Genomic DNA, 449,479 nt, shown 5'->3' with positions numbered 1-449,479 from the left:
CGTCGTCGGCGTCGCGCCACTCGCCGTCGATGTAGAGGCGCTCGCGCCGATGGAGTGGTTGTTGTGACATAGGTCACCCTTAGAACTCCGCGGGTAAAATATTTACTCAAAATCGGATTAACGCTCTACTCGCTGACAACGGGGTCCGGAGTCGCTACAAGGAGGACCGGAGTCGCTGGCGCTCCCGCGCGAAAGCGTAATCGCTCACTGGGAGATAGGTATCATCCACCGGCGAGTAGTCGTTTTTGGCCATCGACTGACAGACGCTGTCCACCGACCGATGGACCCCTTCAATCGACCCATGGACATCTCCCATCGAACGATAGACGCCTTTTTGCCCCGACCCGAACTGCACTCAGACATGCCAGCGAATCCGACGGTCGCGGCCTGCCAGATGACCGTCGCGGACCTCGAACCGGAGCGGAATCTGGCGGCCGTGGAGTCGCGCGTGGCCGGTCTTCCCCCCGAAACCGACGTTGCGTTGTTTCCCGAGTACGCGCTGACGGGGTTCGTCTCCGACGAGCGCGCCGAGGACGCCGCGCTCTCCCGAGACGGTCCGGAACTCGACAGGCTTCGAACCCTCGCCACCGACCACGACTGCGCGCTCGTCGTCGGATTCGTCGAGGACGGCGGCGATGCCTACTACAACGCTACCGCGTACATCGATTCTACTGGTTCTGACGACACCCCCGACACTGCCACGACCGTCTACCGAAAACGACACCTCTGGGCGGGAGAACGAGAAGTCCTCGACCCCGGCGACGAACGAGTCACCGTCGAGACGCCGGTCGGCACGACTGGCTTGCTCACCTGCTACGACCTGAATTTCGTCGGGGAGAGCGCGGCCTTCGCCCGCCCGGAAATCGACGCACTGTTCGTGGTAGGCGCGTGGTTCGCCGCTCACAGTCAGAACTGGAAACTGCTCTTGCGCGCCCGCGCACTCGACGGCGTTCGCTGGGTCGTCGGCGCGGGACGCACGGGCGAGAGCACCGTCGGCGACCCGACGCAGTACGCCGGGCGTTCGCGGGTGGTTCGCCCGGACGGGAGTGTCAAGGCCGGACTCAACCGCGGAGAAAAAGACCTCGTCGCTGCACTCGACCCCGCAGTGGTGTCCGAGACCCGCGAATTCATCCCGATTTACGACGAACAGCGATAGCACCCTCAGCGATAGCCACCTGCCCTACGTTTAAGCGACCGGCAATCGTTACTGTGCCCGGGGGAGAATACGCATGAGTCAACAGCGGCAGGTACTGCAACAGGCGGGCACGCTCGAATCGAATCCCGTTCGTCTAGACGCCGAGAAGGCCGAACAGGTGGTCGAAGCACTGAACGCGGACCTCGCGGCGACCTACGTCCTCTACCACCAACTGAAGAAACATCACTGGAACGTCGCGGGACCGCAGTATCGCGAGTTGCATCTGTTTCTCGGGACGGCTGCCGAGGACGCCGAGGAGAACGCCGACGAACTCGCCGAGCGGATTCAGGCGCTCGGCGGCGTCCCGGTCAGCGGTCCGGCGGCCATCGAACGCCACAGTCCGGTCCCGTTCGAGGGCGACGACGTGTACGACGTTCGCAGTTCGCTGGAGAACGACCTCACCGCCTACGGCGACATCATCGAGACCGTTTCCAGTCACATCGAACTGGCGGAAAGTTTGGGCGACCACGCGACAGGCGAACTCCTGCGCCAACAACTGCTCGAAATCGAGAACTACGCCCACGAAATCGACCACTTCCTCGCACACGACTCGCTGACGATGTGGTAGTCGGCGTCGCGGGCAGTCAGGTTTGCGGCCATTTTTCGTCTTCGTCCGGGATTCGATGCGCTATCATCCCGCACGTTCCGCTGGCGCACACTGGCGCAAACGGACCATATAAACTGAATTCAGCTATATCATTTTGAAGGCGGCTTGGGAATCGGATCGTCTTCGAATTCTGGCCGTTCGACCCCTGAAACGGAAATTGAGGGCCGGCTATACTCTGGCGCGTCTGGTCGCTTCACCGAACGACTTGTTCGGCCTCCCGTTCGCGTCCTCCTCGTGAGAACAGGAAGAATGCGAACACGAGCGGCGAGAGAAACGCCAAACCGAGAGCGACGGCAATCGCATACGCCCCGGTCGGAATTTGGAGGCCAGTGGGGCCTCCCGACTCACCGCCCGTGACTTCGACGTCGCCGACCATGGTCGTCGGATGGACTTCACAGATGTACTGTTCCATCGCCTCGCTGGCGGTGAACGTCACCGTCTGGGTCGCGCCCTGCTCGGAGATGATGTTGCTGCTCACGATGTTGTTCCCCTCCGCATCTTGGAGCGCGAAGTTGTGCGGTTGCCCGTCTAAGTTCTCCCAGACGACTTGGTACTCCTGTCCGGCGGTCAGTTGCATGGTCGGATTCGATTGGCCCGAAATTGACTCCGGTGCGCGACCCTGCCACGCCTGTACCTCGCCGCCGAACTGGAACGTCTCTGCCTGTGCGCTCCCGGTTTGGCTCCCCACTGTGGCGAGACTACCCGCCGCGGCGGTGGTCAGAAACGTCCGCCGGGTTAGCTTCTCCCCCGTAACTTGTTGGTTCCCCATCGTCTCCCCCGACCCGTCTTCGACGGACGCCCGCAAGAAAGTTCGGCCCGAACGAACGCCAGACCATCCGAAAAACCCTAACACGATTGGTGACGACACGAGAGACAGAGACCGACACATGTCGAACGAAGACGCTTCCTCGAACGGGGACTACTCGCCCGACGTACTCGTCGCCGGTGAGACGCTGGTCGATTTCCTCCCCGACAGCACCGGGTCGCTCGCCGACGTACAGAACTTCTCGAAACGCGCGGGCGGTGCCCCGGCGAACGTCGCCGTCGGGTTGGCCCACCTCGACGTACTACCGTGGTTCTGGACGCGCGTCGGCGCGGACCCGTTCGGCGACTTTTTGGTTCGCACGCTGGAGGGCCACGGGCTTTCCGACCGATTCGTCGAACGCGACCCGGAAGCGAAGACCACCCTCGCGTTCGTCAGTCACGACGAGAACGCGGATAGGGCGTTCACCTTCTACCGCGACGGTACCGCCGACACGCGCGTCGAACCCGGTGCAGTACCCGACGACGTACTCGACGGCGTGTCGTGGGTCTACGTCGGTGGCGTCATGCTCGCCGAGGAACCGGGCCGAACGGCCACGTTGGACCTCGCAGAACGCGCCACAGACCGCGACTGCACCGTCGTCTTCGACCCGAACGCGCGGCCCGAACTCTGGTCAAGCGACGAGGAATTCGCCGAAGCAGTCGGCGAGATGCTGGACTACGCCGACGTGGTGAAGGCGACGCCGGAAGACCTCGACGCCGCGGGATTCGACGGAGTAAGCGAGGAAGATGGAGTGAATCCCGAGGCGCTCGCGCAAGCGGTCTGTGACGCCGGGCCACACACCGTCCTGTTGACGCTCGGGGACTCGGGGTCGTTCGCCTACTCGACCGACCGAGCGCCGTGGGGCGCAGATGCGGCCTCACACGGCGGGTACACGGTCGAACCGACAGACACGACCGGTGCCGGTGACGCCTTCACTGCAGGCGCGCTGGCCGCACTCGCAGACGACGAACTCGGCGGTAGCGAGATTAGCGACGACCACACACTCTCGTCGGTTCTCGGGTTCGCCAACGCGGTGGCAGCAGTGACGACGACTGCGGCGGGTGCGATGACCGCACTCCCGACCCGTGAGGAGGTGCGGCGGTTCCGCGACCTGGAGTGAAAACCTAACCTACTTCTCACTTACTTAAAATACGGTGTAGTATTAAAACACAACACGAAAGACGCTGGCTTGACACTGTAAAAAGACAGATGGGTTTTGGTTCAATCGCCGCGGTTCGACAGCGACCGCTAGCGAGACGGGGCGTGGCAGGAGCAACTGCTGGGAGGAGGCTGAGTTCGTAGTAATGGGAACGAAATCGAAAGCAGACGACCGAGAGTCTGATGCAACTCGAACCGACGGGCTCGTCGTCGTCTCGAATCGCCAACCGTACAGTCACGGCTACGAGAACGGTGACGTCGCGGTCTCTCGACCCGCAGGCGGACTGACAGCCGGACTCGACCCGGTCATGCAGCGAGCGAGCGGAACGTGGGTCGCGTGGGGCGACGGCGACGCAGACCGCCTCGTCGCCGACGCCGACGGCGCGGTCGAAGTGCCGCCAGGGGACCCCGCCTACACGCTCCAGCGCGTCTGGCTCGACGAAGAGGAGGTCGAAGATTACTACTACGGGTTCGCCAACCGCGTGCTGTGGCCGCTCTGCCACGGAGCCATGGGAAACATGAGCTACGAACCCCGCTACTGGCACCAGTACGAGCGCGTCAATCGGAAGTTCGCCGACGCCACGGTCGAGCAGGCTGCGGTTGACTCGACGATTTGGTTTCAGGACTATCACTTCGCGCTCGCTCCCGAGATGGTTCGGGACTCGGTCCCGACGGAGACGACGCTGGCGCAGTTCTGGCACATCCCGTGGCCCGCGTGGGACACGTTCCGAGCGTGCCCGAAGAGTGGCGCGTTGCTCGAAGGACTGCTCGCGAACGACCTCTTGGGGTTCCACGTGGACCGCTACTGCCAGAACTTCTTGCAGTGCGTCGAAGCGTCGGTTCTGGACGCGACCATCGACTGGGAGTGCGGCCGCGTCCACCACGAGGGCAGAACGACCGTCGTGGAGTCGTTCCCGATGGGCGTGGACGTGAGTCGCATCGAGAGCCTCGCGGCGAGTCCCGAAGCCGCGAAGTACTGGAGCAAGTTCTGCGACGAGCAGAACATCGACAGCGACACGACCGTCGCGGTCGGCGTCGATAGACTCGACTACACCAAGGGCATCCCAGAGCGACTGCGGGCGATAGAGTACTTGCTGGAGAACTACCCCGAATATCGGGAGCACTTCGTCTACGTCCAGAAGGGCGCGGAGAGTCGGAGTCGGATACCGGCGTATCAGCAACTGCAGTCGGACGTGTCGGCGGCCATCTCGCGGGTCAACGACCGGTTCGCGACCGACGACTGGCAACCGGTCGTCTCGCTCACAGAGTATCTCTCGGAAGCCGAACTGTACGGGCTGTTCCGCCACTCCGACGCCGCGCTCGTCAGCCCCGTTCGGGACGGGATGAATCTCGTCGCCAAAGAGTTCGTCTCGGCCCAACTAGAGTCTGAGGGCGCGCTCTTGCTCTCGGACCTCGCGGGCGCACACGAGGACTTGGGCGAGTACGCCTACAGCATCAACCCCTACGACCCGGAGGAGTTCGCCAGCACCATCCACGAAGCGGTGACGACGCCGGGACCGAAACGCCGCGAGCGAATGCGCCGCCAGCGACAACTCGTGACCGTCTACGACCTCTCGGCGTGGATGGACGACTTTCTCGGAACTGTCGAGACAGTACGCGAACGGCGCGAGAAACGCGACCGAGCCGAGAGCGAGTGGTAGTAGTGGTGGGCGCGAACAGCGATACGGAGACCGGTGCGGAGGCCGAGACTGACATCGAGACCGAGACCGACCCAGACCTAGCGAGTCTTCGACCGCGCGCCACCGACGAGCTAGACGCGCTCGCGGACGAACTATCCGAAACCGACGAACTGCTCGTCTGTCTGGACTTCGACGGCACGCTCGCCCCTATCGTCGAACGGCCCGAAGACGCCGAAATCCTGCCCGAGAACGCTGCGGCAGTTCGGGAACTGCACGACACCGATGGCGTCCGTACCGCAGTCGTCAGCGGCCGGGCCTTAGACGACGTTCAGGAGCGCGTGGCGGTCGGCGGTCTCGCCTACGCTGGAAATCACGGCTTGGAACTGCAAGCGGACGAGGACGAGACGACGATTCATCCCGAGGCAGACCGCCATCGGCCGACAGTCCAGTCGGTCGCAGACGACCTCGCCGTCGAGTTCGAAGCCATCGACGGCGCGCTCGTCGAGCGAAAAGGCGTGACGGCGACGGTCCACTACCGACTCGCGGCCGAGGAGCGAGTCGCCGAGATAGAGCGAACCGTGCAGAGCCGCGTCGAAGGCGTCGAGGCGTTGGAAGTCACCGACGGCAAGCAGATTTTAGAGGTTCGACCGACCGTCGAGTGGGACAAGGGCCGGGCCGTCGAGTGGCTGGCCGACTCGCTCGCCGAGGATCCGCTGGTCGTCTACGCCGGCGACGACACGACGGACGAAGCGGCGTTCGAAGCCATCGACCGGGGCGAGAGTATCGACCGCGGCGTGTCGTTCGTCGTCGGCAGGGAGCGCGAGAGCGCCGCCGACTACCGCGTGCCTGACCCGCAGGGCGTCGGTCGTCTGCTGGCGTGGCTCTCTGAGTTCGCGGCGCGCGACCGGTCGTGACGTACGACGACTCCACCAGGGCGAGCAGTCGAAATTTTGAACAGTCACTCCCGCACAGTCTGGAGTATGGACGAACAACGAGAATTGGACGACGAACGGCGTTCGAACGCCGACCAGCGGCGAGTCGCCGACTTCGTCGCGGCACACGACATGGAGACGACCGCCGAGTTCCGACTGCTCGACCTCCTTTCCGAACTCGGTGAACTCGCCAAGAACGTCAACGAATCGAGCGACTACGGTACAAACCCGGACGACGCGACCATCGAAGAAGACGAACTGGGCGACGCTCTCTTTTGTCTACTCGCACTCGCCGACTCGCAAGGCTACGACGCGAGCGAGGCGCTCGACACTGCCCTCGAAAAGTACGAGGGTCGAATCGCCGAGAAAGGTGAGGCGTCCTCCGGCGAATAAGGACCCCGACCCGTACATTCTTGAGCGATGGCGGCCCAACTGCTTGCCATGCACCAGCGAGCGCGGGAGTTCGTCGAGCGGGCGCGCGAGGAGTACGACTTCGACCCCCGAGTGAAGGAGTTTCCAGAGGGGACGAAGACGGCCGCCGACGCGGCCGAGGCAGTCGGGTGTGACGTCGCGCAAATCGCCAGCAGCATCGCACTGCGCGCGGGCGACGAAATAGTCGTGGTCGTCACGAGCGGCGCGAACCGCGTGAGTGAAGCGAAGTTGGCGGAGCTACGCGACGTTCCCGCAGGCGACGTGGAGATGGCCGACGCCGCAGAAATCAAGGAGACAGTCGGATGGTCCATCGGCGGCGTGCCGCCGTTCTGCCACGATTCGGCGGTGCCGGTGTACGTAGACGAGACGCTCACGGAGTTCGATACGGTCTGGGCGGCGGCCGGGACGCCGGAGGCCGTCTTCCCCATCGACCCGGACGAGCTAGTCGAACTGTCTGGCGGCGAAGTCGCGGACGTAGCGGAGTAGGTCGAGCAGATGGCCGAGACGGGCACCTACACCCTGCTTGTGGAACTCGATAGAGACGCGGCAATCGAGTTCGGCGCGCTCGGAGAGCGCGCACTCTCGGCAGGCTGGTACGCCTACACAGGAAGCGCGTTCGGCCCAGGCGGACTCTCGCGCGTCGAGCGCCACCGCGACGTGGCGCAAGGTGACAACGACGCGCGCCACTGGCACGTCGATTACCTGCTCGGCCACGAAGCGACTCGAATCGCGGAGGTCGTGAAGTCGATAGGAGAGGATGTGGAGTGTGCCGTGAGCAGAGCAATCGATACCGGCGAAATCGAAGGCGTCGGCTGTTCGGACTGCGACTGTGAGTCACATCTCACGTACGCGTCGGCGAGAGCAGAGTTAGAGCAAGCAGTCCGGTCGGCACACGAGACCGCGCAGAAATCGGCGCAGGAGTAGTGTAGTCAGTCGTTCGACTCCTCGACGGGCACGAAGATTTCGAACTCCGAGTTCGCATCTTCGGGGTCGAACGACTCGCCGTATCGCTCTACTTCTGGGCCATCTGCGCGCTCGTACCCGGAACTCGGGAGCCACTCGCGGTAGATTTCGTCCGTCGTCTCGCCTACGGTGTCGAGCGTCGTCGTAAACACGGCGTACTCGCCGCCGGGAACGTCCACGCGCTCCATCTCGCTGGGAGCGATTGCTTCCGACTCGGTTTCGACCCCGGCGACGTAGCTGAACGCTCCGGACTCGTGGTCGAAGTCGAAACAGAGACCGAACCACTCCTCGGAGCGCGCGAGGTCCGCGAATTCGTCCGCGTGAGCGTCGGTCTGCTCCCAGAGGTTCGAAATCTCGTCGTCCTCGTTCGTGCCGCGATAGTGGAGTCCGACGACCGTGAGGCCGTCTCGCTGTGTAAAGCGTGGGTCGAGCATACTCGTCGGTCGTCGGGGGAGGGGATAACGACTTCGAAGGTCGCCGGGTGTTCCCGGTATCCGAGACTGGTGACTACTTTTAAGCGCGTTTCTGTCCAACGACTCGGTGTGGACGAAAACACCGGGGGTTTGACGGGACTGTTCGACCCCGAGCGCGTGGCCGTCGTGGGTGCCACCGCGTCAGAGGGGTCCATCGGCCGCGCTATCACCGCAAATCTGCAAGCGGACTTCGCGGGCGAGACGGTCCCGGTGAACCCGAACTACGACGAAGTGCTGGGGGCAGCGTGTTACCCCGACGTCGCGTCGATTCCGGGCGAGGTGCAGATGGCCGTCGTGGTCGTCCCGCCGAGCATCGCCGTCGAGGCGGTCCGACAGTGCGGCGAGGCCGGAATCCGAAACGTGGTCGTCATCACGGCCGGATTCGGCGAGACCGGAAGCGAAGGCGCGAGTCGGGAGCGCGAACTGACCGAAATCGCCGAGGAGTACGACCTGAATTTGGTCGGCCCGAACAGCTTGGGCGTGCTGAGTACGCCGACGGGACTGAACGCGACGTTCGGCCCCGAGAACGCGCTCGAAGGCTCTATCTCGTTCATGAGCCAGTCGGGCGCGTTCATCACGGCCGTCCTCGACTGGGCCAACGATGAAGGTCTCGGCTTCAAGGACGTTGTGTCGCTCGGCAACAAAGCCGTCTTGGACGAGTCGGACTTCGTGGAAGCGTGGGGCGACGACCCCGAAACGGACGTCATTCTAGCCTATCTGGAGGGCATCGAGGACGGCGGTGCGTTCATCGAGTCGGCACGCGAGGCGACCGCCGAGACGCCCGTCGTGATGGTCAAGTCGGGACGAACCGACGCCGGAGCGCAGGCCGTCTCTTCGCACACCGGCACACTCGCCGGAAGCGAGGAGGCCTACGAGGCCGGGTTGGAACAAGCAGGCGTCCTCCGTGTCGAGAACGTCCAAGAACTGTTCGACTTCGCCCAGATTCTCTCTGGCCAGCCACTCCCGGAGTCAGAGCAGGTGGCTATCGTGACGAACGCTGGCGGGCCGGGTGTGATGACCACCGACGCGGTCGGCGATTCGTCGCTGTCGCTGGCCTCCTTCACCGACGAGACGCTCGAAGCGCTCTCCGAGTCGATGCCGGAGGAGGCGAACATCTACAACCCTATCGACGCCATCGGGGACGCCGATATAGAGCGATTCGAAGAGGCACTCGACATCGCACTCGCCGACGAGAACGTCGGCTGTGCCGTCGTTCTATCAGCACCGACGGCGGTCATCGACTACGGCGACCTCGCAGAGGTAATCGTCGAGTTGCAGGCCGAACACGGCAAACCCGTTGCCGCCACTCTGATGGGTGGCGAGCGAACGGAATCGGCGAAGGAAGTCCTCGGGACGGGCGGCGTTCCGAACTACTTCGACCCAGCCCGCGCGGTTCGGAGTCTGGAGGCGCTGGCGACGTATCGAGAGATTCAGGAGCGGGAGTACGAAGCACCTCAGCAGTTCGACGTGGACGAGGAGCGCGCTCGCGAAGTACTGGAAAGTGCAGAAGCACGCGGTGAGAACCGACTCGGCGTCGAAGCGATGGACCTGCTGGACGCGTACGGCATTCCGACACCCGAGGGCGCAATCGCCGAGACTCCCGAGGACGCTGTCTCGGTCTCACAGGACATCGAAGGCGAAGTCGTCATGAAAATCGTCAGCCCGGACATCCTCCACAAGTCCGACATCGGCGGCGTCAAAGTCGGCGTTCCGAACGAGGACGTGTACGACGCCTACGAAGACTTGGTGACCCGAGCGCGCAACTACCAGCCGGACGCGACGATTCTCGGGGTACAGGTGCAGGAGATGGTGGACCTCGACTCCGGGACGGAAACGATTCTGGGCGTGAACCGCGACCCGCAGTTCGGACCGCTGTTGTTGTTCGGGCTCGGGGGCATCTTCGTGGAGATTCTGGAAGACACGACGACCCGAGTCGCGCCCGTGAGCGAGCGCGAAGCGACCGAGATGGTAGACGGCATCCGCGCCGCGCCGCTCCTTCGGGGGGCGCGAGGGAGGGAACCAGCAGACAGGGCGGCCGTCACCGAGGCCATCCAGCGACTCTCGCAACTCGTGACCGACTTCCCTGCGATACTCGAACTGGACGTGAACCCGCTGGTCGCTGGGCCGGACGGCGTGCAAGCCGTGGACGTGAGACTGACCGTCGATACAGACAAACTGTGAACGATTACCGAGCTATGAACACGATACTCGTCACCGCAACCGAAGAAAGTACAGGCAAGACCGCCGTCGCGCTCGCGCTGGCCAAACTGGCCGCCGAACGGGGACTGTCGGTCGGTTACATGAAACCGAAGGGCACGCGACTACAGAGCAACGTCGGCAAGACGCTGGACGAAGACCCGATGCTGGCCCGCGAACTGCTCGACTTGGACGCCGAGATGCACGACTTGGAGCCAGTCGTCTACTCCCCGACGTTCGTCGAGCAGGCACTGCGCGGCAAGGAAGATTCCACCGAACTCCGCGAGCAAGTTCGAGAGAGCTTCGACTCGCTCGCCGAGGACAAGGACCTCATGATAATCGAGGGCGGCGGCGACCTCACCACGGGCGGCATCGTTGGCCTGACCGACCCCGACGTAGCCGAACTGCTCGACGCGGAGGTGCTGTTGCTCTCGAACTACGAGCGACCGCGCGACGTAGACGAGGTCCTCGCGGCCGTCGAAGACGTCGGCGACCGACTGCTCGGGGTGCTATTCAACGCCGTCCCGGACGCGAGTTTCGACCAACTCGACACCGAAGTCGTGCCGTTCCTCGAAGGCAAGCACATCCCAGTCTTGGGCGTCGTACCGCGTCAGCAGACCCTCGCGGGCGTGACGGTGGCCGACCTCGCGACGGAACTATCCGCGGAAATTCTGACCGACGCAGACGGGAGTGCCTTCGTCGAACGGTTCCTCGTCGGTGCCATGTCTGGAGATTCCGCGCTACGCCACCTCCGCCGGACGAAGGACGCCGCGCTGATTACCGGGGGCGACCGGCCGGACCTTCAGCGGGTCGCGCTGGAAGCGCCCGGCGTGAAGTGTCTAATTCTGACCGGCGGGTTCCGCCCGCCGGGTGCCATCGTCGGCGAGGCCGAACAGAAGGGCGTTCCTATCTTGCTCGTGCAGTCTGACACGCTCACGACCATCGAGCGTGCCGAGGACGTGGTTCGGAGCGGGCGCACGCGAGACGCCGAGACAGTCGAACTGATGGGCGAGTTGCTCCACGACCACGCGGACGTTGCAGGGATACTGGGAGACGGCGAAGAAACGGACGGCGAAGAAACGGACGACGAAGAAGCGTGACCTCTTCGGTTAGTTCTCGACGGTAATCATCCCTTTCACCGTCTCGCGCTCGCGTGCTCGCTCGAACGCCGACCCGATGTCGTCCAAGCCCCCTTCGAAGTCTACGATGCCTTCCACGTCCACCGCGCCGTCCGCGAGCAGTTCGATGGCCGCGGGGTAGGTGTTCCGATACCGAAACGACCCCAGCACGTCCAGTTCGTTGTCCACGATTTCGAGTACGTCCAGTGGGACGGTCGCTTCATCGGCGAGCCCGACGAAGACAACGGTGCCGCCGCGCCGAACAGCGTCGAGAGAGCCAGCGATGGCCGACTCTGCACCGGAAGCTTCCACGACGACATCGACGCCCTCGCCGTCGGTGTACGCCGCGACGGCGTCTTCGAGGTCGGTTTCTCGCGGGTCGATGGTGGTGTCGGCACCGCGCTCCGCGGCGAGTGCGAGTTTCGATTCGACCACGTCCGAGACGAGTACGTCCGTCGCACCCGCCGCCCGAACTGCCTCCGCGACGAGCAGGCCGATTGGTCCGGCCCCTGTCACGAGGACGGAGTCGCCGACGCCAACCTCCGCGCGCCGGGCGACGTGGATGCCGACGCTCAGCGGTTCGCAGAGCGCGCCCTCACGCAGTGACACTGAATTCGGGAGTCGATACGCGTAGTCGGCGGGCCACGCGACGAACTCGGCGAACGCGCCGTCGTCCGGCGGCGTGGCCATGAACGTCACGTCGGGACAGAGGTTGTACTCGCCGCGCTTGCAGTGGTCGCATCGGCGGCAGGGGACGCCCGGTTCGAGTGCGACTCTGCCACCCACCTCGAAACCTTCGACGTTTGCACCGACTTCGACCACTTCACCTGCGCTCTCGTGGCCCAACACGAGCGGACTTTCGACCACGTAGTCGCCGATGCGGCCGTGTTCGTAGTAGTGAACGTCAGAGCCACAGATGCCGACTTCGCGGATGTTGACCAGCACTTCGTCGGGGCCTGGGTCGGGTCGTGGCCACTCCTCGACGGCGAGTTGCCCGGGGTCTTGCAGGACTGCGACGCGCATGGCTGTGAATTGGGAGGCGAGACGTAAATCGACTACTGCGTCTCGACGGACATTGTTACTAATTCTCACACTTCCGTCTCCTTTATCACCGTGTCCTGAGTACATCTTGCCATGCCCGGTGCAGTCTTTCTCCGCGGTGCGGACGTGACGCTTCAGACGGTCGAACAAGAGGACATCGAGTTCGTCCAAGACTACGTCAACGACCCCGACGTGCGCGCAGGATTGTCGATGTCGATGCCCATCAACGGCAAGCAGGAACAGGAGTACTTCGAGGAGCGTATCTCCGGCGACGACGACGTTCACCTGCTCATCTGTGCCGACGACGAAGCAGTCGGCATGATTAGCCTGACGCTGGACGACCGGCACGGCAGTGCCGAAATCGGCATCTCCATCGCGCCCGAGTTCCACGGCAACGGCTACGGAACCGAGGCGTCGCGTCTGCTGACGACGTACGCCTTCGACGAACTGCGGATGCACCGCGTGATGGCCCGCGCGTACGCCTTCAACGAGGGTTCCAAGTGCATCTGGGAGAAACTCGGCTTCGAGCAGGAGGGCCTCCACCGCGAGGCAGCGTTCACCAACGGCGAGTACGTGGACGTGGTGTTCTACGGCGCGCTCGCAGACGAGTGGGAGCAGTGACCTGCAGGGCGCACTACAGATACCGCGGGGTTATATACTACCCGCGTGACAACGCCGCGGACGAATGGGTCTCGAACAGATGCTGTCGTTGGCGACTGTCCTCGTTCTCTCGGCGACGTTTCCGCTGTCCGTCGTCGCCGTTCGTGGCTTCCGCGGCGCGCCGTTCGCGTCGGTACTCCGACCGATTCCGGTCGTGTTGCTCGCGTACATCGCACTCAACGCACCGTGGGTACTCGACGTTGAACCGTCGCCCGCGTACTACATCGTCACTTCGACAGTAGCGACTGCGGGCACGCTCGTGTCGGCCGCGCACGTCCTCGTCCTGCTCACCGAACGGAGGAAGCTATGACCGACCTCGCGTCGTTCTTCTTCCTCGCCGAGACGACGGCGATGGTCGTCGCGAGCCTGTTGCTCGTCTACCCGGTGGTCGCGTACGCTCGCAACGTCGCGTACACTCGTGGGCTACTACTGCTAGCGGCGAGTTTCCTGACCGTTACCGTCTCCTACGTCGTCTGGGCTATCTTCCACATGAACGTCCTCTCGTCCGCACTCGACTTGCTCGCGGCAGTCGTCACCGCCGCGGGCATCTGGCAGTTCGCGCGGCCGTTCGTCAGGTTCGGCGACGAGACGTTCGAGACGCGACCGAGTCCAGAGAAGATTGAAGAGACGAACTCCGAGGCGACAGGAGGGTTCGACAGTGCGCGAGACGACTGACTCCGTCAGCTCGCTCGCGCTCTCGCCCGGCGAACAGGCGCTCGTCTCAGTGCCGTCGATGCAGTCGCCGCTGTCGGCGTTGCCCGCCGAGGCGTTCGACAACCTACTCGTCGTCTCTGCGACGACGTCGCCGAAGAAAGTCGAGCAACTCGTCGTCCGTCGCGGCGGCAACCCCGCGACGGTCGGGGTCATCCCAGTCACGGGGTCGCCGAGCGAGTACGACGGGCCGTTGTGGACGACCGACCCAGTGGACCCGAGCGACCTGACCGGCATCAGCATCCGCCTCTCGGAGGCGTTGCAGTACGTCACGAAAGAGGGGTGGGTCGTCTTCGACAACGTCAACGTCCTGTTGATGTACGCCGCAGAGAAGAGCGTCTACCGGTTGCTCGACTCGGTTATCTCGACCGTTCGCGGGAAGAAAGCACGCGGGGCGTACTGTCTGGTCCGCGACGCCGTCACCGACGAAACGTACGCGCAACTGAGCGGTCTCTGTGACGTTGCCGTCCAGCAGGAGTGAGACGACAGGATTGTTTCCGCTCTCCTGACGATAGTTTTCCACCGGATGTCTGCGAAATACACCATAATAAAATTAATAGCCGCGCGATTGCTAAGGGTACCCAGAGATGAATCGACGAACGTTTTTAGCGACCGGTGCGGTTTCGCTCTCCGCGATTGCCGGTTGCCTCGGCGGCGGCGGCAGTAGCGGTGACGGCGACGGCTATCCACCGAAATCCGACCAGACGCCGACCGAGCGGTCAATCGACACCGCCTCGTTCGACACCGTCGAAGAGAACGGCGTCCAAGTGCCGTTGGCTCCTATCGACGTTGCGTACTACTGGCACCAGCGGGGCGAGGCACGATTTGCCGACGCACGCGGAGAGCGGTCGTACAAGGCGGCACACATCCTCGGTGCGGTTCTCAGTCCAGCACCGAAGAACATGCGGGGGTCGAACGACCCGGTGAAAGACTGGCCGAAAGAGGACCTGATCGTCTGCTACTGTGGCTGTCCGCACCACCTCTCGTCCATCCGCGCTTCGCAACTTATCAACGAAGGCTACGAGAACGTCTACGTCATCGACGAAGGGTTCGGGCCGTGGCACCAGCGTGGCTACCCGATGGCTGGAAACGACGTGAGCAACATGCCGAAAAACTGGGTCATTCGCGGCGAGACCGACCCCTCCTACGCCAGTCAGAACGCGTGGGCACGACACCTTGAGACTGAACAGATGGAATCGACCGACATCGAGGACGACGGAAGTTACGAACTCCACCTCAAGTTCTACGACGTCGGTCCGAACTCGGTCGTCAACGTCGAGACACCCGAGTACACCATCGAGGGCAAACTCTCTGAACTGACCGCTACGAAGGTCACTGGGTGAGCGTCGAGTCTATTCTGACATCGGTTAGTAGCTGATTTTCTCAACGGTTGCATACCCTCACTCGAACTTCCGGACTATCCGTAGAGCGAGCGGCCACTCGGTGTTCGAGCGCGCGAACGGAGCGAGTGACACGAAGTTCTGCGATAGGTTCTGATATCGGTCGGGAAGTGTCGAAGTTTCCAACTGCACGTGCAGAAACTACTTTCTTATGCAGGCACCCCCGATGTCTATTTCTTTCGTTTGCGGGTAATGCAACCGAATACCAAAGATATTATATTATGATGAACGTTGGAAGATACCATGGTTCGTCATACCAGGCGGTCGTTCCTCAAAGTTAGTGGCGCAGCAATGGGTGGCATCGCAGTCGGCTCCTCGGTCGCAGTAGCGACCTCGACAGAGCGGTTCATCGTGGATAGCAAGAAGACATCGAAGAGCGACGCAACGGCGGCGGGCCTCGAAGTCGTTCACGACCTGAGCGAAGTAGACCTGCTCGTCGTGAGCGGTGCCGAGTCCGACGTCGAGTCGCTCGGTGCGAAGTACGCACCTGACACCGTCTACTCGCTCGACCTCCCGGACACTTCGGCACCTATCACGGCCGAAGAAGCGTCTGCGACAGACGAGCCGTACTACCCGATTCAGTGGGACAAGCAGTCCCAGAACGTCCCGGACGCCCACGAAATTACGCAAGGTGAAGGCACCCGCGTCGCCGTCATCGACACTGGCGTCGCGGCGGGCCATCCGGACCTCGCACACGCAGTCAACACCGACCTCTCGCAGGACTTCACCGGCGACGGCTACGGTGCTGGCGGCCCCTACGGCGGCTACCACGGCACCCACGTCGCAGGCATCGTCGCGGCCAACGACGACAACGAGGAAGGCGTCGTCGGCACCGCTCCCGAGACGGAAATCGTGGACTGCCGCGTGTTCTCCCCGAGTTCGCTGGCGTCGTTCGCCGACATACTCGCCGCGATGGTGTACAGCGCGAACATCGGCTGTGACGCCGCGAACCTCAGCCTCGGCGCGTACCCCGTCCTGCGTGAGTCCAACGGACAGTTCTACGGCAAGGTACTGAACCGGACGACGAGCTACGTTCACAACCAAGGAACTGTGCTGGTCATCGCCGCGGGCAACGACGCCGCGGACCTCCAGCACGACGCCAATCTCATCAGCCTCCCGAACGAGGCGGCCAACGTCATGTCTGTCAGCGCGACTGGCCCGATTGGCTTCAACTGGGGCGACGCCGGACTGGAGAGTCCGACGTACACGCCCGCGAAGTACACCAACTACGGGACAAGCGCCATCGACGTGGCCGCGCCCGGCGGCAACTACGACCCCGAGTTCCCGACCGGTTGGTACTACGACTTGGTGTTCAACACCATCGCGGAACCCGTCTTCGATAGCGACGGCAACTACCAAGGAGCGACGTACGGCTACGCGTGGCTCGCTGGAACTTCGATGGCTGCGCCGCAAGTTGCAGGTGCCGCCGCGCTCCTCAAGAGCCAGAACCCCGAGTACAGCGCGAACAACGTTCGAAGCGTGCTTCGGAACACGGCGGACGTGCCCGAGGAGTTCGACAGGGCGTACTACGGCTCGGGCGTGCTGAACCCACTCGCGGCACTGCAAGAGTAGCGCGGTAACAGACGGATTCGAATTCTTTTCTTGGACGGCGGTCCTCACCCGCGAGGAGCGTCGGGTCTCGCCAGATAGTGGTCATCGTTACCAAATCGATTCGGGAACCCCGATATTTATCACGTGCTGTTAGTAACCTTCTAACAACAGCACTGATAGTATGTTCCTACAAACAGTCGCGGGGAGGGTCGTTCCGTGAACGGAGACGACCTCTTCGCCGCCGTCACGAAGCACAGTCGCGTGACCATCGCCGTCTTGCTGGTACTCACCGTACTGGTGGGGGCGGGCGCACCGATGGTCGAGCAGTCCTCGTCGCTCGACCAGTTCCAGAGCGACAGTACGGCCGCCGAGAAACTCGACTACATCAACGCGAACTTCTCGTCTGGTCAGGAGAATCGCACGACAGTACAGGTCATCGTCCGCGGTGACAACGTCCTCTCGAAGGGGACGCTCGTCGAGACGTTGCGACTCCAGCAGTCGTTCCGGAAGAACGAGACGATAGGCCCGACGTTGGCGAACGGGACACCGACGACTGGCGTCTCGAACATCGTCGCAATTACGGCCATCAAGCAGGAACAGGCCGCAGAACTACAGCAGCAGGCGGGCGCACTCAAGCAGAAGCAAGCCCGTCTGAACGCAACGACGAAGAACCTCTCGTCGTTGCTCAACCAGACCCGCGAGATTCAGCGGGAGTACGACCAACTCAATCGGTCGCGCGCGCAGGGTAACGTCAACAACTCGACGTACCGCCAGCGCGCCGACGAGTTGGAGAGTCAACTCCAGCAGGTTCGTTCGTCCGCGGACCAACTCCTGACGAGCGAACAAGACGCGCGCTTCGAACCGCTCGTTAGCCAGACCCGCACGCTGCAGGGGCAACTCGACAGACTCAACGCCTCCTACGCGGCGGGCGAAATCAACCAATCGACCTACCGAGAGCGCGCCGGACAGGTCAGTCAGGGCTTCGAGCAAGTGTACTCGCGCGGACTGCCGGGCGTTCTGCGCGACGAGTACGCCCAACTGCAAGAGCAGGGCAAGGAACTCGAAGAGATGCGCACCGCGTTGCAGAACGGCTCTCAGCCGTCCTTGCAGGCTCAAATCGACCAGATACAGTCGATGAACGAGTCCGAAATCGACGAGACCATCACGACCGTCCTCGGTGAGGGCGGAGACGGTGGGTCGAATCAGGCGTTCGCGTTCATGCCGACCTCCTACGAACCCGGTTCGACGGAAGCGGAAGCGACGATGCTCGTCGTCTTCCAGAGCCAGCAGAGCCAGACGATGCAGACTGGACAAGCCAACGACCGCATCGTCGATTCCCAACTGGCGATGCAGGACCTCGCCAAGCAAGAGATGGACAGCGACGCGCTGGTGTTCGGGTCCGGCATCATCAGCGAGGAGACCAACCAGTCGATGGCAGACAGCATCGCCATCGTCGGGCCGCTCGCGCTCATCTTCGTCGTGCTGACGCTCCTCGTGGCGTACCGCGACCTGCTCGACATCGTTCTGGGCGTCTTCGGCATCGGTGCCGTCCTCGTCTGGACGTTCGGCTTCATGGGTTGGGCGGGCGTCACGTTCAACCAGATATTCATCGCAGTGCCAGTGTTGCTCATCGGGTTGTCCATCGACTACGCGATTCACGTCTTCATGCGTCACCGCGAAGAGCGCGAAGCACACCCCGATTCTGACGTTCGCGGTTCGATGCGAGTCGCGCTCGCCAGCGTCGGCGTCGCGCTCGTCTGGGTGACTGCGACGACGGTCATCGGCTTCATGTCGAACCTCGTCAGTCCCCTGCCGCCGATTCAGGACTTCGGTATCGTGAGTTCGGTCGGCATCCTGTCGGCACTGCTCGTCTTCGGCGCGCTGATTCCCGCGCTGAAGGTCGAAATCGACGGCTTCCTCGAATCGAAGGGCTTCGACCGCAAGAAGCGCGCGTTCGGTACCGGCGGCGGCGTGCTCGGTTCGGTCCTCTCGGTCGGCGCGACTGCCGCCCGGAAGGCTCCGTGGGTCGTCGTCGCGCTCACGCTCGTCGTCACCGCCGCAGGTGGGTACGGTGCGACGAAGGTGGATACGAGTTTCTCCCAAGAGGACTTCCTCGCGGAAGACCCGCCCGCGTGGACCGAGAGTCTCCCTGGCCCGATGCAACCGGGCGAGTACAACGCGAAGGCGAACCTGAACTACGTCAACGATAATTTCCTGCGACAGGACTCGCAAGCCCAGATTCTGATAGAGGGCGACGTGGCGACGCCACAGGCGATACAGCAGATGGAGGCGGCGAAAGATAGCGCGGCCGAGACGGACGTGGCAGTCGTCCTCTCGAACGGCGAACCGCGAATTCAGAGTCCCATCTCCACGGTGGAGCAGGTCGCCGCGCAGAACGAGTCGTTCAACCAGACACTCGCTGCTGCCGATACCGACGGTGACGGTCTGCCCGACAAGAACGTCGAGCAGGTGTACGACAAGTTGTTCGAGGTCGCTCCCGAGCAGGCAGGAAGCGTCCTCCACCGCACCGAGAGCGGCGACTACGAGGCCGCTCGCATGGTCGTCTCGGTGAAGGGCGGCGCGAGTTCCTCGAAGGTGACCGAGCAGATGCGCGAAATCGCTGGAACCTTTGGGTCGGGTCTCGAAGCCACCGCGACGGGCCAACCAATCGTCTTCGAAATCGTCCAGAAGCAGTTGCTCGACACGGTGATTCAGAGCCTGCTCATCACGCTGGGCGTCACCTTCGCGTTCCTGATGATCGTCTACCGATTCACGCACGGGAGCGCCACGCTGGGAGCAATCACGCTCATGCCGGTCGGGTTCAGCGTCTCGTGGATTCTCGGGACGATGTATCTGCTCGGCATGCCGTTCAACGTCCTAACGGGGATGATTACGAGCCTCACCGTCGGACTGGGCGTCGCGTACAGCATCCACCTGAGCGAGCGCTACAACGACGAACTGGACCGGCAAGGCTCCATCTGGGACGCCATGGAGAAGGCCGTCACCGGCACCGGCGGCGCGCTCCTCGGGAGCGCGGCGACGACCGTCGGCGGGTTCGGTGTCCTCTCGTTCGCCATCCTGCCCGCGCTCCAGCAGTTCGGTATCATCACCGGCCTGACCATCATCTACGCGTTCCTCGCCAGCGTCCTCGTACTCCCGAGTCTGCTGGTCATCTGGACGCGCTACCTCGGGCCGGACCCCGACGAGATTTCGGCGACGAAACCGCCGACCACGGCCAGCGGGGTGAACGAGGACTGATGGAAGAGAACGACGCCATCGACGCCCTCGAAACGCTGGGGTTGTCGAACTACGAAGCGAAGGTGTTCACCGCCCTGCAGAAGCTCGGCACCGGAACCGCGCGTGACGTGCATCGCGTGACCGACGTACCGCGCTCGCAGGTGTACGGTGCCGCCGAGTCACTACAGGACCGCGGCCTCGTGGAGGTCCAGCAGTCCAAGCCGATGCAGTACCGACCGGTCAGCCTGGAGGCCGCCCAGTCGCATCTGCGCGGCGAGTTCGAACGCACTCAAGAGAAGGCGTTCGACTATCTCGAAACGGCCCGCAAACAGCGTGGCGACGGCGACGAGAAGCAAGAAGACATCTGGACGGTCCACGGCGACACGAGCATCGACGGCCGCGTCGAGCAACTGCTGGCTGAGGCCGAAGAGCGCGTCCTGTTCGGCGTCGGCGAGCGGGAGAACCTCGCCGCCCAGATGGCCGACCAACTGCGCGAACTCTCCGAAGCGGGCGTTCGCGTCGTCCTCATCGCCGACGACCCCGCAATCGAAACGCAGTTCGAGGAGTCCGACGTGGTCGTCTTCTCTCTGCCGGAGGACAAACCGCCCGGCGACGACCCGATTGGTCGCGTCCTCGTCGTGGACGGCGAAACAGTCCTCCTGAGCGTCCGCGGGGACCGCGACTCCGCGGACTTGGACGAGGAGACCGCTATCTGGTCCTCGCAGACCGGTATCGCGGCGGTCCTCATCCAACTCATCGACGGCGGTCTCGGCGACTCGCTGGACGTGTAGCTACTTTTTCTCGACATCTTCCGCTACCAACCTTTTCGTAGGTCGGCGGCGTACACCAGTACATGTCGTGGTACGCCGTCGATGCAGTGGGTGACGCATACGACGTGACGAAACAGTTTCTCGCGCCGCTCGACGCTCGCCAGTGGCTCAAACTCGCGCTGGTCGTCTTCTTCCTCGGCGGGACTGGCGGGACCGGCGGCCCGTCGGCGTCGTTCAGCAGTTCGTCTAGCTCTTCCACGACCCCCGCGAACGTGCCGCCGTTCGTCTCGCCCGAAGAGTTGGTGCCAGTCGTTCTCGCCGTCGCGGCTGTCGCGTTCGTTCTCGGACTCCTGTATCTCGCCGTCGGGTCGCTGCTGGAGTTCGTCTTCGTCGAGTCGTTGCGACGGCGACGCGTCAAGATTCGACGCGACGCCGACCAGCACTTCGAGCGGGGCGTCCAACTGTTCGGCTTTCGCGTCGCGCTCGGACTGCTGGTCGGCATCCCTGCGCTCGGCGTCGTACTGGCCGTACTGTCGGTTGCCGGCGGCGGCCCGTTTCGCGTGTCACTGTTGACACTGGCTGTACTCGCCCCGCTGTTAGTCCTCCTCGGGTTCTTCGTCGCCCTCGTAGACGGGTTCACCACGAACTTCGTCGTGCCGACGATGATTCAGCGGAACGCCGGGGTCCTCGACGGGTGGCGAACGTTCTGGCGGACGCTGAGAGAGCAGTGGCGACAGTTCGGCGTCTACGTCTTGGTCCGGTTCGTCCTCTCGATGGCGGTCGGCCTGCTCGCTTCGATAGTCGGGGGCGTCGTCGGCGCGGTGTTGTTCGCACCGCTCGCCGTGTTCGGCGTCGTGTTCCTCCCTGCGGTCGGTGGTATCGAAGCGCTCTTCTCGAACTCGCTGGCGCTGGCAGTTGCCGGACTGCTGTTGGTCGGGTACGTAGTCACGCTGCTGGCAGTGTTGGCTATCGTGCTGGTTCCGGTGCAGACGTATCTTCGCTACCACTCGCTACTCGTCTTGGGCGACGCGAACAGTTCGCTAGACCTGATTCCGGACCTGCGTCGGAAGATTCGCAGTAGGTAGGGGACAGGTTCGCGGTGGGCAGCGAGGGGGAAAATCAGACGCGGGCGCAGAGGTGCCGCCGCACCGCCCGCTGGCACTCAGCGAGCAGGTCGTCGAGTCGCGCGATGTCCGCCAGTACGGGGTTGTCGTCCGCGAAGTCCTCGTACAGCAAGTCGAGCAGTTCGCGCTGGCGGATACCAGTCAGGCCGTCGTTTCGCGTGCCACGAATCGCAGTCTGTCGCTCGTGGGCTAGTTCCTCGCACGTCTCGCGGTGGGCGTCGAGGTGGTCGTGACGACTCCGTAGTTCTTCGAACCCGAGTTGGAGCAACGGCGTCTCGTCCGCCTCGGCGACCCACGACGTAATCGCGTCGAGTTCCTCAGCTATCGGCTCCAGTCGCTCGCGCTCGGTCTCGATAGCGTCCGAGAGCAACTGACACTCGCGTCGGCGCTCGGAGACGCGCGCGAGCAGTTGCTTCTTCAGTCCGGGCGCGAACCCGCCTGCCGCGGGCGAGAGCGCGGCAGCGAGGTCCGTCGAGAGTTCGTCTGCCAGTGCGTTCTGCGTCGTTTCGACTTCGGCGTAGGGGAGGATAGTTGCCGCGAACGCCTCCCGAACGGTGTCGGTCGCGTCGGTGCTCGAACGTGAACTACTCCCGACCGAGAGCGTAGTGCCCACCGGCGACTGCTGAGCACCGCTCGGTGTGACTGCGTTCGATACGGTCGCGTTCGCGCTCACTCCGCCAGTCGAGGCCCCGCCAGTCGCCGACACTGCCTGCACTCGCTCGTCGAACTGTCGAAACGCCGCGGCCTTCTCCTCGACGCGTTCGCGCTCTGCCGTCGCGCGCTCGATAGCCGCGTGGGTGCGAAGTTCGACGCTCATAGCTTGGCGTCCAGTTGCCGCTCGATAGCGGCGTCGTCCAGTGGGTCGCCGTCGTGGCTGACGTGGACGAGCGGTGCGTTGTCCATCCGAAGCCATTCGTGTTCGTCGTCGCCGGACAGCGTCACCGACCGCGAGGAGCGCGGCAGTCCGTTCTCGCGGCGTCCGTCGGCGGGTTCCCGCGTCGAGACGAGCGTGATGGGGTCGCTCGCCGTCTCGTAGACGGTGAGGCTCCGCTCGGGGAGGTCTGGGTCGGTCTCGCGGAGTTGCTCGCGGTAGGCGTGTGCGAGTTCCGCCGCCTTCTGGGCGTCGTCCTCGCTTTCGAATCGTGTGCCGGTCAGTGGCACCGGAGAGTCGCCCGTGTCAGCGCAAGCGACCGCGAAGTCGCCGTCTTCTGCGGTCAATTTGTCGAGTTTCTCGCGGAGAGTGGGGAGCGTAGCGGCCATGATTTAGGCTTGCCTAATCCAAATTAGGCTGGCCTAAAAGGTGTTGCGGTAAGCGTCGCTCGGCAGGGTGAATTTCCGGAACGAACCAGATGGTTATTCGGCGTATTCCCTGACGAGAGCCGTCAGTTCTTCTTTATCGAGCGCACCTTCTTCGCGTTCGACTCGCTCGCCGTCCACGAACAGGTCGAACGTCGGGGTTCCCTCGACGCCCTGTTCGAGCGCCAACTTCTGGAGTCGAACGACGTTCACCTTCGCTACTGCCGCGAACGTCTCGCGTGCGACGGACTCGACGACTGGATGGAGTCGCTGGCCTGCGCCGCGCCCCGCGTAGTAGTGAATCAGCACGACTTCGTGAGCGTTGACCGTCTTCCTGAAGTTCTGTGAGCCATCTACGTAGACGGGAGCGGGCGGCGCGCCGAGTCCGTTCTCCTGCATGAGCGCGCGCTTTTTGCGTTCGCGCACTTTGTCGATGTCCTCGCCGTCGCTCATCTTGTCGCGGGGTTTCTGGTCGGGGGACTTAGTTCTAGGTACGGAACCGAGGTGTCTCGTAATTCTGAATCAAACAGTCGGCGCGCGCTGGTGCGACCTCGTGTCGCACCGAACTGCGCGAGGGACGAGCAATGCAGCTGGAAAACAGCGGCATGCCGCGGTTTTCCGAATCGAGTAGCGCAGTCGGTTGGGGAGGGTGTGGCTGTCGCGATGCGGTCGCGGTGCTGGGCGGTTTCTCATTGGTTTCGGGAGTAGCTACCGTCACTGCGTTTGTCGTTGGTCCGTAGCAGTTAACACACCTAACGTTTCTTCTACGAAAGCCCCCGGACGCTCGCGGTCGCTCAGCGACATATCGGTGTCTCTCCGCAACGCCCGACACCGATAGGGGTCGCTGAGACGACTACATAAACGCGAGCGTCCAGCCCCTTTCATTCCCACCTGTGTTTGATTCACTGGCTGTCACGGTTCCAAAGTCAGTTGGCCGTCACAGCCCCAAAATCAACCGTCCTCTCCGTCACTCCTCAGCGTCGATGCCAGTCAACTGCTCCAACAAGTATTGGGCCTGCACCTTGTCGAGCGGGTCGTTCGCGTTGCCGCAGTGGGGCGACTGCACGCAGGCCGGACAACCACCGACCGCCCCGCAGTCGCAGGCCGCAATCATCCGGGCAGTCTGCATCATGAGGTCCTCGACGGACTCGTAGCCTTCCCTCGTCAGGCCGACGCCGCCCGGATACCCGTCGTAGATGAAGATGGTACTCTTCCCGGTATGGGGGTGCATCGGCGTCGAGAGGCCGCCGATGTCGCCCCGGTCACAGAGCAGTTCGAGCGGGAACAGCGAAATCATCCCGTGTTCGGCGGCGTGGATGCCGCCGTTGAAGTCGCCGTCCTCGCGCATCGTCTGCTCCACGTCGTTCGGGACGGTGAAGTAGAGCGCCTTGGTCGTGAGCGTGGTCTCCGGGAGGTCAACTGTTCCTTCCCCGAGCGTCTCGCCGCTCGCTCTATCGATGCGTTCGAAGCCCGTAATTTGCTTGCGCATCGTCACCTCCGCGAATCTGACCGGAACGTCCGGCCGGACGAGCAGTTCTTTTTCCCGCAAATCTTCCTCGACTGTAATCGTCTTCTCGTGGAGGACCTTCGTGTAGTAGTCGGCCCACGTCGGCGAGAGTTCCGCAATTTCCTTCCCGAGGTCTAAATCGACCACTTCGTAAGCCTGCCCTTGGTGGTAGTAAATCGCGCCCGGATGGGCGTCCTTGAGGGCGTCGTCGAAGGCGAGCGTCGCAATAGTCTCTCCGTTGCGCCGGTCTACCAGATTCACCTCGCGGTCGTCGATGCTCCGCAGACTCATCTCGTGTTGGGGGCTTCCGCCGCCGTCGTAGGTCCAGCGCACGCCCTCGGCCGTGTCGCGGCGTTCGAGTTCGCCCGCAGATTCGAGGTCTGCCACGAGGTCCGGGAACTCCTCGCCGAAGAAGCGGTCGTCGTCGGGTTTGAGCCACGTTTCCTGTGCCGCGGAGCGCACGTGGTCGGGCACGAGTTGGTCGTTCTCGGGATTGACGACGGCACGCTCCGGATTCCCGGCGAAGAAGTCGTCCGGATTCCCCATCAGATACTGGTCGAGTTGGTCTTCTCCGGCGACCATGACGACCAAACTGGCGTCGTCGCCGCGCCCCGCGCGTCCGGCCTGCTGGAAGGCGGCCATTCGCGTACCGGGGTAGCCGTCGAGCAGGACCGCATCCAAACCACCGATGTCCACGCCGAGTTCCAGCGCGTTCGTGGACCACACACCGCTGACGCTCCCGTCGTGCAGGCCGTCCTCGATTTCGCCGCGCCGGTCGTCGCCCAGTGACGCTTGATACGCGGTCACCTCGTTCGCGAGGTCCTTCTGCCCGCGCTCTCTGAGTCTGTCGGCGCTCTCCATCGCGTATCGCTCCGCGGCCTGTCGGGCGCGAGTGAAGGTCAGCGTCTGGTACCCCTTCGAGACGAGGTCGGCGAACAACTGCTTGGCCTCGCTGTGATTGGAGCGCCTGCGCGCGCCGCCAGCCTCGGGGTCCTCGTACTCCGGCGGATTCCACAGCAACCAGTGCGTGTCGCCCGTCTCGCTCTGGTCGTCGCTCACGAGGCGGAACGACGACTCCGTACAGCCAGTCACGCTCGCGGCGTGTTCGACGGGGTTGCCGATGGTCGCCGAGCAACAGACGAACTCCGGGTCCGCGTCGTATCGCTCGCAGACGCGGCGCAATCTGCGCAACAACAGCGAGACGTGGCTCCCAAAGACACCTCGATACTCGTGAACTTCGTCCAGTACGACCGTTTCGAGACCTTTGAAGAACCAGTCCCAGAGTCGATAGGAGTAGGGAAGGAGAGCGTAGTGGAGCATCTCCGGGTTCGTCAGGACGACTGTCGGTTGCCGGTCGCGGACTGCGCGCTTCTCGGCCTTGTCGAGTCGGCCGGTGTACTGCGCGACGGAGACGCGACTGCCGAAGCCCAAATCTCGTTCGAGTTCGGACAGCGTCTCCTCTTGGTCGTTGATGAGTGCGTTCTGCGGCGCGACGTAGAGGGTGCGACCGCCGTGGTCCATCGCGCGCTCGACCGCGGGGACGGTGTACGCCAGACTCTTCCCGCTCGCCGTCGGCGTCGCCAGTACCACGTTCTCGCCGTCGCGCACCGCCTCGATGGCCTCGGCCTGATGGCTGTAGAGGCGCTCGATGCCCCGGTCTTCGAAGGCGCTCTCCAAGCGAGGATCGAGGTCAACGTCCCGGAAGGTCCCGTTCCGCCCGGCGAGCGTCTCGTGGGCCTCGACCTGCCCAGCGTAGTAGCTTCTGCCCCGAAGCCACTCGATAGTCTCGTCCACGACTGCTCGGTAGGGCGGGGTCCTTGAACGACTTTCGCCGCGGAGCGAAAGTGAACGAGTGACGGGAACGCGAGACCGGAGCGACCGCTGACCTCTCCACGAGGACACAAAACTTATTGCTCCTGTCGGAAAATTAAAATATGATGACGAGTCCCCGAAGTCGCCGTTCCCTCCTGCGAACCGGCAGTGCGCTCGCAGTCGCAGGTTTCACTGGCTGTCTCGGTCAGTCGGGTGCCGACACGCCCGGCGGCACGACGGTCGATACGACGACCGATTCGACCACGACGGACGAACCGAAGACCGAACAGCGACCGACAGACACCGAGACGACCACGGCCGGACAAGCTCTCTCGGTCGAAGGCGTCCGCGTCCAGTCGTCGCTGCTCTATCTCAACACGCCCGACTCCATGAAGGTGGCCTCGCCAGACGAGAGACAGTTCGTCTTCGCCGACGTGACGCCTTCGTCGTCTGACGCCCTCCCACCGACAGTGGACGCCTTCGAACTAGTCGTGGACGACGTACGAGTCGATGGAACACAGAAACCCGGTCCCGTGTCCGGGCCGCGGATGGTCCACAGTCCGAATCCACCCTACGACCCCGACGTGCGCGAAACCGGGTGGATAGCCTTCGAAGTGCCGAATTCGCTCGACGCAGACTCCGTCGAACTGGTCTACGAAACGGGAGGCGAGTCGGTCTCGAAGCCCCTGTCTTCGGACGCCCTCTCGAAACTCGCAGACGCCCCGCCGGAGTTCGAACTCGTCTCGCTCGACGCACCCGAGTCGGTCGGTGCCGAGGAGGTGTTCGACGTTTCGGTCACTGTCGAGAACGTCGGCGAGTCCGACGCGACCTTCCGCGGGGTGCTGAACCAGACACGTCCGACGTACTATCCGAACCCGATGGTAGTTCCTGTCCCAGCAGGAGAACAGCGCGAGTGGAGTGAGCCTTGCGGTGACCACGAAAGTGGTGACACAGACCAGTACTCGTTCAACTTCCTGTCACCACTCGACGCCCGAGAACTCACCGTCGAGGTGGCGTCCGAGACGACTTCTTCCAGCGGATAATACCACCAATCATTTTGGCTACGAAAATGAATGGTCTCCGTTCGGAAGAAATTTTTATGGTATCGTAAGTAGTTCGTCTCCCGGGGGAAACAATGTCTAGTGACAAGCCACACGGAAGCGGTAGCGTCGCGCCCGGAGACACCAGCAAGCGAGTCGGCGCAGAAGTCGTCCGCGAGCGCGGTGGGGACCCGGAAGCGATTCGAGAGAAACTCATCGACGCCATCGGCGCGGAGTTCACGACGTACTACTACTACACGAACCTGCGTTGCTTCCTCGCTGGGGAGGAAGATTACAAGGAAATCACGGAGGACGCGCGACTGGAGGACCGCGCGCACTTCGAACTCGTGATGCCGCGCGTCTTCGAACTCGGCGGGTCGCTCCCGAACGACATCCGGGACTTCGCCGACCGGGCGTCCTGTCCGGACGCGTATCTGCCCGACGACCCGACGCCGGAGAACATCCTCGAAACGCTGTTGGAGGCCGAACGCTGTGCGATTCGGACGTGGGCGGAGGTCTGCGACATGACCCGCGATTGCGACCCACGCACCTACGACATGGCGGCGCGCATCTACAACGAGGAAGTGGACCACGAAGCGTGGTTCATCGAACTCCTCAGCAGAGAGCGCGACGGTGAGGCCAATCCGGCGGGCCACTTCGTCCGCGGCGAACCCGGCGAGGCACCGTACTCCACGAACAACCGCATGAACGACTCCGCGTAACTGGCGGTCTCTCGACCACTCGACCGCCGACAGCCTCATTCTTTCGCGGTCCCGAAATCGAGTCGTGAGTAGCTACGCAGTCACCATCGAAGTGCCCGAAGACTGCGACGTGGAGCGAGCGGGCGAGACAGTGGAAATTGAAGTCGCCGCCGACGAGTACGTCCTCGCGGCGGCCCGCGAGGCAGGTCTCTGGCTGCCCGCCGACTGCCAGCAAGGCTGGTGTACGACCTGCGCCGCAGAGTTGCTGGCGGGCGAGGTGGACCAAAGTCACGCGAAGCGATACTACGACGTAGACGAAGAAGAGGACATGATTCTGCCCTGTACCGCCAAACCACGCTCGGACCTCCACATCCGAGCGTGCCAGTACGAGGAAATGTTGGACCATCGCGCGGAACACGACGAGCCACCGGGTCGGTCGAAACGCTAGTCCTAACTTTTCGGCAGTCGAGTTTCCGACCATGAGCGACTACCACGCTGTCCTCGTCTACGACGGGGAGTGTCCGTTCTGCTCGGCGGCCGCCTCCGCGCTCCGACGACTGAAAGGAATCGGAGCAATCGCGTGGGAAGACGAGTCTGCTCAAAACTTCCTCCGCGCGCAGTTCGGCGAGACGCCGTTTGCGATGGTGTTCGTGGACAGAGACGAACAGCAAGTTTGGGTCGGCCGCGAGGCCGCCCGCGAACTCTGTGAGCGGGCGGGCATGCCGACGCTGGTTCAGGACGTCGTCGGCGACAACTACGAGTCGCTCGCCGACGCGATTCGGACGGTCGCGGGTCTGGACGACAATCCCGACCCCTATCACGGGACCATCCCGCTGGCTGAGAGGGCAGAATCGGAGTTCGAGGAACTGGCGGCGAACGCGTGGAACACGACCGAAGCGCTTCAGTAGCCGAGGATTCGGACTAGTTTTCGACTCGCGTCCGCTTCCCGAAGATTAATTCCCTCCTCGCCGTACTCCCCGGCGTGTTCCCCGACATCGAGTATCTCGACTGGATTACCGGCCGTCCGGAGCGCGCCGAGTTCGACTTAGGGTCGAGCGACCTCCGTCGCACGCCGCCCGGACCCGACGAAGTCGTTCCCCCGGCACTGGCTGGCCTTCCGGCACCGCCCGAAGACGTGACGGTGGAAGCCCTCCTCGCGGACGCGTACGACGTAGCTCCCGAGAACGTCCTCGTGACCGCAGGGGCGACGCACGCGAACTTCCTCGCGGTGGCGGCGACGCTCCGCGACCCGTCCGAGGACGAAGGCGACGCAACTGCTGGCAGTGACGAAGAGAGCGCAGCAACGGCCACCGACCGCGTGCTGGTCGAGAAACCGGGCTACGAACCGCTGACTGCGACGCCCGCGGGACTCGGCGCAACTGTGGACCGCTTCCGGCGACCCACCGAAGACGACTACGCACTCGACCCCGGGAGAGTCGAAGGGGCGATGACGGCCGACACGACGTGCGTTACGGTGACGAACCGCCACAATCCCTCGGGTCGCCGAGTGAGTCGCGAGACGCTGTCGGAAGTCGCCCGAACCGTCGCCGACGCCGACGCGCGACTGCTCGTGGACGAGGTGTACGCACCGTTCGGTGCAAAACCGGTCGAAGGCGCGTTTGGCGGACCGACGGCCGCGAGTCTGCCGTACACGGTCGTCACGAACTCCCTGACGAAGTTCTTCGGCTTCGGGGGCGTGCGACTCGGCTGGCTAATCGCCGACGAGGAGTTCGTGGAGCGCGCCCAGCAGGTCAAGTATCACGTCCCCGCAGTTGCGGAACCGAGTCGCCGACTTGCGCGTCGCGCGCTCGCTCACGCCTCGGAGTTGGCGGCAGAGTCGCGGGACCGAATTCGGGCGAACCACGACCTGCTCGCGGAGCTCGTCGCTACTCGCGAGGACGTTTCGGGCTACGTCGCCGACTCGTGTCCGTTCGCGTTCCTCGCCCACGACTCGGCCGACGGCGACGAAGTCACTGCGGCGGCTTGGGAGGCAGACACGCTCGTCTCTCCCGGTCGCTTCTTCGACGACCCCGAGAAATTCCGGGTCGGCGTCTGCCAGGAGAGTCAGAACATGCAGGAAGCTGTGAGTCGATTCGGAGCGGTCGCCGACGAACTCGACTAGATGTCAGCCCTGAATCTCGTATTATTCGCGGCCACAGACAGGTTTTTGTAGTATGTTCCCCATTATCATGATGCGCATTGGCGCATGGTTGTCATCCTGGGCTGGCATCCCACATCACTGCCCCCAAACTGGCTGTTCTGTCCCGACGTTTATAATACGCGTGTCGGCTATCCGTACTGAATCAACCCGAGAAGCCGTGATTCGAACCCTTTGCCGGACGAAGTAACAGCGGATAGTATACTTTGGTGGAGCACATACGACGACACGAATGAGCGTCGTCGTCGAATTTACTGTGACTGCGGATTCGTTCGCACTCGGCCGGTCGCTGGGTGAACAAGAGGGGATGTACATCGAACTCGAACGCGTCGTTCCGACGCCGAAATCGGTCATGCCGTTCTTCTGGGTTCGGGGGGGTGACGTCGAACAGCTCGAACGCGGGGTCCGAGACAGCGACTACATCGAGAACCTCACCGCGCTCGACAGCGTCGGTGAGCGCGTCCTCTACCGCGTCGATTGGACCGGCAACTACGAGGACTTGGTACAGGGCATCGTCAAAACCGAGGGGACGGTACTCGTGGCGAGCGGTAACTCCGAGTGGACGTTCCACGTGCGATTCCTCGACCACGAGCGCGTCGCAGAGTTCTACAACTACTGCACCGACCACGACATCTCCATCCACATCGAGCGAGTCTACTCGCTCACCGAAGAGAGTATTCGGGGGCGATCGTTCGACCTCACTTCGGAGCAACGAGAAGCCCTCGTCCTCGCACTCAGGCGCGGATACTTCGACACGCCACGCGACGTGTCGATGGAAGAGCTAGCCGGCGAACTCGACATTTCCCAGCAGGCGTTCTCCGACAGACTCCGACGCGGGAACGAGCGAGTGCTTCGCAACGTCCTTCTCTCGGAGACCATATGACAACTAACCTTCAATTCTGACTTAAATCTCTTGTAGAGACAGCCCTGCCGTGTTTCCTTATTCAGGACTCAGTAAGAGTACAAACGGGGCTCCCCCGCTCGGGAGTAACTCGGAGTCCCGGTCTCCATAGCCCACCATGACTATGATACTCGCCGAGTTCGACGTGAACCATCCCGCGCTCCGGAGGACACTCGCAGAGACTCCGGAGACGCGACTCACGTGGGAACGTTCCGACGTCGTAGACGACGGTCGAGTACAGACACTCCTCTGGGCCGACGGCGACATCGACGCGTTCGGAGCCGCGCTCGACGACGACCCGACTGTCTCGACGAGCCGTCGGCTGACCGAGACGGACGAACGAGACCTGTTTCGGCTCCAACTGGCCGAGGACGATGAGCTACCGTACCTCTACCCACTGCTGGTCGAGGAAGATGCTCTCGTTCGAAAGCTGACCGTGACTGCCTCGAAGTGGCAGTTCCGCGTCGTCTTCCCGCAGTGGCAGTCGTTCGAGCAGTTCCGGGACTTCTGTCGCGAACACGACTTCGACATCGAAGTGCGGCGACTCCAGACGGAAGCGACCAGCGAGCACTCGACTGGCTTCCCCGGACTCACCGACCGTCAGCGAGAGCTACTCGTCGCGACAATCGATACGGGGTATCTCAAGATTCCGCGCGAGGCGTCGCTCTCGGAACTCGGGGACCACCTCGACGTGTCTCCGAACTCCGCGTCGCAACTGTTTCGGCGCGGTGTGAAGTCGCTCATCGAACAGACGGTGTATCCGACCGCGAACGGAGAATCGTAAGGGTTCGTGCTTCGGCGAGCTTCCAACCGAACACCGAATACCATCGTTTTGGAGCGTTCTACCAAAAGTTAATACCCACCCCGCACAATCAGTTTTAACATGGACGGAACACCGCAGGAGATAACTACCTTAGTCGGACGGGAGGTGTACTCCAACAACGGCGTGTTCGTGGGGGAAATCGAGGACGTACGACTGAACGTCGATGCGTGCGCCGTGACCGGACTTGCACTGGGCGAACTCAACAGCGAACTATTTACGAACGTCACAGAGGGTGGCCAAGGCGTGATGATTCCCTACCGTTGGGTTCGCGCTGTCGGCGACGTAGTTCTCATCAACGATATTATCGAACGACTGCAGCAGCCAGAGAACGAAGAGGACGCAGAAGTAGTAGCCTAACAGTATCGACTGTTAATTTCCGTTTCCGCCTTCGCCGCTCTCGACGCCCATCGCGTCGAACAGTTTTCGCTTGACCGCTTCTTCCGTGAGCGAGAGCAGGGTGTCTCGGTTGTCGTCGGTCGTCTCGATGCCGGTGAAGATGCCGAGCGGAATCTCGACGCTGGCCTGCGTCGAGTGGCCTGCGGCTTCGCCGATTTCGCCGAAGGCGTCCTGGAGCACCTTGCCGATGTTCATGCGGATGTCCTTCGAGCGAGCGGCGAGATAGATGGTGTCGTCCGAGATACCGAAGACGGCAGTCGTCGTGATGCCTTCCAGATTCAGTAGGTGCGAGGCGGCCTGTGTGAGGGCGTCGCGGTCGCGGATGAATCCCGCGTTGCTGACGAGGTGACTCCCCTGTACTTCGCGGTTCGTGATGGCCTCCGCGAGCACGTCCAGCGTCTCGGGGGACATCGACGGCGACTCGACCTGTTCGAGCGTGTCGTGGTTGGCGAACGGGTAGAGGAACGCCGCGGCAGTGAGGTCTGCGGGGGTAGTGTCGCGTTTGAAGTCCAACGTTTCCGCGCGAATACCGTAGAGCAGTGCGGTCGCGACTTCCTCGCCGATGCTGATGTCGAACTCTTGGATGTACTTCGTCAGAATCGTCGAGGTCGAACTCACGCCGGGGCGAACGTCCACGAACTCAGCTTCGTACTCCTCGTCGGGTTCGAAGTGGTCGATGAAGATATCGACCGGCTTGTCGAAGGTAGATTCGGTCGCCTTCGCGTGGTCTACGAGCGCGACTTTGTCGTACCCAGAGATGTCCGTCTCGTCGTAGGAGAGCAACTCGATGCCGAGCAGGTTGACGAACGCGCGGTTCTCTTGGTGGCCGATGTCGCCGATGTAGAGGATGTCGGCCTCCACGCCGAGCGAGTCGGCGATAGCCTGCAGGGCCGTCGCGCTGGCGATGGAGTCGGGGTCCGGGTTGTCGTGGGTGATGATGGCGAGTTTGCCGTCCGACTCCTCGATGACGTCGGCGAGTTTCTGGGCCTTGTGTTCGAGTTCGCCGGTCTCGAGTGCCCGCAGTGCCGAGTCGGCGATGACCGTCGAGGGGTTGATGACCACGTCCGCGCCCAGTTCGGTCAGTTCGTCTTCGGAGACGGGGTCGCTCGCTCGGACCACGATGAACTGCTCGCTCCCGTTCTCGCGGATGTTTCGAACGGCCTCCTTGTTCGCCTCCACGTCCGACGAGAGGATGAGAACGGCTTCGTTGTCGGCGACGGTGTCTACGGTCGCCTCCTCGCGGATATCGGCCGTCTGGGCGTTGAGGTCTTGGTCGCGCAGTGCCTCGACGCGGTCCTCGTCACGGTCGATGATGAGGACGTCTTTGCCCTGCTCGACGAGTTCCTCGGCGACAGCGTGCCCGACGCTACCACACCCTAAGATAGCGTAGTCGGACATCGAGGAGATAGTAATCCCGGCGCTCATGATAGTGTCGCGTTGCTCCGGGCCACACTTAACAGTCCCGGAGCGTCTTTCTCTGGAACGGACAACTCGGCACGCTCGCTCGTATTTTTCGGGTGAAATCGCCGTACTCGACTCCGGCTGGTTGTCGGTGCGAAAGGAAACGTATTTCAGTTACCCGGCGTTACGTCAGAATGCGTTGGGCCGGTAGCTCAGTTAGGGAGAGCGTCTGACTCTTAATCAGACGGTCAGGGGTTCAAATCCCTTCCGGCCCGTCAACCTTTTGCTGCGCTCAGTTGCCAGAAGCCAGAGGCTTCTGGCTGCTTCGCTGGCAAAACGTTGATGAAAATCACGTCGTCACCACCTCCGGTGGTTCCTCGGACGCGCTCGCTTCGCGTTCCGCGGCGTTCGCCGGAAGACTCGCTCCGCTCGGCTTCCGAGCCTTGGCTCACTACGTTCGCCAAGACGCCGCTCCACTTCGAGATTCTTCCGGAATCTCGTTCGCGGTGAATCGCGATGCTCGGGTTCTTCGAACCGCTCGCTTTCGAATGCTAGCTCTGGGAGAAGTTTCAATTGCCGAGACGATGGTGCGAAGTGACTCGTAGCAACCGCTACCGGGAGAAAATTTCTGAAAACCATCCACCCCACCCACCTACCGTGCGTCTTGGCTCGGAACGTGCGTGCAATCGTTGGAGGGAATCGCTACCGGGAGCGGTAGCGACGGATGCAGTCCTTCGTGGAACTCCCGGCGAGAGAGTGGCCGGAGTCACGATGTCACAACGGCTGTAGTTGCTGGTCTGTCTGTGACGCTCTCGCGTCATCTTTCTGTAACGGCTCTATTTCCGAAAGCAAACGGCTGTATTTGCGCAGCTTTCAAGAGGGGTTGCCGGTCGCGGTACGTCGTCTCGAACTCGTAGGGCATCAAAAAGAGTGGTTGTTGGGGAAGGTTCGGCGGTTATAGCGAGAGCGTGAACGTCTCCGAGCCACTGCTTCCGCTGGCGAGCGAGTAGTCGATGGTGATGTCGATGTCTTCGCCCACGAGGTCTATCGGGGAGCCACCGGCCTTGAACTGGTAGAGGAAGACATCGGCAGTCGTCCCGGACGAGAGGACGGCGTTCTTGTCGGCGCTGTCGCTGTGGCCGTCGGCGTCCAAGTCGATGGTACCGGGCAGTGAGAGTCCGTTGTTCACGTCGGTGAGACCGTTCTGCACGTCAGCTTCGATGACGAGTTCGCTGTTCCACTTGCTCTCTTGGTAGGTGTGGTCGCGCAGTTGGTCGATATTGGAGTTCGCGGGGTCGATAGTCATCTCCTCGATGGTCATCTCCGAGTGGGTGTTGTTCCCGACGGAGAAGTGAACGCCAGAGCTGTGGTTGTTGCTGTCCTCGGGCGCGTTGATTGGCTTGGCGTCACCGGTGTATTCGAGACGGTGGAACCCGGAGACAGTGAAGGTATCGAAGCCACGAGTGCCGTCGGCCATCTCGTAGTGGAGCGTGAACTCACACTCTTCGGCCCCCATGTTGGTCGGCGACCCGTTCAGTTTGAACTGGTAGAGCGACACTTTCGAGCTACTGCCACTCGACAGGATGGCTTCCTTGTCGGCGCTGTCGCTGTGGCCGTCGGCGTCTAAGTCGATGGTACCGGGCAGTGACAGGCCGTTGTTCACGTCGGTGAGGCCGTTCTGCACGTCGGCGTCGATGAACAGTTCGCTCTTCCACTTGCCCTCTTCGAGCGTGTGGTCGCGCAGTTGGTCGGACGCGCCGTTCACCGGCCGGATTTCGAGGTCCGTAATCGAGACGTTCTGGCCGTATTCGTTGGAGACGCCGAACTGGAGACCGGAGTTCTTGTCGTTGCTGTCCTGCGGCGTGTTCTTCGCGTGGCCGTCGCCGTCGTAGGAGAGGTTCTCGTCGAGGAGGCCTTCGTCTTGGAGGAACTCTTGGAAGACGGTCGTGCCCCACATTATCTGGCGGTCGAGGTTCAAGTCTTCGTACGTCTCGAAGATCATCGCCGGTGTGTTCAGGTCGGCGCCGACCTTGTGCTTGAGCATCGGTTTCACCGAACCGCTCGTCGCACCGGTGAAGTCGTTCTCGGAGTTCTGGACGTAGTTGTCGTTGAGGTACGACTGGAGGTGGTATCGGTGGCGCTCGGCATCTCCAGCCACCGTCGAGAAGAGGGCCTGTCCGACGCTGCTACCACTACCGTTCTTGTATCGCCCTCGCGCCGAGTGCATGTCCCAGAGGAAGTCGATGTTCTCGTCGGTGACGACGCCCCAGATTGCTTCGGGGAGGTAGCCGTCCGGAGACGAGCCTTCGGGGAACTGGTCGTTGAGGTCGACCACGCCGTCGTCGTTCCCAGCGAGATTGGCGTTCCGACTGTTGTTGTTGATGGCTTTCTTGTTCGCTTCGGGGAGGACGACCAGTTTTCCGCGGTCGATGGACCAGTCCTTGATTTTGTTGGCGGTCATGTACCCTGCTTCTTCGTCGCCGTGCATCCCACCGACGACCATCACGGTCGGCCCTGCTTCGTCGGCGTCGATGACGTAGACCGTCGTCTCTTCGGCCGTGTCCGTCCGAATCGTGTAACTCGACCGTGAGACGGCCGCGGCGGTTCCGGTCGCGGCCGTGAGCGACCCGACGCCGACGGTAGCGGCGGCGGCCGCTGTCGAGACGCCTTTCAGGTAGTTTCGGCGGTTTACTGTGTGATTCTCGCGTGCGCGCTCTTCGTCGGTCGTCTGGTCGCGAACCATGGACTATTAAACGAATGAAGAATTAATAATATTTGTGCCACCAAGTATAAATTAAAATAGTGCCTAATTTGTGCTTCAACCCAGTTAGTATCGTAAGTTAACGATTATCGTGGCTGCCGTTGCTGAACGGCCCAATCACCCGATAGGGAGAACTGCAGAAGAGAACGAGAACTCGCTCGGCCTGACTATTCGCCGGGACTGTAGTTCGGCGCTTCGTCGGTAATCATCACGTCGTGTGCGTGGCTCTCCTGCTGTCCGGCCGAAGAGACGCGCACGAATTCGCTGCGCTCTTTGAACTCCGGAATCGTCTCGGCACCGACGTACCCCATGCCGGACTGCATCCCGCCGACGAGTTGGTGGAGTTCGCCTTCGAGACTTCCCTTGTACGGTTTGGCGGCCTCGACGCCTTCCGGGACGTACTCGTCTTCCTCGTCCGGTTCGTCCTTGAGGTATCGGTCCCCGTCGCCCGACTGCATCGCACCGACCGACCCCATGCCGCGGTACTGCTTGTACTTCTTGCCCTCGATGGTGATGACTCGCCCAGGTGCCTCGTCGGTGCCCGCGAAGTACGAGCCGAGCATCACGGCGTCCGCACCGGCTGCGATGGCCTTGATAGCGTCGCCGGAGTATCGAATCCCACCATCTGCGATGACCGGCACATCGTGGTCGGCGGCGACGTCTGCGACCTGCGCGACGGCCGTAATCTGGGGCATTCCCGACCCGGAGACGACGCGCGTCGTACAGATGGAGCCGGGGCCGATGCCTACCTTCAGACCGTCCGCGAAGCCAACGATGTCCTCGGCGGCTTCCGCTGTCCCGATGTTGCCGACCACCACGTCGGCCTCGACGGATTCCTTGATGTCTCGTGCGCCGTCGATGACGTTTAGGTTGTGCGCGTGCGCACAGTCGATGAAGAGTACGTCCGCGCCCGCATCGTCCACGGCGACTGCTCGGTCGGTTTCGAAGGGACCGACGGCCACGCCGCAGAGTAGGCTTCCGTCGTCGTCGCGGGCAGCGTTGCCGTACTCGCGGCGCTGGAGAATCTTCTGCATCGTGACGAGACCGGTGAGTCGGTCCTCGTCGTCCACGATGGGGACGCGCTCTATCTTGTGTTCGTACATCAGTTCGAGCGCCTCGCGAGCGGTGACGCCCTCGGTGGCCGTTATGACTTCGTCGGTCATCGCCTCCCGAACTTCGTCGGCGTCGCCGACTTCGAGGTACGGTCGGATGTCCGTCCCCGAGATGATACCGAGAACTTCGTCGTCTTCGTCCACGACTGGTGCGCCGGAGACGCCAGCATTCTCCATCATCGCGTCCACTTCGCGAACGGTCTGGTCGGGACTCGCGGTCACCACGTCGCGGATGATGAGTTCGTCGGCACGCTTGACGTACTCGACCTCAGAGACGACCTCGTCGAGGTCCATGTTGCGGTGAAGAACGCCGAGACCACCCTGTCGGGCCATCTCGACTGCCAACTCGCCTTCGGTGACGGTGTCCATCGCCGCCGAGAGGACGGGGACGTTCAACTCGACGTTGGTAGAGACGCGCGTCGATACGTCGGCCTCGTCGGGTTCGACGCGGCTCTCTTTCGGTCGAAGCAACACGTCGTCGAAGGTCAGTGCCTCGGGGACCCGTAGCTTGTCGGTGTACTGGCCCTCGGGTCGAGAATCTCTCGCCATATAAGCCAAAAGACGAGGGGCGTGAAAAGCGTTGCGAGATACTGCCGGTTTGTCGCCTCTTCTCAGCCAAGATACTCACGTATTTGCATACATTCTCGTCGCTTCGGGTTCGGAGACGAGGTTACGAATTCACGAAACCAGGGGCCGAAAATACCGATATTTCAAAATTGTACTTAAGTAAAGCTGATTCATCGCTGTTGATTGAGGTTCCCTCTCACGCAACGTTTATGCTCGAAACTGCGTTTTGTTGGAGTATGGACGCTACCAGTCCCACCACCGCACGCATTGCCGGTCAGACGACCAGCGACTCCGGCAGCTTTCGGAAACCGATTTTCGCAGGTGGGAACCTTACACTGGTAGACAATCTATTCGTGGGACGACGGCGGCAGTTCGGCTGTGCAGACCACCGCCACCACCGGTACCGCGAACGTCACTACCATTCGGCCGAAGGTCACGGTCACGCGAGTTAGAACGAATGAGTAGCTCACAACATCCGGTCGCCCTACGCATGGAGCGGCAGGTCGGTGGCGCGACGAAGTTGCTCGCGACGGTCATGGGCCTGCCGCTGGTCGATGGCATCTTCCCCGCGCTGGTGTTGGCTGGCGCGCTCTCCAGCCCCGCGGGCATCCTGCAAGTCGGACTGCTCGTCTTCGGCGGGAGTGCCACGGTCGCCGTCATCCTCGCCGAGATGGACGGTTCGCCGCGTGAGCAGGCACTCTCGGTCGGTATCGTCGGCGTCGGTATAATCGGCTTGGCGGCGCTCGAAGCCGCCTTCGCGCCGACTATCGAGAGCGTGCTGAACCTCGAACTCTTCAAGCGATTCGCCGCGCTCGTGATGGCGGCCATCGCCGCGAAGACCGCGAGTTCGACCATCGGCGAGTACCTACCCCGTCCGGCGGTCATCGTCGGCTTGGGTATGATAGCGAGCTTCCAACCAAGTGGGCTCACTGGAATCCAACTCGGACTGGCCAACGCCGAGCGGATTCTACACGCGGCCGCGGCCGCTGGGGTCGGTGTCGGCTTCGCAATGGCTGTCGCCCTAACGAGTCCGTGGCTCCGCGGCGTCGTGGACATCGACCGCTTCCGCTTCGGGAGCGCCGTCGCGCTAGGACTGCTCCCGTTGTCGATACTCGGCCATCCGCTCGGACAGGCCCCACTGGTCGTGCTGGCCGTGACCAGTCTACTGGCCTACGACCCCAGTTCCCAGAGCGAGGTGGAAGGCGTCGAGGACGGCGAATTCGACGTGGAGGAGAACGACGACGAACTCTCCGACGTGCAACCTCTGTCTGACCCGTCGCCGACGCCGGACGGGACGAGTGCGCGACGTAGTTCCGGAACGGGTGCGCAAGCGATGGTCACCGACGGTGCAGGTGACTCCCAGACCGACCCCGAAGAAGCCGGATACGGCTACCCCGGCGAAGATTCGGACGCAGCGCGCGAACCGTAGCTGTAGAGAGTCGCTGAAACGGACTCCGACCGCGGAGGACAAGGCGTATCACTGTTTGTCTCTTCGTTGCGAACATGACCGGCAACCGCGTCGTGCAGGGTCGCATGGTGACGCCGAAGGCACTCGCCGAGATTATCGAAGGCGACGACGTGATGGACGCCGAAGCCATCGAAGACGCCGACCGAGAGTGTCCGGAATGTGGCAGTGACGTGCTGAAAGTCGGCTACATGCCGAGCGTGACGGCGTTCGTCACCGGATGGAAGTGCCAAGAGTGCGATTGGTCCGAGACCGACGAGGACTGAGAATCGAAACCCCTTTAGGGCGAATCGACCAACGAAATCATGCGGGGTCGTGGCCAAGCCCGGAATGGCGACTGACTCCAGAGGCAACGCGCCGACGACGAAACTCCAGCTGATATACTGAGCGACCGACTGATCATCGGTCGCGTTGACGACCCTCTGGAGTTCCGAGGCGCACACACCGGAGATATCAGTCGATCAGGGGTTCAAATCCCTTCGACCCCATACCTTTTCCGCGAACTACTCGGCGAACAGTTTGTCTGCTCGCCACTTTGTGAGCTGTGAATTCTGTCAGTAAAACGAATAGAGCTACAAGACCTATGTTCGGAAGTGAGGCCCTAAAACCCTGATTTTAGCCAGTATAGGGGCGCGACACTCTCTAGAACGACAGCGGAGCGAGCACTCCGGAACCTCTTGACGTAGTTCAAACTCTTTCCACCCGGCTTCTTGTGACGAACAATACGCCCAGTTACAGTAGCCGCTAGTATGCTCCTGACCCCGCCCAATTCTCTAACCCTCACAACTCGTACGTATCCCGAATCGTCCTCGCATACGTCCCACCTTTCGCCAACGCAATCACGACGATGACGAATTCCTCGATCGCTGGCCGAAGCACGAACACCCCCCTCTCCTCATCTCCCTCACGTTCGTTCACCTTGTCCACAAGCGGTTCCAGTGGCCGCGACCCGTCTCGGAACGACTCGAACATGCTGGTCATCTCGCTCTCGCCGAACACGTACAGCACGCCGTTCACCTCGTTGTCTGTGTTGCGAGTCACGCGACTGTTCATCGAGTCGCCAGCCATCTGTGCGTCGGCCCACGCCTCTTGGGCGACCTCGAACACGGGGTCGATTTCGTCCGCGAAGACGTACAGCGTCTCTCTTCGAACTGAAAACGACTGAATCGTCGGCTCGCTCGTAGACCAATCCAAGTTGACATCCACGAGATAGCCCGGTTCGAGTGCGTCTACCGACGCGTCGTGACCCGACTCCGCAGTGACGACCGGTTCGTACGTCTCCCGGTCGAGCAGGCGAAGTCCACCGACCTCCGGCGCAGCGAGCACGCGATAGCTCCCGTCGTCTTCCATACCTCAAGGAGAGAGCGGCCGCCGGAAAAACTACTCGACTCGACGGGTTTCACTACCGCCGGAGGTCGTTGAGCTTCAGAATCGCGTACATGCCGCCGAAACCGACGACGGCGAGGATGACCAACAGTTCTGTCATCCCGAGATACGACGGCAGGATAGCGAAGATGCTGATGACTACGAACCCGACGACGAGCATCAGCACTCCCGCACCGACCGCGTCGAGGAAATTTCGCCCGATGCTGGCCGAGTCGCTCGTCTTCGCCGCCGAAAGTCGGTCGCGTGACATCTTTGCTCGCTTCTCGTTTGCGGCGTCGTGAATAAATGCTTTGAGGTCCGTTGGGAAACTTCGTGTACCACGAGGTCGAACTGGTTTTCCGCCGTCGTTTTTCTACGCGCGGGCATATTATTACTGATTTAAAAACTAAGAACTATAATTGGTATAGACAGAAATACCATCGATAATCGAACTTATGTTAGTAGTTTCTCAAGTAAATATTTATGAGCAGAGCGGTTTGGTCGGTTTACGTCATGCAACGGCGAAGTTATCTCAAGCTGTTGGCCGGAGCGGTGACGACCACATCGGTCAGCACTGGAACAACTCTCGCAGCGGATTCGAAGCTCGAGTCGGGCACGTGGTACGACGCAACCATCACCGACAACATCGACGGTGACACGGTAGACGTCGAACTCGATAGCGACGGCACCCAGTATAACATCCGAACGCTCGGTATGGACACTCCCGAAAAGTCGGGGAACACTCGCTACGAGCAGGTCGAGGGGTGGGAAGGAATCGAGGACGAGGCGTACCTCGAAACCTGGGGGAACAACGCCTCTGACTTCGCGAAGAACGAACTCCCGGTCGGAACGAATGTCCAGATAGCGGTGGACTCCGAGTCCGAAGAGATCGACCAGTACGACCGGCTACTTGCGAAGATTCGGTACGACCGGACCGGCGACGGGTCGATGGACACCGTGTACAACAAGTATGCGGTCGAACAGGGGTACGCGCGGGTCTACTGTGCGAGCATGAGCAACACCGACGAGTACTGGGACGCCGAGAACGACGCCCGCGCGAACGACGTTGGCGTCTGGCAGCAGAGCGACCCGTCGACCACCTCGGAAGTACGTGACAACGACGTGGCCCAGACGTTCCATCCGAACACGACGAGTGTGAAGACGAACAGTGGTGCCATCGCGGATTCGCGCGTCCCGATTTGGGCCGAATCGGAGGCGACCCAGACGCTCGAAAGCGGCGCGGTCGATTACGGGATCGGGTCGATTCCGCTGGTTGGCGTCGATGCCGCGAACAACCTCGCGCTGTTCGGTAGTCAGCCGATTCAGGAGGACCACGAAGACATGTCGGACCACCTCGAACACTTCGTGTTCGTGACGAACCTCATCGACTCGCTGACGGATGGCGACCGTTCGGGGATGGTCCTCGTGGACGGTGGCCACCACCAGTTCAACGCCGACCACTCCTGTTCCTCCGAAGACACCGTCTTCTACCAGCGGTACCTCGAAGGGCAGGGCATCGAACTGGCGAGCATCAACAGCTTCGGCGACTCCACTGGGCCGAACCTCACCGACGCGAGAGCGGTCATCGTCACCAGTCCAGAGGACAGCTTCACGTCCGCCGAGATAACCGAGTTGCAGAACCTCATCAGCGACGGCGGAGCGGTCATTCTGATGGGTAGCTACAAGTCCACAGCGTCCCAGCGGTCGAACCTCGACGACGTGGCGAGCGGCGTCGGGTCGGACCTGCGCCTCAACGAGGACGAGGTCACGGACAGTACGAACAACGTCAACGACGACAGCGACTTCATCACCTCGGCGAACCACAACACGACCGATTTCTCGCTGTGGAGCGCCTACTCCGGCAGTTCCACGGGGTACGTCCTCTCCATCGACCGAGTCGTGCGCAACGCCGACTCGCTGAACGAGGAGTACGTGGACGTGACGAACGATGGGGCCTCCTCGCTCGACCTGAGTGGGTGGACGATGGACAACGAGGAAGGTGAGAGCTACACCTTCCCGGACGGTTTCTCGCTCGCGGCGGGCGACACCGTCCGCGTCCACACCGGCAGCGGCACCGACTCGTCCACCGACCTCTACTGGGGTGCCTCGATGTTCCGCTGGGACAACGACGCCGACAGATGCGCCATCTACGACGGCAACGGCAACCTCGCGCAGGACTCCTCGTGGAGCGTCCAGGACGTCATCATCCCCGGCATCGACGGGGACAACGAGTGGGTGGACTTCGAGAACGTCAGCGACGACAGCGTGGACATGACAGGTTGGTCCGTCGAAGACGAGGCTGGAAACACCTACAACTTCCCCGACAGCTTCAGCCTCGCGTCCGGCGACACGGTGCGACTCCACACCGGGAGCGGCACCGACTCGTCCACCGACCTCTACTGGGGCAGCAGCTACGTCTGGAACAACGACGGCGACACGGCGTACCTCTACGACGCCAGCGGGAACCTCGTGCAGAAACGAACCTACCCGGCACCGTACAGCGTCTCCGTCACCGACATGAGCCTCGACGAAGAGACGCTCAACGACGAGTGGGTGGACATCACGAACGAGGGGTCGTCGGTCCTCGACATGTCCGGATTCTCCCTCGAAGACGAGGCGGGGTACGACTACGTCTTCCCCGACTCGTTCACGCTCGGTGCAGGCGACACCGTTCGCGTCCACACCGGCGAGGGAACGGACACGGCCACCGACCTCTACTGGGGCTACGGTATCGGCGTCTGGAACGACGACGGCGACACGGCCTACGTCTACGACGACAACGAAGTGCTGGCAGACAAGCAGAACTCCGCGGACCTCGGTGGCGGCAGTAGCTCGAAGATAGTCGTCGGCGAAATCGACGCGGACGGCTCTTCGACCAGCAGCGAGTGGGTCGAGTTCGACAACACTGGCTCCACCGACCAAGACATGACTGGCTGGACCGTCGAAGACGAAGCGGGCCACACCTACACCTTCCCGGACAACTACACCCTCACTGCAGGAGGAACGGTCCGTCTGTACACCGATAGCGGCACCGACTCCAGTACCGACGGCGAACTCTATTGGGACACCAGCTACATCTGGAACAACAGCGGAGACACCGTCTACCTCTACGAACCGGACGGCACCCTCCACACGAGTAAGTCCTACTGAAAAGCCCTACTGACGCGCGAACCCACACACTAATCTTTCTCCCGTCGGTCGTCGCTAGCGATGAAGTCTCACGAACACGCCGTCCTCGGGTCGGTCGCCTCCGTCTCCTTCGTCTTCGCGCTCCCGGACGTCTCGTTCCCAGTCGAAGCAGTGGTTTTGGTCGCCTACGGCGTCCTTCTGAGCGTCTTCATCGACTTGGACCACTTCGTCGCGGCGCGCCTCCACGCGGGAGACTGGTCGCACCTGCGCCGATGCGTCACCGACCCCGTCTTCGCGTTCACCCAGCAGGAACAGGTCTTCGACGGCGTGGACACGAACACCCTCGAAACCCACCGACTGCTCAGTCACGCGCTCGTCGGTGGCGTCCTCGTCGTTGCGACGACGCTCCTCGCGCCAGTGTACGGACTGTTCACCGCAGTCGTCCTCTACGTCCACGTGACGGCCGACCTCCTGCGGGACGGCGGCATTGCCTGAGTGTCTTCCTCCGTTCCACGAACTTTATTCTCCCTTGCCTCACTACTTCCAAACATGTCCGGTGGCCCGCGATTGCCGGGGACGAGCGACGAAGAGCGGGCCGACCGAATCGTCCTCCACGTGGACATGGACTGCTTCTACGCGGCCTGCGAGCGTCGGCGGGAACCCGAGTTACGGGGCGAACCAGTCGTCGTCGGCATGGGCTACGAAGGCGGCGAGACCTACGGCGCGGTCGCCACTGCGAGCTACGAAGCCCGCGAGTACGGCGTCGAGAGTGCCCAAGCGATTAGCACGGCGCTGGAGCGGCTTCCGAGAAGAGCGGAAGCAGACGGGGAGGACGGTGATGAAGAGCGATCCGACCCCGAGGACCTCGAAGACACCGGCTACTACCGGCCGGTGGACATCGACTACTACGAGGAGGTCGCGGCCGAAGTCAAAGAAATCCTTCACGATTCGGCCGACGTCGTCCGTGAGGTGAGCATCGACGAGGCGTATCTCGACGTGACCGACCGTACTGCGTGGGAAGTCGCGGAAGGATTCGCCCGGCACGTCAAAAATCGAATCGACCGAGAGGTCGGCGTCGCCGCGAGCGTCGGGGTCGCCCCGAACATGTCGGCCGCGAAAATCGCCAGCGACCACGACAAACCAGACGGCTTGGTCGTCGTGGAACCCGGTCAAGTGCGGGAGTTCCTCGCACCGCTCGACGTGGCCGAGATTCACGGCGTCGGCCCAGTCACGGCCCGCGAGTTGCGTGAGATGGGCATCGAAACGGCGGGCGACCTCGCGGACGCCGACCGGCGCGCGCTCGAAGACCGTTTCGGCGAGCGCGGCGCGGAGATGTACCGGCGAGCGCGCGGCGACGACGAACGAGAGGTGACACCGAGGGGTCGTCCGAAGAGTTTCTCGCGAGAGTCGGCGTTCACCGAAGCCACGGACGACATCGAGCGAAAACGCGAGCAAGTCAGCACGCTCGCAGAAGCAGTCGCCGACCGCGCGAGTCGCAAGGGCGTCATGTACCGAACCATCGGCATCAAGGCCGTGACGCCGCCGTACGACGTGAACACTCGCGCGAAGTCGCTCCCAGGGCCGGTAGACGACCCCGAACTCGTGGAAGAAGTCGCGCTCGAACTGCTGGCGGAGTTCGAGGACGACGTGGTTCGAAAGGTCGGCGTTCGCGTGTCGAATCTCTCCTTTGCCGACGCGGAGCAAGCGAGCCTTTCGGGGTGGGAGGGAGTCGATGGGGGCGGGTCCGGAGACGGCGGGGAGCGTTCGGAAGACGATAGGGAGCGTTTAGGAGACGTTGGCGAACCGTCGAACCCCACCGAGGGGACCGCAGAGAGGGATACACAGGGAAATCCGACGTTGGAGGACTACGCTGACGCCGACGCCTCAGACGCTGCGACCGGAACAAACGCAAACGCAGACACAGACTCCGAAGACGCCGAGACGGACCCCGAAGGCCAGTCGTCGCTACAGGACTTCTGAGTCGGTTCGGGGCGGTTCCGCTGTTAACCTTGCGACCGAGAACTGGTAGCGCAGTGGCTCAGTCCGCGTGCAACTCGGCCACGGACGAGAGGATTCGGTCGGCAGTAGCCACAGACGACTCGGACGGTCGATACTGGACTACTTGCTCGTCCACGTCGTATTCGACGATACCTGCTTCCGCGAGTTTGGGAAGTTGCTTGTGACGGAGGTCGATTTCGATATTGCGGCGGTCACTCGTCCCGTGCTCCCCCTTCGTCCGACGACCGAGTGCCGTGACGAGTTCGTCCAGCGAGAACGTGTCGGTCGGCGCGTCGGCCAGATACGAGACCAGTATTCGGCGCTGTTCGTCGGCGAGCGTGGTGAAGAGGGTATCGAGTTCGGCTCCCCTATCTTTGCCACCTACCATATCCAAACGGGAGACCCCAATCGACAAGAGTACGCGGCGGGAAAACTCCCGCAGTTTAAGTAGCGCAATCTCTAGTTGATGGACGAACAGTCCGCTCGACTATCAACCGATTCGGTTCTCTTCACCCGATACAGATGATAATCGTAGAGCTTCGCATCGACAACCCGATATTCAAGCACGCACTGACGGCGGTCCCCGAGATGGAGATAACGTGGGAGCGCTCGGACGTCACCGACGGTGGGACTAGTCACCTCCTCGTGTGGGCGGAAGGCGGTGATTTCGCTCGCTTCGAGGACGCCCTGTCTGCGGACCCCACCGTCGATTCGGTGGACCTCGTGGCCGAGGTGTATCCCCGCCGGTTGTACAAAGCCGCCCTCGCCGACTCCGGGTTCGAGGCGAGCGTCTATCCGCTGGTCGTCGAGGAAGGTGGCGTCGTCCACGAACTGACGGCGACCCACGACGGGTGGACCTCTCGCGTTAGCTTTCCGGGCCGCTCGTCGCTGGACAGACTCTATCAGTTCTGTCGCGAACGCGACATCGACTTCGAGATGCGCCACGTCTACGCGGAGATTTCGGACGAGGAGCAGGACGAGTACGGGCTGACCACCGACCAGCGGGAGACGCTACAACACGCACTGAAAACGGGGTATCTCGAAATCCCGCGCGAACAGTCGCTCGACGACCTCGCGGACGACCTCGACATTTCCCAGAACGCCGCGTCCGAGCGGTTCAGACGCGCCGTCCAGACGCTCGTGGCCAACACTGTCGGTCCAGAAGACGACGAGGCGTGACGGGCCGACCGGAACGCTCACTGGGGAGGTCGACCGGTACCGAAGCCCTGACAGTTATGAGGGTCGGGCGAAAGGAAGCGAGCAAGAACGATGCCCGAGGAGATAATCGACGTCGCAGAGGTGAGCGAGGGCCAAGGGGGCGAAGACGGCGAACCGGGGGACGCCGTCGAGATGCCGGTCGTAGAGTTGCTCACTGGTCGCGGATTCGTCACTGGCAAGTCGGGGTCCGGGAAGTCGAACACTATGTCCGTCATCGCCGAGAAACTGCTGGACGGCGGCTATCCGGTGATGCTGGTAGACACGGACGGCGAGTACTACGGCCTCAAAGAGGAGTACGAACTGCTCCACGCTGGGGCCGACGACGAGTGTGACATCCAAGTCAACCCCGAACACGCCGGGAAACTGGCGAAGTTGGCACTGGAGGACAACGTCCCCATCATCCTCGACGTGTCGGGGTATCTCAACGAGGAGGACGGCAAAGAACTGCTCACGGCAGTTGCTAAACAGCTCTTTGCCAAAGAGAAGAAGCTGAAGAAGCCGTTCCTGATGGTGGTCGAGGAAGTCCACGAGTACATTCCCGAAGGCGGCGGCTTGGACGAGTGTGGCCGCATGCTCATCAAGGTGGGCAAGCGTGGGCGCAAACATGGTCTCGGCATCGCGGGCATCAGCCAGCGACCGGCCGACGTGAAGAAGGACTTCATCACGCAGTGCGACTGGCTAGTCTGGCACCGCCTCACGTGGAACAACGATACCAAGGTCGTCGGCCGAATTCTCGGCAGCGACTACGCGGAAGCCATCGAGGAGATGGGCGACGGCGAGGGGTTCCTCGTCACCGACTGGTCCGAGCAGACCCGACGCGTGCAGTTCCACCGCAAGCAGACCTTCGACGCCGGGGCGACACCTGGACTGGAGGACTTCGAGCGGCCCGACCTCAAGTCCGTCAGCGACGATCTCGTCTCCGACCTGAAAGAAATCAGCAAAGAAGAGAGTTTGCGCGAGGACAAGATAGACGAACTCCGCAAGGAGTTGCAGGAGAAGGAGAACCACATCACCGACCTCGAACGGCAACTACGGGAGGCCCGCGAGATGGAAGAAGTCGCCGACAAGTTCGCGAAGGCGATGCTCGACCAGTCGAGAAATCGGCGCGCGAATCCGTACATCGACGGCGGCGAGCAGGCGAACCTCGGCGCGTACGAACAACAGGGAGTCCCGAATTCCGGTGGCCGTATCGACTCTCCCACAGATATCGAAACCGACACCAAAAAAACAGGCACCGACACGGCCGAAGGCGAAGCGAACCAAGAGTCGGAATCGGAAGCGAACGAATCAGAAGAGACCGCCGAAAACCGACCCCCACTCGACGCGATTCGGGAACAACTCGACGCGCTCGAACCGGTCGAGCGCCGGATGCTGGCCTTCTACCTCCGTGACGGCCCGGCGACTCCTGAGGACGCCCACGTCGCGACCGGCGGCACCGACGACCGGGAAATCGCCTACAGTCACAACCGCACGCTTCGCCAGCGTGGCTTCGTCCAGCACGCTGGCGGCGGCGAGTACGTCGCCGCTCTGCCGAGCCTGCTCGCGGCGCTGACAGACGGCGAGATGGACGACGAGGACAGACAAGAGGCGCTTTCTACGGTCGCCGGAGAGTTGCCGGACCTCGGCGAGTAGTTTCGTAGCATTTCCTGACTGATCTGTTTTCCGTCGAGAACGCAATCGAAAAAGGAGTCGGACGAAGTACCGCGAAGGGTTTCTGCGCGCTTCCTCGCGCTTAGTCGTCCTTCGAGGTCTTGATGTCCGCGGAGAGACCTTGGGCCATCTCGATGTCCTTGCTGTTGTTGAGCGTCCACGCGGTGCGCTCGGTGACGGCTTCGATTGCCTCACGGGCGCTCGGGTAGCCGTTGCCGGACTTCTTGACGCCGCCGAACGGAAGCTGAACTTCCGCGCCAATGCACGGCAGGTTGCCGTAGGCCAGACCGAGTTCCGCCTCGTCACGGAACTGGTTGACTTGGCGGTAGTCCTCGCTGATGACCGCGCCAGCGAGTCCGTACGGCGTGTCGTTGTGGATCTCCATCGCGCGGTCCATGTCGCCGCTGTACTTCAGCAGGGCGACGTGCGGGCCGAACACTTCCTCTTTGATGCAGCGCAGGTCCGTGTCGTAGTCGATTTCGTAGACGAACGGACCCACCCAGTAGCCGTCTTCGTGACCGTCCGGAATCTCCTCGTCGTCGAGTTCTTCGCGGTCCACGAGGACGTTCGCGCCTTCCTTACGAGCGAGGTCGTTGTACTTGCCGAACTTCTCGACCTGCTCTTCGTTGACCATCGGTCCCATGAAGGTGCCCTCGTCGAGCGGGTCGCCGACGGAGACTTCTTGAGAGAGTTCGACGTAGCGCTCTTTGAACTCGTCGTACACGTCCTCGTGAACGATGAGTCGCTCGCTGGAGACACAGCGCTGGCCGGTCGTCTTGAACGAAGACATCAGCGCGGAGTGGACCGCAACGTCGAGGTCCGCGTTCTCGGTGATGACGATGCCGTTCTTGCCACCCATCTCGCAGGCCGCGAGTTTGCCGGGTTCGCCGCCGACCTTGCCCGCGATTTTGTGACCGACTTCGGACGAGCCGGTGAAGAGGACCGTATCGACGCGTTCGTCTTCCACGATTGCGTTTCCGGCGTCGCCGAAGCCTTGGACCATGTTGAAGACGCCGTCCGGGATGCCCGCGTCCACCATCATCTCGGCGATGATTTGGCCACACCACGGGGTCTGCTCTGCGGGCTTCCAGACGACGGTGTTGCCCTCGACCAGCGCGAGCGCCATGTGCCAGAACGGGATAGCGACCGGGAAGTTCCACGGCGTGATACAGCCGATGACGCCGCGTGGTTTCCGACGCATGTAGGCGTCCTTGCTGCCGATTTCCGACGGGACTACGTCGCCGTGCGGGTGTCGGGCGTTGCCCGCGGCCCACTCGACCATGTGCGCGGCCTCGACCACGTCGGCTTTCCCTTCCGAAATCTCCTTGCCGCACTCCTTCGTGATGACTTCGCCGAGCTCGTCCGTGCGCTCTTTGAGTTCGTGGTAGACGTCCCAGAGGTACTCAGCGCGGTCGATGTAGGAGAGGTCTGCCCACTCGTCTTCGGCTTCTTTCGCGGCCGCGAGGGCGTCGTCTACGTCCTGCTCGGTGCCGCGTTGGAACTCGCCGAGCGTCTCCTTGTTCGCGGGGTTGACGCTCTCGAAGGTCTCGTCTCCGGTGCCTTCTGTCCACTCGCCGCCGATGTAGTGCTTGTACGGTTGCTCGCTGGCTTGCTGGCTCATGCTCTGGCAAAAATTGGGACGGGCATAGTAAAAAAGCCACCCGATTAGCGGCAGACGTTACTCCCGCCTAGTGGATTGTTACGCATTCACACGTCTGGATTCGTACGAATAGAACGACGCTCACTCCCCGTCCGCGTCCTCCGAATCGGCTAACTTCTCGATTTCCCCCTTCACGCTCACGGCGTCGAAGTCGTGGTCCGGCCGCATGTTCACGAAGTCCAAAAACTCACGGGCCGCGAGTAGTTCCTCGGGCGTGTAGTGTTCGGCGGCGGCTTGGACGGCGTCTCGCGCACCGACGAGTGGTTCGAGTGCCGCGAGCGCGCACGCGAGGTCGTACGACCGGGCTTCGGCGATGCCGTCTTCCCGGACGTTCGTCGCGTCGATGAAGTAGACAATCTCGTCGTAGATGAGGACGTTCTCGCCGCGGAAGTCGCCGTGCGCGAGTTGGTGGTCGTGCATCGCGGACAGTGCTTCGAACACCTCCGGCGCGTAGTGTTCGACGCGCTCCTCGTCGATGTCGTCCAGCGTCTCGAACTCCGGCAGGTACTCCATGACGAGGACGCCCATGCCATCCACTTCGAACGACTCGATTGGGGCGGGCACGTGCAGGCCGATTTCCCGCATGCGCTTGGTCGCCTCCAACTCGTGTTCGCACATCTCCATCGGGTCCGCGAAGTGTTCGAAGAAGCCCTCGGTGCCGGACGTGAAGGCTCCGAGATTTCGCGCTCCTGTGAACAGCGCATGCACCAGAGAGTTCTGGCCGGTCACGATTTTGACGAACCACTGGTCGTTGACCACGCAGGGCGTCGAGAGCCAGTTGTCGGCGTCCAGAAATTCCACCCGGAGTTCCGACCGGTCGTAGCGTTCTGCCATTTCCCGGAAGACGACTTCGAGGCGGTCCCATTCGATAGTGCCACGGACCAGCCGTCGGATGCTCATCGACTTTTCGTTAGTCGGGGCGATGCATAAAGTCTCGCCGCCATCTTTTTGGATTCGGCTATCAGTGCGCGTCATCACCCGAAAATCGTGTCTCTTCACTAACCTCCCGGCGCGTGCGGTCGAATCTCCACGGTGATTCGACCGTCCGCGCGAGGTCTTCGGGAGCGTAGAGACCGAAGGCTTGGAAGAGCTTGCTCTTCCAGTGGACGACCGAAGTGAGTCGGTTGGGGAGGAATGTGGTCCTCACGGTGCTGTGCGGTTTCTCATCAGTTTCGGCAGTAGCTAGCTCAGTCGAGTTCGCGTCGTCTCGTGTCTACCCAGTAATCGTGCCATCTACTTCTCCTCGGCCACTCTAGACAGCATCACCGTTGCGTAGTCTTCGTGAAAGCAGTGAACGAAGGCTCGAACAACTCGTTGCTTCGGTGTCTTGGCGAACGAAGGTGAGCCAAGGCTCGCAACGGCTCTGCCGTTGCGTAGTCTTTATAGCCCGACCCGCGCAAATTTTGCGCATGGACTTCGACCTTCCCGACGAGCATCGGATGATTCGGGACACCGTCCGGGAGTTCTGCGACGAGGAAATCGAGCCAATCGCGCAGGACATCGAGACGGAACACCGGTTCCCCGAGGAAATCTTCGACGAACTCGCCGACCTCGACATGATGGGCGTCCCCGTCAGCGAGGAGTACGGCGGCCTCGGCGGCGACCAGTTGATGTACGCACTCGTCACCGAGGAACTCGGGCGAGTCTCCGGGTCTATCGGTCTTTCCTACGCGGCACACATCTCGCTGGCTTCGAAGCCTATCGAACTGTTCGGCACCGAGGAGCAGAAAGAGCAGTGGCTGAAGCCGCTCGCCGAGGGTGAGTACCTCGGTTCGTGGGCACTCACGGAACCGAGCAGTGGTTCGGACGCCAGCGACATGGACACCACCGCGGAGAAAGACGGCGACGAGTGGGTTCTCAACGGCACCAAGCAGTTCATCACGAACGCCAGCGAGGCCGGGAGCGTCCTCGTGAAGGCCGTCACCGACCCCGACGCTGGCTACGACGGTATCTCGACGTTCATCGTGGACCCGCGGAACGACGACGGCTTCGAGGTCACGACCCTCTGGGACAAGATGGGACTGAACGCCTCGCCGACGTGTGAGATTCAGTTGACCGACGTTCGAGTCGGCGAAGACCGTCTGCTCGGCGAGGAAGGCGAGGGCTGGGACCAGACGAAGAAAACCCTCGACGGCGGTCGCATCTCCATCGCCGCGCTCTCGACGGGCATCGCACAGGGCGCGTTCGAAGCCGCCAAGTCCTACAGCAAGGAACGCGAGCAGTTCGGACAGGCCATCTCGAAGTTCGACGCCATCCGGAACAAGGTCGTCTCGATGGACCGCAAAATCGAACGGTCGCGTCTACTGACCCACAAAGCTGCCTGCAAGTACGACGAAGGCCACTCCGTCTCCCACGAGAGCGCGCTGGCGAAACTCGACGCCAGCGAATCCGCCCGCGAAGTGTCCGAGGACGCCGTCCAAGTACTCGGCGGCTACGGCTACACCGAGGACTTCTCGCCACAGCGATTCCTCCGCGACGCGAAGCTGATGGAAATCGGCGAAGGGACGAGCGAGATTCAGCACCTCGTCATCGGCCGCGAACTGGGACTGTAATTCAGAACGAACTCGCCGATTCATTTTACTGCTTCTGGACTACGACTATCGTAATCGAAGTACGTCTCGTCGAAGCTATTCGCTCGACGCGATTCCATAGACGCGACTACTGCACTGAGAGCAAAAAGGAAGAAAGGTCGCTTACAACTGCACCGCGTCTTTGCCGGACAGTGACGGCGGCACGCTGTGGTGGTACGTCATCGCCCCAGCAGAGGTGACGATTTTGACAGTGAACTCGTCGCCACCATCGAGACCACCGGGGTCACCGACTTTGTTCGCATTGATCGTAATGCGGAATCGGTCTTCCTGATTGTGCAGGACCGGGAACGACCCCTGTTTGTCTCGGATGACGGTGGTGTTGAAGTGGTCGGCGTCGGCCTCCGACCCGTTCTCCAGAATCGTGCCGGTGTCTGGCCCAAGCCACTCGACGGTAGCCGTCGAGAGGTTGATGTCGCCGGACCCGGAGTTCTTCATCACTGTGAGATTCACCAGATGGACAGTCTCGTCGTTGCCGACGACACCGACGCTACTGACGACGTTCACGCGGTTGGTTACGCCTGCGGTACTCTCCTGACCCGTTTGCTCGGACTTCGTCTGCAGGAAGCCCGCCGTGTTGATCAGGACGCCCGCGGCAATCGCGGCGACCAGCACCATCGCGATGAACACGATGAGCGTGCCGATACCGACCTGACCGCGGTCTGCAAACGGTGTGTCTCGATTTTCTAGCATGTTTCGCTACGCTCTCCTGAGCGCTTGTTTGCAGCATACCCCCTTAAAACCCTAACGCGGTTATCACATACGAGAATTGAGGTTGGAATTGGCTATTTTCTTCGCAGAAGTCCTGAAAGCAGTTTATTCGGCATATAGGGCTGATAATTATTTCGAATGATTCGTAGAATAGTCGAACGAGCTAGACGTTTTCGGAGGGGACCAGCAAAAGAAACGACGTTCGAGTCGGGTCAAGTCGGTTCGAGCCGGTTCGGGTCGGTCCAGTTGGGTCCAGTCCGGTGTGGTGTGAGTCAGTGGAGTCCCACTGTAGTCTGTCGAAGGTCTGTCTACCCGTTTCCGTTACGGCCAGTTGCCGCTCTCTTCGTAGGCATCGACGACGCGTTGGATTGCGACGACGTAAGCGGCCTGTCGCATGGTCGGCACGTCGTTTTCCTCGTAGGCTTCGATGAGGTCGTCGAAGGCGGAGACGATGATGGTCTCCAGTTCGTCGTTGACGCGCTCTTCGGACCAGTAGAACCGCTGGCGGTTCTGGACCCACTCGAAGTACGAGACGGTGACGCCGCCCGCGTTCGCGAGGATGTCCGGGAAGACGTAGGTGTCCGTCTCGGCGAAAACGTCGTCGGCATCGGGCGTGAGCGGGCCGTTGGCCGCTTCGACGATTACGTCTGCCTGTACGTCCGTCGCGAGGTCGCCGTCGATGGCGTTTTCGAGCGCGGCAGGGACGAGCAGGTCCACGTCGAGGGTCAGCAGGTCGCGGTTGCTGAACTCCTCTTGGGCACCGGGGTAGCCGGAGACGCTTCCGGTCTCGTTCTTGTGGTCTTTCACGTCGCGCGGGTCGAAGCCGTCTTCGCGGTAGATGGCACCGCTGGAGTCGCTGACGGAGACGACGTTCGCGCCGAGTTCGTCGATGAGTTTGGCAGCAATCCAACCAGCGTTCCCGTAGCCTTGGACGGCGACAGACGCGCCCTCCATGTCGCGGCCGAGGTAGTCGAACGCCTCGCGCGCGGTGAGCATCGTTGAGCGACCGGTCGCTTCGACGCGACCCTCACTGCCGCCGCTGTCGAGCGCCTTGCCCGTGATGACGCCGGGTTCGGTCGTGTTTTCGAGCGTCTCGTAGGTGTCTTTGATCCAGTTCATCTCGCGCTGGCCCGTGTTCACGTCGGGTGCGGGGATGTCCTTGTCCTCGCCGATGAACGGGCGCAGTTCCTTGGCGAACGACCGCGTGATGCGTTCGAGTTCGCCCTCGGAGTAGTCGTCGGGGTCGATGATGATGCCGCCTTTGCCGCCGCCGTAGGGGATACCCACGATCGCGCACTTGTAGACCATCCAGCCGGAGAGTGCCTTGACTTCGTCGCGGGAGACGTTCGGGTGGTATCGAATACCGCCTTTGTACGGACCTCGGTCGCCGTTGAACTCCGAGCGGAACGCCTTGAAGACCTCTACCGACCCGTCGTCCATCTCGACAGAGAGGTTCGTTTCGAGCACGCGCTCGGGATGTTTGAGGCGGTTCACTACGTCGTCAGACGCGTCGAGATACGCCGACGCGTCGTCTACCTGCTCTTGCAGACTTTCGAAGGGATTCGCTTGGTCGGACATGGTAAATTCTGCCTACGTTCCAAAACTGTTCGTAACGACTCATACAGTTTCCGGAAACGAGATGGTCGTTCCCACGTGACACGCCCTCACGTCACGCGATTTTGACTAAGCAACCTCCAAGTCGCCCCGGAGTATGCATATGTGTATTAGGACCTAATTCGAATCCATAGCATTAATATTTTATACGCGAGCGAAATCGTTTCTCGTACAGAATGACGCAGTGCGACGAGTCAGTGCTGGCGCGAGTTAGGGTTTCGACGGTGGCGCGAACGCGCCCATCGGTGACCCAGACGCCGCGACGACTGCTGTCGGCCGAGCGATAACCCACTCAACACTATGTCTACAGGAAGCCTCGAAGCCAACGAGTCGAACGGGAGCGACGGTGAAACCGAAGAGCCAGAGACTGCGCTCGAAACCGCGCGTCGCCAACTCGAACACGCGGCCGCCAACCTCGACGTAGAGGACGGCGTCATCGAGCGATTGAAACACCCGACGACGGTCCATCGAGTCGCCGTCCCGCTCCGGCGCGACAGCGGCGAAGTCGAAGTGTTCACCGGCTACCGCGCACAGCACGACGACGTTCGCGGCCCGTACAAGGGTGGCCTGCGATTCCACCCGCACGTCAGCGAACAGGAGTGTGTCGGACTCAGCATGTGGATGACGTGGAAGTGTGCCGTGATGGACCTGCCCTTCGGCGGCGGCAAGGGAGGTATCATCGTGGACCCGAAAGACCTCAGCGAAGGCGAAAAAGAGCGACTGACTCGTCGATTTGCTGAAGAGCTACGAAAATTCATCGGCCCGAAGAAGGACATCCCCGCGCCGGACATGGGCACCGACTCCCAGACGATGGCGTGGTTCATGGACGCCTACTCGATGCAGGAAGGCGAGACGATTCCGGGCGTCGTTACCGGGAAGCCGACGGCCGTCGGTGGGAGCGAAGGCCGTGAAGAGTCGCCCGGTCGGAGCGTCGCCATCATCGCCCGCCAGGCCGCAGAGTACTACGACTACGACCTCGAAGAGACGACCGTCGCCGTCCAAGGGTTCGGCAGCGTCGGCGCGAACGCCGCGCGACTGCTCGACGATTGGGGCGCGAACGTCGTCTCGGTCAGCGACGTGAACGGTGCGATTTACGACCCGGACGGCTTGGACACCCACGCGGTTCCGTCCCACGAAGAAGAGCCAGAAGCCGTCATGAGCCACGACGCGCCCGAGAAACTCTCGAACGAGAAGATTCTCGAACTCGACGTTGACATCCTCATCCCGGCGGCAATCGGGAACGTCATCACGGCCGAGAACGCCAACGACGTGGAAGCTGATATCGTCGTAGAAGGCGCGAACGGCCCGACGACGTTCGCCGCAGACAGCATCCTCGAAGAGAAGGGCGTCGAGGTCATTCCGGACATCCTCGCGAACGCGGGCGGCGTCACCGTCTCGTACTTCGAGTGGTTGCAGGACATCAACCGCCGCAAGTGGTCGCTCGACCGCGTCAACGAAGAGCTAGAGGAGAAGATGCTCTCGGCGTGGGACGACGTGCGCGAAGAAGTCGAGGCCGACGACCTCAGTTGGCGCGACGCGGCGTACACCGTCGCGCTCTCGCGTATCGCAGAAGCGAAGAGCGTTCGTGGCCTCTGGCCGTAGAACGCCACTGTCTTTCCTAGCAGTTGTTATTTAGGCGTCGGGAGCGAACGCGGTCGCATGACCGATGCCGACGACGTGACGAGCGAACGTCTGTCGCCCGAGGAGGCGTTCGAACTGCTGGCACACGAGACGCGATTCGGTATCCTCGAAGCCCTGAACGAGGCGGCCGACAGTCCGCTCGCGTTCAGCGAACTTCGAAGGCAGGTCGGCGTCCGCGACGCCGGACAGTTCAACTACCATCTCGGGAAAATCGACGGTCAATTCGTTCGCAGTGTCGGCGACGGTGACGACGGCACCGACAACGACGAGGCTGTCGGCGACAGTGGGTACGAACTCACCGCCGCAGGGAAGCGAGTCGTCGGAGCCGTTCTCTCTGGAAGCTACTCACAACGGTTCGACGCCGACGGGATGGCGACAGCGGCGCCCTGTTTAGAGTGCGGAGAACCGATGAAACTCAGATTTCGGGACGGCGGCGTCAAAATTACCTGCCCTGACTGCGGGGATTACACGGACTTCGACGTGCCGCCGGGCGTCTTCGAAGCGTGGCCTCGGGAGGAGATTCCGAGCGTCGTGGACCGGTGGCTCGACAGGATGCACTGGAGCGCGGAGAAGGGATTCTGTCCGAACTGCGACGGCCGCTTCGACCGGTCGGTCCACGCGGCGACGGACGACGACGCGCCAGAGTGGGTCCGTGGCACCGACTTCGAGGCTATCGTCGCCTACGGGTGCAGACGATGCGGAGACAGTTGGACTACCGTCGTTCCAATCGTCGTCCTCACGCATCCCGCACTCGTTGCGTTCCACTACGAACACGACATCGTCCTGCGGGAGACGCCCCCGTGGGACCTCGATTGGCTCAGGCCGCCGATGGCGACGGTGGCGAACGAGCGACCGCTTCGCGTCGAAGTTCCGGTCACCATCGCGGACGAGCGGCGCGTGTTCACCTTCGACGAGACGCTCGACGTAGTCGAAGAGCCGTGAGTTTCGCCGCTATTCTTCTGCCGCCCGCGCGTACTCCATGACTCGTTCCGCCTGCGCAATCAGCGGCGCGTCTATCATCTCGCCGTCCACGCGGAAGACGCCGCGGCCCTCTTTGTCGGCCGCTTCTTTCGCGTCCAGCACGCGCTCGGCCCACTCGACACGCGTTTGGGCGGGCGTGAACGCCTCGTTAATCGGCGCGACCTGTCCAGGGTGAATCGCCATCTTACCGTCGTATCCTAACTCGATGGCGAACTCCGTTTCGTCGGCTAATCCCTCGGTGTCTTCGATGTCGGTGTAGACCGTGTCGATTGCATCGACGCCCGCCGCGCTGGCCGCGAGGACGACGTGTTCGCGCGCGTGGAGGACTTCCGTTCCTTCTCTCGTCCGGGTTGCGCCGATGTCGGCCGCGAGGTCTTCAGCGCCGAACACGAGGGCATCTACCTCGGGGACGGTTGCGATTTCCTCTGCACTGAGGATTCCCGCGGCAGTTTCAACGAGCGCGAGAATCGGAACTTCAGCATCATGCTCGTCCAGCAAGCGTGCCAACGTCTCGGCGTCGTCAGCCGATTCGGTCTTCGGGAGCATCACCGAGTCGAGCGTGTCGTTGGCGTCGCCGCGCTCGCCCCCATCGAGGAATCCATCTAAGTCGTCGTCTGCGGCGATACCAGTCGGATTGACGCGCACGCAGACCTCGCAGTCCGGGGCGAATTCGGGGTCGGCGAGCACTTCGTTAACCGCGGCGCGTGCCTCGGCTTTCCGGTCGGGAGCGACTGCGTTCTCCAAGTCGAAGACGATGACGTCCGCGCCCGCTCCGGGTGCTTTCCGCAGCATCTCCGGTCTGTCGCCGGGCGTGAACATGACACTTCGTCGTGGCATGGTCGGCCAGACGCGCTCCGGCGGTTTAACGATGGCCGGAACGGACTCGCAGAAAAAGCGCCGTCGTCACGAATCGACGGCGTACACCGTCCCACCACAGTCGGCGACGTACACCGTCCCACCTGCGACGACGGGAGACGCGACGATTGCGTCCCCGACCTGTACGTGCCACGCGACTGTTCCCGTCTGCTTCCCGACCGCGTAGAGGTCGCCTGCGTCGTTGCCGACGTAGAGTACGTCGCCGTCGAGTGCCGGGGACGACCAGACTCGTTCCCCGGTATCGAAGCGCCACTGTTCCGTGCCGTCCGCGGCGTCGAACGCGTAGAGGTTCCCGTCGCCGCCGCCGACGTACACCGTTCCATCGGCCACCACGGGCGAGGACCAGATGTCGGCGTCCGTCGTGACGTGCCACTGCTCGCGGCCCGTCACTGCGGAAATAGCGTAGAGGCGGCCGTCGTCTACCGTCCCGAGGTAGGCGGTTCCCGAAGCGACCAGCGGAGACCCGTGAACTGCGACGGCGGGCTTGAATCGCCATCGCTCGCGTCCATCAGCGCGGTCACGGGCGTACGCGCCGCCGTCGAGGCTGGCGAACAGGAGTCGTTCACCGTCGAGTGCGAGCGAGCAGGGCGCTCGCCCCGCGTTGCGGAAGGTCCGTAGCGGCGCGCCGTCTGCGGGGTGGAGGGCAGCGACCCGCCCGTCGTCGGCCGCCACGTAGACGGCTTCCTCGTCGGCGACCGGCGAAGCCTCGATGGCGTCGGGCGCGTGGTATCGCCAGCGTTCGTCTCCCGTCCCGGTATCGATTGCGAACAGCGTTCCGGCGTTCGTTCCGACGTACGCGACTTCGTCCCCCACGGTCGGGGCGGTCACGCGGCCGCCCGAGTGGAACGTCCAGCGAGTCGTTCCGTCGTCGGCGTCGAGGGCGTACGTGCAGCCGTCCGCACAGCCGAGGTACAGGGTCCCCGAATCGACCGTCGGTTCGGTCTCGATAGGACCGTCGGCTCGGAAACGCCAGCGGATTCTATCGTCTTCGGACGACCCAGAGTGGGCGTCGCTGACAGTGGTCGAACGCGACCGCGACGATACTTCTTCGCGGGCGTTCGACAGACCTCCGGCCGAGGGCGTCTCGCCCCACGGTGACTCGACCGCTTCGTGTCCGGTGGCAGAGCCAGCGCGCTCACATTCCCCCTGTGGCGTCGCCCACTCGAACCGGGTTGCGTCCTTAGACATGTGTAAATCTCGACTGTGTCTGACTGCAAGCACAGTTAGTCAGCAAATACGCTTTGTTATGGGTGGCATAACGCCGGATTTCAACGCTGATAACGAACTCAAACAGTCCCTGTCGTCCCCGAATCGGCGGGGTTTTTTGCCACCCGGAACGTCGTCTCGGCCATGAGTGGCCTCTACTACGAGGAGTTCGAAGTCGGCCAGACTATCGAACACGAGAAACGCCGAACTATCAGCGAGTCGGACAACCAGCAGTTCTGCGACATGACGATGAACCAGCAACCGCTCCACCTCGACGCGGCGTTCGCCGAGGACACGCAGTTCGGCGAGCGACTGGTCAACGGACTCCTCACGATGAGCCTCGCCGTCGGCGTCTCGATTCCCGACACGACGGACGGCACTATCGTCGCCAACCTCAGCTACGACGACGTAGAGCATCCGAACCCGGTGTTCCACGGCGACACCATCCGCGCCCAATCGACGGTCACGGACAAACGCGAGACCAGCGACGGCGAGCGCGGCATCGTGACGATGAGAGTCGAGGCGTTCAAAGTGAACGGCGGTGACGAGGACGAAACCCTCGTCTGCGAGTTCGAGCGGACGGTGCTGTCGCTGAAGCAGGAAAATCAGTAGCCAGTCGAGTTGGGGTCATGCGGTTCGGCGCCGCTGGCGCGCCGACTGTGGTAGTCTCACAAGTATCAGAAGACGCGAGAAATCCGCGCGCAAAGCGTGCGGATTTCTCTGCGTCCATTTTTTCATCGACGTTTTTCAAGGAGCGGTGGCCGAGCACGCAAGCGCGCTGGCCACCCGACGCAGAAAACGGTTGGTTCAGACAACCATCGTGACCAGCGAGAGGTTGATGAATACGGCCGCCATCCACGGCACGGCGAGTCCCGCAGGGACGAGCAGGACGTAGCGTTCGGGGAGCAGTTGCCGACAGAGCAGTCCGACGCCGATTGCGAACAGTTTCAGTGCCCCCATCGCGGCGAAGCCGAACTGGTGCATTGCGGCGCGGGCGACCGGGTTCGACTCTGTCAGTCCGACTTTCAGTCCGTAGTAGGTCGTCACCAAGTCCCCGACGAGTGCGACGGCGACGAGTGCCCATAGGGCGCGCTCCCAGCTACCGAGGGTCCCGGCGGTGTCCGGGAACGCGTGCGTTACCTTACTGCGAATCAGCGATGGTTGTCCGTCCGTGCTCATGATGGAGTTCCGTGCTGGCGCTCGACTGCGCCTCGTCACGTCTCCACAGAGGATAGCTCGGTGTATTGTTATAGGGCTCCTTAGCCTTCGACGCGGGAGATTAATCGGTCTGCTAGTTCGTTTCACCAACGTGTAGCGGAGTGGGTGAAAACTGAACAGAGGACCCGTCTATCGGCCGAAATACCTGATTACAGGGACGGTAAACTGGAACAGACTGTTCCTGACGGTCTTCAGAGAATCGTCCCGTGCTTCTTGTCAGGCAGGTCCTTCTCGACGCCCGCGTAGAACTCGAATCGGTTCTCCAGTTCTTTGCGGAGCGTACTCGGCGGCACCACGTCGTCCACGACCACTTCGCTCGCCATGCGGTGGATGTCGATGTCCTCGCGGTACTCCTCGCGGAGTTCGGCCTCGCGTTCGGCGCGCTCGTCTTCGTCCTCGATTTCGGAGAGCTTTCGCGCGTAAACTGCGTTGATAGCCGCCTCCGGACCCATGATGCCGATTTCACCCGACGGAAGCCCGATGACGCTCTCGGGGTCGTAGGCAGGACCACCCATCGCGTAGATGCCCGCGCCGTAGGCTTTCCGGACGACGACGGTCTGTTTCGGTACCGTCGCCGAGGAAGTGGCGTAGATGAACTTCTTGCCTTTCTCCAAGATTGCGTCCTTCTCGACCTGCGACCCGGCCATGAAGCCCGGCGTGTCACAGAGGTAGAGCAGTGGCACGTCGTAGGCGTCGCAGGTCCAGATGAACTCTGCGGCCTTCTCTGCGGCGTCTGGGAAGATGGCACCCGCGCGCTGTGCTGGCTGGTTGGCGACGATGCCGACCGGACGGCCGTCGATGCGGGCGAACGACGTGATGATCTCCCCACCGTAGTTCGGCTTGAGTTCGAAGTGCGAGCCGTCGTCCACCACGCGCTCGATGACTTCGTTCATGTCGTAGCCCTTGTTCGGAGCTTCCGGAATCACGCCGTCAATTCCCTCGGGCGACTTCGCTGGTGCTTTCCCGTCCGTGACGGGCGGTTTCTCGTCGGCGTTGTCCGGCAGGTACGAGATCAGATTCGCCACGAGTTCACGGGCGTGTTCCTCGTCTTCGGCGACGAGGTCCGCGCTTCCGGACTCCTCTGCGTGGACGTGCGCACCGCCGAGGTCCTGCATGTCGATGTCCTCGCCGGTGACCATCTGGACCATCCGCGGACTGGCGATTGCCATCGCGGACATGCCTTCGACCATGATGGTGAAGTCGGCGAACACCGGGGTGTACGCCGCGCCAGCGATACACGGCCCGTAGAGGACACAAATCTGGGGGACTCTTCCGGAGAGCATCGAGTGGTTGTAGTAGTACTTGCCGATGCCCTCGCGGTTGGCGAAGAAGCCGGTCTGCTGGTCGATTCGGCCACCGGAGGAGTCCATCAGATAGAGGACTGGCTTGCCCGACTTGAGCGCGCGCTGTTGCATCCGGAGGAACTTCTCGACGCCCTTCTCGGCCATCGAGCCAGCTTTCACGGTGAAGTCGTTCGCCATGAAGTGGAGGTCACGGCCCTCGAACTCTGCCGCACCCGTCAGGAGGCCGTCGCCGGGCAGTCGGTCGTCGTTGTCCTCGGAAACTTCCGGACTGTCCGGGTGCCACTCGTCGAAGTTGGCGAACTTGCCGTCCTCGAACAGCATGCCGTCCTCCCCGAACCAGAGGTCGAGTCGGTCGCGGACGAACAGTTTCCCCTTCTCGCCAAGTCGCTCTTTGTACTTCTCGGGACCACCGAGTTCGATTTCCTCGATTTCGTCCCAGAGCGACTCCTCGCGCTCCGTGGGACCGTACTCGTCTTCGGTCTCCGGGGCCGATTTGCTTGCCGACTCTGTTCCCGCGGCAGGAGCGGGACCCTCTCGAACGACGGCCGGTACGTCGCCGTCGCCCACGTACACTTCGACCTCGTCGTGGACGTGTTGGGCGAGTGCCTCCGCGATGGCCGAGGCTTCCTCGTCGGTCGCCCCGTCGCTGATGCGGACCTTCATGTATTCGAATCCGGCCAGCGATTTCAAACAGTTTTCCCTTTGGGATTGGTGGAATTTGCCGCAGGTGCCTAGCCGAGCGCGATGAGCGAGATGCCGACGATGGCGACTGCGCCTGCGACCAAGCGGAGCGCGAAGCGGTCTTCTCCGAGCAGGACCCCGCCGAGAACGACCGCGACGATTGCCTGTGTGTTGAGAATCGGCGAGACGACACTCGCCGGGAGAACGGCGAACGCTTGGGACATGGTGTGAGTACCGACGGCCACGAAACCACCCACCACGACGAACTTCGGGAGTTCTCCGGCGAAGTCGGCGGGCCACTTCCGAATTGCGCGGGGAACCAGCGCCGCCGCGACCCCACCAGTGTAGACGAGGACCCAGATGTCTGGGCGGAAGCCCGCACCTTGGAGGAGTACTCGCGTGCCAACGTCTACGCCGCCGTAGAGCGCCGCGCTTCCGAGTGCAAGTTGCGCAGGGCGATACGTCGCCGCGCGTCGAATAGGCGCGAGCAGTTCGGTGCCCTCGTAGTTGGCGAGGTAGACGGCGAGCGTAGCGAAGCCGACGCCCGTAATCTGTGGAATTGTCAGGTTCTCGCCGACTAGTAGTACCTCCAGCGGGAGTGTGAACGCCGGAACGAGCTTTCCGAGCGGCGCGACGTACGACACGTCGCCGACCGAGATGGCGCGCAGGAGGGCGACGTACGCCACAGCGCTGGCGAGCAGGACGAACGCAGTGAGCGCCAGCACTGAGAGATTCACCGTCTCGACGGGCGGCCCCTCGGCCGGGGCGAACAGTACGACGGGAAGGTACCACAGGACAGCCGCCGTGTTGGCAGTAACGACGACCACGGAGGGTGGATACGCCGAGAAGTAGCGCTTGAGCGCGAAGAGATACCCACCCCAGACGAGCGCCGAGAAGACGGCGAATGCGATTCCATCGGCCACAGGTTCGATTTATCGCGGCGTGGGATGAATCGTCCGGTACCGTCAACTGAGAACGACCGCTTCCACCATTCTCGAACTACCCGATACCCTCACCCTTGCCTACGACTTTGACATATCCTGCCACAAACTGAAACTCGTGTCTACCGAACCTCGTCGCATGTCGATGCAGACGTACACGCTCGTGGTCTCTGAGACGGACGCCAACGAGGGTATCGTCGGGGAGGTGTACAACGAGTCGGGGACCATCGAGGAGTCCGTCGGTCTCGAATACGAAGAGTTCGGACTCACCGCGATACGCGACGACTGGAAGCCACAAGAGCGGCGAACGCAGGTCAGTGCCGACGTGACGACGCTGAATCTGGAACTTCGGCGGACCGAGGGTGCCTTTGAGTTCCGACTCCTCGGGGATGCGAGCGATGAACTCGCCGTCGAGCGAGTGGCGGACGCTGACTGGAAAATCGCAGAAGTAGGTGAATAGCGGGTCCTACGCGAACGTCGATTCTAACCGTTCTATCAAGGCTTCGTTGCCGAGATACAGCGGCGTCCGTTCGTGCAGTCCTGCTGGTTCTGCCTCCAAAATCGACTGCGTGCCGTTCGAAGACGCGCCGCCCGCGGCGTCTAAGATGTAGGCCATCGGATTAGCCTCGAACTGAAGACGAAGCTTTCCTTCGGGCCGCGACTCCAACTCGGGATAGCCGAAGACGCCGCCGTAAGTCAGCACCTGGTTCACGTCGCCTATCATCGCGCCGCCGTAGCGCAACTTGAGTTCGGCTTCGATTTCGCTCGCGTAATCGGCGAATCGGTCGGTCCAGTCGGGGACGCGCCCGCCGAATCCGTAGACGACCGGCTCGTCGGGGAGCGTGAGGTCTTCGGTGACCGTTCTCTGCGTCCCGTCGTTTTCGATGACGAATTCTGTCACTTCGTCGTCGCGTGCGACGACCATCGTCGTAATCGGCCCGTAGAGGACGTAGGTCGCCGCGACTTGCTCGGTGCCCTTCGCGGGCAGTTCGGCGTCGTAGATTCCGAGGACAGTGCCCATCGAGTTGTTCGACTTGAGATTCGACGACCCGTCGAGGGGGTCCACGGCGACTGCGTAGTTCCCTTCCCCTGCGTCGATGACTCCTTCGCGCTCTTCGCTGGCGAACTGGCCGACGCCGTCGATTGCCGTGAGGCGCTCTTCGAGCAGTTCGTCGGCCCACACGTCGGCGGCCATCTGGGTCTCGCCGCTGGGGTTCTGCTCGTCAGCCTTACGGCGACGGCCCGTGAGACCGCCCCGAATCTCGGGGGCACTGCTGGCGACTACGTCGATAATTTCGGCGACTGTGTCTCCCATTCGTTATTCGAGGGCTTCGTCTGCGGTCGCGTCTTCGAAGATGACCTTTTCGAGCGCGTCGAGGAGCGACTCGGGGTCGTCGCGCTGCCAGACGTTACGGCCGACCGCGAGACCTTTGCCGCCAGCGTCCATGACTGCCTCGACGCTGGAGAGGAACTCGTAGTCGCTGACCTTCGACCCGCCGCTCATGACGACCGGCATGTCTGCCGCGGACTTCACGGCCCACTCCATCGACTCGCGGCTACCTGGGTACTTGACCTTCGCCATGTCCGCGCCGATTTCCAGCGCGATTCGGGTCGCGTAGGCGATAGTACTCTCTTTCGTGTCGTTCTTCAGACCCTGTCCGCGCGGATACGACCACATGACGACCGGCAGGTCGTGGTCGCGGTGGGCCTTCTCCTGCACGTCGCGGAAGTCCTCGTACATCTTCGGTTCGTGGTTCGACCCGGAGTAGACGGTGTAGCCGACGGCGTCGGCACCGAGTTCGGCGGCGTAGTCCACCGTCCAGTTCTTCGGCGAGTACGGTTCGCCCATCCAGAGGTTGCTCGTGCCGTTCAGCTTCGCGAGGAGGTTGACCGAGTCGTCGTAGGAGGGGTAGTATGTCTCGGCGACGCCCTTCTGAACCGCCAGCGCAGTGACCGCGTCGTGCGTCGCGGTTTCGAACACTTTCTCGGGGTTCAGCGAGTCCGGAACCGAACTGAAGTCCGCAGAGGGACCGTGTTCCAGACCGTGGTCCATAGCGAGGATGAGAGACTTGCCGTCGCGCGTTACCGGTGAGTCGGAAAGCGGTATCATTCGTTTCCAAATCGGATAACCACGCATAAGAGTTTACTGGTCATTGTGAGAAATAGACCCAAACGTTTAGCACGTGTTTTACGGTGAAGAACCCCGGTGAGGGAATGTAAACGAACCCTAAGGATTACTACTCAGATAGTAAAAAGTCAGGCGATGTCCCGGGCCGCGTTCCACCAGCGAGTGACGCGCTCCTCGTCCAGCTCTAGCGAGTCGGCGACGTGTTCGGGGTCGGCGGTCGCGAGGCTTCGCACGGAGGTGATGCCGCCCTCCGCGAGCGTCTCGGCGATGCTCTCGTCGATGGACTCGACGTCCGTAATCGGGTCGGGCTTGCTCCGTTCGCGCCACGCGGCCTCTGCCGCTTCGGCGGCTCCGCTCCCGTCGGTAGTCGCTTTGCCGGTCGGGGTCCAGTCACCGTCTGTCGTCTCGGTGGTCTCGGGTTCTGCGTCCTCCCAGTCGCCACCACTTGCCGCGACCCACTCGCGCTCGCCGTCTTGGAGGCCGCGGACGTTGGTCGAGCGACGTTCGAGGGTGTCGTCGCTACTCTCGAACGACCACGACAGGGAGTGTTCCCTGCGAATTTTGGTCGCGATTCCGGCGTTCACTCCGGCCTCGATCAGCATCTCGTAGGAGACGGTCTTGTTCGTGATGCCGACCGCGTCGAACGGTGCGTCCGCGAGTACCTCCGCGGTCGCTGGACCCACCCACTTGATGTCTGTCAGTGCTTCAGGGTCGTTGGGTTCTGTTTCGTCTTCGTGTTCGTTCACGGGCCTCACCAGCTCAATTCGGTCTCACACTAACATGGCTTCAATGTTTTGCAAGGGGTGGAACAACAAAAAGAGGTCTCGGTCCCGTCATGTCTGGTGATTTTCCAGGAACGTATCGAAAAGAAGAGAAAAACGACGACGAACGAACTTCGCCGACAACGAAAGCGATAGAGGCACCGAACCGAAACGTCCTGTATGAACGAACCGGGTCTGGACGCGCTCCTCGACCAGTCGGCCGTCGAACGGCGGGTCGAGGCGGGTACGCTACCCGCCTGGGCCGTCGCTCACTACGAGAGTTTCCACGAGGGAATCCTCGGCGAGCGAAACGACACGCCGTTCCCGTGTTACTTCGGCGTCGAGTCCGAGCGCGAAGGGTTAGGACTGTACACCTTCTGTGAGTCGATGACCGACAAAGACGCACTGCTCGCGCTCGGTGAGACGCTCGGGGAGTATCTCGACACGTATCAGGACCACAGCGAGCGAGCGCCGCTGACCGTCTTCTTCCGACCACCGGAGGAGCAGTTGACAGAGTCGGAGTACCACGAATCGATGTGGCACGTCCTCCAGTTCCTGCACGTCCACGACCCATCGCCGTGGCCCGAGGAGATTCCGACCGACCCGGACGACGAACACTGGGAGTTCTGCTTCGGCGGCACGCCAATGTTTCCAACCTGTCGCGCACCGTTCTACGAGGACCGCAAGAGTCGATACTGTCCGGTCGGTCTCGAAATCACGTTCCAACCGCGGGACGTGTTCGATGGCGTCACCGCCGACACCGACAAGGGTCAGCGCGCACGCGAAATCATCCAAGGGCGACTAGAGAGCTACGACGGCGTCTGTCCGCACGCAGACCTCGGCGACTGGGGCGTCGAAGGCGACCGGGAGTGGAAGCAGTACCTCTTCTCGGAAGACGAATCGCAAGCCCCCGAGACGTGTCCGATTCGCGTGACCAGAGAACACCCCAAAAGCACCTTACTGGTGGAATCGTGAGCCTCGAACTACCCGCCGACGCGGTCCTCCTGCTGGTGGACTTCCAGCAGGGCTTCGAGGACGCAGGATGGGGCGACCGGACCAACCCGGACGCAGAGGCACGCGCCGCCGAGCTGCTGGACGCATGGCGGAAAGACGACCGACCGGTCGTCCACGTCCGCCACGACTCGACCGAACCGAATTCGCCGCTTCGCGGCGACGAACCCGGATTCGCGTTCGTGGACGAACTCGCTCCCACGGGCGACGAACCGGAGTTCGTCAAGCGCGTCAACAGTGGTTTCATCGGCACCGAGTTAGAGTCGTGGCTCCGCGAGCGCGACTACCAAACTGTCGTCGTCGCGGGATTGACGACAGACCACTGCGTTTCCACGACGACGCGGATGGCCGAAAATCTCGGATTCGACCCTATGGTCGTCTCGGACGCGACGGCGACGTTCGACCGGAAGGTCCCCGCCGGGGAGTCGAGCGAACCGAGTGAAACTATTTCTGCCGAGCAGAACCACCGCGTCGCGCTGGCGCAGTTGCAGGGCGAGTTCGCCACGATTGTCGAGAGCGGGGACCTGCTAGACGCTCTGGAAGCCTGACTCGCTTCGGTACCCTTACCACCCGAGCGCAAGAATTGCGAGTCATGGTACGTACGCTTTCGGACATCGACAGCATCGGCGTAGTCGGCGCAGGCACGATGGGAAGTGGCATCGCGCAGGTCGCCGCCCAAGCGGGCTACGAGGTGACGATGCGCGACATCCAAGAGGAGTTCGTCCAGAACGGCTTCGACACCATCGAAGGCAGTCTCGACCGCTTCGTCGGCAAGGACAAGATGAGCGACGAAGAGGCCGAAGCCACCCTCGGCCGAATCACTGGAACGACGGACCTCGCGGACCTCACGGACTGCGACATCGTCGTGGAGGCCGCAGTCGAGGACATGGACATCAAGCAGGACATCTTCGCTGACTTGGACGAGACGCTCCCCGAAGACGTAGTCCTCGCAACGAACACCTCTACCCTTTCCATCACGACCATCGCGAGCGTCACCGAGCGCGAAGCACAAATCGTCGGCCTCCACTTCATGAATCCCGTGCCTGTGATGAAGGGCGTCGAAGTCGTGGTCGGCGAGAAGACCGACGACGACGTGACCGCGCTCGCCCACGAACTCGCCGAAGATCTCGGCAAAGAGACGTGGGAGTCCGACGACAAGCCGGGCTTCGTCACGAACCGCATCCTCATGCCGTGGCTCAACGAGGGCATCCGCGCCTTCGACGAGGGCGTCGCCACGAAGGAGGACATCGACAAGGGCATGAAACTCGGTACGAACGTCCCGATGGGACCACTCGAACTCGCAGACCACATCGGCCTCGACATCTGTCTGGACGCCAGCGAGACGCTCCACGAGGAACTGGGCGACCGCTACAAGCCCGCCTACCTGCTCAAGCGCAAAGTTGACGCGGGCGACCTCGGAAAGAAGACGGGGAAGGGCTTCTACGAGTACTGAACGAGCGAGTTTGTCGTCTTCCTTCTATTGCGATTCTACGCCCGGTGAAACGGTTGTTCAGAAATTATCGACCGAATCTCCGCGACTGCATCCCGGTCTGCCTCTGCGGCGAACGCCGCGATGACTGCGTGGACTTCCTCCCGAGTTATCTTGATGCCCGCCTCTCGAAGGGCGTCCTCCGGTCGCTTGGCGACTTCGCGGAGCGTGCCAACCGCGAGCAGATACGGAATCGCCCACGCCGCGAGCGTGTTGCCGTGTGCGAGCGGCACCGTTTCGAGGTACGTCTGGGCGTCGTCGGCGTAGCTACGAGCGCGGTCGGCAGTGCGGGAAACGACAGAAGCCGTCTCGGACTCGTTTTCGGGCGTACAGACTTCCTCGGGAGAGACACCTTCGGCGCGGAGCCACGACGCCGGAAGGTAGACGTTGTTCTCCTCGTGGTAGTCTGCGTACACGTCCTTAGCGATGTTGACGAGTTGGAGCAGGCGACCGAACGACTCGGCGTGGTCGTACAGCATGCGCTCGCGCTCCGGGTCCACGTCGCCGCGACAGGCGAGATTCGTGATGAGTTCGCCGACGGTGCCCGCGACGTAGTGGCAGTACTCCTCCAACTCGGCGGGCGTCTGGATGCGAAGCCCTTCGGTGTCTGCGTAGCGGTCTACGAACGTCGCCATACCGTCTACCATCTCTCGAACCGGTCCGCGGACTGCCTCTCGAATAGTGGGAGGTTGGGCTTCGAACGCGCGGAAGACGCGCTCGGATTGGGCGACCACGTCCCAGTCCTCGGTTCGGTCGTCTGGGACCCACTCCTCGACCTCGCGGCCGAACGTTCGGGCGGCCGTCTCGTCGTCGGGGTCGAGAACCTTGTCGTACGTTTCGAGGAGACGCGCCTGTTCGTCGGCGGGGATGTGTCCAGCGTCTTCGACCGTATCGGGGACTCGACAGAGGAGGTAGCCGACGCAGATCGCCGACGCCATCGGCTCCTCCAGTACGTCGATAGTAATCGCAAACGTCCGCGAGACGCCTTCTACGGCATCAAAACACCACTCGACTTCGGCGGCGTCTCGCTCGCTGGGAGGCTCCGTGTCCATTGATTTTTAGCACCTAAGGACCCGAGACGGAAAAGCTTGAGCAAACACGCTGTATTTTTCGTCGTTCCGGGGGCGACGGGTTTCCTGTCTGACGACCCATTGTCTCGACTATCGACTCCCCTCGACGCGTTCGCGTCGCTTCGTGTCGTCCGGCCGAACGCTTATCCCGACCGCTCTCCACAGTTCGGATATGCCACCGAAACCCCCGACGCCGCTCGACGCCGCGAAGGTCCTGTTCGGCGCACCCGCAAATCTCCAGAAAGGCGGCCTCAACTCCCTGTCGCTGCTCGCGCAGGCAGGTCTCGCCATGCACAGAGGGCGACCGAAGCGGGCGTTCCTCCTGCTCGGCATGGCCAGTGTGGCGCACAAGCACAAGAAGCTCTCGTGGGCCTTCCAAGGCGCGCTCGCGGCCGACGACCTGCGCCGAAAGCTGTTCTAAGCCCGATAAAATTCTCCAGACGCAACTTCGGTCGGCGGTCCAAATCGCCGCAACGACGGTATCGCCAGCCAGTAGCCTGCCATCAACACCGACCCGAGCGCGCTGGCGAACATAACCGAATTACTTCCGAAACGGGTGCCTGCGAGACCGCCGAGCAACATGCCTGCCGGGAGGACGAGACTCGTCGCGCTTCCGACCACTGCCGACACGCGACCGAGCAAGTCGTCCGGAACGCCCGTCTGAAGCGTAGCCGACACCGAGACGTTGTAGACGCCGAGCGGGACCCGCGAGGCAGCGAACAAGGCGACGGTAAGCAGTCGTCCCGGCAGGACGACTGCGCCGGCCCACGCGAGTCCGGAGACGACGAGCCCTGCGATAGTCGTCCGACCGAGCGGGTACCGGTCGAAGAACGACGCGAGGACTGACCCGGCGACGGTCCCGACGGTCATCCCCGCGAGGAGCAGGCCGTACAGCTCTGCACCGCCAATGCCTTCGGCGAAGGCAGGGAGCACCGCGAGTGCGACGCCGGTCAGGAAGTTGGCGAACAGACTCGCGACGAGCATCCGGCCGAGGACGGAGTCTGCGAGGAGGTCCAAACCTTCTCGCAAATCCTCGACGTAGCCATCGAAGTCGAACGCGTCGGCGTCGGAACTCCCACTCTTCTCGCTCTCCCGCGCTGGAATCGACAGCGACCCCAGCAGAATCGCGGCGAGGACGAAGGTCGCGGCGTCTACGAGATAGAGCGCCACCCCACCGATTGCGGCAATCAACACGCCAGCGACGCCGCGTGCCGTGGCGTCGCTGGCTTTCGTGACGACTTGCCCGACCGAGTTCGCCCGTACGAGTCGTTCGTCCGGCACGATTCGCGGGATGGTCGCATTTTGCGCAGGCCCCGAGAAGAGGTTCGCCAGCGCGAGCAGTGGCATGACCGTCAACACGACGACGACGTTCAGGTGGCCGAACGCGGCCGCTATCGGGACGAGTAGGACGAGCGACGCTTGTGCGAGTTCCGAGAGCGTGAGCGTCCGACCGAGCGGCGCGCGGTCTACGAGCGGTCCGACGAAGACCTTCAGGATACCGGGTGCGCGGGAGAGAAACCCAGCGAGTCCCGTGTACGCCGTCGAACCGGTCATCTCGTATACTAACCACATCGCCGCGACACTGTACAGTCCATCGCCGAGGACGCTTACGGCGCGTCCCGCGAGCAGTCGGCGAAACTGGCGATTTCGTAGCACTGCCACACGACTGCGCGCCGCGTCTGCGAACCCGTAACTCATCGTACCGGAAATCGACTCCCGAGAGCGACTTGAGCGTTCGGCGAACTGGAGTTCTCTAATCTGCTCGACAAATTCCGCGGGATTGATAGTCCCGACCGGACGAACCTGTAGTATGTCGAACTCGTCGGAGGAGTTGACCGACGCCCTCGAAGTACTCGGCAACGAGATTCGCGCCGACATCCTTCGGGAACTCTCGGAGACTGACGATGCGCTCACGTTCACGGAACTTCGAGAAGCAGTCGGCATCCGCGACACTGGAAAGTTCAACTACCACCTGACGAAGCTCTGTTCGTACTTCGTCCGCGAGACGAAGGGTGGCTACGAACTCGGCCACGCCGGAACGCGAGTCATCGCGGCGGCCGACCCCGAAATCGCTCGGGGGTCGAGCGCCGAGGCGGAAGAAACGGAGACTTGTCCGGTCTGCGGTGCGGAGAACTGCGAGAAGCTGTTTCACGTGCATCTGCGCTCGCCGTGGTGAGCAAACCGAAGGTTTGCGAACCTCGCCGGAAATCCGGTCTGGCGGCGGTTTGTCGAACGTAGTGAGACAAATTTCTCGTTTCCCTATACCTCTCTGGCGGCTACGTCGCTCGCGTCTCGCGCCCCGCTTTGAGGGCCGCTTCCCTATCACTCAGTGCCCATGCTCCGCGGCTTCGTCGCTCTCCATCGAGGACCAGTCGAGACACTCCGTGTCTCTCCCGCCCCTCGTAATAAGGGAAAACTAAAGGCCCAACTCGCGCAAGTTTTGCGCATGGACTTCACCCTCTCCGCCGAGCAGAAACAGATTCGCGACATGGTCGCGGAGTTCACCGACGAGGAAATCAAGCCGCGAGCGGCCGAAATCGACGAATCAGACGAGTTCCCTGCGGACCTCGTAGACGAGATGGCCGACCTCGGCCTGATGGGCATGCCGTTCCCCGAAGAGTACGGCGGTGCGGGACTGGACTACCACTCCTACGCCATCGGTCTCGAAGAGATTTCGCGCGGTTCGGGCGGCCTCGGCACCATCGTCGCGGCCCACACCAGCCTCGCGGGCAACATGCTCTACGAGTTTGGCGACGAGGAGCAGAAGCAGGAGTACCTCACGCCGCTCAACCAGGGCGACGACATCGGCGCGTTCGCGCTCTCTGAGCCGGGCGCAGGGAGCGACGTTCCGGCGATGGATACGACTGCGGAGAAAGACGGCGACGAGTACGTCATCAATGGGGGCAAGCTCTGGATTTCGAACGGCTCCGTCGCGGACACGGTGACCGTCTTCGCCAAGACAGACCCCGACGCTGGCAACAAGGGTATCTCCTCGTTCGTCGTCCGACCCGAAGAGGACGACGGCTTCCACGTCGAAGGCACGGAGAAGAAACTCGGCGACAAGGGCTGTCCCACCGCAGAACTGCGTTTCGACGACATGCGCATCCCCGAAGACCGTCTGCTCGGCAACGAGGGGCGTGGCTTCGTCCACGCGCTGAAGACGCTCAACGGCGGCCGCATCACCATCGCCGCGCGCTCCATCGGCCTCGCGCGCGCCGCGCTGGACGACGCGCTGGAGTACTCCCAAGACCGCGAGCAGTTCGACCAGCCTATCAGCGAGTTCCAGACCATCCAGCACAAACTCGCCGACATGGACACCAAGGTTCAAGCCGCGAAGATGCTGATGCACCGCGCCGCCGACAAGAAGATTCGCGGCGAGGACTTCATCAAGAACGCCGCCCAAGCCAAACTCTACGCTTCGGAAATCTCCCGAGAAGTCGCCAACGAAGGCATCCAGATTCACGGCGGCTACGGTTACACCACTGACTTCGACGCTGAACGATACTACCGAGACGCCAAGCTCAACGAGATTTACGAGGGCACCAGCGAAGTCCTGCGGAACACGATTGCGAACGAGTTACTCGAATAGTCGAACTACCCCCTGAGTCCTTTCCTGTCACTCCATCTTCTCGCGCAACCACTCGAAATGCTCCTCGACGCGTCGCTCGCCCGCTTCCGTCAGCGCGTAGGCGTCGTAGATGCCTTCCGTCCTCCTTTCCACGAATCCTTTCTCCACTAACGAATCCAACCCCGCGTAGAACGACTGGGAGTCGATATGCGTCTCGTAGTGTGCTTCGAGGGTCGTCTTCAACTTCTGCCCCCGAAGCGGACCACTGTCGTACAACAGGGCACAGAGGTCGCGGCGACGACCGCTCTGGAGCCACTTCGTCATGGTCGTGGCGAAGTTCGGAGGGAAGTCGTCTCTTTCGGTCCGGTTCAGTTTCGCTCCGGACGTGGGTCGGATTTTTACCTTCTCCGCACGCGCGTCCACTCGAAACATGAGTTTCACGGGCCTCACGCACGCGACCATATTGGTAGACGACTACGACGAAGCACTGGACTTCTACGTCGAGACGCTCGACTTCGAGAAACGGGAGGATGAAGAAATGCCCGAGGGTGGCCGGTGGGTCACCGTCTCGCCGACCGCCGACGAGGAGTTCCCACAGTTCGCGCTCGTCGAGGCCGATACCGACGAGAAGCGCGAGCGAGTCGGGTCGCAGGTCGGCGACCACGTGCTGTACGTCCTCACGACCGACGACTGTCGCGAGACGTACGAGACCCTGCGCGAGCGCGGCGTCGAGTTCCACGGCGAACCGTCGGAGGTACCGTGGGGTATCGAAGTGACGTTCGAAGACTGCTACGGCAACGTCTTCGACCTGCTGGAACCCTCCGAAGGGTAGGCCAGACCGAGAGAGCAAACCGGTAGCTTCGACTATCGCCGACTCGAAGCCTCGCGCATGACCGACAGCGAGGCCACCGCGAATGGAGTCACCGCCCGCTATCACGAGACCGAAACCGAACGCGTCCTCGAATTCGAGAGCGGCGGCGCGACGGCCGCCATCGCCCAGAACGTCGAGGGCTACGCGATGCTGAAAGTACGACCGAGCGCAGACGCCGACGAACTCGAACGCTACTACGGGTTCGACATGGCGCTCGACCACGCCGCCGAACTGCTCGGGGTCGCCCCGAACGACCTCCCCGTGCCGGACGACGCGGCCGACATGGGGATGTAAGCGTAGTGCAGGAAGACAGTAGGACGATGGAAAGGTACTTCCAGCAGAGTTCACTCGTTTAGAGTAATGGGAAAGTTCCAAAACACTGGCTTGCCGGACTGGGACTGGTGGGGAAAACTGTGGCCAGCCCCGAGTGAAACGCTCCGAGAACTTGGAATCAGTTCCGGAACGACCGTCGCCGAAGTCGGGTGTGGCAACGGCTATTTCGCACTTCCTGCGGCACGGATTACAGCCCCCGAACCAGTGTACGCACTCGAACTGGACGAGACGCTCGCCGACGAACTCACGTCTCTCGCGGACCTACAAGACGTCGAGAATGTCGAACCGATTGTCGGTGACGCTCGGTCGCTCGCTCGACACCTCCCGGAGACGGTCGATTTCGTCCTGTTGGCGAACGTGTTCCACGGCGTCGGCAACACCGCCGGACTCGTAGAGCAAGCGTTCGACTCGCTCGATTCGGGCGGGCGATTCGCCGTCGTCAACTGGCACGATATGCCCCGCGAGGCTACGACCGTCGCAGGAAGTCCGCGAGGACCACCGACTGACCTCCGGATGACTCCCGAGGAGACCGAGTCGGCAGTCCTCGAAGCGGCGGACTTTACCTTGCAACGACAGGTCGAGTTACCGCCGTATCACTACGCGCTTCTGTTCGAACGATAGGTCGCTCGTCTTGGTATCGGCGAGGGCACAACATCTATCCCGTGGGGCGTCCCATCTCCAACTATGACGGAGTACACGACGGTGTCGATTCCGAAGGACCTCGCCGACCGCGTGGACGAGACCATCGAAGGAACGAGTTTCTCCAGTACGAGCGACCTCGTACGCTTTCTGCTCCGTAGTATCGTCATCCAACACCAGAAAGAAGGCACGCTCACCGAAGCGGAGTTCGACGAGATTACGGGCCAGTTGCGCGAACTCGGCTATCTAGAATAGCTCAGACCAGCGATTCTGTCGGCGGTTCCGCGTCTACGATTTCCAACGATTGGCGACGCCCTGACCGGTCGAACGCCGCTAGAGAGGACTCGTCCCACGGCGGCACCGCTACCAGCATCGCTTCGTGGAGGTCGTCGGTCCGGTCGATACCTAGATTACCATCGGGATGTGTGATGAACCGTCCCTGCGTTTGTCTGGCAGGGATAGAGAGGTCCATACCGAACACCGCGGTTATGGAACCGCCAGTGTCCGGCGGGTAGAAGTGCGTAAACACGGGCACGCCAGCGGGAACGTCTACGTCGCCGTCTAACTCGTCGGCAGAAGTCACAGCCAACGAGACAGTCAACGACTCGGGTTCTGCTTCTGCGGCGAGTTCGAGCAACGCCTCGACGAGCCCGCGAGTGACGTAGACCACGACTGTTCTTGGGTCCGTCTGGCTTTAACGTCATCGCCCCTTCGACTGTCAAACAGCTATCCCACTACGTAATGAATTATAATATAGGAGATCGTACCAGACCGTAAGTCCGTTTCTGACAGTATTATGTCTAAAATATTGTAAAAAACTTTATATTTGTGTGGGCATAAGCAACAGTTGTCATGCAAGAAGGCAACCTCACGACGTATCTCCGAGAGAACCCGCGAATGATGGGCGTGCTATTTACGATGCTGTTGCTACTGACACAAGCAGGGAACACGACTGCGGCTCACGCTCTGGTCACTCACGGACCGTGAAAGTCTAGCGCTACAGCGAACCTAAGTCAAGCGACTCGCTCCAAGTGAACTGACCATCGATTACGAGCGGCAGATTCTCTAGTAAGAGCATCATACTCAATTCGTCGCGCGTGAGCGAAAACGGACCGTGAACTCCCGAGTTCAGGTAGCACGTCCTGTTTTCCACGAATTCTGGTGAGAAGAAGCCACCTAATCCCGCAGTACTCGGCGTATAGCTTCGATGAGTTACTAAGAACTCCTCTCCGTCGCGCTCGATTTCGTATAGTGCGGCGAGACCGCTCTCCGTCTGCACTACGTCTACGTTCCCGTCGCCCACTACTATGTACTGGTCACCGACGATGCTTCGGCCCCGTGCAATCGTCAATGCGGCACGGAGCGGAAATCCACGGTTCAACAAGCGAATCATCGTCTTGCCAACCCGAACCGCGCCGCTGTTGATGACGTCTGACAGCGTCACGACGCCACCGACACTCCCTGCATCGACGAGAGCAAGCCCTTGTTCGTAGGAGCTACACGCGTTGAGCAGGAACGCCTCGACTCCGACCGACTCCACCGTCGTCGCGTCGAGCGTGCCGTCGGCACATTCGAAACCGTCTTCGCCGATGTGACCGATGTAGTGCAGGAACGCAGTCTCCGATTGCAAGACTTCTCGAAGCTCGTCGGTCGAAAGATTACGATGGACCGTTACCTCGAACGGGAGTTCCGCCCGAGAACCGTACACTTCGGTGGCGAGGTCGCTCTCTTCGCCCATCTCGGTATCGTTACAGACGACCGTGATTTCTGTCGTGCCCTCGGAAACGTCTCTCGAAATGCGATTTCGGAACGCCTTGGCGGTCACCTTGCTCGCGTCCTTGGGCGCGTGGTCACCGAGCCACGCCTGTTCGACCGAGTCGGTACGTTCAGGGTGAACGAGTGGCATCTCGCCGCTCGACTCCGCTGCACTACGGGTGAAGTCCCCGTCCCGAACGAACTCGCCAGTCGTTGCAGGTTGTGCCTGCACCTGTGGGGATTGCTCGTGTGCTTTCGGCGTCCGAACGACTGCGAGGTCGTTGACCACGAACGGAAGCGACTCGACGTTGTCGCTCGTCGGTTCGACGTGCGTCGTCAACTTCCACTTCGGAAGGTACTCCTCGATAGTTTCGAACTCGACGGAGAGGTACCCCTCCAACTGCTCGCCGATGGTCGAGTCGTACAACGCTTCGAAGTCCAAGTCCACGAGCGGTTCGACCGCTCGCCGTTCGTGGAGGTCGACCTCGTAGAGACCCTCCGTCCGGACGAGACAGTCGAAGAAGAACGTCTGTTTGAGGACGCGTTCTACCGTCTGCTCGTACCCGAGTGGGCCTTCGAGGTCGTACGTGAACCCGCTGTCGGTGACGATTCGCGGTCTCTGTCCCGGTGCGAGTTCGGCCCCGAGGTAGAACGCGAGCGGAGCGACGACGTAGAGTGCACTCAGCGTCGGCGGAACTTCGATTCGAACGTCCGTCTCGGGTATCTCCAACTCGTCGGGAACGTGGAGTTCCTCGCCGAGTTCTATCTGCGGCGGATGCCCCCGGAGCGTCGGGAAACTGCGCTCGGGACTCGTCGTCTTCAGTGCCGACGAGAACGCCGAGATAGCAGTCATCACGTCCGTCGGGTCCCTCGTGGTCGTGACGGTTGCGGCCGGTCGCTCGTGGTGAGAGCGTGCGCCGATTAGCACTTCGGCTTCGGAATCGAACTCGAATCGGAATCGCTCAGCAGTCGCCGACACCGAGATGGGACCTTCGACGGCGAGATAGAGTTTCATCGGGGCGCACAGTTCGACGTAGTACTTGCCGTTGGGGAACACTTCTTGGGTCCCATCCAGGATTTCCGCGCGCATGGTGCCGTCACTGTCGCGAAGATACGTCGCCACGATTTGGGGGAGCGAAATCGCGTCCGTCCGAATCGAGACGGCGTCGTCTACGGGAAACAGGAACCGCTCGGTGGAGACGGAACTCGGCGAGACGTCGCTCGCTGTCGAGAGTTCGTACACCCGCTGCTCGACGTGATCGCGAATTTCGATACCTGTCGGTTCGGCCGTCGAACGGAACGACAGCGTCACGGGAGACCCCCCGAACAGCTATCAGAGTTTGTTCGTCGAGCAACTCGCATACCCATAGTTAAGATAGTAAAAATAAAAATTTATCGCTAATTAATTGACTCGACTGTGTATCAATCAGTTAAGAACAGCCGAATGTTTCGAGCGAATAGTTTCGGTGTTCGTCGCCGCGCACCGCGAAGCGTCGCCGTGAGTACCGATGCGGCGTCATCAGCCACGCCGGCACCGTGGCCGACCACGATGCGCTCCGGTCGGAGGCCGCGCAGTGCCTTCGGTGGTATCGGTCTGAGCATCGGATGGACGCCTAAGCGTTCGCTTTCGGTGGTGAAGTACGGGGCACTGCCGATGGCTTCGGGGACCACGAGCGTTCCAGACTCGTCGTCGTACAGTGCGGCCTCTTCCCACCCGAACGAGTCGAAGACCTTGACGACGCGATAGTCGGTCTCGGGCAGCGTTCCGTCGAAGCGTTTCAGCGGCGCGCGCATCTCCTGCACGCGGTCGAACCACGAGGGGACGTACACCGGGACGTCGTGGCGACGAGCGATTTCGTCGGCGTCGCGGAAGTGGCGGTTGAGCAGGACGACGACACCTTCGACTGTCCCGAACTCCGCCAGCAGGTCGTCGAGTTCCGGCGCGTCTACTGGGTCTACGACCCACACCTTGCCGTCTACTTCGAGCGCGTGGCTCGCTCGTTGCATCGTCTCGTCGGGGTGGGCTAGCCAACCGACGCCGTGGTCCCAGCGGTCTATCTCCTCGAACTCCGTCGCCGGTTGGGACTGTTTTAGTGGCATAGCAGTTACTACGGGCCGAGCCTACAAAATCCCCAGTGGCCCGCGAGAATTTAAGCGGACGGCCCACGAAGTAGACACGATGCTCTCGGGGTTGCGTTGGCTGGCGCTCGAAGCGAAGTATCTCGACCGCGCGCGAGAGTTCTACACCACGACTCTCGACCTGCCAGTCGTCGGCGAAACCGACGACGAGGTAGTTCTCGCGGCCGGAGAGACAGACCTACTGCTCAGACGACCGGCGTCGGTGCCGCGCGGTGGCGTCCACACCCACTACGCGCTCGCGACGCCGCCGTCGAAGTACGACGCGTGGTACGACCGACTCGACGAGGACTTCGAGTTGACCGAGTTCGACTTCGGCGGGTCGCGCTCGCTGTACTTCTACGACCCGGACGGCAACTGCGTCGAAATCGGTGGTTGTGGCGCGGGCGAGGGGGACATCACGTCGGTGTTCGAAATCGCCCTCGAAGTCGAGGACCTCGCGCGTGCGGAGTCGTTCTACTGCACGCTCGGGTTCGAGGTCGTGGACCGCGGGGACGACCGGCCGCGTGTGCGCCTCGACGGGCCGGTAGCGCTCGAACTCTGGGAACCCCAACTGGGAATCGCCGACGCTCGTGGCGGACTCCACGTCGATATCGGATTCGAGACCGAGGACCCCACAGCGGCCGCCGAGGCTGTGGCCGAGCAAGCGTGCGCTGTCGAAGAGCGAGGCGATGACGTGCGCGTGCGCGACCCAGACGGTCACTATGTGACCTTCAGGTAGGAGTGCTGACCGGACGCAGCCACGAGTAACTCGTCCCGGCCTGTACGATAACCTCGGGACTACTTCAGTCGCTCCGTGTCGATGCTCACGTCCGCTGGCGAGACGATGAGGAAGTCTCGGAAGTGGACGACGTTGCCGCCGCGTTCTTTGACCATCGGTGCGAGTTCGCCCGCGAGTTCTGGGAGGTCGCCCTGAATCGCGAGGACCAGTACGTCGCCGCTCTCCACGATGTCGAACCACTCTCGGTGGTCGGTCGTTCCATCGAGGACGCCGAGCGCAATGCGCCGGTTGGTCGCCTCAGTGCCCTCCTCGTCCCGATCTATCTCCTTCTCGACCGTCTGAAGGTCGAGGTCGAAGCTTCCCATATCGGGTCGCTCACACTCCCTGGACAAAAATCCTTGTCTGCAAAAAGATGTTATTCTCGCAATACTTGAATTGCTTTCACGCCGCTACATTAATAATGTTTATATTGAAACGAATTAGATAGATTAAATTGTCACGACCGTGTACTGTCTATCGTTACCATGAACCAGAACATGATTGCGGAGTACCTGCGTGAGAATCCGAAAGCGATGGGCGTCCTGTTCTCGGCCTGCTTGCTGTTGATGGAAGCAGGGAACGTGGCGGCGAACGGGGCATCGGCACATGCTGGCCCATAAATCAGATCGCTGATACAGGTAACTGGTCACTCCAGTAGAGACCCTCCTCGGTCTCGACCGGTATCAGTTCGAGACCCAAGAACGATTTGAGGTCCTCTCGGGTTAATTTGAATGTGTCGAGAACACCAGAGCTAAGATAGCAACTAGCAGAATCCGAGACGTTTACAGAATTTGTCGCCCCTAGCCGAAACTTCCGGGTAGGATACGATTTGAGCGTCATTCTGAAACGTTCTGCACTCAACCTCGTCAGTTCCGCGTATAGAGGAGTTCCACTCTCACTCTGACACAGTGTCAATCCGCCGTCGCCCACCGCCACGTACTGATACGCCGCCGCAACGTCGTCTTTCACAATCGACAAGGCGGACCTGAGCGAGAACCCACAGTTCAACAGTCGTCCGAGCGTCTGGCCAGTCTCGGTCGCAACGCTGTTGGCGACTTCCGAGAGCGTCACGACGCCGCCGTAACTCCCGGCTTCGACTAACGCCTGGCCCTGCTCGTAGGAGCTACAGGCGTTCAGCAGGAACGCCTTGACGTTCACGTCCTCGACAGTTCGCACGTCGAGGTGGCCGTCCGGACAGCGGAGTCCGGCCGCTTCTGCGTGGCCAATGTAGTGCAGGAAGTCCGCTTCCGTTGCCAGCAAATCCGCGAGTGCTGCCGTCGTCAGGTCGTAGTGGATGCACACGTCGAACTTGAGCAGTTCCCGCATGCCGTAGAACTCCTCGACGATACCTTCGGCTTTCATGCGCTCGTCGTTGCAGACGACGTGAATCTCGATGTTCGACTTCTCCGGCACCGTGCGCTCGACGCGTCGCCGATAGGACTCGACGCTCGTCTTGTTCGCACCTATCGGGATGCCGTCGCCGACCCACGCGTGTTCGACCGTCTCGGCGGGGTTCGGGTTGAAGACGTCTTCCGATGGCGTGGCGGTCTCGCTCCCTTCGGCGACGCTCCGGGTGAACTCCTCGTCGTCTGGCGACCGGGAGGACTCGTCCTCGGCGGACCGGAAGAACTCGTCTATGGGTTCCGGCGTCGGCGACACTTCGCCCGCGGTCAGGCCGGACGGACACCGAACGAGCGCGAGGTCCGACGCGACGAACGGAAGCACTTCGGCGTTCTCTGCGGTCGGGACCACGTCCGTCGTCAGGTTCCAGTCCGGAACGTGTTCTTCGATGGTCTCGAACGGGACCGAGAGGTACGCTTCGAGTCGCTCGGCGAGCGGAACGTCGTAGAGTGCCGCGAAGTCGAGGTCAACGAGCGATTCGACCGCGTGTCGCTCGTGCAACTCGACTTCGTAGTAGCCCTCGGTCCGCGTGAGACAGTCGAAGAAGAACGTCTGCTTGAGGACGCGGCCAATCGTCTGCTCGTATCCGAGCGGTCCGTCGAGCAGGTACGTGAAGTCATCACCGGCGAGTAGTCGTGGTTCTTCTCCCGGAACCACCTCCGCACCGAGATAGTACGCAAGCGAACTCGCCGGATAGACGTACTCGTACGCCGCCGGAACCTCGATTCGGACGCCCGTCTCGGGGCGTTCTAATCCGTCGGGGACCGAAAACTCCTCACCGACTTCTATCAGCGGTGGATGGCCGCGAAGTGTCGGGAAACTCCGTTCGGGACTCGTCGTCTTCAGCGCGGACCCGAGATAGGAGATGGCTTTCATCGCTCCTTCCGGGTCCGGTGTCGTGGTGATAGTCGCCGCTGGCTTGTCGTGGAACGACCGCGCGCCGATTCGAACCTCGGTCTCGGCGTCGAAGGCGATAGTGACCGCAGTCTCAGCGTGTCGGAGGTCGAACCCGCTCTCTACGGCGAGGTACAACTTCATCGGTGCAGTGGTCAGTTCCAACACGTACGACCCCGACTCGAACGACCGGTCGAAGTGGTCGGCGTTGTCGGCCACGAGGTCGCCGTCCCGCGTGCGGACGAAGACGTTCGCCAACTTCGGAATCTCTATCTCCGGGGTCCGAACGCTCACCGCGGAATCGACTGGGAAGTAGAACTCCTCGGTCGCCGTCTGTGACGGTTCGACGGCGTCGGGCGTGAACAGCGCGAAGCGGGCGTTCTCGATGGGGTCGGCTATCTGTAGGCCGGTTCGGTCGGGGTGTGGCGCGAACTCAGGTTCCATGGTCAGTTCATAGCTGTACCCACTCGGTCGCCTGTCCGTACTCCGGGACGTGCCATCGTTGCTCTGCCGGCAGGCCCTCGCGCTTCCGGAGTTCGATGCGCGCCTCGACTACCGGCGTCAGCCGTTCGACTAACTCCGAGTCGTCCGGGTGGCGGAGGTGGTAGTGGGCCATCCCGCGCACGTCGCGCACTTCCTCGGAAACGCTCCGAACGAACTCCGCGAGACTCGCCTCGTCGTGGTCGTGTCCCAAGTAGTCGAGCGAATCGACAGACAGTCGAAGTTCGGCGGGGTCGAGTCCATCCTTCTCGAAGTACTCGATAGCCGAGAGGATTTCTTCGCGGAGGCCCGCGAGATGAGTTCGATATTCGTCGGGCGTCGGTTCGTCGCCGTCTGCCGGTTCATCGACGGGAGACGGGACCGCTCGGTGGTCTGCCTGCTGGCCGATGACCCACACGCTCGACGCGTCCGGAGCGACACCCTTTGGGAGTCGGTCGTGGACGGATTGGTCGCCGTCCGCGAGCGTGAGGACCCGCTTCCGGTCCACGTTGGCCGCGCCGAGAAGCGTCCGAGTGGCCCGTGCGGTCACGCTCTGGGATACTTCACCCGTCACGAGGAGGTTACAGCCGTCTCGCTTGAGACGGTGTAGGACCTCTCGGAACCGGTCGGGGGAGTCCTCCCCGCGAAATTTCGCCCGCTGTAATGCCATATCGTACCATACGACAGGGTGAATGATGATAAATTTTTGTATTAAAAATTTAGAGAAGTAGCGGCGGTTCAGCGTGAATTAGTCGTTTTCGTACTCACGCTTGAACCCGCGGAACTCCGTGCGGTGTGCTTCTTCGTCGGTCAGAATCGTGACCGCGAGGTCTTCGGTGACCGGGTCGTCGCCGTCCGCGGCGTCGATGAGCTGTCGGTAGGTCTGAATCGCATCCTCTTCCGCTTCCAGGACGCCCTCGATGACCGACAGTACGTCCGTGCTGTCCTCCGGCGGTTGGAGACTTTCCTGCTGCGCCTCGAAGTCGTAGGACGCGGGCGGGCGCTCGTCCAGTTGCTTGAGGCGGTTGCCGATCATCTCCGCGTGGCCCAACTCCTCTTGGATGTCGGCTTCGAGGCTTTCCTTGACCTCTTCGGCGCTCACGCCGTCGAGGACGATGGAGTTGGTCAGGTAGTTCATCACTGTCTCGATTTCGTCGGCGTACGCCTTCTTCAGGAGGTCGGTGACTTCTTGATTGCTCATGCCACAGTTTGTACGCTCTCGCTGCACTTATTACTGTGCCACCGGGGTGGGTTGGGGGAGATGAGGGAGGATTTGGGAACGCGAGAATCGATTGGACTTCAACTAGCGAAAGCCGAGCGAACAACCGACGAGGAACTTTCTACGAGGAAACGATGGTTCTGCTAGCGGTCACACATTAGTAGCAGAGATAGCAGTGGAGCTAGCTACTCCCGAAACCGATGAGAGACCGCACAGCAACCGCACCAGCCACAGCCCTCCCCACCCGATTGCGTTACTCAGTTACGGGAGACGCGACCACTTGGGTCGCGTTTCCCGCGTTCCGTTACTTACCCCTCGCACGGGTTCGGCGTGACACAGGGTCACGCCGTCAGAGTTTGCTCTGACGAGCCTTCGTTCACTCCGTTCACGAAGACGCCAGCGCGCGCCACAGATTTCCCCCGCCATTAGCAATTAAAAAACATCGTCCTCGTCACCCTTCAGGCCACGACCGTACCAATTGTATAAGGACGTATTATCACGTCCAATCGATTTCAGGCCGTTGTAGTCGTGCGGTTTTTCGAACCTCCACGAATCTTCGTCAAACTCCGACCGTTGGCGGAATCTGTCTCAGCAAAACGCTTAAATAGGAGTTCGCGCCCAGAAGGAGACACGATGTCTCACGACACATCCTCGTCCGATACCAGTCGGGCGGGTCGAGTTCTTCCAGGGAACGCTCGCAACTACTACTGAGTTCGAGTCCGCGCGGGTCTTCGACACGACCCTGCGCGACGGCGAGCAAGCACCGCGCACTTCCTTCTCATACGACGAGAAGCGCGCCATCGCGGCGACGCTAGACGAGATGGGCACCCACGTCATAGAGGCTGGGTTCCCGGTCAATTCGGACGCCGAGTTCGAAGCCGTCAGCGATGTCGCCGCGAGTACGTCCACGACGACTTGTGGACTGGCACGCGTCGTAGAGAAGGACGTCGAAGCAGCCATCGACTCCGGCGTCGAGATGGTCCACACGTTCGCCTCCACGAGCGACGTGCAAATCGAAGATTCGATGCACGCCACGCGCGAGGAAGTCGTCGAACGCTCCGTCGAGGCCGTCGAGCGCGTCGTCGAGTCTGGCGCGACAGCGATGTTTTCACCGATGGACGCCACCAGAACAGATACCGACTACCTGATAGAGGTGGTCGAAGCCGTCACCGAGGCGGGCGTCGATTGGATAAACATCCCCGACACCTGCGGGGTCGCCACGCCGAGCCGATTCGCCGAGTTGGTCGCCACAGTTCGAGACCACACCGACGCGCGAATCGACGTGCACACGCACGACGACTTCGGCATGGCGTCGGCGAACGCCATCGCCGGGTTCGAGGCCGGGGCCGACCAAGCGCAGGTCTCGGTCAACGGCATCGGCGAGCGTGCGGGCAACGCTGCCTACGAAGAGGTCGTCATGGCCGTCGAGTCGATTTACGGCGTCGAGACCGACATCGACACGACGTACATCGCGGACCTCGCCCAAGCAGTCGAGGAGTACAGCGACGTGCCCGTCCCGGCGAACAAGCCGGTCGTCGGCGACAACGCGTTCGCCCACGAGAGCGGTATCCACGCCGCGGGTGTCATCGAGAACAGCGACACCTTCGAACCGGGCTGTATGACCCCAGAGATGGTCGGTGCCGAACGTGAGTTCGTGCTGGGCAAACACACCGGCACCCACTCGGTCCGCAAGCGCCTCGAAGAGCGCGACTTCGCCCCGACTGATTCGGAAGTACGCGAGGTCACTCGCCGAGTGAAGGACTTCGGTGCAGAGAAGAACCGGGTCACGGCCGCCGACCTCGAACGGTTCGCCCGAGAGGTCGGGGTCGCCCACGAGGACGCAGACGGAGAACCGGAGACGGAGGTCAAAGCGTAATGACTACCTCTCGATTCGCAGTGGCTCGACAGCGGCAGGTGAGTCGCCAGTCTCCAATCACGGAGGGTCCGATTACGTCCGGCCCGATTACCCGGGCCGCGAATCGTACAGACACTAGAGCCGAAAATCGTGTGGAACGCCACCACACTCCGATATATCGCAAGCGTTGCCATTCGAGTAACCGTTATAATCGTGCGGGACGGTACACTTTCAGTAACGATGCGACAGCGAACCACCGCTGGACGACTTCGATCCGTCGTGAGCGGTGTCGCTGTCGAGCGCGTCGAGATTATTGTAGGGGCTTGAGCCCCTACTACACTACTTTTCCGACCCGCCGGTTTGCCGCATCGACTTCGAACAGCAGTGAGAGACGCGCTCGACCGATGAACGCCACATCGACACACGCACGACCAGAGAGACAGTATCGCCAGCGAGACTCGGAGGTGAGTCGGACGTGAGCGAACGCGCGCCGCCGGAGGTCACAGACCCCGACGACGCCGACTCGCCCGAGGCTCCGACCGCCGAGTCCGCAGAAGAGACCACAGCCGCAGACCGAACAACGCCGGAAACTGGTGCAGAGTCCGTCGTCACGGCACTCGAACAGGCTGGAGCCAAGACGCTGTTCGGCGTCCAAGGCGGCGCAATCATGCCCGTCTACGACGCGCTGTACGACTCCGCGCTCAGCCACGTCACGATGGCCCACGAGCAGGGCGCGGCCCACGCCGCCGACGCCTACGGCGTCGTTTCCGGCGAAACCGGCGTCTGTCTCGCTACCTCGGGACCCGGCGCGACGAACCTCGTCACCGGCATCGCGGACGCCGACATGGATTCGGACGCCATGCTCGCGCTGACCGGACAAGTCCCCTCGGCGATGGTCGGCTCCGACGCGTTCCAAGAGACTGACACGACGGGCGTCACCGCCCCGATTACGAAGCACAACTACTTCGCTGGCGACGCCGAGACGGTCGGCGACACAGTCGGCGAGGCGTTCGCGCTGGCCGCCGCTGGCCGACCCGGACCGACGCTGGTGGACCTCCCGAAGGACACCACGCTGGACGAGACCGATAGAGAGCCGGGTCCCGCAGAGACGCCGGAGACGTACTCCGTGCGGGAGGAACCGAACTCGGAGCAAGTCGAATCTGCCGCCCGCGCAATCGAGCGCGCGGAGAAACCGCTGTTGCTGTTCGGCGGCGGCGTCGTCAAGGGCGAGGCCTGCGAAGAGGCCCGAAACTTCGCCACCGAACACGGGATTCCGGTCACGACGACGATGCCCGCAATCGGGTCGTTCCCAGAGGACCACGACCTCTGTCTGTCGTGGGCCGGGATGCACGGCACTGGCTACGCCAACATGGCGATTACGCACACCGACTGCCTGATTGCCATCGGCACGCGCTTCGACGACCGACTGACCGGTGGCGTCGATACCTTCGCGCCGGAAGCCGAAGTCGTCCACGTAGACATCGACCCCGCCGAAATCTCGAAGAACGTCCACGCGGACTACCCCGTCGTCGGGGACGCTGGAACGGCCATCGAACAAGTGGACGCCGAAATGTCGCGCTCACCGGACACGCGCGAGTGGGCACAGCAGTGTGAATCGTGGCAGGAGGAGTACCCGCTGACCTACGAGACGCCCGACGACGAACCGCTCAAGCCGCAGTTCGTCGTTGAAGCCTTCGACGAAGCGACCGAGGACGACACCATCGTCACGACCGGCGTCGGCCAACACCAGATGTGGGCCGCGCAGTTCTGGACCTACACGGAGCCGAGAACGTGGGTCTCCTCGCACGGACTCGGCACGATGGGCTACGGCGTTCCCGCCGCGATCGGTGCGCGACTCGCCGCTGACGACGACCAGCAGGTCGTCTGCTTCGACGGCGACGGGTCGTTCCTGATGACGATGCAGGAACTGTCCGTGGCAGTTCGGGAGAATCTGGACATCACCGTCGCGGTGCTGAACAACGAGTACATCGGCATGGTCCGCCAGTGGCAGGACGCCTTCTTCGAGGGCCGACAGATGGCCGCCGACTACCAGTGGTGCCCCGAGTTCGACAAACTCGCCGAGGCGTTCGGTGCGCTGGGCATCAGCGTGGACGACTACGACGAAGTCGCCGACGCAGTCGAGGAGGCACTGAACTACGACGGCCCGGCGGTCATCGACTTCCACATCGACCCCACCGAAAACGTCTACCCGATGGTCGCCAGCGGCGGTGCAAACGGCAAGTTCGCGCTCTCGGAGGACCAACTATGAGCGACGACAGTTCCGCATCCGCGGGAATGCCCGGCCCGGCACCAGACGAGCGCCCGCACCCGGATGGCCGACGCAACGCGCAGGGCATCCGCATCGACCCCGAGGCGGAGGCCGAACCGGACTCCCGAACCGCCGTCGTCTCCGCGCTGGTCGAACACGAACCGGGCGTCCTCTCGCGAGTCTCCGGGCTGTTCTCCCGGCGGCAGTTCAACATCGAGAGTCTGACCGTTGGGCCGACGACGGTCGAAGGCCACGCGCGCATCACGCTCGTGGTCGAGGAGACCGACCCCGGCATCGACCAAGTAGAGAAGCAACTGGCGAAGCTGAAACCCGTGATTCAGGTCGGGGAAATCGACGACGACGCGGTACAGGCCGAACTCGTCCTGCTGAAAGTGCGGGGTGACGAACCCGACAAGGTCCACGCCATCACGCAGATGTACGACGGCCAGACCTTGGACGCGGGACCGCGCACTATCACGGTCCAAATCACGGGCGACCAAGACAAGATAGACGACGCAGTTGACGCCTTCGCACAGTTCGGAATCATCGAAATCGCACGCACTGGCCAGACCGCGCTGGCGCGGGGCGACACGCCGACCACGCCCGGCGAGGAACCGGGCCACGACAAGTCGCCCGCGACGTCGAGCGACGAAGCAACCGACGACCAAACTTCCACAACTCACGAACAATGACCGACGAATTCGACACCGACGTATACTACGACGACGACGCAGATAGTTCGCAAATCGATAACAAAACCGTAGCCGTCCTCGGCTACGGCAGTCAAGGCCACGCCCACGCGCAGAACCTCGACGAAAGCGGGGTAGACGTAATCGTCGGCCTGCGCGAAGGCTCGTCTTCGCGCGATGCCGCCGAAGCAGACGGACTGGCCGTGGCGACACCGAAGGAAGCCGCCAGCGAGGCCGACATCGTGTCGGTGCTGGTGCCCGACACGGTTCAGCCAGCAGTGTACGAAGACGTTCGGAGCGAACTCGACGCTGGCGACACGCTCCAGTTCGCCCACGGCTTCAACGTCCACTACGGCCAAATCGAACCAGCTGAGGACGTGGACGTGACGATGATTGCGCCGAAGTCGCCCGGCCACCTCGTGCGCCGCAACTACGAGAACGGCGAGGGGACGCCCGGTCTCCTCGCGGTGTATCAGGACGCGACAGGCGAAGCGAAGCAGGAAGCACTGGCCTACGGGAAAGCAATCGGCTGTACGCGCGCAGGCGTGGTCGAGACCACGTTCCGCGAAGAGACCGAGACCGACCTGTTCGGCGAGCAGGCCGTCCTCTGCGGCGGCATCTCCGAACTCATCAAAATCGGCTACGAGACGCTCGTGGACGCGGGCTACAGCCCCGAGATGGCCTACTTCGAGTGCATGAACGAGATGAAACTCATCGTGGACCTCATGTACGAAGGCGGACTCGGCGCGATGTGGGACTCCGTCTCGGACACCGCTGAGTACGGCGGTCTGACCCGCGGCGAGGCAATCGTGGACGACACGGCCCGCGAGAACATGGAGGAGGTTCTGGAACAGGTCCAGAACGGCGAGTTCGCCCGCGAATGGATTGCGGAGAATCAGGCGGGACGGCCGTCCTACCGCCAGCGCCGCATCGCCGAGAAGAACCACGAGATAGAGGACGTGGGCGAGCGACTGCGCGAACTGTTTGCCTGGTCCGAAGAGGAACAAGAGACTGAACCGAGCGAGAACGACGACGAGAAAGAACGAGTGACAGCAGATGACTGACAACAGAACCCGACGACCAGCGACCCGAATCACGACCGACCGAGACTCGACCGGCGACCGAAACCCAATCACGAACACGATGGGAGAGGTGAGCCACAACCATCCGTACACCGCCCGCGGGGCCATCAACCGGCCGTTCGAACGCGGGCCAGTAGTGGCCGCAGACGGAGGGCGCAGAGATGCGGGCCACGAGAAGAAGCACCAAATGAAAGACGTAGACCACACCCCGCCGCACGGCGAGGGCGCGAAGCGCGTCTTCGAGCGTGGCGGCGAGGGCGAAGAAGACGAAGAGACCGAAGAGTAAGCATGGTTTCTGGCAACGTATTTTCCGACGCAACGGCGCAGAGAGCGTGGTGTAGCAAGACGAGTGGGAGGTGTCGAACGTGAGCGAACGAACCCTGTACGACAAGGTGTGGGACCGACACAAGGTCACGACCCTGCCGACCGGACAGGACCAGTTGTTCGTCGGTCTCCACCTCGTCCACGAAGTGACGAGTCCCCAAGCGTTCGGGATGCTTCGCGAGCGGGACTTGGCTGTCGCCTTTCCCGAGCACACGCACGCCACCGTAGACCACATCGTTCCGACCGAAGACCGCGAGCGACCGTACGACGGCGCGGCCGAGGAGATGATGGCCGAACTGGAGGAGAACGTCCGCGAGGCGGGTATCCAGTTTTCGGACCCCGACACCGGGAATCAGGGCATCGTCCACGTCATCGGCCCGGAACAGGGTCTGACTCAGCCCGGTACGACTATCGTCTGCGGTGACTCGCACACCGCGACCCACGGGGCCTTCGGAGCCTTGGCGTTCGGCATCGGCACCTCCCAGATTCGGGACGTGCTGGCGACCGGCACCGTGGCGATGGAGAAACAGAAGGTCCGTCAGATTCGAGTCACGGGCGAACTCGGCGACTGTGTCGAGGCCAAAGACGTGATTCTCGAAATCATCCGCCGACTCGGCACCGACGGCGGCGTCGGCCACGTCTACGAGTACGCGGGCCAAGCCATCGAGAGCATGGGCATGGAAGGCCGGATGAGCATCTGCAACATGTCTATCGAGGGCGGCGCGCGTGCGGGGTACGTCAACCCGGACGAGACGACCTACGAGTGGCTCGAAACGACCGACAAGTTCGCAGACAATCCCCAAAAGTTCGAGCGACTGATACCCTACTGGGAGTCCATCTCCTCCGACCCCGATGCCGAGTACGACGACGAAGTCGTCATCGACGGGTCGTCGCTCGAACCGGTCGTCACGTGGGGCACCACGCCCGGTCAAGGCGTCGGCGTCACCGAAGAGATTCCGGACCCCGACGAATTACCCGAATCCGACCGAGAGACTGCCCGCAGAGCGCAAGAACACATGCGCGTCGAACCCGGCGAGACCATGCAGGGCTACCAAATCGACGTGGCGTTCTTGGGGTCCTGCACGAACGCACGCCTGCCGGACCTCCGGCGCGCCGCGCGACTCGTCGCAGGCAAGCAGGTCCACGACGACGTGCGCGCGATGGTCGTCCCCGGAAGCCAGCGCGTCAAGAGCGCCGCCGAGCAGGAAGGCCTCGACGAGGTCTTCGAGGAGGTTGGCTTCGACTGGCGCGGCGCTGGCTGTTCGATGTGTCTCGGCATGAACGACGACCAACTGGAGGGCGACGAAGCGTGCGCCTCCTCGTCGAACCGCAACTTCGTCGGCCGACAGGGGAGCAAGGACGGCAGGACCGTCCTGATGAACCCCAGAATGGTCGCCGCGGCCGCAATCGAAGGCGAAGTCACGGATGCACGCGAACTGGAGGAGAAAGAGGTAAAAACCGCATGAGCGACGAAATCGAAACCGTCGAGCGAGTCGCAGGCACTGCCATCCCGGTCAGGGGCAACGACATCGACACCGACCAAATAATCCCGGCGCGGTTCATGAAGGTCGTCACCTTCGACGGTCTGGGACAGTTCGCGTTCTACGACCAGCGATTTGATTCGGAAGACAATCAGAAAGAACACCCCTTCAACGAAGAGCAGTACCACGACGCCTCTGTGCTGGTCGTCAACGCCAACTTCGGCTGTGGCTCCTCCCGGGAACACGCCCCGCAGGCGCTCGCACGCTGGGGCATCGACGCCGTGGTCGGCGAGAGCTTCGCCGAAATCTTCGCGGGCAACTGTCTCGCGCTCGGGATTCCGACCGTCACGGCCGACAGCGAAAGCATCGAGACGTTGCAAGCGTACGTCGAAGCGAACCCCGACACACAGATAGAAGTGGACGTAGCGGACGAGACAGTTCGGTACGGTGACCAGCAAATCGCCGCGACAGTGGACGACGCCCAGCGAAAGGCGCTCGTGGAGGGCGTCTGGGACACGACGGCCCTACTCAAGTCGAACTCGGAGTCGGTCGCGCAGACCGCGCGCGACCTGCCGTACGTCGATAGCGAGCAGGACGACGGGGAGGCCGCAGAATGACCGAATCGAAGACTATCGCCGTGATTCCGGGCGACGGCATCGGCAACGAGGTCGTTCCCGCCGCGCGCGAAGTGCTGGCGGCAGTCGAACCCGACTTCGAGTTCGTCGAAGGCGAGGCAGGCGACGCGGTGAAAGAAGACACTGGCACAGCACTTCCCAAAGAGACCCGCGAACTCGCTGCGACTGCTGACGCCACGCTGTTCGGCGCGGCGGGCGAGACGGCGGCCGACGTTATTCTCCCGTTGCGTCAGATAGTCGGCTCCTTCGCCAACGTGCGACCGGTCCGGGCGTACCCCGGCGTCGAGGCTCCCAACCCCGAGACCGACCTCGTCTTCGTCCGGGAGAACACCGAGGGCGTCTACGCCGGACACGAAGCCGAGATTGCGCCGGGCGTAACCACGCTTACACGGGTCGTTACTGAATCCGCGTCGCGCGAAATCGCCCGTTACGGCTTCGAATACGCCGCCGAACGCGACTTGAGCGTGACAGTCGCTCACAAGGCGAACGTGATGCGCGAGACGGACGGTCTCTTCTTGGAGACTGCTCAAGCAGTTGGGTCGGAGTACGACGTGCCGAGCGACGACGCGCTGATGGACGCGCTGGCGATGCACCTCGTCCAGCGGCCAGCAGACTACGACGTGGTCATCTGCCCCAATTTGGCCGGGGACATGCTCTCGGACTTGGCGGCGGGCTTGGTCGGCGGTCTCGGCCTACTCCCGAGCGCGAACATTGGCCCCGAGCGTGCGCTGTTCGAACCGGTCCACGGTACCGCGCCCGACATCGCGGGCGACGGCGTCGCCAACCCGAGCGCGGCGATGCTGTCGGCCGCGATGCTGTTGGAGTACTTCGACTACGACGAGGCGGGCCAGCGCGTTCGCTCGGCGGTCGAATCGACGCTCGAAGCAGGTCCGCACACGCCCGACCTCGGCGGCGGGGCGACGACCAGCGACGTGACTGCCGCGGTGCTAGAGCGGTTGTAACAGAGAGAAGTCGTCCGCAGTCGCGCTCTGGTTTCCGGCCAGAACGACGGTCCCCCGTACGTGCCTCCTCGTGTCGGTACGTCTCTTCAGTGGTCCTGAACGTTCAGCGGAGCGGTTCTCGGCCGCCGATGAGGTTCGTCGTATCGACGGTCTCGGCGCGTGCGCCACCCTTCTTGACCTCTGTGGCAGTCATACACTCCAGACAGCCGAAGACTTGGTTCCGGTTGTTCCCGAAGACGCGGGCGAAGTCGCGCGTGACGAAAGAGCCACAGCTCTGACATCGGTTCTCTGCCATCGTGTCACTGCTGGTCGTGAGTTTGTTGTCGGTTTGGGTCATGCCTGCCTCCTCAGCGGTTGTTACACGCCATCCCACCCACTTTGTTATCCAGTACCTACACCCCCGTAATCAACCGCTACCGGTGCCGTAACCGAGTGTTACGGCCCGTAGCGCTGGGTGGTTAATTCCCGGAGCACCCTCGTAATTTAAGCCCATAGAATGTGAAGGTCTTAGGCCAGCGTGAAGTGTCGATACGAGTCGTTACGATTCGCCCGCTTGCCGCGATTTCTCCTGCGACGACAGATGCCCCAGTTCGCTTAAGGTGACCGCTGCCGTCAGTTCTGCGTGATGCCCAAAATCCACGTGGACGACGAGACCATCGACCGTCTGGATAGCCTTCGAACCGAAGACGAGTCGTACGACGAGCTCATCACCGAACTCATCAACATCTACGAGGCCGAGGAACTGACGCTGTTCCACGGCGGCGACGAGATTTAGACCGTCAGGTCAGTCGCGTCTCGCCAGCACGAACCCGGTCGCCGCGCTCAACTCGGAGGTCGTCGAGGTTGGCCGACTCCGAGAGTAGCACGTCGGCGCGACTGCCGAACGAGATGTGACCGAGGCGCTCGCCCCGCGCCAGTTCGTCGCCCGCTTCGACGTAGGGGTGGATGCGGCGGGCGAACGCGCCCGCGATGAGCGTGACTGTGTGGTCCGGGAATTCGATGTGCAACTTCTCGTTGTTGTCCGACTCCTTCGAGAACGCGGGCCGGTGCTTGCCGGGTTCGTGTTCGACTGCTTCGACCCGCCCGCCCAGCGGCGCGCGATTGACGTGCACGTCGGTGACGTTCATGAACACGCCGACGCGAACCCGGTCGCCTTCCTCCCGAATCACCGAGACCTTGCCATCGGCAGGTGCGAGGACCCCATCTTCTGGGGGCGAGCGGTCGGGGTCCCGATGGAAGTGGAGCGCGAAGAGACCGAGCGCGAGCGCGCCGAGGGTGGCGAACGGCGACAGTAAGAGTGCCGGAACCGACAGCGCGAAACAGACGGCGGCGTAATCCACTCCGCCGGGTGCGAACCTGCTCATTATTCGGTCGTCGCTCGTTCGTTGGTCGTCGCTTGCCCGTTCATGCTTCGCTCGCGGCGTCTCGAATACGGTCCCACTTGCCCTGCGCTTCGAGTCGGTCCTGCAGTTCGTCGGCGTACTCCTGTGCGAGCCGCTCTGCTTTTTGGAGTTCCTCGTCGTCTACGCCGTCGCTTCCGCCGCCGAGACCGAGGGCGTTCTTCATCGAGTCGAAGACGCCGCCACCGCTCTTGGACTTGCCGCCACCGCCTGCACCGCCGCCCATCGCACCCATCTGGGAACGGATGTTCTCCATCTCCGGAAGCACCTGCTCGATTTTCGACGTGTCGGCAACGAGTCGCGCCTGCTCGTCGTCCTCGGGGTTCTCGATTTCGAACTCGACGGCCGTCATGACGAGGCCCCACTCCTGCCGGGAGAACTGCGAGTCAGTCACTCGCTGGGCGAACTCCTTATCGACTGCCATCCGGTCACCGACTATCATGTCTTGCCACGCTCTGCTCATGCGTGGATTGTTTAACTGGGAAGGGTATGAGGTTTTCCAACCACCTTTTTTCTCGTCGGGTTCCTTCGCGCCGTAGGCGCTCGGAACCACTCCTCGAAAAATCTGGACCAAAAAATGGATGCAGAGAGATCTGGCCGTCAAACGGCCAGATTTCTCGCATCTGCTGACTCCGTTAGGTGACCGCACAGCAGTGCGAGGACCACATCCCTCCCCGACCGATTCGCTCCGTTCCCTCCGGTCACATCATTCATCCTTCGTGCGACGGCCGGCGTGACCACGAGGGTAGCGCCAGCGCGCGCCGTGACCCAAAAGTAATTTCTCGAATTTTCACTGATAACTTGGCGCGCGCGGTCGCGGTGCCGTGACGGTGCAGTGCGGTCTTTGCACGGCTTTGTATCGGGAATAGCTAGCCTGTTCGCGGCTACAGAATCAGTACTGTAGACTACTTTTCAATCTCCACATTCGCCATCACCAAATCGACGCCACAAAAGAAAGTACGAATCTACCCGACTAACTCTATCTACAGAGAGCCGCTCTCGACCGACACGTCCGCTTCGAGTTCGGCCTTCAGCGCGTCGTGGACCTTGCAGAGCTGATTCGCACGAGTAACCACTTTCTCGGCCTGCTCGTCGGTCATCTCCGTGGCCGTCTTGACCGTGAACGAGACCGATTTCAGTTTGTCGTCGTCGTTGAGCGAGCCGTCTACGTCGATTTCGATCTTGCCGAGGTCGCCGACGTCACGCTGTTCCGCGCCGACGCGGAGGGCCGGAACGTAACACGACCCGTAGGTCGCCAGCAGGACTTCGAGCGTGTCCGGGGCGTCCTCGCCCGTCGCGTCGATGTCGATGTTGAAGTCCCGAATCTGGTTCTCGGCACTGAATCCCTCGTCGGACGTAGTAGTGACTTCTGGCATACGTCTCGATACAGTTGCGCCACGCCCCTAAGTATTGCTCATCAGGCAGAGAACGGCGAAAAATCGTGAGGATTGGTAGCAAGACCAGCGGTCGTCAGTAGCCTATCGCGTCCGCGAGGTCGAACGTCTCGTCGCCGGAAAGAATTTTCACTTCGGCGTCGCTGCCAGCGGCCTTGACCTCTTTCCGGAAGTCCTCGGGGTCCTGCTCGATTGGTGGGAAGGTGTCGTAGTGCTGTGGGAACGCGTAGTCGGCGTCAACCCAATCGACCGCGACGGCGGCCTGCCACGGTCCCATGGTGAAGTGGTCGCCGATAGGTGCCGCCACAGCGTCCGGTTCGAGGTACGGGCCGACGACTTCGCGCATCTCCGTGTGGAGCGCGGTGTCGCCCATGTGGTAGAACGACTGGCTCTCTTCGTCGGAGACCTGCGTCGGCTTGGTGTCGCTGACGACGAAGCCAGCAGGCATCCCGCCAGTCGCGCCGTAGGACGTGTCCAGACCGTTCGTGTGGTCCGCCCGAACCATCGTCACGTAGGCGTCGCCGACTTCGACGGTGCCGCCGATGTTCATCCCCATCCCGCCAACGGCTTCGTAGTCGCCGAACTCGTCCCGGCAGTACGAGACGACTTCCGGGGAGGCGACGAGTTTCGTCCCCTCGTAGCGGTCCACGTCGCCGATGTGGTCGGCGTGGCCGTGTGTGAGCAGGAGGTAGTCTGGGTCGAGTTCCTCCGGGTCGGTGTCAGTTTTGGGGTTGTCGAAGAACGGGTCGATGAGCAGTTCCGTTCCCTCTACTTCGACGTGCCACGTGGAGTGACCGTACCAGGTGAGTTTCATGATGCAACCCGAAATACGACGGTTCGGGACGTAAAGGTTGGCGGCAGGTCCCGGAGAGTTTCACCGAAGAGAGCGATGACCATTCATCACGAGAAAATTTTATATGCTATTAGACAACACATAACAATATTCGGCTCACCTGCCGAACGACTTACCATGCAAATCGAAACAGTTGGAATCGCGGTAATGATCGTCCTCGCACTGCTCGTCGGTGGTAGCGCGGCGACCTACGACGCACCGGAAGCGACGAACGGATACCACACTAGTCCTCCGGACCTCGCTCCCGCGACGAGTCCACCAATAGATGTGAACGACCGAGACGCCTCGGCGGACGCTCTGGAAACGTCGCCACCCGCGTTAGAAACGTCGCCACCTGCGGCCGACACCGGCGTCACGTCTCCGACTCAGCGGCCAGTCCAGAGCTACGTTCGAGACCACGGTTGGCTCTACTGAGTGAACGCAGGAACCGAACGGGCCGCCTCACCATTTTGCGATGCAAATAGTCGCCGGCCGTGGGAAGGGGAGAACTGCAGAGAGCCGTCAGCACCGGAGGATGCCGGATTCACCACGTCAGCGTTATCGCCGCACCTGACACGTCTCCGTCGATTGAATCCACGCGTGTTCGTTTTCGGTGTCTTCTATCATCGCCACCACGCGGGACCCGACGGTGTACTCGGTGTAGGTGTCTCGCGGTTCCTCGGCGAACTTTGTCGGTGGTTTGTACTTCATTGCTAGCTACTCCGATTCGGTGGACTGTGCTGTCGTTTCCGTGGCACTCTCTGTGGCCCGGGGCGTCACGACGACTTTACCGTAGCTGTGAACCACGACCTCACACCCTTCCATCATGAAGACGACGCGGCCGCCCCGTCGCGGCATCCCGTTGCCCTTGTCTTCGAACAGTCGCTCCAGTGCCTCTGGGTTCACCACGTCGTACAGCCCGGTAGTCAGTTCCCGCTCGTCGATGCCCTTCGCGTCGGCGACTGCCCGAACCACGGTAACGACGGTCTCGTTCAACCGACCGTCTTCGACGTTCCGCTCGATTGATTTCTTTACTCGTCTGTTCTCGTCCATTACCGGTACCTTGGGGCTACACGAACAAAGGGGTAGCCACTACATACGTAGTGTCACTTCGAGCAGGAGGTTATACATTTAGATTCGTCCGCTCAGTCGTCCAGAAGCAAGGAAAACAGCTCTCGCTCGACCAGTCGGAGATGGCGGTTGAACGTCGGTTGGGAGACGTCTAGGGACTCGGCTATCTCTTGGCCGGTACTCTCGCGGGGCCACTCGAAGAACCCACCGTAGTACGCTGCCCGAAGTATCTCCAACTGTCGGTTCGTGAGTCTGTCTTCGAGCGTCTCGCGGAACTGCTGGTCGGTCTGCACCGACTGGTCGCGTTCTCGTCTGGCGACCAGTTCCGCGTCGTCGTACTTCGACTCGACCATCTCCACGAACGACCGCACGTCGCCCGTCTCCGGGAAATCGACGACGACTGTCACTTCACCCGACTCGGCGGTCAGTTGTCGCGGGATAGCCCCGTGGTCAAGTAGCGTGGCGACGAGACTCTCGTCGGTGACAGTACACTCGAACAGACTCTCCTCTTCGTCGCCGGAAATGTGCTTGATTTCGCTGAGTGTCGGCGACTGCTTGGCGTAGTCTCCCGTCACTTCCGGCGGGGCACCGCTGACCGTGAAGAAGACGCGAATCTCGTCCTCGCCGCGAAGCACGTTCTCGACGCTGACCGTTCTCCCGGTCTCGTCCACGTACTGGACGAGCGCCAGTCGGGGGTCGCGGATGCAAAACTCCAGTTCCGCGACTCGGTCGCTGGCGAGTGCCTTCTTGTTCTCGATTGCGTTGAACGCGTAGCCGACAGTCTCGCCGAGTTCGGTCAGTACTTCCCGCTCCGTGCCGGTGAGAGCGTCTGGCTCTCCGGCGTAGAGGTTCAACACACCGTACAGCGTGTCCCGGTAGACGAGTGGCACCGCGATGCTCGACCGGTAGCCCCGAGCGATAGCCTCCTTCCGCCACGGGTCGTACGGCGGGTCGGTGTGGATGTCTTCGACGACCTGCACCTCTCTGGTCCGAACTGCCTCACCGGTTGGTCCCTGTCCGGAGGGGTCGTCCTCGTCTTTCGTCACGACGACGTTGTCGAGATAGCCATCTTCGACGCCTGCCCAGGCGCTCGAAACTATCTCCCCGGTGACCGAATCGATGTCGCCGACCCACGCGAACCGGTACGTGTCGGAGTCCGTCAAGATATCACAGACTGCTTGCTCTATCTCCTCGCGCGAGGTGGCGCGGGTGAGCGTCTGCGTGAGTTCGCGGACGACTTCGTTCGTGCGATTCATCCGCTCCAAGGTCTCGTTCTTCTCCGCCAAGACCTCCGACCGCTCGCGGAGCGTTCGTTCCCGGTCTACCCTGTCGAGGGCCGCACGGACGTTCGCCGCCAACGTCTGGGTCAGGTCGATGTCGGCGTCGCTGAACGCGTCGGCGGTGGTCGAACCGGTGACGAACACGCCGTACTTTCCGAGCGGCAGGACGACGACGCTCCGGAGCGACGTTTCCACTTCCGAGGCGTCGGTTTGGGCGTGCAAGTCGCGGTAGACGACCGGTTCGTTCTCCAAGAACGCTTCCCACGTCGCGTCCCAGTCGGTCGGAAAGAGCGAGTCGTCGTCGCGTAGCACTTCGGCCTCGGAAGTCGCCGTCGAAAGTCGAAGGCGGCCACTGCTGTCGTCGTACAGCTTCACGACTGCAATCGACAACTCCAGCGTCTCGCAGGCCGCCTCGACGGTAACGTCGCTCACTTCGTCTTCGGTCTCGGCGTCGCTCAACCGCTGGGAGACCTCGTTCAGTGCCGCCAGTTGCTCTTCGCGACGTTTGCGCTCCGTCACGTCCGTGATGAACCCTTCGAGCGCCTCCAGTTCGTCGTCGCCGAAGACGCCGCGACCCTGTTCCCATATCCAGCGGTCCTCGCCGTCCCGGGTCCGGATGCGGTACGTGAGCGTGAACGGTTCGCGGTGTTCGACGGCCGCCTGCACGGTGTTCCACCCACTCCGCTTGTCGTCCGGATGGACCACGTCTTCCCCCCACGACACCTCGCCGGACTCCAGTTCGTCGGGGTCGTACCCCGTCAGTTCTCGGCAACCGTCGCTGACGAACTCCATCGGCCACTCGGGGTCGTTCTCACAACGGTACGCCATGCCGGGGAGGTTGGAAAGCAACGTCGAGAACATCCGCTCGTTCTCTCGCAACTTCTCCTCGGAGCGTTTGCGCTCGGTGATGTCCCGGCCCTCGGGGATGAGCAACACCACGTCGCCGTCGTCGTCGGTGACCGGTTTTATCGAGAAGTCTATCGTCACGACTTCGTCCTCGTCGGCACCGAGGACCTCCTCCTCGTAGCGGACGAACTCGCCCGACGCGGCCTCCGCGACGGCTTCTCTGACTCTGTCCCGAGCGTCCTCGGAAATCGACCACCAGCGCGTCTCCCAGATAGGCTTGCCGACCACGTCGTCGCGGTCCAGACCGCCGAACTCCAGCGCGGTCTGGTTTGCTTCTATCAACGTTCCGTCCGGTTCCATCAACCCGGTGAACTGGTACGTCTGGTTGAATATCGCGTCGAAGCGGCGTTCTCGCTCTTTGCGCTCGGTGATGTCTCGGGTCACCTTGACGAATCCGCGCAGGTCCCCACCGTCGTCCGTGAGTGCGGTGATGACGGCGTTCACCCAGAATTTCTCTCCGTCTTTTCGAACGCGCCACCCTTCGTCTTCGACGCGGCCGTTCTCTTCGGCCTGTCGAAGCAGTTCGTCCGGTCGGTGGTCGGTGTCTTCCTCGGTGTAGAAGAGAGAGAAGTGTTCGCCGAGAATTTCGTCTTCGGTGAAGCCGTTCATCCGCTCGGCTCCTTCGTTCCAACTGACGACGTGCCCGTCCGGGTCGAGCATGAAAATGCCGTAGTCTTCTACTTCCTCGACCAAGAGACGGAACCGCTCCTGTTGCTCGTAGAGGCCTCGCTCGCGCGCTCTGCGCGCGGAGGTGTCCCTGAGAAACGCGAGGACGCGGTCTTGCCCGTCGAGTTCCGCGTGTGCCACGCTCAGTTCGACCCACAGGGGGTCACCCGTCCCGGTTTCGACCAGACACTCGAACAGTTCCGGGACGTGCGTCTCGTCTTCGCCGCCAGCGTCGGACTCGGCGATGACGTCCGCAGGGGAGTACGGAACTTCCTCCGTACAGAGACTGTCGAGCGTTCGGCCGTGCAACGGCCCGCGGTCGTATTCGAGTAGTTCCCGAACGCGTCGGTTCGTCTCTCGAATCTCGGCCGTCTCGGGGTCGAGGACGAGAATGCCGTCGCTCGCCTGCTCGAAGATGGCGCGATACGTCCGGCCGTCGCGGGAGGCGGCCACGGCGTCCCGAACCCTGTCTACCAGCGTGCTGTACTCGGTCGTGTCTCTTCCGAGATATCCCGTCGCGCCCGCGGCGAACGCCTCGCTGGCGAGGCGTTCGCTCCCCTCGTCGGTGAAGAGGACAAACGGAACCCGGGAGAACGTCTCCCTGACCCGCTTCAGGAGGGCCAATCCATCCGTTTCGGGGAAGCGATACTCGCTCACGACACAGTCGATTCGTCCCTCGGCGAGTCGGGAGAGAACGGCGTCAGGGTCCGACTCTGTGCGGACGTTCACGTGGTCGTCTTCTGCTTCGAGACGTTCGGCGAACCGCTCCCCGAACTCGGTGTCGTCGTCTACGTACAGTACGCACAACGACGTTTGGTCAGGGTCCGCGGTCGCCGTCGCGTAGCCGTGACCGTTCGCTCGGAGCGCGATGTCTAACCACTCGTCGAACGCCTCGGGGGCGGATTCGATTCGGGCGACGCCGTCGCTGCTGTCGTAGGATACGAGTCCACTGTCGGCGAGTTTCGGGAGGTGGACGTGCAACAACACTGTCTGGATTTCACGTCGTTCACGGGAGTCCGATGCACCGTCGGTCTCCCGAGTGGCAGCGACCGCATCGACCAGTTGGTCGAGCGTCCGACTTCTGTGCCGGCGCAACTCTGCGAGTATCGTGCGCCGGTCGTGGTCGGCTATCGTCGTGAGCAACTGGTCGGTCGAGAGCGAACGTCCGCCGTTGTAGGTTTCTCTCCCTGAATCCGTCGGATTCTCGTTCATGGTGCCACCGAGGCGAATTCCTCCACACGTACGTGACACGAACGAACTGATAAATCTCTGGTAAAAGACCCTGACATACCGGGGCTAAGAAGTTATTTTTTCTACCTTTCCGGATGGTTCGGCGGCGTGACGAGTGACACGTTCGGCAGTGACCACGACAACGACATGGCAACCCCTAAGTTTTAGGTTCACCTAACCCCGTCCGAAATGGAACTGACTCGTCGGGATGCACTGGCCGCGCTCGCTGCCGCAGGGGCGACTGTCGGCGGCGTGGCGGTGCTGGAGGGCAATCCGTTCGCCGACGACGAAGAACCGGAAGACCGTCTCGAAACGATGCTCTCGGTCGCCGAGGTAGTCTATCCATCCGAGGTCTCGGGGGTCGAGGAGTTCGTCAGAACCTACGCACTCGGCCGCGTGGAAGACCGGGAGACGTACCGCGACGGCATCGTCGCAGCGCTCGACACGCTGGACGAGTACGCGCAGACGTGGCACGACTCGGATTTCCGAAACCTGAGCGCCGACACCCGCGCGTCGGTCTTGGACGAGATGGGCGTCGATACGGCCGACCCCGACCCAGCGGGCGACGATCTCAACCGCGTTCGCTACTACGTCGTCAACGAACTATTGTACGCGCTCTACACCTCGCCCACCGGCGGGAAACTCGTCGGCATCGAGAACCCGCAGGGCCACCCCGGCGGGACGAGCAGTTACCAGCGGGGACCACAGAAATGAGTCACCAGCGAGGCCCACGAGGATGACGGATCAGCGAAAACCTTCGGAGCGCGCCGACGTCTGCGTCGTCGGCGCAGGCCCGGCGGGCGCGTTGGTCGCCCATCGACTCGCGCAGCGCGGGAAGAAGGTGGTCGTCCTCGAAGCAGGTGAGCGGTTCGACTTCGAAGACCGAAAACGCCGGATGGAGCAGTCGATTCGCCCCGCGCACGGACCGCTGTCAGTCTGGGAGATGAGGGGCGAGCGCGACCAGTTCACTTCTTCGGGAGAGTGGTTCTACCCGCTCAACGCCGCCCGCGTGAAGGGCGTCGGTGGCACAACGCTCCACTGGCAGGGGATGGTGATGCGCCTGCACGAGTCGGACTTCGAGCAGTGGCCAATCGAGTATTCGGACCTTCGTCCCTACTACGCCGAGGCCGAGCAAGCACTAGGCGTCGCTGGCGCGACGGACAACCCCTTCGCTCCTCCGCGCGAGCAACCACATCCCCTGCCCGCGTTCGACCCCTCCCACAGCGACTCGCTGTTCGCCGAGGCCTGCGAGCGACTCGGTGTGACCATGCACTCGGTGCCGAACGCGCGCAACTCCGAGAATTACGACGACCGGAGCGCCTGCGTGGGATACGGGACCTGTAAACCAGTCTGTCCCTCCGGCGCGAAGTACACCGGCAAGGTCCACGTCGAAAAGGCCGAGAACGAGGGTGCGCGTGTCATCGACCAAGCGCCAGTTCAGCGACTCGAACACGACGACGCGGGCGAGCGCGTCGAAGCGGCAGTGTACGCGACACCCGACGGCGAGGAGCATCGACAGGAGGCTCGCGAGTTCGTGCTGGCGGCGGGCGGCGTCGAGATTCCACGATTGCTTCTCCTATCGAAATCTGAAGCCTATCCCGACGGACTCGCAAACTCCTCGGGCGCGGTCGGCCGGTACTTCATGGACCACCTGTTCGGCGGCATGGGCGGCACGCTCGACCAGCAGACCCGCCAGAACCACGTCGGGTTCATCACCAGCGAGTGCCACCAGTTCTACGACGAACCCACGGAGGGCGCGACGGGCACCGAAGGCGAAATCCCGGCGTGGTCGGGCGACGGTCCAGAACCCGATTCCATCAAGCTCGAATTTCTGAACTACGCGGGACCGTCTCCCGTCGAGATGGCGCTCTCCGGCGAGGAGTTCGGTGACGACTTGCTGGAGACGCTCAGAGAGGGCTACGGAAACTCGATTGCGATGGGTGGATTGGTCGGCCAGCGACCTCGCAAGGAGAATCGCGTCGCGCTCGACCCCGACACGACCGACGACCACGGGAACCCTGTCCCTAAAATCGAGTGGCACGTGGACGACCGAACGAAGGCGAGTCTGCGGCGCGCCAACGAGATTCAGCGCGCGATTCTGGACGAATTGGGCGTGGACGTGTCGTGGACGGTCGGCCCGGAAAAGACGGGTCCCGCATTCCATCATATGGGGACGACCCGAATGGGAACGAACCCGGAGGAGAGCGTGGTCAACCCCCAACTGCGAACCCACGACCTGCGAAACCTCTCCGTCGCGTCGAGTAGCGTCTTCGTCACAAGCGGCGCACTCAATCCGACCCTGACAATCGCCGCACTCGCGTTGAAGGCGGCCGACCACGTGGGAGAACGTCTCTAATTGTGGTCGAGCGCCGATAATTAGCCGAACCGTCGCCACGCCACGGCGACGCCGCCGAGCGGAAGCCCGAAGGCAAGGACGTACGGCGCGCTGTAGGCCGCCGCGACCGTGATTCCACGGGCAACCACGGCGACGCCGTGAACGGACTCAGAGAACGCGGCCAGCAGGCCCGTCTCGTACCACTTCGTCCGTTCGGGTTTCGGATTCTCCGGCGGTTCCTCGCGCAGTTCGACGGTCACCGTCGAGTACGCGACTCGCTGGCGTAGCGACTTGCGTTTGGCTTCGAGGCGTTCGATTTCGGTCTGGACCTCCGAGAGTCGCTCCTGCACGGCGAGGACGTTCTCGGTGTCGCTGGCGTTCTCGTAGAGGTCCCGCAACTTCTCGCGCTGGGCGCGTAGGTTCGTCAGTCGCGCTTCGATGTCAACGAGTTGGTCGGTCACGTCTCTCGTGTTCGTCCCGGACCGTTCGACTTCGCCCTCGGCCTTCACCTGTGCCACTAACGAAGAGAAGTTCTCCTTGGGCACGCGATAGACGACTCTCCCGGTCGTGAACGTCTCGTTACCCCGGTGGTGGGCCCGCTGGTCGGTGTCGCTGACGAACCCGCCGCGAGCCTCGACGGCCGCGCTGATGTTCTGTCGCGACCGGTCGAAGTTTGCGACCGTCAGCGTGACGTTCCCGGTCCGTATCAATTCGCGTTGCTGTATCTGCATCGAGGCGGCTTTGCTCCCAGTCGGTGGGCCAGACCCGCTCGCTCTCGCTTCGTCTCCGGACGCCGTCTGAACGCCCCCACCGTCGCTAACCGTCGCCTGCGCCGCGTCGCCACCGCTAGAGCCTGAACAGCCCGCGAGGACCACAAGCACGGCGAGTGCGACAAGGAGCCAGCGTTTGCGCGTCGAACGTGACATACTCGACACGTCAAACTAAACCAACATAAAGTCGGCGTAGGGTAAAACGGTGGTTTCAGCCACGGATGGGAGACTTTCGTTCAGTCATCGGCGACGGTTCCGAGCGACTGTATCGGCCACCGCTCGAAGCGACTGTGAATCTCGCGTGCAGGACCGGCGAAGGGATTTATCTCGGTCGGTCGTCAAATCGAGCGTGATTCGAGACGAGCGAACGGAGAGGAGAACCCATTCTTGCCGGAATCTGGCCGGTTTTGCCCCGAAATTGGAACAACGCATTTGTCGGTCGATGGCGTCCGAGGCAGTATGATTCGGGACGAAGCTCCTCGGACGACCCGTCGTCGCGTGTTGGCTGTCGGTGGTGCCGCCGTCGTGACTGGACTGGCTGGCTGTATCGGCGGCGGCGGGTCGGGTGACCAATCGACGACAGAAGGCGGGACGGCCATGGAGGGCGGAACGAACACTGCGGGGTCGCTCGACGGTCACGCCTCGGCCGTCGGACTCGCCGACCAGCCGCGGTTCGGCCCGCCGCCGAGCGAGGCGACGGGCGTCCTCGTCGCGTTCGAGGACCCCTCGTGTCCGCGCTGTGCAGCCTTCGAACGAAACACCGTGCCGAAGATTCGGGAGAATCTGAGCGGGGAGGTCTCGTTCGTGCTTCGGACGTACCCGGTCGTCTACCCGTGGGGCAAGCCCGCGACTCAGGCCGTCGAAGCGGCGTTCGCCCACGAGATAGAGATGGCAGATAGTGGAAACTCGGCCGACAGTGACGCCCCCGGAAGCCGCCAAGGCTCTGTCGCCACGTGGGCGCTCGCTGACCACTACTTCGCCAAGCAGTCGTCGTTCAACTCGGACAACGTCCTGGACAAGACTCGCCAGTTCCTCGACAGCGAAACCGACCTCGACGCCGACGCCGTCGTCTCCGACGCGGAATCGAAGACGTACGACGACGCGGTGCAGGCGGACCTCTCGGCGGGCGAAGAGGCAGGCGTGTCGGGGACGCCGACCATCTTCCTCTTCCGCGACGGGGAGTTCCGGACGAGTGCGAACGGGAGCATCAGCTACAGCGTGGTGAAGAGCGCCCTCGGACTATGAGCGTCGGTAGACTCCGAGTCAGGCTTCCGACCCACGCGGACGACTGGCGACTGATGGGTCGCACGACCCGACTCGTGTTGGAGTCGCCCGTCTACGCCGCGCTCGCGGTGCTCGCGACGGTCGTCTCGCTGTCGGCGTTCGTCGTCTCGCAGAACTTCGAGTTGGCGCGGTTCGCGCTCACTGGCCCGCTCGCTCTCGGCGACAGAGTGACGATTCTGACCGGTCTGTTCCCCTTCCTCGGGACGAACTACGGCCCGTTCTCGGCGACGATACTCCTCGCCGTCGCGGTACTCGCAGGGATCGACGCTGCACTCGTAGTGTATCACTTCAAGGAGCATGGCTTCGGAATGAGCGAGAGCGGCGGGAGCGCGGTCGGTCTCGCGCTGGGCGCGCTCGGTGCTGGCTGTGCGGCCTGCGGGTCGGCCATCCTCGCGGGCGTCCTCTCGCTCGTGGGTGTCGCAGGCGCTGGGACGCTCCTCCCGCTCGACGGCGTCGAGTTCTCGTTGTTGGCACTGGTCGTGCTACTACTCTCGATTTACTGGGTCGCAGAGGGAATGCGTGGCGGCGAGATTCGGGGCTGTCCGATTTAGTCCTCGATTTCGGCGGCGAGGTCGAGGTACGGTCGCGCCATCTCGACGTTGTGGCCGGGCGCGACGGCATCTACGTCTTGGTCGTATTCGAGTAGCCCCACTACTGCCAGTTTCGGCACGTGTGAGTGGTACAACGACGTGTACGTCCGTTTGACGGTGTGTTCTGAAATATCGGTAAACAGACAGTCGTGTTCGGCGGCGGCGACTTCGTCGGCGAGGTCACTCAGGGCGAGTGGCGTCTGGTGGTCCGACACGAGTCGTAGCACGCGCCGTCGTCGCCGGTCGGCGAGCGCGTCGAGCAACTCACTCAGTGGCGGTTCTTCCTCGTCGGGGTCGTCGGGCGATTCCAGTAGAGAGTTCTCTGACATCGGTACTCCCGAAGGCCGGACTCGTGGCCTCGATTCGTGATAGGAGTGAGTTCCCACGGGGAAAACAGTGACGGACTCGGTGGGTCAGAAAGCCGGAAGTACCTCGTCTTCGTAGAACTCGAAGAACTCGTCTTGGTTCGGACCGACTTGGTGGACGTAGACGTGGTCGTAGCCCTCCCCGACGAACTTCTCGATGTTCTCGACGTGGGTCTGCGGGTCGGGGTCGGTGACGATGGACCCTTCCCGGATGTCGTCTTTCGTGACCATCTGGCAGGCTTGCTCGAAGTGGGTCGGCGTCGGCAAGAGGGAACTCAGTTCGCCGGTGAGCGCGCTGTTCGGCCACCACTCGTGTGCAGTTTCGACCGCGTCCTCCTTCTCGTCGGCGTAGCAGACGGTCATCTGGCTAATCTTCGGGCCCTCACCGCCCGCTTCCTCAAACGTCCCCACCACGTCCTGCGGGCCGACCGACCAGAACCCGTCGCCGAACTCGGCGGCGGCCTGTGCGGCGTTCTCCCCGTACGCGGAGACGCAAATCGGCGGTAGTTCGTCCGGGAGCGTAAACAGTGTGGCGTCCTCGACGGTGTAGTGGTCCCCGTAGTGACTCGTCTGGCCGCCATCCCAGAGTTTCCGGATGACTTCGACTGCTTCTTCGAGCATTTCGAGGCGAACCGAGTGTTCTGGCCAGTGGTCGCCCAAGATGTGTTCGTTGAGTGCCTCGCCGGTTCCGACGCCGAAGAAGAACTCTCGGTCGTCGGCTTCCAGCATCGTCGCGGCGGTGGCACTGGCCTGCGCGACGATTGCAGGATGGATTCGCATCGTCGGGCACGTCACACCGACGCCGACTCCCACGTCGCTGGTCGCGCGGGCAACCCCGCCGAGCGTCGTCCAGACGAACGGCGATTCGCCCTGTTGGCTCACCCACGGGTGGAAGTGGTCGGACGCGGAGACGAAGTCGAATCCCGTCTCCTCGGCGCGGACGGCGTGGTCAACGAGCGCGTTCGGGCCGTGTTCTTCACTGGAGAGCGTGTAGCCGAGTTCGGCCATAGAACGGGGACGCCAGACACGACCAAGAGAATGCTGGCCGACCCGGTGTTGCTCGCTCGAAAACGTGTTACTCTTGCGGCGTCAGAACGGCGTCTGCCGGTGTTCTCGTTCTTCACGAGGCCCGCCGTACAACTGCTGTTCGTCGCTCTGTTGGTGGCTCTCGGACTCGTACTGCTCCCCACGCGATTGGTCTTGGCGGTCCGGCCCTTGTTCGGTGACTTGCCCGCGAGAACCGGACTGTTGGTGTCGCTGTCCCTGCTCGCCGAACTTCGAGGACTGTTGCCGCTGGTAGCGACTTTGTCGAGACGATTGGCCCTGCTGAGACTGCCGATGGGACTGGCTTTGCTGGGAGGTCTGTCCTCGTTGTGGCTGTTGGTATTCGGATTGCTGTTGGCTCCGCTGGTACTCGGATTGGTGTTGGCTCTGCTGGTGTTGTGGTTGCTGATACTGCGGTTGCTGGCGTTGCTGTGACTGCTCCCGCTCGCCCTGCTGGTACTGTGGCTGCTGTTCGTGTTGGCCCTGCTGGTGCTGTTGAGACTGGCCCTGTTGATACTGCTGTGGCTGCTGACGCTGTTGTGCCTGCTGACTCTGCTGTGGCTGCTGGTGTTGCGACTGCGGTTGTTGCCCTTGCTGGTACTGCGGCTGTTGCTGCCCGACTCCGCGTTGTGGCTGCTGTTGACCGATTTGCTGGGACTGTTGGCGTTGCTGTCGTTCCTGCTGGTATCGCTTCTGGGACCCTTGCTGTCTCCACTGCTGTTGGCTTGGGTCCTGCTGGCTCCACTGCTGTTGGCTCGGGTCCTGCTGACCGGACTGTTGCGGTTGCTGACTCCCCTGCATCTCCCACTGGTTGCGATTGTAGCGCGGCATGATTTCCCCGACAATCGGGTCGGCACGACTTTCCTTAGCCCTGCTGGCTTCGTTTTGACAGGACAATCACGTGACTGCACTCCGACGAACCACCCGTTGCCGGAGGTAAGCACGCTTAAGGTACGCCGCCCACACCTCTCGGATATGGAACCACGGGACCTCTCCGCGCACACGGTGTATCAGGCCGGACGAGGCATCGAGGAGGTCGCTCGCGAACTCGGGTTGGACCCCGACGACCTCGTGAAACTCGCCTCGAACGAGAACCCATTCGGGCCGAGTCCCGCCGCCGTGACGGCAATTCGTGACGCCGCCGGGTCGGCCAACTCGTATCCGAAGGCGTCCCACGCCGACTTGACCGAGAAACTGGCCGACCGCTGGTCGGTCTCACCTAAACAAATCTGGCTCGGCAACGGCGGCGACGGCGTCCTCGACTACCTCGCTCGCGCGATGCTCGAACCCGGCGACACGGTGCTGGTGCCCGAACCGGGGTTCGCCTACTACGGAATGAGCGCGCGATTCCACCACGGCGAAGTAGCGCGGTACGGCATCTCGAAAGCGCGAGATTTCGCACTCGACGCCGAAACTGTGCTGAGCGACTACGAGGGCGAGCGAATCGTCTACCTCACGAGTCCGCACAACCCCTCCGGCGGTCGCTTCTCGCTCGACGCCGTGGCGGAAATCGCCGACGAGACCGACGACCAGACGCTCGTCCTCGTGGACGAAGCCTACGGCGAGTTCGCCGACGGCGAGAGCGCGGTCTCCCTCCTCGAAACGCGTGACGACGTTGCGGTCCTGCGAACCTTCTCGAAGGTGTACGGCCTCGCGGGGGTCAGACTCGGCTACGGCATCGTTCCCGAAGAGTGGGCCGACGCCTACGCTCGCGTGAACACGCCCTTCGCCGCGAGCGAAATCGCGTGTCGCGCCGGACTCGCCGCGATGGACGACGACGAACACGCAGAGCGGACGGTCGAAACTGCGGCGTGGGCGCGCGAGTACATCTACGATACTCTGGACGCCCAGACGTGGGAGAGCCACGGCAACTTCGTCCTCGCGGAAGTCGGTGACGGCGAAGCGGTCGCCGACGAACTCCAACGCCGCGGCGTCATCGTCCGTGACTGTTCGAGTTTCGGGCTTCCCGAGTGCGTGCGAATCACCTGCGGCACGAAAGAAGAGACGAAACGAGCAGTCGCACAAGTCAACGAGGTGCTACACTGATGCGAGTCGTCGTCACCGGCACGCCCGGAACAGGTAAGACGAGCGCGGTCAAAGCACTCGACACCGACTTCGAAGTCGTCCACCTCAACGACCTGATTCGGGACGAGGATTTGTGGGAAGAACGCGACACCGAACGAGACAGTTTGGTCGCGGACTTCGACGCGATTCGTGAGAGATTGGACGGGCGAGACGGCGAGGAGGACGACCAGAACCTGCTCGTGGAGTCGCACCTCGCGCACAACTTCGAAGCTGACAAAGTGGTCGTCCTGCGCTGTCACCCCGAGGAGTTGGAACGCAGGCTGACCGAACGCGGCGAGAACGAGGCGAAAGCCAAAGAAAACGCTGAGAGCGAAGCCCTCGACGTGATTCTCTCGGAAGCAGTCGCCGAACACGGTATCGAGAACGTCTACGAAATCGAGACGACAGACCGCACGCCCGAGGCAGTCGCCGACGAAATCGCGGCCGTAATCGCGGGCAAGCGAGAACCGAGTGCTGGCGACGTAGAGTACCTGGACTACCTATGACGCTGGACCAACTGCGCCCGGTCGCAGACAGGGCGCTCGAACCGTTCGTCTCGCTCTCGACGCGACTAGGTCTGACGCCGGACGCCGTGAGCGTCGTCGCGTTCGTCCTCGCGGGCGGCGCTGGCGGTGCGTTCTACCTGAACACGCCCGTCGGCTACCTCGCGGGTGCGCTGCTCGTCTTTCTGAACGGGTGGCTCGACCTGCTTGACGGCGCGCTAGCGCGCGAACTCGGCACGGATTCGAAGGCGGGCGACCTGCTGGACCACGTACTCGACCGCTACGCCGACATCGTCGTCATCGCCGGTCTCGCCGCCGGAATCGGTCGCTACGCGCTCGGATTGGCAGCAGTGACGGGCGTGCTGATGACCTCGTATCTGGGGACGCAGGCGCAAGCGGTCGGACTCGATAGGGTGTACGGCGGTCTGCTCGGGCGCGCCGACAGATTAGCACTCATCGGCGTGACCGGCGTCCTCGCGGCAGTCGTGACGACCGAACTTGCAGGTTTCACCGTCGTCGGGTGGTTGCTCGTCGTCTTCGCCGTCGTCGGCCACGTCACCGCACTCCAGCGGTTCTACTACTCGTGGCGCGCGCTAGCGTGACCGACCAACTGATTTCCGACACCCGGTTCCTGATACCTAACTAACTAGTAGATAGGTTTTTCAGCGGTTAGGTAGTCGAAACGAATCGAGAGGCAGTAACATGACCGACAAACGACCGGGCGAATCGGGAATCAACGTCGAACTCGAAGAGCTACTTCCGGAGAACAGCCACATTACTGCCGAGGAGTTCCTCGAAGTCGCCGAGGAAGTCGATTCGCTGTTCGAGTTGAGTCGCGAGGCGCGACTGCCACGCGAGAAGTGTCGGCGACTCCTTCAGTTCTTCGAGCGCCACGACGAGGTCAAGTCCGGGTTCGGATTCATCCGCGACCAGCGAGACGAGGAGTTACTGCCGTAACCGTGCGACGATGGGTGTGTGACTTTGCGTGTGGGTGGAACCAGCGGACGTGGGTGAATGTGAAAGACCAGCGTGGAGTTTAAGGCCACCCCAGGACTACGAAAGGGTATGGTTCAGTGTGAGATGTGCGGTGCCGAGACGGGTTCCCCGAAGACCATCAAGGTCGAAGGAGCCGAGTTGGACGTGTGTGACAACTGTGCCGACTTCGGGACCGAGGTCAAGACCCAGGAGTCGAGTTCGACTTCCACGAAGTACTCGACTTCGTCGTCCTCGTCGTCGAGTCAGTCGTCGGGGTCGTCCGCATCGTCATCTTCGTCCAGTTCCTCGTCGCGCTCGCGGCGGTCGGACATGTTCGACGACATGGACGAAATCGCCCAAGACTACGACGACCGGGTCCGCAACGCCCGCGAGAGCGCGGGGTTGAGTCAGGAAGAACTCGCCAACGAACTCAACGAGAAGGCGAGTCTCATCCGCAAGATAGAGCGCGGCGACATCCTGCCGAGCGACGACGTACAGCGGAAACTCGAAAGCGAACTCGACATCTCGCTGACGATGGGTGGTTCCTCGGACGACGAGGAGTGGAACGGCGGTAGTTCCACGGATGGAACGACCCTCGGCGACGTGGTAAAACGCAAGGACTGAACTGCCGCGGGGGGTAGAATTTTGTCGGTCGGACTCGCAAGTAGTATCTACTATGACGACGGTCGCGGAAATTTCTGTCCCCGCCGAGAAGACCGCCCTCCACGAGACGTTCGAGACACTTCCCGAATTGGAGATTCGAATGGAACACATCGTCGGCACGGAACAAGGCGAGGTGATGCCGTTCGTCTGGGTTTCAGGCGCGTCGGAAGACGAGATAGAGCGCGCCTTGCAGGCCGACTCCTCTGCGGGGGAGGTGCGAAAAGTAGACGAAGAGGAAGATGCCTTCCTCTACAAGTTGGCCTTCACCAACGGACTCCACGTTCTCGCCGAAATCGTCTTCGAGAAGGACGGGACCATCCTCGAAGTGCAAGGACACGACGAGGCGTGGCGGTTACTGCTCAGATTCCCGGACCGAAAGGACTTCGCTGATGCCTACGAGATGCTTGGGGAGTACGAGTTCGAACCAGAACTGCTCGACATTCACAGTCTCGACGCCGACTCGGAGAGCCCCCACGAACTCACCGACGAACAGTACGAGATTCTCCAAGCGGCCCACGAGATGGGCCACTACGACGTGCCCCGCGACACGACCTTAGAGTCGGTCGCCGACAGACTCGACATCTCTCGACAGGCCGCTTCTGAGCGACTGCGCCGCGCCCACCGCGAGGTCATCGACGAGTATCTGACGAGCAAGCTAGAACCGGACCCCGACGACGAAGACGACGGATAAACTGACTCGTCGGCTTCGAGAACGAGCGATGAGTCATCTCGCAACCTATTAGTCGCGCCCGCCGGTCGAATTCGGTATGTTCGTTCTCGTCAACCTGAAAGCGTACCCTTGTGACCCAGTCGAGATTGCAACGGCCGCCCGCGAGGTAAGCGACGCCTCCGGGACAGACATCGCCGTCGCACCGCAGGCCGCCCACCTCCAGCGCGTCTCCGAGACGGGCGTCGAAACGTGGGCACAGCACGTCAGCGGCGTCGAACACGGCAGTCACACCGGTTCGACGCTCGCCGAAGCGGCCGCCGACGCGGGCGCGACCGGCACACTGCTCAACCACTCGGAAAATCGTCTCAAACTCGCCGACATCGACGCCGCACTTGACGCGGCAGAGCGTGCCGACCTCGATACCTGCGTCTGCGCGAACAACCCCGCCCAAATCGGCGCAGTCGCCGCGCTCGCCCCGGACTCCGTGGCCGTCGAACCGCCGGAACTCATCGGCACCGGAACGCCGGTCAGCAAGGCAGACCCAGAAATCGTGACCGACGCCGTCGCGGCCGCCGAAGCAGTGGACGACTCCGTGGACGTGTACTGTGGCGCGGGTATTTCGACGGGCGAAGACCTCACATCCGCCAGCGAACTCGGCGCGAAGGGCGTCCTGCTGGCCAGCGGCGTGGCGAAAGCCGACGACCCGAAGGCGGCGCTCGAAGATTTGGTCGCGCCGTTGTAACTGGAGATTCGATTTTTTCAGTCGCGTGCAGATCGCCTTTCCACTCGAAGCACCCGGTGAGGCTTTCCAACGGCAACGCTCGGTAGATCAGACCACGGGTGGGTCTGAAAGGGGTCGCCCGGTCGCGCCCGAATGGGCGTGGTCGTCTGCACGACCCCTATCTGCGCCGAGGGGTGCTGAGAGGCGCAGATATGTCGCGCCAGCGACCGCGATCGGGCGAGGGCTTTCGAGGAAGTCACAGTATCGGCGTTTCTCGTGAACCGTAAAGAGCGAACAGTAACGTTCGACTCCTGAAAAATAGAATCTGTACAATCGTAATTTTCTAGGAGCGAATCACGTAGTGGTCGTCGTCTTGCTTCTCCAACGTCGCCCGCTCGCGCATCTTCACGATGTATCCCGTCACGCTGCGCTCTAACTCGTGGTCGGCGTCGATGCGCACCAGATTCCCGATGACTTGTGCGGAGGGCGGTTTCTGGGCCGCACCGCAGTCGTAGATGGTCAGCAGTTCGGACTCGCGCTCGTCGTAGACTACCACGTGGGCGTGCTGGGGTAGCTTCCAGCGGTTCTCGCCCGCTTCGGCGAGTTTGTTCATACTGGAGGTACTCGGGTGAGTGGTATAAGTCACGGTCTTCTCACGCAAGTCGAAGAGCGGACTCGAACGAGCCGAGAAATTAGGAAAGACCCCCTTCGCAAAACTCAGTCGAGAAACCGCAGTATTCGCGGGCCTTCCACGGCCATCACGAACGAGACGCTGAGCATCATGAACGTTACAGTCAGTAGCCCGTAGAGACCCTCCGTCGTCACGCCGCCGGTCGGAATAGTGCCGAGCCAGTTGCCGCCGATAGCCGCACTGCCCACCGTCGCAGTCCAGAAGAAGTATCGACTCCACCGATGGGTCGTCTCGGTCGCGTCCGAGTCGTCGTCGAACAGCAGTCGATTCAGTCGGTCGGGGTCGCTCGTGAGACGTACTACGCGGTCCGTCGAGTCGTACTCCACGACGTCGTTGTCGCTCAGTCGCGGGACGTGCGTCTGATACAGCGAGGAGTACACCTGCTTTCGTTGTCGCGAAGAGAGGTCCGCGACGGGCGTATCGTTTTCCCACGCGGCGATGCGTGCGCTCAGGTCCGTGAGGGTAATGGTCGGTTCTTCGAGAAGGTGTCGGAGGACGCGACGCCGTCGGGCGTTGCCCAGCAAGTCGAAGAGAGTCTCTCTCGACGGCCGCGCGGCGTCTGACCCACCAGTAGTCGTTTGGGAACGAATCTCTGCCATCTGTCGCTTTTTGTACTATGACACGTATGAGTAATTAATGTTTGGGTCAGGAGTTTCGAAGCTCTTCACGGCTGCTCGCCGACGTTCTCGAATTGACAGGGAACGTTACAGATGTCGGGCGAGTCGCGCCGAACTTACAACCGTCTGTCACGCCACGCCGGGAACTCCTCGCGCACACGCTCGACTCGCCCGAGGTCGATATCGGTCACGACCAAATCCGGGTCGTCGCCGGTACTCGCCAACGTCGTCCCCCACGGGTCGTACACCGTCGAGCGGCCGAGCAACGAGGCGTCCTCGAAATCTCCGGAGCCGTTGATAGCACAGACGAACAGCTGATTTTCGACGGCTCTCGTTCTGGGGAGCAACTGCCAGTGTTCGACGCGCGGGTATGGCCACGCGCTCGGGACGAGAATCAGGTTCGCGCCAGCCTCGGCGATGTCTCGGTAGAGTTCTGGAAACCGGAGGTCGTAGCAAGTCGTCATCCCGACGGTCGCTTCCTCGAACTCCGCGATGCCGAGGCTCTCGCCGGGAACTAGCATCTCGGCCTCCGCAGAGTCGTAGCCGAAGAGGTGGTGCTTGCGATACACCGCGAGTCGGTCACCGTCCCGGTCGAACAGCACCGAGGTGTTGGCGAGACCTTCGTTCGCGGGTGTCTCGACGTTCGTTCGCTCCGCAGTCGTCGCCAAATCCTCGACGACGCTCCCTGCCAAGACGCCGATGTCGTGTTCGCTCGCGCAGTCAGCAATCGCAGTGAGCGTCTCGCCGTCGATGGACTCGGCGGCCCGTTGGTAGGCGTCGAACGCGAAGTAGCCGACGTTGAAGATTTCGGGGAGGGCAACGAGGTCTGCGCCCCTCGCGGCCGCGTCGGCGATTGCCGCTTCGGCCCGCCTGCGATTCGCGACGACCGCGCCAGATTCGACCTGCATCTGAGCGAGTGCGAGTCTCACGACAGGGTCGCCTCCTCGCGAAGCGTCGCTTCGAGATTCTCCAGTTCTTCGTCGAGATTTCGCTTGAAGTAGCGCTCGATTCCAGGGACCTTCCCCTCCACGACGAATCGATTGTGGAGTCGAGAACCACCGTCCGCCGTGGGTTCGATTTCGTGCTCGCCGGTCACGCGCAGTGCCGAAGAGCGGCCGACGAACTTCACGTACCGCGGCGCGTCGCGCTCCACGTCCTCCGTGTTGACGGGGACGGTCCGGTCGAGAAACGGAATTGGGAGCTTGATGTGCCACACCGACGTTCGTTCGCCCGTCTGTTCGTAGTCGGAGACGACGCTGATAGTACTAGCTCGTCGCTCCGGGTCCGCGATGAACTCCCACACTTCTGCTGGCGGCACGCTAAGCTCGAACGTCCGCTCCACCCGGACAGTCATATCGGCACTTCGGGTTGTACTCTCAAAAACCCGCCGGACCTAGCTAGGCGTTACCTTCCAAGTCGTGGACTTCGCCCGGCCCCACTTCTCGATATCGACCTCGTCGGTCTTCTCCGCGAGCTTCGGGAGTCGCACGCCCACCTGTTTCGCGGACAACCCGAGCTGTTTGGCGATGTTCTTGGCACGGAAGTAGCGCTCGCCGCGGGAGACGCTTTCACTGAGGTACGCGACGATGCGCCGTTCCTCGTCGGAGTAGTCAGTCATCCTCACACACCGATAAGTGATTCGTACTCTTAACGATTTCCCGTGGGTAAGCACCGAATTAGAAATTCAACTCCGAGGCAGTGTCAGAACAATCTACTTCCAGAAGAGGTGCACTGCCGCGACTGCGAAGACGCCCGCAGCGACTGCGCCCGCGAAGCCCCACGCGGCGATTTCTTCCCCCGGTGCGAGGAACATTGCCGCCGCGCCCACGCCAGCCAACAGCGTGAACAGCGAGGCGAGTCCGATACCCTTGTCCGTTCCAACAGACTGATGTTCGGCCATACGCCTCGATTCCCGGGGGCGGAACTTAGTTCATTCTACTCGCGGAGCAATCCCAGCAGAACTTAGGGTCTTGAATACGCGACTGCTCGTATGGACGGGGTCAAGTCTCTCTTACTGGGCAGTAAGATACGAATACTCGGAACTACAGTGCTAGCGCTCGTTGTTCTCGTCGGTGCGGCGTTCGGGGCCGGATTCCTCGGGACGCCTAGCGTCACGGGCACGCAGAACAGTTTCGGCGACGTCACCAACGAGACGACGGTCATCCACACGAACCTCACCGTCGAGAATCCGAATCCGCTCGGACTCGACCTCGGCGGCGTCACCGTCTCGTACGAGGTGGCGATGAACGACGTGACGATGGCCAACGGCACGAAGGAGGGCGTCGCCCTGCAATCTGGAACGGGCGACCTCCACTTCCAGTCCCAGATGAACAACGAAAAGATGCCTCGGTGGTGGGTCAGCCACATCCGCAACGGCGAGCAGACGACGGTGCGCGTCGATGCGACTGCCTCTTCTTCGATGCTCGGTCGTACGTTCTCCGCACCGCCCGTCAAGCGACAGGTCGAGACGGACATCATCTCGCAGTTCAACTCCACGGAGACGCGCTCGATGAACGCGAGTCAACCGTTCGTCTCGGACCCCGTCGCCTACGTCAACGAGACGAGCGCCCACTGGGGCGAGGTGACCGAATCCGAGACGCCCATCGACATGCGCTTCGTCGTCTACAACCCCAAGACGACACCGCTAGCAATCACCGAAATCGGCTACAACATCAGCATGAACAACGTCTCGGTCGGGAACGGAACCACCGACCGCGAGTACGTCGTAGAGGGGCGCACGCAGGAGACCATCGCCGCCCAGACAGTTATCCGCAACGAGAAACTCGACGACTGGTGGGTCACCCACCTGAAGAACGACCAAGTTACCGACATGCGCATCGAGTTCTACGCGAAGATGCGAGTCGCGGGCGAGACGTTCCGCATCCCGCTGCGGGAGATGACTTACACGAAGACCATCGAGACAGACATCTTCGGCACGAAGAACCAGACTGTCGGTGCAGGAGGCACTGCCACGGCAGGCGCTGGGACGACCGTTAGTGGAGAAACGACCGCGGACGGCGGTTCGGATGCGACGACTGCATCCGACGGGACGACCGCGGGCGACGATTCGGATAGCACGACTTCCGAGTCCGATGGCGAGCAGACGACCTCCGCTTCTGGTTCCGGGGGGACGACCACCGACGACGGCATTCTCGCCGTCGAGCGCGTCTCGATCGACTGAGTGGGAAGCGTTTGGTAGGTGTTGCACTCGCCGGTAGCCTTTTTACGCCAGCGACGAGAGGGTGTACTGTATGACACGGAGTACCCAGTCTCCTGATCGAGTTCTTCTCCCGCGATGAGAACGCTGTATCGGTACGAAGAGACGGCGAATCGATTGTACTGGCCGTCGATGGCGCAGACTACGAACTGAACAGAGACGAGGCCGCCGAGTTGCAAGACGCGGTCGGGTCTGCGCTGACGGAGCGCCGCGAGTTCTTCCGGACGGCAGGAATCCACCGCGAGGACGGCACCTACGAAGTCGCGCGCCGCGGTGCGGACTCCTCTGGCAACTCGAAGGTGTTCGAGAGTTTCGACGCACTGCGCCGGATGTTCGAGCGCCTGCCAGCCGAGTTCTCTGCGGAGGATGTCGGTCGGACGGGCATTACCGGTTCGCGTCGGCACATGCTGGTGCGCCACTTCGCCGAGCATCCCACCTTCGACTGCACGATTTCGCGGCGGAATCCGCTGACTGCGGAGAAGACTAGCGTCGATGTCGAGGAGAACAGTTCTGGTATCGAGGAATCGATGGAAGAGGTCGAGGTGGCTGGAGCCGATTAGAGGCGAGTCCGGTCCCGTTTCTGGGAGTGGTCACCGTCCCGTGCCGAAAACGTAATCTAGGTAAGACCGGATTTCACCCGGCACCGTTACTAATAACAAAGCCACTCGGAATCGTCTTTCAGCACTGCCAGTCACGGCGGACTGGCCAGTACCATGACCACAACCGAGAACAACGAGCAAATCAGCCGCAGGCTCACCGAAGAGGTTTTCGAACAGAAGAACTACGACGTCATCGACGAACTCGTCGCAGAGGACTTCGTCCTCCACGACCCGTCCATGCCCGAACCGGTTCGTGGACGCGAGGACTACCGAGAGATGGCCGAGATGGGAGCTAGCATCGTAGACGGCCGCATCGAGATAGACCAACTCATCGCTGCCGACGACTGGGTCGTCTCGCGGTGGACACAGACCGGCACTCACGTCGGCAAGATGGGTAACATCGAACCGACGAACGAGGAAGTGACTATCACGGGAATCGACATCAACCGGTTCGAGGACGGCAAACTCGCAGAAACGTGGTCCGAAGTGAATCTCCTGAACATGCTCATGCAAGTCGGGGCGGTTCCGGAGGACCTCTTCTCCCCCGAACCATCGGCGGCCGACTGATGTAGCCCGTCGTCAGCGTCCCATTTTCTACGAATTTCCATCCGTAGCCCGCTTTCACGTATAGAAAATGAGGATTCAGTTGATAGTCGTGTGCTCGCTCTCCTCGTTGAGCGCCAAGTTCGCCGCGATTTCGGCGTTCCGCATGGCGTACTGTGCAGTCTGCTGGAGGCTCACCAACACCTCTCGAATCGCCAGTAGCGAGTCGTTGTCCATCTCCGGGAGGTCGTCGAGAATCTCGCTCTCCCGGTCGCCGATTTCGTGGAAGAGCGCGCGCACTTCCAGCGTCTTCTCGTAGTCACGCTCGACGGCGGATTCGACTGCGAGCGCTGTAATCTCGTCCACTTGGTCGGTGAACTCCCGGATGCGTCGCATCGTCTTCTGGTCTACGTCGATGGTGTGGCCCTCGGTTTCGAGGACGATTTCGGCGATGTCCTCCGCGTTGTCGGCGATGAGTTCGAGGTTCTTGGCGATGGAGCGGTAGCCGATGAGCGGGAACCCGCTGTCCAAGTCCACCGCACGTGCGAGCGTCGGATTCTGGTAGGCCGTGAAGATGAGTCGCAGCAGCAAGACGAAGATCTTGTTCGCCTGTCGCTCGCGGTTCAGCGCACGCTGTGCCAAGTCGGGGTTGCCGTGGGCGAGTGCCTTCACCGCCTCGCTACGCATGGTCGAACCGGTGTTCTCCAGTCGTTCGAGCAGGTTGTCGAGGCTGAAATCCTCGGGGTCAACCGAACACCGGATGGCGATACTCTCGGGTGTCTCTTCGACCACGCCGAGTCCCATCAACTGCGTCTCGGCCTTGTAGACGGCGTTGATGTGCGCGCTGGAGAGGGCGTCTTCGCTCTCGACGTAGATGATTCGCCGTCCGAGGACGTACTGGGCGACGATAGCCCGCTCGACGGCGTCGGCGTCCAGATTCTCCGCGTGGATGACCGCCTCGGCTTCCTCCGTGTGGGCCGACTCGGGGAGGACCGTCAGTGTCCCCTTCCCGCCCATTCTGAGCGACACCTCGTCACCTTTCTCGACGTTGTTCTCCTTGGCCCACTCCGCGGGCAGGGTCATCGCCAGCGTCGAGGGACCTAATCGCTGGACCTTCCGCGTATCCATGTACAGTTCATTGCATTCGAGTCACCTTAAGCTTCCCTAGATGCCAATAATTGTCGCTCGAATCTTCAAACGTCCTTCATCACGTTTCGGTCAGACGCCCACGGTATAACTGGCTCAGACCACCTTCATCATCCGGCGCTCGAACCGGCCGACACGAACCTTCCGCCAACCTCGAAGCGACTCGTCTACGTCCTCGTCGCCGGTATCGACTCGCAGAACACCGATGCCGTCGAGTTTGCGCTTCGAGGCGACGACTTCCACGTCAGATTGGCGAAGCACGTCCGGCGAAATCTGGTCGTTGCCGCGGCCGAAGACGAACCCCTGTCCGCCGATTGGCGAGACGACGACCACGTTTCGCTCGGCAAGGTTTTCCAGAATCTCTGCTTCGCTGGCGTCGGTGGCGAGGAGTTCTCCATCCCGCCACACGTCCACGCCGAGGGGTGATCCCTCGAATCCCAACTCGGCTTTTATCTTGCCGAGGGTTCCGCCTGGCCCGAGAACGTAGGTGACGCCCTCCTCCACGTCGTCAGCGAACCCCGCCGCTACACCTTCGACGCTTCCGCCGCCGAGTTGCTTGCTCGACTGGAGGTCCTCGGCGACCGGTACTTCGGCGAGTCCCTTCAGTTCGGCACGGACTTCCCCTTCGCGGTACGCGTCCTCGTCGATGTCGTTGACTTCGCGCGTCTCGGTGCCGTCGAAGTCAGCGGCCACCCGTCCGGCCGCCTCGGGTGTCACCGCGAACACGGCCGAGTAGACTTTCACGCCTGCCGGAACTCCGAGGATAGGAACTGCAGAATCCAATTCTTTCAGTGTCTGCGCGACGTCTACTGCGGTTCCGTCGCCGCCGACGAATAGCACGAGTTCTACGCCCTCGTCCACGAACCGTCGAACTGCCTCGCGGGTGTCGCTCGCGGTGGTTTCCTCACTATCTGGTTTGCCGACGACGAGCGGGTCGAAGCCTGCCGTTCGCGCCGCTCGCTCGCCCATCTCGCCGCCGTAGGTTACGATTTCCGTGTCGGGTGTGCTCTCGTGCAGTGCCGCGAGCGCTGCGCTCGCTCGCTCGGATGCGCGCGGTTCCGCACCGCGTTCGCGCGCCTCCACGACCTTCCCGTCGGTTCCCTTCAGTCCCACGCGGCCGCCCATCCCGGCGATTGGGTTGACGACCACGCCGATACGTCGCATGGCAGTTGCTACGGGCGTCGGTCGCAAAAACGGTGCGACTCTGTCGCAGGTAATCAGTGCGACTCTGTCGCAGGTAATCAGTGCGACTCTGTCGCAGGTAATCAGTGCGACTCCGTCACAGGAAACCAGTGCGGCTTCTCCCCCGAAAAATACGAGCTGATGCGGTAGCGCTTAGTAGCTCGAACCCTGCTGAAACTGCGGCGTCTGCTGGGTCGGGCCGTACTGCTGGGTCTGCGGAATCTGCTGACTCTGCACCTGTGGCGACTGCTGAGTCTGCTGACCCATTTGTGGTGTCTGCTGACCCATCTGCGGACTCTGCTGACCCATCTGCGGACTCTGCTGACCCATCTGCGGACTCTGCTGACTGTGCTGCTGGATCTGCGGCGTCTGCTGGCTACTCTGGCCGAACTGCTGGCTCTGGCCCTGCCACTGGGTGCCCTGTTGGCCCACCGACTGCTGGCCGATGGAGGACAACAACTTGTTCGTCGCATCGACAGTTTGGTCCAGCACCTGCAGCGTCTCCTGGACGTGTGGTTGTTGCTGGTGTTGCTGGAGTGTCTGGCGGCCCTGCTGGGCGACTCGCAGGAAGGCGTCTGCGAGTTCCGGTCCGTTGACCGAGTCGCGCGCTATCATCTTCTTGTTCAGTTCCGCGATGTCGGCGACGTCCTCACAGAGTCGCGCACACTCGGCCATCTGCGGGCCGTGTTCGATGCACTTGTCCGCACACCACTCGGCGACGTCCGACACCTCGTCGAACAGTGCGAGCGACTCGCGCAGTTCGTTCGACAGTTCCGACTCGAACTGCTGGCCGATTCGCTTGCGCTGGCCCATCGAACTTACCTTCCCGCCCATCTGCTGTGTGCCGAGCGACTGCGGTTGTTGCTGGCCCATCTGTGACTGCTGACTGAACTGTGGCTGTTGTTGGCCTATCTGTGACTGCTGGCCGAACTGCGGTTGCTGGCTGGTCTGGCCGTACTGCGTCTGTTCCCCACTCCCGGCGTGTTGCTGATGGTGCGTCATGATTGGTACTCCCCTTCGCTTAGGCACGTCTTATCCGGCCGAGCGCCCTTGCGAGCAAATTTCTATTCAGTCGATTCCCGCATAAACGACTGCGACCGTTCCCAATCGTTCAGCGCCGACAAGCTTGTGTTTCTCTCTCGTGGAAGCACGAAAAAACGCCACGTGACCGGTGCAGAAAGCGACGATTTCTCCGAGCGTTCTGTTCGGCGGACAGCTTCAACGGCTCCTTTCGGACGAAGCGCGCCATTCCGGGCCACAACGGTTAGGTCGGTGGAGTAATCGACATTTCAAAATAAATATTATCTCCGGTAGAACGGCTCGCGACTCGTCGTGGGGCGAGTACTGACTAGCTCACTCGCACGGTTCGTGTCACGCGTGACTATGCGTCTTAACTCTGAATCAACGTCTGCTAACTCCAAATCAGGAACTGTAATCGCCCTTGACAAGCGTTAAGACGGCGGCAGTAAAACCGTCGCGTATGTTCGCACTCGCGCAATCCGGTTCGAGTCTTCCCGCCAACGCGGCGGGCATCGTCACGACTGCTATCGGTCTCGCATTCACAATCGGCTGGTTCGTCTATCTCTATCGGTAGTCTCGCTCACTCGTTTTCTACTTCCGTCACTCGTTCGCGGAGCCACGCCGTCGCCCGGTCGAGTTCCGCTTCGTCCGTACTTTCGAGTTTGACCCGCACGTGGTCGCCGGGGTAGCTTCCGACTGTCACGTCGAAGTGCTCCTGTAGCTCTGCAAACCTGTCGATGAGGGCGCTCTCTGGCTCGTCTACGGCCACGCTCACGCTGTGTCGCTTCTCGCCCGAGAACTCCTCGGCGACCGACTCGAACATCGCCTTCATCTCTGCCGGAACGCCGGGCAGCACGTAGATGTTTTCGACGACACACCCCGGAGCGACCCCAACTTCGTTTTCGAGCAGGCGCGACCCTTTCGGGAGATGCGTCGTGCCATCGACCAGGTCTGCGTGGCTGTAGTCGTCGTGGTCGGCTATCCACGCTGCGGCGTCCGGATGTTCTTCGACCGGGACGCCGACGGCCGCCGCGACGGCTTCCATCGTCAGGTCGTCGTGGGTCGGACCGAGACCGCCCGTGACGATTACGGCGTCGTAGTCGGCGCGAAGTTCGTTGACGACGCGAGCGATGTCTGCGATTCGGTCGGGGAGGACGACCACGCGCTCGACGGTCGCACCGCGGTCGGCCAACCGTTCACCGAGCCACGCGGCGTTCGTGTTGACGGTGTCGCCGACCAGCAGTTCGTCGCCGACGGAGACGAGGGCTACTTGCATACGACTCGGTAGTCCCGGCAGCGACAAAAAGAGTGAGTTCCTCAGCCCATCCCCGGCGGCGGCCCGTCGTCGAACTCGTCGCCCGACGTATCGACGTTGAGGCCCATCTCCTCGCGCTTCCGTTCGAGTTCACGAATCTGGAGTCGGAAGTACCCGAGTCCGAGCAGCGCAAGCAGGACGCCGACGCCGACGATACCCGCGAGTATCGTCAGGTCGCGAGCGAGGTAGTACTGCACGTTGATGCTCTTGGCACTCACGTCGTCCCACGTGATGTGAACCCGTTCGGGCGGGTCGGTCGTCTGGTAGTCGTCCGGGCGGACGTGGCTCAGCAGGAAGTTATCGACGCGCATCCCGCGCGGCAAGACGACCTCGTAGGAGCCTTCGACGTAGGCGGGCATGCTGAACGACTTGCCGCGGTGTGGGGCGCTGTAGGCCAACTTCCCGTTCTTCGCGGGCGTGTGTACTATCGTCCTAGAGTCTTTCTTCTCGACTTCTATCTTCTCGGCTCCCACGACGGTGCCGTTCGGATACTGGAACTGCACGGCCGCGATTTCGACGGGGCGCTTCCCGCCGAGCGACTCGAACTCGTAGACGCCCAACTGGGTCCGGTTCGAGACGTTGTAGACGGCCTGATACTGGTCGCCGCTGATGTTGATGGTCACGTCCGAGGAAGTGTTCCAGTCGTAACTAGCCGACTGGTTCAGTTTCTCGTCGCTGATTTCGCCCGGTCCGAAGATACCGCCGGTACACCCCGCCGTAACCGCGAGGAGGGCGAGCGAACCGAACGCGAGGAGGAGGCGGTGTCGTGAGTTCATCGTTACGGGATGACGCAGCGAATCTCAGCGGGGAGGTACTCGCCGATGGCCGCGAGCAGGCCCGGCGGGTCCGTCCCTTCCTTGCAGACGATGCTCTGTTCGAGCAGACCGAGTCGTTCGACGGTGACGATGTCGTTAGCGTGTCCTGCACGGTTGACCGTCGCGCGAACTTCGCCGCGAGTCGCGCTGTTGACGTTCACCCGACCCGTGCCACGGGTCCAGTCGTACAGTCGGTCGCGCTCTTCGTCTGCGAGTTCGGATGCGCCGGCGTTTCCGTCGCCCTCGCGGTAGACGAACCGGAGCGGCATGTGCTGGACGAGACCGAACCGCTCGACGATTTGGATGGGCGTCCCCTGTCCGAGTCCGAGGTTGTCGGCGGGAATCTCGATGTCTCGTCCTGCGTCGAGGACGATGCCGTCCTCGCCCCACGATTCAAGCGTGCCGAGGTACGTCTCGCCGTCCTCGAAGTTCGGCGTAACTTCGCCGTAGGCCTCGCGGAGGACGTTTCGCGCGACGACTTCGTCGTCGCCCTCGATGGTCACGATTGCGAAGTTGTCTTCGCGCACCCCGATGGTGTACTCCACGTCTAAGTCGCCGATTTCGTTGTCCACGAGCGACCGGAGCGCGTCTCGTGAGCGTTCGTAGGCGTCACCGCTGACGTACACCTTGGTGGCGAGTACGACCATCTACGCCTCTGCCTCTTCGCGTTGCTCGACGTTGAGTTCCGACCGCAACTGCTCGATGCGTTCCTCCATCGAATCGACGAGGCGACTGTTCTCCATCGATTCGAGCGGGGAGCCACACTCGGGGCACTCGAAGCCGAAGTCCATCGCCTCGCCGAACTCGAAGCGAATCGAGCAGACCTCACAGAGGTAGAACTCGTGTTGGTACTCGTACTCGCGGCGGTGTTCGAGCGCGTCGAGCAGGCGGTACATCTCCTCTTCCAAGTTACCGGGGATGTTGTCGTACTGGAACGTCCAGAGGTAGGTGAGCCACCCCGAGTCCTCGTCGCGCAGGCGACGGTAGGTGGCGAGGTCGTTCTCGTAGAGGATGAACAACGCGCGGCGCACGTCGTTCAGTTCGAGGTCCAACTCCTCGGCGAGTTCCTCGTCCGTCACTTCGCCGTCCGGCGGGGCCGCCGCCACGGGCATGCCTTTCGGACCGACCAACTCGTGAAGATATTTCTGAATTACTGGGTCGCCCAGTAAGTCCTCAAAAGCCATTATCGTATATGGGGGCGTTCGACCGTTTAAAACCATCGGGACCAAAAAACGGACGCGGAGAATTCTGGCCGCAAGACAGCCAGAATTCTCGCGTCTTCTTCGCATTGGTACGACTTCCGCACAGCACCGCCTGGGCCACACGCCTCCCTAACCGATTCCTTCGGTCCTCCCGACCGGTCGTCCCTCAGTCATCCACCGGCAGACTGCGCTTCGCTTGTCTGCCGAGCCTGCACTCGCTTCGCTCGCGCAGACCTCGCTCGAACAGGTCGCACCACGAGGCACCGACGGACAACCGCGTCCGTCGAGCCTGCGTTCGCTTCGCTCACGCTGAGCGCGACCGCGCGCGCCGAGGGTGGTTGAATGGTTTCTCGAATTTCCATTGCCGAACCGGCGCGTGCGGTCGCGGCGGTCACTCGAAGCGCGTGACCGCCGCGACGTTCGCGCGAGGGATGAGGACCACAGGCCCGGACGACGCGCTCCGGCGCGTCGTCCGTACTGAGGACCGCAGTCGGGTGGGGAGGAACGCGAGGCGCGCGGGCAGTGCGGAGAGCGGGCCTCGGATTGCGAGCGGCGAAGCCGCGAGCGTGTGGCTCATGCGGAGCAGTGCTGTGCGGTCTTCTAAGTATCGGGAATAGCTAGCTCTGACGAGTTCACAGTGGTCCAGCAGTTACGAATTCGTTCGAGTCCATCACGTTCTCAGCAGTAGCCACTTCAACTCAATTTACTTCTACTCACCAGTAGCTACCCTCGCCAAATTCACAACGTCAAAATCAACAAATCGGTATCTAAACTCCGCTAGTTCCGAATCGGATTGTGGGAGCCGTTGATGTCCCACTCGTGGATGCAGAAGGCGTTGCCAGACTCCTCCTCGCTGGCAATCGTCCAGTTGTCTACCTCCGCGTCCCATTCGTCGCGGCGTCCACAGCGCTGACATTCCCGGCTTTCGGGCGGGTGCAGTCGAGCCATCAGTCGATACGACGACGCGAGGCTACTTAAACGAAACTGCCGCGGCGATGATTAGAGCGACCGTCTCGACGGGACTCGCTCGCCAGTATCGCCGGTTGCGGCGCGAAAACGACTCGTTGCGGCCCAAAGTCGCTTCACCGATGGAGATGTACACCGACCGCTATGCGTAGACGCACGCTGCTGCGCGCGATCGCGGTTGCGACGATGGGGATGGGCGTCGTGACGGGGAGTCGGGGCCGTGGCGGGCAAGAGACCACGACCGGAGGAGATACGCCAACCACCACTGCCGAAGGGACGACAACGGGAGAAACGACGACCACTGCCGCCGGGGACGGCCAGTTCACGTTCTCGACTCCGGCGTTCGAGGACGGCGGGACGTTCCCGACCAGATTCACCTGCGACGGGCGAAACGTCTCGCCGCCGCTCCGCATCGCCAATCCGCCGGAGAGAACCCAGTCGTTCGCGCTCGTGATGGACGACCCGGACGCGCCGAGTCCGCCGTTCATCCACTGGCTCGTGTGGGACATCCCGGCCGACACGCGGGAAATTCCGAGAAACGTTCCGCCGGGCAGGCGAGTCGAGTCGCTCGGTGCGGTGCAGGGAACGAACGGAGCTGGAGATGTCGGCTACGCGGGGCCGTGCCCGCCGGAGGACGACCCGCGACACACCTACCTGTTCAGCCTCTTCGCGCTGGATGAACCGCTCGGACTCGAACCGGGCGCGGAGTACCGCGAAGTGCTCCGCGCGCTGTTCCCGCGAGCCATCGAGCGAGCGCGATTCGTCGGGCAGTACGCGAGAGGGGGTGGATAAACAACGACTGAGAGCAGTTCTGCAGACCGACAATTCCAAGTCGGTTCCGGGCGGGGGTTCGACTGTAATGATTAAGATGGTCAACATGCTCGTCCGCGAGGACGACTACACCCACGAGGAGTTCGTCGAGTACTGGCTGAACGACCACGCCGAACTCGCCGAGCAGTTGCCCGGCCTGCAAAAGTACGTCACCTCCACGCCGACCGACCCCGAGCAGTCCAAATTCGACGGCGTCCTCGAACTCTACTTCGAAGACATGGCCGCACTCGGGGCGGCGTTCGACTCCGAAATCGGGCAGGAAGTGATGGCCGACGCCGAGTCGTTCATCAAGATGGAAGAAGGCCCGCAAGTAATCGTCGAGGAGACGGTCCAACTGGACGACACCCAGTAGAAAACCACCCGAACGCTTTTGCGCGACAATGCCGACAGTTGCTTCGTCATGGGGGAACACGACGGGACTGAAACGGGTGTGGACGACGACGCGTCGAGCGGGGGCGAATCGCGCCGGACCTTCTTGCGGACTGTCGGGGCGGCCAGTGCGCTCGGGGGTGCAGGTGTTGTCGGGGCGCAGGAGACGACGACTGAGCAAGAGACGACGACCAGTGGCGAGGAAACGACCAGCGTAACGGGCGACGTGACGACGATATTGCTCGGCGCGCGGACCGATTACTGGCTCGGCCTCGCACCGCAGGAGATTGAGGGAGTCCAGAATCCGACGCTTCCGCTCCGCGCTGACGGGCAGTACCAGCTACTCTGGGTCAACTTGGACGGCGAGCGACACCGACTTCTGATAAACGACGATTCCGGCGAGACGCTCGAAACGGGCGACTTCTCCGAGGCAGTCGGGGCGAAGCGGGCACTGCCCTTCGTCGCCAACGAGTCGATGGCCCAGTACCAGTGTGAGTTCCACCCCGAGCAGATGCGCGGAAGTCTCGAACTCGGCGACGGATTCGGAAGCGAGACGACAGCAGAAGAGACGACCGAAGGCGGAGAGACGACGACGGGAGAAGGAGAGACTACTAGGGATGGAGAGACGACTACTGGTGCCGAAGGTGGCCAGACGGTCGATGTCGCCGTCGGCCCGGAGGGGAGCTACCTCCGATTCGTCCCCGAAGAAGTCCAGATTTCGGTGGGTGACACCGTGCGCTGGACGTTCGAGAGCGAGGGCCACAACGTGACTGCAAAGTCTGAGGCGTCCTCGAAAGTCCAACTACCGGAGGGTGCCGAACCGTTCGCGACCTACGAGGGGAATCGCTCGTTCATGATAGTCGAAGTCGGCGAGACGTTCGAACATACCTTCACCGTGCCGGGAACCTACGTCTACGTCTGTGCGCCCCACGAGGACCAAGGGATGGTCGGGCGCGTCGTGGTGAGCGAGTAGGCGAGAATAATTAGACTCTCGACACGATTCGATTAACGGTGAATCGGGGGCGACCCCAGAGGGAATTTTATGCTCGTCGGTACCGGTAGACGGGGTGTATGTCTGGGGAGAATGGGGAGAACGACGCGGAGCATCGAACGGGGCGACAACGGTATCTCGACAGACGACGGTTCCTGATGGCGACGGGGACGCTGGCAGGAGTGGGCGTGCTGTCGGGGAACGTCGGGGGACAAGACGGCGGCACGACGACAGCGGGTGGTGAGACTACCACGGAGTCCGGAACGACGACACAACAGCCCGAAGAACCGAGCTTACAGGAACAGTATCCTGGCCTTCGAATCCTCTCGGCGGACCCGCAGAACGCGGAGGCAGCCTCGCGGACGACCTACGAGAGCTTCATCACGCCCAGAGAGGAACACTACATCCGGAACCACTACTCGACGCCGGACATCGACGCCGAGGAGTGGACCGTCTCGTTGACGGGCGCGTTCGATGAGGAAGTCGAACTGACGATGGACGAGATTCGCAACGACTTCTCGACGGAAACGGTCACGCACACGATGCAGTGTTCGGGCAACGGCCGGTCGTACTTCGAACCGCAGGTCGGTGGCAACCAGTGGACGTTCGGCGCGGTCGGCAACACCGTCTGGACGGGCACGCCGCTGAGCGACATCTTGGAGGAGTACGGTGCGGACACGAGCCAGAACATGTGGCTGTCGGCGATGGGCGGGGAAGCCCCGGAGGGTGAGGACATCTTCACGCGCTCGATTCCCATGTCGAAGGTCATGGACGACTGTCTGCTCGCCTACGAGATGAACGGGAGTCCGATGAACGACGACCACGGGTTTCCGGTACGACTGCTCGTGCCTGGGTGGTTCGGCAACAACAACGTCAAATGGGTCCAACGGCTCCACCTCATGGACATGATGGTGTACGGACCTGAGTGGGAGACCGAAGACCAGCAGACCTACACCCACTGGCAGCAGTACTCCTACCGTCTCATCCCGATAGACGAGGAGGTGAACACCCGACCGCGAATCGACGTGTTCGACACGCAGGACCAGATGGACGACCCGGACATCCGCTACCCGTACATGTACGACCAGATGGTGAAGTCGCTGGTCGGCTATCCGCCGGAAGACGCGACGGTGACGCCCGGACCAGCCGGGACTATCGAAGTGGTCGGCGTAGCGTGGGCGGGCGACGACGAAGTAGCCAGCGTCGAAGTTTCGACCGACGGCGGCGAGAGTTGGTCGGAAGCGGAGTTCTTCGGTCCCGTCGTCGGAGCGACCTCGTGGCGACAGTTCCGCTACGTCTGGGAGCCAGAGCCGGGCGACTACACCGTCATGTCGCGGGCGACCGACGACCGAGGGAGAACACAACCGGCGACCATCTCGGCACCCGACGAGAAACTGGTCCGGATTACCGACGACAAGTACCCGTGGAACGTGGACGGCTACGGTGCGACGGCATACGAACCGCTCGGCGTTGCCGTCACGGTGTCGCAGGGCGAGACGGAGACGCCCGGCGGCGAGACGACTACGGCTGGCGGGACGACGGGCGGACAAACCACGACGACAGGTGGCGAGACCACCACGGTAGGTGGCGAGACGACTACGGGTAGTGAGACGACGACAGACAACTCGTCGTCGTAGCGTTCGCGTCTCTTTTGGTAGCCAGCACTCGCTGGTACTCGCTCCGTTGTTCAGCCGTCCTGATAGGCGTCCAGCAGTTTCAACTCGAACTCGACCGGCACGCCCGCGAGTTCGTGGTTGAAGTCCACCGTGACCATCTCCTCGCCGACGTCGGTAATCCAGCCAGTGTCGCCCGCCTCGCTCCTGACGAGTTCACCCGGTTCGGCAGTCACGTCGCTCCGCGCTTCGAGTTCTTCCCGCGAGACCTCCACGACTTTCTCGTCGTTTCGCTCGCCGAACGCCTTCTCGGGACCGACTCTGACGGTTCGCTCTTCGCCGACGCGCATCGTCTCGACGGCTTCGTCCAACCCCGGAACGACCTTCCCCTCGCCGACGCGGAACTCTAGCGGTTTGTAGTCGCGGTGGTCGTGGTAGACGCCCTCGTCGAGTGCGACGTCCACGTCCGTCGTCTCGAACACTTCGCCCACGTCTTCCCCCGCTGCGATTCGCCCCGTAAGGTGGACGACCGCGATTTCTCCCTCGGAAGTCATGTGCTACCGCACGACGCGGGTCCTCTTGAGCCTCACGACCACTGAGTAACCAATTTTGGTTACAGAAACGTTTTGACGGTGGGGATAATCGTTACGTCCATGCCAACCCGGCGGGAGACCATTCGGCGAGGCGCGAGCGTGCTGGCAGTCGGCGGTCTCGGCACGCTCGCCGTCGCCGAGACCGGGAGCGACCCGCGGAAGTCCGCCGACGTTCTCGTCGCCGGAAGCCTCCAGTCGGTCGCCACGAACGTCGGCGAAGCGACCGTCGAGGCCCACGGAAGCGTCGCCTGCCGACGCCTGCTCGAAGACGGCCTGCGAGACCCCGACGCCGTCGCGCTGGCCGACCCTGCACTCTTCTCGGGACTCGCCAAGCAGGTGACGACGTTCGCTACCAACGCGGTGGTGCTGGTCCTGCGGCCGGGACTCGCCGACGAAGGGAGTGAGTCGAGCACGAGCGACTGGCGCGCGGTCGTCCGCGATTCGAACCTCACCGTCGGGCGTACCGACCCCGACCGCGACCCACTCGGCTATCGAACGGTGATGGCGCTCCGTCTCGACGACGCAATCGACGCCGAGTCGGCGCTCTCGGAGACGAAGCTATTCCCCGAGACGAGTCTGCTCCGCACCCTCGAAGGAGGCGGTATCGACGCCGCGTTCGCCTACCGGAACATGGCCGTCGAACACGACCTGCCGTACCTCGAACTGCCGGAGGAAATCGACTTTTCGAATCCCGCGCTGGCCGACCACTACGCCAGCGCGAGCGTCGAGCTATCGGACAGAACCGTGCAGGGCGCGCCGATTCGATACGGCGCGCTGGCGCGGACCGAACGTGGCAAGCAATGGGTATCTACGGTCACCGAGACAAGAGAGACGCTACAGGATGCGGGGTTCGGCGTTCCGGAGTCGTATCCGAAATCGCTGAAAATCTGAGTTCGAGGACCGCTACACTTCGAAGTCCGGCAAGTCCTCGGGGGCTTCGTACTCGGCTTCCCAGTCGATGAAGTCCGTTTCGAGTACGTCACAGACGACTTGGCCGAGTTCCGTCATCGCGGCGTTGATACCAGACACGGTGTTCCACGAGTTCAACTCTTCGTGGTACTCCTTGACCTTCCAGTCCTCGGGGATGCCCGGCGCGTGGTAGCCCACTCTGTCGGCGAAGTCGTCCCAGAAGAAGTCGAACTCGCGCAGGAGTCCGAGGTCCTCGACGATTGTGAATTCAGCTTCGGTCAGGTCGGTGTGTTCGGACCACTCACCGAACGCCTGCGCCCACGCGCCGTCTCGGAGGAACGTTTCGAGTTCGTCGCGCCGATAGTCGGTGTCACCCTGCACCTCCACGTCGTCGTACTCTTGGGTGTCCTTGCCGGTCTCCAACTCCGGCGGGTCCGGGGTCGCCACGTCGAGTGTCATGTTCGAGGAGTACGCCGAGATGTCGGATAAGCCTTCGCTCCGCCCGCGAGCGAATGAGGCGGTGTCTCGGTCGCCGGACCGTGCGTATTGACCTCTTGCGAACCGTCAAATCCTCGCTTTCGGCGTGGACGGTCGTCTCGATTTATGTACCGAACGTCCTCAGAGTCGCGTGCGTTATGTGGAATAAACAACTAAAATCGAATGGGCGTATCGCAATCGCACTCGCAGTAGTCGTGCTGGTGGGATTCAGCGGACTCGGAGCGGCGTTCAGTGGGAGCGGGAGCGGCGACACAGCACACGTACGGGTCGCGCACATGTCGCCCGACGCGCCAGCAGTGGACGTGCTGGTGGACGGCGAAGCGGCCCTCGAAGGCGTCGAGTTCGGTGCAGTCAGTGACTACCTCCAGCTATCCGCTGGCGAACACGAGGTGACCATCCAGACGACGGAGGACGAGACGGTCGTCTTCGAGGACACGGTGTCGTTCGAAGCGGACACTCGCTACACCGTCGCGGCGGCAGGTGAGGTCACCGAAGAGACCTTCGAACCGCTCATCTTCGAAGACGACTTCGAGACGGACGAAGAGAACGCCTCGGTCCGGCTGATTCACGTCTCGCCGGACGCTCCGGCCGTTGACGTGACCGTCGAGGAGAGCGGTGCGGTCCTCTACGACAACGTGAGCTTCGGCAACGCGACCGACTACGCCGAGGTGCCCGCTGGCAACTACACACTTGAAGTTCGGCCCGCGACCGAAGACGACGACGGTGAAGTCGTCGCGACGTTCGACGTGTCGCTCGACGGTGACACGGCGTACTCGGCGTTCGCGGCAGGCTACCTGAACCCGGACGAAGCGCCGACTGACGAGGCGTTCGACCTCGTCGTCGCCGTCGATTCGGACAGCGAGGCGATGAACGAGTCGATGGTCCGAGCGTAGGAGTCGGTGGTTCGCGCGTAGGCTGTGTGGCCAGTTCTTTTTCGAGCGTACTCGGGGCTCGTTCGAGCGTGCTCGGGACTCGTAACCGACGATTCGACGGCGTTACAACGCGCCTAATCGGTAAAATCGATAGTTGTCGAGTGGTGGGGTAACGTTTACGAACGGCGGCCCGTCGCCCGCGTTCCGACTACGACCGATTGAATCGTCGGAACGCGGATTACCGGTCCGGACGGTCGTCTGTGTTTAATACCGAATCGTCTGTCAGTGCAGACGACATGGGGGAGAAGTACGAGTTTCTGAAGCGGACGACGGCGATGATTTTCGTGCTGGTGGTCGTCGGGAGTCTACTCGTGGGAGCGAACGCCCCGAGTGACCCGGCGAACAGAGCAAATGCTCAAGGGACGACGTCGTTCGTAGACACGACAGAGACGACGTTCAACGATACGGTGCGGGAGAATCGAACTCGAAATCGAAGCGACCGACAGCAACGCCGACAGCGCGGGACGGCGCTCGTCAGATTCGCGCACATGGCTCAGAACGCCTCGGCAGTAGACGTGTACGTGGACGGTCGGCGATTGAACCAGTCGAACGTGCTGTTCGGGGACCTCGGCTACGGTAACGTGACCGGTTACCTCCGGGTTCCTGCGGGTGAACATCGAGTCACCGTCACGGCCGCTAACGACCGGAGCGACCGGCGGTTCCGGGGGACGATAACGTTCGCGCGCGACGGCCGGTTCACGCTCGCGGCGACTCGCCGGACCAACGACGGCCTACGACTGCAAACGTTCCGTGACCGCATCGTGCGACCCGGCCCGGGCGAAGCGTCAGTTCGAGTCGTCAACCTCGCGCAGAACGCGCCCGCGGTGTCGCTCCGCGTCACCCGTCCACGGGACGGCCAGCGACAAGGGAACCAGTCTCGTCGCATCGTCGCTCGGCGAGTCGCGTCGAATCAGGCCTCACAGTACCAGTCCGTCTCCGCTCGATTCTACACCATCGACGTAGTGCAGGCGAGCGATAGGAGCATCGTCTTCGCCAGCGTCAACCGGTCGCTCGAACGCGGCACGGTGTACACGGTGTTCGTCGCCGGACGCGGGCAGGGCGCAAATACCGCGGAAGACTCACTCGACGTGTTCGTCAACGTCGATGGCGTCCGCTCCGGTGGAGACGGACGGTTCGGCACGACTGTCGACGGGTTCTACAACGGGACGACGAACGGCGGGTTCTTCGGCGGCACGACCGAGGATGGCTTCTTCAACGGAACGACGGACGGCCGGTTCACCGCGACGACCGAGGATGGCTTCTTCAACGACACGACGGATGGCCGATTCACCGACACGGCGACCACGGATGACGGCTTCTTCGACGGGACGACGGACGGCCGATTCAACGACACGACCGAAGACGGGTTCTTCAACGACACGGAGACGGTGAATTCGAGCTAGAGTCGCCGTTGGGAGTCCACGCACTTTTTCGCGCTCGCTGGAACCGAGCGACCGGTGGCGAGCGACGAACGTGGTACTCGCTCTGAAACCGACGACGAGACCGCCTCGTTCGGTGGCGTAACGGGCGTTTCGATTCCGTGAGACCCGGCCTAACCCCTGAAAGAACAGGTTTGTGAGGTACTGCGGCCGATTACGTTCGTGGACGGTCGCGCGCCTTTTTAGAGTGGTCGGTCGCAGAGACGGTCCGCATGGTGAAAATAGATACACGTGCAAAAATCGGGGTGCTCGCCGTCGCACTCCTCGTCGTCGCCAGTTTCGCTGGCTTCGGCGGGTCGGTTGCGACGTTGGCGACGGCCCAAGACACGACAGAAGACGGAGAGACGACGGTCGGCGAAGAGACCACAGTCGAAGGTGAGGAAACCACAGTCGAAGGCGAAGAAACGACCGTCGAAGGAGAAGAGACGACGGCCGTAGGAGCGGAGGGCGACGCACAAATCCGCGTCGCGCACATGTCGCCCGACGCGCCAGCAGTGGAAGTTCGAGTCGATAATCAGACGCTGTACCAGAACGTCAGCTACGGCGAGGTGAGCAGTTACGTCGCCACTGCCGCAGGCGAGCATTCGGTCACCATCCTCACGGCCGAGAACGGCTCGGTCGTCTTCGAAGGGAACGTCTCGCTCTCGGCGGATACCCGATACACCGTCGCCGCCGCAGGCGAGGTGTCCGAGAACGCGACCCAACCGTTCGAGCCTATCGTCTTAGAAGACGCGTCCGAGGCACCGGGTGCCGGTGAAGCATCGGTCCGACTCGTCCACGTCGCGCCCGACGCTCCGGCCGTGGACGTGACCGTCAACTCGACCGGTGCCGTGCTGTTCGACGACGTGGCGTTCGGCGACGACACCGAGTACGTGACCGTTCCCGCTGGCGACTACAGAATCGACGTGCGGAACGCGACCGAGGACGACAACGGCACCGTCGTCGGGACGTTTAACATCAGTCTGGCAGAGCGGAGCGCCTACTCAGGATTCGCCTCTGGATACGTCTCCGAGGACGCGCCGACGAACAACTCCTTCCGGCCGTTCGTCGTCTTGGACGTGACCGAATCGGAGAACGTGACGACCGTGGGCAACGAGACCACGACCGTTGCGGAGACTGAGACGGCGATGCCGGAAACCGAGACGGCCATGCCGGGGACCGAAACGACCGCCGTCGTTGCCACCGAGACGACCGAACTGAACGAGACGACTGTCTGATGAGCGAGATGGCTGTCTGATAGACGACTGCCCGTGCGACTCGTCGCACGGGCGATTCTCTGGGAAATCCGTGGTTCGTGCCCGACTACGTCGGCTTACAACGATGGAGCGACTACGCGCTTTATTGGCTCGTCGGTCGCAGGGCGGTCCATGACCGCCAAGGACCGAAACGCGCGAGTCGCCGGTGTCGGACTCGCGTTTCTCGTCGTCGCCGCATTCGTCGTCGGCGGCGGGTCTGCAGCTATTCCGTCGCTTTCGCAGGAGACGACGGCGGAAACGACCACGGGCCAGGAAGAGACGACGACGATGCGTTTCGGGGAGACGACGACTACCGACGTTTCGCAGGGTGGCGACGCGAACGTTCGCATCGCGCACGTCTCGCCAGACGCCCCCGAAGTGAACGTCCTCGTAGACGGCCGAGCAATCGCCCGAAACATCGCGTTCGAGAACGTGAGCGAGTACCTGCCAGTCGAACCCGGCTCCCACACGATTACAGTTCTCCGGGCGGCGAACAACGTGAGTTTAGGCAACGATACAGTCTCGTTCGAAGCCGAGCGAAACTACACCGTCGCGGTGGTCGGCGAGTTCTCGGACAACGGGACGACAGCGCTTCGACCGCTCGTCCTCCGTGACGACGCCGCGACACCCGACGCCGACTCGGTAGCGGTTCGGTTCGTCCACGCTTCGCCAGACATCGGCCCCGTGGACGTGACAATAAACGAGACTGGTAGAGTGCTGTTCGACGGCGCGACGTTCGGGACGGGAACGCCTTACCGTGTCCTTCCTGCGGGCGACTACGAGTTCGAAATCAGGCGTGCTACCGAGGAGAACGAAGGACCAGTGTTGGCGCAGTTCGCGGTCAGTTTTGACGGAACTGGCGGCTACTCGACGTTCCTGACTGGCTACGACACGGTCGGTGACAGTCCGTCGGACGAACTGCTGAATCTGAGTTCCGTCGTCGATATTCCGCCCGAGGACGTTGCGAAAGAGTCGGAAGTTGACGGGAACGAGACGACTGAGAACGGTACGACGGTGGAGCGCGAGACGACTGAGAACGGCACAGCGACGGAGAGCGAGACGACCGGCGAAACTGAGACGACCGGCGAAACTGAGACGACCGGCCAAACCCAGACGACTGCCGGAGCGGAAACCCGAGCAGGAAGTTAGTCGATTCGCTCGGCCACGTCCGAGAGTTGTTCGAGTCGCTGTTTTCGGGCACCGTCGCGGAGCGCTTCCTGATTCTCGGTCGGACACTCCAACTCCGGCACCGGGGTCGGCGTGCCGTCCTCGTCCAGCGCGACGAACGTGAAGAAGGAAGTCGTCGTCTGGCGTTCCTCGCCGCTCCGTGGGTCTTCCGCGCGCACGTCTACCTTCACGTCGATGCTGGTCCGGCCGGTGGCGAAGACGTACGCTTCGACCACGGCGACTTCGCCGAGGTCGATTGGGCTGATGAAGTCTACGTGGTCCATCGAAGCAGTGACACACTGGTGGTTCGAGAACCGCATCGCCGCGATAGCCCCGCAGATGTCCATCCAGTGGAGAACCGCGCCACCGAGTGCCCGCCCGAGGTTGTTGGTGTCGTTCGGGAGGAGAAGTTCGGTCATCTCGGTGTACGAATCCATCAGGGTCGCGGCTTCTACGTCGGTCATATCTGGAAATTCTCGTGGATGGTGTTTCTAATTTTGGATAGAGGCTGGACGTCAACGTTGGAGTTAAATCGAGTGCACAACCGACCGCTGAGAGCAGTGAAATCGGTTTCGAGCTAGCTACTCCCAGTACCGAGAAGAGACCACACCGCCTCCGCAGACCACACCCTCCCCAACCGATTCGCGCTTCGGCTTTCAGCCTTCAGCACTCATCCACCGGCAGACAGACCGCATCTGCCGAGTCTTTCTTCACTTCGTTCAGAAAGACCTCGCGCGACTCGTCGGCCCACGAGAGGCCGACGGCGCGCGCCGGAATAGCTAGGACCTTCTGTCGAATCTTCACCAGCTAGCTGGCACGTGCGGCGGGGCACGAGGCCGCGACCATTCGTGCGAGGTTTTGGCGAACGAACGTGAGCCAAGGCTCGAAAGAGCTTGGTCTTTCGGTGGACGAGCGGAACGACTGGAAGGAGTGGAGCGAATCGGTTAGGGAGGGACGTGGCGTTCGCAGTTGCGGTCGCGGTGCGGCCTCCTCGGCACGGGAGTAGCTAACTGCTCTGCAACTGTCTTATTCCTTCCAGACCCCACACGAAGTACACCGACACCGAACTCATGATACACCCCACGAACTACCCAATCCCTTAGAACAACCGAATACAGAGATGATAATTATCTCCTCACCGACAACGGTAAAAAGCGAGGGTGTGTAACGCGACTAATGACCGATGGAGTCGATTTAGACGCCGACGACGGGGGCGAGGGAAGCGTCCAAGTCGTCGGAACCGCCCACGTCTCTGCGGAGAGCGTCGAGCGGGTCGAGGAGGTCATCGAGGACGAGCGACCGGACGTGGTCGCGGTCGAACTCGACGAGGGTCGCTATCGCCAGATGCAGGGCGAGGTGGCCGACGACCTCGAAGCCTCAGACCTGTTGGACGGCAACACCGTCTTCCAATTTATCGCCTACTGGATGCTATCCTACGTGCAGGCCCGGATGGGCGACCAGTTCGACATCGAACCCGGCGCAGACATGAAGGCCGCCGTGGACGTGGCCGAGCGCGTCGGCTGTGGCGTCGCACTCGTAGACCGCGACATTCAGACGACGATTCAACGGTTCTGGGCACGGCTCACCTTCGTCGAGAAGTTACGGATGGTCTGGGAGTTATTTCTCGCCATGTTCGGCTTCGGCGGCGGCGAGGAGGTAGACCAAGCCACTATCGAACAGATGACCGACGGCGACGTGGTGACGGCGATGATGGAGGAGTTCCGCCAGTTCTCCCCCGGCGGCGCAGAAGCACTCATCGACGAACGAGACGCCTTCATCGCGCACAAACTCGTCGCGCTCCGCGAAGCAGGCCACAACGTCGTCGCGGTAGTCGGTGCAGGCCACCAAGCTGGCATCGAGGAGTACTTGCTGAATCCCCAGACGCTCCCGCCGATGGAGGACCTCGTCGGCATCGAGTCGGGGAGTCGCTTCTCGGTGTTCAAGTTCTTCGGCTACGCTATCATGGTCGGCTTCTTCGCCTTCTTCGTCCTGCTGTTCATGGCTGGCGTGGAGAACGCCTTCTTGTTCAAAGTGTTCGCTGCGTGGTTCCTGTTCAACGGCATCTTCGCGTTCGGACTCGCCAAACTCGCCGGAGCGCGCTGGACGAGCGCGGGCGTCGGCGGCGCTATCGCGTGGCTGACCAGCGTCAATCCGCTGCTCGCGCCGGGGTGGTTCGCAGGCTACGTCGAACTCAAATACACCTCCGTCAACGTCGGCGACATCGGGAAGATGAACGAACTGCTCCAGAACGAGGAGCTACCGATTCGTGACCTCTTCGGGCGTCTGCTCGACGTGCCGCTGTTCCGACTCATCGCCATCGTCGCCATGACGAACGTCGGGAGCATGATAGCGAGCTTCCTGTTCCCGTTCGTCATCCTGCCCATCCTAGCTCCGCAAATCGGCGGCATGGACGAGATTACGCGACTGATGATGGAAGGCGCGCAAAACAGTGCGGACCTTATCATCGACACATTCACAGTTCTCCTATGAAAATCAGATTCAGCGGTCGTGAACTACTTGACCTCGCGCTCGCATGGTTGGCACTCGGCGTGGCGTTCGCGCTGGTGTTCGGTGGCGGCCAACAGTTGTTCTACCAGCCTGCACTGCTCACTGCCATCCTACCGATTACGATGGCGACTGCGGGACTCGGCTTCCTCCTGCACGAGTTGGCCCACAAGGTCACGGCAATCCAATTCGGACAGGTCGCCGAGTTCCGCGCCGACTACGGCATGCTCCTGTTCGCCATCATCGGCGCACTCGCTGGCTTCCTGTTCGCCGCGCCGGGCGCGGTGTACCACCGCGGGCGTTCGACTGCGCGCGAGAACGGCATCATCGCGTTGGCCGGACCGGTGACGAACGTCGTGCTCGGCGCCCTGTTCGTTCCCGCCTTGCTCGTGTTTTCGGGCGACTCGTTGCTCGCCACGCTCGCCCAGACGGGCGTCAGCATCAACTTCCTGCTCGCAGGGTTCAACATGCTGCCGTTCGGCCCGCTCGACGGCAACACCGTCAAGGACTGGAGTTTCACCGTCTTCCTCGGGGCCGCGATTCCCTGCTTCGGCCTCGCGGCGTGGGCGCTGTTGTTCCTCGGTCTGGGCTTCTAACCCAGAGCGGAGCTATTTTACCCGCCGGACGCACCTACTCGCACATGAGCGAGGACGGCGCGAACGACGAGAATCGCGCGGAGGACGGAGGGAACGAGGAGGAACTAACCTACGCAGAGGCGGGCGTAGACATCGATGCCAGCGAAGCGGCTACGGCGGCACTGGTCGGCGCAGTCGGTGACATCGACGAGAGCGAGTACGCAGGTCTCATCGACATCGGCGACCGCTACTTGGCGCTCGCAACAGACGGCGTCGGCACGAAACTGCTCGTCGCGGAGGCGCTGGGCGACTACTCGACGGTGGGCATCGACTGCATGGCGATGAACGCAAACGACCTCGTCGCGTCGGGCGTCGAACCGGTCGCGTTCGTGGACTACCTCGCGGTGGACGAACCCAGCGAGGAATTTTCGGAGCAAGTCGGCGACGGACTCGCCGCGGGTGCCGAGGAAGCTGGCGTTGCTCTCGTCGGTGGCGAGACGGCCGTAATGCCGGACGTCATCAAAGGCTTGGACCTCGCGGGGGCGTGCGCGGGACTGGCACCGAAGGACGCCATCTTCCCCGGCGAGGCAGAGGAGGGTGACGCGCTGGTCGGATTCCCCTCCTCGGGGATTCACTCGAACGGACTGACGCTTGCGAGGGAGGCCGCGACGAGAAATCACGAGTACGAAGACGTGTTTCCGCTGGATGCTACAAAATCGGTGGGAGAGGTACTACTCGAACCGACGCGGCTCTACACGTATCTGCTCGAACACTTGCGGAAACAGGACGTTCACGCCGCGGCCCACGTCACAGGCGGCGGGTGGACCAACCTCTCGCGGATGGGCGCGTTCCGGTACGAGATTACCGACGCGTTCGACCCGCAACCCGTCTTCGAGTTCGTGCAAGAGCAAGGGAACGTCAGCGACGAGGAGATGCACCGGACGTTCAACATGGGCACCGGGTTCGTCGTTGCGCTTCCGGCGGGGGACGCCGAGGAGTTAGTTTCTGAGACGGACGGGCGCGTGATTGGCGAGGTACGCGAAGGCGATGCGGTGGCGATTCGCGGATTAGAGTTGTGAGTTCTGTGTGCAGTCGGTCTCGGTTCGGTATTTGAACGTTCGTGTCGAGTCGGAGGTTTGAGTCGGGTTTTTCGGACGCTATATTTCGTTTCGAACGGCTCTACTACTGCGATGGACCACGAGCAGTTAGCTATTCCCGGTGCCTAGAAGACCGCCCCGTACAGCACCGCAATAGACACACACCTCCCCAGCCGATTCCTTCGTTCGTGCCCTTCGGGCACGTCACTCAGTCATCCACCGGCCGACTGCGCTTCGCTTGTCTGCCGAGCCTGCACTCGCTTCGCTCGCGCAGACCTCGCGCGGATGGTCGCACCACATGGGTGCGACCGCACGCGCCAAATCGTTCTTGGGTCATGGCGCGCGGAGCGGTTGCGGTGCCGTGCGGTTTCTCATCGGTTTCGGGAGTAGCTAGCGTCGTCGCGCTCACCGCTTTTTCTTCGCTCTGTAATCAGTTTCAGTCCTGAGGGTAGCAGCTATTTCCACCCATCCCAACTGCTAGAAAGCACCCAAACTAGATTGCAACTCCCGCTCGCTCTCCTCCTCCCGAAGTTCGTAGCCCACCAAATCGCGCATGTCCACCGCGTAGTTCGTGCCGCCTCGACTCAGGACCAACACCCGGCCTTTCGTCCCCAGTACCTCGCCGGTCGAAACCGTCTCCACGACCGGCCGCGAGTCGAGTTCGAAGCCGTAGTCGAAGTCGAAGGTGTCCAGTGGTTCGAACTCGGCGAGGGCCTCTTCCCATTGCTCGGTGTTCACCGCTCGGTGGAGGCCGTCCATCTTCTGGGGGACGCGCACCCGGTCGGTGAACTCCTTGGCTATCTCGGCCTCGATTCGGCGGGCGATGCGGCCGTCTTCGACCGTCCGAAGATGGGCCGCTCGGTCGGCTCCCTGCTCGCGGAGTCGAGTGTCGAGTCGCCACTCCTTGGTGACGCCGACTTTGAACGTGGCGGGGGCGAACGCCGCGAGGTAGATGGCGTGGTCCTCGAAGCAGTCCATCTCGTCTTTCAGGCAGGTGCCCGTACAGCGAGCGCAGACCCACGTGTGGGTGTGAACGTCGCAGTACGGGGCGTTCGGACGCGGACAGTTTCGGTGGTCCGTGCCGTCGAGGACGCCCGCACAGCGGCGCTCGCCCAGCGAGTAGGCGAGGTCGGTACCGCGTTCGAGTGGTTCGACTCGAACCGTTTCGCCGTCGGATAGCAACAGCGCTGGTGGGTCCTCACTCCCTGCACCCGTTTCGTAGCCGACGACTTGCACGGCGGCGGCTACGGACTTCCCGATAATAGGCGTACCGTTCGGGACCGCCGAGTTATTTTCACAGAATTTTTAATGTAATTATGTTTCAAGAGAGTAACATACATGAATTTCCGGGTGGATAAAATTTAACATCCATGCTAGATAGTTACAAATGCAATGCGAGAAAACGACAATGGTATTTCCCGACGTAACGTACTGAAAGTGGCCGGTGCCTCCGTCGCAACTGCCGCTGGCAGTGGTCTCGCGGCCGCGAAGCCCGGAGACACGGTCGAAGTGAACGTCGGTTTCAACTCTGCGCGTGGCCGCTCGATGGCCAAGAGCCAAGCCAACGAAGTCGTCCGCGACTTCAACTCTATCGACGCGCTCACGCTTCGCCTGCCGGAGAAGGCGGCGACGGCACTGGAGCGGAACCCGAACATCCGCTACGTCGAAGAGAACGGCACGATGCACGCGCTCGCACAGGACCTGCCGTGGGGTATCGACCGCGTGGACGCAGACATTACGAACGCGAACGGCGAAGTCGGTAGCGGGGCCGATATCGCTATCATCGATACGGGTATCGACGACGACCACCCTGACCTCCAGGCCAACCTCGGAGCGGGTAGGGCGTTCGCCGAGTGTGGCTCCGGTGGCTACTTCGGCGACTGTTCGTACCAAGGCAACGGCAACGCCTGTAACTACGCGTGGTCCGACGACAACGACCACGGCACCCACTGTGCCGGTATCGCGGCTGGTGACGACAACTCGCAGGGCGTAGTCGGTGTCGCATCCGACGCGACGCTCCACGCCGTGAAGGTGCTGGACTGTGGTGGTAGCGGTTCGTTCTCGGACATCGCGGCCGGTATCGAGTACGTCGCTGACCAAGGCTGGGACGTGGCTTCGATGAGCCTCGGTGGCTCCTCTGGCTCCTCGGCACTCCGAGACGCGTGTCAGTACGCACAGGACAACGGCGTCCTGCTCGTCGCCGCTGCGGGCAACAGCGGTCAATGTACGGACTGTGTCGGCTACCCGGCGGCCTACCCCGAAGTCATGGCTGTCGCGTCCACCAACGACAGCGACGGGCAGTCGAGTTTCTCCTCGCAGGGTCCAGAAGTGGACATCGCCGCACCTGGTTCGGACATCTACTCGACGGTGCCTGGTGGCTACGACACGTTCTCGGGCACCTCGATGGCGTGCCCCCACGTCTCCGGCGCTGGTGGCCAACTAATGTCGAACGGTGCGACGAACGGCGACGCTCGCAGCACGCTCAAGAGTACGGCCGAAGACATCGGTCTCTCGGACAACGTCTCTGGGTCGGGTCTGCTCGACGTTGCAGCGGCGCTCGGCCACGACTCGTCGGACAACTAACCTGATTGACCCCCGTTACGGCGGTCTTTTCTCGTTCATCGCGTTGTTTCGGTCACACTGTTTCGGTCAAGTTGTCTCGGTCATGCTCAGTTCGTGGGCGTGCCGTCGAGAGGTTCGCGCATCGTGTGACTAGTTTCGACGCGTACTGCGGCGAATACCGAGGAGCGGAACACGATTAAATCGGGCTGAAAAGTAACTACGATAGTTGCAGTAGTTTAATTAATGAATTGTTCTAGAAGAAATTTTTAATAGCGATACATAGTGAATTATTCTATCGCATGCCACGCAACGACAATGGTGTTTCGCGGCGAAAGGTGCTGCAAATGGCCGGTGCGTCTGCGGCGACGCTCAGTGTAACTGGACTCGCGGCGGCGAAGCCAGACGACACAGTAGAGGTAAACGTCGGTGTCAAATCCGAGCGCGGTCGTTCGCTCGCGCTCGACGCGGCCGACGAAGTCGTTCGGAACTTCGACTCGCTGGACATCGTCACACTTCGGGCGGCGAAGCAGGCCGTCACGGCGCTCGACAAGAACCCGAACGTCCGCTACGTCGAGGAGAACGGGCAGATGCACGCGCTCGCACAGACCCTGCCGTGGGGCATCGACCGCGTGGACGCGGAGGTCGCACACGCCAACGGCGAAACTGGCAGTGGTGCCGACATCGCTATCATCGACACGGGTATCGACGACGACCATCCGGACCTGCAAGCGAACGTCGGTGCAGGCGAAGCGTTCGTCAGTTGTCGCGGCGGTAGCTGCAACTACGCGTGGACGGACGACAACGACCACGGCACCCACTGTGCCGGTATCGCCGACGCCGTGGACAACAGTCAGGGCGTCGTCGGCGTCTCGACGGACGCGACGCTCCACGCAGTGAAGGTGCTGGACAACAGAGGGAGCGGGTCGTTCTCGGACGTTGCCGCAGGTATCGAGTACGTCGCCGACCAAGGCTGGGACGTCGGTTCTCTCAGCCTCGGAGCCAGCAGTGGTAGTCAGGCCGTCAAGGACGCTGGCGTCTACGCACAGAACAACGGCGTGTTCCTCGTCGCCGCGGCGGGCAACTCCGGCCCGTGTACAGACTGTGTCGGCTATCCGGCCGCATACGACGAGTTCATGGCGGTCTCCTCGACGAACTCCAGCGACGGCCTGTCGAGTTTCTCCTCGACCGGTCCGGAAGTCGAAATCGCCGCACCCGGGACGGACATCTACTCGACGGTCATCGGCGGCTACGACACCTTCTCGGGTACCTCGATGGCGACTCCGCACGTCGCCGGAACTGGTGGTCAGTTGATGGCCAACGGCAGCAGCAACTCCCAGACCCGTAGCACGATCAAGTCCACGGCCGAAAACATCGGTCTGGCGAGCAACGAGTCTGGTGCTGGACTGCTCGACACTGCGGCCGCGCTCGGTTTCGACTCAAGCGACAGCACGTAAGCTCCTCCTGGTCTACATCCCCCGCTCAATTCGGGTCTCGCAACCTAACGACGCGAAGCGAGGATTTCGGGCGAGCGGCAGGATGTGCATAGATTCAGTTATTTTGTCGCGCTGAACCCCCATTCCGAAACTATTTTTAGTTACTTTTACTAAAAGAATCAGGCATAGAAGTAATTATCTCTGATATTTTAATACCGTTTCAGAAAGTATTATAGGTGTGCCATGGAACGTCAAGACGCATGTTGGGTAATGACAATGGTGTCTCTCGACGTAACATTCTGAAACTGGCCGGTGCCTCTGTGGCAACTGCCGCTGGCAGTGGTCTCGCGGCCGCCAAGCCCGGTGACACGGTCGAAGTCAACATCGGGTTCTCCTCCGAGCGCGGTCGTTCGCTCGCGCTCGACGCGGCCGACCACGTCGTCCGTGACTTCGACTCGCTGAACATCGTCACACTTCGGGCGGCGAAGCAGGCCGTCACGGCGCTCGACAAAAATCCGAACATCCGCTACGTCGAGGAGAACGGGCAGATGCACGCGCTCGCTCAGACTCTCGACTGGGGACAGGACCGAATCGACTCGGAAGTCGCACACGCGAACGGCGAGACAGGTGCAGGTGCCGACATCGCCATCATCGACACGGGTATCGACGACGACCACCCCGACCTCAGCGCAAACATCGGCTCCGGCAAGTCGTTCGTCGCCTGTTCCACGAAGGGTGGCTGTCGCTACGGTGCGAAGCCTGCGAACAACACGTGTAACTACAGTTGGACCGACGACAACGACCACGGCACCCACTGTGCCGGTATCGCCGACGCAGTAGATAACAGTCAGGGCGTCGTCGGTGCTTCGACGGACGCGACGCTCCACGCCGTGAAAGTCCTCGACAAGTGTGGCAGCGGGTCGTTCTCCGACATCACGGCCGGTGTCGAGTACGTCGCCGACCAGGGCTGGGACGTTGGCTCGATGTCCCTCGGTGCGTCCTCGGGCTCCTCGGCGCTCCGAGACGCCTGCCAGTACGCCGTCAACAACGGCGTCTTCCTCGTCGGTGCGGCTGGCAACTCCGGGCCGTGTACGGACTGTGTCGGCTACCCGGCGGCCTACCCCGAAGTCATGGCGGTCTCTTCGACGAACTCCAGCGACGGCCTGTCGAGTTTCTCCTCGCAGGGACCGGAAGTGGACATCGCCGCGCCCGGGACGGACATCTACTCCTCGGTCGCGAACGGTACCTACGACACCTTCTCGGGCACCTCGATGGCGACCCCGCACGTCGCAGGTGTCGCCGGGCTACTGATGGCCAACGGGTACACCAACACGGAAGCCCGCAACCAGTTGGCGAGTACGGCCGAAGACATCGGTCTGGGTTCGAACGAGTCCGGTGCTGGACTCCTCGACGCAGCGGCCGCACTCGGTCTCGACTCGAGCGACAGCACGTAGAACCGACCTCGACTCCCGCGCTGGGAGTCGTCGTCTTCGAAGACCCCGAAGCCGCGTCATCCCCTTTTCGCCCGAACTCCCGAGAATCGAACCCGTGATAGCAGAAAATTCTGAACTTATACTCGGAGAATGTTTTCTCCAGTGAATTTTTATCAAATGTGCAAAGAAAGAATATAAAGGTGGCGTGCGACTGGTAGCTTGCTATGGTACACCAACCCGATGGCATCTCGCGTCGTTCCGTTCTGAAAGTCGCCGGTGCATCGCTTGCGACGACAGCTGTGAGTCCGCTCGGAGCGGCCGCAGACGACCAGACCGTCGAGGTGAACGTCGGCTTTTCCGCCGAGCGTGGCCGACAGGCCGCCTTCGACGCGGCCGACCACGTCGTCCGCGAGTTCGGCTCTATCGACGTCGTCACGCTCCGCGCGGCGAAGAAAGCGGTCGCAGGGCTCGAAAACAACCCCAATGTCCGGTACGTCGAAGCGAACGAAACCGTCGAGGCACTTGCCCAGACGCTCCCGTGGGGACAGGACCGCGTCGATTCGGAAGTCGCTCACAGCAACGGCGAGACGGGTGCTGGTGCCGACGTCGCCATCATCGACACCGGTATCGACAGCAACCACCCGGACCTGGAGGCCAACATCGGGAAGGGCCGCGCGTTCACGGGCGGCATCGAGTCTTCCAACTGGGAAGACGACAACGGTCACGGTACCCACTGCGCCGGCATCGCCGACGCCATCGACAACAGCCAGGGCGTCGTCGGCGTCTCGACGGAAGCGACGCTCCACGCCGTGAAGGTCCTGACCGCGTCGGGGTCCGGCACTACCTCGGACGTCGCCGCCGGCATCGAATACGTCGGCGACCAGGGCTGGGACGTCGGGAGCCTCAGCCTCGGCGGCGGTGCCTCCCAGACGCTGAAAGACGCCTGCGAGTACGCTTACGGACAGGGCGTCCTACTCGTCGCCGCGGCGGGCAACGACGGACCGTGTACGGACTGTGTCGGATATCCCGCGGCGTACGACGAGTGCGTCGCCGTGAGTTCGACGAACCAGAACGATGAACTGTCGAGTTTCTCTTCGCAGGGGCCACAGGTCGAACTCGCCGCGCCCGGGTCGAACATCTACTCGACGTACCTCGCCGGGACGTACGACACGCTCTCGGGCACCTCGATGGCGTGCCCGCACGTCTCCGGCGCTGGTGGCCAACTAATGGCCGACGGATACACCAACACTGAAGCGCGGAGTCGGCTGAAGAACACGGCCGAGGACATCGGACTTGGTGCGAACGAGTCCGGTTCCGGACTGCTCGACGCCGCCGCGGCGCTCGGCCTCGATTCGAGCAACAGTACGTGAGGGGTATCTGCGGGGCCAGTCTGTCATCCACGACCGCCCCTGAACGCGACTCCTACCTTCTTTCACAGAACCTACCGACGGCGGAACCAATTAAATTCCATAGTATCAATAGTTAACTTTTAGTTATTTGGGCGTGTGTCGAATATTGATGCCAGAACGACAATCCATCACACGCCGAACTGTCCTGCAAACGACCGGTAGTTCGCTGCTCGCACTCGGTGCGACGGGTCTCGCTTCCGCCGCCCCCGACGACACCGTCGAAGTGAACGTCGGTTTCTCCGGTGGCGCGGGCCGTGCGGCCGCACTCGACGCGGCCGACGAAGTCGTTCGTGAGTTCGTCTTCGACGCCGCGACGCTTCGTCTGCCCAAGAAGGCCGCGACGGCACTCGATAGGAATCCGAACGTCCGCTACGTCGAAGCCAACGGCCTGATGGAAGCACTGGCGCTCCCGTGGAACTACGACCGAATCGACGCCGACGTGTCGAACGTCAACGGCTACACGGGCGACGGCGCGGACGTTGCGGTCCTCGACACCGGCATCGACAGTGACAACGGGTGTCTGCCGAACGTCGGTTCTGGGTACGCCGTCGTGGACTGCTCGGGGTCCTCGTGCAACTACACGTGGGACGACGACAACGGCCACGGCACACAGGTCGCCGGAATCATCGGCGCGAGTGAGTCCTGTAGCTGTACGACTGGCGTCGCACCCGACGCGACGCTCCACTCGGTGAAGGTGCTGAACGACTGGGGTTCGGGGTCGTACTCCGACATCGCCACTGGCATCGAGTACGTCGCCGACCAAGGCTGGGACGTGGCCAACATGAGCATCGGCGGTAGCTCTGGGTCGCAAGCAATCAAGGACGCCTGCCAGTACGCCTACGACAACGGCGTCCTGCTCGTCGGTGCCGCGGGCGGAAGCGGTCCGTGCTCGGATAGCTGTGTCGGCTATCCGGCCGCCTACTCGGAGGTCATCGCAGTCAGTGCGACCAACAAGGACGACGAACTCGCGTCTTTCTCCAGCAGAGGTTCGGAAATCGAACTGTGCGCACCGGGCCAAGACATCACGACGATAGGCATGGATGGCGGTTGCACCACGCTCTCGGGGACTTCGTTCGCCACGGCGCACGTTTCTGGCGTCGGCGCGCTGCTCGCCGCAGAGGGCTACACTAACACCGGCGCGCGAACTCACATGCAGAACACCGCCGAGGACCTCGGCCTCTCCGCCCGCGAGCAGGGCTACGGACTGGTCGATGCGGCCGCCGCAGTCGGTCTGGATTCGAGCGACGACTAACCACTCCTTTCGCCCCTCCGTCTTTCGGAGAAAAGTTTTCACGTCTGGCCGTCGGAGTACCGGTATGGCATTCGAGAGTTCCGTCGCAGTCCAGCAGTCCGACGACCACGTCGAGTTCGCGCTCCAAGTCGAGAACGCGAGCGAAGCGGAAGCGAACCTGACCTTCCGGAGCGGTCTGAGCGCCGACTTCGCAGTACTGGAAGACGGCGAGGAAATCTGGCGGGCCAGCGACGGCCAGATGTTCACCCAAGCCCTCCGCACCGAGTCGTTCGACGCCGGGGAAACGAAGGTGTATCCGGCCGCGTGGGACGACGCTCGACCCGGGGACTACACGGTGGTCGCCACGTTGGAAGTACAAGAAGAAGACGTCGAAGCGCGAGCAGAGTTCTCGGTCTGAGTTCGTGCCGATTCGACGCCCTCGTAGACTGCCACCAATTCACAAATATTAGACTAAACTACACTCTAACTTGCGAACATTGGATTTCCTATTGGATTTAGCTAAGGCCAACAGACTTTACTGCGGGATTCGTCCTATTGTTACTCGATGCCAACTGAAACGTACGGACTGATAAGTTTACTACCAGCATTACTTGCCATCGCTCTTACGCTGGCGTCCCGACAGGCACTGCTCTCCCTGTTCGCGGGCATCTGGCTCGGGGCGACGATTCTCGTCGGGTGGAACCCCATCGCTGGCGGGGCGAAGTCACTCGGCATCGTCGTCACGCAGTTGACGGCGTCGTTCAACGTCAAGTTGCTACTGTTTACGTTCCTGACTGGCGCGATGCTCGGGATGATATTCCTCTCGGGCGGGATGCGTTCGGTCGCAGACGCAATCGTAAAGCGCGTCAAGACGAGTCGGCAGGCCCAGATAGGAACCTCCCTGCTGGGGATGACCATCTTCTTCGACTCCTACGCCTCCACAATGATTTCGGGGTCGGTCATGCGACCGGTCACCGACCGGTTCAACGTCAGCAGAGAGAAGTTGGCGTACATTCTCGACTCGACGACTGCGCCGATGGCCTCCATCTCGGTGGTCTCGACGTGGCTCGGCTTCGAAGTCGGACTCATCCAACAGCAGTTCAACGCGTTGGGCATCGAGCGCAACGCGTTCGTCGTGTTCGTTCAGTCGATTCCGTTCCGGTTCTACAGCCTGTTCGCGCTGTTGCTCGTGTTCGCCGTGGTTCTCGGCGACTGGAACTTCGGCCCGATGAAGAAAGCCGAACGGCGCGCCCGCGAGGAGGGGAAGGTGTTGCGAGACGACGCCAACCCCCTGATGGAGACGCAAGCGAGCGACATCGAGACGCCCGACCACGTGGATCCACGTTGGTGGTACTTCGCCGCGCCCATCGTCTCGCTCGTCGTCGTCACCATCTTCAGCCTCTGGTTCACCGGTGGCGGCATCGAGAAGACGAGTGCCGCGCTCGCACAAGCGACTGGTCTCGCCGAATCGGTCGGTGCCGTGTTCGGCACTTTCGACGACGCGATGAAGAACGCGGCGACAGCCGACGCGATTCTGTGGGCCGCGTTCGCTGGATGTGCGACCATCCTCGCCATCCTCGTCGGTCACGCTCGCATCTCGCTGGACGACGTGAGCGACTCCATCTTCGAGGGGTTCAAGATGGTGATGTTCCCCGTCGCCATCCTTACGCTCGCGTGGTCCATCGGCGCGATTAGCCAGTCGCTCGGCGTCGGACCGTACGTCGTCAGCATCTCGGAGGGAATCATCACGCCGGAACTGCTCCCCGCGGTAATCTTCCTCTCGGCGGCGCTGATTAGCTTCTCTATCGGCACGTCGTGGGGGACGATGGGAATCCTGTTCCCCGTCGCGGTGCCGCTGGCCCACACTCTCGGCGCGCCCATCGCCCCGGCAATCGGTGCGATTCTGACGGGGTCACTGTTCGGCGACCACTGTTCGCCGATTTCGGACACGACGGTGCTGTCGAGCATGTTCGCCGCGAGCGACCACGTGGACCACGTCAACACCCAGATTCCCTACGCCGCCTTGGCGGCAGGTGTCGCGACGTTCTCGTTCCTCGCGGCAGGCTACACTGACATACCAGTCGGCGTTCTCCTGTTGGTCGGAGGGACCGTTGTCGCTGGTCTGACCTACGTCTTCTCGGAGTTCGTCGGAGCTACGGACTCGGTCGGCGTGGCTCAGTTGTTCGAGTAGCCTTCGTTGCATCGTTCCTACGACTCTTTTTTCCGCAGACGGCGTCGGAGCATGGGCAAAAGTGATACTTACACAACTTGTTTGCGGTGTATGGTCGTCATCCTCGACGTGTCGATACCCGCCGACCAGTTCGCTCTCGGACGTGTGTTCGAGGACCAACCCGACGTGGAAGTAGAACTCGAAAAGGTGGTCCCACTGGGGAAGGGTATCATGCCGCTGTTCTGGATTTCGGGGGCTGATCCCGAACAGATCGAAGCCTCGCTCCGAGACGACCCCTTGACCAACGACGTGACGATTCTCGCGGAGGAGGGCGACCGAACGCTCTATCAGTTGGACTGGGCACCCGAGATAAACAGCATCATCCAACCGCTGGTCCAGACGGACGGCCGCGTCCTCGAAGCCGAGGGCAACGCCGAGGAGTGGGAGTTCCGCCTTCGCTTCCACGACAGGGACCGAGTCGCGGCGTTTCGCCAGGAGTGTCGAGACCACTCGCTCGACGTCGAGATACTCCGCCTCTACAACCCGGAGTTCCCCCACGAAAATGGGATACTCACCGACGAACAGACCGAAGCCATCCTCACTGCGTACGAAGAAGGATACTGGGAAGTGCCACGAGACACCACGCTGTCGGAACTGGCGACCGAACTCGACATCAGCGACAACTCGGTCTCTCAGCGGATTCGACGTGGCATCTCGACGCTGGTCAGAGAGACGCTCGTCACCGACCGGTGAGTCGGTCGGAGCGGAAATATCGAGCGTTATTTAAACCCGGTGGCACGTCAAACTCCCCGCTTTTAGCCGAAACCGGTCATAAAAACCCACTCGTCACCGAGAGACAGCCATCTATCCGTGGCTCCCTAGGAGGCAGTCGTGACCGAGAATCGTCCCCGAGGCAACCGAATCGACGACCTGTTCGAGCTGCTCTCAGACAGTCATCGCCGAGCGACGATACATCTCCTCGCAAGACGAGAGCGCCCGATTGGAGTCGAACAGCTCGCCGAACGAATCGCCTCGCAGACGTGGGACGACCCCTCTCACGAAGACGTCCGGCGGATGCACATCTCGCTCCAACATACGCATCTCCCGAAGTTAGACGACGCAGACGTCGTCGAGTGCGATTTCGATGCCCAACGCGTGGAGTTCACGAACTGGAGACCGATAGAAGAGGGGTGGCAGGAGGCTCGTTCGTGGTTCGAGCGACTGGACGAGTCCTCACAGCATCGTTCCGAAACCCCCTAATCGGCCCGTCGTCCATCTTCGGGTATGCAAGGCGAACCCGAAGTCGCGGTGCTTCGACTCGGCCATCGGCCGGGCCGCGACGAGCGGATGACGACGCACGTCGGCCTGACCGCGCGGGCACTGGGGGCCGACCGTGCGATTCTCGCTGGCGACGCGAGCAAGTCGCTGGGCACTGTCGAAGACATCACCGACCGCTTCGGCGGTCCCTTCGAAGTGGAGTTGACCGACAGTCCGAAGGCCGTCATCCGCGACTGGCCGGGACTGGTGGTCCACCTGACGATGTACGGCGAGCGCGTCCAAGACGTGGAAGACGAGATTCGAGACGCACACGGGGGCGGTGACCCGATTCTGGCGGTCGTCGGTTCACAGAAGGTCTCGTTCGACGTGTACGAGGCCGCAGATATGAACGTCGGCGTGACGAACCAGCCACACTCGGAAGTCGCGGGGCTCGCGGTGTTTCTGGACCACCTGTTCGAGAGCCGAGAGTTAGAGCGCGAGTGGCAGGACGCAGACAGGCGCGTCGTCCCCGAAGCGACCGGGAAAACCGTCGTGCCGACAGACGAGGAGTAGACAGGATAGCTCCAGTTTCGGCGAGAGCAGAGTAATACGTCTGACGACCACGGCCATCCCGGCAGTTTTTATTACCCCGGCGCGTAAAGCCACGATAGACCCATCCCTCGCGGCGTTGCGGAAACCCGCGAGGTTCCCACCGACGGCTGCAAGACGCCGCGGCCGGGACTCGTGCCGCGGGGAGGTTTGAGTGCATATCGGTGCCACCGAACGTGGCTTTGCATACGGAGTAAACTATGGAAATAGAAATCGCAACAATTGGCGGTTACGAAGAAGTCGGACGGCAGTGTACTGCCGTCCGCGCAGGCGAAGACGTTGTCATCTTCGACATGGGGCTGAACCTGTCGAAGGTGCTGCTGCACGACAACGTCGAGACAGAGAAACTACACAGCCTCGACCTCATCGACATGGGCGCGATTCCGGACGACCGCGTGATGTCGGACCTCGAAGGCGACGTACAGGCCATCGTGCCGACGCACGGTCACTTGGACCACATCGGTGCCATCAGCAAACTGGCTCACCGATACAACGCACCCATCGTCGCCACGCCGTTCACCATCGAACTGGTGAAACAGCAGATTCAGGGCGAGGAGAAGTTCGGCGTCGAAAACGACCTCGTGAAGATGGACCCCGGCGAGACGATGTCCATCGGGGACAGCGGAAACGTAGACCTCGAATTCGTCAACGTCACACACTCCATCATCGACGCAATCAACCCGGTCCTGCATACGCCGGAAGGCGCAGTCGTCTACGGACTGGACAAGCGAATGGACCACACGCCCGTGCTGGGCGACCCCATCGACATGGAGCGGTTCCGAGAGATCGGCCGCGAGGGCGAGGGCGTCCTCGCGTACATCGAGGACTGTACGAACGCAGGCCGAAAAGGCCGCACGGCCAGCGAGTCCGTCGCGCGTGCGGAACTGAAAGACGTGATGTACTCCGTCCAGGACTACGACGGCGGCATCGTGGCGACGACGTTCTCCAGCCACATCGCCCGCGTGAAGAGCCTCGTGGAGTTCGCCCACGACATCGGTCGCCAGCCGGTACTCCTCGGTCGCTCGATGGAGAAGTACAGCGGCACCGCCGAGCGCCTGAACTTCGTGGACTTTCCCGAAGACATGGGCATGTTCGGCCACCGCAAGAGCGTGGACCGCACGTTCAAACGAATCATGAAGGAGGGCAAGGAGAACTACCTGCCTATCGTCACTGGCCACCAGGGCGAACCGCGCGCGATGCTCACCCGGATGGCTCGCGGCGAGACGCCGTACGAACTCAACGACGGTGACAAGGTCATCTTCTCGGCACGGGTCATTCCGGAGCCGACCAACGAGGGCCAGCGGTATCAGGCCGAGCGACTCCTGAAGATGCAGGGTGCGCGCATCTACGACGACGTCCACGTTTCGGGCCACCTCCGCGAGGAAGGCCACTACGAGATGCTAGACGCGCTCCAGCCCCAGCACATCATCCCGGCTCACCAAGACATGAAAGGGTTCGCGCCGTACGTGGACCTCTGTGAGAGCCAGGGCTACACGCTGGGCAGAGACCTGCACGTGACCCGAAACGGCAACCTCATCCAACTCGTCGAATAATATGACCGACGCGAGCGCCGAATCACTGGAGGACCGGGTGTTGGGAGTGGTCGAACAGCGACGCGAACTCGTCAACGACGCTATCCGAGAGGACCTCCCGATAACCGACCCCGAACGGCTCTACGAAGCCGCGCGCTACATCTTGGACGCCGGTGGCAAGCGCCTCCGGCCGACCGTGCTGTTGCTCGTCGCCGAGGCGCTCGCCGACGTCGAACCCGAGACGGCGGCGTATCGGTCGTTCCCGGACGTGAACGGCGACCCCGTAGACGTGATGGCCGCGGCGGTCAGCATAGAGGTCATCCAGTCGTTCACGCTCATCCACGACGACATCATGGACGACGACGACCTGCGACGGGGCGTTCCGGCGGTTCATCGGGAGTACGACACGGAGACGGCGATTCTCGCGGGCGACACGCTCTACTCGAAGGCGTTCGAGATACTGCTCGACGCCGAAGCACCGTCCGACCGCGTCGTCGGCGCGATGGACGTGCTGGCTTCGACCTGCACGAACATCTGCGAAGGCCAAGCGCTCGACGTTGCCTTCGAGAACCGAACGAACGTGCTGCCGGAGGAGTATCTGAACATGATAGAGCACAAGACCGCCGTGCTGTACGGCGCGGCGGCGGCCATGCCCGCTATCCTCTGGGGTGCCGACGACGAGACCGTCGAGCAACTCTACCAGTACGGCATCGACGTGGGCTGTGCGTTCCAGATTCAGGACGACGTACTCGACCTGACGGTGCCGAGCGAGGAACTCGGCAAACAGCGCGGTAGCGACCTCGTCGAGAACAAACAGACCATCATCACGCTCCACGCCCGCGAACAGGGCGTGGACGTGGAGTCGCTGGTCGAGACCGAGGACGTAGACGCGGTGACGGAAGCCGAAATCTCCGAGGCGGTGGCCGTCCTCGAAGACGCCGGGAGCATCGACTACGCAAAGGAGAAAGCGGAGACGCTCGTCGCTCGCGGTAAGGACCGACTGGCGGTGCTGCCGGAGAACGAGGCGCGCGAACTGCTCGCGGGCATCGCGGACTACCTCATCGAGCGCGGCTACTGACGACTACGGGTCGTCGTTCTCTTCGTCTATTCGGTCTCGTGCTACTCGTAGACGACAAAAAATTAGAAGACGTCAGCGGGGGTTAGGCGTCCGCGAATTCTTTGAAGTGTGTGTGTTCGAGATACTCCTCTAACGTCGGCTGTCGCCAGTAGCGGACGGTTTCGCTCCGGTCGTCGTAATCGACGATGTCCGCTTCGGCGATTTTGGGGAGATGCTCCTCGCGGAGTTCGTCAGCGATGTCAGCGCAGAGAGAATCGGTGAGTTTCCGCTCCTCGTTGCGCGCTTCTTGCATCGCTACTTCGTCCACGAGCGCGGAGAGGTCGGTGAGACCTTCTTCTGCACCGACCAGCGCGTAGAGCGCGTATCGACGCCGACGGTCTGCGAGGAGGTCGAACAACGTGTCGAACGAGGGGGTCGTCACTGCGCGACCTTGCTGGAGGGCGTGGTCGCTCTCGTTCGCACTCTCTCGGACCGGGTTGTCGCTCATTCTGCGGGTGACCTCCACTCTCACATTTCGATAGGAGGGACTACAAACCTATACCTCAATATCAAGGTACGGCCCGCAGACAGTGTCAGGAGCCTAATATCAGTGCTTTTGGCAACGTCTCACCGAGCCGTAAATTACTGGTCGAGGTAGGAAGACAACATCTTTCGCTCGGCCGCCTGCAAGTGCTGGTGGACTGTCGGCGACGAGACGCCGAGCGATTCGGCGACCTCTTGGGCGGTGCTGTCGCGGGGGTACTCGTAGTAGCCTGCGAAGTACGCCGCTCGAAGCGCGGTCAGTTGCTTGTCGGTCAACTTCTCGCTCAACGGTCGGTGGTACTCTCGACTCGTCCGCTCGGTGTCTGTCACCTCTCGCTTGCCGACGAGTTCGGTGTCTGGGTAGGCAGAACGGTACGCGTCAACGATTTCGCGCACGTCGGCGTCGGGCGGGGCTTCTGCGACGAGTCGAACCTCGCCGTGGTCCGTGACGGCAGTCTTGACTGCCGTTCCGAGGTCTATCAGTCGGTGCACGTCCGAAGAAGAGAGAACGAGTTCCACGAGGCCGGAATCACCGTCGTCGGTGACGACCCGCGACTCCTCGACCGACGAATCGCTACTCGCTCGCTGGACCAGTTTTTCGGGCGATGCGCCTTCGACAGAGACGTACTCGATGAGCAAGTCGTCTGCGATGGGGACTGTCCCTTGCAGTTCGAAACGGCAGTCAAACTCCTCCGACAGTCGCCGCAGCGGTTTGTCGGACGTGGTGTCCAGAAACTCCAGTTCGACGGACGTGTCGGTGTGGAGCAACTGACGGTTCTTCACTGCGTTGATAGCGAATCCGACGATTTCGCCCAACGCCTCGAAGGCGGTCCGCTCCCGGTCGCTAAACGCTCCGGCCCGGGTTCCGGCGACGCCGAGGACGCCGAAGTTCGTGTTTCCGTACGTGACCGGAACTAAGATTGCGGAGGCAATCCCGAGTTCGACCATCAACTCGCGTTCGCGCTCGTTTATCCGCGGTTCGTCTTCGACGTTGGAGACCACGACGGGGTCGTTCTCCTCGACGACGTACGAGATGGAATTGCCTTCCTCGCGGCCCGTCGTCGCCTCGACGAGACTCTCGACTGGGTCACGCTCGGCACCTGCGACGCAGTTCAAGCGGATTCCGTCGGTGTCAGTCCACGGCGTCCCGACCCACGCGAATTGGTAGAACCCGGAGTTGGCCAACCGCTCGCAGACGGTCGCTTCTATCTCTTCGCGCGACGTCGAACCGACGAGCGACTGGAGGATGTTGTTTATCAGGTCGTTGACCCGGCTCAGGGTCGCCAACTCGTCGCGGTGTTCGGCTAGTCTTCGCTCGTCTGCTCGACGGTCGGTGACGTCGCGGGCGACCCAGACGACGACGTCGCGACCGTCTATCGGTTCGCCGAGCGGCGCGGTTCGCCCCTCGTACCACCGGATGCCTGCGGTCGTCTCCGCATCGTACTCTAGGGTCTCTACTGACCCCGTTTCCAGCGTCAGTTCGATGTGTTCGAGGAACTGCTCTGCCCGCTCCTCCGGAAACACGTCCTGGAGGTTCCGGCCGACCAACTCCTGTTGGCCAACCGTCTGAAGGCTGTCGGTTCCGGGCCCAGAGAGGACTTCCAGATATCGGCCGGTCTCGTCCAAGATGAACGCCAGGTCGGGAAACGCGGTGGTCAACTCTCGCATTCGGTCGCCGGACAACCCCGAGTCGCTCTCGACGGTCGTCGTCGCGACCGCTCGCTGGACCCGATTGCGAAGTTCCTCTCCATCGACTGACTTCGGGAGGTAGTCGGTCGCTCCTTTGCCGATGGCCTCGCTGGCAACTCGTTCGTTTCCGGCACCGGTGAGAAACACGAACGGGAGGTTCGGTTGGTCGTCGCGAACACTCTCCAACAACTCGATGCCGTCCGAATCGGGGAGTTCGTACTCGCTGACCACGCAGTCGATAGTGCCCGCATCGTCGGCCAGCAAATCGAGTGCACACTCGACTGACTCGACGGTCGTGACCGAGAACTTGTCGTCCGTCGCGAGCGGCGCTGGCGGCCCAGATTCGTCTACGGCGAGCACTCGGACGGACGGGACTGTCGGGCGGTTGTCTGGCACGCTCTTGGCCACTGTTCGTGGCAAGGCACCTAAGCCCCTTGGTCTACCGTCGAACGGAATCCGGTTTAGTTTTCCCCGGGACGCCCGAACTGGCCGACAATGGACGACGAACTACGCGAGCAGATAGAGCGCGAGGCAGAGTTACACGCGCTGGTCAACGCGGTCAAACACGAGAGCGAGGCCGACGTGGGCGCGGTCATGGGACCGCTGATGGGCGAGAATCCGGACTTCCGCCAACACGGCGACGAGATTCCGGGCATCATCGGCCCCGTCGTCTCGCGAGTCAACGGACTGAGCGTCGAAGAGCGCCGTGAGCGATTGGTCGAACTCGACCCCGAGTGGGTCGAGGAGTTGGAGAGCGAGGACGAGGGCGAGGAACAGGTCCTGCCCGACCTGCCGAACACAGACGATTACGACGAAATCCGGATGCGCTGTGCGCCGAATCCGAACGGCCCGTGGCACATCGGCCACGCGCGGATGCCCGCGGTCATCGGCACCTACGCCGACCTCTACGACGGCGAGTTCATCGTCCGCTTCGACGACACCGACCCAGAGACGAAGCGGCCGCTTCTGTCGGCCTACGACGAGATTCTGGAAGAGGTCGAGTATCTCGGCTTCGAACCCGCCGAGGTCTACCGGGCCAGCGACCGCCTCGAAATCTACTACGACCACGCGCGGGACCTCATCGAGAAAGACGCCGCGTACACGTGCTCCTGTTCCGGCGAGGAGTTCTCGAACCTCAAAAACTCCGGCGAGGCGTGTCCCCACCGCGACAAGGACAAGGAAACAACCTTGTCGGAGTTCGAGGCGATGGTCGAAGGCGAGTACAGTTCCGGCGAGAAAGTGCTTCGAGTGAAGACCGACATCGAGCACAAGAACCCCGCGCTCCGGGACTGGGTCGCGTTCCGAATCATCGACACGCCCCACCCACGCGAAGACGCCGCAGAGTATCGTTGCTGGCCGATGCTCGACTTCCAGTCCGGCGTGGACGACCACTTGACGGGCGTCACGCACATCATCCGCGGCATCGACTTGCAGGATTCGGCGAAGCGCCAGCAGTTCGTCTACGACTACTTCGATTGGGAGTACCCCGAGGTCATCCACTGGGGCCACGTGCAGGTGGACGAGTACGACGTGAAGATGTCCACCTCCACGATTTCGGAACTCATCGAAGGCGGCGAACTCGACGGCTGGGACGACCCGCGCGCGCCGACCATCCCCAGCGTCCAACGACGGGGCATCCGCGGCGCGGCGCTCACCGAGTCGATGGTCGAACTCGGCACCTCCACGACGAACGTGGACTTGGCGATGAGTACGGTCTACTCGAAGAACCGCGACCTGATAGACGACGACGCGAACCGGTTCTTCTTCGTGCGTGACGGCGAGTCGCTTCCGGTCTCCGAAGACGCCCCGGACGCCGCACACCCGCCAGTGCATCCCGAACACGAGGATAGAGGCACCCGCGACATCGCGGTCGAGGACGCCGTCATGCTCGAACTGGACGACTTACCGGCCGAAGGCGAGCGAGTCTGGCTGAAGGGTCTCGGCTGTTTCCGGTACACGGCCGACGAACTCGACTACACCGGCGACGACATCGACGCCGTGCGCGAGGAGGGCGTAGACGTGATTCACTGGGTCCCGGCCGAAACTGCGGTTCCGACCCGACTGCGGACGATGCACGGCGACCAGACGGGCCACGCAGAACCCGGGTTCGCGACGACCGACGTAGACGACATGGTGCAGTTCGAACGCGTCGGATTCGCGCGCGTTGACCGACACGAGCAAGAAGAATCCGTCGCGTACTTCGCCCACGAATAACTACGGCCACTCCGCGTCGGACTCCGCCAGCGGTTCTGCGACCACGCCGTCTCGCTGCGCGAGGACGCGGGCGTGACCCACACAAACGTCTCGGTTCTCGGCCCACGGGACGTGCAGGCGGACTGCCGCCCGATTTTCGCAGTCGTCTTCCGCACAGGGCATACGCGACCGTACGAATCGGAGGTACGTCACGTTTCGCCTCCGCTAGGTTACTCCCCCTCCCTTCGCCTCCGGTAGTTCGCTCCGCGTTTTTCGTCACCGCTCTATTCCGTTGCGCCCTTCGTCCACCACTACTTAAACGCATTTCACATCCAACCGGGGTACTAAGGGGTCTTGCTGCATTTTTTGCTGGTTATGGATGGAGACGCAGGTCGTCTCGCTGAGGACGAACACCAGCACACGTACCACGTCGGCGACGACGAATTACCGAGCAGGGCGGTCGTCTACGCCGTCGCCAGCGTTCGAAACCGAGAACCGATGTTGTTACCATCGCTACACGAGCGTATCGACCCCAACGCGCTCGACGCCTTGTTCGCGGACACGCGAACGAACGGAGAACGAAGTGACGGCCACGTCTCGTTCGACTACTGCGACTGTGAAGTCGTCGTGTTCGCCGACGACCGCGTCGTCGTTCGGTGCGACGAATAATCGACAGTGCAGGACGGAAGTAGCCGACGGCTTATAAACACCTGACTGGTCGCCCGTTACCCTCTTTCCTCCGTAGTACTTCGGTTCAAGTCTATGAACCTCGTGGCGGAGTTCACGCTCCCAGTCTCCGAATTCGCGCTCGAAGACGCGTTCGAAGCCGTGCCAGAGCTCTGCGTCGAGGCCGAGCGTGTCGTCGCCCACCCGACCGGGCGACTGTTGCCGTATCTCTGGACTCGTGGCGGCAGTCCGGACGCCGTGGACGAGGCAGTTCGGAGCGACGAGACGACCGCGGAAGTCTCGAAACTCAACGAGACCGACAACGCGACGCTGTACCACGTCGAGTGGAACGAACATGTCTCGGAGGCTATCGAACGACTGCTGTCGAGCGACCCGGTCGTGTTGACAGGGTGTGCGACCCGAGACGGTTGGGACTTCACGATGCGATTCCGGCACCGCGAAGACCTCTCGAAGCTCCAGACGGAACTCGACCGGGCGAGCGTCGATGCCGAACTGAAACGACTCCACACGCCCGAACTCCCGACCACTGGCGGCCAGTTCGTCCTCACCGAGAAGCAGTACGAAGCGTTCCACGTCGCGCTCGAAGCGGGTTACTTCGAGGTGCCGCGAGAGACCAACCTGAGCGAACTGTCCGACGAGATTGGTATCTCCTCACAGGCGGTCTCGAAGCGACTCCGGCGCGCACAGCAGACGCTCGGCCAGCGAGTGCTCGCTACTGGGCCGAATACGATACCAGAGGAGTGACTCACTCGTAACGCTCTTTCTCCGCCATCGCTGCCTCGTCGCCGTAGGCATCGACTAGCGGTTCGTAGGCGTCGCCGAGCGCGCGCATGCACTGGCCAGTGGAATGAAACCCGAGTTCGTCCGCGACCGTCTTCCAGTCGTGGCCTTGCAGGACTTTCCGAACGAGTACTCGCTCGTGCTGTAGTGTGAGCGAGTCGCTCGCCGGCGAGCGACTCGCGACGGCGTCCGGCGAACGCTCGGCGTTCGCCTCGCTCTTCTCCACGAAGTACTTCAGCGCGACGCGGCGGAACGGTCGGGGCGCGGCGTCGTAGAGTCCGGGTCCGTAGGCGCTGGCCGCGACGGCGCGCCAGTCCCACGGCGAGAGGTCGAGTTCGATACGGGCGTCGATAGTTGGCAAAAGCGCACGCACTACGTCAGCATCGACCCCCCGGAGCGAGTCGCCGAGCATCGACGTGATTCGCGATGCGAACCAGTCGGCGTGACGGTCGTGGAGAGCCCTTCCGCCCCCGCTCAGCGGGTCGAGCATGAGCGCAGAGTGTTCGCCGCTGGTGTCGTTGCGCGTGGTCGAGAGTTGAACGGTGCGGTAGCCGTTTCGGTGCCAGAACCGCAGGAGTTGGGGCGTCGCACCGTAGCCGACGCCGAGCCAATCGAGTTCGTCTTCGAACTCCGCACGAATCTCGGCGAGCAAGCGTGACCCGAGTCCCGCAGAACGAACGGCGTCGTGGACCGCGATTCGGACGACTCGCATTCCTTTCGGAATTCCGGCCGACTCGTCGCGCAGTTGGGTCGTCAGCACGTCCGGAAGCATGTTGCCCTTCACGCGCCCGCCGTCGTACATGTGTTCGCGCACGTCTTCGGGGAGGTTTCCTTCGCGGGCCAGCAGGGCGACGCCGACGACGTGACCGTCGAAAGTGAGCGCGCGCACCGAGAGATTCGGCGCGTCGAGAAGTCGCGCGAGGTCCGCGGGTTCGGTGCGGTAGTGGGCGAGGACGAGCAGGCCGAACGCCTCCCGGAGCAAGTTCTCGTCGGCCAGCAAGTCGCCGGGTGAGAGCGTTCGGTACTCGACAGAGTCGGACTCCGGATTCGCGTCTCTAACCACCTGCTCGACGGGCGGTCGAGCATCGAGCAAGAGCGCGCGGAACGCCCAGACTTCGACGGGGTCGCCCGCCGCGTAGCGAATCGGCTGGTCGAGTCGCGTTTCGGTCACTTCGTGGTCGCTCTCCGCGAGTCGGTCGCGGAACCGCACGGAGAATCCACGGCCCGCGCCCTCGTAGCCGTGGACCGTAGTCGTGAACGCCACGCGGTCGGCCGCCAGGAATCGTTCGAGCAAACCGACGGAGAGGGCGGCCGCTTCATCTACGAACAGGACGTCCGGGGCGTCGGGGAGTTCGGCGGCTTCAGTGGGCTTGGCGAATCTGATTTTGCCTGAATCGGTAGCAATCTCCCGCGGCGGGTCGTGGTCCGTCGAGATGTCGTGACCGAGTTTGCGGAGGAGGTCTGCGGCCCGGACGAACACCTCGCGTGCGCTTCGGTACTCGGGGGCGGTCACGAGTACGTCTTCGCCCTCTGCGGCGAGGCTTCCGGCGGCGATTCCTGCGGCACTGGACTTCCCGCGGCCGCGGTCTGCCTCCACGACGACGGCGTTTTTCTCTGGACCGCCTCGAAGAACCTCGAACTTCTGCACGACCGCTATCTGGTCCCCGGTGAGGCAAGCGTCGTAGGCTTCGCGGGGGAAGGTGTGTGAGTCGGGAAGTTCGGGCGGTTCAGTGGGGAAGCGAGGCTTCGGGTGGGTGAGTCCCGACTGTTCGAGTGTCTCGGTGTCGGTGTTCCAGATGGCGACGCCGCGATGCATTTGTAGGGTCTCGCAGAAACGCCGACGGAAGTTCCCCGACACGGCGTCGATGTCCGCGGGCGGCACGGCCAGCGAGCTATCGAAGTCGGTTCGCTGGTCGGCGAACTCCCCGAAGTTGGGCATCAGCAGGACGTACAAGCCACCGCCATCGACTGCGCCGACGGTTCGCCCGATGGCGTTGGGTCGGAAATCGTCGTGCAGGTCGAGGACTATGCACTGCTGGGTGGTTCCGAGTAGTTCTTTGGCTTTTTTGGGACCGACGCGTTCACAGTCGAGGTGGCGTTCTCTGGCGAGGAGGGTCGTCTCCTTTCGGGGGATTTCGGCGGCGTCGAGCGCGGTTTCGGCAGCCTCGTAGCAGGCGTCTTGGGTCCCCGTGAGGACGAGCAGGCGACGCTCGCCGACGGCTTGGGATTCAGTGTGGAGTTCGGTTGCTACGTCGGGGAGCGGCATCTGTTTGGGTGTGAGTTGGTCGTTGTGGGGTTTATGCGGTGTGATTTGGGGATTGTGAACCAGGTAGGTCGGCTTCTGGTCGTAGCGGAGAGAAAATGGGAGAGAACAGCACTGCTCCCGAAACCGAGAAGACCGCGACAGCACTGCTCTGCACCGCATCAGCCAACCCTCCCCAACCGACTGCGGTCCTCAGTACGGGCGGCGCGACGGGTCGCGCCGCCCGGGCCTCCGGTCCTCCTCCACCGTCAGAGCAAACTCTGACGAGCCTTCGGTCACTTCGTTCCCGAGGGTCTCGCGCGAACAGGTCGCGGCACGAGACACCGACGGACAAACCGCGCCCGCCGACCCTGCGTTCGCTTCGCTCACGCAACCACGACCCCGCGCGCCCGGTTGCTGGTGAAAAATCGCGGTACTGGTGTCCGTGGTCAAAAACCGGCTTATCTTCACCCGCCATCATTCGAGCGGGATTTGCGGACTAACACTCCTCCCCAACTCACACTCACAAAAAGAAATCCCGCCAACAAATCCACTCCCGGTTTCCATGTCTTCCTCTCCCACGCCGTCCAGCCATTTGAAAGCGTTTTTAAGGGGTCAAGAACAACTGATGCGTACAACCTACGCGCGGTTGATGATGCTCCTAGCCGCACAGGACTCATCCGGCAGGGGAGCCTGAGCCGACGCGTAGGAGGTGAACAACCAATGCCAGTATACGTAAACTTCGACGTCCCAGCCGACCTCCAAGACAGCGCCATCGAGGCGCTGGAGGTCGCCCGAGACACAGGTAGCGTAAAGAAAGGAACGAACGAGACGACCAAGGCAATCGAGCGCGGTAACGCCGACCTCGTGTACGTCGCCGAAGACGTCACGCCGGAAGAGATCGTCATGCACCTGCCCGAACTCGCCGACGAGAAGGGAATCCCCTTCGTCTTCGTCGAGACGCAGGACGACGTCGGTCACGCCGCCGGTCTCGAAGTCGGCAGCGCGGCTGCCGCCATCGTCGATTCCGGTGAGGCGGAGGACGACGTCGAAGACATTGCCCAGAAGGTCGAGGACCTTCGGTAAGTAAACCATGAGCGCAGAAGAGACTGAAGAGGAAGGCTCCACGCCCGCCGAAGTTATCGAAATCGTCGGCAAGACGGGGATGCACGGCGAGGCCATGCAGGTCAAGTGCCGCATCCGTGAGGGCGAGAATCAGGGGCGCATCATCACGCGCAACTGTCTCGGTCCCGTCCGCGAGGGCGACGTGCTGCAACTGCGCGAAACCGCCCGCGAAGCCGACTCCATCGGAGGACAGTAACCATGCCTCAGACGCGAGAGTGTGACTACTGCGGCGACGACATCGAACCCGGCACGGGAACGATGTTCGTCCGCACCGACGGAACGACTATCCACTACTGCTCTGCGAAGTGCGAGAAGAACGCCGACCTCGGCCGCGAACCGCGCGACCTCGAATGGACCGAGGACGGCCAAGCAGAGGGTGAGCAATGAGCGACGAAGAACGAACCTTCGTCATGGTCAAGCCCGACGGCGTCCAGCGCGGCCTCATCGGCGAGATCGTCTCCCGCTTCGAGGACCGCGGTCTGAAGATGGTCGCCGGGAAGTTCATGCAGATCGACCAAGAACTGGCCCACGAACACTACGGCGAGCACGAAGGCAAGCCGTTCTTCGAGGGTCTCGTGGACTTCATCACGTCCGGTCCCGTCTTCGCGATGGTCTGGGAAGGCCAGGACGCGACCCGACAGGTTCGCACCATGATGGGCGAGACCGACCCGGCCGAGTCCGCTCCGGGCACCATCCGCGGTGACTTCGGACTCGACCTCGGTCGCAACGTCATCCACGGTTCCGACCACGAAGACGAGGGCGCCAACGAGCGCGAAATCGACCTCTTCTTCGACGAAGCGGAACTCGTCGATTACGCCCGCATCGACGAGACGTGGCTCTACGAGTAAGCTGACGTTTTCCGTCAGTTCGTCTCTTTATCGCGTACTCACTCCGAACACCGGCCGGTCTCGACACCGAGCAGAACCGGTCTCGACGCTGTCGCGTAACTCCTCGTTGCGTCCCGAACAGTCGGCCGTCCTTTTGCCGTCGCGCGTCGTGAGACGAGGGGAGACTCTATGAGCGAGAGATACGGAAGTCAACGAGACGAGCGCCGACGAACCGAAATCCGACGAGCGCAGGCACAGCAACAACGCCGCGACCCGAAGACCGGGCGATTCGTCGCACAGCGCGGGGAACATCGCGAGGAGGTTTCCGAGAGAGAGGAAACCAAACGACGGGAGCCAGAACGGTACGAGGGGGGCGGACGACAGTCCCGAGCGGCCAGCCAACGACGTCGAGACCCGAAGACTGGACGGTTCCTCGCGGGAAGCCAACGAGGCGGTCAGCAACCGCGAAACTCGAAGACCGGTCGATACGTCGCACCCGTGCAGTCAGAACCGCAGGCTCACCAGCGAGCGCAAACCCAACAGCAAGGACAGTCCGACCGCCAGCAGGGATACTCCGAACGACGATACGGACAGCGTGGACGCGAGCGAAAGCATCGGCGTCACAGACCGTGAAAACACGACGAACTCAGTCACGCAACCGCCGCATCTTCTCGCGGTGAACGCTGACGATGAGGTCCGAAAGGACGCCGAACATCAGCAACTGGACGCCGAAGAGGACGCCGAACGCGGCTACGACGGCCAGCACTTCGTGGGAGGTGCGGGGCGGGCCGAACCACTCGTAGCCGACCCAACCAGCGAGTGCGAGGCCGAAGCCGCCCGAGAGGAAGCCGAGCGCGCCGAAGTAGAACAACGGGTTCGAGGTTTTCGCCAGACTGTACAGCATGTAGACGATCTTCCCCCCGTCAGAGACAGGGTCGAGGTTCGACTCCGACCCGTCGGGTCGCGGCCGATAGGTCGTCGGGACGACTTCGACGGGAACGTCCCGGCGTGCGCACTCGACAGCCATCTCCGTCTCGATGCCGAACCCCTCGGCGGTGAGCGACATGCGCTGGAACGACTCGCGGGTGAACGCGCGATAGCCGCTGAGGATGTCCCCGAAGTTCTCCCCGTGGATGCGGGCGAATACTCGATTTATCAGTCGGTTACCGGCTTGGTTCAGTTTCGGCATCGCGCCCGCTTTCATGTTGCCGAAGCGGTCGCCGACGACGTGGTCTGCTTCCCCCGCTACCAGTGGTTCCAAGAGTCGGTCGGCCTGCTCGGGCGGATTCGTGTCGTCGCCGTCGAGCAGGAGGACGTACTCCGCGTCGATGTGTTCGACGCCTTCGCGGACTGCTTGGCCCTTGCCGTCGCCGGACTGCTGGACGACAGTCGCACCGCGTTCGCGGGCGATTGCGGCCGTCTCGTCGGTCGAATCGCCGTCTACGACGAGCACGTCTTCGACGCCGTTGGCTCGTAACCCATCGACTACGTCGCCGATGGTCGCCCCCTCGTTGTAGGTCGGGACGAGCGCACACACGTCGTCGTACTGCTGCATTACCGGAACGGAGACAGCGGGGCCGAAAAAGCGTTCGGAAATTGAAATTCGAGACATCTCTTTATCTGACGTGTCTGAAACTATCCAGAGAATGTTGCCGGTACGCGCCCGGTCACCAACCCCAACAGCGTAGTTCGGTCGGGGGAGAACAATGAGCGACACCGAGTCACCGAGCGAAGCGAGCGCGCACGAGCACCACGAACACCACCACGACGTAGAAGGCCCCGGATACGCCACGCCGCAGGCCGCCGTTGAGCAATCTGAGCGCGAGAAAGTTGCGTACGTCATGAGCCTGTACGTCGGCACCGACGTAGACGCCCCGGACTTTCTCGCAGTGGTTGACGTTGACCCAGAGTCGGACACCTACGCCGAAGTCATCGACCGCGTGGAGATGCCGAACGTCGGCGACGAACTACACCACTTCGGGTGGAACGCCTGTTCGTCTTCGTGCCACGTCGAGGGGTTAGAGCGTCGGCACCTCATCGTACCGGGCAACCGCTCGTCGCGATTGCACGTCGTCGATACGAAGAACCGGGAAAATCCCGAGATGGTGAAGACCATCGAACCCGAGGAGGTCCACGACCACGACCTTTCGGCACCGCACACGGTCCACTGCATCCCGGACGGCGAGATTCTGGTCTCGATGCTCGGGGACGCCGACGGCGACCTACCAGGCGGCTTTCTGGAGTTGAACGACGACTTCGAAGTCGTCGGCCGCTGGGACGCGCCGGGCGACATCGAGAAGAACTACGACTTCTGGTACCAACCTCGCCAGAACGTGATGGTCTCCTCGGAGTGGGCCGCGCCGAAGGTCTACCAACCGGGGTTCGATATGGCCGACGTGGAGGCGGGCAACTACGGCCACCAACTGCACTTCTGGGACTGGGAGAACAGGGAGGTCGTCCAGACCGTCGATTTAGGCGAAGAGGGAATGATACCGCTCGAAGTTCGGTTCCTACACACGCCAGAATCGACCCACGGGTTCGTCAACGCCGCGCTCTCCTCGAACATCTTCCATTTCTGGGAGGATAGGGAGAGCGGCGAATACCGCGCCGAGAAAGTGGTCGATTTCGAGGCCCGCGAACATCCCGACTGGGACATGCCGGTGCCCGCCCTGCCGACGGACATCCTGCTTTCGATGGACGACCGCTACCTGTTCGGCGGCAACTGGCTTCACGGCGAGTTGTACATGTACGACGTTAGCGACCCGAAGAACCCGCGCCGCGCGGACACGCTCTCGGTCGGTGGCCTCTTCGGCGACGTGCAGGAGTTGGGCGGCCGGGACATCGTGGGCGGTCCACAGATGATTCAGTTGAGTCTCGATGGCGAGCGTCTCTACTGGACCACCTCGCTGTACTCGACGTGGGACAACACCTTCTTCCCGGAAGAGGCGGAGAAGGGGTCGGTGATGCTGAAGGCGGACGTGAACCCACGCAAGGGCACGATGACGCTGGACGAGGAGTTCATGGTTGATTTCGGCGAGATGCCCAACGGCCCGGCCCGCGCACACGAGATGCGCTGGCCGGACGGCGACTGCACCAGCGACGTGTGGCAGTGACAGAGTACGAAGTGGAACTGGTCTGGGAGGGTGCGGAGAAAGCCGACCGGGAAGCGAACATCGCCACGCGCGAGGACGAAACAGTCCTCGAAGCGGCCGAGCGCGCGGACCTCGGCCTGCCGTTCGGCTGTCGAATCGGCCACTGCGGGTCCTGTACCGGTCGTCTGCTTACGGGGGACCTCGAACACGCGCGACGACCGCTGGCGCTGAAAGACCGGCATCTCGACGACGGCTACGTGCTGTTGTGCATCGCCGAACCGCGCGCAGACTGCCGGATTCGAGTCGGCGTAGACGTGCAGAGAGAACTCGTGTCGAATCCGTGGAAGTAGCTCGACTCAGTACACGCAAATAAACGTGTGTCAAGTGCTGACAAAGTTCTTGTAACACCAACTGTACCTCCCGGTATGGACGGCAACTACACGCGGCGGGCGCTCCTCGGGGCGATTCTCGGCGGCGGGGTCGCCGCCGGGTCACTCTCGCCGGTTCGGGGCTATCTCGAGCGGTTCGCGCCCTACAGCGGGTCGGCGTGGGCGGGCGCGACCGAACGCCCGGACGGCACCGTCGAGAATCCCTACGGCGCTGCGGAACTGCGATACGACGACTACGGCGTGCCGCATCTCTCGGCCGACGACGAGCAGGCGCTCTATTTCGCGGTAGGATACACGCAGGCCGCGGACAGACTGTTTCAACTCGACCTCCAGCGCAGACTGATGCGCGGGCAACTCTCGGCCGTCGTCGGCGAGCGGGCCTTCGAGTCCGACGAGTTCCACGTGAAGATGGATTTCGCTGGCGCGGCCGAGGCCAACTGGGAGATGCTCGGCGGTACCGAGACAGAGCCACTGGTCGAAGCGTTCTCGGAGGGTGTCAACCACTACATCGACACCGAGTCGCTTCCCATCGAGTTCTCCCTGCTCTCCTACGAACCCGCCGAGTGGACGCCCGCCGACACGATGCTGATGGAGAAGCAAATCTCGTGGAACCTGACCGGGAGCTTTCGCACGCTCAGGAGAGCGTTGCTCGCCGACAAACTCGGTGAGCAGGCGGTCGAAGAACTCTATCCGGCGCGACTCGACCACGATTATCCCATCATCCGCGAAGGGGGCGACGGCAACAGTAGCCGGGCCTCTCAGCACCCGTCAGCACCCGCCAGCGACCAACCGACCGCCGACATCGACACCGACTTCGTGGGCTGGTTGGACGGCTTCGAGTCGCCCCCGGGTATCGGGTCCAACAGTTGGATAGTCTCGGGGGAGATGACCGAAAGCGGCACGCCACTGCTGGCCAACGACCCCCATCTCGGGCTGATGGCCCCGCCGGTCTGGTACGAGATGCACGTCGAGACCGAAGAGTTGAACGCCCGCGGCGTCACCTTTCCCGGGGTCCCGTTCGTCGTCATCGGCGAGAACGACGCTGGCGCGTGGGGATTCACCAACGGCGGCGCGGACGTCATCGACTTTTACTCCTACGAGACCGACGAGTCCGGTGACCGTTATCGGTATCGCGGAAACTGGCGAGAGTTCGACACCGAGACGCGCGAAATCGAGATCTCGGACGCCAAAAATCGCGAGGTGACGGTCAAAAAATCGGTTCACGGCCCCCTCGTCGAACGCGAAGACCGGCGCGTCGGCGTCTCGTGGACCGGCCACACAGCCACCCGGACGACGCTCGCGGTCCGAGAACTGAACCACAGCGACGGCATGGCGGACGCGATTGGGGCCACCGAGAAGTTCGACGTACCGACCCAGAACCTCGTCTACGCCGACAGAGACGGCAACACGCTCTACTATCTCACCGGCAAGATACCGATTCGGACGAACGGCGCGAGGGACGGGAAAGACGGCGAGGAAATCGCGGGCGACCGCATCTTCGACGGCTCTGTGGGAGAGGGAGAATGGCAGGGCTTCGAACCCTTTGGCACCTCTTCGTGGGAGGGGTTCGTCCCGTTCGAGGAGAAGCCCCACGTCCGCAACCCTGACTACCTCGCCACTGCGAACCAGCGAATCGTAGACGACCCCGAACACTACATCGCGGAAGCCTATTCGACTCCCTATCGGGGTAAGCGAATTTACGACATGCTGGACGAACGCGTGGCCGCAGACGACCCCATGAACGCCGAGTTCATGCGCGAGATTCAACTCGACACGCTCGACGGCCGCGCGGCGACGCTCGTCCCCGAACTGGTGAAGGCTGTCCGAAGTGGAAGCAAGGGCGGGACACTCGGAGAAGCAGTCCAGACGCTCGCCGACTGGGACTACCGGATGGACACCGACTCACGAGGGGCGCTGCTGTTCGCACGCTGGTTCGATCAATTCCGCACTGACACGTTCAAAGACGACTTCGAACAGGCCGGTCTCGACGAGTCGTACTACCCGAGTGACTGGGTGCTGGCGAATCTCCCTGCGGACAGTCGGTGGTTCGGCGAGAAGGGCCGCAAATCGGTCTTGGTCGATGCGCTCCGACAGACGCTCGAAAAAGTCGAAGGAGAGACCACCTACGGCGACTACAGCCACACCGGTGCGCTGACTCATCCGTTCGACTTGGGATTCCTCAACTACCCAGAGATTCCGAAGGCCGGAACCGACCACACGGTCAACGACTTCTCCGTCGAGAGCGCGACGGGCGTCAGTTGGCGCATGGTCTGCCCGATGGACGGCGACTCGCAGGCAATCCTGCCGGGCGGTAACTCGGGCGACTACTTCTCGGACCACTACGACGACCAACTGAAACTGTGGGCAGGCGGCGAGTACAAACCGATGGGTCTCGATGCAACAGGCGACCTCGCTGTCGAATTCGAGGAGGCAGAGCGATGAACGCCACTGAGTCGCTCGAAACACTTCGAACGAATTCCCGAGCGCGCTGGATTGCGTTCGCGCTGGCAATCTTACTCGCCGTCGCGGTGGCGACGATTCACTGGGTCGGATTCGTCCTCGGCGGCGCGCTCGCCGGACTCGCCTCCAAGAATCTCAAGCGCGCACTCCTCGCGGGATTCGCCGTCGGCGTCGTCTCGTGGCTGGTCTGGGTCGCGTTCCTCGCGACTGGGGGAATCACGATGAAGTACTTCGCGATGGGCCAAATTCTGGCCGTGAGTGCGGCGATTCCAATCGCCGCGTCAGTAGTCGGGTCGCTGGCCCGAGGCGTCGTCTGACCGGCGAGACGAACGTTGAAATACGAAGCCGAAGCCACTCCGTCCTGTGACCTGAACCGGGTCGGAGCGCAACCGCGGGAGCGCGGCGCGCGGCGTTTCGGGACCCCGCAAGCGCGCCGCCTGTTCGTAAGCGACCGAGAGAAGCAGCGAGAGCAGGAGACCGATCAGTCGTCAGCGGGGACGGCTTCTCGCTCGACGTCTATCTTTCCGGCGTCGAGTTCCGTCTCCACTTCTCGGGCGGCAGTGACGAGGTTCTCCATCTTCTGGTACGCGACTTCGCGCGGGAGCAGCTTCACGCCGCAGTCGGGACTCACCGTCAGTTGCTCGGGCGGCACGACTTCGAGGCCTTTCTTGACGTTCTCCTTGATTTCTTCGACTGACTCGACAGTCGCGTCGTGGGCGTCTACCACGCCGAGCGCGAGGTCCGCGGTGAACTCCGGCTCTTTGAACACGTCGAGTTGGTCGTAGTCGCCGTTGGCGAGTTCGAGGTCGAACTCGTCCACCGGGAAGGAAAGAATCTCCGGATAGATGCGCGAGTAGTCGCCGTAGCAGACGTGCAGGCCGACTCGCACCTCGTCAGGCACGCCGTCGGCGATGCGTTCGAGACACTCGCCGACGATGGCGTGGTCGTCCGGCGTCGTCGCCAGCGCGGGTTCGTCTATCTGGATGTAGCGCGCGCCAGCATCGACCAGTTTCTCGATTTCGGTGTTGACCAAATCTGCGAGCGCGTAGGCCAGTTCCTCCTCGTCGTCGTACGCCTCGTTGAAGCTCCAGTTGGCGAGGGTGTAGGGACCGGTAATCGGCACCTTGACTGGCTTGTCTGAGACGCTGGCAGTGAACTCGTATTCGTCCACGAGCCACGACTCGTCGTACTCGACCTCCGAGACGACGGAGGGTTTGTCGAAGGTGTTGTGACCCCAGACTTTCACTGGGCCGTTGAACTCGTAGCCGTCGATGCGGTGGGCGAAGAACTCCACCATCTCGTTGCGCCGCATCTCGCCGTCTACGACAGTGTCGAGTCCGGCGCGTTCGTGTTCTTCGGTGATGAGTCGCGCGGCGTCGTCTTTGGCTTCTTGCCACGCCGACTCGTCGAAGTCCGCCTCTTCGTCCTCGTACAAGTCGCGGGCCCGGTCTACCCACTTGGGCTTGGGATAGCTGCCGACGACGCTCGTCAGCAGGAAGTGGTCGTTCGGGTGGTCCTCCGGCCGGAACTGCTCTCTGTTGTTGCTCATGCTGTGACCTCCGTGAGTTCGGTGGCCTCGCCGAGTGCGGCGAGTTTCTCCTGGAACGTCGAGTACGGCAGGTAGAACGTCTCGGTGTTGGTCGTCAGGTAGATGGTCTCGAAGTCGGCCGCGGGCGTGTTCTCTTCGAGCCAGTCGGCACGTTCCGCAATCGCTCCGGGGTCCTCGACCAGCGTGTTCTGGCCGTCCACGACGCCCGCCGCGATGCTACCTTTTGTGCCGTACTCGTTGATGTTGTACAGGTTCTCCTCGTGGTTCGAGACAAAATCGTAGCCTAGGGCGTCGAAGTCGGCGTCGAGCAGGTGGGCGTGGACTTTCTCGGTGAGCGCGCCCCAGTAGGTCTGGACGACCACGTCGGTGTCAGCGGGAGCGGCAGTCGTGACAGCGTCGATAGCATCGCTCGCGCGTTCGTCCTCGCCGTCACCGGGGACGTTCTCCACGAGCGACGGTTCGAGGACGAACAGCGTCTCGACTTCGGGGAACGCTTCGACTTCTCCGGCGAGGAAGTCGGCGACAGCGGCGAGGAAGTCGTCTTCGTCGCCGTAGTACTCGTCGGTGGCGAGGTCCGCGAGCGAGTACGGTCCCGGTACGACGGCTTGCAGTTCGTCGGCGGAGGCGAACCCGCTTGCTGCTTCCAGTTCGTTGGCGATGTCGCCGTCGAAGGTCAACTCGTCCGTCACCACGGGGTCCCGGTAGAAGTTGTTGTTGTCGTAGTAGCGGACGATGCCCCGCGTTTCGACGTTGTCGTGGACCGCCAGTGGATGCGCGAGCATGTCGTCCCAGCGGAGTTGCCCTTCGACCACTCGGTCGAGGGTCGCGTCCTGCTGGCGTTCGATGACTTCTTTGCGGGCTTGGTCGTAGACGGCGACGACTTCCTCGTCTTCGTCGCCGGAGACGAGGTCGTGTTTCTGGTGGCCTTTCAAGTCGGCCAAATCGTCTTTCGCCCAGTCCGGGAGCGGGAACACTCCCGGTGTGGTTGCGACGCGCTCTGTCATTGTATCCCGACGTACGGAATGCGGACGCTTAATATTTTCCACTTAGGAAAATAACCCGTGAGCATTAGATAGGTGTTAACAAGTGACTCAATATTCGGTGTGTTGGGCTGCGGAACTGCCAGCTACTGCATCTGAAGCTATCCCAGCAGAAAGTACTTCACGCGTCCGGAAGAGCTGTAAACAATGCGAAAACTACTCCCCGCGTTCGTCCTCGTCTTCCTCCTCGGAGTACTCGTCGGAGGGGTCGGTGGGGCCGGGTCGGGATTTGTTAGTTCCGCTCCCGACGATACCTCGCGCGATTTCGACTCGCCACCGCTCTCGCTGGGCAAAGCAACTGGTAGTTGCGGAGAAACGAAGGCAGACGCAGGATGGGTCCACGACGTAGCGGTCGGCAAGTCGTTCGCCGTGACGCTGAACGCGACGGTTCAGCACGCCCCGACAGAGACGGTGAAAGCGAGCGTCACCAAGGTTTCGCCGGGGTATTTCCGCATCGACCTCCGGACAGTGCAGAGCGACCGCTCGGAGGCGGCACAGCAGAAGATGAACGACACGGCTTCCGTCGGTTGCACCGAGACAGAACTCAGACTCGCTACGAGTCTGCCGACCGACTACGAGTCGTTCGAAATCACGATGAACGGCCGGACGCTCAGAACAGTCGAATACGACGGCACAGTTGCCGACCTCCACCAACTACCGAATCCAATCGAGGGACGAGAGTCAGCGGCCAACGCGAGCGACTCAGCGAACTAGCTTGAGAATCGTCAGCGTCTCGAACGGGAACGACTCGTCTCGGAGAGCAACTGCGGAGAATCCCGCTTTCTCGGCGATTTCTACGACCTCTTCTACGCCCGCGAGACTGCTAACCAGCAGGTAGACCGCGCCGTCGGGTGCGAGGACGCGCCCGACGGCCGCCAAGAAGGGTTCGACTACTTGCAGTCCGTCTTCGCCCCCAGAGAGCGCGACTTCCATCCAGTCGTCCTGCTCGTCGTCGGGGTCCGTCGGGAGGTACGGTGGATTGAACAGCACGGCGTCGAAGGTGTTGTCCCGAAAGGGCGTCAGGAGGTCTGCGCGGAGGGTCTCGACACCGCGTTCGCGTGCTTGTCTGCTCGCGTGCGGATTCAGGTCTGACCCGAGGACGCGAGCGCCAGTCTGGGCTGCGACCTGTTCGGCGACGTAGCCAGACCCGGTCCCGACTTCGAGCAGGAGGTCGTCACTGGCGTCTTCGCTTCGCTCTTTGTAGTCTGCCACTACGGCGTCGGCGAGCAGTCGGGAGTCCTCTGCCGGTTGGTAGACCTCCGTCTCCATCCCGCGTCTGTCGGCGAGGTCGGTCACTCCTCGTTCACCTCGGTATCGTCGTCGGACGCGGCGTCTTCGGTGCTGTCGTCTGACTCGTCGGTGCCGCCGTCGGCAGTCGCCTCTTCGGCGCGGTCAGTTCTCGTCTCGTTTCGGTCTACAGACTCCACGCCGACCTGCTCACCGGACACCTGCAAGCCGCCCGACTCTTCGCGGCCCGTGAGTTCGCGCTGGGGGAACGGAATCTTGATGCCCGCCTCGTCGTAGGCGGACTTGACGTTCTCGATGACCGCGGTGCGCGCGCGCCACTGTCGGCGCGCACTTGGTTTGTCTATCCACGCACGAAGGAGCAGCACGACCGACGAACTGCCGAGTTCCTTCAGCACGACCTTCGGGGTCGGCACGGTCAGCACCTCGTCCAACTCCTTCATCGTCTCCTCCGCGATGTCGGCCGCCTCCTCTACGTCCGCCTCGTAATCGACGCCGACTTCGACTTCGATGCGGAGGCGGCCCTTCCGACTCTTGTTCACTATCTTGTCGCCGCTGACGATGTCGTTGGGAATCATCACGTACTCGCCGTCGAACGTCTGGATGCGTGTGTTGACGATGGAGATGTCCGTGACGATGCCCTCCTCTTCGTCTATCTGTATCCAGTCGCCGATTTCGAACGGCCGGGAGAACATCAGAACGAAGCCAGCGAGCAGTGCCCCGAGCGTCTGGCGCGCGGCCATACCGACGACGATGCCGAGGAACCCGGCACCGACTAGCAGTCCGCTCAAGTCCACTTCCCACATGCCGAGAATGACCGCCACTGCGGCGACGTACACCGAGAGCTGTGAGACCCGGTAGAATATCTCGCTCTGGTGGCGTGAGATTGCTTCGTGGCCCTCCGAGAAGCGGTCGATTGCACGCTTGGCGAATCCTGAGAGAATGTACGCGCCCGCGAGGGTCGTGAGTGCGACGAGAATTCTAACGCCGACGCCGAGTGTACCGCCGATTTGCTCAAGTGCTTCCGCGGCGGAATCGACTTTCGACCAGAGGACGAGTAGGGAGACGACGGCTCCCAGCAGAATCGTCCCGATAATACTGACGAGGATTACGTCTGCGACGTTACTGGTGAACCTCTTGCGAATCTCTCGTCGGACGTACCGAACTGCCAGCACGCCGACGAGGACACCGAAGAGGATGACCACCGAGATGGCGACCCGGGCAGAGTTCGTCGTAAACTGCGCCAACTCGTCGATGAGCGACATGAGGCTGGCGACGACACTCAGCGCGACGAGGCTCACAGTCTCATCCCTCCGCCTGTTCTGTGTTTCACGTGTCTCACCCGTCGTAGCCACCGTGCCGGGCCGCAGCGACGGCCAGCGCGGCGAACGTCTCGGGAGCGAGATTTCCCGCGCGTTTGCTTAAAATGTCGGGGTCCAAGTTGGTCTCGCCGTCTGCGATGGCATCGACCGCCGCGTCGGCGTCTTCGAGACCAGAGATGTGAGGCGTGTTCCGAATCGCGTTCCGAATCGTCTTGCGCCGCTGGGTGAACACTGCCTTGACGAACCGCAAGAAGAACTCCTCGTCCTCGACTTCGTAGTCGGGGTCGCGCGGTGTCGTCCGGACGATTGCGCTCTGAACCTCCGGCGCTGGCGAGAACGCTTCTTTCGGGACAGGTTCCACGACTTCCACGTCGGCGTAGTGCTGAGACGTCACCGAGAGACGCCCGTACTCGTCGGTTCCGGCTTCCGCGGCCATGCGCTCGGCGAACTCCTGCTGGAACATCAGCACGAGCGGTTTCTTCAGGGGAAGTAGCCGGAACGCGATTTCGCTGGAGACGCCGTAGGGGAGATTCGAGATAGAAGTCGTAAAGTCGGGGAGGTCGAGTTCGAGCGCGTCGCCCTCTTCGACGTGGAGACGGCCAGCCTCGACTTCGTCGGCGAACTCCTCGCGCAGGAACGCCGCGAAGTCGGGGTCGCGCTCGATTACCGTGACCTCCTCGGCGGCCCCGAGCAGTCGGTCGGTCAGCGCGCCGGGTCCGCCACCGACTTCGAGGACGTGGCTCAGGTCGGCGTCGGTTTCCTCGGCGTAGCCGGGAATCCGGTCCAGTACGCGGTCGTCCACCAGAAAGTGCTGGTCGTGGTTCGGGTCGCCGCGGCGGCCCGCGCGCCGGATGAGCGCGTCGGGGTCCCGCCGCTCGCTGGCGTCGGCGTCACGCCGGTTGGCGTCGGCATCGGTCATGTTGTCGGGGTCTACCAACCGAACGCTGGTAAACCCACCGAGTCAGAAGAGCTACTGTTCTTCGCGCCGCACGAACGTCCGATACTTCAGGTCGTCTTCGCGGAGTTCTTCGAGGATACGCTCCACGAGGACTTCCTCGGGGTTGTGAAGCCCCGAGACGCGGTCTTCGATGTCGTCGAAGCTCTCGAAGGGCTTGCGCTTGCGCGCCTCCAAGATGTTGTTGCGCAGTTTCTTGCCGATGCCGGGGAGCAGGTTCAACTGGTGAAGGCGCAACGTAATCGGTTGCGCGTCGTTGTAGAAGTCCACGAACCGCTGTTGGTCGTTCTCCACGATGTCGCGGATGGCGGGTTCGAGTTCCGACTGGGCCGCTCCGAGGAGGTCGTCGAACTCGATTTCCCGGATTTCTGCTATCAGATCGTTGCTCCTGTCGGCGTCGATTCTGTCGGTCACACCGACGCTCGCGTCCTCTTCGAGGACGATTTCGAACAGCCTGAAATCGGAGATTCCGAGCGCCTGTGACACTGGCTGTTTCTGGTACTGTGGTCGGTCATCCTCCGGACGACCGTTCGGAAGGTAGTCCAAGACGACCGCTGGCACCTGCTCAGCGTCTTCGTTCTGTTCACTCATTGTCACTGGCTACGCTGACGAAATACTTAAAGAATCGGCCGGATTCAGTCGTACTTCGTGACGACGTTCAGAATCTCGTCTAATTCGTCACCCGAAAGCGTGTAGCGCTCTTGGGCGTACACCGACCGAAGTTCGTCGCGGTTCTTCGGGAGGAGGTCGGTGATCTTGTACGCCGTCGGCTCGTCGACCTTCTCCAGTTCGAGCAGTTCGTCGACGAGTTCCTGTGACTCCTCGGCGTCGAGAACCGCGAAGCGGTTGACGTGTTCGATGGCCCGAGCGAGTTCGTAGCGCATCTCTCGGTCCTCGTCGAGCGCACGCTCTTGCTCGACCTCCGAGAGTAGCTCCTTGGCCTGCGAGGTGGTCAGATACTCCTCGTCGACCTTCTCCTTGAAGATGGTCATACTACTGCTGTGCCTTCAGGTGTGCGGGCGTGACGATGAGGGTCTTGTCCTTGCCGCGGTCGCTGATGGCGACCTTGTAGGCGGCTCCCTGCTTGCCCACGATTTCGCCGGTCAGACCGTTGAAGCGCGGGTGGAAGCGACCCTTCTCGACGCTCGGGTCGATTTTGAGGTGGACCTTCTGGCCCTCTTCGTATTTCTGGACGGCACGCTGCGGCGGCGAAGTTCCGCTCTCGCGGGGTTCGTTCGAGAGCTTCTTGCGAGTACTGTGTTTGGGTCCGTTCGAACTCGGCATAGTCGTACGACCTTCTTGTTCTGTCGGCTTTATAAAACGCACGTTCCGTATCCACATCTTCTCGTCGGGTGCCAACGCGACACAGGCGCTCGGCACCACTCCGAGAACAATCTGGATCAAAAACGACCCTCGAATTCCGCGCGTACAGCGCACGAAATTCTCCCGTTCGCTCGCACTGGTGGGACTTCCACAGGGCACCGTGTCGAGCCACGATCGCACTGCACGCGCCGTCTTGCGGTCGTCCCGTCGTCCGTTTAACCCCCATGCATGGTCCACCACCACACCTATGGAACTGTTCGTAGTGCCACTTCCATGGTTGACGTCACCGGGCACCTCGGAATGGCACTCATCTGGCTCGCGCCAGCGTGGTACTTCATCGACCACCGAAAGTCGGCCGCCGCGTTCGTCTTCACTGGGTTCTGGTTCGGGATGCTACCGGACGTGGACTTGGTTCTCTCGAACTACGTCGAGACGATTCACCACCACGGCATCTTCCACACGGTTCTCGTCGTCACGATACTGGCCGCTGTACTCGGTCCCGCGCTCGGGTGGACCATGCGAAAGCTGTTCGGCCGGACGGAGTGGTTCTCCGCGCGCGCCGAAGAGAACGCCATCGCACTCGGCTTCGTCGGGGTCTGGGTTGCAGGTCTCGCGCACCTGTTCGCAGACATGCTGTCGGCACCCGACGTTTCGACCCCCATCGAGCCATTCTGGCCGCTCTTTCACGGTGGACTTTTCTCGGTGGACGTGCTCTGGTACAAGTCGTTCTGGGCGACGTGGGCGCTGTTGTTCGTTGGCATCGCGCTCAACGCGGGACTGTGGTACTGGAAGGGGCAGGACGTGAATGCTGGAGACTCGGTTGCGACGTAGCTCACCAGCGATGATGCACGAACTCGCGGATGCGCTCGTCGTACACGTCCTGTACGCCAGCCAGCTGGTCGTCCGATAGCGACGACAGTTCCGAAGCCGCCACGTTGTCTCGGATGTGTTCGGGACTGGTCGAACCCGGGATGACAGTGCTCACCGCGTCGAAGTCCAGAATCCAGCGGAGCGCGAACTGCGCCATCGTCGCGTCGTCGGGGACAAATTCGCGCAGTTGTTCCACTGCTTCGAGTCCTTCCCCGAACGGAACCCCGGCGAACGTCTCGCCCACGTCGAACGCTTCTCCCTCGCGGTTGAAGTTGCGGTGGTCGTTCTCCGGGAATTCGCTGGTCTCGTCCAGTTTTCCGGTCAGCAAGCCAGACGCGAGCGGCACGCGAACGATGACGCCCACGTCGCGTTCCTCGGCTTGTTCGAAGAACAGTTCGGCGGGTCGCTGGCGGAACGGGTTGAAGATTATCTGGACCGTCTCGACGCCGGGGTACTCGATGGCTTTCAGGCCCTCTTCGACGCGCTCGACGCTGACGCCGTAGTGAGAAATCTTGCGGTCCTGTTTCAGGTCCGCAAGCGCGTCGAACGTCTCAGGCTGGTAGTAGGCGTCCGTCGGCGGGCAGTGCAGTTGCACGAGGTCGAGGGTGTCGGTGTCGAGATTCTCGCGGCTCCGCTCCACGAACCGCTCTAAGTTTTCTCGGTCGTATCGCTCCGCCTCGTGAGGGTCGAGTCGCCGCCCGGCCTTCGTTGCGACCACTGGCTCCTCGTCGCGCTCCGCCAGAACGTCGGCTATAATCTGTTCGCTCCGTCCGTCGCCGTACACGTCTGCCGTGTCCAGAAAGTCGATTCCGGCGTCGAGTGCCGTCTCGATGGCTCGCTTGCCTTCCGACTCGGAGATGTCGCCCCAGTCGCCGCCGATTTCCCACGTGCCGAGTCCGACTTCGGTGACATCGTAGCCCGTGCTGCCGAGTTCGCGTTGCTCCATGGAACTCCCTGCGGTAGGCACGCCAAAAGTGATTGGCGTCGGTGCGCGACTTGCCGGTGTTTCTGCGTCGCCGCTCGGTATTCGAAAGGACAAGAATAACCTGCCGCCACTGCGTCCGTTCGCCCATGGACGACGAGGACTACGAGTTCGAGACGCGCTCGATTCACGCGGGCCAAGAACCCGACGAGGAGACCGGCGCGCTGATGACGCCGATTTACGCCAACTCCACGTACGTGCAGGACGGCCCCGGCGACCACCGCGGCTACGAGTACTCCCGGACGGGCAACCCGACCCGAACCGACTTGGAGGCCAACGTCGCCAGCCTCGAAGGCGGGGAGTACGGTCGCTGTTTCTCCAGCGGGATGGGGTCGATAAACACGGTGCTGAACCTGCTCGAAGCGGGCGACCACGTCGTCGCCAGCGAGGACGTATACGGCGGCACTCACCGCATCTTCACGCAGGTCTACGACAAGTACGACCTCGAATTCGACTTCGTGGACATGACCGACACCGACGAGACGGCAGCGGCGATGAAAGATTCGACCGAGTTGGTGTGGGTCGAGACGCCGACGAATCCGCTCCTGAACATCGTCGATATCGACGCGACGACCGACATCGCCCACGACAACGGCGCGCTCTGCGTCGTGGACAACACCTTCGCCACGCCGTACCTCCAGCGACCGCTCGAACTCGGCGCGGACGCAGTGTCGCACTCGCTGACGAAGTACATGGGCGGCCACTCCGACGTGGTCGGCGGCGCGCTCGTCACGAACGACGAGGAACTCGACGAACAGTTCGGCTTCTACCAGAACAGCGTCGGCGCGACCCCCGGCCCGCACGACTGTTTCCTCGTCCTGCGCGGCACGAAGACGCTCCCAGTTCGGATGGACCGCCACTGCGAGAACGCCGCCGAACTGGCCGAGTGGCTGGAAGCCCACGACGATGTTTCGCGCGTCTACTACCCCGGACTGGAGAGCCACCCGGACCACGACCTCGCCAGCGAGCAGATGGACGACTTCGGCGGCATGGTCAGCTTCGAGATGGACGCGAGTCTCGAAGAGACCGCGGATGTCGTATCCGAGACGAACGTCTTCACGCTCGCAGAGAGTCTGGGCGGCGTCGAGAGTCTCATCGAGCAACCGGCGACGATGACCCACGCTGCGATTCCAAAAGAGGAGCGACTCGCGGCGGGGCTTCGTGACGGTCTGATTCGCGCGAGCATCGGGATTGAAAGTGTGAGCGACTTGAAACGGGACTTAGAGCAGGCGTTCGAGAAGAGTCTGAACTGAGTCTGGAATTGTCGTCCCAGAATTGTTTAGGAGATGGAAGAGTGGCGAGCAGAGCGCAACGCTTGAATTGCGTGAGAGCCGGGTTTTTCTGACCATCTCACTCTCTGATTCCGATAACGCGGTGACACCCATGTTACCTGAGAGCTATTGATTTCGCTCCCGTACGCACCGCTATGAGCAACGAGCGAAAACCCGCCGAAGAGTTCGAAATCACTCCGGAACTGCCAGATAGCCCCATCCATACCACCGGAACCGACCACATCACGCTCATCGGGTCCAACACCGAGGACACGGTGGAGTTCTATCGAGACATTCTGGGAATGCCGCTCGTGCTTCGCCAACCGAATCTGGACGACCCGACTTCGACGCATCTGTTCTTCGACACGGGCGACGGCCGCATCATCACGTTCTTCGTGAGCGACGACCGGGCGTCCCACCGCGGGCCGCAACGCGCAGGCGTCGGTGGGGTGCATCACCTCTCCTTTAGCATCGACCCCGAGCGGTTCGTGGAGGTCCGGGAAGCCCTCGAAGAGGAGTGGCGCGGCTACAACGAATTCGACCGCGGCATCTTCCACTCGCTGTACACGCAGGACCACAACGGACTGGTCATCGAACTCGCGACTGACAAGTTCGACATCCCGGACGACCGACGTGGCGAGGTGCTGGCGAAAACCCACGAACTCCGCGTCGAAGATGGCTCCGAGTTCGCCGAGGAGCGCCACATGGAGCAAGCCCTCGAAGAACTCGGACTCGACGCGACCAAACACGAACTGCCGGACGCGCCGACCGGGTCGGGTGTGTGAACGGGCCTGGCAGATTAACAATCGAACAGCTACCCGGGGAGTTCCCAGAAACACTTTTGTGACTTCCGTTTTAGGTCTGCGTTATTATATGAACGATGAGAATGCCGCTTGGTTCGTCCAAAAGCTGCCACTCCTTGGACTCCTAATCGCGCTCCCGTGTTGGGGTTTGGCGTACCTCTTGCTGAACGAGTACGCGTTCGTCCTCGGCGGGATACTACTTGCAGTCGGATTGTTCGTCTACGTCCTCTCGAACGGTGCGAAGACGGTCTACATCGCGAAGAATAGAGAGCAAGCTATCGAACACGAACTGTGCTTTCGACGCCTCTACCGGAAACCCAACCCACCCGAGACGACGACCGAAGTCGGTCGAGAGATACGGTACGGAGCATTCCTCACGGCTGCACTGCTCGTCATGGCCATCGCCCCGTTCGTCACCGTAACCCCTGCGTAGTCACGCTTACAAACCGCTACGTGGTCACGATGTCAGAAAAACGTCGCGAGAAAAACGGTCGTTAAATCCGGCCGACGTTCTCGACTTCGACGCTCTCGACGCCTTCGACGCTGGCGAAGCCCTCTTCGACGGCTTCCGTCCCGCCCGTGCCGTCGGGGACGATGACCGTCGGGAGGAGCGCGACCAGACCGAACGCGACGTCGTCGCGTTCGAAGCCGTTGATCTTCGCACCCTCGGGGAGCGACTCTTCGAGTCGGTCCTGAAGCTGGTCGAGGTCGATTTCCGGGCTCTGCGGCATGACCTTGATTTTGGCTGCTACTTTTCCCATGTTTACGGACCCATGAACCCACAGTCGGGGCACTCGTAGAGGTTGCTCTGCTTGCGGCACTTCGCGCAGCGGTAAATCTGTTGCCCACAGTCGGGGCACTTGAACGACGCCGCGTTGCTCCCGGAGATGTTGATCCCACAGGAGACGCATCGGCGCGCCTGTCTCTGTTCGGACTGACTCATACCACTCAGTTCCCGCCCGCGACTTTAAATCGTTTCGAAAGGGGTCGGGTGCGTGCGCCTCCTTCGCAGGGTGCAATCGCGGTACTCGGACGCTACCCACGAGTTCGATAGCACGCCCCGACTCGGATGAAGTCGTCGCTCACGGCGTGAGCGCATCGATCCTCGGGTCGAACCGGTTGGATTCACGCCGAATCGCTCGCGCACCAGAAACGTGATTCTTAAGGGGCGAACAGGCGACGTTCCACGTATGAGTGAAGAACAAGAGGCCGAAGTAGCCGAAGACGAAGCAACCGAAGAAGTGGAGGATGGACTCCAGTCGGGCGACTTCATCCGCCTCGACTACACCGCGCGCACCATCGAGGACGGCAACGTCGTAGACACGACCGACCCCGAAGTCGCCGAGGAAGAAGGACTCGACGAGGAGGAGCGCGAGTTCGAACCGCGCACCATCGTCCTCGGTCAGGGCCACATCTTCCAGAGCGTCGAAGACGACATCACGGGCAAGGAAGTCGGCGACGAAGGTCACGTCACCATCCCCGCCGAGGAAGCGTTCGGCGAGTACAACAACGAGGAAGTCAAGACCGTCAGCGCCGACAAGATTCCGGAAGACGAACGCTACCCTGGCGCGCACGTCAACGTCGATGGCGAACACGGCCACGTCGAGACCATCATCGGCGGCCGCGCTCGCGTGGACTTCAACCACCCGCTCGCGGGCGAGGACATCGAGTACGACTACGAAGTTGTCGGTGAAGTCGAAGACGACGTGGAGAAGGCACAGGGCCTCATCTCGATGTTCCTCGACGCGGACCTCGAAATGTGGATCGAGACGGACGAAGTCGAAGAAGAGACCGTCGTCGAACCCGACGAGGACGACGAGGACGCCGAACCCGAGACGGAGACCCAGACCGTCGAGAAGGAGACGCTGTACATCGAGAGCACGCCGCAGTTGGCGATGAACCAGCAGTGGATGTTCCAGAAGCAGCAGATCGCACAGCAGGTCATCGACCAACTCGGTCTCGACCGCGTCATCGTCCAGGAGACCATCGACGGCGGCGGCATGCCCGGCATGGGCGGCATGATGGGCGGCGGCATGGGCGGCGGCGACGTGGACCTCGAAGAAGCGCTCGAAGACGCCGACGTGGACGAAGACGAAATCGTCGAAGAACTCGAAGCCGAAGAAACCGAAGAGTAAGTCGCCTCGCCCCCGATTCCCCCAATTTCTCTCACCCTTCAGCGACTGCGTTCGGAATCACTATCTCCTAGTGCGGTGACGGAACCGCATGCACCACCAGACGCGACTCTTCCATCTGCACTTCAACACGCCCGCCGTCGCCAGCGCACGACGCGCGCTGGCCGACCACGGCGTCCCGCTTCGTCAGAAGTTCGGGCACGTCTCCGGCGAATCGGTCGTGCTCGCACCTGACGACGAGGCTCCCGAAGACTTCCGACTTCGTTTGCAAAGTCACAGACGGGGCTACGTCGATGTCACACTCGCGCCGGGAACACGACCGCACTTCGACCACCTCGGCGTCTGTACGAGTGAGTTCGACCGAGTAGTCGCGCGCGCCGAAGACGTTGGGTGGTCGGTGCGCGACACCGACGGCCGCCGACCGTTCGTGATGACGCCGTGGGGCTTTCGCGTGGAGGTGCATCGAGACGGAAGCGACCTGGAGTCGTCGTTGGGAGACTGGGATTCCGGGCATCTCACCGAAGTCGAACTCCGAGTCTCCGACCCCGACGAGGTGCTGGCGGGACTCGAACGAGTGTTCGGAGACCTCCCGGAACTGGTCGTAGCACAGGCAAACGACGAAGCCGACCGGCCGTTCGTCTCGCGGTTTACCATCGCAGGCGACGCGCTCTCCGAGCGCGTCGTGAACGTACAGAAAATGCTCCGGGACGACTGAAGCAAGCACATCTCTGCGACAGAAGCGTGGGGGAGTAGCGTCAGCGGGGAACTGACGGTGCCGACGAGCGTCGGCGGGCGAAGAGCGCCAGCGGGGAACTGGCGAGTCTGTGAAGCGCCAGCGGGGACCGGCGACGGCACAGCGACCGTTGGGAGGGCCAATGGGAGGGCAACCGGAGGCGACCGTCTGGGGAGGGCGACGAATCACCGTCCGGTGCTACGGGGGCCGAGAGGCAGGCACGTAACTGGAAGACGACGGACCGGGGCGGCCCGTCGTGGAGAGCCATGCGCGACCAGTTGGGGGAGGTCGTCTTCGACCTCCACTTAGTCGTACTCCGGGGTATATATTCAGTACTATCAAAGTACTATCGATACTATTCCTACAGTAAATAGTATAGAAACTGCCTATACTATCGACTCACGTCGGTTGATTAGCCAGTAAAGTTCGGAGGAGAACCGCTACGACTCTCTAATCTTGTGTTGGAACGCCCGGAGCGCGTGGACACCAGTTTCGGTGAGCGTGATCTGCTTGCGGCGGCCGACGCGTTCGACGTCCACGTAGCCGTCTTCGAGCAGTGGGTCCACGACGTTCGCGTTCAACAGCGCGAACTTCGCTTTGTCGTTGGCCGGTTGGTTGTCCGCGATGAAGGAGAGTTCGGCCTCTTCTGCGTACTCGATGACGTCTTTCTTCTTGACGGTGTACGTCTCGGTGTTGGCCTCCGAGAGAAACTCCATGACTGCGACTTGGTCGGGCGTCGGCGACTCGATAGGGTACGTCGGAAGCACCTCGTCGCTCTCGTAGCCGTAACTCTGACGCTGTTTCTCGTCGGCGTAGGGGTAGCCTTCGGGGTGAACGTAGTACGCCGTCGCTTCCGTCGCCATGCAGGCGATGGCCGCGCCGACGGCCGAGAGTTTCGACCCACTGGAGACGTTGACGCGCACGATGTCGTCGGCGTGGTCGGCGACGACCGTCGTCACCTCTCCGAGAACGTCGTAGATGTCCATCAGGTCCACCGGCCGGGAGCGAACTTCGACGCCGAGGTCGGTGATCTCTTCGCGCAGGTCGTCGTGATACGGCGCGTCGCTCGGGCCTTCGTGTTCGAGGAGGTAGACGACGTCTACGCCGTACTTCTCGACGGGACCGAGGATGCGGTCGTACTCGTAGCCGAGCGGAGCGATGTGGACCTCGTCGATGGAGTTCATTCGAGATTCGTCTGCGTGGTGTCGGCCTGAGACAATAAGTGGTCGCTATCTCGGTGCTGAGTGACACCCTCGATTTATATTTCCGAAGCTACAATTGTCGGTGTGGCAGACCAATCGAACTCCCTCCGCGCCGAAATAGTCAGACGCTGGAAAGCGGAGCTGTACTCGGCCGATACGGTCGTTGCCGCGGTGTCGGTAGCTGTCGCGCTCCCGACCGCGTTTCTGGTCGCCATCGTCACCGACCAGCCACACTTGTTGGTTCCGCTGTTGACGACCGCAGGAATCGGTCCGTCGCTCGCTCACGAGAACGGCCAGCACGAACGACAGAGCTACCGAGCGGCCGCTACGTGGGGACTCGTCGCAGCGATACTGTTCACTGTCGCGTTCCTCACTATCGCGCTCAGCGGGTCCGCTCTCGGCCTCGACACGTCCACGGCTTCGGTCGGCGCGCTGGTCGTCACGCTCGGCGCTGGCGTCCTCGTCGGCCGAAAGGCGTGAGCAACTGAGTCAGGCGATGTCTCGACTCGTGTCGATGCTGACCGACTCTCCCAGTTCCAGTTTGATGGTCTCGCCGAGCGCTCGCCCACCGCGGAACTTCGGCACCGCCAACCGCGTCTCCACGCTGTCGCTCGAGTACTCAGTGTGCAACTGAAACACCACGTCCGAGACGTGTTCGGTCAGGTCTCGGGCGTCGGGCACGCTCCGACCGTCCAGACAGTGCAGGACCGCGACGCTGCCCGTGTTGTGCAGGTGGTTCTGCAAGTCGTTCAAGAAGTTTCGGTAGCGACTCTCCGACTGTGTCTCTAGCAGGTCGATTGGGTCCACGACGAGGTTCGAGTTCTCCGGTAGTCGCCGGAAGAGTCGTTGGCATTGGTCCAGCGGCGTGTCGCTCGGAACCCGCCGCACGTCCGGCGTCTCCGTCCGTCCGGGCGCGCGTTCGAAGCCTGCCCTGACCGCCACCTCGTCGCGGTCGGTCGTGAGATACAGCGTCTGGCGCGCGGACGAAAACTCGTAGAGTAGCAACTCCGCCTGACTCGCTGGAGGTGCCGAGAGAGCGACGAGAGACCCGCTCGGGAGACCGCCGTCGAGTTTTCTGTCCAGCACGTCGATACCAGTCGAGAGTCGCCGCGCCACTGTCTTTCGTTCACACAGGTAGAAATTATAAATATTTGGGCTGTAGGCTTGACACGACTTGGTCGTACGCCGACCGAACCCGCTCGTCGGCCAGTGGGTCGGTGCTTCTGCCCGTATGCGGAATCGCCCCGAGAGACGGACAGTTCAACAGTTCTGTCACCGCTTCGGGGACTGCTTTCGCGCGCGAGACCACCACGCCTGCAACTGTCGTTCCGAGTTGCCGCGCCATCGCCGCAGTTTTCGCCGTGTCGCGGAGACACGCGGGGTCGAGCGTCGTCACGACCACCACGTTGTCGGCGGCGCGAAGTGGCGCGACGGCGTCTGGTCCCGCTCCCGCAGGTGCATCGAGTAGGATGGCGTCGGTGGCACCGGACAGACGGTCGAACAGCCCCGTCGAACCGCTGTGTCCACCGCCTTCTGTCGCCGGAAGAATCGACAGTCCCGAGACAGTCGGATGACCCTGCGCGACTTCGTTCGGGTTCCGACCCGCCGCCACCGCGTCCAGTCCCGGTTCGCGCTCGACGCCCGCCACGAGGTGCAGGTCAGGCATCTCGGCGTCTGCGTCGGCGACGAGGACGGACCGGCGTTGGCGCGCGAACGCCGCGGCGACACCGAGTGCGCTCGTCGTCTTGCCACAGCCTCCCTTTCCCCCGGCGATTGCGAGCATGGAGACGAGTTGGTCGTGGCTTGGAATTTGAATGTTCGCATTGTGGGCTTGGGGATGGACGGCTTGGGGTTATCGTAACGCCCAGTGACACAAACACTGGATGGGACTGAAAGGGGCCGCCCGGTCGCGTCCCAAGGACGTGGTTGCGCTGTGGGCAACTATTCGGCGCGGGCTGTGTTGAGAGTGCCGAATATCCCGCAGAGCAATCGCGACCGGGCGGGGGCTTTCGAGGAAGAAACCGCGGTGTAAGTCACTGCTACGTGGCGACGACGAACGCAGTGAGGCTCGCTATTCCCGAAACCGATGAGAGACCGCATAGCACCGCCACCGCGAGCGCTGACGGATAAACCGTGTCCGTCGAGGTCACCCTCGCTTCGCTCGCGTGACAGCCACACCCTCCCCAGCCGACTCCGTTTCTCGGGGTTGGAAGACGCGACCGGTGTGGTCGCGTCTTCCACGCTGTGATACTCGTCCCTCGCACGGGATTTGGCGCAACCATTTCGGGTTGCGCCAGCGCGCGCCAACTGCTTGCCAAAGTTCAAATACGAAGCCGTGACCAACTCGCGCCGGACGCTCTCGGTCGGAATTCGTCGGGTCTTCGACCACTAGTCCGGCTACGTCTGAGAGGACCGCGCTCAAAAATAAAACCGCGACGGCAACCGCGAACAGCGACGTTTATGCCTGACTCTCAGCAGACGAATCACTCGTCTCGCCCGTGTCGCCACCGCCGCCACCGAGGTAGAGTTCCGTGACTTCCTCGTTGTCGAGCAGTGCGTCTCCGGTGTCCTCGAAGCGGTTCTCACCCATCTCCAGCACGTAGCCGCGGTCGGAGTTGCGCAGTGCCTTCCGGGCGTTCTGCTCGACCATCAGGATGGCCGTGCCAGCCTCGTTGATTTCGATTATCTTCTCGAACACCTCGTCCACGAGGTCGGGCGCGAGACCCGCCGACGGCTCGTCCACCAGCATCAGGTCTGGGTCAACCATCAGGCCGCGACCCATGGCGAGCATCTGCTGTTGCCCGCCGGACATCGTCCCGGCCTTCTGGTTCTGGCGCTCTTCCAGAATCGGGAACCGGTCGAACACCTCTTGCAGGGCGTCTTGGGGCATCTCGTCCAAGATGTACGCGCCCATCTCCAGATTCTCTCGCACGGTGAGCGTCGGGAAGACGTTCTCGACCTGCGGGACGTAACACATCCCCTCGCGGGTGACTTCGTCCGGTCGGAGGTCCGTAATCTCCTTGTCGTCGAACTCGACGGAGCCTTCCCAGCAGTCGATGAGGCCGAAGACGGCCTTCATGAACGTCGATTTGCCCGCGCCGTTCGGCCCGATGATGCAGACGATTTCGTCGTCGTGAACGTCCATCGAGACGCCATGCAGGATTTGAGCGTCGCCGTAGCCAGACACGATGTCGTGGGCTTCGAGTAGTGCCATCGATTATCCCCCCAGATAGGCGTCGATAACTCGTTGGTCGCTCTGTACTTCCGCTGGTGAGCCTTGCATCAGCTTCTTGCCTTGGTCCATGACGATAATCGTGTCCGAGAGGTTCATGATGACCTCCATGTCGTGTTCGACGATGCAGAACGTGTAGCCTTCGTCCCGCAACGTCTCGATTCGTGCCAACAGCTTTTGGGTCAGCGCGGGGTTCACCCCAGCCACTGGTTCGTCCAGCAGGATGAGGTCTGGGTCGGTCATTAGCACGCGACCCAGTTCGAGCAGTTTCCGCTGACCCCCCGAGAGGTTCCCCGCGTACTCGTTCGTGAGGTGGTCGAGTTCCAGTAGGTCGAGCATGTCGAGCGCCCGTTCGCGGATTTCTTCCTCTTCTTCGGCGACCGACCCGCGGCGGAACCACGCGTTCCCCAGATTTTCGCCGCGCTGGTCCTGCGGAGCGAGCAGGAGGTTCTCCAGCACGGTCAGTCCCTGAAGCTCTCTCGTCAACTGGAACGTCCGGGAGAGTCCGGCCTGCGAGACGCGGAACGGCCGCGTGTGCTTGTAGTCGAGTACGTCGTCTTTCACCTTCTCTTGGGCTTGGTAGATGCCAGCACCGACGCCAGCACCGACGACTGCCGCGCCGCCGAGCGCGACGGTAGACGCGCCCGCCGCGGCGGCCGACGCCAGTCCGATACCGCCGAAACTCAGCCCGGAGGCACCCATCCAGATGCCTTGCTCGGTGTCGCTCGGCCGCATGATGTCTTGGAGTTCTTGCCCCCGATAGCGGACCGACCCGCTGTCGGGTTTGTAGAACCCGCTGATGAGGTTGAACGTCGTCGTCTTTCCGGCTCCGTTCGGGCCGATGAGGCCGGTGACGGTTCCCTCCTCGACCTCGAAGGTCGCGCCATCGACGGCGGTGATGCCGCCGAAGGTCTTGCGGAGGTTTTCGACTTCGAGAATTGCCTCACCAGTGCCGTGCGTCTGGTGGTCTCTGTCTACGTCGTGCACCTCGTCCGTCTGAGCCGTTCTTTCGGCCGTTTGGTCTGTCGTCTCACTCATTCTTCGGTCACATCCGCGACGGTTCGCTTCTCGCCCCACAGCCCTTCGGGGCGGTAGTACAGGATGATTATCAACAGTGCGCCGATGAACGCGAGGCGAAGCGCCTGCACCCGCGAGGCCGCCGCAGTCGGGAAGAACCCGGCGATGTCGGCCGTCGCCTTCTGGAACGCCCAGTAGATGGCCGCGCCGAGAATCATCCCCTTGTTGTTGGCGGTCCCACCGATGATGAGCGCGAGGAACGCGATGAACGTCACGCGCGGTGCGAACATCGTGTGGACGAGACTCTGGAAGTAGATGGCGGTCAGCCCACCCGCGAATCCGGCGAGGGCGGAACCGAGCATCATGCTCTGGACCTTGTACGAGAAGGTGTTCTTGCCCAGTGAGGTCGCAACGTCCTCGTCCTCGCGGATGGCCTTGAGGACCCGTCCGAACGGAGACTCGACCGTGACTTCCACGAGGTAGTACACGACGGCGAGCGACGCCAGCGTCAGTATCAGCAGGAACCGTGAGTAGTCGAACTCCAAGCCGCCGCCTTGGAACTTCAGCAGCCACAGCAGGTTCTGGACGGTGTTCGACACGACGGCACCGACACCACCGAACCGGAAGGGTTCGATGCTGGCCATCACGAAGTACCGGAGCAGGAACAACCAGATTGCACCGACGCCGACGATGCGGACGAAGCCAACGTCAGACTGGCCGAAGCGCTCCCAGTTCGAACCGACGTAGTAGACGCCGTACAGGAACGCCGCGAGCAGGCCCATCGTCAGGAACAGGCCGAGACTGCTACTCGCGTCGCCACCGCCGCCGAGGACGATGAGTGGCACGAAGGTTGCGACAAAGACGATGGCCAACACGAGCGCGACGAGGAAGTCCCGGCGCGAGAGGTCGCTGTATCGGCGAGCGACGGCGACACCGCCGAATACCCACGTGAACAGCGACGCGAAGCCGAGGAAGACGAACGGCACCATCGGCGACTCGCCGAGGACGAACGCGGCGACGAACGCGACTCCCGCGGTTACGATGCCAGCGAGCGGAATGTATCGCTCGTTGACTCCGTAGAAGGCCGCGGAGATGACTGCGAACACGATGACCCCGAACAGAATCGAGAGTCCGGACCACCACTCGAAGGCCTGCCACGTGACGACGCCCGCGGCCGCCGCGAAGGCGACGCCGATACCGAGCAGGTACCGTTGTTCGGTCTCGCTCTTCGTCGCGCGCGCTCGCCGAGCGGCGAAGTAGCCGACGCCGAGCGTCGTCAGCGCGAGGAGGGCGTCTACGAGTTTTCCGCGAACGCCCGTGCCTGCGATGGTGCTTCGGTCGGCGGTGACACCGCCATCGGCGCGCTGCCCTCCATCAGTCGTGAGTTCCGAGTCTGGCCGCGTTCCGACCGTCGAAAGCGCGTACGTCGCGACCGTCCAGAGGACGAACACTACGAACCCGAGCAGTGCGGCGGCCCCGAGCGTGTCGCCCGGCAGCGGGAAGAAGCTCCGGAACGGCTGTTCGAAGCCACGGAGCGAACCGGGACCGTTGGCGAGCCAGCCTTCCGATTGGACGACGCGCTTGAGGATGACCGAGATTCCCAGCACCGCGATTGCGAGGTAGTCCTCCCGGAGTCGTATCGCCGGGAGGGCGACCAGCATTCCTAGCAGTGCAGCCACAATCGTCCCGACGAGGATTGCGACGAGCCACGGCACTTCCCACCCGAGGATGTAGGTCGCGAACTGCTGCGTGCTGGCAGGTGGGAGTACCAGCAGCGCAGTGACGTACGCACCGACCAGATAGAACGCGACGTGCCCGATGTCCAACAGGCCGGTGTAGCCGAACTTGATGTTCAGTCCGAGCGCGAGAATCGCGTAGATTCCCACGATGATGCCGAGCGAGACGAGACTGCTCGAAAGCGCCATGCTAGGCACCTCCCGTGATGCCTTCCGGCTTCACAAGTAAGACGACGAACAGGATGACGAACGCGATTGGAATCCGATACGTCGAACCGATGCCGGGGATGGCGAAGATGCCCACGTCCATCGAGAGCCCGACAATGTAACTGCCGAGAATCGCGCCGTACACCGACTGAAGCCCGCCGAGGATGACTCCTGCGAACATCGGTAGTAGCAGGAAGAATCCCATGTTGACGGTCAGTTGGTTGAACAGCACGCCGAGCATCACACCGCCGACGGCGGCGAACGCGCCCGCGATGATCCACGTCGCCATCATCACCCGGTCGGTGTTGATGCCAGTAATCTTCGCCAAGTCGATGTTGTCGCTGGACGCGCGCATCGCCTTGCCGAGTTTCGTCTCCTGCAACAGGAAGTGCAGGAACGCCATCATGCCGGCGGCGATGAAGATGACGGACGCTCGCATGACCGAGAGCCTGACGCGCGTCGAGGACCCCGAGTTGGGGACCGTCCCTTCGCCACTCAAAACCACGAGTAGCACGGAGAGGGTCAACAGACCCGCGACGGACGCGGTGAGCTTCGGGCCAATCGTCTGGGAGGCTCCGAGTGCGTCGTCGCCGCGCCGCCAGCGGTACGCGCCGATTGTGACGGCGAGCGTGCCGACGACGACTATCGCCACGGCGAGCCACGAGTACCCCCACGTGAACATCGTCTGGTCGGGGTTCGGGCCGCTGTCGATGACTCGCAGGACGAGTCCGGCCCCGCTGGCGTAGAAGTCGAAGAACTTCGCCGCCGACAGGCCGACGTCGTAGCCGAAGACGGTACCGACCTGCGGGACGTTGTAGGTTCGGACTTCACCGCCGTAGACGGCCTGCGTGCCGAACCGAAGGACGAAGGAGAGTCCGAGGGTGACGATGAGCATCGTCGCCAACGAGGCGTCTTTCGCCCGGAACTTCTGGAAGACGACCTTCTCCAACAGCGGTGCGATTGCGGCGAGCAGGATCGCCGCGAGGAGTAGCCCGGCCCAGATGGACGGGAAGCCGACGACGACCACGAGTCCGAGGGCCGACGCGGCTATAAGTTGCACTCCGACCGCCAGCCCCGGATTCGGGTCGCCGGGCCACCACGACCCTTTCAGCGCGGCTTCACCCCCGAGTAGATACACCGCCCCTAACGCCGCTCCGGCGGTGAGGACGAATAGGACCACGTAACCCAACGTTCCGAGACTTCGGGACGCATTCGTCAGCGCGTCGAATATGGGGACGGTACCCGGTTGGTTGACGAACAGCGCCATGTACGCGCCGATCATCAGTAACTCGCCGTGCGCGAAGTTCGGTACCTCGGCGATGTTGTAGACGAGTGCGAGTCCGATGGCACCCAGCGCGACGATGCTTCCGGTGACTAAACCGTTGACGACGGCGTTCGCAAGTCCCGTGCTAGGTGGCATCGACGACCACCTCAGGTGGGGACGTGTGACAACGTACCATGTTACGTATCTTGGCAAGGGGAACCTATTTGTGTCTTGTGCTTTTTAGCACGTCTACGAATTGAAAGATAACTGCGAGAAAGGCGACACGTTCGGCAGTTTTCGGCTCTCGGCTTAGCTATACTTCTCGACAATCTGCACAGATGAGTTGCCCGTTGACGTTAGTGAGTTCTCGGCTAAGGGTGCCGCAGGTCTCGCAGATACTCCGGTCGGAGTACTCCGCGCGGTCACCGTTGTCGCTCACGTTGCCGCCGAGTTCGTCGCCGATGTCGCTACCAACCGGGGGCATCGAGTCGTCGGCCACCGACGGTGCCCCTGATAGCGAGGCCGACGCAGAAATCACGTCCCGTTCGGTGAGGACGCCGACCATGTCGGTGTCGTCGGTGACGACGATGCGCCGGATGTCGTTTCTGGACATGGTCCCGGCGGCGTCGGAGAGCGCACGCTCGCCGTGCATCGAGATGACGGGGTTCGACATGACTTCGGAGACGGGCGTCTCGGCGGGGTCGCCTTCGTCGGCGACGAGCCCCAGAACGTCAGATTCAGTCATGATGCCGACCGGTTCACTGCCCCGGAGAACGACGACGCTGCCGACGCTCTCCTCGCGCATGAGCTGGACTGCTCCCAGCACCGTGTCCGACTCGCTGACCCCCACGTAGTCGCGGGTCATCACGTCTCGGACGGTGACTTCGCCTTCCATATGAGAAAGATTCACACAGTCGGCCTAAAAGCTATCCCCGGCAGTTTTATCACCGTCACCGACCTACGTTAATAGTTGCTACGTAACTCACCGAAGGCGACGTCACTCGACGGTCGAAGCCGACGTGAATCAACAGTCGAAGACGGCCGACTACCTATCGAAGACGACCCGATGACCGTCGTCGCGGCAGTCTTCGAGTGCGTGTTTCGCGCTCATACCCGCACCCTGTGCAGTTGCCGCAGTGCCGACACCGACCTTCAGTTCGACTTCGGCGGCCTCTTGGACGTGTTCGATGGCATCCTCGTACTCGGTTTCGTCTAAGTCCGGACAGACCGCGATGACGTTGTCGCCGCCGACGAAGAAGGAGAGGGCGTCGTGCGCGCGGCGCATGTACTGCATCAACTCGGCGTAGCCCTGTTCGATGTGGATGAACGAGTCGAAGGCGTTCATCTGGTCGGTGTACTTGCCCGTCGCGTCGTTCACGTCGAAGTGTGCGATTTGCACGTCGTCGTCCGCTCGCTCGTCGTCCGGGAGCGTCTGGCCGCGTAGAATCTCGGTTCGCTGGCCGTCTTGGGCACTCCCGGCGTCTTGAATTAGTTCGGTCGCCTCCCCGAGCGCCTCGACCGGTCGGGGACTGGTCGCCACGCCAAAACTCACGGTGACGGGGTACCGATTCGCCACCGACTCCTGCATGAGCGCGTGTGCCTCCTCGTCGATGCCGTTCGTCACGGCGATCATGTTGTCGAAGCGCGTGAAGAAGACGTACCCCTCCCGGTTGCCGACGAGTTGTGAGATGTCGGCGTAGAGCCGCGATTGCAGCGTCTGGAGGTCCACTTCACGGCGGGGTTCGGGCGTCACGGTCCACGGTCCGTAGTTGTCGATCTGAATCAGAGTGACCTGCGCGTTCGTCACAGTTGGTTCGGGGTTCGGCCTTCTGGGTTATAAGCCATCCTAATCGTGGTAGGCGTTCCAGAAGTGAGTTGAAGGGCGAGGCGGTCGGCGGACGATTCCGATACGAATTGCCGATACGCACGGAATCACGGGCCGAATAGTGGAAACGACTGCGATTTGCTCTAGAGCCGACCGTGCAGTCGCGCTTGTCTATTCGAACCCGGATAATAAAAACATCTGTTCAAAAATATTGTTTTACAGAAAACGAATACCCAATACTTATCCGTTGGACGGTCATTCGTCTAATCGCAATGGCAGAAGGCAACGTTGACTTCTTCAACGACACTGGCGGTTACGGTTTCATTACGACGGACGACTCCGACGACGACGTTTTCTTCCACATGGAAGACATCGGCGGCCCGGACCTCGAAGAGGGAACCGACGTAGAGTTTAGTATCGAAGACGCCCCGAAGGGGCCGCGCGCGCAGAACCTGACGCGACTTTAAATACGCTATCGGACCGTTTGACGGCGGTCAGATTTGCGCTTTTCTCTGGACATTATTTGAGGAGTGGTGAGTTCGTTCTGGGTTCGGGTGTATCGATTTGAGTTAGAAAGGCTTGCGCCTTCGACCCTGTTGATTCAGGATCTGGCATCTTGGTCCACAAGTCACTCGTTACCGAATGCGTAGAGGAAGTCGCCAGCGGTCCGCACGTAGAGCGCGTCGTCGACGACGACCGGCGCATCTAGCACGCCGCCGGTGATCATGTCACCCTTCTCGATTCGTGGAAATCGGTAGCGCCAGTTTTCGGTTCCGGTGGTGGTGTCCAATGCCCGAAGATATCGCCCGTGAACGCCAGTTCCGAAGTAGACGGTCTCGTCGGCGACTGTCGCTGGTGCGGCCGTGGACTGCGTCGAAAATCGCCACCGCTGCTCGCCGGTTCGAGATTCGAGTGCATGGACTGCTTCTGTGCCGCTGTAGAACACTATTTCATCGGTTACAGCAATTCCACCACTGTCGTTAGATGCCCCCGTCTCCGCGCGCCAGATTACCTGCTGAGACTCTATATCGATGGCGTACACGACACCGTCGAGGTCGCCGACGAATACGAGACTATCCCGAACAACCGGTACCGTATCGACCGAACCACTCACAGAAACGCTCCAGCGTTCGGTTCCGGTTTTTCTATCAATCGAGTGCAATTTTTCCGTCGTTACGAATATCTCCCCGGAGGTCACGACGATGTCGCTAGGGCTATACTCTCCACCGACCTCCGCGTTCCAGATTTCCTCCCCGGTCGCCGCATCGATGGCGAACAACGAAACGGGTTTGTCGTAATACTCGCTGTGAGCGAAGTAGAGCGTTTCATCGACGACCGTCGGTGCAGAGACGATTCCCCGCTTCAACTCTGTTGTCCAGTTGACAGAGCCGCTAGTCGCGTCAAGCGAGGTGATGCTCTCGGAATGAGTGAAAAACACGTCATCGTTTGCGATTGCCGGTGCGGGACCACTCGCATCTACGTCCGTGCGCCAACGTCTGTCACCAGTTCGTGCGTCGAGTGCCAGAACACCGCCCGTGCCACTCCTGAGGTACATCGTCTTCTTTGAGATAGCGGGCATGTATCCATTCGTAATCCGCCAGTAGGGCGTCCCCGATTCAGGAGCACCGGTCGCCTCGGGAGCGTACGAACTATTCAGATTGTCGTGGCGGTAATTGCGCCACTCGCCACTCGCCGGTACGGACCCTCCTCGTAGGTCGATTTGCTCCGTTGTTTTCCGTTGCGTAGTGGTGGTGGCAGTGTCTCGTTCGGATGCCACGGTCGTTGTCGTCGTACTCGAACTCGATTTCTCAGTCTGCTTTTGGTCTGTTCGTCCAGCGCACCCGGCAACACCCCCGGCGGCGATGGATGCGAAGAGTCGTAACGCACCACGGCGGGTGGAGGGTCCTGTCATCGGGGTAAATTACATATTCTGCCCTAAATCTTTTGTGTGGAATTTTGCATGCGCGTAAAGTCCAACGTGGACGATTGGAGGACTCCAATCTGCTTCAGTGGGGGTGATGGATAACGGTTAACAAATTCCGACACCCGCCTGCTCCAATTCCGGGAGATTCAAACCCCCATATTCCCTCAACAGGGACAATGACAATCCCGTCGTTCGTCATCGGCATCGCGGGGGGAACCGGGGCCGGAAAGACGACGGTCGCCCGCGAAATCACCGAGGAGGCCGAAGAATCGGTGACGCGAATCCCGATGGACAACTACTACGAGGACCTCAGCCACATGGAGTTCGAGGAGCGCGCGGAGGTCAACTACGACCACCCCTCGGCGTTCGAGTGGGACCTTCTGAGTGAACACATGGACGCCCTCCTCTCTGGCCAGTCTATCGAGATGCCCCAGTACGACTTCGAGATTCACAACCGCAAGGACGAGACGAAGACGGTCGAACCGACCGACGTCATCGTCTTGGAGGGCATCTTCGCGCTGTACGACGAGGACGTAAACGACATGCTCGACCTGCACGTCTACGTCGAGACGGACGCCGACGTTCGGATTCTGCGGCGCATCGAGCGCGACGTGGTCGATAGGGGACGCGACTTGGAGGGCGTCATCGACCAGTACCTCTCGACGGTCAAACCGATGCACGAGCAGTTCGTCGAACCCTGCAAGAAACGTGCGGACCTCATCATCCCCGAGGGCGCGAACGCCGTCGCAGTCAACTTGCTCGAAGAGAAAGTCCGCGCGGAGACCTACACCGATTCGGGGTCGGCGTGGACGCTCGGCGAGGAGGGCGTCGAGCGCGAGGACCCCGAGCGCGACCGCTACGCTGTCGCGGGTGGTGGTGCAGAGCGAATGGAGGACGCGGAGAAAGACGCAGTTAGAGAGAAAGACGACGAGTTTCCGCTAGACGACTGATTCGACCGATTCAGTTCCTCAGGCGCTCTTCTTCTCGGGGTCGCTCCCGACCGGGTGGTAGTCCCAGAAGCCCCCCGCGCGCATGCCTTTGCCGACTGCCTTGTGGAAGTGGACGATGTCCTCGTACTCGTCTTCGGTGACGTGTTCGAAGATATCGCCGACGCTGACGACGCGCTTGTAGTTGATGCGAATCGGTTCGTCTGCGTGTTCGTCCACGAAGTCGGACTTCGCCAGCGGGAAGTCCTCGTCTTCGTCTACCTTCTTGGCGAGAATCGCCATGCCGTACTTACGCCCGCCTTCGCTACCTTCTTCGCCGTCAGGGTCGTGCGGCCAGTCCATACGTGGCACGTCGAAGCGGGTACAAAAAGAGTTTATCGTTCGGCGGTCGGTCGCTAGTCCCGTCGTCCATCAGTCGTCGTCGCTCGCTTCCGCGGGGTCCGCCCGATCTCCGAGCAGTTCCGCCCGATGCTCGTCCAGCAGGGGTGCGCGCTCGCCCGGTTTCGTCGGCGTCTCGCTCAGTTTGATTGGCGAGCCAGCAATCGTGACTTGCTCGTCCGTGCCCGGTTGTTCGACTTCAACGAGCATGTCCCGAGCGTGGACGTGCGGGTCTGCGAACACGTCGCTGGCGTCCTGCACGGGCGCGCTGGGAACCGAGCCTTCGAGTAATTTGCAGAGTTCGTCGGCAGTTCGCTCACTCGTCCAGTCGGCGATTTCCTCGCGGAGCGACTTTCGATTTTTCAGTCGGTCCTCCGCAGTTGGGAACTCGGCGGCGAGGTCCGGTCGGTCCATCGCTTCGCAGAGCGCGCTCCAGTGGTTGTCCCCGAAAGCTGCAATCACCACGTAGCCGTCTCGGGCCTCGAAAGCGTTGTAGGGGAACAGCGTCGGGTGGGAGTTCCCCCGGCGCTCGGGCACTTCGCCGGTGTAGGAGTGCTGATAGATGGTTCGCTCGCACATCGAAATCATCGAATCGTACATCGCAGTATCGACGTATTGACCCTCTCCGCTTTCGCCATCTTCACAGCTCTCGTCACCCTCCCGACTCCGGTCGCGGTGGTGGAGCGCGGCCAAAATTCCGACGGCGTTCAGCGTAGCGGTGAACAGGTCGCCGATGCCCGGCCCGACCTTCGTCGGCGGGCCGTCCTCCTGACCAGTTATCTGCATCACGCCGCCGAGGGCTTGGGCGATGAGGTCGAAAGACGGCTGTCCCTGTCGGTTGGTTTCTCCCGTCCGGGGGTCGCCGAAGCCACGAATGGAGGCGTAGACGAGTTGCGGGTTCCGCTCGCGGAGTCGCTCGTATTCGAGACCGAACTTCTCCATCGTGCCCGCGCGGAAGTTCTCGACGACGACGTCAGCGTCTTCGACCAGACCGAGGAAGTCCTCACGGTCCTCTTCGTCCGTCAAGTCCATCTCCAAACTTCGCTTGCCCCGGTTGACGCTCTGGAAGTAGCCCCCGTAGGCGTCCTCGTCGCCGACGAACGGCGGATTGGGCCGAATGAGGTCGCCGCCGGGGCGCTCTATCTTCACTACGTCTGCGCCCAAGTCTGCGAGCAACATCGTACAGTACGGGCCAGCGAGCACCTGCGTCAAGTCGAGAACGCGCACGTCGTCCAGCGCAGCCATGTTCGCATCCGTCGAGAGAGCGTAACAAAAACCTTCCCAATAAATCATGTGGTTTGTGTAGAAGGCTCATAGGGGGCCTGAAAGGACCTTAAGGCCAATTAATCATGAACAATGATTATCTTTAAGTATTGTTAATTGGAGATACGAACGCGATGTCAACGACAGTCGTCCTCGGTGTTATCGGGTCCGACGCACACGCCGTCGGTATCACGATTCTCGAACAGGCACTGGACGCGGCGGGCTTCGAAGTCGTCAACCTCGGGGTCCAGACCAGTCAGCAGGAGTTCATCGACGCCACGCAGGCACACGGGGGTGAGGCTGTACTCGTCTCTTCGCTCTACGGGCACGCCGAGCAGGACTGCCGGGGGTTCCACGACGCCATCGAGGCGGCGGGACTCGATCCGGTCACCTACATCGGCGGCAATCTCTCGGTCGGTCAGGACGAGTTCGCGGAGACTCGCGAGCAGTTCCGCGAGATGGGCTTCGACCGCGTCTTCGACTCCGAGACCAAGCCGATGGAGGCTATCGCGGCGCTCCAAGCCGACCTGAACGTCACCGAAACCGACACCGAACGGGTGACACTCACGTCCTAATCTCCCCTACACGATGTTACGTGACCAACGACTCTCCCCAGAGACACTGACGAGTATCGACGACGAAATACGACAGCACTGGCCAGTCGAAGACCTCGACTTCGAGGAAGCGGTGGCGTACCACGAATCGCTTCCTGCGGGAAAGCAGTTCGCTCGCGTCTTGGAGTCCGCGGACCGTCCACTGCTCCAGCCCCGCGCTGGCGTGCCGTTACTGGACGACCAGATAGCACTGCTCGGCCACCTTGAAGACGCCGGAAAGGCAGACCTGCTCCCAACGACCATCGACTCCTACACGCGCGACAACGAGTACGAAAAAGCCCAACAAGGCCTCGAAGAAGCCCGAGAGAAAAGCGAAGACACCCTCAACGGCTTTCCAGCGGTGAATCATGGAGTCGAGGGCTGTCGCCAGTTAATCGAAGCACTCGATGCGCCAATCGAGGTGCGCCACGGAACGCCCGACGCCCGCTTGCTCGCGGCAGTCACCTTCGCGGGTGGCTTCCAGAGCTTCGAGGGGGGCCCCATCTCGTACAACATCCCCTACACCAAGGAGCGCGACCTCGCCGAAACCATCGAACACTGGCAGTACGTGGACCGACTCGCGGGCGCGTACACCGAACGTGGAATCACCATCAACCGGGAACCGTTCGGCCCGCTGACCGGGACGCTCGTCCCGCCGAGCATCGCCATAGCCATCGGGCTCATCGAAGGGATGCTCGCGGCCACGCAGGGCGTCGAGAGCGTCACGCTCGGCTATGGACAGGTCGGCAATCTCGTGCAGGACATCGCCGCGCTTCGCGCGCTCCGCGCACTCGGCGAGGAGTACCTGCCTGATGCAGTCACCGTCACCACCGTCTTCCACGAGTGGATGGGCGGGTTCCCACCTGACGAGGCCCGCGCGAACGGTGTCATCGCGCTCGGTGCGGCCACCGCCGCCATCGCTGGCCCCGACAAAGTCATCACCAAGTCTCCGCAGGAGTTCGGCGGCGTCCCCACGAAAGAGGCAAACGCCGCTGGCCTGCGAACCACCAGACAGCTCATCGATATGATTCGAGAGCAAGCCATCGAACTCGACGGCGTGGACAGAGAACAGCAGTTCATCGAGAAATCGACCCGCTCGCTGATGGACACCGTCCTCGAACTCGGCGACGAGGACGTGGCGCAGGGGACGGTCCGAGCGTTCGAGACCGGCAACCTCGACGTGCCCTTTGCGCCGAGTCAGAGCGCCAAGAGCGCGGTGCTTCCGGCCCGCGACGACGACGGACGGGTCCGCATCCTCCAGTTCGGCGACCTCGCGCTCGATTCGGACCTCAAGGACGTTCACACCGAGCGACTGGACCGCCGAGCCAGGAAGGAGAACCGCGACCGTTCGTTCCAGATGGTCGCCGACGACGTGGACGCGATTAGCGAAGGGCGACTCATCGGCCGCCGAGGAGGTGAGCAGGCGTGAATGGAGAAGCACGAGAGAGCGAGACGAGAACGCACGAGATGGAAACGCGGGTCGCCGACGCCCGCGTCGGCGGCGACCCTGTCATCGAATCCGTGCGCGCCGTTCCCGGCGTCTCCGGATTCTTCTTCGACGACCAGCGCGCTATCAAGGCCGGAGCCGAACAGGACGGGTTCGCCTACCATGGCGACCCAGTCACGCCGAACTTCGACCGCGTTCGCCAGGCGGGCGAAGCAATTAGCGTCCTGCTTGAACTCAGCGATGGCACCGTCGCCATGGGCGACTGCGCCGCCGTGCAGTACTCCGGTGCAGGCGGGCGCGACCCATTGTTCGAAGCCGATTCGTTCGTTCCGGTGGTGGAAGGTCCAGTCGCCGAGGAACTGCTCGGTCGCGAAGCGGCCGCGTTCGGCGCGAACGCGGCCGCCGTCGAGGAGACGCGAATCGATGGAAATCGACTGCATACGGCCATCCGCTACGGCGTCTCGCAGGCCCTGCTCGACGCCGCTGGAAAGGCCCGGCGGACGACGAAGACCGACGTCCTCACTGACGAGTTCGGAACGAAGCCAGCCACGGAGCCGATTCCGGTGTTCGGCCAGTCGGGCGACGACCGCCGCCGAAACGCCGAGAAGATGGTCCTGAAGGGCGTCCCGGTCCTGCCCCACGGCCTGTTCAACAGCGTCGAGAAGATCGGTGAGGACGGGAGTCGATTGCGCGACTATCTCGATTGGCTCGCTACGCGCGCGGACGAACTCGGACCTTCCGAATACGACCCGCGCTTCCACGTGGACGTGTACGGCGTCCTCGGCGAGATTTTCAGTCCGCCGTACGACCGGCCGGAAGTCACGGACTACTTCGCGGACCTTCGGGACGCGACAGGACCGTACCCCCTGCAAGTCGAGGGACCGATGGACGAGGGCGGCCGCGCAGAGCAGATTCACTCGATGGCCGAACTCCGCGACGGCCTCGCGGACGCGGGGGTCGGCGTGGACGTCGTGGCCGACGAGTGGTGCAACACGCTCGAAGACGTGCAGGCCTTCGTAGACGCAGGCGCGGCCGACCTCGTGCAAGTGAAGACGCCCGACTTGGGCGGCATCCAGCGGAGCGCCGAAGCAGTGCTGTACTGCCGCGGAACAGACACGCGGGCGTACCTCGGCGGGACGTGCAACGAGACGGTCGAATCGGCGAGGGCATGCGCGCACGTCGCACTGGCCACCGACGCCGCGCAGGTGCTGGCCAAGCCCGGCATGGGATTCGACGAGGGCTACATGGTGATGGCAAACGAGATGCGCCGAACGCTCGCGCTGGCCGACGCCGTCGATGGGTCCGAGTCTCACGACGGAGGCCGCAAATGACGGAGTGGACCGACCCCGAGGCCTTCGCGCAGTTGCTCGACCGCGCCGAGACGAAAGAGAAGGGCAACTGCTTCGAGGACTTCGCGGCGGGCGACACCATCGAGCACGACCCCGGACTCGTCCTCTCACGGCGCGCCAGCGAGTGCTGGATGGGCCAGACGCTCAACTACGACCCGACCTACTGGCGGCCCTCGGTGGCGAAATCGGCGGGTCACGACGAACCGCCGGTTCACCCCGATTACTTGCTTGCCTGCGTGATGGGGGCGAGCGTCGAGGACCTGAGCGAGAAAGGCGGCTACTTCCTCGGCCGCGACGGCCTTCGGTACCACGACCCCGCTGTCTCGCCGGGCACGGAACTGCGAGTCGAGTCAACTGTCGAAGCGACGCGCGAGTCGAGTTCCCGCCCGGAGTTCGGCATCGTGACGTGGGAGACCACCGGCTACGACGCCGACACTGGTGACCGACTGGTGTCGTACAACCGAACGAACATGATTTCGCGCAGGGAACCGATGGCGAGCGATGGAAGTGGAGAAACCGAGGCCAGTGGCGGTTCCGAACCGGGCCTCCCGGACGAACTGCTCACGCCAGACGGCGGCTACTTCGAAGACTTCCGAGAAGTACTCGACAGGGCGGCAGACCGGGACGCCGCAGTCGCCTACCGCCACGAGCGCGGGCGGACGATGGACGACACCACGGTCGCCGCGCTCCCGCTTGCCACGCTCAACACCGCGAAACAGCACCACAACGCCGACGTGATGGCCGACTCGCCGTCCGGCGAAATCGTCGCCTACGGTGACGTGACCCGGTCGGTCGCGCTCGCGCACGCTCGCTCTGACGAGGAGACTGTCTGCGAAGTGACCTGTGACGACGAGCGGTTCCACGACTTCGTGACGACTGGCGACACGATTTACGGCTTCACGCGCGTCCTCGACGCGAACGAAGCGGACCAGCCGGGACACAGCCACCCGCAATCGGGAGAAGTCACCTTCCGCCACTACGCCTTCGACCAGACCGGACGCCCCGTCTACTCGGGCACCCGAACCGCACTGATTCGCAAGCGAACCTAACCACCATGACGAACACACGACTCTGCCGAACGTTCCAGACCGCACCCGCTGGCGTCCCCCGCGACGACAGCGCGAAGTACCTCCGCTCAGGCCTGACCACGGAGGGTTTTCAGGCCCCCGATTGGTTGGTACCAGATCTCGAAGACGGCACCGCGCCCGACATGAAAGACGAAGCGCTCGACAACGTTCGAGACCTCCTGCCGGAGTACGCGCCTGGATTCGCCGGAGAAATCTGGCCGCGCGTCGAGTGGGCCTACGACGACGAAGCAACGCGCAAGCGCGGCGAGGAACAGATTCGAACGCTCGCCGAGAGCGTCGGCGACCACCTCGACGGCGTCGTCGTTCCGAAAGTCGGCCGCCTCGAAGACGTGCAGGCCGCCGAGTCGGTCGTCGCCGCGGCCTCTCGCGAGACGAATCGGGACCTCGAACTCGCCGTCATCGTCGAAACGGCCCGCGCTCGCTCGGACTTGCGCGAGATAGCGAAGTTCGGCGCGAGTTCTCACCTTACTGCGCTCGTGTTCGGTCCCGTGGACTACACCGCAGAACTCGGTGGTCGGGAACTCGGCGAGTCTGACACCCCCTTGGCAGATAATCGCCCGACGTGGCCCGGTCTCTACGAAGCACTCTCGAACGAAGCGAGCGCGAGCGACCTGCTCGCCGTCGGCGGCCCCTTCGACCGTCTGTTCCGCGAACGAGCGGGCGTGACCTTCTACAACGGCGACGGCTACGCCGACCACGTGGTGCGCGAGGCCCGTGTCGGACTCGACGGTAGTTGGTCGCTCCACCCGAACCAAACTGCGCAAGCTAACCGCATCCACCTGCCGACCGAGGACGAACTTCGTACGGCAGTCCGGAAGATAGAGCGGTTCACCGAAGCGAAAGACACCGGCACCGGCGCGGTGGCCATCGACGGCCAGATGGTTGACGAAGCGACGCTAAAGAACTTCGAGAACACGGTAGCCACGGTTCGGGCAGTCCACGACGCCCGCGAGTCCCAGACCACCGAGTACTACGACGCGGACCTGCTCGACCGAGCGCTAGCGGTGGCGTGAACCGCGCATAAGTCGGAGTACTTTCGATTACGACCCGCTCATTTTTGTCGCTCGAACGAGAGCTTCTACCCATGGGAACGCTCGGCCGCCGACTCCTCTTCGGCCGCGAGCGGAACCGCCGCCGCCGCTGGACGCGGTTCGTCGGTGGCCTCACGGCAGTCGTCGCTACCGCGTTCGCGCTGGTCTTCGTCGCCCGCGCCGTCGGTGCGGGCGGGTTCGCGAACGCCTTCTACGCCCGAATGGTTCCGATTCTGCTCTTCTACGGACCCGGCTTCGTCTCGGCCGTCGCAGCGTTTCGCCACGGCGGTCTACTTCTGAGCCTCGCAATCGGACTCGCACCAGTGACAGTCGTCGGCGTCGTCTTCGGAACCGTAGACCTCGCGGCGTGGCTCCGGGGTGCGGTTCCGCCGGGCGATTCGCCAGCGTGGGCGCTCGTCCTCGCCTACGGCGTGATTTGCCTGACTTCCGCAGTCGTCGGCTTCGTCGCCGGGACGACCGCGAGATGGACTTCGAAAATGGTCGCAGAGCGACTCGACTGACGCGTCGTGGTGACTGACGCGTCGTGGTGAACCACGGCGTGTCGGTGGTGGCTCGTGAGCAAGAATGCATTCGAAACGCATAGACCCCCACCGCCCCGACGAAGAGCCATGTCGTGGACCTATCTGTTTCTCGCCGCCGTCTTCGAGGTCGCGTGGGCAGTCGGACTGGAGTACACCGAGGGCTTCACTGAACTCTGGCCGAGCGTCGGCACCGTCGGGGCGATGATTCTGAGCATGGGCTTGCTCGCGCAGGCAGTGAAGACGCTCCCCATCGGCACTGCCTACGCCGTCTGGACTGGCATCGGCGCGGTGGGGACTGCAATCGCAGGTATCGTGCTGTTCGGCGAACCGCGGAACGCTGCGCGACTGGTCTTCATCTTGCTCATCGTGTCCGGAGTCGCGGGACTGAAGCTGACTGCGGGGCATTAAATCAACGCTCGCCAACACTTATCTATCGTCGTTGGCTACCTTCGAAGTATGGGAGCGATTCGTCGGCAGTTGGAGGACACGTTCTGGGCGACGACCGACGTGTTCCTCGCGACGTTCGGTCTCGGGATGCTCTTCTACCCAATCGTGCTGACTACCAACGCGATGCTGGGCACGCCACTCACCGACTCGGAGGTGACGCTGTTCGTCGTGATTCTCGCCCTCGGCGGGTCGTATCCTTTCGTCGCTGGCGATTGGTCGCTCGGACTTCTCGGGGAGTACATCTTCGTCTTCACTGCCTCGGCACTCGGAATCGGCCTCCTCGCTGCTATCGGTATCGTCGTCTTCGGTATCGAACTGTCGGGGAGCGACCCGCTCCCGCGCGCCGTACTGTTCGCGATGGCATACTTCGTCTCGTTCGTCCTCGTTCGCAAGCGACAGTGGCTATCGTGACTTCGGCGAGCGAGTTGCGAGCGACACAGCGGTCGCTCTCCTCTTGTTCGTCGGAGAAGCGGTGGGATTGGGATTTGAACCACCTGAAGACGCTTCCTCGCCTCCGGCGAGACTGCCTCTTCCGTAATTCAAATTCCAATCGAACACGATTCGACGCTCGCGCGTGGCGAACACACGAGGTGTTCGCCGTTTGCTCGCGTCAGAAGACGGTGGGATTGGGATTTGAACCCAAGAGGCTTGACGCCACCTGCTTTCAAGGCAGGCGCAATAGGCCGCTCTGCCATCCCACCACACCCCTAATTTCAGGGGCGGGCGTCTAAGAAGTGTCGGTCTACTCGCGGACCAGCATCCGCTCTCCGTCGTCCGCTCTGACCCGCAGATTCAACTCGTCTAGCAAGGTCGCCGTGTGTTCGGGCACGACGCGCCCGGCAGTCACGCGAGATTCGAGTAGCGAGACGAGCGTCAGCAGGTCGTCACCCGTCTCGACAGTCGGCATCTGGGGCAGATAGTCCACCTCGTGGCCCGCGTCCACAGCGCGATGGGTCAGCGTCTCCAGTTCCGGGATTTGGTATGCGTCCTCGAAGTCGATGGTGTCGGTGAAGCCAGCGAAGAAGACCCGGCCGCGTTCGCTGGGACCGAGGACGACTTCGTTGCGCCGCAGTTTCATCGCCGCACTGTCGATGTCCTTGCGGGTCAGCGTCGGTGCGAGGCCGTCCACGACTGCGGCCGACTGTACCTCCTCCTGTTCGAGTAGGTGAGTGACGGTGTTGCCAACGCGAGCAGAGAACGTCGAACCGACCTGTTTCTCGAATCGCGCGTCCTCGAACGATTCGAGCGCGGTCTTGGCGAGCGCGCGGACCTCCGCCTCCGCGCTCTGCTCGCCGTGGAACTCCTCTGGAATCAGGTCGTCCGGCCGGTAGTTGACCAACACGTCGCCGCCGCTCCGTTCGGCGGCCCGGATGGTGTCCTTGACCATCGCGGCGTAGAGGTCGGCGGCTTCGCGCTCGGTGAGCGGCGACGAGTCGGCGAGGTCTGGGAGGACGAGGCCCTCCCGCGGTGGGTCGGTGACGACGGCGAGTACGGTCATGGCTGTAGGTCGGGGTGCTGCACTCTTGAAAGCGATGTTTTGGAAAAGGTGACGAAACGAGCGACTCTTGGTCAGCGACTCTTCATCTCACCGGCTCGAACGCTATTCTCCGACCACCTCGAACGCGTATTTGCACCTTCTCAAAACCCTAAATACCAGCCCACCCCAACACTCCTGCAATGAACGGCAACAGTTTCGGGCGACTCTTTCAAGTCACCACGTTCGGCGAGAGTCACGGGGAGGCGATGGGCGTCACCGTCTCGGGATGCCCCGCCGGTCTCGAACTCTCCGAGGAGGACGTACAGGCAGACTTAGACCGGCGCAAACCCGGCCAGTCGATGATAACGACTAGCCGCGGCGAACCCGACCACGTCTCGATAAAATCTGGCCTTCAGGACGGCTACACGACCGGGACGCCAATCGGGATGGTCATCGACAACAAGGACGCCCGCTCGGAGAAGTACGAACCGTTCATCACCGCACCTCGGCCCTCCCACGGCGACTTTACCTACTCGGCGAAGTTCGGCACGCGCAATTGGGGCGGTGGCGGCCGCTCGTCCGCGCGCGAGACAGTGAACTGGGTCGCGGCGGGAGCGATTGCGAAGAAAATCCTCGAAAGCGAAGGTGTCGAACTCAAAGCGCACGTCAACCAAATCGGCGACATCGAAGCGCCCGAAGTCAGTTTCGAGCAGATACTGGAACACAGCGAAGAGAACGAGGTCAGATGCGCGCACCCCGAGACGGCCGAACAGATGCGCGAACGAATCGACGAGTATCAGGAGGAGGGCGACTCCATCGGCGGATCGATTTACTTCGAAGCGCGCGGCGTCCCCAGAGGCCTCGGCGCGCCGCGATTCGACTCGCTGAGCGCGCGACTCGGACAGGCTATGATGTCCGTGCCAGCCACCACCGCCTTCGAGTTCGGACTCGGCAGAGAGGCTCGCGAGTGGACAGGAAAAGAGCGAAACGACGACTGGGAGTTTGCTGGGGAAGGCGAAGATGCGGACCCCGTTCCCAAAGAGAACGACCACGGCGGGATTCAGGGCGGCATCTCCTCGGGCGAACCGATTTACGGCGAGGTGACGCTCCACGCGCCGACGTCGATTCCGAAGACCCAGACCACCGTAGACTGGGAGACCGGCGAGGAGAAACAGGAGAAGGTCATCGGGCGTCACGACCCGGTGCTACCGCCGCGCGGCGTGCCGGTCGTAGAAGCGATGCTGGCCCTGACGCTGGTCGATTTCATGCTGCTGTCGGGACGCGTGAACCCCGACCGGATGGACGGCAAGCCCGGCGAGTACGACACCGAGTACCACCCGAGCAGTCCACAGAACGAGTAGCGACAGAGATTCAGGGCGTGTCAGTTTCGTCGTCGGATTTCGACGACGCCCAACGGGCGAACGCTACCGAGACCAGATGCCCACACGGGTGGGCGCGATGGGTTCCCGGACCAGTCGAGGAGACGGCGCGAATCGGGCGGTCGCAACGCGGACAGTCGATACGGTTCACATCGTCGTCACTCATGGCTATTCCTTCGAGTCATCGCTGGTCCCCGGAAACTGAGAGATAGCGACGAGGCCCTTCGTACCGAGAGTGTCCAAGTTGGGATACGACCACGAACGTCCCAGTCCTCCGTAGCCCAGTTCCGTCTCCAGTGTGCGCTCGACGGCCACGCCAGAACACGTGTCGTCTTCGGAGCGGAAAACAGGGAGGGCGAACCACTGCCGGAGTTCGCGGACGGTGCGTCGTTCTCGATAGCTGTTGCTAACTGCCATAGTTCTGTAACTATCCGAGTAACGAATCTCGGCTTGCGAGCGTTCTGCGGGCGAAGTTACCCCGGTTCTCTCTTAAATATCTTCGTCTGCCGAAGGTCGCGTGAGGTCGAGACCAGAGGGGACTTGGCTGAACTCAGGACTTCTCTATCTCGCAGTCACAAACTTACGAACAACCGTATTCCAACCGACCGACCGGTTTTAGCAATCGTACGCTGAACGGCGGCGTGGCGACGATACTCGTCAGTGTCCTGCTTGCGAACGACGAACCGGGCAGTCTCGATGAGACCGAGGATTACGATACCCGCGCCGTCGGCGAGTGGCGATACGGTCGGACGAATACCTACAGTGAAATCCAGTCCGTGGTAATTCCCTCGCCGGGAATGTGCCACCGCTGTTGGGCCTCGCGTCTCGTCTGTCGGAGTTCGACGCGGGCATCGACAACGGAAGACAATCGCTGGACGACGTCGCTGTCGTCCGCCCGCCGCAGGTAGAAGTAACAGCCGCCGTTGACGAGTTTCACGGACCGGGATACGTCTCGGAGGAAGTGCTCGGCGTCCTCGACGTCGGACTCGTCCAGCAGTTCACCGAGCGAATCGACCGTCGCGCGGAGCGCGCTCGGTCCCAGTTCGTACTGTGCGTTGAACGCGGCCACCGCGTCGCCGATGTCCTCTCGAAGCTCGCTCAACTCGGCCTCGTTTGCCGCCGAGGAGGCGTCCTCGAACGTGACCGACCGGTGTTGATTCGTCCGACGTATCATCGTCACTGTCGGGTCAAGTGCCGACACGCCCTCGGGGAGGAGTGCCCCCGGCGTCGAATGTGCGGACGCGACGACCTGCGCGTTCGTCTCGTCGCCGAGTGCCAGTCGCCCGTGTCGCATAGCGACGTTTGCTTGGACTTTCCCCGTGACGAGAACGCTACTCCCCGACCGCTTCAGTTCCTGTAACTGCTGGACGAACCGCTCTTCGTCCGCAGTGGCCCCCGAGCCACGGAAGAGCGGTGTCGTCGCTCCGCTACTCATACGTATCCGTTCAGGTCGATCGACTTAATTCCAACCTATCTCGGTTGGCAACTCCAACGTAGTTCGAGTGTGGTATCAACAGTTACGCCGAACTGTTGTTCCCCGCTCCGCCATCGCCACCTGACAGCGATACTTCGCCGACCATCGTGTTCGGGTGGACCAAACAGATGTACGTCGCCATCTCCTCGGTGGCGGTGAACTGGACGCCTTGAACCGCTCCCTGCTCGGAGATGATTTCGGTCTGTGCGAGGAGTTCGCCGCCCGCGGTCGTGGTTCCGTTGTCACCCATCATCCCCGAATCGTTGCCCATCATTCCCGAGTCGTTCCCAGCCGTCTGATTTCCTGCGCTCTGATTCATCGATTCGAACTGGTCGGCGCTGACGGAGATTGGCCGGAGAACTTGGAGGTTGTTCCCGTTCGAATCTTGGATGGCGAAGTTGTGCGGTTGAGCGTCTACGTTCTTCCAGAGTAGCGTGTAGGTCGTCCCAGGCTGGAGGTTCAGCGTCGGGTTCGAGTCGGCGTCTGGCTCTCCACCAGGCACTCGATAGCCGAGCCAACCGCTCGTCCTGCCTCCCAGCAGAATCGTCTGTTCGTCGGTTTCTTGCCCCCGTGCGAGGACCGCAGCATTGAGGCCTGCTACCACACTGGTCGCGGCCGCCGCTTTCAGGAAGCGGCGACGAGATTGTCTTCGTGTCATGTTTCTCCGACACATCGACGTCGGCGACTCGGGTAAAACGCCCGCACTGTTCTGTGCGTGGAACAGTTCGGCTGACGGGTAACGAGTCGTTCTGTCGCAAAATCGTCCGTTAAATCGACACGATTGCACGGGTCTCTCGGCGGGGCCAGGCGTCTGGCGAGATATTTGTACGATACGCCGAACTATCCAGTAGATTTTTTGCATCGAAGAGAAATACAAAGATAGCCCAACGAAGGGTTCACAAGGTGTTCGCGTGGTCTCGTTCAATGCACACGCAGATGGTCTCGAAGTCGTAGACCCCATCGAACGGCGTCGATTCGAACTCACCGTCGGGCGACGCGTGCGCCCGGAAACAGTTCCACCGAGTCGGTTCGCCTTCCCGGTCGATGCCGCGGTAGCCGTGGCTACAGATTCTGTCGTCGTAGACGGCATCACCGACGCGTACGTTCGCCGCGACGGCGAGATGGTCGCCGCGATTCGTCCCGAGTCGCCCGTGTCGCTCCCCGCCGGTGAGTACGAAGTCGAGGTCAACGCACCCGTGAAACTCTACTTGCGAGGTGTAGGACCACTGGAGGCGACGAACGACGGTGGACGACTCTCCGTCTCGTTCGCGGACGGACTGCTGGTCGGCGCGCGGTCGTACCACGAGCAACCAGCCGCGACGATTACCACGACGACTGACCCCGAAGACGCCCTGCGTGCCGTCTCCTATCTCGGGTCCGCGCTGAAGACGACGAGCGTCGAGCGGTCGTATCCGACGCTTCGAGGCCACCCACCACTCGTCGAACTCGGCGACGAATTTTCGGTACCCGAACCGCTGTCGAAACCGGACACGGGAGTCGAAATTTCGGTTCCGCAGACGCACCGCGCGGCAGTCGTCGCCGCACCGCTCGCGTTCTACCTCGGCGCAGAGTTAGTGCCGGGAACGGAGCCACGTATCGAGGCCGAAAACGGCTTCTCGCACGCGCTCGGCGACGACACAGACGACTCTACGGCGTTCGATCAGTCGGTCGCCCGCGTCCTCAAGCAGACGTTCTTCTTCGACTGCATCACGCGGACGGAGGGGTACTACGAAGTGGACCTCCACGAGCGAGCGGAGGTCGAACCGCTCGTGGACCTCGACTTTCCGGCGCTCTACGACGCGTCGCTGGCAGAGCGACTGAAAGCCTACCTCGAAGTGCCGTTCGAGACTATCGAGGAGTTCCTCCCGCGGTGGAACGTGACGGCGTTCGTAGACCCCGACCCGGCGGGCGTCGAAGCCGTTCCGTTCGTCGTCGGCGACCTCGCGGTCGTCCGACCCGCAGACGGAACGCCCGTTTCGACCGATGAGTTGCGGTCGTCCGTCCTCGACGACTTCATGTCCGGACAGACTCGGAGTGGTGGAAACGAGGGCAGTGGCGACGATAGTGAGAGCGGCAACACCGAGGACACTGCCGACAGAGGTGAGGACGACACTACTGGCGAAGGTGAGGACGACACAGACGAGTTCACGCTTCCGGCGATGGTGCGTCCACCAGAAGCGGACTCCGTCGAGTCGGCGTGGTTCGGAGACGGGATTCCCTTCGGCGCGAGCAAAGCCACAACAGTCGCATTTCGCAACTGGTTGGACAGGCAACCGAACGCGGAGGACATCGACATCACCGTCGTCTGCAACGACGCGACGATGCGCGCGGAAGACGACGCGGTAAGCGAAGCCTACGGTACCCGCGACAACCTTCCGTTCGAGGTGACGTTTCACTACGACCTGACGCGCAGTGAGTTACGCGACGTTCTCACGTCCGAAACCGACTTCCTCCACTACATCGGCCACATCGACGACGACGGCTTCGACTGCGCCGACGGGTCGCTGGACGCGAGGACGCTCGAAACTGTCGAAGTGGACGCCTTCCTGCTGAACGCCTGCACGTCCTACGGGCAGGGGATGGCACTCCTCGAAGGAGGGAGCGTCGGGGGCGTCGTCACGTTCAGCGAAGTCATCGACAGCGGTGCGATGCGGGTGGGCGCGACGATGGCCCGACTGTTGAACTTCGGGTTCCCACTAAACGCCTCGCTCACCGTCGCGCGCGGCGAGAGCATCGTCGGCGGTCACTACTTAGTCGTCGGCGACGGCCGATTCGCCGTCGTCCAGTCGGAGACGAGTCTCCCCATGCTCTGCGAACTCGACGCAGTTAGTGCCGACGAGTACGACTTGACGGTCCACACGTACGCCCCGCGGGAAGGCGGTATGGGCACGCTCGCGCGGCCGACCGTCGGCGACGACGACAGCCACTTCCTCGTGCCGGGACCAATCGGTCCGTTCCGGGTCACGGCCGAGACGGCACGCGAGTATCTCGAACGTGAACACCAACCGGTAAAACAGGACGGCGTACTGAGATGGCTGTCCGACGGTCTCGAACTTTAAGGTCCGAAGATTACTGCCAGACAACGCCCGGCGGCCGCGTTTCCGACGGAGGCGAGTAGTACGAACAGGGCGAACAACGCGCCGACGAGTCTGGGTCGCTTGGCGACCCGCGAGCGTAGCGTTTTGGTCATGCTTGCAACACCGACATGGCAAACGAGAGCCACCCTTTTGGACATACACCGCCTAACTTGGAACAAACCGAACCTACGCTTCGGTATGTGTCGTTTCCCTCATCGTAGGCTCTCGTTACATCCGGGTCGCCGACTCGAATCGCCACCGCAGAAACATCAGAAAATCTGCAATAAGTTTATTAGCCTCAAATGAATAATAAGTTCCAGAGGCCGGGAACTGTGTCAAAACCAGATGTATACGAAGACGAAACTGTTTCGAGACTGCTCGAAGTTGAGGGACAGGACGAAGCGTACCACGCGTACCACGACCCGGCAGGTTCCGCGACGTTGAGCGAGACGGTTATCGAGGCAATCGCCGACATCGCGGACGTAGACCCGACCACGACGCTCATCCCACTCGCGGAGGCTGTAGACCCCGACTCACTCGACACGTTGTTCGAGAACCGGGAGGCCAACCCGAACTCCTGCGTCGTCTTCTACCTCTGTGGACTGGAAGTCGCCACCTACGCGGACGGTCACGTACGGATTCGAAACGCCCCGTCGTCCACGCGAGAGGAGTGACAACGGTGACCGAGACGACGCTAATTCGGACGCGCGTTGGCGGCGACGGGCAAACCCTCGTACTCCGGGAGTCGCCCGACGAGATACCGCTGTCGTTGCTCGTAGACGACCCAACGACCGACGACGTTCTGGCAGTTACGTACGACGGCCCGCGTCGGTTCCTCGACACGTGGCGGAGTCACGCAAAACGACCACCGCGAAACGTCGGCGTAGTCAGCGTCGGCGCGGCGATGCGTGCGACGAGCGCCGCCAAGAGCGGCAGTTCCGCGACGGGCGGCCCGCAGAACGTCGTTCGTGGTGTGGCCGACCCCTCGAACCCGGCGGCGGTACACCGTGCAGTCGAAGGCTATCTCGACTCGTGGCCAGTTGACGGCCGAACGGTCGTATACTTCGACTCGCTGAACGTGCTCGTAGACCACGTCGGTGCGGCCGACGCGCGTGCGTTCCTCGACGACTTCCTCAGTTCGTTGGCGGCCCACGATGCGGACTCCTACTTCTGTCTGACGCCGAGCGAACACGACAGTGACGGTCTCCGAACGATTCGGGCACTGTTCGATACGGTGGTCGAGTTCGACCGTTCGGAGTCCAGAGAATCCCCCGAACCGTCCGTAGACGACTGTTTCGCCGCCGTCCGGAAATCTTTGCGCCGACGCGTCCTCGACGCCCTCAGCGAAACAGACGGTGGACTCTCGACGGACGAACTCACCAGACTGGTCGCCGGTGCGGAACCGACCGAACGACGGTCGGTCCGAATATCGCTCCTACAGGTCCACCTCCCGAAACTGAGCGAGTACGGGTTCGTGACCCACGACCGACAGTACGAGCGAGTGACGCGCGGCCCGCACTTCGACCAGATTCGGCCGTATCTTCGGCCCGACGAATCGACGTCGGAATCGGAGTCAGAACCGGAGTCGGACGTAGAGTCGGAGTCGTGAAAACGAGGGTGTAGCTACGGGCCGCCGCTCTCGACCGTGATGTTTCCGACCATCGTCCCCGGGTGAACTGTGCATCGGTAGCGCGACATCTCCACTGTGGCGACGAACTGCACCGCCTGCACGGCCCCCTCTTCAGTCAACTCTTGGGACACGTCCACGAGTTCGCCAGCGAGCGTCGTCACCCGGCCTTCGGCAGTCGGCGTCTCGGTCGCTGCCGTCGTCTCGTTCGTCGCCGTCTCCTCCGCCGTTGTCGTCCCCTCTGCTGTTGTCGTCTCGTTCGTCATCGCAGTCGTCTCTTCGACCCTCGTGACGGTCTGGTTCATGCCGCCGACATCGACTTCGCTCGCGTCGATTGGCTTCAGAACTTCCAACCTGTTCCCCTCAGCGTCCTCGATGCTGAACGTGTGTGGCAATCCGTCGCGGTTCACCCAGACCACGGTGTAGGTCGTCCCGCGTTCGAGCGAGAGCGTCGGATTCGTCCGTCCGCGAATCGACTCTGGTGCGACGCCCCGCCATCCTCCCCGGCGGCCCGCGAATTGAATCGGCGACTCTTGTGCGGCTACGTCCGTGCTGAACGCGCCGAGCGTTCCCGACACGCCGACTGTGGCCGCGCCGATTGCACCCGTGGCTTTCAGAAATCGGCGTCGTGACGACGCTTCGGTCGTCTCTGTTCTCTCCGTCTTCGACTTTCGTGCTGTCATCGAACCCCCGCCGAACGAACCGCGAGGAGTTCGATAAACTTCGCACACCGTTTTCGCCGGGAAACAGCCCGTTGAACCCGTGTATCCGAGATTGCCGAACCACTGTCGGCGTCCCGTCCCGCTTTTACTGCTCCGGTTCCACGGTACGGACGATGGACGCGAACCAGCAGACTCGTTCGAACCCCTTCGGGATGGACGAGGCGTGTACGAACTGCGCGGCACTCTGCGAGACCCGCAAGTCGCTCGTCCACGGCTACGGCGACGTGGGCGCGGACTTCCTCTTCGTCGGCGAGATGCCCGACGCGGGCGCGGACGAGACAGGTGTGCCGTTCACCGGCGACGAGCGCGGCGAGGCACTCCAACACATTTTGGGCCTGCTCGGACTGAACAACTCTCTGCCGAGTTCCGACGAGCCAGAACTGGAGAACGTCTTCGTCACCTACCTCACGCGCTGTCGTCACCCCGAGCGTCCGCCGACAGACGAGGAGATTACGACCTGCGAACCCTATCTGAACGCCGAGATTCGGATGATAAACCCCGAAATCCTCGTACCGGTCGGCGAGCGCGCGCTCGAAGCAATCGCGACAGAGTACACGACGACGCCCGCGGACGAAATCAAGATGACGGACCACCACGCGACGACGATTCGCGGCCGCGGCTTCGAACTCGTGCCGATGGCCGACCCGCTCGAACAGAACGAGAGCGAGCGCGAGGCGTTTCTGGACCACTTCGAGTCGCTGATGGACAGCGACTACCGGCAGACGAAAGGGCGACGAGGGCGGTAGAAACTACAGTTCTTCTCACTGCTCAGTCGAGAATCCGGCACGCCTCGCTTCGTCGTCAGGGTCGTCTGCTTACCAGTACGGGTTCGCTCGCCAGCGCTTCGACCGCGCGCCCCATCGAACTGCGGCGAGGACGACGACGACGAGCAGTGCGGTGACAGCCAGTGCGGCGGTGTAGCCCGCAATCGCCGTGAGAAGTTCGACCAGTCCGCCTACCACGACGAAGGCGAGTGAGGCCACGCCGAGCGCGGCGAGGAGTTTCGTCCAGTTCATGCTGAGAAATGTTGCGTGAGGTGGCATAAAGAGATGGCCTTCGAAGTAGCCAATGGTGGCTGATACTTGATAAATAAGTTCTCGAATCTTCACGGCCGACCCGGCGCGCGCGGTTGCGGTGCGGGAGTCGCAACAGCATGCAGAAGACGCGAGAATTCTGGCCCCTGGTCGGCCAGAATTCTTCGCGTCCCTTTTTTGATCCACATTTTTTCGAGGAGTGGTGCCGAGCGCCTACGGCGCGACGGCACCCGACTCGAAAAAAGGTGGTGGAGCAAAGGATTTGTCGGGCGACCGTGTATCTTCTAGCATGGTCGTCAAAACTGAGCGCGACGACATGACGTGGTATCGATGCGAGGGGTGTGGCATGATGTTCGACAGCCAAGAGGACGCCGAACAGCACGAACAGAACTGCGACCACGAGGACCCTTCGTACATCCAGTAACGACGCCGAGTAGAACTCGTCTCGCTCGACAGACGATTCACATTACCTCTCGTACAGTTCGACCATCCGATGGAAGAACAGCAACATACACAGTAGCGAGACCACCGTCCCGACCGTCGTCCGAACGGGCCGACGCCGAATCGCCGAGCGAATCGTCCCCAGATGTACCGGCGCGGTAAGCGCCACGAACAGCGCGTCCAGCGGCGACGAGCGGATACCCGCGTCGAGCCACACTTTCTCCCCAAGCACTACTCTGGTCGCCCACGCCGAGTCGTCTGCCGGTTCTCCAAACACGAGCGGGTTCAGCGCCACGAAGGCGAGCGTCCCGAACAGGAGCGACCGCTGTCGTCGATACAGCGCGATTACGAGCGTCGGATACGCGACCACGAGCGTCCAGACGCTCCACGGGTTGGCGTGCGACGACCAGAACAGTCGGTCCGAGAGACTATCCTCGCCGACGAGCGAGTGACTCATTGGGACGAAAATCGGCACGCAAGTACAAAACTCTACAACCCCGCGCGCTCTCGGTGTTCTGTCGCTAACTCCTCCGCCTGCGATTTCGTCTGGCAGGTCTCCCAGCGAACCTGCTCGCCGCGACCGTACGCCAGCGCGTCTTTCAACTCGTCGCGCAGGACGCCCCAGCCGACCTCCAAAATCTCGCCGTCTTCGTCGCCCAACTCGTAGACGCCGTAGCGTTCGGGCGCGCTCCCGATGGTTTTGCGCTTCAACGGCTTCCACTGTTTCGGTAAGCTCACGATTTGGTCTCGTTCAGTCGTCCGCTTCGTTCACTATCTCGTAGGACGCTTCCCCGAGTTCGTCCTCTTCGAAGACGAACACGCGCCCGCGGGCGACTTCAGGGTCCGCCTCGACTTCGATGGCGTACCCGTCCGCGCGCACCGTGACGCCGGGGAACATCTCTTCTTCCTCGTCCGGTTCGAGCATCAGTCGGCCGACGCCGCTCTGCTCTAAGATGCTGTCGTGGGTGTTGCGGTCGTTGACGTACATCAGGACGCCCTCCGTCTCCGTCGGGTCCGTGACGAGAATCTGGACGAGTTTGCCGGGACCTGTTCGCAGGGTGTCTTCGACTTTCTTCGGGACGCCGTGGTAGAACGTCTCTCGGTCGTCGTTGTACTGGACGACGATGCCGTCCTCGGTCAACTCCACGCCGAGGGTGTCGGGGGCGACGTCGTTGCGCGCGCTCATACCCGACCGTTGACTCGCTGGCGACAAAAGCGACGCGCTCCAGCCCTCGCCTGAAACTCAGTTTCCTTCGCTCCGCTCGGGGACAAGACACTTACCGAACGGCAGTATCCCTTCTGACATGTACCGCCGAGTCGTCGGAGTAGCTGCACTCCTCATCGGGGTCGTCGTGGTTTCCAACCCGCTCTATCTGTCGTTCTGGCACGACCAATATTATCACTCGACTGAGGAGGTCACTGCCGACAGCGTTCCCGAAGAAGCCGACGTACTCGCCTACCAGAACTTCTCGCCGGACGGAAAAACCGCGTTCCGCAAGGCCGTCGAAGACGACGAGGGTCACTACGTCGTCTACTACGAAAGCAACGTACCAGAGGAGTTCTTCTACAGCGACTACTCCAACCTCGGGAAGGGTCTGTACTACGTCCAGTACCAGGGTAACTACTACCGATTCAGCACCTACGCAGGCGGTGGGTTCCCGTTCACCTATTGGTTCTACGAGGGTCTCCTCGCACTCTTCGGTCTCACGCTCGCCGTCGTCGGCCACCGAACGTACGAACATCGGGAGTCGTCGTGGCCTGCGGTCGCCCTCTCGCTACTCGCGGTGGGACTGCTGGTCGGAAGCCCACTGTTTCGGTTCCCCTTCGGTGAGAGCCTCTGGATGGACGCCGTGATGATCGCACCGCTAGTCGGCGGAGTGGTCGTATTCCTTCCAAAACTCAGGCAACTTGGAGATGCCGACGAGACGTAACCACTGAAAGAGACCCCACCAAAACCGCCGCCATTTGCACCGACCGCCAGCGTCAATACGTGCCGCGAGAGAGTCACCTGCATGGACGGCCGGGCATCGGCACTCGCGGCGGGCACGGTACTGAACGCCCTAGCCTGCGGCAAAGGCTCGGCGTTCGCCATCGACGCCGAGACGACTGCCGAGGTGACGCTGGACGACTCTGGAACCGTCTCCGGTGAAGTCGCCGAGGACCCGGACGCCGACACGCGCCTCGTCGAGCGGTGCGTCGAACTCGCAGTCGCTGAGTACGGCGAGACCGCTGTGAACGAGCAGTTCGGTGGCCACGTCCGAACCGAGAGCGAGGTCCCGATGGCCGCGGGACTCAAAAGTTCCAGCGCGGCGGCGAACGCGACGGTGCTGGCCACACTCGACGCGCTTGGAGTCACAGGAGATGTCTCGCGCGAAGACGCGTGCCGACTCGGCGTTCGCGCCGCTCGCGACGTGGGCGTGACAGTCACTGGGGCGTTCGACGACGCCAGCGCCAGCATGCTCGGCGGCGTCACGGTCACGGACAACCGCACCGACGAACTGCTCGCCCGAGAGGAGATTTCGTGGGATGTGCTGGTCTGGACGCCGCCCGAGCGCGCCTACAGCGCGGACGCCGACGCGAGTCGCTGCGAGCGAATCGCACCGGTCGCGGAACTGGTCGCGGACCTCGCGCTCGACAGGCGCTACGCCGACGCGATGACTGTCAACGGCTTCGCGTTCTGCGCCGCGTTAGGCTTCTCGGCCGACCCGATGGTCGAAGCACTCCCCGACGTAGCGGGGGTCTCGCTGTCGGGCACCGGCCCCAGTTTCGTCGCGGTCGGCGAGGAGGACAGGTTACGAGACGTGCGGAGCCGATGGAACGAACGAGAGGGTACTACATGGCAGACGACGACACGAAACGACGGCGGCCGGACGAGATGAGCCTCGCGGAACTCCGCGAAGAGATAGAGAGCATCGACCGCGAGATGGTCGAACTAATCGCCAGACGGACCTACGTCGCCGAGACGGTGGCGCGGGTCAAAGAAGAGAAGGACATGCCCACGACCGACGAGGGCCAAGAGCAGCGCGTGATGGACCGCGCGGGCGAGAACGCCGAGCGATTCGACGTGGACGCGAATCTGGTGAAAGCGATTTTCCGGTTGCTCATCGAACTGAACAAGGTTGAGCAGCGCGAAAGCAGATAGCCGAATTCGGCTGTGGCTCAAGTCCTCTCACTCACGTCGATGACGTTCAACTCCTCGTCGAGCGTGAGTCGGAGTTCGTCGCCCTCGTACTGAATCCTTACGCGAACCAGAGGAGGGTCCGTCGAGATGAGTTCTTGAGAATGGTGAGCCTGGAGATGTAACTCGATACGTGGTTGGAAATGGATGCCATCCTCGTACTGGAGGGGGACACCGTGGTCGTAATAGAAGGCGACCACCGCGGGATGGTCGATGACGAGCCACCACGGCACCATCTGGTGGTGACGTTTGCAGACGGAACAGCGAAAGCGAGCGACGACGGACTCCTGGAATCCGCAACTGGGACACAGACCCTCCGAGGCGTGGTCGTCACAGAGATGCAGCCAGCCGTCCATCGGGCCCCAACACGCGTCACACACCCCGCCGAGCCCGAAGTTCAACAATCCACCAGTCCAGGCTGCATTGAGCATCTCTTTCGGACTCCGGCCGGCAAAGCCAGCCGGGTCGAACTCCCCCGCCGCGAGCAGTCCCTTGGGTCCATCAGCGAGGCCTTTTTTGCCATCACATTCGGTGCAAGCCCAGAAGAGCATCTCGTCCCTGTAGGTGACTATGGTGGGGGCGCCACAGAGGTAACAGTCCTGATCGATTTCGGTCGGGTCGAGAACTGGGTCTTGGATGCCCGTGCCTGCGATGACGGTCTGTACGAGATGGAGTCCGGCGCGCCGGAGTTCGTACCCCGCGTCGGTTTTGCGGATGAAGTGCCCGACCAACTGGTTGAGGTGATAGCTGAACTGGCCACCCTGCGGGATGTTAACCTGGTCGCGTAGCTCGGTGAACGAAACGGCGTTTTCGATTGCGAACGGGTCGTACGCGTCCCAGAGAGCCAGCAAGATCGCCAGCCTCGTCTCGTTCCCCAAGATGGCGAACGCCTCAGCCGCGCGGGACCCATCGTCGCCAGCAGCCGCCTCCAGCGGTGAGTCGGTGTGGTCGCCTCGTTCCCCCGTCTCAGTCATACGTGGAGCTACGATAAACAAGTACGTATACCCTCCCAAACCTCGGTTTTCTAGCTGTAACGTGGTTGAGACACGAGTCTAGCTGAATCGAAGTCCAGACACGTAGCTGGCTTAAATGTTTTTCAGATAACACTTATCGGCGCGGGGGACGTCGTCGAATCCAGGGGTGAGTTCAATGCACATACCACCGATGTTCCTCGACGTAACGTTCGAGACAATCACATTCCTGCTCAGCTACGCAACCATCTGAGCGCACGGACAGCAGAAGTTCATCACCACCAGAGAGCCGACAGCATGCCAGTCGAACTGTTGCTCCTGTTGCTCGCTTGGGCCGCGATTGTGAGCCTTCTCGTCGTCGTCCCATGGGTAGTCATCCGACTGACTGTGGCCGTCCTTGAGGCAGATGTGAGCACACTAGGAGCCGACAACGAACAGGAACAGCCACACCAAGACGAGGCGCCAGTCGCGGTACTGTCGCAGGGGTCCGACGCGGACGACACTGACGACGCAGTGTCACCGACGGCCTTTGCCAACGAGAAGACGGGCAGGTCTCCGAAATAGAGCCGCTCAAGCTCCGTCTTCGGTCCGTAACTCCTGAACACGTGTTTCGGCCATCGCCTCCAGAGCAGGGTAGTGCCGCATAGTCAGTTGCGGTAGTCATACGCTTCACCGAACACTGTCTCCTCACTCAGTTGCCACCAACTTCATCTGGTAGTTCAAACTACAATTAGACGATGAGCGAGTTGCCACCCGGCCCGAGCGGACTTCCCCTCGTCGGTAGCACGGTCTCGTTCGTGCGAGACCCGTTCTCGACCTACGAACGGTGGGCGAGCGAGTACGGGGACGTGGTCGCCGCCGACATCGCGGGTCAGACGTTCGTGATGGTCGCGCACCCAGACCAAATCGAGCGCGTGCTGGTCACCGACCAAGAGTACTACGGCAAGGGGTCGTTCCAGCGCGACCAGTTGGGCGACATCGTCGGCGATGGCCTGCTGTTGAGCGAGGGCGAAGCGTGGCGCGAGCAACGCGACCGACTCCAGCCCTCTTTCTTCCGGGAGCGACTCCAGCAGTACGCGACGACGATGGTCGAAGAGACCCGTGCGCGCACCGAGGACTGGGGTTCCGGTGACACCGTCGTTCTGAACGACGAACTCCAGAACCTCACGCTCGCCATCATGGCGAGGACACTGTTCGGGTTCGACATCGAGGACGCCGACGGGCAGTTCGCAGACACCGCCCGAACCATCAGCGAACGGTTCAACCTCTCGCACGTCTCGACGTACCTCCCGCCGTGGATACCTACGCCGCGAAATCGTCGCTACCGGAGCGCACTGAAGAACCTCGATACGGTCATCTACGACGTCATCGACTCGCGCCGAGCGGAGATGCGAGAGGCGGAGGAAGAGGATTCGCAGGAGGACCTTCTGTCGGTGCTGCTCGCGGCGTCCGACGACCCGGAGACCGACCTGACTGACGAGACGCTGCGGGACGAGATTGCGACCGTCATTCTGGGCGGCCACGACACGGCGGCGCTGGCGATGACGTACACGCTCATCGCACTGTCTCGACATCCAGCGGCCGAGGAGAAAGTCAGGGAGGAACTCGACGCAGTGCTGGGCGACGAGGACCCGACGGTACCCGACCTTCCAGCGCTCTCACGGCTCGACGCGGCAGTCAAGGAAGCGATGCGCCTCTATCCACCGGCGTACACGCTGTTCCGCGAGCCGAATCAACAGGTGGAAATCGACGGCTACGACGTTCCGAAGGGAGCGATACTGACGATTCCACAATGGGTCGTCCACCGCGACGAACGGTGGTTCGACGCACCGGAGGAGTTCCGGCCGGACCGCTGGAGCGACGAGTTCGAGGAGTCGCTTCCCGAGTACGCGTACTTCCCGTTCGGTGGCGGCAAGCGCCACTGCATCGGGATGCGTTACGGGTTGATGGAGACGAAACTCGTGGTGGCGACGCTTCTCCAGCGATTCGAATTCGATTTCCAACTACCGGAGCTGTCGTTCTCGGCGGCGTTGACACTGCAACCGGCAGAGCCACTTTCCATGGAAGTGGAGAAGGTGTAAGTCTGCAGTTCGAATCTGAAACCCGTACTGTGTGATTGTGAAACGCGCTACTTCGGGTCCTCGCTACCGGGAGTCACCCGCTTCGTGACGGCTATCCTCGCCGTAGCTACGCGCTGTGTCAGACGAATCTGAGGACGGTTTCAACCCGATGCGTTCGGTGCCGGGACGCCGGGAGTTCGAGAGGTCAGCGCCACCGTACACGAGGACGATTCCGACTGCGATGCCGACGAGGACGACGCCCGTCGTGCCCTCTGCGAGTAAGTTCAGCCACGGGTCCGGAACGCCTCCCGGAGCGAGAGCAGCCTCGTCTGCAGGGTGGAAGATTCCCATCGCGTTGATTCCGGCGTGGAAGACGGCGACTGCGAGGACGCTCCCGCCAGTGTTGTTGTACATCCACGTCCACAGAATAGACCCGGCGAGTATCGTCCCGACCCAAATGAGTTGCTGTGAGAGAGACCACCCGGCGTGCGTGGTGTTCGCGTTGAGGAACAGCGGGAGGTGCCACCCTGCCCACGCGACTCCGACGAAGAGGCTAGCTGTGAGGGCACTGTACCGTTCCTGCAACACCGGAAGCATGAACCCTCGCCAACCGAGTTCTTCTTGACCACCGCCCCAGAGGACGCCCCATATCATCGCGAAGAGGTAGATGCCGACGAACGGTATCGACTCGAAGTCGGTAGGACCACCTCCGAGTACGTAGAGTCCGCTTCCGACCGCAAGAACGGCCAACGGAAGCAGAATAGCGATTGCCCACCACCGCAGTCCGATTCGCCAGCGAAACACCTGCGAGAGCCACGCTCGCAGGTCGCCACCGGTCGCCCAAACCACGACTGCGGCACCGACCGGCGGTCCGAAGGCACTGAAGCCTACGAGTATCGACAGCGTCCACGAGGCTTGCATGTTCGAGTACGCCAACACTGCCTGAATACTCCACGTGAACGCGTAGGTGACGAGGAGAAAACTTGCGAGGCGGTGGCGGTCTATCCACGACTGGACGCGACTTCGTTCAGTGGCTGTGGTAATCTGTCTGAAACGTCATCCAACAGCTGTGCGGAAAGCCATTGTGCTGATTCTCTGTCGGCGAGAACCGGAAACTGCGAGGGTCGGACTAACTTTGTCGAGTCCGGGAGTCGTCTATTCTGACCGATAAAGGTCGGCGTCGGTGCCTACCCACACTACTGGGAGGCGACCGGTTCCCACGACCAGAGAACCGACAACTACCATTATCCTCTACAAAGACGTCGTTCTCTCCGAGATGCCTATAGTGATTCGTTCAATTTGCGTCCGAGAAATCCGACGCACAGCGACCTTCGTCCTGTCGGGGTCGAGGGCAATCGCAGTTGGCCAACGAACGGAGACGGCGCGGGGAGTCGGAGTATGACCTCCTCCCGCGTTTCCGTGCCCCGTCCGTACGTGTTTTCGTCGCTGGCGATTCTCGCGCTCGCGGCGCTGGCGACTGGTGTCGGCCTGTTCGTCCCCGAGTTCTACCGCGACGCCCCAGCACTCCTCCCGCAGGTGTACGGGCAGGACCTACTGACGCTACTCGTCGCGCTCCCGATGCTAGCCGCGTCACTGTACTTCGCCACTCGCGGGTCGCTCCGAGGATACGTCGTGTGGCTCGGCGTACTCGGCTATCTCCTCTACACGTACGCCTCTTACTCGTTCATGACCGCGTTCAACGAACTGTACCTGGTCTACACCACACTCCTCTGGTTGACGTTGGTCACGTTCGTCGGTGGACTGGTCCGACTCGACGCGGTCGCGTTGAAACGGTCACTCGGTGACCTCCCGGTACGGTCGTACGTACTCTTCCAAGGACTGCTCGTCGCGTTGATCGCACTCCTGTGGCTGGCAGAAATCCTCCCGGCGATTTTCGACGGGACAACGCCGCCCAGCGTCGCCGAGGCGGGACTGCCAACCTCAGTCATCTACGCTCTCGACCTCGGTGTCGTCCTTCCGGCGTTCGCACTCTCTGCGTACTGGCTCTGGCGACGCCGGGCGTGGGGGTACGTCTTCACGGCCGTCCTCCTCGTGAAAGCCACGACGCTCGGATTGGCCGTGCTGGCGATGGCTTACTTCATGATTCGTGCAGGGAGTGCCGTGCCGTTGCCCCAAATCGTCATCTTCGGAGCGTTGACGCTCGTCAGTGGGACGTTGTTGGGTCGGTTGCTCCTGTCTCTCAGCCCGAACGCTGATTCAGAGTCGCCACCGAGGGCTTCGACCTCCGACGCCGGCAGTGAGTCGTGACGATTCGAGATTCGGTGTTCAGTACTCCCAGAGCCGCTCGATTCGAGACTCGACCTCCGGATGCTCCTCGCGCAGTCCCTCGACTCCTGTCTCGCCATCGACGTTGATGACGTGAACTTCGCCACGTTTTCCGGAGTACACGTCTTGGAAGTCGTAAACGACACCGACGACGGTGACTTCCTCGGAAATTTCCTCGCTGTCTCGGAGGAACTCGACCTGCCTATCGACGTTGTACTCGACCAACCGATTGATGGCGTCGGTTCTGCTCACGTCGTCGGGAAGTGCCTCGACGCCCGCTTCGAGGCGTGGTTTCAGCAGGTCGATGCAGTGTTCGATGCCCGCAGGCTCTGAAACCCCGTCGGTCAGCGCGTCGTAGGTCGCCGTGACGGCTCCACAGCCAGTGTGGCCGACCACGACGGCGAGTTCCGTGCCGGTGTGTGCTACCGGGTAGAGTACGTCTCCCGAGACTGCTTCGCCGGAGTCGGTTCGCTGAACGACGCGGTTGCCGATGTTGCTACAAGTGAAGATGTGACCCGGCTGGTCGTTGCCCCACATCCGGTCTTGCAGGACCCGCGAGTCCGAGCAACAGACCGTAACCACGTCGGGGTGTTGGGAGTCCTGTACGTCGTCGAATCGCGAGTCGAACTCCGCGGCGTGTTCCGAATTGCGCTCCAGTAGTTCGGCGAACGTCTGGTGCATAACTCAGCCAACGCACTCCCCCAGATAGTTTTCTTCGGTCTAGCGTGCGGAGTGGATGCGACTTCGGAGCCCCGCGAGCGAGCCTGCTACTCGTCTGAAGATTGCGCGAACGGATGGGCCTCCACGAACGACCGCACCGCCTGCGGACGCGCCGACGAGGTGCGCAGATTCGATGTCGAAGGATTCGAGCAACGATGCGAGGTCCCGGTAGTGGTAGAATGGGGCCGTCGGTGTATCTGAGCGGCCGTACCCACGTAAATCGTACGCGACGACGCGGTAGTGTCGCGCGAGCGCCTCGAACTGAGCGTCCCACATACGATTGTCTGCGATACCTGCGTGGACGAGTACGAGTGGCTCTCCGCTCCCCGCATCCCGGTAGTACAGGTTGCCGCCGCCTACAGTTGCGACTCCAGTTTCCGGCGTCGGTCCGCGAGACATTGCCAAATACACGCGCTAACCGGCAATAAACCAGACGGGCGAAGCGAAACGGACTGGTGAATTGTTCGGGTATCCCGACGATGACTCGTGGAAATCACCCAATCGTCGCGTTTCTCCCGACGAATTATTGGGTGAGAAGCTAGCTTTTAATACCGTCGTTCGACACGTACAGAATACGAAATGGTCGATATCGCTACGGCAGGACGGTTGGTCGCCGGAATGGTGCTACTGCTCGGAAACGGATACTTCGTCACTATCGAGTTTGCCATGACCCGCGTCCGGCAGTTCGCCGAAGAGGAGTTCCAAGGTTCTCGGGGTTTGGAGAGAGCGTGGGAGATGACCGAGCGATTGGAAATCTACCTCTCGGGGTGTCAACTTGGCATCACAGTCTGTAGTGTCGGTCTCGGCGTCGTCGCCGAACCCGCGCTCGCGGCGGTACTCGACCCCGCGATTTCCGCGCTGGGACTCGACGGACTCCTCGGCGGTGGCAGCGAAGGCGGCCACACAGCGCTCGCTACCGTCAGCGCGCTCGGTATCATCAACCTCCTCCACCTCACGGTTGGCGAGCAGGCACCGACGTATCTCGGCATCGAGCGAACGAAGTTCGTGACCAAGTACGGCGCACCGATTCTCTACTGGTGGACCCGAATCCTCTCGCCCATCATCCGACTTGCAGACTGGGTTGCCAAGCGACTCCTCTCGCTGTTCGGCGTCACCATCACGCGTTCGTGGGCCGAAGAAGAACTCGAAGACGAGACGCCCGAGGCAGACACACGGGGCGAACTGCTCAGCCAGATGGGAGACGTGCTGGGGAACATGGACCTGCCTGCAGAACGACGGCGCGAGGTCATCAACGCGCTCGCTATCGACCGCATCGAAGCCGCGGACATCATGGTCCAGCGAGACGAGGTGGTGCCCGTCAGTACGAGAGCGACCACTGAGGAGAACTTCGAGACGATCCGCGAGACGCCACACACGCGGTTCCCACTCGTCGGTGCCGGTCTCGACGACCCCATCGGCACCATCTACGTGCCAGCACTCGTCAGAGACGAGGAAAAACTCGACAGTGGTGAGTACGACTTCGAAGACGTCGCCTCGCCGCTGCTCACGGTCGCTCCCGACATCCCGGTCAGTGACCTGATAGACACGTACCAAGACGAACAACAGGAACTGGCGCTCGTCGTCGAAGATGGGGAGACGCTCGGACTGGTCACTGCGACCGACGCCTTCGAGGCGATTGCGGGCGAGATAGAAGACCCGCTCGACGAGGAAGTCGAGGCTTGAACTAACTGCGCGTCTTCCCCTTCGACCACTCTTTGTACTTCCCACCGAGTCCGAACGCGAGTCCGACGAACAAGAGGAACAGCGCGAGTATCGTCAGGACGCCTTCTGGGTTCGTGTAGGCCGCGGCGAGTACGAGCCAGAAGAATCCGACGAAACATGGAACCGAAATCCACTCCCAGCGTTCGACCTGTTCGCTTTCGGACCGCAACTTGAGGAACAGCCATCCCACGACGACGAGTTGCGGGCCGTACTCGACGTTTTCCAGCCAGAACGTCGTTCCAAGGAGTATGTCAGCGAGCGCGAGAATTCCGAAGAGAGTACTCACGGCGGCGGTCACGAGCAGTGACCACGTGAGAATCCACCGTGGAGAACGCGACCGAGGAAGCGCCATTCAGTTCCCGACTCACGTCGAGAGACAATAATTCTACACGTTTCCGCCCAGTCAACGCGACCATTTTTGTACCGAGGCGCGAGACACCCCTCAGATGCAGATTCGAGACGCCACACCGGACGACGCGGACGCTATCCAGCACGTCGCCGTCCGCTCGTGTCGCGCGGCCTACGCCGACCTCGTGGACGACCCGGCGCTCATGGACGCGGTCGAAGACGAGAGATTCGCCGACGACTTGCGGACGTGGCTCGCCGGACTCGACGACACGGTGGCGTATCTCGTCGCGCTCCACGGAGACGACGACCCAGATCACGACGCCTCAGTCGTCGGCTTCGCACAGTTTCTGTGGGACGACCCGACGCTCGAATCGTACGTCGAACCGGGTGACGCCCTCCTGCAGTCGCTCTACGTGGACCCCGACCACTGGGCCGAAGGCGTCGGTACCGAACTGCTCGATGCGGGTCTCGACCGCTTGCCTGCGTCTGTCGAAACCGTCAAACTCGGCGTCCTCTCGAACAACGAGCGCGCGAAGCGATTCTACGCGAATCGGGGGTTCGAAACTGTCGGCGAGTCCGTCTTCGAGGTCGCAGAAACTCGGTATCCAATCGACGTGTGTGCGCGCCGGGTGACAGAGAGCGATTAGAACCGTTCAGCTAACTCGTCCAACTCGTCGTGATGCTCGGTCGTGTGCGGTGCGGTCAGCGGCGAGACGCTGATCTTTCCGTCGTGGACCGCTCGCCGGTCGGTTCCTTCGGGGTCCGGTAGGGTTTCGCTCTCCATCTGGTCCCAGGTGTTGTCGTGGAGCGTGACGACCCCATTGTCGCGGGTCGCGTCCATGTCGTAGACGTGTGACGGGCGAGTCACGGTCATCGGGGCACGCTCCTCGCTGGGGAGTGAGCCGTTGACGTTGAGGTACTCGGCGTGTTCGAAGACGCCTGCTTCCGTCGCGTTCTCGACCAAGTACCGAACCGCGTTGGCGACTTCCTCGTACTCCGGCACGGTGGTGTCTCTGCCCCACTCCTCTTGGGGAATGTGGAGCGACGCGGCGATTGCGGGCACGCCGAAGAACGCGGCTTCGACTGCGGCGCTGACCGTGCCCGAGCGCCCGAGGACGTACGCACCCATGTTCGCACCTTCGTTACAGCCGGAGACGACGATGTCGGGGTACGGGCCGAGTTCTGCGAGTCCGGCGACCACGCAGTCGGAGGGCGTCCCGCCGACGGCGTAGCCGAGTTCGTGTTCTTCGACGGGCACTTCGTAGGTCATCGCACGCCCGACGGCGCTCTGGTCGTCGGCGGGTGCGACGGTCGTCACGTTGCCGACCTCCGAGAGCGCGTCGTAGAGGGCGCGAATGCCGGGGCTGTCTATCCCGTCGTCGTTCGTCAGCAGGATTTCGCGGGAGTCGTTCACGTGCCAAAGATGCGACTGACCCGCCTAAAAGCTATCTGCAATCGTTCGCTGGCGTGCGGTGTCGTCGGTTCGAACAGCTTAACCCGCTTATTCCGACGTTAAATTCTGAATTGATCCAATACGGATTTTATCGTGGTACTACCGAGAAGATACTCTGCGTATAACGAAAGTCCGACCGATAGCAGTGGCGGCAATGAGTAACTCGACAGTCGCGGACGAACAGTCCACCCCGAAGGATTCCTACGAGATACGACCGTACGAGCGGGCCGACCGAGACGGCGTGCTGAAACTCGACCGAATCGTCTGGTCTCGGCGGCGGAGTCCGGAGTGGTTCGCGTGGAAGTACGAACAGAACCCCTACGTCTCGGACCTACCGATACACGTCGCAGAGTACGAGGGCGAAATCGTCGGTGCGAGACCGCTGTTGGCTTTCCGACTGCGCGTCGGCGACTCGACGCAAATCGCGCTCCAACCGGCCGACACGATGGTTCATCCGGACCACCGCGGCCGAGGATTGTTCACGCGCATGACCGAGCAGGCGATCGAGCGGTACGCCGACCGCGAACCGACGCTGTTTTTCAACTTCCCGAATCGGCAGGCCCAACCCGGTTACGAGAAACTCGGTTGGCGGGAAGCGGGGACGAGAACGACGTACTACCGGATTCAGAACCCCGAGCCACTGGTCTCGTCGCTCGTGGACGAGCGACTCGACCGCTACGCCGACGTCGCGTCTGGCGTCGCTGGCAGCGTCGGTAGTACGCTCGCCAGCGGGTTCAACGCCGTCCACGACTGGTTCGCAGACGACAGGAGTCACGTCTCGGTGCGCCGCCGCGACGACGTTCCGGCCGAACTGCTCGCCTCGCTGTATCGGCGAGCGATTCCCGAGAAGATTCACGCAGTGCGCGACGAGGCGTTCTACCGCTGGCGGTTCGCCAGTCCGGTCTGGGACCGAAAGACGTACCTCGCCGAGGAGGACGGCGACATTGTCGCCGCAGTAATCGTGCGCACCCGAACGAATACGGACGGAGTCAGATGGACGCAAGTGGCCGAGGTAGTACCACTCGGCGGCGGCAGGAGATGGCTCGATGCGCTGGCGCGCCTCTTCGGCCAGTTACTCTCCGACCATCGCCGGTCGCACATCGTCACTGTTCCTGGGTCCGTCCTGCCCCACGAGTTCCTTACCGCTCGCGGGTTCCGGCCCAACGACCGGTTGCCGCTCTCTCGTCTCAAGTCCTACCACCGGACGATAGCTGTCCGGCCGATAGACGACCTCGACCCGGAGTCGTGGCGAATCGACGGCGTCTCGCTGACCGACCCTTCGAACTGGCTCGTGTCCTACGGGGAGCGCGACACGACGTGAAAACTGGTTGATTTCGCGGGGACTATCCTCAATCTCTGTCGGCTTACCCTTCCACTGCGTCGTCTTCAGGCCGATTCGGACGACGGTAGTCCGAAACTAACGTCTTCTACCCTCCGTATAACAATGTCACTCACAGCAACATACTGCAATGGATGCATTCGAATAGAAACATTATCCAAACAATTCATAGACTGTACAAGATTGCGCTCGTCGGTCTCTGCTCGCCCGTCATCCTCGCGGAGTACCTCCACCCACGTACCGGGAGCGACTACGGCGTCGGATTCTTCGACAAGTGTCTCTTGGCGGCGAAGATGCTTCGCAACAACCGCGAAATTCAGACCGGTTCGACCTTCGTGGAACATCTCGTGATGGCCACGAAGATGCTGAACGTCCCCGCCCACATCGAGGGCTGTTTCGTGGAGTGTGGCTGTTACAAGGGAGGGAGCACGGCGAACCTCTCGCTGGTCGCGGACCTCTGTGGTCGGCAACTCGAAGTGTTCGACTGCTTCGAGGGCATGCCCGAACCAGACCAAACCGACGCGGCGCACACGCTCGTCGCCTCCGAACAGGTCCACACCTACGAAGCGGGCAGTTGGAGCGCGACCCTCGAAGAAGCGAAGTCGAACGTCGAGCGATACGGCGCGGGGTCGGTCTGCCGGTTCCACGTCGGCTACTTCGAAGACACCATGCCGGAGTTCGAGGAACCGGTCGCGGCCGCCTTCCTCGACGTTGGCCTCCGCGCGTCGGCAGAGACCTGCCTCGAAGAGTTGTGGCCGCTCCTCGGAGACGGCTGTTTCCTCTTCACGCACGAAGCCAAGCACATGGAAATCGCGAGTCTCTTCTTCGACGGCGACTGGTGGCGCGAACACCTCCACCGCGAACCGCCGGGACTCGTCGGTGCCGGGAGCGGTCTCGGTCTGCATCCGGGTCCCAACGGCTTCACCAGTCTGCTCGCGTACGTCGTGAAGAACCCCGACGCGCGAAGCTTCGACGTGGTGACCGACGACGGCGAGACGAACAACTGCGTCGATGCGAACTTCGTCAAAAGCGACTGATTCGGAGTCGCATCGACCCCGTAGCGTTTTCTCCTGCCCCGTCGTGCCCGACCCATGAACGTCGAACTACTCGACTCGCTCGACGGACAGGTCGCGCTCGTCACCGGCGCGAACCGGGGCATCGGTGAAGCAATCGCCCGCGAACTCACGAAGCTTGGAGCGGCGGTGTACGCCGGAGCGCGCGACCCGGAGAAGATTACGGCTCCCGACCAGCGACCGCTCGAACTCGACGTGACCGACGAGCGCCAAATTACTGCTGCCATCGACCGAATCGCCGACGAAGCAGGACGGCTGGACGTACTGGTGAACAACGCGGCCGTCTACGGTCCCGCGGGCAAGTTCGGAACGCTCGACCCCGAGGAAATCGAGACGACGCTCGCGGTCAACCTCCACGGCCCGGTGCGCCTGACGCGCGAGGCGATTTCGATGCTCACAGAACAGGGCGACTCGCGCGTCGTCAACGTCTCCAGCGGGTCGGGCCAGTTCTCCGGCGGTATCGACACCGGACATCTACCCTACGGTGTCTCGAAGACGGGGCTTAACGCCTTTACAGACGCGTTAGACGCCCAATACCCCGGCTTGCTAGTCAACGCCGTCTGTCCGGGGTGGGTCCGCACGGAGATGGGCGGCGCGAGCGCGCCCCGAAGCGTCGCAAAAGGCGCGGAGACGCCGGTCTGGCTGGCGCGCTTCGCGCCGGGAAGTCCGAGCGGGCGGTTGTGGCGTGACGGCGAAACCGTCGAGTGGTGAGTTGGAAGACCCGGCAGTGAATTAGATGCGTCTAATCCTATCTTTAGAACCCTAGTATTATTATATTCGGCGGTACTATCGGTCGGTAACCATGAAAGACGATAGTCGCTCGAAAACGAGCGATACGTTGTCACGAAGACGAGCTATCACTGCTGGGTCGGGGCTCCTCGCGGCCGGTCTCGCAGGCTGTCTCGGCGGCACAAGCGCCGGTGGAAGCGGGAACCAGTCGAACAGTCCGGACTCGAACGACGACTCCGGAGACGGTCCCGTCGCCGTCGCGTCTTTCTTCAGCTTCTTCGACTTCGGGCGCAAGATTGCCAAAGACACCCCGATTCAGGTCCGGAACCTCGTCCCGACCGGACTCCACGGTCACGGTTGGGAACCGAACGCGAGCATTACGAGGGACATCATCGAAGCAGACGCGTTCATCCACGTCGGGAAGGATTTCCAACCGTGGGCTGACCGCGCGATTCAGACGCTCAAGGACGACAACGTCGATACGCAACTCATCAACGTCCGGAAGGGCGTCGAACTAGCTGACCTCGCGGCGACGCTCGACCCCGAAGAGGAGGGCGTCGGCGAGGGACGCGGGAAAGACCCGCACTTCTGGCTCGACCCGCAGCGCGCGAAGAAGTCCGTAGAGAACATCACCGAGGGGTTGGTAGAGCTCGCACCCGACCACGAAGACGAACTCCGCGAGAACGCGAAGACGTACAAGTCAGACGTGCTACAGCGCATCGACGAAGATTACCAGAAAATCTTCGACGCGGCATCGCGGAAGGTCGTCCAACTCGCCGCCCACAACGCCTTCCAGTACATCGGCGTTCGGTACGGCGTCGAGATGCGCCCGCTCGTCGTGAACCTCGCGGCCAGCGGCGACGTGAAGCCGTCCGACATCAAGGAAGCCAAGCAAGTTATCGAGGAGAACGACATCAAGTACATCGGCAACGGCGTCTTCGAGTCCCGAAAACCAGCCAAGCAACTCCTCGCCGAGACGCAAGTCAAGGCGTACTTCCCGGTGACACCGTACGCTGGCGTCCGTGAGGACTGGGTCGAGAACAACTGGGGCTACGAAGAAATCGCATACAAGATCAACATGCCCACCTTCGAAGTCGTCCTCGGCAACAAGACGCCCGAAGAGGCCGGTCCCGACGGTTGGGCGAAAGAGTGGAGGAACTTCGAATGAGTTCGAGTATCCAGACGCGCGAGGAGCAGACCGACGAAACGACGCCCCAACCGTCGATAGTTGAACTGTCGAACGTCGATTTCGGCTACACCGCGACTCCGGTCGTCGAAGACATCTCGCTCCGCATCGACTCGGGAGAGTACGTCGCCATCGTCGGCCCGAACGGGTCGGGAAAATCGACGCTGATGAAACTCATGCTCGGTCTGCTCCGGCCAGACGAAGGCACTGCCCGCATCTTCGGCGAACCGTCGCACAAGTTCGACGACGGCGCTCGAATCGGCTACGTCGCCCAGCACGCGAGTGCCTCGAAAGAGATGCCCATCACGGTGCGGGAAGTAGTGAAGATGGGCCGGTTCCCGCACGTCGGCTTCGGTCGTCTCACAGCGGACGACTGGGACATCGTAGACCGGGCACTCGAAACAGTCGGTATGACCTCGTTCGCAAATCGTCGCGTGACCCAACTCTCAGGTGGCCAGCGTCAACGAGCGTTCATCGCGCGGGCACTCGCCAGCGAAGCCGACCTGCTCGTCTTGGACGAACCGACGGTCGGCGTGGACGCCGAATCCGTCGAGGCGTTCTACGACCTGCTGGAGATACTGAACGAGGAGGGCATCACGATTCTGCTCATCGAACACGACCTGAGTGCCGTCACCGAACACGCAGAGCGCGTCGTCTGTCTCAACCGAGAGATATACTTCGACGGCCCGACCGGAGAGTTCGTCGAGAGTGATGCACTTGGTCGCGCGTTCGGCACCGCCGCGAACTTCGTGGGTGGTACAGAATGATGGAGTTACTCGTCGGTCCGTTGCAGTCGAGTCCCCTCGACTCGGTCCTCGCACCGCTGTACTGGTTCCTCTCGCTGTGGTCGGAACTCATGTTCGCACTCGGGCGAGCGACCGGTCTCGAACTGCTCCAGTACCAGTTCATGCACCGGGCCATCCTAGTCGGTCTCTGTATCGGCGTGATGGCTCCGCTCATTGGCACGTTCCTCGTTCATCGCCAACTCGCGCTCATCGGGGACGCCTTAGCTCACACTGCCTTCGCCGGTGTCGCGGTCGGGTTGTTCCTCAACGCTGTCCTCGACTTCGGCGTCTCGCCGTACCTCACAGCCGTCGTCGTCGCTATGATTGCAGCACTGCTCATCGAACTCATCTCCGAGGCGACCGACGCCTACAACGACGTGTCGATGGCTATCGTCCTCTCGACGGGGTTCGCCTTGGGGACGACGCTCATCAGCATCAACGCGGGCGGTCTCGCGGTCGGCGTCAATCAGTACCTGTTCGGGAACCTCTCGACGGTTTCGGCCGAGAACGCCGCGATACTGCTCGTGCTGTTCGGTATCATCGTCGGGACCGTCGCACTGACTCGCAACCAGTTGCTCTACGTCACGTTCGACGAGACGGCCGCGGCCGTCTCCGGCCTCCCGGTCAGTTGGTACAACCGCGTGATGGTCATGCTGACCGCACTGGTCGTCGTCGGCGCGATGCAGATTATGGGCGTCATTCTCGTCGCCGCGATGCTCGTCGTTCCGGTTGCCGGGGCGTCACAGGTCTCCCGAAGCTTCAACGAATCGTTGCTGGTCTCCATCGTCCTCGCCGAACTCGCGGTTCTGCTCGGTATCGGTACCGCCTACTACGGCGAAGCGACTGCGGGCGGCGTCATCGTCCTCATCGCAGTCGCCATCTACGCCGGCGCGGTCGTCCTCGGCAAAGTGCAAACTGCAATCGGTGAGGAAAAGACCCCGGAGGTCGGGAGCATCGACGCCGACGAGGCCGAACCTGCCTCCGACTGAGATGGACTTCTCCGAGATGGAAGAACAGAGTTCCTCGCGGTCTCGCTCGGCAGTGACTCCGTCGATGGAGAACTACCTGCGACACATCTACAATCTCGAACGGGAGGCAGATGGCTGGGTCTCGAACACGCGCCTCGCAGAGCGACTCGGCGTCAGCAAACCGACCGTGACGAGCATGTTCGACGCACTCGCCGAGCGAGACCTCATCGAGCGGGAGAAATATCGGCCAGTTCGACTCACCGAGGAAGGGAGAACCACCGCGCTCGACGTCGTGCGCAAACACCGACTCGTCGAGGCACTGCTCGTCGAGGTGTTCGAGTACGACCTCAGCGAAGTCGATTCCGAGGCAGACGTACTCGAACATCACGTCAGCGACCGCCTCTGTCGTGAAGTCGAGCGCGTCCTCGGGATGCCGGAATTGGACCCCCACGGAGACCCGATTCCGGACGCGAACCTCGACGTTCACGACGAGGAAGCAACACTCTCCTTGGTCGAGGCACCCGAAGGGTCGCAGGTCGAAGTCACGCGCATCCTTTCTCACGACGACGAGACGCTCGACTACCTCGTCTCCGCTGGCATCGAACCCACGGCGTCTCTCGTCCTCGAAGAGAAGACCCCGGTCGGACTGATAACCGTCGCTGTCTCGGAGACCGGCCGCCAGACGAGTCTCCCGGAGAGCGTCGCGGCAGAAGTCCTCGTAGCCCTCGTGGACGACTGACACTGCGTATTTTTACGACGCTTCTCCGCCTTCGTCCTCGGCCTCCTCGAGAATCAGTGCTTTCGGCTCGAACTGTTTGCCGACGAAGGCTTCGACCGCCTCGTCGCTCAGTTCGGTGACGACTGCTTCGACGCGGAGTTCGATGGCGTTCGGAAAATCGGCTTTCCGGAGTTCGATGTCACGCACCTCCACGTTCGAGAGGTCGAGTGTTCGCTCCATTCGAGTAGGTTATCTTCGAGTGGTAAAGAGTCTCGCGCCGCGACTAGTTGTGGAACTGCGACGTCACACCGGAATCCTGTCCACGACGGTCTCTTCGTCCACGACCAGATTGTAGGCCCCCTCGTCGTCGTTCCAGAGGACGAGGACGCCCTCGAACGACAGCAAGTCGCCGTAGTCGGCCGTCGAGAGGTCGCGGTTCAGCGACGTCTCTCTGGTCAGCACGGCGAAGTTGCCGACCGACTCGCTCCCGTCGCTGACTTTGAACAGGGGGTTCGCGTCGCCCTCCGACAGCGAGTGGCTGAGTTTCACCGCCACGAGGTTGAGTCGTTGGGTGACGTGGTCCTCCATGTCGGCCATCTTCGCACCGTGTTCTCGGTTGGCCGTGAACTCGACCTTCCGCTTCCCGTCGGGTCGGAGAATCGCGTGGGAGTACTGCACGTCCACGTTGACGAACTCGCCGTCTTCGTGTTCGTCGTCGGGGTCGTCTTTGCCTGCGGCCTCGTCCAACTTTCGCTGGAACGCCGGGACTTCGAGGTCCGGTTTCACGTCGAACGACCACCCGCGGTCCGTCGGGCGCTCTTCCGGCCAGAGCCGGAGCGTCGGCGAGTAGACGGTCGCTGCTCGTTTTTCGTCCGCAATCGCGCGCTCCACGTCCCGCAGTCCGATGCTCGTTTCTCTGTCTGCGGGTTCGACGAGCAATAGCGACCCGTCGTCGGCGAGTGCGTCGAGATACCGAAGCGCGACCGCTTGTGGGTCGTCCAACTCGTTGAGGACGTTCGCGAACAAGACGACGTCGTACTCTGTCTCGTCGCCGAAATCGTACTCTTCGGCGGTCTCCCTACTGAGCGACCAGTGGAAGTTCGGCCGCGAGTCGGCGAGCATGTGTTCGAACACGTCGGCGGCCGCGCTCGGTTCGACGGCGTCGTACTGCACCAGCGAGTCGTCTGGCAGGTAATCCGCAATCCCGAGTGCCGGGCCACCGACGCCAGCGCCCACGTCCAGAATTTTGAGGGTGTGGTCGAGCAGTCCCTGTTCACCCAGTTCGTCCAGCACGTACTGCGCCACCGCGTAGTTGTCCGGGAGGTGGTAGATGGCGTAGCCGAGTGCCGCCGTCTCGTCGTACTCGACGGGGTTGTTCTCGAAGTAGTCCGCCTTCAGTCGACGAATCGTCTCGCGGAGTCGGTCGCCCGACTCGCCCTCTGCCCAGTCGAGTCCGAACTGCTCGACCAGCAGGTCTTCGAGGCGGTGAGCGTGCTCGTCTGGTAACGCCTCGACGCCGTGGAAGACGGACTGTATCTGCCCTTCCTCGACCGGTTCGAAGGTGCGGTCGTCGCGCTCGACCAGTCCGAGCGAGACTGCTTCCTCGCGCAACACCTGCCGAACGACGGCGGGGTGCGGTTGTCCATCGACGTAGTCACTGACCTCCTCGGGGTCGATAGGCCGGACGTTGCGCAGATACTTCGCGTTCTCTCGAATTCGCTCTCGTTGCTCGTCGTTCATCGTCCTCGGTTCTGGTTCGTCATTGTCGCCTCTCGACGCGTCTTGAGAGTCTCGTTCGTCATTCGTCTGTCTCCGTCTGCTCGCCCTCTCCTGCCACTCGATAGATATCTGTGAACGTCTCCGAATCTGCCTCGGCCAGTTCTGTCGCCGCTTCCGCGACCCGGTCTGCACCGTCGAAGGCGTCCTGAATTTCGGCGTAGACGCGCGGCGTCCCGCCGGTCACCTGTTCGGAAAGTTTGGCTAACTCGTCGTAGACAGGCGTCGTCAGGCCGTCGGGCACGTCTTCGGCCGCCAACGCGAACGCGAGGACCGCGGCGTGGGTACTGGCCTGTACGGTCTCCATCGCCTCGTCGTGTTCCTGTGCCGTCGTCTCGACCAACTCGTTGCCATGCGCTCGCATCTGTTGGCGCACGGCGTCGATGACGGGACCGGACTGCTCGACCACGACTGCGACGTTCCCCGGCGCGTTCTCCGGCGCGAACAACGGGTGAAAACTCGCCCGCTCGCGGTCAGGGACCTCCTCCCCCATCGTCGCTAGTGGTCCAGCCATCGTCCCGGTCACGTCGAAGACGGCCTGCTCAGCTTTCGGCGCGTGGTCGGCGATAGCGTCCTCGGCGGCCGAAATCGGCACGGCGACGCAGACCGCCGCGAATCGCTCGTCGGTGTCGAGTGAGACGGTGCGCGCACGCTCGCCGAGGGCTTCGGTCGCGCGCTCTGCGGCCGCGGGGTCGGCATCAGCGAACGCGACGTCGGCGTCCACTACTCCGCCGAGCCACCGACCCATCGCGCCCGCGCCGACGACGAGTATCTCCATTGGCAGGTGATAGCCGACGTACTGTCAAAAGGAGTTCGTTCGTCTGTCCACCTCGAAAGCGCCAAATTATTCATTGCCGATTGATGACTCCCGATATGAACTACCGCACGAAGGTCAACGCAATCGCTGGCGGACTCGTCGCAATCGGGTTCGGAGGCGTCCCCGGCGCGCTCCTCGGTGGCGGACTCGCGGGGTACCTTGAGGGGAGAGACGTGTTCGAGAGTGGCGTCGCTGGCGTAGGCGTCGCTCTCGTCGCCGTCGTCGGTCTCCTGCTGTTCTCGTTCCCCCTCGAAACCGTCCGCCACGGGAACTCTCACTGGTTGACGTTCCTCGGTCGAATTCTCACCCAGTCGCTCCACGTCGCGTTCTGGGCCACCGTGGGCGGCGGAGTCGGTGGCTACGTCAACAGAGAAACCGGGATTTGACTGCAACTCACTCGTTCCACGGCGCGACGTCCGGGTCTACCTGCCGGTCAGTCTGCTCGACGTCGTCGATTTTCGCCACGTCTTCTTCGTCCAGTTCGACGGTCAAACTCTCCCAGTTCTCCCAGAGGTGCTTGCCAGTCGTCGCCTTCGGAATCGCGGTCACGTCCTTCGCGCGAAGCCACGCGAGACTGACCTGTTCGGGCGTCGTGTCGTGTTTCTCGGCGATGTCTTGGAGTTCTTCGACCGACTCGACTTCGGTGCGAGCGAGCGGTGAGTAGGCGACGATTTCGATGTCTTCCTCGGCACAGACCTGCTGGAGTTCCGACTGCTGAAGCAACGGGTGCATCTCGATTTGGTTGGCGAAGATGGGTGCGTCGGACGACTCCATCGCCTCCTCCAGTTGCTCGGGTTCGAAGTTGCTCACGCCGATTTCCCCAATCTTGTCCTCCTCTTTGAGTTCCCCGAAGGCGTCCATCGTGTCCATGGGGTCGTACTCACCGGTAGGCCAGTGGACGTACAGCAAATCGACGTAGTCCAATCCGAGTCGCTCCAGACTCTCTTCGGTCGTCTCGATGACGTGGTCGTAGGCGAGGTTCTCGGGGCTGACTTTCGTCGCCACGAACAGGTCCTCCCGTGGCACGTCGCTCTCGGCGATGGCGTCACCGACTGCCTCTTCGTTGTCGTACCCCTGTGCAGTGTCGATGTGTCGATACCCCATTTCGAGCGCGTTCGTGACGGTATCGACGCACTCGTCGTAGTCGTCGATTTGGTAGGTTCCGAGACCGAGCATCGGCATTCCGTGCGTGGTTGGCGGCGTGAAGGGCGGTTCCGATTCGGCTTCCGCTTCAGGTTCTTCCGTCACCTCCGTGGGCTCACCAGTCTCCGAAACCGCCTCGAAAGTTCCCGCTCCTTCGCGTTCGTGCTCCATCTCTGTCGAGCGACTACTCTTCCGTGAGCGTCGTCCGAGCACGTATCCGGCGACGAACGCGCCGACGAAGAGGAGACCACGCCGGAGCAACCCTCGACTCCGAGTCCCCGTCGTCGCGTCCCCCGTTTTGCCCGACGCCTGCGCTACCTCGTCCTGCTCGTCCGTTCGCTGGCGGCCAAACATGCATCTGCGATACCACCGGGAACCACTTCGCCATTACGGCGGTGCAAACCGAGTTGGTCTGGTGTTACTCCACGCACAGGTGCTTGGGGTAGTCGGTCAAGTTCTCGTAGCCGTCTTCGGTCACGACCACGAGGTCTTCGATGCGGACGCCGCCGAAGTCGGGGTCGTAGAGGCCGGGTTCGATGGTGATGACGTGGCCCGCTTCGAGTTGCTGGCCGTCGCCCGCGATTCGCGGGAGTTCGTGCACGTCGAGTCCGATGCCGTGGCCCGTGCTGTGGATGAATCCGGTTTCGGCCGCGGAGTTGCTTCGAAGCGTGTCGTAGCCCTTCTCTTCGTACACGTCACAGACCGCGTCGTGGACGTCCGCACCAGTGACGCCAGCCTCGACAACCTCCATCGCCGCCTCGAACGCCTCGTAGGTATCCTCGTAGCGCGCTCTGACTTCGTCGCTGGCCTCGCCCTTGCAGAACGTTCGAGTCATGTCGGCGTGGTACTTGCTGGCCTTGCTCCGCGGGAAGATGTCCACGACGATTGGCTCGTCTGCTTGGAGTGGTCCGCTCCCGCGGTTGTGCGGGTCCGCGCCGTCCGCCCCGCAGGCGACGATGGTCTCGTCCAGTGCGCACCCGTGGCGCAGGAGCGTCACTTCGATTTCCTCCTTGACGCGCTCGCTGGTCAGCACCTCGTCGTCGTAGTAGAGTTGGCCGTCCTCCACTGACGCTTCGGCGAGGAGTTGTTCGGCGGCGCGCATCGAGGCTTCGTTGGCTTTCTGTGCCTCACGAACGTGTTCGATTTCCTCGTCGGTCTTCACCGCGCGAATTTGGGTCACGACTTCGCCGTCGAGAACCTCTACGGAGACGCCCTGCTCCCGCAGACCGTCGGCGAGACCCAACGGGAAGCGTTCGGGCGCGGCGATGGACTCGACGCCGTAGTCGTCGAGGAACGCTGCGGCCACCCGGTTCATCGCCTCTTCGCGGCCGTACTTCGAGACTTTCTCGGCGAAGTCGTAGTCGCCGAGTCTGGCGACTTCGTCGGCACGACTCTCCTTCTTCGCGCGGCCGTACTCCAACCCGGAGACGAGCAGGTAGGTTCCCTCGGGCGTGTAGAGCGTCTCGAACGAGTCTGGAGCGTCGAAGCCCGAGAGGTACAGTTGGTCGGAGTCGTCTGAGGCGGCGGAGACGAGATAGCCGTCTACGCCTACCGATTCGAGTGCGTCGGCGAGTGGGGAGAGGTCCGGTTCCATACACGGCCGAACCGCCCGGAAGGGCAAAACGGTACGGGTTGCGGAATGGATTTACGTCGGGTGTTCGTAAGAGCCGATAATGTCAACTGACGGATTGGAGAGTCGTCGTTCGAAGATGCTTCGAGCGTTCCTCGTCTTCCTCGCCACGGTCGTGTTTCTGTACAGCATTCTCATCGCCACGCAACCGCTTCTGGGCGTGTTCTTCGTCGTCTTCCTGTTCCTCGCGTATCTCGCGTGGCAGTTTTTAGGTATCGCCAAGCGGTTCGTGGTCGCATTGGAACGGATTGCAGATTCGATGGAGCAGGGAGACGATTCGGTTGGTAGTCGAGTGGGTTCGGAGGAAGTCGAGCGAGAACGAGAGTTCTGACGACGAACGAAACGTCGAATCGAAGTGCCGACTCACCGCCAAACGGCCAACTGCTCCCATCGAATCCCGACGTGTCTCCCTCGCTGGACGAGATATATCAGTGAGGTGATGAAAATTGACAACAACGGCGTCGCGACGACGTAGAGCCATCAGTGTGGTTGCCAATCCGCGTTCGACTCCCGGAGGATCTTCGCTTCTGCGTAGTAGCCGTAGAGCGAAGCGAACGAACTCCCCATGAAGACCACGAACGAACCCCAGACGACGTATCCGAGAAGATTTGCGCTCGTCCAGTAGAGGGTGGAACCGTATGACGAAAGCCAGACGAGAGCAAGCAGAAAGACGCCGAGCGTGATTACAAAGACGCCGGTGGCCAAAACGAGAAAGTGGGCTCGCCACCATCCCGAATCTTCGATAGTCCGGCGATAGGCTCGTTCGGAGTCAGCTGTCGGTATTTCGTCGTCGAACGAATTCGAGTAACGTTCCGAACCACTTGACATACCTCTCCCACAATCTATCTGAAAGTAAGTATACACTGCCTGAGGTTTTACAAGGGCGTTCTACAAGTTGCAGTCTCTAGCCGAAACGGAAATCTTCGTGCGAGTCGAACTAATTCCGATCATGAAATACCTCGTCGCAGTCGATGGTTCGGAGTCGAGCATGGACGCACTCGCCACCGCACTCGAAACCGCCGAAGCGACCGGTGCGTCGGTCGTCGCTCTCCACGTCGTCGTCCCGGAACTGACCTTCATCGGTGACGACGAAGCGCCCACGAGTTTCGCCGAGGCGTCCGAAGAACTGCTGGACGACGCCACCGACGCAGAAGAGCGCGGACAGCGAACTCTCGAACGTGCCCAAGAGCGCGCCGAGGAGTCAGGTATCGACCTCGAAACCGGTCTACTGTACGGCGAACCAGTCGAAGCCATCGTGGAGTACGCAGACGCCAACGACGTAGACGTGATTTACATCGGCCACCGCGGCCTCTCCGAGCGATTCGAGGGACTGCTCGGGAGTACCGCCAAGGAAGTCGTCGGGCGCGCCACGGTGCCGGTGACGGTCGTCAGGTGACGATGCCGGTAACAAGATAGTTCTCTGGGCTCGACAACACTGCCACCTCCGGTATCCTGATACGGAATGCGGTCGTCGGGTCGGACATGGACGTAGAAATCGAGCCATCGACGCTCTCGGGGGTCGCGCGGGCACCCTCCTCGAAGAGTTACACCCACCGGGCGATTCTGGCCGCCGGGTACGCGGGCGGCGCGCTAGTGTACGACCCGCTAGTGAGCGCAGACACGAAAGCGACGATGCGAGCAGTGGACGCCTTCGGCGGCGACGTGACCATCGAGTCGGACCATCTCGTCGTGGACGGCTTCGACGGTCGCCCCGAGATTCCGGGCGACGTCATCGACTGCGGCAACAGCGGGACGACCATGCGTCTGGTGACCGGCACGGCCGCACTCGGTGACGGCATTACTGTGCTGACCGGCGATAGCTCCTTGCGCTCGCGGCCGCACGACCCACTCCTCTCCGCTGTGGACGACCTCGGGGGTCGCGCCGAGAGCACGCGAAACAACGGACAGGCCCCGCTGGTCGTCAAAGGACCTATCTCGGGCGATACCGTCTCGATGCCCGGCGACGTGTCTTCGCAGTTCGTCACGTCGCTTCTCATGGCCGGAGCGGTTACGGACGAGGGCATCGAAGTCGAACTCGAAACCGAACTCAAATCCGCGCCGTACGTCGATATCACGCTCGAACTGCTCGACGAATTCGGCGTCGAGGCTGGGAAGCGAAAAGATAGTTACCACGTCGAAGGTGGACAGTTCTACGAACCGGAAGACGGCGAGTACCACGTGCCCGGTGACTTCTCCTCTATCTCGTATTTGCTCTCTTCGGGGGCCATCGCGGCTGAAGACGGCGAAGAGGTCCGCATCGAGGGTGCCTACCCGAGCGCGCAGGGCGACAGCAAAATCGTCGGCGTCCTCGGACGGATGGGCGCGGACGTAGACTGGAACCGCGACGACGGAATTCTCACCGTCACGAAATCCGACCTCTCCGGCGTCGAAGTAGACGTTGGCGACACACCGGACCTGCTCCCAACCATCGCCGCACTGGGTGCGGTCGCAGACGGCGAGACGCGCATCGTCAACTGCGAACACGTTCGGTACAAGGAAACCGACCGGGTGAGCGCGATGGCCGAAGAACTGGCGAATATGGGGGCGAAGACCGAGGAGGAAGCAGACGTGCTGACTATCCACGGCGACGACAGCCAGTTGACCGGTGGCGTGGTGGACGGCCGGGGCGACCACCGCATCGTGATGGCGCTCGCCGTCGCGGCACTCGCCAGCGACGGTCCGACGATGATTGCGGGTGGCGAACACGTAGACGTGTCGTTCCCGAAGTTCTTCGACGTGCTGTACGACCTCGGCGCGACCGTGGAACGGCAGTAACCCTTGACGCTGGGTCTGACAGACCCACCCGCACCATCGCCATCGCTTTTTACTGGCCGACTGAACCGAACGCTATGCTCCGCGACGACCTCGCCGCGTCCCTCCGAGAAGAGTGCGAAGAAGACGGGTATCTCTTTCCCGACTACGGCGGCTACTGCTTCGCGCGCGTTCCCCAGACGATAGCGTCGGTATTGGGCACAGATTTCGGGCGGACGCTCCCCGAGGACGTACTTTCTGCGGAGAGTACTGACAGCAAGAACGTCCTCGTCGTGCTGGTCGATGGTTTCGGCTACGAGCAGTGGCGGCGCGAGCGCGACCACCACCCGTTTCTCGACAGACTTACTGCAGACAGTCGCGTGACGCCGTTGACTTCCATCTACCCGAGCGAAACTTCGGCGGCAATACCGACCTTCCACACCGGCGCACTGCCCGCCGAACACGGCGTCGTCGGGTGGAACATCTACGAACCGACCACGGACGAGGAGTTCGAGGCGCTGCCGTTCCAGACGAAAGACGGCGAAACGCCGAAACTCCCCCCGGAAGAGTTGCTCGATGCGGAACCGCTGTATCCGGAACTCGCCGATGCGGGCGTCGAATCGCACCACGTGATTCCGTTCCCGGAGACGCTGGCGGGTGCGACTGCGCACAGTTACGACTCGCTCGGGGAGGTGCCGGAGAAAATCGAGGCGGCGCTGGATGCGTCTGCCGACAGTCGCTCGTACTGCTACTGTTATCTGCCGCAGGTAGACCACGCGGGACACGAGTACGGAACCCACTCCGAGGGCTATCGCCAGACGGTCGGTGACGTGTTCGAAATGCTCGAAGCAGCCGTTTCTGGCATCGACGACGAGACTGCGAACGAGACCCTGCTGGTCGTGACGGCCGACCACGGCCACGTGAACACCGACCCGGAGCGAAACGTAGATATCAGTGAATTCGAGGCAGTCACGGCCGCTCTGAAACGTCACGCGAACGACACCCCGGTGAAGTTCTCGGGGAGTCCACGGAATTTGCATCTGCATCTGGAGGGCGAAGAGTCCGCAGAGCGAATCGCTGGACTGCTCCGCGAGGAACTCGACGCGAAGGTACTCACCAAGGCCGACGTGCTGGAGATGGAACTGTGTGGGAGCGAGGCGAGCGAGACGTTCCGGCGACGACTCGGCGACGTGGTGGTCACGCATCGCAATCTGGGCGTGTGGTGGGCCGACGAGGAACCGGACGAGTTGGAACTCGTCGGCATGCACGGCGGGCTGACTCCCGAGGAGATGCTGGTTCCGCTCGCGACGGTTGGGATGGACGAACTACGGTAGATGGAGGTTGTCGGGACATTGTGGTTGCGGTGCTGTGCTGAGCGGTTGCGGTGCTGAGCGGTAGTCGCACCAGCACGAAGCAGACGCGCGAAATCTGGCCGTTTAGCGGCCAGATTTCGCCGCATCTCTTTTTTGGTCTCTTGCTGAGCGAAGCGAAGCAAGGCTCGTCAGAGCTTCGCTCTGACGGTGCAGATTTTTTGCGCAGGGGTGCTGAGCGCCTGCGGCGCGACGGCACCCCTGCGCGAAAAAAGGTGGAGGGGGAACGCTAAATACCGTAGAGCCACGAGACGCTGACATGAACGCGAAGGGTTCCACGGCGGTCGAGTTGACCGTGCAGGGCGCGGAGAAACGAGACGCCGGGCGCGGAATCGCTCGAATTCCCGAGTCTGCCCGCTCGGCATTGAGCGTCTTGAGCGGCGACACCGTCGTCGTGGAAGGCGAGCGCGACACCGTCGTGAAGGTCTGGCCCGCGAGCGGCGACGTGAAGACCGGCGTGGTGCAAGTCGATGGCGAGACGCGCGCGAACGCGGGCATCAGCATCGGCGACACCGTGACGATTCGCCAGATTGCAGTCGAGGACGCGAACTCGGTGACGCTCACTCCCACTGCGAGATTCGACCCCGACGACCGCGACACGCTCGAAACCGCGCTCAAGCGCACGCTTCGAGACCGCCCGGTCAAGCAGAGCGAGCGCGTGCGCATCGAGCGACTGGGCGACTCCGGTACGTTCCACGTCGCGGAGACGAATCCCGACGGCGTGGTTCGAGTGAGCGGCGACACGCGCGTGACGGTGACGCTCCCCGATAGCGGCGGAAACAGCAGCGCGAGAAGTTCGCGCGGACAGAGCGACGAAGCAATCTCTATCACGGTCTCCGACGAGAAAGACAGTTCCACGCCTAACAAGCCGACTGGTGCGACCTACGAGGACATCGGTGGTCTCGACGAGGAACTCAGGCGCGTGCGCGAGATGATAGAACTCCCGCTGTCGAACCCCCGACTGTTCCAGCGACTGGGCATCAACCCGCCGAAGGGCGTCCTGCTGTACGGGCCGCCAGGCACGGGGAAGACGATGATTGCGAAGGCAGTCGCCAACGAGGTAGACGCCAACTTCGTCACCATCTCCGGCCCGCAAATCATGAGCAAGTACAAGGGCGAGAGCGAGGAGCGCATCCGCGACATCTTCGAGAACGCCCGCGAGAACGCCCCGACCATCATCTTCTTCGACGAAATCGACGCCATCGCAGGCAAGCGCGACGACGAGAGCGACGTGGAGAACCGCATCGTCGCGCAACTGCTCTCGCTGATGGACGGCCTCGAATCGCGCGGCGAAGTAGTCGTCATCGGTGCGACGAACCGCGTCGATGCTATCGACCCCGCCCTGCGTCGAGGCGGCCGGTTCGACCGCGAAATCGAAATCGGCGCGCCCGACGAGGGCGGAAGAAGGGAGATTCTGGACGTTCACACGCGGGGGATGCCGCTGGCGGAAGACGTTGACTTAGACAGACTCGCGGGGAGTACCCACGGTTTCGTCGGCGCAGACCTCCACACGCTGGCCACCGAGGCCGCGATGGCCGCCCTCCGGCGAGCGCGCGACGACGGCGCGGACGAAGCGGAGTTGATGGACGTGAAAGTCACTCGAACCGACTTCGAGACGGCGATGACTTCCGTTGACCCCTCCGCGATGCGGGAGTTCGTCGCCGAAGCTCCGGAAATCGACTTCGAGGACGTCGGGAATCTCGACGACGCAAAGCAGACCTTGACCGAAGCGGTCGAGTGGCCGCTAGCGTACCGGAACCTCTTCGACGCGACGAACACGGAACCGCCGACGGGCATCCTTCTGCACGGGCCGCCAGGCACGGGGAAGACCCTGCTCGCACGGGCACTCGCGGGCCAGAGCGACGTGAACTTCATCCACGTGGACGGCCCGGAACTGCTGGACCGCTACGTCGGCGAGTCCGAAAAGTCCGTGCGGGAAATCTTCGAGCGCGCGCGGCAGGCGAGTCCGGCCATCATCTTCTTCGACGAGATAGACTCGTTGGCGGGCAAACGCGACGAGAACAGCCACGAAGTGACCGAACGGGTCGTCTCGCAACTGCTGACGGAGATGGACGGCCTCGCGGAGAACCCCAACCTCGTCGTCCTCGCTGCGACGAACAGATTGGAGGTGTTGGACCCGGCCTTGCTCCGACCGGGACGACTCGAAGAACACGTCGAGGTGCCCGCGCCGGACGCCGAGGGCCGCAAGAAAATCATCCAAGTACACGCTGGCGACAAGCCGATTTCGGAGGACGTAGACCTGGACGAACTCGCGGCCGACTTGGAGAACTACACCGGCGCGGATTTGGAGGCCATCGTCCGAGACGCCTCGATGCGCGCGATTCGAGAGGCCGCAGAGGCGTGGGGCGTCGAGGAAGCAGATAGGAAAGCCGACGAGATAGCAATCGAGGAGAAGCACTTCGAGGCGGCAATCGAGAAAGTGCGGCCGACGTTGGGGTAGCCGAGCGAGTCTTCAGTCTACGAGGAGCGACACGCCCCACGCGGCCACGGTACCGACGAGGAGTCCGATAGTCGCCATCAGTAGTTTAGCGAACGTCGGGAGCGTCTTCGGGACGCCGGGAACGAAACCGGCCCAGAAGGCGGCAGTTACCGCTAGCGACACGGCGAACGCCGTCGTGAGTAGGACAGGAATCGGACGGCGTCGGTAGAGTGCCGATACGGCCATGCGAGAGAGTATTCCGATAGACGACAAGTGTTTTCTGGTCGTTCGGTCGAACGAAATATACGGACTGGCAGGGGTCGCGGCGAGGAACCATCACGAAAATCAGCCTCAAATATTATTGTCTAGCGGTGCGATAGTTCCGGGGGTACAACGATGACTGGCATCAAATACGAAGACTTCCTCGACCTGGGCTACGAACCGGCGGATTCGGAACTCGTCTGCGACTTCTACATCGAACCAGCACACGACATGAACATGGAGGAGGCCGCCTCGCGCGTCGCCTCTGAGAGTTCGAACGGCACGTGGGCCGAACTCCAAGTGGACGGCTCTATCACCGACTTGAGCGCGACGGCCTGTGACATCGACGGCAACCACATCACGGTGGCGTACCCCGACGCGCTGTTCGAGAAGGGGAGCATGCCCCAGATTCTCTCCTGCATCGCGGGCAACATCATGGGCATGAAGGCCGTGGACAACATCCGACTGCTCGACTGCGAGTGGCCCGAGGCGATTGCGACTTCCTTCATGGGACCGCAGTTCGGTTCCTCCGTGCGGAACGAAATCTTCGACGCGGGCGACCGACCGATTACTGCAACCGTCCCGAAGCCGAAGGTCGGCCTCTCGACGGACCAACACGTGCAGGTCGGCTACGAAGCGTGGACTGGCGGTCTCGACCTTCTGAAAGACGACGAAAATCTGACCGACCAGGATTTCAACCCCTTCGAGAAGCGCCTCTACGACAGCATCGAGGCCCGCGACAAAGCCGAAGAAGAGACTGGCGAGAAGAAGAGTTACCTCATCAACATCACCGCCGACGGCGACGAGATGCTCCGGCGTGCGGAACTAGTCGCCGACGAGGGCTGTGAGTACGTCATGGTGGACGTGGTGACGACCGGATGGGCCGCCGTCCAGCAGGTCCGCGAACTGTGTGAGGACCTCGGACTCGCCATCCACGCCCACCGCGCGATGCACGCCGCCTTCGACCGCGTGGAGGAACACGGCGTCTCCATGCGCGTCATCGCCCAAATCTGTCGGCTCTGCGGCGTGGATCAGCTCCACACCGGCACCGCCGACCTGGGTAAACTCGCCAACGAAGACACCGTCGGCATCAACGAGTGGATGTACTCGGACCTCTACGGCATGAACGACGTGCTGCCGATGGCCTCCGGGGGCCTTCACCCCGGTCTCGTCCCGGAACTCGTGGACCGCGTCGGCACCAACATCGGCGTGCAGGCCGGTGGCGGCGTCCACGGCCACCCCGACGGAACGTACGCGGGCGCGAAAGCATTCCGGCAGGCAGTGGACGCGACTGCGGAGGGCATCGACATCCACGAGTACGCCGCCGACCACCCAGAGCTACAGACGGCCCTCGACAAGTGGGGCACCGAGACGCCGCGGTAGAAACAGCGACTCCGCGTCAATCAGCCGCTTTCTTTCGGCGCAGTGAATCGTCAGTCGACGTATCGAACGGATTCTGCACGAACACACAGAACGTTCACACGCAGAACTTTCTGTGAGGCCAGCGAACTTCCGGGGCCATGACCGAAGAGACGAACACCGCATTCAGTGACGACCAGCACGTGGTAACTCGACGGGCCCTCCTCGCAGCGGGGGTGTTCGGATTCGGGTTCAGCGGACTTGTCGACGTGTTAGTGTTGCACCACGTTCTCCAGTGGCACCATCTCGTTTCGGGGATTTACTCGATGGATACCCTGAGCGGCCTCCGAACGAACATCCTCGCCGACGGTATATTCTCGATAGGAATGGTGACCATCATGAGCGTGGGAGCGGGACTCCTCTGGCAGTCCAAACGGCGAACGTACGCGCCGTTGGCCGTGAAACCACTCGCCGGTGCTGCGATAATCGGTCTCGGTGTGTTCGACGTGTTCGACGCCGTAGTCGACCACGCTCTCTTGGGCCTGCACCAACCCGTGGGGGCGGGCGGTCAACCGCTGTCGCTGGGTGGTCGATACAACCCTCACTGGCTCGTCGTCAGTCTCCTGTTCGTCGCCGCAGGGTACTACGTCTACCGCGCAGGGGTACAACAACGAGATGCCGAAGCGGAACCCGACTCGTGACTCAGTCAGCGAAACGCCACCAACTGGACAATCCATCGTGAAACTGTACGCATCGTCGGCAATCGAACTGCTACTGCTGGTGGGCCCGTTACACGGAGCCACGCCATCGGTGCCGGTGCCTCACTGGGTAGTTCTGCTCGTGGCAGTTCCGACTCTCTGGCTGGTCATCGGTGTCGCTGTGGTCGCGGTGGACCGAATATGTCGCCTATTCGACGGTTTCGAACGCTGATTCGACCGTCGTGTCTCAATCGGCCGTCGTGCGGACGGTTCCGCGACCACGAACCCGAGTCAGCAGTCCGAGAATCGGCACCAGTAGGATGCTCCCCACGACGAACGGTGCCCAGTAGGCGATGCCGGTGTAGAGCGCGCCAGCGAGCGCCGGGCCGAACGTACGGGCGAGACTGCCCGCGCTCTGGGTCAGGCCGAACGCACTGCCTTGGTCGTCGCCGCTCGAACTGCGCGAGACGAGCGTGTTCAGCGAGACGTTCGTCACGGCGTTTCCGGCGGCGAGTGGCGTGACGACGACGAACAGCGCGAGGATGGCGGAGGGTACGGTTGGCAGGGCACCCGAGAGCGGTCCGACGCGCGGAATCAGCGTTGCGAGTTCAGGTGCGAACGGTACCAGCGCAAGCGTGGCGACTTGAATTCCTGTTCCCCCGATTGCGAGTCGGCGTTCGCCGAAGCGGTCGGTCAGCGGGCCGACGAGACCGCCCTGCACGATAGCGAGGACCACGCCGAAGTACGCGAGCAGGAAGGCGTTCTCGGTGGTGCCGTAGCCGTACTGGTCGTTCGTGAGGAAGATGAACTGGCTTTCGAGCGCGGAGAACGCGAACGAGACGAGGAAGAAGGAGACGACGAGCGCGGCGAGGCCGCGCGTCGTGAGTGCGTCGAGGAGGACGGCGATTCGCGACTGGCTCTCTACGTCAGCGTCCGCCGATTCGTCTCGTTCCTCGGGCGGCCGCGACTCGGGGAGGACGACGACCGCAACGAGCAGGTTCGCGGCGGTGATAATCGCGGCGGCGAAACTCGGCAAGGTGAACTCAGAGACCGGAACGATTGCGGGAAGCACGTCCCGAGCCAGTGCGACGACGGGCGCGCTGGCGACGAATCCACCGAGTGCGGGACCGAAGATGAATCCGATGCCGAACGCCGCGCCGAGCAGTCCGAGTCCCTTCGCGCGGTCCTCCGGAGGCGTGATGTCGGCGATGTAGGCTTGTGCGGTGGCGATGTTGCCGCCCATCGCCCCTGCGAGCATTCGCGCGAGGAAGAGAACGGCGAGGCTTCCGGCGAATCCGAACAGCGTCCACGCGATGACGCTTCCCGACAGCGAGAGCAGGAGGACGGGTCGTCTCCCTCTCCGGTCGGAGATTCGGCCGAGAATCGGCGCGAAGAGGAACTGCATCGCAGAGTAGGAGGCGATGAGCAGACTGCCGACGAACTCGCTCGCTCCGAACTCCAGCGCGTACAGCGGGATGACCGGGATGAGGATGCCGAAGCCCAGCAGGTCCAAGAAGACGATACCGAACACGACCGCCAAGGCCCGACTCCGATTCTCGACCGGCATAGGCGACGTGTCGGAAGGAGATGAGAAAACGGCTCCGGTTGGTGGAAGCGCCGGTAATGTTGTATTTTCAATCAGTTCTCCGAAGACGGACGAGTCGCAGAAACTGTTCCGATAGTCGAGATGTGAGGGGACTACCAACTACGACTCGAAAAAGGCCGATTCGCTGGCAGACGAGTCGCGTGAGGGGCTGAAACCACTTTTAGCCGGGACGACATGTTCGAGTGAGAGAATTCGTTCACAGCCATCTCGGGTAAGTAAAAACGCCATTTGTGCTTACGCAAGGTCCTTTGAATAGGGGTGGCAATGTGGAAGTGTGAACCGACGCGAACTCCTCCACAGAACAGGCGCATTGGCCACGGTCGCCGGACTGGCCGGTTGCCTCGGTAGTTCGTCTGGCGGGTCGTCCCCAGCGGGTGACCAGAACACGGCCCAACAGACGGCGGCCGGGAAGACCAGCACGAAGTCCGCGACCGAAGCGACGACCACGACCGACGGTTCCGAGTCGGAGAAGACCAAGAGCGACGAATCGTCGTTCTCCGGCGTCGAATCCGACGCCGAGAACCCGTTCCGGACGGTCGAACTCGGCAAGCGCGAGGACGCGGCGTTCGCCGAGAACAACCGCCCTCGCGGTCTCCTCGTCTGGAACGCCGTCGAGTCGGCGCGAACGATTCGCCTCTCGGTCGCCCAGAAGGGCGAGACGCTGTTCGACGAGCGAATCGAGTTCGAAGCCGACGCCTACCTGAACGTCGTGCTGAACGACCCCGCAGACTACCGCGTCTCGCTCGGCGTCTCCGGTGACTCCTCGGCCGGTTCCTCGACGTTCTCGGTCCCCCGAGCATCGTTCGACTGCAACAGTGCCACGACCCACGTCGGCGTCATGACCGACGGGGCAGTCGAGACCCAGACCGTCTCGACTGCGATGGCGTGCCCCGGACCGAAAGTCGCAGACACCGGTTTCCAAGCCGGAGAGGGTCAGTGTGGGAAAGAGCACAGTGCGTCCGTCACCTTCGGAAGCCAGGACCGCGTCCTTCTGCGCGGTGCAGTCCGGACGCCGAACCCCCGCACGCCCATCACGCTCGCCGACGCGAGCTACGACAAAGACGCCGACACGTTGACCGTTCGGGTGAAAGCCGAACAGTCAGAGTCCGACTCCAGCTCGGGCGCCGGTACGCAGTGCGTCGGCGAGGTCCCCTACGAAGCCGAGGTCACGTTCGAGAACGACTTCCCCGGCACCGTCGTGGTCGTCCACGAGTCCAACGACGAATCGGTCGAAGTGACGAAGCAGTCTCGGGGCGAGTAACGCCCCGCTCGTCGGTTTCACATCGGTCCCCGCCGTTCCCGACCCCCGCAGTTGCCGCGATTCCCCGCAGTTGCCGAACCCGACCCCCGCATCGACTCCGTCACGCCGTCGGACGCGAACCGAGACATTGAGACATCGGAAGCCAATCTGAACCGGACTGCTGCGACGACGGCACCGCCGCCCTTTTTCCGCGTCACCCACTCCGCCCGGACAGCACCGCGTTTACCACTGCGCCGAAGAGGACGACGACGCCCGCGAAGTAGAGCCACGTCACCAGCAACAGAATCGCGCCGAGGAACCCGTAGGCCTGATACTTGTCGGCGCTGCTGGCGTACCACCGGAACAGAATCTGGAGGAGTAGCCACCCGACCGCCGCGACGACTGCGCCCGGAATCGCGCGCGGAACCGTCATCTCGACCGGCGGGAGGACGTAGTACAGCGGGAGAAACACGACCGACAGCGTAGCGAAGAAAAAGAGCGTGCTGACCGCGCCGGGATACGGAACGACGCCGTCCAGCGCAGGACTCCCCAGGAAGTAACCCGCACCGAGCGTCACCCCGACGGAGACGACGACGAGCGTGACAGTGAGGGCGCCGTCGAGCAACTGTTGGACAAACGAGGGGTCCGTCGTCGTTCCGTACGCCTCCGAGAACGCTACGTCGAGGCCGCGGAACAGTCTCGTCGCGCTCCAGACGAGCATGACGATTCCGACGAGACCCGCACCTGTTCGACCGGTCGTGTTCGTCAACGCTCGGTGAAGCACCTGCTGGCCCGAAGACGACAACAGACTCTCGAACTGGGAGATGATCGAGTCGGCGAACGCGTCGCCACCGACGAGACTGCCGACGACGAGGGCGAGTACCGCCAGCGGAACGAGCGAGACGAACGCGTAGTACGCGACACTTGCCGCCAAGAACGTGAGGTTTCTATCCCGAGCGACGGAGACGACTCGACGGACGGTCGTCGTACTGACCATGCAGTTATTTCCACGGGAAAACGTATAACGCGTTGGGCAGAATCGACGGCATTCGGGAGGACCCGCCGTCAGTGCTGGCGACACTTTCGTCGCTCGTCTTGCAGTGTTGCTACCTCGTGTGACGGTACGTTCGAGACGCGCACACGTTCAGCCTCACATTTCCGTCGTCGTTTTCACATCTCCGTCGTCGTTTCGTTCCCCATCGTCCCCGCTTCGGTCATCGTTTCCTCACCTGCCACCGCTGTCGTCGTCTCGGTTCCGACGGCAGTCGTCTCCGGTGGTTCGGTTCGTTCGAGCGTGACGCGGTTGAGACCGTCGCACGGTTCCGAGGCGGTGACTTGGAACCACCGACCGAGGGCGATGCGGGCACGCTCCGACTCGGGCGTCGTCTCCGGGGTAGTTTGGGTTTCAGTCTGCGTCGGTTCGGGAACGAACCGCTCGACGGGAATCAGCAGGCCACGGAAGCCCAGATTTCGGTCGCCCCTGAACGCGCGGACGATTACGAGTTGGTACTCCTCGTCTTCTTCGGTGCCGAGACAGGCCGCCGGAACGGTCTCGGTCGCCGGGTTCCCCGCAGGGTCTCGCGGCCGGAACCGGACTCTGAACAGGTCGCCGTCCTGCAAACTGAAGCTGAATGCACCGCCCTCAGCCTGCGCTTCGGTGGTCGTCTCCTGTCCCGCGGCCCCGACGACCGTCCAACCGCTTATCGCGAGTGCGCCAGCGGCGGTCCCCGTCTTGAGCAGTTCGCGTCGGTCGAAGTTGCTGTCTCTCGTCATCGACCGCGAGTCACCGGCCACGGAGAAATACCATCGCGGTCGTTCAGACTGTTCGTCGTCTGGTCGCAGTCGTATTGGCTGATTCATCGCTGGTCGGGTGTCGAATCGCTCGATACAGAGCGACAACGCACGGGTTCGGTCACGTCGCTGCGCGGGAAATCAGTCCCAGAACGATTGCGTGCGAGCGTACTGGCGTTCCTGCGTGAGAATATCCCTATAAAAATCGTCCTCGTCCTCCCGCAACTTTCCGATGATTCGGGCGGCGTTTCGCGGGCCGACGCCCCGCGCCGCGAGCGCGACGACGGCTTGCTTGCCGTGGCTCTGCACGAGGTTTCCGGCCTTGTAGGCGCGCTGGGTCATCTTCTCCTGTTCGTCGTCTTTCTCGTCTGCACGAACTGCCTTCACCACCTCGTCGGCCCACGGATTCAGCGCGGCGACGTGCGTCGAATCGCACTCGGGACACGTCGGTTGGTCGCGGACCCTCCGAACCGGTTTCTTGTACTGCCACTCTTTGCAGTGGAGACAGCACAGCAACACGTCGTCGTCCTGAATCCGATCTTTCACCGTCTGGATGACGCTAGCGTCGGCGTTCTCGGGCGCGAGAAGTTCTCTCCCCGAAGAACGGCCGCCGCTTCCGACGGGTGTTCGACCGCCGGTGCGGACGACATCGGTGTCGCCCGACTGGATGTCTTCGAGAATCTCGCTCGCCTGCTCGACGGCGAGTTTGTCGTGGAACACCTCTCTGACCGCTTCGTCGTACATCGGCGTGTCTTCGAGCGCGGCCATAAGTCGATTCATCGACGCGCGGTCAGTGGAGTCGCCCTGCCAGCGACGGAGCGCGCCGAACTTCGCGGCGACCTGCGAGAGTTTGAATTTGAGGGTATCGGAGTGCTTGAGGCTCAACTCGATGATGGCCGCGACGTGGTCGGGGTCCGTATTCCTGAGAACGCCCTCCACGTCTTGCCCAGAAACTTTCGCTGGCACGTCCAACTCGATTCGGTAGGGGTCAACCTCCAGTCCGACCGACGAACCGGTCTGCTGGCCGACGAGCGAGGAAATCACGCGCCCGAGCGTCTCGTTGACCTTGTGCCCGAAACAGGCGTTGACGACGATGGTTCGGGCGGCGTGCTCGACCACGATTCGGTCGGCAGTCGGCACTGGGGCCTCCGCCTCGGCGTGCTTGTCGAGTTGGTCGAGGGCTTCGCTCGCGGTGTACTCGTCGGCGGGATAGCGGTTCGTGAACTCCCGCGCGACACCGTCACGGGGCGCACCGCGCTCGAACTGCGGTCCGGCGACAGCGCGCATCTCGCCGACTTCTTGGGCGACGGCGAACGGCACCGGAATCTCCTCGCCGACCCACGAGGGAATCTCGCCGCCGGGGTCCTCGATGGGCGAGACTTTGACCGTCTTGTCCTCCGGATCGACTTCACTGATGCGCCACATCTCGCCGCGCTGGATGAACACCTCGCCGGGTTGGGCGAAGTTGACGACGAACCGCTCGTCCAAGGTTCCTATCTGGGACCCGCTGGCGATGTCCTCGACGGCGAACTTCTCTTCGTCGGGAATCATCGACAGGTTGGCGTAGAAGTACTGCCACGTCTGGCCCGCCTTCGACAACTCGTCGTCCTCTTCGTCTACCCAGACGATTCGATTGCTCTTCAACTCCGAGAGGACCGATTTGAAGTTCTCTTCGGAGAGGTCTCGGAACGGATAGGCCCGCGTCACCACGTCGTAGGCTTTCATCGCCGACAACTCGCCGAAGTCCATGACGAGTCCGGCGACCTGATTGGCTACCGTGTCGAGACTCCCGTCGTGAATCTCGGCGGGTTCGACTTCGCCGTCTTTCGCGCGCCGGGCGATGGCGAGGGCTTCGAGCGTGTCGTCCGGTCGCTTCGTGATGATTGTGCCGTGCGAGACAGCCTCCGAGCGGTGGCCCGCGCGGCCGACGCGCTGGAGCAGGCGCGCGACTTCGCGAGGACTCGAATACTGCACCACGTGGTCGATGCGGCCCACGTCGATGCCGAGTTCCATCGAGGAGGTACAGAGCAGACCGTCCAACTCTCCCGCTTTGAATCGGTCCTCTACGTCGATTCGGGCCTCCTTCGATAGCGAACCGTGGTGGACGCCGACGTTGGCGTCGAGTTCCTTGAATCTCGACCCCAACGCCTCGGCGGTTTGTCGCGTATTCACGAAAAGCAGCGTCGAGTCGTGGTCCTCGACGATGTCCAGCATGGCCCGGACGTGACTGGCGACGGTGGCGTCGGTCATGAGTTGGCCCGCCAGTTGCTCGTCCTCCTCGCGGATTTCTGGCTCTCGAACAGAAAATTCGACTTTGCTCCCCACGTCTACTTCGACGATTTCACACCCCCTATCTCCGGTCAGGAAGCGTCCGACTTCCTCGGGGTCCCCGACGGTCGCAGAGAGACCGATTCGCTGGAACTCGCCCGCAAGTTCGTGCAGGCGCTCCAAACCGATGGTCAACTGCGCGCCGCGCTTCGCGCTGGCGAGTTCGTGGACCTCGTCCACGACGACGTGGTGTACGTCTTCGAGTGCGGTCCGAAGTTTCGAACCAGTCAACATCGCCTGCAGCGTCTCGGGGGTCGTCACCAGCACGTCCGGCGGGTCGTTGGCCTGCTTCGAACGCTGGTAGTCGGTGGTGTCGCCGTGGCGCACGTCTACGTCCAAGTCGAGCTGATCGCCCCACCAGTCGAGTCGCTGGCGCATGTCGCGGTTCAGCGCCCGGAGCGGCGTGACGTACAAGGCAGAGATCCCGAACCGAGGTCCGTTCTCGGCTTGGTTTCGCGCTATCGCATCCAGCACCGGTAGCATCGCCGTCTCGGTCTTGCCGGTTCCGGTAGGTGCGACGACCAGCGCGTGTTCCCCGGCGGCCAGCGGCCCAATTGCGCGGCGCTGTGGCTCCGTCGGCGTCGAGAAGCCCCGCTCGGAGAGCGCGGCCCGCACCTGCTGGCCCAACTCCGCGAAGGCCGCAGAACCCGCGGCCGCTCCGTCGCTCATCGCCGGTTTCTAGCGGGGAGAGGGGCATAAGCGCGTTGGCTTCGGCCAATTGCGCAGCGAACGTCGAGCGACCAGCGGATGCGAGAGGAGGATAGATTTTTTTCGGTGAGTGAGAGTATCGACGGCATGGACACCACTTCGAAAGCCCTCCTCTACCTGCTCGTCGGGATAGCCGCCTTCTTCGGCGCGATTATTCTCTTTTCGCTGGGGCCTCTGGGGTGGCTCGTCGGTGGCTTGATCATCGTCGCGTGGCTAGTGCGCGGCAGTTCGTCGAACTCGGATACGACGACCCCGGACAAGACGAACTGCCCGGAATGTGGCGCGCGCAATTCGACCGACCGCAGCGACTGCGAATACTGCGACGCGCCGCTGTCGTGAGTCACCTCACGTTCGTGACTGACGCGCCGTTGTCGTGACGGGCGAATAGAATTTGTTCGCGGCCGTCGTAGTTACTCGCCAGATGAACGCAGAAGTCCGCTTCCGGGAAGTCCAGCAGTTCCGCCAGTGGTGGCTGTGGGGATTGCTCGCGATTCGGCCAGTTCTCGCCCTCGTCGGCCTTGCGCGCGGGACGAAGACGAGAGGTGACGCCGCCCGTGAACTGTTCGTTTCCCTCTCGGTCGCGGTTCTCCTCGGCTCTGCCCGACTGGTGACGGAGGTGCGCGACGACGGACTCTACGTGAAGTTCGAACCGTTCCATCGGTCGTTCGAACGGATTCCCTTCGCCGACATTTCGTCGTTCGAATCGGCGGGGTACAGTCCACTCCGGTACGGTGGCTGGGGGTTCCGGTGGACGCCGCGCAGACTCGCCTACACAGTTAGCGGGCGGAGCGGCGTGCAGTTCGAGCGCGCCAACGGGAAGTCGCTGTACGTCGGCTCTGACCGACCGGACGAACTGGTCGCCGCGGTACAGGAGGCGACCGACCCCGAAATCTAACTTAAATCTCGTCGTAGCGCCCCAACCGCGTCCCGTCGAGTAGGTACGCCTCGCCGTCGGGGAGCGCGTCGGGCAGAAACGGAGCCAGAAACTCCTGTCCTTCGACGTTGACCCACGTGCCGCCCGTCAAGTCGTTGAACGCCGGGAAGACGACGAGTTCGGCACGTGTATCGACCGCGGAACCGAATCGCTCTTCGAACGGTTCGGAATCGAGTTCCCCTCGCAACCAGACGCGCTCGATGCGCGTTCCGCCGACCGAATCTTCGAGTCGCACGGTCGGGTGTTCGTGGCCGACACAGACCGTCTCGGCTTCTAAGACCTCGCGTGCAGGCCACGTGTGACCGTGCGCGAAGCCGACGTCGCCGAATCTGGCTCCCTTGCCGTCGGTCACGTCGCACTCGACCCACTCCTCGATTGCGCCGTCGTGGTTCCCCTTGACCAGCGTGACAGAAACGCCCCGGACTTCGATTTCCTCCACGAGGACCTCGATTTCGCCGCGCTCCGCGCCGCCCGGTCCGCCGATGGCGTGCATCAGGTCGCCGAGGAAGACGACGCGCTGGACGTCCGTGCGGTCGAGCAAGTCGAGCAGTCGCTCGCGGCGTTCGCTCGCACGGCTGTCGATACTCACGCCGTCTGTGCGCATTGCTTGCTCGACGCCCGCGTGAAAATCGGCGACGACGAGCGCGCGCTCGGATTCGAAGTCGGCGACCGCAGCGGGGGCACCAGGGATCGGCTCGACCAGCGCCATCAGATTGGCTTCATCGTCTCCTCGCCGGACTCGTAGCACCGCCCGTCGAGCAGTGCGGCCTGCAGCGCGTCTTCCACGTCCGCGGGGCCGACACCGTCGTACTGCTGGACGACGGCCGCGAGCAGTTCCTCGCGGCCGACGCCATCGTCGTCGTTCAGGTCGCGCATCGCGTCCATGACGGCGTCTTCGAGGTCGTCCGGTTCCGGAGCGGCACTCTCGTCGGACTCGGACTCAGGTTCTGGTTCTGCCTCGCCTTCTTCGTCGCTTGGAGATTCTGACTCCGCTTCCGACTCTGGTTCCGGCGACTCGGCGGACGGTTCGAAGTCGTCGAGGCCGCCAGTCGTCGGTTCGTCCGTCTCGGCTTCGGATTCCGGCGTCTCCGGTTCGGGTTCCGGCGTCTCGATGTCGGCTTCGCCGGGGTCGCTCACGTCGGACCCAGAGGAGAACTCCAGACCGTGTTCTTCTTCGATTTGTTCGCGTTCGCCCTCGTCGAACTCGTACATCTCGTCGCCAGCGTCACCGAGGTCGGCTTCCGTTGCCGTCTCAGACTCCGATTCGGGCGAGTCGTCTGGCGTCGCCGGTTCAGACTCGGACTCGTCGCTACTCGTCTCGTCGAACGAACTCGTCGGCGCGTCGCCAAGGTCTGGTTCCGAGTCGGTCGAGTCCGACTCGACTGCCTCGGTGGGTTCGGGGTCCGCGCTCGCTTCGCTCGCGGCGTCCGTTTCGGTCGCCTCGGTCCGAGACTCTGCGGGCGGCGTCTCCGACTCTGGCGTCATCTCCGCGCTCTGCTCCGGTTCTATCGCCGTTTCGTCGGCCGACTGTGCGTCGGCAGTCGTCTCGGTTTCCGCTTCTTCTGCATCGAAGTCGCCGACGCTGGTGTCGGCGACTTCGCCCTCGGTCTCGGTCTGGGCCTCGGGTTCGAGACCCGCCTCGGCGTCGGCGACAACTTCGTCCGCGCCGACGGCATCGCTCTCGGCATCCGCTTCGATTTCCACGAGCGAGTAGTCGAACTCCACGCCCGCCACGTCGCCACCCTCGTCGGGAGCGAGGTCGAGCGGTCCGACTTCGTCGGCGGCAATTTCGCCCGCGACGACTCGCGCGGCGTCGAGAGAAAGCCCCCAAACCGCGGCGAGATAGCCGGGCGTCGTCCCGTAGTGGTCGATTGCCAGCGGGATGCCCGCCGCAAGGCCATCGTCTACGCCTTGCCTGTCGAGCAAGTCGCGGAGAGCGTCACCACGCTGGTCCAGTTCGAGCGCGTCGGCCATCGTGGAGACGCGCCGGAGCGTCTGTTCGGCTGTCTGGACCACCCAGCGGTCGCGCGTCTCGGCGTCTACGTGGTTGATGGACTCCGGCCGAACCGAGGTGAACACGCGGTCCGAATCGTCCGGTTGGAAGGTCCGAGCCTTCCCCGTCACCGCGACGAACGCAGGCGGTTCCGCACTCTCCAAGAACGCCATCTCGTCTGGTTGGTACTGTCCAGCGTAGACGACGAACGCGCCAGTCGGGTCTACGATGCGACCGCGAAGCACGTCGTCGCTGACCTGCTCGACCTGCGTCAGCACGCCGACGACGAACAGGCGGTTGATTCGCGCGCCGGTCGGCGTGATAACGTAGTTCGGCGCGCGTTCTTCGTCGCTTTCGGAGTGCGAGAGCGTCGCGTCGTCGTACTCGGCGGCGAAGACTCGCCACGCGACTTCGCGGCGGCCTGCGCCCCCTTGACTGGAACCGTCGTTGTTGCTCTCGTCGCCGTTTTGCTCGTCGTTGCCGTTCGAACTCATTGGGCCACCTCCGAGAGAAGGTCCGTCGCACGCGCGGCGGGGTCGTCTTCCGTCTCGTCAAAATCTGTCACTTCGACGTTCGCTCCGTAGTCGTCCACCGAGAGGTTGCCGCGCACGCGGAACTCCCGGCCGACGATGACGTCGCGAATCGACTCGGCAACGACTTCCTTGTCCATCGCGTCGCGGGCCTGCTCTTTGGCTTTCTCGACGCCACCGCCGTACACCTCGGCGGTGAGGTCGGCGTCGAGGACTGCCGTCACGGTGCCGGTGCCGTCGTCCAGAATCGCCTTGACGCGCAGATCGTCTTCGCCTTCGACTGCGCCGTGGCTTCGACACTGACCGTTCTGGATGACTCTCCCGCACTCCGGACAGCGTTCGATGAGGCCAGAGCCGTCGCGGACTGCGACGACGTTGCCGACGAGTTCCACGTCGTAGGCCCCGCCGGTGCCGACTGCTTCGTCCACGCTCATCTTGGTCGCGGTGTCGCTCACGTCCAACTCGTGGCCGACCGGCGAAACCGTCGTAAACTCAGAGAGGTTGACCGAGGGGACGCCTCGGAACTCCCGGACGTAGGTGTCTTCGACGCGAAGGTTCGCGCCTTCGACGACTTCCTCGCGGGCCTCCCAGTCGGTGAAGGGGAGCCGTGCGCTCTCGTCGGCGAGGACGCCGCTCTTGATTTCTGTCTCGCCGTCGCGGCCGTCGATGGTCTTCTGTTCGACTTCCACGACCTGCACTTCCAAGTTGACGCCGCGGTCGCCGGGGTGTAGTTCAGAGAGAGTCGCATCGCCGCCGACGGGGTACGGTACCTCTACGTCCTCCTCGAAGGCGACGTTCGTACTCTCGCCGAGGTTGAGTTCGGGGTTGCCCTCCCACTCGCGGACGCCAGCGTTGCCCGCGGTGATGGTGTCGCCCGCCGAGAGTCCGAAGTCGTCCCACGCGGTGTAGGAGATTTTCCCGCTCTCGTCGGCGATTTCTCCCTCGAAGATGGTCTGGTCGTTGCCCTGATAGCGAATCGAGCGTTTGCCGACCGTCAGCACTTTGCCCGTGACGGTGACGTTTCCGTCGTCGGGGGTGATGTCGCCGATGTCCGCGCGCGAGGGGCCACTCGAACCGCCGCCACCGCCGTCGCCGTACTTCCGGCGCAGGCTCTGTTTGGCCTCCTCGATTGGGACGCTGTACTCCACGAGATTCTGCAGGTCTGCTTTGACCTCCTCTTTGTCTACGCCGAGGTCGGAGGCGAGGTCCTCAGCATGGTCGTCTAAACTCATCACTTTCACTTTGCCCGGATGGATTAAAAGTGTTCGTCACCGCTCGAACTCGAACGGCGAGCGGAGAGAAATTGGCGGGACGAGGGCGCGAAGCTCGACTATCACCCAGACGATAGCCGTAAGTGCCAGCATAGCCGCCACGAATGCGTCGGTAACGCCCATCCAGACGGGCAACATGTACGAGAGGCCGTTCAGCAGTTTCTGGGGTTTGACGCCAGCGACGACGGTGGTCTCGGTGTCACCGGAGTCGCCGGAGACGCGCTGGGAGGTTAGATTTGCTCTCTCAGCGGACGGCCCGCCTGCACTCTCGTCGCCCGTGCCGAGTCGTTCGACTTCGTACGGCGAGTAGAAGTCGATGCTCCAAACGACGTCTCCTGACTCGTTCACCTCCACCACTCGATTGCCGTTGGTGTCCGCGACGAGCGTGTTGCCGTTCGGGAGTCGGTCCGCGTCGCGCGACCACTGCATGCGCTCGTCCGACCAGACCCACGACTGCTCCCACGACCCGTTCGTTCGCTGGTACTCAACGACGCGGTGGTTCAGCGAGTCGGCGACGAGGACGGCGGGACCGCCCTCTGACTTGGGGATGTAGTCGGGGTTGTGCTGCTCGTAGAGGACGCTGTACTCGTCGTCTGCGCCGAGCGTCCAGTCGTCCTGCATCCCCGTCTCGGGGTCTACGAAGACGACCTGGTCCTGGTTGCGCAGACTCGTCATGTACCGGCCGTCAGGGAGTTTCTCTACGTCGTTCAAGTGCGCCCAGTCAGTCGGGTACTCGCCGCCGCCGGAGATTGGGAAGTCGTGCTGGACTTCCCACTCCCATCGAGTGAGACCCGTTTTGGTGTCTACGACGTACATCTCGTCGCGGTGGATGTCGCCTACGAGTAGTCGGTGGTCTCCGACGCGGTCCACGTCGTGCCAGTTCGCCCCGCGGTCCTGCGGGATGATTCGTCGGTAGACTCGCGTGAGTTCGCCGGTGGTCAGGTTGACGCGCTCGACGACCGAGAGCGTACACTTGGCGTTGCAACTCTCGTTGTCGTAGGGGCGTTCGGCGACGTACTCGACGGTCGATTCCGTGCCTTCGACCGGGTCTACGTCGAAGTAGCCGTGGTAGGTGTCGTTGTAGTAGCGAACACTCCCGTCGGGTCCGAAGGCGACGAGTGCCGCAGAGTCCCCGTCGATGCCGTGCCCTGAGACGACGGTGGTGCCGTTCCGGTCGGGGACGACTTCTTCGCGCGCGGTGGGGTCGAGTGTCGCCTGCTGGTCGTACTCCGAAATCGCGGCACTCGCTGGCGAAGTCACGTAGCTGTGAGCGAGCACGACCGAACAGAGGACGACGAGGGCGGCGAACGCGACGCGGTGGCGGCCCATTGTCTCGAACTCTTCCGATAGCGACATAAAACGACCGGAAGGCGGCCGGGAGTCGTGTGGAAACCGACGGAGTGCGGACGACCGAAAGCGGTTTTCCCGGCGGGCGAATACGAGGTGGTATGCGCGTGGTCGTTAACGCCGCGATGAGTGCGGACGGCAAGCTATCCTCGCGGCGGCGCGAACAGATAGCCATCAGCGGAGAGGCCGACTTCGACCGGATGGACGCGCTCCGCGCGGGCAGCGACGCCGTCATGGTCGGCGTCGGGACGGTCCTCGCAGACGACCCACACCTGACGCTGGACGACACCGACCGACAGAGTGCGCGACGCGACAGAGACGAGTCTATTCATCCCGCACGCGTCGTCGCCGATTCGCGGGCACGAACGCCGACAGACGCCCGGATTCTGGACGACGCCGCGACGACGTACCTGCTGGTCTCGGAGGACGCACCGAAGGAACGACTCGACGCACTCGAATCGACGGGCGCACGGCTCATCACGGCCGGAGACGAGCGCGTCGATTTGGCGGCCGCGCTCCCCCGACTCGAACGCGAAGGCGTCGAGCAGTTGATGGTCGAAGGCGGGGGCGAACTCATCTTCTCGCTGTTCGAGGCGGCACTGGTAGACGAGTTGCGCGTCTACGTCGGGTCGAAGGTCATCGGGGGTCGAGACGCGCCCACGCTGGCCGACGGAGACGGATTCGTCTCGGAGTTCCCGGCCTTGGACCTCGAAGCCGTCGAGCGCATCGACGACGGCGTCCTGTTGCGCTACGCTGTCGTCTGAAGCTCAGCCCTTTCGGGGTAGTCGGACTGGTGGTTGCGACCACTCCATCGCAACCACGCGAAACGTCCACCCGAAGGTGGCCGCGGCTCCGTATTTGAACGTTCGGCCCAAAAAATTGGAGCGGTAGTCGGCCTACAGTTTGCCCTCGAAGAACGACCGTGGAATCGTCTCCAAGGTTTCGAGCGACCCGTCGTCGGCCACCTGCAGGATGGCGAACTGGTTCAGTGGTTCCAGCGACTCGTTGAGGTTGACCGGACTAGACGCACCCTGATAGTTGATGTCCGCGCCGTTGGCGATGAGGTCCTTGCCCTTCTGGAACTCGCCGACGGTGACGATGTTCTCTCCGCCGTCGCCCGTCGTCGTCTGTCCCCCGTCGCCGCCCTCTGGCCGCGACACCGAGCGGATGTTCTGTGCGATTGCCGTCCCCGTAGCTTCCCCGCCGGCCTCCATGGCGAGTGCCATCAGGAACAGTCCGTCGTAGGCGTGTGGTGCGAACAGCGTACTCGCTTGTTCGCCGAGTTTCTCTTCGAACGTCGTCCGCCCCTGCGTCTGCTCGGGGTTCGGCGAGGCGACGTACATTCCGGACGTGATGTTGCTCAGTTCTTGGAGGAACTGCGGGTCGTTCAGGCCCTCACTGAGCACCCACTGGCCACCGTAGCCGCCGTTTTGCCACTGGTTGAGGATAGTGCGGCCGTTACCGGGGTAACCGATGAATCCGACTGCGTCGGGGTCGTTGCTGTACACTTGGTCGAGCGTGGACGTGTAGTCAGTCGCCTGCTCGTCGTACCCGACCATTCCGACTGTCTCCCCTTGGAACTGCTCGCTGGCTTTCTCTGCCAACCCCTGCCCGTAGGGGTTGTTGACGTACAGGAACGCCGCGTTGCTTGCGCCGATGAACTGGTCGTCGTTCAGTATCTGACCCATGACGATGCCCTGCTGGCCGTCGTTCGGGGCCGTCCGGCCGAAGAACTTCAGACTCTCGTCTTCGTTGTAGCCGATTTCGGCGAGCGCGGGCGACGTACTCGCGTTGCTCATCTGCATTACTTGGTCGGCAGCGACGTTCTGTGCGAGCGGCACTGACACGCCGCTCGACGCCGCACCGACGAAGCCGACGATGTTCTGTTCGTTGACCAGCGAATTGTACTGTTGAATCCCACGAGACGGTTGGGTCTGACTGTCGGTGTTCGTCATGTTGATGTTCCGCCCGAGCGGCCCACCAGCGTCGTTCACGTCTTGTACCGCTTGATTGACAGCGGCTTGCATCCCGCTCCCGTACGCACTCAGATTCCCCGTAATCGGGAGAATCGACCCCATCGGAATGGGACCGCCCTGTCCACTCGCCGACGTTGACAGACCGACCAACCCGGCCACCCCCGCGGCCGTCGCGCCCTTTAGATACGCTCGTCGCGTCGTTCGATATTTCTCTGACATCTCCGGGGTAGTGGACTACGACGTTCCTAATAAATGATTGTGTAACTTTGTTGTAGGTGAGATAGATAGTTCAAGCTCGTGGGACGTGGGTTCGACGAAAAAAGGACCGGAATCTGCGCGTGAGCGGTCGGTTAGGCTGCGTCGAAAAACGCAGCACGCTGTTCGAATGGCGTTACAGTTTCCCCTCGAAGTACGACCGTGGGATGGTTTCGAGTTCCTTCGCCTTTCCACTCTTGACTTGCATGATGGCGAAGCGGTTGAGCGGTTCGAGCGACTTGTTCATGTCCACGGGACTGGACGCCCCTTCGAAGTTGATGTCTTTGCCGTCGTCCAGTAGGTCCTTGGCCTTCTGGAACTCGCCGACGGTGACCTTCTGGCCGCCCCGGGAGACCGAGCGGATGTTGTTCGCGATGGCCTTTCCGGACGCTTCGCCAGCCTTGTGCATGGCGAGCGCTTGCAGGAAGAGGCCGTCGTACGCGTGGGCCGCGAACAAGGTATTCTTCGCACTCATCTGGTTGTTGAACTTCGACGCACCGTCGGTGCCTTCGGGACTCGGCGACGCGAGGTACATTCCGTCGGTGATCTCCTTGAGGTTCTGGAAGAACTCCGAGGAGTTCAGACCCTCGCTGAGCACCCATTGACCACCGTAGCCGCCGTTCTGCCACTGCTTGAGGATGGTCTGACCGTTACCGGGGTAGCCGACGAACCCGACTGCGCCGGGGTCGCCTTCGAACACCTTGTCGAGCGTCGAGGTGTAGTCGCTCGACTTCTTGTCGTACGGGACCATCGCGGTCGTCTCGCCCTTGAACGCCGCCTTCGCCTTCTCGGCGAGACCTTTCCCGTACGCGTTGTTGACGTAGAGGAACGCGGCTTTGTCCGCGCCGATGTACTTGCTCTCGCTGAGGATGCGACCCATGACGATGCCCTGTTGGCCGTCGTTCGGGGCCGTCCGGCCGAAGTACTTCGAACTCTGGTCGTCGTTGTAACCGAGTTGGGCGAGCGCAGGGGACGTGCTCGCGTTACTGACCTGCATCACTTGGTCGCTACCGACCTTCTTCGCCAGCGGCACCGAGACACCGCTCGACGCGGCACCGACGAAGCCGACGATGTTCTCCTCGTTGACCAAAGCGTCGTACTTCTGGTTGGCCTTGTCCGGTTTCGTCTCGCTGTCCTTGTTGATGACTTGGAGTTCGCGCCCCAAGGGACCGTCAGCGTCGTTGATGTGCTTCTTTGCGAGGTTGACTGCCTCCTGCATGCCGCTCCCGTACGCACTGAGCGCACCGGTAATGGGGAGAATCGACCCGGTCTTGATTGGGCCGCTGCCTCCGCCGCCGCCCGAGATGCTTCCGATACAACCCGACAATCCGGTCAGTCCTGCTGCCCCGATTGCTCCAGTCGTTTTCAGATACGTGCGACGCGACTTATCCATGCCTGACATACTCTACCAGAAGGTCTCACACCGAGTATAAAAAGATTTGCAATGCGTCAGCAGTTAACATCCGGAGAAATTAACTCAGTTCCGAATCTAGATTTGTAAGTTCGCCCGACACATATATGCGTTTAGCTGTTGACCCCTCACGTATGGCGATAGAAACCCTGGACGACCTCCCCGTCCAAGGGACCACGCTCGGGGTGCGAATCGACATCAACAGTCCGCTCGCCGACGACGGCGAACTCGCAGACGACGCCCGGCTACGCGCGCACGTAGACACTCTATCTGAGTTGCTCGACCGCGGCGGCCGCGTCGCCGTCCTCGCCCACCAAGGACGACCCGGGGGCGACGAGTTCCGCGACCTCGAACCGCACGCCGACCGTCTGAACGAACTACTCGATAGCTCGGTTTCGTACTGCGACGCGACGTTCTCCGAAGACGCGCGCCGCGCCGTCGAAAATTTGGACGACGGCGAGGCTGTCGTCCTCGAAAACACTCGCTTCTACAGCGAAGAGTACATGGAGTTCCCACCGGACCGCGCCGGCGACACCAACCTCGTCGCCAAACTCGCGCCGTCACTGGACGCCTTCGTCAACGACGCGTTCGCGGCCGCACACCGCTCTCAGCCCTCTATCGTCGGGTTCCCCACCCGACTCTCGGGCTACGCGGGCCGCGTGATGGAACGCGAACTCGACGTGTTGGGCGACATCGAGAGTACTCCCGAACCGCGAACGTACGTGGTCGGTGGCGCGAAAGTGCCCGACTCGATAGCAGTCGCCGAAAGCGTACTCGAACGCGGACTCGCCGACGAAGTGCTGACGACAGGCGTCGTCGCTAACGTCTTCCTCCTCGCCGCCGACGTGGACATCGGCAAAGCGAGTACCGAGTTCGTCTACGACCAAGGCTACGAGTCCGAAATCGACCGTGCCGGAGAACTCCTCGCGGAGTACGACGAGAAGATTCGACTGCCCGAAGACTTGGCAGTCGAGCGCGACGGCGAGCGCCACGAACTCTCGCTCGACGAACTCCCACCGGAATCGGGCGAGGCCGCGATGGACATCGGCTCGGAGACGGTGGCGACCTACGGCGACGTCCTCGCAGACTCCGGAACGGTCGTACTGAACGGCCCCGCAGGCGTCTTCGAGGACGAGCGATTCGCCGACGGGACGAAAAACCTGTTCGAGCACGCCTCGACGGCAGAGTTCAGCATCGTCGGCGGCGGCGACACGGCGGCGGCCATCCGCAAGTTCGACCTCGACGGTTTCGACCACGTCAGCACCGGCGGCGGTGCCGCACTGCGGATGTTGACCGGCGAACCGCTCCCCGCGGTAGACGCACTCGAAAACTCCCAGTCACTCGACGCCCTGAAGCCCTGACCGGTCGTCGTACTACTCGATGGTCGCTATCGAACCCGCGGCGAACGACGCACTCGACCGACTCGTAGATCTCTGGGTCGAGTTAGCCGCCGAGCAACGAACCTACCGCTCGCACCTGTTCGCCGAAGAGAACCGCACTGAAGTTCAGCACATGTTCGCCCGGCACATCGTGGCGGACGACGTGTTGGTCGCTCGAAAGAATGCGGAACTCGTCGGCTTCATCACCTTCAGCGTCGAATCTGGAACGTACGCACAAGATGTCACGCGAGGCATCGTTTCGAACGTCTACGTCGAACCGGGGCATCGAGACGCGGGTGTCGGCACGGAACTCCTCGAATCGGCGGAAGCGATACTTCGAGACCGAGGAGTGGACGCGCTCGCACTGGAGGTGATGGCCGACAACGACGCCTCCCGGCGGTTCTATCGTCGGCACGGCTATCGTCCACACCGAATCGAACTGGAAAAACGGGCCGAAAACGATACGCTCACAAAGGAGTAGCCAGAACGTCGCAGTAGCGCCAGGGGAGCTTGGGCGGTTCAAGCACCCGACTTGTAATCGGGAGTTCGTGGGTTCAAATCCCACCCCTGGCTTATACCAATATCCTTACAAGCCAAATAATAAACTCCCATAGCGCAGCCGAAAACCTCGTTTTCTATCCTCGACAGGCCGCGCACAACAAGGGTGAGACGGCGTGACCGAGCGCCCGTCCAAACGCCCACCCCACTACATCGACCCCAAGGGCACCGAAGCAGACGCCGACGCACGCGAACTCACCAACGACGACCAGCCACCCAACATAGACACCGCCAACGCCCAAGCGCAGCGTTCCACCGAATCGAGCGAACAGACGCTCGACCTCCAAGGCGTCAATCCCGACACCTTCCCCACCGACCTCGTCGAGAACGGCGCGCGCTGGCTTCTCTGGCAGTACAGCGACGACCGGAAAGTCCCCCGCAACCCAGCATGGGGCTACACCAACCACGGCGTCGGCTACGCATTCGTCGGCGCAAAAGACCCCGAAGCCTGGTTCGACTTCGAGGCCGCCGCTCGCTGGATCAACCACGACGACGACCTCGGGTTCGCATACTACCTCACGAGCCCCGACCGCGACGACTGGGACAATGACGGCAAATACAATCACGTCGACCCCGACGAGGACGTCCCCGACGAACCACACGTCGGCCTGCTCGATTTCGATGACATCCGCGACCCAGACACCGGTGCCGTCGCCCCCGCCGCTGCCGACCTGCTCGAACGCCTCTCCGGGACGTTCTGCGAGTGGTCACCATCCGGCACCGGCGCACACGCACTCGGTGGCTTCCGTCTCCCCGACAGCGTGAAGACACTTACCATCGACCTCTCGTCGCCCGAGTGGCCGGACGCCGAACTCGAAATCTATCCCGGACGCCGATACACCACAGTCACCGGCGACCACATCCCCGGCACCGCCACCGAGACGAACGACATTCACGGCATCCTCGAGGACATCATCGCCGCCCACCCCGGCGCACTCGACGCCGCACGCGCCACGAACCCCTCCGGTCGCCCAGACGAACTGGATCGCGAACCCGAAACATCCAAAGCTGAACTCGCAGACATCGAGACCACATCCGACATCCAGGACGTCTTCGACGCCATCCAGCACACCGGCCCACGAGACATCCGGCTTCGGTCGACCGTCACTCATGAACGCGGTGACGGCAGCACGGACCTCGATCCGAGTTGGGCGCAGTCCAAGAGTGGGACGCGACTCGCACAGGTCGGCGACGGCTGGGTCTACCGCAAAGGCATGCAGGGACTGGACGCGCTCCAAGTCGTCGCGCTCGAAGAACGCATCATCACCACCGAAACCGAGTATCCCAGCGGCGAGGAGTTCTGGGACGCCGTCGACGCACTCCGGAATCGTGGCGCGCACATCCCCAAGTACGAACCCGATACCTCCGAGCCAGTGAGCGCGCTGCCGCTCGCGAAACTCGATTCGCTTTCAGACGGAGAGCGAGAGCGCGCGGCAGCGGCCCGCGACATCGAGTGGCCATCGACAGCCGAAGCCCGCAAACGCCTCCGAAACCGCGTGCTCGACGCGGTCAGGAACCAAGAAGAGGTCGTGATCGACGCTCCCACCGGCCTCGGAAAAAGCTACACCGTCGCGACCGAACCATGGCTGACCCACGCCGACATCACCGACAAGCAACCAATCATCCACTTCAGCCCAACGCGAGACTCCCGGGACGCAGCAGCCGAACACAGCCGCGAGGCCGACGGTGTGACCCATGCCGTCCTGCGTGGCCGAAAGGAACGATGCCCAGTCGCTCACGGCATCCACGACCCGACAAAGGACGACGAAGACAGCGACGTTGCCGAGATCACGATGAACCGAACGCCCGCCTCCGAGTGGTTCGATGCCGTCTGTGACGGCCGCGGCGTGCCGTTCTCGACAGCCCACTCCTACCTCGCCGAACACAACGACCAAGACCTCGAACTCCCCTGCTGCCGTGGCGAGGACCCCTGCCCGGCAGTCGGCCAATGGGAGGGCCTGCCGCGAGACGAAGACGGCGTCCCAGCGGTTGACGTGATACACGCCACCCACCAGTTCGCATACGTCCCCGGCCTCACCCAGTCATGCAACGTCATCTTCGACGAGCGACCGGACTTCGGTATCGGTGGCGAACACCTCACGAACGACCGCATCCAGCGCGCCGTCGCAGCATTTCTCCAAGAAGCAGGCGCGCCCGTCAGCACATGGGAGTCGTTCGTGCAACTTGCACGCCAGACCTACGGACGGAACGTCCACGGTGACGCCCTTCGTGAAGCAAACGCGACGATTGCGAAGTTCGACTACGAGCCAGCCCGTGAATGGTATCTCGAACATTCGGGTGCCCACACGCTTGCGCCCGCACTCGTCCGCGCGGTGTGGTCCGCGCTCGCCCAAGGCTTCGACGAGAACGGCCGCGGCGTCGGCACTGTGACGCACAATCCGCCACGTCTCGATACCAACGCCCGAGACGACGATTCGTGGTCGCGCACGTGGGTCACTGTCGTCGTTGACGACGACAACCGCGTCCAAACCATCCGCAGTGTTCCCGACTTCTCTGGCGCGCGCTCGATGGTCGGCCTCGATGCCCACCCGAGTCTTCCACTCTGGCAACGCAACACTACTACCGATGTTCTCCCAGAGCGCGTTCTCGACGTTGAGGAGCGACGGCTCTGGCGGCGTTACGAACGCGGGCTCAGAGTTGTGCAGGTTGGTGACGCGGTTCGCCCGCTCGCCAGCGGCGAATACTTCAACCCAAACACGACACGCGTCCTCCTCAACCACCTCTCCCACCACTTCGGCGACGCCTTCAACACCTGTATTACCGCTGCAAGCGTCGAACATGACGTCACGCAACTCATGCGTGAGGCCGGTATCCGCAAGCCCGAGACGATGCACTTCGGTGAAGAACGCTCCCGCGACGACTTCGGCCACCGAACCGTCGGACTCGTCCACGGGTCAATCGACCCCGGTGACGACTACGTCCTCAACATTCTCGCCGAATGCGACCTCCACGCCCAACCAGAAACCACCGAAACCGAGGACGGTGACGAACGCCGCGCTCACGGTCGTGGCTTCGTCGGCCCCGACGCCGACATCGCCGACGAAATCCTCGCGTCAGTCCGTGAAAACCATATCGCCCAATCCGCTGGCCGATACGCACGCAACGCCGACGACCCAGACAACCACGCCACCGTCTTCGTCCACACTAGCGCCATCCCAGCAGGCTTCGCCGACCACCAAGTTCCCGGCGTCCAGTGGGTCGCAACCGATGCACAACGCTCGATCATGAAAGCACTCCGCGATCGTCAATCTGCAACGGCCCGCGAACTCGCTGAGGAAACGGACGTATCCAAACGCCATGTCGCCAAGACACTCGCACGCCTCCTTGACGAGGACCTCGTTCGCTGTCATGAGGGTGTCGGTGCACACGGCGCAGACGTGTTCCACGCCGACGGAGAGCCGACTGACGGTGTGGTTGAGTTGACGCCGGAAGAAATCACTAACAAGGGCGTATGGAGTTCTAGTACGTGGTCGTTCGCGGTTTCAGAGGTGGAACCTCCGCAGGTGGCACCCGCAAAGCCTGGAGATCCGGCACCGACGTATCGAACCGTGTCACTCGCGGCGTTTCAGGACGGCCCGCCGCCAGAATAGGGTTGTTCACCGGCTTGTTCGCCCACCGTCGTGAGCGGCAGGGCTGCCCTCATGCCCACGGGTCGAGTTCTTCGCGCCCCGCAAACGCATCGCGACTCGGATAGGCATCGACCATCGCAATAAGGGCTGATGCGACTTGGTAGGCGGGCATCGTATCGTCATAGAGCAGCACGATACCTGCGTGGGCAGCAGCCGGTAGATCGCCAAAGTCTTTCACGTCGCTTGTGACGACCACGAGGTCGTGTTTTTTCGCGTACGGCAGCACATCGTCTTCATCATCCGCGCCCTGCCAGAGGGTGTCGCGGACATGTTCTGCGTGTACCTCCTCTTTCTGCAGATAGGTTGCGGTCTTCGGGTCAATATTTTCGTCGAGAAGAAAACGCCACTCACTCATCTTAGGCCGTGTCCGGATCGACTCCTTCAGGACGCTCGATCGTCTCGCGGAACGCCTCCATGTCCTCCGCTCGCTCTGCTTCCACAGTCCGCATTTCACGCGGATGGTCGTGGTAGTAGGCGAGGGCGTGATAGACGTCGGCGACATCGAGGTCGTATCGGTCGGCGACCGCTTCTGGGGCTTCGTCGCGTTCCTCGACGAGCGCGTACACTTGGCGGACGGTGATTCGCCGTCCCTGGATATGTGGCTCTTCCATGATGTCGTGCGCAATCCGACGTGTGTCGCGCTCGGCCATGTTTACTACCATCACCTACAACTGCAAAAACATACTGCTAGTCACTCCCAGCCGGGATTCCTCTACATGGTGGTTCGCGATCAACGATGTTGAAGCTCCGCAAGTGACACTTGCAAGGCCTGGTGCCCCCGCGCCTAGGCTACGAACAGTGTCACTGGCTGCGTTTCAGGAAGGTCCACCACCAGAATAGCGACCGTTTAACGGATTGTTCGCGCATTTCTGTGAGCAGCACTACTCTGAAAGTCTGCGTATACCGCGGCTCGGTCTTTCTGTATTCTCCTTCTACGGATGGGAGTGAATTGGGTAGTAAGCAGTGTAGAGCGCGCTCCGTCCGTACGAAGTCTTAGTAATCCGTATGCCATCTCAGTTCAGACGCCGCGAACTCACGACCGTTGCATGTCACGGGTCACTGAACTGGATGAGCAGATGGAATACGGAGAAGGACATTTAAGAGTATTGAGTGGTGATTCTTCGTTAACTAATGAGTGGAGCTCTGGGCTATTTACCCATAGAGGAGGGAGTAAGGACTACGTTAGAGAACTTGGAGACCTGGCTTTCTGACTGCTTTGAACTTGAAAGTCCAGATTGGAAGGTCGCTTTTGGCCAATCTGGAATGGTCGCTGTAGATGGTCCTTCCTCAGAGCTGATCGAAATTCCTGTTCTTGGTCGCATTTCCGAGCAGATTCCGGAAGAGTACGCGGATGATTCGGGGAACATAAAGACAGATATTTTTCCTGTCGGTCCTGGTCATCAGCCAGGCAACATCACACCAGAGGAATCAGAAGGGCACGAAGAAGTATTAGCGCGTACAGTCGTCGAACTCCATGAACTTGGGGATACTTCTGCGTCTCCGCCGAGTACCCTAAGGGAAATCATAGCGCGCCATGAGGACCAGGGTATCGTCGATGCCTTTGGAAATGCTTGGAGTGAACGTGATTCCCTTTTAGCTTCGAAGGCAGCAGAGCAATCTCTATCCTTGGACGATCCCGACGTCATCGTGAGTTTCGATGTTCTACGGACGCTAGTTCTTGCCTTCCAATATGAGTGTTCCCTCACGTACCGGAACTTTCAGGAAGGTAAACAAGAGAAGGAGGATGAAGTGGAGTTTGACAAGGTTATCCGCGCAAAACCACTCTCGAATGACGACCTCCCTGAGGTAAAGAAGGTATATGTCCACCAGAACAAACGGGTCGTAGCTTCTGAGTATCAAATCTCATCCAACGAGATAGCTTCATCTCTTCGGGGAAGAGTTCTCGGATGGGCCGAATCTTGTACAATCCGGGACCCAAGTGGGAGAGGACTACTCGCCCAAGTCGGATCAGTCACAAAGATAGTTCTCAATGAAGACCAAGATGACTACCACGGCTTCGTTCGAGTTTCCACAGAAGCAGATATTTCTCTAGTATATGACTTCTATACTGCTCTTCGTGTACCAGAAGCACCTTTCTTGACCAATAAGGTGGCCCAAGAAACAGCGGACTGGGACAGGGATCATGAACAGTTCTCGGGGTGGAGTGCAGCGAATGACGGATTTGCCTTCCACAGTCTGGATGGGAGGAGAGAGATTCGACGTCGGCTTTTCGCACACAAGTACTGGGTGATTCACGGAGAGAAATATAGAAAGAAGAGGGAATTCGAAGAAGACGTTGAGGCCCTTGTCGATATAATAGAGTCAGAAATGGGGTGCGATGTATCTTGGCGAGAGTTTGGGGGTGAGAGGGTTCAAAAGACCCCTATTCAACAGTCTACGGTTATAGATCAGATGAGAGAAGAAGCCCGTGCACCGCCGGATCAAGATGCAATTATCGAAGCCGTCGGGGGATTTGCTAGTAATAGTGAAGAAGTCGAGGGTATTGATGCCCCGCTTTTTCCGAGTGACCTTTCGGAGTTTGTTGCAGACACCAGTATTATTGACGCACAGATCATTACTCGGCTAGTCTCGGAAGGGGATCTGTATGATACAACCATTGTGGTACCCGAGGTAGTGTTAGAGGAAGTGCATCGGCAAGTAGACCAAGATACTTCCCGTGGAAAGCTTGGTCTTGAAGAGCTGACGGCGTTGAGGGAGCTATCAGAGAAAGGAATTCTTGATTTCGAGGTTGTCCCCGTTGAAGACTCTGTTGACACAGAAGACAACATATCGGTGGATCAGGCATTGATGCGCATCGCTAAGAAACGGGAAGTACCTCTTTGCTCTGCAGACGAGACTCTTTTGCAATTAGCGGAGGCAGCCGGTGTTACCGCGTACCCCTTGAAGCAGGAGCTATCCCAATGGAACCAGCTGATAAAGAATTCACTGAAACAAAGAGGAGAACTTCCCAGAACGGAGCTCATCAGGATGGTCTACCAGCAGATGCAAGAGAGGAGAGTTTCAGAAGATTCTGTTCAAAGAAACATGTTCTGGAACCCTGGTCGGGTCCCTCAAGAGGATTTAGCCACTGAGATGGCAATCAATGAGGAGATAGACCGGCTTGAACGTCGAGGAGAAATATACAGTCGTGGTGAGCAAGTCGGACTGAAAAAAGAGGTCGCAATCGTTCCCTCTCTGAACGCTATTGAGAACGGGGTGACTCCAGAAAAGATTCAAGAAGGAGACCTTGCCGACAGAATTGACCTCTCCCGGTATGAGTCCCGTTTCAAAGTCGTTTTGCCAGCTAGCTTTGAATACTGGGCGTCCCTTCAAGCAAGCCAGAAATACCTCACTGGACTTCACGAGCTAGAAAATCTGGAGAAGAAAAACCAGATCGATATAGAGTGGAGAGATGTTCTTCCTTCGGAAACAGGACTGGTTCTTGCGGATGAAGAACAATTCTCAAACCTGATGCAAGGTCTGCAAAGAAAAGCAGCTGTAGATTTCGACCACAGCGCAGTAGTTGACACTGGTTCGGGCTCAATTACGGTGAACTACTAACATACAATAATCCACTATTCGCTTATTCTACAGACCCTCTACCGAGCATCTCTTGGACTGCAAATCAATCGGAATCCTCATCGGAGGTTTTAGAATCAGTTCGCAATTCGTAGAGCGCGGTATTCTCGTGGATATTCTCGATATACCCCGCCGCTACGAGCAACTTTAGCCGCTCGTGAACCTTGTACCGTGGTTCCCCAGTCGCATCGACAAGGAATCCTTGCGTGCGTGCTCCTTCGCCGAGTTCGTCAAGGATTGCTTCGTCAAGAGCTGTCAGTTCCATTCGCTCCTATCTCGACACGCACGCTATTTTATTCTACATATCTTCAGGCCATTAGTACTACGGTCTTTTTCTCTATGTATAGTAAACTCTATTCTACTATACGAAGGATATATCGTTCTACGATTCGTAGTACGAATCGTAGAGAAATGGAAAACAGGAACCTACACCGTGAGAAGTCGACTTTTGGACAAACAACCGAGGACTCCGAGACGCATGTCCATGACCAAGTAAGTGAAGCCGTCACTCAATGTTTCACAGCTGCTGGCCGTGCTCTGACGCCGGCGGGTCCCGCGATACTCACTCTCGTCGCGATGACGAGTGTTGCAGCCGCCCAGACAAGTGGCAGTGGCCTCTGTGGTACGCCCGCTATCGACCTGTTCGAATGGGCAGCGCGGACTGGTGCTGGCGTACTCTTCCTTGGAGGTTTACTTTACGGTGGCTTCAAACACGCCCGTGCCGGGATGTCACGGAACCCGGAGCGGTCGAGTGAACACCGGCAAACGGGTACGATGGCGATGGTCGCTGGCCCGATCTTCGGCCTCGTCATCGTCCTCGGCGAACAGGCCGCTGGTGCCGCAGGCTTCAACGCCGCCCAATGCGCGCAACTCACGCCATGGTTCTAACCACGTACTCCCACCTCATCGGACGGAAGTACAACAATCCAGATTTTCGCCAGTCAATCTGATGCTCCCGACGACAGGCTTCGACATCGCTCCGACAGTACGAGCGCGGCACCGGGTAGTCGTATTTGCTACTCTCGTACTCATCACGACCAGCCTCGTGACGCCTGCCCTTGCAGCCCCAGCCAGCAGACCACCAAACGAGATTAGCGCGAACACGACGACTACAACCACGAATCTTCACCCAACGGCCTCACCTGAATCAACGCCGTTCCAGGGATTGCCCGCGTCGAGCGTCCTCATCTCGACTAGTTCGTCGGAGGATACTAACTCCTATGCCTCGTGTGCTGGGAAAGGACCGATTCGGGGTGCACTCTGTAACGTCATCGAGAACACCAAACGAAGTATTCTCGGTGGCGCCCTCGACGCCACACAGGACATCGCCCGCAGTACGCTCGAGTTAATCCTCCGGCGACCCGTGCCGAAGAGCGATGGCGTTATCGTGGTCTTCCGACCACCGACGAACCAGCCGCTGGTAGGCGCATACCACGGGTGGACCACAGTTGGCCTGCCGCTTGGGTTCCTCGTGTGGGTGGTCGGCGTTGGCGTCGCACTCGCCAGCCGATTCCGACCGGACGCCACGTTCGCCACCCATGGCTTCCAGATCGAGCAGAACCTCGCACGAAATCTCGTGCTCACCATCGGGTCGTGGTGGCTGGGCGCGTTCGTCCTGCACCTCGCGAACGCGTTGATTCTCGCCGTCGCCCCACGCGGCGACCAGCTGATTGCAGGCCCGAAATCCGGCATTGGAACGCTCCTCGGTACAGGACTCCTCGCAGGCTTGCTGTGGGTTGCGACGGCGGCCGTCGTGACGATTCTGCTCGTCACGACCCTCATGGCCTACGTCCTGTGTCTCACGTTCATGGTGTTTCTGCCAGTGTTCTCAGCGCTCATGCTGTTCGACACTGGGGGCGTCCTACAGACGATAGGACAGTTCGGCCAAACCGGATGGGATATCTTCATTCGCGCCGCGTTCTTCCCGCTCCCAGCAGCACTTGTCCTCGGTGCCGGTGGCTACATCGCAGGCGGCACAATGGGATTCGTTGAGAGCGCAGTCGCAGTCGGTGGCTTTGCGGAGGTCGCTGGCACGCTTGCGTTTGCCGCCGTCACGTTCGTCACACAACTCGCGGCACTGGTGGCGACCCTCTGGATGCTTTTGGGGTCGCGAGCAGCGAGGACTGCCGGTGGTGTCATGGCCGGACTCGGCGGTGCCGCGATGTACTCACGGGCGAAATCGGGAGCAAGAACTCTCGCCAGCAAAGCCTCCATGTCGAGTCGCGGAGCAAGCGTCGGTGCTGGTTCAGCGACCGGCGCGACGGTTGGCTCTCGCAGCCCATCTGCTCAATTTGGTGGCATGGCGTCTACCCACAGTAGCGTAAAGAGTAGTGGGACTGCCAGCACAGTCGGCGCACTTGAAACAGAGGGCCACACCAGCCAATCCAGCGATATCGCTACACTTGGGACGCCGACCGGCGGTCGTCCCGGCACCACGAACACAGCCGTGGGCGCGACGACAAACAGAAGCACGAGTACAGCTGCTGGTGCCGTTGATGAGACGAATCAGGTTCTGGTTGAGAACCAGCGTGATATGCCGGATGGACAGCGCTACCAGCCGGGGTACGTCTCTAATGGAGAATTCCAGCCAATCGAATCTAGTGGACAGACCCGAGAACTCGTCGTTCGAGAACACGACCGCTTTGCGGCGGCCTACGACTCCGATGGCGACCATCCGGGTGTCTACCACCGTGGTGAAAGCGACGGCGTCCTGTACGACGCGACACCCGTTGCGGGCGAGGAGTGGGGTACGAGTACATCCGAACAAACAGGCATCAGTCGTGATGCTGTCTTCGACGCACGCAGTGAGGACGGTGGGCCACGATGACGCGCCTTGGTCCACAGGGCGACGACCCGGAGCGCCGTATCCTCGACGACGTGGGGTCTGACTCTGGCTTCCTCGCGTTTGCAGAGATTTCCAATTCGGACCTCCTCTTTCTCGTCCCAGCACTCCTCGCCGCGATGGTGACGCTCGAAGTAGTCGTCATCGCGACGGGCCGCTTCTTCGTCGGCGTCGCGCTCGCAGTACTCGTCCTCGGCGTTGCTGGTGCATACGTCCACATCTGTCCGGACCACCGGACGCCGCTTGGCCTCCTCCGGTCGTTCATCACGTATCATCGACGCGAGACCACCATGACACTCACCAACGAAACCACCGATTCAGCCACCGACCCACCGCCAGACGCGCGGAAGCTAACGCAGATTCAGACAGTCGAACCGGAAGCCGACGCGATTCGGCGTCGGGACGAGACGCTCGTCGGTGCAGTCCGCATCGAGCCAGCGAATCTCGCGCTCGCTGACCGCGACCAGTGGGAGCGGTCGGCACGCGGACTCGGAGCCGTCTTGAACACACTCGACTATCCCGTCCAGATTCATTCGTCGGCGCGTCGCGTCAACCCCGCGCAACTGACCGCCGCGTACGACGACCGACGAACCGACCCTGACGTCAGGTCAACACCGGCACTCGCAGAAATCGTCGACGTATACCGTCGGCGTCGGCCACAGGAATTCCGCGAGCGTGGGACGAGTGTTCGCCAATACCACGTTCTCGTCCCGGTTGGAATCGAGTCGGTCAGTCTTGAGGAGCATACGTGGGTTAGTCGCCTCGCGACCATTCCACTCGTCGGTGACCCACTCGCATCGCTGTTCGCCGATGTACTCCTGCGGGACGACCGCCGGGAAGCCATCGAAGCACGACAGCGCGCGCTTCTCGATGAGCGACGCTCCCATCTTTCAGACCAATTGCGGAGTGTCGAGGATATCGGCGTCCAAACAGTGCCAGCGGCCGACCTCGTCACGCTCGTCGAAGAATACTGGTCCGGGCAGCGAACCGCGTACCCCGACGCTGGCCCACATCTCCGAACCACACCCGTCGTCCTGAGTGACCACACTTCCGAACCTGACCCTGACCCCGGAACGCCCCGTTCGCCGACTAACCCCACGACTCCCGCTGACACAGAGGAACCCCGACAATGAACATCCTCTCCCGACTCACCGACTTCATCCCCGGACGTACCGCCGAGACAGCTACTCACACCCCTACTGACACCGACGAAGATACCGATGACTCGTCTTCTGGCAATGGCCGGGAGGGGACTCGCAGGGCAACGTATGCGACTCAAGTGGCCCCATCGGGCGTACGTCTCGAATCAAGGACCACACGGACAGGGGATCGATGGGTGAAGACGCTGTTCGTCACCGGATTTCCGGAGTCTGCGTCACCGGGACTGCTCGACCGCGTCTGCACGCATCCAAGTGCCGACGTGGACGTGACAATCTACGCTGACCCAGAGGACCCTCGGTCGTCACTTCTTCAATTCGAGAGCGCGATTAAGTCACTCAAAGTCGACCACATCGAGGCTCAAGAGCAGGGGTCGGCAAAGACGACAGTCACAGAGCGTCGGATCCGTGACCACGAGTCGGTGTACGCACAACTGCAGGAGAACGCCCAGCGCGTCCTCAACGTCGGCGTCTATCTGACCATCCGTGGCACGTCCGAGGAGCAAGTCGAAAGCGTGGCCACGAGCATTCGTGGGGAACTCGAACGCCAGCGATTGACGACGAAGACAGCAGCCTACCGGCAGGACGACGCGCTCGTCACAGGGAGTCCGGTCGCGAAAGACGAACTCAAACAAACGACGCCGATGCTCGGGCAGGCAGTAGGCGCGCTATTCCCGTTCGCCGCGAGCACGACAATTGAGGAGAGCGGCGTCCTCTACGGGTATCACGCCACGACCGGCGCGCCAATCTATCTCGACCGATTTGCCCGTGAAAACGGCTACAACGTCTTGGTCGCTGGTGAGATTGGGTCCGGGAAATCATACGACACGAAGCGGCTTCTGCTTCGGCGAATGGCGAAAGACCGCGACACTGGACTCGTCATGATCGACCCTGTCGGTGGGTTCGCCAGCCTCGCCGAGAGTCTTGACGCCGAACACTACGTCATCGGCGGCACACGGACGGTCAACCCCCTCGAAATACGGCCAACGCCCGCCCACCTCCTTGAGAACGAATCCGGCAGCCCATTCACCGAGCGAACTAGCGCCGTAATGGCGTTCTTCGAATCGTTCTTCGCGTACATCGGCGCGCCACTCGGCGACCGACGGCAAGTCCTCGAACGATGCGTCCGGGAAGCCTACGCCCGAAACGGCATTACAGACGACCCCACGACCCATCACCATGACAGTCCAATCATCGAGGACGTGCGTGTCGTTCTCGGCGACATCGCCACCGACCCGCGAACGGTCCTCAATGGCGAGGACTACTCGTCGGGCGAACTCGACACGTGGCAACACCACGCCGAAGACCTCCGCCTGAACTTCGAACCGTTCACGACTGGCGGCCAGTTCGCGTTCCTGAACGGCCAGACCGAAGTTGATCTCACGGACAGTCGCGTCATCTACCTCGACTTACAGCAGTTTGGCGGCAGTTCAGATGGCGCGCTCGCAGGCCTCGTGATGCAGCCACTGTACGATGCGGTCTACGAACGCCTCAAGGGCGCAACCGGTAACACTATCGTCGCGATTGACGAGGGCCACTACCTCGTCGAGTCACCAGGGAGCGTCGAGTGGTTAAAGCGGACGACCCGCCACTCGCGTCATCTCGATCTCTCCCTGCATTTCGTCACGCAGGAACTCGCGGACTTCTACGATACCGACGGCGCGGAGACGTTCATCAACCAGTCCTCGATTAAACTCCTGCATCGCCAGGGCAACCTCACGCAAGCGCACGCCGACGCGCTCGGACTCACCGACGCACAGGCCGCATTCGTCCGCGACGCCGTCGTCGGGAAAGAGGGACTTGGATTCAGTACCGCGCTCCTCGACATCGACGAAGACGGCACCTACCCGCTTCGCGTCACTGCGCTCCCTGAAGAGGAAGCACTCATCGAAGCCGACGACTCACGAGATTCGCAACCGGATCGAGACACTTCACCGGCAGAGGAGAGGGGGCAGTCCAGTGACTAGCGTCATCTCCACCAGCACGAAACCGAGCGACGACCCCAACCAGACGAGAGCCAAGACCGTTCCTTCGACGAACACCGCCATGGACCCCGAGGACTACACTCCAATCGAGGAAACACGACGGACGGCCGTCGTATGGTCACCGCTCACCCGCGAATACGACCTGCCAGCGGTGATTGCGGAAGTGCTCGGACGGGAGAGCGCGACCTGTGAGGCATGCCAGGAGACTGTCTACCTCCCTGCCGCTGGCGATTTAGCTGAGGGCGATCCGTTCGTTCTCCGTGAACTCGTCGAGAACGTGTACACCGTCGAGAACCAAGTCCTGCTGTGCGAATCATGTGTGAATCGGCCGACCGCTGCATGGCGGGCTGACGTCTGTGCCAAACGGGTCCAAGAACGCGAGCACGAACCCACTCGGTTGGAGTATCTCGCGTACTGGGTGTCCGACCCGACTGCAACATCACTGTTCGCGCGCCGCGTCGCCGCAAGCATCGTCGGCGCTGTCGCCCTCGTCGCAGCCATCGTCATCGTGGCTGGCATTGTCGGAAGTCTCACAGCGGATGCCAACAACGGCAGTCACTGGGCCTACACGACCGTCATGACGGCGGGCACAATTGGTGTTGAGTTCGTCGCACGGCCATGGCTCGTCGGTGGATTCGTCGGTGTCGCGTACACGGCCCATGCCGTTGAGCGCGTGCACTTCGACCCACGCGGGTATCGCACCCGAACGCACCATCCGTGGGTCCCACTCACCGCCGCTGGTGTGACCGCTGGCATCGGCGCACTCAGTCTCTTGGGCACCACAACGGGAGTCGGCCCTACAACACCGCTTACACAACTGCTCGCCGGTACTATCTGGACGATAGGTGCCGTCGGTGTCGCGTGGTACATCGACCTCGCCATCCGTCACGACCTCGCTATCGGCATCTGGAAGCCCTCTCGTGGTCCGTGGATGATTGCCGGTCGAGTCGGCATCCTCCCCGGCCTACTCGCACTCACCTTCGGCGTTCCGTTCCCCGGCGTCTTCGCACCGACCACGACTGGAATTCTCGCCGCGATTCCCGCCATCGTCGCGCTCACGTTCACCGCGCGACGACTGCCATACGACTCCAACGTCCGTGACGCCATCCTCGACGTGTTTCCCCAGTGGCTTCGCTCAGCACTCACAGACGACCAGCACCGCAAGTAACACACCGACCAACCACACGACTCCACCCCAACATCATGGGATTCACCACCTCAACGACTACGACCTCACCACACAGCATCGAACTAACATCCGAGCTAGTCGCCCAGACACGTGAAGCCGCAGCCGACGAGCCACTCATACAGGTTCGCCCATTCCTCGATACGGACGGCATTCAAGCTGGTCCTCGCTTTCTCCGTGGACTCCACACCACGCCCGCCCGGACATTCCGTCGTCGTGGCGCGCCCGTGTACGCCGCCGAAATCTGGTTCGAAGATGGGCAACTCCAATTCTACCTTCGCGCACCAGACCAGCAGGACGCAATCGCGCTCGTTAACGCCCACTATCCGAACAGCGAGACGCAAACAGTCGATGACAGCGGGTTTCCGGATATCATCCCCGGCCAGCACGTTGCCGGCGGTCACCTCCAGCTCAAGCAGGACACCGCATTTCCGATAAAACACCTCGACTCACGGCCCCCACTTGACGACGACCCGTATCGGACGCTCCTGTCACGCCTCGTCGGCGCTGATGAGGAAACGACCATCCTCCAAATCGTGTTCATGCCCGTCACCCAGACATGGACTCGACGCGGACTCCTCGGACGATCCGGACACGGCGACGTCACCCGTCTCGCCCACTCGCGCCGCCAAGGAACCGTCGAGGGGTATCTTGACCCGCAAGTCGTGCAGTCGAAACGCGACACACAGGCTGCCGACGATATCGCCGCCCAACTGGGCCACCCAGCGTTCGCCACTACCATCCGCGTTCTCTCGATTGCTCCTGATGGACCAACGGCAGCACACCGACTGCAGCGCATTACCGACGCCGTCCGTGTCTTCGACCACGACCATACGAGCCAAGGCTTCGAACCAAGATACGCGAGTTCGTCTCACCTTCCCGCTGTTCTTGAGGCCGCAGGAATGCGAACGCTCACGCCCAGAAGCTGGCTCAAACGCACGCTCTGGGGGCGAGCAAACGTCCTGACGGTGAACGAACTCGCCGGACTCGTCCACTTCCCGAACGAGGATATCGAGAACTCTGATATCGACTGGTCGCGACTGGCCGCTGGCGTCGGCGTCCCTGCCGACAGCCAGTCGTACTCTGTATCATCGTTTCAGGCTGACCGTAGCCATTTCAGCAAAAACGCCCAAACTAGCCGCACCAACCACGACAGACTGTCAACTGACGTTCGAGCGACTGACGGCTCAAGACCGAGTCGTGATAGCGAGAATCGACAGGACAGAACCGGACTCGGAGGGAAAGACGGTGCTTGATCGATTCTTCGGACAAGATGATGCCGACTCCGATCCGTCGTCTCAATCTGACCCGGCTACACCACCGGGAGAGACAACAGCCCGTACTGAGACCAATGACGAGGAGGCGTCTGTTCCCGAATCAGACGCCGTACCCTGCTCGCGGCTTGACGAGACGTACGACATCACCGCTCTCGACACCGTCGCAGTCGGTGGCAAAGCCATCAAAACTGAAACAGCGAATGAAGGCACCGTGGCAGGAGAATACGTCCGCGAGATGTTCGAGTCTGGGGTCGACAATCCGGGTGGCCCGCTCTGGGTTGGCTACGACCAGAACGCTCGTCGCGGGTTCCGCGAAGCACCACTTCGGTTCGACTCCCTGTTCCGGCATAACTGGATTACGGGCGTGACGGGCTACGGCAAAACCACGGAGCTACTGAACATGATGGTGCAGTGGGCGTACGCCGGGTATGGCTTCGTCTACATCGACCCGAAAGCCCGTGACTCCCGTGAACTCTTGCGGAAACTCCCCGCCCACCGCCTTGACGACGTGGTCTGGATCGAACCCGGTGCGGCCGACCACGGCAAGACGATTGGGCTGAACTTCCTCAAACTCCCCGACTGTGCCACCACAACTGAGCGAGAGAACGAGATCGAGAACCGCATCGAGAACCTGAAAGCAATCCTCGACACGGACGAGTACTGGGGCGTGAACATGGAGTCGATCACCGAGTCGATGGGCCGGGCGATGCTGCAGTCCGAGAAGCCGTTCTCGGTGATCGATATGTACTTCACGCTGCTGAACGCCAAGCGTCGCGAGGAATTCGCCCGTGACGTAGAAGACCCCTATGTGCGGGAGTTCTGTCTCGAAATCGCCCGCATGGACGACGAGACGGTACGGCCACTCCTGAAACGAATCAAGTCGTGGGTCGAGAACGCAGTCATCCGACGCATCATCGCCCACCGCGAGAGCACCATCGACTTCCGGGATATCATCGAGAACGACCGGATCGTCATCGTGTCCACGCCCGTGGAAAACACGGACATCAAGACGATGGTCGCGCTCGGCGTGATGCGGAACCTCTGGAGCGCCATCCAGCAGCGGTCCTACGAACAGGACACCAAGCCGGACCCGTACTTCGTATTGTGTGACGAGTTCGACGACATCGCAAGCGACAACCTCAGCATCAAATCAATGCTCGCCCGCGCCCGATCGATGCGGCTCTCGGTGACGCTTGCGTCCCAGTTTCCCTCGCAATTCGACGAGGAGACACGCAAGGCAATGCTGAACAACTGCGACAACCTCCTCGCGTTCTCGGTGAACGACGTGGACGACGCCCATCTCCTAATGAAGCGATTCCGTGGGTATACGGCCGATGACCTCATCTCGACCGACCAGTATCAAGCGTGGACGAAACTCCCACTCGATGGAGGTCAGTACTCCGAGCCAGTCCGCATCCAGTCGTTCCCACCATACCCACCGCTCCGATCAGCTAACGCTGTCGAGGGCGTCATCGAAGAGAGTCTCCACCGGTATGGAGCCGACCGACTCACCGACGGTGAAATCCTCCAGAACCTCCTGTACAGCGATTCAAACGACGCGGCGAACCCGGAGAAGTTGCTGGCCGAGACGATGGCGGAAGCGATTCGTGCCGTCCAACTCCGAGAGGGTGTGCGCGAGACCAATGGCTGGGTGGACGCCCCCACGGTTGACGAGGAACTATTGGTTCGCCTCGACCAGACCGACCACGACCACCTCGACATCGAAACTGACCCGCTGGAGTTCCCCGATGTACGCGACACATCACGGCTCATTGAGGTCGATATCGACCTTCAGAACGACGCCGTCGTAACGCGACTTTCCGAGGACGGCGAAGACATCGTCCAACCCGATACAGGCGACGTGCGGTCGGCCGGAGGCTCAGAACACGATGCACTCCTGAGTGACACCGAACGAGTACTCACTGAGCAAGGATTTAGCGTTCAAATCGTTGAGCAGGACGGAAGCACGCAACCCGACGCCACCGCTACGCATCCCGAGTACGATACTGCGTTCACTATCGAAGCTGAGTCAACGACGCCAGAGCGTCCGGCGAAAGTCCTCCGAAATCTCGCCCGCGCCCACGAGGACGGCAGGATTCCCATCTTCGTCGTTCGCCCCGGCGAGACGACGACAGAGTGGGCTGACCGAATCGAGAATATGTGTTCGCCACCGTGGCGAGAACTCGCCGATGGAACCGAGCAGTTCTACAACTGCGACGAGGTCGTGACCTTCAGCGGTGGCGCGACGACTCGCGGCGGCGTGACAGCCATTCGACCACGAACTGCTGACTCGAACCGGACAGTCTGGACCCGCGACGAGGATGAGCGAGTCCTCTCGGACGGTAAGACGGAGTTCGCCCGCATCCCCGACCACGAGAGTCTGTCGAAGGACCGCGTTCCAGCCTATTACAGCCATGACCGTGAAACCGGCCAGTACACGGTGCATGAACCAGGGGAGACCACAGTCTACGACTCGAAAGACGACTTCGAAGCAGCGTGGGTTCCAGTCAAACGACCGTTCGTCCCCGACGTTGAACTTCCGGACCCACCACTCTCGCGCGACCAGTACCTTATCCTGATTCTCCCCAGCGACGACGCTCCACTCCTCTTTCAGCACGGACTCACCTACCCGCTCGCTACATGCGTTCAGGACGGCACTCTCTGGCCGACTACGGGTGACTCGACTGACGAACCCCGCCGGGAGAATGAGTCATGGGGTATCGAGTCTGACGCTGGAGTAGAGGATATCCCGGCATCTGCCGAGGCGGACGCCTTGTTGGAGGGTGATGTGACTGCTAACGGTATCGAGGCGTTCGCTGCGATGTACATCACGCAGACCGAGGACACCCGCGTCCCGAAGGACGAAGTGTACCGAGCGTACACGAAGTGGGCGGACCAACAGGGTATCGATGGAACGACCAAAAGCTGGTTCACCCGGAAATTAGGGGACGTAATCGAGTTCGATACCAAACGGCGCAGAGTGGACGGCACTCGTGTCCAATTCTACACCGATCTCGCCCTCACGGAAACAGGATACGAACTTCTCGACCAAGGAGGCGAACCAGAATGATGCAGAGTTTGAGAGATAGCGACGCCTCCCACGAGTTCCGTCGACCTGTTCCCGATATACGCCCAGTCTCAGGGGTTCTCCGCCCACTACCTCGGTCGTACTCTGGCCGTCCACAGAGCCTGGTCATACAGCGCAACTGTCGGTCGGCCGTGTCCACTGAAAATCGCATGACGGGTGTGCTGTCCATGCAGAATCGCCCGCAGAAACCAACTAGTATAGATAGGGGAGCATCCGCAGTGGGATGGGGTGGACGGGGGTTGGGTCGATGGCTTGGTTCTCGAGGAGTGAGGCAGGTCTGTGTTCCTGGTGTTGTGGGTCGGGGGTTCGAGTGGTGGAGGTGTCTGTGATGGGGTCGATACTAGAGGGTGAACGAGATGTGGTTCCGAGTTGTCTTCGGGATTGTGAGCAGTGGGTGTGTTGGCGTTCCGAGCAGCGTAATGGGAAGGCAACGAAGATTCCAGTGACACCAGGAAGCGGTGAGTTTGCGTCGTCGACGGACCGGGAGACATGGACTACGTTCGAGGCCGCGCTCGACTATGCTGAAACCGGGGGTGCGGATGGTGTGGGCTTCGTGTTCACCGAAGACGATCCCTTCGTGGGGGTTGACCTAGATGACTTCCGGAACCCGGAAACGGGTGATGTCGATGGTGTGGCGGCGGATATCATCGAGCGATTGGACTCCTACACGGAGGTGTCGCCGTCCGGGACTGGGTTCCATGTACTCGTTGAGGGGGAGCTGCCAGACGGTGGGAATCGTCGCGGGAGTGTTGAGTTGTACGAGCACGCTCGGTTCTTCACGGTGACGGGTGACCATGTCGCGGGGACACCGACGCGTGTTGCCCGGCGGCAGGACGCGCTCGCGGCGATCCATCGTGAGTACGTTCAGGACACCGTTGGTGCGAATCCGTCTACGTCCGGGGAGCGTGGCGGTCCGAGCGAGCAGTCTGGGAGTGGTGGTCCATCCAAGGGCGGTAGTGACGTAGGCCTCGACGACGAGGAGCTAGTAGCGAAGGCTCGAGAGGCGTCGAATGGGGAGAAGTTCGAGCGTCTCTACCTTGGAAACACGGTGGGGTATGAGAGTCAGTCGGAGGCCGACATGGCGTTGTGTTGTCTGCTGGCGTTCTGGACGGGTGGCGATCAGACGCAGATTGATCGGTTGTTCCGCCAATCAGGACTACTTCGTGGGAAGTGGGATGAGGTCCACTACGCCGATGGGTCTACGTACGGCGAGAAGACCGTCGAACGAGCAGTACGTCGGACCTCAGAGTTCTATGACCCCGACGTAAGGGAGAATGTCCTGGCGGAGTCCACGAGGAAAGACGTGTCGGCTGCTGACTCCGAGGGCGAAGATGCTGGACGTAGTCGTGCGTATCTGTCCGAGAAGAATCGGTTGTTGACCGACCGTGTTGAAGAACTGGAGACGCTGCTTGAGTGGAAGAACGACCGCATCGACGATCTCGAAACCGAACTCGAACAGCAGGAAGCCAATCTCAAGGAGTGTGATCGACCGGGGCGTCTTTAGACACGCTCTCGCGTGAAAAGAAGAGGTTAGTCGAGCGCGCGGCGTCGGGCTTCATCGAGCGAATTGAAGTGACGATGATACGTCGCAATCCCGAATTGGCTATGCTCATCTATCTCGGCTTGTACAGGTTCGTGCCCGAGACTCTCGGCAATTCGAACGAGGTCGGCCAGTAGTTCCTGTTCGGAGATTTTCTGTGTTGGGACCGCCACACCGGCCAGTTCTCGCGCTTGATTCCACGACCCAAATCGTTTGGTGTACGTTTGTGGATGGAAGCGGCCATGTTCTTCAAAGTCGGTTTCAGATGGCGATTTCTCAAGTTCTGTCGCTACGCGTTCAATCTCCGTGAGTAGCTCTGTGTCTGTAATCTGGGTCTGGGTTGTGTCGAAGTCACATTCGTTGAGTGCGTCGAGCCACGACCCGAATCGGCGGTGGTAGGTGACGGCCGCGTACTCGCCGTGCTGGTTCATTTCCTCGGCGGTCGGTGGGTGGCCGAGGTCGTCGGCGACCCGTTCGAGTTCCTGTCGCAGATCCTTCTCGGAAATATCGTTCGTTGGAAGCATCGCTTGCTCTATCGCGTTGTTCCAGCTTCCGAATCGGTTTTTGTACGTCTGATGGGAGTGGTCGCTCTGTTCGGCCACGTCCTCTTGTGTCGGCGTGTGTCCAAGTTGTTGTTCGAGGCGTTGGAGTTCGACGAGGAGTTCGCGGTCGGTGATTTTGACTTTCGCTTCGTCTGGGTCGAGACCTGCTTCTTGGAGCGCGTGGTCCCAGCCGCCGAACACGTCGAGGTAGTCGTGTGGGTCGTGGTCGCCCTGTTCGTGCATTTCCACGACGGTTGGTGTTTTGCCGAGTTGCGCGGCGAGCGACTGAAGGCTTGTTCGGAGTGTCGCTTCGTCTGCGCTCGTCGGGTGGCTCATCTTGTCGTTTGCTACTAAGCCAGTGTTCTTAAAGGATGGTCTTTCTCGGTGTGGCGGTGGGTGTGTTATCAGTTACCAATCGTTTCAGGCGGATGGAATACTCAGTTTCAGTAATTACGCTTTCACATAAGCCAGTATTTATATAGTATGCCTTTGTACGGCTGGATAAGCACGTGAATCATCCGAGAAAACGGCGGTTGGGGCGGCTTGACAGGCACGCACCTACACTCATGCAGTCGAGTGTTTTCAATATAAACCCAACGGCCAATTCTCTCCTATGAGAACGTGCGTGAAAACGGAGAAATCAAACACATGAACCTCAAAAACATCAAACAGAAGCTGACAGAAGACCGTGGTGTGTCCCCCGTCATCGGGGTCATCCTCATGGTTGCTATCACTGTAATTCTGGCCGCAATTATTGGGACGTTCGTCCTCGGACTCGGCAAGAACGTCCAGACGAACGCTAGCGCAGGCGTCACGGAAGCCGGAAATAGTGATACAGTAACGTTGAACTCGCTCGGACCCAGTACTGACGGTATCAAGTGTTCTGGAGTTTCCAACTTGTTCGATGGAACAAACACCGACAAGTACACTGAACAGGTAGGGACAGAACTAACTTGTCCGTCTGGTACTGATTCAGTTGTTGCCTACAGCAAAGACGGAGATGCCTCGAACGCTTCCGTTCACAGCTTCGACAACTAACTGACTTTGCGGTTTTTCGTTTTTGCTCACTCTGAGGAGAGCTATCTACGCCGTTCCCAACGGCACTACACTTTTACTGATTGACTTATTCTCTCAAAGTATGCGGTCCCTGAAAGATAGTCTCTCTATGGACGCTCTGTTCCTCGAACAGTCTGAAGACCCGCTGTACAGATACACAGCTACCCACTCGAAGACGTTCCGAACCCTCGAATACGGTCTCTGGACGCTCGCTATCCTCTTCGGACTCGGCGATGTACTGACGACGCTCGTCGGCGTGACGCCTGTCTTCGGTGGCCCGTACGAAGGCTTGTACGAGTCAGTCGCGCTCTCGCGGTGGGTAATCGAAACAGTCGGGCCGTGGGGCCTCCTCCCGAAGAAACTCGTTATGCTCGGCCTCGTCGCGGCCGTCTGGCGAGCGTTCCCGAAACCCTACCGCCTACTGTTCGTCGTCGCGGCGGTCGTCGCAAACTGGCTGCTCTTCTGGGGGAACGTCCAATTACTCGTAGACGTTGGCGCGGTCGCGGTGCCGTGGTAAGGGTTGCTCGGTACTATGCGAACTTATCGCGTGTTTTACCGGTCAATAGTGGAGTTCTTGATGACAATTCCGATACCGTTCTACGTTGAAGGGGCGGTATCTTTTGAAGAATACCATCGGACGAATGCGATGAGGTATACCAGTCCGACGACCAGAACCAAGATGAACATATTCAGGTCGTCTATCCCTGTTGAGAGTAAATAGAGCGTCCACGAAAGGAAGAACACGGCGAAGCCCACTGCGAAATACGGATGATATCTCTCCCAAATTCGAGTGAGAGACGTATATCCGGGCGGCCAAAGCGAGAACAGGATAAGCACAAGGCCGATGATTGCTCCAACATCGACCACAAGCTCCCAAATGTTCGCGGGGCCGTGACGAAGGTCAGGAAGTGCAGACCCGACGACTGCAATAAGTAGCCCGATGGCTATGAGTATCCGAAAGGTGACGCCCTCCGAGAGTTCCCTCAACATCTGTTCTGTCTCGATGTTCTTACACGACCGTCCTACTTAACAGTATACCGCCGATTCATCCTGTTCAGTAGACGCTCTGAATTGAGCGATAGTTGCACGTCCTACCATACGTGTCAGCCCCGAGCTATCAACCCTGTTAGAGTAGTACCATCGACCTTCACCCTCGAATTTCGCGGGCCTGAGTACTCGATAGGTGCGCCTGAAGAAACCACAAGCACCGAGCTGTTAACCAACAACTGCAGGCTAACGGTCGCACTTGTTGGTTAAACTCGTACTCACTAAGTCGACAGCCATTCTCGACTCATCGAACAGAAGTTGATCGGCGATGAAAGCCCTCGGTCGCTCAGCATCCCACGACCCACGTTGCGCTCCTCGTCCTTACGGTGCTTACGGGTCGGGGGCGACTGAGGCGGCCTCGCTCTTTCTCAGTCCACCAGGACGGCGGCTGGGTCAGCGAGCATCACGCCCCTCTAAATCAATTACTCGCTCCGGCACGCCCGCTCGCCGCTTCCGACTGCCGCGTCGCTCGCGACCGACCAGTCCGGGCATGCGGCCCACGGGGCCGGTCCGGGCGTGTGGTTTCGACGCCAGCACCAAGCGCAGTTTCGGTTGCGTCTTCCGGTGGTCGACGGACGCGAAACCGGCTTGCGTGCTGGTCGCTCGCGGCGGGCGGGTCGGCGCGCGTGCTTGTTTGTGTACTCTCACCTGGCGTTCTCGCTCGCGCCCAGACCGCACTGAAGGCGCGAGCGAGAACGTAGCAGACGAGGGGTTGGCCGATGTAGAGATGTGACTCACGTGGAGGTGAGTCTCGGAGAAGACGCGGTGGAGCGCGCCTTTAGGAGCTTAGCACTCCAATGAGTACTAGCAACAGCTTCGGTAAAGAAGGTTCGTACAGCCAGCAGAGTAAGACGAGTGAATGCCCGGAGTGCGATGGGCGACTCATCGCGAGAGGCATCGAGACGGTGTGTGGAGACTGTGGACTAGTGGTTCGGACGGACAACATCGACCAGGGCGTGTCGCCGAGCGCGCACGGGCCACGGCGGCGTGGCGGTCCCGTGGAATGGGCGGTTGAGCCGACGACAGTGTTTCGAGTGAATCACGGACTTGGATCACGATTCAACCTCGGAAAAGATGGCCGTGGTCGGCCACTCTCGGCGGAGAAGAAACGACGACTCGGGCGGATGCGACGACTGGACAAGCGCATGGAGGCGCGAGACAGGCGACTGAACGAGGCACTTCGGGATGTGCAAAGCATCGGTGAGAACGTGGGCCTCCCAACGTACGTGTCGGCGGATGCGGGCCTACTGGTCAAGCAAGCGGCTGAGAACAGGCTGCCGGGTGGACGGATGGCCTGGGAGTCACTCGCGGCAGGCGCAGTCTTGTTGGCGGCCCAACGGCGGGGATTCCCTCGGGAGACAGAGGTCGTGGCGAAGTACGCGAAATCGACGCACGAGCGAGCGTGCGCCGCAGCCCGGAAGATCCGGATCGAATGTGAACTCGTGGAGGCGTACCCGCCAGTGCAGGGCGAGGCCCTGGACGCGGTACTGGCTGAGTTCGACGGACTGGACGTGCAGACGGTGTTGGAGTTCGCACGGGTTGGGCGGTATCTCCTCGGTGTGGCGGACGTCGAGCCAGTCGGGCCGGGGACGTCACGAGTAGCCATGGCCGGGGCGACTTTGTACGCGGCGGATAAGCTAACCGACGAAAAGACCGTGACCCAAGCAGAGGTGGCAGAGGCGGCAAGTCGAGTGTGCCCAACCTCGAAAAGCGTGATTTCACGGTACTCCCAGGAGTTGCACGACGCCTACAAAGCGAGGCATGGACGAGCAACTCCAAAAGATGTGATCGCGCGCAAGCGCGACGCGGAGAGATTCAGATAGCGAGACAACCGGAATCTCTTCTTTTTGTTCCCGTCCACCCGACGCCCGCCTCCCCACCCACCGCTCCGTGCTCCCTTCGCTGCGCGCGCAGCCACAACCTCTCCGACCGATCTGTTCTTGCTAATCGTCATGTTGAATGAGGTCAATGCCACCAATGAGATGGTCCTAGAAGCGTGCCACCTTTCTGGAGCGGTCTTGGTGAAACCCTCAAGCGGTGATAGATTACAGCGACCGTGCTGAATACAGAGGATGTATTCAGCGCCATGTTGTTAACGAAGATTCACTAATGAACACCGTTACTGATTTCAATCCGCTTTAAAATTTAATTGGAGGAGCAGAAATTTCGTTGATACTCTACTAACCCGAATCGTGATCAAATCTGCAGGCCTTGGTCACGCGGCGTGACAATCCTTCCTTTTGGCGATTTCGGGCGTTGTAGCCGTTGGTTCGGGTCGGGCAGTAACCGGGACTCTGGGGTTCGCTTGACCAGAGAAGACTAACTATGAGTCTCGAACCAATCGACGCAGGAACCGCACTCGAACTGTACCTCGCAGACAAGGAGAACGAACTCTCGGATGCCTCGCTCAAGGGTCACAAGTACCGACTCGGTCACTTCGTCCGCTGGTACAACGAGGTTGAGGATATCGAGAACCTCAACACGCTCAACGGTCGCCAGCTCCATCGGTATCGGCTCTGGCGGCGGGATGACGGCAACCTCAACAAGGCCAGTGAGAAAACTCAGATGGACACGCTCCGCGTATTCATCAGGTGGCTAGAGTCCATCGACGGCGTAGAACAATATCTCAGCCAGAAGGTACTGTCTCCGTCGATCATCCCTGACGAGAACTCCCGAGACGTGATGCTGGAAAGCGACCGCGCTTCGGAAATACTCGCACACTTGGAGAAGTACGAGTACGCCAGCATTGAGCACGTCGCAATCGCACTTATGTGGCACACGATGATGCGTGTCGGCGGCGTGCATGCCCTTGACGTTGATGACTATGATCCAGACGATCAGTGCGTGAAGGTTCGTCATCGCCCAGAATCAGGGACGCCGATTAAGAATCAGGGGAAGGGCGAGCGAATGGTTGCGCTTTCAGATCAACTCTGCGACGTACTCGACGACTGGCTAGCCGAGAGACGACCATCAGTCACTGACGAGTACGGACGAGAGCCGCTACTCGCGTCGCGGGAGGGCCGTACGAGCAAGACAACGCTTCGAGAGTACGTCTATCGATGGACCCGACCCTGTACCCACAGCGCCGAGTGCCCGCACGACCGAGAAATCGGTGAGTGTTCGGCACTAGAACGCGACACTGCCTACCGCTGCCCATCAAGCGTAAGTCCACACGCAATTCGCCGCGGAAGCATCACGCACCCGCTTAACAGCGAAATGCCCGACAAGGTGGTTAGTGATCGGGCAAACGTCAGCCAACGAGTGATCGAACAGCACTACGACCGACGCACAGAACGTGAGAAGATGGAACAGCGGAGGGAATACTTAGATAACATTTAAACCTTGAGGCGCTAGCAGCGAAATAGCCCATAATTACTATTCATATGATATAATCGAATATCGGGCTTCAAGTTATATTGCTATTCTGCGTTCTCAGATGACCGGAGATGGTACAATATTCCATTTTGAGTTTCTGCTTCGACTTTGTATCTGTAATCTACTTCTAACAGAACTCTTTGCTCAGGGTTCAAACTCGCTTGATCTGCGACTGTGGCTGGATCGATCTCCTGAACGTGAATAATCGGTATTTCGCCATCGTCTTCGTATTGTTCATAGAGCGTAGGAGTTTCTGCTGATGATATGATTGCGGCATCAAATTCCTCGTATGAATCGCGATATACTGGGATGTCAAGTAGGTACCCAACTGCACCTTCCCTAGCTCCTTCAAACGTGTCTCGTTGCCAAAGTTCCCCCTCGATATCGAGATCACCGAGGACGACTGCTATAATATCATCGTTATTTCTAATTTGATACTCAATTTCTGTTAGTACTTCTTCAACACTTCCAAGGTCAACTTCATCAAACGTTGGTCGGAGAGCTGTAACCAAAGGTGTGCGAACTTTTTCGGCGAAATGTGTTCCATCTCGTGTGGCATTATCTTGCCGAATTTGGCCGAATCCATCAACGAATGGTTGTTTTGAAAGAATATTTTTCCACTGAATTATTCGTATTTGAGAATCATCTCCAATAGAATTCGCTCCCTCAATTATTCCCGCTTCGATACACGCTCTCCGAAGAGATACTCGGTTTTCAAATCCATTTCTGAATTGGGATTTATACGTATTCAGGTGTTGTTGACATAGATTCGAATCGGCGATACGTTGCCTTTCTTCATCTTCAGCCTGTTCTGCAGCTAGTTCATGAAATGCACGTGCCAGTAATATTCGCTCATTTACATTATCCATTCCCTCAAACAGCCCATCTAGGTCATATTGCTCGGGAATCTCTTCCAGCCGGTTTATAATCTCCTCCTCACGCTGGACGATAGGACCTTCTGCTGGAATTGGATTCTCAGAAGGTAAGTTCCCACTGTCCTTTACCCAGCCATCTTTGATATTTGCCAATAGGAGTAAGCAGTATCCATCTAAAATCCAGTCTCCCACTGTCATTTGAACTGCTTTCGCACCGCCAAAATCGTCGGGACCGAACATATCTCCCCACCGTTCTAATTTGAGCGGGTCATTCGGCCCAGAAAAGATTGCGCTATAACCTTCGACTACAACCTCAACTGAATCAAAATACTCCATCACGGCATTATCTCTTATATGATTGAGTGTGTCCTCTGAGAGATTGCTTTCTGTATAATAGTGGAAAAGAGCAGACGCTGCAGTAAACAGCACCCGTTGCCTATCGATAATCGCTTGTGGAAATTGTTCTTCGATAGCCTCTAGAACGTCAATTCGAACACTGTCTGATGGATCCTCCTGCTCTGAGTCTTCATTGCTCCTGATCCGGTTGATTTCATTCCTAATGGCAGACTCCCTCTCAGAAGAATAATATTCTTTAGTCAAATTCCAACAACGCTTGAATCCTAATATTGTTTCTTTTTCTAGCGAATTCTTCAGGAGCCATTCCAGTTCCTCAAGTGATCTCTGATTGTACCGATAAAGATGTTTAAACTCCGTAAGCGAATCTGCGTTAGTAACATCCGTCCCAAGTAATATTTCGCGGAAGGATAAGAGAGGGTACTCCAAGTGAGGGATTTCGCTAGGTGAGCGAACGTAACAAGAACGCAGTCGTGTTAGCGCATTACTCACAGGAGAATACAGACGAGCTTCCCTCCACCTAAAACCGGTCGCCGCGATTGTATCAATGACAACTGTTCGAAAGTCGGGTTTTTCTAATTCAATTGTTTGGTCATGGATTTCCTGTAGATCATTATAAAGAGGACCAATTGGATCTATACTTAATGACCAATTCCAGTCCCCTTCTTCACTGGCATCCTCGTAATATGTTTTCACTAATTCCTCGTATATTTCACAAACCGATTTAAATCGGGGTTCGTTCCCTTCTTGAATCGCTTCGAAAGCTAATTGTCGAAGTTGGCTGCGGGAATTGGCGAAGCTTTCGTCATCAGTCCCCCAGACTGAATTTTTTGATACCTTGAATATCTTAGAGAGTTTGACTGAGTCGATGGGCTTTCCATCGCTGTTACCAATCTGTACCAAAGTAGTATTCGGCTTGATTCTGTCTCCGATTTGGACCGAGACCTGGACATCCCCTTGTCCACCATTCTCAACCCTATCTTGAGTTGTAAGAGATTTAATATTATTGCAATTTATATCTGACAAATAACCGTCTGATTTACCACCATCCATATCTGCTCCAGTAAATCTTGTAGTGCTATCCAGAAACCGTCGTGATCCCGTAAACTGACCAACTCCAATCCCAGAGAGAGACGTAACGAGTTCATCTGCTGCAGCACGAAGTCGTTCTCTATGGATTCTTTGTCTGACCTGTAACTGCAACCTTGACGCCAATAGTTCACGAAACGGATGACCGAGCAACAACGAGATCGTCAGCCAATAGAATACTCCAATGGCCAAAATTGATGCAGCAGACAGCAAAATGACCCCCGTAGTTTCTACAGGTCGTGAAGCGTCTACGATATGGACAATCGCCGCATTCGCTCCAATAGCAGAAAGGAGAAACCCGACAAATGGAATAACCTTACTTCGCGCCAAGAACAAATTGAGGATATTCTTTCCAAGGTCACGAGACGCAATTCGTTCAATTAGAAAGACGATTACAATAGTTCCTGCACCAGTCAACCCGATTTGAAGACTCAATAACTGACTTGGAACATTCTTTCCAAGATTTTTCTCTGGCAATAACCAGACGGATATGCCAAGGATGAGGAGAGTAAAAGCAGGGCCTGTCAGAAGTCCATTTTTTCCGAATATCGAAAGATAGGCTCGGGTTCCTCTTTTCCGAAATGAAATCCATCCTGTGCTGAGTAGATTCCCGATAGTGGCCCTCGACCGGATGGAGTTCCAAGGTGGGAGGAAGAACTTGAAGTACCATAGAATAACCGTAGTCAAAAGCATGAGAAAAAGAAGCGTGCCGAACAGAGTGAAGAACTGACTGGGGTTTGGAATATCAAAAGGGCCCCAAGGTCCGAGTTGAGTCATACTAATGGCGAAATATCCCAGACCCTTAGTCATTTACCAACGACGTGAGGTCATTAGAATACTCAAATCTACCTGCGACGATCATATCCTGTAATCGAAACACTCGAAGTTGATGCTACATACGCGCCCTCCATTCAGCACGCTGTTCGTATCACTTGTGGAGTACTTTAACAGAGTCGCTGGAGCAATCATTGCTGACGAGTCATTCCGAGACGTCCAAAAGCACCTAGTGAATACCGGAGATGTTACCTGTTGCCAACGTCCCAGCTTATCTCGGCTTGAACTGGCAACTGATCCGTGTTGAGAATTTCAGCAATCTCTGGTGCCGTGACGCTTCCCTGCTTTTCTGCTCTTTCCATGAGTTCGACGAACGCGCCGGTCGGGACCGCCACATTGTTCCCGCGCATCTTGAGATAGAACTCGGCGGCCCGGTCAAGTGCCTTGCTCTTGGTGTTCTCGCCGGTCGCTTCAAGGAGGTTGTCCATCCGTCGTTCCCGTGAATCGGTCATTCGGAGTCGCATAGAATTGCACACGTCCCCCAGAATCCTAGTTTTATCGACTAACTCGAAGCGCCCCAGTATATAAACGAGCGAATTCCGGGGGGATTTGACGAATTCTGGGGGTTGGTTCGTCTTCGTCGACCGCTTGATTTGCAAACGGCCTCGGGTCGAGATGTGTGCAATTCTGGGGATTGATTTCTGTGGTTGTACGACCCCGTGCGGTCGCGTCCGAACCGAACTTGATGATACTGGAGATTTGCCGAGATTTTATCGAGGTCCTGCGTAGCTATCACTCTAAGAACCAACCAAATTGCGGCAGGAATTGAACTCTGCAAATTCTAAGATATTTGCATTTTTGAGTGATGTCAGAAAATCACTGTTTAAGGTGGCAAATTAGCAATAGCTCTACCACGCTCCCAGTAAATTTTTGCTGTGGAGACTTATTGGCTCCTGAAATAGTTTGAATCCGCCCAGAACATTGTATTTCCGCTTTAGAATCCATACAGCCGTGAGCGTTATTGTAGCTATATAATTAAACCTTCCAGTCTCTATACTGGCTTCGTACACCTCCTTTCTGAGATGTTCCGTTATGATCTCATAGTGATCGCTGTTGTTCATGAACTCCCGGAAGAGTTCTTGGTTCTGCTCCCCTCAATCGATAAACAACTTGGCGAGCATACTGTTGAACTCAAGACGAACTAATCCTCGAAATGGGCCGAAATATCACTTTTTATGGAGCATGGTGGCCGCAATATTTGAATCACAGCACGATACTCTGCTTCTTGTAATTCAAAATATTGAATAGATACTGAAATTCATTTGTTCGCAATGAGGGAATTTGGAACCACGGAGCCACCGTCATCCGAGAACTCACAAAGGGATATTGTTCTTCTCTTCATAGCTATTGTTCTCTCAGTCGTTGTGACTACCTTTACTGGCGTTTTGATTTTTGGGTTTAACCCAAATTCTACTCTTACCGCGATAAACACAATTGGGTCCTTATTCCTCTCTGCGATCTTAGCGTATCTTTATTTTCGAATGACCCGCACCCAGTCAACAAGAAATGAAATACAAAATCAACAGAAGAAGATACTAATGCAACAAAAGGAATTCCTAGAAGCTAGTTATAAGCCAAGCATTATTGTCGAAGAGTGGGATGTGAGAAAAGACGAAGTAGAGATAATTTTGTCAAATGTAGGTCAAGGTACAGCAGAAGAAGTCGGTTTAGTCGTTAATATTGAACGGACCGCGATTGATTCGTACTCCTTTGAGGAGAATAGCCCAAATTTGGAAGCAAGAAAGTCACTTGAGAAAACAAATCCCGGTAATGGAATTGACTCTAATGTATTAGAAGAAGACGAGCGATCTGTTAAATTCGTTCAAAATGCATACGCTGAAGAAACTCGAGGCAAGCCACAGGAAAGAATCGTTGTTCCCTTCAATTCCGTCTGCAAATACCTACAACTAAACCAACCCGAGGCAGTCACTCTTGATGTTTGGCTTGTTTTTGAGGATCTCATAGGGAAGCAAGAAGAGGAACATTTGTGGTCTGCAGCGCTGCGATATGAACAAGAAAACTGCTTAGGGGAGTTACTTAGCAAAGGTGTAATCGAGCTGAACCGTACAAAAAATACCATCGCACCCAGTAGTGCTCCTGATGATCTTCATACCCCCGGCCCGTACTAGCCCCGATTAGCAATCGTCATAGATGGTTTTATATAATTCTGGAATACATTTGTGACCAACATATAGTATAGATACAATGTCATCACGCGCATTAATAGATCATATATACGACATAGATAAGATTATCCAAGAGGACTGGGAATGGGAAGAGCGTCCTGAATGCCTCGTTGGTAGTGCTGAGGTCTTGTGTATTGGTGAGGACTATGATCTCACACTCAATGGGTGGTGCAATCCTCAACGACCGGATTTATACGAATTCAGCTTGATGTTTGAGAGGTCCACAGTTGTACGACGGTGGGATAATAATTCCAGGCATACTTTACCTGATGGCGAACGGTGTGATGGTCCGCATAAACACCGTTGGACAGAGGATCATGAGGACAAACTTGTATACGAAGTCGATGACGTTGCAACTGATGACGTCGACCAAGCATTTGAAGACTTCTTAGACGAATGTAACATAGAAAGAGATGGCGGTTACCACAGACCACAGGTGTTAAATAGCAATGAATGGATGTGACGAGGCCATAAGACCGGCTCTGCAGGAAGCCTTTGCCACAGAGGCGAAAATAGAATCAGCTGACGAAAATGGATGCCTCGTTACGCTCCCATTCCAACGTCCAGATCTAGATTCTATTACGTTACTGATTACGCAAAGCGAGAATGGATATATTATCTCCGACGAAGGTAGGACCTTTGGTATGCTCTATGTCCTCAATGTAGATATTAGCGCAGAGACCCGCAAGAGCAGAATGAAAAGCATCAAAGAGCTCTATGACCTGGATAGGGCAAAGTACGAAATTCGACTTCGTGCCAATGAAAAGGAGTTAGGTACTCGTATCAGAGATGCTATTCAAGCTGTCCAAGCAATCTCCTATCTTACCTACACTCGAAAGAGTTATAGCAAAAATGAGTTCTCGGATATTGTTAGTGCATTTCTTGATAAAAGGGGGGTTGACCACGAAAGGAATGATGAGGTGATGGGCGATGTTGGAAAGCACATTATCGACATCCGCATTCGTGGTGACGATCCAATATACATCCAAACCGTCTCTGCAGACAGTATGTCTCAAGCGAGAACGAAGGCGCGGAGAACAGCACTAGCTTGGGACGACATCTTCGATAAAGATCCGAGCATTAAGCGAATTTCCGTCCTCGATGACGAAAGAGTGGCAGATGAGGAAGTCGATCGACTTCTTTTTAAGTATTCTGACAATTATATCCCATGGTCTGATAAAGAGGAACTTATCGGAGTGGTTTAAACAGCACTGGCCTGATGGAGAAAGGATATACCTGAGGAAACTGGTGCTTTTGATATGCCTGAAGGTGAACTTCAAGAAAACGAGTCTCTATTAGCGCTTTTTGATAATTTAGATCTTGAAGATAGTGCCGAACGAAGAGTTGGAGTATACGTTCTCGAAGAGTACTATGGGAAGACCATGGCAGATGTTGGGCGAAAGTATCTGGGATTAGGTGAAGAGATTCGGGATATGAATCTCAAAACCCAATGGGGGAAACTACGGGTACGAATTGAATCACTAGATCAATATTCACTTCCAGAAGGTTATAGTTCACTAATCCCTCAACTGAAGGCATTTCGAGACAACGTCGCACACGATTATGACGAAATCCCACCTGAGTCTAACCTAAAGAATCTTCGTACAAGAGCCCCAGAGTGGAAAGGATGGCTCATTGAACAAACTCAAGAGTATCATGAAGTGGAACGAGAACTTGATGCCAGACAGACGATGGTCCAAATCACGAAAAATACCCTCGAAGGGGTTTTAGAACAAACAGAGTGGCTTTCTGGGCCATTCGAATCCCATCGCGAAAAGACTGAAAATCGAGCTCAAACATTGTTGGATGAGTTGGAGGAAATCGAGGAAGAGAGCAATGAGATAACGGTCAATCTTGTTCATCTGTTTGCGGATGCTCAGGAACTTGACCAGGAGTTCGATGCTGAAGAAATCGAAGAAGCACTAATCGAATGGAATCAACAACTCCGAGTCGACCAGCATCTTGAAGATCAGCGAATGCAAGAGCGTGAGTGAAATCAGTTCCCCTGCCGAAAGGAAAGAATTTCCACCCTATCCTGACTCTTAGATGGCTAGCTGTCGAGCAAAGGAACGCTTGTTTGGTGGCTCAACTGTCGTGATGTCCAGATGACTACGGATAGCCGACTCACCCCGCGGCCTGGGTCGGATTGGAGTTAAAGGCGGTTACATCTGGTAGGTCGTACTGGGCGGTTGAGCCAACCTGTGGCGATTGCTCAATGACGCCTCAAGATATAAAACTCAAAATTTCAGCCTTGCCCGGAACTATCCATCTAAGGTTTGTATTACTTAGTTATCACTTCACGAGATGACAGAACAGACTCGTCTGCACCGTTTGATCCGTTCTGGTCCAACTGTCCATGATGTAGGTTCTCTCAGGAATGTAAGCCCTCAATAGCGGCTTCAGCAATGTTCTCTTGGGAGAAAGCGGCGATCAACGTGTCGGCAACCCGATGCCGAGCGTTGGGCGTCCAGTTCTCCTCCGGATCCACTTGGGAATGGGCTTTCTCTAAGACCAGCTCCACGGGGCCAGCAATGGAACACGCTTCAACTTCGGTCTGTACTTCTTGTTTAATGTCGCGAGCAATCAGCCGCCACTCCAGTCCGTCTGTTGCGATGCCAACTGAGTAGCGCACCTCTTCTCGCCGCAGTGTCTTCAGAAACGTCTCATCTTGGAGGTACTTGTGGACATCCTCAGTCGCATCGCCGTGCTTGCGTTCGCGATTCAGAGCTTTGCTCTCGGCGATTGCAAGGCAGTTTGGTGGGACCTGTCGAAGACTGTAGTCGGGTCGATTTCGCTCGTCTTTCACGAGATCGACTGGCCGCGGCCACGGTTCCAGCGCCAACTGTGCGAGAATCGGCTCAATTAAATACTGTTCGGTGAAGTATTCTGGTGCCTGATCGACATAACCTCCCTTGAACTGTCGGTTCGAATTGTTTACCACCTGCTTGAGAGCATTAACCGCTTTACGCCGCTTAGCTTCAGCGGCGAACTCCTGCAGAGCGCGGAGAACATTATGGGCGCGAATGTTATCAATATCGAACTCAGCCTGCTCAAGCCCGTCAGTCATCTGGTTACTGTGTCGATTTAGTTGCGACTGTGTTAAAACACCGATAACAATCGGAAGTCAGGGATCAATTGCCATCCGCGAGATTCTCGATAGGAGGTGTTTTGTTCAGAGCTGTATCAATCTTCTGAAGAAGCGGATGCGGCCGTTTTGTCCGTCATTATGGGGAGTCGGTGGGAAAAGACGCTCCCTCTCCAAGGTTCGACCGTTTACGACACTTTGAAGGACGTGATATTAGATGTCGTCTCTGCTCGTGAAAACACCGTGAATATTTAACCGAAGGACGGCGATGGTACGGATACCAGAAAGAGGCTTCCACTGCGTGGAAACGATAGCCTACATAGTGATCAGTATTTGACCGTTGATTCTACGGGAAGTGGGTAGCGGACACTCTTGGAGGATCGATTTTCACATGTTCCGCATAACCTCTGTCTGCTATTCCTCCTAAGTCGGTGTCTGTCAAGACCATATTTTTAATCCCTCGGCAGAAACAGTCATTCAACAAATGAGTAGTTCCTCGGACGAGACCTTTTCACTTGAGGACGTGCAGGCTGATCTCGATGTACTTCGGGCCGTCAACGAGAAGGTCGTTGAAGCCATTGAGGGTGCGGAGAACACTGATGTACTTGAGTACCTCATCCGCGAGCAACAACTTGATCTGCATCACGAAGGTAATCAAGGAGTTGGCAAGATTCGTCGCGCCGTACTCGAATCTGGGAAAGCATCACAGGATTTGAAGCGAACTGTCATCACGCGTGGCGACGATACCCCGGAGACGGTACTCGTCCCGGAAAGCGTCGAGCGAAACGCGCGGACTGCCCTTCGAACTGGGAAGCCCGTCGTTCTCTATGGCCCGACCGGTACAGGGAAGACGACGTTCGCAAAGCAGCTTGCGCTTCGTCACTGCGTCGGCTACTCCCTTCACACTGCTACACCGTCGTGGACTGCCAAGGACATAATTGGGGGTATCGGCCCCAACCTCACGGGGTCCTCCGGCTATCGGTCGCTAAATTACGAGACAGAACTAGGAGCAGTCTCTGCGGGAGTCAAGAGAGCCCGTGATTTCAACATCCCCTACGCAGTTATTCTCGACGAGATTACACGTGCCGACATCTCTCAGATTTTTGGCCCGCTGTACACTGCCATCGAGAACCGTAATCAAACGCTCATCGAGACGGACGATGGAGAGACCATCGAATTGGACGAGGACGTGAGCATCATCTGTACGATGAACATGTCCGATCGGACAGTCAACGAGTTGGATAACGCCATCACACGCCGATTTGCGATGATTGAACTCGACGAGTACGAGGACGATGACCGCCGGGCACTATTCGAGGGATGGCTTGAGGACTACCTTGGAGACATTCCCCTCGTCGGAAACGACGACCTTCTCGAATTCTTTGAGGCCGACTACGACGGTATCAACCACGGAGTCGAGCAGGCATCGCGAGGCCCAATCATGCGATTCGGTCCGATGCACTACCGCGACGTGACTATCTACCTGCGTGAAGCCCTTCAAGATGAGTCCCTGTACATGGATGCCCCAGAAGAGGCGGTCGGACAGGCGTTCCGAACGTTCATCGTTCCGCGACTACTCAACTCGGCCGCCTTCCCGCAAATTGAACAAATCGAGGAACACTATCGGGCACTCAACAAGTCCTTCGAGATGTTCGATCTCGCGCCGGCGGCCGACCTCGCCAGCCGAGAACTCGAAGCAGAGCGCCGTCGGATGGGATCCTACGAGCAATGAGCGTTTCCGACCCGGATGCATCGTACACCTACCAACCCGGTACGTTCAGCGTGCCCGAGCGAGGTGAGATCCGGATTGAGGGATGTCCGCCCTCAATCGATGACCAGCTCCGTCGAGCCTCATTCGAGCAAGAGGCCGACAATGTCTTCGTAAAGACACAGGAGTCGATCGACGATAGCGACAAGGAGTATCGAGTCGTCAAGGTTCGACTCGATGGCCCGGTGATGCACGTAACCGCACGTGACAATGTGGGTATAGTTAGTCTCACGCCCAGATCAAAACTCCGCATTGAGCCGAAGATCGATTGGGACTACATCTTCGATATGCTACTGGCGGTTCACGGTCGCAAGCGGTCGGTTGAGTACCACGGAATCCCGCTCGATGAGTTCCGTACTGAGGACGTCGATCTGGAGGATGTCTTCCTGATTCTGGCGATCAACTACCTTAACGGACTCGAAGACATCCATCGCAATGGATTCATCCGGCAACTCGAGACGCGTCGTGCCGACCTCGAACAGCCACGAGGCGTTATCGACATCAAGCAGTCGTTAGTCAATCAGGCGGAGGGACGTGCCCAGCAGCACTGCCTGTTGAAGGAGGTCAACTACGACAACCCGGCCAACTCATTGCTTCACTACGCGGGGACACATTTACTGCGACTCTTTAGACAGTATGAGGACAAGTACGACCATCAGGCGTACTACCATGTCTTCTCGCAGGTGCATCAGGAGGTATGTAACCTCAAGGAACTCGACGTCACGAGTAATCGCCGACGGATTCCTGAGTATCGTCAGTTTTCGCTCCACGATCTCCCGAAACAACGCCACTACTACCGACAGGCAGTCGAGGTTTCGAAGGCGGTCGTATCCTCCTCTCTCGGAACGCCAGCGATGGAGGGTGACCGAGAACTGGTCGTGGACTACGTGTTGAATATGGAGTCGCTGTTCGAGCAGTACTCGCAGGTCGCTATCGAAGACGAACTAGATGTGATCAAGGGGTATGACCGCATCGAACAGACCGAGAACGTTTCGGCCGTTCGATCGCCGACACTCCAGCCATTCGAGAGCGAGTCACAGGTGTATCACCAACCGGATCACGCGGTTGAGGAAGGTGACGAGACGCTGGCCGTTCTCGACTCGAAGTACTACGCGGAGGGAAAAGATCCGGTAAAGAGTGGGGGCTCGCGATCGCGCCTGTTCAGCTACGCATACTTGCTCGACACATCCCGAATGGGTTTTCTGACACCGCTTGGTGAGCCGCGGACGCGGACAGTCTCACAGACGGATGCGGAGCTACAAGTCGTCCCCCCTGACAGCGATGGATTCTCGCTCGACGGCTACCACGACGGCATCCGCGACTACTTGCATGAGGCGATCGCCGAGGTTTACCCCGGCCTCGATGTCTTCCGAGCAGTAGAGGAACATGCGCTTTGTCTCGACCAGCATGACGCGTCCGCGCTGGAACGCCTGACCGATCCTGATGGGCCGTTCGACTTCAGTAATGTCCACGAATTCTCGCTTCGAGTGGTCAACGCGGCCGCTGACACTCTGTCGACGCAGTATCGGTCACGCTCCGACCTCGAGCAAGGTGGGAAATGGACGCGACGACAGATTGAGACGCACTGCCGAGATTATTCGGTGGGGTCGACGACATGTGTCCCGGTTTTCCGGAAAGAGGGACGCGACGAACGAATCGACTTATACTTCGTGACGCGTGGGGAGGACGGAACGCCCACGACCGTTTCAGTAGTCGGCGACTTCCGACTTCTCTGAATCCTCCTCAGAACGGTGCAGTGAGCCATTCGCTGCTCCGGCGGTCAATCTGTGGCCCGAAGATGCGACTGAGTCGATGGAAATCGTTTCCGGCCTGTAACTCGAAGTCCCGTTGCCGACGCTGAAACGACCCCTCGACGGCGAATTGAACCGTTGGTAGCGGATCGCGGTTCTCAAGACCGTTCGCCCGACGATCCATCACTGCCGACAACTCGTTTACCGCATCGTTGTCGCCGAATACATCGTCGAGGCCAACGACACAGAGTTCGTCCGGAACATCGTTCTCACGAAGCATCTCCTCGAACTCCTCAACGGGCACCTGATGGTCAAAAAGGTCGTACTCGTCCTTGGCGACGATGTTGTACTCACCGGGGAGTTTACCGTGTTCGACCATTGTTACTCGAAGTTGATTTCGACGGAGATATTCGACGCCTCGTCCGGCATCTGCTCGAAGAGGTCGCGTACCTTTGTGAAGTCCTCTCCCGCTTCGAGCGTCAGCTTCGTCATCGTCTCTTTGATCCTCGCAGCGCCTTGGAGCGGCCCGGGAATGCCCATCCGGTTGTCCAGCTGGAATCTCACCTCTCCATAGGTGACTTCCCCGGAGTCCTCGTCTTGACGCCATTTCCGCCGAAGTTCTGCCACGTCATCGCCGTTGAACACGAAGCGCCAGCCGCCACTCGGCACTCGGAACTGATACCCCGGCGACCACCGTGTCGGATCGCCCGAGCCATCCGACGCGATCACGTACTCTGGTTCGGCCTCGCGTCCGAGGTTCTGCAGGAGGTATGTCTGAACGGCGTCTTCGGAGACAGACTCGTCGAATCGTTCGGCCACGCTTCCGACCGTGAACTCGTCGCCCCCGTCGAGATCGTCGATATAGTCAAGGATCTGCTCGCCGACGTCGTCCGGCACTACGGGGACAAGCGTCACGTCCCTCGAATCACAGTTGTCGAAGTTGTCGAGTGAGTCCGTGTATTCGCGATCGATGTCGACGAGATAATCGTCCACGAGGAAGTCGATTACTGCCTCCCGGAACGCTTGCTTGGTCTCGTCTCCCGGAAGGTAGACTGTCTCGTCGCGGCGGATTTCTTCGAGGATTCGGTGGGTGTTCGACCGACCGCTCCCCTCCAAGGCGTCGCCAATGCGTTCGCGAACCTCGGGAGTGCCGATTCGCTCGGCGTCCGAAATGTCGCGGATCGTCGCGTCAGATTTGGCCTTCGTAGCGATCTCTGTGCCACTGTAGAGGACGTATTGATCGTCCTGCGCGAGGCTGGCGGTAGCTGTCATCACCGTGTCGTGGCCATCGCCTTCCAGCCAGATTTCGGTATCCTCGAAGAGTTCGAGCTCGAAGTTCCCGATGTCGATCGCCTTCGTTCCGCTACCGAATCGCCGCCGGAGTTCCTCTACGACGTCGTCGACCGTCCACCGTTGCACGTCGCTCTCTTTCAATATCGTGGTGTCGAGGGAGCTGCCCTGTAGCGATTCAGAGAAGCCATTGGAGCCGTGTGTGATCACCGATTTGTCTTCAAGCGCCTCAACAGCAGCATTCAGCACATCGTTCGGGCTACCCGGAATCGGATATTTAGGTTCGCAAAGGAATTGTTCGTAGATGTCCTCGAAAGTAGCTTCATCACGTCGATCAATTAGATCCTCCACTATTTCCCAAATATTCTCTCTTAGCTCGAGTCCCGATGTAGTTGCCTCTTCTACGATGTTCGACGCATCAAGTTCTTCTTTATCATCACCGACAAATACGTTGAGATCCATTTCCGCAGCGAGCTCAAACCCGTTGAGAAGATCAATTCCGTCAAGAACCTCTCCATAGGCTAGCTCGACACGATCTCGTAGTTCGCGCTGCTCATCCTCTTTTTGGCGTTCTACAGAAGTCTGTATCTCGCTATCAAGAGAACCGTCGTCTAACACGCGTTCAGCCCCTTTGATATACCGGGATTTTTCGATGAATCCCGTACCTGATTCAATCGCCTTGCTTCCAGATGGTTGAACGAACACGAGTGTATTACGCCAATCGCGACCGCGACTACCATCAGAATTTTTGATTACAGCTTCGATATTGTCCTGCGTCCAATCGCTGGCATTGACGACGACCTTAATTTCGCGAGTGTTTGGAACCTGTTTCAAATCACCATCTGTGAACCCGACAGGGTACGCATTGTTACCGAAAACTTGCCCGACAGTGTCGGAAATTTGGCTTAATGCAACTTGCTCGTCAACATCCTCGGCCTTGTTTTGAATGAGTGCGTTAGGATTCTGCCGGTCGCGGATGGCGTACTTGCCGTTGAGCTTGTGGAGGTACCACGCGACTCCGTAGAGCTGCTCGAGATTCAGGACGATGTCTGAAACGAGGTCGCCCGTCTGGTAAGTTCCCATTACGATCTCGGCCTTGCCCGCGCCCTCGCCCTCGTCGGGCTTGAGACTGTATAGGAGAATCGTGTTCAGGATGCGACGGCCGTAGGGAATCGCGTCAGGGGCGACACGGTTGCGGATGTCGTCGATACAGACACCCGGACGGTCGATATTGATTCGAGTAAGCTCATCGTCGAACAGGACGGCATCGATGTCGCCGTGCGTTACGAGATCGGTCTCTTCAATGAGTAGGGAGGCTTCCTCGTCGTCTGGGTCGGCCTTGGAATCAGCAGCGGTCGTCAGAATCTTCGAGAAGAGATAGATCATTCCCCGCGTGTTCTGGTTGCCCTCGTCAGCGTAGTATCGTGTTTCGAGGGCATTCAGGAGGACAGGGTGGAACGGGTACGTCTCGCGCATCTCATTCGCGAGGTCACTCGGGATGTCAGAGTCCGGCACGTGGTCATTGTCGGCGTATGCGTCCACGTAGCCCGAAACAGTCTCGTCGACAGCGTCCTCGTCGATGTCGTCGATAAGGCGGTGGCGAATAACCTCCTGCTTGCTGACCTTGCTGCTCATATTGACTTCAGATGCATTCTCCCTGTCGAGGATTCGGTGAACGTCAGAACCCTTCCGAAGGACGGAAACGATGGCGAAGACGCCACTGTCGTTGAGGTCGGCTGCTTCGAGGAAGGCTTGGAGGAAGCCGCGGTTGCGCTTCTTCCGGTCGCCACTCAACGGCTCGAACCAGTCTTCGAGTTCGTCCATCAGGTACGCGACCGTACGCCCGTCGGCGGCCTCCTGAATAGTCTCCATATCTGGATACGGGTCGAGATCGCTCTCTGACGCGTCGTAGTCAAGAACGTCGAAGAGTGGCTCCCAGAGGTAGTCAGGCTGACGCTGTTGGAGCGAGACAGTGACTGCCTCTGAATTATCCTCTTCAGGCAAGGCGTCACTGAAGCCGTCGACGTGATGATCGCCGAACTCGCCGGCGGCCTCGGGATCGGCGAAACAGTGGTACATCGCCACCATCTGGTGAGACTTCCCACTCCCGTACGGCCCATAGAGGATGTGCGTGCCGTAATTGGCGTCACCCCGAAGAGTATCACGAAGGTCGACGAAGCCCTCACGAAGACCCTGAGTCATCAGCGTCCGGTCGAAGAAGGTAGACGCGTCGGCCTCGAACTCATCTTCCTCAACGACGTTGTAGAGTTTGACTTGCCCGTCGATCTCGCCTTCCTCTCGGAGTTCCCGGCTTATCGTGACCGTGTCCGCGATCGTTCGTGTAAGAGAATCCGCACTAGCCATTCGTTATTCTGATAAGTGTCTGTAAATAGCTTAAATACTGCGGTAACTGTCCTCGGCTTGCCGCCCTTGGAGACCTACAGTCGAGGAGTCCAACGGTATCACAGAATCACCGCTGATTCACTCGACGTTGATGTCTCCCGTTGGCGTAAATATACAGTCATAAACAGAACCCGGCGTATCTCTGCAGACAATAATGGTCATTCCGGAGGACATCTTCCAGGAGTTCGTAGACAGTGAAGAGGCCCAAGAGTACTACAGAGAACACAACAGCAAGCGAGACGATGTCGCCGAGGAGAAGATTCGACCGCTTATCGACGATTTCCAGAGTGATGACGTCGACATCGTTGAGTTCAAGAGCCGGATCGACGGTCTCAACAAGCGAAACCAGCTCTGGGGGTTCGACGGCTTCATCGGCCAGATGCATTTTAACAAGCTGTTCAATGCCGCCCCAGACGAGGTCGATTTCGGCGACCGGCTCCGGGAGGCTATCCAGCCGCCCGAGTCGGTAGACGAGGCTGGAGCAAAGATCGATTCGTTCGCCGAGTACACGCAGCGGTTGAAGGACAACGACATCGATTCCGACCCTTTCCCGAAGTCGACGATCTTCTTCCTCAGTTACTTCTGGCACATTCAACGGCCTACTGAGTGGCCGATATTCTATCCGACATCGGAGCAGTATCTCGGCGATGTGGGCCTACTCGATACCGATGCGCCGTACGGAACGCGATACGTGAACTTCGTCGAGACGCTGGACGAACTGCGAGTGGAGGCTGAACCGTGGTTAGAAAGTCCGGTCGAGTATCGGGACGTAGACAATGCAACCTACTGGCACGAAGATTGGGACGATTCCGAAATCGAGGAGGAAGAAGCAGGTGGTGGAATCGAAGAGACGGAGACATTCGTCGACGTCGATAAGCCGTACCTTCCGCCGGTCGTCGCCGACTTAGACGAAGTCGCGGCCGGCACAGACGAAGCCGTGAACCGGTACGCGCCGGTCGATACCGATCTCCCGATTATCTTCGAGCAAAAATGCGGTACCTTATTCGAGATGCTCGGGTTCGACACCGAGGTTTTGGGACAGGGCTCTGGTCGAAATCCAGACGGAATCGCCGAGGCGGCTCGGAACGACTACGCAGTCATTTATGACGCGAAGAAACGAGAAGAAGGATATCGAATCGGCCGCGACGACCGGACGATCCGGGAGTACATCGAGACCCATACGCGTCGGCTCCGTGACCAGGGCAAGCGGCACATCTACTTCGCCATCGTCTCGAGTTCGTTCCGTGACACTGAGGAATCGACGTTGCGTGATCTACGGACGAATACCGATATCGACAACATCGTCCTGCTCAAGGCCGACGTGCTGCAGGAACTACTTCGGATGCGGCTGGAGGAGCCGTACCTGAACCTTGACGACGTGGAGTGGGTGTTCGGGAACCGGCCCGGAGAGATTCAATCTGAGGAACTAGAGAATATCGTTCCCGAATGGCGGCAAAGCGATAGTGAGTTTTCCGTCTCATAGGAAGTCTTCAATCAACTTTCAAGCCGCATATCGGAAAGCTATACATGGCCCCAACATAACGTAGTAGGCATAGATCAATGTCTCAGGAAATCGGAGAGTCTGGCGAAGATGGGCGGGAGACACTTCCTATCGAAAAAGGATTTCCCATAGAACGCGTTAACGAAATTGCTGAAAAAGAGGAACGCGCTAAGCGACATTATCGTCCGATTTATACGATGCACAAATGGTGGGCAAGGCGACACGGCTGCGTCTTTCGTGCTATCTGTCTTTATACGTTATTGGATGATGACGAGAAAGTAACGGTTCACGAACCCGGTATAAACGGCTCTCTCAGTGATTTCAGCGACGATAGCAATAATATACAGGATCTATTGGAAAGCGTCGATCTTGCGAATCCAGAAAGTCTATGGAAACTTTATTCAAAAGATGTCAGTGTAGATGGGAAAAAAATTCTTGACCCGTTCATGGGAGGTGGAACATCTCTTGTTGAAGCCTCTCGATTTGGGGCCAAATCGGTTGGATACGATCTAAACCCAGTAGCGTGGTTTGTTTCAAAGAAAGAGGTTGAGGCCGGGCAGTCTGATTTAGACGAAATCGAATCAGCATTTGAGCAAGTAAAAGACGATGTTTCTGAGGATATTCTCAGGTTCTATCAAACTTCTTGCCCAAACGGGAATCATAAGGCAGATGTAATGTATTATATGTGGGTCAAGGAATTGGATTGCGTTTCTTGTGAGTCAACGGTTCCTCTATATAAGGATTATCGAGTTGGAAAAGGCCGGTATGAAAACCAGGGTAGTTATAATGTTCTCTGTCCAGAATGTGAATCAGTCGTACTGGTAGATGATTGGCAACAAGAATCCTCCTGTTCTGAATGTAGTCACTACTTCACCCCATCAGAAGGAAATATTGATCGTGGGTATATTTGCGAAGACTGTGGACAAAAGTACGGAGTCTTAGACGGTATTCAAGAACAAGGAGGGTTTGACCAGCGACTCTATGCAGTTGAATATTATTGTCCGACCTGTGATTCTAACGGGCGATCAAAATCAGAAGTGAAAGGGTACAAAGCAGTTGAAGAAGAAGATATTCAACTCTATGAGGAAGCAGCGGAAGAATGGTCAAGTTCAGATGAACTGAAAGAGTATGTACCCAATGAAGAGATTCCTCCCGGGATTAAAACGGATAGCACCCTGTTTGAAGGGAGTATTGGTGGGGGGCATAACGTTCTTCGCCACGGTTTCAAACAGTGGAAGGACATGTTCAATGACCGCCAGCTATTGGCATTATCGAAGATATTGAGATCTATTGACGGAATTGAGAACCAAAATGCTGCTGAGTATCTTCTTCTAGCGTTTTCTGATGCGTTGAGAACGAATACAGTTATGACACCATATCAATCATCTGCAAATAAATCAAACCATATTTTCAAATCAAATTCATTCGATCCTCCTCAGCAGCCTGTCGAAGGTAATGTCTGGGGAACAAAATATGGGATGGGGACGTTTGAGTCTATCTGGGAAATGGTTATTAATGGAATTAAATATGCACACGAACCAACCGAGAGATATATCGAAGAGGATGATACGATTGAGTCACCTCCATTCAGACAAAAAATCGGTGATGAAGCGTCTACTTATTGTGGAGACATGCGAGAATTAAATGGTGAAAACGAATTTGATGCAGTAATTACAGACCCACCCTATTATGACAATGTTATTTACTCAGAGCTATCTGACTTCTTTTATGTTTGGCAGCGTGTACTGTTAGAAGATGAATATGAGGTATTTGAACCTGAAAAAACACCCAGAGCTGAAAGTATTGTAGCTAATCCTGCAGCTAAGAAGGGTGCTAACGAATTTGAAGATGAAATCAGACAAGCATTTAATGCGATTTCAAAATCACTCAAGCAAGATGGTGTCCTTACCTTCACATACCATCACAGTGACGTTGAATCTTGGGGCGAACTTCTATCTGCACTCTGTGATGTAGGATTTGAGGTCACCGCGACTTATCCCATTTCTGCGGACACCCACAAGTTCTTCGAGGGAGAAGCTGTCTCGTTTGACATTATTATTGTCGCCCGTCCTGCAACAGAACGGAATCCAATTTCTTGGAACAGTCTCCGACGGAACATCTACCGAACTGCCCGGAAAACCCGCCAACGTCTAGAAGAGAACCGGGACCTCTCACGCGGCGACATTGGCGTCGTCGAGATGGGACGCTGTTTCCATGAGTACTCGAAGCACCACGGTAAGGTCGAACGGGCTGGCGAGACGATGACCGCGAAGGAGGTCGTCGACGAGATTTATGGCGTCATCCAGCACGGGAGCGACATCGGTGAGATCGACGTCTTCCTTGACCTGCTGGAGACCCCAAACGCGTCCTACGACGACCTCAATAAACTCTCCCGTGGGACAAACGCCACACCAGAGCGCATGGAGGACATGCGCCTCTACCAGATGGACGACGGCTTCAAGCTCGGTACTTGGGATGACGAGAAGCGCATCGTTTACATCCAGTCACGCGTAAACAGCGACGAAGAACTCACCGACCTCGACAAGGCGCAGTTCCTTCGCTACCGCTGGGAACATGGCAAGTCCGTCTCCGAGTACCTCAGCAAGTGGGAGATTACCGACGACCTGCGCGAGTTGTGTGAAGGACTCGCCGATGCGACTGGAGACGACACCTACCGGAACATTCTGGAGTCGCGGCTGAGCGACTACTAACTACAGCTAATCTCCGAATCAAAGTACAAATGACCTCCGAGTTTCTGAAGGAAAAGCTTCGATCAATTCCCCCTGATGAATTTGAGCAGTTCGTCGCTGACGTCTGGGCGCAATATGGTTATCAGACAGAGGTCACTCCCCCAGGGAAGGACAGAGGCGTTGACGTATGGGCGTCTCGGGAGTTCCCCTATCCCCGAACGGAGGTGATCCAAGTCAAACGATATGCCCAAGAGAATCCGGTAAGTAGCCCGGACGTTCAACAGTATTCTGCCCTGCGGAAACAGGAGAACGCCGATCTCGCTCTTATTGTCACCACGAGTAGATTCACAAGCGAGGCGAAGGAAATTGCTTCCGACCTCGGGGTGGAAATTCTAGATGCACACAGACTCGTCGCCACGGTGTCAACCGATAACCACTATCGGTTATTAGCGGAATATGCACCGATCAACGATACAGCAGGTCATCGATTATCTCTGGAACCGATGGCCGACGAGCTTGTCGAAAGTACGGGATTGGAAGACCCTGTAGCGGTTCGTGATTTGCTCTATTCGTTCTTCGACTCTCATCCCCCGAAGCCGTCTATTGGCAAGCAGGCAACGCTTCACGCATTTACCAAGCAGGATGGATGGGACCAAACGACAAGAGTGAGATGGGACTCAAAACCCTCGTTAAGCGCCCCAGAAATCGCCGACGCCCTCCTCAGGGACGCGGATCAGTTCAAGCGAGGAAGTCCGACGACCAAGAACGTCGCTCTCCGAGCGGCGATTTCCAAGATATTGGATGAGCAAATACGGCCGTCACCAGCCGAAATGTCTGCATCAGAACTCGCTGAGTGGTTCATTGAAACCTTCGACGAAGAACAGATCCCGGCAGTCTTAGAATATCCCACGGACGCATGTGAGAGTGCCGAAAAAATTATTGATACGACGGATTCTGTTGCCGTCAACAGGTTACGAGTCGCTGAAAAGCTGGAGCAAGCATACTAACTCGCTAAACTGGGACTGCGTTCAGCACGATCTCCTGAAGAGCGAAAAACAATAACACCTCGAATAAAATGATAGATGCAGATGTCGAGAGATAACCTCGTGGACGTGGAGTTCCGCCACGAGGAAGGAACTGAACTAGTGGCTGAGTTTGGAGACGCGTCCTCACTTGAGAATCACCGTCTCACCATACAGGCCAACCGTCTACAGGCGGGGCAACCGGACTCAGAACTCCGGTCGCTCTCACATCTTGACGAGGAAGACGTCAAGCTCCTCGAACACCAAGTAGACGCTGCACACCGTGCTCTCTTCGAGATGGACGGGAAGGCACTTCTCGCCGACGAGGTTGGCCTCGGGAAGACAATCGAAGTCGGGATGATCCTCAAGGAGATGCACCACCGCGGCACCGACGACGCTGTGCTGATTCTCACGCCGGCACAGCTCGCCCAACAGTGGCAGGCCGAGATGCTTGAGAAGTTCGGCCTCAAGTTCATCTGCAACTACGACGATGACTTCGCCGGCTTCGACGCCCATGACCATATCATTGCCAGCATCGACACCGCGAAGAGCGACCGACACCGCTCAACCGTCCTCGCCCGCGACTGGGACGTTTTCGTGCTGGACGAGGCTCATTATGTGAAGAATGAGGAGACAGACCGCTACGCACTCCTTGACAAGCTCTCTTACGACTACGCGTTCTTCCTCACCGCGACACCGATTCAGAACGACGTCACCGACCTCTATAATATCATCTCCCTGCTCCGGCCGGGTCTGTTTGGGACGCGTGAGGCGTTTCACCATTACTTCGTGAACAAATCACAAGAAACGCTGGTCAACCGCAACGAACTCCAAAACCGGCTTCGCGAGGTGATGATCCGCAACCGGCGCGGGGAAACGGACATCGACTTCACGCCACGCAACGTCACTACCCGTACCTTCACTCCGTCGCCTGCGGAGCGCGATCTCTACGAGGCGGTCACAGAGTACGTTCGTGGGGCATATCGAGAGAGTCAGGGACAGAAACTCGTCCTGATGACGCTCCAGAAGGAGGTTGTCAGCAGTCCAGCGGCGCTCAGGGGAACGGTTGAACGTCAGCTCGACGGCGAGGGAAGCCGACCCGCTCACGCCGACAAGCTCGAGGAGATTCTCGAGCGGATTGACGCAGTCGAGACGCCGACGAAACTTGATCGCGTCCAGCGAATCACTCAAGAAGCGCAGGAGCGCGTCGACAAGGGACGCGTTATCGTCTTCACACAATTCCGTGCTACACAGCGGGAACTTCTGGAGACGCTCGCCGAGGAGGGTTACACGACCCACGCGTTCCACGGCGGCCACTCTAGCGACGAGAAGGAGGAAATCGTCGAACGGTTCGAGGATGAAGGCGGCGTTCTCGTCTCGACGGACGCGATGAATGAGGGGCGGAATCTCCAGTTCTGCAACGTGATGGTCAACTACGATCTCCCGTGGAACCCGATGAAGGTCGAACAACGCATCGGCCGCATCCATCGCATCGGGCAGGATCGTGAGGTCTACGTGTTCAATATCGCGCTGAAGGATACTATTGAAGAATATGTGCTGGAGCGACTCTACCACAAGATCGACCTGTTCCAGCAGTCTGTCGGCGAACTGAGCGAGATCCTAACCCGGCTGGAGGAGACTGGGCGCAACTTTGAAGATGACGTGTTCGAGCGATTAGTCGAAGCGGATTCTGAGGTCGAGTTGGAGAACGACTTCGACGCGATGGCTGTCGATCTACAGGAGCAGCGCGACCTCGCCGACAAACTTGAGGATTTCAACGCCGGCGTTTTCGAGGGCTTCGACTTGGGGGCTGACGATGACTGACGCTACTCTGCCAGTTACGCAACGCACGGTCGAACAGTTCACGGAGAGCTATCTGGCCTCGCTTGGCGCCGAGATCACGAAGGAGGGTGGACGGTGGTCAATCACACTTCCCGACGGCGCGGACACCGACCTTGAATTAGATGGGGCTGTATTGGAGATCGTCGACGAACCGAACGACGTCGGCGATGATTCCCTCGTTATTGCCCCTGAGAGCCCGTTCGTGGAACGGATGCTCGATGAGGCGGCCGACAGAACGCCGGTCAGCTCGATGTCGCTCACAGGCGATCACGTCGATATTCAGCTCCCTCCGTGGATTGCTTCCGGCCCGGCTGAGGCCGTAGATAGTTCCTTCACGCCATACTACGATCGACAGGCCGTCTGTGCGCTCTTCCACGTCGGGATTGAGACCGTCAGCGAGTATCAGCGCGAGGAGCTTCACGCCGTAGCTATCGACCTCAACGATCACGAGGAGCGTCCCCGGCTCGCTGAGACATATCTTGAGATGGTTGACGGCAAGCAAGGAGAACTCGCCGATGGAAGTCCTATTGACGAACCGGTACTGACTGATGCACTTGATACGGCACGGACTACCCTCAAGAACGAATTGGCTTCCATCGTGAAGGAAACTCGTGAACGGGCGACACGTGCATTCGAGGTTGAACTTGACGAGTACCGACAGTTCGTGCGCCAGCGCCGTGACGAGTTGGAGGACGAGATCAATCGTCTGACCACGCGTGTCGAAGAGACGACCGAAACAATCGATGAAGCTTCATCACAGGATGAGCGCGTCGAGGCACTCCGGAAGCGAAAAGAACTCCAAGCGGAGCTAGACGACCTGCGTGCCGAAATAGACGATGTGACGTCTCAGATTGAGGCGGGCTTTCCCGAGAAACGTCGAGACATCCGGGAGCGACACGCGCTCACCGTTCGAATGAGTCCTGTCTCTGTAACTTCGGTCTCATACGAGCGCGGTGATCTCGACCTCACACTGGGGGTAGATGATACTACGGTCACGAGATCATATGGGTACGCCGTCGGCACTGGCGTGATGGAGGACGTAACCTGCGAACGATGTGGCCGGCCGCTAACCGTGGAGAATCCTCTCACCTTGGAAGGAAACCAAACGATCGGAAGTGCCTGCTGCGACGAGTGAGGAACTAATCACCCAACTGATAGAGTAGAAGATTAGAATTGCGGTCAATAACGTTCGCCGTAAGAGCATCGGCAGTCGTTTCGGCGGTCGAAACGCCGAAAGCACAAATCTCTGCCGGACTTCCGTACCCGATGCCGGTCAGCGTCTCTCGCAACTCAGGATCCAACTCGGCGTTCCCGATGTCGATTGTCACCACTCCAGCGTCGCGAAGTGCTTCGAAGGCCGTCGATGTCCGCGACAGAACGACCCCACCAGACTGCAAGAAGGACAGTTCCTCCGTGAGAATAGTCAACCGTCGGTTTTCTCGATCAGGGTCGTCAATAACATTCGTCTGGGATAGGAACGCCGGCGTCGTTTCGGCCGAAAACACCTCCACATCATTCTCATCGAGAAGGTCGATGATATCGTCCCGAAACGCTGCCTCGGCTTGTCCCCGATAGAAATCCCATACGGCTGTCTTTCGCACCGTAGACTGTTTCTCGTCCGAAACAAGCTTGTGAAAGGTTGCGGGGACGAACAGGTCTCCGAGACGCGGTTTAGTTGGTGTCGGGCCGAGCGTGGCCTGCGTCTGAGACGTGAAAATCCCAGAGTTGACTAACCGTTCGAGAGAGCGGTTGGCGACGAGTAAAGATGGGTCAAGCAGCGTATCGATCGGCGGTTGGAATTTGCGATCAAGTTCTGTTCGTAGCTGATCGTTGCCGTTTCTCATCGGTACCCGATTCAATACAATACCTGATAGTTGTGGTGAACTGATCGCTACACAATTCACCGATAATTCGTTTGAGAGTGACAGATAATCTCCACACAGAAGTTGGAATTGTGTTCTGTTCAACGGTATCGAGTATCTACAGGTTCGCCCGGTAGTGTGACCGAATGGAGACCCACCCAAAGTCGCGACTACTCCAGTTCGTCGACCAAGCAGTTCACTTGACCCGGCGGTGCTGTCGGACTGTGACCACGTGTTCGTCGTCGCGGCGGACTACTATCACATGGGAGCGCGACGAGTTATGTAATGCAACGCCGAAGGTCGAAATTACTAAATCCTTATCTCGTAGCTCTCGGTACAGTCGAAGTACGATGGGGGAAAAGCAAACATCGGGAGAAACGGGTATAACGAAGCATTTGTCTAACGCTGGAGATCAAATCATCCATCGATCGAAGACTTCCGGTCGCTCAGGGGGCGTGGGGAATCCCCTGACATTCGCTCCACTCCACGACACCTTCGAGCGGGCGTCTTATTATATTCGGAGTGCCGACGCGCACGAAGAATCTTCCAGCTTTGTCGCCCACGATATCGCGGGAGAAGTATTTGGGAGTCTCACTAATCTTCCGGGTGTCGATAGTGACTCTGGGTGGTGGTGTATAGATCAGACCGACGGCGCATGGTGGGGGACTGGACTCCACTCATTTGCGAAGCAATTCCAGGTTCCTGCAAAATCGCACTTCCATATCGAGAACACTCACCACAACGGGAGTGCTGTCTGGATTGCACCGGTCGGTGACCGTCTTCGAGGCGTTGAGGCCGTTACTTTCGCTGGTGATCCCTCTGACCAACCGGGCGATGGAAAGACTCTTCGAGAGTCGATACGGCGGCCAACCATCTCTTTCCTCCTTTCCGCTGAGCAGCCTTCGGGGCTCGCTGAAGCGACTCGAACGGTCAATATGCCATTCTATACTAACCAAGAAAAGCCTGAAAGCGAGCTTGTTGGTAGTGCTGAGAAAGACGAGTGGAAAGACCGGAGAGGGACGTTCGCGATCCCTGCATCAAACGAGAATCTTCAGGCAAGGGTTTGCCAGTCTCTTGAACAGACAGACGGTCCGCATGGTCCAGAAGTCGAGGTCACAAACCCGTATTTTGGACTTCACACCAAAGCAGCAGAGGACTTCGGCCGCGCTCAACTCTCGCTTCCGGACGCACAGAACCTCGCATATAGGTTCGCCGCGTACGAGCGTCTCTCTGCGCATCCCCCGGATATTACTGACCTAAGTAATCTCAGTCCTGGCGACCAACTCAAGGTCACTAGCATTGAACTTACATATCTACCGGAATGTGGCATTTCGTTTGCCCCGGCAAATGCAGAAGTCCACGTCACTCAGTAACCTCCTCAAGGAATGAGAAGCCAATACTGTTCTTACTTAAAAAACCAGAATAATTTTTGATTGTAGGAACCTTATTACGCGATAGAGGATGTAGAATGGAATTTGATAACCCAACAGAAGCAAGTAACGACTCCGAAGACGAACAGTCAAATGTCACCGTACAAATTCCCGTTGAACAGAAGTAACTGTGGGAAGAAGTGGCGTACGTAAATTAGAGGCCTCCTTTTTCGTTCCAGTGTTCGAGGTAGTCAATGCAGTCCTGTCGCATCTTCCAACGTTGGTGTTTCTTTCGAAGCTTCTGAACGCCCCCGTAGAACATAATTAGGCCCAATAACAGCCATTCTACGATGGTTCCCATTGCTGCGATTGTACCGATTGATGCTGACATGAACCAGTTGAGGATTTCTGCGAACATTTCTTAGAAGTTAGACTCGACACTAAAAAAGCTTCTCCGACAATTGCTCAAAAAACGTAACGTTCGAAGGCGAATGGAGATATTTTCTCACAATCGGTCGTTGATTTGCGCAGATGCTACCGGCGTTCGCCGTTCATGAAATCGGTGGCCGGTCGGACCGACACACCGAGTTTAGTTGTCTGTACGTCCGTCGTACTCAGACGTAGAAGATATTGCGAATTTGGAGGAATGAACTCCTCCGACCTCTAACCTTTCATTGAGAACACTCACGCCAAAGTCAACACTCGGGCGAAAGCTTGGAGTCGGACAACTTCTAATTGAATCTAATCTGAATCTCTGCGTTCCTCGACTCCATTTTCAGATAGGATGCTAAGAGAGGCACTGTCTAGTTTTCCTCCTCAGCTGGCGTGCGTTCATCGAGTGCTTGGTGCGGTCGCTGAACATTGTAGTAGTGGACGAACGACGCAAGCCACTGGCGGACGCTCCGCCGACTGCCCACCCACGACGAATGGAAGCGGTCGATCCGCATCTTAAGGGTCTGAAACCACTTTTCGATCTGGTTTCGGTCAGTGTAGTCAAGCCGACCGCTCAATTCTAATCGAGAGAGGGCAGTCAGATATCCATAGCCATCGACTAGAAACACAGTTTCTGAACAATCGTGTTTCTGGGTGAGGCCGTGGAGGAACGCAGCCGCTGGATCAGTGCCTCGTCGTCCAAACACGGCAGCATCGAGCAGCAGCTTTGTGTCGAGGTCAATTGCAGCATACACCCAAGACCACTCACCATCGATCCTGACAGCGGTCTCATCGACCGCGACCCGCGTCGGCGTCGCCGACGGCGGGTCGCCGACGCTGTCAGCTAACCGATGTACCCAACTCCAGACCGCTCCATGCGTCCGATCAACGCCGAGGAGCCCAAGAATCGCTGCTGTTTCTCTGAGCGAACATCCGGCAGCGTGGAGGCGGACGGCGAACGCCCTGACGGGCGTCGCCGTCCGCTCCCGCTGCCAACATTCAAGAGTAGCCGTGTCTAACGTCTCTCTGAGCAGGTTTGCGAGTTTCATTCCAACCAACCGCACAACCTGCTCACTTCTCAAACCGCGCTAACTAGACAGTGCCCTAAGAGATAAAGAGATACTGTTCTGACAAGAATGGTGGCGTTCGAGTAAAACAATCTCACCTGAACTCAGCCAACTATTACTTGTTTTAGGGGGAAAGCATAAGTGATAGGATATCTTAATCAGATTCGCATAACATATGAGTACGGAATTGTTCACAGCACTGTTCGAAACTGGAGTGTACGTCACTCTGCTAGCCATGCTCGCAGCAGCGGGGTATCAAGCAGTCACTGGCATCCTTCAGTAAGAACAGTCAATCCCTCCATGAGTCAAAACACAGACCAACTCGACCCCGACGAACAGGTCCCGACAAATGTCCTCGAAGAGCAACAGTACACCGACTTGTCGAGTGAAGAGCAGGAGCGACTGAACGAGTATATGAACTCAGTCTCCGAAGTTGAGCAGGACCGAAAGTGGCGGACTCTGTTCGATAATGCTCCGTCAGCGACGCTTCCGTTCATTGTCTACTGCACCTACGTATCAGCCAATGCGCTGGTCGCCACAATCATCTTGATAACTAAGACGCAGGGAATATTGCCGTACTACCTCATCATAGCAGGAGCAATGATTCTCCCGCTGATTGCACTGCCATCTGGTTCGTTCACCAACACCTTCAGTTGGGTCAGAAACGCCGTATCCAGCTGAAGAACGCCGTCCTAAGCTCGCAGTGAACCAGTCTAACGCCCGCTCTCAGCCGTTCGGGCTATATCCGAAAGGAAAGAATCAATCCATCCTTCCACACGGCTGACGACTACGCTCTACAAGTAGTCTTCCAAGAAAGTAAGCAAGTAGCCGATTAGGGTACCGAGGAGAAGTGTATAGGCACTTCCCTGTAGAACGCCGGTATAGGTGAGCCAAGAAGCGGAAAGAAGTACTACTGAAAATAAACCACCAACTACCATTACCATTCTCCATTGGTATTTTAGGCCTTGTTCCTTCGCAGTGTTCCATTTATCAAATGTTGTTTCAATCAACTTCTCTGCATCATCTGGATTCTCAAGTAACGGTCGAATCGCATTTTCTTGAGGTTGGTTAGTCTGTGGAGTCGGATTTTGGATTGTTGAAGGTTCTGGAGCGGTCTGGCCTTGCAATTGAGGCAGGTTCGGGTAATTGAGAATAATATTTTCTTGTGGAATATCATGTTCTTCGTGCAGATGAGTAGCCATCTCGTCTAAGGAATCCAACTCCTCTGTGCAGAACTCACAGGAATAGGGTGCGGGCATATTCTTAATACGAATGTTAACAAGCGAATGAAATAAGAGTGTTTACTTAACCAACGGAATTCTAGAAAGACCAGTCAAAATTGTGGCTACGTGGCTCCTCGGCGAGTCCACGACCTGCTGCCTTCCCTCCGGCGTAGGAATCTGCTTGAATCGGACCAGTCTCAATCCTCACGGTCTTCCCACCATTACCTTGCTTCATTCCATCGACCAGATGTTCCAGGATTACGGCTTCGCCCTTGTGGACCTGACCGATTTCAGCGTTTTCGACGACACCACCTGAATAAAGTCCGGGGACGACTGGACCTCCTCCACTGCCTCCATTCCCACTGCCACCTCCGACGCCGGGAATACTCGGCAGAGAGATGTCGCTCTTAAACTCAATCAGTGAGATGAGCTTGAGTTGAATCAATAATAAGATCGTTGTCTGCTCCCGCAACGAGGATTGTACTGCTGAAGACAGCTTGAACAACCATAAGTGCCCCTCGGCGAAGTGAGCGAACAGGTTATCTACTTCTTCGTATATGCCCTTAGCCTGCTCATTAGCCTCAGAAGGAATTACTATTTCATCGACAAATAGAAGTCACCAATAAATTCGTACCACGCACTGCGCTCTGCTTGCGTAGGTGTATGGGATGACTTTGATTTGTTCTGAAAACGGGCGGCGTACTCCTCTGCAAGGAAAATATCGAGGTTAGCCGTGGATTGACACTGACACTTTCGATCGGACAGCCGATAAGAGAGATATGCCTTGTAAATCATACGCAATTCTTTGGCCCCAACTGGATACTCCGAACCACTGCCCTGCTTCTTCGAAGCCATCTTGGACAAACATGTCTCCAGCCTTGCCAAATTTTCCCTCTGTAGCCAAGGAGATGGCCTTGTCGTCCAATTCAGACCTGCAATTCGTTGTCATTAGCAGTCAACCTCCTTGAAAGGGTCATGCTTATGTCTTCCTGCTGCCTCTACCGGAGAATTCACATCTGGAAGAATGGGTTTTGCCTCAGCCTATCAGTATATATTGCTTTCAGCCAGTAATAGAGTCTATAGCTTAGATATTGTATATAGTTCTATAACCTCCATAGTTATAGTAATTAGCATGGCTAATCCAAAAACTCCTATAGTTGCCTGAAATCCTTGAAGATAGTCCAGAATAATTGTTGGTATGCCGGCTGAGATTAATAGGCTAAGAAAGGCAATAATGGCACCGAGAATTATGGCGATCGCGGGCAACGGTTCTCTTTGCTCCCGCCAATTATTCACATGAAAGGATACTGTCGATTCTGATTGCGACATATTATCCCCGTCGAAATATGTGAATATAAGGTTGGTTTTATAATCACCGGAGGGGGAAGTATCAGATATATTATAAAATAATTCAATTGGGGCTATTCCATCTGAAGCACTCTCCGACATGATTTGTGGAAGCAGTTCTCCTCGTTGCAAAGGATATTTTTTACTAACTTTATGCCATTCTGGCTTGTCGGCGAAATATGCTTGTGGAATACCAAGGTTAGTGCCGAAGGGGTCTACTACCCGTTTAGGCGCTATTCCGCTATGGGTTGCTGGTTTACCTGCGATGATATTGTTACCTTGTGGTCTTTTCACTTCACTTATGCTAGTTATTATCCCCCCTACCCCTTTGTGAGAAAGGACATTAGGATGAGGATGAACTATCGATAATTTGTTCCGTTCCGGAATTCCATACCCAGAAAGGTAAATAGAGACACGTACGGTTTCTCCCGGATTGACCTCTGGAGTCCTTAACACAGGGACAATAGTGTATCGGGCTTGTGTAGTTTCAACTGCAGTCTGACTTTCAAACGAAAACTCGTCTTTAATCCATTGTGTTAAATCAAAGTCAATGACTTTGTCTAAATCGGTCAAGGTTTCCCTCTAGAGCCTTAACCAGCAATGACAATAATAATATTTCGCTGGATTGTCTTCATTACCGGAAATTAGTTTTTGGTATCACTTTCGCTCTCCGAACGGCTCGATAGACTACCGGATGCTGTAGTGCCGCATCTTGGGTTAATTCCTGTTTCGACGAGCCGCGCGACCGTCGCCCGAGAGGTCTCGGCACAGTCATATTCTGGTACCGCGCTCGTGGTTGGGACACTCCTTCAGCGGTTCGACGGCCGGGGATAGATATAAAACAAGCACCATTCTGTCATCCTTCATGGAAGTTTCCGCTGAGTGGGTTCAATTCGAAATTCCGTATATACTACAGGTGGAGGACTCTTTCGAGGGCAACAAGGCCGCACGATTTCGTTCCAGTATTGAAGGCGTGCCAGCCGAGCTTCAATTTAAAAAGGAAGCTCGCGAGGGTGCAGAGGGCGAAAGGCCGGGGATGATGTTTGGACAGGTTGAGGGCGACCGATTAGGGAATGTCTCCTATACGAAGGTCAAGGTCGGTTTCGACAGGCAGTTGCTTGACGCTCTACCCGACGACCTTGATGACGATTTTGAGGCCGTGAAAGAGGGCAGCCCGACCAAGTGGCTGAAGAACCTCGACGGACGAGAAGGGCGAATCATACGCGCCGCAGTAGACCACGTGAATCAATTCTTGGAAGTGTATCGTGCCTCTCTGGAGTATTACTGGATTCGTGGTGTTAGCCCCTCAGAGGTCGTTTACTTCATGCGGGCAACGGTGTTCGAGAATGGAGATACGTACGACCACGGCACTATGTATCCGGGGAGCGCACTGACGCCCGGAACTTCAACCATCGACAAAGAGGCCCACGATACAATCGAAGCCCGACTGGACACAGAACACAAAGTCCCCATCACGATTTCTCTTCGTTTGGACGCTAGGGACAAGCTCGACTTGGGCGAATATCGGCTCGCGGTCATCACCGCTGGGACGATGTTTGAAACATTCCTCAAAGACGGGCTAAAGGACCTAATGACGGCCCAAGGTATACCTGATGACGAGATAGAGTCAGTGTTTGTAGATGACGGAGACTACACTTCCATTACGACGCTTGCGAAAGAAACGGTGCCTAAAACGCTCCACTTTGACTTTGAGGCAACTGATGAGTTCGAGGCGTGGGACGAGAAAACGAGGGAGATGCGGAACCGGGTTGTTCACGAAGGATACGTGCCTTCCGAAGAAGAGGCGAGAGCGGCATATGAGGCCGCCGACGATGCGGTGGAGTTCTTGACTGACAAGATGATTGAGCGTCATGAGAAACTAAGAGATTAGGTGAGCAGAACCGGTGTCGTATTTTGAGGCATTCTTCGCTACTACACTAAGTTGGACTATCTAACGCTTATTCAGAATACCATGACTCTATCCTTTGGATAGCGTGGATGTCGTGCTTGTAATATCGTCGCTCGCCGTCTGGTTTGTACACCGCAATACCATATTTGTCCGAATCAGGTCGGTACCACTTTTCGGGATACTCACTTAGCACACGGTCAATCCGCTTCTGTCTCTGGTTACTGTAGCAGTCAGAGCACAAACCATCAGTAGAGTCTCGACCGACACCGATGTAGACTGACGCAGTATATGTATCCCCACACTCGTTGCAATCTCGCTCTTCACTGTACGTCTTCTTGGAGGTCATATTGCCTCATTATTGGTAGACTGCATATATTGGTTGAGATTGTGTACCCGTAGCTAGCGGTGTAATCGAGTTGAGGTACAACTCGATCGTTTCTTTGCCCGAGTATCTCCGAAGCACCGATATTCGTTAGAATCACGTCTCATGCTCCTAGAAGAGGACGGGAGTGACATTAACGCGATTGGAATTGACTGTTGTCCGATGGCGATGTAGATGCCAGTAGATAGGGGCCCAGAGCAAATATGTAGAATTTATGCTCGGATTCACTCTTGCACGTGACTAACGCGCTTCTGATAAAGGTATTGGAATTCTGACGCTCCTGGACTTGGTACTCGTGAATGCTGAATCAAAATCAAGCATGCGAGAAGTTACCCGCGAAGGGTTCTAATCGAAACCCAGTTCCCGCCTTCATTCTCGTACTCCCCGCCATTCATCTCAAGGAGTTTGGCGGCCGCACTGGCGAATTTTGTAATTTTTATATAATTTAATACTCCTTCGATAAAAATCATTCCACAGCTCATAGGAGTTGCTATATCGAACCAATTTCGTCAGGAGAGAATCGCTAAAGCGGCGATGAGTGCAAGATCTCTGTTCCACATACGGAATCTACAAGTAGATATGACGGTCCTCAGTAGGATGGGTCGATGAACGAGCCGATTCATTCGTATCTGCAAACCGACTACGAGGACATCGAGCAGTTGTATCGGAACAACATCTACCGACTGAGCATTTAAGTGGCGATAATCGCCACCTCTACCGCTTCCGATTGTACTCGTTGCTCCACCCGGACCTTCGGTGAACCGTCCGACGGTAGTCGTCCGACTGGTATTTAGACGAGTCGGAGCAATCTCCCCCAGTCAATAACTTCCATACCGCCCTTGGGTCCCTCGTCTTCGTCATCGTCCTCGCCACTTTTATTTGAGAAGAAGGGAAGTCGAGAGGGTAGGTGTATGTGAATAGTGACCGAGACTAATGTCACTACTGAAAAGGTAGCGAGTGTTTCGAGAGCGTTCGTGAGGTTTTGAAGCAGAGACGGTGCGTCTGAACCTGTGATAAGGACGACAATGACCAATACTCCGAGTTCGTATACCATAGCTGGTGGTTTCGGGATGTTGTATATAAAGTTGGGAACCGATTCGCAAATACAGGCTTTTTCGATGTAGTCACCGGATGATTTTAACAGCGGATTGGTCGTGAGGGCCTGTATCGGCCTATCTCGCTTAAAAAACGACTAAGTTCGACTAAGTTGTCGGGCAGTTGAAAACGGTATGAGCGGTGAGGTAGTGGAGCTATTAGTAGCTCCTGACTATCATCGTTATCACGACATTCTTAACAAAACCTGTATCATCAACAGAACCTGATTTTCTATCCACTCTCGCGGGGATCTTCGACGAGTTCATACAGTCCTTCGTGGATTTTTCGGGCGTTATCGTGCTCGACGAATCGGCCAAGTCTATCGCGGACGTACTGAAGACTGTACCCGGTCTCTTCGGCAGCGAATGGAGCTGTCACGCGGCCTTCGGTGAGCAAATCGAGTAGTATCTTATCTGCAGGGCCGAGATCGTCTTCATCAAGCATTGGTGGTATACCAACTATTGGTGTGTCTCCGTCTTAAGGCACAATGCTGTAGCATATTGTCATTATATTATTACCCTTAGGCCCTAAGTATTATGGTGTGTCGGACCCTCTCTAGGTGTGGAGCCGAGGGCATTCATAGAACCACCGGACACTGCCCTCGTGCTTCCCACTGGTACCGACGCAGCACAGGCCGATGCCCACGACAGACACGCGCATCAACTCTTGTCCGACCATCACCGAGCGGACGCTCTCAGCATCGGTCTCTTACCGACAGTCGCCCGGTGAGCAACGTCCAGGAACGCAGCCGTTCCGAACCAGCGGCCAGCACAGCACCGATGACTTTTCACGCGCACGCGCGAGGCGATGTTTGTCGCTCCCACTAGGAAGTGGTGACACAGCATGACCACCAGCCGAAGCGACACGCTCACGCCCACCAGTACACAACCCCGTCGTTCGCCCACCACTAGAGGTCGGACGACTATCCAGAGGGTTGGGCGTAGGTTTATACGCGATGCCGGGGCCACGTACCAGTGCCCCCGTGTTCCCGTGACGGTGCGTGTACAATCTGTCTCGATTCGCCTCCCACGCAAACACAACCACGTTGTACTGAACGCAGCCCGGTATCGATCAGGCGTCATCGGCCACACCGGCATTCGACGGTCACCGACGCCCCAGCAACCACGGGCCCCACACTGTGCGCGCACACCGAACACGCACCAGCGCGCCACTTCCACACCCACAACACTGTGGTCTTACAGTGTCGTGCCCGTCAATGGCCTGCTCAGAGCCAATCTGAGTCCACATAGCTCGATGGCTATCCAGAAAAACAACCCCCATCGCAACAACGCAGAACACGTCCAAGAGCGCCTCGGCAACCACCGCGAAGTCCTCGAGGCGCTCTCCGAACTCGACAACGAACTCAGCAGCGACGCGAAAACCGCGCTCGAAATTCTCGACCAGCTCGAGGGTCAGGAATGACGCTGCTCGTCCAACGCCGACTGCACCTGGTCGTTGATCAACTCGTTCAGCGTCGCCGCCGCCTCACCAGCATCAATCTCTCCGTCCTCGGTGAGGTCAGAGACCGCCGTGAACGCTGCCTTCCGCTTTTGCTCGGCCTCGGACGCCGCATCGGGCGACAGCGCGAAATGACACCACATACACCGGTCGCGATTGCGCGGCGTCTCCCGGTCACATCGCGGGCAGTCGATCGGTCCGATTTCCTCCGGATCCTCGACCTCAACATCCTTGCCGTGCAGGCGAGCATACGTCCGCTCGTTCGACTCCTCACCAAAGCGAGCAAGATACCGCCGCGTATGATCGCTGCCGCGCTTGCGGCCTTGGCGGTCCTCGATACGACCCTGGCTCATCCCGAGCAAGACGAGCCAGCGCGTATTCGACTTCCTGAAATTCGTCGGCGTCACCGCCTTCGAGACGTCAGCACGTCCGGCGGCGTTCTTGAAGTACCCAAGGAAGGAGTTGTAGGAAGGCCGCTCTGTCTTGGAGAGCTTCGACCAAAGGTGGTCGTTGTCGCTGCCAGGATGGTCGTTCAGCCAGCGCTGAAGGTACGGCACGGACATCACGAGATGAATCGTTCGCTCACCACGCTTGCCGTCCACATGCAGTCCAACAGTATGCTCGGAGTCATAGATATCACCCACTCGCAAGTCGAAGAGTTCACCCCCACGCAGCCCAGCCTCGAACTGCACCGCGAACAACGCCTTGTCCCGTGTGTTATGCGCGGCATCGACCATCGGCTCGACGTCGTACTCCCACTTGAGGAGGTCACGCTCCGACGGAACGGGATTGAAGTCGTTGCTGGTGGTCGTCGGAATCCACGCGAGACTGTCCGTAGTCTCGTCGCGTTTCAACCGATAGCGGCCGAACGAACGGATCGCAGTCCGGTAGTCCTGATTCGTATGCTCGTTGGTGTACTCGTCGTGGATCCAGCGGACTATCGCCTCGGCAGCGGTGCGGTATTCGAGGGTGGCTCCGAGGAGGCCGACGTCTTTGAGGAGGGCTTCGATGTCGTCTTCGGTGTCGATGCCAGCGGCTTCGGCTTCGTCGTTCTCTCGGAAGTCACGGACGCTCGGCCAGTCGACGAGCAAGGCCATGCGCCGGCAGTGCCGGAGGAGTTTGAGTTGCCGGTGGTCGCCGACTTCGCTCTGCATGAGTCGCATGTTTTCGACCATCTTGAGGAGATGATGGCGGTCTGCTTCGAGGGGGACTTCGGGGTCTTTGTCGGGGTGGTCGCCGCTGAGTCGGGAGCGAAGGGTTTCAACTTGGCCGCGTGGGTCTGCGCCAGTCATACTGTAGGGGTTTATGTATTGGCTTGTAAGGTTTCACCTAGAAGCCCACCCCTGGCTTCGAACTTCGGATTCGCGTTCATCGTCTAAGAGTGGTCGAACCTCGTCACTGGGCAGTCGGGAAACCTGCGTCTGAGTCGCATCCACGCGGCTCGTTCACCTATTTTCGAACGTGGCAACAAGCCATTTCACTATCGAAATCCAAGTTTCGACCGGAGGCATCGACCAATGTCATCGCCAGATAGCAGTGCGAAGTCGATGTACCATCGGTTGAGAGACAACCTAGACGAAAAGGGCGAGATAATGGTCAAGACGGCGGGCGGCGAAGAACTCGAACTACACGGGCACAACGTCGAGTTCGAGGACGAACCGTACATGCGAATCGAGGCCGACGACGAGGTTCACTGGGTCGATACGACTCACATCGCACATTACTGGATTCACGAAGAGATTTGACCCGTCGGCGTGGAGTTTATCGCTCGAACTGACCGACGTTCGTAAAATCGTCGGTGCCGCAACTCGAACATTCGTCGGGTTTCGAGATGAACACCGACCCGCATCCTTCGCATTCGTAGAGGTCGGGACCTTTCCTCTCTTCCTCGTCGTCGTCAGGCGCGGTGTCCTTGGGACCGGAAGCCGACGACCCGAGCGCCTGTTTTACTCGGGTGACGGCTGCGGAGAGCATTCGTCTCAATAATTGTGATTGCTTACTGTGAGTACAAAGTCTTTGTTGTCGGATTACCGCCCGGCACGGGGAGGCCATCAGTCGGTCCCACTACCTTCGACTTTGGTAGTCGTGGTTCGAGTGGTCGTTAACAAACCCATAATAATCACCGGTGCTATCGTAACTCTAACTGCGTCCTCCGGGATGGACGTGTCCGGGCGTGCGAGTGAGGTCTGCACTTCCCGAGACGGTTCTCAATCGGTTGCAGATGGCCAGACGCCGTCTAAACCGTGTCACGTTTGTGTCAAGGACTCCCCCATGGTAACCGGACACCGCTTTCTGTGGACTTACTCGTCCTCGGGTCGCGGGAGCGCGACGAACGACAACTCGACGATGCTGAACGGGTCGTACACCGACTGGTGACACTGACAGTAGATGTCGTTCGCCGCACCGAACTTCCGACTGTCGGGGAGCGCCTTGAACCCCGGCACGCAACAGAAGTGCGTACACTTGTTCAGGTTGGCCATGAACCCCTGCGCCGTACTGGCGGAAATCCATTCGTTGCCTTGCTCGGCCATCTGCTCGAACCGGGTGCTACGGATTATCTGAACCGGCATGGTGCCACCGGGCGGCACGTCCTGAGAGCGCCACGTCGCCAATGCCGGTTTTCCGAGTCCGCTCTCGCCGATGCCGTTGCCCCACGACTCGTAGTCCTCGAAGTCCGAAACGTTCACTCGCGCGCCCGCCTCGACTTCTTCCTGTTGCCACTCGTACGGCGAAGAGTTGGCGTATCGGAAGAAGTTGTCTTGGTCGGCGTCCGGTGCGACGCCGGGATACGTCTGGACGCCGCAGTACTGGAACCACTCGCTGGAGTAGGTGATGCCGCCGAGTTGCATCTCGGCGACGGTAAACGTCTGTCCTTGTTCTTGGACCTCCCTCACTTCGGGCCAAACACCTTTAACGAAGCCTTCGTCGTCTATCTCGATGGGAATCTGGGGCATCCCACGCGGTGCCGGGCCGTCGATGTTCTCGACGCCGAAGTACTGGACGATACCACCACCCGCTCCCGTCGGTGCAGTCGCGCTGTTGATGCTCGCGGCCGCGCCGGTGCCGATACCGACGAGTGCCGCACTCCCGACCACACCTTTCACGAAACGCCGTCGTCCTGACTCTACTGGATACTTGTCGTCCTCTGCGGCCATACTTTCCCCCAGATGGACAACGGGCGCGACGGCTAAATTGGTTGCTCTGGTAAGAGGAACGTACGGTCAGCGAGGCGAGAAGACGAGGGGAAACAGTCAGGGAGACGACCGGTAGCCACTGTCTTTTTGCGTTCTCACAGAGTTCGGATGGCCATGTCCCTCTCGAAAGAAGAGCGCGAACGAATCGAACGGTTCGTGGCCATGCCGCGTCACGAACGGACGCCGGACCAACTGTGTCCAGAATCAGACGGACGCTCGGCACGCGAAGACGACGAGTAGCTACTCGGCGACTGCGAACGAATCACCGCGTTTCTCGACGAGGTTTCGCTCGCGGAGCGTCCGCAGAATACTGTACAGAGTGATCTTCTGCAAGTCGAGTTGCGACTGCAGTTCGTCGATGCTAGCGCCACCTGCATCGGACGCGGTGGTTCCGGTGGCCGCCGTCCTCTCCGTGGAGAGATACAGGTAGACGAGTTTCGCGCGCGGCGAGTCGAGTTCGTTCGGCAGCGGTTCGGTCGATGTCGTCGGTCGTTGAACGCTCATTCGAGTATTCGACGGAAGTAGTTCGACGATAATAAATCCCCATTTCAACGATTGTCGAAAACATCGTGTTCTTCACGGTAAATCAGGCCCGTACGGCAAAATTTGTCGTCAATCAGCGGCCGCTTCGATGAGATTTGAGCCATCGACCGGCAGGAAATGGTTCTGTATCGACACGACAGTGGGCCGGTGGGTTTATGTAAAGTCGAGCGGTAGCGCACCGCATGAGTCCGGCACCCGAGGACGAGCGGAATTCCCGCGAGAAGTCGGCACTCTCGCCCGACGAACTCGACATCGAGGAAGACGAGAACGTCGTCTCGTTGGACGAAGGCCGCTACGTCATCGGTGCCAACGAACGCCCGAACGTGCCGTCGGAGGCCGCGGGTAGCGGCGACGGAAGTAGCGCAGGCACGGGACCGGGAGCAGGGCAGGCTGGCGAGGAGCCACCCCAGCAACCGAATCCACTCGACGCCGAGGAGGCTACTGGCGCTCCGAGCACTGGTCGGCCTGCCGCCGACTCCGCGTCGGTCAAGCAGTGGTTGGAGAACGACCTGCAAGGAACGAGCGCGCAGTACGGCTTCCACGTCACGGCGAAAGCTGAAGAGTCGATTAGTCACCAGCAGATGTTCTCCGACGACGTGACGACCGTATTCGACAGTCTGATGCGGTGGTACGCCCAGCAGTTGACTACTTCCACGGCCGTCGAAGACGTGCTTGGCATCTTGCTGACCGAGTCGAACGTGCGCGTTCGTTACTCGCCGTCGTGCTTGCAAGCGATTCTAGAGTCCTACGACCTCGAACCTGACGACTCCATCGCCGACCTCTTCGAAGCCGTCCAAGACGGTCACGGCATGGTGTTTCCCCCGGAAGACGTGTGAGTGACGTTTGTAGAGTGTGTCAAACTGTAGAGAGTGTCAAATTATCAGGTGCGAGAGTGGGGCACGGGTTTTATGTACTCCGCTTCGATGTTTGAACCAGAGAACGTCATGGGAGTGCAACAGGCTGACCCCGAATCGGAGCAGTCGTCCGACGAGGACGCTGAAACCTTGCAGGACGTCGAGACACGCCAAGTCGTCGAGTTCCGACTCGGAGAGGACTACTGTGCGATAGACATCGGCGAAGTAGACAGCATCGTCGAAATCAAGAAGGTGACGCGAATCCCTCGCACGCCAGACTCCATCGACGGCGTGATGGACCTCCGTGGGGAGACGACGGCGATACTCAATCCGCGCACCCACCTCGGCATCGAGAGCGACGCCCCGGAACAGGCCGAGCAGAACGTACTGGTGCTAGACCGACCGGACGACAAGCAGAAGATAGGCATCCGGGTGGACGAAGTCCGGGAAGTCTCGACGTATCCGGTCACGCAAATCGACACCGAGCAAGACCTCTCGAACCTCGACACGCAGGGCATCGAAGAGAAAGTCTCGCGGGGCATCATCCGCAAGCCCAACGGCGACGACGAACTCGACTTGGTCGTCTGGGTGGACATCGACGTCATCATCGACCAGTTGAACTGAGCGTCTAGACGGCTGATACTGACACTCGTTGGAGGTTTTCTCAGCTATCACGGTCCAAGCGTCCGCTTTCGGGCGAACATCAACGCTGATAATTGCAGGGGAGCATTTATTTGACCCCCTTTCAAACCAAGCGCTTGGTGACTGCGTATGGCAAAGAACGTGCTAATCGTTGACGACTCGGAATTTATGCGGAATCTCCTCCGGGAAATTCTCGAAGAAGAGTTCGAAATCGCCGCCGAGGCGGAGAACGGGGTGGAGGCAGTAGAACTGTACAACGAGAAACAACCGGACCTCGTGATGATGGACATCGTCATGCCGATCCGTGACGGCATCGAGGCGACCTCCGAAATTAAGGAAGGGAGCCCCGGTGCGAACATCATCATGTGTACGAGTATCGGGCAGGAAGAAAAGATGAAGAAGGCCATCAAGGCCGGTGCAGACGGATACATCACGAAACCCTTCCAGAAGCCGAGCGTGATGGACGCCATCAACGACGTCGTCGCATGACACGGGCAGTCGTCGTCGATGACTCTCACTTCATGCGGACCGTCATCTCCGACATCCTCGAAGACGGCGGGGTCGAAGTCGCCGCGCAAGCCCGCGACGGCAAGCAAGCCGTGGACGCGGTCGCGGAACACGACCCAGACGTCGTGACGATGGACGTGGAGATGCCTCGCATGAACGGCATCGAGGCCGTCGAGGAGATCATGGCGACGACCCCGACGCCAGTGTTGATGTTGAGCGCCCACACGGAAGACGGCGCGGACGCGACGTTCGAGGCACTGGAGAAAGGTGCCGTGGACTTTCTGGCGAAACCCGGGGGAGAGGTCTCGACGGAGATATCCTCCCACGGTGACGCGCTGGTCGAGAAGGTCGAGTCCGCGACGCGAGCGGACCTCTCGTCGGTCGGGACGAGGGACCCGGAACCAGAGTCCGGGACCATCGACGCCGACCACGGTTACGTCGAGAATCCGACGGTCGTCATCGGCGCTTCCACGGGCGGCCCCCGAGTGGTCGAGCGCGTCCTCTCGGACCTCCCGCGCGATGCGGACTTGCGAGTGCTGGTCGTTCAGCACATGCCCGACGGGTTCACCGAGCGGTTCGCCGCTCGACTGGACCGCCGGAGCGAGTACGACGTGGTGGAAGCCGACGACGGGATGCGAATCGGCGGCGGCGAAGCAGTCGTCGCACAAGGTGGCTACCACATGGAAGTGGCGGGCTACGGCGGCGGTCGCATCCGGATTCGACTGAACGAAGACGAACCCATGCACGGCGTGCGCCCGGCAATCGACGTGACGATGGAGTCGGCCGCGAAGAAGGTCTCGGACCCACTGACGGGCGTCGTCCTGACCGGTATGGGCAAGGACGGTGCGGTGGGCATCGAGGCAATCAAGGGCGTCGCTGGCGCGACCATCGCACAGAACGAAGAGACGTGTTCGGTGTTCGGCATCCCCGCTCGCGCTATCGAGACAGGGTGCGTGGACAGCGTCCTCCCCGCGGACGAGGTGAGCAAGGAAATACTACGGACGATTCAGGCTAACGGGTGAGAACGAATGGAAGACTACTTACAAGAATTCATACGCGAAAGCGAGGAGAACATCACGGAGTTGAACAACTCGCTGCTCGAACTGGAGGACGACCCCAGTGACGAGGAGGCGATGGACTCGATTTTCCGGACGGCACACACGCTGAAAGGCAACTTCGGCGCGATGGGCTACCAGAGCGAGAGCGACCTCGCACACGCGCTGGAAGACCTACTGGACGAGATTCGGCAGGGTCGGATGGACGTGTCGCCGGAGATTATGGACCTCGTCTTCGACGGCGTTGACGAAATCGACCGCGCGCTCGACGAAATCGAGGAGAACGGCGAGTCGAGTGCCGACCACGAGGAGACCATCGCCGAGATTCGCGGCGTCCTCGAAGCAGGTGGCATCGCCAGCCAGTCGGCCGACGAACCAGACACCGAGTCGGCTGATGCGGGCGACGAGACGAGTGGCGATGCTGACGACGACGCGGACAGCGACGACGAGGCTCTCGAAGAAGCACTCGCCAAACTAGACGACCCCGCGACGCTAGCCGCCGTAGAGACGCCAACGTTCCACGTGGCCGTCGATATGAGCGACGCGCAGATGAAAGCCGTAGACGGGATGTTCGCGCTACAGGGGTTGAGTGACGACCTCGACATCCTCGGTGCGGTTCCCGACGTGGACGCCATCAACGAAGGCGAGTACGAGGACGGCTTCGACGTGTTCGTCGGCGCAGACAGCGCTGGCGAAGTCGAGGCGGTCGTCGGAGCGGTCAGCAAGATTACCGACGGCACCGTCACGCCAATCGAGGCGGACGCCATCGACGTTGCGACCGAGGCCGCCGCCGCCGCGCGCAAGCAGGCCGAAGCGGAGGCGGAGGCTGAAGCCACAGATGGCGAAGACGACGATTCGTCCGAGTCCAAAGAGAGCAGTTCCAGCAAGTCCGGTGGCGAAATCGAGGAGATTCAGTCGGTTCGCGTGGACGTGGACCAACTGGACGACATCCACGGACAGGTCGAGCAACTCGTCACGAGTCGCATCAAGCTTCGTCGGTCGGTCGAGCAGGCCCAGCTAGACAGCGCCGAAGACCACCTCGACGAACTGGACAAGATTACGTCCAGCCTGCAAGACACCGTGATGGACATGCGACTGGTGCCGCTGAAGAAGGTCGTCAACAAGTTCCCGCGACTCGTGCGGGACCTCGCTCGCACCCAAGAGAAAGAAATCAACTTCGAGATGGAGGGCACCGACATCGAGTTGGACCGCACCATCCTGGACGAGATTAGCGACCCGCTGATGCACCTGCTTCGGAACGCGGTAGACCACGGCATCGAGCCGCCAGCCGAACGCGACGAAGCAGGTAAGCCGACCGAGGGGACGATTCGCCTGCGCGGGTCGCGCGAGCGCGACCGCGTGACCATCACCGTCGAAGACGACGGTGGCGGCATCGACCCCGACGGAATTCGGGCGAAGGCTGTCGAGAAAGGCATCATGACCCGCGAAGAGGCCGACGAGTTGGAAGACGAAGAAGCCCAGAAACTCGTCTTCCACGCTGGCTTCTCGACCAACGAGGAAGTGACCGACGTGAGCGGCCGCGGCGTCGGGATGGACGTGGTCCAGGACACCGTCTCGCGCCTCGACGGCCACATCGACATCGACAGCACGCCGGGCGAGGGGACGACGTTCAGCCTCTCGCTTCCGGTGACCGTCGCTATCGTCAAGGTGCTGTTCGTCCAGTCCGGCGAGGAGGAGTACGGCATCCCCATCAAGAACGTGGACGAAATCCGGCGCATGGGTGCGGTCAAAACTGTCGAGGGCGAGGAAGTCGTCACGCACGACGACACCGTCTACCCGCTCATTCGACTGGGCGACGCACTCGACGTGCCGGGCGAGACGCGCAACGGCGACGGCATGCTCGTTCGCGTCAAAGAGTCCGAGCGGCAGGTCGCCATCCACTGTGACGCCGTGAGCAGACAAGAAGAAGTCGTCGTCAAGCCGTTCGAGGGCATCCTCTCCGGCATCCCCGGCCTCTCGGGTGCCGCAGTCCTCGGCGAGGGCGACGTAGTGACGATATTGGACGTGGAATCATTATGAGCAGAGGAGAAACTACTGATTTGAAGGTCGATATTCGAAAGCTGAATCTCTTCAACCAGATGGCGAAGGAGGGGGCGAACACCGTCGCCGACCACCTGAGTCAGATGACCGGGATGGAGACCGAGATGGAGATTACCAAGATTAACTTCCTCGAAATCGACGACATCAAGACGCACGTCGGTCACGAGAAGCAAGTCGGTATCCACATCGAGTTAGTCGAACCACCCCACGGATACATTCTGTTCCTGTTCAGTGCCCGGAGCGCGAAGAACCTCGCGGCCGGAATGATGGGCGGACAGTCCTCCGACTCGAAGGGATTCAGCGACATGGAGCGGTCAGCAGTACAGGAAATCGGGAACATCATGACCAGTGGGTTCATCGACGGGTGGGCGAACGTGCTGAACACGACCATCGACATCTCGACGCCGAAGTTCACCTACGGTGCGGGGAGTCGGATGGTCGATAACCTCGTCGGGTCTCGGCCCGACGAGATGGCACTCGTCTTCGACTCGCAAGTTCGGGCCCGCAACGCCGACGTGGAAGTGAAAGTGTACACGTTCCCCGAACTCGCGGAATTGGTCGAACTGATGCAACAGATAGAGATATGACGTTCACTCGTTGGTCTCCAGCATGAACGTGAATGTCGAATCGCTCGGCACCTTCAGCCGAGCGGCCCACGAAGGCGCGGAGCGCGCCGCCCAGAACCTCTCGGGGATGACCGGCATCGAAACGGAAGTCGACGTGACGAAGATGACGTTGGCGTCGTCGGAAGACCTCGCGCGAGACGACGAGGAGCGAGTCGCCGTCGCCATCGACTTCGACGGCGGCATCCGGGGCGGGACGTTGCTCTCGTTCGCGCCAGAAAGCGCGGAGACGCTGTTGGACGCACTGATGCCTGGGGAAGCGTTGAGCGAGAGCGCCGTCTGTGAACTCGGGAACGTCGTCACCAGCGGCTTCGTCGATGGGTGGGCCGATGAGTTAGGTACCACCATCGACATCACGCCGCCGGAGTACGTCGAAGGCGAACAGGGCGACCTCCTGTTGTCGGCCGGACTCGACGACGAACAGGACCATGCGTTCGTCTTCCGCAGTCACGTCGGCGCAGTCGGCGAGGAACTCGACGTCGCCTTCCACATGTTTCCCGACCCCGAGTCGATGGACACCATGCTCGCGGACGGCGACGACATCCCGCTCGAAAAGTTGGGAACGCTCCGCGAGATGGCCCACGCGGGTGCGACGACCGCGTCTCAGAGCGTCTCGACCATGACGGGTATCGACACCGAAGTGGACATCACGACGCTGAGTTTCGTCCCCGTCGAAGACGTTCCAGCCGAACTCTCCGAGCAGCGTCACGTCGGAGTCGTCTTGTCGTTCGAGGGGATGCCGGGCGGCTACGTCATGATACTACTCGACGAGTCGTCTGCGCGCGAAGTCGCCGCGGCCTTGGTTCCCGGTACCGAGACGGTCGAATCGTTCGATGGCATGGCCCAGAGCGCGATGCAGGAGTTGGGGAACGTGATGGCGTCCAGTTTCATCGACGGGTGGGCGAACGTCCTCGAAACGTCTATCGAAATCTCGACGCCACAGTTCGTCCACGATATGGGGACGGCCATCGCAGATTCGCTCGTCGCGCGTCTCGGTCAGCGACAGGAGTTCGCGTTCTTCTTCGACGCGACGCTCCACGCTGACGACCGCGAGTTCGACTGCGGCGTGTACGCCATCCCAGACGAGGAAGAACTCCGCGAAGCACTCGCACAACTCGAAGTCGGTGCGACTGCCGAGCGGACGACGAAGGCGGGGTCGCTCGAACTATGAACACAGACTCTGTCTCTGGGAGTGACGTGAGAGACCGAGTGAAGGTCGGCGTGGCCGACTACGCCGTCGCGACCGGCGACACCAAGATTACGACCAGCGGTCTCGGCTCCTGTGTCGGTATCGCTCTCGGAGACCCCGACACGAAGGTTGCTGGACTGGCACACGTCATGCTCCCGGCACCGACCGAGAGCGCCCGCGAATCCAAGCCAGCGAAAGCAGTTCCGACGGCCGTCGAGCAACTGTTGGCCGCCGTCGAAGACGGTGGTGCGGACCGCGACCGCATCGAAGCGAAACTGACGGGCGGTAGTCAGATGCTCGAATTCTCCGGCGTCGGCGAGGCGGTCGGCAAGCGGAACGTCGAGCAGTCCCGCGAGACGTTGGCTTCATTCGACGTGGAACTCGTCGCCGAAGACGTCGGTGGCGACTACGGTCGCTCGTTAGAACTCCACCCGGCTACGTGGACGCTGACCGTCAAGAGCGCCCACGAGGAGGTCGTCGAACTATGAGTGAGGACCCGACGTTCGACCGACTCACCGAGTACGTCGAGGCAGAACTCGGATTCGCGACGAGTTACTACGACGACTCGTATCTCGACCGGCGAGTCTCCTCCCGGATGCGTCGGACCGATACCGACACCTACGAGGAGTACCACGACCTGCTACGTGACGACGAGGAGGAGTGTGACGCACTTCTCGACGCGTTCTCGGTCAACGTGACGAGCTTCTTCCGTAACCCGGAAGTCTGGGAAGAGATGCGTCCGGTGTTGCGCGAACTGACCGACGACAATCGACGGGTCAGACTGTGGAGTGCTGCCTGCTCGGACGGCCGGGAGCCCTACTCGCTTTCGATGCTGGCGTTGGACGACCCCGAGATAGACGAGTCGCGCGTGGAGATAACTGCGACCGACATCGACCGCGAGATACTCGCGGCCGCGCGACAGGGCGTCTACGAGAGTACGCGCACGACCGACATCGGCGAACAGCTCGCGCCGCTGTCGAACTACGAGCGGTTCATCGAACGAGAGGGCGACCAGTTCGCCGTCACCGACGCCGTGAAAGAGCGCGTGAGCTTCCAGCGTCACGACCTCATCAACGGAGAACCGAAGTCGAACTTCGACTTCGTCATCTGTCGGAACTTGTTCATCTACATCGACACCGAACACAAACTGCCCATCCTCCGGACGGTGACCGAGTCGCTTCGTGACGGTGGGTTCTTAGTTATCGGGAAAACAGAGACGTTGCCGGAGTCACTGAAACCAAAGTTCGAGTCTGTGGAGCGCCGACTGCGGATATACAGACAAATGGACACATCCGATAAGCGAGGGTAAGTGGCGTAAATCCCACCGTATAGACCCTCAAAACCTCCTTTTCTCTCGGGTGTCCCGGAGTATCATAGCTGATAACTCAGGGGGAAGATTAATGTGGCGGAAGTTCGCTGTTGTCGGTAATGAAACTTATCGGTCTCAGCGACCAATTCGTCCACCTCGTCGGGACGAGTATGGTCGCCATGGGTATCATGGATTTCATGGACGAAGAGGAGGGCGAGAACGTCGAAGCCGAAGGCGGCGGCGACGACGAGTTGTTCGGTGACGGCATGGGCGACGGCATGGACGGCGGGATGAACGGCGGGATGGACGGCGGGATGGACGACGACTTCGGCGACATGGGTGACGACATGGGAATGGAAGACGGCATGGGCGATTGGGCCGACGGTGGCGGCGGCGACGACGAGTTCGGCGGCATGGGTGGCGGCGGTGGCCCGACCCAAGAGTTGGAGAACCGCATCGACGAGTTGGAGAACGAAGTCGCCGAAATCTCTTCGACCGTCGGGACCGTCCGGAGCGAGAACGAACAGATCAGTGGCAAAGTGGACGACGCCGAGGAGAACGTCCGCAAGCTACTCGAAATCTACGAGATGGTCACCCGCGGCGTCAACCCCTTCGTGGACGACGTGCAGGGCGGCGGGATGGGCGACGGCATGGGTGGCGGTGCCCTCGGCGGCGACGAAGGTGGCTTCGGCCTCTTCGACGGCGAGCAGGAGGAAGAGGAGGAAGAAGACCTCGACTCCGACATCGCCGACGCAGAAGCAGAGAGCTTCTTCGACGACGACTTCGAGGACGAAGAAGACGACTTCGAGGGCGAAGACGACGACCTCGGCGGGGACGACCTCGGATTCGATAGCCCCGACGAGGGAATGGGAGAAGTGGACGACATGAACATGGAAACCGACACGGACGACGCAGACGACGCGGACGGCGGGCAGGCCGGTGGTTCGACCTTCCAAGACCTAAAAGAGGAGTACGAGTCGGGCGACGCCGATTGGGCGGAAGAAGAGGAAGGCGAGGAGACCGACGCCGACCCCGAACAGGAACCGACCGTCGAGGTAGAGGCCGAACCGGAGTCGCCCGACGGGGACTTCGAGTTCGACGAACCGGACGACACGGAACCGACGGAAGCCGAGCCCGCGACACCAGTTCAATCGAACAGTTCCGGACTGGACAGCAAACCGTACCTCGCCCGTCTTCCGAGCGGCTACGTCTCGGACCTCGTGGTGATGGAGTGGTTGGAGTTCCTCGTCACGGAGTTCGGAGCAGACGACGCGGTTCGAACCATCACCTACTACGGTGACATCGGCTGGATTAGCGAGTCGGTCGAGGAAGAGCTTCTGTCGTTCGTCGGTGGATTCGCCGACGTGAACGAAGTCGATCCTGGCGAGACTGGTCCCGCTGCGCTCGAAATCGACGACCACATTCAGAGCCTGACCTTCCTGAGCCAGTTGACCGGCGACGCCGTCCAACGGAAGATCGTCGAACACTGTGCGCAGATTCGAGGTGGGCGCGATGGGATTCAGCGTTAGCGGGGCGACCGTCGTCATCTTCCTCGGCATCTTCATCAGCTTCGGGATGGCCTACACAGCCGCGAACAACGGGATGGAGCGCGTCAACGACGCGTACGAGGGGAGTCAGGGCGACGCCCTCGAACAACAGAACACAGCGTTGAGCATCGTCTCGACCAGCGTCGGCAACGCCGGTGGAGAGACGTACCTTACCGTGGAAGTCAACAACACGGGTAGCACGACGTTGTCGGTTGACGACACCGACATTCTTATAGAAGGAGTGTACAGGCCCCATACGGAAATGGAGACGCTCAACGTCAGCGGAAATAAGGACACGAACCTGTGGCTCCCCGGCGAAACCCTCCAGTTCAATACCTCCGTCTCGACGACCACTCCACGCGTGAAGGTCGTCACGGAGTCTGGTGTGGCCGCAGCCAAGGAGGCACTCTGAATGGCGAGCGTCTCGACTTCCCATCTCATCTTGTTCATCGCCAGTCTGCTCATCGCAGCGAGCGTCGCCGGGACGTTCACCAGTGGGGTCCAGCGGCTCTCGTCGGCCCTCGGTGACAGAAGCGTGGACGTGATGGAAGACGTGCGGACGGACGTCGAGATAATCAGCGACCCTGGTAGCAGTGCGGTGTACGACGGCGACGGCGAAGGGAACGTCACGCTGTTGGTAAAGAACACCGGAAGGCGGGACCTCGAAGCTGAGAACGACAAGATCGACGTGCTAATAGACGGGAAGTATCAAGTTGATGTTACTTTGACGGTGGTCGATGGGCAGTACTGGACCGTCGGAAACGTCGTCAAAGTCGAAATCGACCCCGCCCAGACGCTGGCGAACGGTGACCACCGCGTGACCGTGATAGTCAACGAAGACACGCAGACGCTCAGATTCAGAACACCATGACACAAGACAACCTATACTCGCTCGGCCTCGACGACCACGACCGACTGAACCACGAACTTGGCGGCGGTATCCCGCGCGGGTCCATCGTCCTCATCGAAGGCGACTACGGCGCGGGCAAGAGTGCGATGAGCCAGCGATTCAGTTACGGACTCTGTGAGACGGGCCACTCGGTGACGCTGCTCTCGACGGAACTCACTATCGGTGGGTTCATCGACCAGATGCACTCGTTGTCTTACGGCGTCGAAGACCACCTCTTGGACGAACGCCTGTTGTTCCTCCACGCGGACGTGGACACGGGCGGCGGCCGACTGACCGCGCCGTCGAACGACGACGAAGAGGGGTCACGTAAGGAACTGCTCAACCGCCTGATGAACGCGGAAGCGATGTGGAACGCCGACGTCATCGTCATCGACACGTTCGACGCCATCCTCCGCAACGACCCCATGTTCGAGGCACTCATCCGTCAGAACGAGGAGCGCCAAGCGGCACTCGAAATCATCTCGTTCTTCCGTGACCTCGTTTCGCAGGGGCAGGTCATCGTCCTCACGGTGGACCCCTCCACCGTGGACGAGGAAGCCATCGGTCCGTTCCGTGCCATCGCCGACGTGTTCATGGAACTCCAGATGGTCGAAGTCGGCAACGACGTGCGCCGCAACATCTCAGTCAAGCGATTCGCCGGGATGGGCGAACAGGTCGGTGACACTATCGGATACTCGGTCCGTGCGGACGCGGGCATCGTCATCGAGAGTCGTAGCGTCGCATAATCAACTATGACAGAACACGGGACCGCACAGATACAGGACGACCTGCGGGAAGTAGCCATGCGGCGGCCGCACTTGCGGGACTACCTGAAACGGTTCAAGCAGTTCACCGGGGAGTTCCCACGGTTGGTCGATGAACCCAGTAGCGACTGGGAAGCCGACAAGCCGAACGTCATCTACCCGGTGGGTGGTCCCATCTACAGTCACGTCTACGGTGACATCGGCCAAGAGACGGAGTTGCACTGCATCGAACCCGAACTCTCGGGCACCGAGCAGGAACTGTTCGGCAAAGTTCGGAGCCAGATTCTCGAACGGAGCGTCAACAAGCCCGCGCCACAGGACGAGTCAGAGTACGACGACCGAATCGAAGAACTGCTGGACGAGACGGTGCTGGTCAACGACGACGACGGTGGTAACAGAAACCTCTCGTCGATGTCGCCCCAACAGATACTCCAGTGGGTCAAGAGCATCTCGTACAACGATTTCAAGACCGGGGTGCAGACGTTCTCCGCCGAGCAAGTCGTGGAAATTGTCAAAGACTTCACCAACATCGGTACCTACGAAGTGTCCGAGCAGACCTACGAGAACATCCGGTACCGATTGAATCGTGACATCGTCGGATTCGGGCCGCTGGAACCCATCATGCGCGACCCGGCGAACGAGGACATTCACGTCATCGGCCCCCACGAGACGTACGTGGACCACGGCACGTACGGCATGCTCGGCACCAGCGTTGACTTCCAGTCCAACGAGCGGTTCGACAACTGGCTACGCAACATGGGCGAGCGGATGGGCGACCCCGTTTCGGACTCCGACCCTATCGTGGACTCGACTCTGCCGGACGGGTCGCGTATCAACATCATCTACTCCGACGACGTGAGCCTGAAGGGACCGAGCCTCACCATCCGTCAGGGCGAGGGGACGCCGCTCTCCGTCGCCCAGATTACGAAGTGGGGGACGTTGTCGCCCAAGCTGGCGGCGTATCTCTGGCTCTGCCTAGAGAACGAGCAGACGGTGTTCGTCGTCGGAGAGACGGCGTCCGGGAAGACGACGACGCTGAACTGTATCATGTCGTTCATCCCGCGGGACGCGAAGATTTACACCGCAGAGGACACCGCCGAGGTTCTACCGCCCCACGACACGTGGCAGCAGTTGCTCACGCGTGAGGGCGGCGGCGAAGACTCTTCGGACGTGGACATGTTCGACCTCGTCGCGGCCGCACTGCGTTCGCGCCCCGACTACATCATCGTGGGTGAGGTTCGTGGCGAAGAGGGTCGCATGGCGTTCCAGGCGGCCCAGACCGGTCACCCCGTGATGCTGACGTTCCACGCGAGCGACATCGTCTCGATGATTCAGCGTTTCACTGGCGACCCCATCAATATCCCCGAGACGTTCATGGACAACGCCGACGTGGCGCTGTTCCAGAACCGGGTCAAACAAGGCGACGACGTGCTTCGTCGCGTGACTTCGGTGCAGGAAATCGAGGGCTACTCGAAGGAGATGGGCGGCGTCGTCACCCGCCAGTCGTTCTACTGGGACCCCGTGGAGGACGAAATTGTCTTCCAAGGCATGAACAACTCCTACGTCTTGGAAGAGCAGATTGCGACCTTGCTGGGTTACGAGAACACTCGCGACATCTACGACGAGTTGGAGTTCCGCGCCGAACTCATGGAGCGGATGATAGAAGAGAACATTCTGGGTTACCACGACGTGAACGAGACCATCACCTCGTTCCAGCGCGACGGCATCGACGGGTTGCCGTTCGACATCCACCGCGGATTCTGACCGAGACGCGAGCGTTTTCCCGCACCGTCTGATAGTTGTCGCGAAGCGAACGTATCTATTGTACGTTATTCGGTGACAGTGGACTGGCGAAACTGTACTGTTATCAGCTACAGACGCTTTCTTCCAGGACCCCTCTTAATAAAGCAGAGCTGAAAATATATCCGCCTTGCAAGATTTATGAAGGTGGGACGTAAACCCCGCGAGTAGGCTGCGAGTCGGCGTTTCAGACGACGGGAAATCCATGGCGGCACAAGAACAACCACAAGGCGCGAAAGACCTGCTCAGCGGGTTCGCGTCCTCGACGATAGAGTCCTACCGGCAGATGGAGACGCCGGTCTCTCGATACGTCGGCATGGTAGTCGCACCGTCGATTCTGTTCTTCCTGATTACCGTCGTCGTCTTCGTCGTCACGGACTTCCCGCTGATGATTTCGCTCCCGATTCCGCTGCTGGGGGCGCTCTCGTTGGTCGTCGCCGTCGTCTACCCGAAGCTCCTGCGCGACCAGAAACGCAAGGAGATAGAGGACAACCTCCACCTGTTCATCACACACATGACCATCCTCTCGACGGCGAACATCGACCGCGTCGAGGTGTTCCGCACCCTCGGCGAAGAGGAGGAGTACGGTGCGCTCGCCGAAGAGATGCGACGCATCGTCCAACTGGTGGACACGTGGAACCAGAGCCTCGACGACGCGCTCCGCATCCGCGCGAACAAGTCGCCGAGCAAGCCGTTCGCCGACTTCCTGGACCGACTCGCGTACACCATCAACGCCGGACAGGAGATTCAGGACTTCCTGCTCAGCGAGCAGGACGTGGTCATTCAGAACTACGTGACCATCTACGAGGGGTCGCTGGAGAACCTCGAAGTGATGAAGGACCTCTACCTCTCGATGATTCTCTCCGCGACGTTCGCCCTCGTGTTCGCCACCGTCCTCCCGATTCTCACCGGGACCGACCCGACGATGACGGTCAGCGCCGTCGTCGTGATGTTCGCGTTCGTGCAGATGGGATTCCTGTTGATGATTCGGAATACCGCGCCACACGACCCGCTGTGGTACCATCCCCAGAAGACGACTGGGAGCGAGTGGCGCGTCCGCCTCTCCGTGGGATTGGGCGTGTTTCTCACGTTCGTCACGATGATAGCCTGTCTGCTCGTTCTGACGGGACAGACGCACATCAACCCCGACGACATTCCGATGCCGTTCTACGCCGCGATTCCGACAACACCGTTGCTCATCCCGGCTATCGCGGCGCGCAAAGAAGAAGAGTACATCAAAGAGCGCGACGACGAGTTCACTAACTTCATCCGCGCGCTCGGAGCCACCGAGACGGCCAAGCAGAGTACGACTTCGAAGGTTCTAGAGAGCCTGCGTGGCAAGGAGTTCGGTGCGCTGACCCAGAACGTGGACGACCTCTACAAGCGACTGAACATGCGCATCGAACCGGCGATGGCGTGGCGACACTTCACGGCAGACTCGCGGTCGTACCTCATCCAGAAATTCAGCGAGATGTACCTCGTGGGCCGCCAGATGGGTGGCGACCCGAAGAAACTCGGCGAACTCATCTCCAGCAACATGAACGAGGTCCTCCAGTTGCGCGAACGGCGCGAGCAGTCCACGGTCACGCTCATCGGTGTCCTGTACGGTATCACGGCCGCTTCGACGTTCGCGTTCTTCATCGGTCTCGAAATCGTCGCAGTGCTTGCGAGCATGTCCATCGGGCTGAACACCGGACAGTTCAACTTCGATACCATCATCCACACGAGCGTCTACGACATCGACACCATCGAGTACCTGCTCATCATCATCGTCCTGCTCAACTCCGTGCTGTCGTCGCTGATGGTCCGCATCGCCGACGGTGGGCACAAGGTCAACGCCTACCTCCACTTCGTGCTGCTGACGTGGATTTCCAGCGGCATCGCGGTGTTCACTCGCATCGTCGTCGGGTCGTTCCTGAACGTCTGAGAGTCAGGTCCGGCGAATCACGGGGAACGCGGCGAGACCGCCGACGGCGAGCGTAAACCAGTAACTTGCGACACGGTAGACCAGCGCGACGCTCGCAGCTAGTTCTGGCGAGAAACTCGTCAGCGCGACGAGCAGGCCGACCAAGGCGAACTCGACGCCACCGACGCCGCCGGGAGTCGGGACGATGCCCGCGAGCGAACTGGCAGGGACGACGAACAGCACGATGAACGGACTGATGCTCTGGCCGAGCGTCTGGGCTGCGAAGTAGAGCGGCGCGGCGAAGCAGAGCCACCCGACGTAGGCGTAGACGAGCGTGTGAAGGAGTTGACCGCGACTGGCGGCGATGTGGTCCACGTGGCCGTAGAACTCTTCCGTGCGCTCACGGATGCCGTCTGCGTCGATGCGGTCGGTGCGGCGCGCGAGCGGTTCGGTGACGCCGCCGACGATACGCGTGACGAGAGTCCGTCGTTTCCATCCGGCGTAGATGAAAAGTGGAACGAGGATAGCGAGGCCCCCGAGGCCGACGACGAGCGTGCGTGCCTGTCGCGGAACTTCTCCTCGAATCAGGAGCGCGAGCGTGCCGACACCCGCGAACGTGAAGAACGGAAGCAAATTGAGTAGGTCGGCAGTGACGACGCTGGCGAGACTGTCCTGGTAGTTCGCGTCCGTGTCGGCGGCGAGGACGTACGCGATGAACGGGCCGCCACCGGCCTTTCCGAACGGCGTCGCGTAGTCGGCGAACGTTGCCGCCAGGTAGGTGACGACGATTTTCCGGAACGGAACGTCGATGCCGACGGTGTGGAGGATGACGTCCCACGACTTAGACCAGATGACCAGCGAGGCGAGCGTCGAGAGGCAGGCCGCGAGAAGCCACGCTGGCTGTGCTTCTTGGAACGTTCGGAGTATCTCGTCCCACCCGATGACGCGCCCGAAGAGGTACAGGAGGACTCCGGCGACGACGAACCCCACGAGTGCTTTCAGTTTCGTCCGGCGGTCGATCGTCACGCCGGGTGACTCTGCCGACATTCGGCAAAAACGACGGCAGTGAGCCAGTTATATCGTCTGGCCCGTCAGCTTCACCGGACCGAAAAAATATTTACGGCTTCCGAGAATTCTCTCGAAAGACGGGACGCTACGCGGGCGTCACCGAGTTCCGCACAATCATGTCCGAAAAGGTAATCGCCGACTTCGTCGCACGGTTCAGTCTCGGGTCGTTCGACGACCCCGAACCCGTCCGAGGTCGAATCGTCCTCAGTCCGAAACGCCTCGTCTTAGCGATGGCAGACGATAAACAGACAGTCCCACTCTCTGCCATCTTCGACGTTACCGTCGGCCACGTGCCCGGTGAGATGGAAGAGTTCTTCCAAGACACGATTTCGGTCGCGTACGAAGACGACGGCACGAAACGGGTCGCAGTAATCGAGGCCGGTTCGGAGGAGGTCGGTCGGTTCAAGACGATTCTGTTCAAGGCGATACTCAACGGGACGCGAGCGAAAATCAAACATCCAGCACGAATCGGTGGACGCGTGACCGACGAGTCGTTCGAGACTGCGAAGTTGCGAATCAAGCCGGGCGTCGTCCGATTCGGTGGTTCGGGTGGTACGACGGAAGTACACCTGGCCAACGTCACTTACTTCCAACGAGAGGAACGGGAAGTCGGGTCGGTCGTCGCGATTCGCCACTCACACCAAGGCCAAACTGTGACCTCCGAGTTCGGCATCGAGACCACGCGGAAGCTGAACTTGCTCGGTCGGTATCTCCGCTTGGAATACTCCGAACTCGCCAAGTCCGTCGAAGACGTGAGCGCGTCCGAAGAAGAACTCGAAGCACTCGTCGCTATCTACTCCGGTGCCGGGAGTGGGGACCTCGCAGGGATGCTCGGCTTCGATTCGAGTCGCGTGACGATGCTACTCAACGACCTCCACGACAAAGGTCTCGTAGACGAGGGTGAGAAGGGCTTGTCGCTGACGGCTCAGGGACAACTGCTCGTCAGCGACCGCATCGAAACCGTCAACACCTAAGACACTACAGTTCGAGAACTGGTTTAGCCTATTTTACACGGATATCGGTATTGTAAAACTCCTAAGACCTTTTATAATAGAATTGGTAACGTACCCACCCAATGGGGAACTCCATCCGCGTTCTATTGGTGGACGACGACACCGTCGTCGCGGAGATGGCGGCGACGTACCTAAAGCGGGCTAACGACCGCATCGAGGTGGTAGTCGAGTCTGGACCGACTAGCGCGCTCGACCGCGTGACTGGCGACGAACAGATCGACTGTGTCGTCAGCGACTACGACATGCCCGAATCCAATGGATTGGAGTTCCTCGACGGCGTCCGGCAGTCAGACCCCGACCTCCCGTTCATCCTCTTCACGGGCAAGGGAAGCGAGGAGATAGCCAGCGAGGCTATCTCGGCAGGCGTCACCGACTACCTCCAGAAGGGAACCGAGACCGAACAGTACGAAGTGCTGGCCAACCGCGTCGAGAATGCTGTCACGCAACACCACGCACAGGTCGAGGTACGCGAGACCAAACAGAAGATAGAAGCCCTCCACGACGTTGCCACCCAAGCGGTGGCCTGCACGTCGGCACAGGATATCTACGACCTCGCGGTCGAGGCGGCAGAGGAGACCTTGGCGTTCGACCTCTGTGCGGTCGATGTGGTCGAGGGAGGCGAACTCGTCCCGCAAGCGGTCTCGAAAGGCGTCCCAACGGACGGCTACTACGACACGACGAACATCGACGCCGACGACAAACTCGCCGCTCGGACGTACCGGACTGGCGACTCCTCGTTAGTCCACGACGTGAGGGAGACAGCAGTGGTGCCTGCCGAGAGCGAGTATCGCTCTGCACTGACGGTCGCTATCGGCGAGTACGGCGTCCTCCAAGCGGTCTCGGAAGAACCGAACGCGTTCGACGACGACGACCGGGAGTTGGCCGAAATACTCGCCGCACACCTGGAAGAAGCGCTGGCACGACTCCAATCGGAGACAGAGTTGCGCGCCGAGCGCGACAGATTCGCCGCGCTGTTCGAGAACCTCCCGAACGCCGTCGTGCGCTACGACTTGAGCGGCAGTGAGCCGATCGCAGCGTCGCTCAACCCCGCGTTCGAAGAAGTGTTCGGTTGGAGCAACAGCGACATCGTCGGCGACTCCGTGGACGAGTACATCTTGCCCGAGGACTGCCACGACGAGGGGCGTTCGCTTAACCACGAAGTCCAGCGTGGCAACCGAATCGAGGGCGTGGAAGTCCACCGCAACACCACCGACGGCGTTCGAGACTTCCTGTTGCACACGGCTCCAGTGACCGAGGACGGCGGGACCGAAGCGTTCGCCATCTACGTCGATATCACCGAGCAGAAAGAGCGCGAGCGCAAACTCGCCAGCCAGAACGAGCGACTGGAGGAGTTCGCCAGCGTCGTCTCTCACGACCTGCGCAACCCGCTGAACGTCGCGCACGGTCGGTTCGAGATGCTGGCCGAAGAGATAGACGACGACAACGAACACGTCCCGCCGCTGTCGCGGGCGCTAGACCGGATGGACGCACTGGTCGGAGACTTGCTGGCACTCGCTCGCCGCGGGCAACTCGTGGACGAGTCCGAGCGCGTGTCGCTCGTCAACGCGGCCAACACGGCGTGGACCACGGTCCAGACAGACACCGCGACGCTCGAACTCGACGGCGACCTCGTGGTGGACGCCGACGACGCGCGCTTCAGGGAGTTGTTGGAGAACCTGTTCCGCAACTCGGTCCGGCACAGCAGCGAAGACGTGACCATCGAGGTGGGGGCGCTCGACGACGGCACGGGGTTCTACGTCCAAGACGACGGACCGGGTATCCCAGAGTCGCTACGCGAGCGGGTCTTCGACCACGGGTACACCACCTCTGACGAAGGCACTGGTTTCGGACTCGCTATCGTCTCAAGCATCGCGGAGGCTCACGGCTGGGAAGTCCGCCTCGAAGAGAACGCTGCGGGCGGTGCCCGCTTCGTGTTCACGCAGGTGTCGGTCCACGAGCAACCAGTTGGACGGTAGCCGCGGGCACTGCCGCGAGGGGAACGATTAGGGTTCTTCGGGTGGTAGCGGAAGTGGTTGGAAGGGTAGCTCAGTGGTAGAGTGCCGCCGGTCGTCGGTGGTAGCCTGACAGGCTTCGCGTGGTTCGACTCCCGCCCCTTCCGTTCGTCGTGAGTACTCGGCGAGCGGAGCGTAGCGGCGCTCGCCAACACACGAACGACGAACTGAATCAAAAGGGAGTCGAGCAAGTCAGTCGCAGTCCCGGAACGGCCCGGAGGGCCGCACGCCCGGAACGTCTGACCCAGTTCGACTCCCGCCCCTTCCGCTCTGTGTCGAACGTCCGGCGAGCGACTTTGTAGTCGCTCGCCAATGAGTGAGACACGAGAGGAATCAGAAGGGTGTCGAGTTCGACTCCCACTCTTCCGTATTCTTGCAGTTCCCGCGAGGCGCCCGTCGCCGAGCGACAGCACCACAAGAATCAGAGCAACAGAGAGTCGTGAAGCAACCCTCTCTGAGACCGAATAGTATAAAAACCAATAAATACACGCTACAGGGCCTGAAACACCGGAAAATACTGGTTTAGAGAACAGTGAATCGGCAAAATATTCCAACTATTGGCCAATAACGCTTATTGCGCCTATCCCGATAGGTTCGAGTAGAACGGATATGACGACTGGTTCATTGGATCGTATCTCCACGGGGTCAGAAGGCTTAGACACTATCCTCCACGGTGGTCTCATCACCGAACGGAGCTACTTGATTCGGGGCGACCCCGGAACGGGAAAGACCATTCTCGGGATGCAGTACCTCACTGCCAGGATAGACGAGGGAGAAACGTCGCTGTTCGTCAACATCGAGGAGACCGAAGACGACATTCGCCGGAACGCCTCGACGCTGGGCATCGACCTGGACGACGTCCACTTCCTCGATTTGAGTCCGAGTTCCGACGTGTTCGCAGAAGACCAGTCGTACGACATCTTCGCACCGAACGAAGTCGAGCAGGACCCCATAACCAGTCGAATCACCAAAGAGGTCGAGAAACTCTCGCCCGACCGAGTGTTCATCGACCCGCTGACGAAGCTTCGACACCTCTCGCCCGACGAGTACCAGTTCCGAAAACAGGTCATCTCGCTCACCCGGTTTCTCAAAGAAGCCGGGTCCACCGTGCTGTTCACCTCCCAGAACACCGAGCGCGACCCCGACGACGACCTCCAGTACATCACCGACGGGACTATCGACCTCCGCAACACGCCCGACGCGCGAGTGCTGACCGTGCCCAAGTTCCGAGGGTCGCCGACGCTGTCGGGACAGCACGCAGTTCGAATCGCCCCCGGACGGGGGATGGCTATCTATCCGGAACTGCGACCGAAACAACACGACCGCGAGTTCCCGTCCGAAACTATTTCGTCCGGCGTCACGGAAGTGGACGACTTACTGTGCGGTGGGTTAGAACGTGGAACAGTCACGGTCATCAGCGGTCCGACGGGCGTCGGCAAGACCACCGCCGGATCGCTGTTCATGAAAGAGGCGGCCCGGCGCGGCGAACGGTCGGTCATCTACATGTTCGAGGAGTCGAAAGCGACGTTCTTCGAGCGAAGCGAGTCCATCGGCATTCCGGTCAAGGAGATGGTGGACGAAGGGTCGCTCGACGTACAAGAGGTCGAACCGCTCGAACAATCCGCGGTCGAGTTCGCCAACAACGTCCAGCAAGACGTGCAAGAGCGAGAGACCGACATCGTGATGATAGACGGCATCAACGGCTACGAACTCTCGCTGCGCGACCACGAGCAGGAGGAGGTCGTGCGAAAGGTTCACCGGCTCTGTCGGTACTTGACGAACATGGGCGTCACGGTCATCCTCGTGGACGAAATCCAGAACGTGACCGGCGAGTTCAAAGCCACCGAAACCGGCGTGAGCTATCTCGCGGACAACATCCTTTTCTTGCGCCATCTCGAACTTAGTGGCGAGATGCGCAAAGCCATCGGTGTGCTGAAAAAACGCACCAGCGACTTCGAACGTACCCTGCGGGAGTTCAACATAAGCAGTCACGGCGTCGAAGTCGGAGAACCACTGACCGGACTTCGCGGACTTCTCACCGGCAAGCCAGAGTGGGCCAACGGAGCCTCGGACCACGACCAGCTCGGGGTCGTCTCCGAAGGTGACCGATGAGCGAAGCCGCCCTCATACTCGCGCTGGGTCGCCAGCAACGGAACTTGGAGCTACTCGCGCAGTTGCTCAGGAGTGAGTATGAGGTCGAGATAGCTCGCAGCATGGACGAATTCGACGAGTTCATCGACCACCGCGACGACATCGCGCTCGCCATCCTCGACGTGGACGGGTTCACCGAGGACATCTGGAAGCGCTGTCGGCAACTCCACGAGCGTTCGACGCCGATGCTCGTCCTCGCGGCGTCGATTCCGCCCGCGATGCGAGAGGCGGCACTGAGCCACGGCGTTCACACACTGCTCGAAAAACCGGTGGACAAAGCCGACCTCAAAGCGTCGATTCGTGGCCTCGTCAAGTACATCGACGGTGCCGGTGCGTCGCGGTTCGACCGAGGAAGCGGGAGCGACACAGACTAATAACTCTCAGCGCGGACCGATAGGTTCGCGCGGGAGCGGTTCGTCGTTTTTTATCTTTCCTGCGACGCCGCCCATCGTCTCGACGGTCAGTGGCGTCTGTGACCGAACGTGGTCGAGGTGGGCGAGGACGGTTCGAATCCGCTCGAAGTCACGCTCCTCGGTGAGATTGTTCGGGTGGAGCCACATGTGGTAGACGCCCTGCTCGCGAGCGGCTTTGTCGATGCCGCGTTTCGCCATCCGAACCACTGGGTCGCCAGCGAGCGGTTCGACCATACTGCGGGCGGTCCCTTCGAATCCGAAGAGGAACAGCGAGGCCGGGAGGTTCACCATCCCGTACTCGTCTATCTCGGGTTCGACGAGCGTCGGTTCGACAGTTCGGGTCGGCCACCCGAGGAACTTCGCTACCGACCCGGTGACCCCGCGGTCGTACCAGCGACGAGGCTGGTTGCCCCTGTAGCAGGAAACGCCGTACGCCGCCAGTACGTCTCGATGACCCACGTAGTTGCGCGGGAAGACGAACGAATCGACCGACAGACCACGTTCTTCAGCGATTTCGACGCACTTTCGCATCTCTGCGGCGGCGATTTTACGGTTGGTGTGACCGAACTCCACGTGCGAGAACGTGTGACAGCCGACTTCGTGGTCGGCGTCTGCGTCCTCGATGGCGTCCACCAGCGACTCGCCGTACCACAGTTCGTCGCGGCCTTCCCACGTTCCGGGGTCCTTTTCGAACCAGCCATCGGGAGTCGGATGGTCCTCGTGGACGCCGTCGCAGGAGTCGAGCAACAGGTGCCCGACGACGGCCCACGTCGCGGGCAGGTCGAATTCATCGAACAGTTCCAACAGGCGGAGCCACGACTCGCGGGCAGTGTCGATGCAGGCGGGCACCTGCTCGAAGTCGTGGTAGCCCCACGCGAGCTCCGCGTCCAGAGAGATGACGACAGACCCCATCGTATCGTAACTACGGGTGGGTCGGCGAGTAAATCGCGCCGACCGTTCAGATGCGTTCTGCACGGTAATCGGCGGTTTCTACTCCACTGTGACGCTCTTTGCGAGGTTCCGAGGCTTGTCGATAGGCCGTCCCAGCAGGTCGGCAGCGTGGTAGGACAGCAGTTGCAACTGGACGTTTGCGAGGACGCCTGCCACGTCCGGATGGGTCTCCGGAATCGTCAGCACGTGGTCTGCGTGCTGTGCGACTTCCTCGTGGTCCTCGCTGGCGACGGCGACGATGGGCGCACCGCGGGCTTCGGCCTCCTTGACGTTGCCGAGCGTCTTCTCGTCGTTTTCCCCGGTGAAGACGGCGAATATCGGCGTCTTCGGCGTGACAAGCGCGAGCGGACCGTGTTTCAGTTCGCCGGCCGCGAACCCTTCGGCGTGTTCGTAAGAGATTTCTTTGAACTTCAGCGCGCCTTCCAACGCGACGGGGAAGACAGTCCCGCGGCCGATGAAGAAGTACGCGTCGCTGTCGCGGTACTGCTTGGCTATCTTTTGGGCGTTAGAGTAGTCCAGAATCTGCTGGACCTGTCCCGGCAGTTCGTCGAGGGCGGCTAGTCGTTCGCGAGACTCCTCGGTCGGACTCCCCGTGACGTCACGGGCGATTCGCTCGGCGAGCAGCGAGAGCGAGACGACCTGCGAGGAGAAGGTCTTCGTCGCGGCGACGCCGATTTCCGGACCGGCGCGAATGAACAGCGCGTCGTCGCACTCGCGGGCCGCGGTCGAACCGACGACGTTCGTGACCGCGAGCGTCCGCGCACCACTGGCGTTCGCTTTTCGGAGCGCAGACAGGGTGTCTGCCGTCTCGCCGCTCTGGGTGACGCCGACGACGAGCGTGTCCTCGTCCACTGGCGCGGGCGAGGTAGCGTACTCGCTAGCGAGGAAGGTTTGGGCTGGGACGCCACCTCCAGAGAGGAATCCCGCGCCGACGAGTCCGGCGTGGTAGCTCGTACCGCACGCGACGAACTGAACTCGTTCGACCTGCTCGAAGCTCCCTGCCGGGAAGTCTTCGAGGTGGACCTCGCCAGTCGTGCCGTCTGCGCGGCCGCGGAGCGTCTGACGGAGCGCGGTCGGTTGCTCGTGAATCTCCTTGAGCATGTAGTGGTCGTAGCCACCTTTGCCAGCGTCTTCGGGGTCCCATTCGACCGTCGAGACAGAACGCTCGACAGTCTGGCCGTCCAGCGTCGAGATCTCGTAGTCGTCCGAGCGAACGACGACTACGTCGCCGTCGTCCAGATAGATGACTTCCTCGGTGAAGTCAAGGAAGGCGGGCACGTCGCTGGCGAGGAAGTACTCGCCGTCGCTCACGCCGAGGACGAGCGGTGACCCGCGCCGCGTGGCGTACACTGCGTGGTCACGCTCGGTTATCATGGCGACTGCGTAGCTCCCCGAGAGCTTTCGGATGGTACGGCGGAAGGCCAGTTCCGGGGACGCACCGCGGGCGAGTTCTTCTTCCACGAGGTGTGGGATGACCTCTGTGTCAGTGTCGCTCTCGAACTCGTGGCCGCGAGAGGCGAGTTCGCTGCGCAGTTCGTCGTAGTTTTCGATGATGCCGTTGTGAACGACTGCGACTTCACCCGTGCAGTCCGTGTGTGGGTGCGCGTTCTCGTCAGTCGGCGGGCCATGGGTACTCCAACGGGTGTGGCCGATTCCGAGACCCCCATCCGGAACCTCTCCCGCGAGAACGTCTTTGAGTCGCGATATTTTCCCTTGGCGCTTGAACACCTCCGGGCCGCCGCCGTTCTTGATTGCGACTCCTGCGGAGTCGTAGCCACGGTACTCCAGATTTTCGAGTCCCGTGATGAGTTCGTCTACTGCACTGTCGTCGTCACCGATACGGGCAATGATTCCACACATCAGTAGGGCACCCCCATTTCGTTCGATATCATAGCTGAGTTGTTACGTCGGATTTTTACGTTCGAACCGTCACGATACGCGTCGTCCGAATCGCGGGGCCAGCAGGCGGTTGCATAACCCTCGCTTAGCATTGTCGTCGGTCATCTCCATCACGCGTTGTGCTTCGCCGTTCGCCGCTACGGACGGATTGCGAGTGATACTGTTCCCATAGCCAGCGCTCCCCTTTGTTATACACTTGCTGAGAGAGCGGTAGGGGAGAATACCGGCCGCGTAGGTCCCACCTATCGTACCGTCACGTGAGGCGTTCCGGTTCCCACATCGCGCCCTACTCCCCGGGTATCTCACACTTACGAGTCGTCAAGAGGGGGGTAACAAAGTCCCGCCGCTGGGTGGTTTCGATATGGAAGTTCCGCGAACGCAAGCAGTCGTCCTCGCCGCGGGCGAGGGGACTCGCATCCGTCCACTGTCCGGGTCAGTGCCGAAACCGATGTTGCCGGTCGCCGACCGGCCACTCGCTGCCCACGCCGCGGACGCCGCGGTCCGAGCAGGAGCGTCCGAACTCGTCTTCGTCGTCGGCTACGAGGCCGACGTGGTGCGCGAGTACTTCGGGTCGGAGTACGCCGGGGTCCCCGTCGAGTACGCCGTCCAAGAAGAACAGGCTGGAACTGCCGACGCGGTTCGGGCCGCCCGCGAGTACCTCGACGGGTCGTTCGTCGTACTGAACGGTGACAACCTCTACGACCCGGACGGCGTCGAAGAACTGTTCGACGCTGGCCCGGCCGTCGGTGCGTACCGCGTCTCCGACCCCACGAACTACGGCGTCCTCTCGACGCAGACCGAGACGGCGACAGTCACGAACATCGTCGAGAAACCTGCGGACCCGCCGACCGACCTCGCCAACACCGGCGCGTATCACTTCCCAGCGGAGGCCAGCGAATGGCTCGACGTCGGCGAGAGCGAGCGCGGCGAGTACGAAATCACGGACGTTCTCGCCCGCGTCGTAGACGAGTACGACGTGACCGCAGTCGAACTCGACCGCTGGCTCGACGTGGGTCGGCCATGGGAGTTGCTGGAAGCCAACGAGTGGAAATTGGGCGAATTGGAGCGCGACGTGCGCGGAAGCGTCCACGAAACTGCCGACCTGCGCGGCCCAGTCGTCGTCGAGGAGGGCGCGGCAATCGACGCTGGCGTCGTGGTCGAAGGCCCCGCACTGATTCGGTCGGGGGCGAGCGTCGGGCCGAACGCCTACGTTCGCGGTGCGACGCTCCTCGGCGAAGGCGCGAAAGTCGGCCACAGCGCGGAGGTCAAAAATAGCGTCTTCATGCGCGACGCAACCGTGGGTCACCTCAGCTACGTCGGCGACAGCCTACTCGGGCGTGAGGTGAACTTCGGTGCGGGAACGAACGTCGCCAATCTGCGCCACGACGACCAATCGGTGCAGTTCACGGTCAAGGGCGAACGCGTCTCGACGGGTCGCCGGAAGTTTGGCGTGGTCGTGGGTGATGGGACGAAGACCGGCATCAACAGTAGCCTGAACGCTGGCGTCAAACTCTCGCCCGGTTCACGAGTCGCGCCGGGTGAGGTAGTTCTGCGCGACAGGTAGTGACTACTGCGCGACCAACAGTGACACCTGACAGCGGCGAGAGAGAGAGAGAGAGATGCGCTGTTGTGCTGTTTCTCAGGCGTTTATCTTCTCGGGCTTCACCCAGACGACGAAGCCGTCCTCACGACGGACGATTCCGTGCACGGAGTCACTCTCGACGGACTCGTCTACCGCGTCGCCGTCGATACTGAACACTTGGTGGACGGAGTCGATGAGCCATCCGACGGCCCCTTCCTCTTCGTCGTCCGTCTCCAAGACGACGACCCGCTCGCCCGTCTCCGACTGGTCGATGTCGAGAACGTACTTCGGATTGATGATGGTCGTCGTCGTCCCGCGGAGGTCCATCACGCCCTCGACGCGCGGGTCGGAGTTCGGGAGCGGTGTCAAATCGTCTTTGTCCACGATTTCATCGACGTGTGCGATGTCGATGCAGTATTTCCGGTCCTCCAGCCGAAATTCGAGGACCTGCACGTCCGAAACGGTCTGTGACATGATTGGTCTCTCCCGTGGGGGGCACTTTATACTGTCGGCTGTAACTATGTGAGGATTACTGGATAAAGTGGCCGTTTGACTGGTTTCCCTCCATATTCTACGCTCCGTCGTTCAGAGAATTACAGCCGACAGTATTCTGTTCCGACGAACGGCACTTCTCCCTCGCTGATGGGTCTGCTGCGGTACCTTTTTAACCCCCCGTTATCAAACGCGATAATTGATGGAGGCCGTCGAACTCCTGCGAGTGCTCGGCAACAAGTACAACGCCGAGATACTCCGGGCCACTAGCGACCCGAAGTCTGCTCAGGAGTTGAGCGACCAACTCGAAATTCCGATAGCGACGAGCTACCGACGCATCGAGGAACTCACCGAAGCGGACCTGCTCGAACTGTCGGGCAGAGAATTCTCCGACGAAGGTCGTCGGACGAAGGTCTACCGGCGGAACGTCGGGGCGCTGACGCTCAACTTCGAACCGGAGACCATCGAGGTCGAGATGGACAACCGGCCGGAACTGGACAACTCCCTCGCCGACGTGTGGCGGGACCTCAAATCCGAGTGATGTCGGGGACAGACTTAAGCCACGAACCTACGAGGTTCGGACAACGCTACGAACGACCTGCCTCTCAAATTTCAAACCATGCGAACGATAGAACTGCTGTACGCACTGTTTAGCGTCACATTGGCGACGGCCGGACTGGCGATGGTGACGATGGCGGTACGTGCCTATCAACGCACCTCGCGCAGAGCGATGCTCCACCTCTCGGTCGGATTCACGCTCATCGTCGCCGCGGCTATCGCAACGACAGTCAGTGCCTTCGCCACCGACTTCACGGGGACGAGACTCTTGCTGTCGGTCAACTACCTCATCACGACCATCGGCTATCTGTTCGTGATGTACAGTATCATCGATGGATAGGTCGAACGAATAGATATACCACGAAACTGATTTCCTAACCCCACAGAGCGTACGTATCGTTCTGTAGTTATATCGAGCTCTGATATCAGACGTGATAATTGCGTCCGTACATTTATTACTACGGTTTGTTTCGGTCCAGATAGCGTCCGAGCCAACTACACGTTGCCACTCGGACAGGAGCGAAAACATGAAAGAGAAACTCAAGGAACGTCTAACTGACAGAGGTCAGGTGGGTATCGGTACCCTCATCGTCTTCATCGCAATGGTTCTGGTCGCCGCAATTGCCGCTGGCGTCCTCATCAACACTGCAGGCTTCCTGCAGACGAAGTCCGAGCAGACCGGTCAAGAGTCGTCCGCACAGGTGTCCAACCGCGTGCAGGTCGTCTCCGGCTTCGGTAACGTCGCCAACGAGCAGGTGGATTACATCAACCTCACCGTGATGCGCGGCTCTGGTTCCGACGACATCAACCTCTCGACTGCGACTATCGAGTGGATTGGTCCGAATACGGCCAAGACGCTGACGAGCAACACGACAGACAGCATCACTGTCGAGTCGTCCGAGACGAACCTCGTCGGCAGTACCCCGTACTTCGCGGTCAACGCAATCAAGGATCCGTCCGACTCGGTGCCAGTCCTCGACGAACAGGATGACCGCTTCAAGGTCACCCTGAACACGACGGCAATCAGTGGTTCATACCTCGGCGAGGGCGAGGAAGTCGAACTCAAGCTCACCACCCAGTACGGTGCAGTCACCATCTACCGCGCAAACGTCCCGCAGTCGCTCTCCCAAGAGAGCGCGGTGACGGTCTAACGCAGTAGACTACTTTCGAGCGACCACAACGTTTTTTCTACGGCCACTTCGATTGAGTAGCAGTGACTTCGCTGTTCGAACTCGAAAAGACCGGCGACGCCGACGAGATTACCTCGCTACTCACGAGGAGTAACAGCGAGGCAGTCCGCCGTCGCGCCGCCGAAATCCTCGGCGACATCGACGCCCCCGACAAGTTAGTTCTGGACCCGCTGGTCAAGGCGGCCAAGTCCGACGAGAACGACGCCGTGCGGGCCGCGGCTATAGACGCTCTCGACCAGCGCCACGCCGTCGAGCGACTCATCCGAGAGATTTCCGACAAAGAGATTTCCTCTGACGGAGCCGAGTGGGCACGCGCGGAGGCGTTCGCCGAGTCGCTGACCGACGAGCAAGCCGAACTCCGGATGGCCTCGGCCAACGCGTTGGGCCGCATCGGGAGTCAAGCAGGCACGAAACCGCTCGTCCAGCGACTTGGTGACCCCGACCCACGAGTGAGAGCGCGAGCGGCGCGCGCGCTGGGTCGCATCGGCGACCCGCGAGCGGTGTCTGCACTCGAAAAAGTGTTAGCCGACAGCAATGTCGAGGTGCGCCGCGAAGCGGCCGATTCGCTCGGCCGAATAGGGGGTGAGGAAGCACTGTCGGCACTTCTGGGCCTGCTGGACGACGAAAGCGAGACCGTGCGGCGAATCGCGGCGAACTCGCTGGGGAACTTCGGGAGCGCGAAGCCGCTGGACGCACTCATCTCACTCCTCTCGGACGACATCGAAGCAGTGCGGCGCGCGGCGGTGTTCTCGCTCATCGAACTGCTCTCGAACGCGCCGGGCCAACAGAGCCACAAACTCCGGGAGACGATGGTCGAGAAACTAAGCGCGACCGACCACAAGAGCGTCGTGGACTCGCTGGTCGAAATTCTGGACGAAGGGCGACAGGCACACCAGCGGCGAAACGCCGCGTGGCTACTCGGGCGCGTGACCGGCGACCGCAATCGAGAGGCCGCAATCGAAGCCTTAGCCGGTGTACTGGACGACGAGGACGGGATGACCTCGCAGTTCGCGGCGACGAGCATCACGAACATTGGGGGCGAGGCTGCCGAGGACGCACTACTCGATCTGTTGGACGACACGGAAGCGAGTTCGGCCGCGCGCGCGAAGGCGGCGTTCGCGCTCGGCAAGGTCGGCGGCGAACGCGCGCGAGACAGATTAGATTCGATAATCGACAGAACGGACGACGAACAAGTTCGGAAACGCGCGTTCTCGGCACTTTCGAAACTCGGTGGCCGGAATTAGAAAGCAATCCCCCAAGTTATCGCGTCTGAAATTTGCGTAAAACTTTATAAGAGGGTAGTGTCTCTTTCTGGGCGAAATGGTTAGGGACCGGCTACGAAAAATATTAACCGGGACACGGAGCGGCAGTGACGCCGACGACCGGAACGTCAGTGACGCAGACGAGCGTCGAGACGTAACGTTCGACGGCGGCGTCCAGACCAGCGAGGTCTCCGTCTCCTCGGGTGGAACCGTAACGCGCTCGCAACTCGCCGAAACGTATCGGGGGACAGAAGTCGCAGAAGAACTCCAGCAGGCACAGGCAGTCCACCTCGGACAAGCACTCGAAGACCCCGAGTCGGCCGCGGGGGACGCGGCCGACCTCGGACGCCGACACGCGGAGGCTGGCGTTCCGACCGGAACGTTCGCGGCGACCTACGAGGCGAGCGTCGAGACGCTCGTCGCCGAAGCGTTCGACAAACTCGAAGCCCGACTGGGTGACGGCAACGAAGCCGTCTCCTCGGAGATACAGCAGACCGAGCAAGAACTCCAGTCGTCGCTCTCCGCGACGTTCAGCGACATGGAGGCCGGACTCGATGCTTACGAGGGTGGCTCTGCGAACGGCGCAGGCGAGAGCGAGTTCGAGTTCGAGGCGAACGAGGAAGACGAACTCAACGTGGACGACGACGACCTACTCGACGGCGTCGGCGTTCCCGTGTTCATGCTCGACGTGAAGCGCGACGAGGTCGCGGCGTGGAACGCCGCGCTCGAACAACTGACCGGCGTTTCCGCCGAAGAGGCAATCGGCAAGAGTCACGTTAGCGAGGCGTTCTACCCGGACGGACGCCGCGTCAAGACGCTGGCAGACAAGGTCGCCGAGGCACCGGAGACCGCCGACCAGCAGTTCGGTCTCACGAAAGAACCGACCGACCGGACGCTGTACTCCGACGAGAGTACGATGGTCAACGGCGCGGGCGAAGAACACGAAATCGACTTCACCGCGATGCCGCTGTACGACGACGACGGCGAACTCATCGCCGTGGTCGAAACTATCAACGACCGCACGGAGGAGCGCCAGCGACGACGCGGCGTCACCTCGCTCGTCGAGGAGCTAATCGGTACGCTGACTGCGATGGAGATGGGCGACCTCTCCGCGCGTGCGGACTTCCACGACGAACACGACGCGGTGGACGACTCGCTACTCGAAGTCGTCAGCCAAGTGAACGCAATCGCCGAGCGGTTCGAGACGCTGACCGAACGCGTCGGCGAGCAGACCGACGAACTCGAATCGTCCGTCGAAGGCGCGACCGAGTCGGCGCGCATCATCGAAGAGCGCGTTGACGAACAGACCGACCAGCTTTCGCAAGTCGCGACGCAGATGGAGAACTTCTCTGCGAGCATGCAGGAGGTCGCGGCGAGTTCCGACCAAGTCGCCTCCGCCGCAGAACAGGCGAAGGCGTCAGCAGACAGCGGTCTCGACTCCAGCGAAGGTGCCCGCGAGGCCACCGACGAAGTCATCGAGATGAGCGAAGACCTCGTCGGTACCGTCACCGAACTCGAATCGCAGATGAACGAAATCGAGGAAGTGGTCGAGGTCATCGCGGAAGTCGCAGACCAGACGAACCTACTCGCGCTGAACGCCAACATCGAGGCCGCGCGCGCTGGCGAGGCGGGCAGTGGCTTCGAAGTCGTCGCGGACGAGGTCAAGCAGTTGGCCAACGAGACCCGCGAACACACCGAAGAAATCGCTACGCGCATCGAAGACATCCAGTCGCAGGCCAACGAGACGGTCGTCGCAGTCGAAGAGTCCAACGAGCAGGTCAAGCACGCGGGCGAAGAGATCGAAGACGCCCTCGTCGCGCTGGAGGAGATCGCCGACGCGGTCGAGGAGGCCGCGACCGGCGTGACCGAAGTCGCACAGGCCAACGACGAACAGGCTTCGAACGTCGAGCAAGTGATGGCGACCGTCGAGGACGTGCGCGACCAGACCCGCGAGGTCGAGACCGCGACCGAAGACATCGTGGACGCGACTCGCGAGCAGACGGACGCAATCGGCGAGTTGGCCAACCGCGTGGACGAGATGCGGAACGCGTAGCACGTTCGACTGGTCCCTGACATGAGCGTATCTACAAGACGAATTCGACGCCGTCGCTACCGTCGAGCGACCGAGAGCGACGAACACAACGCATGAGTGAAGGAGAATACAAGATAACCGACACACAGGGGAAGTTCCTGCAGGTCGTCAAGAACGGACGGAAACTGAACGACCCCGACTGGACGAGCGGCCGCGTCCTCCTCTCGAACAAGCGACTGGTGTTGGCGGGCAACGACGGGAAGCGGACCATCCCGCTGCAGAAAGTGAGCGCGCTGAAGGGCCGCTACGACGTGAACCAAGCGGTCGCCAGTGTTTCGGACTACCTCAGCGTGGAGTTCGGAAAAGACGTCGTCCTATTGTCGGCTGGCAGCAACATCGACGAGTTCGAGACGGACGTGTACGGCGCACTGCTCAACCAGAAGATGCTGCTGACCAAGCACCCCGCAGTGGAGGGTGGCGTGGTCCAGAGCACCGACTGGGAGAAAGCCCGCCTGAAGATAGACGAGGGCATGATAAACGTCGCCATCGCCAGCGGCACCTTCGTCGGCATCGAGTTGGACGACATCGGCTCGGTCGAACGGGCCACCCGGACGGTGCAGGGCGAACAGCGAACGGTGCTGGAAGTCGAACACACGCAGGGCGAGACGAGCGTCCAGACGTACATCTCGGGTAAGACCCGCCGATGCTCGCTACTGGAGTCGCTACTCCGGAAGGGCGAACGCAAAAACGAGGGCGGGGTCGAGTTGGAAGAGACCGAAAAAGAAGTGCTGATGGCGCTCTACTCGGGCGTCTCGTCGTTCGAAATCCCGGACTTCCTCGGCATGGACGTGGACCGAGTGGAAGAGATTTTCGAGCGACTCATCGAGTTAGACGTACTTGAGGAAGTGCGCAAGCGGCGCGAAGTGAGTTTGAAGACTCGCGGGCGGAACATCGCCAGCGAGTCTATCAACGAAAAGTGACCTAGAAACGAGAGTGAATCGCACGGGGAATGTGAGTTCTCTCGTTTGGGCTTTGGGGTCTCTTGTGGGGCTGTTCTTGATGGGTTGTGAGTTCGTGATTGAAGGACAGCCGACGGGCTGTTGTCGGTGAATCGACCCACGGACTATTGCTGGTGAACCAACCGACAGGGTGGGACTGAAAGGGGCCGGTCGCTAAACGAACCCCGGCGAGAGAAGGACCGCAGGACGAAGTCCGAGGACCGCACCGAGCCGCGGGAGTTTAGCGTCCGGGGGCTTTCGAACGAGAAACTGCGATTGTCCTAGCTGTTGCAGAAGTGGCAGGGACGCTAGCTACTCCTGAAGCCGAGAAGTCCGCACTGCACAGCACTGCACTGCACGAGCCACATACCTCCCCAGCCGATTGTGGTCCTCGATTCCGGACGACGCGACGGAGCGCGTCGTCCGAGCTACGGTCCTCATCCCTCGCACGAGGTTGGTGCGACCCCTTCGGAGTCGCACCAGCGCGCGCCACCGTCTAGCGAAGATTCGAGAAAACCAGAAATCAAATCACAAGCTCAACGCGACTCGTCCATCTCAGCCAGTTCCCGCAACCCCTCTTCCAGCGAAACCGTCGGCTCGTAGCCCAGTCCCTCTTGCGCCTTCGAGATGTCGGCTTCGCTGTGTCGAATGTCGCCCGGACGCTCTTCGACGTGCGTAATGTCGGCGTCCGAGCCAGTCACGTCCACAATCGTCTCCGCTAGTTCCCGAACCGTTACGCTCCGACCAGTGGCGACGTTGAACGGTTCCCCGATGTTGTCGGTCGTGGCGGCGCGCAGGTTCGCCCGGACCACGTCGCTGACGTGTACGAAGTCGCGGGTCTGCTCGCCGTCGCCTTGGACGGTGACTGGTCCACCGTCGCGGGCCTGCCGGAAGAAGACCGACACGACCGCGCTGTACTCCGGATTCTGGCGCGGGCCGTAGACGTTGAAGTATCTCAAGGGGACCGTCTCCAGACCGTAGAGGTCGTGGTAGGCGCGTGCGTAGTGGTCCAGCGAGAGCTTGTCGATGCCGTACGGCGAGCTAGGGGTCTTGGGGTCGCCCTCTTCGACGGGCACCGATTCGGGGTGGCCGTAGATGGCCGCCGAGGACGCCAACACGACGCGCGCGTCTTCCTCGCGGGCCTGTTCGAGAACCGTCAGTGCCGCTGTGGCGTTCGTCTGGTGGCTCCGCTCGGGGTCGGTCACCGACTCCTCGACGGAGACCAGCGCCGCCTCGTGGAAGACGAGGTCCGCTCCTCGCATGGCTTCGGCGACTGCTTGGGGGTCGCGCACGTCGCCCTCGTAGAGTTCCGCGCCATCGGGGACGAACTCGCGCGCGCCCCCCGAGAGGTCGTCCAGTACGCGCACCTCGTTGTCGCCGACGAGCGCGGCCGCGAGGTGGCTCCCTATGAATCCCGCGCCGCCGGTTATCAGGACGGTTCGACCAGCGATTTCGTGTTCGACATTGGTGGCTAGCATCCCCACTAATCCATGTAGCCGAGACCCTGCAGTCGAGCTTCCACGTCCTCGAAGTCGGCCTCGACGGCGTCACGTGGACCCGAGTCGGCGTAGTCGCGCCGCGAGACGGCACGCTTGGCCGCTCTGGAGTTAGGGTCGAACACTTCCGAGAGGACCCGGCCGTCGGCACCGTTCGGAACTGCTTCGCCGACGCTGTGGAGAACTGTCGGTGCCACGTCGGTGACGTTGGCGTCTTCCGGCGTGCTTCCGGCGTCGATGGACGGTCCCCACGCGAGGAACACCCCCTCACTTCGGTGCGTCGCGTCCATGGTGCTGTCGCGGAACACCTTGTGGGTGAGCGAGTTCGCGGTGAGGTAGCCGTGTTCGGCCCGTACCACGAGGTCCGGCGACTTGGGGTCGGTCTCGAAGAGGTCGTCGCCGTCGTAGACGTTCAGTATCGCCTCGCCGGTCTGCGGGTCGGTGAGGCCTTCGAGGCGAGCGCGTATCTCGGCCTTCACTTCGGGAACTTCCGAAGCCGAGACGACGCCGTTGTCGAACTTCCCGTCGTGGTTGATGTAGAGGTTGCCCGCGCCGTGGGTGAACGCCACCGTCTCCGAGAAGTCCACGTCGAACAGTTCGTGGGTGCCCGGCACCTGCGAGGCGACGGACTCGACCAACGAGTCCGGGAGGTGATTGTACAGCGTCTTCTCGTCGATGCCGATGCCGTTGATGACGTTTCGGACGCGGTCCTTGTCGAGACCGAGTTTCTGGAGCGTGCCGCGACCGGAGCCGCCTTTCCGCGTGAGGTAGCCTTCGCGTTCCAGGAAAGTGTTGACGTGGACGTAGGTATCGACCGGGCCGAACCCGTGGTCGGAGACGACGAAGAGGTTCGCGTCCTTCTCCTCCACGTAGTCGAGTACCTCGCCGAGCGCGTCGTCAATCTCGCGGTAGTGGCCGAGCAGTACGTCCATGTCCCAGATGAGGTGCTGGAGTCTGTCCGGCGCGGTGAACACGAAGAAGAAGAGTCGCCAGTCGTCGGTCTCCATCAGTTGTCGCAGGAGTTTCCGTCTGGACGTGACCAGTTCCGCGAGGTCGTCCACGAACTCCGCTTCCTTGTCGTGGTACTGCTCCCACGAGAGGCCGATTTGGTAGTTCGGAATCCGTTCGAGAATTTCGTCCTGTAGCTCAGGTGGATGCGTGAACCCCTCGCCGATTTCAGGGGTCATCATCCCCGTCACGAGTTTCCCGTCGATATCGTCGGCCGGGTAAGTCATCGGCACGTTGGCGACCACGGACGGACCGAGCATGTCCCAGAGTTCCGGGCGAGCGACGTCGTTGCTGGTGCTCATCTTGTGGGTGTAGTCTGACTGCACGCCTCGGAAGGAGTAGACGCCGTGCTTGTCGGCCCACGTTCCGGTGGCGATGGAGGGCCACGCGAGCGCCGTCGTCGGGGGCATCGTGCTTTCGAGCGGTCCGGCCGCGCCCTCATCGACGAGGCGCGCGAAGTTCGGGAGTTCCCCGTCTTCGACCCACCCCTCGATGAGATACCACGGTACACCGTCGAGTCCCAGAACGAACGCCCGGTTCGCGTCGGTAGGTTTCTTCGTCATGGATAGTAGAACGAGCAGCGAACGCCGCCCGTCGTTGTCCACTGAAAGGGCGCTAAATCCCTTTGTTATGGCCCGTTTTCGCAGGTGTAGGCCGAGCCTTCTGGCGGAATAAAGGGTTGAACTTCACGCCAAGAACGCGGTGACGCGCTTCGGGTCGAGCAGGCCACCGAGAATCGAGAGGCCAGCCCACACGGCGATACCGAGTGGGATGGCGACGACGACCGCAATCGCCCCGGGGGTCGCGGAGAGTGCCATCCACACCGCGGCCGACATCGCGGCCGTCACTGTCACGACTGCGGCGAGGTGCCGGAGGATGCGACCGAGCGGGAGCGAAAGTTCACTGTGGATGACCCAGAGATTCACGCCGGTGTAGCCCGCGAACGTGACGACCGTCGCGGCCGCCGCGCCCGCCACGCCGAAGGTCGGAATCAACAGCAGGTTGAGCAGGAAGTTGGCGACCGACGTAATCCCTTTCGCGTAGGCACGTTCGGTCGCTCGGCCGAGGAAGTCCAGCGCGTCGCTCGTGATGTACGAGACTGCCTGGAGGACGACGTACGCCGAGAACACTTGCAGGACGGGGGCCGCCGGTGCCCACTCGGGCCCGAAGACGAGTCGGAGCGCGGGTTCTGCCACCAGCACCATCCCGGCCGCGGCGGGCACGTAGAGGAGCAAGGTGTGGCGAAGCGTCGTCTCGTAGAGGCTAGCCGCCCGCGAGGTGTCGCCAGCGGCCTTCTCCTCGCCGTAGGTTGGCGAGATGCTGAACCCCATCGCGGCCGCGGGCGTCTGGATGAACCCGACGATCTGCTTGGCGAGGTAGTAGTACCCCACTGCGACCGGGTTCATGAAGTAGCCGACGAGAATCACGTCCACGCGCTTGTCGAGGACGTTCGCCCCCCGAGTCGCGGTCAGCGGCACGCTGTACCGGATGACCCTGCGTGCGAGTCCGTCCTCCATCGATTCGGCAGGTTCGGTTTCGCGGTAGCAGTGTCGGTACAGCAGGTAGAGACCGACGAGTGCGCCGACACCGTATCCGACGATGTAGCCCGCGAGCGCGCCCACTGCACCACCGAGCAGGACGACTCCGACGACGGCGAGCAGGAGTCTGCCCACCGTTCCGACGGCCCGAATGAGCGCGCTGTAATCGACTCGGTTGTAGCCCTGGAAGAGGACCATCGAGAACGTGAACAGCGAGTGGACCGCGACGTAGCCGGCACCGAGCGCCAGCAGTGGCGCGATGTCGGACTGCCCCACGAGGCGCGCGATTGGGCCGCCGAACAGGACGAACGCGCCGCCGACGAGCGCGGCAGCGGCGAGTCGGAAGCCGATTGCCGCGCGCAAGATGTGGGGCACTTGTCCCGGGTCTTTCTCCTTGTACTCGGTGACGAACTTCGCGGCGGACTTGCCGACGCCGAGGTCGCCGAACAGTTGGGCGACGCCCAGCACCGCCAGTGCAGAGCCGAGCAGACCGTACTCGGTCTGGCCGAGCAGAAACCGAGCGAGGACGAACGTCAGCAACCCGCTGGCCGCCATGTGGAGCGTGCGCGCGCCGACGGTCGCTTTGAGGCCCTTCGAGATTTTCTTCAGGTCCATGTAGTTACCTCGTGCCGTTGATGCGGTACAGTTGGAAGCCCCCGTTCGCTTGGACGCGGTTCAGTCCGGGGGTCGAGTCGAGCGACCGGAAGCCGGATTCGGGGAACCGTAGCTCCTTGTAGACGCGTACCTCCTCCTGTCTTGCCGCGTCGGTGTACGCTAGATACCGACCGCCGTAGGCGTCTCGTACTCTGTCAGCGGTGAAGTTCTCGGCCGTCAGACTCTGGTTCGACGTGTAGAGACTCGGTGCAGTTGCTGGTGCCGTGCGACTCTTCTCGTAGCCGAAGACGGCGTCGGCGTAGCGTTCGCCTGACCCACGGAGGCCGAGGATGCGAAGCTGGCCGGTGTGGTCGAAGGCAGTGTCGTAGCCGTTCAGTTGTGCGGCCGTGACGTGGCTCGACCCTTGGTACATGTACGGCGACTCGTACACTGTCGGTATCGAGGCGACGAGCAGAACGGCGACGACCACCCCGACGACTGCGTGAACAGTCCCCGACGAGGCGCGCCGACCGAGAGTGTCCATCCCGCGGGCGAGTGCCACCGCGCCGAGAATCGTCACCAGCACCATGACGAAACCGAGTTGCCGGAAGTGCAGTTGCTCGTAGCTCACTATCAGGTAGGCACTGAACAGGCCGAGCAGTGGCACCAGTCCGAGGCCGAAGTAGCGCGCGAACGCCGCCGTGTCGGGGTCCTCGATGCGGCCACGTGCGCTGACCACCACGAGCAGTGCCGCGAGCGCACAGAAGACGACACTGACGAGGAACAGTTTGGCGAAAATCAGCCCCAGACTGCCACCGATGGCTGAGAGTGACACCGCTTGTGCGCCGATGTCGCTGGCGGCGTTCGGCCCTTCCAGTATCATGTTCACCAGCGCGCTCGTCGCGCCCGAGGTGCGCTCGTGCCGCGGTGCCCACAGCGCGAACACGACGCCGATGAACAGCGTCTGGAGTGCGAGCAGCCGGTGGTCGCGCTCGGCGGTCCCGAGCCATCTGGCGGCGATTTGGAGCAGGAGAACTGCCCCGAAGACGAGCAGGACGTTCGCGGCCTGCTGAGGGTGGACGAGGACGATAGCCACGGACGCTAGCGCGAGCAGTGCGCCCTCGGGCGTCCCGACCGGCAACTCGTCGCGGCCTGTATCGACGACGTATCTCGCGAGCAGGTAGAGGACGAACGGCAGGAAGAGGATGGCTTGGGAAGTCGGATGAGCCATCTCGAAGACGCTGATGTTGTTTATCGGCAGGAAGAGGAACCCGCTGAACGCCGCGAGCGTCGTCGCGCGGCGGTCGCGGGTAATCGTCCACGTCGCCAGCGGGAGGAACAGCAAGAACACTGCGGTGAACACCATCACCATCACCAACAGTGCGCGGTGCAGTTCCATCCCGGTCAAATCCGCGAGGAACACCGCGACGGTGTGCGTGCCGGGGTAGAGCAGGTCGAGGACCGAGAGCCGACCTGCGGCGATATCTTTCGCCCACCCGAGGTGGGTCAGCGAGTCGCCCGCGCCGAAGAAGTAGTACGAGCGAATTACGGGAAGCGAGGCGACGGCGAGCATCGCGGTCCCGCCGAGGAACAGCCCCAGCTTTCGGGCGCGTCCGCTCCCGGTGAGCGAGACGACGACCGACACCAGCAGCGCGGCTCCTGCGCCGACCCAAAAGGCGAGCGGCGTCGCGCCGTAAATCGACAACTCGTAGCCCTCCGGTGGCGACCCGCGTGCGAGTACCACCGCGGCGGCGAGCGAAACGAACCCGACGAGGAGTGCGGCCTTCTCCCCTCTCTCGAAGACGTGCGTGTCCGTAGTCATAGGGACGTTACTGGTCTCGTACCCCAGATTCGGCCTTTGTTATACGCCGCCTGCGAGCGGGTAGGGTCCGGGAGAACCGTTGCAGGGGGAGGCGACAACTGTTGCAAGCGTGCCAGCGAGTGGGTGTAGATACGCGAAACGATAGATGCAGAGTCCGTGAGGGGAGAGTGAGAGCGACGAATCTCTCCGGTGTGGGAAGGCTTATCAGTGTCCGGTAGTAAGTTACCGATAGAAACCCGCTTCCCCCCAAGTGGGCGAGACCAATGACCACGAAATACGAAAACAGTGACCGAATGCAGAAGTTCCCCACCGACGAACGGTACGCCTCGTTCAGCGACGAGCAAGGAGCGGTCGTCATCTACGACACGCAGAACAACAGCGCGTGGATTCAGTCCGACGACAACGTAGAACTCGCCGCGATGGCGTAGCGGGCGCGGTACTCGGTCCCGTAGCGGCCTCGTTGATTGCTCGGCTCTCCGTTTCGAATCTCCCCCGAAACATAGCACTTCAGTAGCGGAGCGGCCACCACTATTCTGCTGAGTGAACCGCTCTACCCCTGTTGGGTGAGCCGATACGCGTGCTTGGCGGCGTCCATCGCCGTGCCGCCAGACTCGACGAGGTAGTACGGAACGAGTTCCGCGCTGAACTTCGCCTTGTAGCTACAGAGTCGCTCGGTGTTCGCACCCATGAGGTCGTACTTCGTCACCGACTCGACAGGCGGGCCCTCTACGATGTCCTCCATCAGTCGCCAGTGAACGAGTCCATTCACGGAGGTCCCGTCGTAGATGCCCTTGGTGCCGCCCTGCCAGAAGTAGGCGGTGTCGTTGGAGTAGAGCGTCGTGATACCAGTGAGATACTCACCATCCGGGTCGCGGGCGACGTAGGCCCGCGCTCGCTCGCCGAGCGACTCGAAGAGGTCCCGGACGTACGCCCACGTCGGGTCGAACGGTTCGTCCTGCTCGTCGTAGCGCTGCTTGGTCGCTTGATAGATATCGCGGGCACCATCCAACCCCTCGCGCTCGATAGTCACGTCGAGGTCCTCGGCGTCCCGGATGTCCCGGCGGAGGCTCTTGCTGAACGACTGCTTGATGGCGTCGGTGTCGCCGCCAGAGAGGTCCACGAAGTAGGTGAACCTCGGTACCACGTCGATGTCGCTCCAGACGAACGGCCGGGGGTCGCCGTAGTCGGTGTTGCAGATGATGCGAACCAGCATCAGCCGAGAGTTCACGTCCAACCGGTCAAGCACCTTGTCGGCGAACGGCGACTGGACGCCGACGTCCGCGAGTCGCCGTTCGAGTCCGATGTCCGGGCCGATCTGGTCTAAGACTTTCTGGGTGAACTCGCGGTTGACTTTCTCCTGCTTGCGGCGCTTCGGACTGGTTGGCATCATGATAGGACCGAGGCGCGGGATGTTGTACCCCGGCGGCGGCGACGTGACCGCCATCGCCGCCGAGCGCCGCTGGACGAACAGCGGCAACAGCGCGATCGGTTGTTCTCCTTTGAATCCTCCGAACAGCTTCATCTCTGCATCGACGTGTCGGTCTAGCACTTCGAGTGCCTCGGGCAGATGAAACACTTCGAAGCCGTCACTCGGCAGTGCAGACTCCCACTCCGACAGTTCGAGTTGCTCGACTCTCATCCTGTTGAATCCGTGGTAGCGTCGGTTTGCACTTTGTTATTCTCCGCTTTCGCGGCGCGTAGGGACCGCTTGTCGGCAGCGTCAGGTGCTGACACACCAGCTCCGTCGGGGTGGTCCATTCGCTCGTAGAAGTCGGCGGGCGGACCGACCCACGCACCCATCTCGACCGCACGCTCGACGAGTCTGCGGTACAACTCCCGGTAGCCCGGGAAGTCGTCGTCGTTGAACAGTCGCGGATGCCACAGAACTGACATTACGGCACCGTTCTCTCTGGCCTCTTCGAGCAGTCGTTCGCACTCGCGCCACGCTTCGTCGAACTGCTCGCCGGGGTCTGGAAGCGCGATTTCCATCAGCGTCAGCGGGAAGACGACGAACTCGTCGCCGAAGGGGCGAAACGGGTGATAACGGTCGAAGCCGTACTCGCTACTCGAACCCGGACTTGCGTCGTACTTCAGACCCATCTCGCGGTGGTACTCCCACGTCATCGGTTCGTGGCGCAAGTGGTGGTGACGACCGCCCGTCACCTCACTTCCGAGCGCGGCTTCGAGCGTCGTCTTCTCCATGAAGAGTCGATTGGGGTCCGAAAACGAATCGTACGAACCGTGAAGTCCGACCTCCCAGTCCCCGCCGTCGAGGCGAGCGAGCAGTTCGGTTAGTTCCGTCCGTTCGACTTCGTAGCGACCCATCGACTCCACCCAGTAGAAGGGGTCGAGCCAGTCCGTCGGAGACCGTTCGAGGATGTGCTGTTCGCGCAGGAAGTAGAACGCCGAGCGAACGCCGAGGTCGTCCTCCAACTGCATGATGTCCTCGAAGGTCCACCACGGGTTCTGACCGGGGAGGAGCGCCTTCAGGTGTCGCGGGTCGCGCTCGGCGAGCGCGTAGTACAGCGATTGCCCGGTCTTGTACGGCCGGTCAACGTCGTGAGTAAGGAGTACCGCGAACTCCGCGTCTTCGGTATCGAGCGCGGCCTTGGCGTCCGCTTGGGCGGACTCGAACTCAGACATCGTCGAGCAAGCCCGCGATGTTCGCCGCGGCAGTGCCGTCGCCGTAGGGCGTCGGCTTCTCGGCGGGAGCCTCGGCGGTTGAGAGTGCGCGCCGTATCGCCTCGCCGTCTGCGCCGACCAAGCGGTTCCAGCCTGCTTCGACCGTCTCGCGCCACTCGGTCTCTTCGCGCATCGTCACGCAAGGCGTGTCGAGGAAGAAAGCCTCCTTCTGGACACCGCCCGAGTCGGTAGCGACGACTTCCGCGGCGTCCTGCAGGCGCACGAAGTCGAGGTAGCCGACCGGGTCTGTGAGAGTGAGTCGTTCTTTGGCCTCTTCGTAGAGACCGTACTCTTCCATCCGACTTACTGTCCGAGGATGTGCTGGCAAGACGACCTCTCGGGGGTCGTCGGCCAACGCGTCCAGAATCGACGCGAGTCGCTCGGGGTCGTCGGTGTTGGCCGCGCGGTGGACCGTGGCGAGGACGAACTCGCCTTCTTCGACGCCCACCTCGTCCAGCACTGTCGAGTGGTCGGCGGCCTGCTCGCGCGCCAACAGCACGGCGTCACACATTACGTCGCCGGTGTCGTGGACACCTTGTTCGATACCTTCCGCGGCCAGATTCTCCACTGCTCGCGTGGAGGGCGCGAACAGCAGGTCCGAGGCGTGGTCGGTCAGCACTCGATTGGTTTCCTCGGGCATCTCGCGGTTGTAGCTCCGCAGACCGGCCTCGACGTGGGCCAGCGCGGTGTCCAACTTCGAGGCCGCGATTGCAGCCGCGAGCGTCGAGTTGGTGTCGCCGTAGACCAGCACCGCGTCGGGGTCTTCGTCGAGAATCAACTCTTCCAGACCGACCAGCATGCGGGCGGTCTGTGCACCGTGGTCGTCGGAGCCGACTCCCAAATTGTGGTCCGGCTCTGGAATGCCTAACTCCTCGAAGAACACGTCGGACATCTCCTCGTCGTAGTGCTGGCCCGTGTGGACCAACACCTCCTCGTGGCGCTTGCGGACCTCGCGCGAAACCGGCGCGGCCTTGATGAACTGCGGGCGCGCACCGACGACGGTCAGGATTTTCTTCGAGTCGTTCTCGTCTCGCTTCGTCGCTTCGTCTGTGTCGTAGTCACTCATGCTGTAGTCCGCTCCCGATGGTGTAGACGCGATGGTCGGTGTCCCCGAGGTCGAGCGCTCCGCGGCCGTCCACGACGACCAGCGGGTCGAAGGCGTTCCAGTCGATGGACTCGAAATCCTCGTGGGGCGTCACCAGAACCACGGCGTCGAGGTCGTAGTCGGTCAGTTCTTCTTGGGCAATCTGGCGGCAGGCGAACTCCTCGGCGCTGTCGAGCATCGGGTCCACGCCCAACACCTCCGCGCCGAGTTCCGAGAGGTACTCCGTAATCGCAATCGAGGGCGAGGCGCGAGTCTCTTCGACGCCCGGCCGGTAGGTCAGGCCGAGTACTGCAACCGTCGCGTCGTTCGGCGAGACGCCTTCAGCGTCGAGTTCCCGGACCAGCGTCTCGACCGTGAACTCCGGCATCGAGTCGTTGACTTCGCGTGCGGTGCGTAACAGCGGCGTCTCGACACCGAACTGACCGATGACGAAGTACGGATAGTAGGGAATGCAGTGCCCCCCGACGCCCGGACCCGGCTTGTGGATGTCACAGAACGGTTGGGTGTTGGCCGTCTCGATGGCCTCGTTCACGTCGATTGCCATCCCGTCTGCCATCGTCGCCAGTTCGTTCGCCAAGGCGATGTTCACGTCCCGGTAGAGACCTTCGAACACCTTCACGGCCTCAGCGGTCGTCGCGTCCGAGACCGTCATCACTTCGTTATCGGTGATGTGGTCGTAGACCAACTTCGCGGCGCGTGTACTCTCCGAATCGACGCCGCCGACGACCTTCGGGTACGCGCCCCGAATGTCTTCGAGCGCGCGCCCGCTGGAGGTTCGTTCCGGGCAGAACGCCAGTCCGAACTCGTCGTGGCCCGCCTCGTGTTCGAGCAGCGGCTGGACCCTGTCCGCGCAGGTTCGCGGCGGCACGGTACACTCGATGATCACGAGGTCGCCCCTGTCGAGACCGGTGCCGATGTCGCGCACGACTGACTCCAGAATCGAGAGGTCCGCGCCGTCGTCGTCGGTAATCGGTGTCGGCACGATGACGACGTGAATCGCCGACGTTTCGGCGGCGGTCCGGGGTGAATCTGTCGCACGCAGCGCACCCGATTCGACGGTCTCGGCGACGAGTTCGTCGAGTCCAGGTTCGCGCTTGACGTGACAGTCGCCTTCGTTGATGGTATGGACTACCTCGGCGTCTACGTCCGCGCCGACGACGTTGCCACAGGTCTCGGCGTACACCGCGGCCAGCGGGAGACCCATCTTGCCGAGACCGTAGACGGCGACCGGAATCTGTCCGGCGCGGAACGCCGCGCGCTGGTCGGCGTCGTGGGCGTCGTTGCCGTAGAGTTTGAGCGTCTCCCGGACGTTCACTGGGCGCTCACCTCGGAATCGGGTCGCTGGTCACTCTCTTCGGAATCGGTGTGACGTTCGGCCTCCTCGGACTCCACCGAATCGACGCAGTCAGCGACGTGTTCGTTGGCCACGCGGTCGATTTCGCGCGCGACTTCCAGCACTCGGAGCCCGTCCTCGCCCGAGACGACCGGCTCCGAACCTTTGGTGGCCGCGACGACGAACGACGAGAGTTCGTTCTTCAGCGGTTCGCCAGTCTCGACTGTGGGCCGCTCTACGATGCTCTCGTGGCGGTAGCGCAGGTCGCCGTTGTCCTCGATGTAGGAGGGCAGCGAGTGGCGGTGGATCTCGACCGAGCGGTCGATGTAATCGACGTTCACGCGGCAGTCCTCGGCAGTAATCGAGAGTTCGCGTACGCGTTGTTGGGTCACCCTGCTCGCGGTCAGCGTGGCGACCGTTCCGTCACCGAAGCCGAGCGTCGCCGTCGCGTGCTGGTTGGCCTTGACACCGGCGGCCGTGACCGAGACGGGTTCTTCACCCATCAGCGACAGGACCACGTCGATGTCGTGAATCATCAGGTCCAGCACCGCGCTTTGGTCCAGTTCGCGACCCTCCGGAGGCGGGCCGAGTCGGCGCGCGTCGATGGCGATGATGTCGAGGTCCGACACCACGTCGGCGAGCGCGCGAATCGCGGGGTTGAACCGCTCGACGTGGCCGACTTGGACGGTGACACCCGCTTTCTCAGCTTTGTCGAGCAGTTCGCGGCCGACCTCCGGGTCGTCTACGAGCGGCTTCTCGACGAGGACGTGGACGCCCGCGTCGATGCACTTCTCGGCCATCTCGGCGTGGAACGGCGTCGGGACCGCGATGGAGGCGACGTCCGTCGCTTCGAGGAGGGCGTCTAAGTCAAGTGCGACCGTCCCGTGGTCGTCGGCGACTTCTTCGGCGGCCTCCTCGTCCACGTCGAAGACGCCGACGAGGTTCACTCGGGGCAGTTCGCTGTACACGCGGGCGTGGTGACGCCCCATACTTCCGACGCCGATGACGGCGGCGTTTACTTGGTGGGAGAGACTGTGGCTCATTCTGATTCGTATGCTGAAATCGCGTTCGTAATCGTTCGGAGGTCGTCTTCCGTGACGTTCGGGTGAACCGGCAGCGAGAGCGCCTGCTTGGCGGCCCGCTCGGTGACCGGTGCGGCGTGGGTCACGTCGTCGTAGGCCGGTTGCTGGTGAATTGGCGTCGGGTAGTAGACGCCCGCCCCGACACCGCGCTCGGCGAAGAACTCCTTGAGTTCGTCCCGGTCGTCGGCCCGAATCGTGTACTGGTGGTAGACGTGCCGGTAACCGTCGGGTTCTGTCGGCGTGACGACGCCGGACTCCGACAGCGCGTCCGTGAGGTAGGCGGCGTTCTGGCGGCGCGCCGCGTTGTAGTCCGGAAGCCGCTCTAACTGGACGCGGCCGATGGCGGCGGCCATCGAAGTGAGTCGGTAGTTGTTCCCGACGCGCACGTGGTCGTAGCCGCCGTCTTCGGTGCGACCGTGGTTGACGTAGCTCGCGGCGCGCTTGGCCACGTCTTCGCGGTTCGTCGTGACGATGCCGCCCTCGCCCGTGGTCATGTTCTTCGTGGGGTAGAACGAGAAGCAGGCCGCGTCACCGAGCGACCCGACTCGGTCGCCTTGGAACTCAGCACCGTGGGCTTGGGCGGCGTCTTCGACCAACGCGAGGCCGTGGCGGTCGGCGATTTCCCGGAGTCGGTCCATCTCTGCGGGGAGTCCGTAGAGATGCACGGCGAGAATCGCCGACACGTCGTCGTGTTTCCGAATCGCCTCCTCGACCGCGGTTGGGTCGAGGTTGTAGGTGTCGGGGTCGATGTCGGCGAACACTGGTTCCGCGCCAGCGATTCGAACCGTGTTCGCGCTCGCGACGAACGAGAACGGCGTCGTCACGACTTTGTCGCCCTCGCCGATGTCGAGCGCCTCGAACGCGGCGTGGAGCGCGGTCGTTCCGTTGCTCGTCGCGACGCCGTACGCTGCACCGCAGAAGTCGGCGAACTCGTCTTCGAATTTTCGAACCTCGGGACCGTCTGCGAGCATCCCCGATTCGAGCGTCTCGACGACGCGCTCGATTTCTCGCTCGCCCATCTGCGGGTCCGCGATAGGAATGTCGCTCATGCTATCTGGTTCCCTCCGTCGAGTTCCTCGGGCAGGTCGCGGAACTTCGCGGGCGCACCGAGTGCCAACGTCCGCGGCGGTACGTCCTGCGTGACGACCGCGCCAGCGGCGACGAACGCGCCTTCGCCGACGGTTACGCCGGGCAGAATTGTCGCGTTCGCGCCGATGGAGACGTGGTCTTCGAGCGTCGGTCCCTCTAGCTCTACGTCTTGGCGAATCGGGTACGGGTCGTTCGTCAGCACCGCGTTCGGCCCGATGAACACCTCGTTGCCGATAGTGGTGTCCGTCGGGACGTAGACGCCCGTCTGGAGGCTACAGTGCGACCCGATGGTCGTCGTGCCATCGACGACGGTGTTCGTGCCCAGAACCACGCCGTCGCCGATTGTGGTGTCTTCGCGCACGAGGACACCGTGACCTGTCGTGAAGTCGTCGCCGATTTCGGTGTCGGCGTAGACGATGGTGCCCGAGCGAATCGTCGCGCGGTCGCCGATTGCAGGCGGTGCGGCCCCGTCGCGGTGGACGTGGCCCACGGTCGCGTCTGGTGCTATCGTACAGTTCTCGCCGAGGAGGGCGTCTGTGGCGGGTGGGTTGCTCGAACGGCTCACGGTCGGCCACCCCGCACTCCCCACTGGAAAGTCGAATTGACAGTTCGAATCTGTGTCATACGTAGTCGATTGCCCGGTCGAATCGCGAGCGACCGGACGTTATCGTGACCATGCCCTCGTTCGGCCTTTGTTATACGCCACTTGGTCAGGGAGTAGAGGGGTCCTATCGGCCGATATACCGCAAGATACGGGGCGATAGTTCGCGGGGAGTGGTAACGACGCAGTGCCTCTCAGAAATTTGGCGATAAGCGAACCGTTCCCGAAATCGGTCGCGCTGTACGACCGGATTACCCGTGAACAGCACCGTGGTAACAAAGTGCCGACACGGCAATATCCAGCGTATGCGGCGGTCTTACCCTCGGATACCCGTGCCACCCGGCTCCGGCACAGAACGTGTATCGCCTCCGACGACCTGCCGATGGGCTGGGGAGCATGCAACGCGGTGAACAACTCACGCAGGACGAGGTGTTCGAAGTCCTGAAGAGTCCACGCCGTCGTTACGCACTGTACTACCTCCGGCGAGAGGGCGGACGAGCAGAGCTGTCAGACCTCACAGAACAGGTCGCTGCGTGGGAGAACGAAACGACTCCCGCGGCCCTCTCGACCGAGCAACGCAAGCGAGTGTACATCTCGCTGTATCAGACGCACCTCCCGAAACTCGACGAAGCGAACATCGTAGAGTACGACCGAGACGACGGCGTCGTCCGTCTCGGAGACAGAGCCGCAGACTTGGACATCTATCTCGGCGACGTGTCCCGCGACGAGTTCCCGTGGGACAGATACTACCTCGCGCTCGCGGGCGCGAGCGCGTTGCTGGTCGCGGCGGTCTGGTTGAACGTCCCGCCGTTCGGCCTGTTGCCGGGACTGGTGCTCGCGACGATTATTTTGGTGGTGTTCGGGGCGTCGGCGGTGGTTCACTACGTGAAGTACCGACGCGGCGGCGAGGTCGGCACGCCGCCGGAACTCCGACGCGTCGAGCGCCAAGAACACTGACTCGTTCGAGACACGGGATTCGAGTCGCCATTTTTCGACAGCATTTCGGCTACTGACGAGTGTGCGCGCCGAAGGGAGTCGAAGAAAAGCATCGACGAACTTCTCGAACTCGTTGGAGGAGCGTGTCGTCGAAGGTTGCGCCGTTGGAGAGTTGTGCGGTGGAGGGCTGTGTCGTTGAAAGGTCGCACCGTTGGTGGACTGGTCGATTGAGGGCTGTGTCGGTTCGGGTGAGTGGACCGGCCGTCCCAGCAGGGAGGGCCGAAGCGAGCAGCTATAGTCGTTCCTCGACGTTGCAGACGGCACCCGACTCGGCGACGATGAACGCCTCTTCCCGAAGCGTCTCCTCGTCTTCGGGGAGGAACATCAGGTGACCGTCGTCGTCCTTCCGCGCGCGGATGACCTCCCAGTCGGCGATGTCGTAGCCGAGGTCTTCCGGTTCGGGGTCCCGCGGTGCGGACTGCCAGCGCTCGCCCTCTGAGTAGACGTTACTGCGAGACATCGCGGCCCTCCACGATGGTCAGGAACATCCCCTCGCCTCCGATAGTGCGGACGGTGTAGTCTCGTCCCGCGTGGACGACGTTCGACGGGTCCTGCGCCGTGCCAGCGGACGCGCCGGACGATCCTCGGTCGAGTATGGAATCGTGTTCGCGTGCCGTATCGTCGCGTGCCATGCAATAGTCAATGCGAGCTTACCACTTGAAAAGTGCTCCGATTTCGTTTCAATGTATGCTTAACAATTTAAGCCCCATCTTGTCTTGGCATTGTTTCACACACCCAAACACCGACCTGTAATCACGAGTATCCACGGCGAACTATATGTACATTACGTCGAAAAATAGACTGGTAAGGCGAGCTTTCCCGGCGTCAGACCGGGTATCTCACAATGACTTGAAAGATGTCACTACCGAACTGTGACCGCACGTCGATGGTCTCGGCGCGCCAAAACTGGCGTGTCGAACTTGCGACCGGGTGGAGGGTCGCGCCAGCGGTTTCGTTAGGCGTTGTCCTCGACTCGGACGTTCGCCGGACCGTCGAGACTGAAGGCCGTAATCTCACCGGAGAAACGGTAGGCGTCCGTTCCGGCGTAGACTTGCCCTGCAATCGACCCGTCTTTTGCCGAGTCGTTCGCGTTCACCGAGCCGTGTGCCGCGCTCTTGTTGGCCTCGCCGCTGACCGAGAACTCGTAGCTACTCGGAGAGTTCGGCGTGCTTCCGTCGATGACCAGGAGGTTCGGGAGGACGAGGTCCGAGACGGAGACTTCCTCGCCGTCGTAGCGGAGCGTCCACTTGTCCTCGTTCAGGTCGAACGAGACGAAGTCACCCGTCACGAGGAACGAGTCGCCGAACCCGCCCATCGCACTACCTGAGACGGTGACCGTCCCGTCGTCGTTCTTCTCGACGGAATCGCTTTCTTCGGCCATGTTGGCGCTCGGGTCTGTCTGAGGCGAAACCGACCCATCGACCGTGAACTGGTACTCGTCGGCGACGCCGTCCTCGTCGGCGATCAACTGGAAGACCTTGCCTTGCTCGGCGTCACCGGTCGTGGTGTCCGTCGAGTCGCTTTCGCCACTCGACGATCTATCTTTTCCCGAGGTGCCACCCTTACCCGAAGCGGCCTCTTCGGCGGTCATCGGGACGCCCTTCGGCGCGCTCACGTCGGGACTTCCCGAGACGTTCACCTGCTCGACGGAGCTACTGATGTCGCCGTCGATGCGGCAGTCTTTCACCGTTCCCGAACCGTTGTCGGAGGCCATGACTGCGGCCGAGCCGTTGACCTTGATGTCACAGTTGACGGCCTTCATGCCGGACTGCTCTTTGAACCAGAGACCGCGGGGGTTCTTCTGGCCCGACTCGTTCGAACTGACCGCGCTCTCGCCCTCGACGTGGATGACACTATCCTTAATGTAACTGCCAGGCGTGCCGAGTCGGCAGTTCTCGATGTTGTTGTTCTTCAGGTAGGAACTCTCTATCTGTGTCTCACCCATCCCGTGGGACTCGGAGACGCCCGCGTGGGACATGTACATCCCGTCGGCGGCCCATCCAGCGACGTGGAAGTTACGAATCTTCACGGTGCCGGAGTTCTCCCAGTCGGAGACGGCAGCGTGACCGACGCGGTCTTCCGACCCGTCGCCCATGTAGACGTTCTCGGCGACGGCCGTTCCGCCGTCGGTGCAGCGGAGGTACATCGTCGCTTTGGTGCCGTCCTGGTCGTCGTTCGTCCCCTTGACGCCGACGTTTCGAATCGTCCAGTCGCTTCCCTGCGTGAGCAGTCGGAAGTGCGCGCCGTCGGCGGAGATGTCGATGAGTTTGTTCTCGAAGGTCTCGCCGGGACCGACTTCGATGCGCTCGGTCGAGCCTGCCGAAACCTCGATGGTCTCGTAGGACGCCGCCTTCGCCGAGTTACTCGATACGCCTGCCGCTGCGACCGACGCCGCCGCCGCACCCGCCAGCTTGAGGTACGACCGTCGGTCGAGAAGGGATGATTCGCTCTCGTTCTCGCGTGCCGTATCGTCGCGTGCCATGTACTGTTCAATGCGAGCTTACCTATTGATAAAGGCTATGATTTTGGTTCAATGCTAGGTTTGTGATTTAAGTGTGCTGGCTAAACCATCACGGTTTGTCACGCGCCGAGCGGGAGAGTACGAAACCGAGAGTACGCTCGACCAAACGTTCGGTAATCGGCACATAACAGACCAATACCCCGGTAGGAGGCGTCTGACGGGTGACAAACGGTGCATAACAAAGGACTGTCAGACGGTGAATTCCAACACATGGCTGACCGCGCGCAGACGAGTATGCAGACGTTGTTGGTCGGTCTCGACGCTGGCTGTCTCCCGGTCCTCGACCCGTTGTTCGAGTCGGGCGGGCTCCCCAACCTCCAGTCGGTGTTCGAGGAGGGGACCAACGGCCCGCTAGAGTCACAGACGCCGCCGTGGACGCCGAGCGCGTGGCCGTCGCTGTACACCGGCGTCAATCCCGGTAAGCACGGCGTATTCGGGTTTCTGCGCTTCGACGGCTACGAGTGGGACGTCGTGAACGACACGCACGTCCGAGAGCGAACGCTCTGGGAACTGCTCGACCACCACGGCTATTCGAGCGTCGTCGTGAACGTGCCGGTGACACACCCGCCCCGCGAGTTCGACGGCGCACTCGTGCCCGGATACACCGCACCCGAGAATCCCGACTGTCATCCAGACGGCGTACTGGCCGAGATTCGAGCGGAAATCGGCGAGTATCGGGTGTACGCACCCCGCGACGCGACCGGCGACGAGAAAGTCGAGTGGTATCGGCGACTCTCACGCATGCGCGGGGAGGCGTTCCGCTACCTCGCCGCGAAGCACGACCCGGACTTCGGCTTCGTCCAGTTCCAGCAGACCGACACCGTCTTCCACGAGTTCCCCGGCGACGACGAGAAGGTCCGGGGCGTCTACGAAGCAGTGGACGAGCAAATCGGGAAGATAATCGAGGAGTGCGACCCCGACACCATCGTAGTCGCCAGCGACCACGGCATGGGCGAGTACACCGGCCACGAGTTCCGGGTCAACGAGTTCCTCCGCAAGAAAGGCTTCGTCCAGACCAAGCAGGGCGGCGAGGGGATGCCGACGTGGTCTACCATCGCCAACAACCAGTTGCAGGAGGGAAAGACCGGCGAGGTAGACGACACGGGCGCGAGGAAACCATCCGCGCTGGAGCGCGGACTCGCCGCCGGTGCGAAGGTCGGCCTGACGAGCCAGCGCATCGCGGCCGCACTCGACACGGTCGGACTCGCCGACTACGTGGCCGAGCGAGTGCCGACTGATGCGATTCGCGCGGCGACCGAGCAAGTCGATTTCCCGAACTCGGCGGCCTACATGCGCGACCGAATCGAACTCGGGGTGCGCGTCAATTTGCAGGGCCGGGAGCCGAACGGCGTCGTTCCCGAATCGAAGTACGAACGAGTCAGGGACGACCTGATCGGACATCTTTCCGAAGTGGAGACGCCTGACGGGAGACCGGTGTTCGACCGAGTCGTCCGCCGCGAGGAGATTTTCTCCGGGCCGTACGTCGATGAGGCTCCCGACGTGGTGACGATTCCCGCCGACTACGACCAGTTCCTCTCGACGCGCGTCGGCGACGGGCAGTTCGGCCCGCCGAGTGAACCCTACAACCACAAGTTGGAAGGGGTGGTCGCGCTCTCGGGCGCTGGCGTCGATGCCGACGCCGAACTCGCTTCGGCCCACCTCTTCGACGTGACGCCGACGATACTGGCGACGTTCGGTCTCCCCGCGGGCGACCGGATGGACGGGTCAGTACTGCCCGCCGTCGCCGAAACCGGGCGGGAAGCCTACCCCGGATTCGACGCCGACGCACGAGTAGCAACGGACGACGGCGACGTCGAAGCACGCCTCGCGGACCTCGGATATCTCGAATAACAATGAGCGTTACCATCGAAAAGAAAGGACTCAGTATCGCACGCGCAGACCAAGACGACTTAGAAAAGTGGGACGACCTTGTGGAGAAGTCCCCGCACACGAACGTCTTCCACTACCGCGAGTCGCTCGCGGTACAGGCCGAACACGCAGACGCCAAACTACATCCGCTCATCGGCTACAAGGGACAGGAACCGGTCGGCATCTTCCCCGTCTTCGAGAAGCGAAAGGGCGGGATGACGATGGCGTTCTCCCCCGCGCCTGAACTGTGGGTGTCGTATCTCGGCCCGGCGATGGTCAACTGCGAGAAGCTCAAACACCGGAAGGCCGAGCGTCGCGCGTGGCGATTCGTCGAGGGCTGTCTCGACTGGATAGACCGCGAACTCGGCCCGAAGTACACCCAGATTCGCCCCGACGCGTCGTTCCGCGACGTACGACCGTTCGAGTGGAACGACTTCGACATCCAAGTCCGACACACCTACGCGGTCGATTTGACCCCTGGCGAGGAGGACGTGCTGATGGCGTTCTCCAGCGACGCGCGCGGGAACATCCGCACGGAGGGAGACTTCCGCGTCTACGAAGGCGGCACGGACGAAATCGAGGCCATCATCTCGCAGGTGCAGTCGCGCCACGACGAGCAGGACAAAGACTACGGGGTCACTCCGGCGTTCGTCACGGACCTCTACGAACACCTCCCGGACGGCGCGGTTCGGCCCTACGCGCTCGAAGCCGACGGCGAAATCGCTGGCGGGATGGTCGCCCTAGAGTTCGGCGACACCATCTACCGCTGGCAGGGCGGTGCGAAACACCGCCACGAACTCCCGGTCAACGACCTCGTGGACTGGAAAATCATGACGGACGCGATGGACCGCGGCGTCGAGACGTACGACCTCGTCGGCGCGAACGAGCGCCGACTCTGTGAGTACAAAGCGAAGTTCGGGCCGGAATTGCGGTCGTACTACAGCATGGGGCGCGGAACGCGTGTGACGAACGCGCTGTCGAGCGTCTACAAGCGGTTCAAGTAACGAGGTTGCGACGGTCGATTGCGAGCGACTGCACGCAGTCGCCCGCGCTCCCTACACTCGGTCGTCCTCGTTTGCGTTCGCGTATTGTCCTCGTTCGCGTTTTATCTTCGTTCGCGTTTCGTCGTCGGCCGCGTTCGCGCCCGACAACTCTGCTTTTCGCGCGGTTCGGAGTTTCTCGCGATTTTCGTCGATTCAGGCACCCCCTGACGGCCGAGTCGCGCCGTTCGCGGCGCGACTCGACGACGGTAGACGCTCTTTGTCCGGCGAGTAGGCACCCGGAAACAATGGACGCGCAGGGTGTAGTTACCCTGACCAGCAACCCGGTCGAACCATCGGTTCGACATCTCTGAGTTCCAATGACCAACGAAAACGCCACAGTCATCGTCGGATTCGACGCGTTAGACTTCAAGTACCTAGACGAGTTCGCCGACTCGCTACCCAACTTCTCGGCGCTCCGCGACGAGGGGGTCGAGGCCCCACTCGAATCGACGTTTCCGCCGTGGACCGGTAGCGCGTGGCCGTCGATGTACACCGGGACCGACCCGAGCCACCACGGCGTCTACGGCTTCTTCCACAACGACGACGACTACCCGGACCAAGACGAACTCGTCACCAGAAATCGAGTCCGCTCGCCAGCCATCTGGAACTACCTTGCGGCGCGCGGCGAACCGACCGTCACGCTGAACGTGCCAGTGACACATCCTGCCGAGCCTGTCGAAGGTGTCCTCGTGCCGGGGTATCTCGCCCACGAGGACGACGCGGGCTACCCCGAGGAGATCCGAGACGAGATTTCCGAAGCCATCGGCGAGGAGTACACCATCTACTCGCGAGGAGAGACCAGCGACGACAAGGCCGAGAAACTGGCGGGCTACCTCGACCTCGTGGAGATTCGCGGCAAGGCCGCAGAACACCTGCTCGAAACCCACGACTGGACGGTCGCGTTCGTCCAGATACAGAAGACCGACGCGGTGTTCCACAACTTCGACGAAGCAAACGAGTTCCGCCAGGTGTACGAGCGCGCCGACGAGGTGTTGGGGAGAGTGATGGAGATAGCTGGCGACGACACGAACGTCGTCGTCTGTTCGGACCACGGCATCGGGCCGGTCGATGGCTACACCGTCTACCTGAACGAGATTCTCCGACAGGCAGGCTTCGTGGAGACGACGACTGAGGCCAACAAACCCAGTTTGGGGAGCGAGAAGGCGGTACTCACGGGCGAAGCGGAGGCGGGAGGTAACGGCGGAACGACCGAGGCCGGAGCCACGATGACCGGCCGGGCAGTCTCGGCAGCCACGTCTGCACTCGGTCGCGTCGGCGTCACGCCCGGCGACGCCTACGCACTCGCCTGTCGCGTCGGCGTGGACGACTTCCTGACCAGCGTGCTTCCGGACGCCGCACTCTCGGCCGCCAGCGACGGCGTGGACTGGGAGAACTCGAAAGCGTACGGACGCACCGCCGAACTCGGCGTCCGAGTCAATCTCGAAGGGCGGGAACCACACGGCATCGTCGCTCCCGAGGAGTACGAGACCGTGCGCGAAGACCTCATCGAGACGCTTTCGGCGGTCCGAACGCCCGACGGCGAACCGGCCTTCGACTGGGTCTGCAAGCGCGAAGCGGTGTACGACGGTCCTTTCACGGAGCGAGCCTGCGACGTACTCTTCATGCCGAAGGACATGAACCACGTCCTCAGTCCGAGTCTGGTCGGCCAGCGGTTCGCGCCGATTCGGGACCACGACCACAAACTCCACGGCGCGTTCGTCGGCGCGGGTCCGGCGTTCTCGGGACGAAACCCCGAAGCCCTCTCGCTGACCGACGTGTCGCCAATCGCCATGGCCGCCGCCGGACTCGACGTGCCCGCGCGCATGACTGGTACGGTGCCGGAGGGACTTCTCAAGGAGAGCGTCTCGATTGCCGACTACGGCGACGTGCCCTACGGCACCGAAACTGACACCAGCGACGACGACGGCTCGGTCGAGGAGCGACTGAGCGACTTGGGTTACATCTGAGGGTCGGCGCGTCGCTGTCAGCTTCTTCTGTCGCTCGTCTTATCAGTCCACGGTCCACAGTCGCGATTCGCGATATCCGACCGAAACTACGAACAGGACCCCTGCCGACGAACGCGCAACTGCCGTACGCGCGCACCTTCGGTCGTAATCGCGCGCCCGCCCACTGCAATCGTCGAATCTCGAACTGTACAGCCGTCGGCGTGCATGATGGCGATGCCGTCCCGTTTCCCGTTGGGCTGGTGGAGACAGAGGCGGTCGAAGAGACAGTCGTCACGCCGAGTCGTCAAAATTGCGGGACCAGCTGCTGCGTCGCCCTCGATTCGGACGTCCTCGCAGGTCACTCGCCGGTCGGTCGGGAGTCGTCCCATGCTCGGCATCGAGGACCCCTGTGCGCCCTCGACCGGATTCCGGAGGTTGATGGCAGGAACGTCCTCGTCCACGCGGATTCGGGTGTTGCGGATGGTCGCCGCGCCAGCCTGTCGTCCGACGACGATTCCGCCGGAGCTGTACGTGCCGGTCAGGTTCGTGATGGCGACGTCGCAGTTCTCGATGCGGGCGGTCGCACCCTCCTCCATCCAGATGCCGCGCATGTTGGGCTTCTGACTCGGTTGTTTGGGCTGGTCAACGCGGACCGTGACACCACGGACGAGCGCGCCCGACGGTCCACCGCCGACTCGCACTTGGTCGATGCCGTTGTTGCCGTAGTAGCCACCGAGGACGGACAGCGGCCCGGAGTGTGGCGATGCGTACAACCCTTCCGCCCAGTGTTCGACGTAGCAGTCTCTGAGCGTCAGTTTGCCGACGCTCGATGGGAAGGTGTAGATGGCGTTGCCCGCGGTCGAACCGTCGGGGAGCGAGACGCGGTCGAACAGGAGTTCGGCGTTCGGGTCGCCGACCGAAATTTCGAAGCCGCCTCTGGGAATCCGGCGATGGCCGCGCAGGCTCACGTCCCGCACGACGTTCGTCCCGCCAGTGACGGTGAGGAAGTTTGCGGGGGCGACCCCTCGCGCACGCGTGTCGAGTTCGAACCCTTGGAAGTGGAACTGCCTGAGTTCGTCGCACATCAGCCAGTAGCCCTGTTCGCCCTCGGGCGGGACGAGGGTGGCGTCTTTTCCGACCACGCCGAGGTTACGGTAGTCGATGACCTGCCACGGTTCGAGTCGGTAGCGACCCGGTGGGAAGTACAACAGTGTGTCGTCGTCGAGGTTGTCGTCGAGAACCGGATTTACTACCCGTTCGCCGGACGCGTCCGCCCCGGCGTCGCGGACGTTGACGACTGTGTCGTACTGGGTTCGGAGCTCCTCGATACTCTTCTCCGACTCCTCGGTCACCGAGTCGGGCGGCGTCTCGGTGGAAGTGTCGCCGGGCGACTCCGTCTGAGTGTCGTCGGTCGTTTCGGTTTCTGAGTCGGCAGTCGTCTCTCTCCTCTCCGTCTCGGTCTCCTCGCTCGGCCCTCGGTCGCCACAGCCCGCGAGTGCTGCGAGCGTCGCGGTCCCGACGAGGCGGAGATAGCTACGTCTCGTCGTGGGGTCGGCGTCGCTAGACACGTCAGGAAAGTGGGGTCGTCATTTCATTGTTATGCGCGACCTGAGAGCCGCTAAGTAGTCTCTTCCCTGCGGCGTTCTCGCCGACTAACCAGCGCACCGAACGGTGGCACCCCGTCGGCGAGCCAGAGTGCGAACACGCAGAGCAACAGGCCGAGTTCGAGCGCGAGGTAGGTCGAGAACGCGCCCGAGAACAGTTCGCCGACGAACCGGGCAAACAGCAGTCGAACGATTTCGAGGAAGCCCACGCTCGTCGGCGACTCAGCGGCTGGCACGAGCGGCCAGAGCAGAAACCCGACGTTCGGCTTGCCGCCGACGATGACTGGGTAGAACACGTCACCCGGCAGGTGCGAGAGGTAGCCGACGGCGAACGCGGTTCCGGCCCCGCGAAAGTCGCTGGTCGGGTTTCTGGCGGCCGCTCGCCGACCGAGTGTCACCGCGAGCAACGCGAGCGGAACCGCGACGAGCGCAGAGTGTGCCAGCGAGTGCCCGCTGGGAAGCACGCCGAAGGTCCACGCCAGTGGCTTGTCCACGAGGTCGGGGAACTGCGTACCGACTGCGAGCGCAACGACCGGAACTGCGCGTGGCGCGCGCCCGTATCTGACCCGAGCGAACAGCGAGTAACAGAGGTAGCCGACGGCGAGATGTTCCCACGGCCACATCGTCAGGCGGAGACGTTCACCCAGACGTGGACGTGTTCGTCGGCGTTCTCGGTGGTCGGGTCTTTCGGCGGGTCACCCGTGTAGAGGAGGTAGGTCAGTCGCAGGTTCTCGCCGGTCATCGTCGGCGTCACGTCGTGGCGCGTCCGCCACTCCTCGCCAGCTTCGACTGTGGGAGTGAACCGAGCGAGTTGCCTCTCTTGGACGACTCTGGCGCTCTGGTCGGCGTTCTTCCGGACGCGTTGGAGTTCCACCACGACGGTGTAACTCGTCTGGCGACCCTCGTGGTTCTGGAGTTCGACGACGATCGGCTTGCTCTCGCCGCGCGTGAACTGCGAGGGGTAGTCTTCGGCGACGAACTCGCCCGTCTCGTTCTGCGTGAGCAGCGAGATACCGGTCGAGCGCTGGCCGGGACCGGGTGCGGCGACCGCGTAGCCGATTGCCGCGACGGCGAGGACGACGGCGATTGCCAGTCCGACGTTAAGTGCGGTGTCGGTCGGACCGCTCCGGAGGCCCGCACGTGCTTCCGTGAGCCATCGGCGGACGGGAACGCTGAACCGCCGGTCTGTAGGACGGTTGAAGCGACGAATCGCCGCACCGACCGAGCAACCGAGCGCGATTGCGACTACGCTGCCGAGGACCGACGCCGGGCCGATTCCCCACGGAGAGACAGCCAGTGCGATACCGAGCGGCGGCAGGAGCGCGAGACTCACCCCGAGCCCCAGTGCGAGGCGTTCGGTGCCGCTGATGCCGTGTTCTCGGGCGCGAGCGACCGACTCGCCGAACGACGAGTCTCCTGTGCCCATTCTCCTCGCGTCGTCTGGCGTCGCCCCCGGGAAGAGGAGCGACACAAGCGCGTAGCCGGGCGCGAACAGTAACAGCGGGACGCCAAGTGCGACTGCGAGTGGCGTGCCGTAGACGCCCGACTGGAAGACGACGACTGCCGCGACGACCACGTAGCCGACGACTACGAGCAGGTCGAGCGGAACCGTCGGGCGAGTCAAACGCTCTAACAGCGTGTCGTCTGCCGTTTCGTGACTCATAGTTGGTGTGGTGTCCGGTGTACGTCTCGTCGGCCGGAGAACCGGCAGACGGGCTGTCGGTCGGGCTGGCCACCGCTTCGAGAACTCATTACGAATCGCTATCGAGTCGTTGCCACTTTGTTATCCCCTGGCTGTCGGTCAGTAGTCAGTCGTTACTCGTGCAGGTTCGGTGTCGTCCGGCGAATTCCAGCTGACTGAAACGAGTACCGCGTCGGTCGATGCTTTCGAGCGAACAGCGGTTCAGAGCGGCCCTACTCCCGATTCAATCGGCGTATAACAAAGCCCTGAAAACGGATATATCGAGAGTAACGTCCGGTTCGTGGCGCTAGGCGAAGCGGACGACGAGCTAACGTCGGAATACTACCGAACAACGGCAAGTTACCATGGAATTACAGACTGGGATACACGAACGGGGGAATCGACAATGAGACGCGCGCTCGTTAGCGTCCTACTGACGCTACTCGTCGTCGGCGCACCGATCAGTGGGTCGGTAGCCGCAACCGACACGACGAGCGTGGACACGAACGTGACGAGTACGTCGGCGAACGCCGCCGACATGCCCGACTTAACCGAGCGGTGGAGCGTGGCAGTCGGCGGACAGGGCGACGACAAACTGACGAAAGGTATCCGCGTCGATGGCGGTTACCTCGTCGTCGGATGGACCGACGCGTCCACGAGCGACGGCAGACACGACGGCTACGTCGCGCTCGTGGACGAGAGCGGTCGGACGGAGTGGGAGCGCACCTACGGCGGTTCCGGGACCGACCGACTGTTCGACGTGCAGGCAACCGATGGCGGCTACCTCCTCTCTGGGTTCGAGAGTGAAGGCAGTCGCGAGAACTCGGACGGCTGGGTCCTGAAGATAGACGAGAGCGGCGAGGTCCAGTGGGAACGCACCTACGGCGACGACGGACCGGACGCCTTCTGGACGCTCGAACAGTCGGGCAACGCCATCTACGTCGGTGGCTGGCAGAAAGACGGCGACACCGAGGCGTGGCTGATGGAACTCGACCGGAACGGCGAGGAAGTCTGGAGCGAGCAGTACGACACGCCTCGGTCGAGCGCCGACGAGTACATCAACTCGCTGTTCGTCACGAACTCCGGCAAACTGCTGTTGACCGGGACGATTCGCGGCGACGGCACCGACCCCTCCGACGCGTGGGTCATGAAGACCGATAGCGAGGGCGAACTCGAATGGGAGCGCACCTACGGCGGTGCCGAACTCAACCGGATTCACGACGCAACGAAAGCCGACGGTGGGTTCGTCCTCGCCGGACGGAGCATCGACAACGGCGACGACCAACAGGACGCGTGGGCCCTGAAAATCGCGGGCGACGGTACCGTCGAGTGGGAGCGGACCTTCGGCACCCCGCGAGACGACGCCTTCTACGGCGTGCTGGCCGACGACGACGGTGGCTTCGTCCTCTCGGGCGCGAAGAACAAGTTGAGCCAGAACGGTGCGGACGGCTGGATGCTGAAAGTGGACGCCGACGGCAAGAAGCAGTGGGAGCGCTCGTACGGTCAGCGTTCGTGGGACAAGTTCTGGCCGGTCATCCACGGCAACGGTGGCGGCTACCTCGCGGTCGGTGAGACGACCAGCTACGGAGACAACCGCGACGGGTGGCTCGTCCGCATCGGCGGTCCTGCGGTCGCTGCAATCGAAGACAGTGCACCGAACGCGAGCGGTTCGACGGTGGTGCTCGAAGGTTCTCCCGTCCGCTCGGTCACGCTCTCGGACGCGAACGTCTCGGGCGTGCTGACCGTTGCAGAAGAAGCGGACGTCTCCGCGCTCTCTCCGCCCGGCCGACCCGTCTACGCGGTGACGCTCGGTGGCCCCGACGCGCTCGAAAACGGTTCGGCGACTGTCGAGTTCTCGGTGCCGACCGAGGCACTCGACGCCGAACTGTCGGACCTGCGCGTCGCACAGCGCACCGACGACGGCTGGGTGCTTCGAAACACGACGCTCGTCTCCGAGACCAACGGCACTGCGACGCTTTCGGCAGATGTGATGGGGACCGGTACGCTCGCGGTGACGGCCGTCGCCGCGCCGGAAGCGAACATCGCGGGACCACAATCCGTGCTGGTCGGCGAGGAGATTACGCTCGACGCGAGCGGGTCAAGCGCCGAGAACGGAACCCTCGAAAGCTACGAGTGGTCCATCGCGGGTGCGACCCAGAGCGGCGAGACGGCGAGCGCCACGTTCTCGGACCTCGGCGAGACGAACGTGACTCTGACCGTCACCGACGCCGCGGGACTGCGCGACTCCGCGACGGCGACGGTGATAGTCAACGACGAACCGACTGCGAGCATCGACGCACCGAAGGACGTGTCGGTCGGCAAAGCCGCGACCTTCACGGCGGACGTGACGGACGAAGTCGGTGACGTGACCGTAACGTGGCAGTTCGGCGACGGCGAAGTGACAGGTACCTCTGTCGAGCACAGTTTCGGCACGCCCGGTACCAAGACGGTTACAGTCGTGGTGACTGACGAGTACGGGGCGAGCGTCACCAAGGAACTGACGGTGAACGTCGGACAGCAAGACGCGAACGCCGCGACCGACACCTCGTCCGGCGACGGAAACGAGAACAGTGGAACGATTCCGGGCTTCACCCCGGTAATTGCAGTAGTCGCCCTGCTCGCGGCCGCTCTGTTGGCTCGTCGGGCGGCTTGAGTAATCGTTTCACATCGTTCCACTATCGATTTCACGGGCGTAACGGTCTGTTACGGTCGGGAAAGTGGCGCATACTAAAGGGGTAGTCGGGGCAAGAAAGAATCACGCAGAGACGGTGACCTACCTTGAGTTGGACCATCCCCACTGACGACCTGGACGAATCGTTCGAAGACGGCGAAGTTATGCTGGCTATCGACGACAGCCAGGATGGACAGACGACCGTCATCGCGGACGTGTCGAACGAAGAGGCATGGATGTCCATGCCGTACGACGAGTCACACACCCTCTCGCAGTGGCGATAACCGGCGAACGCCGGACGGACTCCCGCTGAGCCGATTCAGCACGGGAAACTGCACTGCGTCATCTAACGCGGTCCCACGTTGGGGAACGTGGGCCGCATCGGGCACCTGCCCGAGTTGGAATGTGTTGGAAATGCGACTGCGGAAACGTGTATTTCAGTCGTCCAGTGCGGTCGTGGCCGTGAGGAAGCTACGACCACCCTGGACGGGACGAATCGACCGATAGATCAGGGTTTCCCCAAATATCGGGGTTGATAGCGGCTCTACAGCCCGATAGAATCTAGTGAAACAGTCAAAACATTTTTATATCAGTTTCTGATTCCGCTGGATAGCAAACTGTTTTTGTCGTCTGGGTCAGCAGACGGCTACATGAACACGACAATCACGATACTCGCGCTCCTGACGGGATTCGTCACTGGGGCACTGTTCGAGTTGCTCCAACTGCCCGCGCCGGTCCCGCCGGAACTCCCCGGCGTGATGGGCATCGTCGGCGTCTACCTCGGATTCAAAGTCGTCAGCTACCTCGGCTACAGCGTGGACCTGCTGAAGATGCTGGGGCTGGCAGGGTAGAATCGCCACAATCGCGCTCCTGCGGCGCGCTGGCGGTGCGGGGCGGAGTCGTGCTGTGCTGTAGCCGTGCTGTAGCTGTGCTGTGGCACGGTCGGCGGCTGCGGTAGACGCACCAGCACGGCGCAGACGCGAGTAGACGGCCTGCGGCCGTGAGCAAAGAGTGGTGGCAAGGCGCGCGAAGCGCGCCGTCGTCACCCGACGAGAAAAAAGGTCGTCGGTCGTTAGTAGCTACGTTCTTTCGGCTCGTACTCTTTTTCGCCGTCCAAGATGGTCGGCTTGTACCAGAGCTTCGGCGTGCCCTCGTTCCACGACAGCAGCGTGTGCTTGAGCCACTCGTCGTCTTTGCGCTCTTGGTGCTCCTGTCGCCAGTGTGCGCCGCGGAACTCGTCGCGCGCGAGCGCACCGAGCGTGATGGATTCGGCGAGGTCGAGCAGGTTCTGCATCTCGATGGTGTGGATGAGGTCCGTGTTGAAGGTGCGAGACGGGTCGTTGACGTACACGTCCTCGTAGCGTTCGCGGACTTCGCGGATGTCTTCGAGCGCCTGTTTCAGGCCCTCTTCGTTCCGGAAGACGTTGACGTTCTCCGTCATCGACTTCTGGAGCTTCTCGCGGAGTTCGGCCTGCTGGACGCCCTCGTCCTTTTCCAGGAGGTGGTCCACGCGCGTTCGCTCGTTCTCGACGGCGTGGCGAACGGTCTCGTCGGGACTGGTGATAGCGGTCCCACCGTCGGCAACCGCGTCCTCGTCGCTCGTCGCCACTGCACCGGGTTCGACTGGCGTGTCGAGACCGTCTTCGAACTCCGTCTCCTCGGTCTCGCCGGTCGAAATCTCGGCTTCACCGAGGTCTGTGCCCGCGGCGTGGCGTCCGGCGCGCGCACCGAAGACGATGAGTTCCGGCAGCGCGTTGCCGCCGAGGCGGTTCGACCCGTGGACCGAGACGCAGGCACACTCGCCCGCGGCGTAGAGTCCGGAGATACAGGTCTCGCCGTTCTCGTCGGTTTCGACGCCACCCATCGCGTAGTGCTGGCCGGGCTTGACCGGCATCGGCTCTTCGAGCGCGTCCACACCTTCGAAGTCGCGTGCGAGGTGGAGGATGTTTTCGAGGCGGTCGGTGATGCGCTCTTCGCCGAGGTGGCGCATGTCGAGGTGGACGTACTCGTCCTCGACGCCACGACCGTTGTTGACCTCGGTGAGTTCCGCGCGGGCGACCACGTCACGAGAGGCGAGTTCGCCGTCGTTGTTCGCGTAGCCGTACTCGAACATGAACCGCTCGCCCTCGTTGTTGTAGAGGATGCCACCTTCGCCACGGACGCCTTCGGAGATGAGGACACCCGTGGAGGGGAGCGTCGTCGGGTGGAACTGGATGAACTCCATGTCCTCCAGTGGGACGCCCGCACGATATGCCATCGCGGCTCCGTCGCCTGTGTTGGCGACGGCGTTCGTCGTGTGGTCGTACACCTGACCGAGACCACCGGTCGCGAGGATGACGCCGTTCCGGGCCTTGAAGCCCTGAATCTGGCCGGTCTTGATGTCGTAGCCGACGACACCGTGACACTCTCGCTCCTCGGGGTCGTCGTGGTCGGTGACGGCGAGTCGGCTCACGTACCACTCGTCGTACACCTTGATGCCGCGCTTGACGACCTGTTCGTACATCGTGTGGAGCAGGTGGTGTCCCGTCTCTGCTCCGGCGTACGTGGTTCTTGGGAACGAGAGGCCGCCGAACGGTCGCTGAGAGACGCGTCCGTCGTCTTCGCGGGAGAACGGCATCCCCCAGTGTTCGAGTTGCACCGTCTCTTTGGGACTGTCCTGTGCCAGCGTCTCGATTGCGGGGGCGTCGCCGAGGTAGTCCGACCCCTTCATCGTGTCGTAGGCGTGCAGTTCCCAGTCGTCGCCGTCGCGGAGTGCCGCGTTGATACCGCCTTCTGCCGCGCCGGTGTGGCTTCGCACGGGGTGGAGCTTCGTGACGAGGGCTACGTCTGCGCCCTCCTCGTGAGCGGCGATGGCCGCCCGAAGTCCCGCGCCGCCAGCACCGACGACGAGTACGTCGTGTTCGTGCATGATTGAGGCTTAGGATTACCAGAATTTGAGGTTTTGCTTCACTGCTTCCCGCTTGAGTTCCTGGATGTGTTCGGTCAGCGGGATATCTTTCGGACAGACGTTCGTACAGGAGAACTGGGTCTGGCAGCGCCAGACGCCGTGTTCTTGGTCCATCACGTTCAGGCGATGTTCCTTCATGTTCTCGCCTTCGCGCTCGTCCATGGCGAACCGATACGCCTTGTTGATGGCCGCCGGACCGAGATACTGGTTGTCGCCCGCCGCGACGTTACACGAGGACATACACGCGCCACACCAGATGCAGCGCGTGGACATCTTCACTTTCTCGCGGTTCTCGCGGCTCTGTCGTTGCTCTTCGAGTTCGTCGCCCGGCGTCTCGTCGGGTTGGAAGAACGGCTCGACCGCCTCCATCTGGTCGTAGAAGTGTTCCATGTCCACGACCAGGTCCTTGACGACGTCCTGATGGGGCAACGGTTCGATGCGAACCGGCGTGTCGAGGTCCGAAATCTGAGTCTGACAGCCGAGTCGCTGGCGACCGTTGATGAACAGCGCGTCGGAGCCACAGACGGCCTGTCGGCACGAGTGGCGGAAGGTGAGCGTCGTGTCGAAACGGTCGCGAGCGTAGATGAGCGCGTCGAGGACGGTCATCCCCTTCTTCTTGGGGACGTAGAAGTCGTCGAAGCGCGGTTCCATCTTCCCCTCGACTTCGGGGTCGTAGCGGAACACCTTCATCTTGAAGGTGTCGTCGGTCTCTGCGACCGGTTCCGAGGCAGTCTCCTGCTCGCGGCGCTCACGCTTCTCGGCGCGACGTCGGTCGCCCGGCGTCTGCGGTTCTTGTTCGGCCGGTAGTTCGGCCTCTTCCGCTTCGGCCTCTTGCTCCTGTGCTTCGGTCTCTGATTCTTCGATTTGCGTACTCATGCTATCACTCCCGACATGACCAGCGCGAGTCGGACGCCTTGGAACGCCAGCGCGAGGCCCGCGATTCCGAGGACGAGTTGCACTGCGCGCTTCGTGCTCCCGGTGAGGCCCTGATTCAACAGTGCGGCGTAGACGCCGTTGACACCGTGGAACGTTGCGGTCAACAGGAACAGTATCATTGTGAGGAGGTAGCCCCACTGCTCCATGCGGGCCGTCGTTCCGGCGAACGTGACCTCGTAGGCGTGGTGGTAGAAGTGCAGCAGGAAGAAGTGGAACGCCAGCACTGCGACGAGGAACGCCGCCGTCACGCGCTGGAGCAGCCACGGGAGACTCCCGCTGCTGAACGAGGAGTAGCGCTCTGCCATTTTAGAAGGCCCCCTCGATGAACGTCGGAATACTCGCCAGCACGATGAGTGCGGTGACGACGAGCGACGCGTAGAAGCTCTTGTCTTGCGATTCCAGTCCGAGGCCGAGGTCTACGAACAGCAGGCGGACGCCGTTCAGAATGTGGAAGACGGCGACGGCCAGCAGTCCGACCTCCATGACGCGGACGACGAGCAGGCTTTCGAGCCCCTGAATCGTCGTCGTGTACGCGTCAGACCCGGACATAGCGGTACTCAGTACGGCGATATGAGTGAACAGGTAGCCGATGAGTACCCACCCGGTGAACTTGTGAAGTATCCAGGCCCACATTCCGGCCGTAAACTCCCGCCAGCGGCCGAAATCTTCGATGAGGCCTCGATTATACGATTGACTCATACTTGTCCGTTCGGAGGGTTGGACTCGGGGCAAATAGAAGTTTCTACCTCTGTCCGTCTGTTCGCTCGATGAAGTCAACGCAGTGAGAGACGACGCCGGTTCCGACGGAGAAAGAGTCGGGAAGTAGAAAAACTAGATATTTTCAATCGTCACCGACTCTCGGGCGGCAACGTATGCTCCGGTGGCGGTGCCGCGTCCCCGTTCGGGTCGTCGCTCTGTGCCCGGTCACGTTTGAGTGCGCGCCGCGTGTCCGCCTCCAGTTCGACCATGTGACAGAGTGGATTCCCCGGATAGACGACCGGGTTCTCAAGCACCCCGACGAGAAGTCCAGTGAAGGGTGCTTCCACGCTGTCGCTGTCGGTCTTGAACGGGTTCGTGATGGTACAGATTGTGTCTCCCTCGTAGACGAGCGAGCCTCGGTCGTAGTGCATCTCGACCAGTCCACCGGTGTCCGCCCGGAGCCACGTCTTCTCCATGTCCTCGTCGATGATGGTGCGCCAGCCCGGCCAACGAACCGCGTTCGTTCGGTGGACACCGTACTCTGCGAGAACGCTCTTGACGCCCTCCAAGCCGCGGTCGATGAACTGTCGCTGGAAGCGATGGGCTTCGCCCATCTCGATGGTAATCGTCGGGACGCCGTAATCGCTGGCTTCTCGACGCAAGGTTCCCGATGGTCCCGACGAGGAGATGATGACGTTCGACCCGAATGCCTTGGCGAGTCGAGAGACTTCGGGGTCGGAGGTGTCCCCACGAACGTGGAGCATGTTCGTCCGGCCGCGCGTCGAAGTGTGAAAGTCCAGTCCGAGGTCACACGGTGCGATGAAGTTGCGGAATATCTGGTGGGCCATGCGCTTGGCGCTGGTCGAACCCGCGCGTCCGGGGAACGACCGGTTCAGGTCGCGGTCGTAGATGGGGAGGTAGCGTTCTTGGGCCAGAAATCCAGGGACGTTCAGCACCGGCATGCAGACTAAGGTTCCACAGAGGTCGTCGTGGTTCCACTCGTGGGCGACTTCTCTGACGACTTCGATGCCGTTCAGTTCGTCGCCGTGGGCCGCCGCGGAGAGGAACACCGTCGGACCCGGTTCCGCGCCGTTGACGATGGTGACGGGGATGCGAACTGGGTCGCCCAGATACGTCTCGCTGATACCGTAGCGGATGTTCTGGGTCTCGCCCGGTTCGACGATGCCGCCGTTGTACGTGAACGCCTCAGCGTCCGACCCGGCCATACGTTCCCCTCGGGCGGCGGGGTATATAAATGCGCGGCAGTTGGGTTTCGGCGGACGGGTCGCTCTGCGGTGATTCTCCGACGAAGGGAGTAAGCAGCGACTCACCTAGAGTAACGTCGATTACGCTTCTCGGGGCCGCCCCGCTCAGCGCGGAACCATCAGTGGACCCTTTTTATGGGAGCGGAAACAATATTCGTTGTATATGAGCGACGACGGTTCTGGTGTGCGCATCGGTGTACTGAGTCTCCACAACAGCAAGGAAACGAAAGCCATTCTCAACGCGATAGAGGACCTCGGACACGAACCTCACTGGCTTCGGGAAGAGAATACGGCCGTCAACATCGAAGACGGAACCGTCGAACTAGAACCCGACGTGGACCTCGTCGCCAATCGTCTGCTCTTGTCGAACACTGAACAGCCCTCAGAGTCGCTCGGTCTCGCCAAAATCTACGACGAAGTGCTCCCAGTGTTGAACAGTCCGAGTTCCGTGATGACGGCTATCCACAAGTTCTCGACGGCGACTGCGCTCGCCGAGGACGGGATTCCCGTGCCCGACGCACTGCTCGCGCTGTCGAACGACCGACTGAACGACGGCCGCGACAAGTTCGGCGAGGAAGCCGTCTACAAGACTGCTATCGGCACTCACGGCGGCGGCACGTGGAAGGTCGGTGCTGACGAACTGGTCAATCCGCGCGTCGGCGACCGGATGGCCTTCTTGCAGGAACTCATCGAGCGCGACGACACCGCACACCGGGACCTGCGCGTCTACGTCGTCGGCGACCGCATCGTCGGCGCGATGAACCGCTACGCCCCCGAGAACGACTGGCGGACGAACGTTGCGCTCGGCGGGGACGTAGAGGACATGACCGACAAGATTCCGAGAGACGTCGCCGACATTGCACGCGACGCGGCCAACACCATCGGACTCGACTACGCGGGCGTGGACCTCATCGAAGGCCACGACGGTTGGTACGTCCTCGAAGTGAACCCTACTGCAGGATTCAAGGGACTGTTCAAGGCGACGGGACGGAGTGCCGCCCCGTACATCGCGCAACTCGCCATCGAGGAGGCTGGCGGCTCAGTGGACGAAGCGAAAGTCGAAGACCTCTCGGCGTCGCTGGACGACTCCGTGCCCGCCTGCAAACCGATGCCGAAGGACGCACCCTCCAGCGAACCAATCGTCATCGGCTACACCGAAGAGGTGCTGGTCAGCGGGACCAGTGGCTCGGAGATGGCGACGGCGAAGTCCGACACGGGCGCGACCCGGACGAGCATCGACACGAAACTCGCGGCGAAAATCGGCGCGGGCCCCATCAAGAGTCTGACCCGCGTCAAGTCCGGCAGTCGGAAGGGGAGCAAGTCCCGGCCGGTCGTGGACGTGGTGGTCGGCGTCGGCGGGAACCGTCACACCGTCACCGCGAGCATCGAAGACCGCAGTCACATGGACTATCCGGTCCTGCTCGGCCGCGACATCCTGAAACACTACCAAGTGGACGTGCGCCGCCGCACCGAGGAAGAGTACAGCGACAAAGAAGAGACGTTAGAAGAGGAAGAAGAGGAAGAATCGAAGTAACGAGCGTCACGGACGACACGGCATAACTCTCAGTCTTCGGACTCGTAACTCGCCCAGATGTACTTCGTCGCCACAGACCGATAGGGTCGCCAGTGTTCGGCGATTTCGCGCATCTCTGCGCGAGTCAGTTCCCCGGAATCTGTCCCGTACAGTTGCTCGATACCCTTGCGAACCGCGAGGTCGCCGAGCGGAAGCACGTCTTCGCGCTCCAAGACGAAGAGCAGATACATGTTGGCAGTCCACTCGCCGATTCCTTTGATTTCGGTGAGTAGTTCGATTACTTCCTCGTCGGAGTGGTCGGCCAATCCTGCTTTCGTGTAGTCGTCGGTCTGGAACGCACGTGCGGCGTTCCGCATGTACTCGATTTTCATCCCTGAGAGACCGGCATCACCGAGTGCTTCGTCGTCCGCCGCCAGAATTGCCTCGGGCGTCACGTCGCCGTCGAGGAGGTCGAACACTCGTTCCCTCACGGCCGCCGCACTGGCTGTCGAGAGTTGTTGGTTGATGATGGACACGCAGAGGCGTTCGAACTCGTTCCAGTTTCGTTCCGAGTAGGGGTCGTAGCGGTCGAGTAGTTCGGCCATCACGGGGTCTTCTCGTAAGACTGAGTGGGCTTCCTCGCGCATGCTGATTAGTGACGGTGAGAGCCGAGAGAGGGAAAGACTCACGGTTCTCGTCCGCTCAGACCGTAATCTGCTCGCCGTCGAACGTCGTCAGTTGCCAGCCGTCGAACTGGTCGGCGAGGTGCGACGTGTGCTTGCGTCCCCAGAGTAGGTCGAGCGCTACCTGTTCGCCGAGACGGAGTCCCGCTCGGGCGTCGCTGGCGTAGTGAACCGTCGCCCAAACCCGGCCGTACGCCACGTTGGCCGCGAGTTTATCGACTTCGTCTCGAAGCGTGAGGTCCTGTTCTACGTCGCGTCTCAGTTGCGTCCCGTCGGCACTGGCCCGAACGGGGTCGTCGAAGACGAACGACTCGTCGAAGTACGCCTTGATGACCGTGGCGCACGCTCCCGCGACGGCGGCGTGTCCCGACGGGTACGCGGGGTGGAGCGGTGCGCCCTCGGGATACACCTGCGGCAAGAGGTAGGAGTCGTGACGGTCGTAGATGCGGTCGAGAACCGGTGAATCGAGTAGTTCGTCGGGAATCGGGTAATCTGCCTCGTCGGTCAACTGGTTGTGTATGCGTCCGCCGTACTTCTCCGGGCGAAGTCTGCGGTGCAGGAGCCACTTGTGGAACCACGCGGCACTCAGCGCACAGTCGAGACAACTGACGACGGCGTCCATCGCGTCGAAGAACCCGAAGTTGACGAACGGAACCGAGGGGCCGCCCGTCTCGTAGGGAATCGAAGGGTCGAGCGGCGCGCCCTCGAACGGTAGCGTGGGGTTGACCGGCGCTTCTCTCCCGAGCAAGAACAACACTGCGCTGTCGAACGGCTGTATCGGCACGTCTTCGTGGACGAACTCTGCGAGGTCTCGACCGCTCCGGACGTACCGCTCCGTGTCGTCGAAGTACTGTGTCGTACTCGGAGCGGCCCCGCGCTGACTGGCGAGCCACTCGTCGTAGTCGGTCACGTAGAAGATGCCCGGTTCTCCGGTCCGGAGTCGCTGGTCCACCTGCAAGGCACCGCGGGCGTACGTCTGCCAGAGGAACTGCGAGATTCGTGGCCCGGGTCGGTCGCCCGCGACGTCGGCGAACAGCGTCTCCGCCGACGGGTCACGCCCCGAAAACTTCTGGAGGTCGGCCGCCGCGTCCGCGACACGGTCGCTCTCGCCGTACTCCGAGAAGGGCACGTCCAAGCAGTGGGTGCGCCAGTACAGACCTGCCATCTCGGCGGCGGCCGCCTCGCTCTCGAACGCCGGTGGTGGCGGCACCGCCGTGTCGTGTGGGTCGCAACCGACGAGTTCGAACCCGAACGCGGCCTGTGGATCTTTCAGCTGCCGGGTCCCGTCGCCGAGTGGCACAGCCTCGAAGTCGTCGGGGTCGCCAGTCTCGAGCGCGTGGTCGAGCGCCTGATACGCGTCGGATGAGACCTCTCCAGTGTCGTCGTGCGGAAGTCCCTTCGAAAACGTCGCTATTTGGTCTTCGTACCGCTCGCGGTCCCCGTTGGTTTCGTACGCTGGCTGTGAACCGTCGTAAAGTTGTGCTTTCGCGACGTACTTCCGCATGCGATAGGCGGCCCGAACTCTCCCGTCTTCCTCGTATTCTGCATCTCCGTCGTCCGAATTGCTCTCAGACTCCTCGCGAGCGTGCGCTCTATCGGCAGGCAATCCAGTGGCCAAAACTCCCATGCTACCTACGAAGCCTCGGCGCGACACTGCGGATTCTCGTTTCGACGGGTCGTCTCTCGCTCGGTCGTTCGGTTCGTTTCCCATAGTCGCGGGAAGAGCGACGAACAAGAATATAAAGGATACAAGCCGCTCGCCGATACATATTCGATTCTTCTAGAATTTCGTGAAAATTTCCAACTGTCGGGCGAATAGTCGGACGACTTCGAACCTACTCGAAACAGAGAAGTGGATGACAGTGTTTCGGAGGGCCGAAGCGATTCGTCGCAGCGACCGGACGAGTGGAACGGTGTTAGACGAGATTCTCCTCGCGGGCAGCGAGGTCGAGATACTCCGACAGCGGTGACTGTCGGTCCTCGGTGAGCGTCACCGCGTTCGAACGTTCGTCGAACGAGACGACGCCAGCGTCGTCCATCCGTGGGAGGTGGCTGTGGTAGAGGTCGGCGACGACCTTCTCCGTCGATTGGGTCTCGCTGTCGTCCCACTCTGTAATTCGCTCGGCCAGTTCGGCGAGCGAGACCGTACCACCCTGTTTCCGGAGGTAGTAGAGGACGTACCGACGGCGACGGTTCGACAGCAAGTCGAGCGTCGCGTCGAGCGTCGGTGAGATGTCCCTCTCCGTACCCACGTAGCCTTCGGACGCGTCCGGGGAATCCGCATCCATCATGCACTTCGTACTGCTATCTCCGCCCCAAAAAGACCACTACCTAAACGATTAGGCTCGGTGTCTGGCAAGGCTTATCCATGGGGGTTCCCTAGGGTCAGACGCGTGCCACAAGTCCCCGCCCGAGTAGTCCCGCTTCGGGAGCGATGACCGCGCGGAGAACCCAGGTACGCGACATTGTAGTGGTTCGTCACGCCCAAAGGTGACAGAAAGTCGTGGTGCTTCGCACCACGCACAGGCTCGTCGGCTTCGCCGACTCGCCACTTGGGGCTGTTACCCAGCCCCCGCCCGGCACGAGGGTTTGCCAGCAGACGCGGCACGCAGCCTCGGGATGATGCTGGAGGTTAGTGTTCCGGGCGACATTTCCAACGCCCACAGAGTACCTTCTGTAGCCCGCGGGTCCCATCGACGAGTAGCGGAAATACGACTCGTGTCGGTCGGACTCGAAGCAAAGAAACTACATAAACATCAACTCGATGTAAATATTGTTAACTGGGTGGATTGGAAGTGTAAAAAATAATGCCGTGGAACCCACCCGCGCTTTCTTTGCTAGCCTTCGCGGCCGCCGTAATCATCGTCGCCGTGGTGGGTGTCGGGTGGCACCGACGCCGGGACGGAATCGAGTCGTTCGCGGCACTGATGCTCGTCATCGCGTTCTGGACTGCTATTTACGGCGTCCAACTGGGGTTCACGACGAAGCCAGAACAAATCTCGTGGCAACGACTGGCACTCGCGACCAGCGGGGGCGTCCCACCGTTGTTCCTATTCTTCGCGTACCAGTACGCTGGCAAACAGGAGCTATTGACTCGGAGAGTCAAGGCGTTGTTAGTCGGCGAGTGGGCCGCATTTACCTGCCTCGCGCTGACGAACCCGATTCACCACCTCGTCTGGACTCGTGCGACGCTCTACCCCCGAACCGTCTCCCCCGCTCTCGACCTCGAATTCGCTACGGGCTACTTCGTCCACATCGCGTTCGCGTACGCCGTCGTCGCCCTCGGCCTCTGGACGATTCTGTCGGTCTACTTCAAGTCCTCCCAGATTTATCGCCGACAGTCGGCGTTGCTCCTCATCGGTGCAGTGCCAGCGTTCGTCTCTCATAACCTGTTCACCCTGAAATCGAGTCCGGTCCCCGGTCTCGACTTCACGCCGTTCGTCTTCACCTTCACCGGCGTCACCTACGGACTTGCTCTCTTCCACTTCGACTTGCTCGAACGGACGCCGGTCGCCCACCAGCGCGCTATCGAACTGACCGGCGACGGCCTTCTAGTCGTCGATGGAGACGGCCGAATCGTCGATAGCAACCACGTCGCTCGCCAAATATACGACATCGACCGCGCAGGCGAGACACCGGTTTCGTCTGTTCTCGGAACAACTGACCTACAGAACCTCCACGGGACGACGACCAGTATCATCGATGGGACCCGACGAGTGTACGAACTCTACGTGTCCGAACTCTCCTTCGAGTCGGGGCTACACGCCGGGTCGGCAATCGTCCTCAGAGACGTGACCGACCGAGAGGCGTACGAACAGCGCTTGGAGGTCGCGAACCGCGTCCTCCGGCACAACCTGCGCAACGACATGAACGTCGTCTCGGGCTACGCAGACCTACTGAGAGAGCGCGCCTCCACCGACGAACAGCAAGAACTCGCCGAGGTGATTCGCAGAAAGTCCGACGGTCTCGTCGCAGTGAGCGAGAAGGCCCACCAGATGGTAGACATCGAGCAGACGGCTCAAGGAGACGGCGAAGCAGTAGACGTCTGCGCGACGCTCGCCTCGCTCGCGTCGGAGTTTCGCGAAGAGTATCCGGAAGTACCAGTGGCGGTCGATTGCCCGGACGACGTGACCGTCACAGCCGTCTCGAAGCAGGCGCTGACCATCGCACTCAGGAACCTGCTGGAGAACGCCTTCGAACACAACGATACCGCGGACTTGTCGGTCGAAGTCACGGTGACGACAGAAGAACGACAGACTCAGATTCGGGTGAGCGACGACGGGGCTGGACTCCCCGAGATGGAACAAGACGTCCTGAAGAGTCGCACGGAGACGCCGCTCCAACACAGCAGTGGCCTCGGACTCTGGCTCACCTACTGGACGGTTTCGACGACCGGCGGCGAGATTTCGGTCACTGCTTCGGAGTCGGAGGGGACGACGATTACGTTACTGTTCCCGACGCAGGGTTCGGCGGCGGGGACGACTGCGATGCGACCCGCGGGTCGGAACACGCTGTAAGCGGGGGAAAACGAACTCGAAGCACGAACGAGCGAAGAGAGAACAGGAACGAAGAAAGGCCGAGAGAAGCGGAGCGATTACTCCAGGTCGAAGCGGTCGAGCTTCATGACTTTGCTCCACGTGTCCACGAAGTCACGCACGAACCGCTCCTCTGCGTCGTCAGTTCCGTACACTTCCGCGATTGCTCGAAGTCGGGAGTGCGAGCCGAAGATCAGATCGACGCGGGACCCCTTCCACTTGAGTTCGCCCGTCTCACGGTCGTGGCCTTCGAAGACGTTTTCTGCGTCCGAGACCGGTTCCCACTCCGTGTCCATGCCGAGCAGGTTCACGAAGAAGTCGTTGGTCAACGTCTCGGGTCGGTCGGTGAAGACGCCGAGGTCGGAGTCGTCGTAGTTCGCGTTCAGTGCGCGCATGCCGCCGACCAGTACCGTCATCTCGTCGGCGGTCAGGTTCAGCAGTTCTGCCTTGTCAACCAGCAGTTCCTCTGCCGGTCGGTCGGCCTCGTCACCGAGGTAGTTCCGGAACCCGTCCGCGTCCGGTTTGAGTGCCTCGAAGGACTCGACGTCGGTCTGTTTCTGCGTGGCGTCCACGCGTCCCGGTTCGAACGGTACGTCCACGTCGTAACCTGCATCCTTCGCCGCCTGCTCGACGGCTGCGTTGCCGCCCAGCACGATCAGGTCGGCGAGCGAGACCTTCGTCCCGTCGGACCGAGAGCTGTTGAACTCCGCCTGAATTCCTTCCAGCGTCTCCAGTACTGTCGCCAGTTGATCCGGTTCGTTCACTTCCCAGCTCTGCTGCGGTTCGAGGCGGATGCGGGCTCCGTTCGCGCCACCGCGCTTGTCGCTGTCTCGGTACGTCGATGCGGACGCCCACGCGGTCTTGACCAGTTGGGAGACGGAGAGGTCCGAATCGAGAATCTCTTCTTTGAGTTCGGCGGCCTCCTCGTCCCCAATCGTCCCGTAGTCGGCGTCGGGGAGCGGGTCCTGCCACAGCATCTCTTCGTCGGGAACCTCCGGACCGAGGAACCGCTCGGGCGGGCCCATGTCACGGTGGGTTAGTTTGTACCACGCTTTGGCGAAGGCCATCCCGAACTCCATCGGATTGTCTTGGAACCGCTCGACGATTTCCCGGTAGTCCGGGTCCTTCTTCAGGGCGATGTCCGTCGTGAGCATCATCGGGGTTTGCTGCTTCGACGAGTCGTGGGCGTCGGGCACGGTGTCCACTAACTCGTCGTCTGTCGGCGTCCACTGCCACGCACCGCCGGGTCCTTTCTCCGGCTCCCACTCGTAGTCGAGCAGGTTGTCGATGTAGCCCAAGTCCCAGTCGATGGGGGCTTGGGTCCACGGGCCCTCGATACCGCTAGTGATGGTGTCGGCACCTTTGCCGGACTCGTAGTCGCTCTCCCAGCCGAGGCCCTGCTTTTCGATTGGGGCCGCTTCGGGCTCGGGGCCGAGGTTCTCGGGGTCGTCAGCACCGTGGACTTTCCCGAACGTGTGTCCGCCGGCGATGAGCGCGACCGTCTCCTCGTCGTTCATCGCCATGCGGCTGAACGACTCTCGGATGTTCTCCGCCGACGCCTCCGGGTCGGGCTGGCCGTCCGGCCCCTCCGGATTCACGTAGATGAGACCCATCACGGTAGCGCCGAGCGGGTCCTGAAGTTCTCCGTCGTCGTCGAAGCGGTCGGACGCTTCCATCTCGTCCTCGGGCCCCCAGTAGACGGCCTCGTCGGGCTCGAAGGCGTCCTCGCGACCGCCAGCGAAGCCGAACGTCTTGGCTCCCATCGACTCGATGGCGACGTTTCCGGCCAATATCATCAGGTCGGCCCACGAGAGTTTGCGGCCGTATTTCTGTTTGACCGGCCAGAGCAGTCGGCGAGCCTTGTCGAGGTTCGCGTTGTCCGGCCAACTGTTGAGGGGGGCAAACCGTTGTCTACCGCCAGCCGCGCCGCCGCGGCCGTCTCGGGTGCGGTACGTTCCGGCGCTGTGCCACGCCATCCGGATGAACAGCGGGCCGTAGTGGCCGTAGTCGGCTGGCCACCAATCCTGCGAATCGGTCATCACCGCTTCGATGTCCTCCTTCACGGCGTCGAGGTCGAGTGACTCGAACTCATCGGCGTAGTCGAACTCCTCGCCCATCGGGTCGCTCTCGCGAGCGTTCTGGTCGAGAATCTTCAAGCTCAGCTTGTCCGGCCACCATTCGTGGTCGGAGCCTCCCATACCGTGCGTCGATGTATCGTCCTCAGACATTCGATGAATCTCCTACAGCCTATTCATTCGGGCAATTGTCTATAAAGCCACCGATGATATTTTTCAGTAAACAATATTTAGATTGGTGAGGCGAGCTCTACTGTTTCCACTTCCGAAAGAATATATTCGGGATTGCGCTATTTCATTTTGTTTCCGCTCCGTTTCGTCTCTGACTTCGATAGTTTTCCGTTCTCGGCTACTGGCCCAGCGCGCGCCACTTGCCGGAGACGACCTCCCGATACCGTCCGACGAGCGTCGTCACCAGACGACGTTCGACCCGAGTAAAGCCGAGCAAGCGCAGGCAACCAGCATACACAACCAGTCCAACGATGGTCCCCACGACGAGCGCGAGAACGCCCGACAAGAATACCCGAACGCCGAGCGCGACCAACGAGGACGGAACTGCCGCCAGCAACGGTTTCGCGTGCAGTTTCGTGAACGGCTGTAGCCCTTCGAGGTAGTACAGCACCGCGACTTCGAGTCCGTTGTTCACCGTGAGCATCAGCAGATAGCTGGCGACGAGTCCGGGCAGTCCGAAGTTCAGCGTCAGCGGAATCGCGGTTACGGTCAGAAACGCCGTGATGGCCACGTTGACGACGAGGAGCGCGCGCTGGTTGTCGGTCATCGTCAGCAGGATACCGACGCTCCCCGCCGCACAGGCCGCGAACTGTGCGACGACGAATCCGGGCAGGAGCGGTGCGTACTGGACGAATGTCGGGCCGAACAACCCCATCACGGTCTGTCGGAAGACAACGACCGGAATCGCCAGCGCGGTGACGCCGACCAAGACGAGCCTGCTCGTTACGTGGTACAGACGCCGCAGTGCTTCGTCGCGGTTCTCCTCGTTGAGCGCCGCCGCGACTGGCGGGATGAACTGGTTGATGCCCATCAGCGGGAGTCGGACGAGCGTCCCGAGCAGGACGCCGATGGCGAAGACGCCCCCGGCAACGTCCGAGAGGAACAGCGCGATGAGCGGGTAGAACCCCAGCCGTTGGGTCGTCGTCGCGAAGCCGCCGAGGAAAAGCGGGAGGGTGAATCGGAGATACTTCTTCCGGAGCTTCGACGCGTCCGGGCCACGAAGTCGCGGCCGAAAGCCCCGTTCCCGGACCAACCAGATTGCCGCCGCGACGCCGACGAGGCCCATCGAAACCAGCACGCTCGCCGCGACGAGCGCGAGGTCGTGGAAGACGACGGTGCCGACGACGCCGACGAGTAGTTGCGCGACCGGAAAGCCGACCCGGAGCGTGAGATTGAGCGGGCCGACTGCTTCGAGACCGCGAAAAATCTCCGTGACCGTGAACAGCCACACTGCGGCGGGAAGCCCGACAGCGAAGATGCGCAAGAAGAGGCGGAACTGTGCCCCCTTGTCGGTAACGCTGGTCACCAGCGGGGCCGCCGTAAAGAGCGCGATGCCGAACAGGCTGGCGACGCCGACGAGGAGCAGACTCGCGAACGTCGCCAGCGCGTTGCGCTCGGCGTCCGACTCGGCGTTCGGCAAAAACCGACTCAGTCCGCTCCGGAAGCCGAGTGTGACCCAGAGCGGGAACCGTTGGAGTCGCCGCGCGAGCGCGAACAACCCGTAGGCGCTCGGCGCGAACCCGTTCGTGAGGACGGCAGTGAAGGCGAGTGTCAGCCCGCGCTGAAGGAGGATGCTCGGGACCGAGACGGTCGCGCCGTGGGCGACTCGTTCGAGGGCGTCTTCGAGACGTGCTTCGACGGCGTCAGTTTCGGATTGCACGGCGTCGCCGCCCTCGGACGAGAGAGACGTATCGCTCTCAGACTGCATCTCGTCTTCCGACACCGCAGAGTCAGACGCCACGACAGTCAGTTCCCGTGAGGGGTGAATAAATCCGATGATGTCGGGCGTTTCTGACTACTCCTCGGCATCGCGAATCGCCCGCCACACCGTCTCGTCGGTCAGCGGCATGTCGAGGTGTTCGACACCGAGCGGCGAGAGGGCGTCCACGACAGCGTTCACGAGCGCAGGGGGCGCGGCAGTCGTCCCCGCTTCACCGACGCCCTTCACCCCGAGGTCGTTCGTCGGTGATGGCGTCACCGTCTCTCTGGTCTCCATCTCCGGTACCTGGAACGCCCGCGGGACGGCGTACGCCTGCATCGTGTCGGTTTTCAGGGTTCCCTCCTCGTCGTAGACGGTCTGCTCGTAGCGGGCCTGTCCGAGGCCTTGGGCGACCCCGCCGTGGACCTGCCCCTCGACGATGGTCGGGTTGATTTGCTCGCCACAGTCGTCCACCGCGACGTACCGCTCGATGTCTATCTCGCCCGTCTCGGGGTCCACGGCGACTGCCACGGCGTGCGTTCCGAAGGCGTAGGAGGTCGCCTCGGGTTCGTAGAACGTCGTCGCCTCCAGTCCGGGGTCGATTCTCTCGGGGAGCCCCGGTCCGTACGCCGCCCCGGCCACGTCCGCGAGCGAACAAGTCTTGCCGGTCGGCGTCCGGAACTCGCCCGCTTCGACGGTCACCAGTTCCGGGTCGGCGTCGAGCAGATGACCAGCGACGCGACAGGCCTTCTCGCGGATTTTTCGGGCGCTCTCGGTGACTGCGTTCCCGCCGACGATGGTGCTTCGACTCCCGAACGTTCCGGTTCCCTGCGGTATCTTCTCGGTGTCTCCTTCGACCACCGTCACGTCGTCGTAGGCGACGCCGAGCGTGTCGGCGACGAGTTGCGCGTAGGTCGTCGCGTGGCCCTGCCCGTGGGAGTGGGTGCCGACGTAGACTACGACGCCGCCGTCCCGGTGGACGCGGACGACCGCGCTCTCGAAACCGAACCCAGTGGAATCGACGTAGCAGGCGACGCCGACGCCTCGGTAACGGCCGTCTTCGGAGCGTGACTTCGTGCCGCGTTCCCCGTACTCGACGGCGTCGAGTGTCTCGTCCAGTGCGAGTTCGTAGTCGCCGCTGTCGTAGGTCGCGCCGACCGCGGTCTCGTGGGGGAACGTCTCGGAGTCCAGGAAATTTCGGCGACGAATCTCCGCGGCGTCGAGGCCGAGTTCCTGCCCGGCGAGGTCCATCAGTCGCTCCGGGACGTAAATCGACTCTGGTCGTCCGGCCCCGCGGTAGGAGTGGACCGGTGCCGTGTTCGTGAACACCGCGTGCGAGCGACAGAAGATGGCGGGCACGTCGTACTGACTGGCCAGCAGACTGCCGTAGCCGCTCGCCATCAGCGGGCCGACACTCAGTCCGTAGCCACCGGTGTTGGCGTGCGTCTCGACGCGAATGCCGCGAATCGTTCCGTCGTCGTCAACGGCCATCTCTGCGTGTGTTCGGTGGTCCCGACCGTGGTTGCCAGCGAGGTAGTTGCCCCGCCGCGTGGCGGTCCACTTGACCGGACGGCCGAGTTGCCGGGCGGCCCAACCAGTCACGGCTTCGCCGGGATACGGCGTGTTCTTGTGGCCGAACCCGCCGCCGACGCGGGGCACGACGACTCGAATCTCTTTCTCGGGGAGTCCGAGGACGTGGGACAGGTTCCCGCGCGCACCGTGGGGGTTCTGACTCGTCATCTCGACGCGCAACTGCTCGTCGCCAGCGTCCCACTCTGCGAGAGCGGCCCGCGGTTCCATCGCGGACGGCATGAGCCGATTGTTCTCCAAGTCCAGTTCGACGACTCGGTCGGCGGCCGCGAACGCCTCGTCGGTTGCTTCTTCGTCGCCTAACTCCCCCGTCACCGCGACGTTGTTCGGGGCCGACTCGAAGATGGTGGGTGCGTCGTCGTCGGTTGCGTCGATGGGGTCAACGACAGCGTCGAGTGGTTCGTACTCGACTTCGACCGCTTTCGTCGCGTCCGCGGCGAGATACCGGTCCTCCGCGACGACTGCGACGACGGGTTGGCCCTGATAGCGCACCCTTTCGCGGGCGAGCATCGGATGTGCATCCGGGTCGCAGTCGAGTCGGTCGGCACTGAGCGGGAGGAGACCCGGCGCGTCGGAGTCGGCCACGTCGTCCCACGTGAACGCGGCGAGGACGCCTTCGCGGTCGGTCGCCGCGCTCGTGTCGATGTTCGTGACGCGAGCGTGGGCCTGCTCGCTCCTGACGAACGCGAGGTGGACCATGTCTGGCGCGCTCGCGTCGTCGGTGTACGTCGCTTCGCCTCGGAGGAGCGGGGCGTCCTCCCGGCGCGACATGCCTTCGCCGACGAGTTCGTCCTCGCTGTCGTCTTGCTCGGAGTCCCCGGGTGCAGATCGTGCATCGGACTTCTGTGCCGTCTCACTCATCGGTGGTCACCTCTGCGTCGGTCCCGTCAGCAGTCTCACCGTCGCCAATCGTACGGTCCAACGCAGTCGTCAGCGCGCGCTCGGCGTAGGGTTCGAGCAAATGAATCCTGAACTCGCCGGAAGCCGTCGGGTCCGAGCGGGCGTCGGACGGGTCGAGTGTCGCGGATGCGTTCTCCGCGGCCGCGGAGAGTCCTTGCTGAGTCGCTTCACTGCCGACGAGAGCGTCTTCGACGACAGTCAGTCTAACCGGCGACTCGGCCACGCCGCTGGCCGCGAGGCGCGCGCGGGTCACGGTTCCGTCCTCGACTGTGAGCGAGACGGCGACCCCGACCAGCGCGTAGCCAGTCGCGGGGTGCGTCTTCTTCGCGTACGCGCCGTGGGTCCGCTCCGAATTAGGTATCCGAATCTCGGTCAGCAGTTCCCGGTTGCCGAGCGAAGTAGTGCCGTCCTCGCCGAAGAATTCGTCGGCGGACACAGTCCGCTCGCCGTCGTCGTCGCGGAGCGCGAGGGTCGCATCTGCGGCGACTGCCGCGGCAGGGAGGTCCGCGGCCGGGTCAGCCTCTACCAAATTCCCGCCGATGGTTCCGCGGTTGCGGACCTGCAGGTCGCCGACGTTCTTCGCGGCTTCCGCGAGGACTGGCGCGTGCTCCCAGAGCGCGTCAGACTCCGCGAGCGTCGCGTGGGTCGTGAGCGCGCCTATCGAGAACGGGCGGTTCGAGTCTCCTCCCTCGACGCCGCGAAGCCCATCGATTTCGCTGACGTCGATGAGAACGCCTGGACTCGTCTCGCCCGTCTTCATGTCGGGGAGCAGGCCGTGGCCACCCGCGAGAACGACCGGGTCCGCGTCGGCGTGTACTTCCAGCAGTTCGAGTGCATCCTCGACACTGCTCGCGCGACAGTAGTCGAACTCCGGCGGAATCACGACTGGTCGCCTCCGCATGTTTGCTGGGTAGTCGTCCCCGACTCCGCGAGGTCGTCAGCGGCCGTCTCTATCGCGTCTACGATGTTCTGGTAGCCAGTGCATCGACAGACGTTCCCCTTGAGTCCAGTGCGAATCGCCTCGCGGTCGGGGTCAGGGTCGTTTTCGAGAAGTTCGGAGGCAGTCATCACCATGCCGGGCGTGCAGTAGCCACACTGTAGTCCGTGTTCCTCGTGGAACGCCGTCTGAATCGGATGGAGGTCGGTGCCGTCCGCGAGTCCGCCTGCTGTCGTGACTTCGCTCCCGTCCGCCTGCACGGCGAGGACGGTGCAGGACTTGACTGCATCGCCGTCGAGACGTACGGTGCAGGCCCCGCACTTGCTGGTCTCGCACCCGACGTTGGGACCGGTGTAGCCGAGTTCGTCCCGGAGCGCGTGGACGAGCAGGGTCCGGGATTCGACCGTCAACTCCTCTGTGGTTCCATCGACGGTCAGCGTTATTTCGTGGTCGGTCATGGTCGGACGGTTCGAAGGCGACCCAGTAATAACCTCCCCGTAGCAGATTCATGTAGAGCGTGTGAAAATACGCGTCGGGTCCTCGCGAGAGTATCCTCGTCCCTCCGTTGGTAAATTTTACATATTAACCCGTGATTAGATTTTGTCCTGCGTAGTGGTATGGTATGGCACGTCATGAACTGCGAAAGACGCACACTCCTCAAGACGGCCGGTAGCACAGTCTGTGGGGCGACACTTCTCGGCAGCGTCGGCACTGCCGCGGCGTCGGGGTCCTACACCAACCACTACTACAGCGGCTTCGATTACTGGAAGTACGTTCCCGATGGCGTCGGCGACGGCGCACCGCTGATGGTGATGCTCCACGGATGCGGCCAAAACGGCGACCAGTTCCGCGAAGAGACCCAGATGAACGCTATCGCGGACCAAGAAGGATTCGTCGTCATCTATCCGGACCAGTACAACGCGCGAAACTCCTACGAGTGTTGGAACTGGTTCTACGACTCGAACACGACTCGCGGCAACGGGGAAGCGGCAGTCATCGCGGGGATGACACAGGAGACCATCGACGCGGAGAACTGCGATCCAGAGCGGGTCTACGTCGCAGGTCTCTCGGCAGGCGCGGCGATGGTCCCGAATATGCTCGCGGAGTACGCCGATATCTACGCCGCCGGTGGCGTCCACTCCGGGTTGGAGTACGACGCCGCAGAGAGTTCGTCTGGCGGCACGTACGCGATGACCTACGGCGGCCCGGACCCCCAAAGTCAGGGCACGCAGGCCTACGACGCTATGGAGTCGTACGGCATCACGAGCGAGATTCCGACCATCGTCTTCCACGGCACCGACGACACGACGGTGTATCCCATCAACGGGCACCAAGCCGCCGAGCAGGCGACCCAGACCAACGACCTCGCGGCCGACGATTCGGACGACGACGGACTCGACTACGATGCGGACGTGGTGTCGAGCGGTCAAGCGGCGAGTCACAGTTACACGACCTACGAGTATCACGACGAAGCAGGCGAATCGGTCGTCGAGAAGTGGATGGTTGACGGCATGGACCACGCGTGGTCCGGCGGGAAATCGGGCGGCGAGTACACCGCGCCGGGCGGCCCGGACGCCAGCCAGATAGTGTGGGACTTCTGCTCGCAGTTCACGCGGGGTGAATAACCGTGCGACCGAACAGACGCGACGTGCTGAAAGGCGTCGGCGCGGGCGCGTTCGGACTTGGCGGAGTGGGGAAGCTTACCAGCGTCGGCAGTGCCGCCGCCGGAAGCTACACCAGCGAAACGTACGACGGTCGGACCTACAAGAAGTACGTGCCGACGGGCGCGGACGGTTCGACGGACGTGCCGCTCGTCGTCATGCTCCACGGCTGTACCCAGAGTCCCGACTCGTTCAAGGACGAGACGGGGATGAACGCCGTCGCGGAAGCCGAGACGTTCGTCGTCATCTACCCCGACCAGACGACGAGTGCGAACTACAACGAGTGCTGGCAGTGGTTCAACGACGCGAACACGACCCGTGGCAACGGCGAGGCCGCGCTCATCAAAGGCATGGTGGACCAAGTAAAAGGCGACCACGCCATCGACGACCAGCGAGTGTACGCGGCCGGGTTCTCCGCTGGCGCGGGATTCGTCCCGAACCTCGTCGTGGAGTACGCCGACGTGTTCGCGGCGAGCGGCATCCACTCTGGATTCATGTACGACGTGGCGGAGTCCCAGTCGGAGGGGTCGATGGCGATGAGCGATTGCAGTGGGTCGCCGACCCCCGAATCGGAGGGACAGCACGCCTACGACCGGATGGAGCAGTTCGGCATCACGAGACCGATTCCGACCGTCGTCTTCCACGGCACCAGCGACTACACGGTCTACCCCTGCAACGGCGACGAAGCGGCCGAGCAAGCGACCGTGACGAACGACCTCGCGCTGGACGACGCGGACGACGACAACATCGACTACACGGCGGAGAGCCAGAATACGGGGTCGGGCGACAGTCTCAGCTACACCCACTACGAGTACGCCGACGATTCGGGCAACGTCTGGGTCGAGAAGTACACAGTCGATAGTATGGGCCACGCGTGGTCCGGCGGTACTTCCGGTGGTTCGTACACCGCGCCGGGCGGTCCCGATGCCAGCCAACTCATCTGGGACTTCTTCGCGCGATACACCCGCGACGGGGGTCCCGGTGACGGCGGCGGTGACGACGGTGATGGCAACACCGCGCCGACTGCCTCCGCAAGTGCGTCACCGACAGACCCCGCAGTAGACGAAACGGTCTCGTTCGACGCTTCGGGGTCGTCTGATTCAGATGGCTCGATTGCCTCCTACGAGTGGGACTTCGGCGATGGCGCGACTGCGACTGGACAGACTGTGAGTCACAGTTACAGTTCCTCGGGCGACTACACCGCGACGGTGTCCGTGACCGACGACGCGGGCGCGACAGATACTGATTCAGTAGCGATTTCGGTCGGCGGCGGAAGCTTCGAAGGCTACTGTGGCACGACGGACAACTACACGCACGTTCAGCAGGGACGCGCGTACACCGACGGCAGTTACGCGTATGCTGAAGGTTCGGACGAGAACATGGGACTGTACAACACCTACGAGACGACGACGCTGAAGGAGACTTCGGAGGGGTACTACGAAATCGTGGATAGCTGTTAAACCCGCACTCTCACAACCCCTGCTAGGACGAATACAGTCGGTACAGTCGGGAGCGAACTGTTCGCCCCCGTACTTTTAAGTGCCTTAAAATAACCGGTCAGGACATGGACCGTAGTGCACACCACCGATTGCGTTCGCACTTACAGGAGAGAGTCGGTAGCGCGCTTCGAAGTATCGTCTTCTACGATGCAGAGACAAAACGTGTCATCTACCTTCGGGACGATGCCCAAGAAAACATTTCGAGTGTACAGGCAGAGGGCCTGATAGAGTACCTCCGGGAGCGCGAGGATATTCAACAGGCACGTGAACGACTCGGACTCGACACCGGACTCCAATGTACAGTTCACTGCTGGCAGGACCGAACGGGACTGCACTTCCCACACAGTCCCCAATCAGGGACGCTCGTCACGGTTAGTACGACCGTGACGAACGAGCTTAACGCATTCGTCGCCGAGTGTACGGAAATTTTGGAGTAACGGACACCACTCAGTTTCGGAGGCGAATCAGGAACGGACCGCTCTGATTCCACTCAGTGAGAAGTGACTTCGATACGGACCGCCGAAGGAAACCGTTTTTCGCCCGCACTCCGAACGGTCCTCCATGAACGTGCAAGCCACCGCAGACCTCGGGCCAGACCGGCGGCGGTCGCTGTTCGACCGCGACGCCGGAATCGAGGGCGTCCGCGAGGACGTGGCCGAAATCGTCTCGAAGGTACGCCAAGAGGGCGACGTAGCCGTCCGAGAGTTCTGCAAGGAGTTCGACGGCGTTTCTGTCGGGAATCTCGAAATCTCTGACGCCGCAGAGCGCGCCTACGAAGAGTTGGACGACGAAACGCGCGAGGCAATCGAGACTGCTGCGGAGAACGTCCGGGAGTTCCACGAAGCCCAGATGCCCGACGACTGGACCGAGGAGTTCTCCGAAGGCCGAGAACTCGGCCGCCGGTTCCGACCAATCGAGCGCGTCGGCGTCTACGTCCCCGGCGGCGCGGCGGCCTACCCATCCAGCGCCATCATGGGCGTCGTGCCCGCGAAGGTCGCAGGCGTCGAGCAGGTCGCCGTGGCGACTCCCCCGGCGGACGAAATCAACCCCGTCACGCTCGCCGCGATTCACGCCACTGGCGCGGACAAGGTGTACAGCGTCGGCGGCGCGCAGGCAGTGTCTGCGCTGGCCTACGGCACCGAACAGGTAGACCGCGTGCAGAAAATCGTCGGGCCGGGCAACAAGTGGGTCACTGCGGCGAAGGCCGAGGTGCAGGGCGACGTGGCAATCGACTTCCTCGCGGGACCGAGCGAGTTGCTCGTACTCGCCGACGAGACCGCGAACCCCAAATTCGTCGCCGCCGACCTGCTTGCGCAGGCAGAACACGACCCGAACGCGGCAGTTGCGGCAGTCGCCGACAGCGAGGAGGTTGCCGAAGAAATCCTCGAAGCAATCGAGTCACAAATCGAGTCGCGCGAACGAGCCGAAGTCATCGAAGAGGCGCTGGACAACGACGCAAGCGGCGTCTTCTACTCGCGCTCGCCCAGCGAGGCGATTCTGTTCGCCGAGGAGTACGCCGCCGAACACCTCTCGATTCAGACCGAGAACCCCGATTCCGTGCTGGACAGAGTCGATAGCGCGGGGAGCGTCTTCCTCGGTCCCTACACTCCGGTCGCCGCGGGCGACTACGCCAGCGGGACGAACCACGTCCTGCCGACGAACGGACTGGCGAAGATTACAGGCGGCCTCTCGGTCGATACCTTCCTGCGCTCCACGACCGTCCAGCGACTGGACGAGGACGCGCTGTCGGAACTGAGCGACACAGTCACCACGCTCGCGGAGGCCGAAGGCCTGGAAGGCCACGCCGAGAGCGTTCGCAAGCGGTTCGAGGACTGAGAGAACTAAAAGTACGTCTGACGGTTTGAACGTGCGTCTGACTATCGACCGAGAGCCAAAACGATTTTCCGGGAAGCATAATCATGCTTGGAACATGTCCGACGAACGGACCTCGACCGGCGTTCGGGGCTTGGATATCGTCCTGAACGGCGGCCTCGTATCGAAGAAGACGTATCTGCTCCGGGGCGACGCCGGAGCGGGCAAGACGTTGCTGGGCTTGCAGTTCCTCGCCACTGGCGTCGAAAACGACGAGACTGCGCTCTGCGTTCACCTCAAAGAGACGAAGGAAGAACTCGAACAGAAAGCCGCCGCGGTCGACATCGACACCGACGGCATCGAGTTCTTCGACATGCGCCACGACGCGCCCGAAATCGACGGACGCGTCGAATCGTTCTCCCCCGCCGTAGACGACGCCGAACTGGTCGGAGAACTCTCCGAGAAACTCTCGGACCTCGACCCCGACCGCGTCGTCGTAGACCCCGTCACGCGACTCCGGGACCTCTTTTCGACCGACGAACGGTTCCGAGAGGAGGCCATCGGCCTCGCGCGTCATCTCCGCCGTGAGGGCACGACGAGCCTGTTTAGCTACCGCTCGGCCGAACACGACACCGACCTCGCGCCGCTTTCTGATGGCACCATCGAACTCCACGAGAGTGCGCGCAAACGGACGCTCGAAGTCCCCAAGTCTGCCGTGGCGGGTGCCCGCGACGGGACCCACGGGATGCGGATCTCCGACGACGGATTCGAGGTGTTCCCCGCACTCGAACCGGAAGTTCACGAGCGCGATTTCGATACCGAAGCGATTTCGTCGGGGATTCCGCAACTCGACAAACTGCTCAGCGGCGGCATCGAGCGCGGTGCGGTCACTGTCGTCGCCGGACCGACCGGCGTCGGCAAGACGACCCTCGGCACGCAGTTCATGAAGGAGGCCGCCGGACGCGGCGAGCGGTCGGTCATCTACATGTTCGAAGAATCGACCGAGACGTTCCGCGAGCGCAACGCGGGCATCAACGTCCCGGTCGGGAAGATGGTCGAACAGGGTGCGCTCCACTTAGAAGAGATAGAACCGGTCAAACGCTCGGCGGTGGAGTTCGCCGACATGGTTCGCAAGGAAGTCACGGAGAACGACACCGACATCGTGATGATAGACGGCATCGACGGCTTCAACGTCTCACTCCGGGACGACCGGCAGAACCTCGTGGAGACGATTCAGGCACTCACTCGCTTCCTCCAGAACATGGGCGTCACGGTCATCATCATCTCCGAACACGACTCGATGACTGGCGACGTGCAGGCGACCGGCGAGGGGCTAAGCTACCTCGCGGACAACGTCGTCCTGCTCCAACATCTCGAACTGCGCGGCGAGATTCGGAAGGCCATCGGCGTGCTGAAAAAGCGCACCAGTGACTACGAGCGCATGCTCCGGGAGTTCCACATTACCGAAAACGGCGTGAAGGTCGGCAAGCCGATGGAGAACCTCCAAGGCGTGCTGACCGGGACACCGCGAATCCGAGAGGAGTCGGACTGAGCGAACGAAACCGGACCTGACTGCCTTGGACGACAGCAGACAATAAACCCATAACGCTCGGTGTCAATTTCCACCGATACCGCCCGGTGCCACCTCCACCAAAAACGCTCGGCTATCAACCAAAGGGTGGGAATGAAAGGGGCCGCGAGCGTGCGAGGGCTTTCTGGGCGGTCATCGTCGGAGTGACTTTCGTGACTCGTCGTACTCAAGGACTTTCCAGACAGTGCCACTCCCTCTCGCCCGGCGTCACAGTTAACATCCTCCCGACGAAAGGAACTCCTATGAGTACTGATAGCGCGTCTGGCGACGCCACCCCACAAATCGAGGTGACCGAGGACGCCGCCGAGCGCGCGCTCGGCCTCCTCGACGAGGAAGGGATGGACACCGACAAATCGGGACTGCGACTGTTCGTCCAGCAGGGAGGCTGTGCCGGTCTCTCCTACGGCATGCGATTCGACGACGAACCGGAAGAGGACGACACGGTCTACGAACATCACGGGCTTCGCGTGTTCGTGGACCCCGCGAGCATGAACTACATCGAAGGGAGCATCGTGGACTTCGAGACTGGCCTACAAGGCGCGGGCTTCAACGTCGAGAACCCCAACGTCGTGAGTGAGTGTGGCTGTGGCGAGAGTTTCCGGACCTAAGTGTAGATAGTGGCTTTTCGTCGTATCCTCTCCCGTTTGCTACTGGGAATTTCTGTGACGTAGTGACCGATTGGCCCGCAGAAGTAGGTCTACAGAAGTTACTGTGACTTCTCGAACGGTGCATTCGCTAGCTACTCCCGAAACCGAGGAAACCGCACCGCCACGGCACCGCGACGGCCACACGCCTCCCCAGCCAACTGCACTGCTCGGCCTTCGCTACGCTTCGGCCTGTGATGCTCGTCCCTCGCGCGAAGTGGCCGAATCCCCGAGTGGATTCGGCCGCACGCGCCGGAGTTCCTAGTTCTACTCCTCTAACTCGAACGCCACCGTCACCTCGGCTTGATACTCTCTGCCTTCGACGCTTGCGATTTCGACGCCGAGTTCGTCCACTTCGATCCACTTGACGTTGTTCAGCGTCTTCTCCGCCCGGTCGATGGCGTCGTCCGCCGCCGCGTCGAAGCTCTCGCTACTCGTTCCGATGAGGGTAATCTTCTTGAATACCATCGCATCTCTCGATTGGTCGCACAGCGGCTTAAAGCCACTCGCCGGGGTGAATTTGGGGGTAGCTCAATCGGCTTTCCGGCTTCGGCCATCCAGCCGACTAGTGAGCGCGCCGACCACGTCCGAGAGGTACGCCGCGCCCCACGTCGCGACGACGACGCCGCCGAGCGTGTCGAACAGCAGGTCCTTCATCGTGTCTTCCAGTCCGAACTGCGTGAGGACACTCGTGCCGACGACTGTGGAGAGGCCCCCGAGCGCGAACTCGATGACCTCCCAGATGACGCCGAACGCGATGGTGAACAGCAGGATGAACACGAACATGAAGTTCGGCGGCAGGTAGATGTCCTCGGTGTGGCGGTCGATGGCCCTCGTCGTCGCGTAGCCGATTGCCGCGACCAGCGAGGACGACAGCATGTGGGTCATGTGGTCCCACCACCAGAACGTCTGGTCGCTGTACGGCCCGAGCGTCCCGACTGCGTGGAGGAACACCGCCGCCGTAATCCACAGCGAGAGTCCGGCGTCCATCGGAATCTCGTAGTCGCGCTCCAAGATTGCTGGCAGGAACGTGATGAGGAACGCGATGCCGGAGTTGACCACGATGCCGACGTTCCCTCTGTCGAGTCCGATGAAGAAGATGCCGACGAGGCTCAACTCCATCGCACGCGTGAGTTGCTCTTGGCGGTGTTCGGAGACGTGTAACTGCTCCCGAATCTTCATAGCACGTCGTCCCCGATGTCGCCCGGCAGTCGCTCGCTAACGCGCGCGAACCGCCGGAAGTACAGTTCGAAGACGACGCCTGCCAGCAACCCGACTGCCGTGGCGGCGACGAAGTCCCACATCAGTCGCACCTCGCTCTGGATGAAGTTCGTGCCGAGATAGATGTCCGAAAGCCACTGGAGTACTGCCCAGACGCCCGCTGTGGCAATCGTAGCGATGACGACGAACAGCACCGCGAACCAGTGAGTCATCTGGACGGGCGTGAACACGTGCAGTTCGACAGCGACGATGAGCGCCAGCGCCGCCACTGCGAAGTAGGTCGCCACCCGCGAGGTGAGAACCATCGTCGCCAGTGCCCTCCCAAGGATGGGCAAGCAGGCGAGCAGTAACACTTCCCACGGAAGCATGACCGAGGTATCGCGGTGCGAAACGGCGGGGACGACCGCCAGTGCGGCCACGAACGCCGCGAATCCAGCCCACAGCAGGTCGCCGTCGAACAGACTCTCGACGGCGACTGCAGCGAGGAACCAAACGAGCAACCACGAGATGGCTGCGTTGACGCGCTCGTCTTCGACGACTCGGTCGAGCGTCCCCCTTCGACGTGCCATAGTCGGCCGTACGCACCCCACTGTAAGAAAGTTTAGGCTACGATTCCACGAACTATTCGACGGACAGGTAGTTCACGCGACCACATTCACATCAGTAGATAGACAGCAGTGTACGCCACCGTGGCGAAACTCACCGCCGCCAAGCCGGTCAGCGACCACGTGAGCGCGTCGTTCCAATCGGCGGAAAGAACCGGTCTCGCGGCGGGATGGAACCGAGGGGCGACGCCGACGACGCCGACTGCAAGCACTGAAAAGACGAAGTGGTACGACACGTCGAGCGTCGGCGCGGGCAGGACGACTGCCGCGATGGCGTAGGCGACTCCTCCGGCGGCGCGGGTATCGACGTGGGTCGCGAGTCGCTGGTCTGTCAGTCGGAGGTAGACGGAGCCTGCCAGCCAAATCGTGGACAGTTCTAACAGGAAAATCGCCAGCAAGTTCAGTGTCGGGTCGGCGAGCAGAGCGAGTCGGTCGGCGAACAGCGCCCACTCGAATGGATAGAAAAACTGCGGTGGCGTGCCCGTAAAGAGGTCGCCGAACGGGTGTGAGAGCAGGCCGACGAGCGCAGTAGCGAGCATCGCACGCGGTCCGGCATCGGCGAACTCGATGGCCAGAAGCGAGACGACGACCCCCGCGAAGACGAACGCGAACATCACCGTCGCGCCGAGCAGACCGCTCTCGAAGAACGCCACGGCGACCAGGGAGGCGAGGAGAATGGCGGCAATCGGGCGGCCGCGCTCGACAGGACTGAACGCGAACGCGACGGCGGCGATTGCGCCCACGACCAGCGAATGGGTCACTGCGCGGTGGACCACGGTCGAACTCCCCCAGAAGGCGTTCGTCATCTGCCAGACGCCGCCGAATCCGACCTTGGCGACGCCGACGAACGCATAGACCATGTCCACGTCCGGCACTGCCGCGAACGCTCCGGCGACGACGCCGAGCGCGAGCGCTCGGTCGTTCGAGTATCCCAATCGGGTCCCAAGCGTCGCTGCGACGGCAAACGCCAACATCGCGTGCCCGACCATCATGGAGTCGTGAGTTCGCGCTCAGTCGATATAAGCCTCTTCCCAGTCAGGTCGAATTCCAAGTCGGGTCGAAACGAGTTCTTCCGAAAAGTGACGGCTCGGGACGGCAGACCATACTCCCCAGGATGGCCGCCGTCGTCGTGAACGCGCAACCGGCAGTAACGGACGGGGACCGGCGGCAACTGCAGCGAGAACGCGGCCATCTCCCCCAAGTGGCCCGTCTCGCACGGTATCTCGGTCCCACCGTCGCGTCGGTCTCCGGAACCGAACCGCTGTGCCGTTTTGTAACTCTCGCCCGTCAGACGTGCTGCCCTGACACGTCCATCTGGGCACACAACCGTACGACGATATCCCGGATAAACTACCCAGACCGTTCGCTATCGTTCGCGGCTGGAAACGCTGTGTTTCCGCGTCGTCGAGGCTCGAAACGCCAGCAATCGCAGGGTTACGCTTAGCCCTAGAAGCGGCAACGCAGGAATAATCGACGTTCACAGCGATTGCGGGTCACCTCGCGGCAACACGTTCGCTCGTAGAAGTCTTTTAGTCGTCGCGGGTGATAGCGATTCGCATGCCGGAGAAACCAGACGTTGGCGAGTTGACGCCGCCCGACCGGACGCTGATGGGACCAGGACCGAGCGAGGTCCACCCCCGCGTGCTGCGCGCGATGAGTACGCCGCTGGTCGGACACTTGGACCCCTCGTTCATCGACATCATGAACGACGTGCAGGACCTCCTGCGGTACACGTTCCGCACGGACAACCAGTGGACGATTCCCGTCTCAGGAACTGGCTCCGCCGCGATGGAGGCCGCAATCGGCAACGTAGTCGAACCGGGCGACACGATGCTCGTGCCGACGAATGGCTACTTCGGCGGGCGAATGGAGCAGATGGCGACCCGCGCGGGCGGCGAAGTCGTCCACGTGGACGCACCGTGGGGCGAACCGCTGGACCCCGCGGACGTACAGGACGCCTTCGACGAGCATCAGCCAGACGTGTTCGGCTTCGTCCACGCCGAGACGAGTACCGGGGTCCTGCAACCGCAGGTCCCGGAACTCACCAGCATCGCGCACGACCACGACGCGTTCGTGATTGCCGACACCGTGACCTCACTGGGTGGCGTCGAACTGAAAGTGGACGAGTGGGACATCGACGTGGCGTACTCTGGCCCGCAGAAGTGCCTGTCGTGCCCGCCGGGAGCGAGTCCGCTCACGCTTTCGGACCGCGTGATGGACAAAGTACTGTCCCGCGAGGAACCTGCCCGCTCGTGGTACCTCGACCTCTCCCTGCTGGAGGGCTACTGGGGGAGCGACCGCTCGTACCACCACACGGCACCGATTACGAACGTCTACGCGCTTCGGGAAGCGCTCAGACTCGTTGCGGAGGAGGGCATCGAGAACCGCTGGGAGCGCCACCACGAGATGGCAGGTGCCCTCAAAGCGGGCGTCGAAGCCATGGGCGGCGAGATGAACGCACCCGAGGAGTTCTGGCTCCCGAGTCTGAACGCGGTGAAAGTCCCGGCGGGCGTCACCGACACCGACGTGACGGACTACCTCATCGACCAATACGACCTCGAAATCGCAACCGGGCTGGGCGACTTGGACGGCGACATCTTCCGCATCGGCTGTATGGGCTACTCCGCGCGGCCGGGCAACGTCTCGTACCTGATGGGCGCGCTCGGCGATGCGCTGGACTCGCAGGGCGCGGACGTTGACGTGGAGGCCGGATTAGCCGCGACGGCGGCGAAACTGGGCGAACAGTAGGTCAGTTTCGAAGACTGAATTTTCACTATCGGCGCGTGCGGTCGCACCCTCGTGGTGCGACCATCCGCGCGAGGGACGAGTATCGCAGGCCCGGACGACGCGACTCGTCGCGTCGTCCGTACTGAGAAACACAGTCGGGTGGGGAGGCGTGTGGCTCAGGCGGTGCTGTGCGGTGCGGTTTCTCCTTGGTATCGGGAATAGCTAGCTTCACTGTGTTTTGAGTTCTCTAGCGCACACTTTTTGGATTTGCACTCATATTCCTACGAACAGCATACACAGCACCAACTCACCAACCCTACACGTCCTCAAAGAAAACGAACGCCAAGAAATCGATTCGAGAACCTATACCGCTTGCTGAACGCTAGGCGGTGCGCGAGTCACCTCGTAGTCGCCACCGTCCCGGATTTCGATGATTGCCCATTCGTAGTCCGGGTCTGCCCGTCGAAGCCGTCGTCGCAACTTCGGTGCGCAGTCTTCCCAGGTTACGAAGCATCGTAACTCCCCGTCATCTGGCGTCTCGATAGATTCGGACGCCGCCGTCACCCGTACGACTCGCCACTTCCGTTCGGCCCGGAATTCGTCGCCGTCGCCCGACACGGTGTATCCTAAGTCGCTGAAAATAGACCGGGCCTGTTCGACTGGCGGTGTGTTAACAGGGGCCATCCACTAGGGGCTATGTTGGATTCGGTAATAAACTTTCTTGCGGCTACGCTAGGCGTAGTCGAGGGTTCCGGTGTTGTGATGCGAACTCCTCGATTTCGCCGTCCTTTCGAAGTTCTTCGATTCCGGCGCGAGCGTCCTCGCGACTCGTTCCAGCGACCGTCTCGGCGACTCGCAGGACTTTCTCTTCTGGAACTCCTTCGTCAGTGACCGCCTCGCGGGCGTCACCCTCCGGTTCGGTGACGCTAGACTGAATCACTTCGATGACTTTGCGCACGTCTCCGGAGTCCGAAATACTCTCGTGCCAACTCGCCGGATAGGCGCTGATTCGGTTCTCGCCGACCGCGTAGAGTTGGTCCCCCGCGGTCCACTCCTCGCTGTCGGTCAGTCGGTCCTCGACGGCCGAGAGGTCAACGTCGAAGTACACTTGCTCGACGTAGTCGGCCAGTAGTTCTCGTTCGACGCCCGGTCCGTCCGTTCGGTGGTGTTTCTCGACGATTCGGACGAAATCGTCAAGCCCGAGCGTCTCGCTGTGCGATTCGAGTTCCTCTACGACGTGTTCGTTCGGATCTCCCATCGTCGGAGGTTCGGCCGAGAGTTGGAAAAGGGGAGTGGCCAACGTAGATTGGTCGAGTGTGTTCCGCCGTTCCGCTTCGAGGGTCGCTCCGCGCGCCTCGCTACTCGCGGGTCGTGCCTCCCCGCTCGCGTTATCGAGGCCTCCATTTCACTCCGGCCTCGCGTTCCGTGACTTCGTCGCTCCACATCGAGGCCCGCTCGTAACGCTTCGCGTTTCTCTCGTGCCTCGCACTACTCGTGGGCGGCGTCCCACTCGGTCGGCTTCCGAATGTTCCCACAGACGTTACACTCGATTCGCCCCATCGAATCCATCGCGTTGTCGATTCGCTCGCAGAACTCACAGTAGTAGCCGTACCGAGTCTCGCCGCTTTCGTCGCTGTAGACGACGAAGAACGGGTCCTTCGAGCCGGTCCGTGCCTCGTCACGGGAGACGTACACCGTCTCGCCGTCGGTCGTCGTGATAGCGTCCATTACCCCCGCGTAGTCACCCGAGCGGTTTATACGATTTGCAAGACTCACGGTTCGGCGAACTACTTTTCCCCTCTCACTAGCTACAGTACTCCATGACCCTCCGCATTCTCCACTACTCGGACGTGGAGAACGCATACGACGACCCCGATCGAATCGGCCGCCTCGCCGGACTCCTCGAAACCGAGCGCGACGAGAACACCCTCGTCGTCGGCTCCGGCGACAACACCGGCCCCGGCGTCCTCTCGCTGGTCGAAGACGGAGCGCAAGCACTCGACTTCTTCGACGCGATCCGACCCGACGCCGAGACGTTCGGCAACCACGACTTCGACCACGGTCCCGACCGGACCCGCGAGTTGGTCGAAGCGTCGCCCCAAACGTGGGTGAGCGCGAATGTCCGCGAGGCGCGAACGAGCGAAGCAAGTGAGGGCCTCGATGCGGAACGGCGAAGCCGTGGAGCAGACGAATCAGGCACCCGATTCGCGGCCGAACAGGGCGTCGAACCGTGGACGCTCGCCGAAACAGTCGAAGACCGAGTCGCCTTCGTCGGCGTCACGACGCCCCACACGCCCGAGATGACACCCGAAGCGGCAGGTCTCGAATTCACACATCCCGTCGATGAAGTCCAAGAACACCTGCCGGAGATGACCGAGCAGGCGGACTACGTTGTCGTCCTCGCTCACCTCACGGACGCCGAACCGCTGGCTGAACTCGACGGCGTCGATGCCGTCCTCTCGGGGCACACCCACGAGCAGGAAGTCGAGTACGTCGATGGAACGCCAATCGTCCGACCGGGTGTCAACGGGGCGCACGTCTCCGAACTCACGCTCGGCGAGGACGCACGAGCCACCCATCTCACTGTCGCAGATGCCCCCATCGAGCAGTCGGTCGCCGACGCACTCTCCGCGCGCGTCTCTTCCTCGGGGTTAGACGAGATCGTCGCTACCGTCGAAAACCCGGTCGAACGCACCGAGGAAGCCAGCTTCGTCGGCGAGTCGCGCTTCGGCAACTTCGTCGCCGACGCCTACCGATGGGCCGCACGAGCGGACGTAGGAATCTGTTCGGCGGGCGGTGCGCGAACCGGCGGCCCCCTCGTCGGAGACGTGACGGCCATCGACCTCGTGGCAATCGCGCCGTTCGACCAAGCACTGGTCGTCGGCGAACTCGACGGCGAGCGACTGCGCGAGACGTTCGAACAGTTGCGGCTTCGCGAGTTGCACGCGGACGCTCCGGCCCACTACGTCGGCCACGTCAGCGGCGCGACCCTTCGCTGGCAGGACGGGGACTTAGTAGACGCCCGCGTCGGCGGCGAAGCACTCTCCGCAGACCGCACGTACACGCTCGCCACCGACTCGTATCTCTTCGAGACTGACCACCTACTCCCGGCGGTCGGTCCCGCCGACGAGATTCGAAGCCACGGCCGTCACTACGAGGCGTTCGTGGAGTACGCCCGCGAGACGGGTGTCGCGCCGGAAATCGAGGGGCGGATTCGGCTAGAGTAGCAATCCTTTTCGGCGACCCGCGTCTCACCTCGCCCGATGGCTCCTCGTCTCCTCCACTACTCGGACGTAGAGAACGTCTACGACGCCCCCGAACGAGTCGGTCGCCTCGCCGGACTCCTCACGCGACGACGCGACGAGCAGACACTTCTCGCGGGGACGGGGGACAACACCTCGCCGGGCGTCCTCTCGCTGGTCGAAGACGGCCAGCAGGCACTGGACTTCTTCTCGGCCGTCGAACCGGACGTGGAGACGTTCGGCAACCACGAGTTCGACCACAGTCGAGAAGCCCTGAAGCGATTGGTCGCGGAGTCGCCCCAGACGTGGGTGAGCGCCAACATCCGTGACGAAGATGGGTCGGAATTTGCGGCCGAAGAGGGCGTCGTCCCAGCCACCACACTGAGCGTCGCCGACGAGACCGTCGGCGTCGTCGGCGTCACGACCGAGCGAACTGCGTCGCTGAACCCGCTCGCCGCAGACCTCGATTTTTCGGACCCGATCGAGTCGGCCCGCGACGCGTTGGCGGGGCTCGACGCCGACTACACGGTCGTCCTCTCGCACCTCGGCCGGGGTGACGAAGAGTTGGCGCGGGCCGTCGATGCCGACGCGATTCTCGGCGGGCACGTGCCGACGGAACGAGAAGAGTTCATCGAGGGCACCCTTCTCACGCGCCCCGGCGACGGTGGCAGCGTCGTCCTCGAAATCGACCTCGGGTCCGGCGAAGTTACGCGCCACACAGTCGCCGACGCACCGGTTCACGACGAAGTGGCCGACGCGATGCGCGACAGACTCGCAGAAACCGGGCTGAACGAAATTGTCGGAGAAGTCTCGGAGCCTATCGACCGGAGCGAGACGACCCTGTTCGGTGGCGAGTGCCGACTCGGCAACATGGTGGCCGACGCGTATCGATGGGCGACCGGCGCGGAAGTCGGCCTCCAGAACAGTGGCGGTGTTCGCACCGGTGACCCCTTAGCCGGGGAGGTGTCGGCTGGCGACCTCGTAAGTGTCACGCCCTTCGAAGAGCGTATCGCGGTCGCAGAGGTGCCCGGTACAGAACTCCGGAAGGCGTTGGCGTGGGCCGCAGGCCCCGACCTCGGGTTCGCAGAGCCCGACTGGTGGCACGCCCAGATTAGCGGCGCGGCGGTCCGGTGGGACCCCGACGCCTGCGAAGTTCAGCGCGTCGAAGTCGGCGGCGAACCAGTCGAAGACGACCGGACGTACTCGGTCGCGCTCTCGGAGTACGTCCTCCACACCGACGACGAATTTCCGAGTCTTCGCGAGGACCACCGCGTCTCGCGCGGCGGCATCCAGTACGAAGTGTTGGTCGAGTACGCCCGCGAGACAGGTATCGACCCGACGCTCGACGGCCGCGTCGAGGAGACGTGAACGGCGTGCGAACTACTGGCAAAGAGACACACAGAACCGAGGGCTAAAATGGAGCGGCGGCGTTCCCCCTGTATGACGCGCATCGTCGTCCCCGTTCGGTACCCGCTGACCGAACACTCCCGCCGCACGCTCGAAGAGGCCATCAGCGTGGCCGAGGAGCGCGACGCCGCACTCACGGTCTTCCACGTCAACCTCTACCACAAGGGCCGAACCGTCTCGCGCTCGGAACTCAAGCGCGCGGTCGAGCAGTCCTTTGGCCACCTCCCGAATACGCGCTACGTCGTCCGAGAGGGCTTTCTGGTCGAAGAGACGATTCTGGAGGAAGTCGCGGCCGAACACGCCGACGTGGTCGTCATCGGGCACAAGCAGGCCGGACGCTGGCGGCGCATGCTTCGCAAACTTACCTCGGACCCCGACGTAGAGAGTTTCCTCCGCGAGAAGCTCGAAGCCGAAGTGATTACTGTGGGCCGATAAGTTCGATTCTCACACGTCGCGGTCGAACTCCTCTCGTTCAGTTCGTTCTCCCTCGGGTCGTTCGCGCCGGTCGGTGGCTCGTTCGACGTCTGACACCGTCTTTCCGTCCTCCATCGACACTCTCGCAGTGCCGCTCGTCTCGTCGAAGACGAGGTGGCTGTGCGGGTACGCGATTTGCACGTCTGCGTCGGCCAGTTGGTCCCAGACGCGCTCTTGAATCTTCGACTGCACGCGGGGCAGGTAGTAGGGGTCTTTCACCCAGTAGCGCAAGTCCAGCAGGATGCCGTGGTCGGCGAACTCCTTGATGTACGCGACCGGTGCCGAGGGGTAGCGGGCGCTCCCGATGCGGATATCTGGTCCGCCCTCCACGACTTCCTCCGTCTCGCGGGCCGCACGCTCCATGATGGCGCGTGCCTGTTCCACGTCGCCCTCGTAGGTGACGAGCAGTTCCATCGAGAGGCGCGAGCGAGTGTCCTCCGCGGAGTAGTTGATGATGTCCCGGTCGCGCATGTTGGAGTTGGGAATCACGAGGAAGGTGTTTTCGAGCGTGAACACCTTCGTGTAGCGGAGCGTAATGTCTTCGACGTAGCCTCTCGTGTCGCGGTCCACGAGCTCTATCATGTCGCCGATTTCGTACGGTTGGTCGGCCAGCACGAACAGGCCGTTGATGACGCTCCCGATAATCGGCGCGAGGACGAGACCCAGCACCGCAGAGAAGACGGTCACCGAGAGCAGAATTTGGCTCGCCTGGAAGCCCATCGCTCGGGCCGCGAGCGACGCCGCTCCAATCATCACGAACGCACGAATCCCGCCCAGAACAGTCTTGGTCAGACTCGGCCGCTGGAACCGTCTAGCGACGGGACGACCCAAGAGTCGCACGATTAGCTGACTGGCGTACCATCCGAGGACGAGTATCAACGAGGCTGCGACGAACTCGGCCGCGTTGCTGGCGATGGTATCGAGGAGGTCCGTCAACTCCGCCCTGAGCCAGTCCAGCCAGTTCACCATGCGGTGACTCTCTCTCGGGGTTGGCAAAACAGTTGTGGGACTGCACGACAGGTCCTGAGATTTGTCTAGTACGCTCGTTCAGCCGTTTAGACCGCCAATAGCGCCACACTGCCACTTTACGAGAGGTCCCGAAGAGGAACTGTCTAAGTATTGAAGGTCGTGCCGAACGAACTCGATGAGTATGCCCCAGTCTTCCGGTCGCCGCGCCCACCTGCAACCTCGCCGGACCCTCGTAGTTCCGTTCGTCGCTGTGGCGACGTCGTTTCTCTGGTTCGGACGCCGAAGTGCAGAGCTCACAGGCGGCGGTGGTACGGCCGGAGAAGCGGTGGAACTACTCGCGGTCACTACAGTTTCGATTGCCCTCAGCTACTTCCTCGCAGTCGGAGTTGCCACGGTTCTTCGGACGGAGTTGCCACGGTTCTTCGGACGGCAGACCGACCCGTTCCCGCGTGGGCGAGACCGCTGGCGCGTCCCTCGAACGCGACACTCGCGTCGTTCGCAGTACTCGCACTGGCGTTTCTCGGCTACGTCTTCGGGAGTTCGGTTCTCGTGTTTCCGCAGTGGATAGACCGCGCCGCCGCACTCGCGGGACCCGTACTTGGACTGCCACTCGTCGTTACTTACGGTGGGAGTATCGTCGTCGGTAACGCTATCGGCGTGGAAGCCCCGTTCGCGGTCGAATCAGCCATCGTCGGTCTCGGCGTCGCGCTCTCGGTCGCGTGGGCGTTCTTCCTCGTCGGTCGTGCAGTGTTGTTGCTCGGACTGTCGGCCGGTTCGAAGTCAGAGGCCACAAAAACATAAGCACCGAGTCGTCGTAGCCAGTTCCATGATGGGGGAGTCACCGCCGCAAACCGCCTCGTTCGAAATCACGTCTGGCGAACCGCACGAGACGTTGATAGCCGGATTCTCGCAGTTCGGGCTCGCAGGACTGACGGCCGTCGATTACCTCGTGGACCAGTTCGAGTTCGAGGAAGTCGGTCACATCACGACCGAGCAACTGCCCGCTATCACGCCGTTCGAAGACGGGAAACCGCGACACCACACGCGACTGTTCTCCCACGCCGAACACGAGTTGACGGTCCTCGTCGGCGAACTGTTCGTCCCGGTTCCGGCCGCCGACCCGTTCAGCGAGGCTATTCTCTCGTGGGCCGCAAGCAACGGCGTCCAAGAGATTACCGTCCTCCACGGTGTGATGATTCCGCACGCACCCGAAGAACATCAGGTGTTCTACGTCGCAACGGACGACTACCGCGAACACCGACTCGCCGACGGCGAGATTCCGGCGATGGGTCGAGGCTTCCTGGACGGCATCAACGCCGAACTCATCCGGCAGGGCATGGAGTCACAACTTCGGACAGGTGTGTTTCTCACGCCCGTCCACGCGCAAGCCCCCGACGTGGAGGCGGCTATCCGACTCCTCGAAGCGGTCGAATCGACCTATGGCATCGACATCGAGACGGAACCGCTGGAGGAGTTCGCCGCGGAAGTCCAGCAGTACTACGAAGAACTCGCAAAGCGTCTCGACCAGCGCGCAGAACACGAGACCCCGGACGACAGGATGTACATGTAGAACGACTTTTTTATTGCGAGCGGGTCGTCGAGGCGACCTGCTCGATAAAAACGTCGATGAAAATCACTTCGTCACCACCTTCAGAGCGCGCAAGGCGCGCTCTTCCGGTGGTTCCTCGGACGCGCTCGTTCGGCGAGATTCCTCTGGAATCTCGCCTTCACTCCCGGTAGGGTTGCTTGTTTTCTTACCGCTACCGCACAGCACCGCAGGTGGAAGGTGTGCCGTAGATTTATACCCAAAGCCGGGACCAACTCGAGGTGGACGGTTCAGGCATCGCGCCGGTAGTCCGAATAACCTCGCGCACACTCCGAGTTCGTTGCACTCGAATTTCCGCGAGGCGAATTTCACGAGAGAGCGATTACTCCTCCCGGTAGAGGTCGCCGTCGAGGTACTTGAGTCCCGTATCGACGGCGACAGTAACTACGGCGGCATCTTCGGGGCGGCCGGCCGCAACCCGCTTTGCAGCGGCGATGTTTAGTCCGGTACTCGTCCCGGCGAACAGTCCGTCTTCAGCGGCAATCTGCCGAGTCATCCATCGTCCCTCAGCCTCGGGAATGGCTACGACATCGTCGTAGAGGTGTTCTTCCAGATGCGGTGGTTCGAACCCGACAGCCACGCCTTCGACGTTGTGAGAACCCGTTTCGCCACGTGACAAAACCGGAGATTCCTCGGGTTCGACCAGTGTCACGTCTACGTTGCTGGAATTCTCGCGGAAGACACGCGCAGTCCCCATCGAGCACGCGCCCGTACCGACGCCCATGACGAAATCCGTCAGATCGGGGCAGTCGGCCAGAATCTCCTCGGCGAGACCCGCGTAGCCCGCCGGAAGGTGCGGGTTGTTGAACTGGTCGTGGTAGTACGCGCCAGTGTCTTCGATGATTTCCTCGACGAGACGCTCCATGTCGTCGATGATACCAGGATAGATTTTTCCTTCGGGCGTCTCCATGACGGTCACGTCGGCACCGAGCGCGCGCATCATCCGGATTTTCTCCTCGGCGAAGCAGTCGGCCGAGACGATGGAGAGTGGATGGTCAGTCACCGAACAGACCAACGCGAGGCTTGCTCCGGTGGAACCCCCGGTGAGTTCGACTACTCGCTGGCCCGGTTCGAGGTCGCCGTCGCGTTCCGCGTTCTCGATTGCTGAAAGGGCCATGCGGTCTTTCATGCTCCCGGTCGGATTCGCGCCTTCCCACTTGGCGAAGACACGAGCACCCCCTTCCGGGCGGACACTTTCGAGTTCGACTAACGGTGTGTTTCCGATAGCACCGATTACAGATTGGGCTTGCATATCTGACCAATCCGGACGCCCCGTAGAAACGATTATTTCGGACATGTCCAAAGCATCCGACGTGCAAGAGTTCGTCTTCACTATCGACTACGAGGCTGGCTTCGACCACATCATGGACGCCTTCATCGACCATCCAAAGGCAGTCGCCGACTCGCTCTCGATTGCCGTCTCGCCGAACGGAATGTGGCGAGTGGACAAACTGTCTGGGCCGGAATCGTTCTTCGAAGCACTTCGAGAGCCGTTGCTGGACCCCCACTACTGCAACGACTGTCTCTGCGAACCAGCGAGTTGTGAGACCGTCTGGAATCACGAAGTCATTCTCTCGGGTCTCACGGAGCGAACGGTCTACTCGTACATGGACGAACTCGGATTCTGTCGCTCGATTCCGTACCTCGCGTTGGACGAACTCGGCGACGGGTTGCTCTTCGAGGCCCAGCGTCGTGAACACCGCTACGAGTGGCGACTCCTCGTCCCGGACGACCGCGAGATAAGTCCGTTCTTCGACCGCGTGAAGAGCGAACTGGGTGACGGTCGAACGATTCAGTTCGAACAACTCAAAGAACCCCTGCGTTGGGGTGAGGCGGCGGTAAGCGTGGCAGACTTGCCCGCCGAACAGCGAGTGGCACTCGAAGCGGCACTGAAACGAGGCTACTACCAGACGCCTCGTGAGACAACAGTTCGAGAGTTGGCCACGGAGTTGGACGTGTCGCGCTCGACGCTCCAGTACCGATTGCGGCGGGCAGAGTACTGGCTCGTCTCGAACCTCCTCGAAACGTCGCTCTGACTGAGAGACAGTCGTCGATATCCCTGCAACCCTGATAATGAAACTAGTTTACGGAATCACGTGCTACTCGAAACCGGATAAATCATTTACCCCCTCGACAGTATGTCTCAACACATGGCTTCCGACGACTTACACTCCACGATGGAGCAAGTGGGGGACCGCTTCGACCTCGGGGAGTACGAAATCGACGCCTATCTCACCGTCCTCGAACATGGGCAACTGACCGCCAGTCAAATCGCCGACCGCACGGACATCCCGCAACCGCGAGTGTACGACACGGTGCGCAGTCTGAGCGACCGCGGACTCGTGGAACTGCGCGAATCTCGACCGATGAAAGTCATCGCGGTAGACCCCGACGAAGCCTTCTCAGGGGTTCAGTCGTCGCTGATAGAGATGGTCTCCGAACTCGAAGCGCGCTACACCGCACCCGCCCGCGACACCGAGGCCGTCTCGCTCGTCAAATCTCGCTCGACTATCCTCCGATACTTCGCCGACGTCATCGAGGCCGCCGAGTACGAACTCGCACTCTCGCTGACGCCGGACCTCCTCGGTCGGTTCGAAGAGGAGTTGAGCGACGCCATCGACGAGGGCGTCAGCGTCGAACTGCTGGTTACTCCAGCTTCCGAAATTCCGGACCCAGACGAGTACGACTACCTCAAAGTGGCGACGACCGCCCGCGCTCGCCGCGGTATCACGACGCCGGTCGTCGCCGTTGCCGACGGCGAGTACTCTATCTACGCCACCCAAGACGCCCTGCGCGACGACAAAGACCGCTACGGAGTCATCTTCAACCGCTCTGCGCTCGGGTTCCTCGTCTCTGGCTTCTTCGGCACCGTCCTGTGGACGACTGCCGAACAGACACTCGCCGCCGACGGAGAGAACCGGCCGTTCCCCCGCCGGTACGCCTCGATTCGTCGCTGTGTCAAAGAGCTACAAGAACTCAGTGGCGACTTCTACGCGGCTATCGAGGGACGAGACATAGAGACCGGTAGCTCCCGGGTCGTCAAAGGCAAAGTCGTCGGATTCTCGTTCGAAGGCGGCGAACGCGTCGCCGGGATGACCGTCGAAGCCGAAGAGGGGGAAGTTACGGTCGGTGGCCAAGTCGCCGCGCTCGAAGACATCGAAGCACACGAGATTCGCATCGGCCGGAACAGTCCGCCCGAGTTCTGACTTCTCTCGCTATCCCTCACTGGAACGTGTACAACCGCTCGTTACAGTCCGTACAGGCCAACACTTCGTCGGGGCCGCCGGGACCCGGGCCACCGCAACACTCCACGGCAGTCGTCTCTTCGACCGGCCCGTCGCAGATTGGACACGACTGAAGGAAGGTTCTGAGCGGCCCGACCGCCTGTGCCTGAAACGTCGCGTCGAGACTCGTCTCGTCGGCGAGCACGCTCACTGCCCCAACTTCTGCCACCGCGACCGGGCGCGTCAACCACGTTTCGTTCGCTGGGTCGCCACTGCCGTCTGAGACGACGAACCACGTGTCGCCTTCCGGGTGGACGACGTTCACGACACTGCCTTTCGGTGTCGCCCCACGAAGCGCGTCGGCGAGCGCCGCGTCGTCGTTCGTTCGTAACTTATCCATCTCCGCTCGCCACGCTTCGCGGAACTGGTCGGCGAGATACAGTGTCTCTTCGTCGGCGACCAAGACGCCATCCTCTGCGAGCGCGGCGACGATTTGCTCGCCGGTCTCTTCGGAGGGGTCACCGCCGAGCGTGCCAGAGGTTTCGGGGGTGTTCGCGTCCGAGTTGTCGTTCTCGTGGAACGGGTCACCCGGCAACTGAGCGACGAGTTGTGGCGCGAACTGCGGCGTGAACGGCACGAGATAGCCACGAAATAGAATCGCACTCGCGCCGCCGACCGCGAGCAAGAGCGCCGACCGGAGCGACCGCCGCCACGCCACGCCCACGCAGGCGACGAACAGTAGTGCGACGTTCACGGCAGTACACGGCCAGCAACGCTTCTCGCCTGTGTGACTCGAGTCTCGGAGACGGTCGAATACCGAACGCATTGGCGGACAGTTACGGAGGTGTGGCCTTCAGCGTTCCGGGAAGCTGATAGGCAGCGAGCAGTTTCTACGGCGAACGGTCGGCGCAGTTGCGGAGAGACGACTCCGAAAAGTGAACGGAACTCCCTGATTTCTAGACAGTATCGAGAGACGAACACGCCGTCGGCAGGTGGCGGCAGGCAATAACAAAATGGGCGTCCGTCGTCAGTTCTGTCGGGGGTTACATGTCCGAGAAAACTATTTCGAAGGCGGATGATACGAACGCGGCCGAGACGAACGGTATCGAGACGAGCGCGGGTACGTCGAGAAAGAGTGTTGGTGATTCGAGAGCGAGTGACGCGAAGTCGGGTGACGGAGGCGTCTCCCGACGAAGGTTCGTCCAAGCAGTCGGGGCGAGCGGTGTCGCGGCGGGACTGACGGCGGGACCGGTCGGTGCAGTAACGCAACAAGGAACGACTGTCCAGTGGGTCGCCGACTCAGACCTCAAAGACAACCAGCAGGTAGTGACCCAAGCACTTCGGGACGCCGGGTTGTCCGGCGACATCCAACTTGACATCGTCGCCGGGTCCAACGTCACCGACGACGTTCGGGCGCAGTTCCAACAGTGGTTGTCGGCCGGGCGCAACAAACCAGACATCATGCGGATGGACAGCGGGTGGACCATCCCGTTCATCGCACGCGACCAGTTGTTGAATCTGAGCCAGAACTTGCCACAGGAAGTGCTGGACATCGTCAACAACGAGTACTTCGAAGCGAGCGTCTCCACGGCGAAGGGCGACGACGGAGACCTCTACGGGGTGCCGTTGTATCCAGACTTCCCGACGATGCAGTACCGCAAAGACCTCGTGGAGGACGCAGGGTTCGACCCCGAGGGGAACAACTGGGCAACCGAGTCCATCACCTGGCAGGAGTTCTCGGAAGTCACCCGGACGGTGATGGACCAGAACCAGAACCTCGACTATGGGTACACCTTCCAAGCGGCGGTGTACGAGGGGCTGTCCTGCTGTGACTTCAACGAGTTCATGTCCGGGTTCGGCGGCGCGTACTTCGGCGGCCTCGACAACCTGTTCGGCCCGATTGGCGACCGACCCGTGACGGTCAACGAACAGCAGGTCATCGACTCGATTCGGATGATTCGGACCTTCATCCACGGCGAGGACGACCAGTACGCGCTGGACGGCTACCGCGGCGGAATCTCACCACAAGCGGTGCTTCAGTGGACCGAGAACCCATCGCTCGCGCCGTTCACGAACGACAACGCGGTGATGCACCGCAACTGGCCCTACGCAATCGTCCAGAACGGAACCCAGGACAACTTCGGGCAGGACCTCGGCGTGATGCCGATTCCGTACGCGGTGCCGTCGAACGAGGCACAGTACGAGGGGACCGGCGGGCCGTCCGCGGCCCTCGGAGGATGGCACAACACGGTGAACCCGAACTCGCAGAATCAGGAGGCCGCGTTCGAGGTACTGCGGGCGCTCACAGACGACAACGTCCAACTCACCATCTTCGAGGAGATCGGCTGGCTGCCGCCGAAACGGGCGCTGTTCGACTCCGAGCGAGCGGCGAACGTGCCCGTCATCGGCAGGTACATCGACACGCTCAGAGTGGCTGGCGAGAACGCGATTCCGCGGCCCGTGACCGTCGTCTGGCCGCAGGAATCGACGCGTATCGCACAGCAAGTTAACAGCGCGTACAGCCGGGACGGCAACCCCGAACAGGCGATGACGCAACTGCAAGCGCAACTACAACAGATAGAGCAGAGTACGTGAAGGTGGGAGTCGGGGTCCGTGCGGGCCAACCAGCCGCTGGTATCGGCCGGTGACACCGTCAACCGGAAACGCCCGGTGACGCTTTGAGCCAGGTGGGAATGAAAGGGGCCGGGCGCTCGCGCTTGCTTGGTCGCTGAACGGCCGCAAGCGTCCGGGGGCTTTCGAGGTCGTCATAGTCGTTGCTACTCTTGCAATTCCTACCGAGCGTCCGGACTTTCTAGACGACGAAACTGACGACACTCGAATCGATTCGTTTTCCCGTAGTCCCTTGCCCGCGCCCACATCGTTTTCACTGTCGTCGTGGTAGTTCGTGGCATGACTGAGATGGAGTACACGAAACTCGGCGACACAGGTCTAGAGGTATCCCGACTCTGCCTCGGGTGTATGAACTTCGGGAGCGACCGCGAGTGGATGATGGGAGACGAGGAGGCGAGCGTCGAACTCATCGGCCGGGCCATCGACAGCGGTATCAACTTCCTCGACACGGCGAACGTCTACTCGCAGGGCGAGAGCGAGGAGATAGTGGGCCGGGCTATCGAGAGCTACGACCGCGAAGAGTTGGTCATCGCGACAAAAGTATTTGGACAGATGGGCGAGGGGCCGAACAAGCAAGGACTCTCTCGCAAGCACATTATCGACCAAGCCGAGGCGAGTCTCGACCGGCTCGGGACCGACTACATCGACTTGTATCAGATTCACCGCTGGGACGAGACGACGCCCATCGAAGAGACGCTCGACGCGCTTGACTACCTCGTCGAAACCGGAAAAGTTCGGTACGTCGGAGCCTCCACGATGATGGGGTGGCAGTTCACGAAAGCCCTCTACGAGAGCGACATCAACGACTACCGCAGGTTCGTCTCCATGCAACCGGAGTACAACCTCGTGGACCGCCACGAAGAAGAGAACGTCCTGCCGGTGTGTGCAGACCAGAACGTCGGCGTCATCCCGTGGAGTCCGTTAGCGGGCGGGTTCTTGACGGGCAAGTACGACCGAGACACCGACCCAGACGAGGGACGCGCAGCGACGGACGAACACACCCACGAGCGGTTCACCGAGGAGAACTGGGCGGTGCTAGACGAAGTGCGAGCGATTGCAGACGAGAAAGACGTGACCCCCGCGCAGGTGAGTCTCGCGTGGTTGCTCCACAAGGACGTGGTGGACTCGCCGATACTCGGCCCACGGAGTCTCGACCACCTCGAAGAGAACCTCGCCGCACTCGACGTGTCGCTGTCGGCCGACGAGATGGAACGCCTCGAAGCACCGAAACAACCGGTTTGGTCGCGCGCCCGAGGTGACCTCTGAGTGGACGTGCTCGCCGGACGCGAGAAATTATACATTTCTGTATAATTCCATTTCGAGAGGATAGAATCGCCTTGGTGGCGGAAATGCCGTCATATGAAAGCCGAATGTGCGCGATTAAGTAACAAATGAGTCAGTTCTAAGTGTGTTAGAATTTACAACAATGGGAGTAGTTACTAGCACCAAGATATAAATGGTGATACTGCCTCTTTGGTAACGAAATGGTTGCCAATAACTCGCAAGAAGCAGACGACAGCGAAAGTGGTGTTTCGCGTCGTAACTTCGTCCAAGCCGTCGGTGCGTCTGGGGCCGCGGCCGGACTCGCCGGCTGCATGGGCGGTAACGGCGATGGTAATAACAACAATTCGGACAACGGAACCGTCGGCAACGTCGATAACCAAGGCGGGAAGACCACCCTCCAGTGGGCAACGGACCCCGACTTTAAAGGCGAGACTTGGAGCAAACTCCAGGACATCCTGTACAAAAACGGACTGTCGAAAGATATCGAAGTGAAGATTCAGGCAGGGTCCAACGTCACCGACGACCGGCGCGCACAGTACCAGCAGTGGCTCTCCGCCGGACGGAGCAAGCCCGACATCCTCTACATGGACAGCGGGTGGACGATTCCGTTCATCGTCCGTGACCAAGTGGCGAACCTGAACGACCTGCTGTCGAGCGAGAGCAAGAAGACGCTCGAGAACGACTACTTCAGTGCGAGCGTCTCGACCGCGAAGGGGCCGAACGGCGACCTCCACGCGGTCCCGGTCTTCCCCGACTTCCCCACGATGCAGTACAACAAGAAGCACCTGAAAGAGGGTGGCTACGGGGAGTCGGACTTCAAGAAGTGGGCGACCGAGTCGATGAAGTGGAAGAAGTTCTCGGAAGTCACGAAGAAATCGATGGACGCCGCTGGCACCAAGTACGGCTACACCTTCCAAGCGAACGCCTACGAGGGCCTGTCGTGCTGTGACTTCAACGAGTTCATGACCAGTTGGGGCGGCGCGTACTTCGGCAACCCGGAGAAGAACCTCTTCGGTCCGGTCGGCGACCGACCCGTCACCGTCAACGAGAAGCAGGTCGTCGATTCCATCAAGATGGTACGCGCGTTCATCCACGGGTCGAGCGCGAACAACGCCCTCAGCGGCTACAAGAACATCGCGCCGCCTGCCGTCCTCCAGTGGACGGAGGAACCGTCGCGCAAACCGTTCACCGCTGGCAACGCGGTGATGCACCGCAACTGGCCGTACTCCATCAACATCAACGGTGCAGAGGAGGAGATGGGCAAGGACCTCGGCGTCATGCCGATTCCGTACGCGAAGACGAAGCAACAGGCGAAGTACAAAGGGACCGGTGGTCCCGTCGCGGCACTCGGTGGCTGGCACAACGCCATCAACCCCAACTCCGAGAAGAAGGAAGCCGCAGCGAAGGTTCTCCAAGCGATGATGAGCGAGGAGTTCCAGCTCGGCCTCTTCGAGGAACTCGGCTTCCTGCCACCCCGTCCGAAACTGTTCAACTCCGACCGCGCCAAGGAAGTGCCAATCATGGGTCGCTACATGGAGACGCTCAAGGTGGCTGGCGAGAACGCCATTCCGCGGCCCGTCACCGCCGTGTGGCCGAGTCAGTCTCAGAAGATCTACCAGCAGGTCAACGGCGCACTCAGCCAGGGCGGTAACCCCAAGAAAGCGATGGACGAGCTGAAAAAGCAGCTCGAAGCCATCGAGAAGCAAGCATAGAGATAAGGAACTCCGTATCCTACACGATTTTTATGGCTACATCAACGGAAGGTGATATCCGGGAATCCGACCGGTCTGGACCGTACGTAGCGGTGGTCCGCTGGATGGAGAACCTGAGTGACACCCAGTTCGCGTACCTGCTGTTGACGCCCGTCCTGTTGCTGTTGGGCATCATAGCGTTCTGGCCACTGCTCAGTACGTTCCGGATGTCGTTGTTCGCAGACAGTATCACCGGTTCGGAGCCACTCGGCGAGTTCGTCGGTCTCCAGAACTACGTGGCCTTGCTGACGGGGCAACGCGACGTGGTGCTGGTCCGGCCGTTCTTCGACCCGTCGGCTCCGTTCCGAAGCGCCCTCACCGTGACGCTCATCTTCACGGTGGCGAGCGTCTTCTTCGAGACGCTCATCGGGTTCGGACAGGCGCTCGTGCTGGACCAGGACTTCCGATTCCGTCGCTGGGTCCGAGTGGCAATCATCATCCCGTGGGCCGTGCCCATCGTCATCCAAGGGATGATCTTCTTCCTGCTGTTCCAGCCCGGCATCGGCTTCCTCGTCGATTGGATGCAAGCACTCGGCGTATTCACCGCCACACCGCTGGCGAACCCGGTGGACTCGATGATAATAATCATCGTCGCCGACGTGTGGAAGACGTCGGCGTTCATGGC

The 449,479-nt window shown here is 61.2% G+C and carries 446 protein-coding genes, 5 tRNA genes and 1 pseudogene (2 of these 452 cut by a window edge); 254 read left to right on the top strand and 198 right to left on the bottom strand.

Annotation, left to right across the window (positions count from 1 at the left end; translation table 11 throughout):
* Positions 1–70, bottom strand: the beginning of a protein-coding gene (locus tag F7R90_RS08570; protein WP_158056926.1) for an aldehyde dehydrogenase family protein. The gene continues 1,361 nt to the left of window position 1, outside the view; the window shows 70 of its 1,431 coding nt (coding positions 1–70); it begins with the start codon at positions 68–70; the stop codon falls past the left edge of the window.
* A gap of 291 nt (positions 71–361) precedes the next feature.
* Between F7R90_RS08570 and F7R90_RS08565 the strand changes: the two genes are divergently transcribed.
* Both F7R90_RS08565 and dpsA read left to right on the top strand, forming a co-directional pair.
* Positions 362–1,156, top strand: a complete 795-nt coding sequence (locus tag F7R90_RS08565) for a carbon-nitrogen hydrolase family protein (RefSeq protein ID WP_158056924.1) — start codon at positions 362–364, stop codon at positions 1,154–1,156.
* 73 nt (positions 1,157–1,229) lie between these two features.
* A complete protein-coding gene (gene dpsA, locus F7R90_RS08560; protein WP_158056922.1) occupies positions 1,230–1,763 on the top strand; it encodes a DNA starvation/stationary phase protection protein DpsA in 534 nt (177 codons plus the stop codon).
* Positions 1,764–1,995: 232 nt separating this feature from the next.
* Here the strand turns inward: dpsA and F7R90_RS08555 are convergent, their stop codons facing one another.
* Positions 1,996–2,571, bottom strand: a complete 576-nt coding sequence (locus F7R90_RS08555; RefSeq protein ID WP_158056920.1) for a cupredoxin domain-containing protein — start codon at positions 2,569–2,571, stop codon at positions 1,996–1,998.
* Positions 2,572–2,689: 118 nt separating this feature from the next.
* Here F7R90_RS08555 and F7R90_RS08550 point away from each other — a divergent pair, with 118 nt between their 5' ends.
* The 6 genes from F7R90_RS08550 (at position 2,690) to F7R90_RS08525 (ending at position 7,693) form a co-directional block, all read left to right on the top strand.
* Complete coding sequence (locus F7R90_RS08550) at positions 2,690–3,727, top strand: carbohydrate kinase family protein (RefSeq protein ID WP_158056918.1); 1,038 nt, start codon at positions 2,690–2,692, stop codon at positions 3,725–3,727.
* 184 nt (positions 3,728–3,911) lie between these two features.
* Entirely contained in the window at positions 3,912–5,426 is a 1,515-nt protein-coding gene (locus F7R90_RS08545; RefSeq protein ID WP_158056916.1) for an alpha,alpha-trehalose-phosphate synthase (UDP-forming), read from the top strand.
* A 2-nt stretch (positions 5,427–5,428) separates the two neighbouring features.
* Positions 5,429–6,319: a trehalose-phosphatase gene (gene otsB / locus F7R90_RS08540; RefSeq protein WP_192498444.1), complete on the top strand. Its 891-nt coding sequence runs from the start codon at positions 5,429–5,431 to the stop codon at positions 6,317–6,319.
* Positions 6,320–6,385: 66 nt separating this feature from the next.
* Entirely contained in the window at positions 6,386–6,730 is a 345-nt protein-coding gene (locus F7R90_RS08535) for a MazG nucleotide pyrophosphohydrolase domain-containing protein (RefSeq protein WP_158056912.1), read from the top strand.
* 48 nt (positions 6,731–6,778) lie between these two features.
* A complete protein-coding gene (locus F7R90_RS08530; protein WP_158056910.1) occupies positions 6,779–7,255 on the top strand; it encodes a YbaK/EbsC family protein in 477 nt (158 codons plus the stop codon).
* A gap of 9 nt (positions 7,256–7,264) precedes the next feature.
* A complete protein-coding gene (locus tag F7R90_RS08525) occupies positions 7,265–7,693 on the top strand; it encodes a GIY-YIG nuclease family protein (protein ID WP_158056908.1) in 429 nt (142 codons plus the stop codon).
* Positions 7,694–7,698: 5 nt separating this feature from the next.
* Here F7R90_RS08525 and F7R90_RS08520 read toward each other — a convergent pair whose 3' ends face one another.
* Positions 7,699–8,166 carry a GyrI-like domain-containing protein gene (locus F7R90_RS08520; RefSeq protein WP_158056906.1) on the bottom strand — a complete coding sequence of 156 codons (468 nt, stop codon included), beginning with the start codon at positions 8,164–8,166 and terminating at the stop codon, positions 7,699–7,701.
* Between the two features lie 108 nt (positions 8,167–8,274).
* Here F7R90_RS08520 and F7R90_RS08515 point away from each other — a divergent pair, with 108 nt between their 5' ends.
* Both F7R90_RS08515 and F7R90_RS08510 read left to right on the top strand, forming a co-directional pair.
* The gene (locus tag F7R90_RS08515) at positions 8,275–10,386 is read left to right on the top strand and encodes an acetate--CoA ligase family protein (RefSeq protein ID WP_158056904.1); all 2,112 of its coding nucleotides are present in this window, start codon (positions 8,275–8,277) and stop codon (positions 10,384–10,386) included.
* A 14-nt stretch (positions 10,387–10,400) separates the two neighbouring features.
* Positions 10,401–11,501, top strand: coding sequence for a phosphotransacetylase family protein (locus tag F7R90_RS08510; RefSeq protein ID WP_158056902.1), 1,101 nt, complete (start codon positions 10,401–10,403; stop codon positions 11,499–11,501).
* Between the two features lie 9 nt (positions 11,502–11,510).
* Here the strand turns inward: F7R90_RS08510 and F7R90_RS08505 are convergent, their stop codons facing one another.
* Positions 11,511–12,542 carry an NAD(P)-dependent alcohol dehydrogenase gene (locus tag F7R90_RS08505; protein WP_158056900.1) on the bottom strand — a complete coding sequence of 344 codons (1,032 nt, stop codon included), beginning with the start codon at positions 12,540–12,542 and terminating at the stop codon, positions 11,511–11,513.
* A 111-nt stretch (positions 12,543–12,653) separates the two neighbouring features.
* Here F7R90_RS08505 and F7R90_RS08500 point away from each other — a divergent pair, with 111 nt between their 5' ends.
* The 9 genes from F7R90_RS08500 to F7R90_RS08460 all read left to right on the top strand — a co-directional run bounded on the left by F7R90_RS08500 (position 12,654) and on the right by F7R90_RS08460 (position 21,974).
* Entirely contained in the window at positions 12,654–13,181 is a 528-nt protein-coding gene (locus F7R90_RS08500; RefSeq protein WP_158056898.1) for a GNAT family N-acetyltransferase, read from the top strand.
* Positions 13,182–13,245: 64 nt separating this feature from the next.
* A complete protein-coding gene (locus F7R90_RS08495; RefSeq protein WP_158056896.1) occupies positions 13,246–13,530 on the top strand; it encodes a hypothetical protein in 285 nt (94 codons plus the stop codon).
* The gene (locus tag F7R90_RS08490; protein ID WP_158056895.1) at positions 13,527–13,895 is read left to right on the top strand and encodes a hypothetical protein; all 369 of its coding nucleotides are present in this window, start codon (positions 13,527–13,529) and stop codon (positions 13,893–13,895) included. The genes F7R90_RS08495 and F7R90_RS08490 overlap by 4 nt, the downstream gene beginning before the upstream one ends.
* Positions 13,879–14,412, top strand: a complete 534-nt coding sequence (locus F7R90_RS08485) for a DUF7504 family protein (RefSeq protein WP_158056893.1) — start codon at positions 13,879–13,881, stop codon at positions 14,410–14,412. Before F7R90_RS08490 ends, F7R90_RS08485 begins: the two co-directional genes overlap by 17 nt.
* 106 nt (positions 14,413–14,518) lie before the next feature.
* Positions 14,519–15,274, top strand: coding sequence for a rhodanese-like domain-containing protein (locus tag F7R90_RS08480; RefSeq protein WP_158056892.1), 756 nt, complete (start codon positions 14,519–14,521; stop codon positions 15,272–15,274).
* A 300-nt stretch (positions 15,275–15,574) separates the two neighbouring features.
* Positions 15,575–16,903 carry a S8 family serine peptidase gene (locus F7R90_RS08475; RefSeq protein ID WP_158056890.1) on the top strand — a complete coding sequence of 443 codons (1,329 nt, stop codon included), beginning with the start codon at positions 15,575–15,577 and terminating at the stop codon, positions 16,901–16,903.
* Between the two features lie 195 nt (positions 16,904–17,098).
* Entirely contained in the window at positions 17,099–20,140 is a 3,042-nt protein-coding gene (locus F7R90_RS08470) for an MMPL family transporter (protein ID WP_225741298.1), read from the top strand.
* Positions 20,140–20,910 carry a TrmB family transcriptional regulator gene (locus F7R90_RS08465; protein WP_158056888.1) on the top strand — a complete coding sequence of 257 codons (771 nt, stop codon included), beginning with the start codon at positions 20,140–20,142 and terminating at the stop codon, positions 20,908–20,910. Before F7R90_RS08470 ends, F7R90_RS08465 begins: the two co-directional genes overlap by 1 nt.
* Positions 20,911–20,972: 62 nt before the next feature.
* Positions 20,973–21,974, top strand: a complete 1,002-nt coding sequence (locus F7R90_RS08460) for a DUF7544 domain-containing protein (protein ID WP_158056886.1) — start codon at positions 20,973–20,975, stop codon at positions 21,972–21,974.
* 34 nt (positions 21,975–22,008) lie between these two features.
* On the opposite strand, the gene F7R90_RS08455 is transcribed toward F7R90_RS08460, so the two are convergent.
* From F7R90_RS08455 to F7R90_RS08440, 4 genes are all read right to left on the bottom strand, one after another.
* On the bottom strand, positions 22,009–22,830 hold the full coding sequence (locus tag F7R90_RS08455; RefSeq protein ID WP_158056884.1) for a DUF7260 family protein: 822 nt from the start codon (positions 22,828–22,830) through the stop codon (positions 22,009–22,011).
* Positions 22,827–23,273, bottom strand: coding sequence for a DUF7552 domain-containing protein (locus F7R90_RS08450; protein ID WP_158056882.1), 447 nt, complete (start codon positions 23,271–23,273; stop codon positions 22,827–22,829). Before F7R90_RS08450 ends, F7R90_RS08455 begins: the two co-directional genes overlap by 4 nt.
* A 93-nt stretch (positions 23,274–23,366) precedes the next feature.
* On the bottom strand, positions 23,367–23,762 hold the full coding sequence (locus F7R90_RS08445; RefSeq protein ID WP_158056880.1) for a thioredoxin family protein: 396 nt from the start codon (positions 23,760–23,762) through the stop codon (positions 23,367–23,369).
* A 514-nt stretch (positions 23,763–24,276) separates the two neighbouring features.
* Entirely contained in the window at positions 24,277–26,610 is a 2,334-nt protein-coding gene (locus tag F7R90_RS08440) for a DEAD/DEAH box helicase (RefSeq protein ID WP_158056879.1), read from the bottom strand.
* A 143-nt stretch (positions 26,611–26,753) separates the two neighbouring features.
* On the opposite strand from F7R90_RS08440, the gene F7R90_RS08435 reads away from it, so the two are divergent.
* The 8 genes from F7R90_RS08435 to F7R90_RS08400 all read left to right on the top strand — a co-directional run bounded on the left by F7R90_RS08435 (position 26,754) and on the right by F7R90_RS08400 (position 32,608).
* Positions 26,754–27,671 carry a hypothetical protein gene (locus F7R90_RS08435; RefSeq protein ID WP_192498443.1) on the top strand — a complete coding sequence of 306 codons (918 nt, stop codon included), beginning with the start codon at positions 26,754–26,756 and terminating at the stop codon, positions 27,669–27,671.
* A 92-nt stretch (positions 27,672–27,763) separates the two neighbouring features.
* A complete protein-coding gene (gene dps / locus F7R90_RS08430; RefSeq protein ID WP_158056875.1) occupies positions 27,764–28,390 on the top strand; it encodes a DNA protection during starvation protein in 627 nt (208 codons plus the stop codon).
* A 64-nt stretch (positions 28,391–28,454) separates the two neighbouring features.
* Positions 28,455–28,817: a 2Fe-2S iron-sulfur cluster-binding protein gene (locus F7R90_RS08425; protein WP_158056873.1), complete on the top strand. Its 363-nt coding sequence runs from the start codon at positions 28,455–28,457 to the stop codon at positions 28,815–28,817.
* A 31-nt stretch (positions 28,818–28,848) separates the two neighbouring features.
* Positions 28,849–29,277, top strand: a complete 429-nt coding sequence (locus tag F7R90_RS08420) for a DCC1-like thiol-disulfide oxidoreductase family protein (protein WP_158056871.1) — start codon at positions 28,849–28,851, stop codon at positions 29,275–29,277.
* Positions 29,278–29,351: 74 nt separating this feature from the next.
* Entirely contained in the window at positions 29,352–30,491 is a 1,140-nt protein-coding gene (locus F7R90_RS08415; protein WP_158056869.1) for a pyridoxal phosphate-dependent aminotransferase, read from the top strand.
* A gap of 268 nt (positions 30,492–30,759) precedes the next feature.
* Entirely contained in the window at positions 30,760–31,410 is a 651-nt protein-coding gene (locus tag F7R90_RS08410) for a helix-turn-helix domain-containing protein (RefSeq protein WP_158056867.1), read from the top strand.
* A gap of 136 nt (positions 31,411–31,546) precedes the next feature.
* Positions 31,547–32,212 carry a helix-turn-helix domain-containing protein gene (locus F7R90_RS08405; protein WP_158056865.1) on the top strand — a complete coding sequence of 222 codons (666 nt, stop codon included), beginning with the start codon at positions 31,547–31,549 and terminating at the stop codon, positions 32,210–32,212.
* Between the two features lie 99 nt (positions 32,213–32,311).
* Complete coding sequence (locus tag F7R90_RS08400) at positions 32,312–32,608, top strand: PRC-barrel domain-containing protein (RefSeq protein ID WP_158056863.1); 297 nt, start codon at positions 32,312–32,314, stop codon at positions 32,606–32,608.
* Between the two features lie 12 nt (positions 32,609–32,620).
* On the opposite strand, the gene F7R90_RS08395 is transcribed toward F7R90_RS08400, so the two are convergent.
* Positions 32,621–34,072, bottom strand: a complete 1,452-nt coding sequence (locus tag F7R90_RS08395; RefSeq protein WP_158056861.1) for a DHH family phosphoesterase — start codon at positions 34,070–34,072, stop codon at positions 32,621–32,623.
* Positions 34,073–34,249: 177 nt separating this feature from the next.
* Between F7R90_RS08395 and F7R90_RS08390 the strand changes: the two genes are divergently transcribed.
* A tRNA-Lys gene (locus tag F7R90_RS08390) sits at positions 34,250–34,323 on the top strand.
* Here the strand turns inward: F7R90_RS08390 and F7R90_RS22140 are convergent.
* The 3 genes from F7R90_RS22140 to guaB form a co-directional block, all read right to left on the bottom strand.
* Positions 34,324–34,500, bottom strand: coding sequence for a hypothetical protein (locus F7R90_RS22140; protein WP_192498442.1), 177 nt, complete (start codon positions 34,498–34,500; stop codon positions 34,324–34,326).
* A gap of 503 nt (positions 34,501–35,003) precedes the next feature.
* Positions 35,004–36,791 (bottom strand): M14 family metallopeptidase, encoded by a 1,788-nt coding sequence (locus tag F7R90_RS08385; RefSeq protein WP_158056859.1) that lies wholly within the window; start codon positions 36,789–36,791, stop codon positions 35,004–35,006.
* A gap of 185 nt (positions 36,792–36,976) precedes the next feature.
* Positions 36,977–38,470 carry an IMP dehydrogenase gene (guaB, locus tag F7R90_RS08380; RefSeq protein ID WP_158056858.1) on the bottom strand — a complete coding sequence of 498 codons (1,494 nt, stop codon included), beginning with the start codon at positions 38,468–38,470 and terminating at the stop codon, positions 36,977–36,979.
* Between the two features lie 475 nt (positions 38,471–38,945).
* Between guaB and F7R90_RS08375 the strand changes: the two genes are divergently transcribed.
* From F7R90_RS08375 to F7R90_RS08365, 3 genes are all read left to right on the top strand, one after another.
* Complete coding sequence (locus tag F7R90_RS08375; RefSeq protein ID WP_158056856.1) at positions 38,946–39,917, top strand: DUF5794 domain-containing protein; 972 nt, start codon at positions 38,946–38,948, stop codon at positions 39,915–39,917.
* A 74-nt stretch (positions 39,918–39,991) separates the two neighbouring features.
* Positions 39,992–40,219, top strand: coding sequence for a DUF5795 family protein (locus F7R90_RS08370; protein WP_158056855.1), 228 nt, complete (start codon positions 39,992–39,994; stop codon positions 40,217–40,219).
* A gap of 43 nt (positions 40,220–40,262) precedes the next feature.
* Positions 40,263–40,441 (top strand) — tRNA-Trp (locus F7R90_RS08365).
* A gap of 292 nt (positions 40,442–40,733) precedes the next feature.
* Here F7R90_RS08365 and F7R90_RS08360 read toward each other — a convergent pair.
* Both F7R90_RS08360 and F7R90_RS08355 read right to left on the bottom strand, forming a co-directional pair.
* Positions 40,734–41,303: a DUF6663 family protein gene (locus F7R90_RS08360; protein WP_158056853.1), complete on the bottom strand. Its 570-nt coding sequence runs from the start codon at positions 41,301–41,303 to the stop codon at positions 40,734–40,736.
* 52 nt (positions 41,304–41,355) lie between these two features.
* Positions 41,356–41,589, bottom strand: coding sequence for a hypothetical protein (locus F7R90_RS08355; RefSeq protein ID WP_158056851.1), 234 nt, complete (start codon positions 41,587–41,589; stop codon positions 41,356–41,358).
* Between the two features lie 242 nt (positions 41,590–41,831).
* Between F7R90_RS08355 and F7R90_RS08350 the strand changes: the two genes are divergently transcribed.
* From F7R90_RS08350 to F7R90_RS08340, 3 genes are read left to right on the top strand one after another with little or no spacing between them, the layout of a single operon-like run.
* Positions 41,832–44,468: a lamin tail domain-containing protein gene (locus F7R90_RS08350; RefSeq protein ID WP_192498441.1), complete on the top strand. Its 2,637-nt coding sequence runs from the start codon at positions 41,832–41,834 to the stop codon at positions 44,466–44,468.
* A 60-nt stretch (positions 44,469–44,528) separates the two neighbouring features.
* Positions 44,529–44,942 carry a hypothetical protein gene (locus tag F7R90_RS08345; protein ID WP_158056847.1) on the top strand — a complete coding sequence of 138 codons (414 nt, stop codon included), beginning with the start codon at positions 44,529–44,531 and terminating at the stop codon, positions 44,940–44,942.
* A 54-nt stretch (positions 44,943–44,996) separates the two neighbouring features.
* Entirely contained in the window at positions 44,997–46,427 is a 1,431-nt protein-coding gene (locus F7R90_RS08340; protein ID WP_158056845.1) for a DNA polymerase Y family protein, read from the top strand.
* Positions 46,428–46,485: 58 nt separating this feature from the next.
* On the opposite strand, the gene F7R90_RS08335 is transcribed toward F7R90_RS08340, so the two are convergent.
* Positions 46,486–46,833 (bottom strand): DUF7344 domain-containing protein, encoded by a 348-nt coding sequence (locus F7R90_RS08335; RefSeq protein ID WP_158056843.1) that lies wholly within the window; start codon positions 46,831–46,833, stop codon positions 46,486–46,488.
* 134 nt (positions 46,834–46,967) lie between these two features.
* Here F7R90_RS08335 and F7R90_RS08330 point away from each other — a divergent pair, with 134 nt between their 5' ends.
* Both F7R90_RS08330 and F7R90_RS08325 read left to right on the top strand, forming a co-directional pair.
* A complete protein-coding gene (locus F7R90_RS08330; protein WP_158056841.1) occupies positions 46,968–47,624 on the top strand; it encodes a helix-turn-helix domain-containing protein in 657 nt (218 codons plus the stop codon).
* A gap of 90 nt (positions 47,625–47,714) precedes the next feature.
* Positions 47,715–49,295 carry a helicase HerA domain-containing protein gene (locus tag F7R90_RS08325; RefSeq protein WP_158056839.1) on the top strand — a complete coding sequence of 527 codons (1,581 nt, stop codon included), beginning with the start codon at positions 47,715–47,717 and terminating at the stop codon, positions 49,293–49,295.
* 100 nt (positions 49,296–49,395) lie between these two features.
* On the opposite strand, the gene F7R90_RS08320 is transcribed toward F7R90_RS08325, so the two are convergent.
* The gene (locus tag F7R90_RS08320) at positions 49,396–50,934 is read right to left on the bottom strand and encodes an aldehyde dehydrogenase family protein (protein ID WP_158056837.1); all 1,539 of its coding nucleotides are present in this window, start codon (positions 50,932–50,934) and stop codon (positions 49,396–49,398) included.
* Between the two features lie 120 nt (positions 50,935–51,054).
* Positions 51,055–51,873 (bottom strand): RIO1 family regulatory kinase/ATPase domain-containing protein, encoded by an 819-nt coding sequence (locus F7R90_RS08315; RefSeq protein WP_158056835.1) that lies wholly within the window; start codon positions 51,871–51,873, stop codon positions 51,055–51,057.
* A gap of 509 nt (positions 51,874–52,382) precedes the next feature.
* On the opposite strand from F7R90_RS08315, the gene F7R90_RS08310 reads away from it, so the two are divergent.
* Positions 52,383–53,525: an acyl-CoA dehydrogenase family protein gene (locus tag F7R90_RS08310; protein WP_158056833.1), complete on the top strand. Its 1,143-nt coding sequence runs from the start codon at positions 52,383–52,385 to the stop codon at positions 53,523–53,525.
* A gap of 141 nt (positions 53,526–53,666) precedes the next feature.
* On the opposite strand, the gene F7R90_RS08305 is transcribed toward F7R90_RS08310, so the two are convergent.
* Together F7R90_RS08305 and F7R90_RS08300 are read right to left on the bottom strand one after the other, a co-directional pair.
* On the bottom strand, positions 53,667–54,254 hold the full coding sequence (locus F7R90_RS08305) for an archaellin/type IV pilin N-terminal domain-containing protein (RefSeq protein ID WP_158056831.1): 588 nt from the start codon (positions 54,252–54,254) through the stop codon (positions 53,667–53,669).
* Positions 54,255–54,593: 339 nt separating this feature from the next.
* Positions 54,594–55,850, bottom strand: coding sequence for a Glu/Leu/Phe/Val family dehydrogenase (locus F7R90_RS08300; RefSeq protein ID WP_158056829.1), 1,257 nt, complete (start codon positions 55,848–55,850; stop codon positions 54,594–54,596).
* A 336-nt stretch (positions 55,851–56,186) separates the two neighbouring features.
* Here F7R90_RS08300 and gdhB point away from each other — a divergent pair, with 336 nt between their 5' ends.
* Positions 56,187–57,488 carry a glutamate dehydrogenase GdhB gene (gene gdhB, locus F7R90_RS08295; protein WP_158056827.1) on the top strand — a complete coding sequence of 434 codons (1,302 nt, stop codon included), beginning with the start codon at positions 56,187–56,189 and terminating at the stop codon, positions 57,486–57,488.
* Between the two features lie 57 nt (positions 57,489–57,545).
* Entirely contained in the window at positions 57,546–58,469 is a 924-nt protein-coding gene (locus F7R90_RS08290; protein WP_158056825.1) for a DUF7351 domain-containing protein, read from the top strand.
* A gap of 9 nt (positions 58,470–58,478) precedes the next feature.
* Here the strand turns inward: F7R90_RS08290 and F7R90_RS08285 are convergent, their stop codons facing one another.
* Both F7R90_RS08285 and F7R90_RS08280 read right to left on the bottom strand, forming a co-directional pair.
* Positions 58,479–59,345 (bottom strand): HpcH/HpaI aldolase/citrate lyase family protein, encoded by an 867-nt coding sequence (locus tag F7R90_RS08285; protein ID WP_158056823.1) that lies wholly within the window; start codon positions 59,343–59,345, stop codon positions 58,479–58,481.
* 66 nt (positions 59,346–59,411) lie between these two features.
* Positions 59,412–60,572, bottom strand: coding sequence for an outer membrane protein assembly factor BamB family protein (locus F7R90_RS08280; RefSeq protein ID WP_158056821.1), 1,161 nt, complete (start codon positions 60,570–60,572; stop codon positions 59,412–59,414).
* Between the two features lie 162 nt (positions 60,573–60,734).
* On the opposite strand from F7R90_RS08280, the gene F7R90_RS08275 reads away from it, so the two are divergent.
* Positions 60,735–61,202 (top strand): MaoC family dehydratase, encoded by a 468-nt coding sequence (locus F7R90_RS08275; RefSeq protein ID WP_158056819.1) that lies wholly within the window; start codon positions 60,735–60,737, stop codon positions 61,200–61,202.
* A gap of 195 nt (positions 61,203–61,397) precedes the next feature.
* Here F7R90_RS08275 and F7R90_RS08270 read toward each other — a convergent pair whose 3' ends face one another.
* From F7R90_RS08270 to F7R90_RS08260, 3 genes are all read right to left on the bottom strand, one after another.
* Complete coding sequence (locus F7R90_RS08270) at positions 61,398–61,769, bottom strand: DUF5658 family protein (RefSeq protein ID WP_158056817.1); 372 nt, start codon at positions 61,767–61,769, stop codon at positions 61,398–61,400.
* A 230-nt stretch (positions 61,770–61,999) separates the two neighbouring features.
* Positions 62,000–63,775, bottom strand: coding sequence for an acyl-CoA carboxylase subunit beta (locus F7R90_RS08265; RefSeq protein ID WP_158056815.1), 1,776 nt, complete (start codon positions 63,773–63,775; stop codon positions 62,000–62,002).
* Positions 63,776–63,843: 68 nt separating this feature from the next.
* Complete coding sequence (locus F7R90_RS08260) at positions 63,844–64,716, bottom strand: DMT family transporter (protein WP_158056813.1); 873 nt, start codon at positions 64,714–64,716, stop codon at positions 63,844–63,846.
* A gap of 157 nt (positions 64,717–64,873) precedes the next feature.
* Between F7R90_RS08260 and F7R90_RS08255 the strand changes: the two genes are divergently transcribed.
* Positions 64,874–65,194, top strand: coding sequence for a hypothetical protein (locus tag F7R90_RS08255; RefSeq protein WP_158056811.1), 321 nt, complete (start codon positions 64,874–64,876; stop codon positions 65,192–65,194).
* A gap of 6 nt (positions 65,195–65,200) precedes the next feature.
* Here the strand turns inward: F7R90_RS08255 and F7R90_RS08250 are convergent, their stop codons facing one another.
* From F7R90_RS08250 to F7R90_RS08240, 3 genes are all read right to left on the bottom strand, one after another.
* Positions 65,201–66,049, bottom strand: a complete 849-nt coding sequence (locus tag F7R90_RS08250) for a class 1 fructose-bisphosphatase (RefSeq protein ID WP_158056808.1) — start codon at positions 66,047–66,049, stop codon at positions 65,201–65,203.
* Positions 66,050–66,052: 3 nt separating this feature from the next.
* Positions 66,053–66,844: a class I fructose-bisphosphate aldolase gene (locus F7R90_RS08245; RefSeq protein WP_158056806.1), complete on the bottom strand. Its 792-nt coding sequence runs from the start codon at positions 66,842–66,844 to the stop codon at positions 66,053–66,055.
* A gap of 146 nt (positions 66,845–66,990) precedes the next feature.
* Entirely contained in the window at positions 66,991–67,617 is a 627-nt protein-coding gene (locus F7R90_RS08240; RefSeq protein WP_225741297.1) for a DUF7409 domain-containing protein, read from the bottom strand.
* A gap of 186 nt (positions 67,618–67,803) precedes the next feature.
* On the opposite strand from F7R90_RS08240, the gene F7R90_RS08235 reads away from it, so the two are divergent.
* Genes F7R90_RS08235 through F7R90_RS08225 form a run of 3 tightly spaced genes read left to right on the top strand, consistent with a single transcriptional unit; the run spans position 67,804 to position 70,087 of the window.
* Entirely contained in the window at positions 67,804–68,598 is a 795-nt protein-coding gene (locus F7R90_RS08235) for a YqcI/YcgG family protein (RefSeq protein ID WP_158056804.1), read from the top strand.
* Positions 68,592–69,182, top strand: coding sequence for a cysteine hydrolase family protein (locus tag F7R90_RS08230; RefSeq protein ID WP_158058871.1), 591 nt, complete (start codon positions 68,592–68,594; stop codon positions 69,180–69,182). The genes F7R90_RS08235 and F7R90_RS08230 overlap by 7 nt, the downstream gene beginning before the upstream one ends.
* A gap of 44 nt (positions 69,183–69,226) precedes the next feature.
* Complete coding sequence (locus F7R90_RS08225) at positions 69,227–70,087, top strand: 3-hydroxyacyl-CoA dehydrogenase family protein (RefSeq protein WP_158056802.1); 861 nt, start codon at positions 69,227–69,229, stop codon at positions 70,085–70,087.
* Positions 70,088–70,122: 35 nt separating this feature from the next.
* On the opposite strand, the gene F7R90_RS08220 is transcribed toward F7R90_RS08225, so the two are convergent.
* Positions 70,123–71,175 (bottom strand): phytoene/squalene synthase family protein, encoded by a 1,053-nt coding sequence (locus tag F7R90_RS08220; protein WP_158056800.1) that lies wholly within the window; start codon positions 71,173–71,175, stop codon positions 70,123–70,125.
* 190 nt (positions 71,176–71,365) lie between these two features.
* Here F7R90_RS08220 and F7R90_RS08215 point away from each other — a divergent pair, with 190 nt between their 5' ends.
* Positions 71,366–71,614, top strand: a complete 249-nt coding sequence (locus F7R90_RS08215) for a hypothetical protein (protein WP_158056798.1) — start codon at positions 71,366–71,368, stop codon at positions 71,612–71,614.
* Here F7R90_RS08215 and F7R90_RS08210 read toward each other — a convergent pair.
* Positions 71,611–72,891, bottom strand: a complete 1,281-nt coding sequence (locus F7R90_RS08210) for an MFS transporter (RefSeq protein WP_192498440.1) — start codon at positions 72,889–72,891, stop codon at positions 71,611–71,613. The two genes, F7R90_RS08215 and F7R90_RS08210, sit on opposite strands and share 4 nt — an antisense overlap.
* A 112-nt stretch (positions 72,892–73,003) precedes the next feature.
* Between F7R90_RS08210 and F7R90_RS08205 the strand changes: the two genes are divergently transcribed.
* Together F7R90_RS08205 and F7R90_RS08200 are read left to right on the top strand one after the other, a co-directional pair.
* The gene (locus F7R90_RS08205; protein WP_158056794.1) at positions 73,004–73,369 is read left to right on the top strand and encodes a winged helix-turn-helix domain-containing protein; all 366 of its coding nucleotides are present in this window, start codon (positions 73,004–73,006) and stop codon (positions 73,367–73,369) included.
* 270 nt (positions 73,370–73,639) lie between these two features.
* Positions 73,640–74,782, top strand: coding sequence for an acyl-CoA dehydrogenase (locus F7R90_RS08200; RefSeq protein ID WP_158056792.1), 1,143 nt, complete (start codon positions 73,640–73,642; stop codon positions 74,780–74,782).
* A 27-nt stretch (positions 74,783–74,809) separates the two neighbouring features.
* On the opposite strand, the gene F7R90_RS08195 is transcribed toward F7R90_RS08200, so the two are convergent.
* Complete coding sequence (locus F7R90_RS08195) at positions 74,810–75,085, bottom strand: helix-turn-helix transcriptional regulator (RefSeq protein WP_158056790.1); 276 nt, start codon at positions 75,083–75,085, stop codon at positions 74,810–74,812.
* Positions 75,086–75,191: 106 nt separating this feature from the next.
* Between F7R90_RS08195 and F7R90_RS08190 the strand changes: the two genes are divergently transcribed.
* The 4 genes from F7R90_RS08190 (at position 75,192) to F7R90_RS08175 (ending at position 76,859) form a co-directional block, all read left to right on the top strand.
* Positions 75,192–75,593 (top strand): VOC family protein, encoded by a 402-nt coding sequence (locus F7R90_RS08190; RefSeq protein ID WP_158056788.1) that lies wholly within the window; start codon positions 75,192–75,194, stop codon positions 75,591–75,593.
* Between the two features lie 57 nt (positions 75,594–75,650).
* Positions 75,651–75,926, top strand: coding sequence for a DUF7111 family protein (locus F7R90_RS08185; protein ID WP_158056786.1), 276 nt, complete (start codon positions 75,651–75,653; stop codon positions 75,924–75,926).
* A gap of 66 nt (positions 75,927–75,992) precedes the next feature.
* Entirely contained in the window at positions 75,993–76,586 is a 594-nt protein-coding gene (locus tag F7R90_RS08180) for a class I SAM-dependent methyltransferase (protein WP_158056784.1), read from the top strand.
* 63 nt (positions 76,587–76,649) lie between these two features.
* A complete protein-coding gene (locus F7R90_RS08175) occupies positions 76,650–76,859 on the top strand; it encodes a ribbon-helix-helix domain-containing protein (RefSeq protein ID WP_158056782.1) in 210 nt (69 codons plus the stop codon).
* 1 nt (position 76,860) lies between these two features.
* Here F7R90_RS08175 and F7R90_RS08170 read toward each other — a convergent pair whose 3' ends face one another.
* The gene (locus tag F7R90_RS08170) at positions 76,861–77,274 is read right to left on the bottom strand and encodes a hypothetical protein (RefSeq protein ID WP_158056780.1); all 414 of its coding nucleotides are present in this window, start codon (positions 77,272–77,274) and stop codon (positions 76,861–76,863) included.
* A 182-nt stretch (positions 77,275–77,456) separates the two neighbouring features.
* Here F7R90_RS08170 and F7R90_RS22710 point away from each other — a divergent pair, with 182 nt between their 5' ends.
* The gene (locus tag F7R90_RS22710) at positions 77,457–77,591 is read left to right on the top strand and encodes a DUF7503 family protein (RefSeq protein WP_267905113.1); all 135 of its coding nucleotides are present in this window, start codon (positions 77,457–77,459) and stop codon (positions 77,589–77,591) included.
* A gap of 10 nt (positions 77,592–77,601) precedes the next feature.
* Here the strand turns inward: F7R90_RS22710 and F7R90_RS08165 are convergent, their stop codons facing one another.
* Both F7R90_RS08165 and F7R90_RS08160 read right to left on the bottom strand, forming a co-directional pair.
* Positions 77,602–79,671, bottom strand: coding sequence for a hypothetical protein (locus F7R90_RS08165; protein WP_158056779.1), 2,070 nt, complete (start codon positions 79,669–79,671; stop codon positions 77,602–77,604).
* A gap of 110 nt (positions 79,672–79,781) precedes the next feature.
* Positions 79,782–80,459: an MBL fold metallo-hydrolase gene (locus F7R90_RS08160; RefSeq protein ID WP_158056777.1), complete on the bottom strand. Its 678-nt coding sequence runs from the start codon at positions 80,457–80,459 to the stop codon at positions 79,782–79,784.
* Positions 80,460–80,538: 79 nt separating this feature from the next.
* On the opposite strand from F7R90_RS08160, the gene F7R90_RS08155 reads away from it, so the two are divergent.
* On the top strand, positions 80,539–81,216 hold the full coding sequence (locus tag F7R90_RS08155) for a VOC family protein (protein WP_158056775.1): 678 nt from the start codon (positions 80,539–80,541) through the stop codon (positions 81,214–81,216).
* A gap of 59 nt (positions 81,217–81,275) precedes the next feature.
* On the opposite strand, the gene F7R90_RS08150 is transcribed toward F7R90_RS08155, so the two are convergent.
* Complete coding sequence (locus F7R90_RS08150) at positions 81,276–81,581, bottom strand: DUF5779 family protein (RefSeq protein WP_158056773.1); 306 nt, start codon at positions 81,579–81,581, stop codon at positions 81,276–81,278.
* Positions 81,582–81,740: 159 nt separating this feature from the next.
* Here F7R90_RS08150 and F7R90_RS22705 point away from each other — a divergent pair, with 159 nt between their 5' ends.
* Positions 81,741–81,875 carry a DUF7503 family protein gene (locus F7R90_RS22705; RefSeq protein WP_267905112.1) on the top strand — a complete coding sequence of 45 codons (135 nt, stop codon included), beginning with the start codon at positions 81,741–81,743 and terminating at the stop codon, positions 81,873–81,875.
* A gap of 1 nt (position 81,876) precedes the next feature.
* On the opposite strand, the gene F7R90_RS08145 is transcribed toward F7R90_RS22705, so the two are convergent.
* From F7R90_RS08145 to F7R90_RS08135, 3 genes are all read right to left on the bottom strand, one after another.
* Entirely contained in the window at positions 81,877–83,994 is a 2,118-nt protein-coding gene (locus F7R90_RS08145; protein ID WP_158056771.1) for a hypothetical protein, read from the bottom strand.
* Positions 83,995–84,001: 7 nt separating this feature from the next.
* On the bottom strand, positions 84,002–84,700 hold the full coding sequence (locus tag F7R90_RS08140) for a DUF7504 family protein (protein WP_158056770.1): 699 nt from the start codon (positions 84,698–84,700) through the stop codon (positions 84,002–84,004).
* Between the two features lie 78 nt (positions 84,701–84,778).
* Complete coding sequence (locus tag F7R90_RS08135; RefSeq protein WP_158056768.1) at positions 84,779–85,231, bottom strand: ferritin-like domain-containing protein; 453 nt, start codon at positions 85,229–85,231, stop codon at positions 84,779–84,781.
* Between the two features lie 622 nt (positions 85,232–85,853).
* On the opposite strand from F7R90_RS08135, the gene F7R90_RS08130 reads away from it, so the two are divergent.
* The 8 genes from F7R90_RS08130 to F7R90_RS08095 all read left to right on the top strand — a co-directional run bounded on the left by F7R90_RS08130 (position 85,854) and on the right by F7R90_RS08095 (position 94,546).
* Complete coding sequence (locus F7R90_RS08130; protein WP_158056766.1) at positions 85,854–87,125, top strand: homocitrate synthase/isopropylmalate synthase family protein; 1,272 nt, start codon at positions 85,854–85,856, stop codon at positions 87,123–87,125.
* A 454-nt stretch (positions 87,126–87,579) separates the two neighbouring features.
* Entirely contained in the window at positions 87,580–89,373 is a 1,794-nt protein-coding gene (gene ilvB, locus F7R90_RS08125; protein WP_158056764.1) for a biosynthetic-type acetolactate synthase large subunit, read from the top strand.
* Positions 89,370–90,065, top strand: coding sequence for an acetolactate synthase small subunit (ilvN, locus tag F7R90_RS08120; RefSeq protein WP_225741295.1), 696 nt, complete (start codon positions 89,370–89,372; stop codon positions 90,063–90,065). Before ilvB ends, ilvN begins: the two co-directional genes overlap by 4 nt.
* Complete coding sequence (gene ilvC / locus F7R90_RS08115; protein ID WP_158056762.1) at positions 90,062–91,126, top strand: ketol-acid reductoisomerase; 1,065 nt, start codon at positions 90,062–90,064, stop codon at positions 91,124–91,126. The genes ilvN and ilvC overlap by 4 nt, the downstream gene beginning before the upstream one ends.
* The gene (locus F7R90_RS08110) at positions 91,119–91,430 is read left to right on the top strand and encodes a hypothetical protein (protein ID WP_225741294.1); all 312 of its coding nucleotides are present in this window, start codon (positions 91,119–91,121) and stop codon (positions 91,428–91,430) included. The genes ilvC and F7R90_RS08110 overlap by 8 nt, the downstream gene beginning before the upstream one ends.
* 79 nt (positions 91,431–91,509) lie before the next feature.
* Positions 91,510–92,934: a 3-isopropylmalate dehydratase large subunit gene (gene leuC / locus F7R90_RS08105; protein ID WP_158056760.1), complete on the top strand. Its 1,425-nt coding sequence runs from the start codon at positions 91,510–91,512 to the stop codon at positions 92,932–92,934.
* On the top strand, positions 92,931–93,566 hold the full coding sequence (gene leuD, locus F7R90_RS08100; RefSeq protein ID WP_158056758.1) for a 3-isopropylmalate dehydratase small subunit: 636 nt from the start codon (positions 92,931–92,933) through the stop codon (positions 93,564–93,566). Before leuC ends, leuD begins: the two co-directional genes overlap by 4 nt.
* Positions 93,563–94,546: an isocitrate/isopropylmalate dehydrogenase family protein gene (locus tag F7R90_RS08095; protein ID WP_158056756.1), complete on the top strand. Its 984-nt coding sequence runs from the start codon at positions 93,563–93,565 to the stop codon at positions 94,544–94,546. The genes leuD and F7R90_RS08095 overlap by 4 nt, the downstream gene beginning before the upstream one ends.
* Positions 94,547–94,649: 103 nt before the next feature.
* On the opposite strand, the gene F7R90_RS08090 is transcribed toward F7R90_RS08095, so the two are convergent.
* The gene (locus F7R90_RS08090; RefSeq protein WP_225741293.1) at positions 94,650–94,883 is read right to left on the bottom strand and encodes a DUF7563 family protein; all 234 of its coding nucleotides are present in this window, start codon (positions 94,881–94,883) and stop codon (positions 94,650–94,652) included.
* A 288-nt stretch (positions 94,884–95,171) separates the two neighbouring features.
* Here F7R90_RS08090 and F7R90_RS22135 point away from each other — a divergent pair, with 288 nt between their 5' ends.
* Positions 95,172–95,321, top strand: a complete 150-nt coding sequence (locus F7R90_RS22135; RefSeq protein WP_192498439.1) for a DUF7557 family protein — start codon at positions 95,172–95,174, stop codon at positions 95,319–95,321.
* A 4-nt stretch (positions 95,322–95,325) separates the two neighbouring features.
* Here F7R90_RS22135 and F7R90_RS08085 read toward each other — a convergent pair whose 3' ends face one another.
* The 4 genes from F7R90_RS08085 to F7R90_RS08070 all read right to left on the bottom strand — a co-directional run bounded on the left by F7R90_RS08085 (position 95,326) and on the right by F7R90_RS08070 (position 98,154).
* Entirely contained in the window at positions 95,326–95,910 is a 585-nt protein-coding gene (locus tag F7R90_RS08085) for a protein sorting system archaetidylserine decarboxylase (protein ID WP_158056755.1), read from the bottom strand.
* 40 nt (positions 95,911–95,950) lie between these two features.
* On the bottom strand, positions 95,951–96,409 hold the full coding sequence (locus F7R90_RS08080; RefSeq protein ID WP_158056753.1) for a DUF5799 family protein: 459 nt from the start codon (positions 96,407–96,409) through the stop codon (positions 95,951–95,953).
* 520 nt (positions 96,410–96,929) lie between these two features.
* Positions 96,930–97,322, bottom strand: coding sequence for an OsmC family protein (locus F7R90_RS08075; protein WP_158056751.1), 393 nt, complete (start codon positions 97,320–97,322; stop codon positions 96,930–96,932).
* A 94-nt stretch (positions 97,323–97,416) separates the two neighbouring features.
* The gene (locus F7R90_RS08070; protein ID WP_158056749.1) at positions 97,417–98,154 is read right to left on the bottom strand and encodes a metal-dependent hydrolase; all 738 of its coding nucleotides are present in this window, start codon (positions 98,152–98,154) and stop codon (positions 97,417–97,419) included.
* 156 nt (positions 98,155–98,310) lie between these two features.
* Here F7R90_RS08070 and F7R90_RS08065 point away from each other — a divergent pair, with 156 nt between their 5' ends.
* Positions 98,311–98,607 carry a hypothetical protein gene (locus tag F7R90_RS08065; protein ID WP_158056747.1) on the top strand — a complete coding sequence of 99 codons (297 nt, stop codon included), beginning with the start codon at positions 98,311–98,313 and terminating at the stop codon, positions 98,605–98,607.
* A 123-nt stretch (positions 98,608–98,730) separates the two neighbouring features.
* Here F7R90_RS08065 and F7R90_RS22130 read toward each other — a convergent pair whose 3' ends face one another.
* From F7R90_RS22130 to F7R90_RS08055, 3 genes are all read right to left on the bottom strand, one after another.
* On the bottom strand, positions 98,731–98,883 hold the full coding sequence (locus F7R90_RS22130) for a hypothetical protein (protein ID WP_192498438.1): 153 nt from the start codon (positions 98,881–98,883) through the stop codon (positions 98,731–98,733).
* A gap of 6 nt (positions 98,884–98,889) precedes the next feature.
* On the bottom strand, positions 98,890–99,225 hold the full coding sequence (locus F7R90_RS08060; protein WP_158056744.1) for a HalOD1 output domain-containing protein: 336 nt from the start codon (positions 99,223–99,225) through the stop codon (positions 98,890–98,892).
* Positions 99,226–99,317: 92 nt separating this feature from the next.
* On the bottom strand, positions 99,318–103,307 hold the full coding sequence (locus F7R90_RS08055) for a PAS domain S-box protein (RefSeq protein WP_158056743.1): 3,990 nt from the start codon (positions 103,305–103,307) through the stop codon (positions 99,318–99,320).
* Positions 103,308–103,514: 207 nt separating this feature from the next.
* On the opposite strand from F7R90_RS08055, the gene F7R90_RS08050 reads away from it, so the two are divergent.
* Both F7R90_RS08050 and F7R90_RS08045 read left to right on the top strand, forming a co-directional pair.
* Positions 103,515–104,039, top strand: a complete 525-nt coding sequence (locus F7R90_RS08050) for a gluconate 2-dehydrogenase subunit 3 family protein (protein WP_158056741.1) — start codon at positions 103,515–103,517, stop codon at positions 104,037–104,039.
* A 22-nt stretch (positions 104,040–104,061) separates the two neighbouring features.
* Positions 104,062–105,681 carry a GMC family oxidoreductase gene (locus F7R90_RS08045; RefSeq protein WP_158056739.1) on the top strand — a complete coding sequence of 540 codons (1,620 nt, stop codon included), beginning with the start codon at positions 104,062–104,064 and terminating at the stop codon, positions 105,679–105,681.
* Between the two features lie 20 nt (positions 105,682–105,701).
* On the opposite strand, the gene F7R90_RS08040 is transcribed toward F7R90_RS08045, so the two are convergent.
* Positions 105,702–106,586, bottom strand: a complete 885-nt coding sequence (locus F7R90_RS08040) for a DUF4349 domain-containing protein (RefSeq protein ID WP_158056737.1) — start codon at positions 106,584–106,586, stop codon at positions 105,702–105,704.
* A gap of 303 nt (positions 106,587–106,889) precedes the next feature.
* On the opposite strand from F7R90_RS08040, the gene F7R90_RS08035 reads away from it, so the two are divergent.
* The gene (locus F7R90_RS08035) at positions 106,890–107,675 is read left to right on the top strand and encodes a DsbA family protein (RefSeq protein WP_158056736.1); all 786 of its coding nucleotides are present in this window, start codon (positions 106,890–106,892) and stop codon (positions 107,673–107,675) included.
* Positions 107,672–108,265, top strand: a complete 594-nt coding sequence (locus F7R90_RS08030) for a hypothetical protein (RefSeq protein WP_158056734.1) — start codon at positions 107,672–107,674, stop codon at positions 108,263–108,265. Before F7R90_RS08035 ends, F7R90_RS08030 begins: the two co-directional genes overlap by 4 nt.
* On the opposite strand, the gene F7R90_RS08025 is transcribed toward F7R90_RS08030, so the two are convergent.
* The 3 genes from F7R90_RS08025 to F7R90_RS08015 all read right to left on the bottom strand — a co-directional run bounded on the left by F7R90_RS08025 (position 108,262) and on the right by F7R90_RS08015 (position 110,544).
* Positions 108,262–108,633 carry a DUF7344 domain-containing protein gene (locus tag F7R90_RS08025; protein WP_158056732.1) on the bottom strand — a complete coding sequence of 124 codons (372 nt, stop codon included), beginning with the start codon at positions 108,631–108,633 and terminating at the stop codon, positions 108,262–108,264. The genes F7R90_RS08030 and F7R90_RS08025 overlap by 4 nt on opposite strands.
* Positions 108,634–108,717: 84 nt before the next feature.
* Positions 108,718–109,677 (bottom strand): TIGR03557 family F420-dependent LLM class oxidoreductase, encoded by a 960-nt coding sequence (locus F7R90_RS08020; RefSeq protein ID WP_158056731.1) that lies wholly within the window; start codon positions 109,675–109,677, stop codon positions 108,718–108,720.
* Positions 109,678–109,758: 81 nt separating this feature from the next.
* Positions 109,759–110,544, bottom strand: a complete 786-nt coding sequence (locus F7R90_RS08015) for a hypothetical protein (RefSeq protein ID WP_158056729.1) — start codon at positions 110,542–110,544, stop codon at positions 109,759–109,761.
* Positions 110,545–110,688: 144 nt separating this feature from the next.
* On the opposite strand from F7R90_RS08015, the gene hisC reads away from it, so the two are divergent.
* The 7 genes from hisC to tpiA all read left to right on the top strand — a co-directional run bounded on the left by hisC (position 110,689) and on the right by tpiA (position 115,330).
* Positions 110,689–111,759: a histidinol-phosphate transaminase gene (hisC, locus tag F7R90_RS08010; RefSeq protein WP_158056727.1), complete on the top strand. Its 1,071-nt coding sequence runs from the start codon at positions 110,689–110,691 to the stop codon at positions 111,757–111,759.
* The gene (locus tag F7R90_RS08005; protein ID WP_158056725.1) at positions 111,759–112,283 is read left to right on the top strand and encodes an adenylate kinase family protein; all 525 of its coding nucleotides are present in this window, start codon (positions 111,759–111,761) and stop codon (positions 112,281–112,283) included. The genes hisC and F7R90_RS08005 overlap by 1 nt, the downstream gene beginning before the upstream one ends.
* Complete coding sequence (locus F7R90_RS08000) at positions 112,280–112,882, top strand: CDP-alcohol phosphatidyltransferase family protein (protein WP_158056724.1); 603 nt, start codon at positions 112,280–112,282, stop codon at positions 112,880–112,882. The genes F7R90_RS08005 and F7R90_RS08000 overlap by 4 nt, the downstream gene beginning before the upstream one ends.
* A 100-nt stretch (positions 112,883–112,982) precedes the next feature.
* On the top strand, positions 112,983–113,237 hold the full coding sequence (locus tag F7R90_RS07995) for a hypothetical protein (RefSeq protein ID WP_158056723.1): 255 nt from the start codon (positions 112,983–112,985) through the stop codon (positions 113,235–113,237).
* Positions 113,238–113,345: 108 nt separating this feature from the next.
* Positions 113,346–113,879 carry a multiprotein bridging factor aMBF1 gene (locus F7R90_RS07990; protein ID WP_158056722.1) on the top strand — a complete coding sequence of 178 codons (534 nt, stop codon included), beginning with the start codon at positions 113,346–113,348 and terminating at the stop codon, positions 113,877–113,879.
* 52 nt (positions 113,880–113,931) lie between these two features.
* Positions 113,932–114,609, top strand: a complete 678-nt coding sequence (locus F7R90_RS07985) for a helix-turn-helix domain-containing protein (protein WP_158056721.1) — start codon at positions 113,932–113,934, stop codon at positions 114,607–114,609.
* A gap of 76 nt (positions 114,610–114,685) precedes the next feature.
* A complete protein-coding gene (tpiA, locus tag F7R90_RS07980; protein ID WP_158056720.1) occupies positions 114,686–115,330 on the top strand; it encodes a triose-phosphate isomerase in 645 nt (214 codons plus the stop codon).
* Positions 115,331–115,652: 322 nt separating this feature from the next.
* Here tpiA and F7R90_RS07975 read toward each other — a convergent pair whose 3' ends face one another.
* The 6 genes from F7R90_RS07975 to F7R90_RS07950 form a co-directional block, all read right to left on the bottom strand.
* Positions 115,653–115,922: a hypothetical protein gene (locus F7R90_RS07975; RefSeq protein WP_158056719.1), complete on the bottom strand. Its 270-nt coding sequence runs from the start codon at positions 115,920–115,922 to the stop codon at positions 115,653–115,655.
* A gap of 104 nt (positions 115,923–116,026) precedes the next feature.
* Positions 116,027–116,599, bottom strand: coding sequence for a DUF7344 domain-containing protein (locus F7R90_RS07970; RefSeq protein ID WP_158056718.1), 573 nt, complete (start codon positions 116,597–116,599; stop codon positions 116,027–116,029).
* Between the two features lie 134 nt (positions 116,600–116,733).
* Positions 116,734–117,546: a nitrilase-related carbon-nitrogen hydrolase gene (locus F7R90_RS07965; RefSeq protein ID WP_158056717.1), complete on the bottom strand. Its 813-nt coding sequence runs from the start codon at positions 117,544–117,546 to the stop codon at positions 116,734–116,736.
* Positions 117,543–117,971: a CoxG family protein gene (locus F7R90_RS07960; protein ID WP_158056716.1), complete on the bottom strand. Its 429-nt coding sequence runs from the start codon at positions 117,969–117,971 to the stop codon at positions 117,543–117,545. Before F7R90_RS07960 ends, F7R90_RS07965 begins: the two co-directional genes overlap by 4 nt.
* A 39-nt stretch (positions 117,972–118,010) precedes the next feature.
* Positions 118,011–118,235 carry a DUF7123 family protein gene (locus tag F7R90_RS07955; RefSeq protein WP_158056715.1) on the bottom strand — a complete coding sequence of 75 codons (225 nt, stop codon included), beginning with the start codon at positions 118,233–118,235 and terminating at the stop codon, positions 118,011–118,013.
* Positions 118,236–118,328: 93 nt separating this feature from the next.
* Complete coding sequence (locus F7R90_RS07950) at positions 118,329–118,517, bottom strand: DUF7525 family protein (protein ID WP_158056714.1); 189 nt, start codon at positions 118,515–118,517, stop codon at positions 118,329–118,331.
* Positions 118,518–118,607: 90 nt separating this feature from the next.
* Between F7R90_RS07950 and F7R90_RS07945 the strand changes: the two genes are divergently transcribed.
* The 3 genes from F7R90_RS07945 to F7R90_RS07935 all read left to right on the top strand — a co-directional run bounded on the left by F7R90_RS07945 (position 118,608) and on the right by F7R90_RS07935 (position 121,000).
* The gene (locus tag F7R90_RS07945; RefSeq protein ID WP_158056713.1) at positions 118,608–119,798 is read left to right on the top strand and encodes an LEA type 2 family protein; all 1,191 of its coding nucleotides are present in this window, start codon (positions 118,608–118,610) and stop codon (positions 119,796–119,798) included.
* A 185-nt stretch (positions 119,799–119,983) separates the two neighbouring features.
* Entirely contained in the window at positions 119,984–120,394 is a 411-nt protein-coding gene (locus tag F7R90_RS07940) for a DUF7528 family protein (RefSeq protein WP_158056712.1), read from the top strand.
* A gap of 153 nt (positions 120,395–120,547) precedes the next feature.
* Positions 120,548–121,000 (top strand): ester cyclase, encoded by a 453-nt coding sequence (locus F7R90_RS07935; RefSeq protein ID WP_158056711.1) that lies wholly within the window; start codon positions 120,548–120,550, stop codon positions 120,998–121,000.
* A 75-nt stretch (positions 121,001–121,075) separates the two neighbouring features.
* Here F7R90_RS07935 and F7R90_RS07930 read toward each other — a convergent pair whose 3' ends face one another.
* The 9 genes from F7R90_RS07930 to F7R90_RS22120 form a co-directional block, all read right to left on the bottom strand.
* Positions 121,076–122,104 carry a phosphate uptake regulator PhoU gene (locus tag F7R90_RS07930; RefSeq protein WP_158056710.1) on the bottom strand — a complete coding sequence of 343 codons (1,029 nt, stop codon included), beginning with the start codon at positions 122,102–122,104 and terminating at the stop codon, positions 121,076–121,078.
* 114 nt (positions 122,105–122,218) lie between these two features.
* Positions 122,219–123,286, bottom strand: a complete 1,068-nt coding sequence (locus F7R90_RS07925; protein WP_158056709.1) for an ATP-NAD kinase family protein — start codon at positions 123,284–123,286, stop codon at positions 122,219–122,221.
* A 171-nt stretch (positions 123,287–123,457) separates the two neighbouring features.
* Positions 123,458–124,306 (bottom strand): hypothetical protein, encoded by an 849-nt coding sequence (locus tag F7R90_RS22125; protein ID WP_192498437.1) that lies wholly within the window; start codon positions 124,304–124,306, stop codon positions 123,458–123,460.
* A 598-nt stretch (positions 124,307–124,904) separates the two neighbouring features.
* Positions 124,905–125,600 carry a competence/damage-inducible protein A gene (locus F7R90_RS07915; RefSeq protein WP_158056708.1) on the bottom strand — a complete coding sequence of 232 codons (696 nt, stop codon included), beginning with the start codon at positions 125,598–125,600 and terminating at the stop codon, positions 124,905–124,907.
* 41 nt (positions 125,601–125,641) lie between these two features.
* Positions 125,642–126,415: a DUF5803 family protein gene (locus F7R90_RS07910; RefSeq protein ID WP_158056707.1), complete on the bottom strand. Its 774-nt coding sequence runs from the start codon at positions 126,413–126,415 to the stop codon at positions 125,642–125,644.
* 2 nt (positions 126,416–126,417) lie between these two features.
* Positions 126,418–127,101 (bottom strand): DUF2110 family protein, encoded by a 684-nt coding sequence (locus F7R90_RS07905; RefSeq protein ID WP_158056706.1) that lies wholly within the window; start codon positions 127,099–127,101, stop codon positions 126,418–126,420.
* Complete coding sequence (locus tag F7R90_RS07900; RefSeq protein ID WP_158056705.1) at positions 127,102–127,638, bottom strand: transcription factor; 537 nt, start codon at positions 127,636–127,638, stop codon at positions 127,102–127,104.
* A gap of 409 nt (positions 127,639–128,047) precedes the next feature.
* Positions 128,048–128,233, bottom strand: a complete 186-nt coding sequence (locus F7R90_RS07895; protein ID WP_158056704.1) for a hypothetical protein — start codon at positions 128,231–128,233, stop codon at positions 128,048–128,050.
* A gap of 200 nt (positions 128,234–128,433) precedes the next feature.
* On the bottom strand, positions 128,434–128,604 hold the full coding sequence (locus tag F7R90_RS22120) for an HEWD family protein (RefSeq protein WP_192498436.1): 171 nt from the start codon (positions 128,602–128,604) through the stop codon (positions 128,434–128,436).
* 162 nt (positions 128,605–128,766) lie between these two features.
* Between F7R90_RS22120 and F7R90_RS07890 the strand changes: the two genes are divergently transcribed.
* From F7R90_RS07890 to F7R90_RS07875, 4 genes are all read left to right on the top strand, one after another.
* Positions 128,767–129,414, top strand: coding sequence for a YbhB/YbcL family Raf kinase inhibitor-like protein (locus F7R90_RS07890; protein WP_158056703.1), 648 nt, complete (start codon positions 128,767–128,769; stop codon positions 129,412–129,414).
* A gap of 67 nt (positions 129,415–129,481) precedes the next feature.
* The gene (locus F7R90_RS07885) at positions 129,482–129,805 is read left to right on the top strand and encodes an EthD family reductase (protein WP_158056702.1); all 324 of its coding nucleotides are present in this window, start codon (positions 129,482–129,484) and stop codon (positions 129,803–129,805) included.
* Between the two features lie 48 nt (positions 129,806–129,853).
* Positions 129,854–130,795: a plastocyanin/azurin family copper-binding protein gene (locus F7R90_RS22515; RefSeq protein ID WP_225741291.1), complete on the top strand. Its 942-nt coding sequence runs from the start codon at positions 129,854–129,856 to the stop codon at positions 130,793–130,795.
* A 98-nt stretch (positions 130,796–130,893) separates the two neighbouring features.
* Complete coding sequence (locus F7R90_RS07875) at positions 130,894–132,450, top strand: sulfite oxidase (RefSeq protein ID WP_158056701.1); 1,557 nt, start codon at positions 130,894–130,896, stop codon at positions 132,448–132,450.
* A 50-nt stretch (positions 132,451–132,500) separates the two neighbouring features.
* On the opposite strand, the gene F7R90_RS07870 is transcribed toward F7R90_RS07875, so the two are convergent.
* Entirely contained in the window at positions 132,501–132,980 is a 480-nt protein-coding gene (locus F7R90_RS07870; RefSeq protein ID WP_158056700.1) for an FKBP-type peptidyl-prolyl cis-trans isomerase, read from the bottom strand.
* A gap of 99 nt (positions 132,981–133,079) precedes the next feature.
* Between F7R90_RS07870 and F7R90_RS07865 the strand changes: the two genes are divergently transcribed.
* Positions 133,080–133,910 carry a substrate-binding domain-containing protein gene (locus F7R90_RS07865; RefSeq protein WP_158056699.1) on the top strand — a complete coding sequence of 277 codons (831 nt, stop codon included), beginning with the start codon at positions 133,080–133,082 and terminating at the stop codon, positions 133,908–133,910.
* A gap of 12 nt (positions 133,911–133,922) precedes the next feature.
* Here the strand turns inward: F7R90_RS07865 and F7R90_RS07860 are convergent, their stop codons facing one another.
* Complete coding sequence (locus F7R90_RS07860) at positions 133,923–134,387, bottom strand: hypothetical protein (protein ID WP_158056698.1); 465 nt, start codon at positions 134,385–134,387, stop codon at positions 133,923–133,925.
* A 176-nt stretch (positions 134,388–134,563) separates the two neighbouring features.
* Here F7R90_RS07860 and F7R90_RS07855 point away from each other — a divergent pair, with 176 nt between their 5' ends.
* The 4 genes from F7R90_RS07855 to F7R90_RS07840 all read left to right on the top strand — a co-directional run bounded on the left by F7R90_RS07855 (position 134,564) and on the right by F7R90_RS07840 (position 139,181).
* A complete protein-coding gene (locus F7R90_RS07855; RefSeq protein ID WP_192498435.1) occupies positions 134,564–135,319 on the top strand; it encodes a DUF4397 domain-containing protein in 756 nt (251 codons plus the stop codon).
* Positions 135,320–135,558: 239 nt separating this feature from the next.
* Positions 135,559–136,761 carry a DUF4397 domain-containing protein gene (locus tag F7R90_RS07850; protein ID WP_192498434.1) on the top strand — a complete coding sequence of 401 codons (1,203 nt, stop codon included), beginning with the start codon at positions 135,559–135,561 and terminating at the stop codon, positions 136,759–136,761.
* A 248-nt stretch (positions 136,762–137,009) separates the two neighbouring features.
* Positions 137,010–138,014 (top strand): DUF4397 domain-containing protein, encoded by a 1,005-nt coding sequence (locus tag F7R90_RS07845; RefSeq protein ID WP_158056695.1) that lies wholly within the window; start codon positions 137,010–137,012, stop codon positions 138,012–138,014.
* A 150-nt stretch (positions 138,015–138,164) separates the two neighbouring features.
* Complete coding sequence (locus tag F7R90_RS07840; RefSeq protein ID WP_158056694.1) at positions 138,165–139,181, top strand: DUF4397 domain-containing protein; 1,017 nt, start codon at positions 138,165–138,167, stop codon at positions 139,179–139,181.
* On the opposite strand, the gene F7R90_RS07835 is transcribed toward F7R90_RS07840, so the two are convergent.
* A complete protein-coding gene (locus F7R90_RS07835) occupies positions 139,178–139,663 on the bottom strand; it encodes an acyl-CoA thioesterase (protein WP_158056693.1) in 486 nt (161 codons plus the stop codon). The two genes, F7R90_RS07840 and F7R90_RS07835, sit on opposite strands and share 4 nt — an antisense overlap.
* Before the next feature lie 712 nt (positions 139,664–140,375).
* Between F7R90_RS07835 and F7R90_RS07830 the strand changes: the two genes are divergently transcribed.
* From F7R90_RS07830 to purM, 3 genes are read left to right on the top strand one after another with little or no spacing between them, the layout of a single operon-like run.
* On the top strand, positions 140,376–141,689 hold the full coding sequence (locus tag F7R90_RS07830; RefSeq protein ID WP_158056692.1) for a TraB/GumN family protein: 1,314 nt from the start codon (positions 140,376–140,378) through the stop codon (positions 141,687–141,689).
* Entirely contained in the window at positions 141,686–142,300 is a 615-nt protein-coding gene (locus F7R90_RS07825) for a zinc metalloprotease (protein ID WP_158056691.1), read from the top strand. The genes F7R90_RS07830 and F7R90_RS07825 overlap by 4 nt, the downstream gene beginning before the upstream one ends.
* A 44-nt stretch (positions 142,301–142,344) precedes the next feature.
* The gene (purM, locus tag F7R90_RS07820) at positions 142,345–143,358 is read left to right on the top strand and encodes a phosphoribosylformylglycinamidine cyclo-ligase (RefSeq protein ID WP_158056690.1); all 1,014 of its coding nucleotides are present in this window, start codon (positions 142,345–142,347) and stop codon (positions 143,356–143,358) included.
* Positions 143,359–143,853: 495 nt separating this feature from the next.
* On the opposite strand, the gene F7R90_RS07815 is transcribed toward purM, so the two are convergent.
* A complete protein-coding gene (locus F7R90_RS07815) occupies positions 143,854–144,612 on the bottom strand; it encodes a DUF2797 domain-containing protein (protein ID WP_158056689.1) in 759 nt (252 codons plus the stop codon).
* Between the two features lie 156 nt (positions 144,613–144,768).
* Between F7R90_RS07815 and F7R90_RS07810 the strand changes: the two genes are divergently transcribed.
* The 12 genes from F7R90_RS07810 (at position 144,769) to idsA3 (ending at position 158,090) form a co-directional block, all read left to right on the top strand.
* Positions 144,769–145,959: a S8 family peptidase gene (locus tag F7R90_RS07810; RefSeq protein ID WP_158056688.1), complete on the top strand. Its 1,191-nt coding sequence runs from the start codon at positions 144,769–144,771 to the stop codon at positions 145,957–145,959.
* Between the two features lie 278 nt (positions 145,960–146,237).
* On the top strand, positions 146,238–147,392 hold the full coding sequence (locus tag F7R90_RS07805; protein WP_192498433.1) for a S8 family serine peptidase: 1,155 nt from the start codon (positions 146,238–146,240) through the stop codon (positions 147,390–147,392).
* A 239-nt stretch (positions 147,393–147,631) separates the two neighbouring features.
* Positions 147,632–148,825 carry a S8 family serine peptidase gene (locus tag F7R90_RS07800; RefSeq protein WP_158056687.1) on the top strand — a complete coding sequence of 398 codons (1,194 nt, stop codon included), beginning with the start codon at positions 147,632–147,634 and terminating at the stop codon, positions 148,823–148,825.
* A 203-nt stretch (positions 148,826–149,028) separates the two neighbouring features.
* Positions 149,029–150,174: a S8 family peptidase gene (locus F7R90_RS07795; protein ID WP_158056686.1), complete on the top strand. Its 1,146-nt coding sequence runs from the start codon at positions 149,029–149,031 to the stop codon at positions 150,172–150,174.
* 148 nt (positions 150,175–150,322) lie between these two features.
* Positions 150,323–151,465 (top strand): S8 family peptidase, encoded by a 1,143-nt coding sequence (locus tag F7R90_RS07790; protein ID WP_158056685.1) that lies wholly within the window; start codon positions 150,323–150,325, stop codon positions 151,463–151,465.
* Between the two features lie 64 nt (positions 151,466–151,529).
* Positions 151,530–151,862: a BsuPI-related putative proteinase inhibitor gene (locus F7R90_RS07785; protein WP_158056684.1), complete on the top strand. Its 333-nt coding sequence runs from the start codon at positions 151,530–151,532 to the stop codon at positions 151,860–151,862.
* Between the two features lie 147 nt (positions 151,863–152,009).
* Positions 152,010–153,635, top strand: coding sequence for a Na+/H+ antiporter NhaC family protein (locus F7R90_RS07780; RefSeq protein WP_158056683.1), 1,626 nt, complete (start codon positions 152,010–152,012; stop codon positions 153,633–153,635).
* Between the two features lie 90 nt (positions 153,636–153,725).
* Positions 153,726–154,367 carry a helix-turn-helix domain-containing protein gene (locus tag F7R90_RS07775; protein WP_192498432.1) on the top strand — a complete coding sequence of 214 codons (642 nt, stop codon included), beginning with the start codon at positions 153,726–153,728 and terminating at the stop codon, positions 154,365–154,367.
* Between the two features lie 138 nt (positions 154,368–154,505).
* Entirely contained in the window at positions 154,506–154,874 is a 369-nt protein-coding gene (locus F7R90_RS07770) for a DUF7344 domain-containing protein (protein WP_158056681.1), read from the top strand.
* Positions 154,875–154,898: 24 nt separating this feature from the next.
* Positions 154,899–155,444, top strand: a complete 546-nt coding sequence (locus F7R90_RS07765; protein WP_158056680.1) for a tRNA (cytidine(56)-2'-O)-methyltransferase — start codon at positions 154,899–154,901, stop codon at positions 155,442–155,444.
* A 236-nt stretch (positions 155,445–155,680) separates the two neighbouring features.
* Positions 155,681–157,033, top strand: coding sequence for a ribonuclease J (locus tag F7R90_RS07760; protein ID WP_158056679.1), 1,353 nt, complete (start codon positions 155,681–155,683; stop codon positions 157,031–157,033).
* Position 157,034: 1 nt separating this feature from the next.
* Positions 157,035–158,090, top strand: a complete 1,056-nt coding sequence (gene idsA3, locus F7R90_RS07755) for a geranylfarnesyl diphosphate synthase (RefSeq protein ID WP_158056678.1) — start codon at positions 157,035–157,037, stop codon at positions 158,088–158,090.
* Between the two features lie 82 nt (positions 158,091–158,172).
* On the opposite strand, the gene F7R90_RS07750 is transcribed toward idsA3, so the two are convergent.
* The gene (locus tag F7R90_RS07750; RefSeq protein ID WP_225741290.1) at positions 158,173–158,577 is read right to left on the bottom strand and encodes a DUF7344 domain-containing protein; all 405 of its coding nucleotides are present in this window, start codon (positions 158,575–158,577) and stop codon (positions 158,173–158,175) included.
* A gap of 134 nt (positions 158,578–158,711) precedes the next feature.
* Positions 158,712–160,697 carry a bacterio-opsin activator domain-containing protein gene (locus F7R90_RS07745; protein ID WP_158056677.1) on the bottom strand — a complete coding sequence of 662 codons (1,986 nt, stop codon included), beginning with the start codon at positions 160,695–160,697 and terminating at the stop codon, positions 158,712–158,714.
* A 99-nt stretch (positions 160,698–160,796) separates the two neighbouring features.
* Here F7R90_RS07745 and F7R90_RS07740 point away from each other — a divergent pair, with 99 nt between their 5' ends.
* Positions 160,797–162,515 (top strand): glutamate--tRNA ligase, encoded by a 1,719-nt coding sequence (locus tag F7R90_RS07740; RefSeq protein WP_158056676.1) that lies wholly within the window; start codon positions 160,797–160,799, stop codon positions 162,513–162,515.
* Here the strand turns inward: F7R90_RS07740 and F7R90_RS22115 are convergent, their stop codons facing one another.
* Positions 162,516–162,677: a hypothetical protein gene (locus tag F7R90_RS22115; RefSeq protein ID WP_192498431.1), complete on the bottom strand. Its 162-nt coding sequence runs from the start codon at positions 162,675–162,677 to the stop codon at positions 162,516–162,518. It abuts the gene before it with no gap.
* Between the two features lie 192 nt (positions 162,678–162,869).
* On the opposite strand from F7R90_RS22115, the gene F7R90_RS07735 reads away from it, so the two are divergent.
* Positions 162,870–163,163 (top strand): HalOD1 output domain-containing protein, encoded by a 294-nt coding sequence (locus F7R90_RS07735; RefSeq protein WP_158056675.1) that lies wholly within the window; start codon positions 162,870–162,872, stop codon positions 163,161–163,163.
* A gap of 93 nt (positions 163,164–163,256) precedes the next feature.
* Positions 163,257–163,925 (top strand): helix-turn-helix domain-containing protein, encoded by a 669-nt coding sequence (locus F7R90_RS07730; RefSeq protein WP_158056674.1) that lies wholly within the window; start codon positions 163,257–163,259, stop codon positions 163,923–163,925.
* A 1-nt stretch (position 163,926) separates the two neighbouring features.
* On the opposite strand, the gene tmcA is transcribed toward F7R90_RS07730, so the two are convergent.
* Positions 163,927–166,227 (bottom strand): tRNA(Met) cytidine acetyltransferase TmcA, encoded by a 2,301-nt coding sequence (gene tmcA / locus F7R90_RS07725; RefSeq protein WP_158056673.1) that lies wholly within the window; start codon positions 166,225–166,227, stop codon positions 163,927–163,929.
* Positions 166,228–166,926: 699 nt separating this feature from the next.
* Between tmcA and rpl7ae the strand changes: the two genes are divergently transcribed.
* From rpl7ae to F7R90_RS07700, 5 genes are all read left to right on the top strand, one after another.
* Positions 166,927–167,289 carry a 50S ribosomal protein L7Ae gene (gene rpl7ae / locus F7R90_RS07720; RefSeq protein WP_158056672.1) on the top strand — a complete coding sequence of 121 codons (363 nt, stop codon included), beginning with the start codon at positions 166,927–166,929 and terminating at the stop codon, positions 167,287–167,289.
* A gap of 7 nt (positions 167,290–167,296) precedes the next feature.
* Positions 167,297–167,524, top strand: a complete 228-nt coding sequence (locus F7R90_RS07715) for a 30S ribosomal protein S28e (RefSeq protein ID WP_115796086.1) — start codon at positions 167,297–167,299, stop codon at positions 167,522–167,524.
* A gap of 2 nt (positions 167,525–167,526) precedes the next feature.
* Complete coding sequence (locus F7R90_RS07710; RefSeq protein ID WP_158056671.1) at positions 167,527–167,715, top strand: 50S ribosomal protein L24e; 189 nt, start codon at positions 167,527–167,529, stop codon at positions 167,713–167,715.
* On the top strand, positions 167,712–168,176 hold the full coding sequence (gene ndk, locus F7R90_RS07705) for a nucleoside-diphosphate kinase (protein ID WP_158056670.1): 465 nt from the start codon (positions 167,712–167,714) through the stop codon (positions 168,174–168,176). The genes F7R90_RS07710 and ndk overlap by 4 nt, the downstream gene beginning before the upstream one ends.
* Positions 168,177–168,344: 168 nt before the next feature.
* Positions 168,345–168,788: a hypothetical protein gene (locus F7R90_RS07700; RefSeq protein ID WP_158056669.1), complete on the top strand. Its 444-nt coding sequence runs from the start codon at positions 168,345–168,347 to the stop codon at positions 168,786–168,788.
* A 13-nt stretch (positions 168,789–168,801) separates the two neighbouring features.
* Here F7R90_RS07700 and aglJ read toward each other — a convergent pair whose 3' ends face one another.
* Positions 168,802–169,710, bottom strand: coding sequence for an S-layer glycoprotein N-glycosyltransferase AglJ (aglJ, locus tag F7R90_RS07695; RefSeq protein WP_158056668.1), 909 nt, complete (start codon positions 169,708–169,710; stop codon positions 168,802–168,804).
* A gap of 151 nt (positions 169,711–169,861) precedes the next feature.
* On the opposite strand from aglJ, the gene F7R90_RS07690 reads away from it, so the two are divergent.
* The 4 genes from F7R90_RS07690 (at position 169,862) to F7R90_RS07675 (ending at position 174,413) form a co-directional block, all read left to right on the top strand.
* Positions 169,862–171,268 carry a selenium-binding protein SBP56-related protein gene (locus F7R90_RS07690; protein ID WP_158056667.1) on the top strand — a complete coding sequence of 469 codons (1,407 nt, stop codon included), beginning with the start codon at positions 169,862–169,864 and terminating at the stop codon, positions 171,266–171,268.
* Complete coding sequence (locus F7R90_RS07685; protein ID WP_394352016.1) at positions 171,265–171,597, top strand: 2Fe-2S iron-sulfur cluster-binding protein; 333 nt, start codon at positions 171,265–171,267, stop codon at positions 171,595–171,597. Before F7R90_RS07690 ends, F7R90_RS07685 begins: the two co-directional genes overlap by 4 nt.
* Before the next feature lie 75 nt (positions 171,598–171,672).
* The gene (locus F7R90_RS07680) at positions 171,673–174,078 is read left to right on the top strand and encodes a penicillin acylase family protein (protein WP_158056665.1); all 2,406 of its coding nucleotides are present in this window, start codon (positions 171,673–171,675) and stop codon (positions 174,076–174,078) included.
* A complete protein-coding gene (locus F7R90_RS07675; RefSeq protein ID WP_158056664.1) occupies positions 174,075–174,413 on the top strand; it encodes a hypothetical protein in 339 nt (112 codons plus the stop codon). Before F7R90_RS07680 ends, F7R90_RS07675 begins: the two co-directional genes overlap by 4 nt.
* 164 nt (positions 174,414–174,577) lie before the next feature.
* On the opposite strand, the gene F7R90_RS07670 is transcribed toward F7R90_RS07675, so the two are convergent.
* Positions 174,578–175,645 (bottom strand): methionine synthase, encoded by a 1,068-nt coding sequence (locus tag F7R90_RS07670; RefSeq protein ID WP_158056663.1) that lies wholly within the window; start codon positions 175,643–175,645, stop codon positions 174,578–174,580.
* Entirely contained in the window at positions 175,642–176,649 is a 1,008-nt protein-coding gene (locus F7R90_RS07665) for a 5-methyltetrahydropteroyltriglutamate--homocysteine methyltransferase (RefSeq protein WP_158056662.1), read from the bottom strand. The genes F7R90_RS07670 and F7R90_RS07665 overlap by 4 nt, the downstream gene beginning before the upstream one ends.
* Before the next feature lie 183 nt (positions 176,650–176,832).
* On the opposite strand from F7R90_RS07665, the gene F7R90_RS07660 reads away from it, so the two are divergent.
* Positions 176,833–177,399 (top strand): hypothetical protein, encoded by a 567-nt coding sequence (locus F7R90_RS07660; RefSeq protein WP_158056661.1) that lies wholly within the window; start codon positions 176,833–176,835, stop codon positions 177,397–177,399.
* On the opposite strand, the gene F7R90_RS07655 is transcribed toward F7R90_RS07660, so the two are convergent.
* Genes F7R90_RS07655 through F7R90_RS07630 form a run of 6 tightly spaced genes read right to left on the bottom strand, consistent with a single transcriptional unit; the run spans position 177,388 to position 181,491 of the window.
* Positions 177,388–177,954: a HemK2/MTQ2 family protein methyltransferase gene (locus F7R90_RS07655; protein ID WP_368408562.1), complete on the bottom strand. Its 567-nt coding sequence runs from the start codon at positions 177,952–177,954 to the stop codon at positions 177,388–177,390. The genes F7R90_RS07660 and F7R90_RS07655 overlap by 12 nt on opposite strands.
* A gap of 23 nt (positions 177,955–177,977) precedes the next feature.
* Positions 177,978–179,231 (bottom strand): mechanosensitive ion channel family protein, encoded by a 1,254-nt coding sequence (locus F7R90_RS07650; protein ID WP_225741289.1) that lies wholly within the window; start codon positions 179,229–179,231, stop codon positions 177,978–177,980.
* Positions 179,232–179,268: 37 nt separating this feature from the next.
* A complete protein-coding gene (locus tag F7R90_RS07645; RefSeq protein ID WP_158056659.1) occupies positions 179,269–180,171 on the bottom strand; it encodes a 16S ribosomal RNA methyltransferase A in 903 nt (300 codons plus the stop codon).
* 51 nt (positions 180,172–180,222) lie between these two features.
* Complete coding sequence (locus F7R90_RS07640) at positions 180,223–180,798, bottom strand: DUF655 domain-containing protein (RefSeq protein ID WP_158056658.1); 576 nt, start codon at positions 180,796–180,798, stop codon at positions 180,223–180,225.
* 44 nt (positions 180,799–180,842) lie between these two features.
* Positions 180,843–181,199 carry an RNA polymerase Rpb4 family protein gene (locus F7R90_RS07635; protein ID WP_158056657.1) on the bottom strand — a complete coding sequence of 119 codons (357 nt, stop codon included), beginning with the start codon at positions 181,197–181,199 and terminating at the stop codon, positions 180,843–180,845.
* A gap of 1 nt (position 181,200) precedes the next feature.
* Positions 181,201–181,491 (bottom strand): 50S ribosomal protein L21e, encoded by a 291-nt coding sequence (locus tag F7R90_RS07630; RefSeq protein WP_158056656.1) that lies wholly within the window; start codon positions 181,489–181,491, stop codon positions 181,201–181,203.
* Between the two features lie 312 nt (positions 181,492–181,803).
* Between F7R90_RS07630 and F7R90_RS07625 the strand changes: the two genes are divergently transcribed.
* On the top strand, positions 181,804–182,361 hold the full coding sequence (locus F7R90_RS07625; RefSeq protein ID WP_158056655.1) for a metal-dependent hydrolase: 558 nt from the start codon (positions 181,804–181,806) through the stop codon (positions 182,359–182,361).
* Between the two features lies 1 nt (position 182,362).
* On the opposite strand, the gene F7R90_RS07620 is transcribed toward F7R90_RS07625, so the two are convergent.
* Positions 182,363–183,346: an aldo/keto reductase gene (locus tag F7R90_RS07620; RefSeq protein ID WP_158056654.1), complete on the bottom strand. Its 984-nt coding sequence runs from the start codon at positions 183,344–183,346 to the stop codon at positions 182,363–182,365.
* Positions 183,347–183,471: 125 nt separating this feature from the next.
* Here F7R90_RS07620 and F7R90_RS07615 point away from each other — a divergent pair, with 125 nt between their 5' ends.
* The 3 genes from F7R90_RS07615 to F7R90_RS07605 all read left to right on the top strand — a co-directional run bounded on the left by F7R90_RS07615 (position 183,472) and on the right by F7R90_RS07605 (position 185,889).
* Positions 183,472–184,635, top strand: coding sequence for a cystathionine gamma-synthase (locus tag F7R90_RS07615; RefSeq protein WP_158056653.1), 1,164 nt, complete (start codon positions 183,472–183,474; stop codon positions 184,633–184,635).
* A 173-nt stretch (positions 184,636–184,808) separates the two neighbouring features.
* Complete coding sequence (locus tag F7R90_RS07610; RefSeq protein ID WP_158056652.1) at positions 184,809–185,438, top strand: VOC family protein; 630 nt, start codon at positions 184,809–184,811, stop codon at positions 185,436–185,438.
* Positions 185,439–185,526: 88 nt separating this feature from the next.
* Positions 185,527–185,889: a hypothetical protein gene (locus tag F7R90_RS07605; protein ID WP_158056651.1), complete on the top strand. Its 363-nt coding sequence runs from the start codon at positions 185,527–185,529 to the stop codon at positions 185,887–185,889.
* Positions 185,890–185,950: 61 nt separating this feature from the next.
* Here the strand turns inward: F7R90_RS07605 and F7R90_RS07600 are convergent, their stop codons facing one another.
* Both F7R90_RS07600 and F7R90_RS07595 read right to left on the bottom strand, forming a co-directional pair.
* Complete coding sequence (locus tag F7R90_RS07600; protein ID WP_158056650.1) at positions 185,951–186,217, bottom strand: elongation factor 1-beta; 267 nt, start codon at positions 186,215–186,217, stop codon at positions 185,951–185,953.
* Between the two features lie 2 nt (positions 186,218–186,219).
* Positions 186,220–186,399 carry an HVO_2753 family zinc finger protein gene (locus tag F7R90_RS07595; RefSeq protein WP_158056649.1) on the bottom strand — a complete coding sequence of 60 codons (180 nt, stop codon included), beginning with the start codon at positions 186,397–186,399 and terminating at the stop codon, positions 186,220–186,222.
* Positions 186,400–186,646: 247 nt separating this feature from the next.
* On the opposite strand from F7R90_RS07595, the gene F7R90_RS07590 reads away from it, so the two are divergent.
* Both F7R90_RS07590 and F7R90_RS07585 read left to right on the top strand, forming a co-directional pair.
* Entirely contained in the window at positions 186,647–187,591 is a 945-nt protein-coding gene (locus tag F7R90_RS07590; protein ID WP_158056648.1) for an FKBP-type peptidyl-prolyl cis-trans isomerase, read from the top strand.
* An 88-nt stretch (positions 187,592–187,679) separates the two neighbouring features.
* A complete protein-coding gene (locus F7R90_RS07585; protein ID WP_158056647.1) occupies positions 187,680–188,303 on the top strand; it encodes a hypothetical protein in 624 nt (207 codons plus the stop codon).
* Between the two features lie 458 nt (positions 188,304–188,761).
* Here the strand turns inward: F7R90_RS07585 and F7R90_RS07580 are convergent, their stop codons facing one another.
* Positions 188,762–189,505, bottom strand: a complete 744-nt coding sequence (locus F7R90_RS07580; protein ID WP_158056646.1) for an HFX_2341 family transcriptional regulator domain-containing protein — start codon at positions 189,503–189,505, stop codon at positions 188,762–188,764.
* Between the two features lie 102 nt (positions 189,506–189,607).
* Here F7R90_RS07580 and F7R90_RS07575 point away from each other — a divergent pair, with 102 nt between their 5' ends.
* The gene (locus F7R90_RS07575; RefSeq protein WP_158056645.1) at positions 189,608–190,003 is read left to right on the top strand and encodes a hypothetical protein; all 396 of its coding nucleotides are present in this window, start codon (positions 189,608–189,610) and stop codon (positions 190,001–190,003) included.
* 9 nt (positions 190,004–190,012) lie between these two features.
* Here the strand turns inward: F7R90_RS07575 and F7R90_RS07570 are convergent, their stop codons facing one another.
* The 8 genes from F7R90_RS07570 to F7R90_RS07535 form a co-directional block, all read right to left on the bottom strand.
* A complete protein-coding gene (locus tag F7R90_RS07570) occupies positions 190,013–190,639 on the bottom strand; it encodes an RAD55 family ATPase (RefSeq protein ID WP_158056644.1) in 627 nt (208 codons plus the stop codon).
* A 25-nt stretch (positions 190,640–190,664) separates the two neighbouring features.
* Positions 190,665–191,306, bottom strand: coding sequence for a MinD/ParA family ATP-binding protein (locus F7R90_RS07565; RefSeq protein ID WP_158056643.1), 642 nt, complete (start codon positions 191,304–191,306; stop codon positions 190,665–190,667).
* 675 nt (positions 191,307–191,981) lie between these two features.
* Positions 191,982–192,737 (bottom strand): ABC transporter ATP-binding protein, encoded by a 756-nt coding sequence (locus F7R90_RS07560; protein WP_158056642.1) that lies wholly within the window; start codon positions 192,735–192,737, stop codon positions 191,982–191,984.
* Between the two features lie 3 nt (positions 192,738–192,740).
* Positions 192,741–193,793: an ABC transporter ATP-binding protein gene (locus tag F7R90_RS07555; RefSeq protein WP_158056641.1), complete on the bottom strand. Its 1,053-nt coding sequence runs from the start codon at positions 193,791–193,793 to the stop codon at positions 192,741–192,743.
* Positions 193,790–195,697: a branched-chain amino acid ABC transporter permease gene (locus F7R90_RS07550; protein WP_158056640.1), complete on the bottom strand. Its 1,908-nt coding sequence runs from the start codon at positions 195,695–195,697 to the stop codon at positions 193,790–193,792. Before F7R90_RS07550 ends, F7R90_RS07555 begins: the two co-directional genes overlap by 4 nt.
* A 1-nt stretch (position 195,698) precedes the next feature.
* A complete protein-coding gene (locus F7R90_RS07545; protein ID WP_158056639.1) occupies positions 195,699–197,135 on the bottom strand; it encodes a branched-chain amino acid ABC transporter permease in 1,437 nt (478 codons plus the stop codon).
* Between the two features lie 157 nt (positions 197,136–197,292).
* On the bottom strand, positions 197,293–197,874 hold the full coding sequence (locus tag F7R90_RS07540; protein WP_158056638.1) for a CBS domain-containing protein: 582 nt from the start codon (positions 197,872–197,874) through the stop codon (positions 197,293–197,295).
* A gap of 150 nt (positions 197,875–198,024) precedes the next feature.
* On the bottom strand, positions 198,025–198,786 hold the full coding sequence (locus tag F7R90_RS07535; RefSeq protein ID WP_158056637.1) for a GTP cyclohydrolase III: 762 nt from the start codon (positions 198,784–198,786) through the stop codon (positions 198,025–198,027).
* 290 nt (positions 198,787–199,076) lie between these two features.
* On the opposite strand from F7R90_RS07535, the gene F7R90_RS07530 reads away from it, so the two are divergent.
* Positions 199,077–199,271, top strand: a complete 195-nt coding sequence (locus tag F7R90_RS07530) for a cold-shock protein (protein WP_158056636.1) — start codon at positions 199,077–199,079, stop codon at positions 199,269–199,271.
* A gap of 161 nt (positions 199,272–199,432) precedes the next feature.
* Here the strand turns inward: F7R90_RS07530 and F7R90_RS07525 are convergent, their stop codons facing one another.
* Positions 199,433–200,581 carry an outer membrane protein assembly factor BamB family protein gene (locus F7R90_RS07525; protein WP_192498430.1) on the bottom strand — a complete coding sequence of 383 codons (1,149 nt, stop codon included), beginning with the start codon at positions 200,579–200,581 and terminating at the stop codon, positions 199,433–199,435.
* A gap of 323 nt (positions 200,582–200,904) precedes the next feature.
* On the opposite strand from F7R90_RS07525, the gene udk reads away from it, so the two are divergent.
* A complete protein-coding gene (gene udk, locus F7R90_RS07520; RefSeq protein WP_158056634.1) occupies positions 200,905–201,678 on the top strand; it encodes a uridine kinase in 774 nt (257 codons plus the stop codon).
* A gap of 18 nt (positions 201,679–201,696) precedes the next feature.
* Here the strand turns inward: udk and F7R90_RS07515 are convergent, their stop codons facing one another.
* Positions 201,697–202,017: a DUF5785 family protein gene (locus tag F7R90_RS07515; RefSeq protein WP_158056633.1), complete on the bottom strand. Its 321-nt coding sequence runs from the start codon at positions 202,015–202,017 to the stop codon at positions 201,697–201,699.
* A 69-nt stretch (positions 202,018–202,086) separates the two neighbouring features.
* Positions 202,087–203,298 carry a succinyl-CoA:mesaconate CoA-transferase gene (mct, locus tag F7R90_RS07510; protein ID WP_158056632.1) on the bottom strand — a complete coding sequence of 404 codons (1,212 nt, stop codon included), beginning with the start codon at positions 203,296–203,298 and terminating at the stop codon, positions 202,087–202,089.
* Positions 203,299–203,450: 152 nt separating this feature from the next.
* Between mct and glmS (F7R90_RS07505) the strand changes: the two genes are divergently transcribed.
* The 8 genes from glmS (F7R90_RS07505) (at position 203,451) to F7R90_RS07470 (ending at position 210,224) form a co-directional block, all read left to right on the top strand.
* On the top strand, positions 203,451–203,891 hold the full coding sequence (gene glmS / locus F7R90_RS07505; RefSeq protein WP_158056631.1) for a methylaspartate mutase subunit S: 441 nt from the start codon (positions 203,451–203,453) through the stop codon (positions 203,889–203,891).
* A gap of 13 nt (positions 203,892–203,904) precedes the next feature.
* On the top strand, positions 203,905–205,338 hold the full coding sequence (locus F7R90_RS07500) for a methylaspartate mutase subunit E (protein WP_158056630.1): 1,434 nt from the start codon (positions 203,905–203,907) through the stop codon (positions 205,336–205,338).
* Positions 205,339–205,376: 38 nt separating this feature from the next.
* Positions 205,377–206,687, top strand: coding sequence for a methylaspartate ammonia-lyase (locus F7R90_RS07495; RefSeq protein WP_158058864.1), 1,311 nt, complete (start codon positions 205,377–205,379; stop codon positions 206,685–206,687).
* Positions 206,684–207,754, top strand: a complete 1,071-nt coding sequence (gene mch, locus F7R90_RS07490) for a 2-methylfumaryl-CoA hydratase (RefSeq protein WP_158056629.1) — start codon at positions 206,684–206,686, stop codon at positions 207,752–207,754. Before F7R90_RS07495 ends, mch begins: the two co-directional genes overlap by 4 nt.
* A 5-nt stretch (positions 207,755–207,759) precedes the next feature.
* A complete protein-coding gene (gene citE / locus F7R90_RS07485) occupies positions 207,760–208,806 on the top strand; it encodes an L-malyl-CoA/beta-methylmalyl-CoA lyase (RefSeq protein WP_158056628.1) in 1,047 nt (348 codons plus the stop codon).
* A gap of 71 nt (positions 208,807–208,877) precedes the next feature.
* A complete protein-coding gene (locus F7R90_RS07480) occupies positions 208,878–209,345 on the top strand; it encodes a hypothetical protein (protein WP_158056627.1) in 468 nt (155 codons plus the stop codon).
* Between the two features lie 108 nt (positions 209,346–209,453).
* Complete coding sequence (gene sugE / locus F7R90_RS07475; RefSeq protein ID WP_158056626.1) at positions 209,454–209,774, top strand: quaternary ammonium compound efflux SMR transporter SugE; 321 nt, start codon at positions 209,454–209,456, stop codon at positions 209,772–209,774.
* A gap of 48 nt (positions 209,775–209,822) precedes the next feature.
* Positions 209,823–210,224: a hypothetical protein gene (locus F7R90_RS07470; RefSeq protein ID WP_158056625.1), complete on the top strand. Its 402-nt coding sequence runs from the start codon at positions 209,823–209,825 to the stop codon at positions 210,222–210,224.
* 207 nt (positions 210,225–210,431) lie between these two features.
* Here the strand turns inward: F7R90_RS07470 and F7R90_RS07465 are convergent.
* Positions 210,432–210,514, bottom strand: a tRNA-Ser gene (locus tag F7R90_RS07465).
* Positions 210,515–210,555: 41 nt separating this feature from the next.
* The gene (locus F7R90_RS07460) at positions 210,556–211,311 is read right to left on the bottom strand and encodes a TIGR04282 family arsenosugar biosynthesis glycosyltransferase (RefSeq protein ID WP_158056624.1); all 756 of its coding nucleotides are present in this window, start codon (positions 211,309–211,311) and stop codon (positions 210,556–210,558) included.
* A 179-nt stretch (positions 211,312–211,490) separates the two neighbouring features.
* Between F7R90_RS07460 and aroC the strand changes: the two genes are divergently transcribed.
* Positions 211,491–212,651 (top strand): chorismate synthase, encoded by a 1,161-nt coding sequence (gene aroC, locus F7R90_RS07455; protein WP_158056623.1) that lies wholly within the window; start codon positions 211,491–211,493, stop codon positions 212,649–212,651.
* Positions 212,652–212,661: 10 nt separating this feature from the next.
* On the opposite strand, the gene F7R90_RS22110 is transcribed toward aroC, so the two are convergent.
* The 4 genes from F7R90_RS22110 to F7R90_RS07440 all read right to left on the bottom strand — a co-directional run bounded on the left by F7R90_RS22110 (position 212,662) and on the right by F7R90_RS07440 (position 214,801).
* Positions 212,662–212,835 (bottom strand): hypothetical protein, encoded by a 174-nt coding sequence (locus tag F7R90_RS22110; RefSeq protein WP_192498429.1) that lies wholly within the window; start codon positions 212,833–212,835, stop codon positions 212,662–212,664.
* Positions 212,836–212,837: 2 nt separating this feature from the next.
* Entirely contained in the window at positions 212,838–213,086 is a 249-nt protein-coding gene (locus F7R90_RS07450) for a hypothetical protein (RefSeq protein WP_158056622.1), read from the bottom strand.
* Positions 213,087–213,426: 340 nt separating this feature from the next.
* Positions 213,427–214,104 (bottom strand): DUF7504 family protein, encoded by a 678-nt coding sequence (locus tag F7R90_RS07445; RefSeq protein ID WP_158056621.1) that lies wholly within the window; start codon positions 214,102–214,104, stop codon positions 213,427–213,429.
* 82 nt (positions 214,105–214,186) lie between these two features.
* Positions 214,187–214,801: a twin-arginine translocation signal domain-containing protein gene (locus F7R90_RS07440; protein ID WP_192498428.1), complete on the bottom strand. Its 615-nt coding sequence runs from the start codon at positions 214,799–214,801 to the stop codon at positions 214,187–214,189.
* A 253-nt stretch (positions 214,802–215,054) separates the two neighbouring features.
* On the opposite strand from F7R90_RS07440, the gene F7R90_RS07435 reads away from it, so the two are divergent.
* On the top strand, positions 215,055–217,202 hold the full coding sequence (locus tag F7R90_RS07435; RefSeq protein WP_158056619.1) for a hypothetical protein: 2,148 nt from the start codon (positions 215,055–215,057) through the stop codon (positions 217,200–217,202).
* On the opposite strand, the gene F7R90_RS22700 is transcribed toward F7R90_RS07435, so the two are convergent.
* Complete coding sequence (locus F7R90_RS22700; protein WP_267905111.1) at positions 217,199–217,333, bottom strand: DUF7503 family protein; 135 nt, start codon at positions 217,331–217,333, stop codon at positions 217,199–217,201. The genes F7R90_RS07435 and F7R90_RS22700 overlap by 4 nt on opposite strands.
* 219 nt (positions 217,334–217,552) lie before the next feature.
* On the opposite strand from F7R90_RS22700, the gene F7R90_RS07430 reads away from it, so the two are divergent.
* A complete protein-coding gene (locus tag F7R90_RS07430) occupies positions 217,553–217,894 on the top strand; it encodes a HalOD1 output domain-containing protein (RefSeq protein ID WP_158056618.1) in 342 nt (113 codons plus the stop codon).
* Between the two features lie 5 nt (positions 217,895–217,899).
* Positions 217,900–218,829, top strand: a complete 930-nt coding sequence (locus F7R90_RS07425) for a DUF7504 family protein (RefSeq protein ID WP_158056617.1) — start codon at positions 217,900–217,902, stop codon at positions 218,827–218,829.
* A 14-nt stretch (positions 218,830–218,843) separates the two neighbouring features.
* On the opposite strand, the gene F7R90_RS07420 is transcribed toward F7R90_RS07425, so the two are convergent.
* Entirely contained in the window at positions 218,844–219,530 is a 687-nt protein-coding gene (locus F7R90_RS07420; protein ID WP_158056616.1) for a twin-arginine translocation signal domain-containing protein, read from the bottom strand.
* 152 nt (positions 219,531–219,682) lie between these two features.
* Here F7R90_RS07420 and F7R90_RS07415 point away from each other — a divergent pair, with 152 nt between their 5' ends.
* Positions 219,683–220,315 carry a uracil-DNA glycosylase gene (locus F7R90_RS07415; RefSeq protein ID WP_158056615.1) on the top strand — a complete coding sequence of 211 codons (633 nt, stop codon included), beginning with the start codon at positions 219,683–219,685 and terminating at the stop codon, positions 220,313–220,315.
* A gap of 69 nt (positions 220,316–220,384) precedes the next feature.
* On the opposite strand, the gene F7R90_RS07410 is transcribed toward F7R90_RS07415, so the two are convergent.
* On the bottom strand, positions 220,385–220,585 hold the full coding sequence (locus tag F7R90_RS07410) for a hypothetical protein (protein WP_158056614.1): 201 nt from the start codon (positions 220,583–220,585) through the stop codon (positions 220,385–220,387).
* Positions 220,586–220,892: 307 nt separating this feature from the next.
* On the opposite strand from F7R90_RS07410, the gene F7R90_RS22695 reads away from it, so the two are divergent.
* Positions 220,893–221,027 (top strand): DUF7128 family protein, encoded by a 135-nt coding sequence (locus F7R90_RS22695; protein WP_267905110.1) that lies wholly within the window; start codon positions 220,893–220,895, stop codon positions 221,025–221,027.
* 42 nt (positions 221,028–221,069) lie between these two features.
* Here F7R90_RS22695 and F7R90_RS07405 read toward each other — a convergent pair whose 3' ends face one another.
* Genes F7R90_RS07405 through F7R90_RS07395 form a run of 3 tightly spaced genes read right to left on the bottom strand, consistent with a single transcriptional unit; the run spans position 221,070 to position 222,230 of the window.
* Entirely contained in the window at positions 221,070–221,501 is a 432-nt protein-coding gene (locus F7R90_RS07405) for a DUF6653 family protein (RefSeq protein ID WP_158056613.1), read from the bottom strand.
* 32 nt (positions 221,502–221,533) lie between these two features.
* Complete coding sequence (locus F7R90_RS07400) at positions 221,534–221,782, bottom strand: DUF7508 domain-containing protein (protein WP_158056612.1); 249 nt, start codon at positions 221,780–221,782, stop codon at positions 221,534–221,536.
* Between the two features lie 13 nt (positions 221,783–221,795).
* Entirely contained in the window at positions 221,796–222,230 is a 435-nt protein-coding gene (locus tag F7R90_RS07395) for a DUF5796 family protein (RefSeq protein ID WP_158056611.1), read from the bottom strand.
* A 118-nt stretch (positions 222,231–222,348) separates the two neighbouring features.
* Between F7R90_RS07395 and F7R90_RS07390 the strand changes: the two genes are divergently transcribed.
* The 3 genes from F7R90_RS07390 (at position 222,349) to F7R90_RS07380 (ending at position 224,186) form a co-directional block, all read left to right on the top strand.
* A complete protein-coding gene (locus tag F7R90_RS07390) occupies positions 222,349–222,975 on the top strand; it encodes a hypothetical protein (RefSeq protein ID WP_158056610.1) in 627 nt (208 codons plus the stop codon).
* Positions 222,976–223,056: 81 nt separating this feature from the next.
* On the top strand, positions 223,057–223,923 hold the full coding sequence (locus F7R90_RS07385) for a shikimate kinase (protein ID WP_158056609.1): 867 nt from the start codon (positions 223,057–223,059) through the stop codon (positions 223,921–223,923).
* Positions 223,881–224,186 (top strand): chorismate mutase, encoded by a 306-nt coding sequence (locus F7R90_RS07380; RefSeq protein WP_158056608.1) that lies wholly within the window; start codon positions 223,881–223,883, stop codon positions 224,184–224,186. Before F7R90_RS07385 ends, F7R90_RS07380 begins: the two co-directional genes overlap by 43 nt.
* A 17-nt stretch (positions 224,187–224,203) precedes the next feature.
* On the opposite strand, the gene F7R90_RS07375 is transcribed toward F7R90_RS07380, so the two are convergent.
* Positions 224,204–225,196: a winged helix-turn-helix domain-containing protein gene (locus F7R90_RS07375; RefSeq protein WP_158056607.1), complete on the bottom strand. Its 993-nt coding sequence runs from the start codon at positions 225,194–225,196 to the stop codon at positions 224,204–224,206.
* A 294-nt stretch (positions 225,197–225,490) separates the two neighbouring features.
* Between F7R90_RS07375 and F7R90_RS07370 the strand changes: the two genes are divergently transcribed.
* Positions 225,491–225,757: a hypothetical protein gene (locus F7R90_RS07370; protein ID WP_158056606.1), complete on the top strand. Its 267-nt coding sequence runs from the start codon at positions 225,491–225,493 to the stop codon at positions 225,755–225,757.
* A gap of 173 nt (positions 225,758–225,930) precedes the next feature.
* Entirely contained in the window at positions 225,931–227,274 is a 1,344-nt protein-coding gene (locus tag F7R90_RS07365) for a cytochrome P450 (protein WP_158056605.1), read from the top strand.
* A 63-nt stretch (positions 227,275–227,337) separates the two neighbouring features.
* Here the strand turns inward: F7R90_RS07365 and F7R90_RS07360 are convergent, their stop codons facing one another.
* The gene (locus F7R90_RS07360) at positions 227,338–228,192 is read right to left on the bottom strand and encodes a CPBP family intramembrane glutamic endopeptidase (RefSeq protein WP_158056604.1); all 855 of its coding nucleotides are present in this window, start codon (positions 228,190–228,192) and stop codon (positions 227,338–227,340) included.
* Positions 228,193–228,651: 459 nt separating this feature from the next.
* Here F7R90_RS07360 and F7R90_RS07355 point away from each other — a divergent pair, with 459 nt between their 5' ends.
* Positions 228,652–229,521 (top strand): hypothetical protein, encoded by an 870-nt coding sequence (locus F7R90_RS07355; RefSeq protein WP_158056603.1) that lies wholly within the window; start codon positions 228,652–228,654, stop codon positions 229,519–229,521.
* Positions 229,522–229,539: 18 nt separating this feature from the next.
* Here the strand turns inward: F7R90_RS07355 and F7R90_RS07350 are convergent, their stop codons facing one another.
* Positions 229,540–230,220: a carbonic anhydrase gene (locus F7R90_RS07350; protein ID WP_158056602.1), complete on the bottom strand. Its 681-nt coding sequence runs from the start codon at positions 230,218–230,220 to the stop codon at positions 229,540–229,542.
* A gap of 39 nt (positions 230,221–230,259) precedes the next feature.
* A complete protein-coding gene (locus tag F7R90_RS07345; protein WP_158056601.1) occupies positions 230,260–230,658 on the bottom strand; it encodes an alpha/beta fold hydrolase in 399 nt (132 codons plus the stop codon).
* 180 nt (positions 230,659–230,838) lie between these two features.
* Between F7R90_RS07345 and F7R90_RS07340 the strand changes: the two genes are divergently transcribed.
* Complete coding sequence (locus F7R90_RS07340) at positions 230,839–231,942, top strand: CNNM domain-containing protein (protein ID WP_158056600.1); 1,104 nt, start codon at positions 230,839–230,841, stop codon at positions 231,940–231,942.
* Between the two features lies 1 nt (position 231,943).
* Here the strand turns inward: F7R90_RS07340 and F7R90_RS07335 are convergent, their stop codons facing one another.
* Positions 231,944–232,333 carry a hypothetical protein gene (locus F7R90_RS07335; RefSeq protein ID WP_158056599.1) on the bottom strand — a complete coding sequence of 130 codons (390 nt, stop codon included), beginning with the start codon at positions 232,331–232,333 and terminating at the stop codon, positions 231,944–231,946.
* A gap of 94 nt (positions 232,334–232,427) precedes the next feature.
* Between F7R90_RS07335 and F7R90_RS07330 the strand changes: the two genes are divergently transcribed.
* A complete protein-coding gene (locus F7R90_RS07330) occupies positions 232,428–232,976 on the top strand; it encodes a GNAT family N-acetyltransferase (RefSeq protein WP_158056598.1) in 549 nt (182 codons plus the stop codon).
* On the opposite strand, the gene surE is transcribed toward F7R90_RS07330, so the two are convergent.
* The gene (surE, locus tag F7R90_RS07325) at positions 232,973–233,743 is read right to left on the bottom strand and encodes a 5'/3'-nucleotidase SurE (RefSeq protein ID WP_158056597.1); all 771 of its coding nucleotides are present in this window, start codon (positions 233,741–233,743) and stop codon (positions 232,973–232,975) included. The two genes, F7R90_RS07330 and surE, sit on opposite strands and share 4 nt — an antisense overlap.
* 193 nt (positions 233,744–233,936) lie before the next feature.
* Between surE and F7R90_RS07320 the strand changes: the two genes are divergently transcribed.
* From F7R90_RS07320 to F7R90_RS07290, 7 genes are all read left to right on the top strand, one after another.
* Positions 233,937–235,103 (top strand): GNAT family N-acetyltransferase, encoded by a 1,167-nt coding sequence (locus tag F7R90_RS07320; protein WP_158056596.1) that lies wholly within the window; start codon positions 233,937–233,939, stop codon positions 235,101–235,103.
* A gap of 152 nt (positions 235,104–235,255) precedes the next feature.
* The gene (locus tag F7R90_RS07315) at positions 235,256–236,158 is read left to right on the top strand and encodes a TylF/MycF/NovP-related O-methyltransferase (protein ID WP_158056595.1); all 903 of its coding nucleotides are present in this window, start codon (positions 235,256–235,258) and stop codon (positions 236,156–236,158) included.
* Positions 236,159–236,212: 54 nt separating this feature from the next.
* Positions 236,213–236,905 (top strand): SDR family NAD(P)-dependent oxidoreductase, encoded by a 693-nt coding sequence (locus F7R90_RS07310; RefSeq protein WP_158056594.1) that lies wholly within the window; start codon positions 236,213–236,215, stop codon positions 236,903–236,905.
* A gap of 91 nt (positions 236,906–236,996) precedes the next feature.
* Positions 236,997–238,091, top strand: a complete 1,095-nt coding sequence (locus tag F7R90_RS07305) for a metal ABC transporter substrate-binding protein (protein ID WP_158056593.1) — start codon at positions 236,997–236,999, stop codon at positions 238,089–238,091.
* Positions 238,088–238,876: a metal ABC transporter ATP-binding protein gene (locus F7R90_RS07300; protein ID WP_158056592.1), complete on the top strand. Its 789-nt coding sequence runs from the start codon at positions 238,088–238,090 to the stop codon at positions 238,874–238,876. The genes F7R90_RS07305 and F7R90_RS07300 overlap by 4 nt, the downstream gene beginning before the upstream one ends.
* Positions 238,873–239,883 carry a metal ABC transporter permease gene (locus tag F7R90_RS07295; protein ID WP_158056591.1) on the top strand — a complete coding sequence of 337 codons (1,011 nt, stop codon included), beginning with the start codon at positions 238,873–238,875 and terminating at the stop codon, positions 239,881–239,883. The genes F7R90_RS07300 and F7R90_RS07295 overlap by 4 nt, the downstream gene beginning before the upstream one ends.
* 1 nt (position 239,884) lies before the next feature.
* The gene (locus F7R90_RS07290) at positions 239,885–240,601 is read left to right on the top strand and encodes a metal-dependent transcriptional regulator (RefSeq protein ID WP_158056590.1); all 717 of its coding nucleotides are present in this window, start codon (positions 239,885–239,887) and stop codon (positions 240,599–240,601) included.
* Between the two features lie 12 nt (positions 240,602–240,613).
* Here the strand turns inward: F7R90_RS07290 and F7R90_RS07285 are convergent, their stop codons facing one another.
* The 3 genes from F7R90_RS07285 to F7R90_RS07275 form a co-directional block, all read right to left on the bottom strand.
* A complete protein-coding gene (locus F7R90_RS07285; RefSeq protein ID WP_158056589.1) occupies positions 240,614–240,820 on the bottom strand; it encodes a hypothetical protein in 207 nt (68 codons plus the stop codon).
* 63 nt (positions 240,821–240,883) lie between these two features.
* On the bottom strand, positions 240,884–242,320 hold the full coding sequence (locus tag F7R90_RS07280; protein ID WP_158056588.1) for a small ribosomal subunit Rsm22 family protein: 1,437 nt from the start codon (positions 242,318–242,320) through the stop codon (positions 240,884–240,886).
* Between the two features lie 58 nt (positions 242,321–242,378).
* Positions 242,379–243,134, bottom strand: coding sequence for a prephenate dehydrogenase/arogenate dehydrogenase family protein (locus F7R90_RS07275; protein WP_158056587.1), 756 nt, complete (start codon positions 243,132–243,134; stop codon positions 242,379–242,381).
* Positions 243,135–243,229: 95 nt separating this feature from the next.
* Between F7R90_RS07275 and F7R90_RS07270 the strand changes: the two genes are divergently transcribed.
* Entirely contained in the window at positions 243,230–243,559 is a 330-nt protein-coding gene (locus tag F7R90_RS07270) for a hypothetical protein (RefSeq protein ID WP_158056586.1), read from the top strand.
* Between the two features lie 7 nt (positions 243,560–243,566).
* Here F7R90_RS07270 and F7R90_RS07265 read toward each other — a convergent pair whose 3' ends face one another.
* Positions 243,567–244,355: an aldo/keto reductase gene (locus F7R90_RS07265; protein WP_225741311.1), complete on the bottom strand. Its 789-nt coding sequence runs from the start codon at positions 244,353–244,355 to the stop codon at positions 243,567–243,569.
* Positions 244,356–244,734: 379 nt separating this feature from the next.
* A complete protein-coding gene (locus F7R90_RS07260; RefSeq protein ID WP_158056585.1) occupies positions 244,735–245,910 on the bottom strand; it encodes a M24 family metallopeptidase in 1,176 nt (391 codons plus the stop codon).
* A 79-nt stretch (positions 245,911–245,989) separates the two neighbouring features.
* Between F7R90_RS07260 and F7R90_RS07255 the strand changes: the two genes are divergently transcribed.
* Positions 245,990–246,277 (top strand): hypothetical protein, encoded by a 288-nt coding sequence (locus F7R90_RS07255; RefSeq protein WP_192498426.1) that lies wholly within the window; start codon positions 245,990–245,992, stop codon positions 246,275–246,277.
* Between the two features lie 149 nt (positions 246,278–246,426).
* Here the strand turns inward: F7R90_RS07255 and F7R90_RS07250 are convergent, their stop codons facing one another.
* Positions 246,427–246,774 carry a hypothetical protein gene (locus F7R90_RS07250; RefSeq protein ID WP_158056584.1) on the bottom strand — a complete coding sequence of 116 codons (348 nt, stop codon included), beginning with the start codon at positions 246,772–246,774 and terminating at the stop codon, positions 246,427–246,429.
* A 121-nt stretch (positions 246,775–246,895) separates the two neighbouring features.
* Here F7R90_RS07250 and F7R90_RS07245 point away from each other — a divergent pair, with 121 nt between their 5' ends.
* The 4 genes from F7R90_RS07245 (at position 246,896) to F7R90_RS07230 (ending at position 252,528) form a co-directional block, all read left to right on the top strand.
* A complete protein-coding gene (locus F7R90_RS07245) occupies positions 246,896–247,342 on the top strand; it encodes a universal stress protein (RefSeq protein WP_225741287.1) in 447 nt (148 codons plus the stop codon).
* A gap of 86 nt (positions 247,343–247,428) precedes the next feature.
* Complete coding sequence (gene aroA, locus F7R90_RS07240) at positions 247,429–248,721, top strand: 3-phosphoshikimate 1-carboxyvinyltransferase (RefSeq protein ID WP_158056583.1); 1,293 nt, start codon at positions 247,429–247,431, stop codon at positions 248,719–248,721.
* A gap of 74 nt (positions 248,722–248,795) precedes the next feature.
* The gene (locus F7R90_RS07235; protein ID WP_158056582.1) at positions 248,796–250,031 is read left to right on the top strand and encodes an alkaline phosphatase family protein; all 1,236 of its coding nucleotides are present in this window, start codon (positions 248,796–248,798) and stop codon (positions 250,029–250,031) included.
* Positions 250,032–250,326: 295 nt separating this feature from the next.
* Entirely contained in the window at positions 250,327–252,528 is a 2,202-nt protein-coding gene (locus F7R90_RS07230; protein ID WP_158056581.1) for a CDC48 family AAA ATPase, read from the top strand.
* Positions 252,529–252,540: 12 nt separating this feature from the next.
* Here F7R90_RS07230 and F7R90_RS07225 read toward each other — a convergent pair whose 3' ends face one another.
* Positions 252,541–252,753, bottom strand: a complete 213-nt coding sequence (locus F7R90_RS07225; protein ID WP_158056580.1) for a hypothetical protein — start codon at positions 252,751–252,753, stop codon at positions 252,541–252,543.
* A 150-nt stretch (positions 252,754–252,903) separates the two neighbouring features.
* On the opposite strand from F7R90_RS07225, the gene rbcL reads away from it, so the two are divergent.
* Positions 252,904–254,151, top strand: a complete 1,248-nt coding sequence (gene rbcL, locus F7R90_RS07220) for a type III ribulose-bisphosphate carboxylase (RefSeq protein WP_158056579.1) — start codon at positions 252,904–252,906, stop codon at positions 254,149–254,151.
* Positions 254,152–254,288: 137 nt separating this feature from the next.
* Positions 254,289–254,828 carry a DUF2243 domain-containing protein gene (locus F7R90_RS07215; RefSeq protein WP_192498425.1) on the top strand — a complete coding sequence of 180 codons (540 nt, stop codon included), beginning with the start codon at positions 254,289–254,291 and terminating at the stop codon, positions 254,826–254,828.
* Between the two features lie 244 nt (positions 254,829–255,072).
* Here F7R90_RS07215 and F7R90_RS07205 read toward each other — a convergent pair whose 3' ends face one another.
* Positions 255,073–256,392 carry an MFS transporter gene (locus F7R90_RS07205; protein ID WP_158056577.1) on the bottom strand — a complete coding sequence of 440 codons (1,320 nt, stop codon included), beginning with the start codon at positions 256,390–256,392 and terminating at the stop codon, positions 255,073–255,075.
* Positions 256,393–256,705: 313 nt separating this feature from the next.
* On the opposite strand from F7R90_RS07205, the gene F7R90_RS07200 reads away from it, so the two are divergent.
* A complete protein-coding gene (locus F7R90_RS07200) occupies positions 256,706–257,692 on the top strand; it encodes a hypothetical protein (protein WP_158056576.1) in 987 nt (328 codons plus the stop codon).
* Between the two features lie 193 nt (positions 257,693–257,885).
* Here F7R90_RS07200 and F7R90_RS07195 read toward each other — a convergent pair whose 3' ends face one another.
* From F7R90_RS07195 to F7R90_RS07185, 3 genes are all read right to left on the bottom strand, one after another.
* Entirely contained in the window at positions 257,886–258,668 is a 783-nt protein-coding gene (locus F7R90_RS07195) for a YihY/virulence factor BrkB family protein (protein WP_158056575.1), read from the bottom strand.
* Between the two features lie 173 nt (positions 258,669–258,841).
* Positions 258,842–259,444: a hypothetical protein gene (locus F7R90_RS07190; RefSeq protein WP_158056574.1), complete on the bottom strand. Its 603-nt coding sequence runs from the start codon at positions 259,442–259,444 to the stop codon at positions 258,842–258,844.
* A gap of 159 nt (positions 259,445–259,603) precedes the next feature.
* Positions 259,604–262,459, bottom strand: coding sequence for a DEAD/DEAH box helicase (locus F7R90_RS07185; protein ID WP_158056573.1), 2,856 nt, complete (start codon positions 262,457–262,459; stop codon positions 259,604–259,606).
* 105 nt (positions 262,460–262,564) lie between these two features.
* Here F7R90_RS07185 and F7R90_RS07180 point away from each other — a divergent pair, with 105 nt between their 5' ends.
* The gene (locus F7R90_RS07180; RefSeq protein ID WP_158056572.1) at positions 262,565–262,837 is read left to right on the top strand and encodes a zinc ribbon domain-containing protein; all 273 of its coding nucleotides are present in this window, start codon (positions 262,565–262,567) and stop codon (positions 262,835–262,837) included.
* 82 nt (positions 262,838–262,919) lie between these two features.
* Positions 262,920–263,393: a hypothetical protein gene (locus tag F7R90_RS07175; protein ID WP_158056571.1), complete on the top strand. Its 474-nt coding sequence runs from the start codon at positions 262,920–262,922 to the stop codon at positions 263,391–263,393.
* Position 263,394: 1 nt separating this feature from the next.
* On the opposite strand, the gene F7R90_RS07170 is transcribed toward F7R90_RS07175, so the two are convergent.
* Genes F7R90_RS07170 through F7R90_RS07155 form a run of 4 tightly spaced genes read right to left on the bottom strand, consistent with a single transcriptional unit; the run spans position 263,395 to position 268,555 of the window.
* Positions 263,395–264,141, bottom strand: coding sequence for a metallophosphoesterase (locus tag F7R90_RS07170; protein ID WP_158056570.1), 747 nt, complete (start codon positions 264,139–264,141; stop codon positions 263,395–263,397).
* Entirely contained in the window at positions 264,141–265,919 is a 1,779-nt protein-coding gene (locus tag F7R90_RS07165) for a hypothetical protein (RefSeq protein WP_158056569.1), read from the bottom strand. The genes F7R90_RS07170 and F7R90_RS07165 overlap by 1 nt, the downstream gene beginning before the upstream one ends.
* Positions 265,916–267,187: a Single-stranded DNA binding protein gene (locus tag F7R90_RS07160; RefSeq protein WP_158056568.1), complete on the bottom strand. Its 1,272-nt coding sequence runs from the start codon at positions 267,185–267,187 to the stop codon at positions 265,916–265,918. The genes F7R90_RS07165 and F7R90_RS07160 overlap by 4 nt, the downstream gene beginning before the upstream one ends.
* Before the next feature lie 36 nt (positions 267,188–267,223).
* The gene (locus F7R90_RS07155; RefSeq protein WP_158056567.1) at positions 267,224–268,555 is read right to left on the bottom strand and encodes an arylsulfotransferase family protein; all 1,332 of its coding nucleotides are present in this window, start codon (positions 268,553–268,555) and stop codon (positions 267,224–267,226) included.
* A gap of 119 nt (positions 268,556–268,674) precedes the next feature.
* On the opposite strand from F7R90_RS07155, the gene F7R90_RS07150 reads away from it, so the two are divergent.
* Complete coding sequence (locus tag F7R90_RS07150) at positions 268,675–269,337, top strand: 2,5-diamino-6-(ribosylamino)-4(3H)-pyrimidinone 5'-phosphate reductase (RefSeq protein ID WP_158056566.1); 663 nt, start codon at positions 268,675–268,677, stop codon at positions 269,335–269,337.
* Between the two features lie 132 nt (positions 269,338–269,469).
* Here F7R90_RS07150 and F7R90_RS07145 read toward each other — a convergent pair whose 3' ends face one another.
* Entirely contained in the window at positions 269,470–270,768 is a 1,299-nt protein-coding gene (locus tag F7R90_RS07145) for an ABC transporter substrate-binding protein (RefSeq protein ID WP_158056565.1), read from the bottom strand.
* A gap of 172 nt (positions 270,769–270,940) precedes the next feature.
* Positions 270,941–272,206 (bottom strand): ABC transporter substrate-binding protein, encoded by a 1,266-nt coding sequence (locus tag F7R90_RS07140; RefSeq protein ID WP_158056564.1) that lies wholly within the window; start codon positions 272,204–272,206, stop codon positions 270,941–270,943.
* A 143-nt stretch (positions 272,207–272,349) separates the two neighbouring features.
* Between F7R90_RS07140 and F7R90_RS07135 the strand changes: the two genes are divergently transcribed.
* The 4 genes from F7R90_RS07135 to F7R90_RS07120 all read left to right on the top strand — a co-directional run bounded on the left by F7R90_RS07135 (position 272,350) and on the right by F7R90_RS07120 (position 277,763).
* Positions 272,350–273,576: a phosphoglycerate kinase gene (locus F7R90_RS07135; RefSeq protein ID WP_158056563.1), complete on the top strand. Its 1,227-nt coding sequence runs from the start codon at positions 272,350–272,352 to the stop codon at positions 273,574–273,576.
* A 19-nt stretch (positions 273,577–273,595) separates the two neighbouring features.
* On the top strand, positions 273,596–274,075 hold the full coding sequence (locus tag F7R90_RS07130; protein ID WP_158056562.1) for a GNAT family N-acetyltransferase: 480 nt from the start codon (positions 273,596–273,598) through the stop codon (positions 274,073–274,075).
* A gap of 18 nt (positions 274,076–274,093) precedes the next feature.
* Positions 274,094–274,167 (top strand) — tRNA-Thr (locus F7R90_RS07125).
* Between the two features lie 101 nt (positions 274,168–274,268).
* Positions 274,269–277,763: an Rrf2 family transcriptional regulator gene (locus F7R90_RS07120; protein WP_158056561.1), complete on the top strand. Its 3,495-nt coding sequence runs from the start codon at positions 274,269–274,271 to the stop codon at positions 277,761–277,763.
* A 49-nt stretch (positions 277,764–277,812) separates the two neighbouring features.
* On the opposite strand, the gene F7R90_RS07115 is transcribed toward F7R90_RS07120, so the two are convergent.
* Together F7R90_RS07115 and F7R90_RS07110 are read right to left on the bottom strand one after the other, a co-directional pair.
* Complete coding sequence (locus F7R90_RS07115; protein WP_158056560.1) at positions 277,813–278,157, bottom strand: DUF5615 family PIN-like protein; 345 nt, start codon at positions 278,155–278,157, stop codon at positions 277,813–277,815.
* A gap of 1 nt (position 278,158) precedes the next feature.
* On the bottom strand, positions 278,159–278,452 hold the full coding sequence (locus F7R90_RS07110; protein WP_158056559.1) for a DUF433 domain-containing protein: 294 nt from the start codon (positions 278,450–278,452) through the stop codon (positions 278,159–278,161).
* Between the two features lie 481 nt (positions 278,453–278,933).
* On the opposite strand from F7R90_RS07110, the gene F7R90_RS07105 reads away from it, so the two are divergent.
* The gene (locus F7R90_RS07105; RefSeq protein WP_158056558.1) at positions 278,934–281,363 is read left to right on the top strand and encodes a PIN domain-containing protein; all 2,430 of its coding nucleotides are present in this window, start codon (positions 278,934–278,936) and stop codon (positions 281,361–281,363) included.
* Between the two features lie 64 nt (positions 281,364–281,427).
* On the opposite strand, the gene F7R90_RS07100 is transcribed toward F7R90_RS07105, so the two are convergent.
* A complete protein-coding gene (locus F7R90_RS07100) occupies positions 281,428–281,646 on the bottom strand; it encodes a helix-turn-helix domain-containing protein (protein WP_158056557.1) in 219 nt (72 codons plus the stop codon).
* A 311-nt stretch (positions 281,647–281,957) separates the two neighbouring features.
* Between F7R90_RS07100 and F7R90_RS07095 the strand changes: the two genes are divergently transcribed.
* The 8 genes and pseudogenes from F7R90_RS07095 to F7R90_RS07060 form a co-directional block, all read left to right on the top strand.
* Complete coding sequence (locus F7R90_RS07095; protein WP_158056556.1) at positions 281,958–282,269, top strand: hypothetical protein; 312 nt, start codon at positions 281,958–281,960, stop codon at positions 282,267–282,269.
* 277 nt (positions 282,270–282,546) lie between these two features.
* Positions 282,547–284,208 (top strand): hypothetical protein, encoded by a 1,662-nt coding sequence (locus tag F7R90_RS07090; RefSeq protein WP_158056555.1) that lies wholly within the window; start codon positions 282,547–282,549, stop codon positions 284,206–284,208.
* Positions 284,205–285,356 carry a hypothetical protein gene (locus tag F7R90_RS07085; RefSeq protein ID WP_158056554.1) on the top strand — a complete coding sequence of 384 codons (1,152 nt, stop codon included), beginning with the start codon at positions 284,205–284,207 and terminating at the stop codon, positions 285,354–285,356. The genes F7R90_RS07090 and F7R90_RS07085 overlap by 4 nt, the downstream gene beginning before the upstream one ends.
* Before the next feature lie 203 nt (positions 285,357–285,559).
* On the top strand, positions 285,560–287,347 hold the full coding sequence (locus F7R90_RS07080) for a VirB4 family type IV secretion system protein (protein WP_158056553.1): 1,788 nt from the start codon (positions 285,560–285,562) through the stop codon (positions 287,345–287,347).
* Positions 287,340–288,533 carry a hypothetical protein gene (locus tag F7R90_RS07075; RefSeq protein WP_158056552.1) on the top strand — a complete coding sequence of 398 codons (1,194 nt, stop codon included), beginning with the start codon at positions 287,340–287,342 and terminating at the stop codon, positions 288,531–288,533. Before F7R90_RS07080 ends, F7R90_RS07075 begins: the two co-directional genes overlap by 8 nt.
* Before the next feature lie 35 nt (positions 288,534–288,568).
* Positions 288,569–289,807, top strand: coding sequence for a hypothetical protein (locus F7R90_RS07070; RefSeq protein ID WP_158056551.1), 1,239 nt, complete (start codon positions 288,569–288,571; stop codon positions 289,805–289,807).
* A 256-nt stretch (positions 289,808–290,063) separates the two neighbouring features.
* Positions 290,064–292,898 (top strand): type IV secretory system conjugative DNA transfer family protein, encoded by a 2,835-nt coding sequence (locus F7R90_RS07065; protein WP_394352018.1) that lies wholly within the window; start codon positions 290,064–290,066, stop codon positions 292,896–292,898.
* Between the two features lie 346 nt (positions 292,899–293,244).
* Positions 293,245–294,375 (top strand): annotated as a pseudogene (locus F7R90_RS07060) (phage NrS-1 polymerase family protein); the annotation flags it as partial.
* Positions 294,376–294,446: 71 nt separating this feature from the next.
* On the opposite strand, the gene F7R90_RS07055 reads toward F7R90_RS07060, so the two are convergent.
* Positions 294,447–295,334 carry a homing endonuclease associated repeat-containing protein gene (locus tag F7R90_RS07055; RefSeq protein ID WP_158056550.1) on the bottom strand — a complete coding sequence of 296 codons (888 nt, stop codon included), beginning with the start codon at positions 295,332–295,334 and terminating at the stop codon, positions 294,447–294,449.
* Between the two features lie 312 nt (positions 295,335–295,646).
* Here F7R90_RS07055 and F7R90_RS07050 point away from each other — a divergent pair, with 312 nt between their 5' ends.
* Both F7R90_RS07050 and F7R90_RS07045 read left to right on the top strand, forming a co-directional pair.
* Complete coding sequence (locus F7R90_RS07050) at positions 295,647–296,036, top strand: type IV pilin (RefSeq protein WP_158056549.1); 390 nt, start codon at positions 295,647–295,649, stop codon at positions 296,034–296,036.
* 100 nt (positions 296,037–296,136) lie between these two features.
* On the top strand, positions 296,137–296,571 hold the full coding sequence (locus tag F7R90_RS07045) for a hypothetical protein (RefSeq protein ID WP_158056548.1): 435 nt from the start codon (positions 296,137–296,139) through the stop codon (positions 296,569–296,571).
* A gap of 80 nt (positions 296,572–296,651) precedes the next feature.
* Here the strand turns inward: F7R90_RS07045 and F7R90_RS07040 are convergent, their stop codons facing one another.
* Positions 296,652–297,044: a hypothetical protein gene (locus F7R90_RS07040; protein WP_158056547.1), complete on the bottom strand. Its 393-nt coding sequence runs from the start codon at positions 297,042–297,044 to the stop codon at positions 296,652–296,654.
* Between the two features lie 450 nt (positions 297,045–297,494).
* Positions 297,495–297,749, bottom strand: a complete 255-nt coding sequence (locus F7R90_RS07035; RefSeq protein ID WP_158056546.1) for a hypothetical protein — start codon at positions 297,747–297,749, stop codon at positions 297,495–297,497.
* A gap of 149 nt (positions 297,750–297,898) precedes the next feature.
* On the opposite strand from F7R90_RS07035, the gene F7R90_RS07030 reads away from it, so the two are divergent.
* Positions 297,899–298,924: a transcription initiation factor IIB family protein gene (locus F7R90_RS07030; protein ID WP_158056545.1), complete on the top strand. Its 1,026-nt coding sequence runs from the start codon at positions 297,899–297,901 to the stop codon at positions 298,922–298,924.
* 502 nt (positions 298,925–299,426) lie between these two features.
* The gene (locus F7R90_RS07025) at positions 299,427–300,440 is read left to right on the top strand and encodes a tyrosine-type recombinase/integrase (RefSeq protein WP_158056544.1); all 1,014 of its coding nucleotides are present in this window, start codon (positions 299,427–299,429) and stop codon (positions 300,438–300,440) included.
* Positions 300,441–300,520: 80 nt separating this feature from the next.
* Here the strand turns inward: F7R90_RS07025 and F7R90_RS07020 are convergent, their stop codons facing one another.
* Positions 300,521–303,571: a hypothetical protein gene (locus F7R90_RS07020; RefSeq protein WP_158056543.1), complete on the bottom strand. Its 3,051-nt coding sequence runs from the start codon at positions 303,569–303,571 to the stop codon at positions 300,521–300,523.
* 245 nt (positions 303,572–303,816) lie between these two features.
* Entirely contained in the window at positions 303,817–304,080 is a 264-nt protein-coding gene (locus F7R90_RS07015) for a hypothetical protein (RefSeq protein ID WP_225741284.1), read from the bottom strand.
* Between the two features lie 819 nt (positions 304,081–304,899).
* Here F7R90_RS07015 and F7R90_RS07010 point away from each other — a divergent pair.
* The 4 genes from F7R90_RS07010 (at position 304,900) to F7R90_RS06995 (ending at position 307,808) form a co-directional block, all read left to right on the top strand.
* Positions 304,900–305,757, top strand: coding sequence for a hypothetical protein (locus F7R90_RS07010; protein WP_158056542.1), 858 nt, complete (start codon positions 304,900–304,902; stop codon positions 305,755–305,757).
* A gap of 76 nt (positions 305,758–305,833) precedes the next feature.
* Positions 305,834–306,277, top strand: coding sequence for a DUF6978 family protein (locus F7R90_RS07005; RefSeq protein ID WP_158056541.1), 444 nt, complete (start codon positions 305,834–305,836; stop codon positions 306,275–306,277).
* On the top strand, positions 306,264–307,019 hold the full coding sequence (locus F7R90_RS07000) for a DUF1828 domain-containing protein (protein WP_158056540.1): 756 nt from the start codon (positions 306,264–306,266) through the stop codon (positions 307,017–307,019). The genes F7R90_RS07005 and F7R90_RS07000 overlap by 14 nt, the downstream gene beginning before the upstream one ends.
* Positions 307,020–307,073: 54 nt before the next feature.
* Positions 307,074–307,808, top strand: a complete 735-nt coding sequence (locus F7R90_RS06995; protein WP_158056539.1) for a hypothetical protein — start codon at positions 307,074–307,076, stop codon at positions 307,806–307,808.
* A gap of 377 nt (positions 307,809–308,185) precedes the next feature.
* Here the strand turns inward: F7R90_RS06995 and F7R90_RS06990 are convergent, their stop codons facing one another.
* The gene (locus F7R90_RS06990; RefSeq protein WP_158056538.1) at positions 308,186–308,881 is read right to left on the bottom strand and encodes a hypothetical protein; all 696 of its coding nucleotides are present in this window, start codon (positions 308,879–308,881) and stop codon (positions 308,186–308,188) included.
* A gap of 502 nt (positions 308,882–309,383) precedes the next feature.
* Here F7R90_RS06990 and F7R90_RS06985 point away from each other — a divergent pair.
* Positions 309,384–310,631 (top strand): AAA family ATPase, encoded by a 1,248-nt coding sequence (locus tag F7R90_RS06985; RefSeq protein ID WP_158056537.1) that lies wholly within the window; start codon positions 309,384–309,386, stop codon positions 310,629–310,631.
* Entirely contained in the window at positions 310,628–312,403 is a 1,776-nt protein-coding gene (locus tag F7R90_RS06980) for an McrC family protein (protein WP_158056536.1), read from the top strand. Before F7R90_RS06985 ends, F7R90_RS06980 begins: the two co-directional genes overlap by 4 nt.
* A 7-nt stretch (positions 312,404–312,410) precedes the next feature.
* On the opposite strand, the gene F7R90_RS06975 is transcribed toward F7R90_RS06980, so the two are convergent.
* Both F7R90_RS06975 and F7R90_RS06970 read right to left on the bottom strand, forming a co-directional pair.
* Entirely contained in the window at positions 312,411–312,797 is a 387-nt protein-coding gene (locus F7R90_RS06975) for a hypothetical protein (protein WP_158056535.1), read from the bottom strand.
* 2 nt (positions 312,798–312,799) lie between these two features.
* Positions 312,800–316,072 carry a DUF499 domain-containing protein gene (locus tag F7R90_RS06970; RefSeq protein ID WP_158056534.1) on the bottom strand — a complete coding sequence of 1,091 codons (3,273 nt, stop codon included), beginning with the start codon at positions 316,070–316,072 and terminating at the stop codon, positions 312,800–312,802.
* Positions 316,073–316,265: 193 nt separating this feature from the next.
* Between F7R90_RS06970 and F7R90_RS06965 the strand changes: the two genes are divergently transcribed.
* The 5 genes from F7R90_RS06965 (at position 316,266) to F7R90_RS06945 (ending at position 324,301) form a co-directional block, all read left to right on the top strand.
* Entirely contained in the window at positions 316,266–317,594 is a 1,329-nt protein-coding gene (locus F7R90_RS06965; RefSeq protein ID WP_158056533.1) for a PDDEXK family nuclease, read from the top strand.
* 77 nt (positions 317,595–317,671) lie between these two features.
* Positions 317,672–320,323 (top strand): DUF1156 domain-containing protein, encoded by a 2,652-nt coding sequence (locus F7R90_RS06960; RefSeq protein WP_158056532.1) that lies wholly within the window; start codon positions 317,672–317,674, stop codon positions 320,321–320,323.
* A gap of 29 nt (positions 320,324–320,352) precedes the next feature.
* On the top strand, positions 320,353–321,309 hold the full coding sequence (locus F7R90_RS06955) for a restriction endonuclease (RefSeq protein ID WP_158056531.1): 957 nt from the start codon (positions 320,353–320,355) through the stop codon (positions 321,307–321,309).
* 81 nt (positions 321,310–321,390) lie between these two features.
* Entirely contained in the window at positions 321,391–323,148 is a 1,758-nt protein-coding gene (locus F7R90_RS06950) for a DEAD/DEAH box helicase (RefSeq protein WP_158056530.1), read from the top strand.
* Positions 323,141–324,301, top strand: a complete 1,161-nt coding sequence (locus F7R90_RS06945) for a hypothetical protein (protein ID WP_158056529.1) — start codon at positions 323,141–323,143, stop codon at positions 324,299–324,301. The genes F7R90_RS06950 and F7R90_RS06945 overlap by 8 nt, the downstream gene beginning before the upstream one ends.
* A gap of 4 nt (positions 324,302–324,305) precedes the next feature.
* On the opposite strand, the gene F7R90_RS06940 is transcribed toward F7R90_RS06945, so the two are convergent.
* Positions 324,306–325,010: a hypothetical protein gene (locus tag F7R90_RS06940; RefSeq protein ID WP_158056528.1), complete on the bottom strand. Its 705-nt coding sequence runs from the start codon at positions 325,008–325,010 to the stop codon at positions 324,306–324,308.
* Between the two features lie 368 nt (positions 325,011–325,378).
* Here F7R90_RS06940 and F7R90_RS06935 point away from each other — a divergent pair, with 368 nt between their 5' ends.
* Entirely contained in the window at positions 325,379–326,401 is a 1,023-nt protein-coding gene (locus F7R90_RS06935; RefSeq protein ID WP_158056527.1) for a hypothetical protein, read from the top strand.
* 211 nt (positions 326,402–326,612) lie between these two features.
* Here the strand turns inward: F7R90_RS06935 and F7R90_RS06930 are convergent, their stop codons facing one another.
* Complete coding sequence (locus F7R90_RS06930) at positions 326,613–326,816, bottom strand: hypothetical protein (protein ID WP_158056526.1); 204 nt, start codon at positions 326,814–326,816, stop codon at positions 326,613–326,615.
* A gap of 385 nt (positions 326,817–327,201) precedes the next feature.
* Positions 327,202–327,879 carry an IS6 family transposase gene (locus F7R90_RS06925; protein ID WP_158056525.1) on the bottom strand — a complete coding sequence of 226 codons (678 nt, stop codon included), beginning with the start codon at positions 327,877–327,879 and terminating at the stop codon, positions 327,202–327,204.
* Between the two features lie 318 nt (positions 327,880–328,197).
* Between F7R90_RS06925 and F7R90_RS06920 the strand changes: the two genes are divergently transcribed.
* Positions 328,198–328,578 (top strand): hypothetical protein, encoded by a 381-nt coding sequence (locus F7R90_RS06920; protein ID WP_158056524.1) that lies wholly within the window; start codon positions 328,198–328,200, stop codon positions 328,576–328,578.
* Positions 328,579–328,691: 113 nt separating this feature from the next.
* Here the strand turns inward: F7R90_RS06920 and F7R90_RS06915 are convergent, their stop codons facing one another.
* The 3 genes from F7R90_RS06915 to F7R90_RS06905 all read right to left on the bottom strand — a co-directional run bounded on the left by F7R90_RS06915 (position 328,692) and on the right by F7R90_RS06905 (position 331,040).
* Positions 328,692–329,099 carry a hypothetical protein gene (locus F7R90_RS06915; RefSeq protein WP_225741283.1) on the bottom strand — a complete coding sequence of 136 codons (408 nt, stop codon included), beginning with the start codon at positions 329,097–329,099 and terminating at the stop codon, positions 328,692–328,694.
* A 118-nt stretch (positions 329,100–329,217) separates the two neighbouring features.
* On the bottom strand, positions 329,218–329,565 hold the full coding sequence (locus F7R90_RS06910; protein WP_158056522.1) for a hypothetical protein: 348 nt from the start codon (positions 329,563–329,565) through the stop codon (positions 329,218–329,220).
* Positions 329,566–330,197: 632 nt separating this feature from the next.
* Positions 330,198–331,040: a hypothetical protein gene (locus tag F7R90_RS06905; RefSeq protein WP_158056521.1), complete on the bottom strand. Its 843-nt coding sequence runs from the start codon at positions 331,038–331,040 to the stop codon at positions 330,198–330,200.
* 292 nt (positions 331,041–331,332) lie between these two features.
* Between F7R90_RS06905 and F7R90_RS06900 the strand changes: the two genes are divergently transcribed.
* Positions 331,333–332,358 (top strand): hypothetical protein, encoded by a 1,026-nt coding sequence (locus tag F7R90_RS06900; protein WP_158056520.1) that lies wholly within the window; start codon positions 331,333–331,335, stop codon positions 332,356–332,358.
* A 1,190-nt stretch (positions 332,359–333,548) separates the two neighbouring features.
* Here the strand turns inward: F7R90_RS06900 and F7R90_RS06895 are convergent.
* Together F7R90_RS06895 and F7R90_RS06890 are read right to left on the bottom strand one after the other, a co-directional pair.
* Positions 333,549–333,812: a hypothetical protein gene (locus F7R90_RS06895; protein WP_158056519.1), complete on the bottom strand. Its 264-nt coding sequence runs from the start codon at positions 333,810–333,812 to the stop codon at positions 333,549–333,551.
* Positions 333,813–334,084: 272 nt separating this feature from the next.
* Positions 334,085–334,297: a MarR family transcriptional regulator gene (locus tag F7R90_RS06890; protein ID WP_158056518.1), complete on the bottom strand. Its 213-nt coding sequence runs from the start codon at positions 334,295–334,297 to the stop codon at positions 334,085–334,087.
* Between the two features lie 810 nt (positions 334,298–335,107).
* On the opposite strand from F7R90_RS06890, the gene F7R90_RS22105 reads away from it, so the two are divergent.
* A complete protein-coding gene (locus tag F7R90_RS22105) occupies positions 335,108–335,275 on the top strand; it encodes a hypothetical protein (RefSeq protein WP_192498424.1) in 168 nt (55 codons plus the stop codon).
* Here the strand turns inward: F7R90_RS22105 and F7R90_RS06885 are convergent.
* Positions 335,266–336,603 (bottom strand): tyrosine-type recombinase/integrase, encoded by a 1,338-nt coding sequence (locus tag F7R90_RS06885; protein WP_158056517.1) that lies wholly within the window; start codon positions 336,601–336,603, stop codon positions 335,266–335,268. The genes F7R90_RS22105 and F7R90_RS06885 overlap by 10 nt on opposite strands.
* Before the next feature lie 225 nt (positions 336,604–336,828).
* Between F7R90_RS06885 and F7R90_RS06880 the strand changes: the two genes are divergently transcribed.
* Positions 336,829–337,056: a hypothetical protein gene (locus tag F7R90_RS06880; RefSeq protein WP_225741282.1), complete on the top strand. Its 228-nt coding sequence runs from the start codon at positions 336,829–336,831 to the stop codon at positions 337,054–337,056.
* A gap of 16 nt (positions 337,057–337,072) precedes the next feature.
* On the opposite strand, the gene F7R90_RS06875 is transcribed toward F7R90_RS06880, so the two are convergent.
* Together F7R90_RS06875 and F7R90_RS06870 are read right to left on the bottom strand one after the other, a co-directional pair.
* Entirely contained in the window at positions 337,073–337,285 is a 213-nt protein-coding gene (locus F7R90_RS06875; protein WP_158056516.1) for a hypothetical protein, read from the bottom strand.
* Between the two features lie 326 nt (positions 337,286–337,611).
* Positions 337,612–338,466 (bottom strand): ubiquinol-cytochrome c reductase iron-sulfur subunit, encoded by an 855-nt coding sequence (locus F7R90_RS06870; RefSeq protein ID WP_158056515.1) that lies wholly within the window; start codon positions 338,464–338,466, stop codon positions 337,612–337,614.
* Positions 338,467–338,619: 153 nt separating this feature from the next.
* Here F7R90_RS06870 and F7R90_RS22690 point away from each other — a divergent pair, with 153 nt between their 5' ends.
* Positions 338,620–338,745 carry a hypothetical protein gene (locus F7R90_RS22690; RefSeq protein WP_267905109.1) on the top strand — a complete coding sequence of 42 codons (126 nt, stop codon included), beginning with the start codon at positions 338,620–338,622 and terminating at the stop codon, positions 338,743–338,745.
* Here the strand turns inward: F7R90_RS22690 and F7R90_RS06865 are convergent, their stop codons facing one another.
* Entirely contained in the window at positions 338,746–339,009 is a 264-nt protein-coding gene (locus F7R90_RS06865; protein WP_158056514.1) for a TrmB family transcriptional regulator, read from the bottom strand.
* 221 nt (positions 339,010–339,230) lie between these two features.
* On the opposite strand from F7R90_RS06865, the gene F7R90_RS06860 reads away from it, so the two are divergent.
* The 15 genes from F7R90_RS06860 to flaJ all read left to right on the top strand — a co-directional run bounded on the left by F7R90_RS06860 (position 339,231) and on the right by flaJ (position 354,215).
* On the top strand, positions 339,231–339,884 hold the full coding sequence (locus F7R90_RS06860) for a DUF7500 family protein (RefSeq protein ID WP_158056513.1): 654 nt from the start codon (positions 339,231–339,233) through the stop codon (positions 339,882–339,884).
* An 87-nt stretch (positions 339,885–339,971) separates the two neighbouring features.
* Complete coding sequence (locus F7R90_RS06855) at positions 339,972–340,526, top strand: chemotaxis protein CheW (RefSeq protein WP_225741281.1); 555 nt, start codon at positions 339,972–339,974, stop codon at positions 340,524–340,526.
* 147 nt (positions 340,527–340,673) lie between these two features.
* Positions 340,674–341,033, top strand: coding sequence for a chemotaxis protein CheY (gene cheY / locus F7R90_RS06850; protein WP_158056512.1), 360 nt, complete (start codon positions 340,674–340,676; stop codon positions 341,031–341,033).
* Positions 341,030–342,073: a chemotaxis-specific protein-glutamate methyltransferase CheB gene (gene cheB / locus F7R90_RS06845; RefSeq protein WP_158056511.1), complete on the top strand. Its 1,044-nt coding sequence runs from the start codon at positions 341,030–341,032 to the stop codon at positions 342,071–342,073. The genes cheY and cheB overlap by 4 nt, the downstream gene beginning before the upstream one ends.
* 6 nt (positions 342,074–342,079) lie before the next feature.
* The gene (gene cheA / locus F7R90_RS06840) at positions 342,080–344,146 is read left to right on the top strand and encodes a chemotaxis protein CheA (protein WP_158056510.1); all 2,067 of its coding nucleotides are present in this window, start codon (positions 342,080–342,082) and stop codon (positions 344,144–344,146) included.
* Positions 344,143–344,754 carry a chemotaxis protein CheC gene (locus F7R90_RS06835; RefSeq protein WP_158056509.1) on the top strand — a complete coding sequence of 204 codons (612 nt, stop codon included), beginning with the start codon at positions 344,143–344,145 and terminating at the stop codon, positions 344,752–344,754. Before cheA ends, F7R90_RS06835 begins: the two co-directional genes overlap by 4 nt.
* 22 nt (positions 344,755–344,776) lie before the next feature.
* Positions 344,777–345,961, top strand: coding sequence for a chemotaxis protein CheC (locus F7R90_RS06830; RefSeq protein ID WP_158056508.1), 1,185 nt, complete (start codon positions 344,777–344,779; stop codon positions 345,959–345,961).
* Positions 345,958–346,467 (top strand): chemotaxis protein CheD, encoded by a 510-nt coding sequence (locus F7R90_RS06825; protein WP_158056507.1) that lies wholly within the window; start codon positions 345,958–345,960, stop codon positions 346,465–346,467. The genes F7R90_RS06830 and F7R90_RS06825 overlap by 4 nt, the downstream gene beginning before the upstream one ends.
* Complete coding sequence (locus F7R90_RS06820; RefSeq protein WP_158056506.1) at positions 346,464–347,288, top strand: CheR family methyltransferase; 825 nt, start codon at positions 346,464–346,466, stop codon at positions 347,286–347,288. Before F7R90_RS06825 ends, F7R90_RS06820 begins: the two co-directional genes overlap by 4 nt.
* Before the next feature lie 119 nt (positions 347,289–347,407).
* Positions 347,408–348,817 (top strand): FlaD/FlaE family flagellar protein, encoded by a 1,410-nt coding sequence (locus tag F7R90_RS06815; protein ID WP_225741280.1) that lies wholly within the window; start codon positions 347,408–347,410, stop codon positions 348,815–348,817.
* On the top strand, positions 348,801–349,247 hold the full coding sequence (locus F7R90_RS06810) for a fla cluster protein FlaF (RefSeq protein WP_158056505.1): 447 nt from the start codon (positions 348,801–348,803) through the stop codon (positions 349,245–349,247). Before F7R90_RS06815 ends, F7R90_RS06810 begins: the two co-directional genes overlap by 17 nt.
* Positions 349,248–349,706: a flagellar protein G gene (locus F7R90_RS06805; RefSeq protein WP_158056504.1), complete on the top strand. Its 459-nt coding sequence runs from the start codon at positions 349,248–349,250 to the stop codon at positions 349,704–349,706.
* Positions 349,703–350,470, top strand: coding sequence for an ATPase domain-containing protein (locus F7R90_RS06800; protein WP_158056503.1), 768 nt, complete (start codon positions 349,703–349,705; stop codon positions 350,468–350,470). The genes F7R90_RS06805 and F7R90_RS06800 overlap by 4 nt, the downstream gene beginning before the upstream one ends.
* A 6-nt stretch (positions 350,471–350,476) precedes the next feature.
* The gene (locus F7R90_RS06795) at positions 350,477–352,252 is read left to right on the top strand and encodes a type II/IV secretion system ATPase subunit (protein WP_158056502.1); all 1,776 of its coding nucleotides are present in this window, start codon (positions 350,477–350,479) and stop codon (positions 352,250–352,252) included.
* 241 nt (positions 352,253–352,493) lie between these two features.
* Positions 352,494–354,215: an archaellar assembly protein FlaJ gene (gene flaJ, locus F7R90_RS06790; protein ID WP_158056501.1), complete on the top strand. Its 1,722-nt coding sequence runs from the start codon at positions 352,494–352,496 to the stop codon at positions 354,213–354,215.
* A gap of 3 nt (positions 354,216–354,218) precedes the next feature.
* Here the strand turns inward: flaJ and F7R90_RS06785 are convergent, their stop codons facing one another.
* Positions 354,219–355,241 (bottom strand): lysylphosphatidylglycerol synthase transmembrane domain-containing protein, encoded by a 1,023-nt coding sequence (locus F7R90_RS06785; protein WP_158056500.1) that lies wholly within the window; start codon positions 355,239–355,241, stop codon positions 354,219–354,221.
* Between the two features lie 137 nt (positions 355,242–355,378).
* Between F7R90_RS06785 and F7R90_RS06780 the strand changes: the two genes are divergently transcribed.
* The 5 genes from F7R90_RS06780 to F7R90_RS06760 all read left to right on the top strand — a co-directional run bounded on the left by F7R90_RS06780 (position 355,379) and on the right by F7R90_RS06760 (position 360,812).
* Positions 355,379–356,236 (top strand): CheF family chemotaxis protein, encoded by an 858-nt coding sequence (locus tag F7R90_RS06780; RefSeq protein WP_158056499.1) that lies wholly within the window; start codon positions 355,379–355,381, stop codon positions 356,234–356,236.
* 101 nt (positions 356,237–356,337) lie between these two features.
* Complete coding sequence (locus tag F7R90_RS06775) at positions 356,338–358,251, top strand: hybrid sensor histidine kinase/response regulator (RefSeq protein WP_158056498.1); 1,914 nt, start codon at positions 356,338–356,340, stop codon at positions 358,249–358,251.
* Positions 358,252–358,310: 59 nt separating this feature from the next.
* A tRNA-OTHER gene (locus F7R90_RS06770) sits at positions 358,311–358,394 on the top strand.
* A gap of 502 nt (positions 358,395–358,896) precedes the next feature.
* Positions 358,897–360,399 carry an ATPase domain-containing protein gene (locus tag F7R90_RS06765; RefSeq protein ID WP_158056497.1) on the top strand — a complete coding sequence of 501 codons (1,503 nt, stop codon included), beginning with the start codon at positions 358,897–358,899 and terminating at the stop codon, positions 360,397–360,399.
* A complete protein-coding gene (locus F7R90_RS06760) occupies positions 360,396–360,812 on the top strand; it encodes a response regulator (protein ID WP_158056496.1) in 417 nt (138 codons plus the stop codon). Before F7R90_RS06765 ends, F7R90_RS06760 begins: the two co-directional genes overlap by 4 nt.
* A 6-nt stretch (positions 360,813–360,818) precedes the next feature.
* Here the strand turns inward: F7R90_RS06760 and F7R90_RS06755 are convergent, their stop codons facing one another.
* Together F7R90_RS06755 and glmS (F7R90_RS06750) are read right to left on the bottom strand one after the other, a co-directional pair.
* The gene (locus tag F7R90_RS06755; protein WP_158056495.1) at positions 360,819–361,763 is read right to left on the bottom strand and encodes a polysaccharide deacetylase family protein; all 945 of its coding nucleotides are present in this window, start codon (positions 361,761–361,763) and stop codon (positions 360,819–360,821) included.
* A 78-nt stretch (positions 361,764–361,841) separates the two neighbouring features.
* Positions 361,842–363,662, bottom strand: a complete 1,821-nt coding sequence (glmS, locus tag F7R90_RS06750) for a glutamine--fructose-6-phosphate transaminase (isomerizing) (RefSeq protein WP_158056494.1) — start codon at positions 363,660–363,662, stop codon at positions 361,842–361,844.
* A gap of 400 nt (positions 363,663–364,062) precedes the next feature.
* On the opposite strand from glmS (F7R90_RS06750), the gene glmU reads away from it, so the two are divergent.
* Complete coding sequence (glmU, locus tag F7R90_RS06745; RefSeq protein ID WP_158056493.1) at positions 364,063–365,265, top strand: bifunctional sugar-1-phosphate nucleotidylyltransferase/acetyltransferase; 1,203 nt, start codon at positions 364,063–364,065, stop codon at positions 365,263–365,265.
* Between the two features lie 75 nt (positions 365,266–365,340).
* Here the strand turns inward: glmU and F7R90_RS06740 are convergent, their stop codons facing one another.
* A complete protein-coding gene (locus F7R90_RS06740; protein WP_158056492.1) occupies positions 365,341–365,757 on the bottom strand; it encodes a chemotaxis protein CheW in 417 nt (138 codons plus the stop codon).
* Positions 365,758–365,977: 220 nt separating this feature from the next.
* On the opposite strand from F7R90_RS06740, the gene F7R90_RS06735 reads away from it, so the two are divergent.
* The 6 genes from F7R90_RS06735 to F7R90_RS06710 all read left to right on the top strand — a co-directional run bounded on the left by F7R90_RS06735 (position 365,978) and on the right by F7R90_RS06710 (position 371,797).
* On the top strand, positions 365,978–366,316 hold the full coding sequence (locus tag F7R90_RS06735; RefSeq protein WP_158056491.1) for an ArsR/SmtB family transcription factor: 339 nt from the start codon (positions 365,978–365,980) through the stop codon (positions 366,314–366,316).
* A 78-nt stretch (positions 366,317–366,394) separates the two neighbouring features.
* On the top strand, positions 366,395–366,673 hold the full coding sequence (locus tag F7R90_RS06730) for a DUF7521 family protein (protein ID WP_158056490.1): 279 nt from the start codon (positions 366,395–366,397) through the stop codon (positions 366,671–366,673).
* A 187-nt stretch (positions 366,674–366,860) separates the two neighbouring features.
* Positions 366,861–367,484: an archaellin/type IV pilin N-terminal domain-containing protein gene (locus F7R90_RS06725; protein WP_158056489.1), complete on the top strand. Its 624-nt coding sequence runs from the start codon at positions 366,861–366,863 to the stop codon at positions 367,482–367,484.
* Positions 367,485–367,546: 62 nt separating this feature from the next.
* Positions 367,547–368,767, top strand: a complete 1,221-nt coding sequence (locus F7R90_RS06720; protein ID WP_158056488.1) for a HEAT repeat domain-containing protein — start codon at positions 367,547–367,549, stop codon at positions 368,765–368,767.
* Between the two features lie 76 nt (positions 368,768–368,843).
* Positions 368,844–370,838, top strand: a complete 1,995-nt coding sequence (locus tag F7R90_RS06715; RefSeq protein WP_158056487.1) for a methyl-accepting chemotaxis protein — start codon at positions 368,844–368,846, stop codon at positions 370,836–370,838.
* Between the two features lie 92 nt (positions 370,839–370,930).
* Entirely contained in the window at positions 370,931–371,797 is an 867-nt protein-coding gene (locus F7R90_RS06710) for a CheF family chemotaxis protein (RefSeq protein ID WP_158056486.1), read from the top strand.
* Positions 371,798–372,351: 554 nt separating this feature from the next.
* Here the strand turns inward: F7R90_RS06710 and F7R90_RS06705 are convergent.
* The 4 genes from F7R90_RS06705 to F7R90_RS06690 form a co-directional block, all read right to left on the bottom strand.
* Complete coding sequence (locus tag F7R90_RS06705) at positions 372,352–373,293, bottom strand: NAD-dependent epimerase/dehydratase family protein (protein ID WP_158056485.1); 942 nt, start codon at positions 373,291–373,293, stop codon at positions 372,352–372,354.
* A gap of 5 nt (positions 373,294–373,298) precedes the next feature.
* Complete coding sequence (locus F7R90_RS06700; RefSeq protein ID WP_158056484.1) at positions 373,299–374,882, bottom strand: alkaline phosphatase family protein; 1,584 nt, start codon at positions 374,880–374,882, stop codon at positions 373,299–373,301.
* A 123-nt stretch (positions 374,883–375,005) separates the two neighbouring features.
* Positions 375,006–376,472: an oligosaccharide flippase family protein gene (locus tag F7R90_RS06695; RefSeq protein ID WP_158056483.1), complete on the bottom strand. Its 1,467-nt coding sequence runs from the start codon at positions 376,470–376,472 to the stop codon at positions 375,006–375,008.
* A gap of 4 nt (positions 376,473–376,476) precedes the next feature.
* On the bottom strand, positions 376,477–378,273 hold the full coding sequence (locus tag F7R90_RS06690; protein WP_158056482.1) for a hypothetical protein: 1,797 nt from the start codon (positions 378,271–378,273) through the stop codon (positions 376,477–376,479).
* A 263-nt stretch (positions 378,274–378,536) separates the two neighbouring features.
* On the opposite strand from F7R90_RS06690, the gene F7R90_RS22100 reads away from it, so the two are divergent.
* On the top strand, positions 378,537–378,701 hold the full coding sequence (locus F7R90_RS22100; protein ID WP_192498423.1) for a DUF7331 family protein: 165 nt from the start codon (positions 378,537–378,539) through the stop codon (positions 378,699–378,701).
* Positions 378,702–378,823: 122 nt separating this feature from the next.
* Here the strand turns inward: F7R90_RS22100 and F7R90_RS06685 are convergent, their stop codons facing one another.
* The 7 genes from F7R90_RS06685 to F7R90_RS06655 are packed head-to-tail and all read right to left on the bottom strand — an operon-like array spanning position 378,824 to position 386,129.
* Positions 378,824–379,912, bottom strand: coding sequence for a GNAT family N-acetyltransferase (locus F7R90_RS06685; protein ID WP_158056481.1), 1,089 nt, complete (start codon positions 379,910–379,912; stop codon positions 378,824–378,826).
* Complete coding sequence (locus F7R90_RS06680; protein WP_158056480.1) at positions 379,909–380,916, bottom strand: polysaccharide deacetylase family protein; 1,008 nt, start codon at positions 380,914–380,916, stop codon at positions 379,909–379,911. Before F7R90_RS06680 ends, F7R90_RS06685 begins: the two co-directional genes overlap by 4 nt.
* Positions 380,909–382,021, bottom strand: coding sequence for a non-hydrolyzing UDP-N-acetylglucosamine 2-epimerase (gene wecB / locus F7R90_RS06675; protein WP_158056479.1), 1,113 nt, complete (start codon positions 382,019–382,021; stop codon positions 380,909–380,911). Before wecB ends, F7R90_RS06680 begins: the two co-directional genes overlap by 8 nt.
* On the bottom strand, positions 382,014–383,375 hold the full coding sequence (locus F7R90_RS06670; protein ID WP_158056478.1) for a nucleotide sugar dehydrogenase: 1,362 nt from the start codon (positions 383,373–383,375) through the stop codon (positions 382,014–382,016). The genes wecB and F7R90_RS06670 overlap by 8 nt, the downstream gene beginning before the upstream one ends.
* Positions 383,372–384,436, bottom strand: coding sequence for a Gfo/Idh/MocA family protein (locus tag F7R90_RS06665; RefSeq protein WP_158056477.1), 1,065 nt, complete (start codon positions 384,434–384,436; stop codon positions 383,372–383,374). The genes F7R90_RS06670 and F7R90_RS06665 overlap by 4 nt, the downstream gene beginning before the upstream one ends.
* The gene (locus F7R90_RS06660; protein ID WP_158056476.1) at positions 384,433–385,524 is read right to left on the bottom strand and encodes a DegT/DnrJ/EryC1/StrS family aminotransferase; all 1,092 of its coding nucleotides are present in this window, start codon (positions 385,522–385,524) and stop codon (positions 384,433–384,435) included. The genes F7R90_RS06665 and F7R90_RS06660 overlap by 4 nt, the downstream gene beginning before the upstream one ends.
* Positions 385,521–386,129, bottom strand: coding sequence for a DapH/DapD/GlmU-related protein (locus tag F7R90_RS06655; protein WP_158056475.1), 609 nt, complete (start codon positions 386,127–386,129; stop codon positions 385,521–385,523). Before F7R90_RS06655 ends, F7R90_RS06660 begins: the two co-directional genes overlap by 4 nt.
* Before the next feature lie 432 nt (positions 386,130–386,561).
* On the opposite strand from F7R90_RS06655, the gene F7R90_RS06650 reads away from it, so the two are divergent.
* Complete coding sequence (locus F7R90_RS06650; protein WP_158056474.1) at positions 386,562–387,122, top strand: DUF7344 domain-containing protein; 561 nt, start codon at positions 386,562–386,564, stop codon at positions 387,120–387,122.
* 271 nt (positions 387,123–387,393) lie between these two features.
* On the opposite strand, the gene F7R90_RS06645 is transcribed toward F7R90_RS06650, so the two are convergent.
* From F7R90_RS06645 to F7R90_RS06635, 3 genes are all read right to left on the bottom strand, one after another.
* Positions 387,394–387,621, bottom strand: coding sequence for a hypothetical protein (locus F7R90_RS06645; protein WP_158056473.1), 228 nt, complete (start codon positions 387,619–387,621; stop codon positions 387,394–387,396).
* The gene (locus tag F7R90_RS06640; protein ID WP_158056472.1) at positions 387,608–387,793 is read right to left on the bottom strand and encodes a hypothetical protein; all 186 of its coding nucleotides are present in this window, start codon (positions 387,791–387,793) and stop codon (positions 387,608–387,610) included. The genes F7R90_RS06645 and F7R90_RS06640 overlap by 14 nt, the downstream gene beginning before the upstream one ends.
* A 323-nt stretch (positions 387,794–388,116) precedes the next feature.
* Positions 388,117–389,643 (bottom strand): right-handed parallel beta-helix repeat-containing protein, encoded by a 1,527-nt coding sequence (locus F7R90_RS06635; RefSeq protein WP_158056471.1) that lies wholly within the window; start codon positions 389,641–389,643, stop codon positions 388,117–388,119.
* Positions 389,644–389,892: 249 nt separating this feature from the next.
* On the opposite strand from F7R90_RS06635, the gene F7R90_RS06630 reads away from it, so the two are divergent.
* The 3 genes from F7R90_RS06630 to F7R90_RS06620 all read left to right on the top strand — a co-directional run bounded on the left by F7R90_RS06630 (position 389,893) and on the right by F7R90_RS06620 (position 394,561).
* On the top strand, positions 389,893–391,533 hold the full coding sequence (locus F7R90_RS06630) for an alkaline phosphatase family protein (RefSeq protein ID WP_158056470.1): 1,641 nt from the start codon (positions 389,893–389,895) through the stop codon (positions 391,531–391,533).
* Between the two features lie 2 nt (positions 391,534–391,535).
* Positions 391,536–392,555 carry a lipid II:glycine glycyltransferase FemX gene (locus F7R90_RS06625; RefSeq protein ID WP_158056469.1) on the top strand — a complete coding sequence of 340 codons (1,020 nt, stop codon included), beginning with the start codon at positions 391,536–391,538 and terminating at the stop codon, positions 392,553–392,555.
* A gap of 356 nt (positions 392,556–392,911) precedes the next feature.
* Positions 392,912–394,561 carry an alkaline phosphatase family protein gene (locus F7R90_RS06620; protein ID WP_158056468.1) on the top strand — a complete coding sequence of 550 codons (1,650 nt, stop codon included), beginning with the start codon at positions 392,912–392,914 and terminating at the stop codon, positions 394,559–394,561.
* An 86-nt stretch (positions 394,562–394,647) separates the two neighbouring features.
* On the opposite strand, the gene F7R90_RS06615 is transcribed toward F7R90_RS06620, so the two are convergent.
* The 3 genes from F7R90_RS06615 to F7R90_RS06605 are packed head-to-tail and all read right to left on the bottom strand — an operon-like array spanning position 394,648 to position 397,807.
* Positions 394,648–396,108: a hypothetical protein gene (locus F7R90_RS06615; RefSeq protein ID WP_158056467.1), complete on the bottom strand. Its 1,461-nt coding sequence runs from the start codon at positions 396,106–396,108 to the stop codon at positions 394,648–394,650.
* Positions 396,109–396,158: 50 nt separating this feature from the next.
* Entirely contained in the window at positions 396,159–396,767 is a 609-nt protein-coding gene (locus F7R90_RS06610; protein ID WP_158056466.1) for a metal-dependent hydrolase, read from the bottom strand.
* Positions 396,768–396,769: 2 nt separating this feature from the next.
* Positions 396,770–397,807: a DUF1616 domain-containing protein gene (locus F7R90_RS06605; protein WP_158056465.1), complete on the bottom strand. Its 1,038-nt coding sequence runs from the start codon at positions 397,805–397,807 to the stop codon at positions 396,770–396,772.
* Positions 397,808–398,231: 424 nt separating this feature from the next.
* Between F7R90_RS06605 and F7R90_RS06600 the strand changes: the two genes are divergently transcribed.
* The 3 genes from F7R90_RS06600 (at position 398,232) to F7R90_RS06595 (ending at position 401,347) form a co-directional block, all read left to right on the top strand.
* Positions 398,232–400,478 carry a PKD domain-containing protein gene (locus F7R90_RS06600; RefSeq protein ID WP_158056464.1) on the top strand — a complete coding sequence of 749 codons (2,247 nt, stop codon included), beginning with the start codon at positions 398,232–398,234 and terminating at the stop codon, positions 400,476–400,478.
* A 125-nt stretch (positions 400,479–400,603) separates the two neighbouring features.
* Positions 400,604–400,780, top strand: a complete 177-nt coding sequence (locus F7R90_RS22095) for a DUF7556 family protein (RefSeq protein WP_192498468.1) — start codon at positions 400,604–400,606, stop codon at positions 400,778–400,780.
* A 366-nt stretch (positions 400,781–401,146) separates the two neighbouring features.
* Entirely contained in the window at positions 401,147–401,347 is a 201-nt protein-coding gene (locus F7R90_RS06595; protein ID WP_158056463.1) for a XapX domain-containing protein, read from the top strand.
* 221 nt (positions 401,348–401,568) lie between these two features.
* On the opposite strand, the gene F7R90_RS06590 is transcribed toward F7R90_RS06595, so the two are convergent.
* From F7R90_RS06590 to F7R90_RS06570, 5 genes are all read right to left on the bottom strand, one after another.
* On the bottom strand, positions 401,569–403,404 hold the full coding sequence (locus F7R90_RS06590) for an FAD-binding protein (RefSeq protein ID WP_158056462.1): 1,836 nt from the start codon (positions 403,402–403,404) through the stop codon (positions 401,569–401,571).
* 15 nt (positions 403,405–403,419) lie between these two features.
* The gene (locus tag F7R90_RS06585) at positions 403,420–404,319 is read right to left on the bottom strand and encodes a succinate dehydrogenase/fumarate reductase iron-sulfur subunit (RefSeq protein ID WP_158056461.1); all 900 of its coding nucleotides are present in this window, start codon (positions 404,317–404,319) and stop codon (positions 403,420–403,422) included.
* Positions 404,316–404,684 carry a succinate dehydrogenase gene (locus tag F7R90_RS06580; protein ID WP_158056460.1) on the bottom strand — a complete coding sequence of 123 codons (369 nt, stop codon included), beginning with the start codon at positions 404,682–404,684 and terminating at the stop codon, positions 404,316–404,318. Before F7R90_RS06580 ends, F7R90_RS06585 begins: the two co-directional genes overlap by 4 nt.
* 1 nt (position 404,685) lies before the next feature.
* Positions 404,686–405,078: a succinate dehydrogenase, cytochrome b556 subunit gene (sdhC, locus tag F7R90_RS06575; protein WP_158056459.1), complete on the bottom strand. Its 393-nt coding sequence runs from the start codon at positions 405,076–405,078 to the stop codon at positions 404,686–404,688.
* A 149-nt stretch (positions 405,079–405,227) separates the two neighbouring features.
* On the bottom strand, positions 405,228–406,304 hold the full coding sequence (locus F7R90_RS06570; RefSeq protein ID WP_158056458.1) for a succinylglutamate desuccinylase/aspartoacylase family protein: 1,077 nt from the start codon (positions 406,302–406,304) through the stop codon (positions 405,228–405,230).
* 202 nt (positions 406,305–406,506) lie between these two features.
* On the opposite strand from F7R90_RS06570, the gene F7R90_RS06565 reads away from it, so the two are divergent.
* Positions 406,507–407,877, top strand: coding sequence for a RimK family alpha-L-glutamate ligase (locus F7R90_RS06565; RefSeq protein ID WP_158056457.1), 1,371 nt, complete (start codon positions 406,507–406,509; stop codon positions 407,875–407,877).
* A 29-nt stretch (positions 407,878–407,906) separates the two neighbouring features.
* On the opposite strand, the gene F7R90_RS06560 is transcribed toward F7R90_RS06565, so the two are convergent.
* The 3 genes from F7R90_RS06560 to F7R90_RS06550 form a co-directional block, all read right to left on the bottom strand.
* Positions 407,907–408,503: a DNA-3-methyladenine glycosylase family protein gene (locus F7R90_RS06560; protein WP_158058855.1), complete on the bottom strand. Its 597-nt coding sequence runs from the start codon at positions 408,501–408,503 to the stop codon at positions 407,907–407,909.
* A gap of 55 nt (positions 408,504–408,558) precedes the next feature.
* Positions 408,559–410,166 carry a vanadium-dependent haloperoxidase gene (locus F7R90_RS06555; protein WP_192498422.1) on the bottom strand — a complete coding sequence of 536 codons (1,608 nt, stop codon included), beginning with the start codon at positions 410,164–410,166 and terminating at the stop codon, positions 408,559–408,561.
* Positions 410,167–410,455: 289 nt separating this feature from the next.
* The gene (locus F7R90_RS06550) at positions 410,456–410,830 is read right to left on the bottom strand and encodes a DUF7344 domain-containing protein (protein WP_158056455.1); all 375 of its coding nucleotides are present in this window, start codon (positions 410,828–410,830) and stop codon (positions 410,456–410,458) included.
* Positions 410,831–411,346: 516 nt separating this feature from the next.
* Between F7R90_RS06550 and F7R90_RS06545 the strand changes: the two genes are divergently transcribed.
* Positions 411,347–413,056: a histidine kinase N-terminal 7TM domain-containing protein gene (locus tag F7R90_RS06545; protein ID WP_158056454.1), complete on the top strand. Its 1,710-nt coding sequence runs from the start codon at positions 411,347–411,349 to the stop codon at positions 413,054–413,056.
* Positions 413,057–413,133: 77 nt separating this feature from the next.
* On the opposite strand, the gene katG is transcribed toward F7R90_RS06545, so the two are convergent.
* The 5 genes from katG to F7R90_RS06520 form a co-directional block, all read right to left on the bottom strand.
* Positions 413,134–415,272 (bottom strand): catalase/peroxidase HPI, encoded by a 2,139-nt coding sequence (gene katG, locus F7R90_RS06540; protein ID WP_158056453.1) that lies wholly within the window; start codon positions 415,270–415,272, stop codon positions 413,134–413,136.
* A 226-nt stretch (positions 415,273–415,498) separates the two neighbouring features.
* Positions 415,499–417,121 (bottom strand): lipopolysaccharide biosynthesis protein, encoded by a 1,623-nt coding sequence (locus F7R90_RS06535; protein ID WP_158056452.1) that lies wholly within the window; start codon positions 417,119–417,121, stop codon positions 415,499–415,501.
* A 54-nt stretch (positions 417,122–417,175) separates the two neighbouring features.
* Positions 417,176–419,530 carry a xanthine dehydrogenase family protein molybdopterin-binding subunit gene (locus F7R90_RS06530; RefSeq protein ID WP_158056451.1) on the bottom strand — a complete coding sequence of 785 codons (2,355 nt, stop codon included), beginning with the start codon at positions 419,528–419,530 and terminating at the stop codon, positions 417,176–417,178.
* Positions 419,523–420,470, bottom strand: coding sequence for an FAD binding domain-containing protein (locus F7R90_RS06525; protein WP_225741279.1), 948 nt, complete (start codon positions 420,468–420,470; stop codon positions 419,523–419,525). Before F7R90_RS06525 ends, F7R90_RS06530 begins: the two co-directional genes overlap by 8 nt.
* A complete protein-coding gene (locus F7R90_RS06520) occupies positions 420,449–420,964 on the bottom strand; it encodes a (2Fe-2S)-binding protein (protein WP_158056450.1) in 516 nt (171 codons plus the stop codon). The genes F7R90_RS06525 and F7R90_RS06520 overlap by 22 nt, the downstream gene beginning before the upstream one ends.
* A 174-nt stretch (positions 420,965–421,138) precedes the next feature.
* Between F7R90_RS06520 and F7R90_RS06515 the strand changes: the two genes are divergently transcribed.
* The 6 genes from F7R90_RS06515 to F7R90_RS06490 all read left to right on the top strand — a co-directional run bounded on the left by F7R90_RS06515 (position 421,139) and on the right by F7R90_RS06490 (position 427,677).
* Positions 421,139–422,131 carry an extracellular catalytic domain type 1 short-chain-length polyhydroxyalkanoate depolymerase gene (locus F7R90_RS06515; protein WP_158056449.1) on the top strand — a complete coding sequence of 331 codons (993 nt, stop codon included), beginning with the start codon at positions 421,139–421,141 and terminating at the stop codon, positions 422,129–422,131.
* A 2-nt stretch (positions 422,132–422,133) separates the two neighbouring features.
* Positions 422,134–423,627, top strand: a complete 1,494-nt coding sequence (locus F7R90_RS06510; protein ID WP_225741278.1) for an extracellular catalytic domain type 1 short-chain-length polyhydroxyalkanoate depolymerase — start codon at positions 422,134–422,136, stop codon at positions 423,625–423,627.
* A 104-nt stretch (positions 423,628–423,731) separates the two neighbouring features.
* On the top strand, positions 423,732–424,103 hold the full coding sequence (locus F7R90_RS06505) for a hypothetical protein (RefSeq protein WP_158056447.1): 372 nt from the start codon (positions 423,732–423,734) through the stop codon (positions 424,101–424,103).
* A 124-nt stretch (positions 424,104–424,227) separates the two neighbouring features.
* Positions 424,228–425,502, top strand: coding sequence for a histidinol dehydrogenase (gene hisD, locus F7R90_RS06500; protein WP_158056446.1), 1,275 nt, complete (start codon positions 424,228–424,230; stop codon positions 425,500–425,502).
* A gap of 94 nt (positions 425,503–425,596) precedes the next feature.
* Positions 425,597–427,030 carry an ATPase domain-containing protein gene (locus F7R90_RS06495; RefSeq protein WP_158056445.1) on the top strand — a complete coding sequence of 478 codons (1,434 nt, stop codon included), beginning with the start codon at positions 425,597–425,599 and terminating at the stop codon, positions 427,028–427,030.
* 281 nt (positions 427,031–427,311) lie between these two features.
* A complete protein-coding gene (locus F7R90_RS06490; protein WP_158056444.1) occupies positions 427,312–427,677 on the top strand; it encodes a HesB/IscA family protein in 366 nt (121 codons plus the stop codon).
* Between the two features lie 303 nt (positions 427,678–427,980).
* On the opposite strand, the gene F7R90_RS06485 is transcribed toward F7R90_RS06490, so the two are convergent.
* The 4 genes from F7R90_RS06485 to F7R90_RS06470 all read right to left on the bottom strand — a co-directional run bounded on the left by F7R90_RS06485 (position 427,981) and on the right by F7R90_RS06470 (position 430,531).
* Complete coding sequence (locus F7R90_RS06485; RefSeq protein ID WP_158056443.1) at positions 427,981–428,181, bottom strand: dodecin; 201 nt, start codon at positions 428,179–428,181, stop codon at positions 427,981–427,983.
* A gap of 63 nt (positions 428,182–428,244) precedes the next feature.
* Positions 428,245–428,895: a hypothetical protein gene (locus tag F7R90_RS06480; protein ID WP_158056442.1), complete on the bottom strand. Its 651-nt coding sequence runs from the start codon at positions 428,893–428,895 to the stop codon at positions 428,245–428,247.
* Positions 428,892–429,503 carry a hypothetical protein gene (locus F7R90_RS06475; RefSeq protein ID WP_158056441.1) on the bottom strand — a complete coding sequence of 204 codons (612 nt, stop codon included), beginning with the start codon at positions 429,501–429,503 and terminating at the stop codon, positions 428,892–428,894. Before F7R90_RS06475 ends, F7R90_RS06480 begins: the two co-directional genes overlap by 4 nt.
* Before the next feature lie 86 nt (positions 429,504–429,589).
* Entirely contained in the window at positions 429,590–430,531 is a 942-nt protein-coding gene (locus F7R90_RS06470; protein WP_158056440.1) for a metal-dependent hydrolase, read from the bottom strand.
* Positions 430,532–431,096: 565 nt separating this feature from the next.
* Between F7R90_RS06470 and F7R90_RS06465 the strand changes: the two genes are divergently transcribed.
* A complete protein-coding gene (locus tag F7R90_RS06465; protein WP_192498421.1) occupies positions 431,097–432,287 on the top strand; it encodes a pyridoxal-phosphate-dependent aminotransferase family protein in 1,191 nt (396 codons plus the stop codon).
* 342 nt (positions 432,288–432,629) lie between these two features.
* Here F7R90_RS06465 and F7R90_RS06460 read toward each other — a convergent pair whose 3' ends face one another.
* The 3 genes from F7R90_RS06460 to F7R90_RS06450 form a co-directional block, all read right to left on the bottom strand.
* Entirely contained in the window at positions 432,630–432,950 is a 321-nt protein-coding gene (locus F7R90_RS06460; RefSeq protein ID WP_158056439.1) for a DUF7116 family protein, read from the bottom strand.
* 43 nt (positions 432,951–432,993) lie between these two features.
* Positions 432,994–433,524: a hypothetical protein gene (locus F7R90_RS06455; RefSeq protein WP_158056438.1), complete on the bottom strand. Its 531-nt coding sequence runs from the start codon at positions 433,522–433,524 to the stop codon at positions 432,994–432,996.
* Between the two features lie 230 nt (positions 433,525–433,754).
* Positions 433,755–433,994, bottom strand: coding sequence for a DUF5816 domain-containing protein (locus tag F7R90_RS06450; protein ID WP_158056437.1), 240 nt, complete (start codon positions 433,992–433,994; stop codon positions 433,755–433,757).
* Between the two features lie 92 nt (positions 433,995–434,086).
* On the opposite strand from F7R90_RS06450, the gene F7R90_RS06445 reads away from it, so the two are divergent.
* From F7R90_RS06445 to F7R90_RS06435, 3 genes are all read left to right on the top strand, one after another.
* Complete coding sequence (locus F7R90_RS06445) at positions 434,087–435,493, top strand: bifunctional metallophosphatase/5'-nucleotidase (protein WP_158056436.1); 1,407 nt, start codon at positions 434,087–434,089, stop codon at positions 435,491–435,493.
* Between the two features lie 36 nt (positions 435,494–435,529).
* Positions 435,530–436,876 (top strand): bifunctional metallophosphatase/5'-nucleotidase, encoded by a 1,347-nt coding sequence (locus F7R90_RS06440; protein WP_158056435.1) that lies wholly within the window; start codon positions 435,530–435,532, stop codon positions 436,874–436,876.
* Positions 436,877–436,948: 72 nt separating this feature from the next.
* On the top strand, positions 436,949–437,350 hold the full coding sequence (locus F7R90_RS06435; protein ID WP_158056434.1) for a universal stress protein: 402 nt from the start codon (positions 436,949–436,951) through the stop codon (positions 437,348–437,350).
* A gap of 9 nt (positions 437,351–437,359) precedes the next feature.
* On the opposite strand, the gene F7R90_RS06430 is transcribed toward F7R90_RS06435, so the two are convergent.
* Entirely contained in the window at positions 437,360–438,358 is a 999-nt protein-coding gene (locus F7R90_RS06430; protein ID WP_158056433.1) for a mechanosensitive ion channel family protein, read from the bottom strand.
* A 549-nt stretch (positions 438,359–438,907) separates the two neighbouring features.
* Here F7R90_RS06430 and F7R90_RS06425 point away from each other — a divergent pair.
* Positions 438,908–439,159, top strand: a complete 252-nt coding sequence (locus F7R90_RS06425; protein ID WP_158056432.1) for a hypothetical protein — start codon at positions 438,908–438,910, stop codon at positions 439,157–439,159.
* Positions 439,160–439,187: 28 nt separating this feature from the next.
* Entirely contained in the window at positions 439,188–439,928 is a 741-nt protein-coding gene (locus F7R90_RS06420) for a proteasome assembly chaperone family protein (protein ID WP_158058852.1), read from the top strand.
* Between the two features lie 358 nt (positions 439,929–440,286).
* Here the strand turns inward: F7R90_RS06420 and F7R90_RS06415 are convergent, their stop codons facing one another.
* Positions 440,287–441,216, bottom strand: a complete 930-nt coding sequence (locus tag F7R90_RS06415; RefSeq protein WP_158056431.1) for a PLP-dependent cysteine synthase family protein — start codon at positions 441,214–441,216, stop codon at positions 440,287–440,289.
* 43 nt (positions 441,217–441,259) lie between these two features.
* On the opposite strand from F7R90_RS06415, the gene F7R90_RS06410 reads away from it, so the two are divergent.
* Positions 441,260–442,000 (top strand): helix-turn-helix domain-containing protein, encoded by a 741-nt coding sequence (locus F7R90_RS06410; RefSeq protein WP_192498420.1) that lies wholly within the window; start codon positions 441,260–441,262, stop codon positions 441,998–442,000.
* Positions 442,001–442,114: 114 nt separating this feature from the next.
* A complete protein-coding gene (gene trmB / locus F7R90_RS06405) occupies positions 442,115–443,170 on the top strand; it encodes an HTH-type sugar sensing transcriptional regulator TrmB (RefSeq protein ID WP_158056429.1) in 1,056 nt (351 codons plus the stop codon).
* Positions 443,171–443,186: 16 nt separating this feature from the next.
* Here the strand turns inward: trmB and F7R90_RS06400 are convergent, their stop codons facing one another.
* Complete coding sequence (locus F7R90_RS06400) at positions 443,187–443,942, bottom strand: hypothetical protein (RefSeq protein ID WP_158056428.1); 756 nt, start codon at positions 443,940–443,942, stop codon at positions 443,187–443,189.
* A gap of 293 nt (positions 443,943–444,235) precedes the next feature.
* Between F7R90_RS06400 and F7R90_RS06395 the strand changes: the two genes are divergently transcribed.
* From F7R90_RS06395 to F7R90_RS06380, 4 genes are all read left to right on the top strand, one after another.
* Positions 444,236–445,783, top strand: coding sequence for an extracellular solute-binding protein (locus F7R90_RS06395; protein WP_158056427.1), 1,548 nt, complete (start codon positions 444,236–444,238; stop codon positions 445,781–445,783).
* A gap of 315 nt (positions 445,784–446,098) precedes the next feature.
* The gene (locus F7R90_RS06390; RefSeq protein ID WP_158056426.1) at positions 446,099–447,085 is read left to right on the top strand and encodes an aldo/keto reductase; all 987 of its coding nucleotides are present in this window, start codon (positions 446,099–446,101) and stop codon (positions 447,083–447,085) included.
* 218 nt (positions 447,086–447,303) lie between these two features.
* Positions 447,304–448,815, top strand: a complete 1,512-nt coding sequence (locus F7R90_RS06385) for an extracellular solute-binding protein (RefSeq protein WP_158056425.1) — start codon at positions 447,304–447,306, stop codon at positions 448,813–448,815.
* Between the two features lie 32 nt (positions 448,816–448,847).
* Positions 448,848–449,479 carry the 5' portion of a carbohydrate ABC transporter permease gene (locus F7R90_RS06380; RefSeq protein ID WP_158056424.1) on the top strand. It continues 355 nt past the right edge of the window, so the window shows 632 of its 987 coding nt (coding positions 1–632); its start codon is at positions 448,848–448,850; its stop codon lies off the right edge, out of view.

Source organism: Halorussus halophilus (assembly GCF_008831545.1).
Classification (GTDB): Archaea; Halobacteriota; Halobacteria; order Halobacteriales; family Haladaptataceae; genus Halorussus; species Halorussus halophilus.
Note: the sequence above shows the minus strand (reverse complement) of the source record. Positions and strands in the feature narration are given on the sequence as shown.

Bases quoted from the DNA above. Each gene is read 5' to 3' on its own strand.
- ndk (WP_158056670.1), top strand. From the start codon at position 167,712: ATGAGCGACGAAGAACGAACCTTCGTCATGGTCAAGCCCGACGGCGTC.
- F7R90_RS07235 (WP_158056582.1), top strand. From the start codon at position 248,796: ATGCTCCGCGACGACCTCGCCGCGTCCCTCCGAGAAGAGTGCGAAGAA.
- F7R90_RS06700 (WP_158056484.1), bottom strand. From the start codon at position 374,882: ATGACGAAGAAACCTACCGACGCGAACCGGGCGTTCGTTCTGGGACTC.
- F7R90_RS08020 (WP_158056731.1), bottom strand. From the start codon at position 109,677: ATGGCCGAACTCGGCTACACGCTCTCCAGTGAAGAACACGGCCCGAAC.
- F7R90_RS06835 (WP_158056509.1), top strand. From the start codon at position 344,143: ATGAGCAGAGGAGAAACTACTGATTTGAAGGTCGATATTCGAAAGCTG.
- F7R90_RS07135 (WP_158056563.1), top strand. From the start codon at position 272,350: ATGGCGATAGAAACCCTGGACGACCTCCCCGTCCAAGGGACCACGCTC.
- F7R90_RS07175 (WP_158056571.1), top strand. From the start codon at position 262,920: ATGAACGCAGAAGTCCGCTTCCGGGAAGTCCAGCAGTTCCGCCAGTGG.
- F7R90_RS07165 (WP_158056569.1), bottom strand. From the start codon at position 265,919: ATGAGTTCGAACGGCAACGACGAGCAAAACGGCGACGAGAGCAACAAC.
- F7R90_RS07395 (WP_158056611.1), bottom strand. From the start codon at position 222,230: ATGAGCGCGCGCAACGACGTCGCCCCCGACACCCTCGGCGTGGAGTTG.
- F7R90_RS06860 (WP_158056513.1), top strand. From the start codon at position 339,231: ATGAGTCCGGCACCCGAGGACGAGCGGAATTCCCGCGAGAAGTCGGCA.
- F7R90_RS08210 (WP_192498440.1), bottom strand. From the start codon at position 72,891: ATGAGTTACGGGTTCGCAGACGCGGCGCGCAGTCGTGTGGCAGTGCTA.
- F7R90_RS07000 (WP_158056540.1), top strand. From the start codon at position 306,264: ATGAATGGATGTGACGAGGCCATAAGACCGGCTCTGCAGGAAGCCTTT.
- cheA (WP_158056510.1), top strand. From the start codon at position 342,080: ATGGAAGACTACTTACAAGAATTCATACGCGAAAGCGAGGAGAACATC.
- F7R90_RS22135 (WP_192498439.1), top strand. From the start codon at position 95,172: ATGCCCAAAATCCACGTGGACGACGAGACCATCGACCGTCTGGATAGC.
- F7R90_RS07050 (WP_158056549.1), top strand. From the start codon at position 295,647: ATGAACCTCAAAAACATCAAACAGAAGCTGACAGAAGACCGTGGTGTG.
- F7R90_RS07845 (WP_158056695.1), top strand. From the start codon at position 137,010: ATGGTGAAAATAGATACACGTGCAAAAATCGGGGTGCTCGCCGTCGCA.
- F7R90_RS08345 (WP_158056847.1), top strand. From the start codon at position 44,529: ATGAAGTCTCACGAACACGCCGTCCTCGGGTCGGTCGCCTCCGTCTCC.
- aglJ (WP_158056668.1), bottom strand. From the start codon at position 169,710: ATGCAGCAGTACGACGACGTGTGTGCGCTCGTCCCGACCTACAACGAG.
- F7R90_RS07380 (WP_158056608.1), top strand. From the start codon at position 223,881: ATGGCAGACGACGACACGAAACGACGGCGGCCGGACGAGATGAGCCTC.
- F7R90_RS07065 (WP_394352018.1), top strand. From the start codon at position 290,064: ATGTTCGAGTCTGGGGTCGACAATCCGGGTGGCCCGCTCTGGGTTGGC.
- F7R90_RS07305 (WP_158056593.1), top strand. From the start codon at position 236,997: ATGAAAGACGATAGTCGCTCGAAAACGAGCGATACGTTGTCACGAAGA.
- F7R90_RS08005 (WP_158056725.1), top strand. From the start codon at position 111,759: ATGCGAGTCGTCGTCACCGGCACGCCCGGAACAGGTAAGACGAGCGCG.
- F7R90_RS07500 (WP_158056630.1), top strand. From the start codon at position 203,905: ATGTTACGTGACCAACGACTCTCCCCAGAGACACTGACGAGTATCGAC.
- F7R90_RS06590 (WP_158056462.1), bottom strand. From the start codon at position 403,404: ATGCACGAACACGACGTACTCGTCGTCGGTGCTGGCGGCGCGGGACTT.
- F7R90_RS07155 (WP_158056567.1), bottom strand. From the start codon at position 268,555: ATGGGCCGCCACCGCGTCGCGTTCGCCGCCCTCGTCGTCCTCTGTTCG.
- F7R90_RS06875 (WP_158056516.1), bottom strand. From the start codon at position 337,285: ATGCTCTCCGCAGCCGTCACCCGAGTAAAACAGGCGCTCGGGTCGTCG.
- F7R90_RS08060 (WP_158056744.1), bottom strand. From the start codon at position 99,225: ATGGACGAGAACAGACGAGTAAAGAAATCAATCGAGCGGAACGTCGAA.
- mch (WP_158056629.1), top strand. From the start codon at position 206,684: ATGACGGAGTGGACCGACCCCGAGGCCTTCGCGCAGTTGCTCGACCGC.
- F7R90_RS06990 (WP_158056538.1), bottom strand. From the start codon at position 308,881: ATGACTGACGGGCTTGAGCAGGCTGAGTTCGATATTGATAACATTCGC.
- F7R90_RS08315 (WP_158056835.1), bottom strand. From the start codon at position 51,873: ATGAGCATCCGACGGCTGGTCCGTGGCACTATCGAATGGGACCGCCTC.
- F7R90_RS07015 (WP_225741284.1), bottom strand. From the start codon at position 304,080: ATGACCGATTCACGGGAACGACGGATGGACAACCTCCTTGAAGCGACC.
- F7R90_RS07760 (WP_158056679.1), top strand. From the start codon at position 155,681: ATGGAAATAGAAATCGCAACAATTGGCGGTTACGAAGAAGTCGGACGG.
- F7R90_RS08325 (WP_158056839.1), top strand. From the start codon at position 47,715: ATGCCCGAGGAGATAATCGACGTCGCAGAGGTGAGCGAGGGCCAAGGG.
- F7R90_RS08045 (WP_158056739.1), top strand. From the start codon at position 104,062: ATGACGGATCAGCGAAAACCTTCGGAGCGCGCCGACGTCTGCGTCGTC.
- F7R90_RS07855 (WP_192498435.1), top strand. From the start codon at position 134,564: ATGTGGAATAAACAACTAAAATCGAATGGGCGTATCGCAATCGCACTC.
- F7R90_RS07420 (WP_158056616.1), bottom strand. From the start codon at position 219,530: ATGACAGCACGAAAGTCGAAGACGGAGAGAACAGAGACGACCGAAGCG.
- F7R90_RS06870 (WP_158056515.1), bottom strand. From the start codon at position 338,466: ATGGCCGCAGAGGACGACAAGTATCCAGTAGAGTCAGGACGACGGCGT.
- F7R90_RS06880 (WP_225741282.1), top strand. From the start codon at position 336,829: ATGTCATCGCCAGATAGCAGTGCGAAGTCGATGTACCATCGGTTGAGA.
- F7R90_RS08455 (WP_158056884.1), bottom strand. From the start codon at position 22,830: ATGAGCGTCGAACTTCGCACCCACGCGGCTATCGAGCGCGCGACGGCA.
- F7R90_RS07365 (WP_158056605.1), top strand. From the start codon at position 225,931: ATGAGCGAGTTGCCACCCGGCCCGAGCGGACTTCCCCTCGTCGGTAGC.
- F7R90_RS07330 (WP_158056598.1), top strand. From the start codon at position 232,428: ATGCAGATTCGAGACGCCACACCGGACGACGCGGACGCTATCCAGCAC.
- F7R90_RS08395 (WP_158056861.1), bottom strand. From the start codon at position 34,072: ATGAGCGCCGGGATTACTATCTCCTCGATGTCCGACTACGCTATCTTA.
- F7R90_RS07280 (WP_158056588.1), bottom strand. From the start codon at position 242,320: ATGAACGACGAGCAACGAGAGCGAATTCGAGAGAACGCGAAGTATCTG.
- F7R90_RS08285 (WP_158056823.1), bottom strand. From the start codon at position 59,345: ATGCCACGACGAAGTGTCATGTTCACGCCCGGCGACAGACCGGAGATG.
- F7R90_RS06470 (WP_158056440.1), bottom strand. From the start codon at position 430,531: ATGATGGTCGGGCACGCGATGTTGGCGTTTGCCGTCGCAGCGACGCTT.
- F7R90_RS08215 (WP_158056798.1), top strand. From the start codon at position 71,366: ATGCCACCGAAACCCCCGACGCCGCTCGACGCCGCGAAGGTCCTGTTC.
- F7R90_RS08160 (WP_158056777.1), bottom strand. From the start codon at position 80,459: ATGCCACTAAAACAGTCCCAACCGGCGACGGAGTTCGAGGAGATAGAC.
- leuD (WP_158056758.1), top strand. From the start codon at position 92,931: ATGAGCGACGAAATCGAAACCGTCGAGCGAGTCGCAGGCACTGCCATC.
- F7R90_RS07230 (WP_158056581.1), top strand. From the start codon at position 250,327: ATGAACGCGAAGGGTTCCACGGCGGTCGAGTTGACCGTGCAGGGCGCG.
- F7R90_RS22125 (WP_192498437.1), bottom strand. From the start codon at position 124,306: ATGACGCACCATCAGCAACACGCCGGGAGTGGGGAACAGACGCAGTAC.
- F7R90_RS08490 (WP_158056895.1), top strand. From the start codon at position 13,527: ATGACCGACCTCGCGTCGTTCTTCTTCCTCGCCGAGACGACGGCGATG.
- F7R90_RS22710 (WP_267905113.1), top strand. From the start codon at position 77,457: ATGCAAGAAGGCAACCTCACGACGTATCTCCGAGAGAACCCGCGAATG.
- F7R90_RS07025 (WP_158056544.1), top strand. From the start codon at position 299,427: ATGAGTCTCGAACCAATCGACGCAGGAACCGCACTCGAACTGTACCTC.
- F7R90_RS07825 (WP_158056691.1), top strand. From the start codon at position 141,686: ATGAAAATCAGATTCAGCGGTCGTGAACTACTTGACCTCGCGCTCGCA.
- F7R90_RS08250 (WP_158056808.1), bottom strand. From the start codon at position 66,049: ATGGGAGACACAGTCGCCGAAATTATCGACGTAGTCGCCAGCAGTGCC.
- F7R90_RS06760 (WP_158056496.1), top strand. From the start codon at position 360,396: ATGAGCGAAGCCGCCCTCATACTCGCGCTGGGTCGCCAGCAACGGAAC.
- F7R90_RS08510 (WP_158056902.1), top strand. From the start codon at position 10,401: ATGAACACGATACTCGTCACCGCAACCGAAGAAAGTACAGGCAAGACC.
- F7R90_RS06490 (WP_158056444.1), top strand. From the start codon at position 427,312: ATGAGTACTGATAGCGCGTCTGGCGACGCCACCCCACAAATCGAGGTG.
- F7R90_RS06385 (WP_158056425.1), top strand. From the start codon at position 447,304: ATGGTTGCCAATAACTCGCAAGAAGCAGACGACAGCGAAAGTGGTGTT.
- hisC (WP_158056727.1), top strand. From the start codon at position 110,689: ATGGAACCACGGGACCTCTCCGCGCACACGGTGTATCAGGCCGGACGA.
- F7R90_RS06600 (WP_158056464.1), top strand. From the start codon at position 398,232: ATGAGACGCGCGCTCGTTAGCGTCCTACTGACGCTACTCGTCGTCGGC.
- F7R90_RS07045 (WP_158056548.1), top strand. From the start codon at position 296,137: ATGCGGTCCCTGAAAGATAGTCTCTCTATGGACGCTCTGTTCCTCGAA.
- F7R90_RS06465 (WP_192498421.1), top strand. From the start codon at position 431,097: ATGCCGGAGAAACCAGACGTTGGCGAGTTGACGCCGCCCGACCGGACG.
- rbcL (WP_158056579.1), top strand. From the start codon at position 252,904: ATGACTGGCATCAAATACGAAGACTTCCTCGACCTGGGCTACGAACCG.
- F7R90_RS07300 (WP_158056592.1), top strand. From the start codon at position 238,088: ATGAGTTCGAGTATCCAGACGCGCGAGGAGCAGACCGACGAAACGACG.
- F7R90_RS22695 (WP_267905110.1), top strand. From the start codon at position 220,893: ATGGTCGTCAAAACTGAGCGCGACGACATGACGTGGTATCGATGCGAG.
- F7R90_RS07595 (WP_158056649.1), bottom strand. From the start codon at position 186,399: ATGAGTCAGTCCGAACAGAGACAGGCGCGCCGATGCGTCTCCTGTGGG.
- F7R90_RS07385 (WP_158056609.1), top strand. From the start codon at position 223,057: ATGGACGGCCGGGCATCGGCACTCGCGGCGGGCACGGTACTGAACGCC.
- F7R90_RS08535 (WP_158056912.1), top strand. From the start codon at position 6,386: ATGGACGAACAACGAGAATTGGACGACGAACGGCGTTCGAACGCCGAC.
- F7R90_RS06560 (WP_158058855.1), bottom strand. From the start codon at position 408,503: ATGCGCGAGGAAGCCCACTCAGTCTTACGAGAAGACCCCGTGATGGCC.
- F7R90_RS07470 (WP_158056625.1), top strand. From the start codon at position 209,823: ATGGGAGCGATTCGTCGGCAGTTGGAGGACACGTTCTGGGCGACGACC.
- F7R90_RS07375 (WP_158056607.1), bottom strand. From the start codon at position 225,196: ATGACTGAGACGGGGGAACGAGGCGACCACACCGACTCACCGCTGGAG.
- F7R90_RS07275 (WP_158056587.1), bottom strand. From the start codon at position 243,134: ATGGAGATACTCGTCGTCGGCGCGGGCGCGATGGGTCGGTGGCTCGGC.
- F7R90_RS07335 (WP_158056599.1), bottom strand. From the start codon at position 232,333: ATGGCGCTTCCTCGGTCGCGTTCTCCACGGTGGATTCTCACGTGGTCA.
- F7R90_RS07605 (WP_158056651.1), top strand. From the start codon at position 185,527: ATGAACGATGAGAATGCCGCTTGGTTCGTCCAAAAGCTGCCACTCCTT.
- F7R90_RS08350 (WP_192498441.1), top strand. From the start codon at position 41,832: ATGCAACGGCGAAGTTATCTCAAGCTGTTGGCCGGAGCGGTGACGACC.
- F7R90_RS06930 (WP_158056526.1), bottom strand. From the start codon at position 326,816: ATGTTCGCAGAAATCCTCAACTGGTTCATGTCAGCATCAATCGGTACA.
- F7R90_RS06595 (WP_158056463.1), top strand. From the start codon at position 401,147: ATGAACACGACAATCACGATACTCGCGCTCCTGACGGGATTCGTCACT.
- citE (WP_158056628.1), top strand. From the start codon at position 207,760: ATGACGAACACACGACTCTGCCGAACGTTCCAGACCGCACCCGCTGGC.
- aroC (WP_158056623.1), top strand. From the start codon at position 211,491: ATGAACGGCAACAGTTTCGGGCGACTCTTTCAAGTCACCACGTTCGGC.
- F7R90_RS08135 (WP_158056768.1), bottom strand. From the start codon at position 85,231: ATGAGCAATCAAGAAGTCACCGACCTCCTGAAGAAGGCGTACGCCGAC.
- F7R90_RS08275 (WP_158056819.1), top strand. From the start codon at position 60,735: ATGAGTGGCCTCTACTACGAGGAGTTCGAAGTCGGCCAGACTATCGAA.
- F7R90_RS07585 (WP_158056647.1), top strand. From the start codon at position 187,680: ATGCACCACCAGACGCGACTCTTCCATCTGCACTTCAACACGCCCGCC.
- F7R90_RS07960 (WP_158056716.1), bottom strand. From the start codon at position 117,971: ATGACTGTCCGGGTGGAGCGGACGTTCGAGCTTAGCGTGCCGCCAGCA.
- F7R90_RS07205 (WP_158056577.1), bottom strand. From the start codon at position 256,392: ATGCCGGTCGAGAATCGGAGTCGGGCCTTGGCGGTCGTGTTCGGTATC.
- F7R90_RS07975 (WP_158056719.1), bottom strand. From the start codon at position 115,922: ATGAACAAACTCGCCGAAGCGGGCGAGAACCGCTGGAAGCTACCCCAG.
- F7R90_RS06995 (WP_158056539.1), top strand. From the start codon at position 307,074: ATGCCTGAAGGTGAACTTCAAGAAAACGAGTCTCTATTAGCGCTTTTT.
- F7R90_RS06735 (WP_158056491.1), top strand. From the start codon at position 365,978: ATGGAGGCCGTCGAACTCCTGCGAGTGCTCGGCAACAAGTACAACGCC.
- F7R90_RS07070 (WP_158056551.1), top strand. From the start codon at position 288,569: ATGGGATTCACCACCTCAACGACTACGACCTCACCACACAGCATCGAA.
- F7R90_RS22515 (WP_225741291.1), top strand. From the start codon at position 129,854: ATGGGGGAACACGACGGGACTGAAACGGGTGTGGACGACGACGCGTCG.
- F7R90_RS07795 (WP_158056686.1), top strand. From the start codon at position 149,029: ATGGTACACCAACCCGATGGCATCTCGCGTCGTTCCGTTCTGAAAGTC.
- F7R90_RS06515 (WP_158056449.1), top strand. From the start codon at position 421,139: ATGAACTGCGAAAGACGCACACTCCTCAAGACGGCCGGTAGCACAGTC.
- F7R90_RS07170 (WP_158056570.1), bottom strand. From the start codon at position 264,141: ATGGCGCTGGTCGAGCCGATCCCTGGTGCCCCCGCTGCGGTCGCCGAC.
- F7R90_RS08110 (WP_225741294.1), top strand. From the start codon at position 91,119: ATGACTGACAACAGAACCCGACGACCAGCGACCCGAATCACGACCGAC.
- F7R90_RS07885 (WP_158056702.1), top strand. From the start codon at position 129,482: ATGATTAAGATGGTCAACATGCTCGTCCGCGAGGACGACTACACCCAC.
- F7R90_RS06435 (WP_158056434.1), top strand. From the start codon at position 436,949: ATGACGCGCATCGTCGTCCCCGTTCGGTACCCGCTGACCGAACACTCC.
- F7R90_RS08175 (WP_158056782.1), top strand. From the start codon at position 76,650: ATGACGGAGTACACGACGGTGTCGATTCCGAAGGACCTCGCCGACCGC.
- F7R90_RS06900 (WP_158056520.1), top strand. From the start codon at position 331,333: ATGGAAGTTTCCGCTGAGTGGGTTCAATTCGAAATTCCGTATATACTA.
- F7R90_RS07255 (WP_192498426.1), top strand. From the start codon at position 245,990: ATGTCAACTGACGGATTGGAGAGTCGTCGTTCGAAGATGCTTCGAGCG.
- F7R90_RS07915 (WP_158056708.1), bottom strand. From the start codon at position 125,600: ATGCAAGTAGCCCTCGTCTCCGTCGGCGACGAACTGCTGGTCGGCGAC.
- F7R90_RS07105 (WP_158056558.1), top strand. From the start codon at position 278,934: ATGAGTGGAGCTCTGGGCTATTTACCCATAGAGGAGGGAGTAAGGACT.
- F7R90_RS06705 (WP_158056485.1), bottom strand. From the start codon at position 373,293: ATGCTAGCCACCAATGTCGAACACGAAATCGCTGGTCGAACCGTCCTG.
- F7R90_RS07665 (WP_158056662.1), bottom strand. From the start codon at position 176,649: ATGACAGAGCGCGTCGCAACCACACCGGGAGTGTTCCCGCTCCCGGAC.
- F7R90_RS07925 (WP_158056709.1), bottom strand. From the start codon at position 123,286: ATGCGACGTATCGGCGTGGTCGTCAACCCAATCGCCGGGATGGGCGGC.
- F7R90_RS06475 (WP_158056441.1), bottom strand. From the start codon at position 429,503: ATGGCACGTCGAAGGGGGACGCTCGACCGAGTCGTCGAAGACGAGCGC.
- F7R90_RS08545 (WP_158056916.1), top strand. From the start codon at position 3,912: ATGGGAACGAAATCGAAAGCAGACGACCGAGAGTCTGATGCAACTCGA.
- F7R90_RS07095 (WP_158056556.1), top strand. From the start codon at position 281,958: ATGACGAGTGTTGCAGCCGCCCAGACAAGTGGCAGTGGCCTCTGTGGT.
- F7R90_RS07710 (WP_158056671.1), top strand. From the start codon at position 167,527: ATGCCTCAGACGCGAGAGTGTGACTACTGCGGCGACGACATCGAACCC.
- F7R90_RS07730 (WP_158056674.1), top strand. From the start codon at position 163,257: ATGAACCTCGTGGCGGAGTTCACGCTCCCAGTCTCCGAATTCGCGCTC.
- F7R90_RS06550 (WP_158056455.1), bottom strand. From the start codon at position 410,830: ATGATGGATGCGGATTCCCCGGACGCGTCCGAAGGCTACGTGGGTACG.
- F7R90_RS07890 (WP_158056703.1), top strand. From the start codon at position 128,767: ATGCGTAGACGCACGCTGCTGCGCGCGATCGCGGTTGCGACGATGGGG.
- F7R90_RS06395 (WP_158056427.1), top strand. From the start codon at position 444,236: ATGTCCGAGAAAACTATTTCGAAGGCGGATGATACGAACGCGGCCGAG.
- F7R90_RS07295 (WP_158056591.1), top strand. From the start codon at position 238,873: ATGATGGAGTTACTCGTCGGTCCGTTGCAGTCGAGTCCCCTCGACTCG.
- cheB (WP_158056511.1), top strand. From the start codon at position 341,030: ATGACACGGGCAGTCGTCGTCGATGACTCTCACTTCATGCGGACCGTC.
- F7R90_RS08520 (WP_158056906.1), bottom strand. From the start codon at position 8,166: ATGCTCGACCCACGCTTTACACAGCGAGACGGCCTCACGGTCGTCGGA.
- F7R90_RS08040 (WP_158056737.1), bottom strand. From the start codon at position 106,586: ATGTCACGTTCGACGCGCAAACGCTGGCTCCTTGTCGCACTCGCCGTG.
- F7R90_RS07195 (WP_158056575.1), bottom strand. From the start codon at position 258,668: ATGGTCAGTACGACGACCGTCCGTCGAGTCGTCTCCGTCGCTCGGGAT.
- F7R90_RS08090 (WP_225741293.1), bottom strand. From the start codon at position 94,883: ATGACCCAAACCGACAACAAACTCACGACCAGCAGTGACACGATGGCA.
- F7R90_RS07040 (WP_158056547.1), bottom strand. From the start codon at position 297,044: ATGTTGAGGGAACTCTCGGAGGGCGTCACCTTTCGGATACTCATAGCC.
- F7R90_RS07835 (WP_158056693.1), bottom strand. From the start codon at position 139,663: ATGACCGACGTAGAAGCCGCGACCCTGATGGATTCGTACACCGAGATG.
- F7R90_RS22120 (WP_192498436.1), bottom strand. From the start codon at position 128,604: ATGGCTCGACTGCACCCGCCCGAAAGCCGGGAATGTCAGCGCTGTGGA.
- F7R90_RS08225 (WP_158056802.1), top strand. From the start codon at position 69,227: ATGGTACGTACGCTTTCGGACATCGACAGCATCGGCGTAGTCGGCGCA.
- F7R90_RS07790 (WP_158056685.1), top strand. From the start codon at position 150,323: ATGCCAGAACGACAATCCATCACACGCCGAACTGTCCTGCAAACGACC.
- F7R90_RS07115 (WP_158056560.1), bottom strand. From the start codon at position 278,157: ATGAGTGAGTGGCGTTTTCTTCTCGACGAAAATATTGACCCGAAGACC.
- F7R90_RS07775 (WP_192498432.1), top strand. From the start codon at position 153,726: ATGGTCGTCATCCTCGACGTGTCGATACCCGCCGACCAGTTCGCTCTC.
- F7R90_RS06625 (WP_158056469.1), top strand. From the start codon at position 391,536: ATGAGCGTTACCATCGAAAAGAAAGGACTCAGTATCGCACGCGCAGAC.
- F7R90_RS08025 (WP_158056732.1), bottom strand. From the start codon at position 108,633: ATGTCAGAGAACTCTCTACTGGAATCGCCCGACGACCCCGACGAGGAA.
- F7R90_RS06805 (WP_158056504.1), top strand. From the start codon at position 349,248: ATGGCGAGCGTCTCGACTTCCCATCTCATCTTGTTCATCGCCAGTCTG.
- F7R90_RS06740 (WP_158056492.1), bottom strand. From the start codon at position 365,757: ATGTCACAGACCGTTTCGGACGTGCAGGTCCTCGAATTTCGGCTGGAG.
- F7R90_RS08270 (WP_158056817.1), bottom strand. From the start codon at position 61,769: ATGAGCACGGACGGACAACCATCGCTGATTCGCAGTAAGGTAACGCAC.
- F7R90_RS06970 (WP_158056534.1), bottom strand. From the start codon at position 316,072: ATGGCTAGTGCGGATTCTCTTACACGAACGATCGCGGACACGGTCACG.
- F7R90_RS06690 (WP_158056482.1), bottom strand. From the start codon at position 378,273: ATGACTACGGACACGCACGTCTTCGAGAGAGGGGAGAAGGCCGCACTC.
- F7R90_RS07530 (WP_158056636.1), top strand. From the start codon at position 199,077: ATGGCAGAAGGCAACGTTGACTTCTTCAACGACACTGGCGGTTACGGT.
- F7R90_RS07640 (WP_158056658.1), bottom strand. From the start codon at position 180,798: ATGAGTGAACAGAACGAAGACGCTGAGCAGGTGCCAGCGGTCGTCTTG.
- F7R90_RS06420 (WP_158058852.1), top strand. From the start codon at position 439,188: ATGGGGGAGTCACCGCCGCAAACCGCCTCGTTCGAAATCACGTCTGGC.
- dps (WP_158056875.1), top strand. From the start codon at position 27,764: ATGTCTAGTGACAAGCCACACGGAAGCGGTAGCGTCGCGCCCGGAGAC.
- F7R90_RS08495 (WP_158056896.1), top strand. From the start codon at position 13,246: ATGGGTCTCGAACAGATGCTGTCGTTGGCGACTGTCCTCGTTCTCTCG.
- F7R90_RS07895 (WP_158056704.1), bottom strand. From the start codon at position 128,233: ATGAGCCACACGCTCGCGGCTTCGCCGCTCGCAATCCGAGGCCCGCTC.
- F7R90_RS07660 (WP_158056661.1), top strand. From the start codon at position 176,833: ATGCGAAAACTACTCCCCGCGTTCGTCCTCGTCTTCCTCCTCGGAGTA.
- F7R90_RS07955 (WP_158056715.1), bottom strand. From the start codon at position 118,235: ATGACTGACTACTCCGACGAGGAACGGCGCATCGTCGCGTACCTCAGT.
- F7R90_RS07495 (WP_158058864.1), top strand. From the start codon at position 205,377: ATGGAAACGCGGGTCGCCGACGCCCGCGTCGGCGGCGACCCTGTCATC.
- F7R90_RS08190 (WP_158056788.1), top strand. From the start codon at position 75,192: ATGAGTTTCACGGGCCTCACGCACGCGACCATATTGGTAGACGACTAC.
- glmS (WP_158056494.1), bottom strand. From the start codon at position 363,662: ATGTGTGGAATCATTGCCCGTATCGGTGACGACGACAGTGCAGTAGAC.
- F7R90_RS06810 (WP_158056505.1), top strand. From the start codon at position 348,801: ATGGGATTCAGCGTTAGCGGGGCGACCGTCGTCATCTTCCTCGGCATC.
- F7R90_RS08450 (WP_158056882.1), bottom strand. From the start codon at position 23,273: ATGGCCGCTACGCTCCCCACTCTCCGCGAGAAACTCGACAAATTGACC.
- sdhC (WP_158056459.1), bottom strand. From the start codon at position 405,078: ATGAGTCAATCGTATAATCGAGGCCTCATCGAAGATTTCGGCCGCTGG.
- F7R90_RS08555 (WP_158056920.1), bottom strand. From the start codon at position 2,571: ATGGGGAACCAACAAGTTACGGGGGAGAAGCTAACCCGGCGGACGTTT.
- F7R90_RS07785 (WP_158056684.1), top strand. From the start codon at position 151,530: ATGGCATTCGAGAGTTCCGTCGCAGTCCAGCAGTCCGACGACCACGTC.
- F7R90_RS07345 (WP_158056601.1), bottom strand. From the start codon at position 230,658: ATGTCTCGCGGACCGACGCCGGAAACTGGAGTCGCAACTGTAGGCGGC.
- F7R90_RS07355 (WP_158056603.1), top strand. From the start codon at position 228,652: ATGACCTCCTCCCGCGTTTCCGTGCCCCGTCCGTACGTGTTTTCGTCG.
- F7R90_RS08145 (WP_158056771.1), bottom strand. From the start codon at position 83,994: ATGGAACCTGAGTTCGCGCCACACCCCGACCGAACCGGCCTACAGATA.
- F7R90_RS07765 (WP_158056680.1), top strand. From the start codon at position 154,899: ATGCAAGGCGAACCCGAAGTCGCGGTGCTTCGACTCGGCCATCGGCCG.
- F7R90_RS07140 (WP_158056564.1), bottom strand. From the start codon at position 272,206: ATGTCAGGCATGGATAAGTCGCGTCGCACGTATCTGAAAACGACTGGA.
- F7R90_RS08420 (WP_158056871.1), top strand. From the start codon at position 28,849: ATGAGCGACTACCACGCTGTCCTCGTCTACGACGGGGAGTGTCCGTTC.
- F7R90_RS07590 (WP_158056648.1), top strand. From the start codon at position 186,647: ATGAGTGAAGAACAAGAGGCCGAAGTAGCCGAAGACGAAGCAACCGAA.
- F7R90_RS08200 (WP_158056792.1), top strand. From the start codon at position 73,640: ATGGACTTCACCCTCTCCGCCGAGCAGAAACAGATTCGCGACATGGTC.
- F7R90_RS06505 (WP_158056447.1), top strand. From the start codon at position 423,732: ATGGACCGTAGTGCACACCACCGATTGCGTTCGCACTTACAGGAGAGA.
- F7R90_RS07800 (WP_158056687.1), top strand. From the start codon at position 147,632: ATGTTGGGTAATGACAATGGTGTCTCTCGACGTAACATTCTGAAACTG.
- F7R90_RS07950 (WP_158056714.1), bottom strand. From the start codon at position 118,517: ATGGCCGAACATCAGTCTGTTGGAACGGACAAGGGTATCGGACTCGCC.
- F7R90_RS06485 (WP_158056443.1), bottom strand. From the start codon at position 428,181: ATGGTATTCAAGAAGATTACCCTCATCGGAACGAGTAGCGAGAGCTTC.
- F7R90_RS22115 (WP_192498431.1), bottom strand. From the start codon at position 162,677: ATGCCCTGTGCGGAAGACGACTGCGAAAATCGGGCGGCAGTCCGCCTG.
- F7R90_RS07865 (WP_158056699.1), top strand. From the start codon at position 133,080: ATGCCAACCCGGCGGGAGACCATTCGGCGAGGCGCGAGCGTGCTGGCA.
- F7R90_RS08030 (WP_158056734.1), top strand. From the start codon at position 107,672: ATGAGCGTCGGTAGACTCCGAGTCAGGCTTCCGACCCACGCGGACGAC.
- guaB (WP_158056858.1), bottom strand. From the start codon at position 38,470: ATGGCGAGAGATTCTCGACCCGAGGGCCAGTACACCGACAAGCTACGG.
- F7R90_RS06605 (WP_158056465.1), bottom strand. From the start codon at position 397,807: ATGAGTCACGAAACGGCAGACGACACGCTGTTAGAGCGTTTGACTCGC.
- F7R90_RS07405 (WP_158056613.1), bottom strand. From the start codon at position 221,501: ATGAGTCACTCGCTCGTCGGCGAGGATAGTCTCTCGGACCGACTGTTC.
- F7R90_RS22110 (WP_192498429.1), bottom strand. From the start codon at position 212,835: ATGAGTGACGACGATGTGAACCGTATCGACTGTCCGCGTTGCGACCGC.
- F7R90_RS07990 (WP_158056722.1), top strand. From the start codon at position 113,346: ATGGTTCAGTGTGAGATGTGCGGTGCCGAGACGGGTTCCCCGAAGACC.
- F7R90_RS08065 (WP_158056747.1), top strand. From the start codon at position 98,311: ATGCAAATCGAAACAGTTGGAATCGCGGTAATGATCGTCCTCGCACTG.
- F7R90_RS07555 (WP_158056641.1), bottom strand. From the start codon at position 193,793: ATGAGTGAGACGACAGACCAAACGGCCGAAAGAACGGCTCAGACGGAC.
- F7R90_RS06680 (WP_158056480.1), bottom strand. From the start codon at position 380,916: ATGTCTGAGTTCGAGTCCGCCCAAGCGGACGCCAAGGCCGCGCTCGAT.
- F7R90_RS07780 (WP_158056683.1), top strand. From the start codon at position 152,010: ATGCCAACTGAAACGTACGGACTGATAAGTTTACTACCAGCATTACTT.
- rpl7ae (WP_158056672.1), top strand. From the start codon at position 166,927: ATGCCAGTATACGTAAACTTCGACGTCCCAGCCGACCTCCAAGACAGC.
- F7R90_RS06975 (WP_158056535.1), bottom strand. From the start codon at position 312,797: ATGGTCGAACACGGTAAACTCCCCGGTGAGTACAACATCGTCGCCAAG.
- flaJ (WP_158056501.1), top strand. From the start codon at position 352,494: ATGGCGGCACAAGAACAACCACAAGGCGCGAAAGACCTGCTCAGCGGG.
- F7R90_RS08445 (WP_158056880.1), bottom strand. From the start codon at position 23,762: ATGAGCGACGGCGAGGACATCGACAAAGTGCGCGAACGCAAAAAGCGC.
- F7R90_RS08525 (WP_158056908.1), top strand. From the start codon at position 7,265: ATGGCCGAGACGGGCACCTACACCCTGCTTGTGGAACTCGATAGAGAC.
- F7R90_RS06830 (WP_158056508.1), top strand. From the start codon at position 344,777: ATGAACGTGAATGTCGAATCGCTCGGCACCTTCAGCCGAGCGGCCCAC.
- F7R90_RS08370 (WP_158056855.1), top strand. From the start codon at position 39,992: ATGACCGGCAACCGCGTCGTGCAGGGTCGCATGGTGACGCCGAAGGCA.
- F7R90_RS06890 (WP_158056518.1), bottom strand. From the start codon at position 334,297: ATGCTTGATGAAGACGATCTCGGCCCTGCAGATAAGATACTACTCGAT.
- F7R90_RS08150 (WP_158056773.1), bottom strand. From the start codon at position 81,581: ATGGGAAGCTTCGACCTCGACCTTCAGACGGTCGAGAAGGAGATAGAT.
- F7R90_RS06710 (WP_158056486.1), top strand. From the start codon at position 370,931: ATGAGTGAAGGAGAATACAAGATAACCGACACACAGGGGAAGTTCCTG.
- F7R90_RS07945 (WP_158056713.1), top strand. From the start codon at position 118,608: ATGGACGGGGTCAAGTCTCTCTTACTGGGCAGTAAGATACGAATACTC.
- F7R90_RS07340 (WP_158056600.1), top strand. From the start codon at position 230,839: ATGGTCGATATCGCTACGGCAGGACGGTTGGTCGCCGGAATGGTGCTA.
- F7R90_RS08550 (WP_158056918.1), top strand. From the start codon at position 2,690: ATGTCGAACGAAGACGCTTCCTCGAACGGGGACTACTCGCCCGACGTA.
- F7R90_RS06530 (WP_158056451.1), bottom strand. From the start codon at position 419,530: ATGAGTGAGACGGCACAGAAGTCCGATGCACGATCTGCACCCGGGGAC.
- F7R90_RS08355 (WP_158056851.1), bottom strand. From the start codon at position 41,589: ATGTCACGCGACCGACTTTCGGCGGCGAAGACGAGCGACTCGGCCAGC.
- F7R90_RS07635 (WP_158056657.1), bottom strand. From the start codon at position 181,199: ATGACCATCTTCAAGGAGAAGGTCGACGAGGAGTATCTGACCACCTCG.
- F7R90_RS07700 (WP_158056669.1), top strand. From the start codon at position 168,345: ATGAGCGAGAGATACGGAAGTCAACGAGACGAGCGCCGACGAACCGAA.
- F7R90_RS07410 (WP_158056614.1), bottom strand. From the start codon at position 220,585: ATGAACTGGACGAAACTCCTCGCCGCGCTCGGCGTGGCCTCACTCGCC.
- F7R90_RS07415 (WP_158056615.1), top strand. From the start codon at position 219,683: ATGGACGCGAACCAGCAGACTCGTTCGAACCCCTTCGGGATGGACGAG.
- F7R90_RS07630 (WP_158056656.1), bottom strand. From the start codon at position 181,491: ATGCCGAGTTCGAACGGACCCAAACACAGTACTCGCAAGAAGCTCTCG.
- F7R90_RS07995 (WP_158056723.1), top strand. From the start codon at position 112,983: ATGACCGACAAACGACCGGGCGAATCGGGAATCAACGTCGAACTCGAA.
- F7R90_RS07010 (WP_158056542.1), top strand. From the start codon at position 304,900: ATGAGGGAATTTGGAACCACGGAGCCACCGTCATCCGAGAACTCACAA.
- F7R90_RS07985 (WP_158056721.1), top strand. From the start codon at position 113,932: ATGACGACGGTCGCGGAAATTTCTGTCCCCGCCGAGAAGACCGCCCTC.
- F7R90_RS06645 (WP_158056473.1), bottom strand. From the start codon at position 387,621: ATGTCTCGCAGTAACGTCTACTCAGAGGGCGAGCGCTGGCAGTCCGCA.
- F7R90_RS07905 (WP_158056706.1), bottom strand. From the start codon at position 127,101: ATGGTCGTACTCGCCACCAAGGTGTACGTCAGCGGTGACGCCTACGAA.
- F7R90_RS07690 (WP_158056667.1), top strand. From the start codon at position 169,862: ATGAGCGACACCGAGTCACCGAGCGAAGCGAGCGCGCACGAGCACCAC.
- F7R90_RS06950 (WP_158056530.1), top strand. From the start codon at position 321,391: ATGTCGAGAGATAACCTCGTGGACGTGGAGTTCCGCCACGAGGAAGGA.
- F7R90_RS06955 (WP_158056531.1), top strand. From the start codon at position 320,353: ATGACCTCCGAGTTTCTGAAGGAAAAGCTTCGATCAATTCCCCCTGAT.
- F7R90_RS07315 (WP_158056595.1), top strand. From the start codon at position 235,256: ATGCATTCGAATAGAAACATTATCCAAACAATTCATAGACTGTACAAG.
- F7R90_RS06610 (WP_158056466.1), bottom strand. From the start codon at position 396,767: ATGTGGCCGTGGGAACATCTCGCCGTCGGCTACCTCTGTTACTCGCTG.
- F7R90_RS07290 (WP_158056590.1), top strand. From the start codon at position 239,885: ATGGACTTCTCCGAGATGGAAGAACAGAGTTCCTCGCGGTCTCGCTCG.
- F7R90_RS07870 (WP_158056700.1), bottom strand. From the start codon at position 132,980: ATGACTTCCGAGGGAGAAATCGCGGTCGTCCACCTTACGGGGCGAATC.
- F7R90_RS08070 (WP_158056749.1), bottom strand. From the start codon at position 98,154: ATGAAACTCACCTGGTACGGTCACTCCACGTGGCACGTCGAAGTAGAG.
- F7R90_RS06635 (WP_158056471.1), bottom strand. From the start codon at position 389,643: ATGGCACGCGACGATACGGCACGCGAGAACGAGAGCGAATCATCCCTT.
- F7R90_RS08220 (WP_158056800.1), bottom strand. From the start codon at position 71,175: ATGGACACGGAGCCTCCCAGCGAGCGAGACGCCGCCGAAGTCGAGTGG.
- F7R90_RS06545 (WP_158056454.1), top strand. From the start codon at position 411,347: ATGCCGTGGAACCCACCCGCGCTTTCTTTGCTAGCCTTCGCGGCCGCC.
- F7R90_RS07215 (WP_192498425.1), top strand. From the start codon at position 254,289: ATGACCGAAGAGACGAACACCGCATTCAGTGACGACCAGCACGTGGTA.
- F7R90_RS08320 (WP_158056837.1), bottom strand. From the start codon at position 50,934: ATGAGCCAGCAAGCCAGCGAGCAACCGTACAAGCACTACATCGGCGGC.
- F7R90_RS06555 (WP_192498422.1), bottom strand. From the start codon at position 410,166: ATGGGAGTTTTGGCCACTGGATTGCCTGCCGATAGAGCGCACGCTCGC.
- F7R90_RS07735 (WP_158056675.1), top strand. From the start codon at position 162,870: ATGGATGGAGACGCAGGTCGTCTCGCTGAGGACGAACACCAGCACACG.
- aroA (WP_158056583.1), top strand. From the start codon at position 247,429: ATGGACGTAGAAATCGAGCCATCGACGCTCTCGGGGGTCGCGCGGGCA.
- F7R90_RS08050 (WP_158056741.1), top strand. From the start codon at position 103,515: ATGGAACTGACTCGTCGGGATGCACTGGCCGCGCTCGCTGCCGCAGGG.
- F7R90_RS07680 (WP_158056665.1), top strand. From the start codon at position 171,673: ATGGACGGCAACTACACGCGGCGGGCGCTCCTCGGGGCGATTCTCGGC.
- F7R90_RS22690 (WP_267905109.1), top strand. From the start codon at position 338,620: ATGTCCCTCTCGAAAGAAGAGCGCGAACGAATCGAACGGTTCGTGGCC.
- glmS (WP_158056631.1), top strand. From the start codon at position 203,451: ATGTCAACGACAGTCGTCCTCGGTGTTATCGGGTCCGACGCACACGCC.
- tmcA (WP_158056673.1), bottom strand. From the start codon at position 166,227: ATGCCGCTCCCCGACGTAGCAACCGAACTCCACACTGAATCCCAAGCC.
- F7R90_RS07910 (WP_158056707.1), bottom strand. From the start codon at position 126,415: ATGAACTCACGACACCGCCTCCTCCTCGCGTTCGGTTCGCTCGCCCTC.
- F7R90_RS06960 (WP_158056532.1), top strand. From the start codon at position 317,672: ATGTCTCAGGAAATCGGAGAGTCTGGCGAAGATGGGCGGGAGACACTT.
- F7R90_RS06640 (WP_158056472.1), bottom strand. From the start codon at position 387,793: ATGGCACGCGACGATACGGCACGCGAACACGATTCCATACTCGACCGA.
- F7R90_RS07310 (WP_158056594.1), top strand. From the start codon at position 236,213: ATGAACGTCGAACTACTCGACTCGCTCGACGGACAGGTCGCGCTCGTC.
- F7R90_RS06415 (WP_158056431.1), bottom strand. From the start codon at position 441,216: ATGCAAGCCCAATCTGTAATCGGTGCTATCGGAAACACACCGTTAGTC.
- katG (WP_158056453.1), bottom strand. From the start codon at position 415,272: ATGGGAGGCTCCGACCACGAATGGTGGCCGGACAAGCTGAGCTTGAAG.
- F7R90_RS06815 (WP_225741280.1), top strand. From the start codon at position 347,408: ATGAAACTTATCGGTCTCAGCGACCAATTCGTCCACCTCGTCGGGACG.
- F7R90_RS07810 (WP_158056688.1), top strand. From the start codon at position 144,769: ATGCGAGAAAACGACAATGGTATTTCCCGACGTAACGTACTGAAAGTG.
- F7R90_RS06920 (WP_158056524.1), top strand. From the start codon at position 328,198: ATGAGTCAAAACACAGACCAACTCGACCCCGACGAACAGGTCCCGACA.
- F7R90_RS08335 (WP_158056843.1), bottom strand. From the start codon at position 46,833: ATGGTAGGTGGCAAAGATAGGGGAGCCGAACTCGATACCCTCTTCACC.
- F7R90_RS07160 (WP_158056568.1), bottom strand. From the start codon at position 267,187: ATGAGTTTAGACGACCATGCTGAGGACCTCGCCTCCGACCTCGGCGTA.
- F7R90_RS06820 (WP_158056506.1), top strand. From the start codon at position 346,464: ATGAGTGAGGACCCGACGTTCGACCGACTCACCGAGTACGTCGAGGCA.
- F7R90_RS06695 (WP_158056483.1), bottom strand. From the start codon at position 376,472: ATGGACCTGAAGAAAATCTCGAAGGGCCTCAAAGCGACCGTCGGCGCG.
- F7R90_RS08340 (WP_158056845.1), top strand. From the start codon at position 44,997: ATGTCCGGTGGCCCGCGATTGCCGGGGACGAGCGACGAAGAGCGGGCC.
- F7R90_RS07440 (WP_192498428.1), bottom strand. From the start codon at position 214,801: ATGACACGAAGACAATCTCGTCGCCGCTTCCTGAAAGCGGCGGCCGCG.
- F7R90_RS06730 (WP_158056490.1), top strand. From the start codon at position 366,395: ATGCGAACGATAGAACTGCTGTACGCACTGTTTAGCGTCACATTGGCG.
- F7R90_RS08080 (WP_158056753.1), bottom strand. From the start codon at position 96,409: ATGAGCAGAGCGTGGCAAGACATGATAGTCGGTGACCGGATGGCAGTC.
- F7R90_RS07750 (WP_225741290.1), bottom strand. From the start codon at position 158,577: ATGAGCGACAACCCGGTCCGAGAGAGTGCGAACGAGAGCGACCACGCC.
- wecB (WP_158056479.1), bottom strand. From the start codon at position 382,021: ATGAGTGACTACGACACAGACGAAGCGACGAAGCGAGACGAGAACGAC.
- F7R90_RS06410 (WP_192498420.1), top strand. From the start codon at position 441,260: ATGTCCAAAGCATCCGACGTGCAAGAGTTCGTCTTCACTATCGACTAC.
- F7R90_RS07225 (WP_158056580.1), bottom strand. From the start codon at position 252,753: ATGGCCGTATCGGCACTCTACCGACGCCGTCCGATTCCTGTCCTACTC.
- F7R90_RS07935 (WP_158056711.1), top strand. From the start codon at position 120,548: ATGACCACAACCGAGAACAACGAGCAAATCAGCCGCAGGCTCACCGAA.
- F7R90_RS06580 (WP_158056460.1), bottom strand. From the start codon at position 404,684: ATGGCAGAGCGCTACTCCTCGTTCAGCAGCGGGAGTCTCCCGTGGCTG.
- hisD (WP_158056446.1), top strand. From the start codon at position 424,228: ATGAACGTGCAAGCCACCGCAGACCTCGGGCCAGACCGGCGGCGGTCG.
- F7R90_RS08300 (WP_158056829.1), bottom strand. From the start codon at position 55,850: ATGTCCGACCAAGCGAATCCCTTCGAAAGTCTGCAAGAGCAGGTAGAC.
- ilvC (WP_158056762.1), top strand. From the start codon at position 90,062: ATGACCGACGAATTCGACACCGACGTATACTACGACGACGACGCAGAT.
- trmB (WP_158056429.1), top strand. From the start codon at position 442,115: ATGGCTTCCGACGACTTACACTCCACGATGGAGCAAGTGGGGGACCGC.
- F7R90_RS06685 (WP_158056481.1), bottom strand. From the start codon at position 379,912: ATGAGAGTCGAGCAACTCGAACTGTCGGAGTGGGAGTCTGCACTGCCG.
- F7R90_RS08475 (WP_158056890.1), top strand. From the start codon at position 15,575: ATGGTTCGTCATACCAGGCGGTCGTTCCTCAAAGTTAGTGGCGCAGCA.
- F7R90_RS07565 (WP_158056643.1), bottom strand. From the start codon at position 191,306: ATGCTCGCAATCGCCGGGGGAAAGGGAGGCTGTGGCAAGACGACGAGC.
- F7R90_RS07655 (WP_368408562.1), bottom strand. From the start codon at position 177,954: ATGGAGACGGAGGTCTACCAACCGGCAGAGGACTCCCGACTGCTCGCC.
- F7R90_RS07145 (WP_158056565.1), bottom strand. From the start codon at position 270,768: ATGTCAGAGAAATATCGAACGACGCGACGAGCGTATCTAAAGGGCGCG.
- F7R90_RS07610 (WP_158056652.1), top strand. From the start codon at position 184,809: ATGAGCAACGAGCGAAAACCCGCCGAAGAGTTCGAAATCACTCCGGAA.
- F7R90_RS08000 (WP_158056724.1), top strand. From the start codon at position 112,280: ATGACGCTGGACCAACTGCGCCCGGTCGCAGACAGGGCGCTCGAACCG.
- udk (WP_158056634.1), top strand. From the start codon at position 200,905: ATGACAATCCCGTCGTTCGTCATCGGCATCGCGGGGGGAACCGGGGCC.
- F7R90_RS06800 (WP_158056503.1), top strand. From the start codon at position 349,703: ATGACACAAGACAACCTATACTCGCTCGGCCTCGACGACCACGACCGA.
- F7R90_RS08305 (WP_158056831.1), bottom strand. From the start codon at position 54,254: ATGCTAGAAAATCGAGACACACCGTTTGCAGACCGCGGTCAGGTCGGT.
- F7R90_RS06785 (WP_158056500.1), bottom strand. From the start codon at position 355,241: ATGTCGGCAGAGTCACCCGGCGTGACGATCGACCGCCGGACGAAACTG.
- F7R90_RS08565 (WP_158056924.1), top strand. From the start codon at position 362: ATGCCAGCGAATCCGACGGTCGCGGCCTGCCAGATGACCGTCGCGGAC.
- F7R90_RS08410 (WP_158056867.1), top strand. From the start codon at position 30,760: ATGAGCGTCGTCGTCGAATTTACTGTGACTGCGGATTCGTTCGCACTC.
- F7R90_RS08460 (WP_158056886.1), top strand. From the start codon at position 20,973: ATGTCGTGGTACGCCGTCGATGCAGTGGGTGACGCATACGACGTGACG.
- F7R90_RS07620 (WP_158056654.1), bottom strand. From the start codon at position 183,346: ATGGAGCAACGCGAACTCGGCAGCACGGGCTACGATGTCACCGAAGTC.
- F7R90_RS06925 (WP_158056525.1), bottom strand. From the start codon at position 327,879: ATGAAACTCGCAAACCTGCTCAGAGAGACGTTAGACACGGCTACTCTT.
- F7R90_RS22105 (WP_192498424.1), top strand. From the start codon at position 335,108: ATGGCTATCCAGAAAAACAACCCCCATCGCAACAACGCAGAACACGTC.
- F7R90_RS07190 (WP_158056574.1), bottom strand. From the start codon at position 259,444: ATGACGAGAGACAGCAACTTCGACCGACGCGAACTGCTCAAGACGGGG.
- F7R90_RS08195 (WP_158056790.1), bottom strand. From the start codon at position 75,085: ATGACGAAGTGGCTCCAGAGCGGTCGTCGCCGCGACCTCTGTGCCCTG.
- F7R90_RS06885 (WP_158056517.1), bottom strand. From the start codon at position 336,603: ATGACTGGCGCAGACCCACGCGGCCAAGTTGAAACCCTTCGCTCCCGA.
- F7R90_RS08245 (WP_158056806.1), bottom strand. From the start codon at position 66,844: ATGATACCGCTTTCCGACTCACCGGTAACGCGCGACGGCAAGTCTCTC.
- F7R90_RS08505 (WP_158056900.1), bottom strand. From the start codon at position 12,542: ATGCGCGTCGCAGTCCTGCAAGACCCCGGGCAACTCGCCGTCGAGGAG.
- F7R90_RS08375 (WP_158056856.1), top strand. From the start codon at position 38,946: ATGAGTAGCTCACAACATCCGGTCGCCCTACGCATGGAGCGGCAGGTC.
- F7R90_RS07540 (WP_158056638.1), bottom strand. From the start codon at position 197,874: ATGGAAGGCGAAGTCACCGTCCGAGACGTGATGACCCGCGACTACGTG.
- F7R90_RS06980 (WP_158056536.1), top strand. From the start codon at position 310,628: ATGAGCGTTTCCGACCCGGATGCATCGTACACCTACCAACCCGGTACG.
- F7R90_RS07580 (WP_158056646.1), bottom strand. From the start codon at position 189,505: ATGAACTCCATCGACGAGGTCCACATCGCTCCGCTCGGCTACGAGTAC.
- F7R90_RS07445 (WP_158056621.1), bottom strand. From the start codon at position 214,104: ATGAGTAGCGGAGCGACGACACCGCTCTTCCGTGGCTCGGGGGCCACT.
- F7R90_RS06390 (WP_158056426.1), top strand. From the start codon at position 446,099: ATGACTGAGATGGAGTACACGAAACTCGGCGACACAGGTCTAGAGGTA.
- F7R90_RS06715 (WP_158056487.1), top strand. From the start codon at position 368,844: ATGGTTAGGGACCGGCTACGAAAAATATTAACCGGGACACGGAGCGGC.
- tpiA (WP_158056720.1), top strand. From the start codon at position 114,686: ATGTTCGTTCTCGTCAACCTGAAAGCGTACCCTTGTGACCCAGTCGAG.
- F7R90_RS08405 (WP_158056865.1), top strand. From the start codon at position 31,547: ATGACTATGATACTCGCCGAGTTCGACGTGAACCATCCCGCGCTCCGG.
- F7R90_RS08500 (WP_158056898.1), top strand. From the start codon at position 12,654: ATGCCCGGTGCAGTCTTTCTCCGCGGTGCGGACGTGACGCTTCAGACG.
- F7R90_RS07615 (WP_158056653.1), top strand. From the start codon at position 183,472: ATGGACGACGAGGACTACGAGTTCGAGACGCGCTCGATTCACGCGGGC.
- F7R90_RS06665 (WP_158056477.1), bottom strand. From the start codon at position 384,436: ATGAGCCACAGTCTCTCCCACCAAGTAAACGCCGCCGTCATCGGCGTC.
- F7R90_RS07545 (WP_158056639.1), bottom strand. From the start codon at position 197,135: ATGCCACCTAGCACGGGACTTGCGAACGCCGTCGTCAACGGTTTAGTC.
- F7R90_RS06895 (WP_158056519.1), bottom strand. From the start codon at position 333,812: ATGGTATACGAACTCGGAGTATTGGTCATTGTCGTCCTTATCACAGGT.
- F7R90_RS06455 (WP_158056438.1), bottom strand. From the start codon at position 433,524: ATGGGAGATCCGAACGAACACGTCGTAGAGGAACTCGAATCGCACAGC.
- F7R90_RS08155 (WP_158056775.1), top strand. From the start codon at position 80,539: ATGCTCTCGGGGTTGCGTTGGCTGGCGCTCGAAGCGAAGTATCTCGAC.
- F7R90_RS07245 (WP_225741287.1), top strand. From the start codon at position 246,896: ATGAAATACCTCGTCGCAGTCGATGGTTCGGAGTCGAGCATGGACGCA.
- F7R90_RS08035 (WP_158056736.1), top strand. From the start codon at position 106,890: ATGATTCGGGACGAAGCTCCTCGGACGACCCGTCGTCGCGTGTTGGCT.
- F7R90_RS07270 (WP_158056586.1), top strand. From the start codon at position 243,230: ATGAACTACCGCACGAAGGTCAACGCAATCGCTGGCGGACTCGTCGCA.
- F7R90_RS07320 (WP_158056596.1), top strand. From the start codon at position 233,937: ATGAGTAACTCGACAGTCGCGGACGAACAGTCCACCCCGAAGGATTCC.
- F7R90_RS07150 (WP_158056566.1), top strand. From the start codon at position 268,675: ATGCGCGTGGTCGTTAACGCCGCGATGAGTGCGGACGGCAAGCTATCC.
- F7R90_RS07130 (WP_158056562.1), top strand. From the start codon at position 273,596: ATGGTCGCTATCGAACCCGCGGCGAACGACGCACTCGACCGACTCGTA.
- F7R90_RS06940 (WP_158056528.1), bottom strand. From the start codon at position 325,010: ATGAGAAACGGCAACGATCAGCTACGAACAGAACTTGATCGCAAATTC.
- F7R90_RS07055 (WP_158056550.1), bottom strand. From the start codon at position 295,334: ATGAGCCACCCGACGAGCGCAGACGAAGCGACACTCCGAACAAGCCTT.
- F7R90_RS07515 (WP_158056633.1), bottom strand. From the start codon at position 202,017: ATGGACTGGCCGCACGACCCTGACGGCGAAGAAGGTAGCGAAGGCGGG.
- F7R90_RS07450 (WP_158056622.1), bottom strand. From the start codon at position 213,086: ATGGCAGTTAGCAACAGCTATCGAGAACGACGCACCGTCCGCGAACTC.
- F7R90_RS07840 (WP_158056694.1), top strand. From the start codon at position 138,165: ATGACCGCCAAGGACCGAAACGCGCGAGTCGCCGGTGTCGGACTCGCG.
- F7R90_RS07085 (WP_158056554.1), top strand. From the start codon at position 284,205: ATGACGCGCCTTGGTCCACAGGGCGACGACCCGGAGCGCCGTATCCTC.
- ilvN (WP_225741295.1), top strand. From the start codon at position 89,370: ATGAGCGACGACAGTTCCGCATCCGCGGGAATGCCCGGCCCGGCACCA.
- F7R90_RS22700 (WP_267905111.1), bottom strand. From the start codon at position 217,333: ATGACCAAAACGCTACGCTCGCGGGTCGCCAAGCGACCCAGACTCGTC.
- F7R90_RS06725 (WP_158056489.1), top strand. From the start codon at position 366,861: ATGAAAGAGAAACTCAAGGAACGTCTAACTGACAGAGGTCAGGTGGGT.
- F7R90_RS06765 (WP_158056497.1), top strand. From the start codon at position 358,897: ATGACGACTGGTTCATTGGATCGTATCTCCACGGGGTCAGAAGGCTTA.
- F7R90_RS06520 (WP_158056450.1), bottom strand. From the start codon at position 420,964: ATGACCGACCACGAAATAACGCTGACCGTCGATGGAACCACAGAGGAG.
- F7R90_RS07100 (WP_158056557.1), bottom strand. From the start codon at position 281,646: ATGGAACTGACAGCTCTTGACGAAGCAATCCTTGACGAACTCGGCGAA.
- F7R90_RS07005 (WP_158056541.1), top strand. From the start codon at position 305,834: ATGTCATCACGCGCATTAATAGATCATATATACGACATAGATAAGATT.
- F7R90_RS06915 (WP_225741283.1), bottom strand. From the start codon at position 329,099: ATGGCTACTCATCTGCACGAAGAACATGATATTCCACAAGAAAATATT.
- F7R90_RS06450 (WP_158056437.1), bottom strand. From the start codon at position 433,994: ATGGACGCTATCACGACGACCGACGGCGAGACGGTGTACGTCTCCCGT.
- F7R90_RS06795 (WP_158056502.1), top strand. From the start codon at position 350,477: ATGACAGAACACGGGACCGCACAGATACAGGACGACCTGCGGGAAGTA.
- F7R90_RS06965 (WP_158056533.1), top strand. From the start codon at position 316,266: ATGGTCATTCCGGAGGACATCTTCCAGGAGTTCGTAGACAGTGAAGAG.
- F7R90_RS07265 (WP_225741311.1), bottom strand. From the start codon at position 244,355: ATGCCGATGCTCGGTCTCGGAACCTACCAAATCGACGACTACGACGAG.
- F7R90_RS07670 (WP_158056663.1), bottom strand. From the start codon at position 175,645: ATGAGCAACAACAGAGAGCAGTTCCGGCCGGAGGACCACCCGAACGAC.
- F7R90_RS07250 (WP_158056584.1), bottom strand. From the start codon at position 246,774: ATGTCAAGTGGTTCGGAACGTTACTCGAATTCGTTCGACGACGAAATA.
- F7R90_RS07030 (WP_158056545.1), top strand. From the start codon at position 297,899: ATGAGTACTAGCAACAGCTTCGGTAAAGAAGGTTCGTACAGCCAGCAG.
- F7R90_RS06570 (WP_158056458.1), bottom strand. From the start codon at position 406,304: ATGGCCGGGTCGGACGCTGAGGCGTTCACGTACAACGGCGGCATCGTC.
- F7R90_RS08095 (WP_158056756.1), top strand. From the start codon at position 93,563: ATGACCGAATCGAAGACTATCGCCGTGATTCCGGGCGACGGCATCGGC.
- F7R90_RS07900 (WP_158056705.1), bottom strand. From the start codon at position 127,638: ATGGCTTTTGAGGACTTACTGGGCGACCCAGTAATTCAGAAATATCTT.
- F7R90_RS06855 (WP_225741281.1), top strand. From the start codon at position 339,972: ATGTTTGAACCAGAGAACGTCATGGGAGTGCAACAGGCTGACCCCGAA.
- F7R90_RS07625 (WP_158056655.1), top strand. From the start codon at position 181,804: ATGGTTGACGTCACCGGGCACCTCGGAATGGCACTCATCTGGCTCGCG.
- F7R90_RS06945 (WP_158056529.1), top strand. From the start codon at position 323,141: ATGACTGACGCTACTCTGCCAGTTACGCAACGCACGGTCGAACAGTTC.
- F7R90_RS07600 (WP_158056650.1), bottom strand. From the start codon at position 186,217: ATGGGAAAAGTAGCAGCCAAAATCAAGGTCATGCCGCAGAGCCCGGAA.
- F7R90_RS08265 (WP_158056815.1), bottom strand. From the start codon at position 63,775: ATGAAGGTCCGCATCAGCGACGGGGCGACCGACGAGGAAGCCTCGGCC.
- F7R90_RS08400 (WP_158056863.1), top strand. From the start codon at position 32,312: ATGGACGGAACACCGCAGGAGATAACTACCTTAGTCGGACGGGAGGTG.
- F7R90_RS07830 (WP_158056692.1), top strand. From the start codon at position 140,376: ATGACCGATGGAGTCGATTTAGACGCCGACGACGGGGGCGAGGGAAGC.
- F7R90_RS08140 (WP_158056770.1), bottom strand. From the start codon at position 84,700: ATGGCATTACAGCGGGCGAAATTTCGCGGGGAGGACTCCCCCGACCGG.
- F7R90_RS07675 (WP_158056664.1), top strand. From the start codon at position 174,075: ATGAACGCCACTGAGTCGCTCGAAACACTTCGAACGAATTCCCGAGCG.
- F7R90_RS07715 (WP_115796086.1), top strand. From the start codon at position 167,297: ATGAGCGCAGAAGAGACTGAAGAGGAAGGCTCCACGCCCGCCGAAGTT.
- F7R90_RS08055 (WP_158056743.1), bottom strand. From the start codon at position 103,307: ATGAACGAGAATCCGACGGATTCAGGGAGAGAAACCTACAACGGCGGA.
- F7R90_RS07645 (WP_158056659.1), bottom strand. From the start codon at position 180,171: ATGACCGATGCCGACGCCAACCGGCGTGACGCCGACGCCAGCGAGCGG.
- F7R90_RS22705 (WP_267905112.1), top strand. From the start codon at position 81,741: ATGAACCAGAACATGATTGCGGAGTACCTGCGTGAGAATCCGAAAGCG.
- F7R90_RS06445 (WP_158056436.1), top strand. From the start codon at position 434,087: ATGACCCTCCGCATTCTCCACTACTCGGACGTGGAGAACGCATACGAC.
- F7R90_RS07740 (WP_158056676.1), top strand. From the start codon at position 160,797: ATGGACGACGAACTACGCGAGCAGATAGAGCGCGAGGCAGAGTTACAC.
- F7R90_RS07370 (WP_158056606.1), top strand. From the start codon at position 225,491: ATGCCAGTCGAACTGTTGCTCCTGTTGCTCGCTTGGGCCGCGATTGTG.
- F7R90_RS06985 (WP_158056537.1), top strand. From the start codon at position 309,384: ATGAGTAGTTCCTCGGACGAGACCTTTTCACTTGAGGACGTGCAGGCT.
- F7R90_RS08085 (WP_158056755.1), bottom strand. From the start codon at position 95,910: ATGAGCAGGTTCGCACCCGGCGGAGTGGATTACGCCGCCGTCTGTTTC.
- F7R90_RS06565 (WP_158056457.1), top strand. From the start codon at position 406,507: ATGAGCGACGACGGTTCTGGTGTGCGCATCGGTGTACTGAGTCTCCAC.
- F7R90_RS07860 (WP_158056698.1), bottom strand. From the start codon at position 134,387: ATGACACTCGACGTGGCGACCCCGGACCCGCCGGAGTTGGAGACCGGC.
- F7R90_RS07110 (WP_158056559.1), bottom strand. From the start codon at position 278,452: ATGGCCGAGCGCGACACACGTCGGATTGCGCACGACATCATGGAAGAG.
- F7R90_RS07390 (WP_158056610.1), top strand. From the start codon at position 222,349: ATGTACCGCCGAGTCGTCGGAGTAGCTGCACTCCTCATCGGGGTCGTC.
- F7R90_RS06430 (WP_158056433.1), bottom strand. From the start codon at position 438,358: ATGGTGAACTGGCTGGACTGGCTCAGGGCGGAGTTGACGGACCTCCTC.
- F7R90_RS06650 (WP_158056474.1), top strand. From the start codon at position 386,562: ATGCAACGCGGTGAACAACTCACGCAGGACGAGGTGTTCGAAGTCCTG.
- F7R90_RS08435 (WP_192498443.1), top strand. From the start codon at position 26,754: ATGACGAGTCCCCGAAGTCGCCGTTCCCTCCTGCGAACCGGCAGTGCG.
- F7R90_RS07480 (WP_158056627.1), top strand. From the start codon at position 208,878: ATGGGAACGCTCGGCCGCCGACTCCTCTTCGGCCGCGAGCGGAACCGC.
- sugE (WP_158056626.1), top strand. From the start codon at position 209,454: ATGTCGTGGACCTATCTGTTTCTCGCCGCCGTCTTCGAGGTCGCGTGG.
- F7R90_RS08280 (WP_158056821.1), bottom strand. From the start codon at position 60,572: ATGTCTAAGGACGCAACCCGGTTCGAGTGGGCGACGCCACAGGGGGAA.
- F7R90_RS06460 (WP_158056439.1), bottom strand. From the start codon at position 432,950: ATGGCCCCTGTTAACACACCGCCAGTCGAACAGGCCCGGTCTATTTTC.
- gdhB (WP_158056827.1), top strand. From the start codon at position 56,187: ATGTCTACAGGAAGCCTCGAAGCCAACGAGTCGAACGGGAGCGACGGT.
- purM (WP_158056690.1), top strand. From the start codon at position 142,345: ATGAGCGAGGACGGCGCGAACGACGAGAATCGCGCGGAGGACGGAGGG.
- F7R90_RS06755 (WP_158056495.1), bottom strand. From the start codon at position 361,763: ATGGGGTCTGTCGTCATCTCTCTGGACGCGGAGCTCGCGTGGGGCTAC.
- F7R90_RS08480 (WP_158056892.1), top strand. From the start codon at position 14,519: ATGAATCGACGAACGTTTTTAGCGACCGGTGCGGTTTCGCTCTCCGCG.
- F7R90_RS08360 (WP_158056853.1), bottom strand. From the start codon at position 41,303: ATGGAAGACGACGGGAGCTATCGCGTGCTCGCTGCGCCGGAGGTCGGT.
- F7R90_RS06620 (WP_158056468.1), top strand. From the start codon at position 392,912: ATGACCAACGAAAACGCCACAGTCATCGTCGGATTCGACGCGTTAGAC.
- F7R90_RS07560 (WP_158056642.1), bottom strand. From the start codon at position 192,737: ATGGCACTACTCGAAGCCCACGACATCGTGTCTGGCTACGGCGACGCT.
- F7R90_RS08015 (WP_158056729.1), bottom strand. From the start codon at position 110,544: ATGCCGCGCTACAATCGCAACCAGTGGGAGATGCAGGGGAGTCAGCAA.
- F7R90_RS07875 (WP_158056701.1), top strand. From the start codon at position 130,894: ATGTCTGGGGAGAATGGGGAGAACGACGCGGAGCATCGAACGGGGCGA.
- F7R90_RS06935 (WP_158056527.1), top strand. From the start codon at position 325,379: ATGGGGGAAAAGCAAACATCGGGAGAAACGGGTATAACGAAGCATTTG.
- F7R90_RS08255 (WP_158056811.1), top strand. From the start codon at position 64,874: ATGTCGATGCAGACGTACACGCTCGTGGTCTCTGAGACGGACGCCAAC.
- F7R90_RS22100 (WP_192498423.1), top strand. From the start codon at position 378,537: ATGACCACGAAATACGAAAACAGTGACCGAATGCAGAAGTTCCCCACC.
- F7R90_RS08530 (WP_158056910.1), top strand. From the start codon at position 6,779: ATGCACCAGCGAGCGCGGGAGTTCGTCGAGCGGGCGCGCGAGGAGTAC.
- cheY (WP_158056512.1), top strand. From the start codon at position 340,674: ATGGCAAAGAACGTGCTAATCGTTGACGACTCGGAATTTATGCGGAAT.
- F7R90_RS07970 (WP_158056718.1), bottom strand. From the start codon at position 116,599: ATGGCAGAGATTCGTTCCCAAACGACTACTGGTGGGTCAGACGCCGCG.
- F7R90_RS06440 (WP_158056435.1), top strand. From the start codon at position 435,530: ATGGCTCCTCGTCTCCTCCACTACTCGGACGTAGAGAACGTCTACGAC.
- F7R90_RS07805 (WP_192498433.1), top strand. From the start codon at position 146,238: ATGCCACGCAACGACAATGGTGTTTCGCGGCGAAAGGTGCTGCAAATG.
- mct (WP_158056632.1), bottom strand. From the start codon at position 203,298: ATGGCTGCGCTGGACGACGTGCGCGTTCTCGACTTGACGCAGGTGCTC.
- F7R90_RS07260 (WP_158056585.1), bottom strand. From the start codon at position 245,910: ATGGAACCGGACCTCTCCCCACTCGCCGACGCACTCGAATCGGTAGGC.
- F7R90_RS06585 (WP_158056461.1), bottom strand. From the start codon at position 404,319: ATGAGTACGCAAATCGAAGAATCAGAGACCGAAGCACAGGAGCAAGAG.
- F7R90_RS07460 (WP_158056624.1), bottom strand. From the start codon at position 211,311: ATGACCGTACTCGCCGTCGTCACCGACCCACCGCGGGAGGGCCTCGTC.
- F7R90_RS08465 (WP_158056888.1), top strand. From the start codon at position 20,140: ATGGAAGAGAACGACGCCATCGACGCCCTCGAAACGCTGGGGTTGTCG.
- F7R90_RS06480 (WP_158056442.1), bottom strand. From the start codon at position 428,895: ATGAAGATTCGGGAGCAGTTACACGTCTCCGAACACCGCCAAGAGCAA.
- F7R90_RS06495 (WP_158056445.1), top strand. From the start codon at position 425,597: ATGTCCGACGAACGGACCTCGACCGGCGTTCGGGGCTTGGATATCGTC.
- F7R90_RS07285 (WP_158056589.1), bottom strand. From the start codon at position 240,820: ATGGAGCGAACACTCGACCTCTCGAACGTGGAGGTGCGTGACATCGAA.
- F7R90_RS07020 (WP_158056543.1), bottom strand. From the start codon at position 303,571: ATGACTCAACTCGGACCTTGGGGCCCTTTTGATATTCCAAACCCCAGT.
- F7R90_RS08330 (WP_158056841.1), top strand. From the start codon at position 46,968: ATGATAATCGTAGAGCTTCGCATCGACAACCCGATATTCAAGCACGCA.
- dpsA (WP_158056922.1), top strand. From the start codon at position 1,230: ATGAGTCAACAGCGGCAGGTACTGCAACAGGCGGGCACGCTCGAATCG.
- F7R90_RS08290 (WP_158056825.1), top strand. From the start codon at position 57,546: ATGACCGATGCCGACGACGTGACGAGCGAACGTCTGTCGCCCGAGGAG.
- F7R90_RS08310 (WP_158056833.1), top strand. From the start codon at position 52,383: ATGGACTTCGACCTTCCCGACGAGCATCGGATGATTCGGGACACCGTC.
- glmU (WP_158056493.1), top strand. From the start codon at position 364,063: ATGGAAGTTCCGCGAACGCAAGCAGTCGTCCTCGCCGCGGGCGAGGGG.
- F7R90_RS07930 (WP_158056710.1), bottom strand. From the start codon at position 122,104: ATGGATACGCGGAAGGTCCAGCGATTAGGTCCCTCGACGCTGGCGATG.
- F7R90_RS06775 (WP_158056498.1), top strand. From the start codon at position 356,338: ATGGGGAACTCCATCCGCGTTCTATTGGTGGACGACGACACCGTCGTC.
- F7R90_RS06525 (WP_225741279.1), bottom strand. From the start codon at position 420,470: ATGCGGAGGCGACCAGTCGTGATTCCGCCGGAGTTCGACTACTGTCGC.
- F7R90_RS06660 (WP_158056476.1), bottom strand. From the start codon at position 385,524: ATGAGCGACATTCCTATCGCGGACCCGCAGATGGGCGAGCGAGAAATC.
- F7R90_RS06825 (WP_158056507.1), top strand. From the start codon at position 345,958: ATGAACACAGACTCTGTCTCTGGGAGTGACGTGAGAGACCGAGTGAAG.
- F7R90_RS07350 (WP_158056602.1), bottom strand. From the start codon at position 230,220: ATGCACCAGACGTTCGCCGAACTACTGGAGCGCAATTCGGAACACGCC.
- F7R90_RS07185 (WP_158056573.1), bottom strand. From the start codon at position 262,459: ATGAGCGACGGAGCGGCCGCGGGTTCTGCGGCCTTCGCGGAGTTGGGC.
- F7R90_RS08075 (WP_158056751.1), bottom strand. From the start codon at position 97,322: ATGCCAGAAGTCACTACTACGTCCGACGAGGGATTCAGTGCCGAGAAC.
- F7R90_RS08385 (WP_158056859.1), bottom strand. From the start codon at position 36,791: ATGGTTCGCGACCAGACGACCGACGAAGAGCGCGCACGCGAGAATCAC.
- F7R90_RS08180 (WP_158056784.1), top strand. From the start codon at position 75,993: ATGGGAAAGTTCCAAAACACTGGCTTGCCGGACTGGGACTGGTGGGGA.
- F7R90_RS08235 (WP_158056804.1), top strand. From the start codon at position 67,804: ATGAACGAACCGGGTCTGGACGCGCTCCTCGACCAGTCGGCCGTCGAA.
- F7R90_RS06630 (WP_158056470.1), top strand. From the start codon at position 389,893: ATGGCTGACCGCGCGCAGACGAGTATGCAGACGTTGTTGGTCGGTCTC.
- F7R90_RS06865 (WP_158056514.1), bottom strand. From the start codon at position 339,009: ATGAGCGTTCAACGACCGACGACATCGACCGAACCGCTGCCGAACGAA.
- F7R90_RS22130 (WP_192498438.1), bottom strand. From the start codon at position 98,883: ATGAAGTACAAACCACCGACAAAGTTCGCCGAGGAACCGCGAGACACC.
- F7R90_RS06780 (WP_158056499.1), top strand. From the start codon at position 355,379: ATGTCCGAAAAGGTAATCGCCGACTTCGTCGCACGGTTCAGTCTCGGG.
- F7R90_RS07550 (WP_158056640.1), bottom strand. From the start codon at position 195,697: ATGGCGCTTTCGAGCAGTCTCGTCTCGCTCGGCATCATCGTGGGAATC.
- F7R90_RS08185 (WP_158056786.1), top strand. From the start codon at position 75,651: ATGACCGACAGCGAGGCCACCGCGAATGGAGTCACCGCCCGCTATCAC.
- idsA3 (WP_158056678.1), top strand. From the start codon at position 157,035: ATGACCGACGCGAGCGCCGAATCACTGGAGGACCGGGTGTTGGGAGTG.
- F7R90_RS08205 (WP_158056794.1), top strand. From the start codon at position 73,004: ATGTCGAACTCGTCGGAGGAGTTGACCGACGCCCTCGAAGTACTCGGC.